The sequence below is a fragment of the Micromonospora sp. NBC_00389 genome (assembly GCF_036059255.1).
Taxonomy (GTDB): Bacteria; Actinomycetota; Actinomycetes; order Mycobacteriales; family Micromonosporaceae; genus Micromonospora.
Map to the genome: position 1 here is coordinate 6,950,470 of NZ_CP107947.1, position 461,373 is coordinate 7,411,842.

General features: G+C 72.0%; 397 protein-coding genes, 2 tRNA genes, 12 pseudogenes and 1 riboswitch (1 of these 412 only partly in view). Of the genes and pseudogenes, 152 read left to right on the forward strand and 259 right to left on the reverse strand.

Going from position 1 to position 461,373, the window contains the following annotated elements:
* The 3 genes in view from OG470_RS32910 to OG470_RS32920 are tightly spaced (at most 40 nt apart) and all read right to left on the reverse strand, a layout consistent with a single transcriptional unit that may run on beyond the window.
* Window positions 1-898, reverse strand: partial view of a heavy metal translocating P-type ATPase gene (locus OG470_RS32910; protein WP_328418558.1) — the beginning only. 1,355 nt of this gene lie to the left of the window's left edge; only the first 898 of its 2,253 coding nucleotides appear in the window; it begins with the start codon at window positions 896-898; the stop codon falls past the left edge of the window.
* A 13-nt stretch (window positions 899-911) separates the two neighbouring features.
* Window positions 912-1,883 (reverse strand): hypothetical protein, encoded by a 972-nt coding sequence (locus OG470_RS32915; RefSeq protein ID WP_328418559.1) that lies wholly within the window; start codon window positions 1,881-1,883, stop codon window positions 912-914.
* 40 nt (window positions 1,884-1,923) lie between these two features.
* Window positions 1,924-2,133, reverse strand: a complete 210-nt coding sequence (locus tag OG470_RS32920; RefSeq protein ID WP_328418560.1) for a heavy-metal-associated domain-containing protein — start codon at window positions 2,131-2,133, stop codon at window positions 1,924-1,926.
* Between the two features lie 151 nt (window positions 2,134-2,284).
* Here OG470_RS32920 and OG470_RS32925 point away from each other — a divergent pair, with 151 nt between their 5' ends.
* The gene (locus OG470_RS32925) at window positions 2,285-2,587 is read left to right on the forward strand and encodes a metal-sensitive transcriptional regulator (protein ID WP_269683478.1); all 303 of its coding nucleotides are present in this window, start codon (window positions 2,285-2,287) and stop codon (window positions 2,585-2,587) included.
* Window positions 2,588-3,184: 597 nt separating this feature from the next.
* Here the strand turns inward: OG470_RS32925 and OG470_RS32930 are convergent.
* The 8 genes from OG470_RS32930 to OG470_RS32965 form a co-directional block, all read right to left on the reverse strand.
* Window positions 3,185-4,612: an MFS transporter gene (locus OG470_RS32930; protein WP_328418561.1), complete on the reverse strand. Its 1,428-nt coding sequence runs from the start codon at window positions 4,610-4,612 to the stop codon at window positions 3,185-3,187.
* A 584-nt stretch (window positions 4,613-5,196) separates the two neighbouring features.
* Window positions 5,197-6,705, reverse strand: a complete 1,509-nt coding sequence (locus OG470_RS32935; RefSeq protein ID WP_328418562.1) for a C40 family peptidase — start codon at window positions 6,703-6,705, stop codon at window positions 5,197-5,199.
* A gap of 561 nt (window positions 6,706-7,266) precedes the next feature.
* Complete coding sequence (locus tag OG470_RS32940; protein WP_328418563.1) at window positions 7,267-8,187, reverse strand: M56 family metallopeptidase; 921 nt, start codon at window positions 8,185-8,187, stop codon at window positions 7,267-7,269.
* Window positions 8,184-8,549, reverse strand: a complete 366-nt coding sequence (locus OG470_RS32945; RefSeq protein WP_328418564.1) for a BlaI/MecI/CopY family transcriptional regulator — start codon at window positions 8,547-8,549, stop codon at window positions 8,184-8,186. Before OG470_RS32945 ends, OG470_RS32940 begins: the two co-directional genes overlap by 4 nt.
* A gap of 141 nt (window positions 8,550-8,690) precedes the next feature.
* Complete coding sequence (locus tag OG470_RS32950) at window positions 8,691-9,368, reverse strand: C39 family peptidase (protein ID WP_328418565.1); 678 nt, start codon at window positions 9,366-9,368, stop codon at window positions 8,691-8,693.
* Window positions 9,369-9,681: 313 nt separating this feature from the next.
* On the reverse strand, window positions 9,682-10,329 hold the full coding sequence (locus tag OG470_RS32955) for a DUF305 domain-containing protein (protein WP_328418566.1): 648 nt from the start codon (window positions 10,327-10,329) through the stop codon (window positions 9,682-9,684).
* A 75-nt stretch (window positions 10,330-10,404) separates the two neighbouring features.
* Window positions 10,405-10,803, reverse strand: coding sequence for a hypothetical protein (locus OG470_RS32960; protein ID WP_328418567.1), 399 nt, complete (start codon window positions 10,801-10,803; stop codon window positions 10,405-10,407).
* 145 nt (window positions 10,804-10,948) lie between these two features.
* Window positions 10,949-11,344, reverse strand: a complete 396-nt coding sequence (locus OG470_RS32965; RefSeq protein WP_328418568.1) for a DUF2752 domain-containing protein — start codon at window positions 11,342-11,344, stop codon at window positions 10,949-10,951.
* A gap of 263 nt (window positions 11,345-11,607) precedes the next feature.
* Between OG470_RS32965 and OG470_RS32970 the strand changes: the two genes are divergently transcribed.
* A complete protein-coding gene (locus OG470_RS32970; RefSeq protein ID WP_328418569.1) occupies window positions 11,608-12,456 on the forward strand; it encodes a F510_1955 family glycosylhydrolase in 849 nt (282 codons plus the stop codon).
* 82 nt (window positions 12,457-12,538) lie between these two features.
* On the opposite strand, the gene OG470_RS32975 is transcribed toward OG470_RS32970, so the two are convergent.
* On the reverse strand, window positions 12,539-14,743 hold the full coding sequence (locus tag OG470_RS32975) for a heavy metal translocating P-type ATPase (RefSeq protein ID WP_442931010.1): 2,205 nt from the start codon (window positions 14,741-14,743) through the stop codon (window positions 12,539-12,541).
* Between the two features lie 466 nt (window positions 14,744-15,209).
* Here OG470_RS32975 and OG470_RS32980 point away from each other — a divergent pair, with 466 nt between their 5' ends.
* Complete coding sequence (locus OG470_RS32980) at window positions 15,210-16,784, forward strand: multicopper oxidase family protein (RefSeq protein ID WP_328418571.1); 1,575 nt, start codon at window positions 15,210-15,212, stop codon at window positions 16,782-16,784.
* A 160-nt stretch (window positions 16,785-16,944) separates the two neighbouring features.
* Here OG470_RS32980 and OG470_RS32985 read toward each other — a convergent pair whose 3' ends face one another.
* Genes OG470_RS32985 through OG470_RS33020 form a run of 8 tightly spaced genes read right to left on the reverse strand, consistent with a single transcriptional unit; the run spans window position 16,945 to window position 25,216 of the window.
* Complete coding sequence (locus OG470_RS32985; protein WP_328418572.1) at window positions 16,945-18,363, reverse strand: NADH-quinone oxidoreductase subunit N; 1,419 nt, start codon at window positions 18,361-18,363, stop codon at window positions 16,945-16,947.
* A 3-nt stretch (window positions 18,364-18,366) separates the two neighbouring features.
* Window positions 18,367-19,857: a complex I subunit 4 family protein gene (locus tag OG470_RS32990; RefSeq protein ID WP_328418573.1), complete on the reverse strand. Its 1,491-nt coding sequence runs from the start codon at window positions 19,855-19,857 to the stop codon at window positions 18,367-18,369.
* A gap of 3 nt (window positions 19,858-19,860) precedes the next feature.
* On the reverse strand, window positions 19,861-21,804 hold the full coding sequence (locus tag OG470_RS32995) for a proton-conducting transporter transmembrane domain-containing protein (protein ID WP_328418574.1): 1,944 nt from the start codon (window positions 21,802-21,804) through the stop codon (window positions 19,861-19,863).
* Window positions 21,801-22,103: an NADH-quinone oxidoreductase subunit NuoK gene (locus OG470_RS33000; RefSeq protein WP_328418575.1), complete on the reverse strand. Its 303-nt coding sequence runs from the start codon at window positions 22,101-22,103 to the stop codon at window positions 21,801-21,803. Before OG470_RS33000 ends, OG470_RS32995 begins: the two co-directional genes overlap by 4 nt.
* Complete coding sequence (locus OG470_RS33005) at window positions 22,100-22,663, reverse strand: NADH-quinone oxidoreductase subunit J (protein ID WP_328418576.1); 564 nt, start codon at window positions 22,661-22,663, stop codon at window positions 22,100-22,102. The genes OG470_RS33000 and OG470_RS33005 overlap by 4 nt, the downstream gene beginning before the upstream one ends.
* Window positions 22,664-22,666: 3 nt before the next feature.
* Window positions 22,667-23,605 (reverse strand): NADH-quinone oxidoreductase subunit H, encoded by a 939-nt coding sequence (locus tag OG470_RS33010; protein ID WP_328418577.1) that lies wholly within the window; start codon window positions 23,603-23,605, stop codon window positions 22,667-22,669.
* Complete coding sequence (locus OG470_RS33015; protein WP_328418578.1) at window positions 23,598-24,902, reverse strand: hypothetical protein; 1,305 nt, start codon at window positions 24,900-24,902, stop codon at window positions 23,598-23,600. Before OG470_RS33015 ends, OG470_RS33010 begins: the two co-directional genes overlap by 8 nt.
* Complete coding sequence (locus tag OG470_RS33020) at window positions 24,893-25,216, reverse strand: NADH-quinone oxidoreductase subunit A (protein ID WP_328426721.1); 324 nt, start codon at window positions 25,214-25,216, stop codon at window positions 24,893-24,895. The genes OG470_RS33015 and OG470_RS33020 overlap by 10 nt, the downstream gene beginning before the upstream one ends.
* 555 nt (window positions 25,217-25,771) lie before the next feature.
* Between OG470_RS33020 and OG470_RS33025 the strand changes: the two genes are divergently transcribed.
* Both OG470_RS33025 and OG470_RS33030 read left to right on the forward strand, forming a co-directional pair.
* A complete protein-coding gene (locus tag OG470_RS33025; RefSeq protein ID WP_328418579.1) occupies window positions 25,772-27,154 on the forward strand; it encodes a YibE/F family protein in 1,383 nt (460 codons plus the stop codon).
* Between the two features lie 61 nt (window positions 27,155-27,215).
* Complete coding sequence (locus tag OG470_RS33030; protein WP_328418580.1) at window positions 27,216-28,235, forward strand: coiled-coil domain-containing protein; 1,020 nt, start codon at window positions 27,216-27,218, stop codon at window positions 28,233-28,235.
* Window positions 28,236-28,774: 539 nt separating this feature from the next.
* On the opposite strand, the gene OG470_RS33035 is transcribed toward OG470_RS33030, so the two are convergent.
* From OG470_RS33035 to OG470_RS33050, 4 genes are all read right to left on the reverse strand, one after another.
* On the reverse strand, window positions 28,775-29,221 hold the full coding sequence (locus OG470_RS33035) for a hypothetical protein (protein ID WP_328418581.1): 447 nt from the start codon (window positions 29,219-29,221) through the stop codon (window positions 28,775-28,777).
* 650 nt (window positions 29,222-29,871) lie between these two features.
* Window positions 29,872-31,140 (reverse strand): L,D-transpeptidase, encoded by a 1,269-nt coding sequence (locus OG470_RS33040; RefSeq protein ID WP_328418582.1) that lies wholly within the window; start codon window positions 31,138-31,140, stop codon window positions 29,872-29,874.
* 141 nt (window positions 31,141-31,281) lie between these two features.
* Entirely contained in the window at window positions 31,282-32,061 is a 780-nt protein-coding gene (locus OG470_RS33045; protein WP_328415194.1) for a transposase family protein, read from the reverse strand.
* Between the two features lie 251 nt (window positions 32,062-32,312).
* Window positions 32,313-33,086 carry a transposase family protein gene (locus OG470_RS33050; RefSeq protein ID WP_328418583.1) on the reverse strand — a complete coding sequence of 258 codons (774 nt, stop codon included), beginning with the start codon at window positions 33,084-33,086 and terminating at the stop codon, window positions 32,313-32,315.
* A 99-nt stretch (window positions 33,087-33,185) separates the two neighbouring features.
* Here OG470_RS33050 and OG470_RS33055 point away from each other — a divergent pair, with 99 nt between their 5' ends.
* Window positions 33,186-33,458, forward strand: coding sequence for a DUF302 domain-containing protein (locus OG470_RS33055; protein ID WP_328426723.1), 273 nt, complete (start codon window positions 33,186-33,188; stop codon window positions 33,456-33,458).
* 295 nt (window positions 33,459-33,753) lie between these two features.
* Here OG470_RS33055 and OG470_RS33060 read toward each other — a convergent pair whose 3' ends face one another.
* Window positions 33,754-34,587: a C39 family peptidase gene (locus OG470_RS33060; RefSeq protein WP_328418584.1), complete on the reverse strand. Its 834-nt coding sequence runs from the start codon at window positions 34,585-34,587 to the stop codon at window positions 33,754-33,756.
* Window positions 34,588-34,812: 225 nt separating this feature from the next.
* A riboswitch (cyclic di-AMP (ydaO/yuaA leader) is annotated at window positions 34,813-34,954 on the reverse strand.
* Window positions 34,955-35,926: 972 nt separating this feature from the next.
* Here OG470_RS33060 and OG470_RS33065 point away from each other — a divergent pair.
* The 7 genes from OG470_RS33065 (at window position 35,927) to OG470_RS33090 (ending at window position 41,368) form a co-directional block, all read left to right on the forward strand.
* Window positions 35,927-36,238 (forward strand): transposase, encoded by a 312-nt coding sequence (locus tag OG470_RS33065; RefSeq protein WP_328414877.1) that lies wholly within the window; start codon window positions 35,927-35,929, stop codon window positions 36,236-36,238.
* Complete coding sequence (locus OG470_RS33070) at window positions 36,235-37,161, forward strand: IS3 family transposase (protein WP_328414876.1); 927 nt, start codon at window positions 36,235-36,237, stop codon at window positions 37,159-37,161. The genes OG470_RS33065 and OG470_RS33070 overlap by 4 nt, the downstream gene beginning before the upstream one ends.
* A gap of 230 nt (window positions 37,162-37,391) precedes the next feature.
* Window positions 37,392-38,024 (forward strand): hypothetical protein, encoded by a 633-nt coding sequence (locus OG470_RS33075; RefSeq protein WP_328418585.1) that lies wholly within the window; start codon window positions 37,392-37,394, stop codon window positions 38,022-38,024.
* A 1,571-nt stretch (window positions 38,025-39,595) separates the two neighbouring features.
* Window positions 39,596-40,570, forward strand: a complete 975-nt coding sequence (locus tag OG470_RS33080; RefSeq protein WP_328418586.1) for a serine hydrolase — start codon at window positions 39,596-39,598, stop codon at window positions 40,568-40,570.
* A gap of 129 nt (window positions 40,571-40,699) precedes the next feature.
* Window positions 40,700-40,837 (forward strand): hypothetical protein, encoded by a 138-nt coding sequence (locus OG470_RS33085; RefSeq protein WP_442931227.1) that lies wholly within the window; start codon window positions 40,700-40,702, stop codon window positions 40,835-40,837.
* On the forward strand, window positions 40,774-40,938 hold the full coding sequence (locus tag OG470_RS37435) for a hypothetical protein (protein WP_442931239.1): 165 nt from the start codon (window positions 40,774-40,776) through the stop codon (window positions 40,936-40,938). Before OG470_RS33085 ends, OG470_RS37435 begins: the two co-directional genes overlap by 64 nt.
* Window positions 40,939-41,209: 271 nt before the next feature.
* Window positions 41,210-41,368, forward strand: coding sequence for a hypothetical protein (locus tag OG470_RS33090; RefSeq protein WP_328418587.1), 159 nt, complete (start codon window positions 41,210-41,212; stop codon window positions 41,366-41,368).
* A 9-nt stretch (window positions 41,369-41,377) separates the two neighbouring features.
* Here OG470_RS33090 and OG470_RS33095 read toward each other — a convergent pair whose 3' ends face one another.
* Window positions 41,378-41,737: an ArsR/SmtB family transcription factor gene (locus OG470_RS33095; RefSeq protein WP_328418588.1), complete on the reverse strand. Its 360-nt coding sequence runs from the start codon at window positions 41,735-41,737 to the stop codon at window positions 41,378-41,380.
* Between the two features lie 63 nt (window positions 41,738-41,800).
* Here OG470_RS33095 and OG470_RS33100 point away from each other — a divergent pair, with 63 nt between their 5' ends.
* Window positions 41,801-42,859, forward strand: coding sequence for a cation diffusion facilitator family transporter (locus OG470_RS33100; protein ID WP_328418589.1), 1,059 nt, complete (start codon window positions 41,801-41,803; stop codon window positions 42,857-42,859).
* Window positions 42,860-42,970: 111 nt separating this feature from the next.
* Here OG470_RS33100 and OG470_RS33105 read toward each other — a convergent pair whose 3' ends face one another.
* Window positions 42,971-43,186 (reverse strand): hypothetical protein, encoded by a 216-nt coding sequence (locus OG470_RS33105; RefSeq protein WP_328418590.1) that lies wholly within the window; start codon window positions 43,184-43,186, stop codon window positions 42,971-42,973.
* Between OG470_RS33105 and OG470_RS33110 the strand changes: the two genes are divergently transcribed.
* Window positions 43,185-43,526 (forward strand): ArsR/SmtB family transcription factor, encoded by a 342-nt coding sequence (locus OG470_RS33110; protein ID WP_328418591.1) that lies wholly within the window; start codon window positions 43,185-43,187, stop codon window positions 43,524-43,526. The two genes, OG470_RS33105 and OG470_RS33110, sit on opposite strands and share 2 nt — an antisense overlap.
* A 198-nt stretch (window positions 43,527-43,724) precedes the next feature.
* Here the strand turns inward: OG470_RS33110 and OG470_RS33115 are convergent, their stop codons facing one another.
* Complete coding sequence (locus tag OG470_RS33115; protein ID WP_328418592.1) at window positions 43,725-44,987, reverse strand: LVIVD repeat-containing protein; 1,263 nt, start codon at window positions 44,985-44,987, stop codon at window positions 43,725-43,727.
* 336 nt (window positions 44,988-45,323) lie between these two features.
* Between OG470_RS33115 and OG470_RS33120 the strand changes: the two genes are divergently transcribed.
* The 4 genes and pseudogenes from OG470_RS33120 (at window position 45,324) to OG470_RS33135 (ending at window position 49,409) form a co-directional block, all read left to right on the forward strand.
* Window positions 45,324-45,776, forward strand: coding sequence for a hypothetical protein (locus OG470_RS33120; protein WP_328418593.1), 453 nt, complete (start codon window positions 45,324-45,326; stop codon window positions 45,774-45,776).
* Window positions 45,777-46,585: 809 nt separating this feature from the next.
* Window positions 46,586-46,842 (forward strand): annotated as a pseudogene (locus tag OG470_RS33125) (hypothetical protein); the annotation flags it as partial.
* A 236-nt stretch (window positions 46,843-47,078) separates the two neighbouring features.
* Window positions 47,079-47,768 (forward strand): annotated as a pseudogene (locus tag OG470_RS33130) (IS6 family transposase).
* Between the two features lie 207 nt (window positions 47,769-47,975).
* On the forward strand, window positions 47,976-49,409 hold the full coding sequence (locus tag OG470_RS33135) for a stress response protein (RefSeq protein WP_328418594.1): 1,434 nt from the start codon (window positions 47,976-47,978) through the stop codon (window positions 49,407-49,409).
* A gap of 27 nt (window positions 49,410-49,436) precedes the next feature.
* Here OG470_RS33135 and OG470_RS33140 read toward each other — a convergent pair whose 3' ends face one another.
* The 6 genes from OG470_RS33140 to OG470_RS33165 all read right to left on the reverse strand — a co-directional run bounded on the left by OG470_RS33140 (window position 49,437) and on the right by OG470_RS33165 (window position 55,868).
* Window positions 49,437-50,216, reverse strand: a complete 780-nt coding sequence (locus OG470_RS33140) for a transposase family protein (protein ID WP_328415194.1) — start codon at window positions 50,214-50,216, stop codon at window positions 49,437-49,439.
* Between the two features lie 147 nt (window positions 50,217-50,363).
* Window positions 50,364-52,295: an AAA family ATPase gene (locus tag OG470_RS33145; protein WP_328418595.1), complete on the reverse strand. Its 1,932-nt coding sequence runs from the start codon at window positions 52,293-52,295 to the stop codon at window positions 50,364-50,366.
* 497 nt (window positions 52,296-52,792) lie between these two features.
* Window positions 52,793-53,416: a tyrosine-type recombinase/integrase gene (locus OG470_RS33150; protein WP_328418596.1), complete on the reverse strand. Its 624-nt coding sequence runs from the start codon at window positions 53,414-53,416 to the stop codon at window positions 52,793-52,795.
* A 758-nt stretch (window positions 53,417-54,174) separates the two neighbouring features.
* Window positions 54,175-55,206 carry a tyrosine-type recombinase/integrase gene (locus OG470_RS33155; protein WP_328418597.1) on the reverse strand — a complete coding sequence of 344 codons (1,032 nt, stop codon included), beginning with the start codon at window positions 55,204-55,206 and terminating at the stop codon, window positions 54,175-54,177.
* Complete coding sequence (locus OG470_RS33160; protein WP_328418598.1) at window positions 55,203-55,550, reverse strand: AbrB/MazE/SpoVT family DNA-binding domain-containing protein; 348 nt, start codon at window positions 55,548-55,550, stop codon at window positions 55,203-55,205. The genes OG470_RS33155 and OG470_RS33160 overlap by 4 nt, the downstream gene beginning before the upstream one ends.
* Window positions 55,551-55,784: 234 nt before the next feature.
* Window positions 55,785-55,868, reverse strand: a tRNA-Leu gene (locus OG470_RS33165).
* Between the two features lie 234 nt (window positions 55,869-56,102).
* On the opposite strand from OG470_RS33165, the gene OG470_RS33170 reads away from it, so the two are divergent.
* From OG470_RS33170 to OG470_RS33190, 5 genes are all read left to right on the forward strand, one after another.
* Entirely contained in the window at window positions 56,103-58,856 is a 2,754-nt protein-coding gene (locus tag OG470_RS33170; protein WP_328418599.1) for a tetratricopeptide repeat protein, read from the forward strand.
* A 180-nt stretch (window positions 58,857-59,036) separates the two neighbouring features.
* Window positions 59,037-61,661 (forward strand): fibronectin type III domain-containing protein, encoded by a 2,625-nt coding sequence (locus OG470_RS33175; RefSeq protein ID WP_328418600.1) that lies wholly within the window; start codon window positions 59,037-59,039, stop codon window positions 61,659-61,661.
* A gap of 28 nt (window positions 61,662-61,689) precedes the next feature.
* A complete protein-coding gene (locus OG470_RS33180; RefSeq protein ID WP_328418601.1) occupies window positions 61,690-62,685 on the forward strand; it encodes an AAA family ATPase in 996 nt (331 codons plus the stop codon).
* Between the two features lie 14 nt (window positions 62,686-62,699).
* A complete protein-coding gene (locus tag OG470_RS33185; RefSeq protein WP_328418602.1) occupies window positions 62,700-63,908 on the forward strand; it encodes a DUF58 domain-containing protein in 1,209 nt (402 codons plus the stop codon).
* Window positions 63,902-66,409, forward strand: a complete 2,508-nt coding sequence (locus OG470_RS33190) for a transglutaminaseTgpA domain-containing protein (protein WP_442931011.1) — start codon at window positions 63,902-63,904, stop codon at window positions 66,407-66,409. The genes OG470_RS33185 and OG470_RS33190 overlap by 7 nt, the downstream gene beginning before the upstream one ends.
* An 85-nt stretch (window positions 66,410-66,494) precedes the next feature.
* On the opposite strand, the gene OG470_RS33195 is transcribed toward OG470_RS33190, so the two are convergent.
* Both OG470_RS33195 and OG470_RS33200 read right to left on the reverse strand, forming a co-directional pair.
* Complete coding sequence (locus tag OG470_RS33195) at window positions 66,495-67,286, reverse strand: SDR family oxidoreductase (RefSeq protein ID WP_328418603.1); 792 nt, start codon at window positions 67,284-67,286, stop codon at window positions 66,495-66,497.
* The gene (locus OG470_RS33200; protein ID WP_328426727.1) at window positions 67,283-68,266 is read right to left on the reverse strand and encodes an LLM class F420-dependent oxidoreductase; all 984 of its coding nucleotides are present in this window, start codon (window positions 68,264-68,266) and stop codon (window positions 67,283-67,285) included. The genes OG470_RS33195 and OG470_RS33200 overlap by 4 nt, the downstream gene beginning before the upstream one ends.
* A 170-nt stretch (window positions 68,267-68,436) precedes the next feature.
* On the opposite strand from OG470_RS33200, the gene OG470_RS33205 reads away from it, so the two are divergent.
* Both OG470_RS33205 and OG470_RS33210 read left to right on the forward strand, forming a co-directional pair.
* Window positions 68,437-69,642 carry a low temperature requirement protein A gene (locus tag OG470_RS33205; RefSeq protein WP_328418604.1) on the forward strand — a complete coding sequence of 402 codons (1,206 nt, stop codon included), beginning with the start codon at window positions 68,437-68,439 and terminating at the stop codon, window positions 69,640-69,642.
* A 51-nt stretch (window positions 69,643-69,693) separates the two neighbouring features.
* The gene (locus tag OG470_RS33210; RefSeq protein ID WP_328418605.1) at window positions 69,694-70,557 is read left to right on the forward strand and encodes a DUF1028 domain-containing protein; all 864 of its coding nucleotides are present in this window, start codon (window positions 69,694-69,696) and stop codon (window positions 70,555-70,557) included.
* A 6-nt stretch (window positions 70,558-70,563) separates the two neighbouring features.
* Here the strand turns inward: OG470_RS33210 and OG470_RS33215 are convergent, their stop codons facing one another.
* Together OG470_RS33215 and OG470_RS33220 are read right to left on the reverse strand one after the other, a co-directional pair.
* Window positions 70,564-71,232: a maleylpyruvate isomerase N-terminal domain-containing protein gene (locus tag OG470_RS33215; protein WP_442931012.1), complete on the reverse strand. Its 669-nt coding sequence runs from the start codon at window positions 71,230-71,232 to the stop codon at window positions 70,564-70,566.
* Window positions 71,233-71,240: 8 nt separating this feature from the next.
* The gene (locus tag OG470_RS33220; protein WP_328418606.1) at window positions 71,241-72,128 is read right to left on the reverse strand and encodes a phosphatase PAP2 family protein; all 888 of its coding nucleotides are present in this window, start codon (window positions 72,126-72,128) and stop codon (window positions 71,241-71,243) included.
* Window positions 72,129-72,322: 194 nt separating this feature from the next.
* Between OG470_RS33220 and OG470_RS33225 the strand changes: the two genes are divergently transcribed.
* Entirely contained in the window at window positions 72,323-72,946 is a 624-nt protein-coding gene (locus OG470_RS33225) for a DUF3159 domain-containing protein (protein WP_442931228.1), read from the forward strand.
* Between the two features lie 454 nt (window positions 72,947-73,400).
* Here the strand turns inward: OG470_RS33225 and OG470_RS33230 are convergent, their stop codons facing one another.
* The gene (locus tag OG470_RS33230; RefSeq protein ID WP_328418607.1) at window positions 73,401-74,549 is read right to left on the reverse strand and encodes an RNA-guided endonuclease InsQ/TnpB family protein; all 1,149 of its coding nucleotides are present in this window, start codon (window positions 74,547-74,549) and stop codon (window positions 73,401-73,403) included.
* Entirely contained in the window at window positions 74,549-74,956 is a 408-nt protein-coding gene (locus OG470_RS33235) for a hypothetical protein (RefSeq protein ID WP_328418608.1), read from the reverse strand. The genes OG470_RS33230 and OG470_RS33235 overlap by 1 nt, the downstream gene beginning before the upstream one ends.
* 23 nt (window positions 74,957-74,979) lie before the next feature.
* Between OG470_RS33235 and tnpA (OG470_RS33240) the strand changes: the two genes are divergently transcribed.
* Entirely contained in the window at window positions 74,980-75,411 is a 432-nt protein-coding gene (gene tnpA, locus OG470_RS33240) for an IS200/IS605 family transposase (RefSeq protein ID WP_328418609.1), read from the forward strand.
* 46 nt (window positions 75,412-75,457) lie between these two features.
* Here tnpA (OG470_RS33240) and OG470_RS33245 read toward each other — a convergent pair.
* A pseudogene (locus tag OG470_RS33245) lies at window positions 75,458-75,650 on the reverse strand (cellulose binding domain-containing protein); the annotation flags it as partial.
* Between the two features lie 633 nt (window positions 75,651-76,283).
* Here OG470_RS33245 and OG470_RS33250 point away from each other — a divergent pair.
* Window positions 76,284-77,627, forward strand: a complete 1,344-nt coding sequence (locus tag OG470_RS33250) for a GH1 family beta-glucosidase (protein ID WP_328418610.1) — start codon at window positions 76,284-76,286, stop codon at window positions 77,625-77,627.
* Between the two features lie 76 nt (window positions 77,628-77,703).
* Here OG470_RS33250 and OG470_RS33255 read toward each other — a convergent pair whose 3' ends face one another.
* The 3 genes from OG470_RS33255 to OG470_RS33265 form a co-directional block, all read right to left on the reverse strand.
* Window positions 77,704-78,126: a roadblock/LC7 domain-containing protein gene (locus OG470_RS33255; protein WP_442931013.1), complete on the reverse strand. Its 423-nt coding sequence runs from the start codon at window positions 78,124-78,126 to the stop codon at window positions 77,704-77,706.
* Window positions 78,123-80,654 (reverse strand): nitrate- and nitrite sensing domain-containing protein, encoded by a 2,532-nt coding sequence (locus OG470_RS33260; RefSeq protein ID WP_328418612.1) that lies wholly within the window; start codon window positions 80,652-80,654, stop codon window positions 78,123-78,125. The genes OG470_RS33255 and OG470_RS33260 overlap by 4 nt, the downstream gene beginning before the upstream one ends.
* A gap of 99 nt (window positions 80,655-80,753) precedes the next feature.
* The gene (locus tag OG470_RS33265) at window positions 80,754-82,166 is read right to left on the reverse strand and encodes an FGGY family carbohydrate kinase (RefSeq protein ID WP_328418613.1); all 1,413 of its coding nucleotides are present in this window, start codon (window positions 82,164-82,166) and stop codon (window positions 80,754-80,756) included.
* A gap of 272 nt (window positions 82,167-82,438) precedes the next feature.
* Here OG470_RS33265 and OG470_RS33270 point away from each other — a divergent pair, with 272 nt between their 5' ends.
* Window positions 82,439-84,361 carry an anthranilate synthase family protein gene (locus OG470_RS33270; RefSeq protein WP_328426733.1) on the forward strand — a complete coding sequence of 641 codons (1,923 nt, stop codon included), beginning with the start codon at window positions 82,439-82,441 and terminating at the stop codon, window positions 84,359-84,361.
* An 85-nt stretch (window positions 84,362-84,446) separates the two neighbouring features.
* Here OG470_RS33270 and wrbA read toward each other — a convergent pair whose 3' ends face one another.
* The 4 genes from wrbA to OG470_RS33290 all read right to left on the reverse strand — a co-directional run bounded on the left by wrbA (window position 84,447) and on the right by OG470_RS33290 (window position 86,980).
* Window positions 84,447-85,064: an NAD(P)H:quinone oxidoreductase gene (wrbA, locus tag OG470_RS33275; protein WP_328418614.1), complete on the reverse strand. Its 618-nt coding sequence runs from the start codon at window positions 85,062-85,064 to the stop codon at window positions 84,447-84,449.
* A 292-nt stretch (window positions 85,065-85,356) separates the two neighbouring features.
* The gene (locus tag OG470_RS33280; RefSeq protein ID WP_328418615.1) at window positions 85,357-85,725 is read right to left on the reverse strand and encodes a DUF3037 domain-containing protein; all 369 of its coding nucleotides are present in this window, start codon (window positions 85,723-85,725) and stop codon (window positions 85,357-85,359) included.
* The gene (locus OG470_RS33285) at window positions 85,722-86,480 is read right to left on the reverse strand and encodes a HipA family kinase (RefSeq protein ID WP_328418616.1); all 759 of its coding nucleotides are present in this window, start codon (window positions 86,478-86,480) and stop codon (window positions 85,722-85,724) included. Before OG470_RS33285 ends, OG470_RS33280 begins: the two co-directional genes overlap by 4 nt.
* Window positions 86,481-86,587: 107 nt before the next feature.
* Window positions 86,588-86,980, reverse strand: a complete 393-nt coding sequence (locus OG470_RS33290; protein WP_328418617.1) for a DUF4190 domain-containing protein — start codon at window positions 86,978-86,980, stop codon at window positions 86,588-86,590.
* Between the two features lie 202 nt (window positions 86,981-87,182).
* On the opposite strand from OG470_RS33290, the gene OG470_RS33295 reads away from it, so the two are divergent.
* Entirely contained in the window at window positions 87,183-88,292 is a 1,110-nt protein-coding gene (locus OG470_RS33295; protein WP_328418618.1) for a winged helix DNA-binding domain-containing protein, read from the forward strand.
* A gap of 18 nt (window positions 88,293-88,310) precedes the next feature.
* Here OG470_RS33295 and malQ read toward each other — a convergent pair whose 3' ends face one another.
* The 5 genes from malQ to OG470_RS33320 all read right to left on the reverse strand — a co-directional run bounded on the left by malQ (window position 88,311) and on the right by OG470_RS33320 (window position 94,728).
* Complete coding sequence (gene malQ, locus OG470_RS33300; protein WP_328418619.1) at window positions 88,311-90,275, reverse strand: 4-alpha-glucanotransferase; 1,965 nt, start codon at window positions 90,273-90,275, stop codon at window positions 88,311-88,313.
* Window positions 90,276-90,387: 112 nt separating this feature from the next.
* Window positions 90,388-91,596 carry an ABC transporter ATP-binding protein gene (locus OG470_RS33305; RefSeq protein ID WP_328418620.1) on the reverse strand — a complete coding sequence of 403 codons (1,209 nt, stop codon included), beginning with the start codon at window positions 91,594-91,596 and terminating at the stop codon, window positions 90,388-90,390.
* A gap of 9 nt (window positions 91,597-91,605) precedes the next feature.
* Window positions 91,606-92,448 (reverse strand): carbohydrate ABC transporter permease, encoded by an 843-nt coding sequence (locus OG470_RS33310; protein WP_328418621.1) that lies wholly within the window; start codon window positions 92,446-92,448, stop codon window positions 91,606-91,608.
* Window position 92,449: 1 nt separating this feature from the next.
* On the reverse strand, window positions 92,450-93,445 hold the full coding sequence (locus OG470_RS33315; protein WP_328418622.1) for a carbohydrate ABC transporter permease: 996 nt from the start codon (window positions 93,443-93,445) through the stop codon (window positions 92,450-92,452).
* Window positions 93,442-94,728 carry an ABC transporter substrate-binding protein gene (locus tag OG470_RS33320; protein WP_328418623.1) on the reverse strand — a complete coding sequence of 429 codons (1,287 nt, stop codon included), beginning with the start codon at window positions 94,726-94,728 and terminating at the stop codon, window positions 93,442-93,444. Before OG470_RS33320 ends, OG470_RS33315 begins: the two co-directional genes overlap by 4 nt.
* A gap of 261 nt (window positions 94,729-94,989) precedes the next feature.
* Here OG470_RS33320 and OG470_RS33325 point away from each other — a divergent pair, with 261 nt between their 5' ends.
* The 3 genes from OG470_RS33325 to OG470_RS33335 all read left to right on the forward strand — a co-directional run bounded on the left by OG470_RS33325 (window position 94,990) and on the right by OG470_RS33335 (window position 96,637).
* On the forward strand, window positions 94,990-95,694 hold the full coding sequence (locus tag OG470_RS33325) for a VOC family protein (RefSeq protein WP_328418624.1): 705 nt from the start codon (window positions 94,990-94,992) through the stop codon (window positions 95,692-95,694).
* Between the two features lie 185 nt (window positions 95,695-95,879).
* The gene (locus OG470_RS33330; protein ID WP_328418625.1) at window positions 95,880-96,311 is read left to right on the forward strand and encodes a hypothetical protein; all 432 of its coding nucleotides are present in this window, start codon (window positions 95,880-95,882) and stop codon (window positions 96,309-96,311) included.
* Window positions 96,312-96,358: 47 nt separating this feature from the next.
* A complete protein-coding gene (locus OG470_RS33335) occupies window positions 96,359-96,637 on the forward strand; it encodes a hypothetical protein (RefSeq protein WP_328418626.1) in 279 nt (92 codons plus the stop codon).
* Window positions 96,638-96,665: 28 nt separating this feature from the next.
* Here OG470_RS33335 and OG470_RS33340 read toward each other — a convergent pair whose 3' ends face one another.
* From OG470_RS33340 to OG470_RS33360, 5 genes are all read right to left on the reverse strand, one after another.
* Window positions 96,666-97,454 (reverse strand): L,D-transpeptidase family protein, encoded by a 789-nt coding sequence (locus OG470_RS33340; protein ID WP_328418627.1) that lies wholly within the window; start codon window positions 97,452-97,454, stop codon window positions 96,666-96,668.
* Window positions 97,455-97,866: 412 nt separating this feature from the next.
* A complete protein-coding gene (locus OG470_RS33345; protein WP_328418628.1) occupies window positions 97,867-98,577 on the reverse strand; it encodes an HAD family hydrolase in 711 nt (236 codons plus the stop codon).
* An 89-nt stretch (window positions 98,578-98,666) separates the two neighbouring features.
* The gene (locus OG470_RS33350) at window positions 98,667-99,266 is read right to left on the reverse strand and encodes a TetR/AcrR family transcriptional regulator (protein WP_328418629.1); all 600 of its coding nucleotides are present in this window, start codon (window positions 99,264-99,266) and stop codon (window positions 98,667-98,669) included.
* Window positions 99,267-99,463: 197 nt separating this feature from the next.
* Window positions 99,464-100,891: a rifampin monooxygenase gene (rox, locus tag OG470_RS33355; protein ID WP_328418630.1), complete on the reverse strand. Its 1,428-nt coding sequence runs from the start codon at window positions 100,889-100,891 to the stop codon at window positions 99,464-99,466.
* A gap of 247 nt (window positions 100,892-101,138) precedes the next feature.
* On the reverse strand, window positions 101,139-101,999 hold the full coding sequence (locus tag OG470_RS33360) for an SDR family oxidoreductase (RefSeq protein ID WP_328418631.1): 861 nt from the start codon (window positions 101,997-101,999) through the stop codon (window positions 101,139-101,141).
* Window positions 102,000-102,119: 120 nt separating this feature from the next.
* Here OG470_RS33360 and OG470_RS33365 point away from each other — a divergent pair, with 120 nt between their 5' ends.
* On the forward strand, window positions 102,120-102,737 hold the full coding sequence (locus tag OG470_RS33365; protein WP_328418632.1) for a TetR/AcrR family transcriptional regulator: 618 nt from the start codon (window positions 102,120-102,122) through the stop codon (window positions 102,735-102,737).
* A 73-nt stretch (window positions 102,738-102,810) separates the two neighbouring features.
* On the opposite strand, the gene OG470_RS33370 is transcribed toward OG470_RS33365, so the two are convergent.
* From OG470_RS33370 to OG470_RS33385, 4 genes are all read right to left on the reverse strand, one after another.
* A complete protein-coding gene (locus OG470_RS33370; protein WP_328418633.1) occupies window positions 102,811-103,110 on the reverse strand; it encodes a ribosomal protein L7/L12 in 300 nt (99 codons plus the stop codon).
* A 69-nt stretch (window positions 103,111-103,179) separates the two neighbouring features.
* A complete protein-coding gene (locus OG470_RS33375; RefSeq protein WP_328418634.1) occupies window positions 103,180-103,956 on the reverse strand; it encodes a nucleotidyltransferase domain-containing protein in 777 nt (258 codons plus the stop codon).
* Window positions 103,956-104,627 carry a nucleotidyltransferase domain-containing protein gene (locus OG470_RS33380; RefSeq protein WP_328418635.1) on the reverse strand — a complete coding sequence of 224 codons (672 nt, stop codon included), beginning with the start codon at window positions 104,625-104,627 and terminating at the stop codon, window positions 103,956-103,958. The genes OG470_RS33375 and OG470_RS33380 overlap by 1 nt, the downstream gene beginning before the upstream one ends.
* A gap of 270 nt (window positions 104,628-104,897) precedes the next feature.
* Entirely contained in the window at window positions 104,898-105,779 is an 882-nt protein-coding gene (locus tag OG470_RS33385) for an RNA polymerase sigma-70 factor (protein ID WP_328418636.1), read from the reverse strand.
* A gap of 233 nt (window positions 105,780-106,012) precedes the next feature.
* Here OG470_RS33385 and OG470_RS33390 point away from each other — a divergent pair, with 233 nt between their 5' ends.
* On the forward strand, window positions 106,013-106,396 hold the full coding sequence (locus OG470_RS33390) for a DoxX family protein (protein WP_328418637.1): 384 nt from the start codon (window positions 106,013-106,015) through the stop codon (window positions 106,394-106,396).
* Between the two features lie 146 nt (window positions 106,397-106,542).
* Here OG470_RS33390 and OG470_RS33395 read toward each other — a convergent pair whose 3' ends face one another.
* Complete coding sequence (locus tag OG470_RS33395) at window positions 106,543-109,251, reverse strand: MGH1-like glycoside hydrolase domain-containing protein (RefSeq protein ID WP_328418638.1); 2,709 nt, start codon at window positions 109,249-109,251, stop codon at window positions 106,543-106,545.
* A gap of 42 nt (window positions 109,252-109,293) precedes the next feature.
* Between OG470_RS33395 and OG470_RS33400 the strand changes: the two genes are divergently transcribed.
* From OG470_RS33400 to OG470_RS33460, 13 genes are all read left to right on the forward strand, one after another.
* The gene (locus OG470_RS33400) at window positions 109,294-111,240 is read left to right on the forward strand and encodes an amylo-alpha-1,6-glucosidase (protein ID WP_328418639.1); all 1,947 of its coding nucleotides are present in this window, start codon (window positions 109,294-109,296) and stop codon (window positions 111,238-111,240) included.
* Window positions 111,241-111,380: 140 nt separating this feature from the next.
* Window positions 111,381-112,715, forward strand: coding sequence for a glycosyltransferase family 4 protein (locus OG470_RS33405; RefSeq protein WP_328418640.1), 1,335 nt, complete (start codon window positions 111,381-111,383; stop codon window positions 112,713-112,715).
* 194 nt (window positions 112,716-112,909) lie between these two features.
* Window positions 112,910-114,316, forward strand: a complete 1,407-nt coding sequence (locus tag OG470_RS33410) for a transposase (protein WP_328418641.1) — start codon at window positions 112,910-112,912, stop codon at window positions 114,314-114,316.
* Window positions 114,313-116,097 (forward strand): serine/threonine-protein kinase, encoded by a 1,785-nt coding sequence (locus tag OG470_RS33415; protein ID WP_328418642.1) that lies wholly within the window; start codon window positions 114,313-114,315, stop codon window positions 116,095-116,097. Before OG470_RS33410 ends, OG470_RS33415 begins: the two co-directional genes overlap by 4 nt.
* Before the next feature lie 119 nt (window positions 116,098-116,216).
* On the forward strand, window positions 116,217-117,851 hold the full coding sequence (locus tag OG470_RS33420; RefSeq protein ID WP_328418643.1) for a serine/threonine-protein kinase: 1,635 nt from the start codon (window positions 116,217-116,219) through the stop codon (window positions 117,849-117,851).
* Window positions 117,852-117,953: 102 nt separating this feature from the next.
* Entirely contained in the window at window positions 117,954-118,763 is an 810-nt protein-coding gene (locus tag OG470_RS33425) for a metal-dependent hydrolase (protein WP_328418644.1), read from the forward strand.
* Window positions 118,760-119,671, forward strand: a complete 912-nt coding sequence (locus tag OG470_RS33430) for an amidohydrolase family protein (RefSeq protein ID WP_328418645.1) — start codon at window positions 118,760-118,762, stop codon at window positions 119,669-119,671. The genes OG470_RS33425 and OG470_RS33430 overlap by 4 nt, the downstream gene beginning before the upstream one ends.
* A gap of 360 nt (window positions 119,672-120,031) precedes the next feature.
* Window positions 120,032-121,090 carry a LacI family DNA-binding transcriptional regulator gene (locus OG470_RS33435; protein ID WP_328418646.1) on the forward strand — a complete coding sequence of 353 codons (1,059 nt, stop codon included), beginning with the start codon at window positions 120,032-120,034 and terminating at the stop codon, window positions 121,088-121,090.
* Window positions 121,091-121,175: 85 nt separating this feature from the next.
* The gene (locus tag OG470_RS33440; protein ID WP_328418647.1) at window positions 121,176-122,480 is read left to right on the forward strand and encodes an ABC transporter substrate-binding protein; all 1,305 of its coding nucleotides are present in this window, start codon (window positions 121,176-121,178) and stop codon (window positions 122,478-122,480) included.
* Between the two features lie 67 nt (window positions 122,481-122,547).
* Window positions 122,548-123,516, forward strand: coding sequence for a carbohydrate ABC transporter permease (locus OG470_RS33445; protein WP_328418648.1), 969 nt, complete (start codon window positions 122,548-122,550; stop codon window positions 123,514-123,516).
* A gap of 1 nt (window position 123,517) precedes the next feature.
* On the forward strand, window positions 123,518-124,411 hold the full coding sequence (locus OG470_RS33450) for a carbohydrate ABC transporter permease (protein ID WP_328418649.1): 894 nt from the start codon (window positions 123,518-123,520) through the stop codon (window positions 124,409-124,411).
* On the forward strand, window positions 124,408-126,648 hold the full coding sequence (yicI, locus tag OG470_RS33455; protein ID WP_328418650.1) for an alpha-xylosidase: 2,241 nt from the start codon (window positions 124,408-124,410) through the stop codon (window positions 126,646-126,648). Before OG470_RS33450 ends, yicI begins: the two co-directional genes overlap by 4 nt.
* The gene (locus OG470_RS33460; protein ID WP_328418651.1) at window positions 126,645-128,054 is read left to right on the forward strand and encodes a GH1 family beta-glucosidase; all 1,410 of its coding nucleotides are present in this window, start codon (window positions 126,645-126,647) and stop codon (window positions 128,052-128,054) included. The genes yicI and OG470_RS33460 overlap by 4 nt, the downstream gene beginning before the upstream one ends.
* A gap of 104 nt (window positions 128,055-128,158) precedes the next feature.
* Here OG470_RS33460 and OG470_RS33465 read toward each other — a convergent pair whose 3' ends face one another.
* Window positions 128,159-128,752, reverse strand: coding sequence for a nucleotidyltransferase family protein (locus OG470_RS33465; RefSeq protein ID WP_328426735.1), 594 nt, complete (start codon window positions 128,750-128,752; stop codon window positions 128,159-128,161).
* A 141-nt stretch (window positions 128,753-128,893) separates the two neighbouring features.
* Complete coding sequence (locus OG470_RS33470) at window positions 128,894-130,603, reverse strand: bifunctional 3'-5' exonuclease/DNA polymerase (protein WP_328418652.1); 1,710 nt, start codon at window positions 130,601-130,603, stop codon at window positions 128,894-128,896.
* A 149-nt stretch (window positions 130,604-130,752) separates the two neighbouring features.
* Between OG470_RS33470 and OG470_RS33475 the strand changes: the two genes are divergently transcribed.
* Window positions 130,753-132,543 (forward strand): ABC transporter ATP-binding protein, encoded by a 1,791-nt coding sequence (locus tag OG470_RS33475; protein WP_442931229.1) that lies wholly within the window; start codon window positions 130,753-130,755, stop codon window positions 132,541-132,543.
* Entirely contained in the window at window positions 132,540-134,306 is a 1,767-nt protein-coding gene (locus OG470_RS33480) for an ABC transporter ATP-binding protein (protein ID WP_328418653.1), read from the forward strand. The genes OG470_RS33475 and OG470_RS33480 overlap by 4 nt, the downstream gene beginning before the upstream one ends.
* A gap of 36 nt (window positions 134,307-134,342) precedes the next feature.
* Here the strand turns inward: OG470_RS33480 and OG470_RS33485 are convergent, their stop codons facing one another.
* Genes OG470_RS33485 through OG470_RS33505 form a run of 5 tightly spaced genes read right to left on the reverse strand, consistent with a single transcriptional unit; the run spans window position 134,343 to window position 139,372 of the window.
* Entirely contained in the window at window positions 134,343-135,272 is a 930-nt protein-coding gene (locus OG470_RS33485) for a carbohydrate ABC transporter permease (RefSeq protein ID WP_328418654.1), read from the reverse strand.
* Window positions 135,272-136,180, reverse strand: a complete 909-nt coding sequence (locus tag OG470_RS33490; protein WP_328418655.1) for a carbohydrate ABC transporter permease — start codon at window positions 136,178-136,180, stop codon at window positions 135,272-135,274. Before OG470_RS33490 ends, OG470_RS33485 begins: the two co-directional genes overlap by 1 nt.
* 20 nt (window positions 136,181-136,200) lie before the next feature.
* Window positions 136,201-137,637, reverse strand: coding sequence for an N-acetylglucosamine/diacetylchitobiose ABC transporter substrate-binding protein (ngcE, locus tag OG470_RS33495; protein WP_328418656.1), 1,437 nt, complete (start codon window positions 137,635-137,637; stop codon window positions 136,201-136,203).
* Between the two features lie 26 nt (window positions 137,638-137,663).
* Window positions 137,664-138,413: an SIS domain-containing protein gene (locus OG470_RS33500; protein WP_328418657.1), complete on the reverse strand. Its 750-nt coding sequence runs from the start codon at window positions 138,411-138,413 to the stop codon at window positions 137,664-137,666.
* Window positions 138,410-139,372 carry a MurR/RpiR family transcriptional regulator gene (locus OG470_RS33505; RefSeq protein ID WP_328418658.1) on the reverse strand — a complete coding sequence of 321 codons (963 nt, stop codon included), beginning with the start codon at window positions 139,370-139,372 and terminating at the stop codon, window positions 138,410-138,412. The genes OG470_RS33500 and OG470_RS33505 overlap by 4 nt, the downstream gene beginning before the upstream one ends.
* Window positions 139,373-139,576: 204 nt before the next feature.
* On the opposite strand from OG470_RS33505, the gene OG470_RS33510 reads away from it, so the two are divergent.
* Entirely contained in the window at window positions 139,577-140,566 is a 990-nt protein-coding gene (locus tag OG470_RS33510) for an N-acetylglucosamine kinase (protein WP_328426739.1), read from the forward strand.
* A 205-nt stretch (window positions 140,567-140,771) separates the two neighbouring features.
* On the opposite strand, the gene OG470_RS33515 is transcribed toward OG470_RS33510, so the two are convergent.
* The 3 genes from OG470_RS33515 to ngcE (OG470_RS33525) all read right to left on the reverse strand — a co-directional run bounded on the left by OG470_RS33515 (window position 140,772) and on the right by ngcE (OG470_RS33525) (window position 144,057).
* Window positions 140,772-141,677, reverse strand: a complete 906-nt coding sequence (locus OG470_RS33515) for a carbohydrate ABC transporter permease (RefSeq protein WP_328418659.1) — start codon at window positions 141,675-141,677, stop codon at window positions 140,772-140,774.
* Window positions 141,674-142,582 carry a carbohydrate ABC transporter permease gene (locus OG470_RS33520; protein WP_328418660.1) on the reverse strand — a complete coding sequence of 303 codons (909 nt, stop codon included), beginning with the start codon at window positions 142,580-142,582 and terminating at the stop codon, window positions 141,674-141,676. The genes OG470_RS33515 and OG470_RS33520 overlap by 4 nt, the downstream gene beginning before the upstream one ends.
* 62 nt (window positions 142,583-142,644) lie before the next feature.
* Window positions 142,645-144,057, reverse strand: coding sequence for an N-acetylglucosamine/diacetylchitobiose ABC transporter substrate-binding protein (ngcE, locus tag OG470_RS33525; protein ID WP_328418661.1), 1,413 nt, complete (start codon window positions 144,055-144,057; stop codon window positions 142,645-142,647).
* Window positions 144,058-144,248: 191 nt separating this feature from the next.
* Between ngcE (OG470_RS33525) and OG470_RS33530 the strand changes: the two genes are divergently transcribed.
* Complete coding sequence (locus tag OG470_RS33530) at window positions 144,249-145,673, forward strand: acyltransferase family protein (protein WP_328418662.1); 1,425 nt, start codon at window positions 144,249-144,251, stop codon at window positions 145,671-145,673.
* Here the strand turns inward: OG470_RS33530 and OG470_RS33535 are convergent.
* The 4 genes from OG470_RS33535 to OG470_RS33550 all read right to left on the reverse strand — a co-directional run bounded on the left by OG470_RS33535 (window position 145,645) and on the right by OG470_RS33550 (window position 150,251).
* Window positions 145,645-147,132, reverse strand: coding sequence for a CoA-acylating methylmalonate-semialdehyde dehydrogenase (locus OG470_RS33535; RefSeq protein ID WP_328418663.1), 1,488 nt, complete (start codon window positions 147,130-147,132; stop codon window positions 145,645-145,647). The two genes, OG470_RS33530 and OG470_RS33535, sit on opposite strands and share 29 nt — an antisense overlap.
* On the reverse strand, window positions 147,129-148,427 hold the full coding sequence (locus tag OG470_RS33540) for an aspartate aminotransferase family protein (RefSeq protein ID WP_328418664.1): 1,299 nt from the start codon (window positions 148,425-148,427) through the stop codon (window positions 147,129-147,131). The genes OG470_RS33535 and OG470_RS33540 overlap by 4 nt, the downstream gene beginning before the upstream one ends.
* Window positions 148,428-148,555: 128 nt before the next feature.
* Entirely contained in the window at window positions 148,556-149,356 is an 801-nt protein-coding gene (locus tag OG470_RS33545) for a hypothetical protein (RefSeq protein WP_328418665.1), read from the reverse strand.
* Between the two features lie 25 nt (window positions 149,357-149,381).
* Window positions 149,382-150,251, reverse strand: a complete 870-nt coding sequence (locus OG470_RS33550) for a hypothetical protein (protein WP_328418666.1) — start codon at window positions 150,249-150,251, stop codon at window positions 149,382-149,384.
* Window positions 150,252-150,418: 167 nt separating this feature from the next.
* Here OG470_RS33550 and OG470_RS33555 point away from each other — a divergent pair, with 167 nt between their 5' ends.
* Window positions 150,419-151,414, forward strand: a complete 996-nt coding sequence (locus OG470_RS33555; RefSeq protein WP_328418667.1) for a hypothetical protein — start codon at window positions 150,419-150,421, stop codon at window positions 151,412-151,414.
* A 60-nt stretch (window positions 151,415-151,474) separates the two neighbouring features.
* Here OG470_RS33555 and OG470_RS33560 read toward each other — a convergent pair whose 3' ends face one another.
* A complete protein-coding gene (locus OG470_RS33560) occupies window positions 151,475-152,158 on the reverse strand; it encodes a Tat pathway signal sequence domain protein (RefSeq protein WP_328418668.1) in 684 nt (227 codons plus the stop codon).
* A 398-nt stretch (window positions 152,159-152,556) separates the two neighbouring features.
* On the opposite strand from OG470_RS33560, the gene OG470_RS33565 reads away from it, so the two are divergent.
* From OG470_RS33565 to OG470_RS33575, 3 genes are all read left to right on the forward strand, one after another.
* Window positions 152,557-153,327, forward strand: coding sequence for a TetR/AcrR family transcriptional regulator (locus tag OG470_RS33565; protein ID WP_328418669.1), 771 nt, complete (start codon window positions 152,557-152,559; stop codon window positions 153,325-153,327).
* Between the two features lie 190 nt (window positions 153,328-153,517).
* On the forward strand, window positions 153,518-154,147 hold the full coding sequence (locus OG470_RS33570; protein ID WP_328418670.1) for a DUF6230 family protein: 630 nt from the start codon (window positions 153,518-153,520) through the stop codon (window positions 154,145-154,147).
* Between the two features lies 1 nt (window position 154,148).
* Window positions 154,149-154,658, forward strand: a complete 510-nt coding sequence (locus OG470_RS33575; RefSeq protein ID WP_328418671.1) for a DUF6114 domain-containing protein — start codon at window positions 154,149-154,151, stop codon at window positions 154,656-154,658.
* A 1-nt stretch (window position 154,659) separates the two neighbouring features.
* On the opposite strand, the gene murD is transcribed toward OG470_RS33575, so the two are convergent.
* Entirely contained in the window at window positions 154,660-156,006 is a 1,347-nt protein-coding gene (gene murD, locus OG470_RS33580) for a UDP-N-acetylmuramoyl-L-alanine--D-glutamate ligase (protein WP_328418672.1), read from the reverse strand.
* Between the two features lie 91 nt (window positions 156,007-156,097).
* On the opposite strand from murD, the gene OG470_RS33585 reads away from it, so the two are divergent.
* The gene (locus tag OG470_RS33585; protein WP_328418673.1) at window positions 156,098-157,447 is read left to right on the forward strand and encodes a hypothetical protein; all 1,350 of its coding nucleotides are present in this window, start codon (window positions 156,098-156,100) and stop codon (window positions 157,445-157,447) included.
* Between the two features lie 25 nt (window positions 157,448-157,472).
* On the opposite strand, the gene OG470_RS33590 is transcribed toward OG470_RS33585, so the two are convergent.
* Window positions 157,473-159,248 (reverse strand): PucR family transcriptional regulator, encoded by a 1,776-nt coding sequence (locus OG470_RS33590; RefSeq protein WP_442931014.1) that lies wholly within the window; start codon window positions 159,246-159,248, stop codon window positions 157,473-157,475.
* A gap of 113 nt (window positions 159,249-159,361) precedes the next feature.
* Here OG470_RS33590 and OG470_RS33595 point away from each other — a divergent pair, with 113 nt between their 5' ends.
* On the forward strand, window positions 159,362-160,645 hold the full coding sequence (locus OG470_RS33595) for a serine hydrolase domain-containing protein (RefSeq protein WP_328418674.1): 1,284 nt from the start codon (window positions 159,362-159,364) through the stop codon (window positions 160,643-160,645).
* A 67-nt stretch (window positions 160,646-160,712) separates the two neighbouring features.
* On the opposite strand, the gene OG470_RS33600 is transcribed toward OG470_RS33595, so the two are convergent.
* Together OG470_RS33600 and OG470_RS33605 are read right to left on the reverse strand one after the other, a co-directional pair.
* Window positions 160,713-161,891 (reverse strand): epoxide hydrolase family protein, encoded by a 1,179-nt coding sequence (locus OG470_RS33600; RefSeq protein ID WP_328426743.1) that lies wholly within the window; start codon window positions 161,889-161,891, stop codon window positions 160,713-160,715.
* Between the two features lie 63 nt (window positions 161,892-161,954).
* On the reverse strand, window positions 161,955-162,854 hold the full coding sequence (locus tag OG470_RS33605; protein WP_442931230.1) for a TrmH family RNA methyltransferase: 900 nt from the start codon (window positions 162,852-162,854) through the stop codon (window positions 161,955-161,957).
* Window positions 162,855-162,894: 40 nt separating this feature from the next.
* On the opposite strand from OG470_RS33605, the gene OG470_RS33610 reads away from it, so the two are divergent.
* Window positions 162,895-164,742 (forward strand): thiamine pyrophosphate-requiring protein, encoded by a 1,848-nt coding sequence (locus OG470_RS33610; protein ID WP_328418676.1) that lies wholly within the window; start codon window positions 162,895-162,897, stop codon window positions 164,740-164,742.
* Window positions 164,743-164,789: 47 nt separating this feature from the next.
* Here OG470_RS33610 and OG470_RS33615 read toward each other — a convergent pair whose 3' ends face one another.
* The 4 genes from OG470_RS33615 to OG470_RS33630 all read right to left on the reverse strand — a co-directional run bounded on the left by OG470_RS33615 (window position 164,790) and on the right by OG470_RS33630 (window position 169,716).
* The gene (locus OG470_RS33615) at window positions 164,790-166,988 is read right to left on the reverse strand and encodes a transglycosylase domain-containing protein (RefSeq protein ID WP_328418677.1); all 2,199 of its coding nucleotides are present in this window, start codon (window positions 166,986-166,988) and stop codon (window positions 164,790-164,792) included.
* Window positions 166,989-167,211: 223 nt separating this feature from the next.
* Window positions 167,212-167,979 (reverse strand): hypothetical protein, encoded by a 768-nt coding sequence (locus tag OG470_RS33620; protein WP_328418678.1) that lies wholly within the window; start codon window positions 167,977-167,979, stop codon window positions 167,212-167,214.
* Window positions 167,980-168,130: 151 nt separating this feature from the next.
* Window positions 168,131-169,237, reverse strand: coding sequence for an SPFH domain-containing protein (locus OG470_RS33625; protein WP_328418679.1), 1,107 nt, complete (start codon window positions 169,235-169,237; stop codon window positions 168,131-168,133).
* 5 nt (window positions 169,238-169,242) lie between these two features.
* On the reverse strand, window positions 169,243-169,716 hold the full coding sequence (locus OG470_RS33630; protein WP_328418680.1) for an NfeD family protein: 474 nt from the start codon (window positions 169,714-169,716) through the stop codon (window positions 169,243-169,245).
* Between the two features lie 131 nt (window positions 169,717-169,847).
* Between OG470_RS33630 and OG470_RS33635 the strand changes: the two genes are divergently transcribed.
* The gene (locus OG470_RS33635; protein ID WP_328418681.1) at window positions 169,848-171,161 is read left to right on the forward strand and encodes a serine hydrolase domain-containing protein; all 1,314 of its coding nucleotides are present in this window, start codon (window positions 169,848-169,850) and stop codon (window positions 171,159-171,161) included.
* A gap of 139 nt (window positions 171,162-171,300) precedes the next feature.
* Here the strand turns inward: OG470_RS33635 and OG470_RS33640 are convergent, their stop codons facing one another.
* A complete protein-coding gene (locus OG470_RS33640; RefSeq protein WP_328418682.1) occupies window positions 171,301-172,113 on the reverse strand; it encodes a DUF3097 domain-containing protein in 813 nt (270 codons plus the stop codon).
* Between the two features lie 240 nt (window positions 172,114-172,353).
* Here OG470_RS33640 and OG470_RS33645 point away from each other — a divergent pair, with 240 nt between their 5' ends.
* Window positions 172,354-173,148: a hypothetical protein gene (locus OG470_RS33645; protein WP_328418683.1), complete on the forward strand. Its 795-nt coding sequence runs from the start codon at window positions 172,354-172,356 to the stop codon at window positions 173,146-173,148.
* A gap of 34 nt (window positions 173,149-173,182) precedes the next feature.
* On the opposite strand, the gene OG470_RS33650 is transcribed toward OG470_RS33645, so the two are convergent.
* The 4 genes from OG470_RS33650 to fabG all read right to left on the reverse strand — a co-directional run bounded on the left by OG470_RS33650 (window position 173,183) and on the right by fabG (window position 176,636).
* A complete protein-coding gene (locus tag OG470_RS33650) occupies window positions 173,183-174,046 on the reverse strand; it encodes an HAD-IIA family hydrolase (RefSeq protein WP_328426745.1) in 864 nt (287 codons plus the stop codon).
* Window positions 173,998-175,026, reverse strand: coding sequence for a ferrochelatase (locus OG470_RS33655; RefSeq protein WP_328418684.1), 1,029 nt, complete (start codon window positions 175,024-175,026; stop codon window positions 173,998-174,000). The genes OG470_RS33650 and OG470_RS33655 overlap by 49 nt, the downstream gene beginning before the upstream one ends.
* Before the next feature lie 101 nt (window positions 175,027-175,127).
* Window positions 175,128-175,895 (reverse strand): enoyl-ACP reductase FabI, encoded by a 768-nt coding sequence (gene fabI, locus OG470_RS33660; protein ID WP_328418685.1) that lies wholly within the window; start codon window positions 175,893-175,895, stop codon window positions 175,128-175,130.
* 36 nt (window positions 175,896-175,931) lie between these two features.
* Window positions 175,932-176,636, reverse strand: a complete 705-nt coding sequence (gene fabG / locus OG470_RS33665; RefSeq protein WP_328418686.1) for a 3-oxoacyl-ACP reductase FabG — start codon at window positions 176,634-176,636, stop codon at window positions 175,932-175,934.
* Between the two features lie 154 nt (window positions 176,637-176,790).
* Between fabG and OG470_RS33670 the strand changes: the two genes are divergently transcribed.
* From OG470_RS33670 to OG470_RS33690, 5 genes are all read left to right on the forward strand, one after another.
* Window positions 176,791-178,029, forward strand: a complete 1,239-nt coding sequence (locus OG470_RS33670) for a sensor histidine kinase (RefSeq protein ID WP_328418687.1) — start codon at window positions 176,791-176,793, stop codon at window positions 178,027-178,029.
* A complete protein-coding gene (locus tag OG470_RS33675) occupies window positions 178,026-178,688 on the forward strand; it encodes a response regulator transcription factor (protein WP_328418688.1) in 663 nt (220 codons plus the stop codon). Before OG470_RS33670 ends, OG470_RS33675 begins: the two co-directional genes overlap by 4 nt.
* A 99-nt stretch (window positions 178,689-178,787) precedes the next feature.
* Window positions 178,788-179,693: an alpha/beta hydrolase gene (locus tag OG470_RS33680; RefSeq protein ID WP_328418689.1), complete on the forward strand. Its 906-nt coding sequence runs from the start codon at window positions 178,788-178,790 to the stop codon at window positions 179,691-179,693.
* Window positions 179,690-180,865 carry an acyltransferase family protein gene (locus OG470_RS33685; RefSeq protein ID WP_328418690.1) on the forward strand — a complete coding sequence of 392 codons (1,176 nt, stop codon included), beginning with the start codon at window positions 179,690-179,692 and terminating at the stop codon, window positions 180,863-180,865. The genes OG470_RS33680 and OG470_RS33685 overlap by 4 nt, the downstream gene beginning before the upstream one ends.
* Before the next feature lie 126 nt (window positions 180,866-180,991).
* Window positions 180,992-181,201 carry a hypothetical protein gene (locus OG470_RS33690; RefSeq protein WP_328418691.1) on the forward strand — a complete coding sequence of 70 codons (210 nt, stop codon included), beginning with the start codon at window positions 180,992-180,994 and terminating at the stop codon, window positions 181,199-181,201.
* A gap of 75 nt (window positions 181,202-181,276) precedes the next feature.
* Here OG470_RS33690 and OG470_RS33695 read toward each other — a convergent pair whose 3' ends face one another.
* The 3 genes from OG470_RS33695 to OG470_RS33705 are packed head-to-tail and all read right to left on the reverse strand — an operon-like array spanning window position 181,277 to window position 184,310.
* On the reverse strand, window positions 181,277-182,227 hold the full coding sequence (locus OG470_RS33695) for a VWA domain-containing protein (protein ID WP_328418692.1): 951 nt from the start codon (window positions 182,225-182,227) through the stop codon (window positions 181,277-181,279).
* Complete coding sequence (locus OG470_RS33700; protein WP_328426747.1) at window positions 182,224-183,225, reverse strand: DUF58 domain-containing protein; 1,002 nt, start codon at window positions 183,223-183,225, stop codon at window positions 182,224-182,226. The genes OG470_RS33695 and OG470_RS33700 overlap by 4 nt, the downstream gene beginning before the upstream one ends.
* Entirely contained in the window at window positions 183,204-184,310 is a 1,107-nt protein-coding gene (locus tag OG470_RS33705) for an AAA family ATPase (RefSeq protein ID WP_328418693.1), read from the reverse strand. Before OG470_RS33705 ends, OG470_RS33700 begins: the two co-directional genes overlap by 22 nt.
* A 241-nt stretch (window positions 184,311-184,551) precedes the next feature.
* On the opposite strand from OG470_RS33705, the gene OG470_RS33710 reads away from it, so the two are divergent.
* The 3 genes from OG470_RS33710 (at window position 184,552) to OG470_RS33720 (ending at window position 187,261) form a co-directional block, all read left to right on the forward strand.
* Window positions 184,552-184,782: a hypothetical protein gene (locus tag OG470_RS33710; protein WP_328418694.1), complete on the forward strand. Its 231-nt coding sequence runs from the start codon at window positions 184,552-184,554 to the stop codon at window positions 184,780-184,782.
* 204 nt (window positions 184,783-184,986) lie between these two features.
* The gene (locus OG470_RS33715; RefSeq protein WP_328426749.1) at window positions 184,987-185,583 is read left to right on the forward strand and encodes a PH domain-containing protein; all 597 of its coding nucleotides are present in this window, start codon (window positions 184,987-184,989) and stop codon (window positions 185,581-185,583) included.
* Between the two features lie 340 nt (window positions 185,584-185,923).
* Window positions 185,924-187,261, forward strand: a complete 1,338-nt coding sequence (locus tag OG470_RS33720) for a PH domain-containing protein (protein WP_328426751.1) — start codon at window positions 185,924-185,926, stop codon at window positions 187,259-187,261.
* A 68-nt stretch (window positions 187,262-187,329) separates the two neighbouring features.
* Here OG470_RS33720 and OG470_RS33725 read toward each other — a convergent pair whose 3' ends face one another.
* A complete protein-coding gene (locus tag OG470_RS33725) occupies window positions 187,330-188,427 on the reverse strand; it encodes a phosphatase PAP2 family protein (RefSeq protein WP_328418695.1) in 1,098 nt (365 codons plus the stop codon).
* Window positions 188,428-188,577: 150 nt separating this feature from the next.
* On the opposite strand from OG470_RS33725, the gene OG470_RS33730 reads away from it, so the two are divergent.
* Both OG470_RS33730 and OG470_RS33735 read left to right on the forward strand, forming a co-directional pair.
* Complete coding sequence (locus OG470_RS33730; protein WP_328418696.1) at window positions 188,578-188,982, forward strand: thioesterase family protein; 405 nt, start codon at window positions 188,578-188,580, stop codon at window positions 188,980-188,982.
* Window positions 188,979-189,809: an MBL fold metallo-hydrolase gene (locus OG470_RS33735; RefSeq protein WP_328418697.1), complete on the forward strand. Its 831-nt coding sequence runs from the start codon at window positions 188,979-188,981 to the stop codon at window positions 189,807-189,809. Before OG470_RS33730 ends, OG470_RS33735 begins: the two co-directional genes overlap by 4 nt.
* Here the strand turns inward: OG470_RS33735 and OG470_RS33740 are convergent.
* Both OG470_RS33740 and OG470_RS33745 read right to left on the reverse strand, forming a co-directional pair.
* On the reverse strand, window positions 189,806-190,741 hold the full coding sequence (locus OG470_RS33740) for a PfkB family carbohydrate kinase (RefSeq protein WP_328418698.1): 936 nt from the start codon (window positions 190,739-190,741) through the stop codon (window positions 189,806-189,808). The two genes, OG470_RS33735 and OG470_RS33740, sit on opposite strands and share 4 nt — an antisense overlap.
* Before the next feature lie 160 nt (window positions 190,742-190,901).
* Window positions 190,902-192,074: an XdhC family protein gene (locus tag OG470_RS33745; RefSeq protein ID WP_328418699.1), complete on the reverse strand. Its 1,173-nt coding sequence runs from the start codon at window positions 192,072-192,074 to the stop codon at window positions 190,902-190,904.
* Window positions 192,075-192,284: 210 nt separating this feature from the next.
* On the opposite strand from OG470_RS33745, the gene OG470_RS33750 reads away from it, so the two are divergent.
* The 4 genes from OG470_RS33750 to OG470_RS33765 all read left to right on the forward strand — a co-directional run bounded on the left by OG470_RS33750 (window position 192,285) and on the right by OG470_RS33765 (window position 197,383).
* Entirely contained in the window at window positions 192,285-192,761 is a 477-nt protein-coding gene (locus OG470_RS33750; RefSeq protein WP_328426753.1) for a (2Fe-2S)-binding protein, read from the forward strand.
* On the forward strand, window positions 192,748-193,743 hold the full coding sequence (locus tag OG470_RS33755) for an FAD binding domain-containing protein (RefSeq protein ID WP_328418700.1): 996 nt from the start codon (window positions 192,748-192,750) through the stop codon (window positions 193,741-193,743). The genes OG470_RS33750 and OG470_RS33755 overlap by 14 nt, the downstream gene beginning before the upstream one ends.
* A complete protein-coding gene (locus OG470_RS33760) occupies window positions 193,740-195,971 on the forward strand; it encodes a xanthine dehydrogenase family protein molybdopterin-binding subunit (protein ID WP_328418701.1) in 2,232 nt (743 codons plus the stop codon). Before OG470_RS33755 ends, OG470_RS33760 begins: the two co-directional genes overlap by 4 nt.
* A gap of 305 nt (window positions 195,972-196,276) precedes the next feature.
* The gene (locus tag OG470_RS33765; protein WP_328418702.1) at window positions 196,277-197,383 is read left to right on the forward strand and encodes a lytic polysaccharide monooxygenase; all 1,107 of its coding nucleotides are present in this window, start codon (window positions 196,277-196,279) and stop codon (window positions 197,381-197,383) included.
* Window positions 197,384-197,498: 115 nt separating this feature from the next.
* Here the strand turns inward: OG470_RS33765 and asnB are convergent, their stop codons facing one another.
* Window positions 197,499-199,460, reverse strand: coding sequence for an asparagine synthase (glutamine-hydrolyzing) (asnB, locus tag OG470_RS33770; RefSeq protein ID WP_328418703.1), 1,962 nt, complete (start codon window positions 199,458-199,460; stop codon window positions 197,499-197,501).
* Window positions 199,461-199,593: 133 nt separating this feature from the next.
* Between asnB and OG470_RS33775 the strand changes: the two genes are divergently transcribed.
* Window positions 199,594-201,075 (forward strand): aminopeptidase P family protein, encoded by a 1,482-nt coding sequence (locus tag OG470_RS33775; protein WP_328418704.1) that lies wholly within the window; start codon window positions 199,594-199,596, stop codon window positions 201,073-201,075.
* 441 nt (window positions 201,076-201,516) lie between these two features.
* Window positions 201,517-203,736: a hypothetical protein gene (locus OG470_RS33780; RefSeq protein ID WP_328418705.1), complete on the forward strand. Its 2,220-nt coding sequence runs from the start codon at window positions 201,517-201,519 to the stop codon at window positions 203,734-203,736.
* Window positions 203,737-203,814: 78 nt separating this feature from the next.
* On the opposite strand, the gene pulA is transcribed toward OG470_RS33780, so the two are convergent.
* The 5 genes from pulA to OG470_RS33805 all read right to left on the reverse strand — a co-directional run bounded on the left by pulA (window position 203,815) and on the right by OG470_RS33805 (window position 212,150).
* On the reverse strand, window positions 203,815-209,316 hold the full coding sequence (gene pulA, locus OG470_RS33785) for a pullulanase-type alpha-1,6-glucosidase (RefSeq protein WP_328418706.1): 5,502 nt from the start codon (window positions 209,314-209,316) through the stop codon (window positions 203,815-203,817).
* Window positions 209,317-209,446: 130 nt separating this feature from the next.
* Window positions 209,447-210,121 (reverse strand): cellulose binding domain-containing protein, encoded by a 675-nt coding sequence (locus OG470_RS33790; RefSeq protein ID WP_328418707.1) that lies wholly within the window; start codon window positions 210,119-210,121, stop codon window positions 209,447-209,449.
* A gap of 99 nt (window positions 210,122-210,220) precedes the next feature.
* On the reverse strand, window positions 210,221-210,898 hold the full coding sequence (locus OG470_RS33795) for a cellulose binding domain-containing protein (RefSeq protein WP_328418708.1): 678 nt from the start codon (window positions 210,896-210,898) through the stop codon (window positions 210,221-210,223).
* A 141-nt stretch (window positions 210,899-211,039) separates the two neighbouring features.
* On the reverse strand, window positions 211,040-211,429 hold the full coding sequence (locus OG470_RS33800) for a hypothetical protein (RefSeq protein ID WP_328418709.1): 390 nt from the start codon (window positions 211,427-211,429) through the stop codon (window positions 211,040-211,042).
* Between the two features lie 37 nt (window positions 211,430-211,466).
* The gene (locus tag OG470_RS33805; RefSeq protein ID WP_328418710.1) at window positions 211,467-212,150 is read right to left on the reverse strand and encodes a hypothetical protein; all 684 of its coding nucleotides are present in this window, start codon (window positions 212,148-212,150) and stop codon (window positions 211,467-211,469) included.
* Between the two features lie 19 nt (window positions 212,151-212,169).
* Here OG470_RS33805 and OG470_RS33810 point away from each other — a divergent pair, with 19 nt between their 5' ends.
* The 4 genes from OG470_RS33810 to OG470_RS33825 all read left to right on the forward strand — a co-directional run bounded on the left by OG470_RS33810 (window position 212,170) and on the right by OG470_RS33825 (window position 218,090).
* Window positions 212,170-212,358, forward strand: coding sequence for a hypothetical protein (locus OG470_RS33810; RefSeq protein WP_328426863.1), 189 nt, complete (start codon window positions 212,170-212,172; stop codon window positions 212,356-212,358).
* Between the two features lie 75 nt (window positions 212,359-212,433).
* A complete protein-coding gene (locus OG470_RS33815) occupies window positions 212,434-213,156 on the forward strand; it encodes a dienelactone hydrolase family protein (RefSeq protein WP_328418711.1) in 723 nt (240 codons plus the stop codon).
* A 972-nt stretch (window positions 213,157-214,128) separates the two neighbouring features.
* A complete protein-coding gene (locus OG470_RS33820) occupies window positions 214,129-214,788 on the forward strand; it encodes a C39 family peptidase (RefSeq protein ID WP_328418712.1) in 660 nt (219 codons plus the stop codon).
* Window positions 214,789-215,237: 449 nt separating this feature from the next.
* Entirely contained in the window at window positions 215,238-218,090 is a 2,853-nt protein-coding gene (locus tag OG470_RS33825) for an aconitate hydratase (RefSeq protein ID WP_328418713.1), read from the forward strand.
* An 81-nt stretch (window positions 218,091-218,171) separates the two neighbouring features.
* On the opposite strand, the gene OG470_RS33830 is transcribed toward OG470_RS33825, so the two are convergent.
* The 9 genes from OG470_RS33830 to OG470_RS33870 form a co-directional block, all read right to left on the reverse strand.
* Window positions 218,172-219,386: an RNA polymerase sigma factor gene (locus OG470_RS33830; protein WP_328426755.1), complete on the reverse strand. Its 1,215-nt coding sequence runs from the start codon at window positions 219,384-219,386 to the stop codon at window positions 218,172-218,174.
* Between the two features lie 95 nt (window positions 219,387-219,481).
* The gene (locus tag OG470_RS33835) at window positions 219,482-219,817 is read right to left on the reverse strand and encodes a YciI family protein (protein WP_328418714.1); all 336 of its coding nucleotides are present in this window, start codon (window positions 219,815-219,817) and stop codon (window positions 219,482-219,484) included.
* Between the two features lie 96 nt (window positions 219,818-219,913).
* Complete coding sequence (locus tag OG470_RS33840; RefSeq protein ID WP_328418715.1) at window positions 219,914-220,525, reverse strand: GTP-binding protein; 612 nt, start codon at window positions 220,523-220,525, stop codon at window positions 219,914-219,916.
* Window positions 220,506-220,892 carry a DUF742 domain-containing protein gene (locus tag OG470_RS33845; RefSeq protein ID WP_328418716.1) on the reverse strand — a complete coding sequence of 129 codons (387 nt, stop codon included), beginning with the start codon at window positions 220,890-220,892 and terminating at the stop codon, window positions 220,506-220,508. Before OG470_RS33845 ends, OG470_RS33840 begins: the two co-directional genes overlap by 20 nt.
* A gap of 5 nt (window positions 220,893-220,897) precedes the next feature.
* Window positions 220,898-221,317, reverse strand: a complete 420-nt coding sequence (locus tag OG470_RS33850; RefSeq protein WP_328418717.1) for a roadblock/LC7 domain-containing protein — start codon at window positions 221,315-221,317, stop codon at window positions 220,898-220,900.
* Between the two features lie 89 nt (window positions 221,318-221,406).
* Entirely contained in the window at window positions 221,407-223,965 is a 2,559-nt protein-coding gene (locus tag OG470_RS33855) for a sensor histidine kinase (protein ID WP_328418718.1), read from the reverse strand.
* Between the two features lie 124 nt (window positions 223,966-224,089).
* Window positions 224,090-225,718, reverse strand: a complete 1,629-nt coding sequence (locus OG470_RS33860) for a prenyltransferase/squalene oxidase repeat-containing protein (protein WP_328418719.1) — start codon at window positions 225,716-225,718, stop codon at window positions 224,090-224,092.
* Window positions 225,711-226,628, reverse strand: coding sequence for a terpene synthase family protein (locus OG470_RS33865; RefSeq protein ID WP_328418720.1), 918 nt, complete (start codon window positions 226,626-226,628; stop codon window positions 225,711-225,713). The genes OG470_RS33860 and OG470_RS33865 overlap by 8 nt, the downstream gene beginning before the upstream one ends.
* The gene (locus tag OG470_RS33870; protein ID WP_328426757.1) at window positions 226,625-227,962 is read right to left on the reverse strand and encodes a cytochrome P450; all 1,338 of its coding nucleotides are present in this window, start codon (window positions 227,960-227,962) and stop codon (window positions 226,625-226,627) included. The genes OG470_RS33865 and OG470_RS33870 overlap by 4 nt, the downstream gene beginning before the upstream one ends.
* Window positions 227,963-228,417: 455 nt before the next feature.
* On the opposite strand from OG470_RS33870, the gene OG470_RS33875 reads away from it, so the two are divergent.
* Window positions 228,418-228,666, forward strand: a complete 249-nt coding sequence (locus OG470_RS33875; protein WP_328418721.1) for a DUF2630 family protein — start codon at window positions 228,418-228,420, stop codon at window positions 228,664-228,666.
* Between the two features lie 49 nt (window positions 228,667-228,715).
* Here the strand turns inward: OG470_RS33875 and OG470_RS33880 are convergent, their stop codons facing one another.
* The 3 genes from OG470_RS33880 to OG470_RS33890 form a co-directional block, all read right to left on the reverse strand.
* A complete protein-coding gene (locus OG470_RS33880; protein ID WP_328418722.1) occupies window positions 228,716-229,648 on the reverse strand; it encodes a serine protein kinase RIO in 933 nt (310 codons plus the stop codon).
* Between the two features lie 222 nt (window positions 229,649-229,870).
* Complete coding sequence (locus OG470_RS33885; RefSeq protein ID WP_328418723.1) at window positions 229,871-230,515, reverse strand: HAD family hydrolase; 645 nt, start codon at window positions 230,513-230,515, stop codon at window positions 229,871-229,873.
* Window positions 230,516-230,580: 65 nt separating this feature from the next.
* A complete protein-coding gene (locus tag OG470_RS33890) occupies window positions 230,581-231,441 on the reverse strand; it encodes a carbon-nitrogen hydrolase family protein (RefSeq protein WP_328418724.1) in 861 nt (286 codons plus the stop codon).
* 90 nt (window positions 231,442-231,531) lie between these two features.
* Between OG470_RS33890 and OG470_RS33895 the strand changes: the two genes are divergently transcribed.
* From OG470_RS33895 to OG470_RS33905, 3 genes are all read left to right on the forward strand, one after another.
* Window positions 231,532-232,104 (forward strand): TetR/AcrR family transcriptional regulator, encoded by a 573-nt coding sequence (locus OG470_RS33895; RefSeq protein WP_328418725.1) that lies wholly within the window; start codon window positions 231,532-231,534, stop codon window positions 232,102-232,104.
* A gap of 87 nt (window positions 232,105-232,191) precedes the next feature.
* Window positions 232,192-233,124, forward strand: coding sequence for a TIGR04222 domain-containing membrane protein (locus OG470_RS33900; protein ID WP_328418726.1), 933 nt, complete (start codon window positions 232,192-232,194; stop codon window positions 233,122-233,124).
* Window positions 233,121-233,939, forward strand: a complete 819-nt coding sequence (locus OG470_RS33905) for a DUF692 domain-containing protein (protein ID WP_328418727.1) — start codon at window positions 233,121-233,123, stop codon at window positions 233,937-233,939. The genes OG470_RS33900 and OG470_RS33905 overlap by 4 nt, the downstream gene beginning before the upstream one ends.
* 201 nt (window positions 233,940-234,140) lie before the next feature.
* Here OG470_RS33905 and OG470_RS37440 read toward each other — a convergent pair.
* A pseudogene (locus tag OG470_RS37440) lies at window positions 234,141-235,160 on the reverse strand (RNA-guided endonuclease InsQ/TnpB family protein); the annotation flags it as partial.
* Window positions 235,161-235,189: 29 nt separating this feature from the next.
* On the opposite strand from OG470_RS37440, the pseudogene tnpA (OG470_RS33915) reads away from it, so the two are divergent.
* The 4 genes and pseudogenes from tnpA (OG470_RS33915) (at window position 235,190) to mug (ending at window position 237,603) form a co-directional block, all read left to right on the forward strand.
* Window positions 235,190-235,584, forward strand: a pseudogene (gene tnpA / locus OG470_RS33915) (IS200/IS605 family transposase).
* 51 nt (window positions 235,585-235,635) lie between these two features.
* Window positions 235,636-236,199, forward strand: a complete 564-nt coding sequence (locus OG470_RS33920) for a hypothetical protein (protein ID WP_328418729.1) — start codon at window positions 235,636-235,638, stop codon at window positions 236,197-236,199.
* Window positions 236,184-236,945 (forward strand): SDR family oxidoreductase, encoded by a 762-nt coding sequence (locus tag OG470_RS33925; RefSeq protein WP_328418730.1) that lies wholly within the window; start codon window positions 236,184-236,186, stop codon window positions 236,943-236,945. Before OG470_RS33920 ends, OG470_RS33925 begins: the two co-directional genes overlap by 16 nt.
* Before the next feature lie 52 nt (window positions 236,946-236,997).
* Window positions 236,998-237,603: a G/U mismatch-specific DNA glycosylase gene (gene mug / locus OG470_RS33930; RefSeq protein ID WP_328418731.1), complete on the forward strand. Its 606-nt coding sequence runs from the start codon at window positions 236,998-237,000 to the stop codon at window positions 237,601-237,603.
* A gap of 23 nt (window positions 237,604-237,626) precedes the next feature.
* Here mug and OG470_RS33935 read toward each other — a convergent pair whose 3' ends face one another.
* From OG470_RS33935 to OG470_RS33945, 3 genes are all read right to left on the reverse strand, one after another.
* Window positions 237,627-239,603, reverse strand: coding sequence for an ABC transporter ATP-binding protein (locus OG470_RS33935; RefSeq protein ID WP_328426759.1), 1,977 nt, complete (start codon window positions 239,601-239,603; stop codon window positions 237,627-237,629).
* Window positions 239,604-239,716: 113 nt separating this feature from the next.
* The gene (locus OG470_RS33940) at window positions 239,717-240,484 is read right to left on the reverse strand and encodes an enoyl-CoA hydratase/isomerase family protein (protein ID WP_328426761.1); all 768 of its coding nucleotides are present in this window, start codon (window positions 240,482-240,484) and stop codon (window positions 239,717-239,719) included.
* A 46-nt stretch (window positions 240,485-240,530) separates the two neighbouring features.
* Window positions 240,531-240,758 carry a helix-turn-helix domain-containing protein gene (locus OG470_RS33945; RefSeq protein WP_007462679.1) on the reverse strand — a complete coding sequence of 76 codons (228 nt, stop codon included), beginning with the start codon at window positions 240,756-240,758 and terminating at the stop codon, window positions 240,531-240,533.
* A gap of 219 nt (window positions 240,759-240,977) precedes the next feature.
* Here OG470_RS33945 and OG470_RS33950 point away from each other — a divergent pair, with 219 nt between their 5' ends.
* Window positions 240,978-241,577: a cadmium resistance transporter gene (locus OG470_RS33950; RefSeq protein WP_328418732.1), complete on the forward strand. Its 600-nt coding sequence runs from the start codon at window positions 240,978-240,980 to the stop codon at window positions 241,575-241,577.
* A gap of 45 nt (window positions 241,578-241,622) precedes the next feature.
* Here the strand turns inward: OG470_RS33950 and OG470_RS33955 are convergent, their stop codons facing one another.
* Entirely contained in the window at window positions 241,623-243,227 is a 1,605-nt protein-coding gene (locus tag OG470_RS33955) for an ABC-F family ATP-binding cassette domain-containing protein (protein ID WP_328418733.1), read from the reverse strand.
* Window positions 243,228-243,490: 263 nt separating this feature from the next.
* Between OG470_RS33955 and ypfJ the strand changes: the two genes are divergently transcribed.
* A complete protein-coding gene (gene ypfJ / locus OG470_RS33960) occupies window positions 243,491-244,411 on the forward strand; it encodes a KPN_02809 family neutral zinc metallopeptidase (protein WP_328418734.1) in 921 nt (306 codons plus the stop codon).
* A 115-nt stretch (window positions 244,412-244,526) separates the two neighbouring features.
* Here the strand turns inward: ypfJ and OG470_RS33965 are convergent, their stop codons facing one another.
* From OG470_RS33965 to OG470_RS34015, 11 genes are all read right to left on the reverse strand, one after another.
* The gene (locus tag OG470_RS33965) at window positions 244,527-245,180 is read right to left on the reverse strand and encodes an acVLRF1 family peptidyl-tRNA hydrolase (protein ID WP_328418735.1); all 654 of its coding nucleotides are present in this window, start codon (window positions 245,178-245,180) and stop codon (window positions 244,527-244,529) included.
* Between the two features lie 52 nt (window positions 245,181-245,232).
* The gene (locus tag OG470_RS33970) at window positions 245,233-245,865 is read right to left on the reverse strand and encodes a LysE family transporter (protein ID WP_328418736.1); all 633 of its coding nucleotides are present in this window, start codon (window positions 245,863-245,865) and stop codon (window positions 245,233-245,235) included.
* Window positions 245,866-246,220: 355 nt separating this feature from the next.
* Complete coding sequence (locus OG470_RS33975) at window positions 246,221-246,820, reverse strand: TIGR03086 family metal-binding protein (protein WP_328418737.1); 600 nt, start codon at window positions 246,818-246,820, stop codon at window positions 246,221-246,223.
* Between the two features lie 206 nt (window positions 246,821-247,026).
* Complete coding sequence (locus OG470_RS33980) at window positions 247,027-247,506, reverse strand: metal-sulfur cluster assembly factor (protein ID WP_328418738.1); 480 nt, start codon at window positions 247,504-247,506, stop codon at window positions 247,027-247,029.
* Window positions 247,503-247,976 (reverse strand): Fe-S cluster assembly sulfur transfer protein SufU, encoded by a 474-nt coding sequence (gene sufU, locus OG470_RS33985; RefSeq protein WP_328418739.1) that lies wholly within the window; start codon window positions 247,974-247,976, stop codon window positions 247,503-247,505. The genes OG470_RS33980 and sufU overlap by 4 nt, the downstream gene beginning before the upstream one ends.
* Window positions 247,976-249,280 carry a cysteine desulfurase gene (locus OG470_RS33990; RefSeq protein ID WP_328418740.1) on the reverse strand — a complete coding sequence of 435 codons (1,305 nt, stop codon included), beginning with the start codon at window positions 249,278-249,280 and terminating at the stop codon, window positions 247,976-247,978. Before OG470_RS33990 ends, sufU begins: the two co-directional genes overlap by 1 nt.
* Before the next feature lie 20 nt (window positions 249,281-249,300).
* Window positions 249,301-250,074, reverse strand: coding sequence for a Fe-S cluster assembly ATPase SufC (gene sufC / locus OG470_RS33995; RefSeq protein WP_328418741.1), 774 nt, complete (start codon window positions 250,072-250,074; stop codon window positions 249,301-249,303).
* Window positions 250,074-250,400, reverse strand: coding sequence for a non-heme iron oxygenase ferredoxin subunit (locus tag OG470_RS34000; RefSeq protein ID WP_328418742.1), 327 nt, complete (start codon window positions 250,398-250,400; stop codon window positions 250,074-250,076). Before OG470_RS34000 ends, sufC begins: the two co-directional genes overlap by 1 nt.
* Window positions 250,400-251,542 carry a Fe-S cluster assembly protein SufD gene (sufD, locus tag OG470_RS34005; RefSeq protein WP_328418743.1) on the reverse strand — a complete coding sequence of 381 codons (1,143 nt, stop codon included), beginning with the start codon at window positions 251,540-251,542 and terminating at the stop codon, window positions 250,400-250,402. The genes OG470_RS34000 and sufD overlap by 1 nt, the downstream gene beginning before the upstream one ends.
* Window positions 251,543-251,637: 95 nt before the next feature.
* Window positions 251,638-253,068: a Fe-S cluster assembly protein SufB gene (gene sufB / locus OG470_RS34010; RefSeq protein ID WP_007462707.1), complete on the reverse strand. Its 1,431-nt coding sequence runs from the start codon at window positions 253,066-253,068 to the stop codon at window positions 251,638-251,640.
* The gene (locus OG470_RS34015) at window positions 253,065-253,865 is read right to left on the reverse strand and encodes a helix-turn-helix transcriptional regulator (RefSeq protein WP_442931015.1); all 801 of its coding nucleotides are present in this window, start codon (window positions 253,863-253,865) and stop codon (window positions 253,065-253,067) included. The genes sufB and OG470_RS34015 overlap by 4 nt, the downstream gene beginning before the upstream one ends.
* A 98-nt stretch (window positions 253,866-253,963) precedes the next feature.
* Between OG470_RS34015 and OG470_RS34020 the strand changes: the two genes are divergently transcribed.
* A complete protein-coding gene (locus OG470_RS34020; RefSeq protein WP_328418744.1) occupies window positions 253,964-254,929 on the forward strand; it encodes a COX15/CtaA family protein in 966 nt (321 codons plus the stop codon).
* Window positions 254,930-255,609: 680 nt separating this feature from the next.
* Here the strand turns inward: OG470_RS34020 and OG470_RS34025 are convergent.
* The 3 genes from OG470_RS34025 to OG470_RS34035 form a co-directional block, all read right to left on the reverse strand.
* The gene (locus OG470_RS34025) at window positions 255,610-256,530 is read right to left on the reverse strand and encodes an ATP-grasp domain-containing protein (protein ID WP_328418745.1); all 921 of its coding nucleotides are present in this window, start codon (window positions 256,528-256,530) and stop codon (window positions 255,610-255,612) included.
* 14 nt (window positions 256,531-256,544) lie between these two features.
* Complete coding sequence (locus OG470_RS34030) at window positions 256,545-256,880, reverse strand: hypothetical protein (protein WP_328418746.1); 336 nt, start codon at window positions 256,878-256,880, stop codon at window positions 256,545-256,547.
* 311 nt (window positions 256,881-257,191) lie between these two features.
* On the reverse strand, window positions 257,192-258,145 hold the full coding sequence (locus OG470_RS34035; RefSeq protein ID WP_328418747.1) for a heme o synthase: 954 nt from the start codon (window positions 258,143-258,145) through the stop codon (window positions 257,192-257,194).
* A gap of 266 nt (window positions 258,146-258,411) precedes the next feature.
* Here OG470_RS34035 and tkt point away from each other — a divergent pair, with 266 nt between their 5' ends.
* The 6 genes from tkt to pgl all read left to right on the forward strand — a co-directional run bounded on the left by tkt (window position 258,412) and on the right by pgl (window position 266,922).
* Window positions 258,412-260,550: a transketolase gene (gene tkt / locus OG470_RS34040; protein ID WP_328418748.1), complete on the forward strand. Its 2,139-nt coding sequence runs from the start codon at window positions 258,412-258,414 to the stop codon at window positions 260,548-260,550.
* 15 nt (window positions 260,551-260,565) lie between these two features.
* Window positions 260,566-261,744: a transaldolase gene (gene tal / locus OG470_RS34045; RefSeq protein WP_328418749.1), complete on the forward strand. Its 1,179-nt coding sequence runs from the start codon at window positions 260,566-260,568 to the stop codon at window positions 261,742-261,744.
* On the forward strand, window positions 261,741-263,390 hold the full coding sequence (locus OG470_RS34050) for a glucose-6-phosphate isomerase (RefSeq protein ID WP_328418750.1): 1,650 nt from the start codon (window positions 261,741-261,743) through the stop codon (window positions 263,388-263,390). Before tal ends, OG470_RS34050 begins: the two co-directional genes overlap by 4 nt.
* 2 nt (window positions 263,391-263,392) lie before the next feature.
* Window positions 263,393-264,943, forward strand: a complete 1,551-nt coding sequence (gene zwf / locus OG470_RS34055; RefSeq protein ID WP_328426765.1) for a glucose-6-phosphate dehydrogenase — start codon at window positions 263,393-263,395, stop codon at window positions 264,941-264,943.
* 31 nt (window positions 264,944-264,974) lie between these two features.
* Entirely contained in the window at window positions 264,975-265,991 is a 1,017-nt protein-coding gene (locus tag OG470_RS34060) for a glucose-6-phosphate dehydrogenase assembly protein OpcA (RefSeq protein WP_328418751.1), read from the forward strand.
* Window positions 265,992-266,151: 160 nt separating this feature from the next.
* Window positions 266,152-266,922 carry a 6-phosphogluconolactonase gene (gene pgl / locus OG470_RS34065; RefSeq protein ID WP_328418752.1) on the forward strand — a complete coding sequence of 257 codons (771 nt, stop codon included), beginning with the start codon at window positions 266,152-266,154 and terminating at the stop codon, window positions 266,920-266,922.
* A gap of 48 nt (window positions 266,923-266,970) precedes the next feature.
* Here the strand turns inward: pgl and OG470_RS34070 are convergent, their stop codons facing one another.
* From OG470_RS34070 to rapZ, 8 genes are all read right to left on the reverse strand, one after another.
* Window positions 266,971-267,312 carry an RNA polymerase-binding protein RbpA gene (locus OG470_RS34070; RefSeq protein WP_328418753.1) on the reverse strand — a complete coding sequence of 114 codons (342 nt, stop codon included), beginning with the start codon at window positions 267,310-267,312 and terminating at the stop codon, window positions 266,971-266,973.
* Between the two features lie 137 nt (window positions 267,313-267,449).
* Window positions 267,450-267,710 (reverse strand): preprotein translocase subunit SecG, encoded by a 261-nt coding sequence (secG, locus tag OG470_RS34075; protein WP_252420214.1) that lies wholly within the window; start codon window positions 267,708-267,710, stop codon window positions 267,450-267,452.
* A 95-nt stretch (window positions 267,711-267,805) separates the two neighbouring features.
* Window positions 267,806-268,597, reverse strand: coding sequence for a triose-phosphate isomerase (gene tpiA, locus OG470_RS34080; RefSeq protein WP_328418754.1), 792 nt, complete (start codon window positions 268,595-268,597; stop codon window positions 267,806-267,808).
* Window positions 268,598-269,797: a phosphoglycerate kinase gene (locus tag OG470_RS34085; RefSeq protein ID WP_328418755.1), complete on the reverse strand. Its 1,200-nt coding sequence runs from the start codon at window positions 269,795-269,797 to the stop codon at window positions 268,598-268,600.
* Window positions 269,794-270,798 (reverse strand): type I glyceraldehyde-3-phosphate dehydrogenase, encoded by a 1,005-nt coding sequence (gene gap, locus OG470_RS34090; protein ID WP_328418756.1) that lies wholly within the window; start codon window positions 270,796-270,798, stop codon window positions 269,794-269,796. Before gap ends, OG470_RS34085 begins: the two co-directional genes overlap by 4 nt.
* Before the next feature lie 262 nt (window positions 270,799-271,060).
* On the reverse strand, window positions 271,061-272,041 hold the full coding sequence (gene whiA / locus OG470_RS34095; protein ID WP_074312802.1) for a DNA-binding protein WhiA: 981 nt from the start codon (window positions 272,039-272,041) through the stop codon (window positions 271,061-271,063).
* Window positions 272,042-272,095: 54 nt separating this feature from the next.
* Window positions 272,096-273,196, reverse strand: a complete 1,101-nt coding sequence (locus OG470_RS34100; RefSeq protein ID WP_328418757.1) for a gluconeogenesis factor YvcK family protein — start codon at window positions 273,194-273,196, stop codon at window positions 272,096-272,098.
* The gene (gene rapZ / locus OG470_RS34105; RefSeq protein ID WP_442931016.1) at window positions 273,193-274,125 is read right to left on the reverse strand and encodes an RNase adapter RapZ; all 933 of its coding nucleotides are present in this window, start codon (window positions 274,123-274,125) and stop codon (window positions 273,193-273,195) included. Before rapZ ends, OG470_RS34100 begins: the two co-directional genes overlap by 4 nt.
* 223 nt (window positions 274,126-274,348) lie before the next feature.
* Here rapZ and OG470_RS34110 point away from each other — a divergent pair, with 223 nt between their 5' ends.
* Together OG470_RS34110 and recQ are read left to right on the forward strand one after the other, a co-directional pair.
* Complete coding sequence (locus OG470_RS34110; protein WP_328418758.1) at window positions 274,349-274,693, forward strand: hypothetical protein; 345 nt, start codon at window positions 274,349-274,351, stop codon at window positions 274,691-274,693.
* A 77-nt stretch (window positions 274,694-274,770) separates the two neighbouring features.
* Complete coding sequence (gene recQ / locus OG470_RS34115; RefSeq protein WP_328418759.1) at window positions 274,771-276,621, forward strand: DNA helicase RecQ; 1,851 nt, start codon at window positions 274,771-274,773, stop codon at window positions 276,619-276,621.
* A gap of 77 nt (window positions 276,622-276,698) precedes the next feature.
* Here the strand turns inward: recQ and OG470_RS34120 are convergent, their stop codons facing one another.
* The 5 genes from OG470_RS34120 to rsgA all read right to left on the reverse strand — a co-directional run bounded on the left by OG470_RS34120 (window position 276,699) and on the right by rsgA (window position 285,659).
* On the reverse strand, window positions 276,699-277,358 hold the full coding sequence (locus OG470_RS34120; protein ID WP_328418760.1) for a C39 family peptidase: 660 nt from the start codon (window positions 277,356-277,358) through the stop codon (window positions 276,699-276,701).
* A gap of 1,296 nt (window positions 277,359-278,654) precedes the next feature.
* On the reverse strand, window positions 278,655-280,643 hold the full coding sequence (uvrC, locus tag OG470_RS34125; RefSeq protein ID WP_328418761.1) for an excinuclease ABC subunit UvrC: 1,989 nt from the start codon (window positions 280,641-280,643) through the stop codon (window positions 278,655-278,657).
* A gap of 188 nt (window positions 280,644-280,831) precedes the next feature.
* Window positions 280,832-281,317 (reverse strand): Rieske (2Fe-2S) protein, encoded by a 486-nt coding sequence (locus OG470_RS34130; RefSeq protein WP_328418762.1) that lies wholly within the window; start codon window positions 281,315-281,317, stop codon window positions 280,832-280,834.
* A gap of 157 nt (window positions 281,318-281,474) precedes the next feature.
* A complete protein-coding gene (gene uvrA / locus OG470_RS34135; protein ID WP_328418763.1) occupies window positions 281,475-284,420 on the reverse strand; it encodes an excinuclease ABC subunit UvrA in 2,946 nt (981 codons plus the stop codon).
* A gap of 168 nt (window positions 284,421-284,588) precedes the next feature.
* Window positions 284,589-285,659, reverse strand: a complete 1,071-nt coding sequence (gene rsgA / locus OG470_RS34140) for a ribosome small subunit-dependent GTPase A (RefSeq protein WP_328418764.1) — start codon at window positions 285,657-285,659, stop codon at window positions 284,589-284,591.
* 178 nt (window positions 285,660-285,837) lie between these two features.
* Here rsgA and OG470_RS34145 point away from each other — a divergent pair, with 178 nt between their 5' ends.
* Window positions 285,838-286,554 (forward strand): maleylpyruvate isomerase family mycothiol-dependent enzyme, encoded by a 717-nt coding sequence (locus OG470_RS34145; RefSeq protein ID WP_328418765.1) that lies wholly within the window; start codon window positions 285,838-285,840, stop codon window positions 286,552-286,554.
* 7 nt (window positions 286,555-286,561) lie between these two features.
* Window positions 286,562-287,215 (forward strand): MBL fold metallo-hydrolase, encoded by a 654-nt coding sequence (locus OG470_RS34150; protein WP_328418766.1) that lies wholly within the window; start codon window positions 286,562-286,564, stop codon window positions 287,213-287,215.
* Window positions 287,216-287,302: 87 nt separating this feature from the next.
* Here OG470_RS34150 and OG470_RS34155 read toward each other — a convergent pair whose 3' ends face one another.
* Both OG470_RS34155 and OG470_RS34160 read right to left on the reverse strand, forming a co-directional pair.
* A complete protein-coding gene (locus OG470_RS34155; RefSeq protein ID WP_328418767.1) occupies window positions 287,303-287,923 on the reverse strand; it encodes a DedA family protein in 621 nt (206 codons plus the stop codon).
* A gap of 103 nt (window positions 287,924-288,026) precedes the next feature.
* Complete coding sequence (locus tag OG470_RS34160; protein WP_328426769.1) at window positions 288,027-288,728, reverse strand: class I SAM-dependent methyltransferase; 702 nt, start codon at window positions 288,726-288,728, stop codon at window positions 288,027-288,029.
* A 182-nt stretch (window positions 288,729-288,910) separates the two neighbouring features.
* On the opposite strand from OG470_RS34160, the gene OG470_RS34165 reads away from it, so the two are divergent.
* Window positions 288,911-289,114, forward strand: coding sequence for a cold-shock protein (locus OG470_RS34165; RefSeq protein ID WP_007462771.1), 204 nt, complete (start codon window positions 288,911-288,913; stop codon window positions 289,112-289,114).
* A gap of 48 nt (window positions 289,115-289,162) precedes the next feature.
* Here the strand turns inward: OG470_RS34165 and OG470_RS34170 are convergent, their stop codons facing one another.
* From OG470_RS34170 to OG470_RS34190, 5 genes are all read right to left on the reverse strand, one after another.
* Window positions 289,163-290,443, reverse strand: a complete 1,281-nt coding sequence (locus OG470_RS34170; RefSeq protein WP_328418768.1) for an MFS transporter — start codon at window positions 290,441-290,443, stop codon at window positions 289,163-289,165.
* The gene (locus OG470_RS34175) at window positions 290,440-291,015 is read right to left on the reverse strand and encodes an ArsR/SmtB family transcription factor (protein ID WP_328418769.1); all 576 of its coding nucleotides are present in this window, start codon (window positions 291,013-291,015) and stop codon (window positions 290,440-290,442) included. The genes OG470_RS34170 and OG470_RS34175 overlap by 4 nt, the downstream gene beginning before the upstream one ends.
* A 102-nt stretch (window positions 291,016-291,117) precedes the next feature.
* Window positions 291,118-291,840 carry a hypothetical protein gene (locus tag OG470_RS34180; RefSeq protein ID WP_328418770.1) on the reverse strand — a complete coding sequence of 241 codons (723 nt, stop codon included), beginning with the start codon at window positions 291,838-291,840 and terminating at the stop codon, window positions 291,118-291,120.
* Window positions 291,841-292,151: 311 nt separating this feature from the next.
* Complete coding sequence (locus OG470_RS34185; protein ID WP_442931017.1) at window positions 292,152-293,843, reverse strand: CocE/NonD family hydrolase; 1,692 nt, start codon at window positions 293,841-293,843, stop codon at window positions 292,152-292,154.
* Window positions 293,844-293,846: 3 nt separating this feature from the next.
* Window positions 293,847-294,362: a MarR family winged helix-turn-helix transcriptional regulator gene (locus OG470_RS34190; RefSeq protein WP_328418771.1), complete on the reverse strand. Its 516-nt coding sequence runs from the start codon at window positions 294,360-294,362 to the stop codon at window positions 293,847-293,849.
* A gap of 124 nt (window positions 294,363-294,486) precedes the next feature.
* Here OG470_RS34190 and OG470_RS34195 point away from each other — a divergent pair, with 124 nt between their 5' ends.
* The gene (locus OG470_RS34195; RefSeq protein ID WP_328418772.1) at window positions 294,487-296,616 is read left to right on the forward strand and encodes an MMPL family transporter; all 2,130 of its coding nucleotides are present in this window, start codon (window positions 294,487-294,489) and stop codon (window positions 296,614-296,616) included.
* A 67-nt stretch (window positions 296,617-296,683) separates the two neighbouring features.
* On the opposite strand, the gene OG470_RS34200 is transcribed toward OG470_RS34195, so the two are convergent.
* Window positions 296,684-297,574: a lytic transglycosylase domain-containing protein gene (locus tag OG470_RS34200; protein WP_328418773.1), complete on the reverse strand. Its 891-nt coding sequence runs from the start codon at window positions 297,572-297,574 to the stop codon at window positions 296,684-296,686.
* Window positions 297,575-297,607: 33 nt separating this feature from the next.
* Entirely contained in the window at window positions 297,608-299,026 is a 1,419-nt protein-coding gene (locus tag OG470_RS34205) for a DedA family protein (protein WP_328418774.1), read from the reverse strand.
* Between the two features lie 133 nt (window positions 299,027-299,159).
* Here OG470_RS34205 and typA point away from each other — a divergent pair, with 133 nt between their 5' ends.
* The 3 genes from typA (at window position 299,160) to OG470_RS34220 (ending at window position 302,766) form a co-directional block, all read left to right on the forward strand.
* The gene (gene typA, locus OG470_RS34210; protein ID WP_328418775.1) at window positions 299,160-301,028 is read left to right on the forward strand and encodes a translational GTPase TypA; all 1,869 of its coding nucleotides are present in this window, start codon (window positions 299,160-299,162) and stop codon (window positions 301,026-301,028) included.
* A gap of 121 nt (window positions 301,029-301,149) precedes the next feature.
* Entirely contained in the window at window positions 301,150-302,010 is an 861-nt protein-coding gene (locus OG470_RS34215; protein WP_328418776.1) for a serine hydrolase, read from the forward strand.
* A 54-nt stretch (window positions 302,011-302,064) separates the two neighbouring features.
* Window positions 302,065-302,766, forward strand: a complete 702-nt coding sequence (locus OG470_RS34220) for a lysoplasmalogenase (RefSeq protein ID WP_328418777.1) — start codon at window positions 302,065-302,067, stop codon at window positions 302,764-302,766.
* On the opposite strand, the gene OG470_RS34225 is transcribed toward OG470_RS34220, so the two are convergent.
* Window positions 302,735-303,532 carry a tyrosine-protein phosphatase gene (locus OG470_RS34225; RefSeq protein WP_328418778.1) on the reverse strand — a complete coding sequence of 266 codons (798 nt, stop codon included), beginning with the start codon at window positions 303,530-303,532 and terminating at the stop codon, window positions 302,735-302,737. The two genes, OG470_RS34220 and OG470_RS34225, sit on opposite strands and share 32 nt — an antisense overlap.
* A 44-nt stretch (window positions 303,533-303,576) precedes the next feature.
* On the opposite strand from OG470_RS34225, the gene OG470_RS34230 reads away from it, so the two are divergent.
* A complete protein-coding gene (locus tag OG470_RS34230) occupies window positions 303,577-304,674 on the forward strand; it encodes a mandelate racemase/muconate lactonizing enzyme family protein (protein WP_328418779.1) in 1,098 nt (365 codons plus the stop codon).
* Window positions 304,675-304,734: 60 nt separating this feature from the next.
* On the forward strand, window positions 304,735-305,652 hold the full coding sequence (locus OG470_RS34235) for a C40 family peptidase (RefSeq protein WP_328418780.1): 918 nt from the start codon (window positions 304,735-304,737) through the stop codon (window positions 305,650-305,652).
* A 36-nt stretch (window positions 305,653-305,688) separates the two neighbouring features.
* Here OG470_RS34235 and OG470_RS34240 read toward each other — a convergent pair whose 3' ends face one another.
* The 3 genes from OG470_RS34240 to pnuC form a co-directional block, all read right to left on the reverse strand.
* Complete coding sequence (locus tag OG470_RS34240; RefSeq protein ID WP_328418781.1) at window positions 305,689-306,687, reverse strand: TerC family protein; 999 nt, start codon at window positions 306,685-306,687, stop codon at window positions 305,689-305,691.
* A gap of 323 nt (window positions 306,688-307,010) precedes the next feature.
* Window positions 307,011-308,150, reverse strand: coding sequence for an AAA family ATPase (locus OG470_RS34245; RefSeq protein ID WP_328418782.1), 1,140 nt, complete (start codon window positions 308,148-308,150; stop codon window positions 307,011-307,013).
* Window positions 308,147-308,800, reverse strand: coding sequence for a nicotinamide riboside transporter PnuC (gene pnuC, locus OG470_RS34250; RefSeq protein WP_328426773.1), 654 nt, complete (start codon window positions 308,798-308,800; stop codon window positions 308,147-308,149). Before pnuC ends, OG470_RS34245 begins: the two co-directional genes overlap by 4 nt.
* 97 nt (window positions 308,801-308,897) lie before the next feature.
* Between pnuC and OG470_RS34255 the strand changes: the two genes are divergently transcribed.
* Window positions 308,898-309,191: an antibiotic biosynthesis monooxygenase family protein gene (locus OG470_RS34255; RefSeq protein ID WP_328418783.1), complete on the forward strand. Its 294-nt coding sequence runs from the start codon at window positions 308,898-308,900 to the stop codon at window positions 309,189-309,191.
* 106 nt (window positions 309,192-309,297) lie between these two features.
* Here OG470_RS34255 and OG470_RS34260 read toward each other — a convergent pair.
* Both OG470_RS34260 and uvrB read right to left on the reverse strand, forming a co-directional pair.
* A pseudogene (locus OG470_RS34260) lies at window positions 309,298-310,160 on the reverse strand (helix-turn-helix domain-containing protein).
* Between the two features lie 149 nt (window positions 310,161-310,309).
* The gene (gene uvrB, locus OG470_RS34265; protein ID WP_328418784.1) at window positions 310,310-312,418 is read right to left on the reverse strand and encodes an excinuclease ABC subunit UvrB; all 2,109 of its coding nucleotides are present in this window, start codon (window positions 312,416-312,418) and stop codon (window positions 310,310-310,312) included.
* Window positions 312,419-312,717: 299 nt separating this feature from the next.
* Between uvrB and OG470_RS34270 the strand changes: the two genes are divergently transcribed.
* The gene (locus OG470_RS34270) at window positions 312,718-314,247 is read left to right on the forward strand and encodes a hypothetical protein (RefSeq protein WP_328418785.1); all 1,530 of its coding nucleotides are present in this window, start codon (window positions 312,718-312,720) and stop codon (window positions 314,245-314,247) included.
* 58 nt (window positions 314,248-314,305) lie between these two features.
* Here the strand turns inward: OG470_RS34270 and coaE are convergent, their stop codons facing one another.
* Window positions 314,306-315,487, reverse strand: coding sequence for a dephospho-CoA kinase (gene coaE, locus OG470_RS34275; protein WP_328418786.1), 1,182 nt, complete (start codon window positions 315,485-315,487; stop codon window positions 314,306-314,308).
* A 174-nt stretch (window positions 315,488-315,661) separates the two neighbouring features.
* Here coaE and OG470_RS34280 point away from each other — a divergent pair, with 174 nt between their 5' ends.
* Window positions 315,662-316,195, forward strand: coding sequence for a PadR family transcriptional regulator (locus tag OG470_RS34280; RefSeq protein ID WP_328418787.1), 534 nt, complete (start codon window positions 315,662-315,664; stop codon window positions 316,193-316,195).
* A complete protein-coding gene (locus tag OG470_RS34285) occupies window positions 316,179-316,814 on the forward strand; it encodes a GyrI-like domain-containing protein (protein WP_328418788.1) in 636 nt (211 codons plus the stop codon). Before OG470_RS34280 ends, OG470_RS34285 begins: the two co-directional genes overlap by 17 nt.
* Before the next feature lie 90 nt (window positions 316,815-316,904).
* Here OG470_RS34285 and rpsA read toward each other — a convergent pair whose 3' ends face one another.
* The gene (gene rpsA, locus OG470_RS34290) at window positions 316,905-318,404 is read right to left on the reverse strand and encodes a 30S ribosomal protein S1 (RefSeq protein ID WP_328418789.1); all 1,500 of its coding nucleotides are present in this window, start codon (window positions 318,402-318,404) and stop codon (window positions 316,905-316,907) included.
* A gap of 400 nt (window positions 318,405-318,804) precedes the next feature.
* On the opposite strand from rpsA, the gene OG470_RS34295 reads away from it, so the two are divergent.
* The 4 genes and pseudogenes from OG470_RS34295 to OG470_RS34310 form a co-directional block, all read left to right on the forward strand.
* Window positions 318,805-319,611 (forward strand): class I SAM-dependent methyltransferase, encoded by an 807-nt coding sequence (locus OG470_RS34295; RefSeq protein ID WP_328418790.1) that lies wholly within the window; start codon window positions 318,805-318,807, stop codon window positions 319,609-319,611.
* Between the two features lie 111 nt (window positions 319,612-319,722).
* A complete protein-coding gene (locus OG470_RS34300; RefSeq protein WP_328418791.1) occupies window positions 319,723-319,866 on the forward strand; it encodes a hypothetical protein in 144 nt (47 codons plus the stop codon).
* A 53-nt stretch (window positions 319,867-319,919) separates the two neighbouring features.
* The gene (locus tag OG470_RS34305; RefSeq protein ID WP_328418792.1) at window positions 319,920-320,141 is read left to right on the forward strand and encodes a DUF2945 domain-containing protein; all 222 of its coding nucleotides are present in this window, start codon (window positions 319,920-319,922) and stop codon (window positions 320,139-320,141) included.
* A pseudogene (locus OG470_RS34310) lies at window positions 320,128-320,472 on the forward strand (DUF3140 domain-containing protein); the annotation flags it as partial. The gene OG470_RS34305 and the pseudogene OG470_RS34310, both read left to right, overlap by 14 nt.
* 169 nt (window positions 320,473-320,641) lie before the next feature.
* On the opposite strand, the gene polA reads toward OG470_RS34310, so the two are convergent.
* The 8 genes from polA to OG470_RS34350 all read right to left on the reverse strand — a co-directional run bounded on the left by polA (window position 320,642) and on the right by OG470_RS34350 (window position 330,751).
* Complete coding sequence (polA, locus tag OG470_RS34315) at window positions 320,642-323,341, reverse strand: DNA polymerase I (RefSeq protein WP_328418793.1); 2,700 nt, start codon at window positions 323,339-323,341, stop codon at window positions 320,642-320,644.
* Between the two features lie 137 nt (window positions 323,342-323,478).
* On the reverse strand, window positions 323,479-324,192 hold the full coding sequence (locus tag OG470_RS34320) for an ABC transporter ATP-binding protein (RefSeq protein WP_328418794.1): 714 nt from the start codon (window positions 324,190-324,192) through the stop codon (window positions 323,479-323,481).
* Window positions 324,179-325,120, reverse strand: a complete 942-nt coding sequence (locus OG470_RS34325) for an ABC transporter ATP-binding protein (protein ID WP_328418795.1) — start codon at window positions 325,118-325,120, stop codon at window positions 324,179-324,181. The genes OG470_RS34320 and OG470_RS34325 overlap by 14 nt, the downstream gene beginning before the upstream one ends.
* Window positions 325,113-326,270, reverse strand: coding sequence for a branched-chain amino acid ABC transporter permease (locus OG470_RS34330; RefSeq protein WP_328418796.1), 1,158 nt, complete (start codon window positions 326,268-326,270; stop codon window positions 325,113-325,115). The genes OG470_RS34325 and OG470_RS34330 overlap by 8 nt, the downstream gene beginning before the upstream one ends.
* On the reverse strand, window positions 326,267-327,250 hold the full coding sequence (locus OG470_RS34335) for a branched-chain amino acid ABC transporter permease (protein ID WP_328418797.1): 984 nt from the start codon (window positions 327,248-327,250) through the stop codon (window positions 326,267-326,269). The genes OG470_RS34330 and OG470_RS34335 overlap by 4 nt, the downstream gene beginning before the upstream one ends.
* A gap of 66 nt (window positions 327,251-327,316) precedes the next feature.
* Window positions 327,317-328,468, reverse strand: coding sequence for a branched-chain amino acid ABC transporter substrate-binding protein (locus OG470_RS34340; protein ID WP_328418798.1), 1,152 nt, complete (start codon window positions 328,466-328,468; stop codon window positions 327,317-327,319).
* Between the two features lie 366 nt (window positions 328,469-328,834).
* On the reverse strand, window positions 328,835-330,034 hold the full coding sequence (locus OG470_RS34345) for a hypothetical protein (RefSeq protein WP_328418799.1): 1,200 nt from the start codon (window positions 330,032-330,034) through the stop codon (window positions 328,835-328,837).
* Window positions 330,035-330,130: 96 nt separating this feature from the next.
* Window positions 330,131-330,751, reverse strand: coding sequence for an ANTAR domain-containing response regulator (locus OG470_RS34350; protein WP_089019813.1), 621 nt, complete (start codon window positions 330,749-330,751; stop codon window positions 330,131-330,133).
* Between the two features lie 82 nt (window positions 330,752-330,833).
* On the opposite strand from OG470_RS34350, the gene OG470_RS34355 reads away from it, so the two are divergent.
* Both OG470_RS34355 and OG470_RS34360 read left to right on the forward strand, forming a co-directional pair.
* Window positions 330,834-330,916, forward strand: a tRNA-Leu gene (locus OG470_RS34355).
* Between the two features lie 190 nt (window positions 330,917-331,106).
* Window positions 331,107-331,757, forward strand: a complete 651-nt coding sequence (locus OG470_RS34360; protein ID WP_328418800.1) for an NAD-dependent epimerase/dehydratase family protein — start codon at window positions 331,107-331,109, stop codon at window positions 331,755-331,757.
* Window positions 331,758-331,775: 18 nt separating this feature from the next.
* Here the strand turns inward: OG470_RS34360 and OG470_RS34365 are convergent, their stop codons facing one another.
* Entirely contained in the window at window positions 331,776-332,954 is a 1,179-nt protein-coding gene (locus OG470_RS34365; RefSeq protein ID WP_328418801.1) for a trans-sulfuration enzyme family protein, read from the reverse strand.
* Between the two features lie 83 nt (window positions 332,955-333,037).
* Here OG470_RS34365 and OG470_RS34370 point away from each other — a divergent pair, with 83 nt between their 5' ends.
* Together OG470_RS34370 and OG470_RS34375 are read left to right on the forward strand one after the other, a co-directional pair.
* Complete coding sequence (locus OG470_RS34370; RefSeq protein WP_328418802.1) at window positions 333,038-333,517, forward strand: Lrp/AsnC family transcriptional regulator; 480 nt, start codon at window positions 333,038-333,040, stop codon at window positions 333,515-333,517.
* Window positions 333,518-333,597: 80 nt separating this feature from the next.
* Complete coding sequence (locus OG470_RS34375) at window positions 333,598-334,608, forward strand: LLM class flavin-dependent oxidoreductase (RefSeq protein WP_328418803.1); 1,011 nt, start codon at window positions 333,598-333,600, stop codon at window positions 334,606-334,608.
* Between the two features lie 199 nt (window positions 334,609-334,807).
* On the opposite strand, the pseudogene OG470_RS34380 reads toward OG470_RS34375, so the two are convergent.
* Window positions 334,808-337,025, reverse strand: a pseudogene (locus OG470_RS34380) (rhamnogalacturonan lyase family protein).
* A gap of 255 nt (window positions 337,026-337,280) precedes the next feature.
* Between OG470_RS34380 and OG470_RS34385 the strand changes: the two are divergent.
* Window positions 337,281-338,717, forward strand: a complete 1,437-nt coding sequence (locus tag OG470_RS34385) for a pyridoxal-dependent decarboxylase (protein ID WP_328418804.1) — start codon at window positions 337,281-337,283, stop codon at window positions 338,715-338,717.
* A gap of 160 nt (window positions 338,718-338,877) precedes the next feature.
* Here the strand turns inward: OG470_RS34385 and OG470_RS34390 are convergent, their stop codons facing one another.
* On the reverse strand, window positions 338,878-339,837 hold the full coding sequence (locus tag OG470_RS34390) for a sulfite exporter TauE/SafE family protein (RefSeq protein ID WP_328418805.1): 960 nt from the start codon (window positions 339,835-339,837) through the stop codon (window positions 338,878-338,880).
* Window positions 339,838-340,013: 176 nt separating this feature from the next.
* On the reverse strand, window positions 340,014-340,478 hold the full coding sequence (locus OG470_RS34395; RefSeq protein ID WP_328418806.1) for an RrF2 family transcriptional regulator: 465 nt from the start codon (window positions 340,476-340,478) through the stop codon (window positions 340,014-340,016).
* A gap of 271 nt (window positions 340,479-340,749) precedes the next feature.
* On the opposite strand from OG470_RS34395, the gene OG470_RS34400 reads away from it, so the two are divergent.
* Complete coding sequence (locus OG470_RS34400) at window positions 340,750-341,418, forward strand: YceI family protein (RefSeq protein ID WP_328418807.1); 669 nt, start codon at window positions 340,750-340,752, stop codon at window positions 341,416-341,418.
* 76 nt (window positions 341,419-341,494) lie between these two features.
* Here OG470_RS34400 and OG470_RS34405 read toward each other — a convergent pair whose 3' ends face one another.
* The 4 genes from OG470_RS34405 to OG470_RS34420 form a co-directional block, all read right to left on the reverse strand.
* Window positions 341,495-342,379, reverse strand: a complete 885-nt coding sequence (locus OG470_RS34405; protein WP_328418808.1) for an acyl-CoA thioesterase — start codon at window positions 342,377-342,379, stop codon at window positions 341,495-341,497.
* The gene (pyk, locus tag OG470_RS34410) at window positions 342,376-343,824 is read right to left on the reverse strand and encodes a pyruvate kinase (protein ID WP_328418809.1); all 1,449 of its coding nucleotides are present in this window, start codon (window positions 343,822-343,824) and stop codon (window positions 342,376-342,378) included. The genes OG470_RS34405 and pyk overlap by 4 nt, the downstream gene beginning before the upstream one ends.
* 199 nt (window positions 343,825-344,023) lie before the next feature.
* Entirely contained in the window at window positions 344,024-345,406 is a 1,383-nt protein-coding gene (locus tag OG470_RS34415) for an FAD-binding oxidoreductase (protein ID WP_328418810.1), read from the reverse strand.
* Window positions 345,407-345,538: 132 nt separating this feature from the next.
* Window positions 345,539-345,904 carry a YciI family protein gene (locus OG470_RS34420; RefSeq protein WP_328418811.1) on the reverse strand — a complete coding sequence of 122 codons (366 nt, stop codon included), beginning with the start codon at window positions 345,902-345,904 and terminating at the stop codon, window positions 345,539-345,541.
* Between the two features lie 268 nt (window positions 345,905-346,172).
* Between OG470_RS34420 and OG470_RS34425 the strand changes: the two genes are divergently transcribed.
* Together OG470_RS34425 and OG470_RS34430 are read left to right on the forward strand one after the other, a co-directional pair.
* Entirely contained in the window at window positions 346,173-346,493 is a 321-nt protein-coding gene (locus OG470_RS34425; RefSeq protein ID WP_328418812.1) for a hypothetical protein, read from the forward strand.
* Window positions 346,490-346,984 carry a hypothetical protein gene (locus OG470_RS34430; protein WP_328418813.1) on the forward strand — a complete coding sequence of 165 codons (495 nt, stop codon included), beginning with the start codon at window positions 346,490-346,492 and terminating at the stop codon, window positions 346,982-346,984. Before OG470_RS34425 ends, OG470_RS34430 begins: the two co-directional genes overlap by 4 nt.
* 40 nt (window positions 346,985-347,024) lie before the next feature.
* Here the strand turns inward: OG470_RS34430 and OG470_RS34435 are convergent, their stop codons facing one another.
* Window positions 347,025-351,257: a CHAT domain-containing protein gene (locus OG470_RS34435; protein WP_328418814.1), complete on the reverse strand. Its 4,233-nt coding sequence runs from the start codon at window positions 351,255-351,257 to the stop codon at window positions 347,025-347,027.
* Between the two features lie 210 nt (window positions 351,258-351,467).
* Between OG470_RS34435 and OG470_RS34440 the strand changes: the two genes are divergently transcribed.
* Window positions 351,468-352,340 carry an aldo/keto reductase gene (locus OG470_RS34440; RefSeq protein ID WP_328418815.1) on the forward strand — a complete coding sequence of 291 codons (873 nt, stop codon included), beginning with the start codon at window positions 351,468-351,470 and terminating at the stop codon, window positions 352,338-352,340.
* 69 nt (window positions 352,341-352,409) lie between these two features.
* On the opposite strand, the gene OG470_RS34445 is transcribed toward OG470_RS34440, so the two are convergent.
* Complete coding sequence (locus OG470_RS34445; protein WP_328418816.1) at window positions 352,410-353,207, reverse strand: esterase/lipase family protein; 798 nt, start codon at window positions 353,205-353,207, stop codon at window positions 352,410-352,412.
* A 231-nt stretch (window positions 353,208-353,438) separates the two neighbouring features.
* Between OG470_RS34445 and OG470_RS34450 the strand changes: the two genes are divergently transcribed.
* Window positions 353,439-354,794, forward strand: a complete 1,356-nt coding sequence (locus tag OG470_RS34450) for a pentapeptide repeat-containing protein (RefSeq protein WP_328418817.1) — start codon at window positions 353,439-353,441, stop codon at window positions 354,792-354,794.
* Window positions 354,795-354,871: 77 nt separating this feature from the next.
* Here the strand turns inward: OG470_RS34450 and OG470_RS34455 are convergent, their stop codons facing one another.
* Window positions 354,872-355,453 (reverse strand): TetR/AcrR family transcriptional regulator, encoded by a 582-nt coding sequence (locus tag OG470_RS34455; RefSeq protein ID WP_328418818.1) that lies wholly within the window; start codon window positions 355,451-355,453, stop codon window positions 354,872-354,874.
* 216 nt (window positions 355,454-355,669) lie between these two features.
* Between OG470_RS34455 and OG470_RS34460 the strand changes: the two genes are divergently transcribed.
* From OG470_RS34460 to OG470_RS34475, 4 genes are all read left to right on the forward strand, one after another.
* Window positions 355,670-357,136 carry an MFS transporter gene (locus tag OG470_RS34460; RefSeq protein ID WP_328418819.1) on the forward strand — a complete coding sequence of 489 codons (1,467 nt, stop codon included), beginning with the start codon at window positions 355,670-355,672 and terminating at the stop codon, window positions 357,134-357,136.
* A gap of 236 nt (window positions 357,137-357,372) precedes the next feature.
* Window positions 357,373-357,816, forward strand: a complete 444-nt coding sequence (locus OG470_RS34465) for a nitroreductase family deazaflavin-dependent oxidoreductase (protein ID WP_328418820.1) — start codon at window positions 357,373-357,375, stop codon at window positions 357,814-357,816.
* Window positions 357,817-357,953: 137 nt separating this feature from the next.
* On the forward strand, window positions 357,954-358,361 hold the full coding sequence (locus tag OG470_RS34470) for a hypothetical protein (RefSeq protein ID WP_328418821.1): 408 nt from the start codon (window positions 357,954-357,956) through the stop codon (window positions 358,359-358,361).
* Between the two features lie 59 nt (window positions 358,362-358,420).
* Window positions 358,421-358,849 carry an ASCH domain-containing protein gene (locus OG470_RS34475; RefSeq protein ID WP_328418822.1) on the forward strand — a complete coding sequence of 143 codons (429 nt, stop codon included), beginning with the start codon at window positions 358,421-358,423 and terminating at the stop codon, window positions 358,847-358,849.
* 34 nt (window positions 358,850-358,883) lie between these two features.
* On the opposite strand, the gene OG470_RS34480 is transcribed toward OG470_RS34475, so the two are convergent.
* From OG470_RS34480 to OG470_RS34505, 6 genes and pseudogenes are all read right to left on the reverse strand, one after another.
* A complete protein-coding gene (locus tag OG470_RS34480) occupies window positions 358,884-359,213 on the reverse strand; it encodes a hypothetical protein (RefSeq protein ID WP_328426778.1) in 330 nt (109 codons plus the stop codon).
* A gap of 71 nt (window positions 359,214-359,284) precedes the next feature.
* Window positions 359,285-359,596 (reverse strand): hypothetical protein, encoded by a 312-nt coding sequence (locus tag OG470_RS34485; protein WP_328418823.1) that lies wholly within the window; start codon window positions 359,594-359,596, stop codon window positions 359,285-359,287.
* 72 nt (window positions 359,597-359,668) lie between these two features.
* Window positions 359,669-360,115 carry a hypothetical protein gene (locus OG470_RS34490; protein ID WP_328418824.1) on the reverse strand — a complete coding sequence of 149 codons (447 nt, stop codon included), beginning with the start codon at window positions 360,113-360,115 and terminating at the stop codon, window positions 359,669-359,671.
* Window positions 360,105-360,284 (reverse strand): hypothetical protein, encoded by a 180-nt coding sequence (locus tag OG470_RS34495; RefSeq protein ID WP_328418825.1) that lies wholly within the window; start codon window positions 360,282-360,284, stop codon window positions 360,105-360,107. Before OG470_RS34495 ends, OG470_RS34490 begins: the two co-directional genes overlap by 11 nt.
* A 149-nt stretch (window positions 360,285-360,433) precedes the next feature.
* Window positions 360,434-360,697 (reverse strand): DUF6244 family protein, encoded by a 264-nt coding sequence (locus OG470_RS34500; RefSeq protein WP_121657199.1) that lies wholly within the window; start codon window positions 360,695-360,697, stop codon window positions 360,434-360,436.
* Window positions 360,698-360,890: 193 nt separating this feature from the next.
* Window positions 360,891-361,037: pseudogene (locus OG470_RS34505) on the reverse strand (GntR family transcriptional regulator); the annotation flags it as partial.
* A gap of 32 nt (window positions 361,038-361,069) precedes the next feature.
* Between OG470_RS34505 and OG470_RS34510 the strand changes: the two are divergent.
* On the forward strand, window positions 361,070-362,455 hold the full coding sequence (locus OG470_RS34510; RefSeq protein WP_328426780.1) for a M1 family metallopeptidase: 1,386 nt from the start codon (window positions 361,070-361,072) through the stop codon (window positions 362,453-362,455).
* Between the two features lie 722 nt (window positions 362,456-363,177).
* On the opposite strand, the gene OG470_RS34515 is transcribed toward OG470_RS34510, so the two are convergent.
* The 4 genes from OG470_RS34515 to gltB all read right to left on the reverse strand — a co-directional run bounded on the left by OG470_RS34515 (window position 363,178) and on the right by gltB (window position 371,756).
* Entirely contained in the window at window positions 363,178-363,720 is a 543-nt protein-coding gene (locus tag OG470_RS34515) for a hypothetical protein (RefSeq protein WP_328418826.1), read from the reverse strand.
* A 101-nt stretch (window positions 363,721-363,821) separates the two neighbouring features.
* A complete protein-coding gene (locus OG470_RS34520; RefSeq protein ID WP_328418827.1) occupies window positions 363,822-365,312 on the reverse strand; it encodes an MFS transporter in 1,491 nt (496 codons plus the stop codon).
* Between the two features lie 230 nt (window positions 365,313-365,542).
* Window positions 365,543-367,078: a glutamate synthase subunit beta gene (locus OG470_RS34525; RefSeq protein ID WP_328418828.1), complete on the reverse strand. Its 1,536-nt coding sequence runs from the start codon at window positions 367,076-367,078 to the stop codon at window positions 365,543-365,545.
* Entirely contained in the window at window positions 367,071-371,756 is a 4,686-nt protein-coding gene (gene gltB / locus OG470_RS34530; RefSeq protein ID WP_328418829.1) for a glutamate synthase large subunit, read from the reverse strand. The genes OG470_RS34525 and gltB overlap by 8 nt, the downstream gene beginning before the upstream one ends.
* A 153-nt stretch (window positions 371,757-371,909) precedes the next feature.
* On the opposite strand from gltB, the gene OG470_RS34535 reads away from it, so the two are divergent.
* Entirely contained in the window at window positions 371,910-372,746 is an 837-nt protein-coding gene (locus tag OG470_RS34535) for a GNAT family N-acetyltransferase (protein WP_328426782.1), read from the forward strand.
* 45 nt (window positions 372,747-372,791) lie between these two features.
* On the opposite strand, the gene OG470_RS34540 is transcribed toward OG470_RS34535, so the two are convergent.
* Window positions 372,792-373,979 (reverse strand): FAD-dependent oxidoreductase, encoded by a 1,188-nt coding sequence (locus tag OG470_RS34540; protein ID WP_328418830.1) that lies wholly within the window; start codon window positions 373,977-373,979, stop codon window positions 372,792-372,794.
* A 15-nt stretch (window positions 373,980-373,994) separates the two neighbouring features.
* Complete coding sequence (gene lgt, locus OG470_RS34545) at window positions 373,995-375,215, reverse strand: prolipoprotein diacylglyceryl transferase (protein ID WP_442931231.1); 1,221 nt, start codon at window positions 375,213-375,215, stop codon at window positions 373,995-373,997.
* Between the two features lie 62 nt (window positions 375,216-375,277).
* Between lgt and OG470_RS34550 the strand changes: the two genes are divergently transcribed.
* Window positions 375,278-375,868 (forward strand): NUDIX hydrolase, encoded by a 591-nt coding sequence (locus OG470_RS34550; RefSeq protein WP_328418832.1) that lies wholly within the window; start codon window positions 375,278-375,280, stop codon window positions 375,866-375,868.
* 238 nt (window positions 375,869-376,106) lie between these two features.
* On the opposite strand, the gene trpA is transcribed toward OG470_RS34550, so the two are convergent.
* The 3 genes from trpA to trpC are packed head-to-tail and all read right to left on the reverse strand — an operon-like array spanning window position 376,107 to window position 378,990.
* Window positions 376,107-376,910, reverse strand: a complete 804-nt coding sequence (trpA, locus tag OG470_RS34555) for a tryptophan synthase subunit alpha (protein WP_328418833.1) — start codon at window positions 376,908-376,910, stop codon at window positions 376,107-376,109.
* A gap of 1 nt (window position 376,911) precedes the next feature.
* Window positions 376,912-378,150: a tryptophan synthase subunit beta gene (gene trpB, locus OG470_RS34560; protein WP_328418834.1), complete on the reverse strand. Its 1,239-nt coding sequence runs from the start codon at window positions 378,148-378,150 to the stop codon at window positions 376,912-376,914.
* Between the two features lie 36 nt (window positions 378,151-378,186).
* Entirely contained in the window at window positions 378,187-378,990 is an 804-nt protein-coding gene (trpC, locus tag OG470_RS34565) for an indole-3-glycerol phosphate synthase TrpC (RefSeq protein ID WP_252418487.1), read from the reverse strand.
* A gap of 485 nt (window positions 378,991-379,475) precedes the next feature.
* On the opposite strand from trpC, the gene OG470_RS34570 reads away from it, so the two are divergent.
* Window positions 379,476-379,745 carry a hypothetical protein gene (locus OG470_RS34570; protein WP_328418835.1) on the forward strand — a complete coding sequence of 90 codons (270 nt, stop codon included), beginning with the start codon at window positions 379,476-379,478 and terminating at the stop codon, window positions 379,743-379,745.
* 79 nt (window positions 379,746-379,824) lie between these two features.
* Here OG470_RS34570 and OG470_RS34575 read toward each other — a convergent pair whose 3' ends face one another.
* The 5 genes and pseudogenes from OG470_RS34575 to OG470_RS34595 form a co-directional block, all read right to left on the reverse strand.
* Entirely contained in the window at window positions 379,825-380,445 is a 621-nt protein-coding gene (locus OG470_RS34575) for a Trp biosynthesis-associated membrane protein (RefSeq protein WP_328418836.1), read from the reverse strand.
* Window positions 380,442-381,995, reverse strand: coding sequence for an anthranilate synthase component I (locus OG470_RS34580; RefSeq protein WP_328418837.1), 1,554 nt, complete (start codon window positions 381,993-381,995; stop codon window positions 380,442-380,444). Before OG470_RS34580 ends, OG470_RS34575 begins: the two co-directional genes overlap by 4 nt.
* Entirely contained in the window at window positions 381,992-382,426 is a 435-nt protein-coding gene (hisI, locus tag OG470_RS34585; protein ID WP_328426788.1) for a phosphoribosyl-AMP cyclohydrolase, read from the reverse strand. The genes OG470_RS34580 and hisI overlap by 4 nt, the downstream gene beginning before the upstream one ends.
* 180 nt (window positions 382,427-382,606) lie before the next feature.
* Window positions 382,607-383,293 (reverse strand): annotated as a pseudogene (locus tag OG470_RS34590) (phosphoribosyl-AMP cyclohydrolase); the annotation flags it as partial.
* Window positions 383,294-383,362: 69 nt separating this feature from the next.
* On the reverse strand, window positions 383,363-383,755 hold the full coding sequence (locus OG470_RS34595) for a MerR family transcriptional regulator (protein ID WP_328418838.1): 393 nt from the start codon (window positions 383,753-383,755) through the stop codon (window positions 383,363-383,365).
* A gap of 109 nt (window positions 383,756-383,864) precedes the next feature.
* Between OG470_RS34595 and OG470_RS34600 the strand changes: the two genes are divergently transcribed.
* From OG470_RS34600 to OG470_RS34615, 4 genes are all read left to right on the forward strand, one after another.
* Window positions 383,865-384,611, forward strand: coding sequence for an ABC transporter ATP-binding protein (locus OG470_RS34600; RefSeq protein WP_328418839.1), 747 nt, complete (start codon window positions 383,865-383,867; stop codon window positions 384,609-384,611).
* Complete coding sequence (locus OG470_RS34605; protein ID WP_328418840.1) at window positions 384,608-385,363, forward strand: ABC transporter permease; 756 nt, start codon at window positions 384,608-384,610, stop codon at window positions 385,361-385,363. Before OG470_RS34600 ends, OG470_RS34605 begins: the two co-directional genes overlap by 4 nt.
* A 70-nt stretch (window positions 385,364-385,433) precedes the next feature.
* A complete protein-coding gene (locus OG470_RS34610) occupies window positions 385,434-386,030 on the forward strand; it encodes a TetR/AcrR family transcriptional regulator (RefSeq protein ID WP_328418841.1) in 597 nt (198 codons plus the stop codon).
* A gap of 110 nt (window positions 386,031-386,140) precedes the next feature.
* On the forward strand, window positions 386,141-387,133 hold the full coding sequence (locus OG470_RS34615) for an IS481 family transposase (RefSeq protein WP_328418842.1): 993 nt from the start codon (window positions 386,141-386,143) through the stop codon (window positions 387,131-387,133).
* Here the strand turns inward: OG470_RS34615 and OG470_RS34620 are convergent.
* The 6 genes from OG470_RS34620 to OG470_RS34645 form a co-directional block, all read right to left on the reverse strand.
* A complete protein-coding gene (locus tag OG470_RS34620; protein ID WP_328418843.1) occupies window positions 387,130-388,326 on the reverse strand; it encodes an NAD(P)/FAD-dependent oxidoreductase in 1,197 nt (398 codons plus the stop codon). The two genes, OG470_RS34615 and OG470_RS34620, sit on opposite strands and share 4 nt — an antisense overlap.
* 96 nt (window positions 388,327-388,422) lie before the next feature.
* Entirely contained in the window at window positions 388,423-389,367 is a 945-nt protein-coding gene (locus OG470_RS34625) for an RNA polymerase sigma-70 factor (protein ID WP_328418844.1), read from the reverse strand.
* A gap of 33 nt (window positions 389,368-389,400) precedes the next feature.
* On the reverse strand, window positions 389,401-390,063 hold the full coding sequence (locus OG470_RS34630) for a GNAT family N-acetyltransferase (RefSeq protein WP_328418845.1): 663 nt from the start codon (window positions 390,061-390,063) through the stop codon (window positions 389,401-389,403).
* A gap of 226 nt (window positions 390,064-390,289) precedes the next feature.
* Entirely contained in the window at window positions 390,290-391,039 is a 750-nt protein-coding gene (locus tag OG470_RS34635) for a DUF2470 domain-containing protein (RefSeq protein WP_328418846.1), read from the reverse strand.
* Window positions 391,040-391,136: 97 nt separating this feature from the next.
* On the reverse strand, window positions 391,137-392,918 hold the full coding sequence (locus OG470_RS34640) for an ABC transporter ATP-binding protein (RefSeq protein ID WP_328418847.1): 1,782 nt from the start codon (window positions 392,916-392,918) through the stop codon (window positions 391,137-391,139).
* 115 nt (window positions 392,919-393,033) lie between these two features.
* Complete coding sequence (locus tag OG470_RS34645) at window positions 393,034-394,920, reverse strand: ABC transporter ATP-binding protein (RefSeq protein ID WP_328418848.1); 1,887 nt, start codon at window positions 394,918-394,920, stop codon at window positions 393,034-393,036.
* 174 nt (window positions 394,921-395,094) lie between these two features.
* On the opposite strand from OG470_RS34645, the gene OG470_RS34650 reads away from it, so the two are divergent.
* The 3 genes from OG470_RS34650 to OG470_RS34660 all read left to right on the forward strand — a co-directional run bounded on the left by OG470_RS34650 (window position 395,095) and on the right by OG470_RS34660 (window position 398,750).
* A complete protein-coding gene (locus OG470_RS34650) occupies window positions 395,095-395,724 on the forward strand; it encodes a TIGR03085 family metal-binding protein (RefSeq protein ID WP_328418849.1) in 630 nt (209 codons plus the stop codon).
* Between the two features lie 113 nt (window positions 395,725-395,837).
* Window positions 395,838-396,785 (forward strand): terpene synthase family protein, encoded by a 948-nt coding sequence (locus OG470_RS34655; RefSeq protein WP_328418850.1) that lies wholly within the window; start codon window positions 395,838-395,840, stop codon window positions 396,783-396,785.
* A 138-nt stretch (window positions 396,786-396,923) separates the two neighbouring features.
* The gene (locus tag OG470_RS34660) at window positions 396,924-398,750 is read left to right on the forward strand and encodes an AMP-dependent synthetase/ligase (protein WP_328418851.1); all 1,827 of its coding nucleotides are present in this window, start codon (window positions 396,924-396,926) and stop codon (window positions 398,748-398,750) included.
* A gap of 63 nt (window positions 398,751-398,813) precedes the next feature.
* Here OG470_RS34660 and OG470_RS34665 read toward each other — a convergent pair.
* Window positions 398,814-400,115: pseudogene (locus OG470_RS34665) on the reverse strand (low temperature requirement protein A); the annotation flags it as partial.
* 126 nt (window positions 400,116-400,241) lie between these two features.
* Window positions 400,242-401,699 carry a MocR-like transcription factor YczR gene (gene yczR / locus OG470_RS34670; protein WP_328418852.1) on the reverse strand — a complete coding sequence of 486 codons (1,458 nt, stop codon included), beginning with the start codon at window positions 401,697-401,699 and terminating at the stop codon, window positions 400,242-400,244.
* A 59-nt stretch (window positions 401,700-401,758) separates the two neighbouring features.
* Here yczR and yczE point away from each other — a divergent pair, with 59 nt between their 5' ends.
* Window positions 401,759-402,412, forward strand: a complete 654-nt coding sequence (yczE, locus tag OG470_RS34675; RefSeq protein WP_328418853.1) for a membrane protein YczE — start codon at window positions 401,759-401,761, stop codon at window positions 402,410-402,412.
* Window positions 402,413-402,513: 101 nt separating this feature from the next.
* The gene (locus OG470_RS34680; protein ID WP_328418854.1) at window positions 402,514-402,975 is read left to right on the forward strand and encodes a hypothetical protein; all 462 of its coding nucleotides are present in this window, start codon (window positions 402,514-402,516) and stop codon (window positions 402,973-402,975) included.
* A gap of 6 nt (window positions 402,976-402,981) precedes the next feature.
* Here OG470_RS34680 and hisF read toward each other — a convergent pair whose 3' ends face one another.
* From hisF to hisD, 12 genes are all read right to left on the reverse strand, one after another.
* Window positions 402,982-403,749: an imidazole glycerol phosphate synthase subunit HisF gene (gene hisF / locus OG470_RS34685; RefSeq protein WP_328418855.1), complete on the reverse strand. Its 768-nt coding sequence runs from the start codon at window positions 403,747-403,749 to the stop codon at window positions 402,982-402,984.
* A 74-nt stretch (window positions 403,750-403,823) separates the two neighbouring features.
* Window positions 403,824-404,822 carry an NADP-dependent oxidoreductase gene (locus tag OG470_RS34690; RefSeq protein ID WP_328418856.1) on the reverse strand — a complete coding sequence of 333 codons (999 nt, stop codon included), beginning with the start codon at window positions 404,820-404,822 and terminating at the stop codon, window positions 403,824-403,826.
* A 47-nt stretch (window positions 404,823-404,869) separates the two neighbouring features.
* Window positions 404,870-405,301: an organic hydroperoxide resistance protein gene (locus OG470_RS34695; RefSeq protein WP_328426790.1), complete on the reverse strand. Its 432-nt coding sequence runs from the start codon at window positions 405,299-405,301 to the stop codon at window positions 404,870-404,872.
* A 5-nt stretch (window positions 405,302-405,306) separates the two neighbouring features.
* On the reverse strand, window positions 405,307-405,753 hold the full coding sequence (locus OG470_RS34700; RefSeq protein ID WP_328418857.1) for a MarR family winged helix-turn-helix transcriptional regulator: 447 nt from the start codon (window positions 405,751-405,753) through the stop codon (window positions 405,307-405,309).
* 92 nt (window positions 405,754-405,845) lie between these two features.
* Entirely contained in the window at window positions 405,846-406,235 is a 390-nt protein-coding gene (locus OG470_RS34705; RefSeq protein ID WP_328418858.1) for a RidA family protein, read from the reverse strand.
* A complete protein-coding gene (gene priA, locus OG470_RS34710; protein ID WP_328418859.1) occupies window positions 406,232-406,957 on the reverse strand; it encodes a bifunctional 1-(5-phosphoribosyl)-5-((5-phosphoribosylamino)methylideneamino)imidazole-4-carboxamide isomerase/phosphoribosylanthranilate isomerase PriA in 726 nt (241 codons plus the stop codon). The genes OG470_RS34705 and priA overlap by 4 nt, the downstream gene beginning before the upstream one ends.
* Before the next feature lie 14 nt (window positions 406,958-406,971).
* Complete coding sequence (locus OG470_RS34715) at window positions 406,972-407,295, reverse strand: hypothetical protein (protein ID WP_328418860.1); 324 nt, start codon at window positions 407,293-407,295, stop codon at window positions 406,972-406,974.
* Between the two features lie 36 nt (window positions 407,296-407,331).
* On the reverse strand, window positions 407,332-407,964 hold the full coding sequence (gene hisH, locus OG470_RS34720; protein WP_328418861.1) for an imidazole glycerol phosphate synthase subunit HisH: 633 nt from the start codon (window positions 407,962-407,964) through the stop codon (window positions 407,332-407,334).
* A gap of 79 nt (window positions 407,965-408,043) precedes the next feature.
* Entirely contained in the window at window positions 408,044-408,202 is a 159-nt protein-coding gene (locus OG470_RS34725; protein ID WP_328426865.1) for a hypothetical protein, read from the reverse strand.
* An 11-nt stretch (window positions 408,203-408,213) separates the two neighbouring features.
* Complete coding sequence (hisB, locus tag OG470_RS34730; protein ID WP_328418862.1) at window positions 408,214-408,825, reverse strand: imidazoleglycerol-phosphate dehydratase HisB; 612 nt, start codon at window positions 408,823-408,825, stop codon at window positions 408,214-408,216.
* 37 nt (window positions 408,826-408,862) lie between these two features.
* Window positions 408,863-409,951, reverse strand: coding sequence for a histidinol-phosphate transaminase (locus OG470_RS34735; protein ID WP_328418863.1), 1,089 nt, complete (start codon window positions 409,949-409,951; stop codon window positions 408,863-408,865).
* The gene (gene hisD / locus OG470_RS34740) at window positions 409,948-411,270 is read right to left on the reverse strand and encodes a histidinol dehydrogenase (RefSeq protein WP_328418864.1); all 1,323 of its coding nucleotides are present in this window, start codon (window positions 411,268-411,270) and stop codon (window positions 409,948-409,950) included. Before hisD ends, OG470_RS34735 begins: the two co-directional genes overlap by 4 nt.
* Window positions 411,271-411,375: 105 nt before the next feature.
* Between hisD and OG470_RS34745 the strand changes: the two genes are divergently transcribed.
* Entirely contained in the window at window positions 411,376-412,080 is a 705-nt protein-coding gene (locus OG470_RS34745) for an LON peptidase substrate-binding domain-containing protein (RefSeq protein ID WP_328418865.1), read from the forward strand.
* On the opposite strand, the gene OG470_RS34750 is transcribed toward OG470_RS34745, so the two are convergent.
* The 26 genes and pseudogenes from OG470_RS34750 to mraZ form a co-directional block, all read right to left on the reverse strand.
* Window positions 411,995-412,852, reverse strand: a complete 858-nt coding sequence (locus OG470_RS34750; protein ID WP_328418866.1) for a DUF2567 domain-containing protein — start codon at window positions 412,850-412,852, stop codon at window positions 411,995-411,997. The genes OG470_RS34745 and OG470_RS34750 overlap by 86 nt on opposite strands.
* A gap of 56 nt (window positions 412,853-412,908) precedes the next feature.
* Entirely contained in the window at window positions 412,909-414,489 is a 1,581-nt protein-coding gene (locus tag OG470_RS34755; RefSeq protein ID WP_328418867.1) for a MinD/ParA family ATP-binding protein, read from the reverse strand.
* A gap of 74 nt (window positions 414,490-414,563) precedes the next feature.
* On the reverse strand, window positions 414,564-415,583 hold the full coding sequence (locus OG470_RS34760; protein WP_328418868.1) for a hypothetical protein: 1,020 nt from the start codon (window positions 415,581-415,583) through the stop codon (window positions 414,564-414,566).
* A 42-nt stretch (window positions 415,584-415,625) separates the two neighbouring features.
* On the reverse strand, window positions 415,626-416,570 hold the full coding sequence (locus OG470_RS34765) for an RluA family pseudouridine synthase (protein WP_328418869.1): 945 nt from the start codon (window positions 416,568-416,570) through the stop codon (window positions 415,626-415,628).
* Entirely contained in the window at window positions 416,567-417,184 is a 618-nt protein-coding gene (gene lspA, locus OG470_RS34770) for a signal peptidase II (RefSeq protein WP_328418870.1), read from the reverse strand. Before lspA ends, OG470_RS34765 begins: the two co-directional genes overlap by 4 nt.
* A 64-nt stretch (window positions 417,185-417,248) precedes the next feature.
* Window positions 417,249-417,668, reverse strand: a complete 420-nt coding sequence (locus OG470_RS34775) for a TraR/DksA family transcriptional regulator (protein WP_328418871.1) — start codon at window positions 417,666-417,668, stop codon at window positions 417,249-417,251.
* A 226-nt stretch (window positions 417,669-417,894) separates the two neighbouring features.
* On the reverse strand, window positions 417,895-419,394 hold the full coding sequence (locus tag OG470_RS34780) for a potassium/proton antiporter (protein WP_328418872.1): 1,500 nt from the start codon (window positions 419,392-419,394) through the stop codon (window positions 417,895-417,897).
* Window positions 419,395-419,416: 22 nt separating this feature from the next.
* The gene (locus OG470_RS34785; protein WP_328418873.1) at window positions 419,417-419,722 is read right to left on the reverse strand and encodes a DUF167 domain-containing protein; all 306 of its coding nucleotides are present in this window, start codon (window positions 419,720-419,722) and stop codon (window positions 419,417-419,419) included.
* 11 nt (window positions 419,723-419,733) lie between these two features.
* Complete coding sequence (locus OG470_RS34790; RefSeq protein ID WP_328418874.1) at window positions 419,734-420,465, reverse strand: hypothetical protein; 732 nt, start codon at window positions 420,463-420,465, stop codon at window positions 419,734-419,736.
* Between the two features lie 79 nt (window positions 420,466-420,544).
* Entirely contained in the window at window positions 420,545-421,351 is an 807-nt protein-coding gene (locus OG470_RS34795; protein WP_328426792.1) for a DivIVA domain-containing protein, read from the reverse strand.
* Window positions 421,352-421,395: 44 nt separating this feature from the next.
* On the reverse strand, window positions 421,396-421,701 hold the full coding sequence (locus OG470_RS34800) for a YggT family protein (RefSeq protein WP_030334503.1): 306 nt from the start codon (window positions 421,699-421,701) through the stop codon (window positions 421,396-421,398).
* 30 nt (window positions 421,702-421,731) lie between these two features.
* Entirely contained in the window at window positions 421,732-422,424 is a 693-nt protein-coding gene (locus tag OG470_RS34805) for a cell division protein SepF (RefSeq protein ID WP_328418875.1), read from the reverse strand.
* Window positions 422,425-422,614: 190 nt separating this feature from the next.
* Complete coding sequence (locus OG470_RS34810; RefSeq protein WP_328418876.1) at window positions 422,615-423,358, reverse strand: YggS family pyridoxal phosphate-dependent enzyme; 744 nt, start codon at window positions 423,356-423,358, stop codon at window positions 422,615-422,617.
* Between the two features lie 9 nt (window positions 423,359-423,367).
* A complete protein-coding gene (gene ftsZ / locus OG470_RS34815; RefSeq protein ID WP_328418877.1) occupies window positions 423,368-424,483 on the reverse strand; it encodes a cell division protein FtsZ in 1,116 nt (371 codons plus the stop codon).
* Window positions 424,484-424,739: 256 nt separating this feature from the next.
* Complete coding sequence (locus OG470_RS34820) at window positions 424,740-425,558, reverse strand: cell division protein FtsQ/DivIB (protein WP_328418878.1); 819 nt, start codon at window positions 425,556-425,558, stop codon at window positions 424,740-424,742.
* Window positions 425,555-427,120, reverse strand: coding sequence for a UDP-N-acetylmuramate--L-alanine ligase (gene murC, locus OG470_RS34825; protein WP_328418879.1), 1,566 nt, complete (start codon window positions 427,118-427,120; stop codon window positions 425,555-425,557). Before murC ends, OG470_RS34820 begins: the two co-directional genes overlap by 4 nt.
* Window positions 427,117-428,223 carry an undecaprenyldiphospho-muramoylpentapeptide beta-N-acetylglucosaminyltransferase gene (murG, locus tag OG470_RS34830; RefSeq protein WP_328418880.1) on the reverse strand — a complete coding sequence of 369 codons (1,107 nt, stop codon included), beginning with the start codon at window positions 428,221-428,223 and terminating at the stop codon, window positions 427,117-427,119. The genes murC and murG overlap by 4 nt, the downstream gene beginning before the upstream one ends.
* Window positions 428,223-429,671 (reverse strand): FtsW/RodA/SpoVE family cell cycle protein, encoded by a 1,449-nt coding sequence (locus OG470_RS34835; protein WP_328426794.1) that lies wholly within the window; start codon window positions 429,669-429,671, stop codon window positions 428,223-428,225. Before OG470_RS34835 ends, murG begins: the two co-directional genes overlap by 1 nt.
* A gap of 372 nt (window positions 429,672-430,043) precedes the next feature.
* On the reverse strand, window positions 430,044-431,168 hold the full coding sequence (mraY, locus tag OG470_RS34840; protein WP_328418881.1) for a phospho-N-acetylmuramoyl-pentapeptide-transferase: 1,125 nt from the start codon (window positions 431,166-431,168) through the stop codon (window positions 430,044-430,046).
* The gene (locus tag OG470_RS34845; RefSeq protein WP_328418882.1) at window positions 431,165-432,568 is read right to left on the reverse strand and encodes a UDP-N-acetylmuramoyl-tripeptide--D-alanyl-D-alanine ligase; all 1,404 of its coding nucleotides are present in this window, start codon (window positions 432,566-432,568) and stop codon (window positions 431,165-431,167) included. Before OG470_RS34845 ends, mraY begins: the two co-directional genes overlap by 4 nt.
* Window positions 432,565-434,127, reverse strand: coding sequence for a UDP-N-acetylmuramoyl-L-alanyl-D-glutamate--2,6-diaminopimelate ligase (locus OG470_RS34850; protein WP_328418883.1), 1,563 nt, complete (start codon window positions 434,125-434,127; stop codon window positions 432,565-432,567). The genes OG470_RS34845 and OG470_RS34850 overlap by 4 nt, the downstream gene beginning before the upstream one ends.
* Before the next feature lie 219 nt (window positions 434,128-434,346).
* On the reverse strand, window positions 434,347-434,574 hold the full coding sequence (locus OG470_RS37445; RefSeq protein WP_442931232.1) for a peptidoglycan-binding domain-containing protein: 228 nt from the start codon (window positions 434,572-434,574) through the stop codon (window positions 434,347-434,349).
* Complete coding sequence (locus OG470_RS34855) at window positions 434,481-436,685, reverse strand: penicillin-binding transpeptidase domain-containing protein (RefSeq protein WP_328418884.1); 2,205 nt, start codon at window positions 436,683-436,685, stop codon at window positions 434,481-434,483. Before OG470_RS34855 ends, OG470_RS37445 begins: the two co-directional genes overlap by 94 nt.
* 3 nt (window positions 436,686-436,688) lie before the next feature.
* Window positions 436,689-437,297: a hypothetical protein gene (locus tag OG470_RS34860; RefSeq protein ID WP_328418885.1), complete on the reverse strand. Its 609-nt coding sequence runs from the start codon at window positions 437,295-437,297 to the stop codon at window positions 436,689-436,691.
* 62 nt (window positions 437,298-437,359) lie between these two features.
* Window positions 437,360-438,397, reverse strand: a pseudogene (rsmH, locus tag OG470_RS34865) (16S rRNA (cytosine(1402)-N(4))-methyltransferase RsmH); the annotation flags it as partial.
* 204 nt (window positions 438,398-438,601) lie between these two features.
* Entirely contained in the window at window positions 438,602-439,033 is a 432-nt protein-coding gene (mraZ, locus tag OG470_RS34870) for a division/cell wall cluster transcriptional repressor MraZ (protein WP_328418886.1), read from the reverse strand.
* A 355-nt stretch (window positions 439,034-439,388) separates the two neighbouring features.
* Here mraZ and OG470_RS34875 point away from each other — a divergent pair, with 355 nt between their 5' ends.
* The 3 genes from OG470_RS34875 to OG470_RS34885 are packed head-to-tail and all read left to right on the forward strand — an operon-like array spanning window position 439,389 to window position 442,025.
* On the forward strand, window positions 439,389-440,636 hold the full coding sequence (locus OG470_RS34875) for a MurT ligase domain-containing protein (RefSeq protein ID WP_328426798.1): 1,248 nt from the start codon (window positions 439,389-439,391) through the stop codon (window positions 440,634-440,636).
* On the forward strand, window positions 440,626-441,345 hold the full coding sequence (locus OG470_RS34880) for a type 1 glutamine amidotransferase (RefSeq protein ID WP_328418887.1): 720 nt from the start codon (window positions 440,626-440,628) through the stop codon (window positions 441,343-441,345). Before OG470_RS34875 ends, OG470_RS34880 begins: the two co-directional genes overlap by 11 nt.
* A complete protein-coding gene (locus tag OG470_RS34885; protein WP_328418888.1) occupies window positions 441,342-442,025 on the forward strand; it encodes a TVP38/TMEM64 family protein in 684 nt (227 codons plus the stop codon). Before OG470_RS34880 ends, OG470_RS34885 begins: the two co-directional genes overlap by 4 nt.
* A 262-nt stretch (window positions 442,026-442,287) precedes the next feature.
* Here OG470_RS34885 and leuS read toward each other — a convergent pair whose 3' ends face one another.
* Complete coding sequence (gene leuS / locus OG470_RS34890; RefSeq protein ID WP_328418889.1) at window positions 442,288-445,128, reverse strand: leucine--tRNA ligase; 2,841 nt, start codon at window positions 445,126-445,128, stop codon at window positions 442,288-442,290.
* A 391-nt stretch (window positions 445,129-445,519) separates the two neighbouring features.
* On the opposite strand from leuS, the gene OG470_RS34895 reads away from it, so the two are divergent.
* Genes OG470_RS34895 through OG470_RS34905 form a run of 3 tightly spaced genes read left to right on the forward strand, consistent with a single transcriptional unit; the run spans window position 445,520 to window position 450,363 of the window.
* A complete protein-coding gene (locus OG470_RS34895; RefSeq protein ID WP_328418890.1) occupies window positions 445,520-446,572 on the forward strand; it encodes an AAA family ATPase in 1,053 nt (350 codons plus the stop codon).
* A 1-nt stretch (window position 446,573) separates the two neighbouring features.
* Window positions 446,574-447,872 (forward strand): DUF58 domain-containing protein, encoded by a 1,299-nt coding sequence (locus tag OG470_RS34900; protein WP_328418891.1) that lies wholly within the window; start codon window positions 446,574-446,576, stop codon window positions 447,870-447,872.
* Between the two features lie 16 nt (window positions 447,873-447,888).
* A complete protein-coding gene (locus tag OG470_RS34905) occupies window positions 447,889-450,363 on the forward strand; it encodes a transglutaminase family protein (RefSeq protein WP_328418892.1) in 2,475 nt (824 codons plus the stop codon).
* 334 nt (window positions 450,364-450,697) lie between these two features.
* Here the strand turns inward: OG470_RS34905 and OG470_RS34910 are convergent, their stop codons facing one another.
* From OG470_RS34910 to OG470_RS34950, 9 genes are all read right to left on the reverse strand, one after another.
* Window positions 450,698-451,099, reverse strand: a complete 402-nt coding sequence (locus OG470_RS34910; RefSeq protein WP_124817678.1) for a DUF3040 domain-containing protein — start codon at window positions 451,097-451,099, stop codon at window positions 450,698-450,700.
* Between the two features lie 116 nt (window positions 451,100-451,215).
* Window positions 451,216-452,475, reverse strand: a complete 1,260-nt coding sequence (locus OG470_RS34915) for a DNA polymerase IV (RefSeq protein ID WP_328418893.1) — start codon at window positions 452,473-452,475, stop codon at window positions 451,216-451,218.
* 58 nt (window positions 452,476-452,533) lie between these two features.
* Window positions 452,534-453,718: an alkaline phosphatase family protein gene (locus OG470_RS34920; RefSeq protein WP_328418894.1), complete on the reverse strand. Its 1,185-nt coding sequence runs from the start codon at window positions 453,716-453,718 to the stop codon at window positions 452,534-452,536.
* Window positions 453,715-454,491 carry a methyltransferase domain-containing protein gene (locus OG470_RS34925; protein WP_328418895.1) on the reverse strand — a complete coding sequence of 259 codons (777 nt, stop codon included), beginning with the start codon at window positions 454,489-454,491 and terminating at the stop codon, window positions 453,715-453,717. Before OG470_RS34925 ends, OG470_RS34920 begins: the two co-directional genes overlap by 4 nt.
* 63 nt (window positions 454,492-454,554) lie before the next feature.
* A complete protein-coding gene (locus OG470_RS34930) occupies window positions 454,555-454,728 on the reverse strand; it encodes a hypothetical protein (RefSeq protein ID WP_328426867.1) in 174 nt (57 codons plus the stop codon).
* 96 nt (window positions 454,729-454,824) lie between these two features.
* A complete protein-coding gene (locus OG470_RS34935; RefSeq protein ID WP_328418896.1) occupies window positions 454,825-458,193 on the reverse strand; it encodes an error-prone DNA polymerase in 3,369 nt (1,122 codons plus the stop codon).
* Window positions 458,194-458,205: 12 nt separating this feature from the next.
* Window positions 458,206-459,903, reverse strand: coding sequence for a DNA polymerase Y family protein (locus tag OG470_RS34940; protein WP_328418897.1), 1,698 nt, complete (start codon window positions 459,901-459,903; stop codon window positions 458,206-458,208).
* Between the two features lie 55 nt (window positions 459,904-459,958).
* Window positions 459,959-460,756, reverse strand: a complete 798-nt coding sequence (locus OG470_RS34945) for a hypothetical protein (protein ID WP_328418898.1) — start codon at window positions 460,754-460,756, stop codon at window positions 459,959-459,961.
* Window positions 460,757-460,857: 101 nt separating this feature from the next.
* Window positions 460,858-461,307: an SAV_6107 family HEPN domain-containing protein gene (locus OG470_RS34950; protein WP_328418899.1), complete on the reverse strand. Its 450-nt coding sequence runs from the start codon at window positions 461,305-461,307 to the stop codon at window positions 460,858-460,860.
* Between the last annotated feature and the right edge of the window lie 66 nt (window positions 461,308-461,373).

Sequence of the window (461,373 nt, forward strand, 5' to 3'; positions counted from 1 at the left end):
ACTCGCCGGTGAGCATGCTGGCGTCGACGGCCGAGGTGCCCTCGTCGACCACCCCGTCGGTGGCGATCTTTTCGCCGGGGCGGACCACGAACCGATCGCCGACGGCGAGCTGCTCCACCGGGATCCGGGTCTCCACCCCGTCGCGCAGCACCGCCACCTCCTTGGCGCCGAGTTCGAGCAGGGCGCGCAGGGCGGCGCCGGCGGTCCGCTTGGACCTGGCCTCGAAGTAGCGGCCGGCCAGGATGAACACCGTCACCCCGGCGGCCGCCTCCAGGTAGATGTTGCCGGCGCCGTCGGTGCGGGTGATGTCGAAGCGGAACGGGTGCGTCATCCCGGGCATCCCGGCGTCGCCGAGGAAGAGCGCCCAGAGCGACCAACCGAACGCGGCGAGGGTGCCGAGCGAGACCAGGGTGTCCATGGTCGCCGCGCCGTGCCGCAGGTTGGTCCAGGCGGCCCGGTGGAAGGGCAGCCCACCCCAGACCACCACCGGGGCGGCCAGGGTCAGCGACAGCCACTGCCAGTAGTCGAACTGCCAGGCCGGGACCATGGCCAGCAGGACCACCGGCACGCTGAGCGCCACCGAAATCCACAGCCGGGTCCGTAGGCCTTGCAGCTCGTCCACGGGCTCGGCGGCCTCGGACGACTTGGCTGAGGGCGGTTGGGGTAGGACCGCGGTGTAGCCGGTCTTTTCGACCGTCGCGATCAGGTCCTGCGGTGTGAGGGTGTCGTCGTAGCGGACGGTGGCCTTCTCCGTGGCGTAGTTGACGGTGGCGCTCACGCCCTCCAGGCGGTTGAGTTTTTTCTCGATGCGGGCGGCGCAGGAGGCGCAGGTCATCCCGCCGATAGCCAGTTCGATCTGGTTCGGCGCAACGCTCAGCGGCTTGGCGGGTGAGGTCATGACAAGCTCCGCTTCAGTTGTGGCCATGGCCGGGTTCGCCGTGCCCGGCGCTCTCTGACGGGGTTGGCGTGGCGGGCGCCGGCGGTGCGGCGGGTCCGGCCGCACCGGCGGCGTCGCCAGCGGTGAGGGTGAACGCCGCGGTACGGACGGTGCCCTGGTGCTGGAAGTCGAGGAACAGCCGGTACGTGCCGGCGGACGGGACCTCGGCGAAGAAGGTGACCTGCGGGCCCGGGGTGGTCCGCCCGTCGCCGGGCTCGCCGTCCGGGTGTACGTGCAGGTACGCCAGGTCGCCTTGACGCAGCGCGACGAGGTGCCCGTATGCCCCTAGGTAGGGCTGAAGGTCGGTCACGGCAGCGCCGTCGCGGTTGATGGTCAGGGTCAGTTTGGCGGTGCGGCCGGGCTGGAGGGCGCCGTCGATGGTGACGGTGTAGCCGTCAACGGTGCTGCTGGTCGCGGGGGCGGGCAGCGGGCGTGGGGTGAACGGGCCGGGGACGGGAACGTCCACGCCGAGGGTCAACGGCTGGGCACCGGTGGGCGTGAAGTCGGCGAAGGCGCGCCACGTGCCCGGCTCTCCGAGCGGCGAGGCGACCCGCCACGTGCCGTCCGGGGCCATCTCGGGGTGTACGTGCCGGAAGCCGGAGAGGTCACGCCGGGTGACGATCAGGTGCATTCGCTTGTCGTGCGCCTCGTCGAAGGCAGTGACGGCCCGCCCATCGGGGCCGGTGATCCGGAAGGCGAACTCGTTCGCTGGGGCGGTGACGGGGGTCAGGGTGTAGCCGCGGTCGGAGACCAGCAGCCCGCCGGGGATCTGCCCGGCGGCCTCGGACCCGGTGTCGTCGTGGCTGGCGTCGTCGTGCCCGGCGGTGTCGTGGCGGCTCTCGGCAGCCGGCGCGACGGGGTCGACTACCTGGCCGACCCCGTACGCCGCGCCGAACACCACCGCGAGGCCGAGGGCGAAACCACTCAACTTTGTCGCCGTGTTCATGTGACTGGCACCTCGGTTCTGCGGGGGTGGGTGGGAATTGTCAGGCGTTGACGAGGTCGTAGCCGGCCTCGTCGACAGCGGCTCGTACGGACGCCGGGTCCAGGGGCGCCTCGCTGGTCACGGTGACCTGCCCACTGGCGAGGTCGACCGTGACGTCGCTGACGCCGGAGATGGCGCCGATCTCCGTGCTGACCGAGTTGACGCAGTGCCCGCAGGTCATCCCCTGCACCTGGTACGTCGTGGTGATCATGCAGTTCTCCTCTCACACACGCTCACAATATACCCCCCGGGGGTAACCGCCTGACGGACGCGCCCCCACCCTTTACGTTCTGCATACGGGGAGGGGGTATCCGTCCCGACGACCGTAGCATACCCCCAAGGGGTACGCTATCCTTGGCTGCATGACCACACCCACGCCGACCCCGACTCGGGGATACACCGCCAGCAAGGACCAGTTGCTCGCGCGGCTGCGCCGCGTCGAGGGCCAGGTCCGGGGCATTGAAAAAATGGTCGATGACGACCGCTACTGCATCGACGTGCTCACCCAGATCTCCGCGATCCAGGCCGCACTGGACAAGGTGGCGCTGGGGCTGCTCGACGGGCACGCCCGGCACTGCATGCACGAGGGGGCGGCTGAGGGCCGCGCCGACGAGATGGCCAGTGAGATGATGGCCGCGGTCGGCCGGCTGATGAAGCGCGGCTGATCGAGCCCGACCTTCGACCCTACCTGCTGTGAGCACTGACCGACCGCCGCGGCGCCGACCGGGCGGCCTTGTGCAGGGAGGCGGACCAGCGGACAGATGCAGCAACAGGCATCTGTCGCCGCTGCTCTTTTTGTGGGTCTTCACTGGGCCGACTGGGACCGGGCATGCAATCGGGCCCACGACCCGGGGCATCTCCTGGCGCATACCGAGACACTGCGTCGATCACCGGGTCAGTTGAGGCAGTGCGGGTACGTCTCGAGCAATCCCACCTCAACGCCCTGCCGAGAAGACGTCGGATGCCTGCGGCAGGGCGGACGCCAACTTCGAGTAAAGCCAGCTTGCCGGGGCGTCCAACGGGAGCTGCGACTTCGGTGCGCACACTGGGGCGCCGGCCGTAACGGCCGGCGCCCCAGAACGGTGATCAGGCGGCGGGGCGAGGACGGCGCCGCCCTCCGGTCTCGTCACTCACGGCGGCGGCGCCGTTGACGGTTCCGGCGTTCGTCGCGGGGTCGTAGGCGATCAGAATCGGGCCGAAGGTTGCACATGCGGTCTCCTTTTTCAGGCTAGGTCGACGCGATGGGTGCCACAGCCGAGCCGTCAGTGGACGCGGGCGGCTTCGGCGTCGGCGGTGTTCTGCGGACGGGGCGCGGCGGTGCGTAGGGTGATCGCGGCGATGCCAGCTCCGGCAGCGGCGATGACGCCGGCGCCGATGAAGGCGGCGGAGTAGCCGTCGGTCAAGGCCGTCAGATCGTCGAGCCGGTCGGCCCCGTACGAGGCGGCGACCGCGGTCATGGCGGCCAAACCGAGGGCGGAGCCGACCTGGTAGCTGGTGTTGACGATGCCGGAGGCCAGTCCGCCTTCCTCTGGGCGAGCGCTGGAAATCGCCGTGCCGAGGGATGGAATGAAGGCGAGCGACATGCCCAGTGCCGCGACAAGTGACGCGGGCAGGACGTCGGCGAGGAACGTGCCGTCGGGACGGATCAGGGCGAGCCATCCGAGGCCGGCGGCGAGGACCGCGAGGCCGGTCACCACCAGGGGCTTGGGGCCGAACCGGTTGATGGCGCGCGGAGCCAGGCCGATCATTCCGACCATGATGAGGATGGTCATCGGCAGCAGCGCGGCGCCGCTGGGGAAGGCGCTGTAGCCGAGGACCTGCTGCAGGTACAGGTTGAGGTAGAACCACATCGGAATCCACGCCGCGCCGAGCAGCAGTTGGGCGACATTGGCGGCGGCGAGGTTCGGGGCGCGGAAGATGGATAGCCGCATCAGCGGCTCACGACGGGCCGCCTGGATGGCGAGGAACGCCGCCAGCGCGACGACGGCGCCGGCGAGGACCATCCACGTCTGGGCAGAGGTCCAGCCGACCTCGGGAGCGCGAACGATGGCGTAGACGGCGGCGCCGAGACCGGCGGTGACGGTGAGCGCCCCGGCGACGTCGAGGGAGCCGCGGCGGGCGCCGCCGGCCGGCATCAGCGCCGGGGTGGCGAGGACGGCGAGCAGGGCGATCGGGATGTTGATGTAGAACACCCAGGGCCAGTTGACGTACTCGGTGATGACGCCGCCGAGGAAGACGCCGGCAGTGCCACCGGCGGGTGCGGCGGCCCCGTAGAGGGCCAGGGCTCTGGTGAGTTCTCGCGGCTCGGCGCCGAAGAGCATCATCAGCAGGGTCAGCGCTGAGGGTGCGATGAGGGCGGCGCCGGCGCCCTGGGTGGCGCGGGCGGCCAGCTCCACAGCGACGCTGTCGGCCAGGCCTGCCGCGGCCGAGCCGACCAGGAGGATCACCCAGCCGGCGGTGAACACGCGTCGGGCGCCGAACAGGTCGGACAGCCGGCCACCGAGCAGCAGAAGGCCGCCGAAGGCGACGACGTAGGCGTTGAATACCCAGGACAGGTTCTCCGGCGAGAAGCCGAGATCGGCCTGCATCCGAGGTAGTGCGACGCCGATGATCGAGGTGTCCATGATGACCATGAACTGGGCGAGCGCGATGAGGCCGAGGGCCCACCACCGCTTGGATCCGTGTGACATCACAACCACTCCTTAATGCCCCTAGGGGGTATGGGTAAGTGGTAGATGTGTACCCCCCCGGGGTATGTGATGTCAAGTGATCGATGTCTACGGCGCCCGAACAGGCGCCTCCTCGCGGTGCACACGCCCCGGGGTGTGGCACTCGTCCAGTGAGGAAGGCGGCTTATGACAGCGGACCGGCACTGGGCGGATCGGGCGGGACAGCACGGCAGGTTCGGCGGATCGAGGGACAGGTTCGCGGGTGGTTGAGCGCTCGTCCGGCGTCTGCGCCACGGCCGAGCCACCTCACCCGGCGAGGCGCAGCTTCGCTTAGCGACCGGCGTACATCGGCTGGCAGGAACGCCTACAGCGGCGCAAGTCGACGTCGGCTTCACGTCGTGGCCGGGCCGGCCCCGTTTCGCGGAGTCTGGATCGCGGTGCGGCTTCCTTCACGCCAATGGCTCGATTCGGCCCGCAGTTGCAGACGTGGCCAACCCAGACCCGGGATGAGCAGGACGCCGGGTGCATGCACCCGGCAGGCATGGGCCGTCAGAGCCCTTTAGTCACTGCTCCCGATGCTGTCGCAAGCTATGCCGAGGGGGCAGTCAGTGGCGAGGACGCGCTGCAGGCCGGCCGAATTTTCGGAGAGCGTGGATCACGGTGGGGGACGGAGTCGCCGTGATTGAACCGCTGGTCTGCGTGGGGCTCGGTGTGCTGGTGGTGGTCGCACTGGGGGTGGTCGTGGGGCTGGGCGTCGCCGTTGGACCGGGCTTGGTGTTCGTGGGAGTGGGGGTGGGCTTCGGCGTCGTGCTCGAGGTCGGGCGTGGGGTGGGGGTGGGGGTGGGCCGTGGGGTTGGTGGCTTGGATTCCGTGGGCTTGGGAGTGGGCTTGACGGGGGGTGTGTTGGGGGCCGGCACCTCCTGGATGACCCTGGTGGCGGCGAAGAACCGTGACCACCAAACGGTAGAGACCTTGACGACGTCACCGGTGGTCGGCGCCTGAACCATCTTGCCGTTGCCGATGTACATGCCCATGTGGTGAATACTGCTCCAACTGGTACCGGAGGCGAAGAAGACCAGGTCACCGGGGAGCAGGGAGTTGCGGTCGACGGTGCGGCTGCGAGTGGCGTTGTACTGGTCGCGTGACACCCGGGGCAGCTGGTCGTAGTCGGCGCCCTTCGAGCGGTAGGCGGCCCAGATCAGTCCGGAGCAGTCGTAACGATCCGGACCTTCGGCGGCCCACTCGTAGGGCTTGCCAAGCTGGGCGAGGGCGAACCGCACGGCGGCCAGGGCCCGCGGGTGCGCCGCCTTGCCCGCGATGCTGCCACTTACGGTGACATCAGCGCCGAGGCGCTGCTCGGCGGCTTCGCGTTGCCGCTCGATCGCGGCCAGCTGATCAGCGTTGCGTCGTTTCAGCGCGAGCAACGCCGCTTCACGTTGCTTGTAGGTCGTCTCTAAGGAGGCGTATCGGCCGCGGGCCGCCTCTTCAGCCGCGACTGCCGCACCGTGACGGGTTGAGGCCACCTGTTCTACGGCCTGCGCTTGGCGTAGCTCGCGGGCGGCGTCTTCGATATCGCCGTCGTCCTGCTGTCCGCGGTAGGCGCGGGCCAGCTCGCCCAGCTCATGCAGGTCGGCGCCGACCGTGCCGGGTGGCACCGCGGCTGCTCGCTTGAGGGCGTCGGCGGCAGCAGGCACGACGGTCTGCTGTGCCTGCTGGAGACCGTCGCGCGCCTCGCGTAGCTGCCGTTCGGAATCCTGCAGGGAAAGGCTCGCACGTGTCTGGTCCTGCCGCAGCAGAAGCAGTTGCTCGCCGAGGGTCGCTACCTCGGTTTCCAGGGCGAGGATCTGCCCTGCGAGAGGATTCGCCGGCGGCGAGGTGATCGGACCGCCGGGGGCCGGCGCTGTCGGCGCTTGGCCGCCGGGCAGTTGTAACGACCCAGCGGGTGATGGTCGCGTCCCTGTGTCGGGGACGACATTGGGCAGTGGCGGATCGGCGTGCACCGGGTTGGCGAACGCCACCGTCACTGCGGCGGCCAGTAGAGCGGACCATGCGACCGGACGTAGGACTGCCAAGCTCTCCTCGTACCGCCTGGAGCGCTTAGACCCGTTACTCATCGATCTCGCTCCCCGCCCGGAGTACCCGCCGCATCAACTACCGCGGGCGACATGTGTCCGGGGCCTGTCGTCAAGCAGTAACGGAACGACAATAGCGGGTATCTACGATGCGGCGATAGTAGAAGACGTCGGGCTGGGAGCTTGTGGGCGCCGATCAGTGGGAGCATGTGTCCGCATCGGGTCGATGAGCGCTTGACCGGTCAGCAGGGCGCGGCGGGGATGAACGTTGCCGCACCGCTGGCCCATACGGTGACAGCCGCCGCCGGGTGGCGACCGTCACCGGCTACGGATTCGTGGGAGATGGCCAGCAGGTGCCGCAGGTGAAGGGTCGTCCCGGTCGTCGCGATGGCCAACGCGGGCGGTGGGGCCACCTCTCTAGGTCGGTCATCAGCGCCCGGCGCCCGGGACACACTTGTGGACAGCACGTTTGGGCGATCGGTGGCTCTGGGGCCCACCTGTCGCTCTGCCGTTTGAGGGACCGATCGCGTGGCGCCAGGGACGGCATCGGCGATGGACACCTGCTCCTCTTTGACCGCCGGCGCGCTGGCCGCCTCGCCGGAGTCAGGCGCAGAAGACGACAGCGGTGACGGCGCCGATCATTGCCGGCGCGATTGCCGCGACCAGCGGAAGTACGACACGGGCCGCGATCCGCTGGTGCGGTGTGGCTGTCTGCAGGCGGTGCAGCCGCGTTGGCACGTCGGCTCCGGCCATGGGCAGGGCGTGCGCGGGGTGAGCGGCACCGCTGAGGGCGATCAGCGCTCCGCGGACCGCAGGCACGCCGCAAGTGCGGACGGCAGCCGCGTCGGCGCACAGCTCGACTAGGAGCCGCATGGCGCGCGGCGCGCGGCGGGTCAGTGGTACCCACGGTGCGGCCGCGGCGAGGACCTCCGCGATGGCGACGATCAGATGGTGCCGGCCGCGTAGGTGCGCCCGCTCGTGACACAGCACGGCTGCGCGTTGCGCCGGCGGTAGTCGCAGGACGCCCGCACTGACGACGACCATTCCTCGGCGGCCGCCGACGCTGTAGGCCAGCGGTGCGGGATGCGGAACCCGCAGCACCGGTTCCTGTTCTGGTGTAACGGTTTCGCCGAGCAGCGTCACCAGGTCATGGTGTGCTTGGCGAGACTCGCGCTGGGCACGCCACTGCCGAACCGCCACGACCACTGATCGTGTGGCCAGCGCGCATACCGCCACCGCGCCGGCCACGCCGAGGACTTCATCCTGGGCGGGCAGCTGGCCATGCCGGACCGCGAACCAACAGTGGTGCGCCACATGCTCCGCCCAGTCCCCCAGACGGTCGACCGGTGCGAGCAGCAAGGTGACGCCGGCGGCGAAGGTCAGCAGCACGGCGGCCAGGGTGCCCCACCAGGCGAGCAGCACCGCGATCGGATCACGGACCGGGCCGACGGCCCGTTCCAGCAGCGCTGGTGCGAGCCAGGCCACGGCGAGCGCCCCGACGATGAGGGCGAGGGCGGGGCTCACCGGGAGTCGGTCCGTTCGTCAAGTACCTGCCGCAGCACCGCCAGTTCCCGATCGGAGGCCGAGCGGGCGAAGTGCAGCAGCACGACATCCGGTTGGAGGCTGGTCTCCAGCATGCGCCGCAGGGTCCGGGCGACGAGTTCCTCCCGGCTGCCGGCGGGCCGGTAGTGATAGGCCTTGCCGTTCTTGTCGCGCAGCACCCACTGTTTGCGGTGCAGGTTGTCCAGCACGGTCATGACGGTCGTGTAGGCCAGGGTGCGTCCGGTCAGTCGATCCAGCACCTCACGTACGCGCAGGGGCTCGTCCGCCTGCCACAGCACATCCATGACGGCGGCCTCCAGCTCACCCAGACCGTTCACCGACACAGCGCCTCCCACATTTCCGCCAGCCTACGCTGGGCCCGCGTCGCCGTGACGCAGTCTGCGGGTAGCGCGGCGTCAGGACGAACGCGGCGGTCCCTGGATCTTGTGCTCCGGGGACCGCCGCGTGTTGCTCAATTGCCGATGTCAGGCGGAGTAGCCGCGGGAAGCAGCCCACTCGGCCAGCTCGCCGACGGACATCCAGTAGGTGCCGTCGCCCACCGGCTGCCACGGGTCTGCGATCTTCACCTGGTCGCCGTCGTAGGCCACGACGGTCACGTAGTGCCCGACCGGGAAGTCGCGCGACAGCCCGTCGACGTCGGTGCCGGATCCGATGACGTTGACCACGGCAACGCGGTCGTTGTCGATCGCGGTGCTCAGGTCAGCCTTGAGGCGCTGCACCTCGTCGGTGGTGGCTGTGTCGTTGGGGATCTCGCCGGTCTTGTAGACGTCCTTGCCGAGTTCCTGGTTGAGGACCCGGGTGATGTCGAACGCCGAGGCCGTCCCGGCGACGGTGGTGCCTAGCTTGGCCGCCAGTTCGTCCTGACTTTGGATCTTGCCTTGGGCGCTGAGCGCGATGCGGGTCGACGCCGGGCCGCAGAAGTAGATGTTCGGCTGCTCCTGGAAGCGGTAGTCGACGCGCTTGTCCGACTGCTTTCCTGCCATCTGCACCGCGGCGACCGAAGGTACCTGCGTCGGCGCGGCGAGCGCACTAGTCGCCGGTGCGGCGAGGCCGGCGGCGACGAGGGCCACTCCGGCCACTGCTCGCGCGCTCCTGCGCGCGACTGCGGTGCGAGCCGCGGTCCATTGCGTGAGCGTGTTCATCGTTGTCACCTTTCCTCGGGGTGACCAGACCGATGTCGGGCTGGCATCACGGGGATGCGCCATCTGGCCTCCAAGGGCCGGATATGGCGAACGCCGGGGCGTGCTGCTCCGGCGTACACCGGCGCAACCGGCGACGGCCCGCCCGCATTCCGCGTTGATGGCGGGGGACGGCTGCGGCGACGTCCAGGGGCCGTACGGGATTGGGCAGTCGTCGCAGGCTGGCCAATACGGCGGGTCGTTCCCGGCACCAGGTGTCGTGGCCCACACGGCGGCGGCCGGACCCTATGTGGGTCCGGCCGCCGTCCTTTCGTGGTTACAGGCGGTCGAGGATCTTCTGCAGGGTCTGCACCTCTGCGGCCTGGTCCGCTTCGATCTGCGTGGCGAGGGCCTTGGCCTCCGGATTGCTGCCGTTGGCCTGCTCGGTCTTGGCCATCTCGATGGCGCCGTTGTGGTGGGCGATCATCATCTGGGCGAACATCTTGTCGAACTCGCTGCCCTTGGCGGCCTTGAGCTCGTTCATCTGCCCGTCGTTGGCCATGCCCGCCATCGCGGACGTGCCGGGCGAGCTCGTGCCGTGCATGTTGTGCCCCTCGGGCGCGGCGGTGGGCTTGCCCCACGCGGTCAGCCAGCCCGTCATCGTCACGATTTCCGGGTCCTGCGCGGCCTTGATTTTCGCCGCGAGGTCCTTCAGCTCAGGATCGTTGGCGCGGGTCGGCGCCAGATCGGCCATTTCGACGGCTTGGCGGTGGTGCGGGATCATCATCTGGGCGAACATGACGTCGGCGTCGTTGGCGGTAGCGCTGGCCTGCGCCGACGACGAGGCCGACGCGGTGCCCGTTGGGCTGGTGCCGCTGCCGTGGTCCATGCCGCTCATATCGTCGCCACATGCCGCGGTGGTGGCGAGGAGAGCGGACAGGGTGACGCCGGTCAGCAGGGCGCGACGCATCACGATGGTGCGCATCATGGTGAAGGAATGCCTTTCAGGTTGTTGGTGTGCGAATAAGGGATCGACGGTCGGTTTGACCGGCGGCGTTTCCTATATCCGCAGCACCGACGCTGCGGCGACGCGCAGGCCGAGCAACAGTGCGGGCGGGCTGCGCCCGCCGCCGTGAACTGCGAGATGCGTCCGCGCATCACAGCGTTCACGGTGGGATCGCACCCGCAGTAGTGCCAGTCCGACGGCCAGTCCGAACGCGCAGAGCACAGCCAGGCAGACCGAGAAGAGGCCCAGATCGCGGCTGCCGCTAGGGCGCGGCTCGCGGATCTGGGCCATCAGACCCCGGTGGCCGGAGTCGTCCTGATCAGGACCGGTGAGCGTGTCGTGCGGCATGACCGCCGCTGTGGCGTCGTGGCCGCTCGTGGTGTGCCCGCCGTTGCCGTGGCCGAAGGTGTGCATTCCGGCGACACCGAGGGCCAGGAGGACGAGCAGCAGCACCCGCGGCAGGCTGACGATCCTGCCGGGGCGCTGGCGTGCGGTCCTGTTCATACGAATCCAGGATAGTAGGTGGCATAAGGGGCGACCGGTCGTGCTGGAGGAAAGCGGGTGCGTGACGGCGACTTGTTGGTTCCGAGGGCGGGTCTTACGGCGTGAGGTTGGGGATGTTGAACCAGGAGAACGGTGCCCACGGCAGGTTGCGCAGCACGGTGGTGTAGAGCAGGAATCCGGCGATGTAGGCCCCGTAGGCCCAGGTGGGCAGGCGTAGCGCGGGCAGTTCACGTCCAAGCCAGGCCGAGGCGACGAAGCGGACGCCGAGGTAGGCCACGAATGGCACCGCTACCAGCGCGGCCAGGTGGTGGCGCGCGGCCTGAGTGAGATCGCCGTGCAAGAGGTAATAGACCATGCGGGTGCCGCCGCAGCCGGGGCCGTTGATGCCGGTCAGGGAGTGCCACAGGCACGGACCGGTCGGGTCGGCGAGCCGGTCGGTGGGATCGAAGCGCAGCACGAACCCCGCCGCCGCGGCCAGTACCGCAGCCACCGCCACTGAGGCTGCGCGCCGCATCGTCCGGTCAGGTGCTGCCGTGACCTGACGCACCGGTAGCCTCCTCGCCGCGCCATCCGGAAGGCGCCCACCCGAGCGTCGCTGCCACGTCTGCACCGTGACGCTCCCGACGCTACTACTATCGGGCAATAGTAGATGGCTTACGATCGGGGCGCAGCTGCGGGATCGGCATGCGTTGCCGCCGCGGATCATCGGATCGAGGCAAGGGAGCGGGTGTGGCCCTCAAGGGGCAGAATCGGATGGCGTGGATTGGCGTCGCGGTCGGCGTCCTCCTGCTCGTCACGGCCGCGGCCACTGCGGTCGGTTGGCGTGACGACGCCGCCCCGTCGACCGCCTCGACGGCGTCGGACGACGGCCGGCTCAGCCATGTGCACGGACTTGGCGTGAACCCCGCCGATGGGCAGCTGTATGTGGCCACCCACCACGGAGTATTCCGGCTCTCCGGCATGGCGGCGGACCGGGTCGGGGACGGCCGACAGGACACCATGGGCTTCACGGTGACCGGCCCTAACGAGTTCCTCGCCTCCGGTCACCCAGCCCCAGCCGAGGACGGGCCGGCGCACCTGGGGCTGATCCACAGCAACGACGCCGGCCGCTCCTGGCAAGGTCTGTCCCTGGCCGGGCAGGCCGACTTTCACCTGCTGCGCTTCTCCGGCGGCGTGGTGTACGGCCTCGATTCGAGCAGCGGCGCCCTGATGGCCAGCAGTGACCGGATGACCTGGGAGACCCGCTCCACGCTCGAGGCCTACGACCTGGCCGTCGACCCCCACCGCCCGGGAACCCTGCTGGCCAGCACCGACCAGGGCCTGCGCCGCTCGACCGACGGCGGCCGCACCTGGACGCCGGCCGGCGGCCCGCCTGCGGTGTTGCTGCACTGGTCCCCGCGGGAGCTGGTGGCGATCACGGCGGACGGCACGCTGGTGCGCTCCGTCGACGCAGCGGCGACCTGGTCGTCCACCCCCGGCCGGGCACCAGGCGCCCCAGCTGCTCTGACCGTGCACGAGAACGTGATCTACCTGGCCACCCAGGACGGCCGGGTGCTGCGCAGCCCCGACGCGGGCGTGACGTGGCAGTCGATGCTGCCCTAAGCCGGGCCCAGATGGCTTGCACCCGCCGTTGTGCCGGCGGCCCGGTCGGATAACTCCGATCGGGCCGCCGTTTCTGCCCTGGTCAGTGCTGCCCGGGACTGAGCTTGACCCGGCGCAGCAGCTGCGCGTTCACCGCCACCACGATGGTGGAGACGGACATCAGCACCGCTCCCACCGCCGGGCTGAGTGTGACCCCGGCCCAGGCCAGCGCGCCAGCCGCGAGGGGAATGGCCACCACGTTGTACCCGGCGGCCCACGCCAGATTCTGGGTCATCTTGCGGTACGACGCCCGGGACAGCCGGATCACGCCGGTGACACCCCGCGGGTCCGAGGATGCCAGGATCACCCCGGCGGACTCGATCGCGACGTCCGTGCCCGCCCCGATGGCCAGGCCCACGTCGGCGCGGGCCAGGGCGGGAGCGTCGTTGACGCCGTCGCCGACCATCGCCACGGTCAGACCTCGGGCCTGCAGGTCGGCGACCGCCTGGTCCTTGTCGGCGGGCAGCACCTCGGCGAACACCTCGTCCACCCCGGGCCGGAAGCCCAGGTCGGCGGCGACCGCCTCGGCGACCGAGCGAGCATCTCCGGTGATCATGACGATCTTCTTGACGCCCTGTTCGCGTAGCTCGGCGATGGCCTCGCGAGCCTCGGGACGGACCTCGTCCTCGAGGGCGAACGCGCCGACCGCAGTCGCCTGACCGGCCTGCGGCAGGCGGACCAGGTGCAGCACCGCCGCGCCGCGCGCCGACCAACCTTGCGCTGCGCTGGCAAGCTCGTCAGGAACCGCGGCGCCAAGCTCCCGCAGTAGAGCGGGGCCGCCCACCGCCCAGGTGGCGTCGTCAACGACAGCTTGAACTCCTCTACCAGTCAGGGATCGGAAGTCGCGAGCGCTCGCCCGCAGCCCGCGGTCCTGCGCGACCTTGACCAGAGCCTTGGCGAGGGGGTGTTCGCTGTCTGCCTCGACCGCGCCGGCGATGCGCAACACCTCGTTCTCGCTGACGCCGCTGGCCGCGGCGGTCGCGGTGACGGTGTGCGCACCCTTTGTCAGGGTGCCGGTCTTGTCGAACAGCACCGCATCGACGGTGCGCATCCGCTCCAAGGCGAGGCGGTCCTTGACCAGGATGCCGGCCTTCGCCGACACCGCGGTGGACAGCGCGATCACCAGCGGGATGGCCAGCCCGAGGGCGTGGGGGCAGGCGATGACCAGGACCGTCACCGTCCGCACCACGGACTGGTCGAGATCACCCAGCGCCCACCACGAAGCGAAGGTGACCAGCGCGGCGGCGGTGGCGACGTAGAAGAGCATCGCGGCGAACCGGTCAGCCAGCACCTGCGCCCGGCCGCTGGAGGCCTGCGCCTGCGCCACGAGCCGACCGATGCCGGCCAGAGCGGTGTCGTCCCCTACCGCGTCGACCCGGACCCGTAGCGCGGAGTCGGTCGCCACCGTGCCGGCCACGACCCGGTCCCCGACGCCCCGCGGCACCGGCCGGGACTCCCCCGTGATCATCGACTCGTCCAATTCCGCGGCCCCGTCGACGATCCGGCCGTCGGCCGGCACCCGGGCACCAGAGCGAACCAGTACCACGTCGGCGACCCTCAGCTCGGACACCGGTACCCGATGCACGGCGCCGTCGTCATCGATGCGTTCGGCGTCGTCGGGCAGCAGCGCTGCCAGCGCGGCGAGGGCGCCCTGTGCCTGGCCGATCGCCTTCATCTCCTGCCAGTGGCCCAGCAGCATGATGGTGACCAGCGCGGCCAGCTCCCACCAGAAGTCCAAATCGAACGCGCCGAGGCTGGTGGCCAGCGACGCGACGTAGGCCACCGTGATCGCCATCGAGATCAGCAGCATCATTCCGGGAGCCCGGTCACGGATCTCGCGGACGCCGCCGACCAGGAAGGGCCAGCCTCCGTAGAAGAAGACGAGCGACCCCAGAACCGGGCCAACCCAGCTCATCCCGGGGAAGTCGAGCGTGTAGCCGAACCAGTCCATCACCATGTGGCTGGTGGCCACGATCGGAACCGTCAGCGCGAGGCTCAGCCAGAACTTGCGCCGAAACTGCTCCGGGTCGTGCCCCGCGTGCTTGTCATGACCCCCGTGCCCCCCAGATCCGTGCCCCGCGTGGTCGTGGTGCCCGCCCTTGTGCCTGTCCGTGGGTCTGGCACTGCTGGCATGCCCGCCGTGCGATCCACCCGTGGGTTGCTCGCCCACATGCACCTGATGTCCGTCGTGTCGCGCCTCGGCGGGGATGACCGTCGGTTCGGCGTGGGTCGTGTGTTCCTGTCTCATGCCGTCCACCTCCAACCGGTACCATATACCCCCTAGGGGTATCCTGCAACCAGCCGTGTGGCGAGGGGCCACTACCTGCGGCGACACAACTCCGGGCAGAGGGGTGGGATGCGGACAGGTACCCCTACCCAGGACCCGTATAGAGGCTGCGGCCCCGTCCGGCAGGCTCCTCGAGTGTTGACGAATCCACGATGCAGCGAAGGAAGTGCTCGGCCGAGCGGGCACGGCAGCAACAGGCCCACGCCTGCATCTCTGCCATTTCGCCGGCCGCCGTAGCCGATCAAGGCATTAGGGCAGCGGGCCCCCTTCAGACGGCAACGTCGGACACCGAGATGCCAAAGGGCACCCAAAAGGGCACACATCGCGAAATTCCCCCATGTCTCGCGCCGCCACGGCGAGACTCGCACATGACACCACCGCCCAGGCCGACGATCGCTCGGCCGCCGTTCCGAGCCGAGGAGCTGTCATGACACCCGCGATCAGCCGCCGCCGGTTACTCATCGGATTGGCGGGCGCGGTGGGGGTGGCTGCAAGCACCGACACCGCCGCCTGGGCCGACGGCGCTGTCGGCCCTCCGCTCGTGACCGCGCACGATGACCTGGTGCCTCGTGTCGAGGTGGGCCGTCGCCGGCCGGGCGCGGGCACGGTGACCGCAACGCTGCTTCCACGGCCGGTCACTGTCGACCTGGGCGGACCGCGGGTGCGGACCTGGGGCTACGCGGAAGACCTGCCTGGCCCTCTGATCAGGGCTCGCGCCGGTGACCTTATCCGGGTCGATGTGCTCAACGGACTGCCCGCCGACACCAGTGTTCACTGGCACGGCATCGCGCTGCGCAACGACATGGATGGCGTCCCCGGTCTCACCCAGGCGCCGATCCCCCGCGGGGGTCAGCACCGCTACGAGTTCATCGCCCCCGACCCGGGCACGTACTTCTACCACCCGCACTCCGGGCTGCAGCTCGACCGGGCGCTGTACGGGGTTCTCGTCGTTGACGACCCGCACGACGCCGGCGGCTATGACCACGAGTGGATCGTGGTGCTCGACGACTGGGTCGACGGCACCGGCCGCACCCCGGAGGAGGTGCTTGCCGCGCTAACCGCGATGTCCGGCCACGGCGACATGCCGGAGATGGATCATGGCGGCGGGGGCGACATGCCCGGCGTGGGCGACGGCGCCATGGGCGGCATGGGCCCCGGAGACATGAGCGGGCACGGGGACATGGCTGGGATGGAGACGATGACCTCGCCGCTGCTGGGCGGCGCCGGGGACGTCGCATACCCCCACTACCTGATCAACGGCCGTGTCCCCGCCGCACCGGTCACCTTCCGCGCCAGGCCGGGGCAGCGGGTGCGGATCCGGGTGGTCAACGCCGGCTCCGACACGGCGTTCCGGGTGGCGCTGGGTGGGCATCGGATGACCGTGACGCACACTGACGGTTTCCCGGTCGTCCCGACGACGACCGACGCGCTCGTGCTCGGGATGGGCGAGCGGGTCGATGTCACAGTGGAACTCGCTGACGGGGTGTTCCCGCTGGTCGCCGCTGCGGAGGGGAAGCATGGGCGAGGGCTTGCCCTGGTGCGCACCTGCGCGGGGGACCCGCCCTCGGCTATGGACCGGCCGGTTGAACTGGACCGGCGTGTGCTCCTCACTCACACGCTGCGCGCCGCGGACAGCGTGGCGCTGACTCGGCAGCGACCGGACCGTGTGCACCGGCTGGTGCTGGGTGGGTCGATGATGCCCTACCGGTGGACGATCAACGGCGTGACCTTTGAGCACGCTGACCCGCTCCTGGTCGAGCGAGGCGAGCGGGTGCGGCTCGAATTCGTCAACCGCACCACGATGTTCCACCCCATGCACCTGCACGGGCACACCTTCGCCGTAACCGGCGCTGGCGCCCGTAAGGACACTGTCATCGTCACCCCGCACCGGACGGTCGCTGTGGACTTCGACGCCACGAACCCCGGTCAGTGGATGACCCACTGCCACAACGTGTACCACGGGCAGGCGGGCATGATGGCGAATCTGGCGTACCGGCGGTGACAGCCCGTCCTGCCCACGATTGACGCCGAGCGCAGCCTTGTGCCCGTGGCGGGGCCAATGAGAAACCGCCCGATTGCGATCTTTCCGCCCGGCGCCAACCCGTGGCCGCGGTCGTGGCGATTCTCGTCCGGGGCGCGGGTGGCTCCCCGCCGGCATGCCCCTATGGGCCGCTGACCACGGTCCAGACCACTCCCCCGGCCAGACCGGCGGCAAGGCTGAGGGCGGCGGCCGTGACCGCGGTAAGCGAGGACCACTGCCGTCGAGGGCGGGTGTCTGCTCGCGCGGGCGCGTCTCGTTGCGGCTGACGGTAGGTGGGGACAATCCAGCGCAGGTAGTAGAACAGGCTGAGCAGGGTGTTGATGAAGACGACGACGGCGAGCCAGCCGTGGCCGCCGTCCCAGGCGGCGGTGGCGGTGGTGAGCTTGCCGACGAACACCCCGGTGGGTGGGGTGCCGACCAGTCCGAGGAGCGCCACGACCAGGGCGGCGGCGAGCCATGGGCGCTGGGTCGCCAGGCCTTGGTAGTCGCCGAGGTCCCGGCGGTCGGGCAGGGCGGCGGTGACGGCGAAGGCGGCGATGTTCGTCGCCGTATAAGCGGTGAGGTAGACCAGCAGCGATGGCAGCGCCAGGTCGCTGGTGCCAGCCACCACCACGGGCACGAGCACGAACCCGACCTGACTGACCGTCGACCAGCCGAGTAGCCGCCGCGGGTCGGATTGCCAGTACGCCGCCAGGTTGCCCAGGGTCATGCTCGCCACCGCGACGGTCGCGATCAACGCCGGCCAGGGCACCGCGTCGGGCAGGATGCCGACCAGGCGGTACACCGCGACCATCGCCCCGATCTTGGGCACCGTGGTCAGGAACGTCGCCGCCGTGGCATTGCCACCCTGCGCCGCGTCGGGCACCCAAAAGTGGCCGGGAACCCCGCCAGCTTTGAACATCAGCCCGGCCACGAGCGCGACGGCCGCCCCGGTCACCGCCGCCGGTGGCACGTCAGCCAGAGCGTTGGTGAGTTCGGCGTAGCCGGTGCTACCGGTGAGTCCGGACAGGATTGTCACGCCGAGTAGGAGCAGGATGCCGAACAGTGCCCCCATGAGATACGTCTTCATCGCTGCCTCGGCGCCCCGGGCGGTGAACACGAGACCGATGAGCCCGTAGAGCGGGATGGTGGCGAGGAGGAAACCAGCTGCGAGGACGAGCAGATCGTGGGCGCCGGCGAGCAGCACGGTTCCTGCGGCGCCGAAGAGCAGCAGCGCGCAGGTCTCGCTCTCCCGTGCCGTTCCGGCGATCTCGTCGGCGGCCAGCATGAGCACCAGCAGCGTCGCGGCTGAGGCGAGGATCCGGGCCACACCGGTGGCGGTGTCGACGGTGTAACTGTCGTCGAAGGCGGTTCGCGTGGGCCCGGCCATCCCTATCGCGGCGGTGACGATGACCGCGAGGAGGACGCCGGCGGTGAGGACCCGAATCATCCACTGCTGGTGGCGGGGGACGAACGAGCCGCCGAGCAGGGCGGTGAGCGCTCCGACGACGAGCAGCATCTCGGGCAGCAGCAACAGCGGCCGCATCATCTCCGTCTGCACCGGCTACCTCCCGACGAGGTCGACGGCGCTGGCGGCGGCGGGTTCGATGACGTCGAGCAGCGAACGCGGCAGAACGCCGAAGAGCAGGGAGAGCAGCAGTAGCGGGCCGACCGACCACACTTCGGCGGGGTGCAGGTCGGTGAAGCCGACCGAATGGCCCCGGGTGTCGCCGGTGAAGACGCGTTGTAGCGCGCGCAGGAACAGCGCGGCGGTGATCAGGATGCCGAGGATCGCCACGGCGGTGGCTGGGGCGGCGGCGACGCTGCCGGTGAAGATCTGGAACTCGGCGATGAAGCCGGTGAACGCCGGCAGGCCCAGGGAGGCGAACGCGCCGACGGCGAACAGCGCCGCGAAGCTCGGTGCTGTGGCGGCGAGTCCGCCGTACTCCCGCATGTCGTAGCTGGCGGCGCGGTCTCGTAGGACGCCGGTGAGCAGGAACAGTGCGGCGGTGATCAGGCCGTGGCTGACCATCTGGGTGACCGCGCCGGTCACCGCGATCGTCCGGGCCTGCGCGGTGTCGGTGGCCACCAGGCCCGCGACGCCGACGGCGAGGACGATGTAGCCCATGTGGTTGACCGACGTGTAGGCGATCATGCGTTTGAGGTTGGTCTGGGCCAGGGCGACGAGCGCCCCGTAGAGCACCGACACCACGCCCACGACGATGATCACCCAGGCCCAGGCGCGCCACGACTGGGGCAGCATCGGCATGGCGATGCGCACGAAGCCGTAGGTGCCCATCTTCAGCAGCACCCCGGCCAGCACCGCCGAGCCGACGGCGGGGGCGTCGGTGTGTGCCGGCGGTAACCAGGTGTGGAAGGGAACGGTGGGGGTCTTCACCGCCAGGCCGATCAGGATCGCGGCGAGCACCAGCCCGCCGGCGAGGGGCCGCCCGGCCAGCGGTGTGGCCGCGGCCAGCGCCGGCATGTCGAAGGTGTGCGGATCGGCGGCGACGGACAGGCCGATGAACCCGACGAGCAGCGCCAGCGAGCCGAGGAAGGTGTAGAGGAAGAATTTCATCGCCGAGCGCCCCGGGTCGCCGTGGCCCCATGCGGCGATCACGAAGTACATGCCGACGATGGACAGGTCGAAGAAGACGAAGAAGAGGATCAGGTCGGCGGCGATGAACAGACCGAGGCTGACGCTCTGCAGGAACAGGAACAGGGCGGCTTGCCCGCGCGGGCGGTGACGGTTGCGCAGCGCGTACACCGCGCAGGCCAGAAAGATCACCGCGGTCATCGCGACCAGCGGTAGGGACAGACCGTCGACGCCCAGGTGGTAGCTGCTGTTCACGCCGGGGATCCATGCCGCCTGCTCCTCGAACGCCAGGCCGCCGGGTGCCGGGGTGTCGTAGCGCAGCCAGAGCCCGACGATCAGCGCGAGGTCGACGGCGGTGACCGCCACCCACGCCCAGCGGGCGATCCGGTCGCTCAGCCGCGGGAGGACGGCCAGGATCAGACTGGCGACGAGGGGCAGGAAGATGATCACGCTGAGCAAGGCTCACCCCAACGTCACGAGGAGGACGACGCCGACGAGGAGGACCACGACGGCTTGCAGGTAGTACTGGTGCAGTTGGCCGGTCTGCGGCCGGCGGGCCAGCCGGCCCAGCCGACGCACCCTGGCGGCCAGGTGTTCCACCGCCTCGTCGAGCCACCGGTCATCGGCCCGGGCCGCGCGCGCCGCGACCCGCATCGACAGTTCGGAGGTTGATGTCACGGCATGGTCGACAACCCGGTCGTCGAAGCGGGCGGCGCGGCGACTCAGGGACACCGCGGCCCGAGCGGCGCCGGTGATTGCACGGTCCAGGACCCGGTCGTCGAATCGGGCCAGGGCGTTGGCGCAGCACAGCGTGGGGCGCGTCACGAGCGCTGACGCGGCCGTCTGCAGCCCCATCCAGCGCAGCGCCCAGCGTGGCTCCGGCAACCGTCGGCGGGCGAGGACCACCAGCAGGACCCCGAGGGTGACAGCCGTTGACACGACCAACTCCCGGGCGGAGGCGTGAGAGCCGCCGGCCTGGCCGACGGCTCGGGCGACGGTGCTGGCGAGCGGCGGGAGCGCCAGCAGACCGGCGTACGCGGCGCCCACCGCCAGCAGCACCAGAGGTACTCGCTGCAGCAGCGTCACGCGCCGGTTGCCCCGCTCCTCCTCGTCGAAGTGGGCTTCCACCTCGGCCCGGCGGTCGGCGGGTATCCGCGGCCAGATGACGACGAGGATCTTCGCGGCGTAGGCGGCGGACAGCGCCGACGCGGCGAGGCCAATGGCGTACAGCCAGGGCGATTGCTCGCCGACGGCGGTGAGGACGGCGTCCTTGGTCGCCCACAGCGACAGCGGTGCGATCCCCGCGAGAGCGAGCGCACCGACCGTGGCCGACCAGCCGACCAGCCGCCACCGCCCGACGACCCCGCGCAGGCCGGCGAGCCGCTTGGTGCCCAGCGCGGTCAGCCACACCCCGGCGGCCAGGAACAGCAGCGCCTTGGTCGCGGCGTGCGCGACGAGGTGCGCGGCGCCACCGGCTACCGTTCCGGCGCCAGCGGCCATCACCACGAAGCCGAGTTGGGCGGCGGTGGAGGCGGCCAGAAGCTGCTTGAGGTCGCGCTGCGCCACCGCCACCGCTGCGAGCAGCAGCGCGGTCGCGGCACCGAACCCGGTGGTCACCGGGCCCGCCCACCCGGTGGCGGCGAGCAGTGGCTGGACCCGCAGCAAGAGGTAGCCTCCCATCGCCACCATGGCCGCCGAGTGCAGCAGGGCGCTCACCGCGCTCGGGCCGGCCATCGCCCGGGACAGCCAGAACGAGAACGGCAGCTGCGCGGCCTTGCCTAACGCGGCGACCAGGATGCCGGCGGCGATCACGTGCCGCCATCCCGGACTGCTCTGCGAAAGGTCCGCCAGGGCCAGGCCCGCGCCGCCGGCGAGCGCCGCCCCGGCGGCGGCGTAGAGGCCCAGGTCGGCGGCGCGGGTGGTGAGGAATGCGGTGAGGCCGGCCGACATTCGATCCTCGTCGCGCCACCGGAAACCGATCAACGCGTACGACGCGGCACCCATGATCTCCCACGCCAACAGCAGCGCCGGCAGTGTCGCCGCCGCCGCGGTGAACGCGACCGCGCCGGCGAAGATCAGCATCAGCCCGTGGAACCGGGCGGTCGACGCGTGGATCTCCCCGGTCGAGGCGAGCAGCACCAGCAGGGTCACCACGGTGAGCGTGGGCAGGATCAGGGCGGCGAGCCCGTCGACGGCAAGCGCGAGGTCGGTGCCGGCCAGGAAGGGCACCGACACCGCCGGGCGGGCGGCTGCCACCACCGCCGACAGGCCCACCATCGCGGTGGCGGTCGCCAAGGAGATGGGGACGGCGACTCGGTTCGCCCGCCGGGCGGCGGCGAGCAGAGCACCGACGCCTGCCGGCAGGACCACCAGCAGCCACAGGCACACCTGCGCGAAATCCCTCATCCGGAAAGGTCCGCAGCCATGTCGGTCATGTCGACCCGGCGTAACCGGTGCAACAGGGTGGCCACCGCGAAGCCCATCGCCATCTCCACGGTCATCGCCGCGATGATCACCAACAGCAGCACCTGACCGGATGGATCCGGGGCGAGAAACCACCAGAAACCGGCGGCGGCCAGGATGAGACCGTTGAGCATCAACTCGAGGCCCATCATCACCATCACCACGACCTGCTGGGACAGCGCGCCGTACAGGCCCACGCTGAACAGGGCCGCCGCCACCAGCAGCACGGTCTGCAGGGTCATCGGCCGACCCCACCCGGTTGCGGGTCGTGTGCGGGACGGCGGCGCAGGTCCTCACCGAAGCGGTCGTAGCGGGTGCGGTGCGCTGCCAGCACCACGCCAGCCACGATGGTGACCGCCATGACCATGCCGACGGTGATCATCGCCAGCATCTTCGGGCCCATCAGCTCCTCACCGAGCGCGGCCGTCACGTCCTCGGCAGGGGCGCCGCGGCGAGCCGGCCACGGAACGAGCAGCACCCCGGCAGTCAGGGCGACAAACACACCGACGGCGACCGCCAGGGCGTGTCGCTTGTCGTGGACCATGCTCATCGGCATCAGCGCCGGGTTCATGCCCATGAACATCACCATGTAGACGGCCATCACGGCCATCTCCATCACCATCATCAGGATCGTCACCACACCGATGTAGTTCTGCTGAAGCAGCAGCACCTGCACCCCGACCGCGATGAACGACAGCGCGAGCGAGTAGCTGGCCCGGGCCATCGAGTTGACCCAGAAAACGGCGGCCCCGCTGAGCACGGCGACGACGGCGAGCACCCAGAACGAGATGGCGGTGATCATCGTTCAGGTTCTCCACACTGCGACGACGGCGACGAGTAGATCCTGAACAAGCACGGCGGGTAGAAGCACCACCCACCCGACCTCCATGAACAGGTCCGGCCGGAGAGCGGGCAGCCGGCGGCGCAGCCGCACAAAGACAGCGAGCAGGGCGCCCGTCTTAACCAGCACCCAGGCCCAGCCGGGCAGCAGCGGACCGTTGCCACCTCCCAGGAACATCGGCACGGCGAAGGCGGCTCCCGCGGCCAGTAAGGCATAGCGTCCGCCCTGGAACACCAGCCGGTCGACGCCGGACAACTCCGTGGTGACGCCGCCGGCGATGTCGGAGCCCAGCGCTGGCGTGAACGGTCCCCAGACCGCGATCGCGACGACCCCGGTGCAGTAGACCAGGAACGCGGCGGGCATCCATACCACGAACCACAGGTCCGCCTGCGCTGCCGCAACCGCCCCGACGTTGAGGCTCGATGCGGCGACCGCCGGCGCCACGAGCGCGAACATCAGCGGAAGTTCATAGGCCAGTCCGTGAGCCAGGAAGCGGTAGCCCCCGATCAGCGAGTGCGTGGAGTTGGCGCCCCACCCGGTCAGCCACACGAACGCCCACGCCAGGACGTCCATCGCGTTGAACCACACCACCCCCACGTCGAGGTCAAACAGCGTCCACTGCCCCAGTGGCACGACCGTCACGATCATCAACGCCATGAACAGCAGACCGGAACTGCCGATCCGCCACAGCAAGGTGTCGGCCGCGACAGTCGTTCTGCGCCGCTGCCGAACGAGCCGGGCCGTCTCCCCCAGCGGTCGGGTCATCCCCGACGGCCCGGCGCCCGCTGTCCGCGCCGAGAAAAGCCCGTCAAGGACCGCGGCGAAGGCCACGAGAAGACCCAAGATCGCTGCCGCGGCGAATGCCCACCCGGCGGGGACCGTCGTCACGGTCGAGTCAGGCATGCGCCACCGCGCTCGCCGCCGACAGCGGGTCGAGGTCAAGGCTGGCGACGACCAACCGCGCAGTGGCGATGTCCAGCCCCTGCACCACGTCACCGATCTTGACGATCGGCACGTGTTCGCTGGCGTCGCTGCTCCCGCCGGCGGAGCCGGCGATGTCACCGGCCGCTCGCTGGATCATGGAAAGCAGGCGGTCGTGGGTGTCTCCGCGCAGATGGCCGGGAAGATCCAGACGCGCGAGGTCAGCCGCAGAAAGGTACCCGACTCCTCGCAGCGACCACCGCAGCAGCCACGAACGCTTGACGCGGCGATGCAGCCGGTCGAGGTCCCGGGCCGCCGTCCGCCGGTCCCCGTCGCTCAACAGCCGGTCACGCAGACGCCGGGCACGGCCGGCCGCGTCCTCCCAACCCGTGAGGGCGAGCAGGCCTGCGGCGTTGTCGCAGCGACGCGCCGCACGATGGTGAGCGCCTTTCACGCCACCGTCGTGGCGCGCGTCGTGGGCATCGACCAGGGTGACCTCTGCGTGGACGATGAGGTCGCCCTGCAACGAGCAGCGTAGGACGAGGCCCGTCGGCCAGTACGGCAGCACCGGACCCAGACGAAGGTGCAGGACGTCCAGCTCCAGGCCGTCGCGGTCCTCGCCTCCGCGAGCCATCGGGATCCCGGCCGGCGCCATGTCCATGCCGCCGTGACCCATGCCGGCGTGGCCCATGCCGGCGTGGCCCATGCCGGCGTCGCCCATGCCGGCGTGGCCCATGTCCATGCCGTGGCCCGTGCCACCGTGATCGCCACTTCCGCCATGACCGCCGGGCTCCCCATGGTCCATTGCGCTGTGTTCAGCGTGACCGCCGTCGTCCATCTCGCCCTTGCCGACATGAGTGCCATGGCCACCGTGGTCGTGGCCGCCGTCGCGCCCCTCCGGTTCGTTGTCACGGGGCTGCTCGCCATCAGGCGTGGCCGATCGACCCTGGCTGTCGTCGCGCTGCAGGGTCAGATCGAGGAGCTTGGCGGCGGCGCTCTCAAACGCCGCCGCCGCGAGGTGCGGTGCATCGATCTGGACCCGGGCGCGTGGCCCGGGCAACTGCTCCCACAGCCTTGCGGCAATCGCTGCCATCTCTGGGCCCGGGGTGCCGCAGAGTGCCAGCACGTCCGCGTCCGCGGGCGACGAGGCGAACAGCCAGCCCCGGGCACGGAGGTGCTGCTCGGCCGCGGCGCGCGTCAGCCAGTGTCCCGGCACCTCCACGAGGAGGACGTGGGCGTGGTTAACCGCGTACCTGGCCAGGGCGTTGCTCAAACCCACCGCAGAGCCCCCTCCCTCCAGGCCCACACCACCGCGACGAAGACCGCACCGAGGAAGAGGAACATCTCGACGATCGCCGTGGCGCCCATCTCGGCAACGACGACCGCCCAGGGGTACATGAAGAGCATTTCCACGTCGAATGCGAGAAACAGCAGGGTCGAGAGGTACCACCGGACGTGGTACCGGGACAGCGCGTGTTCCTCGGGCCGCCACCCGGACTGGAACGGCAGCACCGCGAGTGGGTCGGGCGCGAGGGCGAGCAGGCGATGCAGGCCGTACAACCCGGCGACGAAGACAACCGCCACCAGTGCCATCGCGGCGGCTCCTGCATACATGTCGCCTCCTCCTGATCATTACGAGCATGCCCGTCCCGGAGGGTCAATGGGCGCATATCCGCCCGAAGGTGAGGTGCGCCAGAGACATCAGCCGGCCACCGAGCTGCCACAAGCAGGCGTAGCGCAAGGACAGCCGGAAGCACGGTTAGAAACAGCGGACGGCGCTCGCCCGGTGACCCCATCTCTGTCGGCAACGATGAGGTGCCACCCCCGCCGCGGATCGACCCTCCTGCCGCCTACTATCTACTGATAGTAGGCGGTGCGGTAGACGGGGGTTGCAGTGCATCCGAGGACGACGTGTCCCAGCGGGTTGGTGCCACGTGGCCACCGTCGGCGAGCGGCCTACATCAACACACCTTGGGGCTCTTGCTTGACGGCGCAGAAGTAGCCCGTTCTCCGTCGCGGTGTGTGATGGCGCCGCCTGCAGTGCCGCTACAGGTGATGCCCAGCGAGCGCGCGCGTCGAGGTGGGCACTCCAACCAGGAATCAGGCCAGTCGCCGACACCGCCCGCCTCGATCGTTGGGAGACTCACAGTGGGTGCTGACCACAGCCGTCCCGCCCCGTCCACCCCGCGGGTGCGACGGATCCTCATCGCGACGGTGGTCCCCCTCTTCGTCATCACCGTGATCGCCACCCTGGTGCTCTGGCCGCGCGACACCCCCGACGGGGAGCAGAGCGAGCCCGTTCCCCGTTACCACGGCACGGTCACGAAGGTGGTGACGGAACCCTGCCCGCCAGCGTCAGAGGTACCGGAGGGCAGCCCGGCCGCGCAGGACGGGCCGTGCGGAACGGTCACCGTCCAGGTCGAGCAGGGCCCGGACAACGGAACGCAGGTGGAGATGCCCGTGCCGTCTGGCCCGGGCGCTCCCGAAGTCACGGTCGGGGATGAGGTCGTCCTTGTTCAGCTGATGGACCCGGCCGACCCGACGGTGAGCACCTACAACATCGCCGAGCACCAGCGCGGCAAGCCGCTGATCTGGCTGGTGGCGCTCTTTGCGGCCGCGATCGTGGCGTTCGGACGGCTGCGGGGGCTAGCGGCGCTAGCCGGGCTGGGGGCGACCTTCGCGATCCTGCTCGCCTTCGTCGTGCCCGGCATCTCCGCTGGCGGCTCGCCGTTGCTAATCGCAGTCACCGGCTCGGCCCTGATCATGTTCGTGGTGCTGTACCTGACTCACGGCGTCACCGCACAGACGTCGGTGGCGGTGCTCGGCACGCTCGGCAGCCTGGTGCTGACCGGCCTGCTTGGCACCCTGGCCACCGCCGCCGCCCACCTGACCGGGTATGGCAGTGAGGAGGCCACCACGCTGTCGATGTTCCAGGCCGACGTCGACCTGCACGGCCTGCTACTGGCCGGGATCATCATCGGCTCCCTCGGGGTCCTCGACGACGTCACGGTCACCCAGGCGGCCACGGTCACCGAGCTCGCGCACGCCAACCCGGCACTGTCCCGGCTCCAGCTCTATCGCGCGGCGACCCGGGTCGGCCGGGCTCACATCGCCTCCACCGTCAACACCATCGTGCTGGCGTACGCGGGTGCCTCGCTGCCGCTGCTGCTCCTGCTCACCGCCGACTCCCGGTCGGTGAGCCAGATCCTCACCAGCGAGTTCCTGGCCCAGGAGATCGTCCGCAGCGCGGTCGCCACACTCGGACTGATCGCCGCCGTACCGCTGACTACCGGACTGGCGGCGCTGGTCACCACGGCTGGGCGCGACCCCGCAGTCGACGCCGCCGATGGTGGAAACATTCCACAATCTCGTATTCCAAAGGAGCGGCCTGGAAACCAGTGGCCGTCGAGGCGGAACGTCGCGCTCGAGGCCCTGAGCGGGGGTGATCCCACCGATGGGCGAGCCGGTCTAGGCAGCGACACAACGCCGAGTGGCCTCGACCCTCAGGGACGCCGGAATACTGAATGGTGATACCCGCCATCATCCGTGACGCACCTGATCATGAGAACGCTGACCAGTCGGAAGGAAACCTGTGACGGCACGCCTGCGCCGCTGGATGACACCGGTGGTGGCCACGCTGACCGTTCTCGCCATCGTCATCGGCCCCGTCCCGGCGACGGCTGCGCCTTCGACGCCGACGCCATCGGGTCACGAGGATGACGGCGAGCCGCGGCTGCTCAACGACGTCATCGAGGGGGCGAACCGCGCCTACACCCGGGCCAAGGCGAAGCTGGAGAAGTCCAGGAAGCGCCAGCTTGAGCTCGCGCTGCAGGTCGACCGCGCCCAGGCTGAGCTGGACGCCTTGAGGCCGCAGGTGAGTCATATCGCCATGCAGTCCTACCGAACCGGTCGGCTCGGTGCGGCCGCCATACTGCTGGACAGCAACGCCCCAGATTCGTTCGTCCAGCGCGCTGTCGCGCTGGACGAGCTGAACATGGTCAATGCCAAGAAGCTCGCCGAGGTCAACGTTGTCAAGACCCGCGCCGAGAAGGCGAAGCTGGCGCTCGACGCCGAGGTGCGTGAGCAGCAGAAGCTCACCAACGACATGGCCCGGGACAAGCGCGAGGCGGAGAAGGCGCTCGCGCTCGTGGGCGGGCAGGGCTTCACCGGCGGCCTGGTGTCGGCCACCTCGCCGGTTGCCCGAATCGCCCCTGGCCGCACCTCCGACGGCGACTGGAAGTCCGAGGGGTGCAGCGAAAAGGACCCCACCACCGCCGGCTGCGTCACACCCCGCACGCTGCACATGTACAAGGAGGTTAAGCGGGCCGGCTTCAACCGGTTCGTCGGCTGCTACCGGCCGGGCGGTCCGTGGGAGCACCCCAAGGGCCTCGCCTGCGACTGGTCGCTGCAGAACAGCGGCTTCAGCCCTTGGCGCAGTAAGGACACCCGGATGTACGGGAACAACCTCGCCGCGTTCCTGATCCGCAACGCCGACCGGCTCGGCGTGTACTACGTGATCTGGAACCGGCAAATTTGGTTCCCGGCAACCGGCTGGAAGTCCTACAGCGGACCGTCGAACCACACCGACCACGTCCATGTGTCACTGCTCTAGCCACAACCGCGGCGAGCACGGCACTGGTCCGCCGGTTGGTGGATCCTCGTCGCATACGGCGCCAGTCAGCCGTCGGTGATCGACGGGACGGGCGCTGGCGATTTGCCGGCCACGGCACCCAGATGCGGCACCTGTGCCGGGGCCGGCTGGAGCCCGGCAGGTACACGGCATGGCCGTGAACCCAGCGGCCCTAGCTCACTGTCGTGACCCTCGCCCATCCGCTGACCATCGACACGCAAGCTGGCCCAAGCCGCCGCCACGTCTTAGATCAAGCCGCTGGCGACACCTACTACGAGGTTGAGCGCGGCAGCGGTCACCGCCGGCGTCCCAGTCCGGCGCGGTTCCCCAGCTCCCCCAGATTGCTCCGGTGGGCACTGCCGGTGACTCCAACCCGAACGACGCTCCGACTCGTGTCGGACGCACTGACGGCGATCCGGTGCTGGTGTGCGTAGGCGACGGCGCGGTGCCCGGCAGCGTCGCCGACCTGGCATCGACGGCTGTCCGCCAAGACCGGTCGGCCGCCGACATCGCGGCCGGGGTCAGTGGCCGTCGAAGCCGGGATAGTCCGACAGGCGCCGGCGCGAGTCGCCGTTGAGCCACCGCAGTCTGTGCATGTACGCGGCGACGTCCCGGTCGTCGTCCTCGTCCTGCTGCGCGACCTCGGCGGTCGGCACTAGCCGCGCCACCGGGCCCGCGTCTGTTTCCCCGCGATGAAACGACCAGGAAGGCCCGACGGTCACTGTGACCTGCGAGGATTCCGCCGTAGGCGGGCGGGCAGCGCGGTTCACGCGCTCTCGCACCACGCGGGTCCAGAAGAACACCCCGAAGGCAGCGAACAGCGGCCACTGCGCCGCGTACCCGTAACTGGCGCCGTTGCCCAGGTGCGCGTGCTGCCACTGCCACCAGCCCAGTCGCAGGCACGCCACAGCGACCACAGCGACGACTATGTGGCCGAGCAGCCACTGCGGTCTGAGCCAAGCCGGCATATCGCCACAATAGCGCCGCAACCGGCCGATCGTCGGCAGACGATGACATACCGTAGCGGGGTGAAGGTGTTCCCCGTGGCCGTGGACTCGGGCCAGACCGCCAGCCTGCGCCTGGCCGACAGGACAGTCGTTATCACCTTGGCCGCGTCGCGGTGGCGACGTCTGCTGCGCTGGTCCGCCGGGTCGGTGTTGGTCGGGATGGGCCTTGCGACGGTCGCCAACGGCGTTACGCGGGCCGTCGATGTACGGGTTGGCCTGTGGCTGATTGGCGCCACCGTGACTGTCGTCGTTGCCGGCGCTGTTGGCACCGCGGTAGCAGGAGCTCTCATCTGGCGCGCCGAGCGTCGATCGGCGGAGAGCCTGAGTGCCGCTCAGGTCACGTTCGCCCGCAGTGACGCCATCGACGGTCGAGTCACCGTGACCGTCGAATGCACTGACGGCACCACCCGCCAGTTCAGCGCGAGCGGCATGGCCGGCCCCCGTACGGCCCAATTGTTCGCACGGATGCTCGCTGCGTCGGCCTCGACCGACAAGACCCCCACCCCGATCCCCGAGAGCCGCCCTACATGGAGTGGGCGTCCTCGCATGACGAGAGGCAAGGGGGCCGGCTCGCCGCCGACAATCCGGCCCCCGTGTAGGACAGGACCGAATCAGTTGCCGGTGACGGACGGGGCCGGGGCCGGCGATCCACCAGCCACGGCGCCCGGGTGCGGCACCTGCGCCGGGGCCGGCTGGAGCCCGGCGGGTACGGGCAGAGCGCTGCCCTTGACGAACTCGTCCCAGCTGACGTTCCAGGCCGTCCAGCCGTTGCCCGGCTGCAACTGCACCTCGGTGCCCTTAAAGGTGACCAGGTCCCCGACCTGAGTGACGCCCATCAGCCAGTCGGCCGCGGCGGCGGAGACGTTGGTGCAGCCATGCGAGACGTTGGTTTTCCCCTGGTCCCCCTCGGACCACGGCGCCCCGTGGATGAACTCCCCGCCATTGGTCAGCCGCTGGGCGTCCTCAACGTCGACCACGTAGCCCCCGTTCGGCTCACCCCGAGTGTCAAACGTCGCGTACTGGTGCTTCTCCATGATCACCATCTTGCCGCTGGACGTCGGCGTGCTCGCCTTGCCGAGGCTGACGGGGATCTTGCGAATCAGCTTGCCGTCCCGCATGACCGACATCTGCTTGGTGGCGTTGTCGACTTCCAGGGACACCTGCCGGCCGATCTTGGAGGTGGCGCTTCGGTCCGCGTCACCGACCCGGTCTTTACCGATCGGCAAGCCCTCCAGGCCGGTCCGGACGCTGATCGTGGTGCCCGGTCGCCAGAAATCGGGGGCCCGGTAATAGACCTGGCTACCATCGTCCACCCAGGACCAGGTCCCCGACTGAGGGGGATTCGTCTTCACGAACAGGCGGCGCTGCACATCCGCTCTGGCCTCTTTCGCGATGGGCGGGTCGAACGCGACGGTTACCGGCATCGCCGTGCCGTAGGTCCGATTGCCAGCGAAATAGAGCGTGCTGGTGATCACCGGCTTGGTGGACTTCGGCATCGTCGTGAAGGTCGTCTTCCGGGTGGTGATCTCCCCGGAGTCGCCGGTCGCGGTGACCTCGGCGGTGTAGGTACGCCGGGGCTGCAACGGCCTGCTCGGAACCCAGGCCGATCCGTCCTGCCGAGGCTCCGCCTTGACCTGCGTCCCCTTATCGTCGCTGATCCGTACAGCGCTGATCCGCCCACCCTTCACGGCCATTCCCACCTCGGCGCTGATGGGCACTTCCTGCGTGCCGTCGGACGGTGTGACGGTCAACTCCGGCGGCGCTGCCCGCCCCTGGGCCGACCCGGCAGCCGACTTACGGTCGGTGGTGCACCCGCCGAGGACCAACGGTGTGGCTGCGATGGTTACCGCAAACAGCGTCAGTCGCTGCCTTAACTCCATGATGCGTCCCCCCAGTTATGTCTTCCCTTCGCCACATTCTCTCTACGAACCGGCGATAGTAGGCCAATTTTCGAAAGATTCAGGGTGCCTAAGGGACGTCTCGTAACTGGGTGAAGGTGTTGCCCGGCGCCAGACCGGCGATTAGCCGGCGAGGATGATGTTGTGGAGGTTGGCGATGCCGGAAGCGGCGTCGGCCAATGTGTGAGCGGCGCGGCGGTAGTCACGCAGGATCTTGAAGCACTTCATCCTGGCCAGGGCGTGTTCGACCCCTGCACGGACCCTCCGGTGTTCGACGTTGAGGGCTTCTTTCCAGGCCGGCAGGTCACCGCCGTCGGCGGGCTTGCGGTACGGGATGATCACCTCGGGGTTGCCGCGGTAGCCGCCGTCGGCCATCACCGGCCGCCCGGCGAGTTTCTCCTCGATGCCGCTGGTGCGGTAGACGATCGTGTCGTTGCGGTTGCCCGGCTGTGGGTCGCCGACGGCGATGACCAGGCGGGTGCTGGCGTCGATGGCGACCTGCAGGTTCGTCGAGTACCGGTAGTTCTTGCTGCGGGCGGCCAGTCGGTGATCGCGGGTGGGAATCAGGGTGCCGTCGACGATGGCGATCTGCTCGACCGGCCGCCGCAGCACCGGCGCGAGGGCCAGCAACGGGCCGAGAGTGTCGATGACCCGGTGCGCGGCCGAGTGCGACACCCCGAACAGCGGCCCGATCTGGCGCATCGTCAGGTTCGTGCGCCAGTAGGTGGCCACCAGCAACACCCGATCGGGAAGGTCCAAGGCCCACTGCCGGCCCGGCCGGCCATCGGCGATGCCGTCACCGCCACGCTCGGCGACCACGCGGACCAGCTTGCGGAACTGGGCGGGCTGCAGCCCCGTGAACGGAAAGATCCACTCCGGGCGGGCCGCGGTGATCACCTGCACCCAGGCATCCTGACCGACCGTCCTCAGCGGACAGACACCGGGGTTACGAGACGTCCCTTAGCAATGGCTGAGTTTCCCCGATTTCGCCTCGTGGGTGGAAATAAGCCGGCTGTCTCCTCTGTGCCTGCCTTGGTCTTGTAGGGCAACGATGGCGGCGTTTTTCGCCTGGGCCGGCCGCCCACCCCTTCACGCTCGAGCCCCAGGCCGGTTCGTAACTGGGTGAAGGTGGTGCCCGGTGCCGGACCGGGGGGTCAGCCAGCGAGGATGATGTTGTGGAGGTTGGCGATGCCGGAAGCGGTATCGGCCAATGTCCGGGCGGCGCGTCGATAGTCGCGCAGAATATTGAAGCACTTCATCCTGGTTAGGGCGTGTTCGACCCCTGCCCGAACCCTGCGGTTTTCGACGTTGAGGGCTTGCTTCCAGTCCGGCAGGTCGCTGCCGTCGGAGGGCTTGCGGTACGGCATGATCACCTCGCGGTTGCCCCGGTAGCCGCCGTCGGCCATCACCGGCCGCCCGTCCAGCTGCTCCTCGATGCCGCTCGTGCGGTAGACGATCGTGTCGTTGCGGTTGCCCGGCTGCGGGTCGCCGACGGCGATGACCAGGCGGGTACTGGCATCGATGGCGACCTGCAGATTCGTCGAATAGCGGTAGTTCTTGCTCCGGGCGGCCAGGCGGTGATCGCGGGTCGGGATCAGGGTGCCGTCGACGATGGCGATCTGGTCGACCGGCCGCCGACGCACCGGCGCCAGGGCAAGCAGCGGGACGAGGGTGTCGATCACCCGGTGCGCGGCGGAGTGCGACACCCCGAACAGCGGGCCGATCTGGCGCATGGTCAGGTTGGTGCGCCAGTACGCCGCGTCCAGGAGCACCCGGTCGGGCAGGTCCAGGGCCCACTGCCGGCCCGGCCGGCCGTCAGTGATCGCGTCACCACCACGCTCGGCGACTAAGCGGACCAGCTTGCGGAACTGGTCGGGCTGCAACCCGGTGAACGGGAAGATCCATGCCGGACGGGCTGCGGTGATCACCTGTACCCAGGCATATTGACCGACCGTCCTTTACAGACAGACGCCGGGGTTACGAGACGTCCCTTAGGCGAGCTATAAAAACGAACCTCCAGCAACGCACTGCACGACAAGCTCGGCATCAACCTGGAGGACTACGTCATCCTCGGCGCCTGCAACCCGCCTCTGGCACACCAGGCGCTCGAAGCGGAACGGGAGATCGGGCTGCTGCTGCCGTGCAACGTCGTGGTCCGCGCCGACGGCCCCGACGCCACCCTGGTGCAGGCCCTCGACCCCCAGGTGATGGTGCAGCTGACCGGGAGAGACGAGCTGCGACCGGTGGCTGACGAGGCGACCCGGCGGCTCCGCGCCGCCCTGGACAGCCTGACCGCCTGACCCCCCGGGCGGGCGGCCGCCGCTAACGGGTGGGCTGCTGGTCCTGCTCGCCGCGACCGTCCTGGCCGTCTACAAGCCGCGCGGCACAACCCCCGCTACGGCGCACACCGCCGGCCTCAGCTCGCGAAACGTGCGCCGTAGCGGGCCCTCGACCTGCGCGTGCCGGACAGCCTGGCCTTCACCGAAGTGAACAGCTGGGTGGGGAGTGCCACCGCTCGCGAGAGCGCGGACCGGGCGAAATGCGTCGGGCACCGGCTCCTCGTAGAGAGCCGGTGCCCGAGGGTCGGACGCGGGATTAGGCAGAGTAGCCGCGGGTGGCCATCCAGTTCGCCAGTTCGATGGTGGTCATCCAGTAGGAGGCGGTCGCCGGGTTCGCGGAGTCGGCGATCCGCACGGTCCGCCCGTCGTTCTTGTAGCCGACCACGGCGATGTAGTGGCCGCCGGGGAAGGAGTGCCAGCCCCCGTCGGTGTCCGTGGCGTCGCCGACGGTGTTTGCGACGATGGCCCGTCCGTCGGTGATGGCCTTGACCACGTCGGCCTGGAGCTGGTCCATCTGCACCGGGGAGGCCGTGCCGGGGATCGTCCGGGTCCGGTACGGGTTGCCCTTGACCATCTGGTTGAGCCCGCGGGTGGTGTCCTCGGCGGAGTTGGTGCCGTTCTCGGTGGCGCCGAGCGGGGCGACCATCGCGTCCTGGGTGGTCTCGACGCCGCTCGCGCTGAGCGCGTTGCGCACTGCGGCCGGGCCGCAGTTCCAGTAGGCGGTCTGCGCCTCGTAGGTGTAGTCGAGGACCTTCGTCGAGGGCGGCTTCGGGGCGGCCTTGCGGGTCAGGTCCGGGTTCTGCTTGGTCGACGTGGCGCTGGCCGACGGCGAGGCGCTGGCCGAGGTCGACGGGGATGTCGCGATGCGGGCCTGGTTGCCGGTGGCGACGTCGCCCAGCTGCGGGGCCAGCTCGGCCACGGCGGTCGTGGCCTCCTGGCGCACGGGCGCGTCATTGGCGTTGACGAGCAGGGTACCGGTCGTGGCCGCCAGCACGAGCGCTGCGGCGGAGCCGGCGGCGACCTGGTACGGGCGTTCGGTGGCGAGGCGTCGCAGCTGCCGCTTGAGGTGGTGCTTCACGTGTTCCTCCACGGTACGGGGGGCGGAGAGCGGCGGACCCTGGTCAGCGCGGGACGGCGCGCCGGGGCGCGCGAGGTCCGCGGACGGTGCTAAGCCGCTCGGAAGGGGATCGCCCGGTCAGTCGGGCGTGTCGGATGCCGGGATCAGCTCGTCGGCCCGGAGGGGACGAGCGACCGCATCGCGGCACCGTGAAGTCGGGGGATCGACCGAGGGGTGGGATCGTGCTGCACGAGATGGAACTCCTTCCGACACCGCCTACCGGGTTAGCTGACGGATTCGGGCGGGAAGATCGCCCTACCGCGGGCCGTGGCTCGCGGATTCACCCCGGACGTGCAATGGGTCCCCGGTTCGTGAAATCACGATTGAGCGGGTCGGCGCGGCGTCGCCTCTTGCGACGGAAACCGCACCGGACGCGCCGACACTACTGAACCATTCGCACCCTGCCAACCCACTCACACCTGCGTAAACATGATCGGCGCAATTAATTTCCGCGCAGTTTGGCGCTGACTTCACTCAATGGGACGAGCGGTTACGACGGCGTTGTCGGTCGACAACCGGACGGACGGTCGCGATCGGTGCCTCATCGGCGGTATCGGTGGCCCGGAATGAGTTTCGCTGACCGTGTCCGGGCCGATGTGACTGGGGTCACCAGATCGGACGGTGCCTCATGCCACCCCGCCGGTCGCCAGCAGGCCGTCGGGGCGGCTGGGTGCGCCACCGGCGCCACCCGGGGTGCGGGCACAGCGCCCCCAACTGCGCCAGCCGAGCCGGCACACACCATATGCAGCCAGGTCCACTTATCGTCGGGTGAGATACAGCGTCAGCCGCGTTCCTGCTCGCAGGATCCTGGCAAGATCTTCTCGGAAGCAAGGACTTGACACGTCGACCTCGACCTCGACCTCGACCCGTCCTGCTGGCCACCTTCGAGGCGTCCCTGGATGGACGGCCACCGCGACTGGGTTGCGGATCTCCCCCACCGCGACTAGGACCCGATCGTCACCGCTACCGCCCTGCACGGCTCGACCCCAGCACCTCTCGCCCTGTACGCAGAGATCCACGGACTCCTGCGACCCGGCGCCCTGTTCGTTAACGCCGACCACATGCCCGACGCGGCGCTGCTTGTGGTCGGAATGACAGTGCCGTCACATCATCCGCGAGCTGATTGGGGCAAGATCAGAAGCGGCCCGGTGCCGTTAAGTTGCACTCCCCCGCTTCTACTCCCCCGCGGTAAGCCAGGCTTCAGCGTTGCCTGGCGCAAGGTCGCGAGCGGCCGTCCCGCCAGTTCCTGAGCCACCCCCGCTTTCATGGAGCTTCTTGATCATGGTCTGATGGCCGTGGGGAGGAAGTTTCTGTGGCAGCACCGAAGAAGTACCCCGACGAGCTGCGTCAGCGTGCTGTGCGTTTGTATCGCGAGTCGGACCCGAAGCCCGTGATCCGGCGTCTCGCCGAGCAGCTCGGCGTGCATCACGAGGCTTTGCGGAACTGGATCCGGCAGGCCGAGGCCGACGCTGACGAGCGTCACGACCGGCCCACCAGCGAGATGGCCGAGGAGAACCGCCGGCTGCGCAAGGAAGTCGCCGAGCTGCGACGGGCGAACGAGATCCTGAAAGCGGCGAGCGCGTATTTCGCGGCGGAGCTCGACCCGACCCGGCGACGGTCATGACGTTCATTTATGAACACCGTGACCAGTTCGCGGTCGCGCTCCTGTTACGGGTTCTCAACGTCGGCGCCTCCACCTACTACGCGTGGGTCAAGCAGGCCGAACAACCCTGCGACCGCGACATGGTCGACCTGGGCCTGATCTCCAACATCCACGAGATCTGGAGCGCGTCCGGGCACACCTACGGCGCGGACCGAGTGCACCGGCAGCTCCGCCGTGACGGCATCCGGGTGGGCCGCAAGCGGGTCGAGCGGCTGATGGCCGACCAGGGCTGGCAGGGCGCGTTCCTGCGTCGCGGCTGGCGCGGCGGCTCTACCCGGCAGGACCCTCGGGCGACGCCGGCGCCAGATCTGGTCAACCGGCAGTTCACCGCCGCCGGGCCGAACCGGCTGTGGGTCGCCGACGCCACCCGCATCCCGTGCGGTGAGGGCGTGTTCTGGCTGGCGGCGGTCCGCGATGTCTTCTCCCGCCGGATCGTCGGCTGGAAGACCTCCGACCGCTGCGACACCGACCTGATCCTCGCCGCCCTCGAATACGGGATCTGGTCACGCGATGTCCGAGACGGCCAGTTGATCCATCACAGCGACAGGGGATCGAACTATACGTCTTTCCGGTTCACGCAACGGCTGCAGGACAACGGAATCCTGCCGTCCATGGGCTCCGTCGGTGACTCGTACGACAACGCCCTGATGGAGAACTTCTGGTCCACGCTGAAGATCGAACTCGTCTACCGCACGAGCTGGCGAACCCGCGACGAGGCCGAGAACGCGATCTTCGCGTACATCGACGGCTGGTACAACACCCACCGCATCCAGAAAGAACTCGGCTACCTCAGCCCCGACGAATACGAGACCGCCTGGCACACCAGCCAGCACGACCAGGCCGAGCCACCTATCGCCACCCCTGCACCAGCCGGCAGCAGGTAACCACCGCTCCAGCAAAGCGGGGGGAACTCATCCCGACAGCAGGCCGCAAGAGGGGCGGCGTACGGGTTGCCGGGCACACCGACGGGGTCAACAGCATCGAGCGTGGCCAGGATCGCGGCATGCCTGACCCCTGCCGCGCCCCCACCGTGACCGAAAAACGACGGTCGGTGCCGGGGGTTTTCATCGTTGTGTTCCACCGGTACGGTGCCCGGATGCGACATATCGGAACCATGATCGCCGCGATCGTTATCGGTCCGTTGGCCTGGATCCTTCTCGCCATCGGACAGGGCCGCTCGGTCCAGGCCTTCACCGCGGCGCAAAGCAGCGGCGCCTTGAACACAGGCGACTTCATGCGGAACGCGCTGCTACTGGCAGCGGCTGGAATCCTGCTCGGGCTCATCGCCACACTGCGATTCTCCCCGCTCGGCGCCGTGCTGACCGGCGTCGTGTACGCGGGCACTTATCTCGCCATGATGATGCGCCCGACATGGCTGCTGCGCCTCCTCGGCCACAAGGTGACCGTGGCCGGCCAGCACGCCGACCTGGCCACCCCGGTACGGACCGGCACGACGCTGCTGATCGGTGCCGCGATGCTGGTCGCCGTGCTCAGCGTTCAGCGCTGGCGGCGCTGGCCACGACCAGCCGCCGAGGCACCCGAAATGGAAGCTCCGGAGAGCTTTTCTTCGCCGGCCGCTTTGGCCCAGGACCGCCCGCTCGGCGCCGAAGGGCTCGGCCTGACGACGGCAGGCCCGACCCCGCATCCCGACGCGACCACCGAGAACAACATCGGGCCGCAGCCGGCCGGGGTCGGTGCTACACACTGGGCGAACGCGCTGCGAAGCAACTCTGAGGCTCGGCGATAATCGGGCAGCCACACTGGCTGCCCGCGTGAACACGCTCGCCGCGGTTCTCATCGCCACTGCGGGTGGCGCGCCCACCCGCGGTGGCGATCCTCGGTTCGTCGGGGCGAAGGCCATACCCGACCCCGTCCGCAACGGCCACGCTCACCGACGCACGACCATCATGTACACCACAGGACGTGCGGTTGGCACTGCGGCCAGGGGTGTCATCCGGTCGACCGGGTCGACGCTGACGCGCCGCAATGGTCGCACCGCCTCCGGCGGCACGACATGGGATGGTGTCTGAGCGTCCGGTTGCCCAGTGACACCCTCACCACCTCGGACGTCGGACCGTCACACCGTGCGGAGGGGGCCTCCTCAGGGACGTCTCGCAACTCGGGCTACCGTCCATGGTGGACAATGGCCAGGCCCAGGTGGTCTCGCCGTCCGCCCCGAGTGGGTCTTCCCCGTTCACTGGCCTGCAGCCAGCCTGGTTCCGCCGGCTGGTCCGCTTGGTCGCGCACTGCGGGGTGGTCGTCGCCATCGTCGTCTTCCGTCAGGTGGTGCCCACAGGGAATCCGCTTCGCCGCCGTTTCATGTCCATGCCGCTGGCAGTCGGTCGTTTTGTTGGCGCTGCCGCCAGGTTCGGGCCCATCGCGGGAGAAGGGGCGGTGTCCCGGATGTGCCGTCGAATGGGCGGCGGTTGGCGGTTCGGTCGTGCCCCTGGGTTCGGCTGGTCTGTCGTGGCCAGCCGAACCCAGGGGCACACCGGGCGGGCTGCGTTGGGCAGCGGCCTCGGTGCGTCGCGGCGTCAGCGGACTGAGGCGGGCTCGGTGTCGGTGGTGTTCTGCCGAGTTGGCGCGGCGAGCTGACGTATTCGGTGATGACGCCGCCGGGCCGGCCGGGTCAGGAACCGCGTGCGAAGGACTGCCGCGCGCGACGCGGTGGCCTGAACGTGTGCGGGTCCAGGCAGGTCGGTGGATCGGTGACGCCCGGGCCGCCGGACAGCACCCACCCCCACCACGCCGCCCGTCGCCTCGTCGTCGTTCATCCCTCCCAGCCACACCGCGTCGGCGCCGGCGTCGCGCCCCCGGGCGCTGGCAGTAACCACGATGACGTTGGAGTGGGCGCACACGTCAAGGCAGCTGCTGGCCCGCACGACGGCGATGCTGGCGAGTTCCCCCCGCACCCTGTTCAGCTGCGCGACATGATTGATGACCAGGTGCTTGATCCGGCTACCGCAGTCGCCGCCGCGGCACACCGTGTGGCGCTCGAATATTCAGCCATGGGCCCTGACCTGCAGGTCTTCATAGGCCCAAGATCTTCGAGCCGCGCTGCTTGAGCGACCGCTCAAGAGACTTTGAGCCCTCGCTCAAGCAGCGCGGCTCGAAGGTAGTTCGTCCGCAAAGAACTGCAGGAGGGCCTGCAACCGAGTATTCGAGCCCCATAGCCTCGACGATCGGTGCGGCGGGCGGGTGTGGCGGCAGCGTCACCGGCGGCAGCGCACCCAACTCATAGAGTGTGCGGTGGCACACACACGGTGATCACAGCTGGCGTCAAGGCTGCTACAAGCTTGACCCTGGACATTTGTCCGCATGGACGACGCCGCGCCGCGTGGCCGGAGACGCGCCCGCTATCTCACGATGGCGCTGGCCGTCGCCCTCTGCTGCGCCCTCTCCGTGTTCCTGGCTGTCCGCGCCGGCCACACCACAGCCGCCTCGTGGAGCGAGCCGTCGCTGACGAACTCGCCGTCGGACCAGCCGTCGGACCAGCCGTCGGACCCGGCGCCGGCAGATCCGATGCTGCCGGCCGGCCCGCAGCCCACGGAGGTCGCCGCCCCGGGTGACGCAAGCGCTGCGGTCGCCGCCTCGGTCCAGACCTACCTCAAGAGTCAGGGCGACCAGAGCGCGGTAGCCGTCCTGGACACGACGACCGGAGCGCAAGTAACGGTGAATGCGGACACCGGATTCAACACGGCCAGCATCGTCAAGGTGGACATCCTCGCCACCCTGCTGCTCGAACGCCAAGCGGCGCAGGGTCTCACCTTGAACGAACAAGGCCTGGCGTACGACATGATCACCAAGAGCGACAACAACGCTGCGACAAGCCTCTGGAACGAAATGGGCGGCGCCTCCGGGCTGGCCGCCGCCAACCGCACGCTCGGCCTGACCGAGACCACCCCCGGCATCGGCAACTCCTGGGGTCACACGACCACCACAGCGAACGACCAGCTTCGCCTCCTGCAGGATCTGACCAGCGCCAGCAGCCCCCTCAACGCGACCAGCCGCGGCTATGCGCTGAACCTGATGAGCCAGGTCGAGAACGATCAGGACTGGGGCGTGCCGGCCGCGGCGTCGGCGCAGGCCACCGACGTGTACGTGAAGAACGGCTGGCTGGACGACGCCACCGACAACGGGCTGTGGATCAACAACAGCGTCGGCCGGATCGTGGAGCCCGGCCACGACTGGCTGGTCGTGGTGCTCACGAACGGGAACACGAGCGAGAGCAGCGGCATCAACGTCGTCGAGCACGCCGCGACCCTCGCCGTGAGCGGCCTGCGGGCGTCGTAGCCGACGCCCACCCGTACCCGGCGCCCACCCGTACGCGACGCACCCTGGCACGGCCAGGCTGATCCGCCGGCGGAAACAGGCACGCGTGACGCACAGTCCGGCTGACAGGATGCCGCGGTGCTGCTCACTGTGACCACCAAGCATCGCCCGGCCACCGATCTCGGCTACCTGCTCGTCAAGCACCCCGACAAAGGTGCACGGTGGTGCCCACCGGCACGGCGTACCTGTGCTGCCCCGAGGCGGCCGAGCACCGCACCGCCGCGCTGATCCTGGACGTCGACCCGACGACGTTGAACGCGGCCCGGCCGGGCGCGGCGGCGTCGTGGCCAACGCCGAGGCCGCCGGCGCGATCGGCGCGATCGTCATGAACCACGCGATCGCCTCGGCGGCATCCTCCACGAGTACCGACATGGCGCCTGACCTGCGCGGACGCGTTTTTTGGCAAAGGCAGCGTTGCAGGAGTGCGCCGTCGCGCAGAGGCCTGATTCGGAAGCCGCTCGAAGCCGTAAGCGCGCCCGTACGCGGAGGCGGACACCACGTCGGCCACCAGGGCAATGCGGGCCGGTACCCGCAGTCCTCGGGCCGTCCACGCGCCGGCACGTAGGAGCGCTTGGTCTTCGGGGCGGCCCGCTCGCCCAGGTGCGGGCGGTCGTCGGCGGCCCTGCACGTGGCCAGGCAGAGGCCGTCAAGGCGGTGCACGCCTCCCGCACGGTCGCCTGCCAGGCCGTCAACGCTGACGCGCTGCGCCAGTTCGCCCGCGAGTGGTTCGCCGACCCTCGCTCCAAGCCCGTCGACTAGCCTCCCGGCTCAGTCGTGCTCCGGGATGCCCCGCACCCGGTGCGACGCGGCCTGCATCACCTCCGTCACGAGCCGGCGCACGTGCCCCCCACGGGCGGTGTAGAGAGCCCGCCGGCCCTCTCGCCGCACGGTCACCAGTCCGGCCAACCGTAGTTTCCCGAGGTGCTGTGACACCGCCGGTCGCGCCACGTCCAGCGCCGCCACCAGCGCGGTCACGTCGTGCTCGCCGTCGACGAGCAGCCACATCAACCGCAGCCGGGTGCCGTCGGCCAGCATCCGCAACATGTCCGTAGCTGCCTCGACGTGGCTGTCGGCAGGCAGGCGTTGTTGCAGGTCTCCGGCATTTGCAACGTTGTCGCGTGCGTACACGAGCACATATTATCGCCGCCGTTAGGGGTACCGACCCGTCATGCCAGCACGACTGGAGCAGCGGTGAACCAGCAGGAGCACATCCACGACCACCCGCACGACCACGGTCACCACGAGGGCGGCCGGCTCGCTGGCTGGTGGCATCGGCTGAGTCACGCGGTCGTCCCGCACTCGCACGACTCTCGGGCGAAGGTCGACCCCGCGTTGGAGTCCTCCCGCGATGGACTGCGCGCCCTGTGGATCTCCCTGGTCGGTCTCGGCGTCACGGCTGTCGCGCAGGCGGTCATCGTCGTGCTGTCCGGCTCGGTGGCTCTGCTCGGGGACACCCTGCACAACGTCGCCGACGCCCTGACCGCCATCCCGCTCGGCATCGCCTTTCTGCTCGGCCGGCGTGCCGCCACCCGCTCCTACACCTACGGCTACGGCCGGGCCGAGGACCTGGCCGGCATCGTCATCGTCGCCGTCATCGCCGCCTCCGCCGTCGCCGCCGCGTGGACGGCCGTGACCCGGCTGCTACACCCGGCCGAGGTGACCCACCTGCCCTGGGTGGCCGCCGCCGGCCTCGTCGGCTTCCTCGGCAACGAGCTGGTCGCCCGCTACCGCATCCGGGTCGGCCGGCATATCGGCTCCGCCGCCCTGGTCGCCGACGGCCTACACGCCCGTACCGACGGCTACACCTCCCTCGCCGTCCTCGCCGCCGCCGGCGGCGCCGCACTCGGCTGGCGCTGGGCCGACCCGATCGTCGGCCTGGCCATCGCCGTCGCCATCATCTTCGTCCTCAAGGACGCCGCCCGCGAGGTCTACCGCCGGCTCATGGACGCCGTCGACCCCGCCATTGTCGACCAGGCCGAAACCACTCTCCGCGCGATCGCCGGCGTCCGCGACGTCGCCGCGGTTCGACTCCGCTGGATCGGCCACCGGCTGCATGCCGAAGCCGAGCTGGTCGTCGACACCCACCTCACCCTCGTGGCCGCCCACGAGATCGCCGCCGACGCCGAACACCAACTCACCCACGCCGTACCCCGACTGACCAGCGCCACCGTCCACACCGATCCCGGCTGCCATCCCGGCGCGCATCACCACCCAGACCTGTCCCACCAGCGCCGCCAGCCTTCAAACTGATCCTCGCCCACGGGGACAACGGACAAGGCGACGGCTTCCCCCATCACGCGTAGCGGCGTTCGAGCTCGTAAGCGGCCAGGTGCGGCGGACGTCGAGGGCGCTGTTGCTAGCTCAACGGCCCGACGGCGGTGCATCGGACAGGTTGCGGTCGATGTGGTCTGCGTGGAACAGGGCCTGCCGAAGCAGTCGTCGGACATGCTCGCCGGCGGCCGAGTAGTACACGAAGGTGCCCTGGCGGTCGCCATCGGCGTACTGGTCCCGGTTCCACCGGACTACCAATGGTGTTGGTGTAACGATGGAGGGCGTGGTACCTGCGAAAACTGCCATGCCTGTCATCTCGCCGCTTGCTGGCGAGCCGATCAAGCGTGCCGATGCCGAGCGGCTCGCGGGAGTGCTGAAGGCATTCGCCGACCCCGCCCGGCTGCGACTGCTCAGTCTGATCCAGTCCGCTCCGGAGGGCGAGGCGTCCGTCAGTGACCTCACCGAGCGGTTCGATCTCTCCCAGCCGACCGTGAGTCACCATTTGCGGATCCTCACCGAGGCCGGGCTACTCGAGCGCGAGAAGCGTGGCGTCTGGGCGTACTACCGCCTGGTGCCGTCCGCGATCGCGGCGATAGCCGACCTGTTGACGCCGCCCCGCAAGCGGGCGACGAAGCGGACCCGCTGACCGGCATCATTGAAGACCCCGCCAGCGTAGAGGGCAGACAGGACGATCCGGTGCGTCGGCGACCGTAGGCGGTCGGGCGCCCGCCATCGCGGCAACACCGATCCCTGTTCGAGGACGACCGCGACGGCCGGAGTTACGCATCATCACGGTGCGAAGGCGGGCGGGTAGGGTGCTGCCCGCCCGCCTTCTACGGGTGCCTTAGCGCAGCAGGAAGGTCTGTGTCTGCGGGTTGAGCATCGGCAGGCGGCGGGCGCCGGCCGTCTCCCGGCTGCTGAACCGGAGGACGTCTAGGCCGCGGGAGATGTCGTTGGCGATGATCAGGCCGTTGTACCAGTAGGTTGACCACTGGTTGGAGCGCATGTCGTAGTAGCCGATCTCCTTCGGGTTGTTGGGGTCGGTCAGGTCGACCACGGATGTCCCCGACCCGTATGCGGAGGAGACGAGGATGTTGCGGCCAGCCACGGGTACGTAGTTGAAGTTGTGGTAGGTGCTTGGCTCGTCGCGCGGGATGCGCAGGTGACTCAGTGGCGTGGTGGGGTTGTCCACCGCGTACGTCCAGATCGCGCCGAACGGCTCCTGCGCCGGTCCGAAGTACTCGTCGCCGAATGTCACGTACCGGCCGTCGTGAGTGAATGCTGCGCTGTGCCAGATGTCGACGTCCGAGGTGTCAATGTCAGCGGTGATCCGGGGTGCGAGCGGGTTGCTGATGTCCCAGAGCTGCCCCTGCGACAGGCAGGCGGCCGCGGCGAGCTTGCGCGGGGTCAGCACCTGGATGTCGTGGCAGGCGAAGAAGTCCCCGGATGCGCCGGCGAAGAGGTCGGTCCCCTTGACGGTGGGCTCCGCGACGACCTTCGCCGCGAGGCCGGCCGCTGCGTCGTCGCCTGGTACGTCGATCACTGAGATCCGCTCGAACGGCGCGGTGCAGTTCGGGCCGATGTTGCTGGCGCTCAGCGGATACGACGCGACGTAGATGTAGGTGCCGCCATCCTCTCGGGGGACGAGGGTGTTGGTGTGGGAGCCGCAGTCGGTCCTGATTGCCTGGAGGAACTTCGGCGCGCTCGGGTCGCTGACGTCGAATACGCGGACTCCTTCCCAGGCGCCAGGGGTGGAGGCGGTGACATTGGTGGAACCCTCGCAGCCCGGTGTGCTCTGCGGGGTGTCCACCGACAGGAACAGCAGGTCACCCCAGATGGAGACGTCGCCCTGAGGTCCGTTGCAGTGCACGTCGGCCAGCTCCTCCGGCGCGCCCGGCTCTGAAATGTCGATGATGCGGAAGCCGCCGTAGTGGCCGGCGAAGACGAGGTTGCCGGAGAACGCAAGGTCTGAGTTGGTGCCGCCGGTGTGCTCGTCTGTGGAGAGCAGGTGCATGTTCTGGGTGTAGCCGTCGGCTGGGCTGCTCGGCGGTGGCGGCGGGATGGATCCGTCGTCCCATGGCTCGTGTGCGTAAGCCGGGGATGACATCACAGCGAGCGTCACCGCGCCTGCAATGGCGAGTGTTCGGATTCGGGAAGGTCTACGCACGGAGCCCCCTGACGTCGGGTGTATCGCGCCGGAGGGCGCGATCACGCTAGTGGATGTCACCTTGGCAAATCTCCTCAGCTACCGCTAGCCCCTGCAGCGGATATGAGAAGCGTCAGATTCTCTGGGCGGGGCGGAGCGACTGCAGGCGTTTCGGGCCGGAGGTGGCTCAATCAAGTGCTGGCGTCCCCCAGGGCGGGCCGCACGCGTGCGCATCTATCCGGTCGCGCGACGGTCTGTAACGCGGCGGTGCGGCGATCGATGCGTTGGGTGCCCTCGGTGGCCACACTGCGCCGCTACTCACGGAGCGCCGAAGCAACACCCAAGCGACTCGACGTTCGCCCATATTTACACGCCCTTCTGCCATTGAGTCTCGCGTCCCTGCTGACCGGTCTGATCCAGTCGCTGGGTACACGGTGGGGGTTGTTCCGGCATTACTGGCTGATCGCGAAGCTAGCGATGAACCTCATTGCTGTGGGTGTGCTGCTGCTCTACATGCAAACCCTGGCCTACCTGGCAAGTGCTGCCCGTGGCGCCACTTCCGCCGATGACCTGCATCGCTTGCGCGGGCTGTCTCCGGTCGTGCACGGCGGGGCCGCCGTAGTGCTTCTGCTCACGGCTTTGGTCTTGTCCGTGGTCAAGCCGCGAGGGCTCACAGGCTACGGGCAAGGCAAGATTGCAGCGGTGAGCGGTGGTGGCGTGGGCGGCGAACGGTACAGCGTTCTCCGGTGAGAGAGCTGTGTTGGGTTGCCGCTAGAGCTCATCGGCCAGTCGCTGGGCTGCCGGGGCTGGGTCGGCAGCTGTAACTGTGTCGCCTCGCGTGGCGGCGACAGGCGACGCCCTTTCGGCTCTGCTCATTCGGGATGTGGCTGCCGGTAGCGACCGGGCGGGGTTCGACGACGCCAGTGGATGCTGCGGGCCGACCACAGCCAATGTGCAAGTGCGGGCAGGGACTGGTAGCCGTTCGCGAAGCCCACTGGATCAGCTGCCGCCCCTGCTGGGCAGCGGCGTGGTACGCGGAGGTCTTCGAGGTTGGCGCTAGCCCATTGCGGACAGAAGGTCCTGGCATGCCTGGGCGCGTCGCCGGCAGATCTCGGCGCATACCCGGCGCTGCTCGTGCATCTGTGCGTGACGGGCGCACTCATCGGCGCAGGTCTGGCAGGCAGTCAGGCTTGCAGGACCGCGCGGGTGACGTTGGCGTCGTAGCCGGTGCGACGGGGACAGTAGCCGTCCGGTCGTCTCGCAGATGTCGGCGCAGTCGAGGTTGGTGCAGACCCACTTGACCAGTCGCGCGACGGATTCCTCGCTGAGGCAGGCGTCAGCGTATGCCGTGCAGGCCTGGGCGCACTCGATGCACGCACCTCACCATGGCGGCGAGGTCGAGCTGGCCGAGATCGGCGGGGTAGGTGTTCAGCATGTCCGCAACGATGCCCACGAAGTCCTCGCTCTCGTCTCGCTGAGCACTGCTGGTCTCGAGCGGATACCCACCTTCCCCGCCTACTAACGTCCGATAGTAGGGCGGGTCGGAGCTTCTGTGTAACGTAACCACGGATTCGACGCTGCTGGGCATCCAAGCGGGCGTGGCGATGGCCGACCCGATCGGGATCAGCAGCCCGACCCTCGAGCTACTGAAGGCGGCCGGCGCCGACATGCACGTCGCCGAGCAGCATGCTGCCGAGGTGCGGGCCCGATTGGAATCTCAGGGCACACGGTACGACCTCGACAACCCGAGGGAGTAGGTCGGCAGCCCAACGGTCCTTGCGGTGCCGTTGCGTTGTGGGATCGACGGACGCGTTGAACCCGTGTCGGTCCGAGGTCAGATTGCCAGAGCGAGGGCGGCGAACGCCGCAGGCACCCGTGTTGCCGGCGGGGCGTCAACGGCGAGTTCGTAGTGTCCGGCGCAGGTTCTGCATGAACGCGTGGCCGGCGATGATCACCTGTGCTGTCTTGTCTGTTCGGGCTCTGTTGCATTGAGCGTTGGCAAGGCCAAGGCAAGCTTGACTGGTGAAGCTGTCGACCCGTCCGCGACCGTGGCTGCCACCGACGTCGGCGTTCGCCGGTTTCCGTTTCCCGTCCGAGGTGATCGTCGTCGCCGTCCGCTAGTATCTACGGTTCAACCTCTCCTACCGCGATGTTGAAGAGTTGCTGGTTGAACGCGGAGTCGAGGTCGACCACGTCACGGTCTACCGGTGGGTGCAGCGGTTCACTCCACTGCTGGCCGACGCCGCCCGCTTCTGCCGGCACTCCCCAGGTGACCGGTGGTTCGTCGACGAAACCTACGTCAAGATCAACGGTGTGTGGCGTTACTTGTACCGAGCGGTCGACCAGCACGGGCAGGTCATCGACGCGCTCATCTCGGCCCGCCGCGACGCCGACGCGGCACGCCGGTTCTTCCGCCGGGCGCTGTCGACATTGAAGGTGACACCGAGCGAGGTCGTCACCGACGCCGCGCCCGTCTACCCCACAGTGCTCGACGAGCTCATCCCGCAGGCGTGGCACCACGTTGAGCAGTACGCGAACAATCCGATCGAGGCCGACCACAGCCAGCTCAAACACCGGTTGAGACCGATGCGCGGACTACGAACCGACACGACAACGCAGGTGATCATCGCTGGACACGCCTTCATGGAGAACCTACGACGTGGCCACTACGAACTCGCCGTCGATGCCCCGCCGGCAACGCGAGTGTCGACGGCGTTTGCTGAGCTCGCCCAGGCGATCTGACCTCGGCCCCCACCCGGGGTACAACGCGTTCATCGATCCGGCAACGCAACAGGAGCCCGGCGGGTACCAGTAGCAATCGCCCCCACCGACCGCCCCTCATACGTCCGAATCGGTCGGGTTTCCTGTGCGCTCGTTCCATCAGTCGGTCCGTTTTCTCCATCACCCCAGGTGTAGTTTGCGTGAAACAACCGTTACGAGGAGTGATTCATGCCGGAGGATACCTGGCTTACCGCCCGTCTCATTCCCACGTCTGGAATCAACGGCGCTGAAGAGCAAGAGCGGCGCGCGACGTCGGCACTGCTCGCGGTAATGACCGCCGTGCGAGAGTTCGGTCGAGCCCTCACCCAACCGCTGGGCGCGCCAGCCGGACCTGTGCAGACGTTCATCGAGGTTCCCTTCAAGCACGGCGACAAGCAGTGCTTCCCCGACGGCCTCATCCGGGTCACCCGCGGCCAGCGCCAGTGGACCGCGCTCGTAGAGGTCAAGACAGGCAGCAATCAGCTGCAGTCAGAGCAGCTCGAGCGCTACCTGGATGTGGCTAGAGACGAGGGCTTCGACGCGTTGATCACGGTGTCCAACGAGATACCTCCCATCGCGGGCCAGCATCCGACGTCGGTCGACAGACGCAAGCTCAAGAAGGTGACACTTCACCACCTACCGTGGAGCGAGATCCTCACGGCAGCCGTCATGCAGAAGGAATATCGCGGTGTCGCGGACCCTGACCAAGCGTGGGTTCTTGGCGAGTTGATCCGGTACCTGGAACATCCTCGGTCCGGGGCTATGGAGTTCAACGACATGGGCCCGGCGTGGGTGCCGGTGCGGGAAGCGGTCGGCGCGGGCACCCTGCGTCCCACCGACTCCGTTGTCACCGAGATCGCCGGGCGGTTCGACGCCCTGGTGCGCTATGCCGGCCTCAAGTTGGGGCGGCGACTGGGCACGGAGGTCACGCCTGCCCTTACCCGCCGAGAACTGGCCGATCCCGCCAGCCGAACCCAGATGCTGGTCACGCAGTTGGCGTCCACCGGCCTCATGACCGCAGGGCTGAAGATTCCGGGCGCCATCGGCTCGCTCTACATCACGGCCGATCTGCGGGCCGCCAAGATCTTCTGTCACGTTGATGTGGATGCGCCGCGCGCGGGCAGACCCGCAACCCGGGTCAATTGGCTGATACGCCAGCTTAAGGATGCCCCGGACAACGTGCGGGTCGAGGCGTTCACGATGCATGGCCGGGGGCCAGGAAGCGTTGAACTTCTCCGAGTGGTCCGGAGTGACCCGACGACCTTGATCAGCGACCCCACGAAGGAACTGCGGTCGTTCCGCATCGCGCAGGTGTCTGCGGCGGGCTCGAAGCGCGGTACCGGCCGAGGGGCATTCATCGACTCGCTCCTCACAGCCGTTGACGACTTCTACGAGCAGGTCATTCAGAACCTCAAACCCTGGATGCCGGCACCCCCGCGGCTCAGGTCCTCCGACGAGCCCCAGCCCGTCGAACCCGTAGCCCCGAGCCTCGTGTCCACGGCGATCTCCTCCCAAGATGGCCCACAGCCGGATCTAACCTCGCCGAAGGCATCCGACGATGCACAACAGCAAGCGACAACCACCGAGAAACCCCTCCCTAAGGGACGTCTCGTAACTGGGTGAAGGTGTTGCCCGGCGCCAGACCGGCGATCAGCCGGCGAGGATGATGTTGTGGAGGTTGGCGATGCCGGAAGCGGCGTCGGCCAATGTGTGAGCGGCGCGGCGGTAGTCACGCAGGATCTTGAAGCACTTCATCCTGGCCAGGGCGTGTTCGACCCCTGCACGGACCCTCCGGTGTTCGACGTTGAGGGCTTCTTTCCAGGCCGGCAGGTCACCGCCGTCGGCGGGCTTGCGGTACGGGATGATCACCTCGGGGTTGCCGCGGTAGCCGCCGTCGGCCATCACCGGCCGCCCGGCGAGTTTCTCCTCGATGCCGCTGGTGCGGTAGACGATCGTGTCGTTGCGGTTGCCCGGCTGTGGGTCGCCGACGGCGATGACCAGGCGGGTGCTGGCGTCGATGGCGACCTGCAGGTTCGTCGAGTACCGGTAGTTCTTGCTGCGGGCGGCCAGCCGGTGATCGCGGGTGGGAATCAGGGTGCCGTCGACGATGGCGATCTGCTCGACCGGCCGCCGCAGCACCGGCGCGAGGGCCAGCAACGGGCCGAGAGTGTCGATGACCCGGTGCGCGGCCGAGTGCGACACCCCGAACAGCGGCCCGATCTGGCGCATCGTCAGGTTCGTGCGCCAGTAGGTGGCCACCAGCAACACCCGATCGGGAAGGTCCAAGGCCCACTGCCGGCCCGGCCGGCCATCGGCGATGCCGTCACCGCCACGCTCGGCGACCACGCGGACCAGCTTGCGGAACTGGGCGGGCTGCAGCCCCGTGAACGGAAAGATCCACTCCGGGCGGGCCGCGGTGATCACCTGCACCCAGGCATCCTGACCGACCGTCCTCAACGGACAGACACCGGGGTTACGAGACGTCCCTTAGGGCCTGTCACTATCCGCCGCAGTCGCCTGACCCAAGGCGGCTCGGCGCCGGTTCTCGGTCTGGTGCCGGCGCCGAGCCTGGAGGTGCTATCGCCTCTTGTTCTTGCGGATCAGGCTGTTCAGCCGTTGGAAGAGCTTCTCGATCCGGTCGAGAATGGTGGCGTCGAGATCCGGGAGCGACGCCTGCTCGCGTAGGTAGGTGCGGGCCGGCTTGTAGTGGTTGAACTTGCCCCCGGCGATCTTGTGCTTGCGGAAGTAGGCCTCGATCTGCCGGACGACCCTTGGGTCCTTCGCGTTTAGGTCCGCGACGGTGATGGGCGCCGTCAGGTCGTCGGCGTAGGCGCGGTTGACGAGCTCAAGGTAGAAGTCGCGCTCAAAGAGATCTTCGATGTCGGCGTCTGCCGCGCCGGTGAACTCCTTGATTTCAATCAGGCCGTTGCGGGCGAGCTGATCGTTGGCGCGGAGCTGCTGGACTGCCTGGACATCCTTGGTGCTGGAGTCGACCAGAACCGCAACGTTGATCTTGTTAGCGCCGAGAAGCGTGGCGAACGTGGACAGCTTGCCAGCCCCGCCGATAGGTGTGACGACCCATCGCTGGTCCAGGCCGGTGCGGCCGGCGGCTTCAGCGGCGTCGGTGAACATGTCCAGGTAGATCATGTCACTGGGGCCTTCGACGAGCAGGGTGTCGTCAGCGACGAACAGCGTCTGAGTCATCTCGATGCCCATCGCGGCCAGTAGCGGGAAGGCCGTGTCGGTGTCGGCCTTGAAGATCTCCTCTGAGACTTTCGTGCCGCCCTCGGTGTGGTCGATGACGGTGCGGACCCGCTCGAAGTGCTTGGAGGAGACCATGAACGGCGAGTGGGTCGTGTAGATGACCTGGTGCTTCGTCGCGAGACGCTCGTCGATGAGCTTGAGCAGGTCTTCCTGGGCGCGGCCGTGCAGGGACAGGCCGGGCTCGTCGAGCAGCAGGATGAGGTCACCCCTGGTGTTCTCCTCGACCTTGTTGAAGTAGGCGAGGAAGCTGAAGAACCAGACGAAGCCGCGGGAGCGGTCGTCAAACGGGACCGTCACGCCGTGCCGGCGGTTGCGGACACGGACCTGCAGGATCGGGCCAACGTGCAGCGGGGCGGGGGCACCCACCTCGGGCGGCAAGACCTTGAGGTCGACTTCCAGGTCAGTGTTCTGCGACCAGTACTCGAAAACCTCCTCGGTGATCGCGTTACTGGTGTTCTCCAACTCCCGGATGAGCCGCTCGTGGTTGTCCGCGACGCTGAACTCGTCCAAGCTGACGCCGGCCATGTCGAGCAGGCTGATCAGCGCCTTCTCACCGCGCTTGAGGGTGTCGTTCTTCTCGCGCCCGATGAGGTCGGGAATCGACACCTTGCCGGGCATGATGTCGTAGTCGCCGAAGTAGACGAAGTGCGGCATGAGCGTGGATGCGTACTCGTCGATCAGGTGGAGAGTGACGCTCCGATCACGCCATCCACGGATTCGCTCCGCAGCGGCCCGGGCACCCGAGGTCGGCTCCTCGAGCTCGTCAACCGCGGTGAGCAGTTGCGCGATCGTCCTTGCCTTCGCGACGCCGCCGAGGACAGAGACCGGAAGGTCGAACCCGGACCGCAGGTGGTTGACAATCGCCAGCTCGTTGACCTTGTGGCTGTATTGACGGATTCCGACATAGGGGATGGTGAGGACGAATTCGTGGCTTGCGAGGGCTCCGCGGCCGAGATCCTCCTCGATCATCTTGATCTCGTGGTCCTCGTAGCGGAAAGTCGCCTCCACCACCGGGATCCGCGAGTCGCCCAGCTCCCGGCGCTTTCGGCCCATGTTCGCCGGGAAGTCGACGATCTTGTCGAACGTCTTCTGCTCGATCGGCTTGAGCCGGAACAGCGCCTGCAGCATGTTGGTCTTGCCGGACTCGTTCTTGCCGACCAGGCAGGTGACGTCGTCCTCGACCCGGAACTCCTCGGAATCCCCGATCGAGCGGTAGTAGGTAACCTTCGCCTTGATGAGCTTCAATTTCCCTCCATCATCGAGGAGGGACCCACGGGGGCCGAGAGCTGGGCAGGCGAAGATCACACCTTGGCGAAGTGCCTGCCGCTAAGGAGTGATGCGGGTATCGTCCTGGACACCACATCAAGGAGTTGGCCCCGGTCGTCGTCGCCCGTGCACGAGGTGCCCGGGGTCCTTCTGTTTGGACAGCGAACATCGTAACTCACCGTGCTGTCGTCGCGCGTCGCTGTATTCGTCGGTTCGCACAGGTGTTCCGACATCACAGCTCAACAGCCCCGCTCCATCTAGGAGCAAGGTGTGATCGATAGTGACGTCAGGTCACTATCGGTCACAAGCGGAGAGTGGCTGGCGCGACAGGCGCGGGCCTGCGGACTCGGCCTCCGATCATGGGTTCGGAGGCTCGGGCGCGGTCCGGGACTTGGGGATGCCGAGGACGGTCTGGGTGGGCGATCTCGTTCGCTGTCGATCGAGGGAGGCGACATTCGCTTCGGCCGCAGCGAGGCTCACCTGAAGGCCTTCGACTTCCCCGAGCCAGCCGTTGGCGCGTGCCTCGTCGATGCGCTGGCGCAGGTGCGGGCGATCTCGACGAGGCGGTGAGCTTGGGTGGGATCGACCTGAAGCATCGGGCACCGGATGCAGGAATGCTCGTGTTTGCAGGGTGTGCCGTAGGGGCGGCTGCAGGTGCCGAGTTCGAGCTTGCGTAGCTGAAAGTGCTGGTTGAACTCGCGCCACTCGTCCTTGGTGGGTTCGCGGTGTTCGGTCTCGGGGCGGACGGCGCGGCGTCGGTCGAGGAACCCGCGGTAGGTGCGGATCAGGTCATCTTGGAAGGCGGCGAGGTATGCCTGCGTGGCGGATAGGTGGCGGTAGCCGAGGATCTTGGCAGCAATGTGGACGGGCGGGCCGCCGGTGACGGCCTCGGTGACCAACATGCGGCGGAAATCATGCAGGGTGCAGTGCAGCGGCTGGCCGGCCGCGTCGCTGAGGCCGGCGCGGGTCAGGGTCGCGGTGAGCAGCTTCTGGATGGTGCGCTGGCTCATGACCCCGGAGCGCGGGCCGATCGGCCGCTGGAACAGGTGAGGCAGTTGCGGGCCGGTGATCTGCTCGTAAGGGTCGTAGCGGGCCGTCATCGGATCGGCGCCACCCGCCGACGGTGCGCAGCCGCGTGACGATCGTCGCCAGGACGCTGACGAGTTCGGGTCCGACCAGTTGCAGCCGTTCCTGGTTGCTCTTCGAAGGAACGATCTGCAGCAGGGGGACAACTTCACCGGTGTCCGGCAGCCGGTAGGAGACCAGCGCTAGGTGGGTCAGTTCGAGAAGCTCTTCTATGCGGACGCCGGTGTGCCGCAGGGTTTCGATACGGCCCAAGCCCAGAAGGCGTCCGATTCGGCTGAGGTGACATCGATGCGCTCGCCCGTATCGACGACGTCGACCAGGATGCGCGGGCGGGGAGTCTCACCCGTTGCCCTGGACGCCGGCGCGCGGCCCGCACGACGCGTCGGTAGCGAATCCCGGCATGCCGAAATGCGTCGTCCGCGTCGGCGGCGATGGCGGCTTCCAGCAGGGCGGCTTGGTCCTGGCTGCGGCGTTGAGCGGTGTCGGCGAGAATGGGCAGGTGGGGCAGGCGTTCCCGAACACGCTGGCGCATCTGCGCGGTGACGGCTTTCTTGTGCTTGATCATGCCGTCGGTCTCACCATGGCGGACCGGGCTGGGGACAGCCCACGGCGCGACTACCGGCTACCCGGGCGCACCTGCCTTCACGACACGCGTTGTGCCTCAGCTAGTCCGGTCAACACGGCTCCGAAAGTGCGGCTAGACGGTTCGCTTCAAGGAGACGTTGGCCTCCCTCGTCCTAGCGGGGGAGGCCAACAGCTAGATGATTCCCGTCTACGCTTCCTCGGCGAGCGGATGTTCCTCGCCGGTTAGGCCGGCCAGAGCCACCGCGACCTCGTGCAGACTTGCCCGCACGTAGGTGGCCGTCGAGCCGCTCGCGCTGCCGCCGTCGGTGTGGCCGGCGTAGGCACGGGCGACGGCATGACCGTAGGTGCGTTCCACCCACGTCAGGGTGGTGTGTCGCAGCCAATGGGTGCTGATCTGCTGGGTGTGGACCCACCGCAGGTGCTGTCCGACACGCGTCCATAGATGGTCGTAGCGCCGGGAGGTCAGCGGTCGACCATCGCGGTAGCGCAGCAGGCTGCCGTTGCTGTCGTGGTCACCCCGCTCGGCGTGATGCGCGAGTAGATGGCGAATCAGCGTCGGTGAGACCGGCTGCCACCGGGAGGTGCCTCCCTTCTCCCGGAGGAAGATCAGACATTGGTCGGTGTCCAGATCTCGTGGGCGCAGGGCCAGTGCCCCGGCGCGACGGCAGGCCGTCTCGGTGTGCAACCTGATCAGTAACGTGTCCAGGCCTGGGTCGTCGCCCGTGCTGGCCGCGACCTGGTTGATCTCCGCTAGGCGCGCGTCGCCGATCGCCCTGCGGGTACTGGGCAGCCGGCGGGGCTTGTCCACCTTCAACGCCGGATTGTCGGCTGCATCCAGGTACCCGTCCGCGACCGCCCGCCGATACAGGCAGCGCAATGCCGCCACCACATGCTCGGCAGCGGATCGGCCACCCCGGGCGTTGCGTCGCGCCACCACGTTGACCTGCACCTGGGCACGTAACTGCTCGATCTCCGAGGGGCGGGGTTCGTCGATACGCCGATCGCCCCACACCTGCACCACCCGGTTCCAGTACGAGCCGTACGCTCGCCGAGTCCCCGGCGACACCGCGGCAGCGACGACAGGCACGTACTCGGCGAACGTCGGGGCCAGCGGACGCGCCGGCCGGACATCCAGCAGATCGGCCGGGGAGATGCCCATCCGCTCCAGCAACAGCCGGGCTGCCTCCAACTCCGGCCGACCAGCGGCGTTCTGACTCACGGTGCCTCACCGCCCGCCATCGCAACCTGGACACCAGCGAGCAGTCGGTCGAGCACTGCAAGGGGATACGCCATCAGGACGCCACTGCCACGATCGGCGGCGAGTAAGACGCGGTCCCCGGCCGCCAGGCGGCACCACCGACGCACCGCCAACGGCAGATGCAGATAACCAGGTTCGCCGACGCAGTGGACGCCATGGGTCGTCGCGCTGGCGACGATGATTCCGGTGTGCTCGCGGATGTGCAGCCGTGTGTCCGGGACCCAGCCCAGCGCCCGGAGGATGCTGCGGTCGGCAACCCGGCCACTCTTGTCCACCGCGCTCAACGCGTAGACGGTGTCCGTCACACGGGAAGATCCGGCATCCAATGCCGGTACGGGAAGCGGCCGCCGGCCCCGACCTACCGGGCCGGGACTGGTGCCGCCAGGTGTCACCTTAGGGATCACCGGCGGTACGAAGGAGGCGGTCACGAGGACCACCCCCGCCCGCCGTTCACCTGCGGTGACGGTAGAGGGTGGATGAGGTGTTCAAGGATGCTTGAACACGAACACGTGAAACAGCGCACCAATGCGGAAAATCTGTGTCCGAGGGGGGACTTGAACCCCCACGCCCTATACGGGCACTAGCACCTCAAGCTAGCGCGTCTGCCATTCCGCCACCCGGACCTGCACGTTCAGCCTACCTCGCCGACCTGGATGATCTTGACACCCGAGGGTCGGCCCAGCGGACCGCACGGGGAGTTACTGTACACGGCACTGGTGGATCATGCACATCGCCTTCCGACCCCTCCTTGAAGGCGCTCCCACCGCTGCTCAGACCGCCTCACCAGCCGTCACCGAAGGGCCCTCGAAGGCGTGTCCGGGTAGCGTGCGGCGGCCCTCTGGCGGCAGCATTGCCACGTGCCCCAACCCTCTCCCCTGGCAGCCGCCCAGCACCGGGCCCTCGCCCTGCGTACCGCTGGCGACCTCAGCTCCGCCCGGCAACTGCTCGCGGAGGCCGTCGGTTCCGCCCGCCCGCCGTACGGCCAGGACCACCCCGAGGTGCTGCACACCGCGCACCTGCTGGCCCGCCTGCACCGGGAGGCGGAGGACCCGCTCGCCGCCCGTCGGGTGCTGGAGGAGGCGTTCGCGGCGGGCGAGCGGCGCTGGGAACACTCCGACCCGGTGATGCTCCCGCTCGCCTTCGAGCTCGCCGAGGTCGCCGAGGAGCTGGGCAATCGGCACGAGGCCCGCCGCAACTACACCCGCGTCGCCACCGCGGGGCCCGCCGCACTCGGGGAGCACCACCCGGCGGTACGTGCCGCCCGCCACTACCTCGGTGAGGCTGCACCAGGGCCGGCCGAGCGGCACGGCTCGCCGCCGACACCCCACCCGGTCCAGGCCACCGCAGCGACTGATTCCGGCACCCGGTCGGCACTGTCCGGCCCGACCCTGTCTCTGGCGACCCTGGCCGCGATGCGGCCGGGAGCGGGCGGCCCGGCCGCCGCGTCACCGTGGGCTCCGCCGCAACAGCCGCCCACGCCCCGGTCAACCCCACCGGTGGTACGCGCGCCCGCCGCGTCCACCGGCGCCGGCGCACCACCGGCAGCGGCTCCCGCCCCCCGGGTTGCGCCGGCCCAGCCGCCGGTGCGGTCGGTGTCGACCTCCGTCGCGCCACCGCAGCCCGGCCCGCCACCCACGCCGCCCGCACCTCCCGTGCCGCCGCGCCAGCGCGCCGCGGAGCAGCAGCCCCGACCGGCGGTAGATCCAGCACCCCGGCCACCGGCGGAGGGCCAGCCGACGAAGCCGGCGTACCAGGTCGGACAACAGCCGCCACCTCGGCAGCCGTCCGGCTCGGCGATACCGCCGCGTCAACGGACAGGCGACCAACCGACCCACTCAACGGTCGACGCGCCGTCCACACCGCCGACTTCCTCCGCCCAGGCGTCAGCCGCCGCACCGCCCGCACCGGCGGCCCCGCCGGGTCCGGCGCCCCGCTGGGACAACCCGACGATCCGGGTCCGGCAGATCGAACCGCTGCTGGCCGAGGAGGCCGCTCGTATCGCGGCCACCCGCGTCGGCGCGGGCGGGTCGGGCAGCGCAAGCAGCGCCGGGGCGGCGCCGCCCCAGCAAATCCAGCCCGTCTCCGCACCGCCCGGGCACCCCTACCCGGTATCCGGACCGCCGGCCCACCTCTACCCGGTATCGGGGCCACCTGGCTACGCCCAACCCGTCTCCGCGCCACCCGGCCAGCCGTACCCGGTCTCCGGCCCGCCGGCCCAGCCCTACCCGGTGTCGGCAGCACCAGCTCAGCCCTATCCGGTGTCGGGGCCTCCCGGCTACGCCCAACCCGTCTCCGCACCGCCCGGGTACCCGTACCCGGTGTCCGCGCCGCCCGGCTACGGCCAGCCAGTCTCTGGAGCAGGCCACCCCTATCCCGTGTCCGAACCGCCGGGCCAGTCCTACCCTGTGTCGGGGCCGCCCGGTTACGGTCACCCGGTCTCCGCGCCCCCGGTGAGCGCGCCGCCCGTACCGCCCTGGGGGTTGACCGCGCCGCCGTGGAGCCGCACCGCGCCGTCGCAACCACTGCCCACAGCGGACGGCGAACCGGCAGCCCAGACCCCCATGGACACGGACGGGACCGACGGTGAGGTCGAGCCCGGCACGGTAGCTCCGGCGAGCGCGCCGCCGCACCAGGCGGGCGTCGACCCTGCCCAGAGCGAGGTGTTCCCGCCCGTCCGGTCGTTCAGCAGCGACCCGGCCAGACCCGACGTAGGCCCGAGCCAGCCGACCGCCGCCCCGTCGAACCAGGCCGCCCGGCAGCCCGGCCCCGTCGCTGCTCCTGCCGAGTCGGCACCGTCATCCTGGCCACCGGGCGCCGACCCGGCCCCGATGACGCCGACCGCACCAGGCCCCGGGGGGTACGCCGAGCCGGTGTCGACTCCACCGGCGGCCACGGGGCCTCCCCCGGGTCCGTTCACGTCACCTGCCGACGCAGCCTCGCCCTACCCTCTGCCGCCGACCGCCCCGGCGTCCCGACCGACCCCAGAGCCCTATCCACCTCAGGAGCAGTACCCGGCCCAGGAGCCATACCCAGGCCAGCTGTACCACCCCGGCCAGGAGGCGTATCCGGCCCAGCAGTACCAGCCGGGTCAGCAGTACCAGCCAGGCCAGCAGTACCAGCCGGGTCAGGACGGGTACCGGTCGGCGGCGTACAGCGATGAGGGCGGGTCGACGGGCCGCAGCCGAGCGACGCTGATCGCCGCGGTGGTGGCGGCCGGTGTGGCCGTGGTGGGCGTGGCCGGCCTGGGCGCGCTGGTTCTGACCCGCGACGACTCGCCACCCTCGACCGGGACCGCGCCGGCGGCCACAGCTCCGGCGCCGGCCGGGCCTCCGCCGGGCGACCTGAAGCTGCGGGACGACTCCGTCACGATCACGCTGAGCTGGACGGACCCGTCCGGCGGCTCGGTGCCGTTCATGGTCGCCGGTGGTCGGGCGGGGCAGGCGCTGGGAGTGATGGCCACCGTGGACCCGGGCCGGCTCAGCTACACGGTCAACGGGCTGAACTCCCGGGTGGACTACTGCTTCACCGTGCTGGCGGTCTACTCCACCGACAACTTCGCCACCTCGGGACAGGTCTGCACCCAGCGGGAGCGCGCCACCCCAACGAGCTGACCCAGCCAGACCGGCCGTCACCGAGCTGAGCTGGGAGTCCACAACGCACACGCTCGGTATCCACAGGGGTGACCGTGCGGGTTCCCCCGTCACCGGCAGAGCCATATGATGGCACCCGGCTCAGGGGAGGGGTCGCCGCGAGGCGCGCCACCTGCCACGACTCAGGGGAGGCAGCCGGCTGTGGCCAGCATCGACGATGCCGTGGAGACCGACACCCCCCGTTCGCGGTCCAGGCTGCGCGGCGGGCTGGTGACAGTTGGCACGGTGACCGCGCTGCTGGCCGCCATGGGGCTGACCGTCCTCGGGCTGGGCGCGGCCGACAACGCGGTCGCCAACTACGACGCGAGTTCCTGGCTGTGGAGCGCGGCGCGCAGCGAGCTGGCCCGGGTCAACGGGGTCACCGCCCGGGTCGACACCCGCACCGAGGTCGCCGGTGCCCGTCGGCACCCGATGCAGGTCACCCAGACCGACCGGCTGCTGATCCTGCGTGACCTGCAGACCGGGCAGGTCAGCTCACTGGACCTGGCCACCCTGCAGCTCACCGCGACCACCCGGACCACTCCCGGCCTTGGCGTGAGTGTCGCGCTGCACGAGGACGCGGCGTTCGTCGTCGACGCCGTGCAGGGCATCGTGCGGCAGCTCGATCCGCGTTCGCTGACGCCGGTCGGCGAGCCGGTGCGCTATCCCCCGGGCATCACCGGCGGCACCTTCGACGGGGAGGGCCGGCTCTGGATCGCGGTGCCCAGCGAGGGCACCGTGTCTGCGGTCACCGCCGCGAAGCTGCCGTCCGCGCCGGCCTCGGCCGCGCCCGCCGGCGGCGGGCTCAGCCCGGAGCGGGTCGAGACGTACGAGGTCGCGGAGGCCAGCCACGATCTGGTGGTCTCCACGCTGGACGATGGGGTGGCGGTGCTCGATCGCACCGCCGGGAAGCTGGTGCGGGTGCAGCGCGGCGAGGTGCGCCCGACGCCGCTGACGTTGACCGGGCCGGCGGCTCTGCCGGCCCGCACCAGCGGGCCCCGCATCCCGGTCACCGTGCCGGCCGAGCGGCGGGTGCTGGTGGTGGGCGATGCCGGCGAGGAGCGGGCGTTCACCGTGCCGGGCACCGGCGAGCGGCTCAGCCCGGCGGTGGCCTGGGCGGACCGCTTCTACTGCGCCGACGAGGCCACCGGCACCATCTACTCCTTCGACGCGGCCGGCCAACTGGTCGACACCGTCCGCGGTCGGGCGAACGGGCCGCTGGAGCTGGAGGTACGGGAGAACCACCTGTTCATCAACTCCCCCGACTCAGCGACGGCGCGCGTGGTGGACGACAAGCACCAGGTGCGCGAGGTCAACAAGTACGCCAACGACGTGCTCGGCGGTGACCCGCCGCCGACTCCCCCACCGCCGCCTCCGCCGAAGAAGCCCCGGGTGGGCAAGCCGAGCGCGCCGCGCAGCGTCACCGCCGCCGCCGGCAACGCCCAGGCCCGGGTGAGCTGGCGGCCGGCCGCCGCGAACGGCGCCGAGATCATCAAGTACGTGGTGCAGGGTGCCGGCCAACGCCTGGAGGTGGGCGCCAACCAGCGTGCGGTGGAGGTCAAGGGTCTGACCAACGGCGAGACGTATCGGTTCGCGGTGCACGCCGTCAACGCCAAGGGCGACGGCCCGTCGCGCAGCAGCAACCCGGTGACGCCGACGGCGGCGGTGCCCGACCCGCCGGCCAGCGTCACCGCCCAGGAGCGGCCGGACGGCACGGTGCTGGTGAAGTGGCCGGCCGCGAACGGGCAGGGCAACAAGATCGCGAAGTACGCGGTGACGGCCAGCTCGGCGGGGACGAACGCGCCGGCCGGTGAGTCGACGAAGACGGAGCTGGTGGTGCCCGGCGGGGAGCTGGAGTTCGGCACCCAGTACGCGTTCACCGTGGTGGCGGTCAACGACAAGGGCGCCGGCTCGGCGGCCTCGCCGGTCAGCAACACGGTGGTGCCGTTCGCGGCACCCGGACGGCCGGTCGACCTGCAGGCCGGCACGGTCGCCAATCAGCCGGGCGCGGTCACGGTGCAGTGGGCGCCGGCCGAGGCGAACGGCCGACCGGTGACCAAGTACCTGGTGGACGTCGGTGGGCGCAGCAGCGAGGTGACCGACACCAGCACCACCGTCACCGGGCTGGGCAACGGCCAGAACGTCACGGTGAAGGTGAAGGCGGTCAACGAGGCGGGGCCCGGCCCGGAGGCGACCGCCACGGCCCGCACGGTCGCCGAACCACGGGTCACGGTGACCGGCTCGTCGGCGACCGCCACCTCGGCGACGGTCACGTTCACCGTGGACGCTGGCGGCGGTCAGGCCACCTGTTCGGTGAGCACGCCGGGCGAGCCGGCGAAGGCCGGGGCATGTTCCAGCATCACGGTGCCGGGCCTGACGCCGGGCACGGCGTACACGTTCACGGTGACCGCGAGCAACGCCGCCGGCAAGGGCACCGCGACCAGGGCGCAGGGCACCGACGCGCTGTACGGGATCGCGACCTGCAACAACGGGCCGAGCGGCGACCAGCGGACCTACTGCGACAGGGAGGTCGACGGCCGCAACGGCAACGAGATCTTCAGGGTCACCCGGCAGGACAACGACCAGCAGGAGGGTTGGGCGAAGCCTGGCACCCGGCTGAGGGCGTACTGCAAGAAGTCCGGTGAGAACGTCGACTCCTGGATCTACAACAACCAGAAGCAGAGCACCTGGTGGGTGCAGGTCGAGTACAGCGGAAAGAACTACATCCCCTGGGCCTGGCTCAACCTGGAGGGCGGCGACAACATCAACGTCCTGCCCACCTGCTGAACCAGCCAGGCAAGGAGCACCACCAACCGTGAACACCCACGAGCCGCTCACCCAGCCGGAGGTGCAGGGCTTCGCCGCCCTGGCCGCCCGGCTGGCCGAGAACATCAACGCGGTGGTGCTCGGCAAGCCGCAGGTGGTCCGGCTGGCGCTGACCGCGCTCTTCGCTCAGGGTCACGTGCTCCTGGAGGACGTGCCCGGCGTCGGCAAGACGACCCTGGCGCGGGCCATCGCCGCCACCGTGAAGGGTCAGTGGCGCCGGATCCAGTTCACCCCCGACCTGCTCCCCTCGGACGTGTCCGGGGTGACCATCTTCAACCAGGCGACCCGTGACTTCGAGTTCCACCCGGGGCCGGTCTTCGCCAACATCGTCATCGCCGACGAGATCAACCGGGCGTCGCCGAAGACCCAGTCGGCGCTGCTGGAGGTGATGGAGGAGCGCACGGTCACCGTGGACGGGGTCCGGCACCCGGTGCCGGAGCCATTCCTGGTGGTGGCCACCCAGAACCCGGTGGAGATGGACGGCACCTACCGGCTGCCCGAGGCGCAGTTGGACCGCTTCCTGGTCAAGCTCTCCATCGGCTACCCGGACGAGGCGGTCGAGGTGGAGGTGCTGCGCGGCGCGACCGTCCGCTCCCCCGAGGCGCTGACCCCGGTCACCGACACCGCGACCGTCGGGGAGATGGTGCGGATGGCCCGCCGGGTGCACATCGCCGAGCCGCTCTACGCGTACGCGGTCCGGTTGGCCGCCGCCACCCGCACCCACCAGCACGTGCGGGTCGGGGTGAGTCCCCGGGGCGTGATCGCGCTGACCCGCGCGGCGTGCGCGTACGCGCTGATCGACGGACGGGGTTGGATCATGCCCGAGGATCTGAAGGCGCTCGCCGAATCGGTGTTCGCGCACCGGCTGCTGCTCACCCCGGACGCCCAGGTGCGCGGGTTGACCGCCGTGGAGGTGCTGCGCCAGGCCATCGCCTCGGTGCCGGTGCCGCTGCCGTCGGGGCAGCCGGCGCCGGTGCAGGGCTGACCGGCAGCAGCGCCATGGGGATCACCGCCCGCGGAGTCGGGCTGCTCGCCTCCGCCGTCGTGCTGCTGGGCGTGGGTTTCCGGTTCGCGTACCCCGAGTTGACGCTGCTCGGTGCGGCGGCCGGCGCGGCCGTCGGCTACGCCGCGCTGACGGCGGCCTGGCGGCCCCGGCTGACGGTGACCCGTCGGGCCGACCCGGACCGGGTGGCCCGTGGCGAGGCGGCGAGCATGACGCTGACCGTCCGCAACACCGGCCGGCTGCGCTCGGCAGACCTGCTGGCCGAAGACCGGTGCGGGGCCCGCACGGTGCCGGTGCCGCTGCTGCGCCTGCGACCCGGCCGGGACACGGAGGTCCGCTACGAGGTGCCGACACATCGCCGTGGGGTCGTGCCGGTCGGGCCGCTGCGGGTGACCCGGCGCGACCCGCTGGGCCTGGTGGCGCTGGCCCGCCCGTACGGTGCGACGGCACCGGTCTGGGTGCACCCCCGGATCCACCCGCTGACGGCGGTACCGACCGGCGCGGGGCGCAGCCTCGACGGCCGGGTGGACGGGGTGCCGCACGGGTCGATCACGTTCGACTCGCTGCGGGAGTACGTGGTGGGCGACGACCTACGCCGGATTCACTGGCGGACCAGCGCCCGGGTCGGCGAGCTGATGGTGCGGGAGAACGTGGACACCAGCCTGCCCCGCCTGGTTGTGCTGCTGGACAATCGCGCCGCCGCACACCAGCGGCGGGTGGATGGGGTGGCGGAGTCGTTCGAGTCGGCCTGCGAGGCGGCAGCCTCGATCGTCACCGCCACGCACCGCGCGGACCTGCCGGTGCTGTTGCTGCTGGTCGCCCCGGAACCGGCCACCCCGGCCGAGCGGAGGCGCGGCGACCGGACCGGCGATGAGACGGGCGAGGACCCGGGCGGCGGGCACCCGCTCGGGCCGCTGGACCGGCTCGCCGCCGCCGAGCTCTCCGGCGACGACGACGCGCTGCGCGCGGCCACCACCCGGCTGCGGCAGGACCGGCTCGGCGACACGTTGATCTTCCTGACCGGGCCGGGTGGTCGGGGCGAGTTGGGCCACGTCGGCGCGCTGCGCGGCGCGTACCCCTCGGTGGTGGTCGGGGTGTTCGGCGCGACGGAGCCGACGCCGGCCGGCGCGACCGGCCTGGTGGTGGTCGACGCGGCCGACGGGGCGCAGTTCGCCGCCGAGTGGGACGGGGTGCGCCGGTGGTGACGGACGTCGGCCAGCAGCGGCACGGTGGTGCGAGCACCGTCGGCCCGGCGGGCCCTGCCACGAGCCCGGAACCGGGCGCACCGCAGCGGAACGCCGGGCCGGTGCTGCGGGTGCTGCGGGCGTCCGTCGTCCCGCTGGCGTTGATCGGCCTGACCGCGCTGGCCGGGGTGGTGCTCGGCCGGGTGTACGCCGGCGACCTGCTGACCCGGCTGGTGATCGGTGCCGCGGCCGGGTCGGTGCTGGTCAGCGTTGCCGCCCGGCGGCTGCCGTCCTGGCTGGTGGCGCCACTGTCGGTGGCCGCGATGGCCGGCTGGACGCTGTGGTCGCTGCGGCTGGCCGCCGCTCGGGCGGATCTGCCTGGCGGCCTGCTGGAGGTGACCGCGGACGCCGCGCGCAACGGCATCCCCCGGCTGCTCACCGCGATGATCCCGGTGGAGCCCACGCCGGACACGGTGCTGGTGCCGGTGGTCGCCGCCTGGCTGGCCGGGCTGGCCGGCGCGGAGGTGGCGCTGCGCACCGGCCGGGTGCTGCTGGGCTACCTGCCGGCAGCGGGGCTCTACGCCGCCGCCCTCTACGTGGTCGGCCCGAACGCCGAACCGGCGATCGGGGTGACGCTGGCGTTCGTCGCGGTCGCGGCGGTCGGCCTGGCGACGCCCACCGGTGTACCGGCGGCCGGGGGTGATCCGAGCGCTGACCTCGCCCCCCGGGTACGCGCGGCGGTGCGGGTCCGGCTCGCCATCACCGCGACGCTCGGGGTGGCGCTGGTGGTCGGGCTGGTCGCGCTGCTCGGCCCGGTGCTAGCCGGTCAGGTCGACGGCCGACCGGTGGACCCCCGCCGGTACGTGGAGCCGCCGCAGGTGCAGACGCTGGACGAGAACCCGCTGATCCGGATCTCCGGTTGGGCGCTGCACCCGGAACAGAAACTGCTCGACGTGAGCACGGTTCGTTCCGGCGCCCCGAGGCCGCCGGCCGGTGGCGTCGCGCCGAGCGCCGACAGCACCGGGCCGGACGGCGGCACCGAGGACGGGCCGGAGGCTGCGGACGGCGCCGGGGGCAGCGTGCGGATCCGGCTGGCGGTGCTCAGCGACTACGACGGGGTGACCTGGCGGGTCGGCGCGACGTACCGCAACGCCGGTCGGATCCTGCCAGCCTCGACGCCGGCCCGGGACAGCGTGGTGGAGACCGTCCGGCAGCAGATCACCGTGGCTGATCTGAGCGGCCAGTTGCTGCCCGCCGTGGCCACGCCCCGTGAGGTCAGCGGCGCCCGGGTGGCGTACGACCCGGCGACCGGGACGCTGATCCGGCCGGAGGGGCTGACGCCGGGGCTGCGGTACACGGTGACCTCGGCCCGGGAGCGCCCGGACGCCAACCTGCTGGCGACCGCGAACGTGCCGGCCGGCGCGGAGGTGGCCCGGGTGCTGCGGGTCGCCGACGGGGTGCCCGACCCGCTGCGACGGCTGGCCGCACAGCTCGCCGAGGAGAACGGCGCCCCGTACGCGCGGGCCACGGCGATCGAACAGTTCCTGGCCGAGCACTACCGGGTGGCGGCGGACGCGCCGAGCGGGCACGCGTACCCGAACCTGGGCTTCTTCCTCTTCGGACCACGCAACGGCGGCGGGCAGGAGGGCACCTCGGAGCAGTTCGCCGCGGCGTTCGCGGTGCTCGGGCGGCTGTCCGGGCTGCCCACCCGGGTGGTGGTGGGCTTCGAGTCCAGCGGGCAGGGGCCGGTACGGGCCGGCGACGCGTACGCCTGGCCGGAGGTGCTCTTCGACGGCCTGGGCTGGGTGGCGTTCGACCCAATGCCCCGCCCGGACAACGAGCCGAGGCCGGTGGAGGAGGACTTCCGCCCGACGCCTGAGGATCCGCCGCCGTCGGAGGCCCCGGCACCCACCGTGGAGCCGACGGCGTCGCCGGAGCCGGCCGCCGCCCCCGGCGGGTCGAGCGACCAGGGCGGTGTGTCCACCCCGGTGCTGGTGGCCGGCGGCAGCGGTGGCCTGCTGCTGCTGGTGGGGGCGCTGCTGCTCACCCTGTTGGCGATGCGCCGTGCGCTCACCCGCGCCCGGCTCGGCCGGGGTGACCCTGGCCAGCGCATCGCCGGCGCCTGGCGGGAGGTAACCGACGCGTTGCGGCTGGCTGGTCGGCCGGTCGGCGACGACCTGGCTGCCACCGAGGTGGCCGGGCAGGCCCGGCAGGCCCTCGCCGACGCCCGCACCGAAAGGGCCGGCGGCGGACGGACGGGCGACGGGCCGCCCACTCCGGACGACACCGCGACCCGCACCGGCGCCACCGAAAGCGGCGGCGTCGACGAGTTGGCCGACCTGCTCAACCGGGTGGCCTTCGCTCCCGGCGCGGCGACTCCGGACCAGGCGGCCCGGGCCGCCGAGGTGTCCATCGCCTACGTGTCGAGCCTGCGCTCCGCCCGCCCCTGGTGGCGCCGCGTCATCTGGTCGACCCATCCCGCACCCCTGCGCCGCCGCACGGCGACCGACCCACCCCGGTGATCAAGAGGTTCGCGTCACCTCGGGTCCGTTTCCTGACGCAAACCTCTTGATCACCGGCGGATAGGTCGGGGTGGAAGGGGGCGGGTCAGGCCGTTAGGCGGCGGACGAGCTTGCGGAGGCCGGCCTGCCAACCGTCCGGGTCCTCGGCGCGGCGGCGCGCGTAGTCGGCGACCTCCGGGTGCGGCAGGATCAGGAAGCGCTCCTCGGCCAACCCGGCGATGGCCGCGTCGGCGACCTGGTCAGGGGTGAGCACCGCGCCGGAGGCGGCGATCACCCGGGCGCCCAGGTGACCCTCGACGATCCCGCCGGCGAGCATCGGGGTGTCCACTCCCTGCGGGCAGAGGGCGCTGACCCGGATGCCCCGGTCCCGGTAGGTGATGGCCAGCCATTCGGCGAACCCCACCGAGGCGTGCTTCGTCGCGGTGTACGCGGCGTCGCCCACCGCGGTCAGTACGCCCGCCGCCGAGCAGGTGTGCAGCAGGTGGCCGCCGCCGCGGGCGAGCATCCCGGGCAGCACCGCGCGGGCCGAGTAGACGTGGGCGAGCACGTTGACCCGCCACGCCCGGTCCCAGCCGGCGTCGTCGACCTCCACTCCCCCGCCGGTGGTCACTCCCGCGTTGGCGCAGAACAGGTCGATCCGGCCGTACCGTCGCTCGGTGTCGTCGACCAGCGCGCGGACCTGATCCTCGTCGGTGACGTCGAGTGTGGTGGCGTGCGCGACCGGGCCGATGCCCTCGGCGACCGCGCGGGCCGCGTCGCCGTCCAGGTCGGCGATCACCACGGCGGCGGCGCCTTCGGCGGCGAACCGGCGGGACAGTGCCGCACCGATGCCGCCAGCGCCGCCGGTGACCACCACGATCCGGTCGGTGAGGTTCACGCGGACGCTCCTACGGGGTCGGTGCCCAACTGGGCGATGAGGGTGGTCAGTGCGGCCGCCCCGCCGGCGGTCACCTCGGGGGTGGGCAGCAGCGCGAACACCGGCACCTCCACGCCGGCGTCGGCGTAGCGGCGCACCTGGGCGCGGCACTGCTCCGGTGAGCCGTGCAGCACCAGCGCGTCGACCACCTCGTCCGGCACCGCCGCGCTGGCGCCACGCCGGTCACCGGCGGCCCAGGCCTCCCACATGGGCGCCAGCACCTCGTCGCGGCCGAGCCAGCGGTGGAACTCGGCGTACGCCGGGACGGTGAGGTAGCTGGTGATCAGCCGGCGGCCGAGCGTCCGGGCGTACCCGGCGTCCTCGGTGGGGCAGACGAAGATCCGGGCGGCCACCTCGAAGCCGGCGCGGCGCTCGCCCAGCTCGGCCAGGGCGCGGGGCACGTCGTCGGCGCTGAGCCAGTTGAGGATGACCCCGTCGGCCTCGGCGCCGGCCAGCCGGAGCATCCCCGGGCGCAGCGCGGCGAGCAGGATCGGCGGCGGCACCGCGAGCGGCCTTTCCAGGGTGAACCGGCGCACGGTGAAGGTGTCGTAGACCTCGTCCACGGTCTCGCCACGCAGCGCGGCGCGCAGGAAACGCAGAACGTCCCGGGTCCGCCGGAACGGCTCGTCGAACCGCACCGCGTTCCAGTCCCGCACCAGCACCGGCGACGACGCGCCGATGCCGAGCGAGAACCGGCCCGGCGCGGCCTCGGCCAGCGCCGCCGCGCTCATCGCCAGCAGCCCGGGCCCCCGGGTGAAGACCGGGGTGATGGCGGTGCCCAACCGCAGCCGGGGCTGCCAGGCCGCGGCGAGCGCCAGCGGGGTGAACGCGTCGGTCCCCGCGACCTCGGACGACCACACGTCGGTGAACCCGGCACGGTCGAGCGTCGCGTAGACCGCGGCATGGTCGGCCAGCGGGATGCCGCTCAACGGCACCGTCATGCCCCATCGATTCGTCACCGATCGATCGTGCCCGTTGACGGGGCCTGCGAGCAAGATCCCCGAACCGGGCGGATTTGCCGGTATCGGGCCGCCGGGGCTGTCGCACGGTGCTACGACTGCCAGGTGGACCGGACCGACGGCACAGGCCGCTGACCGTGGATTCCAGGGGAGTGGGACGCCTGGAGCCGTTACCCGCGGCGGCCGCCCCCAACCGGGCGACCTTCCTGGAGCTCTTCTTCGACTTGGTCTACGTCTTCGCGCTCACCCGGATCTCCACGCGCGCGTTCGAGGATCTGAGCCACGATCTGGATCGGGTGCACGGCTGGGGGGCGGTCACCGGGGGCGGCAAGACACTGCTGTTGCTGCTCGCCCTCTATGCGGTCTGGCAGGGCACCGCGTGGACGACCAGCCGCTACGACCCGTACCGGGTGCCTCTGCAGACCGTGGTGATGATCGCGCTGGTGTGCAGCCTGGTGATGGGGGTGGCGATCCCCCGGGCGTTCAGTCAGACCGGGATGATGTTCGCGGTGGCGTACGTGGTCGCGCAGGTCTCCCGGCCGCTGATCCTGGTGATCGCGCTGGGACCGAATCCGCACCGCCGGCTGAAGGTGCGGATGGTGGTGGTGTTCGCGGTCAGCGGAGTGTTCTGGATCGGTGGGGCGATGCTGCCCACCAACGGGAAGGTGATGCTCTGGACGGTGGCGCTGCTCATCGAGTACCTGGCCGCCCGGGTTGGCTGGCCGGTGCCCGGGCTGGGCCGGTCGACGGTCTCGAAGTGGGACATCGCCGGGGAACACCTGGCCGAGCGCTATCAGCAGTTCTTCCTGGTCGCGCTGGGCGAGACGATCCTGGTGGCCGGCTTCGCGTACAGCAAGGGGCCGTACCAGGCTTCGCACGCGTGGGCGTTCGCGCTGGCGCTGGCCACGTCGATCCTGCTGTGGCGGATCTACATCCAGCGCGCCGGGCAGATCCTGGGCGAGGCCGTCGCGCAGGCCCGGCACCCGGCCAGCATCGGCCGGTCCGCGGCGGACACCCACCTGCTGATGGTGATCGGCCTGGCCGCCACCGCGGTCGGCTACGAGCTGATCATCGAGCATCCGCTGGACCGGATCCCCGGGTCATGGCTGACCATGGTGATCGGTGGGCCGGCGCTGTTCCTGGCCGGCCGGGCCCGCTTCGAGTACGAGGTGTTCGGGCGCGTCTCCCCGTCCCGGTGGATCGCCATCCTGGTGCTGGCGGCAGGGGCGGTGCCGCTGCTGTTCCTGCCCGGTCTGGTCGCCACCGCCGGCGGAGCGCTGGTGCTGGCCGCCGTCGCGGTCACCGACGCCCGCCGGGCGCACGGCGCCCCACCGGAGGCCGCCGCGACGCCGTTCTGAGCCATCGGCGGAGGGCAATGTGATGCCGGCGCGGCAGGTTAGTCTCGGCGGGTGACCTTCTCCCTCGTCGCACGCTCCGCCGACGACCGCCTGCACGGCGTCGTCGTGGCCAGCAAGTTCCTCGCCGCCGGGGCGCTGGTGCCGGCCGCGGCGGCCGAGGTCGGCGCGCTGGCCACCCAGGCGCACGTCAACCTCGCCTACGGTCCGCAGGGGCTGACTCTGCTGCGCACCGGCGTGGCCGCCGCCGACGTGGTGGCCGGCCTGATCGCCGCCGACCCCGAGCGGGAGCACCGCCAGCTCGGCGTGGTGGGCACCAGCGGTCCGGGCGCCAACTGGACCGGGCCGGCCTGCCACCCGTGGGCCGGCGGGCGGACCGGCGACGGCTGGGCCGCGCAGGGCAACGTGCTCACCGGCCCGGAGGTCGTCGACGCGCTGGGCGACGCGTGGCTGGCCGGGTCCGCGCTGCCATTCGCCGAGCGGCTGGTCGCCGCGCTGCGCGCCGGTGACGAGGCCGGTGGCGACCGGCGGGGCCGGCAGAGCGCCGGCCTGCTGGTGGTCGAGCGAGGCGGCGGGTACGGCGGCCGCAGCGACGTGCTGGTCGACCTGCGGGTCGACGACCACCCCGACCCGGTCGCCGAGCTGGGCCGGCTGCTCGCCGTGCACGCCCTGCTGTTCAGCCGGCCCGACCCGGCCACCCTGCTCGACCTCAGCGGCGCCGTCGCCGACGAGGTGGCGGCGCTGCTCAGCGCGCTGGGCCACCCGGTGACCGACGACGGGCCGGAGGCGGCACTGATCTCCTGGGCCGGTTTGGAGAACCTGGAGGAGCGGCTGGTGCCGGGGCGGATCGACCCGGTGGTGCTGACGCACCTGCGCGGCGTCGCCCCGCACGTGCCCGCGCCCCGTTCGGCCAGCTGACCGGGGTCAGCGGCCGAAGGCGAGCCAGCGGAAGCTGGCGGCGTCGATCGCGGCCCGTTCCGGGCCGGTCAACGACGCCCGCCCGGTGGTCTTGCGGATCAGGGTCAGTCGATCCCAGCGCAACTCGGCCGGCACCGGTCGCCCGCCGGTGAGCAGGTCGGCGATGACCGTCGCCGCCTGCGGGGTGAGCCACGGTGGCCGGTCCAGCGCGGCGGCCAGGTCCAGGCCGTGCACGCCCACCTCGAGCACCCTGGTCCGCAGAAACTCGGTGACGCGCATCGCGTCGCCGTGCCGGGTCCGGACCACCCGCCCGGACGGGGCCGCGGCGACCGCCGCGTCGGCGGCCCGCCAGGCCCGGTCGAACTCGGTCGACAGCGCCGCCCGGTCCACCTGCCGCGCGTCCCGCCGGCCGCCGGAGATCCGACCGGCGTCCACCTCGGGGGTGAACTTCGCCGCGCCGAAGTAGCCGGCGGCGTCCACCTCGGCGCGCGGCGGGGCCGGCGCGGCGAGCATGTCGGTCAGCCGGCCGGCGCCGGTACGCACGTGCGCGATCAACTCTCGAACCGTCCACGGCGGGCAGTCGGTCACCCGGTCGAGGTCGGCGTCATCCAGCTCGCCCAGGATTTCGGTGAGCCGTGCGCACTCGGCGCGGAACGCCGCTCGGACCGGATCCACTCGTCCGCTCAGCCCTTGACCCGGGGCACCAGCCGGTGCACGACGGTGAGCACCAACGCCATCACCACGGCCATCGTGCCGGCGATGCCGGCGGCGCTGCCGGCGTACCCGGCGAAGAGCGGCCGGCGGGCCAGCTCGTCCGGGCCGGTGCCGCGCAGGTCGACGAGCCAGGACAGGGCCAGCCCGCAGGCGATCAGGGCGATCGCGCCGGCCGCCCCGAGCAGCAGCGCGGCGAGTCGGTGCGCGTCGCCGGGGGCGACCTCGGCCTGCTCCCGCTGGGTGATCAGCAGGAGCAGCCCGGCCAGCGCCGCCCAGACGCCCACCACCAGGTAGGCGGCGACCGCGTCGCTGGGTCGGTGCCAGCCAGCGGAGAGGGTAGCCACCCCGGCGACGGCGGCGTAGCCGGCAGCGAGGAACGCACCGACGGCCCGCACCTTGGGCGGCAGCACGAGCACCAGCGCGACCGCCACCGACGCGGCCACCGTGGTGTGGCCACTGGGCAGACTGTTTCCCACCGCCGCACGTTCCGGATCGAGGCCGTAGTCCGGCCGGCTCAGCCCGTACTTGAGCAGCTGGGTGGAGACGTTCGCCCCGGCGATCAGCAGGGTGGCGGCGATGGCCAGGGCGATCCGCCCCCGGATGAGGGCGATGAACCCGATCATCGCGGTGGCGGCCAGCAGGGAGACCACCGACATCGCGTTGAGGAGCTTGTCCACCGGGCCATCGATGCGATCCTGGCCGATCCGGTTACCGGTCAGCGCGACGGTGTCGATCCACTGGCCGATCTCGGTGTGCACGGCCACCCGCCAGACGACAACGAAGACGACCGTCTGGACAAGGGCCAGCGCGACCAACCAGACCGCCGTCCAACCCCTTGCCGTCGCCCGCATCCGCACACCGTAGCGGCCGGTGTCGGCCGACCGGCCGGTGGCCCACCGACGGCTGGCGGCTAGGTTGGGACGGACGCGAGGAGGTGGCGGTGGGCGGCACACCGGAACGGGACGCCGGCCAGGCCGCGCCCGACGCGGACAAGCGGACCGGGGTCGACCCGAGCCCTGACGGGCCGGCTCGGGCCGAGTCGTTGGCGGACCTGCTGGGCGGCCGGCGCGGCGCCATCGATGCCACCCTGCCGCCGCTGGCGTTCGCCGCGGGCTGGCTGCTCGGCGGCGAGTCGCTGGGGGCCGGGGTCGGCGCGGCGGTGGCCGTCGGCGCCGTGGTGGCCGGCGTACGGCTGCGTCGGGGTGACCGGCCGCGCTCGGTGCTGATCGGGTTGCTCGCCGTCTGCGTCGCGGCGTTGATCGCGGTGCGTACCGGCCGGGCTGAGAACTTCTTTCTGATCCAGGTGCTCTCCAACGCCGCCAGCGCGCTGGCCTGGACGGTCAGCATCGTGGTGCGGTGGCCGCTGCTCGGGGTGCTGGTCGGTGCCGTGTTGGGCCAGCGGGCGCGGTGGCGGCGCGACCCAGCGCTGCTGCGCGGGTACGGCCGGGCCAGCTGGGTGTGGACGGCGACCTACCTGCTGCGGTTGGCGGTGTTCGTGCCGCTGTTCCTGAGTGGACAGGTGCTCGCGCTGGTGGTGGCCCGGGTCGCGCTGACCTGGCCGCTGGTCGCTTCGGCGCTGGCGCTGAGCTGGGTGGTGCTGCGCCGGTCCCTGCCGGCCGGGCACCCGGGGTTGCGTCACCCGGTCACCGCGGAGTCTGCCGCGCCGCCCGCCTGAACCGGACCCGGCAGGGGCGCTGGTGGGCATAAAAAGAGGAGAGGCCGCCACGGGGGGAGCGGCCTCTCCGGTGACGTACGTTACTCCGTCACCGTCTTCGGCGTGATCCCGTGACCGCCCGAATTTCTGGGCTTTTTCGCGACAGCCTCCAGTCCGGGCGGTGGGGTGGGCCGGCCGATCCGCTGCGTTGGCCGGATGGCCGGCCCACCCCGGCCTGACCGTGGGTGTCAGGCCGTCCGCCGGCCGGGTCCCGTCGTTCCCCCGGACCCGGCCGGAACCCGGGGTGGGCGGGGCACGCTGCCCACACCAGGGGTGCTGTCAGCCGTTCGGGAACGGGTTGCCGTAGTCGGCGTACGCCATGGCGACGTCGCTGCGCACAGAACCGGTGGTAGGTCAGCTTCTGGGCCCTAGAGGACCGAGCTTGCGGATCGTGAGGCCGTGCTGGGTGCACGGGTCACGCCGCGTTCGGCAGGCTGGCTGCTGCCCAGCCTGTAACACCGCGTGCGGCGATGTTGCGGGCTGCGTTTCGGTCGGCGTGCTCAGCGAAGCCGCACGACCGGCAGTGGAAGGTGGATTGGTTGGGCCGGTTGGCCTTGGCGACGTGTCCGCAGGCGGAGCATCCCTGCGAGGTGTACGCCGGGTCGACGTGCACGACCGCCACTGCGGACCGCTTCGCCTTGTAGGCGATGTACTGGCCGAGTTGGTGGAACGCCCACGAGTGCAGCGTGACCCGCTGGGGCCGTCGGAGCCGTACCCGGTCGCGGATGCCGCCCAGGTCTTCCAGGGCGATTCCGCGGCCGGTGCGTTCGGCCTCGGTCACGATGCTCTTGGCGATGCGGTGGTTGGTGTCGGCGGCGAACCGGGATTCCTTGCGGCGGCGTTTCTTCAGCAGCCGTTTGGCGGATGTGGTGCCGATGGTCTGGAGTTTGGCGCGCAGGCGCTGGTTGCGGTGCCGGACCCGGTTTGTGGCTTTGCCGCTGTGGTGGCGGCCGTCGGAGTCGGTGGCGAGGTTGGCGATGCCGAGGTCGACGCCGAGGAACCCGTCCGGCTCCTTAGTGGGTGCGTCGGGGATGTCGCAGGTGGTGTACAGGTACCACTTGCCGTCGCGGCAGATCAGGTCCGAGTCGCCGTGGCGGTGCGTGACCAGGAGGGCGTGCTGCTGGTCGGAGCAGCCGAACAGGATCGGCCCGGCCCGTCCGGTGACGGTCCAGATCGACACGGTCCGGTCGGTCAGTCGCCAGGAAAGGCAGCGGTCGTCGTACGGCTGGGCCGCGTCCCGGCGGAACTGGATCGGCTTGCCCTCTGCTGCCTGCCGGCGTTTCGAGCCGGCCGGGCCGAGGGTCCCCGCCCGGATGTTGGCCTTCAGGGTGGCGTACGCCCCGGCGACCTTACGGGCGACGTGGATCGCGGGCTGGGCCGACAGGCCCATGTCCTTCAGTTGGCCGTAGGTGAGCCGCTGCAGCGACCGCTTGGCGAACACCCGCCGCTGATACGCCTGGGTGGAGGCGACGTTTGCGGCCTCGTTGCACAGGTCCAGGGTTGCCCGCAGCGCCGCATGCTGGGCGGCGTCCGGAAACAACCGGACCTGCACGACGATCTTCACTAGGCGCCCTGGTCGGCGTAGTCCACTTCGGCGGCCATCGACTTCGGCCACCGCCGCCAGGCAGCCCGGTCCGCTTCGTCTTCGGAGCAGCGAGTCACGGTCGTCAGGTGGGTCACGGCGCCGTCGATGTAGAGCGCAGCCTGATCAACCGTGCCGAGGTCCGGGGCGCCGTAGCCGAGCCGCGCCAGTTCCGCGACCAGCTCTGCGGCCCGAGCCTCGCTCGCCTGCTGCACGCGGGTCGCGTGCCGGCGGCGCGCCTCGGTCAGCCAGCCGGGCCTGCTGTCACGCAGCGACCGGACGTCCCTCTTCGTCCAGGGATGGTCGAGTTTCGGCAGGTCCGAGTAGTCGATGCCGAGGGCCTTGGCGGCCAAACCCGGCTTCACGGGCTTGTCCAGTTTGGCGAGCATGACCACACCGTAGCATCTTGTCCATGTCACCACGATGGACGCCAGATCCGGATGTTCGCCGAGGTAGAAGCGTTGTCTACAACCTGCAGGTTCATCTTGTCTTTGTCACCAAGTATCGGCGTGGCGTCCTCAACGACGCGATGCTCACCCACTGCGAACAGGTCATGCGGAACGTGTGCGCCGACCTGGGCGCGGCGCTGCGCGAGTTCAACGGCGAGGATGACCACGTGCACCTGCTCGTGCACTACCCGCCGAAGCTGTCGATCTCCACGCTGGTCAACCGGCTCAAGGGCGTCTCAGCGCACTACCTACGCGAGGAGTTCACCGGCCGGATCAACCGGCACATCATGCACGGCCACCTGTGGTCGCCGTCGTACTTCGCCGCGTCCTGCGGCGGCGCCCCACTAGAAGTGGTCAAGGAATACATCAAAGAACAGAAACATCCCGGTCCGTGACGCGACTCCTCCCGGCCCTCGAGGACCGGGATTCTCGCTACATCCGGTTGAAGCCGATGTTGGCGGTGGCGCCGGCATCGAGGTTGCCGTTCCACGACTCGTTGGTGGCGGTGACCTGGTTGCCGGTCTGGCTCCACCGTGCCGACCAGCCCTGGGTGACCCGCTGGTTTCCGGGGAAGCGCCCAGCCGGTGAGCGGGTCGCCAAGGCTCTTGATCGTCATGTTGGCGCTGAGGCCGGTGCTCGGACCCGCGTCCACGCGATCTGGCTCCTGTCGCGTTGAATCGACAGTGTGCTATGGAAGCGCTCCCACAGCAAGCGTGCGGCAGGCCGAATCAGAGCCTTGTTTCGATCTCGTTTTGGGTCTTTCACAAAGGCGTGACGGGCGTTACAGTCGCAGCATCGTCGATGGGAGCGCTTCCATCGACAAGGTTCCAACTAGAAGATCACCGGGACCGTCTCTGACGGGCCCGGTGAACCAGCCCGAGGGCCGACGACGGGCCAGCCCGGACGCCGTCGTCAGCCATCGTCCCGCCACACGGAGGGAGGTGGAACCAGAGCCACTCGCGTGGCCCGGCTCCCGCGCGACACGCACGGCAGGACCCAAATTCCGCCCGTGTGTGTGCAGTTACGGTGGGGACGGGGGTTGCCCTCCCCCGTCCCCACACTAAACCCCCGTACACGATGGGAAAAGAGGCTGACGGGACAGGCGCGCCGCGCCGCCCGGTCGGCCTCGTTCGCTGTCCGGGGCCCGCACCCCTCAACCCGCCACTCCCGGCCGACACGACGGCCGGCTGACCGGGCTCGCCGCCCCTGACCTATCATGGGAGCGCTCCCGAATCTCGGCGGTGGCCCCGTATCCACGAGGAGAATCATGTCGATACCTACCGGGCCCGCCGGCCCGCTGCGCTTTCCCCGCGACTTCGGCTGGGGCGCGGCCACCTCCGCGTACCAGATCGAGGGCGCCGCAAAGGAGGACGGCCGCGGCGAGTCGATCTGGGACACCTTCAGCCGCACCCCCGGGCGCACCCGCAACGGCGACACCGGCGACGTCGCCGCCGACCACTATCACCGGTACGCCGAGGACCTCGACCTGATGCGCGACCTCGGGCTACGCAGCTACCGCTTCTCCATCTCCTGGCCACGGATCCAGCCCGACGGCACCGGCGCGCCCAACCAGCGCGGGCTCGACTTCTACCGCCGCCTCCTCGACGGCCTGCACGAGCGCGACATCGCGCCGATGGCCACCCTGTTCCACTGGGACCTACCCCAGGCCCTGCAGGACGCCGGCGGCTGGGAATCGCGGGACACCGCCCACCGCTTCGCCGACTACGCCGACGCGGTGTTCCGCGCCCTCGGCGACCGGGTGCCGGCCTGGCTCACCATCAACGAGCCCAAGACCGTGGTGCAGAACGGCTACCTCAGCGGCCACCACGCCCCCGGCCGGCAGGACCCGGACGCCGCCTACCTGGTCGCCCACCACCTGCAGCTCGCCCACGGACTCGCGGTCCGCGCGCTGCGCGCCGCCGGCGGCACCGGCCGGATCGGCCCGGCACTCAACCTGCACCCCTGCTACCCCGCCGACGACTCGCCGGACGCGGCCACGGCCACCCGCCTCTACGACGGCTACGAGAACCGCCTCTACCTCGACTCCCTGCTCAAGGGCAGCTACCCGGAGGACGTGCTGGCCGACCTCGGCCCACAGAGCCGGATGGTCCGCGGCATCCGCGACGGCGACCTGGCGGTCATCTCCTCGCCGGTCGACCTGCTGGCGGTGCAGTACTACACGCCGATCTACGTCACCGCCGACGGCCGCACCGAGCAGCGCTGGCCGACCTCCGAGGCCGAGTGGCAGCAGATCTACCCCGACGGGATGTACGACATCCTGACCCGGGTCACCCGCGACTACGGCCCGATCCCGCTCACCGTCACCGAGAACGGGCTGCCCACCCCGGACGCCCTGGCCGCGGACGGCACCATCGACGACCCCGGCCGGATCAGCTTCCTGCGCGACCACCTGGCCGCCGCCCACCGGGCCATCGCCGACGGTGTGCCGCTGGAGAGCTTCCACGTCTGGTCGCTGCTGGACAACTTCGAATGGGCCGAGGGGTACGACCAGCGGTGGGGACTGGTCTACGTGGACTACCCGACCCAGCGGCGAGTGCTCAAGCGCAGCGCCCACTGGTACCGGTCGGTCATCGCCGACGGCGGCCTCTGAGCGGGCCGCCCGGACGGCCGGGCCCGGACGGCTCGGCTCCGTTGAGCCGGTGACCGTCCGGGACACGGCCGGACCATCAGCGGGGCAGCGCCTGCTGCAACTCCGCCCGCAGCGCCGGGGTGAGCATCTCCCCCGCCTGCTTGGCCAGCCGGGCCATCTCGTAGCCCACCACGCCGATGTCCGCGTCCCCGGCGGCCAGCGTGGCCAGAATCGACCCGTCCCGCACCTGCATCACCAGAAAGTAGCCTCGACCCATCTCGACCACCGTCTGCTTGACGACGTCATTGTCGAACATCTGGGCCGCGCCCGCGGTGATGCTCATCAGGCCGGAGGTCACCGCGGCGAGCTTGTCCGCATGGTCGCGGGGCAGGTTGTCGGAGAGCGCCACCAGCAGCCCGTCGGAGGAGACCACCACGGCGTGCGCCACACCCGGCACCCGCTCCGCGAACGCGCTCACCAGCCAGCTCAGGTCCCGTGCCTCCTGGCTCAACGTCGTCACTGTCGTCGTCCCCCTTCGTCGTGCCCCCCGAAGGGTGGCACGGGTATCTCGGTGGTGTCCTCGGCCTCAGCACGCCGTACCCCGCTGTAGAGCCGGGAAAGCATGCCACCGACCGCCTCCGGGTCCAGATCGTCGCGCGCCGGCGCCGATTCCGGCCGGGCCGGGCGGGTGACCGCGGAGAGCTGTGCCATCGGTACCCGCATCGGCAGGCCCCGCTCGTTCGTACCGGCGGTCACCGGGATGGCCGGCGGCACGACCGGCCCCGCCCCCGCCGGCCCGACCGGACCCTCCGGGGACCACCAGCCGCCGCCGTTACCCGACCGCGCCGGGGCGAGCACGTCCCCCGCCCGGACCGACCCCTGGCGGGGCACGGCGATCCCCGGCGGGCGGCCCGCCACGGGCAGGTCCAGTGGCGCCACGGCCGGCCCGGGCACGCCCGCCGCCCGGGTGGCCCCAGGCACCCGCCGGGCTCCCACGCCCCGAGCCGCGCTCGTGGCCAACATCCGGGCTGGCGCCGGCGGATCCAACTCCACCGCCCCCGCCGGGGCCAGCAACGCTGCGGGCAGCACGAGCCGGGCGACGAGACCATCCTCGCCGCCGTCCAGCCGCACCCGCACGCCGAGCCGGGCGGCCAGGTGGCTGACCACGAACAGACCCATCCGCTCGACCGCCGCGACGTCCGCGGCCGGCGGGCTGGCCAGCACCACGTTCGCCTCAGCCAGCGCGGAAGGGCTCATGCCCAGGCCACGATCGGCGATCTCGATCAGCGCGGACACGGCCTCGACCCGGGCGGTCACCACCACGACGGTGTCCGGTCGGGAGAAGGCGGTGGCGTTCTCCAGCAGCTCGGCCAGCATGTGCACCAGCTCACCGACGGCGTGCCCGACCAGGTGCACGTTGCCCACCGACTCGAGGCGGACACGCTGGTACTGCTCGATCTCGGCGGCGGCGGCCAGCAGCACCGCGCCGAGGCCCACCGGCCGGTTCCACCGGCGGGTGGACTCCGTGCCGGCCAGCACCAGCAGGCTCTCGTCGTTGCGGCGCATCCGGGCGGCCAGGTGGTCGAGCTTGAACAGGTTCTCCAGCTGGTCCGGGTCGCTCTCCTCGCGCTCCAGATCGTCCAGCAGCTCCAGCTGGCGCTCCACCAGCACCTGACTGCGCCGGGCCAGGTTGACGAACATCGCGTTGACGTTGCGGCGCATCAGCGCCTGCTCGACGGCGACGGTGACCGCGCTGCGGTGCACCGCGACGAACGCCTCGGCCAGCTCGCCGATCTCATCGAGCGAGCGGACCACCGCCGGCGGGACCTCAATGCCGGGCACCCCGCCGGTGACCGTCCGCAGCCGGTCCAGCGCGTCCGGCAGCTCGATCTGCGCGATCCGCAGCGCCTGGCTGCGCAACAGCCGCATCGACCGGGCGACCGACCGGCCGACGAGCAGCGAGATCAGCAGGGCGACCAGCAGCACCGCGACGATCCCGCCGACCACCAGCAGGGTGGTGCGCAGCTGGCCGGTGCTGGCGTCGTCGGCCTGTCGCACGGCGTCGTCCAGCACCCCCGCCTCGACCTGCCGCAGCAGCTCCTGGCGTTGCTGGCTGGCCGCCCACCACTGCTCCGAGGGCAGCACCTCGGGCGGTGCGTCACCGGCCGGCAGGCTGCGCTCCTCCAACCGGGTGGCGACCAGGAACAGCGGATCCACCGAGCTCTCGTCGTACCGGCGGATCTGGTCGCTGGTGGCGGCCACCCGGAACGCGCCGAGCGCGGTCAGTTGCTGGGCACGCAGGTCGGTGAGCAGCACCCGGTCCTCGGTGCCGTACCGGCCGGCGCGCGCGGCGGCGTAGAGCTGGGCCCGAACCCGCGAGGAGAGCTCCTTGACCCGGGCCAGCTGGACGTAGCGCAGCACCGCGTCGCTCAACGCCGGCCGCTCCTGACCCGGCGTCGGCTCCGCGAGCAGGTCGAGCAGCACGTCGACAGCCCGGTGGTAGTTGCTCAGGATGGTGTCGTTGCTGAGCACCGCCGGCGGGATCGCCGGCCGGATGTCCACCACCTGGTCGTACGCCTCCAGCACCTCGGAGAAGGCGACCCGCCAGGAGGCGTCGGCGTCGGCCAGCGGCTCGGCCGCCCGCCGCAGGTCCACAATGGCCCGGTCGGTGGCCGACTGCAGAGGCTTCAGGGCCGCGGCCGAGGTCTCCCGGTCGCCACCGCGGCGCAGCTCCCCCAGCTCCCCCGCGGAGCGGTCCCGCTCCTGCTGGAGCTGGTGCACCACCGCAGTGATCTGCCGGCCGATGCCCACCTGACGGGCGAAGTCGTTCAACGCCGTGGTCCGCCCCACCAGCGCGCTGGTCTGCACGCCGGCGAGCACCAGGAACGCCACCGACGGCACCACCAGAACGGTGGCCAGCTTGGTGCTCATCCGCCAGTCGCGCAGCCGGAACGGCGAGCGGCGCCGGTGGGGAACAACCCGGACATCGAAGCGACGCCGGCGATGGTTCGACACCGCGCCGTTCACCGGGTCGGGACCGACCGCCACCCTGCCTCCTCCGTCCTGCCGCGTCCACCGCGGTCCGGGGAGCGCAGTCCATCCAACCAGGCTCGGGAGCGCTGTCAACGGTCCGAACGTGGCGGCGGTTCAGAGAGGATACTGCGGGTGCGAAGGTGGTGTCGTGGTCGGTAAGACCAGCTCGTCCGTCCGGCCGATGTCGGCGAGCTCCACCGCGTCACCGTAACGGCCCAGCGCCACCAACGCGGCGCCGGTGGCACCGATCTCCGGATTGCGTTGGTGCGACACCGGTCGCGGCGCGAGCGCCGTCGCGAACGACTGCCGCCACCACACCGACGCGGCCACCGCGCCACCGCCCAGCACCACCTCGACCGGTCGGTCGATCGTGGACTCCAGCTCCGCGAGGTCGTGGGCGACCAGCTCGCACAGGCCCTGCATCAGCCCGGCCAGGATGTCCACCGCCGTGGTGCCGAAGCTGAGCCCACGCAGCTCGCCCGTGCCCGCCGGGGCCAGCCCGGGCGCCCGGTCGCCGCCGAAGCGGGGGTCGGCCGGCCGGCCACCGCCCGCCGGCACCAGCGCCAGCGCCGCGTCCAGTTCAGCGCCCTGGGGTAGCCGCAACTCCCGGTCGGCCCAGGCGAACAGGTTGCCACCACTGGAGTACGCCGCGCCGGTCACCACGTGGTCGTGGTCGACCCGGTAGCGCCAGAGCCGTTCGGGCAGCCGGGGCAACGGCTCGCCGGCCGGGATCCGCTGCATCAGCCGTACGGCCGCGGAGGTGCCGACGGTCACCGCGGCCCGGCTCGGGTCCACGCAGCCCGAGCCGACGTTCGAGGCCCCGCCGTCGCCCACCGGCGGCGACCACCGGGCCTCGGCCAGCTGCGGCCAGCGGCGGGCGCGGTCGGCCCGTAGCCGGCCATGCCATTCCAGCTCGCCCAGGGGCGGCAGCTCCTGCGGTCGCGCCTCGGCCAGCGTCAGCGCCTCGTCGTCCCAGCGCAGGCTGCCCAGGTCCAGCAGGCCGGTCCCGGAGGCCTGGGACACCGACATGGGTGCCCCCACGAGCAGCTCTCCCAGCACGTACTCGGGCAGGCCGACGAACCGGGCGATCGGGCTGCCGGACTGCTCGCGCAGCCAGGGCAGCCGCACCGTCCAGTAGTTGCGGTGCCACCAGCAGCCGGTGCGCTGGTGGAAGTCGTCCGGGTCGGCTGGGCCGGGCGCACCGTCGCGCGGCGTCGGCCGGGTGTCCAGCCAGGTGAGCACCGGACCCAGTGGGGTGCCGTCGCGGTCCAGCGGGAGCACCGAGTGCCACTGCGCCGAGACCGCGACCAGATCGACGTCGTGCAGGTGCCCCGCGGCGGCCAGCTCGTCGAGGCACTCGATCAGGGAGGCGAGATAGTCGGGACCGGAGAGCGTGCCGGTGCCGTTGTCGCCGATGGCGAGGTTGACCTTCCGCCGGGCCAGGGCGCCGGGCATCGGTTGGGTGTCCCCGTCCAGCACCAGCCCGCGTACCGAGGAGGTGCCCAGATCGAGCGCGAGAATGTTCATCGCCGGTCAAGTTACCCGCTGCCGACCGTGCCGGAACGTCGGTCGGGCCGGGCGCCACCGGGACGCGCCATCGGGTTCCGGGCCCGGCTGCGGGCGCGTAGGGTGGATCGCATGCTCGCGCATCTGACCTGCTGGTGGCCCGCCGACCCGGCGGCCACCCCCCGCGCGTAGCTCCATCCACGCGGCCGCCATCGAGGCGGCCGCCGGATCTCCCGGCCCGGATGGCCGCCCCACTGGCGGCGCCCGGCCCCACGGAGAACCCGATGACCCGCCTGACCCACCTGACCGACCTGCTCGCCGCCGTTGCGCGCGGCGTCGACCCAGGCCCCTTCGCGCTGCTGCGCCGCGAGGGCGCCGACGAGCTGGAGCTGTTCACCGGCCCGGTCGACACCGTCGACCGGCTGGCGGACATCCCGCTGCAGCCGGGCGCGCCCGGGGCGCGGACGCTGGCCCTGGTGCCGTACCGGCAGATCACCGAGCGCGGTTTCGCCTGCCGCGACGACGGATACCCGCTGGAGTGCCTCCAGGTCCGCGAGCACCGACGGATCGCCCTGGCCGGCGCGCTGGCCGCGCTGCCCGACGAACCGGTGCGCGCCGTCGACGCCGCGTTCGACGTCACCGACGAGGAGTACGCGCAGACCGTGCAGCGGGTGCTGTCCGAGGAGATCGGCCGCGGCGAGGGTGCCAACTTCGTCATCCACCGCACCCTGCACGCCACCGTGCAGGGCCCGCCGCTGGTGGCCGCGCTGGCCGCGCTGCGCCGGCTGCTGGTCGCCGAACGCGGCGCGTACTGGACGTTCGTGGTGCACACCGGCACTCGGACGCTGGTCGGCGCCAGCCCGGAGCGGCACGTCAGCGTCGACGACGGGCTGGTGATGATGAACCCGATCAGCGGCACCTTCCGGCCCGTCGGCGGCACGCCGGACCGGGCGGCGCTGCTGCGCTTCCTCGCCGACCCCAAGGAGGTCGAGGAGCTGTACATGGTGCTCGACGAGGAGCTGAAGATGATGGCCACCGTCGCGGAGCACGGCGGTCAGGTGATCGGCCCGTACCTCAAGGAGATGTCGCACCTGGCACACACCGAGTACCTGCTCGCCGGTCGGGGCACCCGCGACGTGCGGGAGGTGCTGCGGGAGACGATGTTCGCCCCCACCGTGACCGGCAGCCCGATGGAGAACGCATGCCGGGTGATCGCCCGGCACGAGCGCGTCGGCCGGGGCTACTACGCGGGCGTGCTGGCCCTGCTCGGTCACGACGAGGCGGGCCGGCAGACGCTGGACGCGCCGATCCTGATCCGTACCGCCGAGATCTCCCCCAGCGGCCGGCTGCGGGTGCCGGTGGGCGCCACCCTGGTCCGGCACTCGACGGCGGCCGGCGAGGTGGCCGAGACGCACGCCAAGGCGGCCGGGGTGCTGGCCGCGCTCGGCCTCGGCCCGGCGGCGCCCGCCGGCGACGGCGGGCCGGTCGCGCGGCTGGCCGACGACCCGGCGGTACGCGAGGCGCTGGCCGGGCGCAACGCGCCGCTGGCGCGGTTCTGGCTGGACCAGCGGGCGCCGGACGCGCCAGGGCTGCCCGGGTTGATCGGCCGCCGGGCGCTGATCGTGGACGCCGAGGACACCTTCACCGGCATGCTGGCTCACCAGCTGGGCGCGTTGGGTCTCGCGGTCACGCTGCGGCCGTGGCACGCCAGCGGCCCGGTCGACGCCTATGACCTGGTGGTGGCCGGGCCCGGACCGGGCGACCCGGGCAGCGAGGACGAGCCGAAGATGGTGGCGCTGCGCGGGCTGCTGACCGGGCTGCTGGCGAGCGGTCGCCCGACTCTCGCGGTCTGTCTCGGCCATCAGGTGCTGGCCGGGCTGCTGGGGCTGCCCCTGCACCGGCGCGAGGCCCCCTACCAGGGGTTGCAACGGGAGGTGCCGCTGTTCGGCCACCCCCGTCGGGTGGGCTTCTACTCCACGTTCACCGCCCGCGCCGAGGTGGACCGGCTGGACACCGCGTACGGGCCGGTGGAGCTGGCCCGGGACGTGCGCGACGGCGCCGTGCACGCGCTGCGCGGGCGCGCCTTCGCCGGGGTGCAGTTCCACCCCGAGTCGGTGCTCAGCCCGGACGGGCTCGCCGTGCTGACCGACCTGCTGGGCGACCTGCTGCCGGCCCCGCGCCCGGATGAGCTGTCGGCGGCAGGCGGACGGGCATAGTCACCACGCCTGAGGGGTACGGCTGGATCGACCGGTGGTCGGACGGGATCGAGAGCCCCTGCCCGGCCACCGGTCACCGGTCGGCTCAGCCGGCCAGGCCCTTCTTCAGCGCGGTGCCGATCTGTACCGCCCGTCGGGCGGTGAGCGCGGCGGCGCCCAGCGCCACGGCGTCCGGGGGGATCTCCCCGTTGTTGCTGGTGTGCGAGGCGCCGTACGGGTTGCCGGCGATGAACTGGCTGGTGTCGGTGTAGGCGGGGGTCACCACGACTCCACCCCAGTGGTAGAAGACCGTGAAGAGCGAGGTCAGGGTGGTCTCCTGCCCGCCGTGCGCGGTCGACGTCGAGGTGAACGCGGAGTAGACCTTGTTGACCAGCGCGCCCTGGGCCCACAGCGGGCCGGTCGTGTCGATGAACTGCTTCAACTGGGCGGCGATCATGCCGTACCGGGTCGGCGCGCCGAAGATCACCACGTCGGCCCAGGACAGGTCGTCGACCATCGCCTCGGGCACATCCTGGGTCTCCAGGCGGTGTGCCTGCCACCCGGAGTTGGAGCGGATCGCCTCGTCCGGCGCCAGCTCGCGCACCTTGCGCAGGCGCACCTCGGCGCCGGCATCCCCGGCAGCCTCGCACACGGCCTGCGCCATCTGGTACGTGATGCCGGTGGCGCTGTAGTAGATCACCGCTACCTTGGTCTGGGCAGCCATCAGATGTTCCCCTTCTCGTCAGAGTCAGCTCCGGCGACTACCCGTTGCCTGCACCGTCAAACGGCAGCCGGCGCGCGCTGCCCCGCCGATCGGCGGCCGCATCCTCAAGTTTTCCGCAAGTTCCGGGGCGTTCCGACCCTCGGGTGCTCACGGAGAGCGATCCTGATGTCACCGGTGCCGACGGGAGTACTCCGCCGCCCCGCGCCGGGCACCTGAACGGGGGATCGCGCTCCGCCGGCAACGGGGCGGGCGTAGCGCGATCAGGGGCCCGTCCGCCGGTCACCGCCTCCAGTCAGCGGACCAGCGCCGCCATCAGCCGTTCCAGCTCCGCCGCCGGGTCGGCGGTGAGCCCGGTGTGCACCGGCCCGGTCTGGATCATCGTGCTGCGTGGCGCGGCCAGCCAGTGGAACCGCTCGCCGAGCCGCATCCGGGTCGCCGGTCCGTCACCGGCGCAGGTCCGGTCCCAGGAGTCGAGCACCGCGGCCACCGCCGGCAGGTCCACGTCGGGCGCCAGCGCGCGGACCCGATCGGCGTCCAGGTGCGTGCGCGCGGCAAGGAAGTCGCGCTGCTGGCAGTAGAGCAGCACGCCGACGTTGATCTGCTCGCCGCGCTCGATGCGGGGCACCAGCCGGATGACGGCGTACTCGAAGGGTTGCCTCATGCCGCGCTCCCCTGCGGCAGCCAGTCGGCGGTGCGCGCGACCCGGGCGGACAGGTGCGCCAGGTACGCCTCCCGCGCCGCATCGGCCGAGTCGAAGTCGGCGGCGGTCAGCCACTCCTCCGGCACCAGCGCCAGCACCTCGCGGAGCAGCTCCGGGGTGACCCGGGGGGCCAGTTCGGCGTCGGCCTCGGCGAGCCGGTCGGCGTACGGCGCGAGCACGTGGTCCTCGGCGCGGTACGCCCGGTGCACGGCGGCGCCGGCGCGCGGCCAGTTGTGGTGGAAGTACAGGCAGGCGCCGTGGTCGATGAGCCACAGCTCCCGGTGCCAGACCAGCAGGTTCGGGTTGCGCCAGCTCCGGTCGACGTTCTCCACGTACGCGTCGAACCAGAGCACCCGCGAGGCCAGCCTCGGGTCGACAGGATGCGCGACCGGGTCGAAGCCCAGCGCCCCGGGCAGGAAGTCCATCCCCAGGTTGGCGCCGCCGCTGTTGCGCAGCAGCTCCTGCACCTCCTGGTCGGGCTCGGCCCGACCGATCACCGGGTCGATGTCGAGCACCACCAGCGGTGGTACCCGCAGCTCCAGGCGGCGGGCCAGCTCACCGCAGATCACCTCGGCGATCAGCGCCTTGGGCCCCTGCCCGGCGCCGCGGAACTTCGCCACGTACGTGCCGAGGTCGTCGGCCTCCACCACGCCCGGCAGCGAGCCACCCTCGCGTAGCGGGGTGACGTAGCGGATCGCGGTGACCTGGCGGAGCACGTCGCCCACCCTACTGTGATCTCCGGCCGCGCCCGCCGGAGCCGTCGCGCGACGCGGCCGGCGAGCGCGCCCCGGCCCGGCGCGTCGATCGTGCGCGTCGGTGAGCGTCAGTCGAGCTTGTCGCGGAGGTCGTCGACCTGCTGTTGGAGGCGGTCCACCGCACCCTCGTTGTTGATGAAGGTGGAGATGCCCGCGGCGAGGCCCAGTCCGATGAGCACCGCCAGGATGCTCAGCACCAGGCCACCGATCGCCACGCCCCGCCCGGTCACGCCTGGGCGGCGGGACATCTTCAGCCCGACGATGCCGAGGATGACCCCGATGATGCCGAGCACCAACCCGATCCAGGCGAGGATGGCGGTCAGCACGCTGATCAGGCCGGCCACGCCGAAGACCAGGGCGAAGGTGGCGGCCGCGCTGGTCTTCGCGCGGGCGTCCGCCCGATGGGTCCGGGACCCGGCCGGCGCGCCCGTACCCCGGGCCGGCTCGTTTGCGGCAGTCATCAGACTCCCTTCCGCACGCGCGGCGCGCGTACTTCCGACGCGCCGCTTTCCCGCTGCGCCGGCCGTTACGCCCCCTGGGCGCGAACCGGCGAGCGACAGGCCACGGGCGCGGGGGCGGCGGATGCGCGGGACGCCGCGTCAGGCGGAGTCGTCGGTGGGTGGCCCTAGGCTGGCAGCCCGGCAACCGGAAGGGGCACGACCCATGCCTGTCGACCTCAGCGCAGCCGACGCGCTGGCGCTGCGGATGAGCAGCCTGCTGCTGCGGCCGCACCCGGGCGTCCGACCCGGCAGCGTCGCCGAGGTGGTCGAGTGGTTCGGCGCGATGCAGGCACAGGACCTGGCTAGTGGGCTGTGGTCGCTGGGCGCGCGGCTGCCCGGGCAGACCGTGACCGACGTGCAGGCGGCGTTGGAGAAGCGGGAGGCGCTGCGCACCTGGCCGATGCGGGGCACCGTGCACCTCGTCCCGCCCGCCGACGCGCGCTGGATGCTGGAGCTGACCGGCGTCCGGTCGCTGGCCGGCGCGTCGACCCGGCGGGCGCAGCTCGGGCTCACCGACGCCGACGCCGACCGGGCGGTGGATGTGCTCGGCGCCGCGCTGGCCGGCGGCGGCCGACTCACCCGGGCGCAGTGCCTGGCCACCCTCCGCGCGGCCGGCCTGGCCACCGACAGCCAGCGCGGCTACCACCTGCTCTGGTACGCCAGCGTGCGCGGAGTGACCTGCCTTGCGCCGAACGTCGGCACCGAACAGACCTTCGCGCTGCTCGACGAGTGGGCGCCCGGGCCACGGCAGTTGGACCGGGACGAGGCGCTGGCCGTGCTCGCCCACCGCTACGTGCGCGGGCACGGTCCGGTCACCGCCCGCGAGTTCGCCGGCTGGACCGGCCTCACCCTGACCGACGCGCGGCGTGGGCTGGCCGCCGCCGGCGACGTGCTGACCGTGGTGCGGGTCGACGGTGTGGAGATGCACGTCGACGCGGCGCTGGCCGACGCACCGCGCCCCCCGGTCGACGACGTGCTGGTGCTGCCCGGCTTCGACGAGTACCTGCTCGGCTTCCGGGACCGCGCGTTGATGCTCGACCCCGCGCACCAGGCCGCCGTCGTGCCGGGCAACAACGGCATCTTCCAGTCCACCGTGGTCCGCGCCGGCCGGGTGGTGGGCCTGTGGAAACGTCGCGTCGCCCGGGCCGCGGTCACCGTGACGATCCAGCCGCTGACGCCACTGGACACCGCCGGACGTGCCCGGGTCGAGCAGGCCCTGGGCCGGTACGCCGACTTCCTCGGGCTGCCGCCCCGGTTCGACTGGCCGGCCTGACCAGCGCGGCGTCGGGCGTCAGTCCTCGTCCGGGCTGGCAGGTCGCGGGCGGGCCGCGGTCAGCACGTCGACGACCCGGGCCACCCGGGGGTCCGCACAGATCTCCGCCACGGTCGCCGGCAACGGCAGCCGCCAGTTCGGATACTCGTCCACCGTCCCCGGCATGTTCGGCTGACGCACCTCGCCCAGCACGTCGTAGAGGGAGACGCCGAGCAGTCGGGTCGGGCTGGCCGCGAGCGCGGCGTGCATCGCCACCACCACCTCGCCGTCATCCGGCGCGGCCGTGTCGGGCAGCAGCGCCTCGGCACGCAGCATCGTCAGCAGCCGCTCCCGGTCCGCGTCGGCCCGGGCCCGCTCCACCGCCACGTCGGCGCCGAGCAGCTTCAACTCGTCGCGTACCCGGACGTGCTCGCCGGTCAGGAAGCCGGGAGCGGTCGGCAGGTCGTGGGTGGAGATCGTGGCCAGCGCGTTGCGCGGCCAGCGGGTCGGCGGAACGAAGTCGCCGTCGTCGTCCCTGGCGAACCACAGCACGGTCGAGCCGAGCATGTTCCGCCCGCGCAGCCCCCGGGTCACCGCCGGCTGGACGGTGCCAAGGTCTTCGCCGACCACCACCGCCCCGGCCCGGTGGGCCTCCAGCGCGAGGATGCCGAGCATCGCCTCGGCGTCGTAGCGGACGTAGGTGCCCTCGGCGGCCCCGGCACCCGGCGGCACCCACCACAGCCGCCACAGCCCGGCGACATGATCGACCCGCAGGCCACCGGCGTGCCGCAGGGTCCGCCGCAGCATGTCCCGGTAGGCCGCGTAACCGGTGGCGGCGAGCCGGTCCGGGCGCCACGCGGCAAGCCCCCAGTCCTGGCCGAGCTGGTTGAAGTCGTCCGGCGGGGCGCCGACCCGCACGCCTTGGGCCAGCACGTCGGCGAGCTGCCAGCCGTCCGCGCCACCCGGGTCGATGCCGACGGCCAGGTCGTGCACCACGCCGACCAGCATCCCGGCCGCCCGGGCCGCCGCCGTGACGGCGTCGAGCTGCTCGTCGCACAGGTGTTGCAGCCAGGCGTGGAAGGCCACCCGGTCGGCGAGCTGGCGGCGCTGCTCAGCGACCGCCGGGGCGTCCGGGTGGTGCAGCTCCGCCGGCCAGGCCCGCCAGTCGTTCCCGTGCCGCTCGGCCAACGCGCACCAGGTGGCGAACGTCGTCAGCGCCGGGTCCGCGCCCAGGTCCACCGGCTGGGCGTACGGATGCAGCAGCTCCAGGGCGTGCCGCTTGGCGGTCCACACCTCGTCGTAGTCGATCAGGTCGCCCCGGTCGGGGCGCAGCGCGTCAACCACCGCCCGGGTCGCCGGGTCGGCTGCCCGGTACGCGGCGGTCTCGCTGACCCGCAGGTAGAGCGGGTTGACGAAGCGCCGACTGGCCGGCGAATACGGTGAAGCGGCGACCGGATGCGCCGGCCCGACCGCGTGCAGTGGGTTGAGCAACACCAGCCCCGCGCCGGTGGCACCGGCCCAACCGGTGAACTCGGCCAGGTCACCGAGGTCGCCCATGCCCCAGGAGCGTTCCGAGGTGAGCGCGTAGAGCTGAAGCATCCAGCCCCAGGTGCGCGGCGGCACGGGCAGCCGGCGGGGCACCACCACCAGCGTCGCCTCCCGGCCGGCGCAGGCCAGCCGGTGCCAGCCCAGCGGCAGGTCCGCCGGCAGCTCGCCGTCGACCGCGCGGTGGCCACCGTCCTCCAGGGTCACCACGCCCGGGCCGGGAAGCACCCGAGTGGCGCCGTGGGTGAGCACCACCGTCTCCGGCAGGGCGGCCCGGTCGACCGCGCGGGCGGCGGTGAGCGCGTCGGCGATGGCCGCCGGGTTGGTGGCATCCACGCCGAGGAGGCCGAGCACGCCGACGACGGTCTCCGGCGCGACCTCGACGCGCCGGTGCCGCCAGTCCTCGTACCAGGTGGACACGCCGTGCGCGTTGGCCAGCGCGACCAGTCGTCGGTTCATCCGTCCCCCGCTTCACGACGCGACCTGCGACCACCTTGTCACGGCCGGGCGTGCGGCGCAGGACCCGACGGGGCCGGCGGGCGGACCGCCGGCCCCACCACGGTGGACGTTGTCAGTCGGCGAGCGCGCCGGCCGCCCGGCCCTCGTGCAGGGTGAGGTTGCGCCCGTTGGCCGGGTCGAACAGGTGGATCTTCTCCAGGTTGAACCAGACCCGGCGCGACTGCCCCTCGGCCACCGGGGACTCGGCCGACAGCCGGGTGACCAGGTTGCTGCCGGCGCCGCTGAAGTCGGCTGAGCCCGCGTCGGCGGCCAACTCCTCCAGCTCGGCGGCGCTGGCCTTCTCTCCCTCCACGGTGAAGTAGACGTACTTGTCCGAGCCCATCGACTCGACGATCTCCACCGGAGCCTCGAACTCCAGGCCCCGGCGGCGGGTGTCCTCGTCGACCAACTCGGCGTCCTCGAAGTGCTCGGGGCGGACACCGAGGATCAGCTCACGCGGCGCGTCGGCCGCCTCCAGTTCCCGGCGGACCCGATCGCCGAGCGGCACGTCGCCCAACGCGGTACGCAACCCGCCGTCCTGCACGACGGCGTGCAGGAAGTTCATCGACGGCGAGCCGATGAAGCCGGCCACGAAGAGGTTGCGCGGGTGGTCGTAGAGCTCCTGCGGCGGGCCGACCTGCTGCACCGCACCGCCGCGCATGATCACAACCCGGTCACCGAGGGTCATCGCCTCGGTCTGGTCGTGCGTGACGTAGACGGTGGTGGTGCCGAGCTGCTTCTGCAACCGGGACACCACCGTGCGCATCTGCACCCGCAGCTTGGCGTCCAGGTTGGACAGCGGCTCGTCCATCAGGAACGCCTTCGGCTGCCGGACGATCGCCCGACCCATCGCCACCCGCTGGCGCTGCCCACCGGAGAGGTTGGCCGGCCTGCGGTCCAGCAGCGGGGTCAGCTCCAACACCTTGGCCGCCTCGTCGACCTTCTGGTTGATGGCCTCCTTGTCCAGCTTCGCCAGCCGCAGCGGGAAGGCCATGTTCTCCCGCACGGTCATGTTCGGGTACAGCGCGTACGACTGGAACACCATGGCGATGTCCCGGTCCCGGGGGGCCTTGTCGTTGACCCGTTGACCGCCGATGCGCAGCTCGCCGGAGCTGATGTCCTCCAGCCCGGCGATCATGTTGAGGGTGGTGGACTTGCCGCAGCCCGAGGGGCCGACCAGGATGACGAACTCGCCGTCGGCGATCTCCAGGTCGACGTCCTGCACGGCGACGGTCCCGTCCGGGAACTTCTTGCTCACCTTGTCGAGCACGATGTCAGCCACGACTACCACCTATCCCTTGACTGCGCCGGAGGTCAGGCCGGACACGATGCGGCGCTGGAAGAAGAGGACGAACAGAATGATCGGAATGGTGATCACCACGGCGGCGGCGCAGATCGCCCCGGTCGGGTCCTCGAACTGCGACTCGCCGGTGAAGAACGACAGCGCGACCGGCACCGTACGAGCCCGCTCGGTGGAGGTCAGCGTGATGGCGAACAGGAAGTCGTTCCAGCAGAAGATGAAGACCAGGATCGCCGTGGTGAACAGCCCGGGGGCGGCCAGCGGGGCGATGACCCGCCGGAACGCCTGACCCTGGGTGGCGCCGTCCATCTTCGCCGCCTTCTCCAGGTCCCACGGGATCTGCTTGAAGAACGCCGACAGCGTGTAGATCGCCAGCGGCAGCGCGAAGGTGATGTACGGCAGGATCAGCCCGGGCCAGGTGTCGAAGAGGCCGAGCTGCCGCTCGATCTCGAACAGCGGCGACACCAGCGACACCTGCGGGAACATCGCGATCAACAGGGAGACGCCGACCAGCACCCGCTTGCCGGGGAAGTCCAGTCGGCTGATCGCGTACGCCGCCATCGCGCCGAGCACTACCGCGATCAGCGTGGCGATCAGCGCGATGCCGATCGAGTTGACCAGCGCGCGGACGAACTGGTCGGTGTCGAAGATCGTCCCATAGTTGTCCAGCGTCCACTCCCGGGGGATGAAGTTCCCGTCGGTGAGGGTGGCCGGCGTCTTGAACGACAGCGACGCGATCCACAGCACCGGGACCAGCGCGAAGACGACCACGAGGACGTCCAACAGGCCCCAGCGCAGCCGGGCGCGGGTGGTGGTTTCGGTACCGGTGGCCATGTCAGCGCCTCTCCCCGTCGTCGCTGCCCGGGGCAGCGGTGCCGAACAGCTTCACGAAGACGAAGGCGATGATCGCCACGGTGATGAAGATCAGCACCGACATCGTCGAGCCGATGCCGAGGTTCAGGCCCCGGATCAGGTTGTTGTAGGCGAGCATCGACACCGACGAGGTCTCGTTGCCGCCGGCGGTCAGCACGAAGATGTTGTCGAAGACCCGGAACGCGTCCAGGGTGCGGAACAGCAGCGCGACCAGGATCGCGGGCTTCATCACCGGCAGCATCACCTTGGTGAACCGCTGCCAGGCGGTCGCGCCGTCGGTGGACGCGGCCTTGAGCAGGTCCTCCGGGACCAGCGCCAGCCCGGCCATCAGCAGCAGCGCCATGAACGGGGTGGTCTTCCAGATCTCCGCGAGCATGATGATCGCCAGCGAGCTGGCCCGCTCGGTGAGCGGCGCGCCGTCGCTGAACAGGTCGGCCAGGTAGCCGGTGCCCGGCGTCCAGGCGTACCGCCAGGAGAACGCGGCGACCACGGTGACGATCCCGTACGGGATCAGCGCCGCGGTCCGCACGATGCCCCGCCCGACCAGCGTGCGGTGCATGATCAGCGCCAGTCCCATGCCGAGCACCAGCTCGACGGCCACGGTGACCACCGTGATCAGCATGGTCACCCCGAACGCGGTCCACCAGAACTCGTTGGTGAGCACCGTGACGTAGTTCTCCAGCCCGATGAACTCGCGCTGGTCGGGAAAGCGCAGGTCGAAGCGCTGGAGCGACAGCCAGACCGAATAGATGATCGGGTACGCGGTCACCGCGACCATGACCAGCGCGGCGGGCGCGCAGAGCAGCCAGCCGAGCTTGCGTTCGGCCTTCTTGTTCTCGCTCAGCGGCGCCTTGCGACGGCCGGTGCGCTGGGTGGGGACGGTGGCGTGGCGGTCGGTGGCGCGGGTGGTCTCCTCGGCGGTCACGTCCGCCCCGGTCGGCGTGGCGGGCAGGCTCACGGGAGGACCCCCTTGGACTGGAGAGCGTCGGCGATGGCGCCGCGCAGCTCGTCCGCGGTCTTCTGCGGACGGATCGCCGACGGCGGCGACAGGATCGCCGACATCACGGTGGAGATGCTCTGGTAAGCCGGGGTCAGCGGGCGGGTCGCCGGCTCCTTCAGCTCCTCCAGGATGGTGTCCTTCATCGGGTACGCCTCGACCATCTCCGGCTCGTCGTAGACCGCCTCGATCGTGGGCGGCACGCCGTCGTTGATCGCGGAGAACTTCTGGTGCTCGGCGTTGCGGATGCAGCGGGCCGCCTCGAAGGACAGCTCCGGGTGCTTGGAGTAGGAGCTGACCGCCATGTTCACCCCTCCGATGGTGACCTTGCTCGGGGTGTTCTCGTCGATGCCCGGCATCCGAGCCCAGCCGACCTGCTTGGCCAGCTCCGGGTTCGCCTCCTGCAGTGCCGGGTAGACGAACGGCCAGTTCACCTGGAACGCGCCCGCGCCGGACTCGAACTCCAGCCGGACCGGGTCCTCGGTGGCGTTGCTGAACGACGGCGAGGTCACGCCCGACGTGGCGAAGCGCTGCAACTGCTCCAGCGCCCGGACCGTGCCGGCGTCCATCACGGCCTGCGTACCGTCGTCGTTGAGGATGTTTCCACCGGCGCTCTCGGCCAGGGTGTTGTAGAGGACGACCAGGCCCTCGTACTGGGCGCCCATGGTGAGCACCTGGTAGGGCTTGTCCTGGTCCTTGAGCTGCTGCGCGGCCGTGATCATCTGGTCCCAGGTGGTCGGCGGCTGCGGCACCAGGTCCTTGCGGTACCAGAGCAGCTGGACGTTGGTGTTCTTCGGCGCGGCGTACAGCTTGTCCTCGTAGCGGGCGGTGTCCAGCGGCCCGGCGAGGGTGCCCTGCTCGACCTCGGCCTTGTCCTGGCCGGTCCACTCGCGGATCCAGTCGGCGCTGGCGAACTCCTGGGTCCAGGTGACATCCAGACCGAGCAGGTCCATGCCGGTGTCCTCGGCGGCCAGCCGACGCACCATCTGCACGCGTTGCTCGTCGGCCTGTCGGGGCAGCACCCGGTAGGCGATCTTGTACCGCCCCTGGGCCTGCGCGTTGCAGTCGTCGACGACCTTCTGCAGGTTCTGTTCCGGCGGGTAGTACAGGTTGAGCGTCGGTGGGCCACCAGCGTCACCGGAACCACAGGCGGCCAAGGGCGCCACCAGCGTCAACGCGGCGGCAGCCGCCACCACGCGGACCCGTGGTCGCCGTCGACGTCGGGCCTCGTCAGGGTCGTTCATCACCCCTCCCCTCTTGTCGGCCAGCAGCCGGGAGAAGGCACCGTGCCCCGGCGCACGGCGAGACGGTCGGGGCGCTGGGCCAGCGGCGCGGCAACCCCGGACGTTTCGTGGCCTTCACACTGCCCGAGCTGGGAAGTCACGAAACCTGCGCGAAACCCGACGCCGCTGGACCGGGGGTGGCGAGGCGCGGTGTGCGGGAGATCACCACAGCGCCGGCCCGGCGGCGAGCAGGCTCGCCGCCGGGCCGGGCATCCTGGGACGGTGCTAGCCCGTTTCAAGGATCTCTGTCTGGACGCCGCCGACCCGCACACCCTGGGTGCCTTCTGGGGTCGGATGCTCGACGCCGAGGTCGTGGACCTCGGCGACGGCGACACTCGCCTGGACCCGCGCTCCGCGCGCTCGAACGCCGAGTCGATCTGGGTGAACCGCGTGCCGGAGCCGCGTACCGGCAAAACCCGCGTACACCTGGATCTGCTGTTGGCCGGCGCGGAGCCGGCGGCGCTGCTCGCGGCCGGCGCCCGGCTGCTTCGCGAACCGGACGGGGAGGTCGGCTGGTGGGTGCTGGCCGACCCGGAGGGCAACCCGTTCTGCGCCTTCCCGGCCCGGGAAGGCGCCCGACCGGGCCTCTTCGAGCTGGTCGTGGACGCGGCCGACCCGGCCGCCCAGGCTGCCTGGTGGAGCGGCGTGGTCGGCGGCACGGTCGAGTACGGGTCGGGTAACGCGTCGGTGGTCGGCGCGGCCGGGTTCCCCTGGGACCACTGGGTGTTCAACGGGGTGCCCGAGCCCAAAACCGTCAAGAACCGGCTGCACTGGGACGTCGACCTGGTCGACCCGGAACCCATGGCGCTGATCGAGGCGGGCGCGACGCTGCTGCGGGAGCCAATTGACGAGGCCCACTGGTGGTGGGTGCTGGCCGACCCGGAGGGCAACGAGTTCTGCGCCTTCGCACCGCGTCCCATCGGGTGAGCGAACGACTACCCAGCGCGCGCACCGTCGACTAGCGTCTTCCTAGCGCCGCAGCCAACGCGTTCGCCGCCGACGTCGACACGCCTCTGGCCGACCCCAGCCTGCCCGATCGGTTGGTAATCGCGGGAACGTCCCACCGCCGCTCCCGCGGTTCGGCAGGATCGTCCCAACGAGGAGGTGCCGTCGTGCAGGACACCCGCGCTCTCGCCCTGACATTCGAGGTGAGCGGCCTGCCACCGGTCAAGACCGAAGCGTTGTCCATCTTCGCCGCCGGGCACCGGCAGGCGACGAGGGTCCGCACCCTGCTCCAGGCCGCCCTGGCAGCGGCCCAGCGCACCGGCTGGACGCCGTTGCCCGGGCCGGTCGAGGTCGACCTGGTCCTACGCTGCCCGCCCGGGCACCGCACGGCCGACGCCAGCACCCTGCTGGGCGGCGTCTGCGCGGTGCTGCAGGACAAGAAGCGGGTGTCCAGCATCGGCCTGGCCCACCTCGGCGTCCTGGTGGACGTCGCCCTCTACGACGACGACCGGCAGATCCGCCGGTTGTCGTACCAGGAGGAGCCGGCGGAGGACTTCTCGTATCAGGTGCGGGTCGCCGCCGTACCGACCGGGGTTTGACCGACGGCTGCGGTGGGGTACCGCGGACGCCGACGAAGGGAGCACCGATGTCGGAGCCACATGTCACGCTCGACCCGCGCGGGCTCGACCCCGTGCAGCAGAAGCTGCGCGGCCCGCTGGAGGACCAGCTGACCTCGGCGCTCCAGGCAGCGATCGAACGGGTCCGCGGCGGCTACGCCGGCGAGCCGGTCGAGCAGGTCTGCCAGCGACTGTTGGACGAGACGCGGTCCGGGCTGCATCCCGACATCGCGGCCGGCTTCAACCCGGACATGGACGAGTTCTGCCGGGTGGCGGTGGCCATCGTCCGCGGCGGCAAGGTCTCCTGAACCGGACACCCCGCCTCTGCGGCGCAGGTCAGTATCGGCCGAGCTGGGCGTACGGGCTGAGCACGATGCGCGGCGAGGCCGTCGGGTCCAGCCAGTTCAGCACGTCGACCAGGTTGTCGTGGGAGAGGGACACGCAACCGGCGGTGGCGTTGCCGGCGCTGGTGCTGAACTGGTGCAGGAAGATGCCGCTGCCCGCGTTCGGGATCGGCGTCGGCACGTTCGGCGCCATGTTGTAGGTGATGACCGCGAAGTGCGTGTACGCGGGCACCTCCGTCCACAGCGCCTCGCTGGCCCCGCCCGGGTGGGTCGAGCTGTGCTGGAAGGTGTTGTACCGCGACGACGACGGGTTCTCGTTCCACCAGTCGCCGCTGACCAGCCGGTGGTACGGGTACCGCATGCCCGGGTTCGCCGCGATGCCGTACATGGTCGGGCCGATCGAATAGACACCGGTGGGCGTGGTCGGCACACCCTCCACGTGGTTGTCGCTGAAGCCCTGTGAGCCGATCCGTGCGGGCAACGACGCCGAGGCGGGCTGCCAGCGACCCCTGATCTTCACGTACGCCTCAAGGGTGGCGTAGTTGGTGGTGTAGCTGGCGGAGCTGACGATGAGCACCTGCTTCGTCTGCGGCGGCAGGGTGGTCAGCCGGGCGGCCAGGTTGCGGCGCGGCAGCGTCGGCCGGGTGGATCGGGGAACCGGCGCCGTGCCCCAGGCCGGCGCCGGCGGCCGGCTCGCGCCGAGCGCGGGCGCCGCAGGGGCGATCACGGCCGGCACCGCGAGGCCTGCGGCGGCACCGAGCAGGAGGGATCTGCGCTTCATTCCGTCATCCTGACAGTCGGCCCGGCTCGCGTCTGTCCCGCTCGCCGGGGGTGGTCGTTTGGGGGCGTGGTCAGGGCCGGGTCCGCAACTACCCGGCCCTGACCTCCGGCGGACCGGCAGGGAAGCGGACAGCTCCGGCACCCCGTCGCACGCGCGTGCGTGGCACGACGCCTCGCGGCTCGACGGAGCGAGCCGGCCGCTCCGCACTCAGCTCCACGGTGCCCACCCGCCGGACGCCGGTGCGCCCCCGGCACACCCCGAGAGGCCGTGAGCGCCGACCCAGGTTAGGCGCGCCACGACGGGCCGGACAAGGCGCGGCGAACCGCCAGCGGCGTGACTGATCTCAAGGTGGAAAAGCGGCATGTCGGCGTAACGCGACCATGATCGCTGGCGCTGTTCGGCTTCTGGACGGTCAGAAGTGCCGCAGCAGATCGCGGAACTCGGCCAGCCGCAGAACGCCCGCGTCGGTCGGGTCCAGTTCGTCGTCCTCCAGCACCCAGGTGTTCTCGTTCGGAATGAACACCGCGTTCAGTCCGGCCGCTCGGGCCGGCAGGATGTCCGACTTCGGGGAATTGCCGATCATCCACGCGCCGGCCGGGTCGAAGCCGTGCTCCCGGATCAGCCACCGATACGTGTCGACCTTCTTCTCGGCGACGATGTGCGCGGCCCGGAAGTGGTGCAGCAGCCCGCAGGCGTCCAGCTTGCGCTGCTGTTCCACCTGGTCGCCCTTGGTCAGCAGCAACAGCTCGTGCCGACCGGCCAGCTCGTCGAGCGCGTCGGCCACCCCGGGCATCAACTCGACCCGGTGCTCGACCAGGGCCACCGCCAGCCGGTCGATCTCCTGACGCTCGGCGTCGGTGGCCGGCCGCTCGCGCAGCCGCTCCAGGCACTCCGCGAGGCTGCGCAGGAAGACCTTGCTGCCGTAGCCGTGCGCCACCGCGTTGGCCCGCTCGATGTCGTCGAGGATCGCCCGGGTCTCGGCCCGGTCCAGAGTGGGATGGTCGAGCCAGGCCAGGAAATCGTCGATCACCCGCTCGAAGACGACGTTGTTCTCCCAGAGGGTGTCGTCCGCGTCGAAGACCAACACCTGCGCCTGCCGCCGGGCCATCGCGTCCACCGTCATGCCGCCACCTCCTTGTGATCAGCTCCTCCGCCGATCCGGGACTCTAGGACGTATCGCGCGGCGAACCCAGCGACTTTCCGGCCCGCCGGTCAGGGCCACCGCAGCAACCGGTCCGCGATCATCGCCTCCCGTTCGTCCTGCGCCTCGGGGCGCAGCCGGCCGCCTCTGGTGAGCATCACCACGCCGTGCAGCAGACTCCAGCCCACCTCGGCCAGGGTGTCCGGGTCACGCCCCTCGGCCAGTGGGGCCAGGGCCGCCCGCAGCTCCGCGAAGACGGCCCGGGGCGCGGCCGGCACGCCATCCACGCCGAGGGCAAGGTCGGGGGTCAGCGCGAGCATCGCGTCGTAGACCTCCGGATTCGCGTACGCGAAGTCGAGGTATGCGCTCACCACCGCCGGCCAGGCCCGTTCCGTACCTTCGGTGGCCTCGGCGTGACCTTCGGTGGCCTCCGCGTGAGCCTCGGCCAGGTCGGCGGCCAGGTCGGCGAAGGCGCACACCGCGACAGCGGCGAGCAACGCCTCCTGATCGGCGAAGTGCCGGTAGAGATCGCCGACGTCGACCTCGGCCCGCTCGGCCAGCCGCCGGGTACTCACCCCCGTCCAGCCTTCGGCCTCGGCCAACTCCCGAGCGACCGTGACGATGAAGTCACGTCGGTCCTCTTCGGTGGCGCCTTCGGTGGGTGCGGACACGCCCACGAGCGTAAGTCGAGGACACCGGACGTAGCGGCGCGGTGACGGATTGGTGACTGTGCGGTGCCCGTTCAACGCGCAGGTCAGGGCGCCTGACCCGATGATCGTGCTCGATCCTGGATCCAGTGGCCTCGCAACGCCGGGGATGCCACTACATCGTGGATCGAGCACGATCATGGACGGTCACACCTGCGCGCTCAGCTGGCGGCGGCGCCGAACCACCTGGGTAGGTGGCTGAGCAGGTCCTGCTGATCGTCACCGACCCACGCCACGTGGCCGTCCGGCCGCAGCAGCACGGCGGGCAGGTCCAGTTCCTCGCTGACGTCGACGACGTGGTCGACCCGGTCGGCCCAGCCCGTCACCGAGAGCCGGCCGGTCTGGTCGAGCAGCAGTCCGCGGCCGTCGTGCATCAGCTCGTAGAGGCGCCCCCGCTTCAGCCCGATGTCGCGCATCCGCCGGCCGAGCAGTTCATGTCCCTCGCCGAAGTCGTAGCGGACTGCGATGGCGGTGATTTTCTCGGTGAGGTACCGGTTCACGTCCTCGAAGTTCATCAGTTCCGACACCAGCCGACGGACCGCCTGGGGGCCCGGCTCGGTGGATATCAGCTCGCTCTGTGCGCGGGTGTTGTCCAGTACGTCGGCGGCCACCGGGTGCCGTTCGGTGTGGTAGCTGTCCAGCAGCCCCTCCGGTGCCCAGCCGTTGATCTCGGCGGCCAGTTTCCAGCCGAGGTTGAACGCGTCCTGGACGCCGAGGTTGAGACCCTGCCCGCCCATCGGTGGGTGGATGTGCGCCGCGTCGCCGGCCAGCAGCACCCGGCCGACCCGGTAGCGCTCGGCCAACCGGGTGGCGTCACCGAAGCGGGACAGCCAGCGCGGTGAGTGCACGCCGAAGTCGGTGCCCGCGTACACCCGCAGTTGTCGCCTGAACTCCTCGATGGTCGGCGGGACCGCGCGGTCCTCGGCCACCCCCTCTGCGGGCACGACGACGCGGTACGCCCCGTCCCCCACGGGCCCGACACCGAACCGGAGTTGGGTCTTGCGAACCTCGGCGACCACGGTGGCCACCGTCTCCGCCGGCGCGGCCACCTCCATCTCGCCCAGCAGCGTCTCGACCCGGCTGGGCTCGCCGGGGAAGCCGACGCCGAGCAGCTTGCGCACCGTGCTGCGGCCGCCGTCGCAGCCGACGAGGTAACGCGAGTGCAGCCGCGTGCCGTCGGCCAACTCGGCGGTCACCGCGTGGTCGTCCTGGCTCAGCCCGACCAGTTCGCAGCCGCGGCGGAACTCGACGCCGACCTTGACGGCGTGCTCGGCCAGCAGACGGTCGGTGCTGGTCTGCGGGATCCCGAGGACGTACGGATGTGCGGTGTCCAGCCGGGCCGGCGACGGCTTGGGGATGCCGGCGAAGAAGCCACCGACCGGGTACTGCTGGCCGAGCGCGAGGAACCGCTCCAGCAGACCGCGCTGGTCCATCACCTCGACACTGCGCGCGTGCAGACCGAGCGCCCGAACGTACCTGGCCGGCTCCGTCTCCCGCTCCAGCACGAGCGCGTGCACGCCGTGCAGCCGCAACTCGCTGGCCAACATCATGCCGGTCGGCCCACCACCGACGACGATCACGTCAAACATGGAATCCCCCTCTGCCCCGCGAGTCCCACCGGCGGCCCGGCGTACGCGAGAGCCACGTTGACAAAGCGCACGTAGTTCGCGAATCGCTGATTTCCACAGGTTTTGGGTTCGGATGGAGATTCTGCGGCAGGACCCGGGTCTTGCCGCAAGGCCCCCGGTGCGCTATATGTTGAGGTAGGCAAGGAGCTGGACTCCTTGCCTTTCTTGTTGTCCACTGCGGACGGTGGGGCCTCCGGCCGTCGGCTAGTCAGTGTGTGTCACCGGGAGCCGGGACGGCGTGCTCGGCGGTTCGGCTGACCTTCTCCCAGCTCGCCCAGGTGTCCATTCGTCGGCGTGAGATGTCGAACGCCAGGTCGTACACCATGCTGCCGAGCAGGAGCCGCAGCGGCGGGTCGTCGCTGTCGACCAGTTTCAGCAGCGCGTCGGCGGCCAGTCGGGGTTCACTGTCGATCGAGCCCTCGGCCCACTGCCGCTCCAGTTCGGCGCGCAGTGGACCATAGGCCTCCATCGGGGTGGTCGAGGTCATGCTGGTGTACAGGTCGGTCCAGTAGCCCCCGGGCTGCACGATGCTGACCTTGATGCCGAAGGCCGCCGCCTCCATCGCCAGCGCCTCACTCATACCTTCCAGCGCGAACTTGCTCGCGCTGTACATCCCGGTGCTCGGGAAGCCGCCGAGCGCGGCGATGCTGGAGATCTGCACGATGTGCCCGGCACGTCGGGCGCGCAGGTGCGGCAGAACGGCCTGGCTGACCCAGAGCGTGCCGAACACGTTCACCTCGAACTGGGCCCGCGCCTCCGCCTCAGTGAACTCTTCGACCATGCCCATGGACATGGTGCCGGCGTTGTTGACGACGATGTCGAGCCGCCCGAAGTGCTCGACCGCGGTGGCCACGGCGGCGAAGACCCCCGCCCGGTCGGTCACGTCGAGCCTCAGGACGAGCAGCCTGTCACCGTGGCGCTCGTCGAAGTCGTCGCGGGCGATGGTCCGGGCGGCGGCGACCACTCGATCACCGCGTTCGAGCGCCGCGACGGTGAACGCGCGGCCCAGGCCGCGGCTGGCGCCGGTGATGAACCAGGTACGCGGTGCAGTGCCGGATGAGGTGCGCACAGTCGATCTCCATCCCTTGAGACGAGACGGTCCGTCTCGCTTCTGCGATGACGGTAGGCCGTGCCGCTTCGCCAGTCAAGACGAGACGGTCCGTCTCGTGTTTCTGGTAACCTTCGGCGCATGACCACGCAGCACCGAGCCACGCCGAACGCGGCCCGCCGGAAAGAGGCCTCGCGGCAGGCCATCCTGACGGCGGCGTTCGACCTGCTCCGGGAGGTCGGATACGCCAAACTCAGCATCGAGGGCATCGCCGCGCGCGCCGGCGTCGGCAAGCAGACCATCTACCGCTGGTGGCCATCCAAGGGCACGGTCATCTTCGATGCCTTCCTTCTCCTCAGCGCCAGCGAGGGCGAGCCTCCGGTACTGCCCGACACCGGCGACCTGGAAGCCGACCTGACAGCGGTGCTACGCGCCACGGTCACGGAGTTGAACGATCCGCAGTACGACCAGCCGATGCGCGCGTTGGCCACCGAGATCGCGCACGACCCCGAGCTGGCCGCCGTCTACGTCGAACGCCTGGATGGGCCGTTGAAGGAAGCCAAGCGACAACGGCTACGCAGTGCTCAGCTGGCCGGGCAACTCGCCGAGGACCTCGACCTCGACGTGGCCGTGGAGATGATCTGGGGCCCCCTGCTCAACCGTTGGCTGCAACGCAGTGGGCCGCTCACCGCCGAGTACGCCGACCGCGTCGTCACCACAGCACTCAACGGCTTGCGCCCACGCCAGTCCGACGATTGAGCCGACGTGGCGGGGTCTCGCGGAAGGCACTCGACCTCGCGGGCAGGCCACGGTCCGAGGCGCCCGACGTACGTCATCCCAGGCCGCGCTGCCGGGCGAGCAGTTCGACGGCGTCCTTTGCCTCCCGCAGACCGACACCGGTCGCCTCGCGGTAGATCTTGATGGCCTGGATCTTGCGGCCGGCGAGCAACTCCTGCAGGACCGCGCCAGGGGCCTCGGGCTCAGGCTCGCGGATGCCGAGGTGGGCCATGATCAGATCCAACTTGCGCTCGACCACGGCCAGCCTGCGAGCCTGCTGATCCACGTTGGAACGGCGGCCACTCGCGGCGAGCAGAGGCACGAGCACGAGCACCAACACGACGGCGAATGGCACGATCCACTCCATACCCGCCATTGAACACTGGCGAGAACCCCGATACCACGGCCCGGCACTGGTCGCGGTTCAGCTCTGCGGAACGACGCCGTCGGCCATCACGCCCAGGCGGGTCCGCACCACCAGGTCGTGCAGGGCGTTCACGGCTTCCGGGTCCGCTCGGTCGGGCAACGCCGACGCGTCCCGGGCCGCCTCCAGCTCGGCGCGCAGCCGCGGCACGTCGGTGGCGAGCCGCTGCGCGGCGCCGGTGGGGAGCGGTCCGTGTTCGGCCTCCCGCTTGGCGGCGATGAGGTCCGGCACGTACGCCAACCTCGTCGCGAGCACACCGAGGTCCGTCTCCAGGCGGCCGGTCCGCATCAGGTGGATCCCGGTGAGCAGGACCCGCAGCGTGTACAGCGCGGGCTTGAGCTGCCCGGTCTTCGCGTACAACTTCTCCTGGCCGGCCGCGAACCCGAGATAGTGGTGCGCGTGGTGACGGGTGATCAGCCCCGGGGCCAGAGACATGAGCTCGGCGTGCACCGCGGTGGTCACGACCACCAGCGGTGACAGCAACTGCTCCAGCACGTACCCGTTGCGGCTGTTCAACAGCTTGGCGAACTTCAGCAGATCGTGACTGACCACGTCCAACTCGACACCGTCGCGCACGCCGGTGTGCTGCAACGTCTGCGGGCCGGTGCGCAACCCGACCACCTCACCCGGCGACAGCAGGTGCGCGGCCCGCAGATCCAGGTCGGAGTCGACAGACGCGAACCCGTACAGGTGGGCACCGCTGACGGTGGCGAACAACAGCGGGCGGGGCAGAGCGCGAGCGGCCTCGCCGGCCCACGACGGCACCTCGGTGGTCACTACAGGTTCCTTTCCCGTACGGCGGTGAGCAGCCGGTCCACGGCTTCCCGGTCGGGCTGTACCGGCAGCGCGGTGTTGGCGTCGGCGTCGGTGAGGTCGGCGAGTAGGTCCGCCGCCCAGGCGCCGACCACGTCCCACGGCAGCTCACCGCGCCGCACGGCGAGCAGCCGGTCGCGCAGGTGCCGCACGTCGACCAGAACCTCCCCGGTACGCAGGACATGCGCTCCGGCGACCAGCAGCCGGATCATGTGCATCGCCTGCTTGTGATTCGTCTCCCCGGTGCGCTCCCGGCGGGCCGCCACCCGTTTCAGCTGATCCCGGGCGTAACTGCCGTACGTCTCGGCCACCCGCCTCGACAGGAACGCCCGCCGCGCCGCCAGCAACCGCTCCCCGTCCTCGGTGATCGTCTCGACCAGCGGGGACCAGAGCACCTCCAGAACCGTCGGGTTGCCCTGCAGGGCAAGCACGCAGAAGCGTTCGAACTCCCAGGAGAACTGCTCCGCTGCCGGCCCGTCCACGTGGGTGGGCGGCTTGTCCAGATGCCAGAACGCGCGGGTCGGTGCCGCATACACACCACGCCGGTCGTAGTCGGAGCCCGGGCCGTGCAGCCCGTACGCCCGCGACCCGACCACCACGGCGAGGACGGTATGCCGCTCGACAAGCTCGATCACGCTCGGCAACGCTACCCAAGCCCCGCCCGGCACGCGTGATCTTTTCCGGCAGGCCTCGGCATGGCATCCAGCGACGTCAACCAGGTGGCGTCAAGCTGGATAATGGTGGTGGCCGGCGGTGTGATGGCTCCGGGAGGCACTGGGAGGTTCGTAGCGTCCCAGGACCGTCCGCACCAGGCGACGGGCACACCCGCCCCGCATGGTGGCGCCGTCTGCTCGGGTCGGCCCGCTGACGACCCGGTGGCACCACCAGTCATGCGGGCCACGGATTCAGCGGTGCAGGGCGGTCTCCCGCTGCATATGCGACAGCTTCTCGGGATTGCGCACAGCGTAGAGCCCCGTGATGAGGCCGTCGTCGATGCGTAGCGCCACGACCGTGTCGATCTCGCCGTCGAGCCGGAGGACCAGCGCCGGGTAGCCGTTGACCTCGGCCGGCTGTATCGACATGGCCGCGATCCTGACCTTTCTGGTGACCAGCAGCCGGGCGACCTTGCCGGCCCCCGTGACGGGCCGCAGCAGCGCTTGTTTGACTCCGCCACCGTCACCCATGAGCACGACATCCGGCGCGAGGATGTCGAGCAGGCTCTGCATGTCGCCGGTCTCGACCGCCCGCTGGAACGCCTCAAGCGCACCCCGGGCCTCGGCCGGCGAAACAACCCCGCGCGGCCGGCGCGCGGCGACATGTACTCGTGCCCGGTGGGCGATCTGGCGGACCGCCGCCGGGCTCTTGTCGACGGCTTCGGCGATCTCGTCGTAAGCCAGATCGAACACCTCGCGCAGTACGAACACCGCCCGCTCGGTCGGGGCGAGCGTCTCCAGCACCAGCAGCATCGCCATCGAGACGTTCTCGGCCAACTCGACGTCGTCGGCGACGTCGGGCGTGGTCAGCAGCGGCTCGGGCAGCCAGGAGCCGACGTAGGACTCCTTGCGGCGGCCGAGCGTACGCAGCCGGTTGAGCGACTGGCGGGTGGCGATCCGGACCAGGTATGCGCGCTGATCCCGCACCGTCTCAAGATCGACGTCCGCCCACCGCAGCCAGGTCTCCTGGAGGACGTCCTCAGCGTCGGCGGCCGAGCCGAGCATCTCGTAGGCGACGGTGAAGAGCAGGTTGCGGTGGGCGACGAATGCTTCGGTAGCCGGGTCCGCACTCATGACTGCGCTCCCGGGTTCCGGAATGTGCTGGCCACCGGCGGCTCCTGTCCTCGATCTCGGCTGCGTCGCTCACAAGACACCGCTCCGCCGGTTTCGGTGACAACAGGCGCTTGTGACCGGCGTCACCTGGCCGAGCTGTCACAGGAATCGAGCCGGCGGCATCTCCTGCCCGAGCCGATGGCGACGCTGACTTCGAGACCAGAGTCGCCAACAACCCTGCGAGGAGAAACCTCATGAACGTCACTCTGTGGGTCGCTGCCGGACTGCTGGCCATAGTCGCCCTGGTTGGCGGCATCAGCAAGACTTTCGTGCCCAAGGAGAAACTGGCCGAGGCCCCCGGCGGAGGGTGGACCGAGCACGCCAGCGTCGGCTTCGTGAAGACCCTCGGGGTCCTCGAACTCCTGGCTGCGGTCGGTCTGATCCTGCCGGCCGTGCTCGACATCGCACCGGTCCTGGTGCCGGTGACCGCCGTCTGCTGGATCCTGCTGATGGTCGGCGCGGTGATCACCCATCTCCGGCAAGGCGACGGCACGTTCATTGCGCTGAACCTGGCCTATCTCGCCCTGGCCGCCTACGTGGCCTGGGGACGATTCGGCCCCGAATCCTTCAACGGCTGACGAGCAAGGTCGCACAAGGCTGAGCGACCCGCAAGATCGTGCTCGATCCAGGATCCAGTGGCCTCGGGGCGTCGGGATGCCACTACATCATGGATCGAGCACGATCATGCCGCCGACGTACGCCGGGCCGCCCGGCGGCGGTGGGGTCAGCGGCGCAGCGTGAGGATCAGGTCGGCGACCAGGGCCGTCCAGCCGGTCTGGTGCCAGGCGCCCAACCCGGCCCCGTTGTCGCCGTGGAAGTACTCCGGGAAGGCGATCAGGTCCCGCCAGTCGGGATGGGTCTGGAAGATCCGGCACGCACCGTAGATCGGCCGTCGACCCCAGTCGTCCTGCGTGAACAGCGAGATCAGCCGGGCCGAGAGGTCGTCGGCGACCTCGTCCAGCGTCCGCTTCACCCCGGAGCGGGTCGGATACTCCACCTGAAGGTCGTCGCCGAAGAACGCCGCGTAGTCGCGCAGCGCGCTGATCAGCAGGAAGTTCGTCGGCATCCAGATCGGACCGCGCCAGTTCGAGTTGCCGCCGAACAGCCCACTGGTCGACTCGGCCGGCTCGTAGCCGACGCAGAACTCCTGCCCGCCGAGGGTGACCGAGAACGGCTTGTCCAGGTGTGCGCGGGACAGTGTGCGCAGGCCGAAGTCGGACAGGAACTCGTCGGGGTCGAGCATCCGGGCCAGCAGCCGGACGACCTGCTCCGGACCGACCATGGACAGCAGCCGCTGCTGGCGGCCGTCCGGGCCCAGCCGGCGGGTGCCGATCACCTCGGCGTACTCCGGGCGGTTGGTAAGGAACCAGCGCAGCCGCGCCCCCAGCTCCGGCAGCCGGTGCAGGGTCCGGGCGGTGAGCCGGGTGGTGGCGGCCAACGGCAGCAACCCGACCACCGAGCGGACCTTCAACGGCACCTTCGTGCCGTCAGCGAGCCGCAGCACGTCGTAGAAGAAGGCGTCCTCGTCGTCCCACAACCCCTGCTCGTACGCGGCGGCGGCGATGTACGCGAAGTGCTCGAAGAACTTGGTGGCGGTGTCCACCCAGGTCCGGTCGTGCTCGGCCAGCACGATCGCCATGTCCAGCAGGTTCAGCGCGTACATGGCCATCCAGCCGGTGCCGTCGGACTGCTCCAGCACACCGGCCACCGGCAGCGCCGCCGACCGGTCGAACGGCCCGACGTTGTCCAGCCCGAGGAAGCCGCCCTCGAAGACGTTGTTGCCGCCGGTGTCCTTACGGTTGACCCACCAGGTGAAGTTGAGCAGCAGCTTGTGCATCACCCGGGCCAGGAACTCGTAGTCCCGGCCGCCGTCGATCTCGAACACCTTGAGCGCCGCCCAGGCGTGCACCGGCGGGTTCACGTCACCGAACGCCCACTCGTACGCCGGGATCTGCCCGTTGGGGTGCAGGTACCACTCGCGCAGCAGGAGCAGCAGTTGCTCCTTGGCGAAGCCCGGGTCGACCCGGGCGATGCTCACGCAGTGGAAGGCCAGGTCCCAGGCCGCGTACCAGGGATATTCCCACGGGTCGGGCATGGAGATGACGTCGAAGCTGGTCATGTGCCACCAGGCGCTGTTGCGCCCGTGCCGGCGTCCGGCCGGCGGCGGCGTCGAGCCCGGATCGCCGTCCAGCCAGCGCTTGACGTCGAAATGGTAGAACTGCTTGCCCCACATCAGCCCGGCGATGGCCTGCCGCGCCACCAGCGCCTCGTCGGGAGTGGCGGCCTCCGGGATCACGCTGGCGAAGAAACGGTTCGCCTCGGCCCGCCGCGCCCACACCACCGCCTCGAAGCCGTCGCCAAGATCCGCGCGGGGCGGCGGCGCGGCGGCCGGCGGCGACGCGGTGCGGGTCAGGCGCAGCCGGATCTGGCGCTGACCGCCGGCCGGCACATCGAGTACGTAGTGCAGCGCCCCCTTGGTGCCCTCCCCCGCCGGGTTGACCGTCGCCGCGCCGTTGACCACGTGGTCGTTGATGCCGTCCTTCGGATAGCGGGACCGGCCGGGCAGGCCCCAGAGCCGTTCGGCGTTGGTGTCGTTGTCGCAGAGCAGCGGCACAGGGTCGCCGTCGCCCTCCAGCAGCAGTTGGCCGAACACCCGATGCTCGCCGACCAGCCTCGCGCCCTCACCGGTCAGCCGGGGAATCCGGTCACCGCCGGGCAGCCCCCAGGCCCAGGTGTTGCGGAACCACAGGCTGGGCAGCACGTGCAGGGTGGCCGCCCGGTCGCCCCGGTTGGCCACGGTCACCACCATGCACAGGTCGGTCGGGGACGACTTGGCGTAGTCGACGGTCACCGCCCAGTACCGGTCGTCGTCGAAGATCCCGGTGTCCACCAGCTCGTACTCGGTGTCGTCCCGGCCGCGCAGCGCGTTCACCGCGACCAGTTCGTCGTACGGGAAGGCGGCCTGCGGGTAGTGGTAGCGCCACCGCATCCAGGAGTGGGTGGGCGTGGAGTCCTCGTACCACCAGTACTCCTTGACATCCTCACCGTGGTTACCGCCGTCACCGCCGAGGCCGAACATCCGCTCCTTGAGGATCGGATCCGTGCCGTTCCACAGCGCGAGGGCGAAGGCGAAGGTCTGCCGGTCGTCGCAGACGCCAGCCATCCCGTCTTCATTCCACCGGTAGGCTCTGGACCGCGCGTGGTCATGCGGGAAGTAGTCCCAGGCCGTACCGTGCTCGCTGTAATCCTCCCGCACCGTCCCCCACGCCCGTTCGGACAGATAGGGCCCCCATGCGCGCCAGTCCTGCTCCCCCGAGTTGGCCTGAGCGAGCCGGAGCCGCTCAGCGTCGGGTGGCGAGGCGTCGGAGGACGATCGGTCAGTGATCACGTGCACATCTTTGACGTCGCCGCGGTACTTGACCACAGCGGCCATTCTCGTCGTGGCGTGTTACACCCCGCCGCCGGTGGAGGAAAGTTGATCGACATTCGCTTCGGCCCGCAGGTCTGCGGCGACCTGACCAGCGCCGCCAGCCGGGAGTGGCTGGTGCCCGACGGCATCGGCGGTTACGCCATGGGCACCGTCGGTGGGCTGCGGACCCGCCGCTACCACGGCCTGCTGGTGGTGCCCGGCGAGACCCCGGCGTCCCGTCGGGTGGGACTGGTCAGCCTGGACCCGGCGGTCACCCTGCCGTCCGGCGCGCGGGTCCGGCTCGGCGCGCACGAGTGGTCCTCCGGCGACGTCGACCCGCGCGGCTTCGAGCTGCTGGAGCGCTTCGACCTGGTCGACGGGCTGCCCCGGTGGCGGTGGCGGATCGGCGCGGTGGTGATCGAGCGCGAGCTGGCCATGCTGCCCGGCCGCTCCTGCGTGGCGGTGGTGCACCGGCTGGTCGCCGGCGGGCCGGTCCGGCTGGAACTCTCCGCCGCCTGCACCTGGCGCGACGCGCACGGCGAACGGCGCGCCGACGGCCCGACGCCGCAGGTCGAGCCGGTGGCCGGCGGCGCGGTCGTCGAGGGGGCGTACCGGCTCGCCGGCCCGGGCTGGGCGCCGGAGGGGCAGTGGTGGCTGGGCGTGCACCACCGCGAGGAGGCCACCCGGGGCCTGCACGCCGACGAGGATCTCTGGTACGCGGGACGCTTCGCCGGCAAGTTGGAGCGCCCCGGCGACACGGTGTCGGTGCGGGCCTGGGCCGGCCGGCTGGATGAGGAGCCGCCACCGGCCGAGGAGATCGTGACGACGGCACGGCGGCGTAACCGGCAGGTGGTGGCCGCGGCGAAGCCGGCCGACCCGGTGCAGGCGACGCTCGCGCTGGCCGCGGACGCGTTCGTGGTGCGTCCCGGCGGCGGCACGGCGATCGACGTGGTGGCCGGGTACCCGTGGTTCGGCGCCTGGTCGCGGGACACGATGATCTCGTACGAGGGGCTGTTCCTCTGCACCGGCCGCGCCGAGGAGGGTCGGGAGCTGCTGCGGGCGTACGCGGCGACGCTGTCCGAGGGGATGCTCGCCAACACGGCCGACACCGGGCGGGTGGAGTACAACACCGTCGATGGCACGCTGTGGTTCCTGCACGCGGTGAGCCGGCACGTCACGATCACCGGCGACACCGACCTCGGCGACGAGCTGCTGCCGGCCCTGCGCACGGTCATCGACGCGCACCTGGCCGGCACCCGCTACGGCATCGGCGTCGACCCGGCCGACGGGCTGCTCGCCCAGGGCGCCCCGGGCACCGCGCTGACCTGGATGGACGCCCGGGTGTACGGCGTGCCGGTCACGCCGCGTACCGGCAAGCCGGTCGAGGTCAACGCGCTGTGGATCAACGGGCTGGCCGGGCTCGCCGAGCTGACCGAGCTGGCCGGGCAGGACGCGGACGAGCTGCGGCGACGGCACGGGCAGGCCACCGCCTCGTTCCGGGACCGCTACCCGACCCCGACGGGCTGGCTGCACGACGTGCTGGACGCGCCCGCGCCGGCGTACCCGCTGGGCGGGGCGGCCCTGCACGACGACGACGCGCTGCGCCCCAACCAGTTGCTGGCCTGGTCGCTGCCGTTCGCCCCGTTGGAGCCGGACGAGCCGACGCTGCGCCGGGTCGCGGCCGGGCTGCTGACCCCGCTCGGGCCGCGCAGCCTCGCCCCGGATTCGGCGGAGTTCGTGGGCCGGCACCGGGGTGGCCCGGCCGAGCGGGACGGCGGCTACCACCAGGGCACGGTCTGGCCGTGGCTGCTCGGCCCGTACGTGGACGCGTGCCGTCGGGGCAAGATGTCGGTCGATGACGTCTTCATCGGTATTGAGGCGCATCTGACCGAGTTTGGGCTAGGCTCGGTGAGCGAAACGGCCGATGGCCTCGCGCCGCATGCCGCCACCGGCTGCCCGTTCCAGGCGTGGTCGGTCGCCGAGCTGCTGCGGGTGCGCCGAAAGGGCCAGTAGCGCTTTACACGACCGCAACGGCGGTGTCTCCGCTGGTTATCTCGACCCCGGCAGGATGGGTCGGAGATCCAGACGCGACGGTAGGCCCCGGCTCCGGTGCCGGTCGGCGCGCGCCCGGGGACAACTCAAAGGGGGCCGCAATGTCACCCGACGCCCACGTGATCGACATCCACCCCGCCCGGCAGCTGCGGGTGCTGATGCTCTCCTGGGAGTACCCGCCGGTGCTCGTCGGCGGCCTCGGCCGACACGTCCACGCCCTCTCCGTCGCCCTCGCCGCCGCAGGCCACGACGTCACCGTCGTCACCCGGCACGCCGACGGCGCACCCCTGGAGGAGTACGCCGACGGCGTCCGCATCCTGCGCGCCCCCGAAGACCCCGTCACCTTCCCCCTGGCCACCAGCTCCCTCCTGGCCTGGACCATGGCCTTCAACCACACCCTCACCCGCACCGCGCTGCGCGCCACCGAAGCCGGCACCTACGACGTCATCCACGCCCACGACTGGCTCGTCGCCCACACCGCCATCACCCTCGCCGAACACCTCGACCTGCCCCTGGTCACCACCATGCACGCCACCGAGGCGGGCCGGCACCAGGGCTGGCTGCCGGAGGAGATGAACCGCACCATCCACGGCGTCGAGCACTGGCTCAGCGGCTCCTCCACCCGGGTGATCACCTGTTCGGGGTACATGCGCGAGCAGGTGACCGCCCTGTTCGACCTGCCGGCCGCGCAGGTCGACGTGGTGCCCAACGGGGTCGACAACCGGGCCTGGCGCGCCCGACCGCGTGCGGTCGCCTCGGCCCGGGCACGCTTCGCCGGAAAGGGCCCGCTGATCGGGTACGCCGGTCGGCTCGTCTACGAGAAAGGCGTACAACACCTGGTGCACGCGGTGCCCCGGCTGCGCGAGCGGCACCCCGGGCTGCGCGTGGTGATCGCCGGCGACGGCCCGTACCGCCCCGAACTGGAGGAGGAGGCCCGGCGGCTCGCGCTCTGCTCGACCGTCCGCTTCACCGGCTTCCTCGACGCCACCCAACTGCCGGCGGTGCTCGGCGCCACCGACGCGACCGTGGTGCCCAGCCTCTATGAACCCTTCGGCATGGTGGCCCTGGAGGCGGCGGCCGCCGGGGCGCCACTCGCGGTGGCCCGCACCGGCGGGCTCGCCGAGATCGTCGAGTCCGGCGTGACCGGCGTGACGTTCCCGCACAGCGACCCGGACGCGCTCGCCGGGGCGGTCGGCCAACTGCTCGGCGACGAGGTCTTCGCCCGGCGGATGGCCCGACGCGCCCGCACAATGGTCGGCGAGCGGTACGGCTGGGCCACCATCGCGGCCCGCACCGCCGCCAGCTACACCACCGCCCGTCGCGAGCACGGTCCGCTACAGGCCCGACGGGCCGCCGCCCGACTGGCGGGCGGACGTACCCGGATCGCCATCCCGGAGGGCAATCTGCTCGCCGCGGCCGACCACGCCGCCTGCTGAAGCTAAGCGGATGACCTATAGGCGGCCCCCGATCCGCTGGTTAGGGTGTACCCGGGACAGCGGCTGAAGAGAATGAACTCTAGGCGGGTGTTATTGCTCAAGCTCTTTCAAGAGTTGGTCATCATGAGGAGCATCTACCGGATAGGCGACTTTGCTAAGAAGCTCAAGGCGGCGGACGTGACCGGGGGGTCGTCGTGAAGGTGACCCGGATCGCCTATTCGCACCGCCTCAACGCGGGGAAATATCAGGCGCTGGCTGAGCAGGCGCGGCGGTTGGGTGCAGTCCGCAGCGAGGTGTGGCAGCGGTACGGGTCGACCGCAGGGGCCGGGCTGAAGGACCGGCAGGTTCGCGACCGGTGGCTTGCTGAGGGCGTCCACCACCAGTTCGGGGTGCTGGCCAACGCGTGGAAGGAAACCGTCCGCGACGCCATGGCCGATATCGCCGCGGCCCGGGAAGCGGCGAAAGCGCGGGGGCGTCAGGCCGTTCGACGGCACGCCGGCGACCAGACGCAACGCAAGAGGCTGTTTGGACTACTGAAGGCCGACCGATGGGCCGATGACCCGTACCTGTCGCGGCAGATGCGCTCACACTGGCGGCGCGGGCACAACCGCACCCATAACCAGATCGTGGTGCGCTCCGATCAGCACCATACCCGGGCTGACGACGCCGGGCGGTTGTGGCTGGCCGTACCCGGCCTGGTGCGGCGCCAGATGATCCGCATCCCGTTGAACACCACCGTCGCCCCGACGGGCACGCTGCGGCTGATCCTGCGCGACGGCCGGGTGGAGATCCACTACCAGATCGACGCCGCCGGCATGAAGACCTCACAGCGTCCGTGTGGCACGGCGACGCTGGGGGTGGACAAGGGTTACACCGAGGCGCTGACCGACTCCGACGGCAACCACCACGGCGATCGCCTCGGCGACCTGTTGACCGCCGAGTCCGACCGGATCAAGGAACGAAACCGCCGCCGGGCGAAACTGCGCTCGATCGCCAACACCGCCGCCCGGCGCGGCGACCGGGCGAAGGCCGACCGGATCGCCACGAACAACCTCGGCACGATCAAGCGCGACCGGCAGGCCGGCCGTCACCAGGCGCGGGTGCGCACGGAGATCTTCACCGCCGTGCACCAAGTGGTGGACAAGGCCACCGTCGTGGTGGCCGAAGACCTGACCAAGACGTTCACCGGGCGCAAGCAGCTCGGCAAGAACACCAACCGGCGTCTCGCCGCGTGGACCAAGGGAGTCACCGCGGAGGCGCTGAAGAATGTGTCGGAGCGCAGAGGTTCTGCGCTCGTGCACGTCAACGCCGCCTACACCTCACAAGTCTGTCACCGCTGCGGCGCTCTCGGGCACCGCAGCGGGGACCGACTTCACTGCACCTCGTGCGGGGTGGTGTGGCAGGCCGACGTGAACGCCGCGATCAACGTCCTGCGACGACATGGTGACCCCGACATCAACCTGCACACCCCGCATCGCGCGGTGAGGCAGATCGTCCAGGCACGGGCCGATCGCCACCGGAGCAGACTGCCGCTCCCGGACTCCAGCCCGGTACACCGAGCGGAGAGCGAAACATCCGCATTGCCCATCAGAAGGCAATGACAAGGAAGCAGTGTGCACAGGTGCTGATCGCCGGTCGGTACCGGCTCCTCGACCTGGTGGGCCGCGGGGGCATGGGCCGGGTGTGGCGGGCCCGCGACGAGATGTTGCACCGCGAGGTCGCGGTCAAGGAGGTCATGCCGCCGAGCTGGCTGGCCGACCACGAGCGGGCCGAGCTGCGCTCGCGCACCCTGCGGGAGGCACGCGCCGCGGCCCGGCTCAACCATCCCGCCGTGGTCCGGCTCTACGACGTCGTCCCGGTCGAGGGCAGCCCGTGGATCGTGATGGAGTACGTCCCGTCGCGCACCCTGCAGGACGTGCTGGACGACGAGGGGCCACTGGAGCCGGCCTGGACGGCCCGGATCGGCCTGGCCCTGCTCGGCGCGCTGCACGCCGCGCACGCGGCCGGGGTGCTGCACCGCGACGTCAAGCCGCAGAACGTGCTCATGGCACACGACGGGCGGGTGATGCTCACCGACTTCGGGCTGGCCACCTTCGACGGCGGCGACGGCGCGATGACCCGCCCCGGCATGGTGCTCGGCTCCCCGCAGTACGTCGCCCCGGAGCGAGCCGCCGAGGGGGTGTCCACCGTGGCCGCCGACCTGTGGTCGCTCGGGGCCACCCTGTACGCCGCCGTGGAGGGCCGCTCCCCGTACGCCCGCAGCACGGCGATGGCCACGCTGAGCGCGCTGGCGGCCGGGCCACCGGCCCCGGCCTCGCGCGCCGGACCGCTCGCGCCCGTGCTCGCCGGGCTGCTGTGCCGCGACCCGCGCCACCGCGTCGACCATGACGAGGCCCACCGGTTGCTCACGGCCGCCGCGACCGGCGTCACCGGCCCGCCCCCGGTGCCCGACCCGGCAGACCGGCCCGACGTGTCCACCGACCTGTCCGATCAGGACCCCACCAGCCGGCTGTCCGAGCCCGACCAACAACCCACCGCCACCGGGGCCGACGCCCCGGGCGAGCCGGATGTCACCGCCGACGCACCGGCTCGGACGTTCGGCCGACCGGCCAGGCGGCGTGCGGCGCGCCGGGCGGGCCTGGTCGTCGCGGCGTTGCTGGTGGCGGCCGCCGCCGGCGTCGGCACCGCGCTGGCCGTCACCGGCGACGAGCCGAGGGGGACCGCCAGCCGGCCGACCCCCACGCCGTCACCGGACCGTTTGCCCGGCGGTGGCGGCCCCGACCGTGCGCCCGGTGGTGGTGGCCCGGCCGGTCCGTTCGGTGATGGCGGCAACCGGCCTCCACCGTTGGGCGGGCGGGACCTGCCCCCGCCCCCGTTTCCGTGCGTCCGCCCGGACATCGTCGGCGCGCCGGTGCCGGCCAGGTCGCCGGCTCCCGGCGAGAAGTTTCACCCGCCGGACGGCTGGGTCTGGCACGCCGACACCAACGGCTTCCGGGTCTCCGTGCCGGCGAGCTGGCACTACTACCGGGACCGAGCGGTGGTCTGCTTCCAGGACCCGGCGACCGGCCGGGTGTTCAGCGTCGCCGAGGGTGGCGCGGCGGATCCGCTCGCGCGGCTGCGGACGCTCCGCGACGCGGCGGCCGGTGACGGGGCGCTGCCGGGCTACAACGAGATCCGGCTCGCCGCCAGCGGCGGTGGGGCGGAGTGGGAGTGCCGGTGGGACGCGCCGTACGGCGCCCGGCTGCACGCCCGACAGCAGGTCGTCGATCCACCCGCCGGGGGCGGTCGCTGGATGCTGGGCTGGACCACCGACGACCGGGACTGGACCGCCGCCGGCGCGGACTGGACAGTGTTGCGAAACAGCTTCCGATCACCCCGCTGACCTGCACCGTACGGTCGTGCTCCCGACCGCCGTCCGGCGTGGATCGAGGCCGCTCAGCGGATGGGAAAACCCGCGTCGGTGGCTATCGTGTAACCCGGGGTGACCGAGGGGGAGCGTCCGTGCAGCAGTTGCTGATCGCGGGTCGGTACCGGCTGCTCGACCTGGTCGGCACCGGCGGGATGGGCCGGGTGTGGCTGGCCCGCGACGAGATGCTGCACCGCGACGTCGCGGTGAAGGAGGTCGTGCCGCCGTCCTGGCTGGCCGAGACCGAGCGCGCGGAGTTGCGGCTGCGGACGCTGCGCGAGGCGCGCACCGCCGCTCGGCTCAACCACCATAACGTGGTCCGCATCTACGACGTCGTGCACGATCGGGAGAGCCCCTGGATCGTGATGGAGTACGTGCCGTCCCGCTCGGTGCAGCAGATCATCGGCGACGAGGGGCCGCTGAGCCCGCAGCGCACCGCCCGGATCGGGTTGGCCGTGCTCGCCGCGTTGCGGGCCGCGCATAGCGCCGGGGTGCTGCACCGCGACGTGAAGCCGCACAACGTGCTGGTCGCCGACGACGGTCGGGTGGTGCTCACCGACTTCGGGCTGGCCACCTTCGACGGCGGCGACGGGGCGATGACCGGGCCGGGCATGGTGCTCGGTTCGCCGCAGTTCGTCGCACCGGAGCGGGCCCGCGACGGGGTGTCGAACCCGCGTACCGACCTGTGGTCGCTGGGCGCGACGCTCTATGCCACGGTCGAGGGGCATTCGCCGTACGCCCGGTCGAGTGCGATGGCCACGCTCAGCGCGCTGGCCACCGAACCGCCCGACCCGATGCGCCGTGCCGGGCCGTTGCGTCCCGCGCTCACCGGGCTGTTGCAGCGTGACCCCTGGCGGCGGTTGACCGCCGCCGAGGTGGAGCCGCTGCTGCGGAGCGCGGCGACGGACGACGACGAGCCCGCCGAGCCGGCCCGTTCCGCGGCGGTGGCGGCGGTGCGCAAAGCAGGCCGCGCCGCCGTGCCCGCTCTGATCGACCAGTCGGCCCAGCCCGCCGACCGGGCGAGCCGGCGACGCCGGCCGGCGCCCCTTCCCGGCCGCCGACGTCGGCGGCTGCTCGCCCTGGGCGGTGCGGCCACCGTCACCACGCTGCTTGCCGCGGTGGGCGTCACGCTTGCACTGATGAACCGCGGGGACGGACGAACGCCGCCGTCCGGCTCCGGGGGCGGCGTCACCACCTCCCGGCCGGCCGCGTTCGCCTGCGCGACGCCCCCGCCGCCGGCTGCCGTCCCGGTGCCGTCGGTGCCGCCGCCGGCTGGCGCACGGTACCGGCTGGTGGAGGGCTGGACCTGGCACGACGACCCGGCCGGCTTCCGGATCGCCGCGCCGGTGACCTGGCTGCGCTGGACCGAGGAGGCGGTGACCTGCTTCCGGGAGCCCGACGGCCCTCGGGTGCTCAGCGTCGAGGCTGGGCCGGCCCGACCCGATCCGGTGGCGTACTGGCGGGCCGAGGAGGCCCGGCTCACCGGCGGCGAGGCGCTACCGGGCTATCGCAAGGTGGACATCTCCGCGCTGGACATCTTCGAGGGCGGCGCGATCTGGGAGTGCGCCTGGGAGAACGCGGCCGGCGACCGGGTGCACAGTTTCCGGTTGCTGGCTAACACCTCGGCTGGGCGCGCCTACACCGTCTCGTGGTTGACAAAAGAGTTCGACTGGCAGGTCAACGCGACATACTTGCCGATGATCCGGCAGAGCTTCACCCCCGCACTCTGAGACTGTCCGTTGTGGACCGTCCGGGTGATGCCCCTGCGGCGCCGACGCTGACTACAGTGGCGTAGTTTTGGCGCTCAAGATCCCTGGGGAGGGTGAGCCGACATGATGGGACCGTCGCACGCGCTGTCTGGCGCGGCGGTATGGCTGGCCGGGTCCTGGGCACTGGACCAGTTCGCTGACTACCAGCAGTCGCCGCTCGCGTTGGCGGTGGGCACCGCCGTGTGCGCCGGCGGCGCGCTCTTTCCCGACCTCGACCTGTCGGGCAAGGTGACCCGTAACCAGGGCGGCGCCACCGTGGCCCGCACCTTCGGGGTCTTCTCGCTCTTCGTCGCCGAGGTGATGGAGAAGATCTCGCTCGGGGTCTACTATGCGACGAAGCTCAGCAAGGATCCCCGGCGCAACAACGGGCACCGGACGCTGACGCACACCATCCCGTTCACCCTGCTGGTCGGCTGGGGCACCACCGCGCTCTGCACCGCGTACGGCAAGTGGGCGGTGATCACCATCCTGTTCTTCATGTTCGGCCTGGCTCTGCGTGGGCTGTTCGACGGTTGGGCTGAGCGGGCCGGCTGGGTGATCGTGACCCTCGCCTCGGCCGGGGCGGCCTGGTTCACCTTCGTCAACCTCCCGGGCGGGCGCGGCTATCCGCTGATCGGCGTGGCCGTGGGGGTGGGCTGCTTCGTGCACATCCTCGGCGACATGATCACCCGGGCTGGGGTGCCGATCCTCTGGCCGATCCCGATCAGACGGCGGATGTGGACGATGATCGGCCTGCCGAACAGCATCGCGCTGCGTACCGGCAGCAAGACCGAGGTGGTCGTGCTGCGCGCCGTCCTGACCGTGGTCGCGTTGCTCTCCACCGCGGGTCTGATCGCTCCTTCGGTGCTGCAACGGTTCAACATCGAGATATGACCGACCCGGTGCCGCAGCAGTCACCGCCAGCGGCGGATGAGCAGGTGCCGGAGTTCTGGCGCGCGCTCGGGCTGCCCGGGCTGGCCGACGTGCACGTGCACTTCCTGCCACCGCGGCTGCTGCGCCGGGTGTGGGAGTACTTCGACGCGGCGGGGCCGCTGGTCGGCACCGAGTGGCCCATCCGCTACCGGTGGAGCGACGCCGACCGGGTGGCGCACCTGCGCCGGCTCGGGGTACGGGCGTTCGGCGCGCTGGCGTACCCGCACCGGCCGGGCATGGCGGCGGAGCTGAACCGCTGGACGCTGGAGTTCGCCCGGACCACACCGGGATGCCTGCCCTCGGCCACGTTCTTTCCGGAGCCGGAGGCTCCCGGTTATGTCGAGGCCGCGCTGATCGGCGGGGCCCGGCTGTTCAAGGTGCACGTGCAGGTCGGCGGTTTCTCGCCGACCGACCCGGACCTGGACCGGGTGTGGGGGATGCTCGCCGACGCGGGTGTGCCCGTGGTGGTGCACGCCGGGCACGCCCCGGTGGGGACCACGCACACCGGACCCGAGCCGTTTGCCGCCCTGCTGGCCCGCCACCCCCGGCTGACCGCCGTGGTGGCGCACCTCGGCGCCCCCGACTACCGGGCGTTCCTGGACCTCGCCGAGGCGTACGAGCGGGTTCGGCTGGACACCACGATGGCGTTCACCCCGTTCTTCGACCGGTTCGTACCCTTCCCGGCCGACGAGCTGCCCCGGCTGCGCGAGCTGGGGTTGGCGGGCAAGGTACTGCTGGGCAGCGACTTCCCGAACATCCCCTACCCGTACGCCGATCAGTTGACCGGGCTGGCCCGGCTGGACCTGGGCGACGACTGGCTGCGCGCGGTCTGCTGGGACAGCGCCGCCGCCCTGTTCGACCTCTCCTGACCCCGCGGCCGCCGCCGCCCGGGTGGGCAGGGCGCCGCCGTCGGGTGCGCGGCCCGTCGGGTGCCGTCGCATCCAAGATCGTGCCCGATCCTGGATGTAGTGGCCTCCGGTGCGGTACGAGGCGACTACATCCAGGATCGAGCGTGACCATGGCGTTCGGCGCGCCACCAGGGGCGGGCGGGGGACGCGGCGCGGCCAGTACGGGCAGCACCGAGGGGCCTCAGGGCGGCCCGACTTTCTTTTCGACATCGGCTATTGACGTCGTCGTAACGGGTGGCCTAGCGTCTGTCGAAACGCTTCGTCGAAACGCTTCGACGATTATTCGGGAGCGATCCCACGCCCGGCCGGAGGAGGTGCGCGATGGCCACCATGCACGACGTAGCCCGCCTCGCCCAGGTCTCGGTCAGCACCGTGTCGTACGTGCTCACCGGCACCCGGCCGATCTCCCAGGCCACTCGGGACAAGGTGCTCGCCGCGATGGCCGAGCTGGACTACCAGCCCAACGCGATGGCCCGCGGCCTGGCCAGCCGGCGCAGCCGGATCCTGGGCCTGCTGATGCCGATGGACGAGCGCGGCCTCGGTGCGACCGAGACCGCCTTCGTCACCGGCGCCGCAGCCGCAGCCAGCGCCGCCGGCTACCACCTGGTGCTCTCGCCGGTCGGCGGCGGCGACCTCGACGACCTGCGGCGGCTGGCCAGCCAGCGGATGCTCGATGGGGTCGTGCTGATGGAGGTGCAGCTCGCCGACGAGCGGGTCACCGTGCTCCAGGAGGCCGGCGTTCCGCTGGTCCTGATCGGCCGCACCGGCGACACCACCGCGCTCTCCTACGTCGATATCGACTTCGAGCAGACCGTGCGGGAGGCCGTCGCCCACCTGGTCGGGCTGGGTCACCGGAGCATCGTCTACGTCAACCACTCGGCCGCCACCCTGGCCAGCGGCTACGGTCCCGCGCTGCGTACCCGGGACGCCTTTGTGTCGGCGATGGCCGGGCACGGCCTGGAGCCGGTGATGATCCCGGCCGAGGACAGCGCCGCGGGCGGGCGGGCGGCCCTGGCCGCCGCGTTCGCGCAGGCACCGGAGTTGACCGCCGTGCTGGCCATGAACGAGACCGCGATCTTCGGCATCCTCGGCGAGCTGACCGGCCGAGGGCTCTCGGTGCCGGAGGACGTCTCGGTCGTCTCGATGGTCACCTCACGGCAGGTCGCCGAGCTGGCCACCCCGGCGTTGACCGCGATGACGTCTCCCGGTTCGGCCATGGGTCGGATCGCCATCGAGGCGCTGCTGCGCCACCTGGACGGGTCCGGCGACGAGCGCCACCAGCAACTGCTGCCGTGCGCGCTGGAAGTCCGGGGATCGACCGCCGTGCCACGACAGCCAGCACCGGACGCACCCGGGCGGTCACCGACCGACGGGGGTTGACCAGCTAAAACGGCCCGCCGCCGCGCTGCAACGCGACGACGGGCCCAGTGAAGTACCGGCTAGATACTCAATGAGGAGGATAGCAATGCAGCGATTCCGCCGAATCGTCGCCGCGCTCGCCCTGGCAGCGACCGCGACGACCACCATGGCCGCGTGCGGCGGTGGGGACAGCGGGGACGACAGCGGGGCCAAGACCCTCAAACTGTGGCACTACGAGAGCGCCAACAGTGCCATGGGGGTCGCCTGGGACCGGTCGATCGAGATCTTCAAGGCCGAGCACCCGGGCGTCGAGGTGCGCTTCGAGCGCAAGGCGTTCGAGCAGATCCAGCAGAACGCTGGCATGATCATCAACTCGTCCGAGGGTCCGGACGTGATGGAGTACAACAAGGGCAACGCGACCGCCGGCCTGCTCTCCTCCCAGAGCCTGCTCACCGACCTGAGCGCCGAGGCCGACAAGCGCGGCTGGGCCGGCAAGCTCAGCCCCAGCCTGCAGACCACCGCCCGCTACAGCGACAAGGGCGTGATGGGCTCGGGCAACTGGTTCGGCGTGCCGAACTACGGCGAGTACGTGACGGTCTACTACAACAAGGACCTCTTCCAGCAGCACGGCATCAAGGTCCCGACCACCATGGCCGAGATGACCTCCGCGATGGACACCTTCGTCGGCAAGGGCGTCACCCCGCTGGGCATGGCGGGCGCCGAGTACCCGGCCGGTCAGCTCTTCTACCAGTTGGCGCTGGCCAAGGCGGACCGGCAGTTCGTCGACAACTACCAGCTCTACAAGAATCCGGTCGACTTCAAGGCCGACCCGCTGAAGTCCGGCGCGGAGACCTTCGCCGACTGGGTGAAGAAGGGCTACGTCGCCAAGGACTCGGCGAGCCTGAAGGCCGAGGACATGGGCACCGCGTTCATCGGCGGCAAGACCCCGATGATCGTCTCCGGTAGCTGGTGGTACGGCCGGTTCAAGGCCGAGATGAAGGCCAACTGGGACACGTTCCTCTTCCCCGGCAACACCCTGCAGGCCGGCTCGTCCGGCAACCTCTGGGTGGTCCCGGCGACCAGCAAGGCCAAGGGCCTGGCGTACGACTTCATCGACATCACCCTGCGTCCGGAGATCCAGGACCTGATCGGCAACAACGGTGGCGTGCCGGTCGCCGCTGACCCGGCGAAGATCAGCGACCCCAAGGACCGCAAGCTGATCGAGGACTTCAACACGGTCAGCAAGCAGGACGGCCTCGCCTTCTACCCGGACTGGCCGGTTCCCGGCTACTACGACGTGCTGGTATCCGGCTTCCAGGGCCTGATCAACGGCTCCAAGTCGCCCGACCAGGTCCTCGACTCGATCGCCAAGCCGTACGCCGACGGCGTCAAGGAGATCACCGGCAAGTGACACGGCGAGCGGCGGGCGTGACCGGCACGACCGGCGCGCCCGCCCGCCCCGCCGGGAAGGATCTTCCATGGCAGTCTCCGAGACCGTCGCCGCCGCACACCCGGCGACGACCCCGACTCAGCCCGCGCCAGGCCGGAAACGTCGCGGCCGCAACGCCTCGTACTGGCTCTACCTGCTCCCCGGAGCGGTGCTCTTCATCCTGGTCATCGGCGCACCGCTGGTCGGCACCGGCTACCTGTCGCTGACCAAGTGGTCCGGGGTCGGCGACCCCACCTGGGTCGGCCTGGACAACTACCAGCAGTTGCTGCACGACGAGGTGTTCTGGGCGTCGTTCCGGAACACCGTCGCGATGCTCATCGCGATGGTGGTGGTGCCCACCCTGCTCGGGCTGGTGCTCGCCTCGGTGCTCTTCGACATCATCGGCCGCCGGTTCCGGCCGCGTACCGCCGCCGCGCTGCGGGCCGCGTTCTACCTCCCGCAGGTGCTGCCCGTCGTGGTGGCCGGCATCGTCTGGGGCTGGATCCTGCGCCCCGATGGCGCGTTCAACAGTCTGCTCGACGCGGTTGGTCTCGGCGCGCTACGCCATGACTGGCTCGGCGACCCGGACACCGCGCTGCCCGCCGTGATGGCGGTGATGATCTGGGTGCAGATCGGCTACCCGGTGGTCGTCTTCATGGCGGCGCTGCAGCGGGTCGACCCCGAGCTGTACGAGGCGGCCGAGGTCGACGGCGCGAACTGGGTCCACCGGTTCCGGGCGATCACCCTTCCGCAGATCCGGCCGGAGACCTTCGTGGTGGCCCTGACCTGCACGATCGCCGCGTTGAAGGTGTTCGGGCCGATCTTCGCCCTGACCCGGGGCGGCCCGGAGAACGCCACCAACGTGCCCTCGTACTTCGCGTACTACACGTTCTTCAAGAAGCTCCAGGTCGGCTACGGCTCCGCGATCTCCACAGTGCTCACCCTGATCATCGTGGTGGTGGCCGTGCTGTTCATCTGGATGCAGTACCGCAGCGAGCGCCGGGACCGGGGGATCTGACATGGCCGTCACGCTCACTCCGGCGGACCGCGCGCCCGCCCCGCCCCGGACCCGTCCGGTCCGCGACCGGCACCACCGCGGCGTCAGCCGCTGGGTGGTGCTCGCCCTGGTCACGCTGGGCGCGCTGGTGATGCTGGTGCCGTTCGCGTTCATGCTGCTCAACGCGTTCAAATCGCCCAGCGACTACTCCAACGGCGGCCCGCTGAGCTGGCCGACGGAGTTCTACACCACGGGTCTGCGGACGTACTGGACCACAGTGAACTTCCCGCTGAAGCTCTGGAACTCCACGCTCATCGCCGGCTCCGTGGCGGTGCTCGGCGTGGCAGTCTCACTGCTCAACGCGTACGCCCTGGGCATCGGCCGGGTCCGCGGACGCCTCTGGATCGTCGGGCTCTTCCTGCTGGCCAACATGCTGCCGCAGGAAGCGTTGATCTACCCGCTCTACTACGTCGCGAAGCAGGTCGGCCTCTACAACACGCAACTCTCGGTGATCATCATCTTCACCGTCATCCAGAGCGCGTTCGGCACCTACCTGCTCGCCTCGGTGATGAGCACGTTCCCGCGCTCACTGCTGGAGGCCGCCTCGTTGGACGGCGCCGGCAAGTGGACGATCCTGTGGCGGGTGGTCTTCCCCAACCTGCGGCCCACCCTCGCGGTGCTGCTCATCTTCTTCTTCATCTGGACCTGGAACGAGTTCCTGATCCCGCTGGTCATGCTGATCGACAACCAGACGCAGACCATCCCGGTCGCGCTCGCGTCGTTGCAGGGCGACCGCCTGATGGACGCCCCGACCACCAACGCCGGCGCGCTGATCAGCCTGGTGCCGGCCATCATCTTCTTCCTCATCTTCCAGCGCACTCTGGCGCGCGGCATCACGGCAGGAGCCGAGAAGTGAAGTTCACCGACGGGTACTGGCAACTGCGCCCGGGGGTCAGCGTGCTGCGCCCCGGCACAGTGGAATCGGTCGAGCCGGACGAGCGCGGCTTCACCGTCTTCGCGCCGGCCGGTCAGATCACCGGACGCGGCGACACCCTCAACCGGCCGGTGGTCACCGTCCGGTTCTTCTCCCCCGCCCCCGGCGTCGTCGGCGTGACCATCGGCCACCACAGCGGCGGGCTGCCCCAGGAGCCGCACTTCGGGCTGGCCACCGACGACGAGCACCCGATCCACGTCGACGTCACCGGGATCAGCGCGTCGCTGACCACCGGCGAGTTGACCGCCCGGGTCGCGCTCATCGACGGGTGGCGGGTCGACTTCCTGCACGGCGACCGGCTGGTCACCGCGTCCACCGGGCGCAGCGTCGGCATCGTCACCGACGGCGAGGGCCGCCGGCACGTACACGAGCGGCTCGCCCTCGGCGTCGGCGAGACGGTGTACGGGCTGGGCGAGCGGTTCGGCCCGTTCGTGAAGAACGGCCAGACCGTCGACATCTGGAACGCCGACGGCGGCACCGCCAGCGAGCAGGCGTACAAGAACGTGCCGTTCTACCTGAGCAGTGCCGGCTACGGGGTGTTCGTGGACCACCCGGAGCACGTCTCCTTCGAGGTGGGCTCGGAGGTCGTCACGCAGACCCAGTTCAGCGTCGAGGGCCAGTCGCTCACCTACTACGTCATCGACGGGCCCACCCCGAAGGACGTGCTGCGCCGCTACACCGCGCTGACCGGCCGACCCGCCCGGGTTCCCGCCTGGTCGTACGGGCTGTGGCTGTCCACGTCGTTCACCACCTCGTACGACGAGAAGACGGTGACCGAGTTCGTCGACGGAATGGCCGAGCGCAACCTGCCGCTGTCGGTGTTCCACTTCGACTGCTTCTGGATGCGCCAGTTCCACTGGGTCGACTTCGTCTGGGACCCGGCGACCTTCCCCGACCCGGAGGGGATGCTGCGCCGGCTGCACGAGCGCGACCTGAAGGTGTGCGTCTGGATCAACCCGTACATCGCGCAGCGCTCGTACCTGTTCGAGGAGGGCCGCGAGGCCGGCTACCTGGTCCGCAACGCCGACGGGTCGGTCTGGCAGTGGGACAAGTGGCAGGCCGGCATGGCGTTGGTCGACTTCACCAACCCGGACGCGGTCCGCTGGTTCACCGGCAAGCTCAAGGCGCTGCTGGACATGGGCGTCGACTGCTTCAAGACCGACTTCGGTGAGCGCATTCCGACCGACGTGGTGTGGCACGACGGTTCGGATCCGCAGCGGATGCACAACTACTACTCCTACCTCTACAACAAGGCGGTCTTCGAGCTGCTGGAGGCCGAGCGCGGAAAGGGCGAGGCGGTGCTGTTCGCCCGCTCGGCCACCACCGGAGGCCAGCAGTTCCCGGTGCACTGGGGTGGCGACTGCGAGTCGACGTTCGTGGCGATGGCCGAGTCGCTGCGCGGCGGGCTGTCCCTGGCCGCGTCCGGCTTCGGCTACTGGAGCCACGACATCGGCGGCTTCGAGGGCACCCCCGACCCGACGGTGTTCAAGCGGTGGATCGCCTTCGGGCTGCTCTCCTCGCACTCCCGCCTGCACGGCTCCGGCTCGTACCGGGTCCCGTGGGCGTACGACGAGGAGGCGGTTGACGTGCTGCGGCACTTCACCCGGCTCAAGCTCAGCCTGATGCCGTACCTCGCGGGCGCGGCGCAGGAGGCGCAACGCGACGGGGTGCCGATGATGCGGCCGATGATCCTGGAGTTCCCGGACGACCCGGCCGCGGCGCACCTGGACCGGCAGTACATGCTCGGCTCCGACGTGCTGGTCGCGCCGGTGCTCAGCGCCGACGGGGAGGTCACCTTCTACGTGCCCGCCGGCACCTGGACCCACCTGGTCACCGGCGCGCAGCTCACCGGCCCGGCCTGGGTCACCGAGAAGCACGAGTTCGACAGCGTCCCGGTGCTCGCCCGGCCGGGCGCGATCATCCCGTTCGGGGCGCGCTCCGACCGGCCGGACTACGAATGGGCGGACGGCGTGCAACTGCGGCTCTACACACCGGCGGAGGGGCAACGCCAACGGGTACGGATCCCGTCGCCCGGGGACGGGCCCGGAACGGAGTTCGAGGTGAGCTTCCGCGACGGCGTCGCCACCGCCGAACTGGTGGCGGGCGCCTCGTCGGCGTACCACTGCGTGGTGGCCGGGACCGAGGTGGCGGCGCGATGACGTCCCGTACCTTCCCGGAGAGCTTCGTCTGGGGCTCGGCCACGGCGGCGTACCAGATCGAGGGCGCGGCCACCGAGGACGGCCGCGGGCCGTCCATCTGGGACACCTACAGCCACACCCCCGGTCGGACGCACAACGGCGACACCGGTGACGTGGCCGCCGACCACTACCACCGCTGGCCGCAGGACCTGGACCACACCGCCGGGCTGGGCCTGGGCGCGTACCGGTTCTCCATCTCCTGGCCGCGGGTGCAGCCGGGTGGCGCCGGCCGGTTCAACCAGGCCGGCCTGGACTTCTACTCGCGGCTCGTGGACGGCCTGCTGGAGCGCGGGGTCCACCCGGTGGCCACCATGTACCACTGGGACCTGCCGCAGGAGCTGGAGGACGCCGGCGGGTGGCCGGCGCGGGAGACCGCGCTGCGCTTCGAGGAGTACGCGGCCGGGATCGTCGCCGCGCTCGGCGACCGGGTGCACACCTGGACAACGCTGAACGAGCCGTGGTGCTCGGCGTACCTGGGCTACGCCTCCGGCGTGCACGCCCCGGGGCGCACCGAACCGGCCGCCGCGCTGGCGGCGGTGCACCACCTCAACCTGGCGCACGGCCTGGCCGGGCGGGTGGTGCGGGAGTTGGCGCCGACGGCCGAACTCTCGGTGACGCTGAACCTGCACGTGATCCGTCCGGAGTCGGACTCGGCAGCGGACGCCGACGCGGTGCGGCGCATCGACGCGCTGGCCAACCGGTCGTTCCTAGGGCCGATGCTCGGCGGGGCGTACCCGGCCGACCTGCTGGCCGACACGGCGAGCGTCACCGACTGGTCGTTCGTCCGCGACGGCGACGAGAAGGTGGCCGCCGTGCCGCTGGACGTGCTCGGCGTCAACTACTACTCCAGCACCCTGGTCCGCGCCTGGGACGGGCACTCGGCCCGGTCGGACGCCGACGGTCACGGCGCCTCGGCGCACTCACCGTGGGTGGGCGCCGACGACGTCGACTTCCTGCCCCAGCCCGGCCCCCACACGGCGATGGGCTGGAACATCGACCCGGCCGCGCTGACCGGCCTGCTGCTGCGGCTACGCCAGGAGTACCCGGGCCAGCCCCTGATGATCACCGAAAACGGCGCGGCGTTCGACGACGTCGTGTCGGCCGACGGCACGGTGCACGACGAGCGGCGTGTCGACTACCTGCGCCGGCACATCGCCGCCATCGCGGACGCCCGCGAACAGGGCGCGGACGTCCGGGGCTACTTCGTCTGGTCGCTGCTGGACAACTTCGAGTGGGGCTACGGCTACGACCGGCGGTTCGGGATCATCCGGGTCGACTACGACACCCAGGAGCGCACCTGGAAGGACAGTGCGCACTGGTACCGGCGCCTGGTCGAGACCGGGACGCCGGACCAGCCGACGGACTGACGGCAGCCGCCGGGTCATCCCCGCGCCGGCCGACCCGACGGGCAACTGCCCGCCCGGCCGGCCGGCCGGGTCACGGCGCGGCCACGGACCGGTTCGACCGGCGCTCAGACGCCGACGCGCTGCGGCGGAACGGTGAGCCCGTAGAGCGCCATCAACTCCGGGGTGTCGACCCGGCTGCCGTCGGCCACCGAGTCGCACGCGATGTCGACGATCTGGTCCTTGTGCGCCAACAGGTAGGGCCGGGCGCCCACGTCGGCGCTGGCCAGGGTGGCGATGCCGGACCAGTGCCGACGGCCGAAGAGCATCGGGTAGCCGCGCAGCCCGTCGTAGGTGGCGCAGACCAGCACATCCGGGTACGGCAGCGCGGCCACCCGCCGGACCGCGACCGCGGTCAGGCCCGGCATGTCGACCGGGACCACCACCACCGCCTCGATCCCCTCGTCATCCATGGCGGCCAGGCCGGCCCGGATCGACGAGCCGACCCCGGTGCCCCACGCTTTGTTGATCACTACCGTTGCCTTGCCCAGGTCGGCGGTCTCCCGGACCTGTTCGGCGGCGGCACCCAGCACGACCACGATCTGCTCGCAGCCCGCCTCGGTCATCGTGTCGATCATCTGGTTGACCAGGGGTTTCTCCCCCTGGTGCAGCAGCGCCTCGGGACCACCGATGCGGCGCCCCCCGCCCGCGGCGATGATCATTCCTGCGATCCGGTTCAGCTGCGCCCCCTCCACCGTGGAACGGACCGGGCACGGCGGTACCCGGTCCATCCCGTCCTACGGACACCGGATGCAACGAGTGCGGCCAGCCCCGGGTAGCGGGGCAAATAGGAAAATTGTGCGCTATGCCGCGTCGGCGTAGCAGTCGACGATGGACAGATCCAGCGGAAACCGCACCGGGGTGTCGCCGAACAGCAGCCCCGCAGCCCGCTCACCGCTACGGCCCACCGCCGCCGCCACCGCCTCGGCCTGCGCCGCCGGACAGTGCACGATCACCTCGTCGTGCTGAAAGAAGACCAGCTCGGCGTCGGTGCCGGCCAACTCGGTGCGCAGCGTCGCCAGCAGCGTGGAGGCCCACTCCGCAGCCGTGGCCTGGATGACGAAGTTACGGGTGAAACGCCCCCGCGACCGCGCGGCGCGAGCCCGAGGACTCTGCCGGTCGGCTGCGCCATCCGGGTCGGTCGGCACGTCATCGGGGTCGCCGAACCCCGCTGAGCCGGGCGGGCAGGTGCGCCCAAGCCAGGAGCGCACCAACCCGCCCGCCTCACCGGTGCGCGCCGCCGCCTCGACGTAACCGAACGCCGTCGGGTAGCTGCGCTTCAACACCGCCAGCGCGGGCACCGCGGCCCCGCCGGTCTGCCCGTACATCGCCCCGAGCAGGGCAACCTTGGCCTTGGCACGGTCACCGGCGAAGGCGTCCCGGGCCAGTGCGGCGTACAGGTCGCCGGCCCCGCCCGCCGCCGCCAGCCGGGCGTCGCCCGAGACCGCGGCCAGCACCCGGGGCTCCAACTGACCGGCGTCGGCGACCACCAGCCGCCAGCCCGGGTCGGCCACCACCGCGCGGCGGATCACCTTGGGGATCTGCAAAGCGCCACCGCCCCGGGTGGCCCAGCGGCCGGAGACCACCCCGCCCGGGACGTACTCCGACTGGAACCGCCCGTCACGGACCCACTGCTCGCGCCACGACCAGCCGTGCGCCGTCCAGATCCGGTAGAGCTCCTTGTACTCCAGAACCAGCGGCACCGCCGGATGGTCCACCCCACGCAGCACCCAGGCCCGCGTGTTGGGCAGCTCCACCCCGACCCGGGCGAACGCCTTCAGCAGCTCCGCCGGGGAGTCGGCGTGCAGCCGACGGACGCCGAACGCGTCGGCGATCCGGGCGGCCAGCTCGGCCAGCCGGCGCGGCGGGCCGCCGACCGGAGACGGCTCACCCAGCAGCTCGCCGAGGATGGCGTCGTGCACCTCGGCCCGCCAGGGCAGCCCGGCGATGCCCATCTCCACCGCGATGAGCGCGCCGGCCGACTCGGCAGCCACCAGCAACCGGAACCGGCCCGGGTGCTCGGTGTCGGCGATCCGGGCGAGCTGGTCGGCGTACACCTGAATCAGGGCGTCGATGCCCGGGCCGGCCGGGCCGGGCAGCGCGTCGAAGAGCGCGCCCTGACCGTGCCCGGGCGGAGCGGCCGGGCGCGGCGGCGGATCGGGCGGCACCGGCGCGCCGCTGAGCCGGGCCCAGGCGGCGGCGAACGATCGTGGCTCGCCCCAGCGGCCGGCGTGGCCGAGCAGCAGCGCCTCGGTCAGCTCCACATCGTGGCAGCGCTCGACGCGCACCCCGGCCCGCAGCAGCGCCGGGTAGACCGCACCGGCGGTCGGCCACACCCAGCGCGGATGCCCGGCGGCCTCCCACCTGGCCACCGCGGCGGTCAGGTCGGTGACGATCTCGGTCGGGCCGGCGGGCCGGCCGGCGGCATCCAGCGGGCGCAACTCTCCCCCGCCCCGCTCGTCGGACACCATCGCCACCAGCACGGATGCGATTCTGCCTCGCCCCTGTGACATCGGCCGAGCCCATCCATCGAAACCGGGCCGGCGCGCGCGGTCGGGCGCGCGAAAACCGGACAGTGGATCGTGGGAAGGCTCGGTAGCGTGGCCGGGTGCCCCCGCAGATCCCGCATTCCGACCCTGGCATTCCGGACACCGGGGGGCCAATGCGCTATCTCTGGTGGCTGGTCCGCCGCCAGCCCTGGCGGGTGCTGCGCGGCAGCCTGCTCGGAACGGCCTGGATGGTCGGCTTGTCCCTCCGGCCCTACCTGATCGCCCGCGCCGTCGACGACGGGCTGCGCGCACACGACAGCCGTGCCCTGGCACTCTGGGTCGCGGCGATCGTCGTGGCGGGCGTCGGGCTGTCGTACCTGGGCATCATGCGACACCGCACGATGACCTTCATCCGGGAGGACGCCAAGGCCCGCTCGGCGGCCGTCGTGCTGCGCCAGGTGTCCCGCATCGGCGCGGTACTGCCGCGCCGGGCCGCCGCAGGCGAGGTGGCCACCATCGGCGGCTCCGACATCGACTGGTCGGCGCAGGTGCTGACGCTGACCGGGCCGGGGGTCGGCGCGGTCGTCGCGTACGCGGTCATCGCCGTGCTGCTCTGGTCGATCTCCCCGGTCCTCGCGCTCTGCGTGCTGCTGGGAGTGCCGGCGGTCGCGCTGGTCGTCGGGCCGCTGCTACGCCGCCTCGAACGGGCGGAATCGGTCTACCGGACGCAACAGGGCGCGCTCACCGCCCGATCCGGCGACATCGTGGCCGGGCTGCGAGTGCTCGCCGGGGTGGGCGGCCGGGACCTGTTCGCTCGCCGGTACGCGGCCAGATCCCGGGACCTGCTCGCCGAGGGTTACCGCGTCGGCGCGGTCAACAGCTGGATCGACGCGGCGACGGTGGCCATCCCCGGGCTGTTCCTGGCGGCGGTGGTGTGGCTCACTGCTCGGATGGCGGTGACCGGTGACGTCACGGTCGGCGAGTTGGTCGCCGTCTACGGTTACGTGGCGACCCTGATCGTGCCGGTCTGGTTCCTGCTGGAGGGCAGCCACCAGCTGATTCGCGGCCGGGTCGCCGCCCGGCGGATCGTGGCCCTGCTCAAGCTCACCCCGGACGACGTCGGCGGCCCGGGTCGGCGGGGCCGGGGCACCGTGCCCGACCCACGAAGGCCGGATGTCAGGGCCGCGCCCGACCGCCCCGCCGACCTGCACGACCCGGTGACCGGGCTGACCGTCCGTACCGGCCGGCTGACCGGCGTGGCCGCCGACGATCCGGCGGCGGCGCTGGCACTGGCCGATCGACTTGGCCGGTACGTGGCCAGCGAGTCCACCTGGGGCGGTGTGCCGCTGACCGGGATCGCCCTGGACGAGGTCCGGGCCCGGATCCTGGTCGCCGACCACGACTCGTACCTCTTCGCCGGGACGCTGCGCGACATCCTGCTGTCCCCGCCGGACGGCCGCCACGACGATGCCCGGTCGGGAGCCGACCACGATGCCCGGCCGGAGGCCGACGACGACCGGATCCGCGCGGCTCTGCGGGCCGCGTCGGCCGAGGACGTCGTCGATGCCCTGCCGGCCGGCCTGGACACGGTGATCGACGCCCGAGGCCGCACCCTCTCCGGCGGTCAGCGCCAGCGGGTACGCCTGGCCCGGGCGCTGTTGGCCGAGCCGGAGGTGCTGATCCTCGTCGACCCGACATCGGCGGTGGACGCGCACACCGAGGCGCGGATCGCCGACCGGCTGCGTAGCGCGCGGGCCGGGCGGACCACCATCGTGCTCGCTACGTCGCCGCTGCTGCTGAGCCGGGCCGACCTGGTCGCCCACCTGCGGGCGGGCCGGATCGTCGCCACCGGCACCCACACCGACCTGCTCGACCAGGACCCCGGGTACCGGTACCTGGTGGCCCGGGGCAGCGCCGATCCCGACATCGACCGGTCCGCCGACGCTGCGGGGGTCCATCCGTGAGCCGGCTGCCGGTGGCCGAGCGCGGCACCGTCCGCCGGGCGCTGCGTGACCTGATCGGCCGGCACCGGCGCGCGGTCGGCGTCGTGCTGGCGCTGCACAGCGCCGCGGCGGTAGCCGGGCTCGCCCCGCCCTGGCTGCTGGGCACCATCGTCGATCGGGTCACCGCGGGCGCGGGTGTGGCCACGGTGGACCGACTGGCGCTGGCGATCGGTGGTTGTGTCCTGGTGAGCGCGTTGCTTTCCCGGTACGCCCAGTACGCCGGCCACCGGTTCGGGGAGCGGGCCGTCGCCGAACTGCGCGAGGAGTTCGTCGACCGGACACTCGGGCTGCCCGTCTCGGTCGTCGAGCGGGCCGGCTCCGGAGACCTGGCCACCCGCAGTTCGGTCGACGTGTCGACGGTCGGCACCACCGTCCGGGACGTGGTGCCCACCATGGTCATCGCGTCGGTGCAGCTGTCGTTGCTGTTCGGGGCGGTCTTCCTGCTCCACCCGCTGCTCGGGCTGGCGGCGCTGGCCGGGCTGCCGTCGATCTGGGCGGTGACCCGCTGGTACCTGCGGCGGGCCACCTCCGCGTACCTCGCCGAGGGGGCGGCGGCCGCCGAACTGACCGAGACGCTGACCACCACCGCAGAGGGTGCCCGGACCGTGGAGGCGCTGCGGCTGGCCGACGACCGGATCGGGCACGGCACCACTCGCATCACGCGGGTGTGGTGGGCCCGGCGGGCGACTCTCGCGCTGCGCACCGTGTTCTTCTCGGTGGTGGAGGCCAGCTATCCGCTGCCGATCGCCATGGTCCTGCTCGTCGGTGGGTACCTGCTCTCCCGGGAGATGGTCTCGCTCGGCGCGGTGATCGCCGCCGCGCTCTACCTGCAGCAGGCGATCGATCCGCTGGACCGGCTGCTGCAGTGGACGGAGCAGGCGCAGCGCGGCTTCGCGTCGTTCGCCCGGGTGCTCGGCGTGGGCCTGGTCCCGCCGGAGCCGCCCGGCACGACGGCCACGTCGCGGGGTGAGCGGCTCGTCGTGCGCCAGGTGCGGTTCGCCTACGCCGGCGGGCACGACGTGCTGCACGGCATCGATCTGGAGGTACGGCCCGGCGAGCGGTTGGCCGTCGTCGGACCGTCCGGGGCGGGCAAGTCCACCCTGGCCCGGCTGCTGGCGGGGATCGACGCGCCGCGCCGCGGCGTCGTCAGCATCGGTGGGTGCCCGGTGACCGACCTCGACCCCGCCGAGCGTCGTCGCCGGATCGCCCTGGTCACCCAGGAGCACCACGTCTTCATCGGCTCGGTACGCGACAACCTCGCCTTCGCCGCGCCGGACGCCTCCGACGAGCAGATGCGCGCCGCGCTGGCCACCGTGGGCGCCGACTGGTACACCGAGCTGCCCGACGGCCTGGACACCCCGCTCGGCGACGGTGCCCGGCAACTGGGCGCGGCCGAGGCCCAGCAACTGGCACTGGCCCGGCTGGTGCTCGCCGACCCGCACACGCTGATCCTGGACGAGGCGACCGCCGCGCTCGATCCGACCACCGCCCGGCGTACCGAGCGGGCGTTGGCCGCCGTGCTCGTCGGGCGGACCGTCATCGCGATCGCGCACCGGCTCAACACCGCGCACGACGCTGATCGGGTCGCCGTCCTGGTGGACGGCCGGATCACCGAGATCGGCAGCCACGACGATCTCGTCGCGGCCGGCGGGGCGTACGCCGCCCTCTGGCACTCGTGGCACGCCGACGAGCGTCCGCAGTCCCGGAAGGAGTGGCCATCCTGACCACTCCTTCCGGAACCCACGCCTACTGAGCGGCGGCTACTTCACCGCGCCGGAGGTGAGGCCGGCCTGGATCTGACGCTGGAAGACCGCGTACACGATGATCATCGGCAGGATGGCGATGGTCAGCGCGGCGAACAACCCGGACCAGTCCGCCTCGTAACCGGCGTTGACCGAGATGTCCGCGATGCCCTGGGTGAGCACCCACTTGTCCTTCGAATTGGAGAGCAGCACCAGCGGAAGTTGGTACTGCGCCCACTGACCGATGATGTTGAAGATCGCCACGCTGATCAGGCCCGGCTTCGCCATCGGCATCATGACCTGGAAGAACAGCCGGGTGTGCCCGCAGCCGTCGATCAACCCCGCCTCGGCCACCGAGGACGGCAGCGTCTTGAAGAACGCGGCCAGGAAGAAGATCGTGAACGGCAGCGAGTACGCGATGTAGACCAGCACCACCCCGGTGTGGGTGTCCAGCAGGCCCAGGTTCTTCACCACGAAGAAGAGCGGCACCAGGGCCAGGAAGACCGGGAAGGCCAACCCCGAGACGAAGAGGTAGTAGATCGCCCGGTTGCCCCAGAACTTGTACCGGGCCAGCACGTACGCCGCCATCGAGCCGAGCAGCATCGTGCCGAAGGTGCTGCACGTGACCACGATGACGCTGTTGAGGAAGTACCGACCGACGTTCGCCTTGGTCCAGGCCCGGCCGAAGTTCTCCCACCGCAACTCCGCCGGGAGTGTCCACGGGCTGCTGAAGATCTCGCTGGTGTTCTTGAACGCGGCGAGGAAGGTCCAGAGGATCGGCACGATCACGATCACCGCCCACACGGCGAGCGCGATGTGCCCCAGGCCAGCGAAGAACCGTACCTCCGAGCGGGGGCCCTTCCGCCCTCGCCCACCGGAGGCACCCGGGTCGCCGGTCTTCGGCGGTTTCGCCGCCGGCGTCGGCGGCAGCGTCGACTGCGGGTTCATCAGTACTCCACGCTTTCCCGCTTGCTGAGCCGCAGCGTCAGCGCCGCGAACGTGAGGGTCAGGAAGAACAGGGCCACGCCCATGGCCGAGGCGTAGCCGTATTTCGAGTAGACGAACGCGTTGCGGTAGATCTCCATGGCCAGCACCGTGGTGGCGCCGTCGGGGCCGCCGCCGTCCACCGAGAGCACCGCGACGATGGCGAACGCGTCGAACGCCGCGATGCCCAGGTAGACCCAGGCCACCTGGAGGGTGTCCCAGAGCAGCGGCAGCGTGACCCGGAAGAACAGGGTCACCTTGGTCGCCCCGTCCATCTCGGCGGCCTCGTAGATCTCACCCGGGATGGAGGCCATCCCGGCCGAGAAGAGCACCACGTAGAAGCCGACGGCCTGCCAGACCAGCACCGCGATGATCGACCAGAGGGCCAGGTTCGGCCGGACCAGGAAGAGCACCGGGTCGAAGCCGAGCTTCATCAACACGCCGTTGATCAGGCCGGACTCGTTCGGCCGGTACACCATCTGGAACAGCACCGCGATGATGGCCACCGCCAGGACCTGGGGGAAGAAGAACACCACCCGGTAGAACTTCGCCCCCCAGACCCCCTGGCGTTGCCCCCCGCTGCTCTTGCCACCCACGTTGAGCAGGAAGGCGAAGAACAACGCGATGGCGATGGTGATCAGCGGCAGGGCAAGCAGCAGTACGCCGTGGTGCTGGACCGCCTTCCAGAAGGCGCCGTCGTCGAGAAGCCTCCGGTAGTTGTCGAAGCCCACCCACTGTGGGGCCGACAGCCCCCGCCAGTTGGTCATCGAGATCTGGAACGCCTGCGCGTACGGCGCGATGACGAAGACCACGTACAGCGTGACCGGGGCAAACAGGAACCCGATCACGAATGGATACTTGCCGTGCCGCATGACCCCTACGCTCCGATCGATCAGCGCTTGAACTTGGCGACCGAGCTGTCCTTCTTGATCGCGTCGGCGCGCTTCTGGATCCGCTCCAGGTACGCGTCCGCGTTGATCCGGCCGAACATCAGCTCGTTGGTGGCGGTGCGCGCCTCCGTGTCGAGCTCCTTGTACCAGCCGTCGAAGTACAGGTTGAACACGTCCTGGCCGGCCGCCTTGAGCGCGGCCTGCGAGCTGGCCACACCGGGCGGGAAGGCGAAGCCCTCCGAGCCGGCGGTGACCACGGTCGGGGCCTTGACCACCTCGGTGAAGCCCTTCGCGCCCGCCTTGGAGAGCATCTGGCGCATGTACTCCAGGCCGCCCTTGGGGTTCGCGCTCTTCGCCGAGACGAAGTAGCCCTCGCCCGCGGTGGCCCGCAGCGCGGTGGCCGGCAGCTTGTCCGAGGCGGTCAGGCTCGGCACCGGCATGAGCTGGTACTCGAAGCCGGACGGCGTGTCCTTCTTCTGCTCGCCCTCCAGCCAGTCACCGCTGGGGTACAGGCCCACCTTGTACTGGTTCTGCCGCAGCTGCACGTCGGTGTGCTTGAGCCCCTCGAAGCTCTTGTCGATGAACTTCGAGCCGACCTCGGCCCACGCCGTGGCCGCCTGCTTGACCGCGTCCTGCTTCCAGGCGCCGTCCTCCAGGTTGTCGATGTTCTTCAGCACCTCGACGCCGCCGATCTTCGCGGCCTGCGTGAGGATCACGTTCCACTGGTAGTAGGCCGCGTTCGCCCCGGCGTAGCCGTACGGGGTGATGCCCTTGGCCTTGATGGCGGTGAGCAGGGTGATGAACTCGTCCCAGGTCTTCGCCGGCGCCCAGCCGTTGTCCTTGAACAGCTTGCCGGAGTACCAGATACCGAAGACGGTGGAGACGTAGTACAGCACGTACGGCTTGCCGTTGAACGAGCCCGCCTCGATGGTGCCGGGCACCACGGTGTCGCGGACCTTCTTGGCCGGGTCGTCGACCGACGGGGCGTCCCACAGCTCGGTGAGGTCCTGCAGCTGACCGTCGGCGACCAGCGCGCCGAAGTCCATCAGCTTCTCGCCCGAGTTGTTCACGAACTCCGGCGGCTTTCCGGAGGCGAAGCGCGGCTGGAGGATGGTGGAGATCGCCTGGGTGGACTGGTGCTTGATCTCCGCCTTGGGGAACGCCTTCTTGTACAGCGGCTCGTGCACGTCGGTGGCGTACTTCTCGCCGTAGCCGCCGTTGAAGATGACCACCTCGATCGGTGCGTCGTCCTTGACGCCGAGCGGGTTGGTGGCGCTCTTGGTGCCGCCGGCGACCTGCTCGTTCTCCTCGTCGCCGCCGCTGGTGGCGCAGGCGCTGAGCAGGCCGATGGCCGGAGTGGCAAGCATGCCCACGGCGGCGGCGCGACGCAGCACCGTGCGACGGTCGAGTGCGGCCGGGTGCTCGGGGGTAATCGACATCGTCGTCTCTCCTTGTGGAATTCGGGTCAGGCGGTACGCCGGAGACGTCCGGCGTACCGCGACTCGAGGGCGATGTTGTGCTCGTCCCCGCCGGGGACGTTGGCGGAGAGGTAGATAGGGGGCACCTCTCCGGCCTGGTGGAACCGTCGTACGACCTCCGCGGTCAGCAACTGCGCCAGCAGCGCCGTGGTGACCGAGGAGACCGCACAGACCGCGCCGCCGCCCTCGAGCGGCAGCAGTGCATCGCCGTACGGCGCGCCGTTGTCCAGCACGACGTCGGCGAGGTCGGCGAGCCGTTGACCGGACGGGTGCCGCGGGGCGACCCGTGCGGTGTGCTCGACGGAGGTGACCGCGATCAACGGGTGACCGCGCTCGGTGACCAGCGCCGCCAGCTCGACCACCGAGCCGTTGATGCCGGATTGGGACGCCACCACGAACACGTCGTGCGGCTGCGGCGCCGCGAGCGCGTAGATCTGGTGGGCGATGGAGGGGTCGCGTTCCAGCTTGGGGTCGGCGAGGACGTCCCGCGGGGCGTCTCCGTGCACCACCAGGTCACGTACCGAGAGTCGGTTGGTGGGGACCAGCCCGCCGGCCCGGGCGACCAGTTCGGCGGCGAACGCCTCGGAGTGCCCGGCGCCGAACGCCTGGAGCACCCCGCCGGCGCGCAGGCTCTCGGCGATCAGGTCGGCGGCCCGGGTGATGCCGTCGGCCTCGGAGTCGAGCAGCCGGTCGAGCACCGGGCGGACCGCGTCCGCGTACCCCTGGGCGCTGATCATGAAACGGCTCCCTTCGCGGCCTTGTGCCCGTCGACGGCCTGCGCGGTGCGCCGGAAGGCCGCGTGCGCGCGGTCGTGGGTGCGCTGGGCGACGGCGATGTAGAGCAGGTCGAGCACGACCAGCTGGGGGTGGCGGGCGGAGAGCGCGTCCGGCCGGAAGGTGGTCGCCTGGCTGGCGGTGAGCAGCACGATGTCGGCCAGCTCGGCCAACGGCGAACGGGGGAAGCCGGTCAGCGCGATGGTCGTGGCGCCCCGGCTGCCCGCCTCGGCGAGCATCTCGATGGTTTCCCGGGTCTGCCCGGTGTGCGAGATGCCCAGCGCCACGTCACCGGCGCGCAGCAGCGCGGCGCTGGCAAGCCCTTCGTGCACGTCGTTCCAGGCCCACGCGGCCACACCGATGCGGTGCAGGCTGAACTGCATCTCCTCGCCGACCAGCGCGCTGCCGCTGGCACCGAAGATGTTCACCCGGCTGGCGCCGGCGATCGCCACCGCGGCCCGCTCCACCTCGGCGAGGTCGAGCAGCGTGGCGGTGTCGTGCATGGCTCGGGTGTCGGCGGCCATGATCTGGTCGAGCACCCGGGCCAGCGGGTCGCTCGGTTGGATCTCGCGTCCGATGTCGATGGTCCACCCGGCCGAGCGCGCCCGCCCGGTCTCGGAGGCGATGCCCAGCCGCAGGTCGGCGTAGCCCTCGAAGCCCATCGCCCGGCAGAAGCGGGTGATGGTCGCCGGGGAGGTGCCGCTGCGCTCGGCCAGCTCCACGATCGTGGATCGGGCGGCGGCCTCCGGATCGCTCAGCACGTGCTCGGCGACCCGACGCAGCGCGCCGGTCAGCTCACCGAGACCGTTGCGGACCCGGGCCAGCACCCCGTCGGAGGCCGACCCGAGCGCGCCCCGCCGGTCGAACGCGTCGGCGTCGACCACCGCGGTCCCCGCGGCGGTGTCCACCTCGTGATCAACCATGGGACGCCTCACCTTTCCGAAAAGACTGTTAACTGTTAGTGGTAAAATTTCTTACTGAACGACCGTCTATGTCAAGACCGTGGGCGAAGTTTTCAAACTGTTACCTGGCGCACACCCTGCCGGGCCCGCCGGATCTTGCCCTCTGGGACGACGCCGACCAGCATGAACAGGCCGATCGCCGCCCAGCGCAAGGAGGCCGTGCCGATGTCCGACACCGTCGTGGTCGGCCTGGACGTCGGCGGTACGTCCACCCGGGCGACCGCCCTGACCCTGACCGGCGAACGCCTCGGCACCGGCCGCGCCGGCGGCGGCAACCCCACCAGTCACGGCGCCGACCAGGCCGCCGCCGAGTTGTTGACCGCGCTCCGCGGCGCGCTCGCCGACGTCGACCCGACCCGGGTGGCGGCCGGCACCATCGGGCTGGCCGGGGCAGCCCGGCTGCTCGCCGATCCGGCCGGACGAGCCGCCTTCGACCGGGCCTGGCACGACGCCGGCCTGCGCTGCCCGTACGCCGTGTACGGCGACGCCCTGGTCGCCTACGCCTCCGGCACCGCCGCCCCGGACGGCACGGTGCTCATCGCCGGCACCGGGGCGATCACCGCGCAGGTCCGCGACCTGCGACTGGACCGGGTCGCCGACGGCCACGGCTGGCTGCTCGGCGATGCCGGGTCCGGCTTCTGGCTCGGCCGTGAGTCGGTCCGCCGGCTGCTCGCCGACCTGGACGCCGGCCGCACCCCCGGCGCGCTGACCACGGCGGTCCTCACCGAACTGATGGGCAGCGCCGAAATCGCCCCCCGCCCCCGGGACACCGTGGACGCCACGATCCAGGCGGTGACCCGCCGGCCACCGGTCGAGCTGGCCCGCCTGGCGCCGCTGGTCGTCACCGCCGCCGCCGACGGCGAACCCGTCGCCACCGCGCTGGTCACCGAGGCCGCCGCGCACCTCGCCGAGAGCGTAAACCGGATCCGCCCAGCCGGTGCGGTGACGCCGGTCGTGCTCGGCGGCGGGCTGCTCACCGGGGACACCCCGCTGGCGGCCGCCGTCCGAGCCGAGGTCGGCCGGCGCTGGCCGCAGGCCCCGCTGCGCACCGCCGGCGACGGGGCCGCCGCCGCAGCCTGGCTCGCCGCCCGCGAGCTACCCGAGCTCACCGACCCGGCCACCCTGCACGCCCGACTCTTCCCCGCCACCCCCTGACCATCCACGGGCGGCCCGCCGCCGCACGGCGCGCGGCCGCCGCACGATGATCGCGCTCGATCCAGGATGTAGTCCCCTCCCGCCACGAGGTGGGGACTCTTTCCAGGATCGAGCGCGATCAAGGGCGCGAGGCGCGATGAGATCAGGATCGGTCAAGCGCTTGCCAGGGCCGGAGGGTGAGACTCCGGGGTCGGCACCGGCCGTGTTACTTGAGCTGGCCTGCGGTCAGCCCGGCCTGCACCTGCCGCTGGAAGCCCACATACACGGCGAGCACCGGCAGCACCGCGATGCTCAACCCGGCGAAGAGCCGGGCGTAGTCGCCGGCGTAGCCCTGGCTCACCGACAGGGCGAACAGCCCCTGGGCGAGCACCCACTTGGACTCGTCGCCCTGCATCAACACCTGCGGCAACAGGAACTGGTTCCAGTGGCTGAGGAAGTTGAAGATCGCCACGCTGATCAGTCCCGGACGCGCCATCGGCAGCATCACCCGGAAGAAGAGCCGGAAGTGACCGCACCCGTCGACCATCGCGGCCTCCGCCACCGAGGTCGGCAGGGTCCGGAAGAACGCGGTCAGGAAGAAGACCGTGAACGGCAGCGAGTAGGCCGCGTACACCAGGATCAGCCCGGTCCAGGTGCCGAAGAGACCGGCGTTGCGGACCACGAAGAAGAGCGGCACCAGGGCGAGGAACACCGGAAACATCAGGCCGCCGACGAACAGGTAGTAGACGAACTGCCGGCCGCGGAACTCGTACCGGGCGAAGACGTACGCGGCGGTGGCACCCATCAGCATGGTGAGGCTGACCGAGCCGGCCACCACCACCAGGCTGTTGAGGAAATACCGGCCGATGTGCGCGCCGGTCCAGGCTCGCACCCAGTTGTCCCAGTGCAGCGTCTCGGGCAGCCCCCACGGGTCGGCCAGGATCTCCCCGTTGGTCTTGAACGAGCTGATGAACATCCACAGCAGCGGCAGTACGGTGAGCAGGCCCCAGAGCAGCAGGAAGCCGTGCGAGAAGGCGTTGGCCACGCCGAACTCCCGGCGGACCGGGCGGTCCCGGCCAGCGCCTGGTGTCGGTGCGGTGGCGGCGGGGGCGGGCTTGTCCAGTGTGGTCACGAGTACTCGATCCGATCGCGCCGGCCGGCCCGCAGCGACAGCGCCGCCACCGAGAGGGTCAGGAAGAACATCACCACGCCGATCGCCGAGGCGTAGCCGAACTTGGTCTCGCTGCCGAAGGCGGTGTCGTACATCCGGACGCCGATCACGTCGGTGGAGAAGTTCGGCCCACCGTTGGTCATCAACTGCACGAGGATGAACCCGTCCAGGGCGAAGATGGCCAGGTACACCCAGGCGACCTGGACGGTGTCCCAGAGCAGCGGCAGGGTGACCCGGCGCAGCGTGGTGAAGCGGGACGCACCGTCGAGCAGCACCGCCTCGTAGATCTCCTTCGGCACGGCCGACATCGCGGCGCCGAACAGCACCACGTAGAAGCCGACGTTGCTCCACACCATCACCGCGAGCACGCACCAGAAGGCGGTCGCCGGATCGCCGAGCCAGGTCGGCGCGGACAGGCCGATCCCGTGCAGAGCGGCGGTGAGCAGCCCTTTGTTGGGGTGGTAGACCTCCTTCCAGAGCAGCGCGATGATCACCACGGAGAGCACCTGCGGGAAGAAGTAGACCGTGCGGTAGAGCGCGCCGCCGCGTACCCCGGTCACACCGGCGCGGCCCTTGCGTCCGCCCATGGCGAGCATGGTGGCGAAGAAGAGCCCGAGCACGATGGTCAGCACCGGCACCAGGGCCAGCAGGATCGCGTTGTTCTTCAGCGCGTTCCAGACGTAGTCGTCGTGCCACAGGGTCTTGAAGTTCGCCAGGCCGACGGAGTTGGCGTCGGGCGAGTAGCCGAGCCAGTCGGTGGTCGAGATCTGGAACGCCTGCAGGTACGGCGAGACCACGAAGACGACGTAGAGCAGGACCGGCGGCACCAGGAAGGTGACGATCAGCGGCCACTTGCCATGTCTCACAGTGAGGACCTTTCCCCGGAATACGGCCGGCGGGGGTGGGTCCACCCCCGCCGGCCGGGCTGTCAGGCCGCTCGCTTGTACTTCTTGATCGAGCTGTCCTGGGCGATCGAGTCGGCGCCCTTCTGGCACTGCTCGAGGAACTCCGCCGGGCCGATCCGGCCGCTGAAGAACTCGCCGCACGCGGCGTCGACGAGGTTGCGCTCCAGCTTGCGGTAGTAGTTGTTGTAGACCCAGTTGAAGCCGTTGGCGCCGGACGCGTCGAGCGCCTTGACCACGCTGGTCAGTCCGTACGGCAGCTCGACGCCCTCGGTGGCGCCGGCGACCACGGTGAGGCTGGCGACCTTCCGGGTGAAGTCCTGGGCGCCCTTCTTGGAGAGCATGGTCCGGAAGTACTCCAGGCCACCGGCGACGTTGCGGGCCTTGGCCGGCACCATGAACGGCTCACCGGCCGTACCCCGGATCGCCTCGAACGGCAGCTTGTCGCCGCTGCCCAGGCTCGGCGTCGGCGCGATGGTCATGTTGAACCCGGCCGGGGTGACGTCCTTCTGCTCGCTCTCCAGCCAGGAGCCACAGGAGATGAAGGCGGCCTTGCCCTGGCACCAGGCGGTCTGCGACTGCTTGTGGTCCAGGCCGGGCGAGCCCTCCAGGATGAACTTGTCCTTGACGATCTGGTGCCACGCGTCGGCGGCGGTCTTCATCGAGTCGGACTTCCAGGCGTTCGGCTCCAGGTTGTCGATCGCCGTGGCCACCGAGGGGCCGCCGAGCTTGATCGCGGTGGCGATCACCGGCCAGCTCATGTAGCGGGGGTGCAGGCCGGCGTACGTCCAGGGGGCGATACCGGCGGCCTTGATCTGCTTGCAGAGCGCGATGTGCTCGTCCCAGGTCTTGGCGTACTCCCACTTACGCTCGGTGAGCAGCTTGTTGGAGTACCAGATGCCGTAGGCGGTGTAGGTGTAGTTCAACACCAGGAACTTGCCGTCGTACGAGCCGACCTCGACCGCGCCGGGCAGCAGGGTGTCCTTGACCGTCTTGCCGGGGACGTCGAGGCTCGGGGCGGCGAGCAACTCGCCGAGGTCGGCGATGGCGTTCTGGCTGACCAGGCCGTTGAAGTCGATCTGACCGGCGCCGGAGTTGTTGACCACGTCCGGCGGGGTGCCGTCGACGAAGCGCGGCTGGAGGGTCTTGCTGATCTCCTGGGTGGCGGAGTGCTTGACCTTCGCCTTCGGGTACTTCTCGGTGTACATGGCCTCGTGGGCCTTGGCGTACTCCTCGCCGAAACCACCGCCGAAGATCACCACCTCGAGCGGTGCGTCCTCCTTGACGCCGAGCGGGTTCTGCTCGCTCTTGGTGCCCTTGTAGGCAGCGTTGTCGTCCTTGTCACCGCCGCCGCTGGCGCAGCCGGCCAGCAGGGCGGCGGCGGGGGTGGCCAGCAGGCCGGCAGCGGCGCTGCGCTGCAGGATGTCACGCCTGTTCATGGGTTCTCCTCGGGTCGGGTCGGGCGGTCGCCGGGTGAGTGGGGGAAGGCGTCCGTCTCGCGAGGCACGTTGATTCTCTTCAGTTCACACGATGTTACTGAAGAATTTCTACGACAGCCGGGGCCCGACTTCAAGTCCTGACAGCGAACCGTTACACCACCGGCCGGTGCCGGGGCGCATAGCCTGAGGCGATGGGCCGCCTGCGCCAGCTCGCCGAGCGCACCCCGGCCGACCGGGAGCGGTACATCGATCTGCTTCGCGCGCTCGCCATCACCATGGTCGTTGTCGGACACTGGGGCGTCACGGTGATCGAGCGGGACGACGCCGGCCTGCCCACCGGGCACTCCGCGCTCGGCGACCTGCGGTGGGCGTACCCGCTGACCTGGATAGCCCAGGTGATGCCGGTCTTCTTCCTGGTCGGCGGCTACGCCAACGCGGCCTCGCTGACCCGGCTGCGCGCCCGGGGCGGCGACGCCGCCGGCTGGCTGCTCGACCGCAGCGCCCGACTGGTCCGCCCCACCAGCGTGCTGGTGCTGGTGCTCACCGCCGCGGCTGCGCTGGCCCGGCTGCTCGGCAGCGACCCGACCCAGATCCGCGAGGTGGTCTGGTTCGCCACCATCCCGCTCTGGTTCCTGGTCGCCTACCTGGCGGTGGTCGCGCTCACCCCACCGATGTACGCGCTGCACCGCCGCTTCGGTCTCGCCGTCCCCCTGCTGCTGGTCGCCCTGGTCGGTCTCGGCGACCTGGGACGGCTGACCGGGCCGGTGGAGCTGAGCTACGGCAGCTACCTGTTCGGCTGGCTGGCCGTACACCAGCTCGGCTTCGCCTGGCACGACACCCGCGCCGCCACGGCTGCCGTCGGTGAAACCACCCCGCCACGTGCGGTGGCCGACGCCGCCGGGCCGTCGGCTACCGAGCATCCACAGGTACGCCGGCGTCGGCTGCCCACCTCCCGACGGGCCGGCCTGGCGTTCCTGGCCAGCGGGCTGGCCGCGCTGCTGCTGCTCACCGTGCCCGGCCCCTGGCCGGTGGCCATGCTGAACGTGCCCGGCGAGCGGCTGCACAACGCCGGGCCGCCCAGCCTCGCGCTGCTGGCCGTCGCCGCCGCCCAGCTCGGCCTGATCCTGCTGCTGCGCGGCCCGGCGGAGCGCCTGCTGCGCCGCCGGCGCCCGTGGCAGCTGGTGATCGGGGTCAACCTGGTGGTGCTGACCGTCTTCCTCTGGCACCTGACCGCCGCGATCCTGCTGATCGGGCTGCTCGACGCGACCGGGACACTGCCCACCCCGGCGGTCGGCTCGACCGCCTGGTGGGCGTGGCGGGTGCCCTGGCTGCTGCTGCTCACGGCCGTCCTGGCGGTCCTGGTCGCGATCTTCGGGCCGGTGGAGGCCCGTAGCGGTCGGCACCGCACCGGGCGCCGGGCCGGCCGGGGCACCACGACCCGCACGGTGCTGACCGTGGCCGGCTACACCGCCGTGGTGGCCGCGCTGCTGATCAACAGCGTGACCCCGAAAGGCGCCCCGGAGCCGCTCGGCATGCCCGCCCCGGCGCTGCTGGCGTACCTGGCCGGGGCGGGCGTGCTGCGGCTGCTCAGGTCTGGGTGGGGAACCCGAGGTTGACCCCGCCGTGGCGCGGGTCCAGCCACCGGCTGGTGACCACCTTGCCGCGGGTGAAGAACCGCACCCCGTCCTCGCCGTGCGCGTGCAGGTCACCAAAGAGCGAGGACTTCCAGCCGCCGAACGAGTGGTATGCCATCGGCACCGGGATCGGCACGTTGATCCCGACCATGCCAACCTCCACCTCGTGCTGGTAGCGCCGGGCCGCACCGCCGTCGTTGGTGAAGATCGCCGTACCGTTGCCGTACGGGCTGGCGTTGACCAGCTCCACCGCCTCGTCGTACGAGCCGACCCGGACCACGCCGAGCACCGGCCCGAAGATCTCTTCGGTGTAGATCGACATCTGCGGGGTCACCCGGTCGAACAGCGTCGGGCCCAGCCAGAAGCCATCCGGGTCGCCGTCCGGCGTCACGTCCCGGCCATCGACCACCGGCACCGCTCCGGCGGCCACCCCGGCGTCGACGTAGGACCGCACCTTCGCCGCGTGGGCGGCGGTGACCAACGGACCCATGTCGCAGCCCCGCCGGCCGTCACCGGTGCGCAGACCGGCCATCCGCGCGGCGATCCGCCCGACCAGCGCGTCCGCGACCGGCTCCACCGCCACCAGCACCGAGATGGCCATGCACCGCTCCCCCGCCGAACCGAACCCGGCGTTGACCGCCGCGTCGGCCGCCAGGTCCAGGTCGGCGTCGGGGAGCACCACCATGTGGTTCTTCGCCCCACCGAGCGCCTGCACCCGCTTGCCGGCGGCGGTGCCGCGCTGGTAGACGTACCGGGCGATCGGGGTGGAGCCGACGAACGACACGGCCCGCACCTCCGGGTGGTCCAGCAGCGCGTCCACCGCCTCCTTGTCCCCGTTGACGACGTTGAGCACCCCGTCAGGCAGGCCCGCCTCGGCGAACCACTCGGCCAACAGCAGCGCCGCGCTCGGGTCCTTCTCGCTCGGCTTGAGCACCACCGCGTTTCCGCAGGCCACCGCGACCGGCACGAACCACAGCGGCACCATCACCGGGAAGTTGAACGGGGAGATCACCGCGACCACCCCGACCGGCTGCCGGATGGTGTACGAGTCGACTTCGGTGGAGACGTTCTCGCTGAACGCCCCCCGCAGCGCCGAGGGCAGGCCGCAGGCGTACTCGATCACCTCCAGGCCGCGCTGCACCTCGCCGGCGGCGTCGGCCAGCACCTTGCCGTGCTCGGCGGTGATCACCTCGGCGAGCCGGTCCCGGCGGGCGTGCACCAACTCCCGGAAGGCGAACAACACCGCCGACCGCTTCGCCAACGACGCGTCCCGCCACGCCCGGGCGGCGCGGGCAGCGGCCTGCACCGCGACGTCGACGTCCGCGGTCGAGGCCAGCTCCACCTCGGCGGTACGCCGACCCGTCGCCGGATCGAACACGTCGCCGCGCCGCTCGGAGGTGCCGCCGACCCGCTTACCGTCGATGAAGTGTCCGATACTCATGCCGCCACCCCCGCCGAGGAGCGGATCGCGTCGACGAGGATCGCCAGGCCCTCGCGGGCCTCCTCCTCGGTCAGCGTCAACGGTGGACCCATCCGCAGCACGTTGCCGTACAGGCCGCCCTTGCCGGCGAGCAGGCCGCCGGCCCGGCACGCCTCGAACACCCGGTTGGTCAGCGCCGGGTCGGGCTCGCTGGAGCCCGGCCGGACGAACTCGACGCCGAGCATCAGCCCCTTGCCGCGTACCTCCGCGACGCAGTCGAGGCCGCCCACCTCGGCGCGCAGGCCGTCGGCGAGGATCGCGCCGACGCGGGCCGCGTTCGCCTGGAGATCGTGCTCAAGCAGGTAGTCGAGCACGGCGTTGCCGGCCGCCGTGGAGATCGGGTTGCCACCGAAGGTGGAGAAGCTGATCGCCGGCACCGACTCCAGCACCTCGGCCCGACCGACCACCCCGGCCAGCGCGAACCCGTTGCCGATGCCCTTGGCGAAGGTGAGCAGGTCGGGGGTGACCCCGTGTGCCTGGTAGCCCCAGAAGTGCTCCCCGGTACGCCCCCAACCGGTCTGCACCTCGTCGGCGATGAACAGGATGCCGTGCTCGTCGAGGACCTTCTTCCAGCCCGCGAAGAGGCCGTCCGGCGGGTGCACGAAACCACCGACCCCCTGGATCGGCTCGGCGATCAGCGCGGCCACGTCGCCGGCGGTCTGCGTCGCCAGCACCTCACGCAGGTCCTCCACCGCCGCGTCGACCTGCTCCTCGGCGCTCAGCCGGGCCAGCAGACCGCGTACCCGGTCGCCGGAGTGCAGCCAGGCCACCTGGAGCGGGTTGAGCCCGCTGGCCGACCAGTTGCGGTTGCCGGTGACGCCCATCGCCGCGTAGGACCGGCCGTGGTAGCTGTTGCGCACGGCCAGGATCTGGTGCGAGCGGCGGTGGTTGGTGGCGACCAGCAGCGCCGCCTCGTTCGCCTCGGTGCCCGAGTTGGTGAAGAACACCCGTGCGTCCGGGATGCCGGAGCGCTGCGCGATCTTCTCGGCCAGCTCCACCTGCTGTCGGATCAGGTAGAGCGTCGAGCTGTGCACGATGCCGGTGGCGAGCTGACGCTCGACCGCCTCGCGGATCTCCGGAATGTCGTAGCCGATCATGTTGGTCAGCACGCCGCCGAAGAAGTCCAGGTAGCTGCGGCCCTGGGCGTCGGTGACCCGGCGACCCGAGCCGGCGACCAACTCGATCGGCTCGGCGTAGTACAACGGCATCCAGGACGGGAGCACGGCCCGGTGCCGGGCCAGCAGGTCGTCGGTCATCGTGGCAACCCTTCAGCGGCATTCGTGGATACCGCACGCTCCCACCGGCGGCCGGTGTGGACAACTGCCACTGTGTAGCGCAGGGCGCGTTCGCTCCTGACAGTGCGTCAGCCGGGCGACGGCAGTGGTCAGCCGGCGGTGGGCAGCGCCGAGCGGCGCCGGGCCACACCGCCGGGAGCCGCCGCGTGCAGCGCCACGGCCACCAGCGCGAAGGCCACCCAGCCGGCCGCCAGCGCGGCGACCGGCGAATCGTCCTGCCACCGGTGGTACGCCGTCAGGAAACCGACCAGCGCCAGGCTGTTGCGGGCGAAGTGCCCGGTGAACGCCACCAGGTCGCGGCGACTCTCGATCGCCACCAGCACCCCGGAGTAGGGGAAGGTCACCACCATCGCGCGCAGCAGTTCGCCCAGCAGCCCGGTGAGCGTCGCGCCGAGCAGGATCACCAGCAGCTTGGCCGGCGCCGGCAGCCGAGTCCGCTGCCCCGCCTCCGCGGGCGGCTCGGCCTCCGGTGGCGGCTCGGCCTCCGGTGGCGGCTCGACCTTCGGTGACGGCGTCGGGGCGGAGTGCTGCCGGCGCAGCAGCAACATCGTCAGCAACCAGAGCGCCACGGTGCCGGCCAGCGCTGGTCCGAACGGCACCGGCACGGCCAGCAGGCCGGCGCTGAACGCCACGTACCCGGCGATCCCGGCGGCGTCGGCGAGCAGGATCGGCCAGCGCAGCCGGTGGTGGGTGACCGCCACGACGACGAAGAACAGGTTGAGGCCGAGCACCCCGAGCAGCTGTGCGCCCTCCACCCGGTGCCCGGTGCTCACCAGGGCCAGCGACATCGGCAGCGGGAGGCTGTAGACGAACGCCCGCAGGCGTACCGACCGGATCAGGCTGACCGCCCAGACCACCGCCGTCACCAGCAGCACGGCGCTCACGGTCATCGGCGGTCCGCCCCTCTGGTCGCGGTCAGTCGAGGAAGGTCGCGGCCTCGACGCAGACCTCGAAGACGTCGGTCAGCCGGGCCAGGTCGGCGGCGTTGACCGAGAACTGGTTCTCGGTGATCTCGCCGTGCGCGCTCATCACACCCTCCCAGCACGCCACGCCGTCCCACAGGGTCAGGTTGACGTGCCGTGCGGCCTCCACGACCCCCCACGGCAGCAGCCCCACCCGCACCCCGGCCTGGCGCTGCGCCCGGACCAGCTCGGTCAGCTCGTCGGTCATCCCGGCGTGCAGGAAGACCCGGGTGATCCGTACGCCCCGGGCCAGCGCCTCGACGTTGGCCGCCCAGTATTGCCGGCCGATGTCGCCGCGCCACCAGCTCAGCTCGCCGCTGGCCCGCGGCATCACGTTGGTCACCGCGTCCAGCCGCCGGACGCAGTCCCGGGTGGCGCCGAGCAGGTCCTGGCAGTCGTGGCCCGGCCGGATGATCCGCCCGGCGCGCAGCTGTTCGGTCTCCGCCCGGAACCGCTCGAAGCGGCGCCGGGCCTCCTCGGCGACCCGCGTACCCGGATGCCGCTCGACCGCCTCCCGGGTGCCCGTGACCACCTCGGGCACCGCGTGCACCAGCCAGGACGGCCCCTCCAGCAGCGTCCGCAGGTGGAAGCGGCGCTCGGCGCGGGCCAGCGAGTCGACCAGCAGCGAGATGGTGGTGCCCATCAGGCCGGCGAGCAGCGACTCCACCCCGGTCGCCGCGTTGGTCAGATCCAACGTGACGGAGAGCGAGATCGACAGCAGGATGCCGACCAGCGCGACCGGGTCGGTGTGCGCCAGCAGCCGGACGAACCCTCCCGCCGGACCGACCCGGTCGGCGCGGGGTCGGCGAAGCAGATCGGCCATCGACGTACCTCCCGGGCGCTGGCTGCCGCCAGGGTAAGCCGCCCCGCCAACCGGACCGGGCCACGCCGGCCCGCGCCGGGACCACCGCTCGGTACGATTCGGCGGTGCCCGAGATCCCTGCTCCGCCACCGGTACGGACGGCGGATGGACCGATCGGAATTACGCCGATGACCTCCGGATCGGTACTCGTCGGGCCGGACGTGGCGCTGCCCGCCGGGACCGTGGGCGCACCGACCACGGCGATGATCGCGGGGATCGACGGGTGGATCGGCGCCGACCCGCTGCGCCGGCTTGTCGCCCGCTTCGGTGGCACCTGGCCGGCTGGCGACCTCGCCGACACCCTCGGGTTCCTCGACGAGTTCTCCGCCCGGCACTGGGACTTTCGGGGCGGCCGGGAGCGGCCCGACGCCCGGGAGCCGGACCTCGACGCCGGCACCGTCGAGCTGGTACGCGCCGCCGCCGCCGCGCTCGGGCTCGTCCGGCCCGTGGCACCGGTCAGGTCGGCGTACGCCCACCTGGTCGTGCTGGGCGGTCTGGCGCACGCCTGCCTGCGTCGCGTCGCGTACGCCGCGCACCTGCTGCGACGTGGGCTGCGGGTGACCGGCGAGGTGGCGGTGCTGGGCAGCTTCCGGCCGCTCTCCGACCTGGAGCACCGGACGTTGGCCGCGGCGGGCGTGCCCGGCTGCGAGACCGAGGTGGACGCCCTGGACGCGGCGGTCCGGCTGGCGTTCGGGGTGACCGCCCCGGCGCAGGAGGACGGCGTCGACGCGGGCCACGTGCACCACTCGTGGTCGTCGCGCACGTACCTGCCAGCCGCTCTGCCGCCGGTGCGGGTGCTGGCCGCGCCGTCAAGCGAGCCGCAGCGTCGGCGCGCGCACACCGCGGACACCCAGCGGTTCTGGGCCGGACACGTCCGGCTGGCCCCCGGCGACGCGGTGCTGCTGGTGACCGCGCCGATCTACGTGCCGTTCCAGCACTGCGACGCGCTGCGCACCCTGGCTGTGCCGTATGGCTGCGGGATCGACACCGTCGGGGTCGACCCCACTCTGGCGGACCTTGCCCGGCTGCCGGAGCCGACCCTCAGCCCGGGCCGCTACCTGCAGGAGATCCGCTCGGCGATCCGGTCGATGCGCGCCCTGCACACGGTGCTGACCGCCGGCTGACCGGCGCGCGTCGAGGGCCGGAGCACGGCGGATCGCCGCGCACCGGCCCGTGGGCCGTGGTCAGTTCACGTAGACGGGGCTGTTCCCCTTGGTGGTGTCCCGCACCGGCGAGTACGTCGCGGAGAAGTACGCGGTGCCGAAGCAGAGGGACGGGCCGGAGAACTTGTTCAGCGGCTGGTTGGTGAAGGTGATCGAGTTGGTGGCGTTGGACGCCGCGCCGGTGAGGCTGTTGGTGCTGGTCCGGTAGACGCAGGTGATCTGGCCGAGCAGCGTGTTCAGCACGACGGTGCTCTGGATGGGCGCCGCCGCCGTACCGGAGATCGTGACCACGCCGGCGCTGGTGACCGAGGTGGTGTACGGCAGGTTGTTGACGGTCACGCTGCTCACCCCGGTGGTGCCGAACACGTTGGTGGTGCAGCTGGTGAAGGTCTGGGCGGTGAGGCTCTCGGTGGCGGTGCCCGGGGCGATCGGGTTGGTCAGCACCTTGGCGCTGAAGCTGGACACGGCGCACTTCAGGCCGGTGGTGCCGCTGGCGGAGTTGTAGAAGGTGGCGTTGGTGCCGGTCTTGAGGCTGGCCTGGATGACGTCGTTGACGGCGACGGCGGTGCCGCCGGGCGTGGGGTAGGTCAGCACGTTCCCGGCGAGCGAGGACGACGGGTCGGCGAAGGCCGGCGCGGCGGCTACGACACCGGCCAGCAGTGCGAGGGCAGCGAGGCCCCCGCCGATTCTTCCGTACCTGGGCATGGTTCTTCCTTCCGGTGGTGGGACGGGATTGAGCGGACCGCACAGGCGGTCACCGCCGGGCGGGGAGACCCGGGCGGCGATTGTGGCCATCCGCAGTGGACGGCGGTGGTGGAGGGCGTGCCGGGCGGCCGTCGGGGCCGGCTGGCGGTGATGGAGGTGCCGCTGCGTCAGCGGGCGGGCCGGTGTGGCGCACTGCGGCTGAGCCGCGTCACCTGCGCCTCTCCGACCTTGGGAGAGCGCTCGTGGTCGGCGATAATGGCAACCATCGAGCCCTCCTTCGACGAGCCAGGGTGACCATCCGGGGAGATCACCAACGGTGACTGCATGCCAACTGAGCGTGCAGAAAGTTATAAACCCCGGAGGGTCGCAAAGTCAACGCATCAACGGAGGTCGATAAGTTGACCACGCAGAGCCTCCCGCAGCCGGCGCCCCTGCCGGGCGCACGTCCCGGCCGTGACCCGGACCGCGCGATCAAGCGCGGCCCGCGCCGCGTCTCCGCCGAGGTGGTGGCCGCGACCCAGCGTGACCGCCTCTTCGACGGGCTCGTGCACGAGGTGGCGACGAAGGGCTACGACAACGCCCGGGTCAGCGACATCTGCCACTCCGCCGGCGTGACCCGGCCGGCCTTCTACGCCCTCTTCACCGGCAAGGAGGACGCCTTCCTCGCCGCGTACCGGCACGGCATCGCCGTGGTGTCACAGCTGATGGAGGGCGCCTACCGCGAGGCCGGCCCGGCCTGGCCGGACGCCGCCCGCGCCGCGCTGCGCACCCTGCTGGAGGTGTTGGCGAGCGTGCCCGCGTTCGCCCGGATGGCGCTCGTCGAGGTGGACGCGGCCGGCCCGGACGCCCGCCGGGAGCGGGACGCCCTGCTCAGCAGTTTCCGCCGGTTCTTCGCCGACGCGGGCCCGGGGCCGACGGTCGCCGGCGTGGACCGGGACGCGCTGGTGTCCACGGTGGTCGGCGGGATCTACGCCACCATCCGTGGCCGGGTGGCGCAGGGTCGTGCGGCGGAGTTGCCACAACTGCTGCCGGTGCTCACCTACGCGGCCACCGCGCCGTTCCTTGGCACCGACGACGCGGCCCGGGCGACGCGGCCGATACGCCCGGACGACGGCCCGAGCACGACCGCGCCGTGCGTGTCGCCCAGCGAGGCGACCGTCCACTCCTGATCATTCGGGGTCGGAAACCGCAGCGGTTTTTCACTTTGGCCGCATTTGACAAATGCCGCCCAACTGTCTGCCACACGCTGTTGACCCGCCCTTTCCTCGGCGGTAACTTCGGCTCTGCGCCTCGATGCGCTTTCATTCCGGGTCGCAATTCCCATTGTCGCCAGTGAATTGATCTCAAAGGGGAGCCGCCATGTCGGAGCAGACCGCACCGATCGAGCCCGGTCCACCACGGAGCGGTGTGCGCTGGCGCCGGTTCGCCGTCACGTTCGGCACCGTCGTGGCGGGTGCGGCCGGCATGGTCGTGCTCACCGCCCAGGGCGTACTGGGCGCGCAGTTCGCCATCTCGGGCATGCCGTTCACCGTCACCGCCGACAAGCTCACCGGCACCGGGTTCGAGCAGTTCGCCACCCTCGACCAGATGATCCCGGACAGCCCCAACCAGGGCGACACCGGCGGGCAGGTCCTGGTGATCGTCTCGGCGATCGACCGGGCCGAGCTGACCAACCTCTGCCAGAGCATCAACCTGGGCGGCGTCTACCTGAAGATCACCGCCGGCGGCGCCGGCACGCCCGTCACCGCCCGAACCCTGGTCGTCGACGGCGACGAGATCGCCGGCAACGCCTCGTTCCGGAACATCGACGTCGGGCAGGACGCCAGCACCCTGGACAAGGTGCCCGGCGTGAAAGGTAACCCCGGTGTCTTCTCCCAGCAGGCGGACACGGTGACCATCGACAACCTGCGGCAGAACAACTACGCCACCACGGCCGCCGTCTTCAACCTGCCCAACCTGCGCATGGCGTTCACCTCCGACGGGTGCTGACGTGACCGCCGGACGACACCAAACGGCGCCGGCCGCCCACCGGACCGGCGGGCGCTGGCGCCGCTGGCGGCGGGGCCGCCCGCTCACCGCCGGAGTGCTGATCGCCCTCGGGGGCGCGGAGATGCTGGTGACCCTGCGGGCGCCGCTCGGGGTGCTGCTGCACATCGGGCCGCAGGGGCTCGCCGCGTACCTGGTGCCGACCGTCCTGGTGATCTGCGGGGTGCTGCTGATCACCGCCCCCCAGCAGCGGGTCTTCTACGCTCTGGTCTCGCTGGTGCTCGGGCTGGTCTCCTGGTTGACCTCGAACCTGGGCGGCTTCCTGATCGGAATGCTGCTGGCCCTGGTCGGCGGGGCACTCGCATTCGCCTGGACCCCGGACAAGCAACGCCGGTCGGCCGGTGCCCCGGCGGAGCCCGTGGCACCCGCACCGCGAGAGCCCGCGGACGACGACGACACGGCAGTGCTGCCCCTGACCGAGACGGCGGACCCGACCCCGGCGGACCGGAGCTGAGTCAGCGGGCGGTGTCCGCGACCGCCTGCGCGAACACCTCCGAGCGGTGCTCGAAGTTGCGGAACCGCCCATAGCTCGGGGCGGCCGGCGAGAGCAGCACCACCCCGCCCGCGGGGGTGAGCTTGCGGGCCAGCCCCACCGCGGCGACCAGGTCCTCGGCGAGCTCGGTGCGTACCGCCGGCAGCCCGGCGAGCGCCTCGACGATCCGGGGGCCGCTGTCCGGGATGCCGATGACGGTGATCTCACGCTCGGCCAGGTGCTCCCGGAGCGGCGTGTAGTCGAGCCCTCGGTCGCTGCCCCCGACGATCACGGTCAACGGCCGCCCGTCGTACGCGTCGATCGCGTGCATGGCCGCGTACGGGCTGGTGGCCAGGGTGTCGTCGACGAAGGTCAGCCCGGACGGGTCGGTGATCTCGGTGAGCCGGTGGGCCAGCCCCTGGAACTCGGCGACCGCGACGGCGAGGCTGTTCCGGTCGGCCACCACGTCCACGCCGAGCGCGTCCAGCACGGCGAGCGCGACGCAGAGGTTGCCCTCGTTGTGCCGGCCCACCAGGGGCAGCACGGCGCGCGGGAAGAGCGGCTGGTCACCGAGGTGGAACCAGGGCGTGCCGTCCGCGCCGGTGGCGACGTGGGTGGTGTCGGTGCGACCGGCGCGGACGGCCGGCCGGTCACCGAGCTCAGCGGCGAGCCGGGGGTCCGCGCCGTTCACCACGATCGTCTCCGGGCCGTGGGCGAGCAGGTTGAGCTTGTCCCGGTAGTACTCCCGCTCCCCGCCGTGCGCGTCCAGGTGCTCGGGGAAGAGCGCGGTGACCACGGCCACCCGGGGCGAGTCGGTGAGGTCGCTGCACTGGTAGCTGGACAGCTCCAGCACGTACAGCTCCGCCTCGGGCAGGTCCAGGGTGGGCACGCCGATGTTGCCGCCGAAGACGTTCGGCCGGCCCATCGCGGTGAGCAGGTGGCTGATCAGGCTGGAGGTGGTGCTCTTGCCCTTGCTGCCGGTGACCCCGACGGTGCGCGCGGCGTGGTCGGCCATCCACAGCGCGGTGCCCTGGGTGACGGTGACGCCGCGCCCGCGCAGCTCGACCAGCCACGGGTGGGTCTGCGGCACGCCCGGCGAGCGGACCACCACGTCGGCGGCGGCCAGCCGCTCGAAGCCCGCCTCGCCGGTGACCAGTGGGGCTGCCTCGGCCAGCGGGCCGTCCCAGGGCAGCGAGAGGAAGTTGGCGCTGTCGTCGACGGCGACCAGCTCGGCCGGGCCGTGCGCGGCGATCGCGGTCACCGCGGCCCGGCCCTCCCGGCCGGTCCCCCAGACGGCGACGGTACGTCCGCGCAGGTCAGACAGGCGCACGGGGCTCTCCTCAAGGGTCGCGGCGGCGGTGGGGCGGGCGCGGTCCGGCGCAGCCGGACACGGCCGGACGAACCAGGGCCTAGTATGGCGTGTGCCCAACGAGCAGCTCCGGCGGATGGACGCCTTCACCTTCCCGTCCTACTCGATCGACTTCGCCACCGGCGAGGTGTTGTTCGACTACGCCTTGACCGGCCCAGCCGGCGAGCAGCGGTTCACCGAGGTCATCACCCTTCCGCTGCCTGCCGAGCCGCCCTCGGACGAGACGGTGGCCACCCTCGGCCGGGTGCTGGAGGTGCTGCACCTGGTCGCCGGGGTCAGCTACTACAAGGCCGCCGCGCCGCCCCGGCTGGTGCTGCCGGCGCCGCTGGGCGCGGCCGCCGTCGACTACGTCACCGCCATCTACACCCAGGGCCTGGCGGAGTACGCGTACCGCAACCAACTGCCGCACGTGCTGGAGCTGCGCCCGGAGGTGCCGGCCGGTGAGGTGCCACCGGCCCGAGTGTACGACGACTCCGACCGTCGCCCGCTCTCCGCGGTCGGTGGCGGCAAGGACTCCATCGTCAGCCTGGAGGCACTGCGCCGGGCCGAGCTGGACCCGGTGCCGTTCTCGGTCAACCCGAACCACGTGATCGTCTCGGTCAACGAGGCGTCCGGGCTGACCCCGCTGGCCGCCCGGCGCCGGATCGACCCGGTGCTGTTCGACCTGAACGCGGCCGGCGCGCTGAACGGGCACATTCCGGTCACCGCGATCAACTCGCTGATCGCGGTGGCAACCGCCGTGCTGCACGGGCTCGGCCCGGTGGTGATGTCCAACGAGCGCTCGGCGTCCGACCCGAACCTGGTCTGGAACGGCCACGAGATCAACCACCAGTGGTCCAAGGGTGTCGAGGCGGAAGGGCTGCTGCGGGCGGCGCTGGCCGAGCACGCCGGCCTGACCGAGCCGTACTTCTCGCTGCTGCGCTCGCTGTCCGAGCTGCACATCGCCCGGCTCTTCGCCGAGTTCACCCGGTACGACGACGTGGTGACCAGCTGCAACTCCGCCTTCAAGCTGCACAACGCGAGCGAACGCTGGTGCCGCGACTGCCCGAAGTGCCGGTTCGTCTTCCTGGCCATGGCGCCGTTCATGCCGCGCGAGCGGGTGGTGGGCATCTTCGGCGGCGACCTGCTGGCCGACGAGTCACAGATCCCCGGTTACCGGGAGCTGCTGGGCGTGGACGGGCACAAGCCGTTCGAGTGCGTGGGCGAGGTCGAGGAGTCGGTGGTGGCTTTGGGCCTGCTCGCCGAGCAGGACCAGTGGCGCGACGCCCCGGTGATCCGCGCCCTGGTCGACGCCGTCCCGGCCACCGCCTGGTCCGCCGTGGCCAACTCCGACGTCTTCACCCCCGGCGGCCCCAACCACATCCCCCCGACCTACGCCAAAGCCCTGACCACCCTCACCTGACCCACCCGCCTCGGGTGGGGGTGGGTCAGGGGGTGCGGACGGCGTCCAGGGCCAGTAGGGCCACGTGCAGCGAGAGGCAGGCTTCGACCGAGTCGAGGTCGACGTCGAGGATGCGGGCGATACGGGCCAGGCGCTCGTAGAAGGCCGGCCGGGACAGGTGGGCGGCGGCGGCGCCGGCGGACTTGTTGCGCCCCTGCTCCAGGTACGCGCGCAGAGTGTCGAGCAGCCGCTCCCGGGGGTGCCGGGCGTCGTACTCCAGCAGCGCCCCGAGTTCGCGCTCCACGAAGGTCTGCAACCGAGGCTCGTCGCGCAGCAGGTGCAACAGGCCGGCCAGACCCACGTGCGGTAGCCGGAAGATCGGCAGGTCACGCCGGTCGCGGCGGGCCGCCTCAGCGATCTGCCGCGCCTCGATCAGCGATCGTCGGGCCTCCCGCAGGCTGCCCACCCCGGACCCCGCGGCCACGATCACCCCGCCCACCGACCGACCTACTCCGTCGGCCACCACCCGGGACGCGTCGGCACCGGACGCCACCGGGGACGCGTTGGCGCCGGACGCCACCCGGGACGCGCCTGCGTCGAGGCGTACCCGGCGCAGCGCGGCGGCGAACGCGGACAGCGCGCGGTCCTCGGCGGCCGGGTCCGGCAGGGCCAGCAGCGCGCCGACCGAGTGGTCGTCGACCGCGCTGGTCAGTGCGGTCAGCTTCGCCTCCCGCAGCGCCTGGCCGACCGCCTCGGACAGGTCCCGCAGCCGGGCCGGGCCGGCCTCGGGACCGCCCTCGCCGGCCGGGTCGTCGGCCCGGTGCCGGACCATCACGCCGACCAGATGCCGGCGGTCGAGCACCACGCCGAGCGCCTTCGCCCGCAGCGCCACCTCGTCCACCGATCGGGAGTGGTCCAGCAGTGCGGTGAGCAGGGTGCGGTGGATCTGCCGTTCCAGCCCTTCGGCGTCGCGGCGGATCAGCCGGCCCAGCGCGAGGGTGGACGCGGCCCGCTCGATCAGGATGGTGAGCCGGGTCGGCGGCCCGGGGCTCGGGTCGGGCCGCGCCGGGTCGGTGCCCCGGCGGGTGGGCAACTCCCCGCCGCCGGGCCAGCGCAGCAGCAGCCGCCCCCAGTCCTGCCCCCGGGCTCCGACGACCGTCACCAGCCAGCCGCTGTCCGGGTCGTACGCGGTCCGCCCGGCCGGCCGGATCCGCCGGGAGTGCTGCTCCCAGCCGTCCAGGAGCAGTTCGGCGCTCTCCCCCGCCGGGTCGTACCCCAGCACCTGCCGGGACAGGTTCTCCAGCACCACCGGGCAACCGGACAGTTCGGCGGCCTGCCGGATCACCTCGGTCGCGTCGGCGCCCTCGACCGAGAGGTCGGTGAACCGCTGGTGGATCTCCTCGGTGGCGCGCAGCTCGGTGAGCTGCGCGTCGACGATCAACGCGTGCACCGCCTCGGTGATCCGCACGAACGGGGTGGCCCGGCGCAGCTCCACCAGGGGCAGGCCGCGCCGCTCGGCGGCGGCGGCCATCACCCGGGGCACCCCGCTGACGTACCGGCGGCCCAGCTCGACGACGAGCCCGGAGACACCGACGTCGGCCAGGTCCCCGATGAACGCGCGCAGCCCCGCGTCGTCGCCGGGCAGCCCGATGCCGGTGGTGAGCACCAGCTCGCCACCGCCGAGCAGGGTGGCGATGTCGGGCACCTCGGCGACGTGCACCCAGCGGACCGGCCGGTCCAGCCCGGCGTCCCCGGCGACCACGCGCGGCGCGCCGTGGCGGACCGGGTCCAGGGCGAGGACCTCACGGACGGTAGGGAACACGGCCGCCACGCTACCGTCCGTGACGCCGGAACTCGACATCCCGCTGCGGGGGCATCGTTCGAAGATCACATCGAGTAGCGTGCCGCTGATTGTGATCTTTGGGAGGGGGAGGCATGAACAGGACAACGATCAGCAGGCGCGCCTTCGGCAAGCTGGTGGGCGCGGCGGGCGCGGGGACCCTCGCCGCCGGGGCGTTGGGCGGGTCGCCCGGCCAGGCGGCACCGCAGGCCACCTGGGTGGCCAGCGGTACGGCGGTGGCCGCGCTGTCGGCCTTCGACAGCGCCATGCAGACCTTCATGCAGGCCCGGCACGTCTCCGCTGGGCAGCTCGCCGTGACCTACAAGGGCCGGCTGGTGCTGGCCCGCGGCTACGGCAACGACTCCCCGCAAGTGATCCAGCCGACCTCGCTGTTCCGGGTGGCCAGCCTGTCGAAGTCACTGACCGCGGCGGCCCTGCTCCGGCTCGCCCAGGACGGCAGGCTCAGCCTCGGCGACCCGGTCGGCAGGTACGTCGACCTGACCCCGCCCGCCGGCCAGGCGGTGGACCCGCGGCTGGCCAACGTCAGCCTGTGGCGGATCCTCCAGCACACCGGCGGCTGGGACCGGAACCTGACCAACTTCGACCCCCTGTTCAAGGACCTGGTCATCGCCCGGTCGCTCGGCGCGCCGCTGGAGCTGACCCACGCCGACGTGGTCCGGTTCATGTCCGGCCAGCCACTCAGCCACGACCCCGGCTCGTACGTGTCGTACAGCAACTACGGCTACCTGCTGGCCGGCCGGGTGGTCGAGGCGGTGACCGGCCAGCCCTACGAGACGTACGTCCGGCAGGAACTGCTCGCGCCACTGGGCATCACCCGGATGGCGAACGGCTGGTCGGTCGCCCGGCACAGCGGTGAGGTCGGGTACGAGTCGCAGTACACCGGCACCACCGTGCTGGACAACTCGGGCACCATCGTGGACTCCCCGTACGGCACGTTCAGCATGCGAATGCACGACGCCAACGGCGGGTGGATCGCCTCCGCCGTGGACCTGGTGCGCTGGGCGTCGGCCTTCGACACCGGCAGCCCGATCCTGAACAGCACCTCGCTGGGCCGGGCGTGGGCGGTGCCGAACCCGACCGGGGTGAACGCCAACGGTTGGTACTACGGCCTCGGTTGGCAGGTGCGTCCGGTGACGACCGGCGGCACCGGGCGTAACACCTGGCACACCGGTAGCCTGCCGGGCACGTACAGCATCGTGGTACGCACCTACCACGGGCTGAGCTGGGCGGCGGTGTTCAACCGGCGCGACGACGAGTCCGGGCTGACCTACGGCGACATCGACCCCGCGCTCTGGGCCGCCTCCCGCGCGGTGACCAGTTGGCCGACCCACAACTTCTGGTCGAAGTACTTCGCGTGACGCCGGTGAGGGCGGGCGCGCCCGCCCTCACCACTGCCCCGGCAGCGGGGTTGCTGACCCGGCCGGATCAGTCAGACGTCTCCGCGCGGAGCTGTCGGAAGAACGTTCGGATGTCAGCGACCAGCAGATCGGGTGTCTCCATCGCAGCGAAATGCCCGCCTCGGTCGAACTCCGTCCATCGCACGATGTTGTTCGTTCGATCGGCGATGTGCCGCAACGGAATGAAGTTGTCCCGCGGGAAGGCGGCCAGGGCTGTCGGTGCGGTGGACGGCTCCGGCGGCGACCCCCAGTAGTCCGCATGTGCCCGCTCGTAGTAGATGCGGGCGGACGAGCCGGCCGTTCCGGTGAGCCAATAGAGCATGACGTTGGTGAGCAGGTGATCGCGGTCGACGGCGTCCTCCGGGCGGGCCGACGAGTCCGTCCACTCCTTGAACTTCTCCGCGATCCAGGCCAACTGGCCGACCGGAGAGTCGGTCAGGCCGTAGGCAAGCGTCTGCGGTCGCGTGGACTGGATAACCGCATAGCCGGCGCTGTCGCGGTCCCACTGTTGGGTGCGCCGCCACGAGGCCAGCGTTCGCTCCCGTTCCGCCGGGCTCAACGTGGCGAGCAGGTCGGCGTCCGGTTCCTCCGTCACGGACGAGTTCGGCAGCAGGTTCAGGTGTACGCCGATGACGTGGCCGGTCTGGGTACGACCGAGTTCGCGGGAGATGACCGACCCCCAGTCACCGCCCTGCACGCCGTACCGCTGATAGCCGAGACGCCGCATCATCTCGGCGAATGCGGCGGCCACCCGCCGGAACTCCCATCCGGTCTCCCGCGTCGGCCCGGAGAACCCGAACCCCGGGATGCTCGGCATGACCAGGTGGAAGGCGTCGGACGGGTCGCCGCCGTGGGCCCGCGGATCGGTCAGCGGCCCGGCGACCTCGGTGAACTCCACGATTGAGCCCGGCCAGCCGTGCGTGATGAGCAGCGGAGTCGCGCCCGGCTCCGGGGACCGGATGTGCGCGAAGTGAATGTCCGCCCCATCGATCGTGGTAGTGAACTGCGGCCACTCGTTGAGCCTGGCCTCCGCGGCACGCCAGTCGTATTCGTGCCGCCAGTACCGCACCAGGTCCATCAGGTAGTCCCGCGGGACGCCGTACTCCCAGCCCACCCCGGGCAACTGGTCGGGCCACCTGGTGCGATCGAGCCGCTCGTACAGGTCGTCGAGATCGCGTTGCGAAATGTCGACCCGGAAAGGATGGATGCTCGAATCGGGCGAAGTTGTCACGACTGCGGATACTATGTTCTGTCCCGTCGAGCGCCCACCTCACAGGGGATCGTCGCGACCCAACTCCCAGAAGGCGACCGCGGCTGCGGCGGCAACGTTCAACGAGTCCACTCCGCGCCGCATCGGGATTACCACCCGTACGTCGCTGGCTGACTGGGCCGCCGCGGTGAGGCCAGGGCCTTCGGCGCCGAGGAGCAGCGCCGCCCGCGCACGCTGCGCCGGAGTGAGCCGCTGGATCGGTACGGCGTCCGGAGCCGGCGTCATGGCGAGCACGGTGAAGCCCGCTTCCCGCACCTGGTCCAGGGCCACCGGCCAGCGCTCGAGCTTGGCGTACGGCACCGCGAAGACCTCGCCCATGCTGACCCGTACGCTGCGTCGGTAGAGCGGGTCGGCGCAGGTGGGCGAGAGCAGCACCGCGTCGATGCCGAGCGCGGCGGCGCCCCTGAAAACCGCGCCGAGGTTGGTGTGGTTGTTGACGTCCTCCAGGATCACCACCCGGCGCGCGGTGGCGAGCACCTCGGCCGCCGTCGGCAGCGGACGGCGGTGGAACGACGCCAGCACCCCCCGGTGTACGTGGAATCCGGTGGCCCGTTGCAGCACGTCCTGCGTCGCCGCGTAGACCGGCGCGTCGCCGGTGTCCAGGTCGGCGAGCTGGTCGGCCCGCTTGGCGTCGACCAGGTACGACCGGGCCGGGTAGCCGGCGCGCAGCGCGCGGCGCAGCACCAGCTCCCCCTCGGCGATGAACAGGCCGTGCGGCGGCTCCCAGCGGGTGCGCAGCTCGACGTCGGTGAGCGCGCGGTAGTCGGCGATCCGGTCGTCGTCGGGATCGGTGATCTGGTGGACGGGCACCCGACGATTCTGCCGGACGGCCCGCCCGGCACTCCGGGGCCGGTCGAGCCCACCCCACCCGGGGCGTTTTGTCCGGAAAGGAAGGGGAATGGCGGGCGGAGTAAAGGACTCAACCGGAAGGACCAGCCAGGTGAGCCCAGACCACGCCGCGCCGGGCGAAGCGGGTGCCCTGCCCAAGCACGCCACCGTCGCGGACCACATCGTCGCCCGCCTGTTCAGCTGGGGCGTGCACCGGTACTTCGGCTACCCGGGCGACGGCATCAACGGCCTCACCTCCGCTCTGCAACGCACCAACGAGCGGGCCCAGTTCATCCAGGTGCGACACGAGGAGACCGCCGGCTTCGCCGCCTCGGCGCACGTCAAGTACGGCGGTGGGCCGCTGGGCTGCGCGCTGGTGACCAGCGGGCCGGGCGCCATCCATCTGCTCAACGGCCTGTACGACGCCAAGCTCGACCACCAGCCGGTTGTCGCTCTGGTCGGGCACACCGCGGTCACCGCCGAGGGGGGCGGCTACTACCAGGAGGTCGACCTGCTGGCCCTCTACAAGGACGTGGCCGCGGCGTTCCTGGCCCAGCTCGACCACCCGGCGCAGGTCCGCCATCTGGTCGACCGGGCGTGCCGCACGGCGCTGGCCCGGCGTACCGTCACCGCCCTGGTGCTCCCCTCGGACCTGCAGGACGAGCCGGCCATCCCGGACCCGCCGTACGCGCACGGCTACTACCACACCAGCAACGTGCCGAGCAGCCCGCCGACCGTGCCGCCGGAGGCGGACCTGCGCCGGGCAGCCGAGGTGCTGCGCAGCGGGCAGCGGGTGGCGATGCTGGTGGGGCAGGGCGCGCTCGGGGCACCGGACGAGGTCCGCGAGATCGCCCAGCGGCTCGGCGCGGGGGTGGCCACCGCGCTGCTCGGCTTCACCGCCGTCGACCACCGGGAGCCGTGGGTCACCGGCTCGATCGGGCTGCTCGGCACCCGGCCGAGCTGGCAGCTGATGACCGGCTGCGACCGGCTGCTGATCGTCGGCAGCAACATGCCGTACTCGGAGTTCTACCCGCCGCAGGGGCAGGCCCGCGCGGTGCAGATCGACGTGGACGGCACCCAACTCGGGCTGCGATACCCGACCGAGGTGAACCTGACCGGCGACGCCGGCCCCACGCTGCGGGCGTTGCTGCACGAGCTGGGCACCGGCCCCGGGCCGACCGCCTGGCGGGCGGAGATCGCTGAGGCCACCTCGTCGTGGCGCCGGGTGCAGCGCGAGCTGGCCGAGCAGACCGCCGACCCGGTCAACCCGCAGCTGCTGTTCAGCACCCTCAGCGAGCGGCTGCCCGACGACGCGATGATCGCCGTGGACTGCGGCACCACGACCGCCTGGTACGCCCGGCACGTGCAGGTCCGGCCCGGGATGCTTGCCAGCCTCTCCGGGACCCTGCTGTCCATGGGCGGCGCCATGCCGTACGCGCTGAGCGCCAAGTTCGCCCACCCGGACCGCCCGCTGGTGGCGCTGATCGGCGACGGTGCGATGCAGATGAACGGCGTCAACGAGCTGATCACCGTGGCCAAGTACTGGCGCAGCTGGGCGGACCCACGGTTCGTGGTGCTGGTGCTCAACAACCGGGATCTGGCATTCGTCAGCTGGGAGCAACGTTCCAGCGAGGGGACGCCGATGTTCCCGGACAGCCAGCAGCTGCCGGACATCGGCTACCACCAGTGGGCGCAGGTGCTCGGGCTGCACGGCGAGCTGGTCGACTCCCCGGAGCAGGTGCCGGCGATCTGGGACCGGGCGCTCACCGCCGACCGGCCGGTGGTGATCAACGCGCTGGTCGACCCGGCGGAGCTGATGCTGCCACCACACTTCACCGCCGAGCAGGCGCGCAAGACCGCGGCGGCAGTGCTGCGCGGCGACACCGATTGGGCCGGAATCATCCGCCGCGGCCTACCCGCCACCCTGGCCAGCTACCGCCCCCGTCGCCGGCAGGGCTGACGGTCCCCCCGCCCCGCAGGAGCCGGGGCGGGGGCCAGGCAGGGCGGTCAGCCGCGGCGGTCCAGCCAGCGTTGCAGGAGTGAGCGAGGGTCGTCCTCCCGGGTTGGTCGACGGTCCGGAACGGGGGCGCGCTCGACCGGGCGGCGGGGTTCGCCGGCCAACTCGCGGCTGGGCGCGACGAACGCCTTCTCCGGCTGGCCCTTCACGGCGGTGGCGATGACCCGGGCGACCGCGTCGATCACCTTGGCCTGCACCGCGGAGCCCACCGAGTCGGTCGGGTCGTCCGGGTTGGCGGCGATACCGGCGACCGCGACCTGCGGGGTGAAGCCGACGAACGTCTCGGTCGAGTTCTGCTCCGAGCTGCCGGTCTTGCCGGCCACCGGGCGGCCGTCGAGGATGTCGTTCACGCCGGTGGCGGTGCCACCGTTGCACTGCCCGTACGGCGACTGCTGGCCGACCGGGCAGCGGGCGGCGTCGGTCGCGGCGCGGGCCACGTCGGCGTCGAGCACCCGCTTGCAGGCCGGCTGCCCGACCGGCACCTTGTCACCGTTCGCTGCGGTCACCGAGACCACCGGCACGGGCGTGCAGTAGGTGCCCTCGGCGGCCACCGTGGCGTACGCGTTGGCCAGGTCCAGCGGGGTGGTGGCGGCCACGCCCAGGGTGAACGAACCCCAGTTGGCGGCGTCGTCCTTGGCGAAGGCGGCGTCCGCGTCGGCGCGGAAGGTGATGCCGAGCCGCTGCGCCATCTCCACCACCTTGTCCTGGCCGACCTGCTCGGCCAGCCAGACGAAGTAGGTGTTCACCGAACGGCCGAAGCCGTCCCACATCATCCGGTACCCGTCCATCCAGTCCGGGTTGGCGTTGGCCGGGCACCAGGTGCCGTCACAGCTGCCCGGGCCCTCGGCGGCGTACCGGGTGGGCAACTTGGCGGGTGCGTCGAAGCCGGTGGAGAGGGTACGGCCGGACTCCAGCGCGGCGAGCATGGTGAACAGCTTGAACGTCGAGCCGGCCTGGTACCCGTCGACGCTGGCCCCGCCGGAGATCAGCGGGTTGACGGTGTTCGGGTAGTTGGCCTGCCCGCCCGGGTTGTCGGCCAGGCTGTAGTGCCGGTTGACCGCCATCGCCAGCACCTGCCCGGTGCCCGGCTGCACGGCCGCGATCGGCAGGGCGCGCTTGTTGTCGTACCCGTAGACCTTGGTGGCCTGCTGCTGCGCGGTGGCCTGGATCTGCGGGTCCAGCGAGGTGACCACGGTGTAGCCGCCCGACCGCAGGGCCTGCTCGCGCTCCGGCACGGTGGCCCCGAACGCCGGCTGGGCGACCCACCATCGGCGCAGGTAGTCGCAGAAGTAGCCCCAGTCGTCGTGGCCCTGGGCCACGGCGGTGCAGCCGTTGGGCTGCGCGGTGGGGTGCAGGGTCAGCGGCTCCGCCTTGGCCTGCGCGGCCTGCCCGGCGGTGATGGCGCCGGTCTCGGCCATCGAGTCCAGGACGTACGACCGGCGGGCCAGCGCGTCGTCCTTGTTCCCGTCGATGGGGCTGTACGCGTCCGGGGACTGCACCAGGCCAGCGAGCAGGGCCGACTCGGCGAGGGTCAGCTGCGCCGGAGGCTTGCCGAAGTAGCGCTGGCTGGCCGCCGCGATCCCGTACGCATTGGAGCCGAAGTAGGCGATGTTCAGGTACCGGTTGAGGATCTCGTCCTTGCCGAGGCTCTGTTCCAACGCGCCCGCGTACCGGATCTCCTGGATCTTGCGCGGAATCGTGGGGTCGGTGGCGGCGGCGCGTTCCTCGGCGGTGCGGGTGGGGTCGGTCTTGAGCACGTTACGGACGTACTGCATGGTCAGCGTCGAGCCGCCCTGCTCGGTGCCGCCGCCCTTGACGTTGGACACCAGCGCGCGGGCCAGCCCGCGCAGGTCCGCGCCGCCGTGCGAGTAGAACCGCCGGTCCTCGGCCGCCACAATCGCCTGCCGCATCACCGGGGCGATGTCCGCCAGCGGTACGTCGGTGCGGTTCACGTCGTAGAACGTCGTGATCAGCGTCTTGCCGTCGTTGGCGTAGAGGTAGGAGCGCTGCGGGGTGGCCGGGGTGCGCAGCGCGTCAGGCAACGCGGCGTACGTCCCGATCGCGGAGCGGGCGGCGAACCCGAGCAGCAGGTTGCCCGGCAGCGCGGCGACTGCCAGGGCGAGCCCGGCCAGCAAGCCGGCGAGCAGCACGGTGAACAGCCGCGACAGCGGCGAGCGGGAGGCGGCCATGCTCCCCAGGATTGCCACGAATGCCGCCAACCGACCACCCTCGCAGCCCGATTGTCAGCAACTTCACCGCCCCCCACCAGCCAACTCCCACCCAAACCCGCCCGCACACCCCCACCCACCCCCGACCCACCCCCGCCCACCCCTGGTGATCATGAGGTTGACGGGGAGTTCGATCAAGGAAACCCTCGTCAACCTCATGATCACCGAAGCGGGGTGGGGTGGGTTAGGGGGTTGGGGTGGAGAGGCTGGCGCTGGCGGCGTCGCGGGCGATGTCGCGGGGCACCAGGCGCCCGGAGCGGTAGCCGATGCCGATGCCGGCGATCAGCACGAAGATCGCGCCGAACGTCTGCAGCGACCCGATCAGGGCGCCGCCCAGGCCGAGCAGCGGCGCGGCGATGATCAGCATGACCCCGTCGCCGAGGCTGAACGTGCCCGACCGGGCGACCGCCCATCCGGTGAGGAACCAGCCCACGCTGTAGAAGGTGGCACCGACCAGGACCAGCGAACGCGCCGTGGTGCCGAAGACCGGTGTCTGCTCGGCGAGCCCGGCGAAGGGCAGCATCAGCACGGTGCCGGCGATGCTGACCAGCAGACCGGCGGCGGCGACTCGACGACTGCGGGTCGCGGCGAGCAGCCCGGTGAGGGCCAGCAGCGCGAGCAGGCCAAGCCAGACCGCGGCCACCCAACCGATCAGGTAGGCCGCCCGACCGTCGGCCGGATACGGGTCGTTGCCCACCCCGCCGTCGCTGGCCATCGCCACCACGCCATAGAGGATGGCGTACGCGGGCAGCAGCCACACCGCCGCCCGCGCGAACCGGCGTATCGACCAGGCCCAACTGGCGTTCGTTGCCGGTCCGGCCGGGGTCGGCTCGCCCACGAACGGCAGTACGCCGAATCCTCCGCCGCTGCTCCGGGAACCCAGTGGGCCGGCCGGGTCGTGCGCGCCGGGCACCGGGGCGGAGGACCACATCCGATTCGCCGGATCCTTCATGCGTCACCTCGCTCGTCCGCGAGCGGTGCGGGACGCGCCGGGGCGCCCCGATTGCCTGGTCACCACCCGTCCTAGGACCGATCGTGGCAGGCGTCGGAGCGCCCCATGAGTCTTTCTCGCATTTACCCGGCCGGGCGGCCGCTCTACTGGATCAGCCGCGCTCGCGCTGATCGGTCGGGTCGTTGACCAGGCTGGTCGGGGAGACCGGCTCCGGCGCGGGCAGCCCTTGCGGCCCCTTGGTGCCGGTGGCCTGCGCCTCGGCGACGCGTACCTCGTCGTGGATCTGCTGGGCGGCGGCCGCTGCGGCCTGCGCCGCCTCCGCGGCCTCGCGCTCGACCTGGCTCGCGTGGTCGGCTGCCTCCGGTGCGGGAAGGTCCCCCACCATCTGGCTCAAACCACCCAGCGCGCCACCCATCCCCTCAAGTGCCTTGGTCAGCTCGGCCGGGATGATCCAGACCTTGTTGGCGCTGCCCTGGGCGATCTGCGGCAGGGCCTGCAGGTACTGGTAGGCGAGCACCTTCTGGCTCGGATTCGCCTGGTGGATCGCGTCGAATACCGTCCGGATCGCCTTCGCCTGGCCCTCGGCCTGCAGGATCCGAGCCTGCCGATCACCGTCGGCGCGCAGCACCGCGGACTGCTTCTCGCCCTCGGCGGTGAGGATCTGCGACTGCTTGTGTCCTTCGGCGGTCAGGATCGCCGCGCGGCGGTCCCGCTCGGCGCGCATCTGCTTCTCCATCGAGTCGCGGATGCTGGCTGGCGGCTCGATCGCCTTGATCTCCACCCGGGTCACCTTGATGCCCCAGCGGCCGGTGGTCTCGTCCAGCACGCCGGAGAGGTGCCGGTTGATCTCGTCCCGGCTGGTCAGCGCCCGCTCCAGGTCCAGCGAGCCGATCACGTTTCGCAGCGTGGTGACGGTGAGCTGCTCGATGGCCTGGAGGAAGCTGGAGATCTCGTAGGTCGCCCGGACCGAGTCGACCACCTTGAAGTAGAGGACCGTGTCGATCGAGACCACCAGGTTGTCCGAGGTGATCACCGGCTGCGGCGGGAAGCTGACCACCTGCTCCCGCATGTCTACCTTGGTACGGACCGCGTCGATGAACGGCACCAGCAGGTTGAGGCCGGGGCTGAGGGTGCGCTTGTACTTGCCGAGCCGTTCCACCACGTCCTGGCGTTGCTGCGGCACGATCCGCACCGCCTTGGCCAGCGTCACCACGGCGATCAGCGCCACCGCGATCACCAGCACCCCTATGACCGTCATCCCGTTCACCCTCTCGATTCCGGCAGCTCGCCGGCGGAAGAAACATCGTCCTGCCAGACCAGGGCGGTCGCGCCCCGGACCTTTATCACCCGAACCCGTTGACCGACGTCGTAGACCTGCGTCGTGTCGTACGACCGGGCGCTCCACAGCTCTCCGTCAATCTTGACGAGGCCGTGCTCGGCGTCCACCCGTTCCAGCACCAACGCCGTGGAGCCTTCGATCGCCTCCAGGCCGAACGGCTGCTCGCCGCTGTCCAGCGCGGTCCTCTGATGCCGCCGGATGACCGGTCGGACCACCACCAGGCTCAACGCCGACACCACCGCGAACACCAGCGCCTGTATCGCCACCGGCGCGCCCAGGGCGGCCGCACCTGCGGCGGCGAACGCGCCAGCCCCGAACATGATCAGAAACAGCGTCGTCGTGAAGATCTCGGCGACCACCAGCAACACACCCAACACGATCCACACCACGGCGTCCACCCCCTGATCGTGACACGCAATTGCACGCGCGGACGACCCGTGATGATCAGTAAGCTCGGCGAAACCCACCTGGCCGGCCGAAACGCCCCGTCTCGATAAGCCGGCCCGAGCCGACGAGCGAGGAGATCCCGTTGACCCTGCTGCCCGAGACCGCCCGACAGGTCGACGCCATGGTCGCCCAGGCACAGGTCGACGGGCGCGCCCCGTCGCTGGTGCTGGGCGTGGTCCGCGACGGCGCGCTGGTGCATCTGGCCGCCGCCGGAGAGCATCCCCGCCCGGACATCGACCTGCAGTACCGGCTGGGCTCGATCAGCAAGACGATGACCGCCACGCTGATCATGCAGGTGCGCGACGCCGGCCGGCTGGCCGTGGACGACCCGTTGGAACGGCACCTGCCGGGCACCGGCGTTGGCACGCTCACCCTGCGCCAGCTACTCGGGCACGCCAGCGGCATCCAGCGCGAACCCGAGGGTGAGTGGTGGGAGCGGACCGAGGGCGCCGACCTGCGCACCCTGCTGGCCGGGCTGACCTTGGACAAGATCGCGTACCCGCCGCACGCCACCTACCACTACTCCAACCTCGCGTACGGGCTGCTCGGCGGCGTCCTCGAACGGCTCACCGGGACGCCCTGGGCCGACCTGCTCGGCGAGCGGATCCTCACCCCGCTGGGGATGGGCCGCACCACGTACGCGGCCACCGAGCCGTTCGCCCGCGGCTACGTCGTCCACCCGTGGCACGACACGCTGCGCGAGGAGCCCCGCACCGACACCGGGGCGATGGCCCCGGCCGGGCAACTCTGGTCGACGATCGAGGACCTGGGTCGCTGGGCAGCGTTCCTGGCCGACCCCGACCCCTCGGTGCTCGCCGCCGAGACGCTGACCGAGATGTGCTCCCCCGTGGTGATCAGCGACCTGGAGTCCTGGAACCACGGGCACGGTCTCGGGCTGGAGCTCTTCCGGGAAGGCGACCGGGTGTACGTCGGGCACGGCGGCTCGATGCCCGGCTACATCGCCTCGCTGGCCGTGCACCGGCCCACCCGCACCGCCGTGGTCGGCTTCGCCAACTCGTACGGCCTGCGTACCGGGCACCTCGGCGCGCTCGGCCGGCGGCTGCTCACGCTGGTGCTGGACGCCGAGCCCGCGCCAATCACCCCCTGGCTGCCGGCCGCTGCCGCGCCGCCCGCCGAGCTGAGCGAGCTGACCGGCCGCTGGTGGTGGATGGGCAGCGAGATCGAGGTGTTCGCGGACGCCACCGGCGACCTGCACGCCGGCCCGGTCGGCGTACCGGATCTGCGCTTCGTCGCCGAGGGACCGGACCGGTGGCGGGGCCGCGCCGGTGGACAGGACGGCGAGATCCTCACCGTGCGCCGCGACGAGCAGGGCCGTGCGGTCGCCCTGGACATCGCCACCTTCGTCCACACCCGCCACCCCGACCAGGAACCCTGACCGCTCGCTGACCTCCTGGGCAAGATCCGCACAGAATCATGGATGTAGTGGCCTCCGAGGGTCGAAGAGGCCACTACATCCTGGAAGTTGTGCGGATCTTGCGCGGCGCGGACAGCACGGCGCGGACGGCCGTTGCGGGTCAGGCCGGTTCGGTGACGAAGTCGATGAGGCGTTCCATGGCGTTGATCAGGGGGGTCTCCACGTCGGCGAAGCTGTTCACCCGGGACAGGATGTGCCGCCACATGTCGGCCGGCTCGGCCACGCCGAGGGCCGCGCAGACCCCCTCCTTCCACGGCCGCCCCGGCGGTACCACCGGCCACGCCGCGATGCCCAGCGCCGCCGGCTTGACCGCCTGCCAGACGTCCACGTACGGATGCCCGGTCACCAGCACGTAGGGCGAGTTCACCCGGGCCACGATCCGGCTCTCCTTGCTGCCGGGCACCAGGTGGTCGACGAGTACGCCGAGCCGCCGGGTCGGGCCGGGGGCGAAGTCGCGTACCTCGGCGTCGAGGGCGTCGATGCCGTCCAGCGGCTCCACGACCACGCCCTCGATCCGCAGGTCGTCGCCCCAGATCCGCTCGACCAGCGCGGCGTCGTGGATGCCCTCGACCCAGATCCGGCTGGCCTTGGCCACCTGCGCGCGGACGTTGTCCACCGCCACCGAACCGGACGCGGTGCGCCGGCGGGCCGCCGGCACCGACGCGCGGGTCGGGCGGCGCAGCGTCACCGGGCGACCGTCGAGCAGGAACGCCGCCGGCAGCAGGGGAAAGTTGCGCCGCTTGCCGTGCCGGTCCTCCAGGACCACCGCGCCGGACTCGAAGCCCACCACCGCGCCGCAGAACCCGGATTCGGCGTCCTCCACCACGAGATCCGGTTCGGCGTCCACCTCGGGGGTGACCTTCCGCCGCCGCCAGTCCCCCGCCAACACGTCCTCGCCGTATCGCCCCGCCATGTCGATCACGCTAACCCCGTCGCACCCACACATCACCCCGACACACCGCCGCCTGCCGGGCACCATGCCCCACCGCCTCGGTCACAGCGGCGGCGAAACGCCGCGAACCACCAGCGAACCCCCGCCACCACTGCGTTGTCGGCACGGGCAGAGGCGGGGCGAAGGGGGCAGTTCGGGGCACGCAGGGCGGCCGGAGCGGCAGTCGAGACAGGGCCGCCGGTCACCACGTACCCTTTCGGCATGTCCACCCCCGCAACGGGCGCGGCCACACTCGCGCCGCGCCGGTCGAGCCGGTTTGTTGCCTGGGTGCGCGCGTGGCGCGCCGGGTTGGTGCCGTACGACGAGGTCGCCGACGCCATCGCGGGCGACGAGGAACACCTCGTGGCGGACGCTCCCGGCACCTGGACCGACGTCCCACTCAGCGCCGCGCTGCCCACCCTGGCCAAGCTCTCCCCGGACGAGATCCGCCTGGTGCTGCCCGCGCCGGGTGACCCCCGAGGGCTGCCCGGCCCCGGCGACTTCGCCGGCGCGGCACTGGTCACGGGCGAGGCGGTGGTGGCTGGCATGCTCGGGTTGATCCCGCAGGTCCGGCTGCACACCTCCGGCTCCGGGGACTGCTTCGAGACGGTGCTCTGGCGGGTGTACCCGCTGCCGGCCAACGCGCCCGCCGCGTCGCTCGTGTTGCCCGGTGCCGCCGAGGCGGAGGCCGAACTGGCCGCCGCGCTGGCCGAGACCACCGCCGCGCTGACCCGCCTGGACGTCGCCCAGTGGCGACCCGAGCTGGCCGGCGCGCTGGCCGCGCTGCGCCGCCCGGACGGCGCCACCGACCTGCCGCCCGGCTTCGACCCCCGCGCCCGCCGGCTCTTCGCCCGGGCCGCGGTGCTCGACCGGGTGCTGGCGCTGGCCGGGCACGCCGCCCCCGGTGGCGCGATCAACAACTACGAGGCCCAGCAGCGCGACGCCGCGCTCCGCCCGCTCACCGCGGCCTGCCGGCAGGCACTGGTGGCCGCCTGCAACGCCCCGCTGCGCCCCTGACGGGAGGCGGCGGCACCGGCACGAGGCCAGCCGGTCAGACCTCGTCGAGCAGGTCGGCGACCGAGTTGACGATCCGGGACGGGCGGTACGGGTAGCGCTCCGCCTCGGTGCGGCTGCTGATTCCGGTGAGCACCAGGATGGTCTCCAGCCCGGCCTCCAGGCCGCACAGGATGTCGGTGTCCATCCGGTCGCCGATCATCGCGGTGCTCTCCGAGTGCGCGTTGATGGTGTTCAGCGCGGAGCGCATCATCATCGGGTTCGGCTTGCCGACGAAGTACGGCTCCACCCCGGTCGCCTTGGAGATCATGGCGGCGACCGAGCCGGCGGCGGGCAGCGCGCCCTCCACGGAAGGGCCGGTCACGTCGGGGTTGGTGCAGATGAACCGGGCCCCGTCGTTGATCAGCCGGACCGCCTTGGTGATCGCCTCGAAGCTGTAGGTGCGGGTCTCCCCGAGCACCACGTAGTCCGGCGCGAAGTCGGTGAGCACGTAGCCCACGGCATGCAGCGCCGTGGTCAGCCCGGCCTCCCCGATCACGTACGCGGTGCCGCCCGGCCGCTGGTCGGCGAGGAACTGGCCGGTGGCCAGTGCTGAGGACCAGATCGACTCCTCCGGCACGTCCAGCCCCATCCGGCTCAGCCGAGCCGTCAGGTCGCGCGGGGTGTAGATCGAGTTGTTGGTCAGCACCAGGAACGGCTTGCCGGAGGCGCGCATCCGTTTGATGAACTCCGGCGCGCCGGGCACCGGCTGGCCCTCGTGCACCAGCACGCCGTCCATGTCGGTCAGCCAGCTCTGCACGGGCTTTCGGTCCTGCATCGATGATCCCAGGGTGTCGGTGGGCGGGTGGACGGTCAGGGGCGACGGGTCGGCACGCAGCAGACGGTGGGGCAGGTGTCCCAGATCGGCAGCTCGCCCAGGCGGCGGCGCAGCTGTGCGCCGTCCGGGTCGGTCCGCTCGGTGACCAGCTCGCGGACCATGGTCACGAAGCGCGGGTCGGTGCCCGGGGTGCCGGCCCGGGCGAATTCCAGGCCGAGCTGCTTGGCCGTCTCCAGCGCCTCGGTGTCCAGGTCCCACACCACCTCGAGGTGGTCGGAGATGAACCCGATCGGGCTGACCACCACGCTGGTGGTGTCGCCCTGGGCGAGGGTGGCCAGGTGGTCGTTGATGTCCGGCTCCAGCCACGGCACCTGCGGCGGACCCGAGCGGCTCTGCCACACCAGGTCGTACGGCAGGTCCGGGGCTGCGGCCGCGGCCACCAGCCGGGCGGCCTCGTGCAGCTGCGCCTCGTACCGGCCGCCGTGTGGGCCGGCGTTGGCCGCCATCGAGGTGGGGACGGAGTGGGCGGTGAAGACCAGTCGGGTGGTGCCCCGCTTGGCCGGGTCGAGCTGGCCCAACGCGGCCCGGACGGCGTCCGTGTGCGGCTCGATGAACCCGGGATGGTCCCAGAACTGGCGCAGCTTCTCGATCACCGGGGCGTCCGGGCCGACCGCGGCCCGGGCGGCGGCGATGTCCTCCTGGTACTGCCGGCACGACGAGTAGCCGCCGTACGCGCTGGTGACGAAGGCCAGCGCCCGGGTGACACCGTCGTCGCGCATCTGGGTCACGGTGTCGGCGAGCAGCGGGTCCCAGTTGCGGTTGCCCCAGTAGACGGGCAGGTCGAGGCCGTTGGCGGCGAAGTCGGCGCGGACGGCGGCCAGCAGGTCACGGCACTGCTGGTTGATCGGGGACACCCCGCCGAAGTGCAGGTAGTGCTCGACGACCTCGGCCAGCCTCTCGGGCGGCACGCCGCGACCCCGGGTCACGTTCTGCAGGAACGGCATCACGTCCTCGGGCCGCTCCGGCCCACCGAAGGACACCAGCACCACCGCGTCGTACGCCATGGGCCCATTCTTGCCGGTCGGGCGGAACGACCCGGCGACGCCCCCTGCTCCGGCCCACGTGGATCACACGGGACGGCGGTCAGGGGGCGTCGCCGGGGACGTCAGGCGCCGATGGCGTGGTAGCCGCCGTCGACGTGCACGATCTCGCCGGTGGTGGCCGGGAACCAGTCGGACAGCAGCGCCAGGCAGGCCCGGGCGGCCGGCTCCTGGTCGGTGAGGCTCCAGCCCAGCGGGGCCCGCTCGGTCCAGGCGTCCTCGAACTGGTCGAAGCCGGGAATCGACTTGGCGGCGATGGTGCGCAGCGGCCCGGCGGCGACCAGGTTGCTGCGGATGCCCTGCTTGCCCAGGTGCAGCGCCAGGTAACGGGAGGCGGATTCCAGGCCGGCCTTGGCCACGCCCATCCAGTCGTAGACCGGCCACGCCTTGGTCGCGTCGAAGGTCAGGCCGACCACCGCGCCGCCGGGGGACATCAGCGGCAGCGCCGCCATGGCCAGCGACTTGTACGAGAAGGTGGAGACGTGCAGCGCGGTCGCCACGTCCTCCCAGGGAGCGTCGAGGAAGCCGCCGCCGAGGCAGCTCTGCGGCGCGAAGCCGATCGAGTGGACAACGCCGTCGAGCCCGTCGACGTGCTCGCGGACCCGGTCGGCGAGGCTGGTCAGGTGCTCCGTGTTGGTCACGTCCACCTCGATAACCGGCGCCGGCTCGGGCAGTCGCTTGGCGATCCGCTCGACCAGGGAGAGCCGTCCGAAGCCGGTCAGCACGACCTGCGCGCCGTTCTCCTGGGCGATCTTCGCCACCGAGAAGGCGATCGAGGCGTCGGTGATGACGCCGGTGACCAGCAGCCGCTTACCGGCGAGCAGTCCGGACATGCAGGGGTTCCTCCGTACGTAGTCAGAAAGCGCTGGTCAGTGGCCCATGCCGAGGCCACCGTCGACCGGGATCACGGCGCCGGAGACGTACCCGGCGGTGTCCCCGGCGAGCCAGGTGACCACGGCGGCGACCTCGTCCGGGTGGGCCATCCGGCCGGCCGGGATCGACTTGCGGATCTCCGCCTTGCGGTCGTCGGACAGGCCGGCGGTCATGTCCGTGTCGATGAAGCCGGGCGCCACCACGTTCGCGGTGATGTTGCGGCTGCCCAGTTCCCGGGTGATCGAGCGGGCCACGCCGACCAGGCCGGCCTTGCTGGCGGCGTAGTTGACCTGACCAGCACCTCCGGAGAGGCCCACCACCGAGGAGATGAAGATCATGCGGCCCCACTTGGCCCGGAGCATCTTTCCGGAGGCTCGCTTGGCGACCCGGAACGCCCCGCTGAGGTTGGTGTCCAGCACGCCGGTGAACTGCTCCTCGGACATCCGCAGCAGCAGCGTGTCGTCGGTGATGCCGGCGTTGGCGACCAGCACCTCGACCGGCCCGAGCTCCGCCTCGATGGCGGTGAACGCCGCGTCGATCGAGGCCGCGTCGGTGACGTCGGCCCGCACCCCGAACAACCCCTCGGGGGCGTCGCCGCTGCGGTGGGTCACCGCCACCCGGTCGCCCTGCTTGGCGAAGGCCTGCGCGATGGCCAGGCCGATTCCCCGGTTGCCCCCGGTCACCAGCACGGTACGGGCCACGGTTCCCCCTTGCGAATGGTCAGCACGGACGCGTCGGAGCCTAGGCGTTACCGGCAGGTAAGCGCTAACGGGAACGCGTCACACCGGGGTACGACACCGGGATCAACCCCTGGTGGCACGACCTGCGGGGGTGTTGGCCCGTAGCCTCCCGGTGGTGAACCGGCAACTGATCGCCGCGGCCCTGCGCGCTTTGCGGCAGACCCTGCTGGGCCCGGACGCCCCGGCCGTCCGTCCGTTGCTGGCCCGCTGGCCCAGGCTGGCCCGTTACTCCGCCCCGGTCGGGCTGCTCGCCGCGCTCGGCCTGTTCTGGATCACGTTTGCCGTGGAGAGCGACTGGGGCCTGCCGGCGCCGATCGGGGTGTTGTTCGCGGCGTTGACCGTGGCACCGCTGCTGGCGCTGCCCCGGCATCCGCTGCTGGCCTGGCGGCTGATGGTGCTGGCCCTGCTGGTGTGCACGTTCAACGCGCCGGCTGACGAGCCCTGGCCGTGGACCCCGCCGCTGGCGCTCGGGTCGATCGCGGTGGTCGCGGGGGTCGTCGCGCGGGTCGACCGGCCGGTGCTGGTCTGGCTGGTGACGATCACCACGGTGCCGGTGCTCACCCTGGTTCACCCCGAGAACCGGGCCGCCGTCCTGGCGCTACTCGGCGCGCTGGCGATCGTCGGCGACCTGGTCCGGCGCAACCGGTTGTCCCGCCGGGCACTGGCCGCGCAGACCGAGCTGAGCGAGCGGGAGCAGGAGCGCCGCGCGGTGTTGGAGGAACGCACCCGAATCGCCCGCGAAATGCACGACGTGGTGGCCCACCACATGTCGCTGATCGCGGTGCAGGCGGAGACCGCGCCGTACCGGCTGACCGACGTGCCGGCGCCGGCCGCGGCGGAGTTCGCGGCCATCGCCGGCTCGGCCCGCGCCGCGCTGACCGACATGCGGCGGCTGCTGGGCGTGCTGCGCAGCGAGTCGAACGGCCCGCAGACCGCGCCGCAGCCCGACCTGGCCGACCTGGGCTCGATGGTGGACGCGGCCCACCGGGCCGGGCTGCCGGTGACTCTGGACGCCGAGCCGGTGGACGACGGGCTGGTGCCCGCGCCGGTCGGGCTGGCCGCGTACCGGATCGTGCAGGAAGGGCTGGCCAACGCGGCCCGCCACGCGGGCGGTGCCGCGGTGCGGGTCACCGTCCGCGCCGGCCGGTCCACCCTGGCGGTACGCGTGCAGAACGCGCCGCCCGACGACCTGGACGTCCGGCCGGCCGCCGAGGCCGGCGCCGGGCACGGGCTGACCGGCATGCGGGAGCGGGCCACCTCACTGGGCGGTACGTTCACCGCCGGGCCGCTGCCCGGCGGAGGCTACGAGGTGGCGGTCGAGCTGCCGTACGACGTTGAGGGCGGGGACCGATGATCAAGGTGCTGATCGCCGACGACCAGGCGATGGTCCGGCAGGGCTTCGGAGCGTTGCTCGCCGCCCAACCCGACCTGCTGGTGGTGGGTGACGCCGCCGACGGCGCACAGGCCGTCGCCGCCGCCCGCCGGCTCGACCCGGACGTGGTGCTGATGGACGTGCGGATGCCGGTGCTGGATGGGCTTGCCGCCACCCGCAAGCTGCTCGGCGACCGGTCGACGCAGCGCCCCCGGGTGCTCATCCTCACCACCTTCGACCTGGACGACTACGTGTACGAGGCGCTGCGCGCCGGGGCCAGCGGCTTCCTGCTCAAGGACGCCCCGGCGGCCGACCTGGTGCAGGCGGTGCGGGTGGTGGCGGCCGGCGACGCCCTGCTCGCCCCGGCGGTCACCCGTCGGCTGATCGCCGAGTTCGCGGCCCGCCCGGACCGCCGCCGGCCCCGCCCCACCGACCTGGCCGGGCTCACCCCGCGGGAGACCGAGGTGCTGCGGTTGATCGCCCGAGGCCGCAACAACGCGGAGATCGCCGCCGACCTGGTGGTGGCCGAGCAGACCGTGAAGACGCACATCGGGCGGATCCTGGCCAAGCTGGGGCTGCGAGACCGGGCCCAGGCCGTCGTGTTGGCGTACGAGACGGGTCTGGTCGCCGCCGGCGAGTAGCTCCGCGGAGCCAGCCCGGGAACGGCTCTCCGGGACGACGACCGGGCGCCACCCACCAACGCACCCTGCCTCTGGACGACATTCCGGAGGGAGAACGTGATGCGACGACGAGGTGCCAGCCGGCTGGCGTTGGCCGCGCTGCTCGGCGTGAACCTGGTTCTACCCACCCGAGCCGAGCCGGTCGCGGCGGCCGGTTTCGTCGAGGCGTACCCGGTCACGGCGGCGGCGATGCGCGCGGCCGGCCCGCCGTACGCGGACTGGGTTGCCGGCGGACGCCGGTTCCTCACGTTCGACCCACGCGGCGACGGCCGTGCGGTCGAGGTGCTCGGCGACCTGGCCGACGCCGATCGGATTGCGGTGCTGGTGCCCGGTGTGGGCAGCACCCTGGCCGACTTCGACCGAGGGCTGGGCGGGGTCGCCCACCGGGCGCCAGCGGTACAGGCCGGGCAGTTGTACCGGGCACTGCGGGCGGCCGACCCGGCGGCGCGGGTCGCGGTGCTGGCCTGGCTCGGCTACGACCCGCCCGACGGGGTGCTGACCGCCGTCGGCGGCGCCAGCGCCCGGCGCGGCGCGGTCGGCCTGGCCGCGCTGTTGCGGGAGCTGGCCGGCCGCCGCCCGGCCGCGACGATCACCCTGGTCGGGCACAGCTACGGGGCGCTGGTGGTGTCGCTGGCCGCGGCGGCCGCCCCACCGCAGGTCAGCGACGTGGTCAGCATCGGCGGGATCGGCGCCGGGGTGCAGCACGCCGATGAGCTGCGCGGCGGTCGGCGGTTCTGGGCGGCCGAGGCACCCACCGACTGGATCCGCCGGGTGCCATCCGTGCGGTTGGCAGGCCTCGGGTACGGCCGTCGCCCCGGCGACCCGGCGTTCGGCGCCCGGCCGTTGCCGGTGGCCGGGGTCGCGGGGCACGACGGCTACCTGGTGCCGGGCAGCGCCACGCTGGTCGCGGTGGCGGCGGTCGTGCGGGACGGAGCCGCCGCCGAGCGGGCGGGGAGCGCCCGGTGAGCCGCGACCGGGCGGTCGACGCGCTGCGGGCGTACGCCATCGGCGGGGTGGTGCTGGGGCACTGGCTCGTCACCGGCCTGGTGCTGGGTGACGACGGTGGGCTGCACCAGGCCAGCCCGCTGACCGCGCTGCCCGCGCTGGCCCCGGCGACCTGGGTGTTGCAGACGCTCGGGTTGTTCTTCTTCGCCGCCGGGTTCGGTTCGGCCCGGTCGCTGGCCCGCTACCCGGGCGGGCCGGGCGGTTGGCTGGCCGGCCGGCTGCGCCGGCTCCTGCTGCCCACGGTGGCACTGCTGGGCGTGGGTGCCGCCGTGTTGCTCGCCGCCACCGTGGCCGGCACCCCGGACGACACGCTCGTGGTCGCGCTGCGGCTCGCGGTGAGTCCGCTGTGGTTCCTGCTGCCGCTGTTGCTGCTGGTCGCGTTGACCGGCCCGCTGGTCGCCGCCGTCCGCCGGTGGGAGGTGGCGCTCTGTGTCGCGCCGGCGGTGGTCGTGGTGGCGGCGGCCGACCTGGCGATGCGCCTGCTGCCGGCCGGCGCGGGACTGCCGCCGGTGAGTGTGGTGACGGCCTGGGCGGTGCCGTTCCTGCTGGGCGTGGCGCACGCCGACGGGCGGCTGGTCGGCCGGCGGGTGGCGGGCGCGCTGGCCGGTGGTGGCGCCGCGGCGCTGGCCGCGCTGCTGGCGCTGGGCTATCCGGTCAGCGCGGTCGGGGTGCCCGGGGCGGGGGTGTCCAACCTGAACCCGCCGTCGCTGCTGGCGGTGGCGTTGGCGGTCACCCAGGTCGGGCTGGGGCTGCTCGCCCGGCCGATGCTGGAACGGCTGCTGGCCCGGCCACTGCCGGGCCGGGCGGTGACCGAGGTGAACCGGAACGCGGTGCGGATCTACCTGTGGCACCAGCCGGTCCTGGTGGCGGTGACCGCGCTCGTCGCCCGGGGCGGGCTGGCCCTGCCGGGGCTGCACACCGCGCCGGACGACCCGGGCTGGGTGCTGGCCCGGTGCTGCTGGCTGCCGCTTTTCGCCGTGGTGCTGGTCACCCTGGTGCGGGCGGGCCGGCCGGCGCAGCGGCTGGGCCAGCCGGGCGGTGGAGGGAGCGCCGGCCGGTCGGCCGAGTGCGTCCCGGCGGCACCGCGGGTGTACGATCATCGACGTTCCGGCCCGGCCGACTTCAGGAGGTGATCGCTGTGCGAGATAGCGATCCTCCCAGTCGTGGCCGGGCCGATGGTCAGCCCCGCTGAGCCACGACTCAGTCTGGTGAGCTGACCCCGCTCCGCTCCCCGCCACCCGGCTCACGCCGAGGTGCGCGTGCCGCGCCGTCCGATTCCGGACGGTCGCCGGGAGCCGCCCGGTCACGACTTCGTGTGCGCGTCCCCACCCCTGCGGTCCGCCCCCGCACGCGGACCGTCCAGCCGCCACCCGGAGCCGTCCATGAGCCGCTACGTCGCCCCGCTGGGCTTCACCCTCGCCGCCGTCTGGGTGGCCGTCGTCTTCGTACTGGCCGGCGGCGGTCACTGACCATCGTTCTCCCGCCCGCTCTCGTCACGCTGGCCGGACGAGCGGTGCCCGGGACCAGCCCGGGCACCGCCGACGTCAGAGCATTCGCGACGACCAGAGCAGGCTGAGCGCGCCGGCGCAGAGCGCCAACAGCAGTGCCAGACCGGCATACCACTGGGTCACCTCGCGGGGCTCGGTGCGGAACCCGATCGAGCTGCCCATGTCCTGGTAGACCTGCTTCAACTCGCTCACCGAGGCCGCCTCGTAGAAGTAGCCCTCGGTGGTCTCGGCCAGCTCGGCCAGGGCCAGCCGGTCCACCGGCACCCGCTGGAGCTGGCCGCCGATGTCCACCTGGCCGGTGTCGGTGCCGAAGGCGATGGTGGAGACCGGCACGTTGGCCGCCTGCGCGGCCGCCGCCGCCTCCTCCACCGATCGGCCGGAGGTGCGGAACCCGTCGGAGAGCAGCACGATCCGGGCCGGCGGGATGCCCGCCGCGCCGTCGGCCGGCACCGACCGGATCGCCTCCAGACAGGTGAACACCGCCTCGCCTGTCGCGGTCGCCTCGGCCAGCACCAGCCCGTCGATCGCACTGGTCACCGCCGCCCGGTCCTTGCCGGGCGGGACCAGCACGTTGGCCGCCTTGGCGAACGAGACGAGACCCAGGTTGTAGCTCTCCGGCAGCTCGCCGACGAACTGCTTGGCCGCCTCCTGGGCCGCCTCCAGCCGGTTCGGCGCCACGTCGTCGGCCTGCATGGACAGCGACACGTCGATGGCGAGCATCACGGTGGCCCGCTCCAGCGGCTCCTTGGTGTCCACCGCGGGCCGGGCCAGCGCGGTGGCCAGCACCAGCAGGCAGAGCAGGAACGCCGTCGCCGGAACGTGTCGTCGCCAGCCCAGCCCCTTCGGCGCCACGGTGCGCAGCAGATCCACGTTGGTGAACCGCATCGCGTACGTCCGGCGGTGCAGCTGCCGCCAGAGGTAGAACGCGGCGAGGGCGAGCACCGGCAGCACGGCCAGCAGCCACCACGGTTGCATGAAACGGATCATCGTGTCGTCCCCCGGGTACGCGCGTGCCGCTGCGCGGCCACGAAACGCACCATGTCCAGCAGCCAGTCTCGGTCGGTACGCAGACGCAGGTGGGCCGCGCCGGCACCGCGCAGCGCGGCGGCGATCGTGGCCCGCTGGGCGGTGGCGGCCTCGGCGTAGCGCTGCCGCAACCGCGGGTCGGCGGTCTGCACCTCGTGCAGCTCGCCGCTCTCCGGGTCGACCACCGGCAGCACGCCCACGTCGGGCAACTCCAGCTCGCGCGGGTCGACCACCTCGATCGCCAGCACGTCGTGCCGGACCCGCAGCTTGCGCATCGGCCGGGCCCACTGCTCGGCCGGCGCGAGGAAGTCCGAGACCACCACGGCCACCCCGCGCCGTCGGGGCGGGCGGTTGAGCATCTCGATCAGTGCGCCCAGGTCACCCCGGCCGGGCTGGATCGCGGTGTTGGCGACGGCACGCAGCAGACCCTGCGCCTCCTTGCGACCGGAGCGGGCCGGCAGCCGGGTGAGCACCCCGGGCCCGGCCTGCGGTGGCCCAGCCCGCCATCGCCGGGTCGGCGCGGGAGCGCCGCCGCCGGTGCCGATCACCGCACCGATCCGGTTGCCGCCGCGCACGGTCAGGTGGGTGATGGCGGCAGCGGCGGCGACCACCACCTCCCGCTTGAGCCACTGCCCGGTGCCGAAGTCCAGGCTGGCCGAGAGGTCCAGCGCCAGCCAGGTCTCCAACTCCCGGTCGGCGACCGTACGCCGCACGTGCGGCGTCGTGGTCCGCGCGGTGACCGGCCAGTCCATCCGGCGGACGTCGTCGCCGGGGCGGTACTCCCGCGACTCACCCGCCTCGCTGCCCGGCCCGGGCAGCAGCCCGGCGTAGTCGCCCTGGAGCATGCCGTCGAGCTTGCGGGTGACCAGCAACTGAAGCCGGGACAGCACGGCCTCGCTGCGATCGGCGAGGGGGGCGGGTCGAGGGGTGGGTGAGGTCACGGGCGCTGCCCGGGCCAGCCTGCGCCCGGCGGCGGGGCGGTCGGTGACGGGGATGCCTGCTGCCGGGGGGCGACCGCCGGGAGCGGGATGGTGGACATCACCCGGTGCACGATGTGGTCGGCCGGCACGTCATCGGCGAGCGCGTCGTAGCTGAGCACCAGCCGGTGCCGCAGGATGTCCGGGGCGATGTCCTGCACGTCCTGCGGCAGCGCGTAGTCCCGCCCGCGCAGCAGCGCCAGCGCGCGGGTGGCCCGGACCAGGCCGAGCGAGGCGCGCGGGCTGGCCCCGTACTGGATCAGCTGGGCGACGTCCGGCATGCCGTGCTCGGCCGGGGCCCGGGTGGCCAGCACCAGCCGGACCGCGTAGTCCACCAACGCGTTGTGCACGAAGACCTGGTCCGCCTTGCGTTGCAGGGCGATCAGGTCGGGGGTGTCGAACACGGCCGTCGGCTCCGGAGCGGCGACACCCATCCGGTAGACGATCTCCCGCTCCTCGGCGTCGGTCGGGTAGCCCACCACGATCTTCATGAGGAAGCGGTCCCGCTGCGCCTCCGGCAGCGGGTAGACGCCCTCCTGCTCGATCGGGTTCTGGGTGGCCATCACCAGGAACGGGTCGGGCACCCGGTGGCTCTCCCCGCCGATGGACACCTGCCGCTCGCTCATCACCTCGAGCAGCGCCGACTGCACCTTGGCCGGTGCCCGGTTGATCTCGTCGGCGAGCAGGAAGTTGACGAACACGGGGCCAAGCTCGACGTCGAACTTCTCGCTGGACTGCCGGTAGATGCGGGTGCCCATGATGTCGGCCGGCACCAGGTCCGGGGTGAACTGCACCCGGGCGAAGGACCCGCCGACGACCTTCGCGAGGGTCTCCACCGCCAGGGTCTTGGCCACCCCGGGCACGCCTTCCAGCAGGCAGTGGCCGCGGGCGAGCAGCGCCACGAACATCCGCTCCACCATCCGGTCCTGCCCGACGATGACCCGTTTGATCTCGAACAGCGCCCGCTCCAGCAGGGTGGCGTCCTGCGCGGGTGTGGTCACCGGCTCGGGTCTCTCCGGGGCCACCCCGTTCGGCGTCGGGGCGTCGGGCATGGTCGGCTGGGCCACCGGTCCTCCACAGCGTTTGTCGGTCGTCGCGGCTGGTGCGGTATCAAGACTCGCACGCCTTCCTGAGTGGCGAGGGGGGGAGAAGCCGATTTTCGCCGCGCCGTCCCGAGCGGCCGAATCGCCCGCCACGGGTGGACACGGACCGGCCAGCCGCGTGTACGATTCACCCCGTCGCCGGGCGGCTCCCCCCGTGGCCGCCCGGCGCTCAAACCTTCCGTCCCGCCGTCCTAGACTGGCAGGGATGAGCACCCCCTCCCCCGCCGAAGAGGCCCTGATCTGCTCGGCCCGGGGCTGCCGCGCCCCCGCCGTCTGGGCGCTGGAGTGGAACAATCCCCGCCTGCACGACGCCGAACGGCGCAAGACCTGGCTGGCCTGCGGCGAGCATCGGGGCAGCCTCGGCGACTTCCTGGACGCTCGCGGCTTCCTGCGTGCCGTCACACCGGTGCCCGGATCGCCTACCCTCGACATGTGAGCGAGCGCAGCGGGCGAACCATGAGGCACAGCAGCGTGGCGTCTCGCGCCGCTGCCGAGCGGAGCGAGGTGGCGGCGTGAGCGAGCAGAACGGATCCCATCGGTGAGCGCGGAGGACCGCGTCGACCCACCGGCTCCCCCCGGACCCACCTCCCCGTCCTGGCCGCCCACCCCGGCCACGTCACCTCCCCCACCGGCCGGCGTCATGCCAGCGCCCGGCGCCGTGCCGACGTCCGGCCCGCTGCCCGCCGCCGGTGGCCCCGGCCCGGCCAGCGCGGCACCCGGTCCCCTGCTGACGGGCGGGCCGGTCGGTCGCGGCCCCCTGGAGCCGTGGCCGGACACGGTCCGCTGGCAGCCGATCTCCTCCGACCTGATCTGGGTCGAGCTGATCCGGTTAGCGATCGTGGTCGCCATCGGGCTGGCGGTGACGGCGATCGGGTGGGCGCTGAGCGGTCACTGGTTGTTCGGGCTCGCCCTCGCCGTCGTGCTGGTGCTCGGCGGGTGGCGCGCCGTGGCCATCGTCCGCGCGGTCCGGGCCTGGGGGTACGCCGAGCGGGAGGACGACCTGCTCGTCCGGCACGGGCTGCTGGTCCGGCGGCTCTCCATCGTCCCGTACTCCCGCATGCAGTTCGTCGATGTCAGCGCGGGGCCGCTGGAGCGCCTCTTCGACCTGGCCACCGTGCAGTTGCACACAGCGGCGGCGGCGAGCGACGCCCGGGTGCCGGGGCTGCGGCCGGCGGAGGCGTCCCGGCTGCGCGATCGGCTCACCGCGCTCGGCGAGGACCGGGCGGAGGGGCTGTGAGCACTCGACCGGTCGACCACCGGCTGCGCCGGGGACCGGCCCGATGAACGACGGTCCCGCCGAGCCGGACACCCGGCCGCCCCCGCCACCCGGCGGCGCGCCCCCCACCGGCCCGCCACCCGCCGACGCCGTGCCGTACGGCGCCGTACCGCCCGGTAGCGCTGTGCCCTACGGGGCTGGACCGCCCGGCGGCACGCCGCCCTACGGCGCCTTGCCACCGGGCGGCACGCCGCCCTACGGCGCCTTGCCACCGGGCGGTTCGCCGCCCTACGGTGCCGTGGCACCGGGCGGTGCGCCGCCCTACGGAGCTGTACCGCCCGGGGTGCCGTATCCCTGGCCGATGCCGCCGACCGATGGCGACGGCGAACCACGACAGCGGCTGCATCCGCTCAGCCCGCTGCTGCACGGGGCCAAGTCGCTGGTCGTGGTGATCGCCGGGCTGTCCTGGTCGACGCTGTCCCGGGTCGGGTTCGGCTGGTTCGCCGCCATGGTGGTGGTGCTGGCGCTCGGCGCGACCGTGCTGTCGGTGGTCAGCTGGTACAACACCGGCTATCACGTGGTGGGCCGCGAGCTGCGGGTGTACGAGGGGCTGCTCTGGCGGCGTACCCGGGCCATCCCGCTGGAGCGTTTGCAGGCCGTGGAGGTGGTCCGACCGCTGCTCGCCCAGCTCACCGGCCTGGCCGAGCTGCGGCTGGAGGTGGTCGGCGGGGGCAAGACCGAGGCGCCGCTGGCGTACCTCGGAGTGGCCGACGCGGCCCGGCTGCGCGAACGGCTGCTGGCCCTGGCCGGACGGGCGTCGCAGCCGCCCGCGCCGGGCCTCGCGGTGCCCGGGGCGGCCCCGGGAACCGTGCCGCCGGCGGCCGCGCCGGGCCGGCCGCTGCACGCGGTACGCAACCAGAGCCTGCTGGTCAGCCAACTGCTCACCCCGCAGGCGTTCCTGCTCCCGTTCGGTCTGGCCTTCGTCGTGGTGCAGTTCGTCACCGCTGGGTCGTGGTCGTTCGTGGCGGTGGCGAGCACGCTGACCGCGATGGCCGGTGTGCTGCTGCAACCGATCCGCCGGGTCCTCGACGACTGGAACTTCCGGCTGGCCCGCGACGGCGGCACGCTGCGGGTGCACAACGGCCTGCTGGAGACCCGGGCGCAGACCGTGCCGCTGGACCGGGTGCAGACCGTACGGGCCACCTGGCCGCTGCTCTGGCGGGTGAACGGCTGGCTGCGGTTGCGGCTGGAGGTGGCCGGATACTCCGTCGCGGAGGCCGATGATCGCAACCGGCCGGACCGGCTGCTGCCGGTGGGTGACCTGCCGACCGCCACGATGATCGTCGCCGAGGTGCTGCCGGGGGTACGCCTCGACGCGCTGGCGTTGCAGCCACCGCCGCCCCGGACCCGCTGGCTGCACCCGCTCGGCCGTGGCGCGCTCGGCGCCGGCCTGTTCGAGCGGGTCTTCGCCACCCGGTCCGGGCTGCTCACCCGGCAGTTGGCGATCGTCCCGTACGCCCGGATCCAGAGCGTGCGGGTGGTGCAGGGGCCGGTACAGCGCCTGCTGGGGCTGGCCACCGTGCACGCGGACACCGCGGGCGGGTCGGGTGCGGCCGCCCAGGACCGGGACCTGGCGGAGGCGTGGGCACTGGCGGCCGAGCTGACCGCCCGCTCGCACGCCACCCGGCTGCCCGGCTGACCGCTCGCTCGCAAGCCACCCAGCTGCCCGGCTGACCCGTTCCGCCGGCCGCCGGCCAACCCTCGGCGTCAGCGGTCGACGGGTACCGGGGGCTGGTCGGTGGTGCTCGGCCCGACCGGTGCCGACTTCTCGCTGTCCGACCGGTCCGGCTCCGGCAGTCCGGCGGCGCCGTCGGGGCCGGCGATCTCCGGCGGCGGTCCCCCGGACCCCGCGCGACGGGCCCGCACCGCCGCCCACCCGCGCTCGGCCAGGCCGACCACCAGGAACGTCAGCCCGACGTACGCCCAGCCGACCAGCACGTCGATCACGTAGTGCTCACCCGAGTAGACCAGGGTGAAGGTCATGGCCAGCGGGTACGCGAACAGCAGCGGCCACCAGTGGCGGCGGGTGGTGCGCAGGAAGAACAGCACCACGAACAATGCCCAGGCGGTGTGCAGCGACGGCATCGCGGCGACCGGGTTCGAGGCGATCTGGCCGGCGTTGAGCACGTTGCCGGCGCCGTGCATGCCGAATTCCCTCCAGCCCCGGGTGGAGATCCGGGCCACCTCGGTGAGCAGCCCGTTCTGCGCGGCCCACCAGGGCGGGGCGGCCGGGTAGAGGAAGTAGGTGGCCAGGCCTGCGGCGCAGAGGAAACCCCACCGCCGCATGTACGCCGCCCAGCGGTGCCGGTCACGCAGCCACAGCACCGCGGCGGCGGCAAACGCCACCACGAAGTGCGAGAAGTACACCCAGCTTGCCGCGACGTCGTACCACTGCACCTGCGGGTGGTAGAGGTGCTCCTGCAACCAGATGGTGGGCACCTCACCGCCGGTGGCCCAGCCGAACATGAACCGGTCGGCGACGATCAGCTCCATCGCGTGCGGGGTGGCCCCGTTGTCGGCGAACCCCCGGGAGAGGTTGTACGCGGCAAGCAGCAGCACCACCGGCACCCAGTCCCGGGCGAAGCGCAGGTGACTGCGCCACGGCCGGTCACTGTTCCAGGCGATGGTCCCCAACCAGATCCACACGAAGGCGTACGCGGGGTCGGTGGGTAGACCGATGCCCAGCCAGGCGGCCACGAAGGCGACCGCCCAGATCGACATGGCGACCACGCGCCGACGGCCCCCGTCGGGGGACGCGGGTGGGTCGGTCCGGGCGGGGGGCTGGGGGTCAGTCACGACGGCCATCGCGGTCAAGGGTAACGACGGGGGCGGCATCGACCGGCGGCGACCACCCGGAGGACCCGTCCGCAGGTGGTCGGCGGCCGGCTCCGGCGGGTGCGGCGGGATCGGCGGGCGCGTGGTCGCCGGGCTCGGCGAGCACCTAGGCTGACGACCATGCAGGAGCAGCCCGAGCCGGCCTTCGCGCCGGGTCTGACCGCCCGGGTCGAGTTGACCGTCACGGACGCGGACACCGCCTGGGCGGTCGGTTCCGGGGACGTACCGGTCCTGGGCACTCCCCGGGTGGTCGCGCTGGCCGAGGCGGCGACCGTCGCGGCGACGGCGCCCGCGATGCCGCCCGGTTCGACCACCGTGGGAACGCGGGTCGAGCTGGAGCACCTGGCGCCGACCGTGGTCGGCCGGACCGTCCAGGCACAGGCACTGCTGGCCGCGGTGGACGGCCGCCGGCTGTCGTTCGAGATCACCGTCAGCGACGGTGACGAGACGGTGGCCCGAGGCCGGGTGGACCGGATCCTGGTGAACCGGCAGCGCTTCGTCGACCGTGCCGGGCGGGCATCGTGACCATCGATGTCGTCGAGGTCGCCGACCGGGTGCACGTGCTGCGCGAGCCGTTGCTGCGGGTCAACGTCACTCTCGTCGTCGGCGACGACGAGGCGCTGCTGGTCGACACCCTCTCCTCGGCCGGCCAGGCCACCACGCTGGCCGCCGCCGTCCGGGCGATCACCGACCGTCCGCTGACCCTGGTCAACACCCACCACCACTACGACCACTGCTTCGGCAACGCCGTTCTGGCCGGCGACCCACCCCGCCCGGTGTACGCGCACGAGCTGGCCGCCGCTGCCCTGCGCGAGCAGCCGGAGCGGCTGCGCCGGGAGGCGTACGAGGAGTTGCGTGAGGAGCACCCCGCGCTCGCCGCCGAGCTGGCCGACACCCCACTGCTCGCCCCGACGCACACCGTGCACACCGAGACGGCGCTGGAGGTGGGCGGCCGGCGAGTGCTGCTGCGTCACCCGGGGCGGGGCCACACCGACGCCGACCTGGTGGTGCACGTACCCGACGCGGACGTGCTGGTCGCCGGGGACCTGGTGGAGCAGAGCGGCCCGCCCGCCTTCGAGGACTCGTACCCGCTGCAGTGGCCGGACGCGGTCGCGGACCTGCTCCGGCTGACCACCGCAGGCACAGTGGTGGTGCCGGGCCACGGCGACCCGGTGGACGTCGAGTTCGTCCGCGCCCAGCACGCCGAGCTGGCGAAGCTGGCCTGGCTGATCCGGGCCGCGCACACCGGCGGCGCACCACCGGAACGAGTCGCCGCCGAGGCACCCTTCGGCGCCCGCGCCGCCCTGACTGCCGCCCGCCGCGGCTACACCGAACTCAACGGCACCGCCTAACCCCCGAAGCGGCGCTGGACGTCGGCGCGGGTGGGCATGGCGGTGGCCCCGCCCGGGGACTCGCAGACCAGGCCGGCCACCCGTAACGCGAACGCCACCCGCTCGACCCAGCCCGCCGGGTCGGTCGGTTCGCCGTCGAGGAGCAGGTCGGCGATCAACGCGGCCATCACCGAGTCGCCGGCGCCGGTGGCGTCGATGGCGTCCACCTTCGGCGCTGGCACGCGTACCGGATCCGCCTCGGCGGCGGCGAGCACCGCGCCGGCCGCGCCGAGCGTCACCACCACCGTGGCGGCGCCGAGCTCCCGCAGGTACGCGGCCACCCCCTCGGCCGGCTCGCCCGGGTAGAGCAGCTCGGCGTCGGCGGTGCTCAGCTTGACCAGGTGCGCGCCGGCGGCGAACTCGGCCACCACCTCGCGCAGCCCGGCCAACGCGGCCGGCCCGTCCAGCAGTCGGGGGCGCACGTTCGGGTCGAAGACCCGCAGCCCGGGGGCGAGCGACCAGGCACGCCGGGCGGCGGCCAGCGTGGCGGGCTGGAGCAGCACGACCGACCCGCAGTAGAGCACGTCGGCGCCCTCCACCAGCGCCACGTCCAGATCGTCCGGGCCGAGCAGGCTGTAGGAGGGCGGGTCGCCGTAGAAGCGGAAGTCGGGCTCCGGGCCGGCGAAGGTGACCACCGCGAGCGTGGTCGGCGCCGGCACCGTGACCACGCCGGCCAGCCCGACGTCGAGCGCGGTCAGGAAGGCGCGGATCCGGCCGGCCAGCACGTCGTCGCCGAGCGACCCGACGAACTGTGCCGCGCTACCGAGCCGGCTCACCCCGACGGCGACGTTGAGCGGTCCGCCGCCGATCGCCTGCCGGTAGACCCGCTCACCGTCGCGCTCGGTGTCGAGCAGGTCGACCAGCGCCTCGCCGAGCACCACCGCGTATCCCATGCCGGTCCTTTCGTCGTCGTCAGCCCCGCCACCGCCCGCCGCACGCTGAGGCGACCGGCGTGGCACCAGGCTGGCACAGCGCACGGCCCGGCGGGCGCCGAAGGCACGGTCCGGCCCTACCGGGACACGGGCGAGGCGGCCAAGCCGGCCGACCCGGCGGCTATACCGGGTGGTGGATCGGCCCGGCGAGTGCTGTCAGCGGGTGGCCGGTCCCGCCCCAGCGGCCCGCCACGATCTGGGCGGCCACGCTCACCGCGGTCTCCTCCGGGGTACGCCCGCCGAGGTCCAGCCCGATCGGCGAGGCGAGCCGGGCGAGCTGCGCCGCATCGAGACCCGCCTCGCGCAGTCGCTTGTGCCGCTCGTCGTGGGTGCGTCGTGACCCCATCGCGCCGACGTACGCCAGCCGGTGGCGCAGCGCCAGCGCCAGCAGCGGCACGTCGAACTTCGGGTCGTGGGTCAGCACGCAGACGACGGTCCGTCCGTCGACCCGGCCGGCGTCCAGCTCCGCCCCCAGGTAGCGGTGCGGCCACTGCACCACCACCTCGTCCGCCTCCGGAAACCGTCGAGCGGTGGCGAAGACCGGCCGGGCGTCGCAGACGGTCACCCGGTAGCCGAGGAACGCGCCGATCCGGGCCACCGCGGCGGCGAAGTCGATCGCACCGAAAACGATCATCCGGGGCGGGGTGGCGTGGACGGCCACGAACAGGCTGAGGCCGGTGCCCCGGCGCTGCCCGTGATACCCGTACCGGAGCATTCCGCTGTGCCCGGTGGCGAGCAGCCCGAGGGCGTCGGCGGTGGCGGCGGCGTCCAGCCGCTCGGCGCCGAGCGAGCCGGTCACCTGGTCCCCGGTCAGCACGAGCCGCCGGCCCAGCCGCCCCGCCGGGTCGCCCGGCACCGCGCCCGGCAGGTCGCCGCCGTCGCCCGGCACCTCGCCGTCGTCGGCCGCCACGCAGGTGACCACCGCCGCCGGTTGGCCGGCCCGGCGCGCGACGGCGACTGCGTCCAACTCCGCGAGGGCGTCGGGTTCGATCCGCTCCACGAACACGTCGAGCACCCCGCCGCAGGTCAGGCCCACGGCGTACGCGTCGTCGTCGCTGACGCCGTAGCGGATCAGCTCGGGTACGCCGGTGTCGAGCACGCGGTGGGCCCGTTCGTAGAGGTCAGCCTCCACGCAGCCGCCGGAGACGCTGCCGGTGACCGTGCCGTCGGTCGCCACCAGCATGGTGGCGCCGGGCGGCTGTGGCGCGGACCGCCAGGTGGCAACGACGGTGGCCAGGGCGACCGCCTCGCCGGCCCGGCATCGGCGGTGCACCTCGTCGAACACCTCCGGCACACTTCCCCAATCTCCGTCCCGGCGCTGATTCAGCCGAGCCAACCCCGGGCCGAACCGCAGGCCGGAGTCCTTGGTCGCAAAAGCCGTAAGACGGCATTAAGCGAAGGATATGGTCGGTTTCACCAGAGGGGGTGTGAGTTGGTGAAGTCGTACGAGGCGCTGCGTACCGCGCCGAATCCGGACCACGCGGTGGTCAGAGGTCCCGGCGAGGTGGAGGTCCACCTGCACATCAACGGGGAGAGTCGGACGACGACCGTGGAGCCACGGGTCAGCCTGCTCGACGCCCTCCGCGACCGGCTCGAACTGACCGGCACCAAGAAGGGCTGCAACCAGGGCGCCTGCGGCGCGTGCACGGTGTGGGTCGACGGTCGCCGGGTGCTGGCCTGCCTGACCCTGGCGATCACCTGCGAGAGCCGCGAGGTGACCACCATCGAAGGGCTGGCCGACGGAGACACCCTGCACCCGATGCAGCGGGCCTTCCTGGACTGCGACGCGTTCCAGTGTGGGTACTGCACCCCCGGGCAGATCATGTCCGCGGTGGCGCTGCTGGCCGAGGGGCATGCCAGCGACGACACGGAGATCCGGGAGTGGATGAGCGGCAACATCTGCCGCTGCGCCGCGTACCCGCACATCCGCACGGCGATCCGCCGGATCCGCGACGGAGGCGGCGCCGATGCGGCCCGTTAGCTATTCCCGGGTCTTCGACGTCGGCACCGCCATCGGCGCGGTGAGCTCCGACCCGGAGAGCGCCTTCCTGGCCGGCGGCACCACCCAGGTCGACCTGCTGCGCATCTACGTCGAGCAGCCGCGCCGCCTCGTCGACATCAACGACCTGCCGCTGAACCGGGTCGAGGAGTTGCCCGACGGCGGGCTGCGGCTCGGCGGGCTGGCTCGGATGAGCGACGTGGCTCAGGAGCCGGAGCTGGTCCGGCGCTACCCGATGGTCGCCGAGTCGCTGCTGCTCGGCGCCTCCCCGCAACTGCGCAACATGGCCACCATGGGCGGCAACCTGCTGCAACGGGTGCGGTGCGGCTACTTCCGCGACACCGAGGCGGCCTGCAACAAGCGCCTGCCCGGTAGCGGGTGCAGCGCGTTGGAGGGCATCAACCGGGGGCATGCGGTCCTCGGCACCAGCGACCACTGCATCGCCACCCATCCGTCCGACCTGGCCGTGGCGCTGGTCGCGCTGGACGCCGTGGTGCGGACCGAGGGGCCGGGCGGTGCGCGGAGCATCCCCATCGACGACTTCTTCCTGCTGCCCGGTCAGACCCCGGAGCGGGAACACCCGTTGACCCACGGCGAGTTGGTGACCGGCATCGACCTGCCACCGGCACCGGTGGCGGCCACCTCCCGCTACATCAAGATCCGCGACCGTGAGTCGTACGAGTTCGCGCTCGCCTCGGTCGCGGTGGCCATCGCGGTCGACGGCGGCCGGATCACCGAGGTCCGGCTGGCCCTGGGCGGGGTGGCCACCAAACCGTGGCGGGCACGGGCGGCCGAGCGGGAGCTCGATGGCGCTCCGGCGACCACCGAGTCGTTCACCCGGGCCGCGGCGGCCGAGCTGGCACCGGCGGTGTCGCACGGCATGAACGCCTTCAAGATCGAGCTGGCTCGGCGGACCATGGTCCGGGCTCTGGAGCAAATGACCCAGCGGGAGGGACCGGCATGAGCCCGGCGATCGGCGGCACGCTCAATCGGGTGGACGGCCGTGCCAAGGTGCGCGGGGACGCCCGCTACTCCGCCGAGGTCGCGGTGACCGGCCTGGTCCACGCCGTGCTGGTGAACGCGACGGTGGCCAGCGGCCGGATCACCGCGATCGACACCGCCGAGGCCGAGCGGGCCGACGGGGTGCTGGCCGTGCTCACCCACCGCAACCTGAGCCGGGTCGCCAGCGTGCCGAAGCTGCTCCCGTCGCTGGCCGGGCTGGCCGCGCCGGGGCAGACCTTCTTTCCGATGCAGGACGAGGCCATCCACTACTCCGGCCAGCCGATCGCCATCGTGGTCGCCGACACCGTCGAACGCGCCGACCACGCCGGCACCCTGATCCGCGTCGAGTACGCCACCACGCCCTCCACCACCCTGCTCGACCAGGCTCGGGACCAGGCGTACGTGCCCGAACGGATCTTCGGCGGGCTGCTGCCGGGGCAGGCGTCCCGTGGTGACGTGGCGAAGGCGCTGGCTGAGGCGCAGGTGTGCGTGGACGCGACGTACCGCTTCGCGCCCAACCACCACAACCCGATCGAGCCGTCGGCCAGCACCGCGGTCTGGGAGGACGTCGACCGGCTGACCATCTACGACTCGACGCAGGGGCCGAACGCCACCCAGTTCACCGTCGCGGCGCTGCTCGGCCTGCCACCCATCTCGATCCGGGTGGTGAGCCACGCTGTCGGCGGCAGCTTCGGCTCGAAGGCGATGATCTGGCATCACCCGGCGCTGGCCGCGCTCGCCGCCCGGCAGGTCGGCCGGCCGGTACGGCTGGCGCTGACCCGGGAGCAGATGTTCACCTCCTGCGGGCACCGCGAGGAGCAGGAGCAGCGGATCACCATCGGCGCGGGTGCGGACGGCCGCATCACCGCGCTGCGCCACCACAAGCTGTCGCTCACCTCGCGCTTCGACGACTGGGCGGAGCCGTCGTTGCAGAGCCCGGCGGTGGCGTACACCAGCCCCCACTACGAGGGGATCTACCACCTGGTCCGGGGCAACACGATCACCCCGACCTTCATGCGCGCCCCGGGTGAGGCGACCGGCATGTTCGCCCTCGAGTGCGCGATGGACGAGCTGGCCGAGCGGATCGGGATCGACCCGCTGGAGCTGCGGCTGCGCAACTACTCGGAGACCGACCCGGAGAGCGGGCACCCGTGGTCCAGCAGCGGGTTGAAGGAGTGCTACCAGCGGGCGTCCGAGCTGTTCGGCTGGCGCGACCGCGACTCCCGGCCCCGGCGCGAGGGCCAGTGGCTGATCGGCAGCGGCATGGCCAGCGCGCTCTACCCGGTGACCCAGCCGGTGAACCCGCAGCGCGCCCGGGCCCGGCTCTACAACGACGGTACGGCGGTCGTCGAGGCGGGCGTGTCGGAGTTCGGCACCGGGGTCTTCACCGCGATGACCCAGGTCGCCGCGGACGCGCTCGGCCTCCCGGTGGAGCGGGTACGGTTCGTCGGCGGCAGCAGTGACCTGCCGAACGTCACCGCCGCCGTGGGTTCCGCGGGTACCAGCGCCGTCGGCTCCGCCGTACACCTCGCGGCGACGCAGCTGCGCGATGAGCTGATCCGGCGCGCGGTCGCCGACGCCCACTCGCCGTTGCACGGCGCCGATCCCGGCACGGTGGTGGTCCGGGACGGGCGGATGGTGCTGCGCGACCGGCCCGACGTCGGCGAGGCGTACGCCGACATGATGGCCCGCACCCTGACCCCGGACGCGGAGGTGCTCGGCACCTGGACGCCGCCACCGCAGGACGCCGGGTACGGGGTGCACACCTTCGGCGCGCAGATGGCCGAGGTGGCGGTCGACGCCGATCTCGGCGTCGTACGGGTGCGCCGGATGGTCGGGGTGTTCGCGCCCGGCCGGGTGCTCAACCGCAAGACGGCGCACAGCCAGTTGATGGGCGGCATGCTCTGGGGGCTCGGCCAGGCGCTGCTGGAGGCCACCCGGATGGATCCCCGGTCGGGTCGCTGGGCCAACGCCAGCCTCGGCGACTACCTGGTCGCGGTCAACGCGGACGCGCCGGACGTCGTGGTGGACACCATCGAGGTGCACGACGAGGTGGTGAACCCGCTCGGGATGAAGGGGGTCGGGGAGATCGGCGTGGTGGGTGCGGCCGCCGCGATCGCCAACGCCGTGCACCACGCCACCGGACGCCGGCAGTACGAGCTGCCGATCACGCTGGAGAAGCTGCTCTGAGGGTCGCCCGGCACCCGGTCTGACGCATCGAGGATCGGCTATTGCGCTGCGGCCGGGCGGCGTGGTGGGATGACGCATACCGGGCGGTGCGAGGGCTGCCGCGCCGCCGGTTGCCGGGTTCGTTTGACGCGAGGGCGCCGGTCCACGACAGGGACCGTTGACGGCACGTGTCCACCGGCCATTTTCCTGCCGAGGCACATCGCCGTGACCGTCGCACCCGCTCACCGCAGCGGGGCGACCAGGCCACACCCACCCGATTGCGGCGGGGCGGCTCGGGCGGCGCGCCTCGCGAGTCAGGAGAACCCGTGAAACGATCCCGTACGGCCGCGTTGCTCATCGCGGCCGTGACCCTCGCCCTGGGCGCCGTCGCCCTGACCTCCAGCCCGGAGCCCGCCGCCGCGCACGGTGCGGCGATGACCCCCGGCAGCCGTACCTTCCTGTGTTGGCAGGACGGCCTGAGCCAGACCGGTGAGATCAGGCCGAACAACCCCGCGTGCTCCGCCGCCGTGGCGCAGAGCGGGGCGAACTCGCTCTACAACTGGTTCAGCGTGCTGCGCTCCGACGCCGGCGGCCGGACCGTCGGCTTCATCCCGGACGGGCAGCTGTGCAGCGGCGGAAACTCCGGCTACAGCGGCTACGACCTGGCCCGTACCGACTGGCCGTTGACCCACCTGACCTCGGGGGCGCGGCTGGACTTCCGGTACAGCAACTGGGCGCACCACCCGGGCACCTTCTACTTCTACGTGACCAAGGACAGTTGGAGCCCGAACCGGCCGCTGGCGTGGGGCGACCTGGAGGAGCCGTTCCTGACGGTGACCAACCCGCCGCAGCGCGGCGGGGTCGGCACCAACGAGGGGCACTACTACTTCAGCGGAAACCTGCCGTCGGGCAAGAGCGGCCGGCACATCATCTACTCCCGTTGGGTGCGCTCGGACTCGCAGGAGAACTTCTTCGGCTGCTCCGACGTGACCTTCGACGGCGGCAACGGCCAGGTGACCGGCGTGGGTCCGGGCGGCACTCCCCCGCCGACCCCCACCCCGACCACCCCACCGCCGAACCCGACGACTCCCCCGCCAACCCCCACCCCGACCACCCCACCGCCGCACGGCGGTGACTGCATGGCGGTCTACAAGGTCGTCAGCGCCTGGCAGGGCGGCTTCCAGGGCGAAGTCATGATCATGAACCACGGCAGTACGCCGTTCGCCGGCTGGACCGCGAGCTGGACGTGGCCCAGCGGGCAGTCGATCAGTCAGATCTGGAACGCCACCCAGAGTTCGTCCGGTTCGTCGGTGACGGCGAGCAACGTCTCGTACAACGGCACGGTCGCGCCGGAGGGCACCACCAGCTTCGGCTTCCTGGCCAGCACCACCGGCACCAACACCCTGCCAACAGTCACCTGCGCCCGCCGCTAAACCCAACCCCGCCCCCGTCCAACCCCACCCCGAAATGATCAAGAGGTTTGCGTCATCCGGAGGCGTTCCGGTGACGCAAACCTCTTGATCAACAGGGTCGGGGCGGGCAGCGGGGTCAGCGGACCATGGAGCCGACCACCGGTTTGGTCAGCAGGGCGGACTGGTTGCGCTGGATGCCGGGGTCGAGGGTCTTGGCCACGAAGATGGCGTGCCAGATGCAGAAGATCAGCACGGTCCACACCTTGCGGGAGTGGTCGGCCTCCTCCCGCTTGTGCTCGTCCAGCAGCCGCAGCGCGTACGACAGGTCGAGCAGGTCGCCGGCGCCCGAGGTGCTCAGCACATGCCGGGCCCACTCGTACATCTCGCCGCGCAGCCAGACCCGGGTGGGGGTCGGGAAGCCCAGCTTCTTGCGGTTGACGATGGCCGGCGGGACGACGCCCTGCAACGCCTGGCGCATCGCGTACTTGGTGGCGTCCGAGCGCGGCGGCAGCTTGAGGTCCACCGGGATCTTCGCCGCCACGTCGAACACCTCGCGGTCGAGGAACGGCACCCGTACCTCCAGCGAGTGGGACATCGAGATCCGGTCGGCCTTGACCAGGATGTCCCCGCGCAGCCAGGTGTAGAGGTCGACGTACTGCATCTTGGTGACGTCGTCCAGCTCGGTGCACTCGGCGTAGATCGGCGCCGTCACGTCGGTGTAGCGCACCGAGGGGTCGTAGCGGCGCATCAGGTGCTGCTTCTCCTCCTCGGTGAACATCCGGGCGTTGCCGTAGTAGCGCTCCTCGATCGGGGTTGTGCCGCGCTCCAGGAAGCTCTTGCCCTTGACCCCCTGCGGGATCGCCTTGGAGACCGCGCGGAGCCCCTTCTGCACCCCACCGGGCAGGCCGTTGACGGTGCCGAGCGACAGTGGCTCGCGGTAGATCGTGTAACCGCCGAAGAACTCGTCGGCGCCCTCACCGGAGAGCACCACGGTGACGTGCTCGGCGGCCTTCTTGGCCACGAAGTACAGCGGCACCAGCGCCGGGTCGGCCACCGGGTCGTCCAGGTGCCAGACGATCTTCGGCAGCGCGTCGATCATGTCCTGCGGACCGATCTTGGTGGGGATGGTGGTGACGTCCAGGTGCCGGGCCGACTCCTGCGCGACGTCGATCTCCGAATACCCCGGTACGTCGTACCCGACGGTGAAGGTCAGGATGTTCGGGTTGAACTCCCGGGCCAGCGCGACCACCGCGGTGGAGTCGATGCCGCTGGACAGGAACGAACCGACCGGCACGTCGGAGCGCATGTGCATGCGCACGCTCTCCCGCAGCGTCTCCCGGATCTCGTGGTAGAGCTTCTGCTCGTCGTCGACCGGCGCCGGCCGGAACACTGGCCGGTACCAGCGGCGTACGTCGATCCGCCCGCCCGGGGTCCAGGTCAGGTACTCCCCGGAGCCGATCCGGTTGACGCCCTTGTGCAGCGTGCCGGGCTCGGGGACGTACTGCAGGGTCAGGTAGTGGCTGAGGTTGGCCGCGTCGACGCCCGCGTCGCCCTGGTAGTTGCTGTGCGCGAACGGCAGCAGCGCCTTCTTCTCCGAGGCCAGGTACAGCCCGTCGGCTGTCTCCAGGTAGTGCATCGGCTTGATGCCGAAGTAGTCGCGGGCGCCGAACGCGCGCCGTTCCTGCCGGTCCCAGATGACGAAGGCGAACATGCCGCGCAGCCGGGTGAGCACCTGCTCGCCCCAGAAGTGGTAGCCGGCGACGATCACCTCGCCGTCACCGGCGGTGGCGAACTGGGCGCCGAAGTTCCGGACCAGTTCGTCGCGCAGCTCGATGTAGTTGTAGATCTCACCGTTGAAGGTGAGCAGGTAACGGCCGTTCGCGTAGGGCAGCGGCTCGTGACTCGACGCGACGTCGATGATGGCGAGCCGCTTGTGGGCGAACACTCCGTCCGCGTATCGGCCGGAGGCGTCGCCGACCACCTCGACCCCTGTCTCGTCGGGGCCGCGGTGGTGCAGGCATTCCAACGCTCCGGCGATGTGGTCGCGGTGCGCGGCGGCGTTACCGTTCGCGCTGAAGAAGGCCAGGAGTCCGCACATGGTGGACATCTTTCCACGCGCGCCATCGGCCCGTCGCAGCCGTCCGTTGATCCAGAGCCCCCCTGGCCGGCACCATCGGGAACCGGGCGCGCGATACGGTCTGGACCAGCAACGAAGCGGAGGGAGCGGCGCAATGACCGAGGGACGCACCGACGGAACGCCGACGAACGGTACGGAATCGCATGATCCGGACTTCCCGGAGGCGTTCCTGTCCTTCATGCGGCAGGGCTGGCGGGACACCGCGCTCCCGGTCGCGCCCCGGCAGGAGGCCCCCAACTACGCCAAGCGGCGGGCCGCGCTGTCGGCGGCCTTCCCCGGCGAGACGCTGGTGATCCCGACCGGCCCCGAGAAGGTCCGGGCCAACGACACCGGGTATCCGTTCCGGCCGGGCAGTGACTTCGTCTACCTGACCGGCGACCACGACCCGGACAGCGTGCTGGTGCTGCGCCCGAACGGCTCGGGGCACGACGCCACCCTGTACATGCGGCCCCGCTCGTCCCGGGAGACCGACGAGTTCTTCCGCAGCCGGCACGGCGAGCTGTGGGTGGGCCGGCGGCACACGCTCAGCGAGAAGTCCACCGAGCTGGGCCTGCCCACCGCCGACCTGACCGGCCTGGAGGCGACGCTGGCCGACCTGGCGCCGGGGCGGACCCGGGTGCTGCGCGGCTTCGACACGCAGGTGGACGCAGCGGTACGCCCGTACGACGGCGTCCGCGCCGAAGGGCAGCCGCCGCGCGACCGGGAGCTGGCGATCGCCATCTCGGAGCAGAAGCTGGTCAAGGACGAGTGGGAGATCGGCCAACTCCAGGACGCGATTGACGCCACGGTGCGTGGCTTCGAGGACGTGGCCCGGATCCTGCCGGCCGACCGGGCGGTCTCGGAGCGGCTGCTGGAGGGGATCTTCGCGCTGCGGGCCCGGCACGACGGCAACGACGTCGGGTACGGCTCGATCGTCGGCGCTGGCGAGCACGCCACGATCCTGCACTGGGTGCACAACCACGGCGCCACTCGACCGGGTGACCTGCTGCTGATGGACATGGGTGTCGAGGGGCGCAACCTCTACACCGCCGACGTGACCCGGGTGCTGCCGGTGAGCGGTCGGTTCACCGCCCTGCAACGCCAGGTCTACGACATCGTGTACGCCTCGCAGCAGGCCGGGATCGAGGCCATCCGGCCCGGGGTGAAGTTCAAGGACGTCCACCTGACCTGCATGCGGGTGCTCGCCGAGGGCCTGGCCGAGCTGGGCCTGCTGCCGGTGAGCGTGGACGAGGCGATGGACGAGAAGTCCTCGGTCTACCGGCGGTGGACGCTGCACGGCTTCGGCCACATGCTCGGCATCGACGTGCACGACTGCTCGAACGCCCGCAAGGAGAACTACCGCGACGGCACGCTGGGCGAGGGCTACGTGCTCACCGTCGAGCCGGGGCTGTACTTCCAGCCGGAGGACGAGCTGGTCCCCGCCGAGCTGCGCGGCATCGGCGTGCGCATCGAGGACGACGTGCTGGTCACCGCGACCGGCGCGGTGAACCTGTCGGCCGGCCTGCCGCGCACCGCGGACGAGGTGGAGACCTGGCTGGCCGAGCAGCGCGAGGCGGGCCCGCGCCTGCCGGTCTGACCTCGCACGTACAACAACGGCGGGCCCCGCCGCCGGCGTCTGCGACGTATTCGTCGTGAGACTCCGGCGGCGGGGCCCGCCGGCGTCTTGGGCTGATCTTGCCGCTACCGCGCCGTACGGGATGAGTGTGTCCGACCATCACCGTTGATCCTCCGCGGCGTCCCCGCGAGCTTTCCGCCACCAGCCACGGCCTGGCGGCATCCGTGAGCTTTCCGCCACCGGTCGCGTTCTCAGCACCGGTCATGCCCAGGGGCCCTGGGCGTCCCCACTCCTGCCGTCCGCGCCGGGCATGCCCAATGTGGGGTTTCTTCGGATTCGCCCGCATAGTGAAGAACTCTCCCATACGGTGTTGTTCAGCAGCTACAACCGATTTGTAGCGAAGGCCGCCTCGCCACGGCGAAGCGACCTTGTCTGGGTACAAGGAGAGGGCAGAGAGCTCCGATGTCCAAATACCTTCGCAATAGCGATGACGCGACAGGCGAGAAGAACTCGCCGTTCCGCCGCCGCCGGCTCTGGCTTGTCACCGGCGTTGCGGGCCTCACGGGAGCGGTCAGCCTCGCGGGCGTCGCCTACGCCACAACCGGGGTAACCGGCGGACACCGACTGAATGACGTCAAGTGGTCGACCTCCCAGCTGGTCAGCGACGACGGCAAGGACGCGGCCAAGGACGACAAGGGCAAGGACGACAAGGGCAAGGACCACGAGGGCAAGGACGACAAGGACAAGGACGACAAGGACAAGGACGACCGCGATCGCGTCCGGGAGGTGGAGTGCGACGACGATGCCCTCGTCGAGGCCCTCGACCTGGCCAACCGCGACGACGGCGGCACCCTGAAGCTGGCCAAGGACTGCACCTACGAGCTCGACCAGCACGACAAGAAGTCCGAGGCGGGCCTGCCGACGATCAAGCAGGAAATCACCATCGAGGGCAACGGCGCGACGATCAAGCGGGAAGCCGAGGAGGGCTTCCGGATCTTCCGCGTAGCCAACGGCGGTGACCTGACCCTGAAGGACGTCACGATCCGCAACGGCGCCGCCGGCGAAGACCGCAAGTACGAGAAGGACGGCAAGGAAGACAAGCACGACAAGCCCAAGCCGCCGCCGAAGAAGGCGGTCCCCAGCAACCAGAACGGGACCGGGGGCGGGGCTCCGGTCGCGGAGCCGCTCGCCGATCCCGCTGCGGCTCCGGCCGCCGCCCCGGCAGCGGCTCCCGCCAAGGCTCCGGCTGCGGCTCCGGCTGCGGCTCCCGGTGGTGCCCCCGGTGGTGCTCCCGCTGTGGCTCCGGCTGCGGTCCCCGGTGGGGCTCCCGCTGCGGCTCCCGGTGGGGCTCCCGGTGCGGCTCGCGCTGCGGCTCCGGCTGCGGCTCCGGCCGCCGCTCCCGCAGCGGCTCCCGCTGCGAAGCCCACCGCCACGTCCACCAAGCCGGCCGAGGACAAGCGTGAGTGGGACGGCAAGGACAAGTCCGAGTGGGACGGCAAGGACAAGTCCGACTGGGAGGGCAAGGACAAGTCCGACTGGGACGGCAAGGACGACAAGGAGCACGAGGGCGACGGCGGTGGCATCCTGGTCGAACGCGGCGGCGAGGCCCACCTGGTGAACGCCAAGTTCGTCCTCAACAGCGCCGAGAACAACGGCGGCGCCATCGCCAACTTCGGCCGGGTCGAGGCCGAGGGCAGCACCTTCGACAACAACCACGCCGGAAAGGACGGCGGCGCCATCTTCAACGCCGGCGTCCTCGACGTCACGGGCTCCCACGACGGCAAGGGCCCCGAGTCCCGCATCACCAACAACACCGCGGGCAAGAACGGCGGCGGCGTCGCCAACGGCCACGGCGACGAGGACAAGGACAAGGAGAAGGACAAGGAGAAGAAGTACGAGTCGGGCGCCAACGGCTACGGCAAGGACGGCAAGGACAAGGACGGCAAGGCCGGCACCGTCACGATCGAGAAGACCCTGATCGAGGGCAACACCGCCAAGAAGAACGGCGGCGGCCTGTTCAGCAACGACGGCTTCGTCGAGGTCAGCTGGACCTTCATCAAGAACAACACCGCCGGCGAGAACGGCGGCGGCATCGCCGCTGTCGACACCGTCCTGACGGTCAAGAAGAGCACCATCGAGAAGAACAAGGCCCACAAGGACGGCGGCGGCGTCTACAACGTCAGCAGCGACGAGAAGAACCACGGCAAGTCCAAGGGCAAGGACGAGGAGAAGCGTGGCACGGCCACCGTCACCGACAGCGAGATCTTCGAGAACAGCGCGAACCGCTTCGGTGGAGGCTTCTTCAACGGCGAGCCCTTCGAGGACAAGCACAACGGCGGCGGCATGACCGGCCCGGCCGCCTGGCAGGGCTCCTGGTCCAACAAGGACCACGAGGACGACTCGGCCACCCTGGTCCTGCGTGACGACAAGATCAAGGAGAACTTCGCCGGCAAGAACGGCGGCGGCATCTACAACAACGAAGGCAAGGTGACCCTGACCAACACCAAGGTCACCAAGAACAAGGCCGACAACGGCAACGAGAAGGACAAGGGCAAGGACCACAAGGGGATCGCCGGCGGCATCTTCAACAACGATGGCAAGGTCAAGCTCGACGACGACTCCACCGTCACCGACAACGACCCCACCAACTGCGCCAACACCGTCGAGGACTGCTTCAACTGAGCAACGCGACAGCGGAACAGCGACGGAAAAAGGTCGACCCCCTGCCACCGGAGGTGGCAGGGGGTCGACCCGTGCGAACTAGGGCTGTACGAACACCGCGACGCTCCGCGCCGGCACGGTGAACGTGCCGGTCGTCGCGTCGAACGAGGCGGTCCGCAGCACCGGGTCGGCCGAGGTACGCAGCACCGGGTGCAGCGTCACGTCCGCCCCGCGCAACCCGGACAGCCGCTGCGTAGCAGCCTCCGGAGTGCCGTTGAAGACCACCGTGACGGAGGCCCACCGCGTATCCAGGCCACGGCCGTCCAACGTCATGGTGAGCACGCCGGGCGTCTCTGCGGTGCCGGACAGCGGGAACGCCAGCCGCCGTTGCACCTCGTCGGCGCTGCCCAGCCCGAAGACCGGCGAGGACTCGCGGATCTTCAGCAGCTCGGCGTACCGGGCGTCGGTCGTGTCGATCGCCGCGCAGCCTGGCACCAGCGCCGCATCGGCGAGCAGCGGCCGCGCGTACGACCACTTGTCCTGGTTGTCAGGCGCCGGCGGCAGGCCGGCGCCGAACCCGTTGCCCCGCGTGCAGTCCCAGCGGATCTGGTTGAACCAGTCACCGGAGTTGTACGAGTTGCGGTCCAGCGACTTCGACCGCAGCCGCCCGGTGCCGGCGGTGACGAAGCCGGTGCCCTGCCCCAGCACCACCGTGCCCAGCGCCAGCACCTGCATCCGGGAGCGGTCCACCGCTGCGGTGGCCTGCGGCAGCTTGTACGCCAACGCGTCGTACAGGATCTCGTTGTCGTGCGCGTCGACGTAGGTGACCGCCTCCCCCGGCGCGGCGGTGTAGCCGGCCGGTGAGCCGTTGTAGTCCACCTGCGCGCCGGTGACCTGCCGTCCGGCGGAATCCGTGAACCGGTACCCGCGCAGGTTGCCGGTGAGCCCCACCTTGATCAGATCGTGGGCGTGCAGCAGCCGGGCCTTCTGCTCGGCCGGTGACCCGTTGACCGCATCGCCGTTCGGGTCGGTGTAGAGCCCGGAGGCGAAGCCCTGCGCCCGCGGGTTGGCGTCGAACGGCCCGCCGCCGCGCACCGCGTCACGCAGCCGGTCGTTGAAGGTGCCGATACCGGTGCCGGCCATGTTGGCCTGGGTGGCCTGCACGAACCGGGCGTCGTTGGCGACCTCGCCGAAGTTCCAGCCCTCGCCGTAGAGCAGGATCGACCTGCCGTCCACCCCGTCGCGGGCGACGGTCAGTCGGTCCAGTGCCTTACGCACGGCCAGGATGTTCGCCTTCGGGTGGTGACCCATCAGGTCGAACCGGAAGCCGTCCACCTTGTACTGCCGGGCCCAGGTGACCAGCGAGTCGACGACCAGCTTGCCCATCATGGCGTGCTCCGGCGCGGTGTTGGCGCAGCAGGTGGAGTTGGCCACCGTGCCGTCCTCCAGCAGCCGGTGGTAGTAGCCGGGCACCACCTGGTCGAGCACCGACTTCGCGTCGGTGCCGGCCGCCGACGTGTGGTTGTAGACCACGTCCATGACCACCCGCAGGCCGGCGTCGTTCACCCCGGCGACCATCCGCCGAAACTCGGTGGTCCGCGCCGCGCCGGCCGGGTCGACCGCGTAGCCGCCCTCCGGCACGGTGTAGTGCAGCGGGTCGTAGCCCCAGTTGTAGCCGTCGGACTCGGCGACCGCCGCCACGCACTTCTGCTGCTCCTCGGAGTCGGGCGGCAGCGCCGGCAGGTCACAGGCCGGCTGGCGCTGGTCGCCCCGCTTCTCGGGGATGGTGGCGAAGTCGAACGCCGGCAGCAGGTGCAGGTGGGTGACGCCGGCGTCGCCGAGCGCCTTCAGATGGGTCATGCCGGCGGTCTTCGGGTCGGTGAAGGCAAGGAAGGTGCCCCGCCGCTCGGCCGGCACGGTGTCATCGGCGATCGAGAAGTCCCGCACCGACAGCTCGGAGACCTGCGCCTTCGCCGCCGGCACCGGGGCCGGCTTGCGCAGCGTCCGCCAGCCCGCCGGTGCCAGCGACGGGTCGTTCAGGTCGACCAACTGGCTGTGCGTGGAGTCCGCCGCCAGAGCCACCGAGTACGGGTCGGTCACCGACGCGGTGACCACCTGCTGCGCCGCCGGCTGCCACGCCTGCACCTGGTACCGGTAGTACTTCCCGATCCAGGCATGGCTGCCCCGCGCCGACCAGACCCCGGTGCGGTCGTCGCGGCGCATCGGCACCGTCTTCGGCTGCGCGGTGGGCGAGTCGAACAGTTGCAGCGCCACCGTCCGGGCGGTCGGCGCCCACAGCGCCACGCTCGGCGTACGACCGGCGAAGGTCGGCCCGAGGGTGGCGTCGGCGGCCCCGGCGTACACGTCGTCGAGCACACCGGGGATCTGCACGCCGGTCGCGGCAAGCAGGGCGCCCTCGGCGTCGCGCTCGGTGACCAGCAACTGCCCGCGCAGCGCCGCCGGCACCTTGGCCAGGTCCCCCCGGTCCAGGTTGAAGCCGCGGTACGACCACAGATGCGGGAACGCGGTGCGCTGGGCCTCGGTGAGCCCGTTGCGCTGCGCCCGCAGCGGCAGCGTGGTGTACGTCCCGGTCAGCTCCCCGTCGACCACACTCACCCCGCCGGTCGGCGCGGCGACCAGCGCGTACGTCCTGCCGTCAGTCGGCCCGGTCTGCCAGGCCACGGTGGACCGGTCGATCCAGTGCGCCTTCTGCTGGCTGATGTCGGTGTCCCCGCTGGCGCTGGTCGCGGTCGACGGCAGCAGCCGGCCCGGGGTGGCGGCGAGCAGCCACACCTCCCGGCCCGCGCTGGCGAAGTCGAGCCGCTGGTCGCCCGGCAGGTCCTTGGTGTCGCCCTGGTGGATGATGTAACTCAGCCCGGTGGCCCCGGCCGCCAGCGGCACCCGGAACACCGCGCCGAACGCGTCGGTGGAGGTCGGCGGGACCGGCGTCGACCACTCGGTCGGGTTGGCCGCTCCGTCCCACAGGTGCAGGCCCCAGCCGTCGTAGTTGCCGTCGGCCCGCCGGTAGTGGATCACCGCGGTGCCCTCCTCGACCGGCGGCGCCGGTTCACCGGTGGCCGCCTGCCGGGCTGGGTAGATCGCCGGGTCGCCCTGCTTGAGCCAGACCTCACCGGTCTGCGTGACGTCGATGCTGCGGTCCGCGCCGACGTCCTTGGTGCCGTTCCTGTCGACCACCACGAAACCCACGGACTTCGCACCCGGCTTGAGCTTCACCCAGGCGAACCGGCCGTAGGAGTCCTCCCCGGCGAACGGCTGCCCCTTCGGCCACTCGGTGACGTACGCCGGGTCGATGTCGCCCCAGGCGTACAGGCCCCAGTCGTCGTACCCGCCGGCGGGGCGCTGGTAGTGCACCACCGCCCACTCCCGGGACCCGCCCTGCTCGGGCGTGCCGACGATGGCGGTGGACCGGGCGGTCGCGGTGCGGCCCCGCCCGTCGCGGACCACCGCCTTGTACTCCACCGACGTTCCGCCGGCCAGCCCGGTCAGGTCGTGCTGCACGGTGTACGGCGCGTGGTCGGCGCTGCCCAGCAGCGTCCACCGGCCACCGGCGACGCGGGCCGCGACGGTGACGGTGGCCAGCGGGTCACCGGTCACCTTGGCGGTGACCGCGGCCCGGGTGGCCACCAGCGCGTCCGGGGCGGGGGTGGTGATGGTGACGGTCGGTTTGCCGGCCGGCTGCGCGATGGCCGTACCGGACCGGTGCACCACCGCCGACAGCGGCGGCACGGTCACGGTCAGCTTGCCGTCGGCACCCGCCGTGGCGGCACCGGACGAACCGTAGATGCCGGTGAACGTGGCGCCGGCCGACCAGGTGTCCACGGTGACAGTCTGCGCGGAGTCGGCGTTGTTCACCGCCACCACGTACTCGATGCGGTCGGCGGGGGCGACCCGGGAGGCGGCGAAGACGCCCGGCCCGTCGGCGGCGTACCTGGTGACCTGCACGCCGTCGCGCAGCGCCGGGTGCGCCTGACGCAGCCGGCCCAGCTCGGCGATGGTCCGGTACAGCGGGTGGGTGGGGTCGAACTGGTCACTGGCGTGGGTGCGGTCGGTGCCGAGCAGGTCGTCGTCGAGGTAGTCGGTGACCTTCGAGGCGAACATGTCCTGCCGGGCGTCCTTGTCCCCGCCGGGGCCGGTGAAGCCCTGCTCGTCGCCGGAGTAGATCACCGGCTGACCGCGGGTGAGGAACATCAGCTGGTGGGCCAACTGGTCGCGGCGAAGGTGGCTCGCCGGGGCGGTGCCGCCGCCAGCGATGAACGAGCCGATCCGGCCCATGTCGTGGTTGCCGAGGAAGGTGGTCAGCCGTCCGGCGTCGGTGTCCCGGGCGGCGTAGAGGTCGTCGCGGGCGTACACGTCGGCCAGTGCCTTCGCCGAGCCGGCGCCGGCGGTGTAGCCACGCGCGGCCTCCTGGAAGGCGAAGTCGATGGTGGCCGGCAGGCCACCCTGCCGGACGTAGCTGGAGCTGATCTCCGGGTCGGCGCTGTACACCTCGCCGAACATGAAGAAGTCCTTCTTGCCGGCCTTCTCGGCGGCCCGCTCGATGCCCTTGCTGAACTGCGGCCAGAAGTCCATGTTGACGTGCTTGACGGTGTCCAGCCGGAACCCGTCGACGCCGGTCGCGCCGATCCAGTCCCCGTACGCCTTGGTCAGACCCTGGACCACCTCGGGTCGCTCGGTCCACAGGTCGTCGAGGCCGGAGAAGTCGCCGTACTCGCTGTTCTCGCCGGCGAAGGTGGAGTCGCCCCGGTTGTGGTACATCGTCGCGTCGTTCAGCCAGGCCGGCACCTTGACGGTGGCGTCACCCGGGTCGGGAAAGACCGGTGTGTACGGCGCCGACGCCTGGTTCACCGGCGGGAAGGCGCGGCTGCCGTCGGCGTAGTTGCGGTCCTCGAACGCCCGCCCCTGCGCGTCGGTGTACGGCGAGGTGGCCTTGTCCACGTAGGCGTACCTGTCCTCGGCGTACTTGATCACGTCGGCCGTGTGGTTGACGATCACATCGAGGTAGATCTTGATACCGCGCTGGTGGGCGAGCTTGACCAGCCGCTTCATCTCCTCATTCGTACCGAAGTGCGGGTCCACCTGGGTGAAGTCCGTGATCCAGTAGCCGTGGTAGCCGGCCGAGATGTCGTCGCCCTTGCTCTGCACCGGCCGGTTCTTGAAGATCGGGGCGAGCCAGATGGCCGTGGTGCCCATCCCCTGGATGTAGTCCAGCTTGTCGATGACGCCCCTGAGGTCGCCGCCGTGGTAGAAGCCCTTGTCGGTCGGGTCGAGGCCGGTCCGCAGCCGGTCACCGGCGAGGCCGCCCCGGTCGTTGCGCGGATCGCCGTTGGCGAACCGGTCCGGCAGGACGAAGTAGAACTGCTCGGCGCGGGCGGTGTCGCTGCCCGCGTCGAGCAGCACCTCGGCGGTGGGCTCGTCGCGCCACTGGACCGCGCCGGCGGCGGCCAGCGGGTCGGTGCCGGACGGCCGGGGGTCCGCCTCGCCGCCGAGCTGGTGCACGGCGTCCGGGGTGCCGACGAGGGTGAGGGTGAGCAGGGAGACGAGGGCCAGCAGGGCGGTGCGCGGTATCGGCGGGGGTTTCATCGACGCCTTCCTCTGGTCGCTGATTGGCCGCACGCTAACCCTCGCCGAAACATTCTGCAATACCTTGCAAACACAGTCGCAACAAAGCAGCATCCTTGCGAAAGCAGGCGCCAGCCGGCGACCGTCCAGATCAGAACCCCGTGCAGCGCACCCCGTCGACCGTGCACCCCTGCGGACGGGTGGACGCCCGTTCCAGGTGGAACCGCAACGCCACCGAAGCGCCAGCCGGCACGTCCACCCCACTGACGTACGTGAAGTCGGCGCCGTCGGTCTGCCGCACCGTCCCCTGTGGCACGCCCTCCACCCAGGTGGTCACCAGTCGCCCACCCGAGAAATCCAGCCGCACCGTCCACCCCCGGTCCTCGCCGGTCGCGTTGGCGATCAGCACCTCGCCGATGAAACCGCCGTCGAAGCTCTGCACCACCCGGTACCGGCCACTCACCGCCGGCGGCCGATCCGGTGCCCGCGTCGTCGACCTCGGCCCGGCCGACGGGCTGACCGTCGGCGCTCGTGACCCGGCCGCGAGGCTCGGCGGCAGCCCGGTCGCGCGCGGCGACAGCCCGGGCAGCAACGGCCGCGCCGACGACGTCGGAGCCGGGCCGGTGGGCGGGACCGGCGTCTGCGGCAATGGCAGCGTCGGCGCCGACACGTCGTCCGGCGCCGGACTACGCCCCCGGTACGCGCCCAGGACCACGAAGAGCAGCACCACCATCACGACGACGCCGACGCACACCACTATCCAGGGCGACGACGTGATGGCGACCGGACCGTGGGACGGTCGCGGGGCGCGACGCATGCCGGACATGTACCTCCCTCAGCGGGCCGTCCGGGCAGCGTAGCGATCGGCGGCCAGGCCTGGAAACGCCGACAACACCCGCCCTGCCCCACCGAACCGGGCACCAGGTCAGCCGAGCTGGCAGTCGGCCCCGTTGACCGTGCACCGGACCGGCCGCTCCGCCGAGTCGTCCCAGCCGACCCGCAACCGCAGCGTCCGAGTGTCGCCCGGGTCCAGTGAACGGGTCCCCCGCAACACGAACTCGCCGTCCCCGCGCGCCGACACCGAGATCCCCGAGTCGTCGCTGACCCGCAGGACCCGCATGTCGTCGTCGAACGCCAACTCCACCCGCCAGTCCACCGACCGACTCGACCCGTTGGTGATCGACAGCACCGCCGCGGTCCCGTCCCAGCCATCCGTACCGACCTGGTACCGGGCAGTGACCGTGTCACCCGCCGGACCCAGCGGCACCGCCGGGGCGCTCGTCCGGCCGGGAGCAGGCGAGCTGGTGGTGACCCGCGGCGACGGCGTCCTGGTGCTGCGCGACGGCCGCGGCGACGCCGAGCGCCGCTCCGCACCAGGCGTCGGCCCCCCGCCGGACGACGCAGCGGCCGGCACCGTCGGCAGGAACACCGGCGGCGCCGCCACGGGCGCGCCCTCCCGCTCCCGGGTACGGAACGACAGCAGCGCGACCACCAGCAGCACCACCAGCACGCAGACGCCGAGCAGCACCACGATCCACGGCACCGAAGCCAGCACCCGGGTCGCAGTCCGCGCATCTCCCGCACTGTCCGGCCGCACCGCCACCAGGTCTCCCCTCGTCCCCCGCCGAGGCGCCAGCGTAGCCAGCACCGGCCAGACCGGAAATCGGGCGAGTAAGGATCGAACCGACCGGCCGGCCCGGACCGGAAAACGGCCGGCCCGCGCGGACGGTCCCGGTCGTCTCGGTCAGGCCGTCCGGATGACCGTGCAGATGGCCGGCCCCTCACCCGTGGTGCGCAGCAGGTATCGGTACCGCTCCCCCGGCACCGCGAGCCCCTGGCTGTCCAGGAACTCCCACTCCACCGCCACCATCGTCAGCAGCGCGGACACCGGCTGTACATCCCCGATCCGGGCATGCGCCGCAACCAACTCCCGGTCCTGGTAGTCGGGTGCCGCGCCCACGAAGGACAGCGCCACCCTCGCCGGTGAGGTGAACGAGAAGCTGTAGGTGTCGGCCACCACCAACCCGGGCAGGGCGTAACACCTGACGATGGCCGGCACGTCGCCGCAGGTCAACGCCACGCCGTACCGGTCGAAGAAGTCGGCCAGCGTGTCGAGGTCGGTGGAGGCGCTCACGGCGACACCAATTGCCGGTCACCGGGCTGGCCAAACCTCAACGCGGCGGAACCAGGACCTCGATCTCCGCACCCAGCCCGGCGCCGCCGGCCAGACCCAGGTCGTCCCCGCTCCAGAACCGCCCCGGGTCGTACCAGTTCGGACGCCGGCCGCCGGGCAGCAGCCCCATCGCCTCGTAGGTCACCGCCACCACCTCGGCGCAGTACGCCGTCTCCAGCGCCCGGTCCCGCGCCCCCGCCGACCCACCCGACGGCGTGACCGGCGCCGGCGGCGGTGCGAGCCGGCCGGGACGCGGCAGCGCCGGCACCCGACCCCGCACCCACCGCCAGGCCAGCTGGGCGGTGGACGGGAACGGCGTGCCGTCCAGCCGCGCGATCGTCCGCAGCACCGCCCGCTCCATCTCCCCGTCCGCCGGCGGGTCGAGCTGCCGCAGCCAGGCCCGCTGGCCGTACCGGTTGGCCCAGACACAGACCGCGTCCCGCAGGTCGTGCAGCTGCACTCCGCGCTGGTGGGTGCCCGACCACAGATCCGGCAACGATCTGCCCAGCTCCGCGTGCCACATCAGCGGCGGCATGTCGTCCAGCACCACCGCCATCCCGACGTGGTTGACCGGGCTGTTGGTGGTGAACTGGATCGCCCGGTCCGGCACGCTGCGGCCCCGGAACACCCACACGTCGCCGGTGCGGGTCAACTCGACCGCCTCATCCAGGCTGATGCTCATGAGGGTCTACCCTAGGCCGATGCGGCAACGGATGCGGTGGTGGAAGGTCCTCGGGCTGGCCGGCCTCGCCGGGGTCGCGGCCTCCGGCGTGGTCATCGCGCGGGCCGAACGGCGCCGGCGCGCGTACACCCCCGAGGAGATCCGGCAGCGACTGCTGGAGCGGCACGCCCAGGCCGGCGACGCCGCGAAGCCCGCCGACCCCGCCTGACCCTCCGCCCCCGACGCTCCCCCGTGGACGGTCGACGGGGCAGTTGGGTAGGCCCATGATCGCTACCATCGGGGCATGACGACGCCCGTCGCGCAGCGACCCTTCGTCCTGTCCACGCCCGCCGCGCCCGTCGAACGGCACGGCAACGTCGATCTGCACCTGCCCGCCGGTGCCGGTCCCGCGCCCGCCGTCGTCCTGGTGCACGGCGCCCCGCTGCCCCCGGGCGTGCCCGATCCCCGCGACTGGATGCTCTACCGCGGCTACGGCGCGCTGCTCGCCGAGCGCGGCCTGGTCGCCGCGCTGGTCAGCTACCAGGTGGCCGACCTGTCGGCGCTGCCCGCCACGGCGGACGACATCGCCGGGATGATCGAGCAGGTTCGCGCCGACCCCCGGGTCGACCCCGACCGGGTGGTGCTCTGGTTCTTCTCCGGCGGGGGCCTCTTCTCCGCCGACTGGCTGCGCATCGCGCCGCCGTGGCTGCGCGGGATCGCGCTGACCTACCCGCTGCTCATCCCGCTGCCCGGCTGGGAGATCGACGCGAGGTTCCTGCCCGTCGAGGCGCTCGGCTCCGGCGCGGGTGTCCCGCTGGTGCTGACCCGGGCGGGGCGGGACATACCTCCGGTCCTGGCGGGTATCGAGGCGTTCCTCGCGGCGGCAACCACACACGGCCGGCCGGTCCGGGTGATCGAGGTTCCCGACGGGCAGCACAGCTTCGACATCCTCGACCACACCCCGCAGTCCGAGGCGGCCGTCCTGGCCGCCCGCGACGCCGTCCTGGACCTGCTCGACGTGGGCTGACCCGCGCATTTAAGCGCGTCACGCGCGCTGAGCTGCCGGACCGCGCCGCGTGCACGGGTCCCGTTTTCGTCCAGCGCCCCACCCCACGTCATATGGCGCCCCGTTCACGCGGCGTCACACGCGCAGGCCACCGTCATACGCGCGCGGCACGCCGAGGCCACACCTTCCCGGAAAGTGCGCAGACCTAGGAGGCCGCCGCTCGGCGGGCGGGTGCGTGCTTTTGAGCGTGATGACTGTGAGGTATCAATATGACTCTCAGGTATCACGCTCAAACGTGCGGGTGTCCCCCGCCGTCGACCCGCCCGACTGCCGGTCTCCCAGCCGGGCTCACCGCCCGCGAGGGCCGGGGTGATGGGTGAGGTGAGGCCGCGGGCGTGACGCAGGCCGCGGGCCGCAGGCGTGACGGGTGACGGGTGCCAAGGGCGTGACGCGGGGCGCGGCACGCGGGCGTGACGTGGGAGGCAGCGTTTTCCCGGAGAGTGCCTGGCTCGACGCCCGGTTGACATGGGCGGCCACGTGGGTGTGGTGTCCGGTTCGGGATGCGAGCCCGATCGGGTGTGACGCGCTCGGGGTAGACCGCCGGTGGGTCCCGGTTGTGTGGCGGACAGGCCGGAATGGGTTGTCGGCCCGTGGCGGGCTGGGGTGTCGTCCCGTTTGGGGTGGGCCGTCCCGTGGTCGGGGCCACCCTCAGCGTGGAATCGGGGGCCGGCCCGGGTCGTTATACCTGGCATGCGACCATGGCCCCCTGGCCCGGTGCGCGGCAGCCGCCGGGAACACCCGACCGGCCGCCCCGGTTACATCCCCCTGTAGCCAGCCGCCAGCCGCCGGGAACACCCGACCGGCCGGCACGGTTACATCCCCGGAACCCCGAGCAGGTCCCCCCGGATCGCCGGACCGTTCCCCCCTTCTTGAACTTCCTTGACGCGGCACCCCCCTGCCGCGTGCACCCCCGATGCAGAGGAGCACGCCATCATGCGTACCGATCTGATTCGTAAGACCGCTCTGACCGCTGCTGGACTCGCCTTCACCGGCGGCGCGATCGCCGGCCCCGTCACCGCCGCCTACGCCGCATCCGATGCCAAGCCCGCCAGCCAGACCCAGTCCGATCGGAAGTCGTCGGGTGAGCGTCAGTTGGGTGTGCGCTACGAGGCGCAGCCGAACTTCTACTACTGCGGCCCCGCCGCCGCCCGCAACGCCCTGTCCGTGCAGGGTAAGGACATCAGCGTTGACGCCATGGCCAAGGAAATGGGCACCACCGAGGCCGGCACCAACTCCATCAACGACATCACCCCGGTGCTGAACAAGGAAACCGGTAAGAACGACGCCTACCGCAGCGTCGAGATCAGCACCCCCGCCGCTGACGGCAAGCAGACCGACAAGCTGCGCGCCGACGTCGTGAAGACCGTCGATGACGGTCGGGCTGTGGTGGCGAACATCGCCGGCACCAGCGTCGACGTCGACGGCACCAGCCACTCCTTCGAGGGTGGGCACTACATCAGCGTCGTCGGCTACCGCGACAACGGCAACATCGTCAAGATCGCCGACTCCGCCGACCCGAACCAGGCCTCCTACGAGGTCACCGTCGAGCACCTCGCCGACTGGATCGCCACCCGCGGCTACGCCACCAGCTGACACCCAGCAACCAACAACGAAGGGCCGGACCCCTACCGGGGTCCGGCCCTTCGTCGTCGTTCGGGTCAGGGTCTTCTGCCGGCGCGGACCGGGTCGGCGTCCGGCATCGGCTCGGCCGCCGCGAACCGACGGGCCCGTCGGCGGAGCCACCAGCTACTGGCGAAACGGCGAGCACCCCAAGAACCAGCCCAGCCCAGCCGCCGGCCGCGTGGCCAGCAGGAACCGGCCCAGCGGTGCGGATCCAGCTCGCGTGGCCTGAGGCACGCTCGGCAGGGCGTCCTAGGAGGCTAGGGGTAAGGCCAGTGCCGAAGGGGTCGGCGCTGGGTTGCATATCTAGCAAGACGGACGTACGGTTTTGTTGAGAGCGGAATCGGCGGTAAGTGTCACCTAACCTCGGCGGCACCCCGGCCGGTGCGACACACTGCTCAGGACTACTCACGGTCGCTGGTGTGAAGGAGTACGACGTGGCGAGCCTCGACACCTTCGGTGCGAAGACCCAGCTACGCGTCGGAGACGCGAGCTACGAGATTTTCCGGATTGACAAGGTGGACGGCCACGACCGGCTGCCGTACAGCCTGAAGATCCTGCTGGAAAACCTGCTGCGGACCGAGGACGGCGCGAACATCACCGCCGACCACATCCGCCAGCTCGGCGGGTGGGATTCCACCGCGGCCCCGAGCGTGGAGATCCAGTTCACCCCCGCGCGGGTGCTGATGCAGGACTTCACCGGCGTGCCCTGCGTGGTCGACCTGGCCACCATGCGCGAGGCGGTGCGCGACCTGGGCGGTGACGCCACCAAGGTCAACCCCCTCGCCCCGGCCGAGCTGGTCATCGACCACTCGGTGATCGCCGACCTGTTCGGCCGCGCGGACGCCTTCGAGCGCAACGTCGAGCTGGAGTACGAGCGCAACAAGGAGCGCTACCAGTTCCTGCGCTGGGGCCAGACCGCGTTCAACGAGTTCAAGGTCGTCCCGCCGGGCACCGGCATCGTGCACCAGGTCAACATCGAGTACCTGGCCCGCACGATCATGGAGCGCAACGGCCAGGCGTACCCGGACACCGTGGTCGGCACCGACTCGCACACCACGATGGTCAACGGCCTGGGCGTGCTGGGCTGGGGCGTCGGCGGCATTGAGGCCGAGGCCGCCATGCTCGGGCAGCCGGTCAGCATGCTGATCCCCCGCGTGGTGGGCTTCAAGCTGCACGGCGAGATGCCGGCCGGCACCACTGCCACCGACCTGGTGCTCACCATCACCGAGATGCTGCGCAAGCACGGCGTGGTCGGCAAGTTCGTCGAGTTCTACGGCCCCGGTGTGAGCGCCGTGCCGCTGGCCAACCGCGCCACCATCGGCAACATGTCCCCCGAGTACGGCTCCACCGTGGCGATCTTCCCGATCGACGCCGAGACGGTCCGCTACCTGGAGCTGACCGGCCGGGACGCCGCGCAGGTCGCGCTCGTCGAGGCGTACGCCAAGGAGCAGGGCCTCTGGCACGACCCGGAGGCCGAGCCGGAGTACTCCGAGCGCCTGGAGCTCGACCTGAGCACCATCGAGCCGTCCCTGGCCGGCCCGAAGCGCCCGCAGGACCGGGTGCCGCTGGGCTCCGCCAAGACGCTGTTCCGCTCGGCGCTGACCGACTACGTCGCCGACGACTCCGCCGGCGAGCGCGACCTCAAGCCGGGCGTGGCCCGCGAGCAGCTGCCGATCGGCGCCAACGGTCCCGCCGACGAGGCCAGCGCCGAGTCCTTCCCGGCCAGCGACCCGCCGGCCAACGAGTTCAGCGACCCGGCCGACGAGCCGCGCGACCTGGAGACGGCGGCGGTCGGCTCCGGCGGGCGGGCCACCGACCCGGTCCGGGTCACCGGCGCCGACGGCGTCGAGTACGAGCTGGACCACGGTGCCGTGGTGATCGCCGCGATCACCTCCTGCACCAACACCTCCAACCCGCAGGTGATGATCGGCGCCGCGCTGCTGGCTCGCAACGCGGTGGAGAAGGGCCTGACCCGCAAGCCGTGGGTCAAGACCACGCTGGCGCCCGGCTCCAAGGTCGTCATGGACTACTACGAGCGGGCCGGTCTCACCCCGTACCTGGACAAGCTCGGCTTCAACCTGGTCGGCTACGGCTGCACCACCTGCATCGGCAACTCCGGCCCGCTGCCGGAGGAGGTGTCCGCCGCGGTCAACGAGAAGGACCTCGCCGTCGTCTCGGTGCTGTCCGGCAACCGGAACTTCGAGGGCCGGATCAACCCGGACGTCAAGATGAACTACCTGGCGTCCCCGCCGCTGGTGGTCGCGTACGCGCTCGCCGGCACGATGGACATCGACCTCGCCAACGAGCCGATCGGCGAGGACACCGAGGGCAACCCGGTCTTCCTGCGCGAGATCTGGCCGAACAGCGCCGAGATCCAGGACGTCATCGCCCAGGCGATCGGCGCCACCGGGTTCAGCGCCGCGTACGCCGACGTCTTCGCCGGCGACGAGCGGTGGCAGTCGCTGCCCACCCCGACCGGCGACACCTTCGCCTGGGAGAACGACTCCACCTACGTGCGTAAGCCCCCGTACTTCGAGGGCATGCAGCGCGAGCCGCAGCAGGTCGTCGACATCTCCGGCGCGCGGGTGCTGGCCAAGCTGGGTGACTCGGTGACCACCGACCACATCTCGCCGGCCGGCTCGATCAAGGCCGACTCCCCGGCCGGGCAGTACCTCGCCGAGCACGGCGTGCCGCGCCACGAGTTCAACTCGTACGGCTCCCGCCGGGGCAACCACGAGGTGATGATCCGGGGCACCTTCGCCAACATCCGGCTGCGCAACCAGTTGGTGCCCGGGGTGGAGGGCGGCTTCACCGTCAACCACCTCACCAGCGAGCAGACCTCGATCTACGACGCCTCGGTGGCCTACCAGGAGGCCGGCATCCCGCTGGTCGTGCTGGCCGGCAAGGAGTACGGCTCGGGTTCGTCGCGGGACTGGGCGGCCAAGGGCACCATGCTGCTGGGCGTCCGGGCGGTCATCGCCGAGTCCTACGAGCGGATCCACCGCTCCAACCTGATCGGCATGGGCGTGCTGCCGCTGCAGTTCCCGCTGGACACCACCGCCGAGTCGCTCGGCCTCACCGGCACCGAGACGTTCACCATCACCGGGGTGACCGCGCTCAACGACGGCGAGGTCCCGCGCACGGTGACGGTGACCACGGACACCGGCGTCGAGTTCGACGCGGTGGTCCGGATCGACACCCCGGGCGAGGCGGACTACTACCGGCACGGCGGCATCCTGCAGTACGTGCTGCGCCGCATGATCGCCAACTGACGTACCGACGTCACCAGGGCCCCTGACCGCCGCGAGCGGGCAGGGGCCCTGCCGCGTTCCGAGCCCGCGCGGCGCGGCGGGCTATGGTGCGATCTCGACGGCCCGGCTCAGCAGGGCTCGGCGCTCGGCGGCGGAGCCCACCGCCGCCGCGGCCCGCCGGAACAGGGTGGCGGCGTGCAGCCGGTCGCCCTGCCGAGCCACCAGGTCGGCCTCCACGGCGACGGCCAGCGGGTGGTCGTCCAGGCCACCCCCGGCACGGGCCGCGTCGAGCACCGTCAACCCGACAGCCGGGCCGTACGCGTAGCCGTGCGCCACCGCGCGGTTCAGCGCGACCACCGGCGAGGGCCGGATCCCGGCTAGCGCGTCGTAGGCCCGCGCGATCGCCGGCCAGTCGGTGGCCTCGGCGGAACCGGCGGTGGCGTGGCAGGCGGCGATCCGCGCCTGCCACGCGTACGGCCCGTCGTGGCGTACCCGGGCCAGCGCGCCGAGCCCTTCGGCGATCGCGGTGTGGTCCCACCGGCGGCGGTCCTGCCGATCGAGGGTGAGCAGGTTGCCGGCGGCGTCGCGGCGGGCGTCCCGGCGGGAGTGCTGGAGCAGGAACAGCGCCAGCAGCGCGGCCACCTCGGACTGCTCCGGCATCAGCCGGTCGAGCAGCCGGGCCAGCCGGATCGCCTCGTCGGCGAAGGCCGGCTCGCCGTCGGCTTCGTAACCCCGGGTGAAGAGCAGGTACAGCACGGCGAGCACGCCGGGCAGCCGCTCGGCCAGCGCCGGCCCGTCCGGCACCCGGTACGGGATGCCGGCCTGCGCGATGCGGGTCCGGGCCCGGGTCAGCCGTCGGGTCATCGTCGACTCGCTGACCAGGAGGAGTCGGGCGATGGCGGCGGTCGGCACGCCGCAGACCGTGCGCAGCGTCAACGCCACTCGGGCCTCGATCGCGAGCGCCGGATGGCAGCAGGTGAAGATCAGTTTCAGCCGGTCGTCCACCACGTCCCCGCCCACGCTCGGCTCGGGCTGCCCATCGGCCGGCGTGAGCACCGCCAGGTCGTGCAGCTTGCGGCGCTCGACGGCGGCCCGACGCAGCACGTCGACCGCCCGGTTGCGGGCCACCGTCATCAGCCAGCCGCCCGGGTTGGCCGGCACGCCGTCGCCGGGCCAGCGCTCCAGGGCGACGGTCAGCGCCTCCTGGGCGCAGTCCTCGGCCAGCGCCCAGTCCCCGGTCACCCGGATCAGAGTCGCGACGATCCGGGGGTACGCCTCGGCGCTGGCGGCCGCGACGGCGTCCGCCGCCGCGACCACCCCCGTGCCGGTCGCCCGGCCGGCGCTCACGTGCCGCTCACCGGTCGGCGCTTCCGATCCGGTCACCGGCCGTCGCTTCCGATCCCTTCACCTGGCTAGGCGGAGAGGTCGATGAGCGGGCGCAGTTCCAGCCGGCCGTGGCGGGCCATCGGGTGGGTGCGCGCCACCTCGATCGCCTCGTCCAGGTCGGCACAGTCGAGCAGGTCGAAGCCCACGATCACCTCCGTGGTCTCGGCGAACGGTCCCTCGGAGACGAGCAGTTCACCGCCGCGCACCCGGACCGTGGTGGCCGCGGTGGTCGGCGCCAGTTCGTTGCCTTGGAGGCGGCGACCACGGGCATCGTTCTCGGCTACCCACGCGTGGATGTCCGGTACGTCGGTCGGGTCGGTGTCCGGCTCGGTGTCGGTGCAGACGAACATCATGTACTTCATCTGGGCGCTCCCTGGGTGTGTCCGGGTATCGCCAGCATGACGAACGGCCGCGGCCGTTCCGGACACCGGGTGCCGGGAAATCTCGCCGGCCGTCGGTCAGTTCGCGCCGGCGGCGCGGCGGCGGGCCTCCCGGGTCTTCATGGCGTGCTCCATGAGCGTCACGAGCACCTCCTTGCTGGACTCGCGCTGGCGGGCGTCGCAGAGCAGCACCGGCACCCCCGGGTCCAGGTTCAGCGCGGCCTGGACCTCGTCGAGCCGGTACTGCCGGGCCCCCGCGAAGCAGTTCACCGCGACCACGAACGGGGTGCCCCGGCCCTCGAAGTAGTCGATCGACGGGAAGCAGTCGGCCAGCCGACGGGTGTCGGCCAGCACCACGGCGCCGATGGCACCCAGCGCCAGCTCGTCCCAGACGAACCAGAACCGGTCCTGCCCGGGCGTGCCGAACAGGTAGAGCACCAGATCGTCACTGATGGTGATCCGGCCGAAGTCCATCGCCACGGTGGTGGTGGTCTTGCCCTCCACCCCGGACAGGTCGTCGATGCCGACCCCGGACTCGGTCAGCACCTCCTCGGTGCGCAACGGTCGGGTCTCGCTCACCGCGCCGACCATGGTCGTCTTGCCCACACCGAAGCCACCGGCGACCAAGATCTTGATCGCTGTGGGCAGTGGGGGCGCTCCCGCCGGCCGGTCAGAGTGCCCGTAGTCCATTGATTACCGCCTCGAAGATGCTGTTGTCGGGAAGACCGGCCGTGGTCTGCGGCTCGCGGACCTGCACCAGGCTGCGAGCCGCCAGGTCACCGAGGAGCACCCGGATGGTGCCCACCGGCAGGTCGAGATGGGCGGCGATCTCGGCGACGGACTGAATGCGCTGACACAGTCCGACGATCGCCAGGTGCTCCGGACCGAGACCGACCTCCGGTGTGACGTCGGCTCGGGTCGCGGTGACCAGGGAGATGAGGTCGAACGTGCCGGTGATCGGGCGCGCCCGTCCACGCGTCACCGCGTACGGGCGCACCACCGGGCCCGCATGGTCATCCACCCACTGATGGTCCGCGGATTCTCCCTGCACCGTCATGGCCGCTACTTCTCGCCGGCCGGCTGATCGACGCGGGATGGTGAGGCCACGTACTTGCCGACCCGGGTGACCAGCATCGCCATCTCGTAGGCGATCAGGCCGACGTCGGCGTCCTCACCGGCCAGGACCGCCAGGCAGGCGTTGCGGCCGGCCGCGGTGACGAACAGGAAGGACGACTGCATCTCGATGATGGTCTGCTGCACCTGCCCGCCGCCGAAGCGCTTGCCGGCACCCCGGGCGAGGCTCTGGATGCCGGCCGCCATCGCCGCGAGGTGCTCGCCGTCGTCCCGGCTCAGCCCCTGCGAGGAGGCCATCAACAACCCGTCGGTCGAGAGTGCGACCGCATGCTCGGCCTGCTTCACCCGGCCCACCAGATCATCCAGCAACCACGTCAGGTCGGCACTCGAAGCCGTCTTCTGGCCCACTCGTCGTCCTCTTCTCCCCCGGCTGTTGTCGCCGTGCTCGTCTGGGGCTGACCGTCACACCGCGCGGAAACCCGCATCATCGGCGCCGGTCAGGTAGCTTGCGGTTCCTCGTCGGTCGGCTCGGGCGTCGCCGCTGGCGGCGCGCCGGCCGTGCCGCCGAGCAGTCGCGCCGCGTCGGTCCGACCGCGCTGGGTGCCGCTCTGGTAGGAGCTCATCATCCGGCGCACCTGCTCGGGCGGACGCGCCACTTCCTCGTCGTCGGCGGTCTCCGTCGCCGCCGGGTCGTCGCGCAACTCGGGCACGATGTTCGCCTGCCGGATCCGGACCGGCAGGCCCGAGTCGGTCCGGTCCGTCTCGGCCCGGACCGGTGCCGGTCCCCCGTCGCCGTCCGCGTCCACCGGCCCCGCACGGTCGAGCGCGGGCAGGCCGGTGGGCATCGTCGGGCCCTCCAGGGCGGGCTGGCCCAGGTCGCGGCGTGCCCGGCTGGGCAGCTCCGGCGTTGCGGTCGCGGGCGTCGTCCGCTGTCGGGTGGGCAGGGAGGCCACCTCGGTACCGTCGGCCTGCACCGTTGGGGTGCTGGTGTCGGCCGCCCCCGGGGCGGCCGGGGTCACCGGCTCCGGTACGTCCGGCGTCGCTGGCGCGGCGGCCAACGCGATGGGCGCGACGAGGGCCGGGCGGCCGGTACCCGCGGGGCCGGCGGTCGGGGCGGAGGGCAGCGGGATGGCCGGCGACCCGGTCTGGAACGAGCCGGAGTCCTCCGGGCTCACGCCGTTCTCGGTGACCAGGTCCACCGGGATCAGCACGACCGCGGTGGTGCCGCCGTACGCCGACTCCTTGAGCCGTACCCGCACGCCGTGTCGCTCGGTCAGCCGGCTCACCACGTAGAGCCCGAGGCGGGCGGCGTTGGCGAGGTTCAGCTCGGACTGGTCGACGATCCGGTGGTTCGCCGCGGCCAGGTCCTCCTCGCTCATGCCGAGACCCCGGTCCTCGATCTCGATGGCGAACCCGTTGGCCACCAGCTGGCCGCGAACCTCCACTGTGGTGTGCGGTGGGGAGAACGACAGGCCGTTCTCGATCAGCTCGGCGAGCAGGTGGATGATGTCGCCGACCGCGCGGCCGGCGAGCGAGACCGGCCCGAGCGGCAGCACGTTGACCCGGGTGTAGTCCTCCACCTCGGCCACCGCGCCGCGCACCACGTCGACCATCGGCACGTTGCGCCGCCAGGCCCGGCCCGGGGTGGAGCCGGAGAGCACGATCAGGTTCTCCGCGTTGCGCCGCATCCGGGTGGCCAGGTGGTCGACCCGGAACAGGTCCTCCAGCTCCTCGGCGTCGTGTTCGCGCCGCTCCATCGCGTCCAGCAGGGTGAGCTGGCGGTGCACCAGCGCCTGGGTGCGTCGGGCCAGGCTGAGGAAGACCTCGCGGACGTTGCGACGCAGGTCGGCCTGCTCGACGGCGGTACGCAGAGCGGTCTCCTGGACCGCGTTGAACGCCTTGCCGACCTGGCCGATCTCGTCGGTGCCGAACTCCAGCGGAGGCGCCTCGGTGGCCACGTCGACCTCCTCGCCACGGCCGATTCGCTCCACCACCCGGGGCAGCCGCTCGTCGGCGAGCTGCCAGGCGGCCTGGCGCAGCCGGTCCAGCTGGCGCAGCAGGGTCCGGGCCGTGGTGATCGAGACGACGACGGAGGCGATGACGGCGAGCAGGCCCAGGCCGGTGGCGAGCACCAGCCGGACGACGACCATCACGGCGACGCCGGTTGCCCGGCCCACGATGCCCTCACCGCCGGCGACCACCGCTTCGTTCACCTCGGCCAGCGCCGGCTCGACGGTGCCGCGCCACTGCTCGGCGCTGATCGGCAACTGGGTCGCGGGGCGTCCCTCGCGGATGATGCTGTCCTGCACCGCGCGCAGCCGGGTGAACGCCTCCCCGTCGACGAGCTGCTGGTAGCGGCGCTGGTCGGCGTCGCCGAGCCGGGCTCGGGTCTCCTCGCCGAGGAAGCGCTCGGCGCCGACCAGGGCGACATACCGGGCGTACTCCGGCCCGCTCATCCGGCCGTTACCGAACAGGCCGCTGAGCAGAGCGTCCTCCTGGGAGATCAGCTCCTTCGTCCGGTTGAGCTGGATCAGGGCGGCGGCTTCGCCAGCGATCGTCTTGTCGTCCAGGCTGCCGGTCACGTCGTAGATCTTGAAGATCGACTCGATCGCGTCGGTGTAGGCGGCGGCGGCGGCGATCCGGTCGATCTTGCGGCCCAGCACCTCGGCGCGGGTCTGCTCAAGCGCGTCGATCCGGGCGATCGACGTGGCGAGCTGGGCGTCGAGCGCCGAGCTGCCGGCCACGTCGACCTGCCAGTTGCGGGCCGAGGCGGCGAAGTCTCCCGCCAGCTGCGCGGTCTTGCGCTGCTCGGCCTCCAGCGCCGCCCGCTGTTCGGCGTCGGGGTTGCTCAGGTACGCCTGGGTCAGCCGCCGCTCCAACTGGAGCTCCTGGAGCAGCGGTTCACTCGGCGCATAGACCTTGCTGTTGAGCAACTGGACACCGAGCAGGTTGAAGCCGTCACGCAGGGTCACCCACGCCGCGAACATCCAGAGCGCGACAAGGGAGAGGAGCAGGGCGACGACCTTGGTGCGGATACTCGTACCGCGAGAACGCATTGAACCGTCCCAGGCAGGGCGTTGACTCAGCTCATCAACGGGTGATCATGGAGGGCGATGTCCCACCGCAGCGGGGCATACGGGGCTGAGGCTCTGCGTACGCTAGCAGTGTCCACACAACCCCTCAAGTTGTTGTTTTTGTTGCCCGGTAACCACAATCCACCACCGAATGACCGAGACCCGTGGCGCGGATGGCGGCCAGCCGGCAGGCGGCCAACACCGCCGAGCGGACGATGGCGGTAGGACAGTAGAGCTCCTTGCCGTACCACAGTGGAGGATGCTCCCGGGTGGCCGGTTCGTGCAGGTAGGAGTGCCCACGGGCCAGCGCGTCGTCGACCCGCGGCACCGCCGTCGGTGCCGCCAGCAGGACCTGCAGGGCGTACGCCGTCTCCTCGGCGGTGCCGACCCACCGCCCCCACGAGCCGTCGGCGCGCTGGGTGTCCAGCACCCAGCGGGCCGCTCGGTCCACCGCCTCGGCCGCCGCCGCGCCCCGGCCGAACTCCACCAGCGCCTGCACGCAGCAGGCGGTGGCGTAGTACGGCGAGGCGTGCCATCGGTCCTGCCAGCCGCCATCGGCGCGCTGGTGCCCGGGCAGCACGACACTGAGCCGGTCGACCGCTCTCCGGTACCGCGCGTCGGCGTCCGGGTGCCCGGCCAGGTGCTGGCCGAAGGCGTCCAGCACGTGCGCGTTGGTGGTGACCGAGAAGCCGTCCTCACCCGGCCAGGTGCAGAAGCCGTCCGCCGTCTCGTACGCCCACAGGCTGGCCGGATCGGCCGGGCGGCCGAGCCGGGCCAGCGCGTCCAGCGCCACCGAGGTGGTGTCGGCGTCGGTCGGCAGGCCGTCGCCGGTGGCGATGCCCTCGGCGCCGGCGGCCCCGGTCAGGCTCTCCAGCACGGCGGCCGGCGGGTTGACCGCGACACCGGCGCGACACAGTCCACTGAGCACCCAGGCCCGCTCGAACACGGTGATCGGGGCCGGGCAGGGCACCGGGCCGCCACCGTCGCGGATCAGCTCCCGCAGGAAGGCGTGCGCGGCGGGGCCGGCGTCCGGGCCGGCCGTGGTCAGCCAGGCCGCGGTCGCGGCGGGTGACGCGCCCACGGCGGTGAGGCTGGGCCCGGCGTCGGTCGGCGTCGCGTCCAGCACCTCGTAGAAGTGGGCCAGTTTCGGCGGCAGCGGCGCACCGGCGGCCACCGCCGTCCGCACCGCGAGCAGTCGGTCCGGGCCCAGCCCGGCGGGCAGCCCCAGCGGTGGGCGGGGCAGCCGATCCGCGGTCGCCCGGTCCAGCCCGGCCAGCCGCTCGTTGATCGAGTCGACCAGCGCCGGGACGATGAGGTCCAGCGCCGGGGTGTCCGGCAGGACCCGGGCGTCGCTAGCGAGCAGGGTGCGGGTGAGCGCGCCCAGCCCACGCGCGACCGGGGCGAGCAGGTCCGTTCCGGCCCGGCCGTCGGCCAGCGCGGCGAGCAGCGCGTCGGTGGCGCTCAGGGTGGGCACCAGGGCGTACCCCTCGGGTGGGCCCCACGCGCCGTCCGGGCGCTGGCCGCGCAGCAGGAACCCGATCCGCTGGTGGTGCCCCGCCAGCCAGGGGGCGTCGGCGACCAGCCGACCGGTCTCGTACACCGAGGAGGCGACCTGCCCCCAGGGCCGCAGCGCCAGGCCGGCGATCAGCTCGCGGGCGGCGTCCGTGGCCGGGTCTGCCGCCGGATCGCCGCCGGTGGCCCGGTCGTCCAGCACGCGGTACGCGCCGTCACTCATCGCGCACCCCCCAGAAGTCCGACACCTGGTAGAAGCCGCCGGTGAAGGAGATCTGCCGGTGCAGGTAGTCCGCCTGGCGCGGGCAACGCTCGCCGAGGGTGGCCAGTTCCGCCCGGGACCGGGCGGTCAGCTCGGCCAGCCGCGTGTGCACCTGCGCCGGGTCGGCGACCAGCAGCAGCGCGTTCAGGTCACCCCACTCGGCGTCCCGGCCGTGCGTGGCCAGGTCGTTGACCAGCCGCAGCACCTGCTGCACGCCGCGCCCGACGGCCAGCAGGTCGGTCAGCTGGGCGAGGGTCTCGTCGTCGCCGGTGGCGATCCAGTGGGTGACGTTGACGAAGGAGCAGGCGAGGTTGTCGGCATTGTCCAGGTAACCGTCCAGGTCCGGCAGGCGCTGCCCGGTGGCCGGGTCGGTCGGCAGCTTCTTCCAGTCCCACTCGCGGGCCACGGCGGCGAGCATCCGGGCCAGTTCGTCGCGCCAGACCGGGCGCAGCCGGGCGAAGGCCGGCACGGCGGCAAGCTCGTCGCGCAGGTCGGCCAGCAGCCGCGCCAGGTGCCGCCCCGGTGGTGGCGTGCCGCCGTCGGCCACCGCCAGGCAGTCGGTCACCACCGCCCGGACGTCGTCCGCGGACTTGGCGAGGTAGTCGACCTGCCAGTCGGCGGCGAAGACCCAGAGCAGGGTACGGGTGGTGATCCGCAGCTCGGCGGCGGTGTGCCAGGGCGCGGTGAAGGCGATCGCGGTGGCCACCGAGCTGAGCAGCGCCGGGTCGAACGGCCCGGCCTCGAACAGCTCGGGGTGGGCGGCGGTGACGTCCTGCAGGTCGCGTACGCCCCGCACGGCGAGGGCGCTCACCCTGCCCTGCTCGGCGACGGCGTCCAGGTCGGCCCGCACCGGCCGCGGCGCCCCCGTCACGATACGACCGGGCGCTCGACCGGGGTCAGGATCAGCTCGGCTCGCTGCTTGGGTTGCAGGGAGGCGCCCATCCGGGGCGTCAGGTCGACCGGGTGGCGCAGCCGGAAGCGGTAGCGGCTCAGCACGGTGCTGACGATGAGCTGCGCCTCCAGCAGGAACAGGTACTGCCCGAGGCACTGGTGCGGGCCGCCGCCGAACGGGAAGTAGGAGTAGCGGTAGGGCCGCCGGGGCCGCTCCGGGTCGAACCGCTCCGGGTCGAAGAGCTCCGGGTCGTCCCAGAACGTCGACATCCGCTGGGTGACGTACGGGCTGACCAGCACGGTCCCACCGGCCTTGATCCGCACCCCGCCCAGCACGTCGTCGCCGACCGCGGTCCGCGGGATCATCCAACCGGCCGGGTAGAGCCGCAACATCTCGTCGAGCACCATCCGGCCGTAGCGCAGCTCGGGCAGGTGCTCGCGGCGGACCTGGTCGCCGCCGACCACCCGCTCGATCTCGTCGGTCATCAGTTCGGCCACGTCGGGCCGGGACGACAGCACCGGCCAGAGCCAGGAGAGCAGGGCGATGGTGGTCTCGGTGGCGGTGGAGAACATCGCCACCACGTCGCCGCGGATCGCGTACTCGTCGGGGACCCGACCATCCGCCCGGGGCCTGCAGAGGGTCGAGATGATGTCGTCGCCGTCGGTGGGCCGGGCCCGGGCTTCCCGGATGATCGGCAGCACCACCTCGTCAATGGTCCGCACCGCCTCGCGGAACGGCCGGTCGCCGGGCATCGGCACCGCGTACGGCACGAAGGGCACCAGCAGGCGCGGGAGCATCGCGGTGGTGACGGTGTCCAGTGCGGCGCTGATGCGCAGCGCGTCCGGCACCGAGATCCGGTCGGCGAAGAGCACCCGCATGGTGGTGCGCAGCACGATCCGGGTCAGCTCGGCGCCGCCGTCGATCGGGCGCCCGTCCCGGGCCGGCTCCAGCCACTCGTCGACCGCCTCGTTGATCGCCTCGGCCATCTTGTCGACGAGCGTCTCGGCGCGCTTGGCGGTGAACAGCGGTTGCAGCGCGCCCCGGCTGGACTCCCAGACCTCGCCCTCGGCGACCAGGATGGCGTCGCCGACGATCCGGCGGACCGGCCGCCAGAGCAGGCCGTCCCCGTCGCGGGTGTAGTTGGCAACGTTGTCCCGCAGCACCCTCTGCAGGTGCTCCGGGTGACTGACCAGGTAGGGGCGAAACGAGCCGAGGTTCAGTCGGACGACTTCGCCGCCAGCGGCGTCCGCGAAGCCGACCAGCGCGCCGAGCGGGTCGCGGACCATCGCGGGCAGGACGCGGCGGAGCGGGATCGTCCGGGGTTCGGTGCTGACGGGGGCGGGGCCGGCATCGGACACCTGGGACATCGAAACCACGTCTCCTCGTCGTACCGCCGGCCGCAGCGGTCCACTTCGGCCGGTCGGGACTGTGGAACTTTCACCTTCTGGGCGACGGAAGCATCTCACCAAAAGCGGGGCACCTCCAGACCTGCGGCCAGTGAGATTCCACCGCCACGCCAGACCTCCGTCGATGGCACAGCCCTCTGTTAGTCCTGAGTGGATAGTCAGGACAGGCTCCGGCGCAGGTCGGGACGTGACCCACCCTGGCGGCCTGGTCGCGCCGGTCCGGTCGCCCCGCACCGCCGGGCGACCAGGACACCGGGACGGCCGCACGACGTCGCACCGGCCGTGTCCGCGCCGGTGAGCGGGGACGCACCGGTACCCCCGAATCCGGGCGATGCCGGGCACCCTGTGCCAGGCTCTGTGGCATGGACGACAAGACCATCCTGAACCGGATCTCCGAGCTGGTCGACGAGGAACACAAGCTGCGCGCGGCGGCCCAGGCCCACGAGTCGGGCACCGAGGGCGAGGCCAGCGAGCGGCTGCGCAACCTGGAAGAGTCCCTCGACCAGTGCTGGGACCTGCTGCGCCGCCGCCGGGCCGCCCGGCAGACCCACGGCGACCCGGATTCCCAGGGAGAACGCCCCAAGCCCGAGGTGGAGCGCTACCTGCAGTGACCCGCGCGGGCGGGTCGGACGGCCGACCCGGCCGTCCGACCCATCCCGGTCAGCGGACGCCCGCCTCGCGCAGCAGCTCCCCGGTCAGCACGCCGGGATCGGCCTGCTCAGCGGGCAGCCCACGGGCCACGAACCAGGCGCCCACCACCCGCACGTCGCGGGCCAGGAACTCGGGCCCCTGCGGGTTCGCCACCACGTCGACCACCTGCGGCAGGTCGATCACGACCAGCCGGCCCCGGTGCACGAGCAGGTTGTACGGCGACAGGTCGCCGTGCGCGTAGCCGGCCCGGGCCAGCACCCGCAGCGCCTCCACCAGTTGGGCCCAGAGGTCGCGCAGCTCGGCCGGGCCGGGTCGCAGCTGAGCCAGCCGGGGCGCGGCCTGCCCCGACTCGGCGTCGCCGACGAACTCCAGCATCAGCTCGGTGCCGCGTAGCTGCACCGGGTACGGCACGGCGATCCGGTCGTGCCCGGCGCCGATCTCCCAGAGCCGGGCCAGCGCGGCGAACTCGGCCGCCGCCCACTGCCCGGCGATCATCTGTCGGCCGAACGCCGTCCGGCCGGCCATCGCCCGGTTCTCCCGGGAACGGCGCACCCGGCGGCCCTCCAGGTAGCCGGCATCCCGGTGGAACAGCCGGTGCTCGGCGTCCCGGTACCGCTTGACCGCCAGCAGGCAGGAACGGTCGGTATCGGGCACCGCCCGGCGGACCAGGTGTACGTCCGCTTCCTTGCCGGTCTTCAGCACACCCAACTCGGTGTCCTTGGCGGCCAACTCGGTGATCAGCCAGTCCGGGTACGGCTGCGGACCGTGCACGGCGTCGTCCCAGGACGACCAGCGCTCGCCGGTGTCCGGGTCAGGTTCGCCGTCCGGGTCGGCGGGCGGCTCGGCTGGCCGCCCGCGCTTCAGAAACTGCGGTTCGTCGTCGTCAAAGCGGCTCTTGCCGCGGCTCCGGCGCTCCAGCGCCGGAAGGTCATGATCGCGCACTGTGGTGAGGTTCCCTTGGTCGAGGCTGATGAAGGCAGCTGGAAGCGACCTGCGAAGACGGCCATGACCGACCCCCTCTCCTCGACCGGGCGCACGCCCGGGTGCACGATGCGCCGACAATGCTCGCTGCCGCCCCGGCAGGCGGTCAACCGAATTATTCGAGCGCCGCCCTGCCGGCCGGCGCGGTCCCGAGCGGCGGCAGAACGCGCGGCCGGCGACCCGTCAGCCGGCGAGCACGGTGGCCACCGCGGCGATCAGCCCGTCCACGGTGCGGCTCGGCGCGAACCTGACGTCCGTCCAGGTACGCCCCCGGTGCAGCCAGACGCTGGGCAGCCCGACCGCGGCGGCACCGCCGATGTCCGCCTCCGGACTGTCACCGACCACCCAGGCGCCGCGAAGCGGCATCCGGACCCGCTGCGCGGCGAGCGCGAAGATCCGCGGGTTGGGCTTGCTGACCCCGGCCTCCTCGGAGATCACCCAGTCGGCGACGTAGCGGTCCAGGCCGGTCTGGCGGATCTTGGCGTCCTCCACCCGTACCGTGCCGTTGCAGACCACCACCGGCACCCAGCCGGCGTCGTCGGCGATCCGCAGCGCGCAGGCGGTCAGCGGATCGAGCCGGGTCTGCGCCACCACCCCGTCGTGCAGCTCCTCCACCAGGTCGATCGAGGGGATGCGCAGCTCGTAGCGGTCCCGGATGGCGTCGGCCAGATCCCAGCGATCGGTCAGCCCGTCGGCGTCGATCGAGATCAGCCAGTCGATGTCGGTGGAGGGCGCGCCGACGCCGTCCAGGAAGCGCTGACCCCAGCGGCGGAACGGCCCGGCCCGATCCAGCAGGGTGTTGTCCAGATCCAGCAGGAGCAGTGGCACTCGGGCACCCTACGGGACCCACGTGTCCGCCAACAGATCCGGCCGGTATCGACCTGACGACGGGCTCAACCGGGCAGCGACACCCGCGGGCCGCCCTGGTGCGGCAGCCGATCGGCGAGCATCGAATGAGCCGCCCGGGTGGCCGCGAGCTCGGCCGGGTCCAGGGTCGCCACCAGTACCGAGGTGCCCTCGTCGGCACCCCGGGCCAGCACCCGTCCCTGCGGGTCGTAGATCGCCGCGCCGCCGTTGAACCGCCACGGGTCGGCGCCCCCGACCGCGTTGGCGAAGACCACGAACATGGTGTTGTCCAGGGCACGAGCGGCGTAGTACAGGTCCCGGCGGTGCGCGGAGCCGGCCAGGTAGCCGCTGGGGCACAGGTAACCGTGTGCGCCATCGAGGGCGGCGGCGCGGGCGTGCTCGGGGAAGCAGCCGTCGTAGCAGATGCCCAGGCCGAGCCGCCAGTCGTCGACGAGCAGCGTGGCACCCCGCCCGCCGGGGCTGAACAGCTCGCGCTCGTCGCCCCACAGCTGCTGCTTGTCGTACCCGACGCGGACCGCGCCGGCACGGTCGACCACCAGCGCGGCGATGGTCCGCCGGCCGTCCGGGTGCCGGGCCGCGGCGCCGACCAGCACGGTGACGCCGGCCTCGCGCGCCGCGGCGCGCAGCGGGTCGAGCCGGGGGTCGGCGACCATTCCGGCCGGGTCGACCGCGACGTCGGTGCCGGCCGGGTCGGCGGCGAGGGCCGGCGGGTGGTACGCGCAGAGGTACAGCTCGGGCAGGACGGCCACCCGGGCGCCCTGCCCACCGGCCCGGCGGACCAGGTCGGCGGCGGCGATCGCGTTGCCGGCGACGTCTCCGGGCGTCGGCGTTGCCTGGACGGTGGCCACGGTCAGCGGGGCGGCGGGCACGGTGCGGGGCGGGGTCACCGGGCGATGGTAGCGGTGACCCGCACCGGCCGGCATACCAAGCCGTACGTACGGTTTGCATCACCGGGGGTGACCTGCAACGATCGACGCGTGCCCAGAGTAAGCCAGGATCAGCTCGACGCGCGCCGGCAGGAGATCCTCGCCGCCGCGCGCGCGTGTTTCGCCCGGCACGGTTACGAGGGGGCAACCGTACGCCGCCTCGAGGAGGCCACCGGGCTCTCCCGGGGCGCCATCTTCCACCACTTCCGGGACAAGGACTCGCTCTTCCTCGCCGTCGCCGAGGACGACGCGGCGGCCATGGTGGAGACGGTGGCCCGCAACGGTCTGGTGCAGGTGATGCGCGACCTGCTGGCCGGCGCGGTCTCCCCGGACACCACCGGCTGGCTCGGCAGCCAGTTGGAGGTCTCCCGCCGGCTGCGCACCGACCCGGCGTTCGCCAAGCGTTGGGCGGAGCGGTCCGCCGCGATCGCCGAGGCAACCCGGGACCGGCTGGCCCGCCAGCGCGACGCCGGGGTGCTGCGCGAGGACGTACCGATCGACGTGCTGGCCCAGTTCCTGGAGCTGGCCTACGACGGCCTGGTGCTGCACCTGGCGATGGGCCGGCCGGCCGGCGACCTGGGGCCCGTGCTTGACCTGGTCGAGGAGGCGGTCCGCCGCCGCTGAGCGGTCCCGCCGCAACACCGGGGCGCCGACCGTGGCGGCGCTGCTCCACAATGGGGCCGCCGATCCCTCCGGCGACAGGAGCAGCCGATGACCAACCTCGCCGCGTCGGGCGACACCTGGGGCATCCCCGGCCCGACCTTCCTCCGGCTCTACCTCGTAGCGACCGCCGTCATGATCGCGCTCGCGGTGTGGCACCGGGTCCGCCGGCCAGCCAACGCCCCGGACACGGTGTCGGGGCCGCTCAGTCCCCAGGAGGCCGCATACCTCAACGGTGGTCCCCGCCTCGCGGTGCACGCCGCGGTCGGTGGCCTGCGCGGTGCTGGGGCGATCGGTGTCGGCCCGGACCGCCGGCTGCTCGCCACCGGCTCGGCGCCGACCGGCCTCACCCCGCTGGACCAGGCGGTGTACTGGGCCGTCCATCAGCGCGCCCGAGCCGGTGAGCTGCCCCAGGACCAACGGGTCCGTACCGCGCTCAACCAGCTCCGCACCGGTCTCGAACAGCGTGGACTGCTGCTCAGCGACGAGCGGCGGGCCGCCTCCCGGCACTGGACCCTGGGCCTCGTCGGCCTGCTGGCGATCGGCGGGTACCGGCTCTTCGCCGGGCTGTCCAACGGGCGCTCGGTGGGCTACCTGGTGCTCACCATGGCCGCGATGCTGCCGGTGCTGCTGGTGCTGTGGCGGGCGCCGGTACGTACCCGGGCTGGTCGCGCCGCGCTGCGCGACCTGCGCCGCCAACACACCCACCTGGCCCCCGCCTCGTCCCCCGCGTACGCCACCTATGGCGCGGCCGGCGCCGCGATGGGCGTGGCACTGTTCGGCACCGCCTCGCTCTGGGCACTCGACCCGGGCTTCGCCGAGCAGGCCGAGATCCAGCGCCAGGCGGCGTCCGGCAGTGGCTGGTCGTCCGGCTCCAGCGGCGGGGATGGCGGTGGGGACAGCTCCGGCGGCGGCAGCTCCTGCGGCGGTGGCGGGTGCGGCGGTGGCGGCGGGTGCGGTGGTGGCGGCGGGTGCGGCGGATGACCGGCCCGTCCGGCGTCGGCATCGGCTGGCGTCCGGAGATCGCAGGCTTCGTGGCCGAGCTGCCCGGGCTGCGCTTCGTCGAGGTGGTGGCCGAGTCGGTTTCCGCGACCGGGCCCCTCCCGCCGGGCCTGGCGCAGCTGCGCGAGCGCGCGGTGACGGTCGTACCCCACGGGGTGCGGCTCTCCCTCGGCGGCACCGAGCCGGTCGACCCCGCCCGGGTCGCCCACCTGGCCGCGGTGGCGCAGCGGGTCGACGCCCCGCTGGTCAGCGAGCACATCGCCTTCGTCCGGGCCGGCGGCCTGGAGGCCGGGCACCTGCTTCCGCTGCCGCGCAGCCGGGAGGCGGTCGACGTGGTCTGTGCCAACGTGGCCCGAGCGCAGGCAGAGCTGCCGGTGCCGATCGCCCTGGAACCGATCGCCGCGCTGGTCGACTGGCCCGACGACGAGCTGGACGAGGGGGACTTCCTCACCGAGATCCTGGACCGGACCGGGGCGCTGCTGCTGCTGGACGTCGCCAACGTGTACGCCAACGCCCGCAACCGGGGCACCGACCCGCTCGCGCTGCTGGACCGGCTGCCACTGGACCGGGTCGGATACGCGCACGTGGCCGGCGGCGCCGAACACGGCGGCTTCTACCACGACACGCACACCGATGCGGTGCCCCCGGCGGTGCTGGAGCTGGTCGGCGCGCTCTGTGCCCGGCGACGACCGCCGGCGCTGCTGCTGGAGCGCGACGGCGGGTACCCACCGGCAGCCGAGCTCCGCGCCGAGTTGGACGCCCTGGCCACCGCCGCGGGCTTCCCAGCCGTGACTTAACGCTTCCCCACGGATGAAACCGGGGGATTTCCGGCTCGGACCGCATCCGACCCCCCCCCCCCCCCCCCCCCCCCCCCCATCCCGTAGGGAGGTGATCGCATGTCTCACGTCGTCAGCACCGGCACGGTCGCGCTCTACCGTGGCGAGGATCGTCCTCGCGGCGTTCGCGTCACGGCAGGCGGTGAAACCGCAGGCCGCGCACTCGAAGACTCTGACAGCCAACCCGATGCGCTGCTTGGCTCTCGCCGCGCACGAGGAACACGTCATGGTCGTGTACGCGGGCGGAACCAGCACCACCTTCCGGCCCGCCCGCATGCCCTGCTGGATCAGTTCCCGCTTGGCCGCGCCGATCGCGGCGTCAGCGGCCTTACGTGCCATCGTGGACCTGGCCAGGAACGTCGGTTTGAAATCCTCCACGGCGATCACCTGATGGTGGTCGACGACCCGTTTCGCCCACTGCCGGGAGTCGTGGCTGTTCTGCCGGGCGGATTTCTTGTGCAGCTTCGCCGCCGCGCGCTTGGCCCTGCGGTAGCCGTTCGACTGCGCATGGCCCGTCGAGCGGCGTCGGCGAGCCATCTTCCGCTGCGCCCTGGCCAACTCGGCGGCGCACCGCTTGCGATGCCCGAGGTGCGGCAGGTCGAATCGGGCGTCGGTGGTTGTGGCGGTGACCTTCACGCCCCAGTCAATGCCGATTGCCCCGGACGCCTCGGGTGCGGCGGCTGCCTCGCGGCGGACGACGAACGACGCGTACCAGTGCCCGAGGCTGTCTTGGTAGACGCGCACGCTGGTCGGCGGGAACGGCAGATCCCGGGACCACACGACGGGCACGGTGATCCCACCGGCAAGGCGCAGCCGCCCGTCGGCGATGGTGAAGCCGCGCATGGTGTATTCCATGCTGGGCAGCGACCTTTTACGGGTTTTCACCGTCGGCCGTCCACGGCCTTTTACGGTGAACGAGTGGCGCAGCGATGCCGCGTAGGTGCGCAGGGTTTGTTGCTGGGCGACTTGCGAGCCTTCACGCAGCCACACGTTTCGGGCACGGGCTTCGGTGAGCATCTTGGACAGGGCGCCGAAGGTGGGCTTCGCACCGATCTTCTGCTGGTGCACGGCCTCGTTCCACAGGAATCGGCAGCGGCCCCACTCGGCGAGCAGTGCGGCCGTCGCGGTCGCACCGGGGCGCAGCCGGTAGGTGTAACGGACTACCTGCAGCACGGCATTCACTCTAGAACACGGCGTCGCCTAGTGCCGGTGTGGATGAGGTCAGATCCAACAACAACGTCGTCTACCGCTGCAAACACCACGTCGTGTGGTGCCCGAAGTACCGCCGCCCCTCCTCACCGGGGCAGTGGACGACCGGCTCAAACAGATCATTCGCGAGGTGTGCGCCGAACGAGACGCTCCCATCGAGGCAATCGAGACCATGCCCGATCAGGTCAACCTGCTGGTCGTCTGCGACCCGCAGTACGGCATCCACCGACTCGTCAAGCAGATCAAGGCCAGGTCGTCGCGACTTCTGCGGCAAGAATTTCCGCACCTCAAATCCGGGCTTCCAACCTTGTGGACCAACAGCTACTTCGTCGCCACGACCGGCGGCGCGACCTCAGAGGTGGTCAAACGCTATGTCGAAAACCAGCGCGACGTCTGAAACGGTCCCTTACCTCCCCACGGCAAAAGCCGGGTTTCTCGGGACCGACCGATGACCGACGCACGCGACGGCACCGGCGCGCGGCCACCCGTCGATCTCACAAGGCTCGCCGACCGGCAGGCGGAGCTGGTGGCGACGCTGGTCGCCGGAGGGCCGCCACCGGCGGGGTTCGCACCGGCCCAGCTCGCCGCCACGCGGGCGGCGCTGCTGCGCAAGCGGGCTGGCGAGGTGGCCCGGCACTGGCCGCTGCTCGCCGCCGGCCTCGGCGCCGGCTGGTCGTCGACCTTTGCCGGCTGGGCCGCCGGCCGTCCCACCGCTGGCTCACTGCGGGACGGCTGGGACCTGGCCCGGGCGCTGCGCGAGCGCGGCGCGCTGCCCCCGGCGGGCGCCGAGGAACTGGCCGCCCGGGAGGCCCGTCTGCGCTATGACGGGCGCCGGGCGCCGAGTCCGCGCCGGCTGCCGGCGATGGCCCGCGCCGGCGGCGCCGTGGCGGTGCAGATCGCCGGCCGGGTACGCCTGCTGCGCCCCGCCCCGCGTCCACCGGCGGCACGGCCCGCCGCCGATGGCGACGGCGCACCGGATGCGGCAGGATCGGCGGTATGGATCTCGGACTGACCGACCGGGTGTACGTGCTCACCGGCGCCTCCCGCGGCCTGGGCTACGCGACGGCGCAGTGCCTGGTCGCCGACGGGGCCCGGGTGGTGCTCTCGGCCCGGGACGCCGACGGGGTGGCCGCCGCCGCACAGCGGCTGGGTGGACCGGAGCGGGCGGTCGGGCTGACCGCCGACCTGGCCGACCCGGAAACCCCTGATCAGCTCGTCGCGGCGGCCCGGGAGCACTTCGGTCGGCTCGACGGCGCACTCATCTCGGTCGGCGGCCCGCCGCCCGGCAACGCCGCATCGGTCACCGACGAGCAGTGGCGGCACTCGTTCGAGACCGTCTTCCTGGGCACCGTCCGCGCGGTACGCACGGTCGCCGGCGCGCTGCCCGAGGGCGGCGCGATCGGGCTGGTGCTCTCCACCTCGGCCCGCGGGCCGGTGCCCGGCCTCGGCATCTCCAACGGCCTTCGGCCGGGTCTGGTCGGGGTCGCCAAGGACATCGCGGACGACTACGGCCCGCGCGGCGTACGGGTGGTCGGCCTGCTGCCCGGCCGGATCCTGACCGACCGCAACCGCGAACTCTTCGCCGCCACCGGCGACCCGGAACGGGCCCGCGCCGAGGCGGAGGCCAGCATCCCGTTGCGGCGCATCGGCGACCCGGCCGAGTTCGGCCGGGTGGCCGCGTTCGTGCTCTCCCCCGCCGCGAGCTACCTGACCGGCCTCACCGTACCGGTCGACGGTGGCGCGCTGCGCGGGCTGTGACGCCCGGCGCGGGCCGCCGAGCCCTGGCCGTGCCGCCCGAGAAGCCCGTGCGGTGACGCCCGGCCCGGACCGGCGAGCCAGCGACGTTGCCGGACATCCCCGGCCGACGCGGGCGGAGCTGGCCACCGCTGCGGACCGGACCATCCCCGATGTGCTCGCGCCGGGCCTGGCGGTGCTCTTCGTCGGCATCAACCCGGGCCTCTGGTCGGCCGCCACGGGTTGGCATTTCGCCCGGCCCGGCAACCGGTTCTGGCCGGCGCTGCACCGAGGCGGGTTCACCCCCCGGCTGCTGCACCCGAGCGAGCAGGACGAGCTACCCGCCCTCGGCCTCGGCATCACCAACATGGCCGCCCGGGCCAGCGCCCGTGCCGACGAACTGACCACTGAGGAGTTGCTCGACGGGGCTCGGCTGCTGGCCGCCGCCGTGGCCCGGTACCGGCCGCGCTGGGTGGCGGTGGTGGGGGTGACCGCGTACCGGATCGGTTTCGGTCGGCCGAAGGCCACCTTCGGGCCGCTGCCGGAGCAGCTGGCCGGGGCGCGGCTGTGGGTGTTGCCCAACCCGAGCGGCCTGAACGCGCACTTCACGCCGGTCACCCTGGGCGCCGCGTTCGCCGAGCTGCGCGTCGCGACCGGTCTGCCGGACCGCCGCCCGGCCTGAGTCGGTGTGCCGCGGCGGGTAGGTCAGTTGGCGGCGGCCGGTGGCAGCGCCTCGTCGGCGATGTAGGTGCCCAGCGGCATGACCACCGGCTCGGGGCCGGTCGCGTCCACGTACGGGGTGGGCGAGTCGGCGACCGCGAACTGGGTCCGGTACAGCTCAGCGTAGAGCCCGCCGACCGCCACCAACTCGTCGTGCCGCCCCCGCTCGACGATCCGCCCGCCGTCCAGGACCAGGATCTGGTCGGCGTCGCGGACCGTGGAGAGCCGATGCGCGATCACCAGCGCCGTCCGCCCGGCCAGCGCCACCGACAGCGCTCGCTGCACCGCCGCCTCACTCTCCGAGTCGAGGTGCGCGGTCGCCTCGTCGAGGATCACGATCGACGGGGCCTTGAGCAGCAGCCGGGCGATGGCGATGCGCTGCTTCTCGCCGCCGGAGAACCGGTAGCCGCGCTCCCCCACCGTGGTGTCCAAGCCGTCGGGCAGCGACCGGACCAGGTCGGCGACCTGAGCGCCGGCCAGCGCGGCCCAGATCTCGTCGTCGGTGGCGTCCGGCTTGGCGTAGCGCAGGTTCTCGGCGATCGTCTCGTGGAACAGGTGCGAATCCTGGGTGACCACGCCGATCTCGTCGCGCAGGGAGGCGAGCGTCGCGTCGCGCACGTCCACCCCGCCGACCAGCACCTGCCCGTCGGTGACGTCGTAGATCCGGGAGATCAGCATGGACAGCGTCGACTTGCCGGCGCCGGACGGGCCGACCAGGGCGACCATCTGGCCCGGCTCGACGCTGAACGAGACACCCTTGAGCACCGGCTCGTTGACGGTCCGATCGAGCGTGGCGACCTCTTCCAGCGAGGCGAGGGAGATCTCGGCGGCGCTCGGGTAGCGGAACCGCACGTCCCGGAAGTCGACCCGGCCGGTGCCCCGGGGCACCGGCACCGCGTCGGGCTTCTCCACGATGCCCGGCTTGAGGTCGAGCACCTCGAAGACCCGGTCGAAGGAGACCAGCGCGCTCATCACGTCCACCCGGACGTTGGAGAGCGCGGTGAGCGGGCCGTACAGGCGGGTGAGCAGCAGCGCGAGGGTCACCACCGTGCCCGCCGTCACGCCGCCGGTCACCGCGAGCCAGCCGCCGAGACCGTAGGTGAGGGCCTGGGCCAGCGAGGCGACCAGCAGCATCGCCACGAAGAAGGTGCGCGAGTACATGGCGGACTGGATGCCGATGTCCCGTACCCGCTCGGCCCGACCGGCGAACCGGCTGGCCTCGATCTCGGGCTGGCCGAAGAGCTTCACCAGCAACGCGCCGGCCACCCCGAACCGCTCGGTCATGGTCGCGTTCATCTTGGCGTCGAGGTTGTACGACTCGCGGGTGATGTCGGCCAGCCGGCGGCCGACGCGGCGGGCCGGGATGATGAAGATCGGCAGCAGCACCAGCGAGAGCGCGGTGATCTGCCAGGAGAGGGTGAACATCACCGCGGCGGTGAGCACCAGTTGGATGACGTTGCTGACCACGCCGGACAGGGTGGAGGTGAACGCCCGCTGGGCGCCGAGCACGTCGTTGTTGAGCCGGCTGACCAGCGCGCCGGTCTGGGTGCGGGTGAAGAACTGCAACGGCATCCGCTGCACGTGGTCGTAGACCCGGGTGCGCAGGTTGAGGATGATGCCCTCGCCGATGCGGGCCGAATACCACCGCTGGGCCAGTGAGAGCAGCGCGTCGGCGACCGCCAGGCCGGCGATGAACAGGGCCAGCCGGATCACCAGCCGGCCAGCCTCGGTGCCGCCCCGGTTGATCGCGTTGATCACGTCACCGGCGAGCACCGGGGTGGCCACGCCGATGATGGCGGCCAGCACCACGGTGGCCAGGAAGACGCCGATGTCGCGCCGGTAGGGGTGGGCGAAGGCCACGATCCGCCGGGCCACCCCGTGCTTCAGCCGGTGGGTGGAGACCTCGTCGCGGTTGCGCATCGACCGGAGCATGCTCCACCCCGCCATGCCACCGCCGGACATCGGGTTGGACACCGCGCACCTCCGGGTTGTCGGGCAGACCGCTCCGTCAGGTCAATTCTCCCGACGACTCTGACAACCTCGGTCGTAACCCGGATCTTCCCGAATGGTCCTTACTATTCTCCCCGGCCGGCGAGGTCACGCAGCCGGCGGGTCTGCGCCTCCCGCTCGGCGCGCTGCTGGTCGGCATGCGACCGCCCGGACGCGCCGGCGATCAACGCCTTGATCTCCACCACCGCGTCGCGGGCACCGGCGAGCAGGCCGGCGGTCAGGTCACGGACCGCACCGTCCAACTCGGCGGGTGGTACGACCAGGTTGGCCAGCCCGATCCGGTCCGCCTCGGCGGCGTCCAGCCGACGGCCGGTCGCGCAGATCTCCAGCGCCCGGGCATAGCCCACAAGCTCGACGAGGCGCTTGGTGCCGGCCAGGTCGGGCACCAGGCCAAGGGTCACCTCGGCCATTGACAGCTTCGCGTCGGCGGCCAGGACCCGCAGATCACAGGCGAGCGCGAGCTGGAAACCAGCGCCGATCGCGTGGCCGTGCACGGCCGCCACGGAGATGACGTCCGGCCGGTGCAGCCAGGTGAAGGCGGCCTGGAACTCGGCGATGTGGTCCGCGCAGGCCTGCTCGGGCAGAGTGGCCAGCTCGGCGAAGGACCCCGGGCCGGAAGCGCCGGCCACCGCGAGGTCGAGGCCGGCGGAGAACGCGCGCCCCTCGCCCCGGACCACCACCACCCGAACGTCGCCGGGCAGGTCGCGGGAGAAGTCGCTCAACGCGCGCCACATGGCGGGCGTCTGGGCATTGAGCACGTCGGGCCGGCACAACGTCACCGTGGCAACCGGCCCGTCGCAGCTCAGCCGGACCCCGGTCGCCTCGGCGGTCACCGGGCGGCCCGGGGTGCGGCGCTGGTCGACGACGCTGGGGGGCAGGTCACGCCTTCTTGCGGCGCCGGGCGCCGCCACGCTGACGCAGTTGCACCCCGGACTCGGTGAGCACTCGGTGGATGAACCCGTAGGAACGGCCCGTCGAGGCCGCCAGGGCGCGGATGCTCTCCCCCGAGGTGTACCGCTTTACCAGGTCCTTGGCGAGCGTCTGACGCTCGGCTCCGACGATCCGGCGACCCTTCTCAGTGCTGGTGGCTGTGCCAGTGGCTGCCATGCTGTGTCCTCACGTCCCAGACTGTGCGGTTCGGATACGGTCCCACCTATTAGACCGCCTCGGACGATCATGCGCCAGATATCAACTCTTCGCCAACCGACACGCTATGCAATGTCAGCTTCCCGATAGCGTGATGCTGGCAACCGGCCCCGTCACACCGGCCGGGCGTACCACCGCCGCCGCTCGGCAGCGCCCGTCGACGACCCGTACCCTGCGGTCGTGATCGACCTGTTGGGCACGGCGGCCGGGGCGGCCGTGGTCTTCGCCGCCACCGACATCGACGACATCGTCATCCTGACCCTGTTCTTCGTCACCGCCCGCCGCACCGGCCGACCGCGGCCATGGCAGATCGTCGCCGGGCAGTACCTCGGCATCGGGACGCTGGCGGTGGCCAGCGCGGTGGTCGCCGCCGGCCTGCTGGTGGTGCCCGACCCGTGGACCGGGCTGCTCGGGCTGCTGCCGATCGCGCTCGGGGTCCGCGCCCTCGTGCGGCGCGACGACGACGAGGCACCCGCCGTGGTGGCCTCCACGCTCGGGGTGGCCGGGGTGACGATCGCGAACGGCGCCGACAACGTGGCCGTCTACGTACCCGTGTTCCGGGCCTTCGGCCCCGCCGACAGCGCGGTCTTCCTGCTGGTCTTCGTGCTGCTCATCGCGGTGTGGTGCGCCGCCGGAGCCTGGCTGGGCGGGCACCGGAGGGTGGTCCGGCTGGTCGAGCGCGCGGGCCACTGGCTGGTGCCGGCGCTCTTCGTCGGCATCGGCTTGGTGATCCTGGTCAGCTCCGGCGTACTCGGCCGGCTGGTCAACCAGCTCGGCTGAGAACGGCCCGGTCGGACCGCCCGCAGGGCACGTCGACCGGGGCGGTCAGGCCAGCTCGACCAGCTCGAGCAGGTCGTCGCTCCAGGCGTCCTCGTCGCCGTCGGGCAGCAGGATGGCGCGGTCCGGCTTGAGCGCCAGCACCGCCCCCGGGTCGTGGGTGACCAGCACGATCGCGCCCGGGTAGTTGGCGATCGCGTCGAGCACCTGCTCCCGGCTGACCGGGTCGAGGTTGTTCGTCGGCTCGTCGAGCAGCAGCACGTTGGCACCGGAACAGACCAGGGTCGACAGGGCCAGCCGGGTCTTCTCGCCGCCGGAGAGCACCCCCGCCGGCTTGTTCACGTCGTCGCCGGAGAAGAGGAACGCGCCGAGAATCTTGCGCAGGTCGGTGTCGGACTGCTCAACGGCGGCGGCGCGCATGTTCTCCAGCACCGTCCGCTGCACGTCCAGCGTCTCGTGCTCCTGGGCGTAGTAGCCCAGCCGCAGCCCGTGCCCGGCGTGCACCTCGCCGGTGTCCGGCGTGAGCAGCCCACCGAGCATCCGCAGCAGCGTCGTCTTGCCGGCGCCGTTGAGCCCGAGGATGGCCACGCGGGAGCCGCGGTCCACCGCCACGTTGACGTCGGTGAAGATCTCCAGCGAGCCGTACGACTTGGACAGGCCGGTCGCGGTCAGCGGGGTCTTGCCGCACGGCGCGGGGTTGGGGAAGCGCACCTTGGCCACCCGGTCGGAGACCCGCACCTCCTCCAGGCCGGAGATCAGCTTCTCGGCCCGGCGGGCCATGTTCTGCGCGGCGACGGTCTTGGTGGCCTTGGCCCGCATCTTGTCGGCCTGCGCCATCAACGCGCCGGCCTTCTTCTCCGCGTTGGCCCGCTCCCGGCGGCGGCGCCGCTCGTCGGTCTCGCGCGCCTCCAGGTACGCCTTCCAGCCCAGGTTGTACACGTCGACCACGGACCGGGTGGCGTCCAGGAACCAGACCTTGTTGACCACCGACTCCAGCAGTGCGCCGTCGTGGGAGATCACGATCAGACCGCCCTTGTGGTTGGCGAGGAAGCCGCGCAGCCAGGTGATCGAGTCGGCGTCGAGGTGGTTGGTCGGCTCGTCGAGCAGCAGGATGCCGCCGCCGTTCTCGCCGGCGTCGCGGAACAGGATCCGGGCCAGCTCGATGCGCCGGCGCTGACCGCCGGAGAGGGTGCCGATGGTCTGTGCGAGCGCGCGGTCCGGTAGGCCGAGGTTGGCGCAGATCCGGGCGGCCTCGGCCTCGGCGGCGTACCCACCCAGGGCGGCGAACTGGTCCTCCAACGCACCGTAGCGACGGACCAGTTTCTCGTCGGTGTCCTCGGCGAGCTGGGCCTCGAGCTGCTGCATCTGGGCCATCAGCACGTCCAGGCCGCGGGCGGAGAGCACCCGGTCGCGGCCGGTCGCCTGCAGGTCGCCGGTACGCGGGTCCTGCGGCAGGTAGCCGATGGCGCTGCGCTGGTCGATCTGCCCGGCGTACGGCTGCCCCTCACCGGCGAGCACCTTCAGCGTGGTGGTCTTGCCGGCACCGTTGCGGCCGACGAGGCCGATCCGGTCACCGGGCTGCACCCGCAGGGTGGTGTCGGACAGCAGGATCCGTGAGCCGGCACGGAGTTCCAGGCCGGTGGCAGTGATCATTTCTTCGGGCTCGCTCTCGGGGAGTGGAAGGCTGACTCGGGGCACGCGAAACGGCCGGCGGGCCCAGTGGCCCGGCGGCGCGGGGCGGTTCAGCCTTCGCAGCGCAGCACCTGACAAGTGTACCGGGCGCTCCCGGGCGGCCCCGCCGCGATTACCACTCAAGATCATCGGGTACCGGAACGGTTGTCCGGACCCGGTCCGGCATTGAGGCGACACGGCGACATCGAAACGACAGTGACGGACATACGGCGATCGGGGTCAGCATGGAACTCAACGAGCGGGCCGAACTCGACACCTCCCAGGTCAACGACCGGGGCCGAGGCGGCGGGGCAGGCGGTGGACTCGGCATTCCGCTGCCCGGCGGCGGTGGTCGCGGCGGGCTGGTCGGCATCGTGGTGGCCGTGCTGGTCGCCCTGCTGGGCGGCGGGTTCGGCCTGAACGCGATGACCAACGGCGACGAGGGCGGGCAGGCCGGCGGCACTGACCTGGAGCAGCTGTGCTCGCGCGACAACCCCCAGCGCTTCGACGACGCCCGCTGCCGCAACCTGCTCTTCGTCAACAGCATCCAGGCCTACTGGCAGCAGGCGTACCCGGAGCTGGGCAACGGGAAGTACGAGCCGACCGACACCAACTTCTTCCAGGCCGCCGTGAACACCGGCTGCGGGCAGGCCGACTCGGGTGTCGGCCCGTTCTACTGCCCGGCCGACCGGCAGGTGTACATCGACCTGAGCTTCTACGACGAGCTGGCGTCCCGGTTCGGCGCCAAGGGCGAGTTCGCCCAGCCCTACGTGCTCGCCCACGAGTACGGACACCACATCCAGAACCTGCTCGGCACCAACGAGCGGGCCGGCCAGGGCGACCAGAGCGGCCCCCGCTCCGCCTCCGTACGGCTGGAGTTGCAGGCCGACTGCTACGCCGGCGCCTGGGCCAAGCACGCCACCGAGAGCAAGGACAAGACCGGCCAGGAACCGCTGTTCAAGTCGATCACCCCGACCGACATCAGCGAGGCTGTGCAGGCCGCCGAGGCGATTGGCGACGACAGCATCCAGGAACGCTCCGGTGGGCAGGTCAACCCGGACCAGTTCACCCACGGCACCTCCGCGCAGCGGCAGCGCTGGTTCCAGCAGGGCTTCGACCGTGGCGACCCGAAGACCTGCGACACCTTCGGCACCGACCAGCTCTGACCTCCCCTCCCCTCCCCCGACGAGGTCTCCGCCCGGCGGGGGGTGGGGCGGGGGGGCCGGGGCTCGCCAGGAACCCCGGCCTTTCCTCTCTCAGCACCACCGTCAACCGCTGAGGTCAGTCGGGTGCCGGGTCGCGCAGCCGGATCCGCACCGCACGGGCCGCAGCCACCGCAGCGACGAGCACCGCGTGTCGAGGCTCCGGAACGTCGAGCAACCGCTCGGCCCGCAGCGGCACGAGCGGGGCCAACCGCCGATCGGCCAGCACCGAGTCCACCGCCCGCCGGTCACCGCCGCAGACCACCGCGGTCAGCGCCGCCGCCTCCGGCAACAGCAGCCGTACGGCCAGCTCCGCCGCATCACCCAGCGCCGCCTTGGCCTGGTTGTCGCGCCGCCGGGCGAACCGCTGCTGTGACCATCCCCCCGCGGCGGTGCGCCCCTGCACGTACCGGGTGTCCACCTTGGAGACGACGAGGTCGGCGCCCTCGGCCACACCGACGGCCACCGCGCCCTTGCGGGCCAGGAGCAGGCCGATCCGGCGGGGCGCGACGGCGGCGGCAACGAACCCGGCGACGTCGCCGCTGGCCGGCGACCCGGGCGGGGCGTACAGCTCGGCGGTGGTCCCGTCGGGGGCGGTGAGCAGCAGACCGTACTCCCGCGCGGTGATGGTGTGCGGGCCGTGCCGGTCGGCGAAGCCCTCCACCCAGCGGCCGACGCGGGCCGGGTCGACCTCCACCCACCGGCCTCCCCCGGCTGCGGGTCGACTGGTCACCGCCCGACGGTACGGCACGACGAGGCAGATCGGGCGGTCAGGCGGGGACCGCTCAGCCCGGCAGCAGCGCGACCACCGCCAGCGCGGCGATCAGCGCGCTGGAGACCAGGCCGGTGACCAGCCGCCCGGGCGGGCTGCTCAGTGCCCGGCCGACCACGGTGCCACCGCCGGCGATGAGCATCTGCCAACTCGCCGACGCCAGGAACACGCCCGCCACGAAGAGCGCCGCGTCGCCCGTCTCCGCGTCGGCGGTCTCCCGACGACCGAGCACCAGCGCGGTGAAGTACAGCACCGTCGCCGGGTTCAGCAGGGTCAGCCCGAGCAACGCCGCGTAGGCCCGTCCGGGAGTGCTCAAACCCCGACCGACGGGTGCCGCCGGGGTCTGCCGCGAGCGATGGGCGGACCAGGTCCGCCACAGGCCATGCGCGGCGAGACCCAGCAGGACGACGGCCGCGACCACCCGCAGCGGCCCGGCGACCGGCGCGATGACCCCGGCCAGGCCGGCGCCACCGAGCGCCGCGACCGCCGCATAGAGCCCGTCGGCCGTCGCCACCGCGAGCGCCGCGGCCGCGCCGACCCGAAACGAGGTACGAGCACTCAGGCCCAGGATGAGGATCGCGATCGCTCCGACGGGAATGGCGACGCCGTAACCGGCCACCAGACCGGCCAGGAACGCCCCGCTCACGGACGTCGGTGTCGGGCCGAGGCTCGTCGCCGGACCGGCCGCTGTCGACGCACGGCAGTCGCCGCACGAACAAGGACCTGCATCGGGTACGCCTCAGTCACACGCGCATCCTGCGCGCCGAAGCCACACCCCCGCCACCGGATTTCCGCGCCCCGCGCCCGAGGCCCGAGGCCCGAGGCCCGAGGCCCGAGGCCCGAGGCCCGAGGCCCGAGGCCCGAGGCCCGAGGCCCGAGGCCCGAGGCCCGAGGCCCGAGGCCCGAGGCCCGATCCATGAAGTAGTGGGCTCACCAACTGGCGGCAGGCACTCCTTCCGGGATCGAGCACGATCATGGGGCTGACAAGGCCGCCAGGCCGATCAGGGCTTTCGGGCGGGCCAGTGGGGGTGGCGACCGAGGTAGGAGAGCAGGACGCTGACCTCGTCGGCCTCCGGACCGGGGTCGATCGCCGGGTCGTACACGCCATAGGCCCGCAGCGGCTCGACGATCTGCCGAGCGACCACCAGCAGGGGACGGGCCAGTTCGTCGCCGAGCGGGGACGGCTGGCCGGTGGCCGTCGCGATGTCCCAGGCGTGCACTGCCGCGTCGAGGGCGCACGCGACGGCGCCAACCTGGGCCGGCAGCTTGCCCTGGGGCAGCGGCGTGGGCACCTGCGGGTCGTCGTCGGCGACACCCGCCCAGGCTCGGGCGGACGCGTCGAGGGCGGCGCGTAGGCCGACCAGCTTGTCCCCGTCGATCCGACCGGAGGGTGCGAACGGGTCCTCTGCCGGCCCCGGCCCGCCGACGATCGCCGCCACGTAGGCGATCTGGTCGTCGGTCGCGTGCTGAAGCACCTGGGTGACCGTCCACCGCTTGCACGGGGTGGGCCGATCCCAGGCGTCGGCCGGGACCCCCTCGGCGGCCGTCCGGAGTGCCTTGTGCGCCTCGTCGAGCACGGTCCGCCACTGTCCAGCTGCCATCTCGCTCATCGTCCTGACCTCTCCGCCGACCCCGTCAAACGAGCGACTCCGCGCGCTTTCGGAGCGGAATGTTCCGCTCCGTTGCGTTGGGATCAGCCTAGCAGACCGGAACGATCCGTTCCACTTTTGGCTCGCGCTGCTCCACAACGCATCGAGCGCGGCACCCAAACGGGCGCCGCGCTCGACGAAGGTGGAACGGAGTCGGGTCAGACGTTGAAACCGAGGGAACGGAGCTGGTCCCGACCCTCGTCGGTGATCTTGTCCGGGCCCCACGGCGGGAGCCAGACCCAGTTGATCCGGATGTCGTTGACCAGACCGCCGCCGGGGCCGGTGGTCAGCGCCTGCCGGGCCTGGTCCTCGATCACGTCGGTCAACGGGCAGGCCGCCGAGGTGAGCGTCATGTCCAGGGTCGCGACGTTCTCGTCGTCGACGTGCACCCCGTACACCAGGCCCAGGTCGACCACGTTGATGCCGAGCTCCGGGTCGACGACGTCCTTCATCGCCTCCTCGATATCGGCGATCATGGCCTTGCTGACGCCGGTCGCCGGGGTGGCGGCGTCGCCGGCACCCTGCGTCGCGGCGGCGTCGGTCGTCGCGGCGGCGTCGGTCGTCACGGCGTCGGTCTGCGGCGTCGCGGTGGCGTCACCGGCCTCCGGCGTCGCTGCGGTAGCGGTGTTCTCGCTCATGCCTTCACCTCCGGGCTCGCGCCCACCCCGGCGCGTGCCGCAGCGTCCTTGAACGCCATCCACGGCAGCAGCGCACACTTGACCCGAGCGGGGTAGCGGGCAACGCCCGCGAAAGCCACCCCGTCACCGAGCACGTCCTCATCCGGCGTGACCTGGCCACGGCCGGACATCAACTCGACGAACGCCTGGTGTACCGCGAACGCCTCCCCCGCACCCCGACCGCGCAGCAACTCGTGCAGCACGCTCGCCGAGGCCTGGCTGATCGAGCAGCCCATCCCGTCGTACGAGATGTCGTGCAGCACGGCGCCGTCGGTGGCCACCCGGACGGTGACCTCGTCGCCGCAGGTCGGGTTGACGTGGTGCGCCTCCGCGACCTGGTCGCCCGAGTCTTCGGCAGCGCGCAGGCCACGCCCGTGCGGGTGCTTGTAGTGGTCCAGGATGATCTCCTGGTAGAGCTGGTCGAGCTGCATCAGTCGAACACCTTCCGCACCTGCTCCAGACCGGCCACCAGAGCGTCGATCTCCTCCGTGGTGGTGTAGAGGTAGAACGAGGCCCGGGTCGTGGCCGGGACGCCGAACCGGTTGCACACCGGCTTGGCACAGTGGTGGCCCACCCGGACCTGCACGCCGAGCGAGTCGAGCACCTGACCCACGTCGTGCGGGTGCACGTCACCCAGCGCGAACGAGATGGTGCCGCCCCGGCCCACCGGCACGGTCGGGCCGAAGATCCGCAGGTCACGCACCGAGTCGAGGGCCTCCAGCGCGTACGCCGTCAGCTCCTTCTCGTGCCACTGGATGGCCTGCATCCCGATCCCGGTGAGGTAGTCCACCGCCGCGCCGAGCGCGACCGCCTCGGCGATCGGCGGGGTGCCCGCCTCGAACCGGGCCGGCGGCGCGGCGAACGTCGACCGGGCCATGGTGACCGTCTCGATCATCGAGCCGCCGCCGAACACCGGCGGCATCGCCGCCAGCAGTTCGCCCCGGCCCCAGAGCACACCGATACCGGTCGGGCCGCACATCTTGTGCCCGGTGAAGACGATGTAGTCGGCATCGAGGTCGACCACGTCGATGGGCAGGTGCGGCACCGACTGCGAGCAGTCCAGCAGCAGCAGCGCGCCCACCTCACGGACCCGCGCGGTGATCCGGGAGGTGGCGTTGATCGTGCCGAGGATGTTCGACATGTGCACCAGCGAGACGATCTTCGTCCGCTCGTTGACCAGGTCGTTCAGGCCGGACTCGTCGAGCCGGCCGCCGTCGGTGACCGGGAACCAGCGCAGGGTCGCGCCGGTCCGCTCGCAGAGCAACTGCCACGGGACGATGTTCGAGTGGTGCTCCATCTCGGAGATCACCACCTCGTCGCCCGGGCCCAGCCGGAACCGAGGGTCGGCGTCCGCACGCAGCGAGGCGTTGGAGAACGCGTACGCCACGATGTTGATCGCCTCGGTGGAGTTCTTGGTGAACACCACCTCGTCGGGGCTCGGCGCGTTGATGAACGCGGCGATCTTCGCCCGCGCCCCCTCGTACGCCTCGGTGGCCTCGGTGCCCAGGGTGTGCACCGAGCGCGACACGTTGGCGTTGTGCAGGGCGTAGTGCTCCCCGAGCACGTCGAGCACCTGCCGGGGTTTGTGCGAGGTGTTGGCGCTGTCGAGGTAGACCAGCGGGTGCCCGTTGATCTCCCGGTCCAGGATCGGGAAGTCGGCGCGCACCCGGGCCACGTCGAAACGCGGCACGTCGTCGTACTGCGGCATCCCGGACGGGATCGCGATGCTGGTCATCTCGGCAGCGCCTCTCTCGCTCAGGCCCGGGCCGTGCCGGCCCCGGCGGCGTACCGCTCGTAGCCCTCGGCCTCAAGCTTGTCGGCCAGCTCCGGGCCGCCCTGCTCGACGATCCGGCCGGCCACGAAGACGTGCACGAAGTCCGGCTTGATGTAGCGCAGGATCCGCGTGTAGTGGGTGATCAGCAGCATGCCGGTGTCGCCGTTGTCGCGGACCCGGTTGACGCCCTCGCTGACCACGCGCAGCGCGTCCACGTCGAGGCCGGAGTCGGTCTCGTCGAGGATGGCGATCTTCGGCTTGAGCAGCTCCAGCTGGACGATCTCGTGGCGCTTCTTCTCACCGCCGGAGAAGCCCTCGTTGACGTTGCGCTGGGCGAACGCCGGGTCCATCTGGAGGCGCTCCATGGCGCCGCGCAGCTCGCCGCCCCAGGTGCGCAGCTTCGGCGCCTCACCGTCGATGGCGGTCTTCGCGGTACGCAGGAAGTTCGCCACCGAGACGCCGGGCACCTCGACCGGGTACTGCATGGCCAGGAAGAGGCCGGCGCGGGCCCGCTCGTCGACGGACATGGCCAGCACGTCCTCGCCATCGAGGGTCACCGAACCGCCGGTGATCTCGTACTTGGGGTGACCGGCGATCGAGTACGCCAGGGTCGACTTGCCGGAGCCGTTCGGGCCCATGATCGCGTGGGTCTCACCGGAGCGGACGGTCAGGTCGACACCGGCCAGGATCGGCTTGAGCTCACCCTCGGGCAGCTTGACCGACACCTTCAGGTCGCGGATCTCCAGGGTGCTCATTATCGGGTCACTCCATTACTCGGCGTCAGGCTGAGGTAGATGTCGCCGTCGCGGACGTCGACGGGGTAGACGGGTACGGGTTCGGTGGCCGGCAGCCCGGTGGGCTGCCCGGTGCGCAGGTCGAAGCGCGAGCCGTGCAGCCAGCACTCGAGCGTGCAGCCGTCGACCTCACCCTCGGAGAGGGCGACCGAGGCGTGCGAGCACTCGTCGTAGGCGGCGTAGAACTCGCCATCCTCGCCGTGCACCAGCGCGATCGGGGTGCCGTCGACGTCCGCGCTGATCGCGGTCCCCTTCGGCACGTCCTCGGTGGAACAGATCCGGATCATCAGGCGCCGGCCTTGGTCAGCCGGGCCTCGATCGCGTCGCCGAGGCGCTCGCGCAGCGGCTCCACCGGGATCTTGTTGATCAGCTCGGCGAAGAAGCCGCGGACCACCAGGCGGCGGGCCTCGCCCTCCGGAATGCCCCGGGCCATCAGGTAGAACAACTGCTCGTCGTCGAAGCGGCCGGTCGCACTGGCGTGGCCGGCGCCGGCGATCTCGCCGGTCTCGATCTCCAGATTGGGTACGGAGTCCGCCCGCGCGCCGTCGGTGAGCAGCAGGTTCCGGTTGATCTCGTACGTGTCGGTGCCGGTCGCCTCGGCCCGGATCAGCACGTCGCCCACCCAGACGGTGTGCGCGTCCTCGCCCTGCAACGCGCCCCGGTAGCCGACGTAGCTGCGGCAGTCCGGCACGCTGTGGTCGATCAACTGCCGGTGCTCCAGGTGCTGGCCGGAGTCGGCGAAGTAGACGCCGTACAGCTCGGCCTCGCCGCCGCGGCCGGTGTACTCCACCGAGGTGAACTGCCGGACCAGGTCACCACCGAGGCTGACCTGGACGTGCGTCACCCGGGCGTCCCGACCCAGCTTGATCTTGAGGTGCTGCGCCTGCACCGCGTCGGCCGCCCAGTCGGCCACGGTGACCAGGGTCAGCTTCGCCCCGTCGGCCACGGAGACCTCGACGTTGTCGGCCAGGGTCGCCGAGCCGACGTGCTCCAGCACCAGGGTCATCTCGGCGAACCGGCCCACCTCGACGAAGGTGTGCCCGAAGGCCAGACCCTCGGCACCGTCGCCGACCACCCGCACGCTCACCGGCGAACCCACCACGACGTCGCTGGCCACCGTGAGCAGCAGCGCCTGGCCGGCACCGCCGTACGCGAGCGCGCTGATCCGGTCGACCGGGGTGAGCACGCTGCCCACCCGCGGATCGTCCATGCCGATCCGCTCGACGGCCACGCCCTCGGGCAGGTCGCCGTACTCGTGCCGGACCGTGCCGGTGGCGGCTTGCGGCTCACCGGCGAGGCCGCGCAGCCGCTTGAGCGGGGTGAAACGCCACTCCTCCTCCAGGCCGGTGAGGGCCGGGAAGTCGGCGACGTCGTACGAGCGCAGCGCCTGCGACTTGGTGCTGGGCGGCGCGGAAGCCTGGGTAGTCATTTCTTCCTTGGTCTGTTCTGCGGTTAATCGGAGGGTCGGTCGGGCTGGTCGAGGCGCGGCGGGTTGAGGCCGACGCGAGAGTCAGCCGGCCGGCGTCAGCCGACCGCGCCCTCCATCTGGAGTTCGATCAGCCGGTTGAGCTCCAGGGCGTACTCCATCGGGAGCTCCTTGGCGATCGGCTCGATGAAGCCGCGCACGATCATGGCCATCGCCTCGTCCTCGCTCAGGCCCCGGCTCATCAGGTAGAAGAGCTGGTCGTCACTGATCTTGGAGACGGTCGCCTCGTGACCCATCGACACGTCGTCCTCACGGATGTCGACGTACGGGTAGGTGTCCGAGCGGGAGATGGTGTCGACCAACAGCGCGTCGCACTTGACCGTGCTCCGGCTGTGGTGCGAACCCTCCAGCACCTGCACCAGACCACGGTACGAGGTACGGCCGCCGCCCCGGGCGATCGACTTGGAGATGATGGTGGAGGAGGTGTGCGGCGCGGCGTGCACCATCTTGGCGCCGGCGTCCTGGTGCTGGCCCTCGCCGGCCATCGCCACCGAGAGCACCTCGCCCTTGGCGTGCTCGCCGGTCATGTAGACCGCCGGGTACTTCATGGTGACCTTGGAGCCGATGTTGCCGTCGACCCACTCCATGGTCGCGCCCTCGTGGCAGACGGCGCGCTTGGTGACCAGGTTGTAGACGTTGTTCGACCAGTTCTGGATGGTCGTGTAGCGGCAGCGCGCGTTCTTCTTGACGATGATCTCCACGACCGCGCTGTGCAGCGAGTCGGAGGAGTAGAGCGGCGCGGTGCAGCCCTCGACGTAGTGCACGTACGCACCCTCGTCGACGATGATCAGCGTCCGCTCGAACTGGCCCATGTTCTCCGTGTTGATCCGGAAGTAGGCCTGCAGCGGGATCTCCACGTGCACACCCTTCGGCACGTAGATGAACGAGCCACCGGACCACACGGAGGTGTTCAGAGCGGCGAACTTGTTGTCGCCGACCGGGATCACCGTGCCGAAGTACTCCTTGAAGACGTCCTCGTGCTCGCGCAGCGCGGTGTCGGTGTCCAGGAAGAGGACGCCCTGCTCCTCAAGGTCCTCACGGATCTTGTGGTAGACGACCTCGGACTCGTACTGCGCCGCGACGCCGGCGACCAGCCGCTGCTTCTCCGCCTCCGGGATGCCCAGCCGGTCGTAGGTGTTCTTGATGTCCTCGGGCAGGTCCTCCCAGCTGGTGGCCTGCTTCTCGGTGGACCGCACGAAGTACTTGATGTTGTCGAAGTCGATCCCGGTGAGGTCCGCGCCCCAGGCCGGCATCGGCTTGCGGCCGAACAGCCGGAGACCCTTCAGACGCAGGTCGAGCATCCACGCCGGCTCGTTCTTCTTGGCCGAGATGTCCCGCACCACCGCCTCGTTGATGCCGCGCTGGGCAACCGCCCCGGCGGCGTCCGGGTCGGACCAGCCGTACTCGTAGCGACCCAGGGCGGCAAGCTGCTCTTCCTGGGTCAGGGGCTGGACGATCTGCTCGGTCATCTATCTGTCCTCACAGTGGTGACGGGATTACTGGATTGGGCGCGTACCTGCTGGGCTGGAATGTGCGTGGTGCACACCCCGTCGCCGTGCGCGATGGTGGCCAAGCGCTGCACGTGGGTGCCGACCAGACGGGAGATCACTGCGGTCTCGGCCTCGCACAGCTGGGGAAACTCGCCGGCCACGTGCGCCACCGGGCAGTGGTGCTGGCAGAGCTGGCCGCCGGAGGCGATCGTGGTGGCGTTGGCAGCGTAACCCTCGGCGGTGAGCGCGTCGGCGAGTGCCTCCGCCCGCGCGAGGGGGTCGTCGCCAGCGTCCTCCATGGCGGCCTGACAGCGGGACTCCAGGGCGGCCACCTGCTCGGTGGCGAACGCCTCGACCGCCTCGGAGCCGCCGCTGCGGGCGATCCAGCGCAGCGCGGCGGTGGCCATGTTGTCGTAGTGATGGGTGCCACACCGGACCCGGGCCGCCTCGGTCAGCAGGAACACCTTGGCCGGACGCCCCCGCCCGCGGCTGCCCTGCACGGTCTGCTCGCGGGCGAACACGTCACCCTCGGCGAGCATCGCGTCGAGGTGCCGGCGGATCGCCGCCGGGCTGAGCCCGAGCGCCGAACCGAGCTGCGCGGCGGTGGTGGCCCCCCGCTCCAGCAGCAGCTGGGTGACCCGGTCCCGGGTGGAGACCTCGGTCGCCGCAGCGCCGCCGAGCGCGGCCGACGTGGTCACGACAAGCGCGGACGCGGACGCACCGACGGCCGGAGAGGCCGTCGGCTGCTGCCCGGAGAGCGCCGCCGTGTTTTTCACAACGCCAACGTTACGTAATTACTCGGAGGGTCGCAAACCCGGGCCCCGGTGATCCGAACCACCGAGCCGACGGAGTCGGACAAACCTCGATCACTACGGTGCGTAGGATTTGCGCCGTGAACCGATTCGCCCGTCCGGTCTCCGGCACCCTGCTGCGTAGCCTCGCGCTCACCTCGATCATCGCGAACGTGGGCATCGTCGTCACCGGCGGGGCCGTCCGGTTGACCGCCTCGGGCCTCGGCTGTCCCACCTGGCCCCGGTGCACCGACGCGTCGTACGTCGCCACGTCCGAGATGGGCCTGCACGGGGTGATCGAGTTCGGCAACCGGATGCTGACCTTCGCGGTGGGCCTGATCGCGCTGGCCACCCTGCTGGCCGTGCTGGCGCACCGGCCGCGCCGGCCCGGGCTGCTGCCGCTGGCCGTCGCGGTCTTCCTGGGCATTCCCGCCCAGGCGGTGGTCGGTGGCATCACCGTGCTCACCAATCTGAACCCGTGGGTGGTCGGGCTGCACTTCCTGGCCTCGATGGCGGTGATCGCCGCCGCGTACGCCCTCTGGCGGCAGGTGGCCGAGCCCGACGGCCCGAAGGTGGCCGTGGTGCCGGCGCCGCTGCGCGCGCTGGCCCGGGTCACCACCGGCGTGAGCGTCGCGGTGCTGGTCATCGGCACCTGGGTCACCGGCAGCGGCCCGCACGCCGGCGACCAGGGCGCAGCCCGCAATGGGCTGGACCCGGAGTCGATCTCCCAGGTGCACGCCGACAGCGTCTTCCTGCTGCTCGGCCTCTCGGTAGCGCTGATCTTCGCGTTCCGCGCGGTCGGCGCACGGCGGGCCACCCGGGCCGCGGTCGTCCTGCTCGCGGTGGAGCTGGGCCAGGGCCTGATCGGCTTCGTGCAGTACTTCACCCACGTGCCGGCTGTGCTGGTCGGCGCGCACATGCTCGGCTCCTGCCTGGTGCTGCTCGCCACCCTCTCGGTGCAGTGGTCCACCCGCGAACGCCGCCCGGTCGCCCCCGCGCCCCCGGCAACCACCCCCGCCGAAGCCGAAGCCGTCCCGGTCACCGCCTGACCTCACGCGGGGCCGCGCCCCGCGCCCCGCGCCCCGCGCCCCGCGCCCCGCGCCCCGCGCCCCGCGCCCCGCGCCCCGCGCCCCGCGCCCCGCGCCCCGCGCCCCGCGCCCCGCGCCCCGCGCCCCGCGCCCCGCGCCCCGCGCCCCGCGCCCCGCGCCCCGCGCCCCGCGCCCCGCGCCCCGCGCCCCGCGCCCCGCGCCCCGCGCCAAGATCGTGCTCGATCCTGGATGTAGGGGCGTCGGACACGCGCGATGCCACTAAATCCAGGATGTTGCGCGACCTGGACGGCCGAGGTCCCCTCCGCGACCCGTGCCGACTCAAGATCCGCGCAACTTCAGGGAAAGTGTGGGGTCGCGATGCGCTGAGGCCACAACTTCACTGAACTTGCGCGGATCTTGGAAGCGGCGGACACCACCGGACGGGCCCGGAGAGCAGCGAACGCCCCCGGGCGGGCCTTGAGAACGGCAGGCGCCCCGCCCGGGCCCGGAGAACGGCGGACGCTCCCAGGCGGGCCTTGGGAGCCGCAGACGCCCCCGTGCCGGGCCCGGAGAGCAGCAGACGCCCCCAGGCGGGCCTTGAGAACGGCAGACACCCCCAGACGGGCCCGGAGAGCGGCAGACGCCCCCAGGGCCCGGAGAGCAGCGAACGCCCCCGAGCGGGCCCGGGAACGGTTGGGGGGTCAGCCGCGGCGGGCCAGGTGGGTGGTGATGGCCTCGGCTAGGCGGTCGGGGGCACCCTCGGCGTGGCCGATGAACAGCGACGGCTCGGTCAGCTCCAGCTCGACCAGCACCGGGGCGCCGTCCGGGCCGGGGATCAGGTCGACCCGGGCGTAGAGCAGCTGCTCCGTCCCGCCCGGCACCGTGCCGAGCGTCCGCTCGGCCACCGCCAGCTGTTCTGGTTGCGCCGTGCGGGCGGTGATCTCCTCGGCCTTGTAGAGCCCGTCCGGGCCGAGGTCCGGGCCGGTCAGCATCGGGCCCTTGCGGATCGCGTGGCTGAACGTGAGCCCGTCCGGGCCGGCCAGGAAGAGCAGTGCCGTCTCGCCCTCGGTGTCGACGGCGGTCAGGTACGGCTGGATCATGGTCAGCCGGCCGGCGCTGGACAGCCGGCGCACGTGCGCTCCGGCCAGCTCCCGGTGCTCCGGGTCGGCCAGGTCGTACCGGCCGGTGTCCTGGCTGCCCGCGCTGACCGCCGGCTTGATCACGTACTCGCCGGTGTCGGCCGGTGGACGCCAGCTCTCCCCCGGCTCGATCCAGGACGTCGGCACGGTGGGCACGCCGGCCGCGCTCAGCTCGGCGAGGTAGCGCTTGTCGGTGTTCCAGCGCACCACGGCGGCCGGGTTGACCAGCGCCGGGACGGTGGCGGCCCAGGCGACGAACTCGTCGCGGCGCAGCGCGTAGTCCCACGGTGAGCGGAGCACGACCAGGTCGTAGGAGGACCAGTCGACGCCGGGGTCGTCCCAGACGACCGCCTCGGCGGCGACCCCCCGGGTAGCGAGCGGGGCGAGGACCAGCCGGTCGTCCGGGTCGAGGTCCACGAGTTCGGCACAGGTGATGAGAGCGACCCGGGGTTTCCCCCGGGTCGACTTGTGGTGGTCGGTCAATTCAGGTGTCTATCTCAGCGGGCCATCGTGCGCCGGGCCATCGACCGCCAGAGGTCGTTGCTCGGACGCATCTGGTCCATCAGTTCACGCTCCCAGGCGTTCTCGACGGTGACTCCCGCCTTGGCGCACGCCTCCCGCGCGGTGACGGTGTCGTCGGCGAACTGGTCGCCCCACTCACCGTCGGAACCCACGAGGACGATTCGCGCGCCACGCTTGCCGACGTACTCGATGACCGCCTTCGCCCCGCCGTGTCCGGCGGCGAACGACTTGAGGCCCGCGACCAGACCGTGAGGCGTCTGCTCGCCGGCGGTCTGCTCGGCCGTCAGCGTCGTATCGGAACCATCTGCCATGACGCGAAGCCTAAGCAGAAGTCCACTCAGACGGGCGAGAACCATGAAGCTTTTGTGATGCCAATTACCTATAGGTTTAAGGAAGACCACAGGTTGCTTGCCCGGATTTATCCGTACTTTTACCTTCAAAGCACGTGGGCAAACCAGGGCTCAAACGTCGCAGGTTGAGCCGATCCGACTCAGGCCGAAAGTTACTCTGATGTGATCTGAAAGCCGGACAACTCATCCATGATGGTGATTAGTCGAGAGAGATCGCCAGTGGCGGGACGGCCATGCGGGCGAGACTGGCAAGACTCTGCGGCGCGCACGGGTCAGATCAGCGCGTCGAGCGCGACGGCCAGGAAGACGATGGTCAGGTACGTCGTCGACCAGTGGAACAGCCGCATCGGCTTGACCGCCTCGCCACGCGCCGCCCGACGGCAGAGCCGGTGCGCCTCGACCAGGAAGATGGCGCCCACGACCAGCGTCGGTACGCCGTAGATCGCGCTGAGCCCCAACGGCCAGACAGCCAGGGACGTGAGCACGGTGAGCCAAGCGAAGATCAGGATCTCGGCGTTCACCCGGCGGGTGGAGGCCACCACCGGCAGCATCGGGATGCCGGCCCGGGCGTAGTCGTCCTTGTACTTCATGGCCAGGGGGTAGAAGTGCGGCATCTGCCAGAAGAAGACCACCGCGAACAGCCCCCAGGCGGCCGGCGCCAACGAGCCGGTCACCGCCGCCCACCCGATCAGCACCGGAGCCGCCCCGCAGGCCCCGCCCCAGAACGTGTTCGCCGGGGTGGAGCGCTTGAGCCACAGGGTGTAGACGAGGTCGTAGTAGGCGATCGCGGCGAGCGTCAGCCCGGCAGCCAGCAGGTTGGTGAACGCCGCCATCAGGGCGACCGAGACCGCCGCGAGCACCAGACCGAAGACCAGCGCGTTGCGCGGCGTCACGGTGTGCGTCGGCAGCGGGCGACGCTTGGTACGCCGCATCAACTGGTCGATGTCCCGGTCGATGTAGCAGTTCAGCACGCTGGCCGCGCCGGCGGCGAGCGAGCCGCCGATCAGCACCACGGCCATCAGCCACAGCGACGGCAGGCCGCCGTCGGCGAGCATCATCGCCGGGATGGTGGTGACCAGTAGCAGCTCCACGATCCGCGGCTTGGTGAGCGACACGTACGCCGAGAGGATCGCGCGTACGTCCCGCCGGGCCACCGGGCCCTCGGCCGCCCGCGCCGGGGGCGGCCCGGCAGGGTTGCTCGCGGGGCGCTCGGTGATCATGCTCACGGATTGCCACCTTCCGGCGTCGGGCACGGGGAGATCGGTTCGGCCGCGCCCGGTCGGGGGCAGCACACCGACCCACACACTACGCGTTGTCGTTTTGGCTGCCCGGCCGACCCGACAACGGTGCGGGCCGTCACACCACCGGGTTGAACGACGCAGCCCGTCGCCACGTACCGCACACCATGCACAGATCCCTGGGCGGACGTTTAGGCACGCTCGATAGGGTCACCAGTGAGGGTTCCGCCCATCTGCCGAGGAGCACAACCATCGTGGCTGCCAACCGACCCGAGCACTCCGCACTCAACTGGTCCGACCTCGACCGCCGGGCCGTCGATACCGTCCGCGTGCTGGCCATGGATGCCGTGGAGAAATCCGGCAACGGCCACCCGGGCACCGCGATGAGCCTGGCGCCCGCGGCCTACCTCCTCTTCAACCGGGTCATGCGGCACAACCCCGCCGACCCGAACTGGCCCGGCCGGGACCGGTTCGTGCTCTCCGCCGGGCACTCCAGCCTGACCCTCTACATCCAGCTGTTCCTGTCCGGCTACCCGATGAGCCTGTCCGACCTGCAGTCGCTGCGGCAGTGGGCCTCGCTCACCCCGGGTCACCCCGAGCACGGGCACACCCCGGGCGTGGAGACCACCACCGGCCCGCTCGGTCAGGGCCTGGGCAACGCGGTCGGCATGGCCATGGCGGCCCGCCGCGAGCGCGGCCTGTTCGACCCGGAGGCCGAGCCCGGCGCCTCGGTCTTCGACCACGACATCTGGTGCATCGTCTCCGACGGTGACATCGAGGAGGGCATCAGCCACGAGGCCAGTGCCCTCGCCGGGCACCAGCAGCTGGGCAACCTCACGGTGATCTACGACGACAACGAGATCTCCATCGAGGACGACACCCGGATCGCCAAGAGCGAGGACGTGGCGGCGCGCTACGAGGCGTACGGCTGGCACGTCCAGACCGTCGACTGGCGCACCGGCGACGCCGACCAGGGCGACTACCACGAGGACGCCGAGGCGCTCCACCAGGCGCTGCTGGCCGCCAAGGCGGAGACCGGAGGTCCCTCCTTCATCGCGCTGCGCACCATCATCGGCTGGCCCGCGCCCAACAAGAAGAACACCGGCAAGATCCACGGTTCGGCGCTCGGCGCCGACGAGGTAAAGGCCACCAAGCGGATCCTCGGCTTCGACCCGGAGCAGACCTTCGAGGTCGACGAGGAGGTGCTCAGCCACGCCCGGAAGGTGATGGGTCGCGGCTCCGCCGCCGAGGAGGAGTGGACGACCGCGTTCGACGCCTGGAAGAAGGCCAACCCGGAGCGCGCCGCGCTCTACGAGCGGATGGCCGGTCGGGTGCTGCCGGAGCGCTGGGCCGACGCGCTGCCCACCTTCCCCGCCGACGCCAAGGGTGTGGCCACCCGGGCCGCCTCCGGCAAGGTGCTGGAGGCGCTCGCGCCGGTGCTGCCGGAGCTGTGGGGCGGCTCGGCCGACCTCGCCGAGAGCAACAACACCACCATGAAGGGCGAGCCGTCCTTCATCCCGGCCGCGCACGCCACCAAGGACTTCCCCGGCCACGAGTACGGCCGCACGCTGCACTTCGGCATCCGCGAGCACGCCATGGGCGCGATCCTCAACGGCATCGCCCTGCACGGCGGCACCCGCCCGTACGGCGGCACGTTCCTGGTGTTCAGCGACTACATGCGCCCCTCGGTGCGGCTGGCCGCGCTGATGAAGCTGCCGGTGACCTACGTCTGGACGCACGACTCGATCGGCCTCGGCGAGGACGGCCCGACCCACCAGCCGGTGGAGCACCTGACCGCGCTGCGTGCCATCCCGGGCCTGGACGTGGTCCGCCCGGCGGACGCCAACGAGACCGCCTGGGCCTGGCGGCTGGCGCTGGAGCACACCGACCGCCCGACCGCGATGGCGCTGAGCCGCCAGACGCTGCCGACCCTGGACCGCGACGTCCTGGGCGGCGCCGACGGGGTGGCCAAGGGCGGCTACGTGCTGGCCGAGGCGTCCAGCGGCAAGCCGCAGGTGATCATCGTCGGTACCGGCTCCGAGGTGCAGCTCTGCCTGACCGCCCGGGAGAGGCTGGAGGCCGACGGCACCCCGACCCGAGTGGTCTCGATGCCCTGCCAGGAGTGGTTCTACGAGCAGGACGAGGCGTACCGGGAGTCGGTGCTCCCTCGCGGGGTAAAGGCACGGGTGAGCGTGGAGGCGGGCATCGCGATGTCCTGGCGCGGCGTCGTCGGCGACCTCGGCGAGAGCGTCAGCCTGGAGCACTACGGCGCGAGTGCCCCGCACACCGTGCTCTTCGAGCAGTTCGGGTTCACCCCCGACCGGATCGTGGCGGCGGCACACGCCTCGCTGGCCCGGGTGGGCGACATCACCGGTTTCACGACCGGCAACTGAGGGAGCGTGGACGGCATGACGGACAGGCTGAGTGAGCTCACCGCCGCAGGCGTGGCGATCTGGCTCGACGATCTTTCCCGGGTACGACTGAGCTCCGGTGGGCTGGACCAGCTCCGCCGGGAGAAGCACGTGGCCGGGGTGACCACCAACCCGACGATCTTCGCGAAGGCGCTGAGCGACGCCGACGAGTACAACTGGCAGTTGCAGGATCTCGCCATGCGTGGGGTGGACGTCGAAGAGGCGGTACGCATGCTCACCACGTACGACGTGCGGTGGGCCTGCGACGTGATGCACCCGTCGTACGACAAGAGCGCCGGCGTGGACGGGCGCGTCTCCATCGAGGTGGACCCGCGGCTGGCGCACGAGAGCGACCGGACGGTCGCCGAGGCCAAGGCGCTGTGGTGGCTGGTTGACCGGCCCAACCTCTTCATCAAGATCCCGGCCACCGAGGCGGGCCTACCGGCGATCACCGCCACCCTGGCCGAGGGGATCAGCGTCAACGTGACGCTGATCTTCGGACTGGACCGCTACTCGGCGGTGATGGAGGCGTTCCTGGCCGGTCTGGAGCAGGCCAAGGCGAACGGGCACGACCTGTCCACCATCGGCTCGGTGGCGTCGTTCTTCGTCTCCCGGGTCGACTCCGAGGTCGACAAGCGGCTCGAGAAGGTCGGCTCCGACCAGGCGAAGGCGCTGAAGGGCAAGGCCGCCATCGCCAACGCCCAGCTGGCGTACGAGCGGTACGGCGAGGTGTTCTCCTCCGACCGCTGGCAGGCGCTCGCCGACGCCGGCGCGCACCCGCAGCGGCCGCTGTGGGCCTCCACCTCGACGAAGAACCCGGACTACCGGGACGTCATCTACGTCGAGGAGCTGATCGCCCCCGGCACGGTCAACACCATGCCGGAGTCGGTCATCCACGCGTACGCCGACCACGGCGAGACCCGCAGCGACACCATCACCGGCTCCTACGACGCGGCCCGCAAGGTCTTCGCCGACCTGGAGTCGGCCGGGGTGGACATGGCCGACGTGATCGCCACCCTGGAGCGCGAGGGCGTGGAGAAGTTCGAGGCCAGCTGGCAGGAGCTGATCGACGGCGTCCGCAAGTCGCTGGAGGCGGCGGCCACTGGCAAGGGTGCGCCGAACAAGGCCGCCAAGGGCAACGCCAAGGCCGCCGCGAAGGCGGGTGGTAACGCATGAGCGACCTTCTCGCCGGGCCGGTGGAGGCCGCCGCCGGGCTCGCGGTGTACGGCGCGGACGCGGTCGACAAGTCCGCTCCCGCCTCGACCCGGGACGCGCTGGTCCGGGCCGAGGTCCCCGGCCGGCTGGCGGCCAGGGACGCGAGCCTGTGGGGCCCCGACGCCGAGGCCGAGGCCAAGATCCGGCTCGGCTGGGTGGACACCCACCAGCGCAGCCGGGAGCTGCTGGTGCAGCTGGCCGAACTGACCGCTGAGCTGGCCGACCTGGACCACGTGGTGCTCGCCGGCATGGGCGGCTCGTCGCTGGCCCCCGAGGTGATCGCCCAGACCCTGGGCCGGCCGCTGACCGTGCTGGACACCACCGACCCGGGCCAGGTCCGGGCGGCGCTGCGTGACCGGCTGGAGCGCACCGTGGTGGTGGTGGCCAGCAAGTCCGGCTCGACGGTGGAGACCGACAGCCACCGGCGCGCGTACTGGCAGGCGTTCCTGGACGCCGGGATGACCGAGGCGGAGGCCGGCCGGCACTTCGTCATCGTCACCGACCCGGGCTCGCCGCTGGAGACCACCGCGACCGAGATGGGCGCGTTCACCGTGCTGGCCGACCCGAACGTGGGCGGCCGGTACTCGGCGCTGACCGCGTTCGGGCTGGTGCCCTCGGCGCTGGCCGGGGTGCAGGTGGCGGAGCTGATCGACCAGGCCGACGCGCTGGCCTCGTCGCTCGGCAGCGACCGGGACAATCCGGCGCTGGCGCTGGGCGCCGCGCTCGGCGCGGCCGCCACGTTGGCCCGGGACAAGGTCGCGCTCGTCTCCGACGGCACCGGCATCGACGGGCTCGGCGACTGGGCCGAGCAGCTGATCGCCGAGTCGACCGGCAAGGCCGGGGTGGGCATCCTGCCCGTCGTGGTGGAGTCCCCGCAGAGCCCCGGCGCCACCGGCCCGGACGTGCTGACCATCAGCTACGGCGGCGCGCTGGCCCCCGGCGACGTGCCGGGCGGCGGCGCCGACCCGGACGTGGCGGTCAACGGCCCGCTCGGCGCGCAGTTCCTGGCCTGGGAGTACGCCACCGCGGTGGCCGGCGTGGTGCTCGGCATCGACCCGTTCAACCAGCCGAACGTCACCGAGTCGAAGGAGAACACCAACAAGATCCTGGCCTCGGGCCTGCCGGCGGAGACGCCGTCGTTCACCGAGGGCGCGATCGAGGTGTACGCGCCGCAGGGCGCCCCCGGTGACCTGACCGGCGTGCTGCGCTGGCTGCTCGACGGGCTGGGCGACGACGGCTACCTCGCCGTGATGGCGTACCTGGACCGGTTCGCCGACGCCGACACGGCCCGCCTGCGGTCGCTGCTGGCCGAAGCGTCCGGCCGCCCGGTCACCTTCGGCTGGGGGCCGCGGTTCCTGCACTCCACCGGCCAGTACCACAAGGGCGGCCCGCAGGTCGGCAGCTTCCTCCAGGTGACCGGCGCGGTCGCCGAGGACCTGGAGGTGCCGGGCAAGCCGTACACCTTCGGTGAGTTGCAGGCGGCGCAGGCCGCCGGCGACCGGCAGGCGCTGGCCGGCCGGGAGCGGCCGCTGCTGCGGTTGCACCTGACCGACCGGGCCGCCGGTGTCGCCCAACTGCTCGACGCGGTCGGTGAGCTCCGGGCGTGAGGATGGACGACGTGACGCAAGCGGAGCGAGGAGGCGGCGTGAACCCGCTGCGCGACCCCCAGGACCGCCGGTTGCCACGGATCCCCGAGCCGTGCGCTCTGGTGATCTTCGGGGTGACCGGCGACCTGGCCCGCAAGAAGCTGCTCCCCGCGGTCTACGACCTGGCCAACCGAGGGCTGCTGCCGCCCGGTTTCGTGGTCCTGGGCTTCGCCCGCCGCGACTGGGGTGACGGCGACTTCGAGACGCTGGCCTGCGAGGCGGCCCGCAAACACGCCCGTACCCCCTGGCGGGACGAGGTCTGGGCGCGGCTGGCCGGCAACATCAAGTTCGTCGGCGGGTCGTTCGACGACGACGCCGCCTTCGACCAGCTCGCCACGACGCTCGATGAGCTGCGGCAGACCCACGGCATCGCCGGCAACGCGGCGTTCTACTTCTCCATCCCCCCGGCCGCGTTCCCCGTCGTGCTCAAGCAGCTGGCCCGCACCGGGATGGCCGACAACGAGAAGTCCGGCGGCTGGCGCCGGGTGGTGGTGGAGAAGCCGTTCGGTAACGACCTGCCCTCGGCGAAGGCGCTCAACGACCTCGTCGACGACGTCTTCACCCGCCAGGACGTCTTCCGGATCGACCACTACCTGGGCAAGGAGACGGTCCAGAACATCCTTGCCCTGCGGTTCGCCAACAACCTGTTCGAGCCGCTGTGGAACTCCAAGTACGTCGACTCGGTGCAGATCACCATGGCCGAGGACGTCGGCATCGGCAGCCGAGCCGGCTTCTACGACACCGTCGGCACGGCCCGGGACGTACTCCAGAACCACCTGCTCCAGCTCCTCGCCCTGGTGGCGATGGAGGAGCCGACCAGCTTCGACGCCGACGAGATCCGGACCGAGAAGCTGAAGGTACTCAAGGCGATCACCCTGCCCAGGGACGTGGCCCGGGACACCGTACGCGGCCAGTACCTGCCCGGCTGGGTCGGCGGCGAGCGTGCGGTCGGCTACCTGGAGGAGCAGGGCGTCCCGCCCGACTCCACCACCGAGACGTACGTGGCGGTGCGGCTCGGCATCCAGAACCGCCGCTGGGCCGGCGTGCCGTTCTACATCCGGGCCGGCAAGCGCCTCCCCCGGCGGGTCACCGAGGTGGCCATCATGTTCAAGAAGGCGCCGCACCTGCCGTTCAACGACGCCGACATGGAGTCACTGGGCAACAACCAGTTGGTCATCCGGGTGCAGCCGGACGAGGGCGTGGTGCTCAAGTTCGGCTCGAAGGTGCCGGGCACCACGATGGAGGTCCGCGACATCGCGATGGACTTCCAGTACGGCGAAGCGTTCACCGAGTCCAGCCCGGAGGCGTACGAGCGGCTGGTGCTGGACGTGCTGATCGGCGACCGCACCCTGTTCCCGGACGCGGCGGAGGTCGAGCAGAGCTGGCAGGTCATCGACCCGCTGGAGCATGCCTGGGTGGGCACCAAGCCGGAGCCGTACCGCGCCGGCGAGTGGGGGCCGCGGGCGTCCGACGAGATGCTGGGCCGCGAGGGCCGCGCGTGGCGACGCGCGTGACCGAGCGCAACGAGCGAACCAGGAGGCTCCAGTGATCGGGCTGTGGGACACCACCGGCAGTGAGGTGGTCAAGGCGCTCGCCGCCGAGCGGCGAAGCGCCGGCGGGGTGGCCAGCGGCATGGCGCTCACCCTCATCGTCGTGGTGGACGAGAAGCGGGTCCGCGAGGCGGAGGCGGCGGCGACCATCGCCGCCGCCGCCCACCCGTGCCGGCTGGTGGTGGTGGTCCGCTCCGAGATCGAGCGGGACCGCAACCGGCTGGACGCGGAGATCGTGGTCGGTGGCCGGCTCGGCCCGTGCGAGGCGGTGGTCACCCGGATGTACGGGCGGCTGGCCCTGCACGCCGAGTCGGTGGTGATGCCGCTGCTGGTCCCGGACGTACCGGTGGTCACCTGGTGGCACGGCGAGCCGCCGGCCGAGATCGCCACCGACTTCCTCGGCGTGGTCGCCGATCGGCGGATCACCGACACGGCGCAGGCCACGGACCCGGTGGAGGCGCTGCGGCAGCGTGCCCGGGACTACGCCCCGGGAGACACCGACCTGGCGTGGACCCGGATCACCCCGTGGCGGACCCTGGTCGCAGGGGCGTTCGACACCACCGAGGAGCGGGTCACCGAGGCGACCGTGGTCGCGCCGCCCAGCGACCCGACGGCGGCGCTGATGGTCGGTTGGCTGGCCAGCCGGCTCGGCATCACCCCCCGTCGGGTGGACAGCACGGAGTTCCCGCGGATGCGTGAGGTGCAGCTGAGCTGCGCCAACGGCGACCAGTTGACGCTGACCCGCGAGGACAGCATGGCGGTGTTCCGGCGGACCGGCCAGGACGACCGCGCCCTGCCGCTGGTCCGTCGGCCGCTCGGTGACGAACTGGCCGAGGAGCTGCGCCGGCTGGACGCCGACCAGGTGTACGCGGAGGCGTTGGGCGCCACCGCCGGGCTGCGCGGGCTGGAGCAGCGGTCCCCGCAACGGGTGCACGTCTGGAAGGATCCGGCCACCGCTCAGCGCGCCGAGGCCGGTGTCGCCGCGCACTCCGGCACCAGCGGCGAGCTCTGAGCCCGGCGCCGTCCGGTGTACGTCATCGGGGCAGGGCCCGGCCAACCCCGGCCCCTGCCCCGGCACCTCCGGGGCATCCCGCCCCGCCACCTCCGGGCGTACCGGCCCGGGCACGACGCGACAGCGACCGCTCCGCGGTCGGGAAACGAAGGCACAACCGATGAGTGAGGCGAGTGTCGCCGTACACGCCGACGCCGACCTGCTGGCGCAGGCCGTGGCGGCCCGGCTGCTGGTGAAGCTGCTCGACGCACAGGCCGACCGCGGCGAGGCCTCGGTGGTGCTCACCGGTGGGCGGGTCGCCGCCGCCGTGTACCGCGCGGTGGCACAGCTACCGGCCCGCGACGCGGTGGACTGGTCCCGGGTCGACGTGTGGTGGGGCGACGAGCGGTTCCTGCCCGCCGGCGATCCGGAGCGCAACGAGACCCAGGCGCGGGCCGCCCTGCTGGACGTGGTGCCGCTGGACCCGGCCCGGGTGCACCCGATGCCGGCCTCCGATGGCCCGGCCGGCAACGACCCGGAGAGGGCCGCCGCCGGGTACGCCGAGGAGTTGGCGCGCGCCGCCCGCCCCGGGCATGCCGCGCTGCCGCACTTCGACGTGCTGATGCTGGGCGTCGGGGAGGACGGGCACGTCGCCTCGGTCTTCCCGGAGCACCCGGTGCACTACGAGAGCCGGACGGTCAGCGCGGTGCGGGGCAGCCCCAAGCCGCCGCCGGTGCGGACCACGCTCACCCTGCCGGCGATCAACACGGCGGAGGAGGTCTGGCTGGTGGCCGGTGGCGGGGACAAGGCTCGGGCGGTGGGCATGGCGCTGGCCGGCGCCGGGCCGGTGCAGTTGCCGGCCGCCGGGGTGCACGGCGTGGACCGTACCCGCTGGCTGTTGGACCGGGCTGCGGCGGCCGACGTGCCCGCCCGCCTGCGCAGCCTGCGCTGAGAGGAAGGGCCCGTCGTCAACGCCTGGCGTTGCTGACGGGCCCTTCCTTCACTCGCCTCGGCGGCGGCGCAGCGCGGCCAGTGCCTCGGCCAGCAGCGCCTCGCCCTCCTCGGCGGTGCGCCGCTCCTTCACGTACGCCAGGTGGCTCTTGTAGGGCTCGGCGCGGGTCCGGCCCGGCGGGTTCTGCGCGTCCTGGCCCGCGGGCAGGCCGCAGCGGGGGCAGTCCCACAGCGGCGGCGCGGCGGCGTCCGCAGCGATCCGGATGTTGATCCGGTGGTCGTTGCGGCACCAGTAGGTGACGTCCTGTCGGGGGGCGGGATGGTGCCGCTCGTCCGGGCGGACGGGCCCGGACCCGACCCGGGCGCCGCGGATGACGTTGCCACTCGGCACGGCTGCTCGCTCCTGTCGTCGGAGGGACCCGCCGCCGGAGGGGGTAGGGCGGCGGGCGACGCGGTGCAGCGGAGAAAAGCCTGCGCGCGGCCCGTCGTAACGGACCGCGCGCAGATTGTACGACTTGACGGGCCTGCTCAGGCGCCGCTGTTCATCTGGAGGCGGAGCCAGAGCCCCAGCCCGACGATGGCAGCGAACCAGACAATACTCACCAGAACGGTGTAGCGGTCCAGGTTCTTCTCCGCCACGGACGAGCCGGCGAGGCTGGAGCTGACGCCACCGCCGAACATGCTCGACAGACCGCCGCCCTTGCCGCGGTGCAGCAGGATGAGCAAGGTGAGCAGAACGCTCGTGATGATCAGCAACACGATCAACGTGTATGCGAACCAGATCGGCATGGCTGGGGTCAGTCCTCTCGTAGCGATCCTCGCCCGGTCTGATCGGGCACGGCGGCACCGACCGGCGGACGGGCGGGGTCAAGGATACCGAGCGGTCAGCGGGTGATGTGCTCCGGGAACCGGCAGATCTGCGCGAATTCCTCCGCGTCCAGGCTGGCGCCCCCCACCAGGCCGCCGTCCACGTCCGGCTGGGCCATGATCGAGGCAATGTTGGACGCCTTGACCGAGCCGCCGTAGAGGACCCGGACCTGGTCGGCGGTGTCCTGGTCGAAGCGCTCCGCCAGCCGCTGGCGAACCGCCCCGCAGACCTCCTGGGCGTCCTCCGGCGTCGCGGTCTTGCCGGTACCGATCGCCCACACCGGCTCGTACGCGATCACCACCTGGCGGACCTGCTCGGCGGTGAGCCCGGCGAGGCCCCCGGCGAGCTGCTCCGAGCAGTGCGCCACGTGGGTGCCCTGCTCGCGCACGTCCAGCCCCTCCCCCACACAGAGGATCGGGGTCAGGCCGTGCGTCAGCGCCGCCTTCACCTTGGCGTTGACCAGCGCGTCGTCCTCGTGGTGGTAGGCCCGCCGCTCGGAGTGCCCGACCACCACGTACGTGCAGCCGAGCTTGGCCAGCATCTGGCCGGAGATCTCCCCGGTGTACGCGCCCGCGGCGTGCGGGGAGAGGTCCTGCCCGCCGTAGCCGATCAGCAGCTTGTCCCCGTCCACGGCGGTCTGCACCGTGCGCAGGTCGGTGAAGGGCGGCAACACGACCGTCTCCACCGCGGTGAGCTGCTTCTCGGTGAGGCTCGCGGCCAGCTTCTGCATGAGCAGGTTGGCCTCGAGGTGGTTGAGGTTCATCTTCCAGTTGCCGGCCATCAGGGGCCGACGGGTGGTGCTCGCCATTCAGTTCTCCAGGGCCGCGATGCCGGGGAGGGTCTTGCCCTCGAGGTATTCCAGGGAGGCGCCACCGCCGGTGGAGATGTGCCCGAAGGACGACTCGTCCAGCCCCAACGCGCGCACTGCCGCCGCCGAGTCGCCGCCACCGACGACGGTGAACGCGTCGGTCTTGGTGATCGCCTCGGCGACGCCGCGGGTGCCGTTGGCGAACGCCGCCATCTCGAACACGCCCATCGGGCCGTTCCAGAAGATCGTCTTCGCCTGGGACAGCGCGGCGGCGAAACCGGCCACCGTCTCCGGGCCGATGTCCAACCCGAGCCGGTGGCTCGGGATGCCGTCGACGCGGACCGTGTCGTGCGCGGCGTCCGGGGCGAACGCGTCCGCGACCACCACGTCGACCGGGAGCAGAATCTTGCCCGCGGCCCGCTCCAGCAGGTTGCCGCAGGTCTCGACCATGTCCTTCTCCAGCAGCGAGGTGCCCACCTCCAGGCCCTGGGCCTTGAGGAAGGTGAAGCACATCCCGCCACCGATGAGCAGTCGGTCGACCGTGGGCAGCAGGGCCTCGATCACCGCCAGCTTGTCGGAGACCTTGGACCCGCCGAGCACCACCACGTACGGCCGCTCGGGGTCGCTGGTGAGCCTGGAGAGGACCTCGACCTCGCGCAGCACCAGCCGGCCGGCCACGTGCGGCAGCCGGGCTGGCACGTCGTAGACGCTGGCGTGCTTGCGGTGCACGGCACCGAACGCGTCGTCCACGTATGCGTCGCCGAACGCGACGAGCTGGTCGGCGAAGGCACCCCGCTCGGCGTTGTCCTTGCTGGTCTCGCCGGCGTTGAAGCGCAGGTTCTCCAGCAGGGCGACCTGACCGTCGGCCAGGCCCGCGACGGTGGACCGGGCGGAGTCACCGACGGTGTCGGTGGCGAAGTGCACCGGCGCGCCGAGCAGCTCACCGAGCCGCCCGGCTACCGGGCGGAGGCTGAACTGCGGGTCCGGCTTGCCCTTCGGGCGGCCCAGGTGCGAGCAGACGACCACCTTGGCGCCGGCCTCGACCAGCGCACCGAGCGTCGGCAGCACCGCGCGGATCCGGCCGTCATCCGTGATGTCGCCGGTCTGCTTGTCGAGCGGGACGTTCAGGTCGGCGCGCACCAGCACGCGCCGACCCGACACCCCCTCGGCGAGCAGGTCGTCGAGGGTCCGGATGCTCACAGCGACGAACCGACCAGCTTGACCAGGTCGACCAGGCGGTTGGAGTAGCCCCACTCGTTGTCGTACCAGCCGACGACCTTGACCTGGTTGCCGACCACCTTGGTCAGCGGCGCGTCGAAGATGCACGACGCCGGGTCGGTGACGATGTCGGTGGAGACGATCGGGTCCTCGTTGTAGACGAGGATGCCCTTGAGCGGGCCGTCCGCGGCGGCCTTCAGCGCGGCGTTGACCTCGTCCACGGTGGTCTCGCGACCCACGTTGACGGTGAGGTCGGTGACCGAGCCGGTCGGGATCGGCACCCGCAGGGCGTACCCGTCGAGCTTGCCCTTGAGCTCCGGCAGCACCAGACCGATGGCCTTGGCCGCACCGGTCGAGGTCGGCACGATGTTCAGCGCGGCGGCCCGGGCCCGGCGGAGGTCCTTGTGCGGGGCGTCCTGGAGGTTCTGGTCCTGGGTGTACGCGTGGATCGTCGTCATCAGACCGTGCTGGATGCCGAACGTGTCGTGCAGGACCTTCGCCATCGGGGCGAGGCAGTTGGTGGTGCACGAAGCGTTGGAGATGATGGTGTGCTTCGCCGGGTCGTACTGGTCGTGGTTGACGCCCATGACGACCGTGACGTCCTCGTTCTTCGCCGGGGCGGAGATGATGACCTTCTTGGCCCCGCCGGCGACGTGCGCCTTGGCCTTGGTGGCGTCGGTGAAGAAGCCGGTCGACTCGATGACGACGTCGGCGCCGACCTCGCCCCACGGCAGCGACGCCGGGTCCTTCTCCGCGTACGCCTTGATGGTCTTGCCACCGACGGTGATCTCGTCGGCGGTGGCCTTGACCTCGTAGGGCAGGCGACCCAGGATGCTGTCGTACTTGAGCAGGTGGGCAAGCGTGGCGTTGTCGGTCAGGTCGTTCACCGCCACGACCTCGATGTCGGCGTCGGACGCCAGCACTGCCCGGAAGAAGTTACGGCCGATCCGGCCGAAGCCGTTGATGCCAACCCGGATGGTCACAGGTCCCATCTCCTCGCGTTCTGGTCCGCCGGCTTCAGACAACGGGCCGGCGGAGTGGTGTGCGCCGACCGTTGGAGCCGGCCGTTGACGGTTCATCTCGGCCACCCCGCCGCGGTCTGAGGACCTGACCGCCCGAGGCGGTGGCACGACGAGGTGTGCCTGTGTCGGCCCCCTTGCCGTACGCAGCGACCATATCCGAGCGTGCGAGGCCACGCTGCGCCGGGTCGTGCTCCCGGGCGCACCGTGCGGCCTTACCGTCCTATCAGACCACGAGCATGTCGGGCGTGACGGCTGCTTCGGTATCCGGGATGCCGAGGTCCCGGGCACGCTTGTCGGCCAGTGCCAGCAGGCGGCGGATCCGCCCGGCGATGGCGTCCTTGGTCAGCGGCGGCTCGGCCAGGGCGCCCAGCTCCTCCAGCGACGCCTGCCGGTGCTCCAGGCGCAGCCGACCGGCGTCGGTCAGGTGGTTGGGCGCCTCGTCGGCGAGGATCTCCAGCGCCCGGGTCACCCGGGCCGCGGCGGCCACGGCCGCGCGTGCCGAGCGGCGCAGGTTGGCGTCGTCGAAGTTGGCCAGCCGGTTGGCGGTGGCTCGCACCTCGCGGCGGACCCGGCGCTCCTCCCAGGCCAGCACGCTGGAGTGCGCGCCGATCCGGGTGAGCAGCGCGGCGATCGCGTCGCCGTCCTTGACCACCACCCGGTCCACCCCGCGCACCTCGCGGTTCTTGGCGGTGATGCCGATCCGGCGGGCCGCGCCGACCAGCGCCAGCGCCGACTCCGGCCCCGGACAGGTGATCTCCAGGGCGCTGGACCGGCCCGGCTCGGTGAGCGAGCCGTGCGCCATGAACGCGCCCCGCCAGGCCGAGACCGCGCAGCAGACGTTCGCCGCCACCACGTGCGGGGGCAGCCCGCGCACCGGGCGACCGCGCACGTCCAGCAGGCCGGTCTGCCGGGCCAGTGCCTCGCCGTCCTTCACCACCCGGACGATGAAGTGGCTGCCCTTGCGCAGGCCGCCGGAGGCCAGCACGTGGATCTCACTGGGGTACCCGTAGACCTCTGCGATCTCCCGGCGCAGCCGGCGGGCCACCGCCCCGGTGTCCAACTCCGCCTCCACCACCACGCGGCCGGAGACGATGTGCAGGCCGCCGGCGAAGCGCAGCAGCGCGGCCATCTCCGCCCGCCGACAGCAGGGCTTGGGCACGTCGACCCGACTCAGCTCGTCCTTGACCGCAGCCGTCATCGCCATTGTGCGTCCCCTCACGGACCGGTTCCGGCGTGTCGCCGGAGATTACGTACGTGTCTAACGATCGGCACCCAGTACAGGCACCAGCGCGGCGCCCAGGGCAGCCGGATCATGGCGGGGAGTCCCGTCAGTGATGGCGACGGGGGCGAGGACCAGGCGGGCACCCAGCGATTCTGCCGCACGTTCGACCGGTTCGGGGTCACCCACCGCCTTGGCGTCAGCCAGCACAAGATCCACCTTGAGCTCGGGAAGGTACCAGTGCAGCGCCGCGAGGTGATCGGCGACGGAGAGCTGGAGGGTCTCCTTCTCCGCGGCGAGGTTCAGGGTGACCAGTCGCCGGGCCGGGCTGGACACGATCGCGTCGGCCAACTGCGGCACCAGCAGGTGCGGCAGCACGCTGGTGTACCAGCTGCCCGGCCCGAAGATCAACCAGTCCGCCGCGCCGATCGCCGCGAGGGCCTCGGCGCAGGCCGCCGGGGCGGCCGGGGTGAGCCGCAGCGACTCGACCCGCCCGGTGGTGACCGCCACCTGGTGCTGGCCGCGCACCGTGCGCACCTCGTCCGGAGCGGCCGGATCGACGCCACGCACCTGCGCCTCGATGCCCACCGGCTGGCGAGACATGGGCAGCACCCGACCGACCGCGCCGAGCATCGCCCCGGCGTGCTCCAGCGCGGCCACCGGGTCGCCGAGCAGCTCCATCAGCCCGCAGAGCACCAGGTTGCCCACCGCGTGCCCGGCCAGCCCGTCGGGGCGGGCCGCCGCCGGGCCAGCACCACCGGTCGGGCTGCCGGTCGCCAGGCCGGCACCACCGTCCGGGCCGGCCGACGCCGGGCCAGCGCCACCGTCCGGGCCGCCCGACGCCGGCTCCGTGTACTGCGCCGCGTCCGCGGGCGGCGTGGCGAAGCGGTGCTGGAACAGCCCGGCGCTGCGGCGCGTGGCCGGGTGGTCCCCGGCCAGCGCGACCAGGGCCTGCCGCAGATCGCCGGGGGGCAGGCCGCCCCGCTCGGCGCGCAGCCGGCCGCTGGAGCCGCCGTCGTCGCCGACCGTGACCACGGCGGTGATGTCCAGGTCGAGTTCGGGAGCGCAGTGGCGCAGCGCACGCAGCGAGGCGGACAGGCCGTGCCCACCGCCGAACGCCACCACCCGGCGGGGCGTCATTCGCGCCCCAGGTCGCGGTGCTGGGCGTTGGCCGCCAGCCCGGACTGGCGCAGTCGGCCGGCCAGCTCCTCGGCGATGGCCACGCTGCGGTGCTTGCCGCCGGTGCAGCCCACGGCGACCGTCAGGTACCGCTTGCCCTCCCGCTCGAAGCCGGCGGTGGTGGCGTTGACCAGGTCGGCGTACGAGGCGACGAAGGCATCCGCGCCCTCCTGGCCCAGCACGTACGCGCTGACCGCCTCCTCCCGTCCGGTGTGCTCGCGCAGCTCCGGCACCCAGTACGGATTGGGCAGGAAGCGGGCGTCCAGCACGAAGTCGGCGTCCGGCGGCAGGCCGTACTTGAAGCCGAACGACAGCACGGTGACACGCAGCCGGCGGGCGTCCTCCCCGCCGAACAGCTCCTCGATGCGCCGGCGGAGCTGGTTGACGTTCAGGTGGCTGGTGTCGATGATCACGTCGGCCTGGTCGCGGGCCTCCTCGAGCAGCCCGCGCTCCACGGCGATGCCGTCGGCCAGCCGCCCGTCACCCTGCAACGGGTGCGAGCGCCGGACGCTCTCGAACCGCCGGATCAGCACCTCGTCGTCGGCATCGACGAAGATCACCCGGGGCGAGAAACCGCGCTCCTTGAGCTCCCGGATCGCCCCGACGAGGTCGGTGGAGAAGGCACGCGAGCGCACGTCCAGCACCATCGCGGTACGCCGGGCCGCGCCGCCGGCCTTGAACGCCAGCTCGGCCATGTCGAGCATCAGCGCCTGCGGCAGGTTGTCCACCACGTAGTAGCCGACGTTCTCCAGCGCCCGGGCGACCGTGCTGCGGCCGCCACCGGAGAGCCCGGTGACCACCACGAGCGTGGTCTCCGACTCCGCCGCCGGTGGCCCGTCGGTGGCCGCCGGGACGTCGATCCCGTCGCCGGCTGTGCGCGCCTCGCTCACCCGTACCCCCAAGCCGTGGCGCCGCGGCCGCCCTCGGCCGCGATTGGTCAATCAGCGACTCTATCCCGCCGCCCGGCCAAGGTCCGGGACCCGTCGCGCCTCGGCGGGCGATCCACGGTCTCGGGTCGCCCTCCCGACAGTCGCCACCCTTGATGACGATCTGTAGTTGTAAATACGCTCATCGTGATCGTCGCAGGTCAAGGCCGACATCTGGGAGGGTGCGATGCACGATCTGGCGGACAAGAACAAGTACATCGGCTTCCTGTTCATGCGGATCAGCCCGGAGTACTTCGCCCTCGGCCGGGAGGGCATCCACGAGGTCTCCGCCGAGCATGCTCGGGACCTGGGCCGCCTCGCCAAACAGCTCACCCACGTCGTCTGCACCGGGGTGAACGGCAAGTACGACCAGGTCACCATGGTCGAGGGCGACACCCTGGAGGAGATCAACGCGGCCGCAACCGCGTTCCGGATGGGCAACAAGGCCCGCTACATCGAGATCGTCGACATCGTGGTGGGGATGAAGGCACCGCCCCGCGGGCTGGCCAACCGGTCCAGCCAGCCCGGCTGACCGCGCCGCCCGTCCGGCACACCCGCCCGTGGGTGCGCCGGGCGGGCGCTGTCGGGGTTGGCTCGTAGACTCCGCGGATGGCTTCCCCCACCGACCTGCGTACCGAGGACGCGCTGCCGGTGCTGCGCCGGGTGTTCGGCTACGACGCCTTCCGCGGCTTCCAGCAGGAGGTGATCGACCACGTGGTCGCCGGCGGTGACGCGCTGGTGCTGATGCCCACCGGTGGTGGCAAGTCGCTGTGCTATCAGATCCCGGCCCTGGTCCGGGACGGCGTCGCGGTCGTCGTGTCCCCGCTGATCGCGCTCATGCAGGACCAGGTGGACGCGCTCACCGCGGTCGGCGTACGGGCCGGCTTCCTCAACTCGACCCAGACGCTCGACGCTCGACGCCGGGTCGAGGCAGCCTTCCTGGCCGGCGAGCTGGATCTGCTCTACCTGGCCCCGGAGGCGCTCGGCGTCCGGTCCACCCTCGCCCTGCTGGACCGTGGCCGGATCGGCCTGTTCGCGATCGACGAGGCGCACTGCGTGTCCCAGTGGGGGCACGACTTCCGCCCCGACTACCTGGCGCTGTCGATGCTGCACGAGAGGTGGCCGCAGGTCCCGCGGATCGCGCTGACCGCCACCGCGACCAGCGCCACCCGCACCGAGATCGCCACCCGGCTCAAGCTCGACGACGCCCGGCACTTCGTGGCCAGCTTCGACCGGCCCAACATCCAGTACCGGATCGTGCCCAAGCACGAGCCGCGCAAGCAACTGCTGGCCCTCCTGCGCGACGAGCACCCCGGCGACGCCGGGATCGTCTACTGCCTGTCCCGGGCCTCGGTGGACAAGACGGCCGAGTTCCTCACCGCCAACGGGGTCGCCGCGCTGCCCTACCACGCAGGGCTGGACGCGAGGACCCGCGCCGCCAACCAGCAGCGCTTCCTGCGCGAGGACGGCCTGGTGATGGTGGCCACCATCGCCTTCGGGATGGGCATCGACAAGCCCGACGTCCGCTTCGTCGCCCACCTCGACCTACCCAAGTCCGTCGAGGGCTACTACCAGGAGACCGGCCGCGCCGGCCGGGACGGCCTGCCGTCCACCGCCTGGCTGGCGTACGGGCTCCAGGACGTGGTCCAGCAGCGCAAGATGATCGAGACGTCCGACGGCGACCTCGCGCACCGCCGCAACCTCGCCGCGCACCTGGACGCGATGCTCGCACTCTGCGAGACGGTGCGCTGCCGGCGGGTCCAGCTGCTCGAATACTTCGGCGAGACGACGGCGACGGCGTGCGGCAACTGCGACACCTGCCTCACCCCGCCGGAGTCCTGGGACGGCACGGTGGCCGCGCAGAAGCTACTCTCCGCCATCTTCCGCCTCGACCGCGAACGCAACCAGCGGTTCGGCGCCGGGCACTGCATCGACATCCTGCTCGGCAAGCAGACCGACAAGATCAGCCAGTACGGCCACGACTCGCTGACGGTCTTCGGCATCGGCACCGAACTGCGTGAGGCCGAGTGGCGGGGCGTGGTCCGGCAACTGCTCGCCGAAGGACTGCTCGCCGTGGAGGGCGACTACGGCACGCTGGCACTGACCGAGGCGAGCGCCGACGTGCTGGGCCGCCGGCGCACCGTCACGATGCGCCGCGAGCCGGAGAGGCCGGCGTCGAGCCGGTCGGCAAAGCCACGCGGCTCGGCCACCGTGGTCGCCGAGCTGGCCCCGGCCGCCGCGTCGGTCTTCGAGCGGCTGCGCGGCTGGCGGGCGGCCACCGCCAAGGAACAGGGCGTTCCGGCGTACGTCATCTTCCACGACGCGACGCTGCGGCAGATCGCCAGCGACGCGCCCGGCTCGCTGGCCGAGCTGTCGCGGGTCAGCGGGGTCGGCGAGAACAAGCTCGCCAAGTACGGCGAGCAGATCCTGGCCGTCCTCGGCGACACCACCCCGGCCTGACCGCGTCCCTGACTTAGGCGTGACGAAGGGCCGGGCCCCTTGTGGGGGTCCGGCCCTTCGTTGTTGGTTGCTGGGTGTCAGCTGGTGGCGTAGCCGCGGGTGGCGATCCAGTCGGCGAGGTGCTCGACGGTGACCTCGTAGGAGGCCTGGTTCGGATCGGCCGAGTCGGCGATCTTCACCACGTTGCCGTTGTCGCGGTAGCCGACGACGCTGATGTAGTGCCCACCCTCGAAGGAGTGGCTGGTGCCGTCGACGTCGACGCTGGTGCCGGCGATGTTCGCCACCACAGCCCGACCGTCATCCACGGTCTTCACCACGTCGGCGCGCAGCTTGTCGGTCTGCTTGCCGTCAGCGGCGGGGGTGCTGATCTCGACGCTGCGGTAGGCGTCGTTCTTACCGGTTTCCTTGTTCAGCACCGGGGTGATGTCGTTGATGGAGTTGGTGCCGGCCTCGGTGGTGCCCATTTCCTTGGCCATGGCGTCAACGCTGATGTCCTTGCCCTGCACGGACAGGGCGTTGCGGGCGGCGGCGGGGCCGCAGTAGTAGAAGTTCGGCTGCGCTTCGTAGCGCACACCCAGCTGGCGCTCACCCGAGGGCTTGCGGTCGGACTGGGTCTGGCTGGTGGGCTTGGCATCGGATGCGGCGTAGGCGGCGGTGACGGGGCCGGCGATGGCGCCGCCGGTGAAGGCGAGTCCAGCAGCGGTCAGAGCGGTCTTACGAATCAGATCGGTACGCATGATGGCGTGCTCCTCTGCATCGGGGGTGCACGCGGCAGGGGGGTGCCGCGTCAAGGAAGTTCAAGAAGGGGGGAACGGTCCGGCGATCCGGGGGGACCTGCTCGGGGTTCCGGGGGTGTAACCGTGGCGGCCGGTCGGGTGTTCCCGGCGGCTGGCGGCTGGCTACAGGGGGATGTAACCGTGCCGGCCGGTCGGGTGTTCCCGGCGGCTGCCGCGCACCGGGCCAGGGGGCCACGGTCGCATGCCAGGTATAACGACCCGGGCCGGCCCCCGATTCCACGCTGAGGGTGGCCCCGACCACGGGACGGCCCACCCCAAACGGGACGACACCCCAGCCCGCCACGGGCCGACAACCCCAACCCGCCCCTCCGGCCCACAACCGGGACCCACCGGCGATCTACCCCGAGCGCGTCACACCCGGGCTCGCATCCCGAACCGGACACCACGCCCACCCGCCCGCCCACGTCGACCGGCGTCGAGCCACACACTTCCGGGAAAGCGCTGCCTCCCGACACGCCGACGCCCACACCTTCCCGGAGGTGCGCAGACCTAAGAGGCCGCCGCTCGGCGGGCGGGCGCGTGCTATTGAGCGTGATGACTCTGAGGTATCAATATGACTCTCAGGTATCACGCTCAAACGTGCGGGTGTCCCCCGTTGTCGACCCGCCCGACCGTCGGTCTCCCAGCAGGGCTCACCGCCCGCGAGGGCCTGGGTGACGGGTGAGGTGAGGCCGCGGGCGCGACGCGGACCGCAGTGCGGGGTTCGCAGACGACGCAGATGCGCCGACGGCGCGGGCCATGGACGCGGGACCACAGACGGCACGGAGTGCGCAGATCTTGGCCGCCGCTCGCGCCGTGCCGGGTGAAACCGCGCGTTCGCAGACGACGCGGTTGCGCCGACGGCGCGCGGTCCCAGATAACACGGGGGCACACGGCACGGGGTGCGCAGACCGCGCCGGGTCCACAGATCGTGTGGGTGCGCGGACGGCACGCGGCACGCGGACAGCGCCGCGTCTACAGACCGCGCGGCGGCGCGGACGGCACGCGGCACGCGGACAGCGCGGGTGCGCAGGGCACCCGGACAGCGCAGGGCACGCGGACAGCGCGCGGACAGGCGGGCTGCCCGGGCGAGATCGTGCTCGATCCAGGAAACAGTCCCCACGCGGCGCGAACGAGGCCACTACATCCAGGATCCAGCACGATCATGAGGCAAACGCGCACCGTTCGGCGGCTGGCGGTGGGTTCGCCCGCGCCGGGTGGGTCAGAGTGTGGTGGTAATGCCGAATGGCGGCGGGTTCACGAACTCGGCGTCGCCTCGACGCCCTCGACGACCCCCGTGCCCTTGTCGAGCGCGGCAAGGATCGCTTCGGCCGTGCGACGGCCCACCCCGGGCACCTCGGTGATCTCCTCGACCGTGGCGGCGGAGAGCCGCTTGAGTGAGCCGAAGTGCCGCAGCAGCGCCTTGCGCCGCACCTCCCCCAGGCCGGGCACGTGGTCCAGCGCGGACTCGGTCATCCGCTTGGAGCGGCGCTGCCGGTGGAAGGTGATGGCGAACCGGTGCGCCTCGTCGCGGATCCGTTGCAGCAGGTAGAGCCCCTCCGACGTACGCGGCAGGATGACCGGGAACTCGTCGTCGGGGAGCCAGACCTCCTCCAGCCGCTTGGCCAGCCCGCACAGCGCCACGTCCTCGATGCCCAGCCCCGCGAGGGCCTGGGCGGCCGCCGCGACCTGCGGCGCGCCGCCGTCCACGACCACCAACTGCGGCGGGTACGCGAACTTGCGTGGCCGGCCAGTGGTGGGGTCGACGAGGGTGCCGATCCGTGGCTCCTCAGCGCCGGACGGGGCCTCCAGCTCGTCGGCCGACTCCACCCCCACCTCGCCGGTCTCCGAACGCGCGTCCAGATAGCGGGCGAAGCGACGGCGCAGCACCTCGGACATCGCGGAGAGGTCGTCGGTGGCGCCCCGGACGATGAACCGCCGATACTCGCTCTTGCGGGGCAGCCCGTCCTCGAAGACGACCATGCTGGCCACCACGTCGGTGCCCTGGATCTGGGAGATGTCGAAGCACTCGATGCGCAGCGGCGAGGTGCGCATGCCCAGCGCCTCGCTGATCTCGTCCAGCGCCTTTCCCCGGGTGGTCAGATCACCGGACCGCTTGAGCTTGTGCCGGGCCAGCGCGTCCTTGGCGTTGCGCTCCACGGTCTCCATCAGCGAGCGCTTGTCGCCACGCTGGGGCACCCGCAGCGACACCCGGCTGCCCCGGTGGGTGGAGAGCCAGTCGGCCAGTGCGTCGGCGTCCGCGGGCAGCTCGGGAACCAGCAGCTCTCGGGGCACGTCCGCCTCGCCGTGCTCGCCGCCGTACACCTGGGTGCAGAAGTGGTGCACCAGGTCGCCGGTGCTCAACTCCTCGGTCTTCTCCACCACCCAGCCGCGCTGGCCGCGGACCCGGCCGTCGCGGACGTGGAAGACCTGCACGGCCGCCTCGAGCGGGTCGTCGGCGAACGCGACCACGTCGGCGTCGGTGCCGTCGCCCAGCACCACGGTCTGCTTCTCCATCGCCCGGCGCAACGCCGCCACGTCGTCCCGCAGCCGGGCGGCCCGCTCGAACTCCAGCTGCTCGCTCGCCTCGGTCATCTCACGTTCGATCTTGCGGACCATGGTGTCGGTGCGACCGGCCATGAAGTCGCAGAAGTCGTCGACGATGTCTCGGTGCTCGTCGGCGGAGACGGTGCCGACGCAGGGCGCCGAGCATTTGCCGATGTAGCCGAGCAGGCAGGGGCGACCGACCTGGCCAGCCCGCTTGAACACCCCGGCGGAGCACGTCCGGGCCGGGAACACCCGGAGCAGCAGGTCGAGGGTCTCCCGGATCGCCCAGGCATGCGAGTACGGCCCGAAGTAGCGCACCCCCTTGCGCTTGGCGCCGCGCATCACCTGCAGCCGCGGGTACTCCTCGTCGAGGGTGACGGCCAGGTAGGGGTAGGACTTGTCGTCGCGGTAGCGGACGTTGAACCGCGGGTCGTACTGCTTGATCCAGGTGAACTCCTGCTGGAGCGCCTCGACCTCGGTGCCGACGGTGATCCAGTCAACCGACTCGGCGGTGGTGACCATCTGCCGGGTGCGCTCGTGCAGATTCCAGACGTCGCCGAAGTAGGAGTTGAGCCGGCTGCGCAGGTTCTTCGCCTTGCCGACGTAGATCACCCGACCGGTGCCGTCCCGGAAGCGGTAGACCCCCGGCGACTCCGGAATGGTGCCGGGTGCGGGACGGTAGGTCGAGGGGTCAGCCACGCCAGCAAGCCTAGTCCGGCCCCCCGACACCGACCCCGTCCGGCACCATCACGCAAGATCCACTCGGTCTCCGGGAAGTCGGCGTGCCGACGGGCGCCGCACACCCCGACTTCCCGGAACGCGAGTCGATCAAGCGGCTGAGCCGCGCCGGCCCGAACCGACGGGGCCGGGCTGGACGCGCCGGCCGGTCAGGCCAGCGAGATCTGGTCGCCGGTGACCTTGATGTTCTTGGGCGGCAGCGGCTTGGTGGCCGGACCGGCCTTCACCGAACCGTCCTCGATCGAGAACTTGCTGCCGTGGCAGGTGCAGTTGATGGTGCCGCCGTCGACGTTCGTCACCGGGCAGTTCTGGTGGGTGCAGATGGCGCTGAAGCCCTTGAACTGGCCGGCAGTCGGCTGGGTGATGACCACGCCCGCGGGGAGGATCTTGCCGCCGCCGACCGGGATGTCGGTGGTGGTGGCCACCGACTGCGCGTCCTGCCGGTCACCGCCGCCAGCGTCGCCGGTGCTGGGCACCGCCGGGCCGCCGCTGGTGGGAGCGCCACTGCCGGCGTCGTTGTCGTCGTCGCTGCCGCAGGCAGCCAGTACGACGGCTGCGCCGATCGCCCCGACACCGGTGAGCAGGGTCCGACGGGTCTGCGTACCCGGACCGGTCAGCGCCTGATCGTCACTCATGCCTCGCCTCTCTCTGGGCTGCTGCGCCGGTCCCGATCAGCCGGCCACATTGGTCAACACGGGCAACTGTGCCGGATGGTTCACGGCGGCGTGGCCTCGACCCGGAAATGGGAAACGCCGGCGATGCCCGATGGGGCACCGCCGGCGTCTGGTCCGCTCAGCGCGCGGTGGCCGCGACCTTGCGCGGCGCCCGAGTCTTGGTGACGCCGTTGGCCTGGGCGGCCCGCTTGGTGGCCGCCGCCGCGCCCTTGGCCTCGCCGTCGAGCTTGAGCACCTGGCGCAGGAACTCGCCGGTGTGACTCTCAGGCACCTCGGCGACCTCCTCGGGGGTGCCGGTGGCGAGCACGGTGCCGCCCCGGTGGCCCCCCTCCGGGCCCATGTCGATCAGCCAGTCGGCCGTCTTGATCACGTCGAGGTTGTGCTCGATGGTGATCACCGTGTTGCCCTTGTCGACCAGCCCTTCCAGCACCATCAGCAGCTTGCGGATGTCCTCGAAGTGCAGGCCGGTGGTCGGCTCGTCGAGCACGTAGACCGTCCGCCCGGTGGAGCGCTTCTGCAGCTCGGAGGCGAGCTTGACGCGCTGCGCCTCACCGCCGGAGAGAGTCGGGGCGGGTTGGCCGAGGCGGACGTAGCCGAGGCCGACGTCGACCAGCGTCTTGAGGTGCCGGTGGATGGCCGGGATGGCGGAGAAGAACTCGGCCGCCTCCTCGATCGGCATCTCCAACACGTCCGAGACGGTCTTGCCCTTGTAGTGCACCTCCAGGGTCTCCCGGTTGTACCGGGCGCCCTTGCAGACCTCACACGGGACGTACACGTCGGGCAGGAAGTTCATCTCGATCTTGATGGTGCCGTCGCCGGAGCACGCCTCGCAGCGCCCGCCCTTGACGTTGAACGAGAACCGGCCCGGGCCGTACCCGCGCACCTTGGCCTCGGTGGTCTCGGCGAAGAGCTTGCGGACGTGGTCCCAGACCCCGGTGTAGGTGGCCGGGTTGGAGCGCGGAGTCCGGCCGATCGGCGACTGGTCCACGCCGACGACCTTGTCCACGTGGTCGAGACCGGCGACCCGGGTGTGCCGGCCGGGCACCAGCCGCGCGCCGTTGATCTGGTTGGCCAGCACCGCGTACAGGATGTCGTTGACCAGCGTCGACTTGCCCGAGCCGCTGACCCCGGTGACCGCGATGAGCTGGCCCAGCGGGAAGGAGACGGTCAGGTTGCGCAGGTTGTGCTCGCGTGCGCCGTGCACCACCAGCTCCCGGTCCGGGGTCTGCGGACGACGCTTCTTCGGCGTCGGGATCGACCGGCGCCCGGACAGGTACGCCCCGGTGATCGACTCTGGGTTTTCCAGGAGCGCCGGCACCGAGCCGCTGTGCACGATCTCGCCGCCGTGCTCGCCGGCGCCGGGCCCGATGTCGACGATCCAGTCGGCGGTACGGATGGTGTCCTCGTCGTGCTCCACCACGATCAGCGTGTTGCCCAGCCCGCGCAGCCGGATCAGAGTCTCGATCAGCCGGTGGTTGTCGCGCTGGTGCAGCCCGATCGACGGCTCGTCCAGCACGTAGAGCACACCCACCAGCCCGGAGCCGATCTGGGTGGCCAGCCGGATGCGCTGCGCCTCGCCACCGGAAAGGGTGCCGGCCGGCCGGTCCAGGGAGAGGTAGTCCAGGCCGACGTCGAGCAGGAACCGCAGCCGGGCGTTGATCTCCTTGAGCACCCGCTCGGCGATCATCTTCTGCCGGTCGGTCAGCTCGATGCCGGCGAGCAGGTCGGCGCACTCCCCCACGGACAGGTTGCAGACCTCGGCGATGCTCTTGCCGGCCAGGGTCACCGCGAGCACCTCGGGCTTGAGCCGGGCGCCGCCGCACGCCGCACACGGCACGTCGCGCATGTAGCCCTCGTACTTGTCGCGGGACCACTCGGACTCGGTGTCGGAGTGCCGACGCTCGATCCACTGCACCACGCCCTCGAAGCCGGTGTAGTAGGAGCGCTCGCGGCCGTACTTGTTGCGGTAGCGCACGTGCACCTGGTCGTCGGAGCCGTGCAGGATCGTCTTCTGCGCCCGCGCCGGCAACGCCCGCCACGGGGTGTCGACGTCGAAGTGCTGGGCCTCGCCGAGTGCCTCCAGCAGGCGCAGGAAGTATTCGAGGTTGTGCCCGGTGGACCAGGGCTGGATGGCGCCCTCACGCAGGCTGCGCTCCGGGTCGGGCACCAGCAGCTCCGGGTCGACCTCCTTCTTGGTGCCCAGGCCGGTGCACTCCGGGCAGGCGCCGTACGGCGCGTTGAAGGAGAAGACCCGGGGCTCCAGGTCCTCGATGGCGAGCGGGTGGTCGTTGGGACAGGCCAGGTGCTCGGAGTAGCGGCGCTCCCGGTCCGGGTCGTCCTCGGGGAGGTCGACAAAGTCGAGCAGCACCAGGCCGCTGGACAGGCCCAGGGCGGCCTCGACCGAGTCGGTCAGCCGCTGCTTGGCGCTCGGCTTGACGGTGAGCCGGTCGATCACCACCTCGATGGTGTGCTTCTCCTGCTTCTTGAGCTTCGGCGGCTCGGTCAGTGGGTGCACCACGCCGTCGACCCGGGCCCGGGCGTAACCCTTGGCCTGCAGCTCGGAGAAGAGGTCGACGTACTCGCCCTTGCGGCCGCGGATGACCGGGGCGAGCACCATGAACTTGGTGCCCTCGGCCATCGACAGCACCCGGTCGACGATCTGCTGCGGGCTCTGCCGGGAGATCCGCTCGCCACAGACCGGGCAGTGCGGCTCGCCAATGCGGGCGTAGAGCAGCCGCAGGTAGTCGTAGACCTCGGTGATGGTGCCGACGGTCGAACGCGGGTTGCGCGAGGTCGACTTCTGGTCGATCGAGACGGCCGGACTCAGCCCCTCGATGAAGTCGACGTCGGGCTTGTCCATCTGGCCGAGGAACTGCCGGGCGTACGACGAGAGCGACTCCACGTACCGCCGCTGCCCCTCGGCGAAGATCGTGTCGAAGGCCAGGCTCGACTTGCCCGACCCGGACAGCCCGGTGAACACGATGAGTGCGTCCCGGGGCAGGTCGAGACTGACGTCACGCAGATTGTGCTCGCGCGCGCCACGGATGATCAGTCGGTCGGCCACGGTTCGTGTACTCCCGGGAGAAGATGAAGCGGAGAATCTGTCCCGCTCTGGGGTGGTTCTGAGCGGTGGTGCGGGCGCGGAAAACACGCCTCGGCAACTCTAGCCCCGAGGTATGACAGTTTTCCCCGCCCGCACATTCCCCCAGCTCAGCCCGGTCGGCCGGGCCGGTCAGTAGCCCCCGGGCGTCGGCGGTCGGGCCGCCCGACGCCGGGCCGAGCGCCACCCACCGCGCCGCTCCGCGGCCAGCCGCGCCTCCCGCCGCCGGCTCTCCTGAGCCACCTCCCGCTGCAGCCGCCGCCAGCTCTCCCACCGGCGGGTGGAGAGCTCGCCGGTGCGCAGCGCCTCGCCGACCGCGCAGGCGGGCTCGCCGTCGTGCCCGCAGTCGGCGTACCGGCAGCCCTCGGCAAGCCCGGCGATGTCGGCGAACGCCCGGTCGAGCCCGGCCACGCCGTCCAGCAGGCCGACCGCCCGCACGCCGGGCGTGTCGATCACCGCGCCGCCACCGGGGATCGGCACCAGGGCCCGCCAGGTGGTGGTGTGCCGACCCTTGCCGTCGACCCGGCGGATCGCCTGGGTCGGCATCATCACCGCGCCGGCCAGCGCGTTGACCAGGCTCGATTTGCCCGCCCCGGACGGCCCGAGCAGGCCGAGCGTGCGGCCCGGCGCCACCTCCGCGCGCAGCGGCTCCAGCCCGACGCCGTGCTCGGCGCTGACCGGCAGCACCGGCACCCCGGGGGCGACCGCGGCGAGCTGACGGGCCAGCGCGGCCGGATCGGCCGCGAGGTCGGCCTTGGTCAGCACGACCAGCGGCCGGGCCCCGGACTCGTGGGCCAGGGACAGCAGCCGCTCGATCCGGCCGACGTCCGGCTCCGGGTGCACCGGCTCCACCACGGCGGCGGCGTCGAGGTTGGCGGCCAGCACCTGGCCGCTGGCGTCCTTGCCGGCGGTACGGCGGATCAACGCGGCCCGCCGGGGCAGCACCGCCTCCACGGTGGTGCGGCGGTCCGGCCAGTGGGTGAGCAGCACCCAGTCCCCCGCGCAGGGCAGCGCGGAGGGGTCCCGGACGGCGACGGCCAGCACCGCCCCGCCCAGGCTGGCCCGGACCGGGCCGGCCGCGGTGAGCACCGTGCAGACCCCCCGGTCCACCCGGGCCACCCGGCCCGGGTGGTGCTCACCGCGCCGCGCGGCGTACGCCGCCCGTTCGGCGTCCCAGCCGAGGGCGGTCAGATCGATCGTCATGGCATCCTCATCGGTGTCGAAGCTGGTGATGGCGGAACACGCGTGTCACGGCCGGCATGATCACCACCTCCGTCCGACGTCCCGGTGCCGCGTATGTCGCCGACGGTAGGACGCGCGCCGACGCGCCGAAAGCGATTTCCCCGGCGACGGCGCGACGGCGGACCGCTAGGGTCGACGCGTGACCACCGATCCGCTCCTGCTCACGGGCGAGGTGGACGACGCGACCAGCCGGCTGCTGCGTACCGCGGCCTCCTTCGACGCCGCGGACCTGGCGGCCGCGTCGCTGCTGCCCGACTGGACACGCGGCCACGTGCTGGCCCACCTGGCGCGCAACGCCGACGGCTTCGTCAACCTGCTCACCGCGGCCCGCACCGGCGAGCCGGTGCCGATGTACGCGTCGCCGGAGGCCCGGGCGGCGGACATCGAGGCCGGCGCGGGCCGGCCGCCAGCCGAGCACCTGGACGACCTGCGACGCAGCGCGGACCGGTTCACCGAGGCCGTCGCGGCCATGCCGGTCGAGGCGTGGGCGGCGACGGTGCAGACCCGCCGGGGCCCGTGGCCCGCCGCCCTGCTCGTCTGGGGCCGGCTGCGCGAGATCGAGGTGCACCACCTCGACCTGGCCGCCGACTACCGGCCCGCCGACTGGTCGGAGGCGTTCGCCCACCGGCTGCTGCACGAGGTGGCCGCACATCACGCCGGCCAGCCAGCACCGCCGTCGATGGTGCTGCGCTTCGACGGCGCCGGGCACGAGTTGGTGATCGGGGAGCGGGCCGACGCCCCGATCATCGCCGGTCCCGCCCCCGACCTCGCCGCCTGGCTGATCGGCCGCGACGGCGGCGACGCGCTCGCCGTCACTCCCGACGGTCCCCTGCCTACTCCACCGGAATGGATATAGACACCTGATGACATACAGCGGAGACGTCACCAACGGCGGTGCGCCGGCGGTGCGGGAGCTGGACGGGCTCACCATCAGCAAGCTGTCGGTGGGCCCGATGGACAACAACGCCTACCTGCTGCGCTGCACGGCCACCGGCGAGCAGGTGCTGATCGACGCCGCCAACGAGGCGCCCCGGCTGCTGGACCTGATCGGCGACCGAGGGCTCACCGCCGTGGTGACCACCCACCAGCACATGGATCACTGGGTGGCGCTGGAGGAGGTGGTGGCCAAGACCGGCGCCCGGGCGCTGGTGCACGCCGACGACGCGGCCGGGCTGCCGATCGAGGCGGAGCGGCTCGCCGACGGTGACAGCGTGCCGGTCGGCGACTGCGCGTTGGAGGTCGTCCACATCAAGGGGCACACACCGGGCTCGATCGCGCTGCTCTACCGCGACCCGACCGGCACCCCGCACCTGTTCACGGGCGACAGTCTCTTCCCCGGCGGCGTGGGCAACACCGACAAGGACCCGGTGCGCTTCGCCGCGCTGATCGACGACGTCGAGGGGAAGCTGTTCGACCGGCTGCCGGACGAGACCTGGTTCTATCCGGGTCACGGCAAGGACAGCACGCTCGGCGCGGAACGCCCGGCCCTGCCCCAGTGGCGCGCCCGCGGCTGGTAACCCTGTGCGGGGCCGGCCCCCCGGCCGGCCCCGCTCCCCCCACCCGACGCGCGGACGCACCCCGCACCCGCCGTCGGGCCGAACCGGTCAGGGCGTCGGCGCCGCGGTGACGGCCCGCAGCCGGCGTCGGGTGCCCAGCAGCACCACAGTCGCGAGCACCAGCCCCACGCCCATGGTGACCAGCAGCGGGCTCGACTCCCCCGGCAGCAGCCCGGCCAGCGAGCGGGACGCGGTGCCCAGCGCGAGGTAGAGACCCGCCCAGGCCGCCGCGCCGAGCGCCGCGCAGCCCAGGAACCGCCGGTACGACATGCGCAGCCCGCCCGCGGCCAGCGGCAGCAGCGCGTTGAACACCGGCAGGAACGGCGCCACCACCATCATCCGGCCACCACCACCCCGCAGGATCCCCTCCGCCGCCGTCCAGCGCGCCTCGCCGATCCAGCCGCCGACCCGACTGCGTCGCAGCCGCTCGGAGTACCGGCGACCGACCAGGAAGCTCAGCGACCACCCGGCCAGGCAGCCGACCAGCACCGCGGTGAAGGTGGCCAGCCCGGTGGCCGGGCGGCCCACCCCGACCGCGGCCAGGATCGCCACGTCACCGGGGACCAGGACGCCGAGCAGTGGGATGGCGTCGAAGAGCATGACCAACCCGAGCGCGCCCATCAGCAGCAGGATGGGCAGTTCTCCGACCTCGGCCAGCCATTGCGTCATACCCCGTACGCTATGACCGCCGCACCACCCCCGACATCAGGTCGCACCCCCCAGCGACCCCTGGTGTCCGCCTCAGGGTCGCCCCTGAGATCGGGATCCCGCCTCAGTCGGGTCGCAGCACCTGCACCCGGCGCAGCGACGAGTCGACCGACGGTTCCGTGGTGGGCACCGGATAGTCGGCCAGCACCGTCAACCGGTCCGCCGGCAGGTGCCCCCGGTCGGGGTCGCCGACCAGCACCTCGGCACCGCGGGCGGCGGCCCGTTGCAGGAACGGCAGCATCCGGTCGGCCAGTGCGCGGCTGTAGAAGGCGTCACCGGCGAGGACCACGTCCACGTCCGCCTCCGCGTCGCCGCTGTCCAGCAGGTCACTCCCGCTGGCGTCGACGGCGACCCGGTTGGCCCGCGCGTTGACCGTGACCGCCGCGACGGCGTACGGGTCGATGTCGTTGGCGACCACTTTGGCCGCGCCGGCCAGCGCGGCGGCGATGGCCACCAGCCCGGACCCGGCGGCGAGGTCGAGTACCCGCCGGCCGGCGACCAGTTCCGGATGGTCCAGCAGGTGGCGGGCCAGGGCCTGACCCCCGGCCCAGGCGGAGGCCCAGTACGGCGGCGGCAGGGCGTGCCCGGCGGCGGCCTCCATCCGGGCCCACCAGACGATCGCGTCCTCGGCCAGGTGCAGCCGCACCTCGGGGACGAACGGAGTTGGTACCAGTCGGAGCCGGTCCAGGCCGTCGCCGGGCGCGTCGATCTCGCGCTCCAGCTCGGACAGCGCGGTGGCTGCGGCACCCCTCATCGGCGCAAGCATGCCCCAGTGCCGGGTGGCGGGGGCGGGGTTTCGCATGGCGGCACGTAGAGTTCACCCGACTTCACCCGAGTGCCTACGGCACTTCGGCCGGCGGATCCGGGTTTTGCCCGTTACTGTCGGACTGGTACGGGCGATCATCGGCCACAGGCCGAGGGTCAGCCGCTTTGAACAGGGAGAGATGCATGGCAACCGGCACGGTTAAGTGGTTCAACTCGGAAAAGGGCTTTGGCTTCATCGAGCAGGACGGTGGAGGGCCGGACGTGTTCGTCCACTACTCCGCCATTGCCTCGAGCGGCTACCGGGAGCTCAACGAGGGCCAGAAGGTCGAGTTCGAGGTGACCCAGGGGCAGAAGGGTCCGCAGGCGGACAACGTCCGCCCGATGTAGCTCCGTGCCGGTGGCGGCGGCCGGTCGACGGCCGCCGCCGCAGCGCACTCAATACGCCGCCGGGGCGGCGGGCAGGTCCCGCCGCCGCCGGAGCGGCCCCATCAGCAGGATCAACGGGGTGAGCGCCAACCAGGTGGTCATCACCCCGATCGCCGTCTCGACGCCGTACCGCGCGCCGAGGGCGCCAGCCAGCACGGCCGCCAGCGGGATGGTGCCGTAGTTGAGCAGGTGCATGCTCACCGTCACCCGGCCGAGCAGGTGATGCGGGGTGTACATCTGTCGGAAGCTGCCCTTGACCACGTTGCCGACGGCCACTCCGAGGCCGATCAGCACCCCGCCGAGGGCCGGCCAGACCAGCCCGACACCGGGCGCGGCCAGCGGAATGAGCAGCGCGGGCGGGCCGGTGAGGGCCGCACCGAGCAGCAGGGCCCGCGCGGTGCCGCAACGCCGGGCGAGCGTGGTGGCCAGCAACGCACCGACGATCCCGCCGGCGCTCATCACCGCGATCAGGACGCCCACCAGGCCCGGTTCGAGCCGCAGCTCCCGGACCAGGAAGACCACCAGGACGGCCTGGTAGCCGATCAGCCCGATGTTGCTGGCCGCACCGAAGACCGCCAGCACCCGCAGGTACGGGTCGCGGACGACAAAGCGCAGCCCCTCGGCGATGTCCCGGCGCAGCGACCGGGATGGGTCCGCCCGCCGGGCGCGCGGCTCGACGGTGCGGATCCGCAGCAGAAAGGCCGCGGAGAGCAGGAAGGTGAGCGCGTCCAGCAGCAGCGCGGCGACCGCCCCGGTGAGCTGGGCGATCAGGCCCGCGACTCCGGGTCCGACGACGTAGCTCACGGTCTGGGTGGCGTGCAGCTTCGCGTTGCCCTCCGGTAGCTGCTCGGGTCGCAGCACGACCGGCAGGTACACCTGGTCGGCGGTCTCGAAGAAGACCCGCGCGGTGCCGGCGCCGAGCGCGACCAGCAGCAGGTGCCAGACGGTGAGCCGATCCAGCGCGGCGGCCAGCGGCACACTGAGGAAGGCCAGGGCGCAGAACACGTCGCAGGCCACCATCACCGGACGGCGCGGCAGGCGGTCCACCCACGCGCCGGCCGGCAGGCCGATCAGCAACCAGGGCAGCCAGGCCGCGGCGGTGAGCACCGCCACCTGGAAGGTGCCGGCGTCGAGCACGGCCACCGCGACCAGCGGCAGCGCGACCGTGGTGACGTTGCTGCCGATGCTGCTGACCGCCTGACCGGCCCAGAGCAACCGGAAGTCCCGGTGCCGCAACAGGCCACCGGCCGGCCGGACCGGACCCGGATCGGTGCGGGTAGCCGCGGTCACGGCCGGGCCGGAACGCCGTGGACGAACACGAACACGGGCTGCCGTTCGCGGCCGTCGTCGGGCAGCGGCCGGTCGGCCCAGCGGGCCAGCAGGTCGATCATTTCGCGGCTCAGCTCGGCCAGTTCGTCGGGGGTGAGGTGCAGCCACTTGTCGGTGGAGAACGGGCCGTCCTGCCAGGCGGCCTGCGCCGACTCGTCGGCGGCGTGCCAGGCTCGGGCCAGGGCGACGTGCCGGTCCAGGTTGAGCGACGTGGCGGCGTCGGCGACCGCCCGGGCGGCCGGGTCGGCGTCGAAGTCGCTGTTGGACCAGCGCACCCCTCGGGTGACCAGGCGCCACCACCGCTCGCGCCGGTCCCGGACCAGGTCGGGGGCCTCGGTGACCAGCCCGGCGGCGGCGAGCACCTTGAGGTGGTGACTGACGTTCGCGGGCGCCTGGTCGGTGCGCTCGGCGAGCAGGCCGACGGTCGAGGGCCCGTGCACCTTGAACACGTCCATGAGCCGGCGGCGCAGCGGGTGGGCCATGGCGGCCAGCACCCGCGAGTCGGTGACCTGTCGTACGTCGGGACTCTCCATGCCACCGACCCTGCCATCCGCAACACCTGTTGCGCAACAGATATTGCTAAATAGTCGTTGCGGATCGGCAGGTTCGGGCCAACCGACGCGGCCGGGGGCGGCTCAGGCGACCAGCCGGCGGGCCAATTCGTCGGCGACCTGCTTGGCCATCGTCGGCGGGATCGCCGCGGCGATCTTCTCCGGGGTCAACCCGGCCAGCACGCCCTGGATGATCGCCGGCTCGTCGGTGAAGTCGCGACCGGCCAGCGCGTTCAGCGCGGTCTGCAGGGCGGTCACCTGCGCGGCGAGCGACTTCAGCGTCGGGTGCGCCGGCACGTAGTTCTGGACGGTGGCATCTTCACCCATCGCCATCCGGGTGTAGATCTGCCCGACCGGGTTGCGGCCGTCCAGCACAGTCAGGTTCCGGTGGACGGTGGCCAGCCAGGCGTGTTCTTCGGGAGTCATGTCGTTCTCCTCCAGGAGTCCGATGGAGCTGAGGTAGCGGCGGAACAACGGCCGCTGGTCGCGGCCCGCCTTGATGGCGTCACGGAAGAAGCTGATGTGGGTGTGCCAGCGGTGCGAACTGTCGCCGGTGCTCCGCTTGCCGAGCCGGTCCCACCGCTTCACGGTCGTACCGTCAGGGCTGTAGATGATCTCGCGGATGTCCCGGGTGTCGGCCGCATTCGCGACGCACTGCCCCACGCACCAGAGCGAGAAGCTGCGCAGGGTGTGCGTCCGGCCAGCGGAGCGGACGTCGAAGCCGCCGACGTCCAGTGCCGCCGCGTCGAGGGTCAGGCCGGCCCGGTCCCGGGGTGACTCCACCACCGAGTAGTCGTTGGTGACCACCCGGTCCGATCCACAGTGGTAGCCGCCCCGGTGCGCTGGATCGCCGACGATGCCGACTTCCGCCGGCTCCAGGTCGTCGGGCCCGGGGCGTTGTCGAGGTGGGTCAGGAGCAGGGTGCGGACGGCCAACAGATTCGCCGGGGCCCGGGTCATGGGGTCCCCCTCTCCAACGGGCGGGGACCGGGCACGACGTCACACCGCGTACGCGGTGCAGGGCTGCGAACGCGCCCGGTCTTACTGGTGCACGGCGCCGGGCGTTGACTCAACGATAGCCCGCGTTTTCGATGAATGCCCAGCTCAGAGGGGGTCAGTTCAGATTGGAGGTTGCGCAGAGCCAGAGTGGACGATCGGCAGGAACAACGCCGAGGGGTACGCCGGGTCGTGCAGAACCTGTCGCCAACCGGCACGCAGCGTCACGGCCGCACCGAGGGGTTCCCCGCTACCCGGGTTGCGCGCCCAGCGCGGATGGGCACCACCGGTCACCTGCACCCGCAGGCGGTGCCCGGCGCCGAACCGGTACGCGGTCGGCCACAGCGGCACCGGGACCCGGCACACCCCGGACGGGTCGGCCGCGAACCGATCGGGCGTGACCCGGACCAGACCGTCGCACACGTTCCACGAGCGACCGCCGCGGTCCACGTCGCACAGCCGGACGAAGACATCCAGGTACAGCAGCTCACTGCGGACGTGGATCTCGGCGCGTACCGGGCCGATCACCTCGACCGGCCGGGTCAGCGGGGTGCTGGTGTACGTCAGCACGTCGGGGCGGGCCTCGACGCGCCGGTTGTCGACCGGGCCGGCCCGCTGCGCGACGAGCAGCGGCCCACCCAGCGACGGGGTGGGGTCGCTCGGGTCGTACCGGAACTCGTCCGGCGCCGATGCAACCGGCGGGCGCGCGGCCAGCACACCGCCGGGATGCAGGTGCCAGGCGGTGTCGACCGCCGGCGGTGGCCAGTCCGGCAGGTCCCGCCAGCCACCGCCGGCGCCGCTCACGTAGAGCCGGACCGGGGCCGACGCGGACCGGTCGACGCGGACCGCCGGCCCGCTCGCTGTGGCCGGGCCGGTCAGGTGCTCGTCGAGCCAGGCCAGGCCCTCCCGCAGGGCGGCCACGAACAGGCCGGGACTGCCGTGCGTCCACGGGCCGATCACCAGGCGCGGCCGGGCGCCGGCGGCGCGCAGGGTGGCGTGGTCGTCGAGCTGGGCGGGCAGGAAGATGTCGTGCCAGCCGGTGACCATGACCACCGGTGCCCGCACCCGGGCCACCCGGTCGTCGAAGACCCGGGTCCGCCAGTACACGGCGTCCGGCGTGTGGTGACGCAGCCACTCCTGGAAGAACGGGATGGTCACCCCGGTGGCCACCCGGTCCGCCCCGGCCAGCGGCAGGTGCTCCAGAGCGGCGACCAGCCGGGGCTGCCCACGCTTGAGTTCCCACTGCCGGGCCAGCCACGGCACGGTCTGCGCGTGCAGCAGCTCCGCCCAGGTCAGCACCGTGTCCAGGGCGAAGGACTCCCCCGCGTACGTCGAATCCCGGGTCGCCGAGGCGGTCACCACCGCGACCATCGCGTGCAGTTCCTCGCCGGCGTCGGCGGCCAGCGCCCACTGCGCGAAGCCCTGGTAGCTGACCCCGAACATGCCGAGCGCACCGGACCACCAGGGCTGGCGACGCAGCCAGTCCAGGGTGTCCAGCCCGTCGTCGCGCTCGTGCACCAGCGGGGCGAACGTCCCACCGGAGCCCCCGGTGCCCCGACAGGACTGGATCACCGCGTGCCAGCCTCGCGCGGCGAGCAGCCGGCCGAGCAGCCGCAGCGGGCCACCCCGCCCGTACGGGGTGCGGATCAGCACGGTCGGTGCGTCCCGGCCGGCCGGGGCGTAGTGGTCGGTGCGCAGCACCACGCCGTCGCGGACCCGGACCGGGATGTCACGGGTGACCCGCACCGGGCCGGGGCTGGTCGCGGGCAGCCGCAGCGCGGCGCCGGCAAGGTGGGCGACGAGCCGGTGCGGCACCGGTCAGTCCGTCGGCCGTCGGGGCGACTGGGGCCGGGCGGCGCGGACCGCGTCGCGGTGCGCGCGCAACGACTGGCTCATCTCCCCCATGAACCGGTGCAGCACCTCCAGCTCGTCGTCGCTGAAGTGGGCCATCACCGAGTCGGTACGGGCGCCCAGCGGCTGGAAGAACTGCATGGCCAGCGCGGCCCCCTGGTCGGCGTAGTGCAGGAACACCTTGCGTCGGTCGACGGTGTCCCGGTCCCGGCGGATGTGGCCGGCACGCTCCAGCCGGTCGATCAGGGCGGTGACCGAACCGGAGGAGAGGTTGAGCTGCTCACCGAGGCGGCCGGGGGTGATCGGGTCACCGAACAGCTCGGCGTCCATCACCGCGATCAGCGCCTGCAGGTCGGTCGGGTTGAGCCCGTGCAGGTTGGCGAAGGCGTGCCCGACCTGCTGGGCGTCCGCCGCGTACCGCCGCAGGTTGTTGGTGATCTCCGCGACCAGCTGCTCGCGGCGCGTGTCGCGCCGTCGGTACATGCCGTGAGTCGCCACCTCGCGCCGCTTCTTCCCGTCGTCGGTCCCCAGGTTGCAGCATAGAGCAACCGTCGATAATCTCGATAGTCGAGATACTTGACCACCTGAAGGACCCTGAGGTCACCTGATGTCTGTCTTCACCAGAGTCGCCCGCGGCCGGTTGGCCGCCTGGTTCACCGTGGCCGCCGCGATCGTCGTCGGCGCGGCGGTCTTCGGGCTACCCCAACCGACCAACCCGGCGCCGGTCTCCGCCAGCGGCCTGTCCGTGCAGTGGCAGTCGACCCAGGTGGAACGGTTGCAGGACCAGCTCCCGTCCAGCGAGGTCCAGCCGGCCATCGTGGTGGTCAGCCGCGGCGACGGCGGCGCGCTGAGCGAGGCCGATCGGGGCGTGGTGGCCGCCCGCTCCGGCGATCTGGGTCGCTTCGCGGTGAGCGGGCAGGTCAGCCCCCCGCAGCTCTCCCCGGACGGGACCGTGGCGCTGGTCGCCGTGCCGCTCAGCACCGCCGGTGGCCAGGACGAGGTCACCGGGACGGTCAGCCAGGTACGCGCAGCGCTGGCGGACCTGCCCGACGGCCTCACCGTCGAGGTGACCGGCGCTCCCGCCTTCACCGCCGACCTCGCCTCGGTCTTCGAAGGCGCCGACATCACCCTGCTCGCGGTGACCGCCGCCGTGGTCGCGCTGCTGTTGCTGATCACCTACCGCAGCCCGTTCCTGTGGATCGTGCCGCTGGTCGTGGTCGCGGCGACCGAGCAGCTCACCCTGCGCGCGGTGGACACGATCGTGCCGGCCTTCGGCATCACCCTCCAGCAGGGCCAGGTCACCGGCATCGCCAGCGTGCTGGTCTTCGGCGCCGCCACCGACTACGCCCTGCTGCTCATCGCCCGCTACCGGGAGGAGCTACGCCGCGAGGAGGACCGGTTCGCGGCGATGCGCGCCGCGCTGCGCCGGACGGCCGAGCCCATCCTGGCCAGCGGCGGCACCGTGGTGCTCGGCGTGCTCACCCTGCTGCTCAGTGAGCAGGAGACGAACCGCGCACTGGCCGTGGCCTGCGCCACCGGTGTGGTCTTCGCCATGCTCTCGGCGCTGTTCGTGCTTCCCGCCCTGTTGCTGCTCTTCGGCCGCGGCCTGTTCTGGCCGTTCGTACCCAAGGTCGGTGGCGCGGTCCGCGAGGGCCGGCTCTGGGGCCGGCTCGGCACCGCCGTGCAACGCCGTCCGGCGCCGGTCGCGGTGCTGGCCACGCTGCTGCTCGCCGGCCTGGCGCTGGGTGGGCTCGGCATCCGCACCGGGCTGTCCGAGACCGAGCAGTTCCGGGCCCAGCCCGAGGCGGTGACCGGCGCGCAGACCCTGGCCCGGGCGTTCCCCGCCGGCACCACCCAGCCGGTGGCCGTGCTCACCACCCCGACGGCCGAGCGGGCGGTCACCGACGCGGCCTCCACCGTGCCGGGGGTCGCCTCGGCCCGCCCCGGCGACGCCGGCCAGGCCGTCGCCCAGGTCGACGTGGTGCTGGCCTCCGAACCCGGGACCACCGCCTCCAACCGGACGATCGAGGCGCTGCGCGACGCGGTCGCCGCGGTCCCCAACTCCGCGCCACCTGCGGCGGAGGGCGCCGACGCCCCGTCCGGGGCGATCGTCGGCGGCAGCGTGGCCGCCACCTACGACTCCGAGGAGGCCAACGACCGGGACCTGCGGCTGATCCTGCCGATCATCCTGCTGCTGGTCGGCGCGGTGCTCGTACTCCTGCTGCGGGGCCTGCTCGCGCCGATGCTGCTGGTGCTCACCGTGATCGCGTCGTTCTTCGCCAGCCTCGGTGCGGCGTGGCTGCTCTTCGACCACGTGCTGGGCTTCCCGGCGCTGGACAGCGGCGTGCTGCTGCTCGCCTTCGTGTTCCTGGTGGCACTCGGCGTGGACTACAACATCTTCCTGGTCACCAGGGCCCGGGAGGACGCCCGTAAGGCGGGCACCCGGGACGGGATGCTCTCCGCGCTGCGGGTCACCGGCGGGGTGATCACGAGTGCGGGTGTCCTGCTCGCCGCGGTCTTCGCGGTGCTCGGGGTGCTGCCCCTGATCACGCTGACCCAGATCGGCATCATCGTGTGCATCGGCGTCCTGCTGGACACCCTGCTGGTCCGCACGGTCCTGGTCCCGGCGCTGGCGTTCATGCTCGGCGACCGCTTCTGGTGGCCCGGCCGGATCGCCCGCGAGCGCGTGGCGGAGGCCCCGGCGCCACCCGAGCTGGTCGCCGCCGCCCGGGACTGACCAGGCACCACGACGGAGGCGGGGCCGGGTCTCCCCGGCCCCGCCCCCGTCGCGTCGGTCAGCGTGCTCAGTACGCCAGGCAGACGCACTCGGTCATCAGCGCCCGCACGTTGCGCACGTACGACGGGTTGGGGATGGCCAGCGGCTGTCCCTCCTGCGCCACCGCACCGTGCCCGAAGTTGTACGCGGCGATGACCGCGTTGAGCAGGCAGGAATTCAGCTCGGTGCTGCACAGGGCGGCGTCGAGCCGGTAGTCGGACTCGAAGTACATGTCGCCGATGTACTTGGTCAGCCAGGCCAGGTAGGTGCCGCCGAGGTACGCGTTGTCCCGGTAGTTGTCGATGTCGTAGCTCTGCTCGAACCGCTGGTTCATCCAGGTCGCGGTGTCCGGCATCACCTGCATCAGCCCGACACCGCCGTCGCAGGCGTAGATGTTGGACTGCCAGCCGCTCTCCTGCCAGGCGGTGGCCTTGACCAGGTTCAGCGGAATCTTCAGGGCCGGGGCGGACACCGGCCAGTAGGTGCGCGCCGCCGCGTCGGTCAGCGCCGCCTTCGCCTCGGCCCTGGTCGCCTGGGTGCCCCGGTAGCTGGGCGTGCAGGGGCTCGCTCGCGGACGTGGCGGCGGCGGCGGAGCCCAGGTCTCGGTGGGCCGTCTGGGCACCAGGCGCGGCCTCGGCGCCGCGGTGGCCGTGCGAGTCGCCGCCTTCGGCGCTGCCGGGCTCGGGGACGCGAGGCGTTGCGGGGCGGCACCCGCCGCCCCGGTCGCCGACGGGCTCGGCTCCCCAGCGGCGTCATCGAGCGGGACCTCCGCCGGCGCCTCCACCGGTACCTCGGTCACCGCGACTGGCGCGGTCTGGTCCTGCGGGCGTTCCTTCGCAGGGCCGCAGCCGACCAGCGTGCCCGCCAGCAGCAGCCCGGCGAGCAAACCGGCGCCCACCCGACCATTCCGTCGATGCATGCCGTTCCTCCCCCATTTGATCGTCGCCGCACCCTAGCAAGGTTCGACCGGGCGGCGAGGCCCCTGCGACGGTGGCCGGACCCCGTCCGCCGGCTGCTCCCGATCCCCCATCGCCCGGTCCCGGGTGGCCCAGGCGACCATGAACACCACCGTCCAGAGCACCCCGAGCAGCACCGCTGCCGCAGTCCCGCTCGTCGTGTCCAGCCCGAGGTAGAGCCGCGCGCCGCCGACACCGACCACGCCTGCGGCGGCGGCTGTCCAGGTTGCCACCGCCACCGGCCACCGGGCGCCCCGGGACACGAGCCAGGCCAGGGTGCAGAAGCTCGCCGCGACCACCGCGTTCTGGGTCGGGAACGGGACCGACTCGCCGCCGTCCGGGCCGGCCCCCGGCGAACCGGTCAGCTCCGCCACCACGGCCAGTACCAGCAGCGGCACGAACGCGCCCACCGTGCCGACCACGCTGAGCAGGTCCGCCCGCCACGGCCGGTTCCGCCACGCCAACACCGCGGCCACCATGGCTACCAGCACGATCAACACCCACCCGCGCACCAACGACACCACCACCCTGGTGGCGTCGGCGGCGCCCGGGGTCCGGCGGGCGGCGAACCAGGCCTCGATCGCCCCGTCCAGCGTGGCCAGCCCGCTGCTGCGCACCCCGACAGCGAGCAGGCCGGCGATGGCGAGCCCGGCGGCGAAGAGCAGCAGCAGCCCGGCGGCGAGGTTGAGCAGCAGCGTCCAAGCCGGTCCGATCCGCATAGCCACCAGGAAGAACAGCACCCCGTAGCGGGCGCTGAGCCAGCGCACCGGGGGCAACGCGCCGGCCCGGGAGAGCAACGCCCGTACCGGGTCGGGGTTGCGGCCCAGCCACCGGCCGGCGAGCACCACCCCCAACAGCCCGGCCAGCAACACCAGTGCCGCGCCGGTGGCCCGGCCGAGCAACTGGGAGACCGTGTCGTACGACTCACCGGCGAGGTGACCGAGCAGCACCGACCCGCCCACCCAGGTCACCACGCCGGCCAGGTTCCACGGCGCGAACCGTCGGTACGGCATGTCGGACGCCCCGGCCAACCGGGGCACCAGAGTGCGGGCGAAGGCCACCCAGCGCGCGGCGAACACGCCCCGCCCCCCGAGCCGCGCGAGCATGGCGTCCGCCCGGCTCCACCGCGCGGGCCCGACCCGGTGGCCCAGCCGGGCACGCAGCCGCGGGCCGTACCGCCGTCCGGCGCGGAACGCCAGCCCATCACCCAGGACCGCCGCGACGATCATCGCGAGCAACGCCGGGCCCAGCCGCAAGGTACCGTTGTAGGTGAGGAAGCCGACGAGCAGCAGGGTAGCCTCACCCGGCACCAGCAGGCCGAAGATCACCGCGGTCTCGCCCATCACGATCAACGCGGCGACCAGGTAGATCCACAGGGTGGGCAGACCCTGCACCAAGGTCAGCAGATCGTGCACTCAGGCCCCCGGGACACGGGAGTCAGCATGCCAGCCGGGGGAACGACCCGGACAGCAGTTTCACCAGAGATCAGGGGCACCTGGGGGTGACCCCGACGCAGCCTGCGCGAGCGCAGGCGGAAGGATAGAGGGTATGCAGCTTCGCACCGACCTCCGCAACGTCGCCATCATCGCTCACGTCGACCACGGCAAGACCACCCTGGTCGACGCCATGTTGCGGCAGGCTGGCGCGTACGGCGCCCGGGGTGAGACGACCGAGCGGGTGATGGACTCCGGTGACCTGGAACGGGAGAAGGGCATCACCATCCTGGCCAAGAACACCGGCGTGCACTACCTGCCGGCGGACGGCTCCGACCCGGTCACCATCAACATCATCGACACCCCCGGCCACGCCGACTTCGGTGGCGAGGTGGAGCGCGGCCTGACCATGGTCGACGGTGTGGTGCTCCTGGTCGACGCGAGCGAGGGCCCGCTGCCGCAGACCCGCTTCGTGCTGCGTAAGGCGCTGCGGGCGCGACTCCCGATCATCCTCGTGATCAACAAGGTGGACCGGCCGGACGCCCGGATCAAGGAGGTCGTGGACGACACCTACGAGCTCTTCCTCGACCTGGACGCCGACGAGGAGCAGATCGACTTCCCGATCGTCTACGCCTGCGCCCGCGACGGCATCGCCTCGCTGACCCAGCCCGCCGACGGCTCGGTGCCGGACGACAGCACCTCGCTGGAGCCGCTGTTCCGCACCCTGCTGGACACCATCCCGCCGCCCGCGTACGAGGACGGCGCGCCGCTGCAGGCACACGTCACCAACCTCGACGCCTCGCCGTTCCTCGGCCGGCTGGCGCTGTGCCGGGTCCGCCAGGGCACGATCAACAAGGGTCAGACGGTGGCCTGGTGCCGCACCGACGGCAGCACCCAGCGGGTCCGCATCTCCGAGATGCTGATGACCGAGGGCCTGGAGCGCAAGCCGGCCGACTCGGCCGGCCCTGGCGACATCATCGCCGTCGCCGGCATCCCCGAGATCATGATCGGTGAGACGCTGGCCGACGCGGAGCACCCGGTGGCGCTGCCGCTGATCACCGTCGACGAGCCGGCCATCTCGATGACCATCGGCACCAACACCTCGCCGCTGGTCGGCCGGGTCAAGGGCTCCAAGGTCACCGCGCGGATGGTGAAGGACCGGCTGGACAAGGAACTGATCGGCAACGTCTCGCTGCGGGTGCTGCCCACCGAGCGGCCGGACGCCTGGGAGGTGCAGGGCCGCGGTGAGCTGGCGCTGGCCATCCTGGTCGAGCAGATGCGCCGGGAGAGCTACGAGCTGACCGTCGGCAAGCCTCAGGTGGTCACCCGGGAGATCGACGGCAAGACCTGCGAGCCGGTCGAGCGGCTGACCATCGACGCGCCGGAGGAGTACCTGGGTGCGATCACCCAGCTGCTGGCCACCCGCAAGGGCCGGATGGAGCAGCTGGTCAACCACGGCACCGGCTGGATCCGGATGGAGTGGCTGGTCCCGGCGCGCGGCCTGATCGGCTTCCGCACCGAGTTCCTCACCGACACCCGGGGCACCGGCATCCTGCACCACGTCTTCGAGTCCTACGAGCCGTGGTTCGGTGAGCTGCGTACCCGCAACAACGGTTCGCTGGTCGCCGACCGCTCCGGCGCGGTCACCGCCTTCGCGATGATCAACCTGCAGGAGCGCGGGCAGCTCTTCGTCGACCCGACCACCGAGGTGTACGAGGGCATGATCGTCGGGGAGAACTCCCGCTCCGACGACATGGACGTCAACATCACCAAGGAGAAGAAGCTCACCAACATGCGGGCGTCGACCTCGGACGAGACCGAGAAGCTGATCCCGCCGCGCAAGCTGTCGCTGGAGCAGGCGCTCGAGTTCTGCCGCGAGGACGAGTGCGTCGAGGTCACCCCGACCGCCGTCCGGATCCGCAAGGTGATGCTCGACCAGCAGTTGCGTGGTCGGGCGGCGGCCCGCCGTAAGCACGCCGGCTGACCCACCAGCACCCGGCACCGGGCGCGTCGGCCGCTTGCGGCCGGCGCGCCCGGCCGCTTTTCAGCGGGGGTACGCCGGCCCCACTCGGTCGGCCCGCCCGTGATCGGCTACGGTCACCGGCATGACCTGGGATGATCTCGACGCCCACCTGGACAAGGTGCCCGGCACCGTCTCGGCGTACGTGGGCCGGCTCGACGCGCCCCCGACCTGGACCCGCCACGCCGACGCCGCCCACTACGCCGCCAGCACCATGAAGGCGGGGGTGCTCGCCGCGCTGCACCGCGCCGCCGAAGCCGGCACGCTGGAGCTGGACGCCCCGGTCCCGGTGGTCAACGAGTTCGACTCGGCCCAGCCCGGCACGCCCCGATTCTCCTGCGCGCAGCACTACGACAACGACGACGCGGTCTGGGACCGGGTGGGTGGCACCGCGCCGCTGCGCTGGCTGGCCGACCGGATGATCGTGCGGTCCAGCAACCTGGCCACGAACCTGGTCATCGGGCAGGTCGGGCTGCCGGCGGTGGCCGAGGTGTGGGCGCTGGCCGGTGCCCGGCACAGCGTCACCGGCCGGGGCATCGAGGACTTCGCCGCCCGCGAGGCCGGCATCACCAACCTGGTCACCGCCGCCGACCTGGCCGCCCTGCTCGGCGCACTGGCCACCGGGGCCACCACCCCCGGCCGGCTCGCGTCGCCGGCCGGCTGCACGGCCATGCTGGACGTCCTGCTCGCCCAGGAGCACCGCGAGGACCTGGCCGCCGGCCTGCCCGAGGGCACCCGGATCGCGCACAAGGGCGGTTGGGTGCGCGGCGTCCGGCACGGCGCCGGGGTAGTGCTGCCCGACGACGCCCCGCCGTACCTGATCGTCGTCTGCACCACCACCGACCTGGCCGACGGCGGCCCGAGCGGAGACGAGGTCGAGGACGACGCCTGCCGGCTGATCGCCAACGTCTCGGCGCAGGTCTGGGCGGCCCGCCACCAGCTCTGACCCGCACCCGCCGATCCCGGCTAGGCTGCTCGCACCCCCACCCCGGAGCCGCTGATGCCCCGCAGTCGTACTCTCCTGGCCGCATTCCTCGCCGTGACGGTGGCGAACCTGCTGGCCAACGCCACCGGTGGCGGGGTGGCCGAGCTGCTCACCAAGCCGCTGCTGATGCCGCTGCTGGCCGCGTACCTCTGGCGGGCCACCGCCGAGCGCGGTGCCCGTCCGGACCGGTTGGTGCTCGCCGCGCTCGCCTTCTCCACCGGCGGCGACGTGGCGCTGCTGGGCGACGGCACCGGCTGGTTCACGGCCGGCATGGCCTGCTTCCTCGCCGCCCACCTCTGCTACCTCGCGGCGTTCACCCGGCACGGCGCCGCGCCCGCGCTGCGCCGTGCGCCGCTGGTCGCGGTCCCGCTGGTGTACGCGGTGCTGACCGTCGTCGCGCTGACCTGGATGTGGGCGGGACTGACGGACGCCGGGCTGGCCGTTCCGGTGGCCGGGTACGCGCTCGCGCTGGCCGCGATGGCCAGCACCGCCGTCACCCAGGGCTGGCGGGTCGGTCTCGGCGCCGCGCTGTTCCTCGGGTCCGACCTGTTGATCGCCACCGGGGTGGCTGGAGTGGCACAGCCACCCGGCGCGCCAGTGCTGGTCATGGCGAGTTACGCGGCCGGCCAGGCGCTGATCGTCATCGGCCGGGCCGGCCACGCCGGAACGCCGGCCGACGCACCGGTCACTCCAACAACTGCGCCCGTAGCCCGGTGAGAACCTCGTCGGTCAGCCCGAGCCCGTCGCGCAGGTAGCCGTCGAACGAGCCGTGCACCCGGCGGACCTCCTGGTAGCCGGCGTCGAGGTACTCCGGGCGGACCTCCAGCACCGGCAGCACCGCGTCGACGTCCAGCTCGGGCTGCCGCCGCCGCATCGCCTCGATGATCACCGCGCGGAGGCTGTCGGTCAGCTGGTTGTTGCGCAGGTACTCGGCGCGGATCGTGGCCTCGTCCACTCCGAGCGCGGTCAGCAGGATGACGGTGAGCCAACCGGTGCGGTCCTTGCCGGCGGAGCAGTGGTAGACCAGCGGCAGGTTCTCCGGCCGGGTCGCCAGCCGTACCGCCTCGGCGAAGCCGACCCGCGCCGACGCTCCGGTGACGAACCACCGGTAGATCTCCGCCATCGCCCCCGCCGTGCCCTGCCGGGCCAACTCCGCGTACGAGTTCAGGTCGTGGCCGAGCAGCACCGCCGAGACGTACGTGAAGACCGGGTGCTCCGGGTCGTGCACCGGCAGATGCACCATCCGGGGCTCCCCGACGAGCCGGTCCGCCGGAGCCACCGCGATCTCCGAGCCGTCACGCAGGTCGAGCACGCAGGCCGGCCCGAGCTTCGCGAGCACCGGCAGGTCCTCGTCGGTGAGCCGGCCCAACGCCGGGGTACGGATCAGCCGTCCGGCGCGCACTCGTCGGCCGTCGGCACCGACCAGGCCGCCCAGGTCACGCGCGTTCGGCGCACCCACCATCTCCCAGTCCCGCCCGGTCATCCGGTCTCCCCTCCCGCCGCGTGCCTGCGTATAGGGTGCCCCACATGACGATCTCGGCGGTACGCACCCACCGGGTTTCCGCACCCCTCCACACCCCCTTCGTCACCGCGCTACGCCGTACCACCACAGTGGACACACTGGTCGTCGAGCTGGTCGACGCCGACGGCCGGTCCGGCTTCGGCGAGGCGCCGCAGGTCTGGCAGGTCACCGGCGCGTCGGTCGCCGGAGCTGAGGCGTGCGTGCGGGAGCTGCTCGGGCCGCTGCTCACCGGACGCGACCCGGACGACCTGGTGACCCGCTGCGCCGAGGTACAGCGCGCGGTGGTCGGCAACGAGGCGGCGAAGGCCGCGGTGGACGTGGCCCTGCACGACCTGGCCGCCCGGCGGCTGGGCGTACCCCTGGTGCGGCTGCTCGGCGGCACCAAGCTGCGGGTGCCCACGGACGTCACGCTGGCCGCGGGCGACGCGGTGGACCTGGCAGCGGCCGCACGGCAGCGACAGGCCGACGGCTTCGGCGTGCTCAAGCTGAAGGTCGGCACCGACGCGGCCGGCGACCTGGACCGGGTGCGGGCGGTCCGCTCGGCGGTCGGCGCCGGGGTCCAGATCCGCCTCGACGCCAACCAGGGCTGGACGCCCCGCGAGGCGGTCCGGGTGATCCGCGGCATCGAGGACGCGGGGCTCGATGTGGAGCTGGTCGAGCAGCCGGTGGCCCGCTGGGACCTGGACGGGATGGCCTGGGTCAGCGACCGGGTGTCCGTGCCGATCCTGGCCGACGAGGCGGTCTTCGGGGTTCGTGACCTGGTGGAGGTGATCCGCCGCCGGGCCGCCGACCTGGTCAACGTCAAGCTGGCCAAGTGCGGCGGGCTGCACCCGGCGCGCACCCTGCTGGATCTGGCCTCCGCGCACGGGCTCGGCACGGTGGTGGGGTCGATGATGGAGACCCAGATCGGCATCGGCGCGGCCGCGAGCCTGGTCGCCGCGTACGGCACCACCGCAGTCTCCGACCTGGACGCCGCCTGGTGGCTGGCCTGGTCGCCGGTGCACGGCGGGCTGCACTACGAGGCAGCCACCGTGGTGCTTCCGGACGCCCCCGGCCTGGGCATTTCCGGCTTGGCTGAAGCAAAGATACAGACCCGCAGTTGATGATCGTTAGTTTCTTTCATATGGTTTCCGGAGGACGGCCGACACGAGCTGGGGGTTGACGTGGAGCTGCAACCGGGCCGCGAGGCCGTCGTCCGGGTCGCGGTGGCGACGCTCTGGACCCGCCCCGAGGCGGTCCGCGCCGTCGACGGGCCGGCGCTCACCGCGCGCGCCGACATCCCGGCCTGGGTCTCCGGCCTGGACACCGACCAGCAGGTCGGCGACTGCGTGCTGAGCCAACTGCTGCTGGGTGAGCGGGTGCTCATCAGCGAGCTGCGCCCGGACGGTTGGGCGCGGGTGGTGGCCGTCGAGCAGCCCGCCGCCACGCTGGATCCGCGCGGCTACCCGGGCTGGCTACCGGCCGACCAACTGGCCCCCGTCGACCCGGCCGTCACCGGCCGCCCGCTGGTGGTGGACGCCACGGTCATCGGGCTGCGCGCCGCGCCGGACGGGCCGGTCGTGCTGCCCGGCGTGGTCGTCGGCACCCGTCTCGTCCCGGCCGGTCCGGCGCTCAACGGTTGGCAGCCGGTGCACGTCCCCGGTCAGGCCGCGCCGCTCTGGCTGCCCGACGGCCAGTTGGTCCCGGCACCGGCCGAGCCGCCCAGCGCCGCCGATGCGCTCGCGGTGGCGCAGCGGCTGCTGCACGTGGCCTACGTCTGGGGCGGGCTCTCCTCGTACGGCATCGACTGCTCCGGGCTGGTGCACCTGGCCTGGCGCCGGTTCGGGGTGCTGCTGCCCCGCGACGCGGCCGACCAGGCGGCGGCGACCACCCCCCTGCCGCTGGGCGCGGAACGCCCCGGAGACCTCTACTTCTTCGCCCGCCCCGGCCGGAAGATCCACCACATCGGAATCGTCACGGCCGTCCCCGGCGACCACGAGAACCGGCGGATGCTGCACGCCTGCTACCGGCGGCGGCGGGTCGTGGAGGAGCCAATGCCGGCCGATCGGACCGCGACCCTGGTCGGCGTGCACCGGGTCTGACCAGCCGGGCGCGTCCCCACGCCCGGCCGGCGGTGGTCAGCGCCGGGCCTCGGCCAGCTCGCGCCGCCGGTCCCGGGAGGACTTCACCAGACTGGCGATCGTGGCGACGCCGAGCGTGCCGAGGATGATCAGCAGGGACAGCCAGATCGGGATGTGCGGCGCCCAGCCCACGTGCTCCCCGCCGTTGATGAACGGCAGGTTGTTGTCGGCCAGCGCCTCCAGCACCAGCTTGACCCCGATGAAGCCGAGCACCACGGCCAGCCCGTAGCTCAGGTAGATCAGCCGGTCGAGCAGGCCACCGAGCAGGAAGTAGAGCTGGCGCAGGCCCATCAGCGCGAAGACGTTCGCGGTGAAGACCAGGTACGGCTCCTGGGTGATGCCGAAGATCGCCGGGATCGAGTCCAACGCGAAGATCAGGTCGGTGGTGCCGATCGCGATCATCACGATCAGCATCGGGGTGAACAGCCGCCGGCCGTTGAAGTGCGTGGTCAGCTTCGCGCCGTCGTAGTCCTTGGAGATCGGCAGTGCCTTGCGGCTCCACCGGATCAACAGGTTTTCGGAGAACTCGTCCTCGTCCGGCTCACCCTGCCGGGCCAGGTTGACCGCGGTGTAGATCAGGAAGGCGCCGAAGATGTAGAAGACCCAGGAGAACTGCGAGATCAAGGCGGCGCCGGCGGCGATGAATCCGCCGCGCATCACCAACGCCAGCACGATGCCGACCAGCAACACCTTCTGCTGGTACTGCCGGGGCACACCGAAGCGGGCCATGATGATCACGAAGACGAAGAGGTTGTCCACCGAGAGGCTGTACTCGGTGAGCCAGCCGGTGTAGAACTGCCCGGCCGCGCTGGCCCCGGAGGTCAACCAGACACCGGCGCCGAAGAGCAGGGCCAGGCCGACGTAGAAGCTGACCCAGAGACTCGACTCACGCACGCTCGGCTCGTGCGGGCGTCGACCGATGATCAACAGGTCGACGAGCAGGACCGCAGTCAGTGCGACGAGGGTCCCCGCCCACACCAATCCGGACACGTCCAACGTTCATTCCTCCGGCAGACACGCGGCGTCGGGCACACCGTACGCCCCTGCGGGTCCCGGCGTGCCGCTCACGCTCACTCTGGTGACTGTCGGAGGTCTCTTCCGCCACCGCCCGCGAGCGGGACGGCGACCGACGGCGCCGGGTCGTACGCCGAAAACCGGCGGTCGACCGTGCTGACGACTCCGTCGCGAGGGAATACTCCCCTCCTCGATGACCATTCTTGCCCACCACGCCGTGTGATCGCACCCCGGGTAGCCGGTGTTACCGGCCACCCGCCGGCCGGGAATACCCCGCGACACACGGTCTAACGCGTCCTAGGAGGCTAGTGCGTGTCGGGTGCGGCGAGCGGGTCGGCGAGCGACCAGCCGGCGGCGAGCAACGCGTCGCAGGCAGCCACCGCCCGGGGCAGCCGCTCGGCGTGCGGTCCCACCAGCTCCACCACCGGCACGCCGCACCCGGCCAGCTCGGTGCGGAACCGCTCGGTCATCCAGCCCCGCAGGTGCTCCCCGTCACGCAGCCCGTCGTCGGCGAAGGGCACGCCCCGGTGGTCGGTCAGCAGGTACAGCGCAGGTCGACGGGCCGCCGCCCGGACCGCCGGAGACGTACTACCGAGGTAGCGCTCCTCCCAGACAGCGGTGGCCCGCGCGTCGGTGTCGCAGAAGAGCAGCGGCCCGGACGAGCGGGCCGCCGCGTCCTCGGCCGCCTGCTGCTCGCGGACCACCGTGCGGAAGTCATCCCGATCCCAGCTCACGTCGAAGACGCTCGCCCCGGGCGAGTCTTCCCGCAGCCGGGCCAGCTTGCGGGCGGTCAGCTCCCGGCCGTACTCCGGCACCCAGCCGGTGCGGTAGTGCGCGGCGAGCGCCATCGCCATCGTGGTGGTGCCGGTCGACTCGGCACCGACCACCACCACCCGCCGGACGAACCAGGCGCGCACCGGCGGGCTCAGCCACCGCCAGTGACCCACCGGGTCCGCCCGCACGGCGGTCCCGGAGACCGGCACGGTCCGCCGGTCCGGATCCACCGACACGGGTACGGCGTCGAAGCGGCGGGCCAACTCGGCGCCGTACGCCTCAGAGGAGAAGACGGCGTCCACCGCCCCCGGTCCGACCGCCTCGCGGAACACCGCGCAGTGCGCGTCCCAGACCACCGGGTCGGCGTAGTCCACCGGGTGGTCGTCGTACCGGCCGACGAACCGGACCCACGGGGTGTCCGCGTGCACCTCCCGCAGCCAGTCCAGCCGCACCTCGAGCGGGATGGACTCGCGGCGCGAGGGCGCCACCACCACGGTGACCGTGGCGCACCGGGCAGCCGCGGCCGCGATCAGCGCGTGGTGCCCGGCGTGCGGCGGATAGAACTTCCCCACCACCATCCCGTGCCGGAATTCCGCAGCGTCCGCCTGCTCCGGCGAGCGGGGTGTCGGCGGGCGGGGTGTCGGCCGGCGGTCTGGTGCCCGCTCGGTCACGCGGTGACCCGGGCCGGGCCGGGCGGGACGTGGGTCGGCCGGTCGGCCCGGCGCAGGTCCGCACGCCAGGCCCGCAGCCCGAGCACGCAGAGGGCGAGGAACACCAGGTACAGGACGGCGGTCAGGTGCAGCCCCTTGTACGCGTAGAGCGGGATGTAGATCAGGTCGGCGGCGATCCAGAGCCACCAGCTCTCCACCCGCTTGCGGGTCTGCCCGTATGTGGCCAGCAGGGACAGCGTGGTGGTCAGCGCGTCCGGCAGCGGCACCGTCGAGTCGGTGGCCCGGTCCAGCAGGACCCAGAGCGCGCCGGTGAGCAGCACCCCTGCGACGGCCAGCGCCAGCCACTCCCGCCGCCCGGTCCGGCTCACCGTGAGCCGGGTCCGCCGCTCGCCACCGAACAGCCAGTGCCACCAGCCGTAGCAGCCGAGCGCGACGTAGACGACCTGGAGCCCGGCGTCGGCGTACAGGCCGGCGGTCCAGAACAGCAGCATGAGCAGCAGCACGTTGGCGATGCCGACCGGCCAGTTCGCGATCCGCTGCCGGGCCACCAGCCAGACGTTGAGCACGCCGGTGGCGAACCCGAGCAGTTCCGCCCACGTGGTCCCGGTGCCGGCCACCCGGAACGCGGTGCCGGTGAGCCAGTCGATCATCACAGCGCCCTCCCGGGCACCCACCCTAGGGCCACTGTCGACACCGGAACAGACCCCACCACGCCGTCGGGCCGGCCCGCCGTGGGAGGCTTCCGACATGGTGCTTGAGGTCGCGTTGATCGACGTACTGCCCGGACACGAGGATGAGTTCGCCGCCGCGTACGCCCAGGGTCACCCGGTGCTCGCCGGCGCACCCGGCTGCCGGTCGGTGCGGATGACCCGGGGGATCGAGTCCCCGACCCGGTTCGTGCTGCTGGTCGAGTGGGACTCGGTCGAGGCGCACAACGACAACTTCCGGGCCACCGAGCGGTTCACCCGGTGGCGCGAGCTGATCGGGCCGCACTTCGCCGGGCCTCCCCTCGTCGAGCACTTCATCGACGTACCGGCCTGAGCGGAGCTGTCGTACCCCGCGGTTATCGTGCCCACCGCACGCGCCGGCCGCCGGTCCCGACGGGCTCGGGGGCGCCGGGCCCGGTGGCCGCGCGGCGCCGCTGCCCTCATTCCCCGACGCGTCGGGCCAGCGCGGTGACCGTCTCCGCCGGTGACAACGCGGCGGCCAGCAGCGCCTCGGTCATCCGCTCGTACCGGTCGACGTCCAGCACGGTGGCCAGCCGGACGTCGGTGGTCAACGCCTCCAGCATCACCGTCCGCGGGTCCGCCGGGTCGGGGAAGGCATACCAGGAGTACGGGGTGAGCGGGTGCAGCCCGCCGTCGGCCGCCGCGCCACGGGGCAACAGCCGGATCGTCACGTGGGCCAGCCCGGTCACGGCGACCAGGTGCCGCAGTTGCTCACGCCAGACCGGGACCGGCAAATCGCCCGGGTCGCAGGCCGCCTCGGCGAGCACCACCGTGTAGCGCGCTGGGTCGGCGCGACGCAGCACCCTCCTGCCGCAGACCCCGGGCACGCACCTCGGCGTCCACGTCGATCTCCGGCGTGAACAGGGCGCCGGGCGGAGACCCGGAACCGGGCGTACTCCGGCGTCTGGAGCAGCCCCGGCACGACCGCCGGCTGGTACTCGACGATGTGGGCAGCGCCCGCCTCCAGCTCGGCGTACGTACGCTGCCGCTCGCTCATCTCGCCCAGCGTCTTCCACCAGCCGCGACTGGTGGCCGCGTCCCGGGCGATCACGATCAGCGCGTCCCGAGCCGGCGCCGGCACCTGGTAGATGTCCAGCAGATCCAGCACGTCGGCGAGGTCCGGTCGGCTCTGGCCCAGCTCGATGCGGGACAGTTTCGACGTCGAGGCCCAGCCCAGCCGGTCACAGACCTGCTCCAGGGTCAACGCCTCGCGCCGGCGTAGCTGGCGCAGCTCGGCACCGAGCCGCACACGTCGAATGACAGGACTCGTTGGCAACGGCATCCCCGCCTCCCCACCGAGGGAGAGTACGCAGGACGGTCACCCAGTGCAATACCGTGCTCGCACACCGCTACCGACTGACCTCTCCCGACGACCGATCGGACCGGCCCGTACCTGCCGTTCCGCACCCGCTGTGGCCGCCGGGGCGGCCGTCACTTCACGCCGGTCGCGTCCATTCCGCGCAGCTCCTTCTTCAGGTCGGAGACCTCGTCGCGGATCCGGGCCGCCAGCTCGAACTGCAGCTCGCGGGCGGCGGCCAGCATCTGGTCGTTCAGCTCCTGGATGAGCTGGGCCAGGTCGGCGCGGGCCATCCCCTCCCGCGAGGTGGTGGTGGCGGCCGCCCGACTCCGGCTGCGGGTCTCCTTGACCGGCGCCTTGCCCCGGGAGAGCTGGCGCACCGCACCGCCGACCCGGGAGTTTTCGGTGTCCTCCGCCTCGCGGTAGATGTCGTCCAGGATGTCGTGGATCTTCTTGCGCAGCGGCTCCGGGCTGACCCCGTGCGCCTCGTTGTGCGCGATCTGCTTCGCCCGCCGCCGATCGGTCTCGTCGATCGCGTTCGCCATCGACGGAGTGATCTTGTCGGCGTACATGTGCACCTGACCGGAGACGTTACGGGCGGCCCGCCCGATGGTCTGGATCAGCGACCGGCCGCTGCGCAGGAAGCCCTCCTTGTCAGCGTCGAGGATCGCCACCAACGACACCTCGGGCAGGTCCAGACCTTCGCGGAGCAGGTTGATGCCGACCAGCACGTCGTAGTCGCCCTTGCGCAGCTCGCGCAGCAGCTCCACCCGGCGCAGCGTGTCGACCTCCGAGTGCAGGTAACGCACCCGGATGCCGTTCTCCAGCAGGTAGTCCGACAGGTCCTCGGCCATCTTCTTGGTCAGCGTGGTGACCAGCACCCGTTCGTCCCGATCGGTACGCAGCTTGATCTCGTGCATCAGGTCGTCGATCTGGCCCTTGGTCGGCTTGATCACGACCTCCGGGTCGACCAGCCCGGTGGGCCGGATGACCTGCTCGACGAACTCACCCTGAGCCTGCTCCAGCTCCCACGGGCCGGGGGTCGCGGAGAGGTAGACCATCTGGCCGACCCGCTCCAGGAACTCGTCGAAGCGCAGCGGCCGGTTGTCGGCCGCGCTGGGCAGCCGGAAGCCGTGGTCGATGAGCATCCGCTTGCGGGACGCGTCGCCCTCGTACATGCCGCCGATCTGCGGGATCGTCACGTGCGACTCGTCGACGACGGTGAGGAAGTCGTCCGGGAAGTAGTCGAGCAGGCAGTGCGGCGGGCTGCCGGGCAGCCGCCCATCCATGTGCATCGAGTAGTTCTCGATGCCCGAGCAGAAGCCCACCTGCCGCATCATCTCGATGTCGTAGGTGGTGCGCATCCGCAGCCGCTGCGCCTCCAGCAGCTTGCCCTGCCGCTCCAGCTCGGCGAGCCGTTCGGCCAGCTCCGCCTCGATGTCGCGGATCGCCCGCTCCATCCGCTCCGGGCCGGCCGCGTAGTGCGTGGCCGGGAAGATGACCAGCTGGTCGACCTCGCGGACCACGTCACCGGTCAGTGGATTGAGGTAGTAGAGCTTCTCCACCTCGTCGCCGAACAGCTCGATGCGGACCGCCAACTCCTCGTACGCCGGGATGATCTCCAGCGTGTCGCCGCGGACCCGGAACGTGCCCCGCTGGAAGGCCATGTCGTTGCGGGTGTAGCGGATGTCGACCAGCCGCCGCAGCAACTGGTCGCGGTCGACCTCCTGGCCGACGCCGACCCGGATCGCCCGGTCCAGGTACTCCTCCGGGGTGCCCAGGCCGTAGATCGCCGACACGGTGGCCACCACGACCACATCACGGCGGGTGAGCAGCGACATCGTCGCCGAGTGCCGCAGCCGCTCGACCTCCTCGTTGATCGAGGAGTCCTTCTCGATGTAGGTGTCGGTCTGCGGGATGTACGCCTCGGGCTGGTAGTAGTCGTAGTACGAGACGAAGTATTCGACGGCGTTGTCCGGCAGCAGCTCGCTGAACTCCTTGGCCAGCTGCGCGCAGAGCGTCTTGTTCGGGGCGAGCACCAGGGTCGGGCGCTGCAGCCGCTCGATCAGCCACGCGGTGGTGGCGCTCTTGCCGGTGCCGGTCGCGCCGAGCAGCACCGTGTTGCGGTCGCCGCGCCGAACCCGACGCTCCAGATCGTCGATGGCGGCCGGCTGGTCGCCGGCCGGCTGAAACTCACTGACGACCTGGAAGCGGCCGTCCAGCCGAGGAATGTCGAGCGCCATGACCTCAACGGTACGCCGGAGGTCCGACAGGAACGGCCGTCACGCCGGGTACGTGATCAGCTTCAATATTCCCATTGTGTGGCGCATGTCACCGGCACTAGGCTCTCGCTGTAGGCCGCTCGCGGCGGCCGACCGGGCCGGTGGCCAGGCCGTCATCTCGGCCGGCCGCCCCCGGCACAGCGGGTCGCAGCACCCGGCGCGTCCGGCGTGCGCACCCGTGTGGTCGCGCTCGAGGCGCAGACCGGCCGCCGCGAGCGCCCTGCTCGTCACCCCGGCGCCGCCCCGCCCGTTTCACATCCGTGGACACCTCTCCGAAGCCGGCACGCGACATCGATCCCGGGGACACGTCCCGGCCCACCGACACCGCCGGTCCGTCCCCGGCCAGCCGCCGCCGACGGACAATCCTGCTGATGCTCGGCCTGACCGCGGTGACGTCCGCGACGGCGCTGGTGATCGGGCTGTTGAGCTGGGCTCCCGACCCGCCCGAGCCGGCCCGGCCGCTGACCGTCGCCGAGGGCGAGCGGTTGGCCGCGATGCGGGTCACCAACCTGCGGGACCTGCGCGCCGGGGTCCATGTCACGATCGGCACCGATGCCGCCCGTACCGAACTGGTCGGCTGGGTGGACTGGTCGCGGACGCTGCTCTACCTCGACGTGGGTGGTCCGGGCGCGGGCGCCGAGCGGGGCCTGTTGCAGAGAGCCGGCCCGTTGCTGGTGATCCGACCGGACCCGGCCGCGGTGCCCACCCCCGCCGCGCCACCACTGGTGCCCCCGGCGGACCGCTGGCGGCTGCACCACCTGGCACCCGGCGCGGGCCTGGCACCCGTGCTCGACCTGCTTCTCGGCCTCGCCGCCGACCGCCCGGACCCCGCCCAGGCGCTACGGGACAGCGGTGCCCGCTGGGTGGCCCGGGACACCGTCGCAGCCGGGCCGGTGGACGTCCTTGAGGCGCCGCTACCCGGCGAGACCTCACCCCCCGCCAGCGGCACAGCGCCGGGAAGTACAGCACCGACGACCAGGGCAGGCGGCGACGTCGACGGGCAGCCCCGCTACTGGCTCGACCAGGACGCCCGGCTGCACAAGCTGGTCCTCCGGCTGCGCGACGTCGGCTCGATCACGGTGACCCTCAACCGGGCGGACCGGCCGACGCTGCGCCCGGTGGACGCACTCGGTGGCCGGCCCGGGCAACCCCGCGCGCTCACCGGCGCCGAACAGGACCGACTGGACCGGATGCCGACCCGGCTGCGCGCCCAGGGCGGCGCCGCGCTGACCTTGACGGCGCCGACGGGCACGGACACCAACCTGCGAGGCGCCGGCTGGTTGAACTGGACCGCCCGCACCGCCTACCTGGCCACCGCCGACCTGGGCGTACCGGATCGCCGGACCCTGCTGCGGCGGGACACCGCCGGCCTGGCCCGGGTGGACGTGCCGGCCGCGGCCGGTGGCGGCGGCACCGCGGAAACGCCCGGTCGGCCGCCGCTGCCGCCCCCCGCCGGGGCGTGGCGGTTCACCCGGTCCGGCACGGACGACCTGAGCCTGCTGGTCGGGGCCGCGGTGGCCGCCGCCGGGCCATCCGGGCAGCGTGGTGCGGCCGTGCGGGTACGCGAGGACGTCGCCGGCGGGCGGACCGTGGACGTCGTCGAGCTGCGCACGGCCGACGCGCGGCTGCGCTACTGGATCGACCGGGTCGGGTCGCTGCGCCGGCTGGAGCTGCACACCGCCCCCGGCGCGTGGGCGCAGCTGGACCTCAACCCCGCCTCGGTACCCCGACTGACCCCGGTGCCCCGCCCGGCAGCCCCCGGCGGCACCCGGCGTCCCGGCGCACCCTGATCCCCCGCGACGCGGGCGGCACGCGCCCGGTAAAACGCCCCGGTGTCAGCCGTGCCGCTCAGGGCCGCCAGCCGGTCTGCGCGGCCCACTGCTCGGCCCGCAGGTACTCCTCGTCGAACCACGGGTCGCGGGCCGTACCGGATCCGGTGCCGTCCGGCGCCGCGTCGACCAACTCGCGCTTGAGCAGCAGGTAAGCCGCCCGCTGGTCCGGGTCGGCGCGCAGGTGGTCGCGCATCAGCAGCGCGTACCGCCAGCCCGGCGAGCCGGCGGCCCGCACGTGCACGCGCACCGGGCGGGCAGGGTCGGCGCTGCCGTGCAACCGCTTCTCCCACCGACCGCTGCCGGCCGGACGGGGATCGTCCCACCACTGCCCCGGCACCGGCGGGAACCCGGCGTTCGCCAGCCGGTCGGCCAGCACCCCGTCGGCGTCGGCGAGGCTGGGCACGGCCACCTGCACGTCGATGACGTCCTCGGCGGCGAGGCCGGGCACCGCGGTCGAGCCGATGTGGTCGATCCGCAGGTCGGCCGGGGCGAGCGCGTGTCGGATCCGGGCGGCCAGCCGGGCGTACTGCTCGGGCCAGTTCGGGTCGGTCCCGGTCGGGTCGACCCGGCCCGGCGGAACCACCCGCCGCTCCCGCAGGTTGTGCTCGTAGGGCAGCAGCCGCTGGTGCCAGAGTGCGTCGACGGCGGCGTGCAGCTCCGCCAGGCTTCCGTCGTTGGTCAGCACCACGTCCGCCACGGCGCGGCGACGGGCGTCGTCGGCCTGCGCGGCGATCCGCCGCTCGGCCTCCGCACGGTCCATCCCACGATCGCGCGCCAGGCGTTCTAGTCGGGCCGCCACGTCCGTCTGCACCACGACCACCAGGTGGTACGTGGGCGCGAGACCCACCTCGACCAGCAGCGGTACGTCGTTCACGACGATCGCGTCGGGCGCCGCCGCGGCGGCCAGCTCGGCGGTGCGGGCACGGACCCGGGGATGGGTGATCGCCTCCAACCGCCGGCGGGCGGTCTCGTCGGCGAACACCACCGCACCCAGTGCGGCGCGGTCCAGTGCGCCGTCGGCGTCCAGCACCTCGGTGGAGAACGTGGCGACGATCTCGGCCAGGCCCTCGGTGCCCGGTGCGACGACCTCCCGGGCCACCCGGTCGGAGTCGATGAGCACCGCACCCCGCTCGACCAGCCGCGCGGCCACCGCGCTCTTGCCCGACCCGATACCGCCGGTCAATCCCACCCTCAGCACCGGACCAGTCAACCGGATCACGAGCCCCGTCGCCAAACTCGCCCGCGGCCCGGCGAGATCGTGCTCGTTGGCGCCGGCAGCGCGGCGACCGGCTCCTCGGCCTGCCGGCTCGGGGCCGGGCAACCTCCTGAAGGGACATCCCTAGTGTCTCTATTCCAGTAATAGAATACTGCCATGGAGCTGACTCCAGCCGAGCTGACCGTGCTGGGCTTGATCATCGAACGCGCCCGGCACGGCTACGACCTGGAGCAGGTGATCGAGCAACGCGGCATCCGGCAGTGGTCCGACGTCGGGTTCTCCTCGATCTACTACCTGCTCGCCAAGCTGGAGAAGCGCGGCCTGGTCCACGTTCCCGAGGCTCCCGCCGCCCCAAAGTCCCGCCGCGTGTACCACGCCACCGCCCAGGGCCGAGAGGCTGCGGCGCGCACCGCGCTGGCTCTCATCGAGGAACCACGGCCGGTCCCGCACCCGTTTCTCGTCGGTATCGCCAACCTGCCCCTGCTCTCCGATCAGGAGTACGCACAGGCGCTACGCACCCGGTTGGCGCGGATCGAAGCCCGCATCGAGGCGGTCCAGGTGGCGCAGCAGGCGCAAGCCCCCCTCCCGCGACCGGCGCGTGAAGTGTTCTCGTACTCGCTGAGCCTCCTCGAGGCAGAAAGGCAGTGGCTCGCCGCCCGAGCCCAGGTGCCTGATGACGGACAAGACTGACTTCAAGAAGACCACCGACGCCTATCAGGCCAGACGAGGCCAGTTCCGGATCGTGGACGTGCCCGACATGCAGTACCTCATGATCGACGGCCACGGCGACCCGAACACCTCACCGGCATTCACCGACGCCGTCGAAGCCCTCTACCCGGTGGCCTACAAGCTGAAGTTCGCCAGCAAACGAAACCTCGGGCGCGACTACGTCGTCCCGCCCCTGGAGGGCCTGTGGTGGGCCGATGACATGGACTCCTTCACCGCGGGGCGCGACAAGTCACGGTGGGACTGGACGCTGATGATCATGGCCCCGGACTGGATCAACCAGGACATGGTCACCGCCGCCATGGAGCAGGCCGGAGCCAGGAATCGCCCGGCGCGTCTCGACGACACCCGGCTGGAGACGCTCTCCGAGGGGCGGTGCGTACAGACGCTGCACATCGGGTCCTTCGACGAGGAAGCCGAGGTGCTGGCGCACCTGCACCACAAGTTCGTGCCGGGCAACGGGTTACGGATGGTCGGGAGGCACCACGAGATCTACCTCAGCGACTTCCGCAAGGTCGCACCCGACAAGCAACGCACCATCCTGAGGCAACCGGTCACCGTCGCTGCCGCAGCGAATGCGTAGCTGACCCGGCGGCCGGCCCGGGGTACGGCGAGGGCCCCGCCCCCGGCGATCCGAAGATCGCGGGGACGGGGCCCTTCGTCGTTCAGCGGGTCACTTACCGCCGGCGAGCTTCTCCCGCAGAGCGGCGAGCGCCTCGTCGGTGGCCAGGGTGCCGGCCGGCTCCTCGGCCTGCCGGCTCGGGGCCGGGCTGGTCGAGGAGGTGGTGCCCCCAGCGGCGGCCGGAACGACCGGAGTCGGGTTGGCAGCGGCCTCGGCGTCGGCGGCCCGAGAGGTCTGCACCTGCTTGGTGTGGGCCTCCCAGCGCACACGAGCCTCGGCGTACTGGTTCTCCCAGGTCTCGCGCTGCTTGTCGTACCCCTCGAGCCACTCGCCCGTCTCCGGGTCGAAGCCCTCCGGGTAGATGTAGTTGCCCTCGGTGTCGTACGTCGCGGCCATGCCGTAGAGGGTCGGGTCGAAGTGCTCCTCGCCCTCGACGAAGCCCTCGTTGGCCTGCTTGAGCGACAGCGAGATCCGGCGACGCTCCAGGTCGATGTCGATGACCTTGACCATGACCTCGGAGCCAACCTGGACGACCTGCTCCGGGATCTCCACGTGACGCTCGGCCAGCTCGGAGATGTGGACCAGGCCCTCGATGCCGTCGTCCACCCGGACGAACGCACCGAACGGCACCAGCTTGGTGACCTTACCCGGCACGATCTGCTGGATCGCGTGGGTGCGGGCGAACTGCCGCCACGGGTCCTCCTGGGTCGCCTTCAGCGACAGCGAAACCCGCTCGCGGTCCAGGTCGACGTCCAGGACCTCGACCTCGACCTCCTGGCCCACCTCGACGACCTCGGACGGGTGGTCGATGTGCTTCCAGGACAGCTCGGAGACGTGCACCAGACCGTCGACGCCGCCGAGGTCCACGAATGCGCCGAAGTTGACGATCGAGGACACGACGCCCTTGCGGACCTGGCCCTTCTGCAGCTTGTTGAGGAACTCGGTACGCACCTCGGACTGCGTCTGCTCCAGCCAGGCCCGGCGGGACAGGACCACGTTGTTGCGGTTCTTGTCCAGCTCGATGATCTTGGCCTCGAGCTCCCGCCCGACGTACGGCTGCAGGTCGCGCACGCGCCGCATCTCGACCAGGGACGCGGGCAGGAAGCCGCGAAGCCCGATGTCGAGGATGAGGCCACCCTTGACCACCTCGATGACCGAGCCGCGGACGACACCGTCCTCGTCCTTGATCTTCTCGATCGTGCCCCAGGCCCGCTCGTACTGCGCCCGCTTCTTGGAGAGGATCAGACGACCCTCCTTGTCCTCCTTCTGGAGAACCAGGGCCTCGATGTGGTCACCAACCGTCACAACCTCGGCGGGGTCCACGTCGTGCTTGATCGACAACTCCCGAGAGGGGATGACACCCTCGGTCTTGTAGCCGATGTCGAGCAGGACCTCGTCCCGATCGACCTTGACGACGGTGCCTTCGACAATGTCGCCGTCGTTGAAGTACTTGATGGTCTCGTCGATCGCGGCGAGGAATGCCTCCTCGGAACCGAGATCGTCGTGGGTGACCCGGGTGGCGCTCGAGGGGGCCTCGATGCTGCTCGTCATGTGGGCGGTTGCTCCGGTCGGATGGGTTGTCACAGCAGGCTGGTGTCGCAGTGACCTGTTCGCGCCAGCGGATCCGTCGCCGGGCACACCGAACGATCACAGTGAGATCATGATGTGGCTCCGTCGACCGCGCACCTGCTCCCTGCCGAGACACACGATCCGCGAGCGCATCGTCTAGCCTACCGTGCGCATTACCACAGCGTGCAAGCCCTCCCAGCTTCTCGCCGTTCGATGACCTGCGAAAGCCGAACAATCGCCCGGAAAACACCCCTGCTGTCTCCTGGGTCACACCGGCCCCACCGGCCCCACCCAACCGGTGGCCCGGCGGCGGCGCGACCGTGCCGGCGGGTCGGCCCTGCCCACCGCCCGCAGGAGCCGCCCCGGGGCCTAGCGTGAGCGGGTGGATGACGACAGCCGGGTTACCCGGCGCCGGGTGGGTGACGCCGAGGCCCGGCGGGCAAACCGCGGCTGGTGGGACACCGACGCCGACGACTACCAAGCCGAGCACGGCGCGTTCCTCGGTGACGTCGACTTCGTCTGGTGCCCCGAAGGGCTGCGCGAGGCCGACGCCCGGCTGCTCGGTGACCTGCCCGGGCGGCGGGTGCTGGAGGTCGGCTGCGGCGCCGCGGCCGCTGCCCGCTGGCTGGCCACCCAGGGCGCCCGGCCGGTCGCCTTCGACCTGTCCGCCGGCATGTTGCGGCACGCCGCCGAAGCCGCCGACCGCACCGGGGTACGCGTACCGCTGGTGCAGGCCGACGCGCTCGCCCTGCCGTTCGCCGACCAGTCGTTCGACCTCGCCTGCACCGCGTTCGGCGCGATCCCGTTCGTGGACGACTCGGCGACCCTGCTGGCCGAGGTGCACCGGGTGCTGCGCCCCGGCGGCCGGTGGGTGTTCTCGGTGACCCATCCGATGCGCTGGATCTTCCTCGACGATCCGGGCGAGGGTGGGCTGACCGCCGTGCACTCGTACTTCGACCGCTCCCCCTACGTGGAGCAGGACGAGTCCGGCGTGGCCACCTACGTCGAGCAGCACCGGACCCTTGGCGACCGGATCCGCGAACTGGTCGGCGCCGGGTTCCGGCTGCTGGACCTGGTGGAGCCGGAGTGGCCGGCGGGGCACGAGGGGATCTGGGGGCAGTGGAGCCCGCTGCGCGGACGGCTCTTCCCCGGCACCGCCATCTTCGTCACCGAGAAGCCCGCCGGATGACCGCGTCGCACGCGCGGTGCGACCCCACCCCATCGGATCGACCGCTTCGCCAAGCCCGGCGAGTACGCCGCCGCCGGCATTCCCTTCTACTGGCGGATCGAGCAGGACCCGGTGCACGTCTACGCGTACCGGATCGGCGACCGGGTGGGGCCCGGCGGTGAGCGGCAGTACGAGCTGGTCGCCGACGGCGCTGACGTGATCGAGTTGACCGAGCCGTTCGAGATCAAACTACCGATCGCCGAGATCACGCCGTAGTCGACCGGTTCGGCTGGCCGTTTCGCCCCGGCGGTGCCGGGTAGCCGAGGAGCATGGCCGAGCAGAGGGAATTCCGCGAGGGCGACCACGTCTCCTGGGCCAGTCACAGCGGCCGGGCGCACGGCGTGGTCAAGGAGAAGCTGACCGACCGGACGCACGTACGCGGACACGCCGTGAACGCGACGGAGGACGAACCGCAGTACCGGATCCGCAACGACGACTCGGGCCGCGACGTGGCCCACCGGCCCGAGGTGCTGCGTCATGAGGGGTCGTGACGATGGGCGGGACACCCATCGGGAGTTCACCGAGGCGGTGAACATGAAGCCCGGCGAGCTGTCCACCTGGCTGGAGACCGACGAGTCGAAGCAGGTCGGCTGGCACAAGGGCGGTCGCTCCGGCGGCGGCGAGTCAGTCGGCCACGAATCCGGGCGCAAGATCATCAACCTGTTGCGCCGCAAGCGCGGCGACCTGTCCGAGGGCGACTACAAGCACATGCGCAAGGTGGTCGGCTACGTACGCCGACACATGGCCCAGCGCCCCTCCGGCAACGTCCGCGACACCAAATGGCGCTGGTCCCTCATGAACTGGGGCCACGACCCCCTCAAGTAACCCACCGGGCCGGGCCCAGCCCAACCACTCTGATTCACAACGCCGAACAGCACCGACCACAGAGACCCAGTCGGGGGTTCCGGGGCAGCCCGACCCGCTCCGGGCGGTCAGGCTTGATCCCTGCGCGGGTCGGGCTGCCCCGGAACCCCACCACCGCAAGACAGGATCAGTGGTCGGCGCTGTTCCAGTCCCGGCCGTTGCCGACCGACACCTCCAGCGGCACCGACAACGGGTACGCCCCGCCCATCTCCCGCCGGACCAGCGCCTCCAGCGCGTCCCGCTCACCCGGAGCGACCTCGAAGACCAGCTCGTCGTGCACCTGCAACAGCATCCGGGAGCGCAGCCCGGCCTCGCCCAGCGCGGTGTCGACGTGCAGCATCGCCACCTTGATGATGTCGGCCGCCGAGCCCTGGATCGGGGCGTTGAGCGCCATCCGCTCGGCGATGTCCCGGCGCTGCCGGTTGTCACTGACCAGGTCCGGAAGGTAGCGGCGGCGACCCAGGATGGTCGAGGTGTAGCCGTCCTGGCGGGCTCGGGCGACCACCTGCTGCAGGTAGTCGCGCACCCCGCCAAAGCCGGCGAAGTAGTTTTCCATCAGCCCGCGCGCCTCTTCGGTGCCGATGCCGAGCTGCTGGGACAGGCCGAACGCGCTCAGCCCGTACGCCAGGCCGTAGTTCATCGCCTTGATCTTGCGGCGCTGGTCCGGGGTGACCTCGTCGAGCGGCACCCCGAAGACCGACGATGCGGTGGCGGCGTGGAAGTCGGCGCCGGAGTTGAAGGCTTCGATGAGCGCGTCGTCCGAGGAGAGGTGCGCCATGATGCGCATCTCGATCTGGCTGTAGTCGGCGGTGAGCAGGCACTCGTAGCCCTCACCCACCACGAAGGCCCTGCGGATGCGCCGGCCCTCCTCGGTGCGGATCGGGATGTTCTGCAGGTTGGGCTCGGTGGAGGAGAGCCGCCCGGTGGCCGCGACCGTCTGGTTGAAGGTGGTGTGGATCCGGCCGTCGTCGGAGACCGACTTGAGCAGCCCGTCGACGGTCGACTTGAGCTTGGCCACGTCCCGGTGGCGCAGCAGGTGAGCCAGCACCGGGTGCGGGGTCTGCGCGTAGAGCCACTGCAGGGCGTCGGCGTCGGTGGTGTAGCCCGTCTTGATCTTCTTGGTCTTCGGCAGGCCCAGCTCGGTGAAGAGGATCTCCTGCAGCTGCTTGGGCGAGCCCAGGTTGAACTCCCGGCCCACCGCCTCGTACGCACCCTGCGCGGCGGCCTTCACCTCGGCGGCGAAGTGCGCCTCCAACTCGGACAGATAATGCGTGTCGGCGGCGATGCCGGTGCGCTCCATGCCGGCCAGGACCCGCATCAGCGGCAGCTCCACGCCGGCCATCAGCCGGGCCGACTGCTCGCCGTCGCGGGACAGCTCGGCGTCGATGGCGTCGGCCAGGTCGAGGGTGGCCCGGGCCTGGAGCATCAGATTTTGCTCGGCCACGCTCTCGTCACCCAGCCCGTCGAGGGTGAGCTGGCCGTTCTCCGGCGCGTCGACCCGCAGCTCCCGGTGCAGGTAGCGCAGCGCCAGGTCGGTCAGGTCGTAGGAGCGCTGGTCGGGGCGGGCCAGGTACGCGGCGATCTGGGTGTCGCGGACGATGCCGGACAGCTCCCAGCCGTGCGCGGAACAGGCCAGCACGGCCGGCTTGCTGTCGTGCAGCACCTTGGGCCGCTGCGCGTCGGTCAACCAGCCGGCCAGCGCGCCCTCGTCGGCCGCGTCGAGTCGCGCCGGGTCCACCCAGGCCGCCGCTCCGCCGGCGGTGGCCAGCGCCAGGCCGGTGATCGAGGCGGTGTGCCGGCGGTTGGGGCCGGTGTCGAGCTTGATCGCCAACCCGACCGGGGTGCCGGTCGGGGCGTGCGCGGAAAGCCACGCGGTCAGCGCGCCCGGCTCGGTGAGCACCTCGCCGGTGAGGTCGAAGCCGGACTCGGCCTCCGGCTCGACCGCCTCCAGGTACTGGTAGAGCCGGTCGCGCAGGATGCGGAACTCCAGGGTGTCGAAGACCTGGTGCACCGCCTCCCGGTCCCAGCCGGCCCACCTGGCGTCCTCCGGGCGCAGCGGCAGCTCAAGGTCGGAGACCAGGCAGTTGATCTCGTAGTTACGGATCACGTCGGCGAGCCGCTCGCGCAGGCTGTCGCCGGCCTTGCCCTTGATCTCGTCGGCGCGGGCGATCACGCCCTCCACCCCGCCGTACGTGGCGATCCACTTTGCCGCGGTCTTCGGGCCGACGCCCGGGACGCCGGGCAGGTTGTCGCTGGTCTCGCCGACCAGCGCGGCCAGGTCCCGGTAACGCTCCGGACCGACGCCGTACTTCGCCTCGATCGCCGCCGGGTCCATCCGGGCCAGGTCGGAGACACCCTTGCGCGGGTACAACACGGTGACCTGGTCGCCGACCAACTGGAAGGCATCCCGGTCACCGCTGCTGATCAGCACCGTCATGCCCTGGTCGCGGGCCTGGCAGGCGAGCGTGGCGATGACGTCGTCGGCCTCGTAGCCCTCCATCTCCACCACCGGGATCTGCAGCGCGGCCAGGACCTCCTTGACCAGGCTGACCTGGCCCTTGAAGTCGGTCGGGGTCTCGCTGCGGCCGGCCTTGTACTCCGCGTACCGGTCGGTGCGGAAGGAGCGGCGGGAGACGTCGAACGCGACGACGATGTGGGTGGGCTGCTCGTCGCGCAGCACGTTGATCAGCATCGAGGTGAAGCCGTAGACCGCGTTGGTGGGCTGGCCCGTCGTGGTGGAGAAGTTTTCCACCGGCAGGGCGAAGAACGCCCGGTATGCCAGGGAGTGTCCGTCGACGAGAAGTAGGCGCGGCGTCGTAGCTGTCACGGCAGCGACTCTAGTCCGTCGCACCGACATCCCCGGGTGGCGGCACCGCGCGTCCGACGGCGGAACAGACGGCCGGCCGGAACGCCGGCGGCCGGCCACCCCGTGAGGGATGGCCGGCCGCTGGTTGGTCGGATGGCTCAGGCCACGCCGAGGTACGCCTCCTTGACCGACGGGTCGTGCAGCAACTCCTGACCGGTCCCTTCCTTCACGATCTGACCGGTCTCCAGCACGTAGCCGCGGTGCGCCCGGGAGAGCGCCTGCTGGGCGTTCTGCTCCACCAGCAGGATCGTGGTGCCCTGCTGGTTGATCTCCGTGATGATGTCGAAGATCTGCCGGATCACCAACGGGGCCAGACCCATCGACGGCTCGTCGAGCAGCAGTAGCTTCGGCCGGCTCATCAGCGCCCGGCCGACCGCGAGCATCTGCTGCTCGCCGCCGGAGAGTGTGCCGCCGGCCTGCTTGCGCCGCTCGGCCAGCCGCGGAAACAGGGTCAGCACCCGGTCCAGGTCGGCGGCGATGCCGGCGGAGTCCCGCCGGGTGTACGCCCCCATGTCCAGGTTCTCCATCACCGTCATACCCGGGAAGATCTGCCGCCCCTCCGGCGACTGACACAGCCCCCGGACCACCCGCAGGTCGGCCCGGAGCTTGCTGATGTCCTCACCGTTGAACGTGATCTTCCCGCTGGCGAGCGCCCGGGTCCCGGAGATGGCCCGCATGGTGGTGGTCTTACCGGCGCCGTTCGCGCCGATCAGGGCCACCACCTCACCCTCGTTGACGCTCAGGCTGATGCCGTGCAGCGCCTCGATCCGGCCGTAGGCAACGGCGACGTTCTCGAGCTCAAGCAGCGTCATCGGCGGGCTCCCCCAGGTATGCGGCGATCACCTTCGGATCGCGGCTGACCTCCGCGGGCGCACCCTCGGCGATCTTGCGGCCGAACTCCAGCACCACGATCCGGTCGGTGACCCCCATGACCAGCCGCATGTCGTGCTCGATGAGCAGGACGGTCAGGCCCTTGTCACGGATCCTGCGAATCAGGGTGAGGAGCTCCTCCTTCTCCGCCGGGTTGAAGCCGGCGGCCGGCTCGTCCAGGCAGATCAGCTTCGGCTCGGTGGCCAGCGCCCGGGCGATCTCCAATCGGCGCTGGTAGCCGTACGGCAGGTTGCGCGCCTCGTCGTTGGCCCGGTCGGCGATCCCGACGAAGCGCAGCAGCTCGAGCGCCTTGGACTCGGCCGCCCGCTCCTCGAGGATGTGCCGGGACAGGCCGAAGATCTTCGCGGCCGACAGGCGCACCTGCTGCCAGGTCCGGACGATCCCGGACGCGGCGGTGACCTGCGGCAGCTCCTCCGGCTTCGGGCGAACCCGGTAGAGCCGGAACAGCGCCCCGGGCACGCTCGTCTTGTGCCGCGAGTCCGTGCCGACCATGACGTTCTCCAGCGCCGTCATCTCCGGGAAGAGACGGATGTTCTGGAACGTCCGGGAGATGCCGAGCTGGCTGATCTGGTGCGGCTTGCGACCGGTCACCTTCTGGCCCCGGAACCGGACGGCCCCGGACGTCGGCTTGTACACCCCGGTCATCACGTTGAAGCTGGTGGTCTTGCCGGCGCCGTTCGGCCCGATGAGGCCGAGGATCTCGCCCTCGTAGATCTGAAAATTGATCTTGTCGAGGGCGACCACACCGCCGAAGCGGAGCGTGACGTCGTCGACCTCGAGCAGTATCGGCCGCGGTCCCGCCTGAGTCGGGATCTTCGGCGCTGCGGTGCTGGTGGTCTGGTCAGACATGAGCTGGTGCCTCCTCTGCCTCCGCCGCGCGGTCCTTCAACTCGCGGGCACGCCGCCGGCTCGGGACAAGGCCCTGCGGACGCAGGATCATCACCAGCACCATGGCCAGACCGAAGACCAACCACCGGTAGTCGGCGAAGTCGCGGAACCGTTCCGGCAGGTACGCCAGCAGCACCGCGCCGAGCGAGACGCCGATCATGTTGCCGGAGCCACCGACGACCACCATGGCGACGAAGAGGATGGACAGGTTCGCGTTGAACTGGGTCGGGTCGATGAACGCGTTCCGGCTGCCGAACAGGAAGCCCGACAGGCCGCCGAGGGCCGCACCGATGGCGAACGCCCAGAGCTTGAACTTGAACGGGTACACACCCATCACCGCGGCGGCGTCCTCGTCCTCCCGCACGGCCAGCCATGCCCGGCCGACCCGGCTGTGCTCCAGCCGGCGGACCAGGAAAACCATGATCAGCACGAAGGTGATCGCCAGCCAGTACCAGGGCTTCGCGTCGATCAGACCGAAGACCTTGTTGTCCGCTGACGGCGCACCCTCCGGGCCGGGGATGGCCGAGATGCCCACCGGGCCGTTGGTCAGCCCGGTGGCGTTGCGGGCAACGATCCGGATGATCTCGCCGAAGCCCAGGGTCACGATGGCCAGGTAGTCACCGCGCAGCCGCAGCGTCGGCCAGCCCAGCAGCACCCCGGAGATCATCGTCAGCACGATCGCGATGAACAGGCAGATCGCCCAGGTCACCGCCCAGGTCGCCGGCAGGTCGAACTCCTGCTGGATCCACTTCACCACCGGCGAGTTCACCGAACCGAACAGCGCCACGCTGTACGCCCCGATGGCGAAGAAGCCGATGTAGCCCAGGTCGAGCAGGCCGGCGAGGCCGACCACCACGTTCAGGCCGATCGCGACCAGCACGTAGATGGCGCAGACAAAGAGCACACCCGCCCAGTTGTTACCGCCCTCGATCGAGTCGGTACGCAACCAGGTCAGGCCCGGAACGCCGAGCAGCGGCAGGTAGTAGAGGAACGCCACGAAGGCGGCCAGCCCGAGGGCCTGCTGCCACTTCGTCAGCGCCCGCCAGCGGTCGCCGACCGTGGTCAGCAGGCTCACCCGACGGCGATCAGCGGAGCGAATCTTGTCGATCATGCGCGGGCCCTCCCGAGCGACTCGCCCAACAGACCGGTCGGCCGGAACATCAGCACCACGATCAGCACCACGAAGGCGATGACGTCCTCCCAGTTGGACGCGAAGAGCGTGGCGCCGTAGACCTCGACGATGCCGAGGAAGAGGCCACCCAGCAGCGCGCCGCGCAGGTTACCGATGCCGCCCAGGACCGCGGCGGTGAACGCCTTGAGGCCGAGCACGAAGCCGATGCTGTTCTGGGTGAAGCCGAACCGCATGCTCCACAACAGGGCGGCGGCGCCGGCCATGATCCCACCGAGCACGAAGATCAGCATGATCACGCGCTCCTGGTTGACGCCCATCAGCGCGGCGGTCTCCGGGTTCTGGGCCACCGCCCGCACACCCCGGCCATACCGGGTCCGGTTGATGAACCAGTCCAGCAGCGCCATCATCGCCACGGCCGCGACGAAGACGATCAACTGGATGTTCGTGATCGCCGTGTTGCCGATGGTGAACAGGGTCTCCTGCTGGATGATCGTCGGCATACCGACGATCTGCCGGGGCCGGCCGAACGCCTCCGGCAGCACGCTACCGAGCAGCTTGGGCAGCACCTGACCGAAAAGCTCGACGAAGACCAGCGACAGACCGATCGCGGTGATCAGGAAGATCAGCGGCGGCGCGTTCTTGCGCCGCAACGGCCGGTACGCGATCCGCTCAAGCGCCAGAGCCGTACCGCCCGAGGCGACCGCCGCGACGATCAGACCGAGCACCAGGAACAGGATCGCCTGGCCGACAGGAGGGTTATTTTGCACCCCGAGCTGGGTCCAGAGGATCAGCACCGCGAAGGTACCGACCATGAACACCTCGGAGTGCGCAAAGTTGATCAGACGAAGGACGCCATAGACGAGGGTGTAACCAAGGGCGATCAGGGCGTAGATAGCGCCCTTGGACAGGCCATCGACCGTGTGCTGGCCGAGATGGCCGATCAGTTCATCGAAATGCACCGGGGGTCTCCTTGAATCGAGCGCGGCCGGGGTGAGACACCCCGGCCGCACTCCATTGCCTGGGCGTCAGCTGAGCTTGAGCTCCTGCAGCGGCTCGATAGCCGTGCCCTTGATCTGGTAGGCCCAGATGACGACCTTCGACGGGTCGACGTCACCCTTGGCATCGAACTTGATGTACTTCGACACGCCCTGCTTGTCGTACGCCTTCACGTACGCCAGGATGTCGGCCCGGCTCTTCTTGCCGTCCTTGAAGGCGTCCAGGTAGACCTTGGCGCCGTCGAAGCCCTCCGCACCGTAGGAGCCCGGCGCGATGCCGTACTCCTTCTGGTAGTCGGCGGAGAAGGTGCCGCCGGCCTTGTCAGCCGGGAGGCACGGGCAGGTGATGATCGCGCCCTCGGCACCGCCGGAGGCACCCGCCGGGAACGCCGGGTCGTAGAGACCGTCCGGGCCGACGAACTTGGCCTGGACACCGGCGGCACGCATCTGCTTCACCAGCGGAGCGGCCTCACGGGTGTAACCGCCGTAGAAGACGAAGTCCGCCTGCGCAGACTTGATCTTGGAGATGGTGGCGTCGAACTGCGCCTGCCGCTCCTGGATCTTGTCCTTGTTCACCACCAGCGGGCCGAGCTGCTTGCCCAGCTCCTCGGTGATGCCCGCGCCGTACGCGCTGGCGTCATCGACGAGGAAGACCTTCTGCGCGCTCTGCGTCTTCAGGTAGCTCGCCACCGCACCGGCCTGCGTGCCGTCGTTGCCGACGACGCGGTAGAAGGACGTGTTGCCCTTCTGGGTCAGGTCCGTCCGGGTCGCCGACGGGCTGATCATCGCCAGGCCCGCGGCCTGGTAGATCGGCATCGTGGCGTCCGACTCACCGGAGAAGTGACCACCGATGACACCGAGGAACGAGTTGTCCCCAGCGATCTGGTTCGCGAACGGGGTCGCCACCGCGGGGTCACCCTGGGTGTCGAACTCCTGCATGGTGACCTTGCAGTTCGGGTTCGCCTCGTTGAACTGCTTCACGGCGAGCTTCGCGCCGTTCAGCGACGGGATCACCAGACCCGCGTTGTCACCCGTGAACGCGCCGAAGATCGCGATCTTGCCACCGCAGTCACCGGACGCGGTCCCATCATCGCCTCCACCGGAATCCTGGCAACCAGCCGCGACCACTAGGGTCGCGGCGAGCGCAACGGTACCCAGCGCCCGTACATAGCTTCGCCTCACGGCTTCCTGACCTCCTCCAGATGCGGACGCGGCTGACCCGAAACGACGGCGACAGCAGCAGGCCCGCAATTCCACCCACCCCGCAGGGACTTCCCCTGCGTTACGGCTCGTGATGGCGGAGCGTACCGACACGGCACACCGTCCCGGAAGGCCTGAACGGGGGGTCTGCGAAACCGTTACGAAGACGAGCGCAATCTTGTCGATGTCCGTAACAGGTGAATCCGCCGGTCGGTCCTTAAGCCGGCGTCCGGTCGGAGCTCACCCGCACCCGCCCGGACCGGGATCCCCCTGGCGAAAAGCCCCCTGACCTGCGGAAACGGCTCGGCACATCCCACCCGGGGCAGAGCGCCGCGCGACCACCGGTGCTCAGGCGCCCACGCCGGCCGCCGACCACAACCCCGCCCGCGTGCCGTCGTCCGCCGCCAACCACCACCGGTCGCCCACCGCCACCAGCGCCACGTCCCGATCGACCCCCGCCGACACATCAAGCGGCATCGCGGCCTCCCGCCACGACCCGCCGCGATCGGCCGAGACCCACACCGAGTGCCGGGCACCGTCGGTCACGGCGGCGACCAGCCGATCCCCGGCGGCGACCAGCGAGGCCACCCCGGGCACCCCGGCCCCGGCCCGCCGGCCGAACGTCCCGGCGGCCACCCAGCCCGACGCCTCCTGCCGCCACGCGCCGAACGTCGCCCCGCGCAGCCCGACCGCCACCGGCACCCCGCCGACGAGCGTCACCCGCTGCATCTCCTCGTACTCCGGGCCGCCCGGCAGCACCGTGCGCCGCCACGACCGCCCGTCCGGCGACGACCAGACCGCCGGATCCCGGTCGATCCGGCCGGCCGGCAGCAGGCCACCCACCGCCAGCCAGCCCGGCGGCGCCGCCACGGCGTCGAACGCCCAGGTCACCCCGACCGGGTCGCTGGCCAGCTCCGGTGCGCCCTCCACCAGTGCGAACTCCGCCGCTTCCGGCGAGGACACCCAGGAGGCCGCGCCCGCCGAGCGATTGCCGACGATCAGCCAGCCCGGGGCGCCAGCCGCCAACCGGGACACGTTGACCGCCGTCGGCCCGCCGAACGTCTCGAACGACGCCTGCACCTCGACCAGCGTGCCGTCGGGCAACTGCCGCCAGGTGCTGATCCGCGGATAGCCGTGCGCCCCACCGGTCTTGGCGCCGATCACCGCCGCCCGCCCGTCGCGGCAGGCCACCGACGAGAGCACGTTCTGGCGGCCGTAGAAGGAATCAGCGCGCACCGCCACGACCGTCCAGGTCGTACCGTCCACGCTGGTCCAGGCCGCCGGGCGGGTGCCGCCAGCGGCGTCGACGACACCACCGACCAGGAACCAACGGCCCGCGCAGGCCGCCGCGTCGCGGAGCAGCAGACGGCCTTCGCCACCCGGCGGCGCCGGCACCGTCAGAGGCTGCCACCCCGGCCGGAGCACCGGCGCGGCGGCGGTCGGCCCCACGCTGGTCGACGTCTCGGCGGCCGGATCGGCGGGCCCGTCGCAGCCGGAGAGCAGCAGCACGAAGAGACCGAACACCGCGATGACCCGTCGGACGGACACGCCTCGATGTTATGCCCCGCAGCCGCCGCGCGGTGGCCCCCGATGTGCCGCACGACCGGAACCGATCCGACGGGACAGTCGGGAAGCGGACGCCGATCAGACGGTCGGCTGCGCCACCTCGCCGCCAGCGGTCTCGGCGAGGATCCGCTCGGCGACCTCCTTCATGGTCATCCGGTGGTCCATCGCCGTGCGCTGGATCCACTTGAACGCCTGCGGTTCGGTCATCCCGTACGTGGTCATCAGCGCACCCTTGGCGCGCTCCACCGTCTTGCGGATCTCCAGGCGGTCGGTCAGGCCGGCGACCTCCGCCTCCAGCGCGGCGACCTCCGAGTAGCGCGACAGCGCGATCTCCACCGCCGGGACCAGGTCGCTCTTCTGGAAGGGCTTCACCAGGTACGCCATCGCGCCCGCCGCCCGCGCGCGCTCGACCAGGTCACGCTGGCTGAACGCGGTCAGGATGATCACCGGGGCGATCCGGGCGCCGGCGATCCGCTCGGCGGCGGCCAGCCCGTCCATGATCGGCATCTTGATGTCGAGGATGACCAGGTCGGGCTTCAACTCCTCGGCGAGGCGGACGGCGGTCTCGCCGTCGCCGGCCTCGCCCACCACCTCGTAGCCCTCCTCGACCAGCATCTCGGCGAGGTCCAGCCGGATCAGCGCCTCGTCCTCGGCGATCAGCACCCGCCTGCGCTCGGCATCCGTCGGCGTCTCGGCCACCAGCCCTACCCCCACCATCGTTCCTGCACGGCTACCACCCATGCTCCCGCAGAAGCGTAGTCGGGTACAGTAAGCGGCACTCGCCGGGATGGTGGAACGGCATACACGGAAGTCTCAAACACTTCTGCCCGAAAGGGCTTGCGGGTTCGAATCCCGCTCCCGGCACCCACCTCAGACGCGGGCTCGAGCCCGCGTCCACCGCGCTCGCCGCCACCACATCCGGTCGGCAGCACGCGTACTCTCATCCGTTGCTTCCGCCGATCGCACGGTGTCGACAATCCGACGGACCCCGCCGCCTACGGCTGGCCCGACCGGACCGGCCGGGCGACGAGATCGACGACAGGGGTGCGAACTGATGCGGGTGGTCATCTTCGGCGCGACCGGCATGGTCGGTCAGGGCGTGCTGCGCGAGTGCCTGCTCGCCGAGGACGTGCGGGAGGTGCTGACCGTCGGCCGGAAGCCGACCGGGCAGCGGCATCCGAAGCTGCGCGAGCTCGTCGTCGCCGACGTCGGCGAGCTGGACGCGGTGCGCGCCGAACTGACCGGCGTCGACGCCTGCTTCTACTGCCTCGGCGTCTCCTCGTTGGGCCTCGACGAGGCCGCGTACACCAAGATCAGCTATGACTATCCGCTCGCGGCGGCGCGGCTGCTGGCGGAGGTGAGCCCGAGCGTCACCTTCGTCTACGTCTCCGGCGTCGGCACCGACTCCACCGGGCGGGGCCGGGTGATGTGGGCGCGGGTCAAGGGCCGCACCGAAAACGCGGTCCGCGATCTCCTGCCCAACGGCTACGCGGCCCGGCCGGGCTTCATCCAGCCGACGCACGGCGCCGTGTCACGGACGCGCTGGTACCGGGTGCTCTACGCGGTGACCAGCCCGCTGTTCCCGGTGGTGAGCCGGCTCTTCCCGAACCAGGTGACCAGCACCGACCGACTCGGCCAGGCAATGCTGCGGGTGGCCCGGGAGGGCTCGCCCCGGCGGGTGCTGGCCGGCAAGGACCTGGCCTGAGCCGACCGGCCCGGCCGGTCAGCCGAGGATGTCGAGCGCCTGGGCGAGGTCAGCGCGCAGGTCCTCGGTGTCCTCCAGCCCGACCGAGAGGCGCAGCAGACCGCCGACGGGCTTCGCGTCGCCCTCGACCGGCCGGTGGGTGAGCGAGGCGGGGTGCTGGATCAGGGTGTCCACGCCGCCGAGGGACACCGCGTGGGTGATCAGCCGGCAGGCGCCGGCGACGGCGGCCGCGGCGGGTGCGCCGCCGCGTACCTCGAAGGCGAGCAGGCTGCCGGGGCCGGCCATCTGCCGGCCGACCAACGCCGCCGGGTCGTGCACCGACGGGTGGTACACGCGATGTACGGCCGGGTGGTCGGTGAGCCAGCCGGCGAGCTTCTCGGCGTTGGCCTGCTGGGCGCGGACGCGCAGCGGCAGGGTCTGCAGCCCGCGGTGCAACAGGTAGCCGCCGAGCGGGTGCAGGATCGCGCCGGTGACCGCGCGGACCTGGCGCAGCCGGGCGCCCCACTCCGCGTCGCAGGCGACGACGCCGGCGAGCACGTCGCCGTGCCCGCCGATGCTCTTGGTGGCGCTGTGCAGCACGAGGGCGGCACCGTGCCGGGCCGGCTGTTGCAGCACGGGGGTGGCGACCGTGTTGTCGACCAGCAGCGGGACGTCCCCGGCGGCGGTGGCGACGGCGGCGATGTCCACCAGGTCGAGGGTGGGGTTGGCGGGCGTCTCGACGATGACCAGCGCCGTGTCCGGACGGACGGCGGCGGCGACCTCTTCGGGGCGGGCCCAACTGACGGTGGTGCCGAGCAGCCCGGTGGCCAGCACGTGGTCGGTGCCGCCGTACAGCGGTCGGACGGCGACGACGTGCCGACGGCCGTCCCGGCCGGCGGCGAGCAGGGCGGCGGTGAGGGCGGCCATGCCGCTGGCGAAGGCGACGGCCTGCGCGGTGCCCTCCAGCTCGGCGAGGGCGGTCTCGAAGCGGGCCACGGTGGGGTTCCACAGCCGCTGGTAGACGGAGCCGCCCTCGGCTGGGCGAAGGCCGCCGGTGGCGAGCTGCTCGTAGGCGTTCCCGCCGTCCTCGACCGAGGGCAGCGGGTTGGTGGTGGACAGGTCGATCGGCGGTACGTGCACGCCGAGCGTCCGTAGGTCGTCGCGGCCGGCGTGCACGGCCCGGGTGTCCACCGTCGTCATGGCGGTAGCGTCGAACATCCACCAACTAATGGGCAATAGCCTGGAACATAATTCTGTCCGGTGGGCTGGTTTAGCTGACGGATTCGGGCGAGGATGGCGGGATGCCCCCTGAGCCGAACGATGTGCGGTCCCACCCAACCCTGGACGAGGTGGACCGCGCGATCCTCACCGAGTTGGCCGCGGATGGCCGGCTACCGAACAACGCCCTCGCCGAGCGGGTGGGGGTGGCGCCGTCGACCTGTCTGACCCGCACCCGGGCGCTGCGCGACCGCGGCGCGATCCGCGGCTTCCACGCCGAGGTGGATCCGGCCGCGCTCGGTCTGCCGTTGCAAGCGCTGGTGTCGGTACGGCTGACCGCGCACGAGCGGGCGGCGGTCGACGCGTTCCGGGCCCGGTCGGTGCGGCTGCCCGGGGTGGTGTCGGTGTTCCACGTCGCCGGCGCGGAGGACTACGTGCTGCATGTGCGGGCCGCGTCCGGGGACGCGCTGCGCGACTTCGTGCTGGACCACCTCGCCGTCGATCCGGTGGTGCAGCACACCCAGACCAGCCTGATCTTCGAGCAGGCCCGCGGGATGGGCTGAGCAGCGGCAGGGGCGGTGAATAACCCGACGGATGCCGGCCAAGCGGAACAAAATCGGTCGCCGACGGGTTGGTTGACCCTGTGATCACCGTTCCGTTGTCTGTTCTTGATCTTGCCCCGGTCGCCAAGGGCACCACCGCTGGCGCGGCGCTGCGGGCCACCACCGAGCTGGCCCGCCGCACCGAGGAGCTGGGCTACCACCGGTTCTGGGTGGCCGAGCACCACAACATGCCGGCGATCGCCAGCTCCGCCCCCGCGGTGCTGCTCGCCCACCTGGCCGCGAACACCTCCACGATCCGGCTCGGGTCGGGCGGGGTGATGCTGCCCAACCACGCGCCGCTGGTGGTGGCCGAGCAGTTCGGCACCCTGGAGGCGCTGCACCCTGGCCGGATCGACCTCGGGATCGGCCGGGCGCCGGGCACCGACCAGGTGACCGCGCTGGCCCTGCGCCGCACCATGGAGGGGCTCTCGGCCGAGGGCTTCCCGCGCGAGCTGAACGACCTGATGAACTACTTCAGCGGAGAGCGGCCCGGGCAGATCATCGCCACCCCCGGGCACGGTGAGCAACCGGCGGTCTGGCTGCTCGGCTCCAGCGGCTTCAGCGCCCAACTGGCCGGCCTGCTCGGCCTGCCGTTCTCCTTCGCACACCACTTCAGCTCGGCGAACACGCTGCCGGCGCTCGCGCTCTATCGGCAGAACTTCCGGCCCTCCCAGTGGCTGGACAAGCCGTACGCGATGGTGGCGGTCAACGCCGTCTGCGCGGAGACCGACGAGCGGGCCGAGTGGCTGGCCGGGCCGAGCGCCCTGTCTTTCCTGAAGCTGCGCTCCGGCCGGCCGGAACCTCTCTCCACGCCCGAGGAGGCGGCGGCCTACCCGTACACCGAGATCGAGCGGGAGTTCGTGCTGCAGCGCCGCGATGGTCAGGCGATGGGCTCGCCGGAGACCGTCCGGCGACAGCTGACCGAGTTGCAGGAACGCACCGGTGCGGACGAGCTGATGCTGACCACGCTCGTCTACGACGTGCAGGACCGGGTGCGCTCGTACGAGCTGATCGCCGAGCAGGTGGCGGGCGGTCTACGCCGGGAGGCGTGAAACACGATCTTCATGTCAGCGTCACCGCCCCGACCCGGACGGTGCCTAACGTTGGTGCCGGTGGTGGTACGGCATTTCCGGTCGGGACGGGTCGGGAATGCCGCGGTGTGGCGCACCGGGCCGGAGCTGAGCGGATTCCGCGGCTGCGGCCCGGTGCCTGCCACCCTGGGCGACCCCGCTCGGGGCCGCCAGGATCAGATCAGCGTAGGTAGATGTTCGGGGTGGGCGGGTTGGCCATTCCGTCGCCGATGAAGAACCCCGGGTGCGGCGGCTGGTTGTAGGCGGTGTTCTGCCAGGCGATCGCCACCCGATACTGCGGGTCGTGCATCAGGGTGTGGATCCGGGTGCTGGTCGGGGTGGGCGTGCTGTAGATGCGCAACGCCCGGCTGTCGGTGGTCCGCCAGATCACCTCCTCGCGCCAGTCGCCCAGGATGTCTCCGGAGAGCGCCGGCGTGGACTTGGTGCCGTTGTTGGACGCCACGTCGCTGCCGGTGAGCAGCCGGGTCTCACCGCCGGTGCCGTACTTGTCGATCTTCGTGCCGTCGAGCAGCTCACGCACCGGGTCACCATCCCACCAGGCGAGGAAGTTGGCCGACGACGGCTTACGGCCGACGTTCTGCCCCCTGGTGTTGGCCAGCCCGGTGACCGCGGACGACCACGACTCCGCGCCGGGGCTGCCCGCCCAGATGTCCGCCGAGACTCCCCGACCGTTGTCGCCCGAGGCCGGCGTGGACCAGAGGATCTGACCGGTACGCGCGTCGGCGAACCAGGAACTGGGCTTGCTGGCATCCTCGTCGACCTTGAACACCTCCAGGCCGGAGCGGCTCGGGTCGAGGTCGCCGACGTGCAGCGCGTCGCCGTGCCCGTTGCCCGTCGAGTAGAGCAGCCGACCGTTGTCGTCGATGGTGGCGGCGCCGTAGACGATCTCCTGGCGGCCGTCGACGTCGACGTCGGCGACGGAGAGTTGATGGTTGCCCTGACCGGCCGCGGCGCCGTTGCCGGAGGCGTTCGAGTCGAACGTCCAGCGCTTGCGCAGCGTGCCGTCACGGAAATCCCAGGCCGCGACCACCGCCCGGGTGTAGTAGCCCCGGGCCATGATCAGGGAGGGGCGCTGCCCGTCCAGGTACGCGGTGCCGGCCAGGAACCGGTCCACCCGGTTGCCGTACGAGTCACCCCAGGACGACACGGTGCCGCGCGGCGGGTCGTAGGTGACGGTGGACAGCACGGTGCCGGTCTGCCCGTCGAACATGGTCAGGTACTCCGGGCCGGCCAGCACGTAGCCGCTGGAGTTGCGGTGGTCCGCCGAGGCGGACCCGATCACCTGGCCGGTGCCGGAGCGGGTGCCGTCGGCGGTCTTCATGGCCACCTCGGCGCGCCCGTCGCCGTCGTAGTCGTACACCTGGAACTGGGTGTAGTGGGCGCCGGCGCGGATGTTGCGGCCCAGGTCGACGCGCCACAACCGAGCCCCGGCAAGGGTGTACGCGTCCACGTAGACGACGCCCGTGTAGCCGGACTGGGAGTTGTCCTTGGCGTTCGACGGCTCCCACTTGAGCACGATCTCGTAGCTGCCGTCGCCGTCGAGGTCGCCCAACGGAGGCGTCGCTGGCGCTGTAGGTGTAGCTCTCCCCGCTGGGGGTGCTGCCGCCCGGCGGAACCTGCAACGGCACGTCCAGGTAGCCGGCGCCGAACTGGAGCGCGGGCGCCGACGCGGCCTGCTCGGCGCCGCCCACCACGGCGCGGACGGTGTACGCCGAGCCGACCGCCGCACCGCTGTCGAGGTACGTGGTGGCGCCGGTGATCGGGCTGGCGTTGACCCTGGTGGAGCCCCGGTAGAGGTTGAACGCGACGCCGGAGGTCTCGGTGCCGAGCAGTCGCCAGGAGACCAGGTTGCCACTGCCGGAGCCGACGCTGATCAACCCCCGGTCCAGGTCCTCCATCTGCAGCCCGCCCCCGGCGGGCGGCGGAGTGGTCGGCGGCGGGGTGGTCGGACCGTCGGTGGGCGGCGCGCCGGTGCAGGTGGCGCCGTTGAGCGCGAAGCTGGCCGGGCCGGGGTTGCTGCTGGTCCACGAGCCGTTGAAGCCGAACGCGGCGGTGCCGTTGGTGCCGATGGTGGCGTTGTAGCCGACGTTGTGCGCGGTGACCTGGGCGCCGGACTGGGTGACGGCGGCGTTCCACGCCTGGGTGACCTGCTGGCCGGCGGTGTACGACCAGGTGAGGGCCCAGCCGGTGACCGGGTCGCCGAGGTTGGTGACGGTGACGTTGGCGCCGAAGCCGCCCTGCCACTGGTTGGTGACCTGGTAGTCGACCCGGCAGCTGACGGCGGCGGCCGAGGCGACGACCGTACCGAGGGTGGCGGCCACGACGACTGTCACCGTCGTGCCGGCGAGCAGGATCAGACGATGTCTGGACGGGTGCATGAACTGCCTCCGGGGATCCGGTGGGGTGACCGCTGTGGGTCCACCTGCCCTGCCCGGGAAAGCGCGGTGAACTGGTCCGCCGCGGCGGCGGCGGGCGGCGACCTGATCGGGGATGAACGCCCTGGAACTCACGGATCCGACTCACCGCGCATCGTAAGGCAAGCGCTTTCCACGGCGCAATATCGATGCCCGTTGCTGTATTGATGGCCCGGTGACGTCTTGCCCCGGCGGACGATGCCTGATCAACTCGTCCGGGTGAGCGCCCCACACATGGATCCTGACGAGTTCCGCCGGGCCGGCCACGCCGTGGTCGACTGGATCGCCGACTACTGGGCCACGCTGGAGCAGCGCCCGGTCACCCCGGCCGACCCGCCGGGCACCGTGGCGGCGGCCCTGCCGGTCGCGCCGCCCACCGCCGGCGAGCCGGTCGAGGCGGTCCTCGCCGACCTGGACGCGATCGTCGTACCGGGGCTGACCCACTGGCAGCACCCGGGCTTCTTCGGCTACTTCCCGGCCAACACCTCCGGCCCGAGCGTGCTCGGCGACCTGGTCAGCTCCGGGCTCGGTGTGCAGGGCATGCTCTGGGCCGCCAGCCCGGCCTGCACCGAGCTGGAGACCGTGATGATGGACTGGCTGGCCCAGCTGCTGGACCTGCCGCCACGGTTCCGCTCGACCGGTACCGGTGGCGGGGTGATCCAGGACTCGGCCTCCTCGGCGACCCTGGTGGCCACGCTGGCCGCACTGCACCGGGCCAGCGGGGGCCGCTGGCGCGACACCGGCATCGACCGGCGCTACCGCGCGTACACCTCCACCCACGGGCACTCCTCCATCGAGAAGGCCGTACGGATCGCCGGGCTGGGCGCCGACGGGGTCCGCACGATCGAGGTGGACCCGGACACCCAGGCGCTCCGGCCGGCCGCACTGCGCGCCGCGATCGAGGCCGACCTGGCCACCGGGGACGTGCCCGCCATCGTGGTGGCCACCATCGGCACCACCTCCACCACCGCCGTTGACCCGCTGCCCGAGATCGGCGCGATCTGCGCCGAGTACGGGATCTGGCTGCACGTGGATGCCGCGTACGCGGGCGCCGCCGCCGTCTGCCCCGAGCTGCGCTGGTCGCACGTCGGTCTGGAGTACGCCGACTCGTACTGCTTCGACCCGCACAAGTGGCTGCTCACCGGCTTCGACTGCGACGCGTTCTGGGTGGCCGACCGCGCTGAGCTGGTCGAGGCGCTGACCGTGCTGCCGGAGTTCCTGCGCAACGCGGCCAGCGAGTCCGGCGCGGTGATCGACTACCGGGACTGGCAGGTCCCGCTGGGCCGCCGGTTCCGATCCCTGAAGCTGTGGTTCGTGCTGCGCTGGTACGGCGCCGAGGGGCTGCGGGCACACGTCCGCTCCGGAGTGGCGCTGGCCGCCCGGTTCGCCGACCGGCTCCGGGCCGACGACCGGTTCGAGCTGGCGGCGGCGCACCCGTTCTCGCTGGTCTGCTTCCGGTTACGCGCCGACGACGACGTCAACGCCGAGCTGCTGGCCCGGATGAACCGCACCGGGCGGGTGCACCTGACGCACACCCGGGTGGCCGGCCGGTACACGCTGCGGCTGGCGGTCGGCTCGCCACAGACCACCGAGCGGCACATCGACGAGGCCTGGACGCTGCTGACCTCCACCACCAACGACCTACTCCCCCACTGACCACCCTCCCGCCCCGCCTCCCACCTCCCGCGCGTCGATCATGGAGTTGTGGTGCCTCGCAAAGCGGGCAAGTGATGACATTCTGCCCACCACGACTCCATGATCGACGCGGCCATACCCGCCCTCGCCGTGGAGCGCCTGGGCGATGTTGTCGCGAGGTTCAGCGCGTGGTGGGCGTACCCGTTGTGGCCAGGTCAGCCGGGACTGCGCTGGCGGGTGCTGGGGTGGGAGCGACGTCGGTGGCGGTGACGCGGGCGCGGGCGCGGCGGGTGCGGCGCAGGGCGCGCACGGCGAACACCAGCGCGGCCAGCCAAGCGGCGGTGAGCAGGGCGTAGACCAGGGGCGGCACGGCGCCGCCCAGGTCGCCCGCGCGGATCAGGGTACGGGCGTTGGTCAGCACGATCACGCCACCGACCGCCGCGCCGAGCAGTTGGGCCGGCACGATGCGCACCAGCCAGGCGGCCAGCGGGGCGGCGATGAGCCCGCCGATGAGCAGCGCGGCCACGGTGGGCAGCAGGAATCCCTCGGTGCCCAGCCCGATCAGGAAGCCGATGCTGGCCGCGCCGGCCACCACGAACTCGGCGGTGTCCACCGAGCCGATCACCTTGCGCGGCTCCAGGCGGCCGGAGACCAGCAGCGCCGGGGTGGCCACCGGGCCCCAGCCCCCACCGCCGGTGGCGTCGACGAACCCGGCGACCAGGCCGAGGGGGCCGAGGAAGCGCCCGCGCAGCCGCCCGCCGACCCGGTCGGTACGCAGCGGTCGGGCGAAGCGGACCAGCAGGTACGCGCCGAGCGTGAAGAGGATGCCGGCCATCCACGGCGCGGCCGATTCGGTGGAGATCGAGCTGAGCAGGGTGGCGCCGGCGAACGCGCCGATCGCGCCGGGCAGCGCGATGCGGGTCACCACCCGCCAGTCGACGTTGCCGAACCGCCAGTGCGCCACTCCGGCGGCGAGCGTGGTGCCGATTTCGGCCAGGTGCACCGACGCGGAGGCGGCGGCCGGGGCGACCCCGACGACCAGCAGCAGGGTGGACGACGTCAGCCCGTACGCCATGCCGAGCGAGCCGTCGACCAGCTGCGCGGCAAGCCCGACCAGAGCGAGGACCAGCAGCTTACGCACGAGCGCCCCCTGTCTTTTCGGCATCTCCTATCGACTTGGTCGACAATGCGGCACGGGGTGGCCGGGGTCAAGACCCTGATCGGTGGATGGGATGCCGGCGGTCAGCGTCGGAGCACTGCGGACCGGCCAGGACGGATGGGGTGGGCGGGTGACGTGGCCGGACGGCGGGCCGGCGGTCAGATCCAGGCGCGCGGGTCGGCGACCAGCTCGGTGACCCGTTCGGGCAGCGTGCCCGCGGCCACGTCGGCGACGCTGACCAACTCCAGGATCTCCCGCTCGCTGGCCCGCAACGCGATCCAGACCTCCTGAAGCGCGCGGGCCGGGCCGTGGTAGCCGAGCTGCTCCGGGCGCTGCCCGCGGACGTGCGCGAGCGGCCCGTCGATCACCCGGATCACGTCGGCCAGCGAGATCTCCTCAGCCGGGCGGGCCAGCCAGTAGCCGCCCTCCGGGCCGCGCTGGGCGTGCACGATGCCGCCCCGGCGAAGCTGGAGCAGGATGCTCTCCAGGAACTTCGGCGGGATCTCCTGGGCCCGGGCGATCTGGTCAGCCGTGACCGGCCGGCCCCGCCTGGGGCCACTGGCCGTCGCGGCGAGCTCGGCGGCCGCGCGGAGGGCGTAGTCAACCCGGGCGGAGAGGCGCATGCCGGCAAGGTTAGCCCGCTGCTCCGCCAACCGGGTGGGCGACCCTGGGCCGATCGGCCACGCATCGACGAAAACCCGGTCTGCTCATACCCGTCGCCGGAGGGCTTCGGGAAATGGTGAAGTGCGTCATGAACCACCGTTAGGTGGGGCCCCGACAGCTGCTCCAGAGCGTCCTTATGCTGGGCGTGAAGTACGACTGTCTGACCGTTTGCGCGGGCCCCGGCAGCATATTGATAAACACCCGGGTACAGCTCGGGGGGAAGGCAACACGATGACCGATATCGCGACACGCACCTGGGACGGCATGACCATCCCGGTGGCCGGCACCTATCAGCTCGATCAGGCGCACAAGCGGATCGGTTTCCTGTCCCGGCACATGATGGTGAGCCCGGTGCGCGGCGAGTTCGCCAAGGCGACGGCGCAGCTCTACGTGGCGGAGGATCCCCTGCTCTCCTCGGTGACCGCGACCATCGAGACGGCGAGCATCACCACCGGGAGCACTGACCGGGACACGCACCTGATGAGTGCCGATTTCCTTGACGTGGAACGCTTTCCCACCCTCGAATATCGAAGCACGGGCATCAACTGGAAGGGCAACGAAGACCCGATCTTCCAGTGGGCCCGGCTACGAAACCACCGACTCGGCGGAAGAGGCAGAAGTCACAATGTCCCGCCACAGTCCGAACCCGCTCCGGACCGATTCGTCCTCACCGGCGAGTTGACGGTGAAGGGGATCACCCGCGCGGTCGACCTTCAGGTGAATTTCGGTGGCGCCCGTCGCGATCCGTACGGACAGAACATTTTCGGATTCAGCGCGACAGCGGAAATCAACCGCGAGGACTACGGTCTGCTCTGGAACGTCCTGCTCGAAAGTGGCGGAGTTCTGGTGGGGAAGACCGTGCAGATCGAGATCGCCGGCGAGGCCATCCATCAGCCGTGATGGCTCGCCCAGACAGTCGTCCCCGCCAAGACGCACCCAGGTGCAGGTGCATGCCTGGCGGGGATGACCGACAGCCTCACGCGCCGACGCGGCGCAGCAGACCCTCCTGGACGGCGCTGGCGATCTGCGCGCCGTCGGTGGTGAACATCCGGCCGGTGGCCAGCCCGCGCGCTCCGGACGCCGACGGGCTCCAGCAGTCGTAGAGGAACCACTCGTCGGCGCGGAACGGCCGGTGGAACCAGAGCGCGTGGTCGAGGCTCGCGCCGACGACACCGCCCGGCCCCCACACCTCGCCGTGCATGGAGAGCACCGAGTCCAGCAGGGTGAGGTCGGAGGCGTAGGTGAGCGCGCAGGCGTGCAGCAGCGGGTCGTCCGGCAGCTTGCCGTCGATGCGCATCCACACCCTCTGGTGCGGGTCGGCGGGCCGGTCGCCCGGGCGGACCCAGCCGGGCTCACCGACGTAGCGCACGTCGATCGGACGCGGGATCTGACCCCAGATGCCCAGCCGCTCCGGGTAGCGGGCGAGGCGGTCGGACATCGTCGGCACGTCCTGCGGCGCGGGCACGTCCAGCGGAGACGTGGCCTGGTGGTCCAGACCCTCCTCGGCCCGCTGGAAGGACGCCGACATGAAGAAGATCGGCTTGTCGTGCTGGAGCGCGACCGCGCGGCGGACCGAGAACGACCGACCGTCGCGGATGTTCTCCACCTGGTACTCGATCGGCTCGACCGGGTCGCCGGGGCGGACGAAGTAGCCGTGCAACGAGTGCACGAACCGCTCCGGGTCGACCGTACGGCCGGCGGCGACCAGGGCCTGGCCCGCGACCTGGCCGCCGTACACCCGCTGCGGGCCGACCGGGGGGCTCATCCCCCGGAAGGTCATCTCCCCGATCGGGTCGAGGTCCAGCACTTCCAGCAGCTGGTCCACCGCCGCCTGGCCGACCGCGACCGGGTTGTCGCTCACTGCAGCGCCCGCGCCGACGCCGCGTCGACCAGTGAGCCGAGCTGGTGTACGCGCAGCGTGTTGGTCGAGCCGGGAGTGCCGGGCGGGCTGCCCGCCACGATCACCACGTAGTCACCCGGGTTGGCCCGGTTGAGACCGAGCAGCGCCTGGTCGACCTGACGGAACATGTCATCAGTGTGCTGCACGAACGGCATCAGGAAGGTCTCCACGCCCCAGGTCAGGGCGAGCTGGTCGCGCACCTCGGGGACCGGGGTGAAGGCCAGCAGCGGCAGGTCGCAGTGCAGCCGGGACAACCGCCGGACGGTGTCACCGGTCTGCGAGAAGGCGACCAGTGCCTTGGCGTTGATGGCCCGGGCGATCGACGAGGCGGCCACGGTGAGCGCGCCACCGTGGGTACGCGGGTCGTGCTGCAACCGGGGCACCCCGATCGAGCCGGACTCGGTGGTCATCACGATCTTGGCCATGGTGCTGACGGTCAGCACGGGGTACTTGCCCACGCTGGTCTCGCCGGAGAGCATCACCGCGTCCGCGCCGTCGAGCACCGCGTTGGCCACGTCGGAGGCCTCTGCCCGGGTGGGGCGGGAATTCTCGATCATGGAGTCGAGCATCTGGGTGGCCACGATGACCGGCTTGGCGTTCTCCCGGCAGAGCTGCACGGCCCGCTTCTGCACCAGCGGAACCTCGTCCAGCGGCATCTCGACACCGAGGTCACCGCGGGCGACCATGACGCCGTCGAAGGCGAGCACGATGGCCTCGAGGTGCTCCACCGCCTCCGGCTTCTCGACCTTGGCCAGCACCGGCCGGAACACGCCCTCCTCGGCCATGATGCCGTGCACGAGCTTGATGTCCTCGGCCGAGCGGACGAAGGAGAGGGCGACCAGGTCGACGCCGAGCCCCAGGGCGAAGCGCAGGTCCTCGGCGTCCTTCTCCGACATGGCGGGCACGCTGACCGCCACGTTGGGCAGCGAGACGCCCTTGTTGTTGGAGACCGGGCCACCCTCGGTGACCAGGCAGCGGATGTCGTTGCCGGTGACGTCGGTGACCTCGACGGCGACCCGGCCGTCGTCGATCAGCAGCCGGTCACCGGGCTTCACCTCCTGCGGCAGCTTGCTGTACGTGCAGGAGACCCGATCCTTGGTGCCGATGATCTCGTCGCCGGTGATCACGACCGAGTCGCCGGTGCGCCACTCGTGCGGGCCGTCGGCGAACCGGCCGAGCCGGATCTTGGGACCCTGAAGATCGGCGAGGACGGCCACCGGCTTACCGGCCGCCTCGGACGCCTCCCGGACCAGTCGGTAGACCGCCTCGTGGTCAGCGTGGCTGCCGTGGCTGAAGTTGAGCCTCGCCACGTTCATGCCGGCCTCGACGAGGCCCCGGATGCGCTCCGGGGACGAGGTGGCGGGACCAAGAGTGCAGACGATCTTCGCGCGGCGTGTCACGCCCATCAGGTTAGTCTCTCCTTCAGGTCGGACCCGGGGCCGACCCCTTGCAGGCAGCGGAACGTGTGTCCAACAACGCGCGGTGCGCGTCGGGCCGGCGGGCAGAACCGCACCGGGAACGTTGTGGCGACGGGCATCGGCGACCGCGCGCCGGGAATCGTACGCCTCCGCTGGCACACACCCTCGGGGTGCTCCCGCCGGCGGCTCACCCGGAGTGCACCGTGGGCGGCAGGGTGGGCACCGCGGTGAGCAGGTCACGCGGGTCGTAGCGCCGCTTGGCCCGGCGCAGTCGCGTCCAGTTCGCGCCGTAGGCCAGCCGGACCCGGTCGGTCTCCTCCGGGGCGAGCAGGTTCGGGTAGCCCCCGGGCAGGGCGTGCGGGGCGAGGGCCGCCGAGGTGCGCTCGGCCCAGTCCCGGTGCGGCCCGGCCGCCCCGCCCGGCGGCCACACCGCGATGATCTCGGTCAGCAGGTGATCGGCGCGCAGGCCGAACGCCGTGTCGGCGAGCCGGACCCTGCTGGCCGCGCCGTGGAAGTGGTGCAGGGCCACCGCGGAGAAGGGCGAGCTGACCTTCCGGGCGGCGTCGACCAGCGCGTCCACGGCACCGTCGGCGAGCGTGGGCAGCCAGCGGGTCCGCAGCAGGTAGCGGTTGCCGTCGACCATCCCGCCGTCGAACATCCGCAGCGCGTCCGCGTACGGCAGTGGGCCGACCTGGTCGAGCAGTGGGACGCCCAGCGCCCGCAACCGGTCCACCCAGGGCCGCCCGAGGTCCAGGTCCGGACCGCTGTAGAACGGGCAGACGAAGATCACCGGCTCGCCGGCCGGGCCGGGCAGGAAGCCCGCCATCACGGTGAGCTCGTCCGGGGCCTCGGCGAGCAGCGCGGAGTACCCGCGCAGCACGGCCGGCGCCTCGGCCAGCGCGAACATGATCATGCCGGCGAGGATGGCGGGCAGCCGATGTGCCTGGTAGCGCAGCGCGGTGACCACGCCGAAGTTGCCGCCGCCGCCACGCAGCGCCCAGAACAGCTCGGCGTCGTGCCGGGGGTCGGCGGCGACCCGACGGCCGTCGGCGAGAACCACCTCCGCGCCGATCAGGTTGTCCAGGGCCAGGCCGAACCGGCCGCAGAGCGGGCCGTACCCGCCGGCCAGGGTGAGCCCGGCCATGCCCACGTCGCGAACCACCCCGGTGGGCACCACCAGGTCGTACGGGCGGGTGGCGGTCAGCAGGTCGGCGGCGGTGGCGCCGCCGGCCACGGTCACCGTGGCCGCGTCCGGGTCGACCTGGACCGCGCGCAAACCGGTCAGGTCGAGCACCAGCCCGCCGTCACGCAGCGCCCGACCGGCCCAGTCGTGCCCGCCGGAGCGGACCGACACCGGCAGGTGGCACCGGGCGGCGATGCCGACCGCACCGGCCACCTCCTCGGCGTCCAGGCACCGGGCGACCAGCGCGGGCGCGCGGTCCACGGCGGCGTTCCAGAGGCGGGTGGCGGCGGCGAAACCGGGATCTCCCGGCTCGTGGAGCCGGTCACCGAGCAGGGCGCGCAGCCGGGCGGTGGCCGAGGCGACATCGGGGTTGGCGACGGAGCTCATGGCGACTCCTCGACCGGGGCCGGCCGGTGGTGCCGGGTGCACCCCGACGGCGGTCCTCGGTGGGCGCGACCGTAGCACCGGCGGGCGGCCGACCACCGTCACCATCACGACAGCCGCCGATGGATCGACCGGTCAGCTCTGGGTCTTGACCAGCGGGAACTCCAACGAGCCGGCCGGGCAGAGAAAGGTCAGCACGTCGATGCGGTAGAGCCCGGCCTGCACCGCCGGGTCGGCCTCCAGCACGCTGCGGACGTCGTCGACACTGCCGGTGCGGGCCAGCCCGAAGCCGATCGGCGGCTCCGGGTTGCTGGTGGTCCCGTCGATCGAGCCGGCGACCAGGATGATCCCGCGTCGCTGCAACGCCTGCATGTGCTCGGCGTGCTCGGCCTGCAACCGCTGCACGGTCTCGGAGGGCAGGGCCCGTCCGGCCGCGCCGGGATAGAGCACGATGCACTCGTACGTGTCGAGCGCGAAGTCGACCTGCGGCACTCCCGCCATGGGTGCTCCCTCCGCCGTCGGGCCGGGAACGCGCCGGCCCGGGCCGGCGTCGCCGGCACGCGCCCAGCGTCGCACGCCGGTGGCGGTCGCACCGGTCGCTCCGCTCAACTGGCCCCGGTTGGACCTCCCGCTGACCGCCGACACGGGTGCTCGGGCTCGCCGCACGCCCCGAACGACCAGTCGCTGGCGGCACTCCGACACGTCGGCCGACCCGGCTGCCGGTACCGGCTACGGTGGACGGTCCGGGCGCGGGCAGGGGGAGGTCGGGATGCGCGACGACGAACCGGCGGCGGGCGTGCTGCCGTACGCCGAGGTCACCGACGAGGCGTACGCGGCGCAGACCGCGGCGAGTTTCACGGTGCGGGAGTTCGAGTTCGCCGTGCTGCTCAGCGGGCGGTGCCCGCGGTGCGACCACACGACCACCAGCACGGTGGTCGACGAGCTGTACCGGCGGGACACGCCGGCAGCGGCACAGGACCCCGGCTACCGGACGGTGCTCTGCGAGTGCGAGACCGACCACCCCGCGCGCCCCACCGGGCTGCGCGGCTGCGGCGCGTACTGGACGTTACGGCTGGAGGTCGAGGCGTGATCCGGCTCCACCCGGGGCCGCCCGCGACCGTCGCCGACCTGCACCGGGCGCAGCAGTTGGCCGGGCTGCTGCGCGGCGAGCTGGAGCGGGTCCGCGCCGCGGCGGTGGCCTGGCGCAACGGGCTCGGCGGGCTGCTGGTGGCACTGTTCGGGTTCAGTTTGATCCGGGGCCGCACCGACGTCACCACGCTCGCGTCGGGGTGGGGCGCGCTGGTGGGCATCCTGCTGCTCGCCGCGCTGGTGGCGGGCGTGGGCGGGGCGCTGGCGCTGCTGCGCGCGGCGCACGGACGGCTGGCGGTGACCCCGGTGGCGACGCTCCCACCGGCCCCGCTCGGCGACCATCTGGAGGCGATGGCGGCGGTCCGGTCGCTGCGGACCGGGGTGCGGCTGGTGCTGCTCTGCACCGCTCTGCTGGTCGCCGCGGTGGGGGTGACCTGGTACGCGCCCGCCAGCCAGGCACCGCCCGCCGCCGTCTCTGCGGGCCAGAGGTAAGGACGGCTCCGGGAGGGGCTCTTCCTGACGTCTGAGCTGGTCAGGGGCCCAGGTGGGCGTAGCTCGCCCAGGTGTCGGGCCGGTCGGGCAGGGCGGCGCGGAGCCGGCGGACGGCCTCGTGCAGAGCCACCGCCGCCCGGTCCGGGGCGATCCCGCCGGGCACCGCCAGGCCGGCGTACAGGTCGGCGCAGAGTCGCACGGTCAGCGCGTCCGAGATGGACCAGAGCGCGCCGATGACGTGCCGGAACCCGGCGAGCTGGAACGCGGTGCCGAGGGTGAGCGCCTCGTCGGGCAGGGCCGCTCCGCCGCGCACCGTCTCGCACGCGGACAGGACGGCCAGCGCGGCCGGGCTGCCCGCGGGCCGCCACAGGTCCCGCACGTGCAGCCGGCCGCCGGCCAGCGCGAGGCGACCCCAGGCCGGGGCGCCCAGATCCTGGGTGCCGTGACAGGACAGGTGGGCGATCGGCTGGCCGGGCAGCGCGGCGAGCACCGCCGCCGGGGTGGCCGCCGGGCCGAGCAGTGAGCGGACCCGCGGCAGGTGCCGGCGGACGATCTCCACCTCCTGATCGACGCCGGGCAGGTCGGACAGGCCGGGGGTCTGCGGCATGCCGACGACCAGCGCCGAGTCGACCGGCTCGGGCCGGGCCGGGACGCCGCGCCGGGCGTGCGCCAGCGCCCGCAGCGACGCGGTGTACGACGAGACCACCCGGTCCAGCACCCCGTCACCACCGTCGAGGGGGCCGGCCGCGTGCAACGGCAGCAGGGTGAGCAGCCCGGTCGGGCACCACCACAGTCGTGGCCAGTCCGCCCCGGCCTCCGGTACGGGTCCGTCCGGGTCGGCGGCCGCCGAGTCGGACTGTGCCGGGACGGGGGTGGCCGCGTCGAGCACCGGTGCGGCGACGACCCCCCACAGCCAGTCCAGCGTCTGGCCGACCTCGGTCCGTGCCGCCGCCCGGCGGCGCTGCACCGCCGGCTCCGGGCCGTCCGGCGTCGCCGCCCCGGTGAGCACCGCGATCGCGGTCAGGAAACCGGCCGTCCGGGCGAGCAGGTCGGCCAGGGTCAGCCCGGGCAGCGGCACCACGGTGACCTGACCGTCGGCGACCACCAGTGCGTCGCAGCGCCGGCTGGCGACGTTGACCAGCACCACCGGGCCACCGACAGCGGCCCGGGCCAGGGCGGCGAACGGCGGCGGGCGGAGGAAGTCGGCGAAGGCGGGTTGGTCGCGGATCACGGCGAGCAGGTCGCGGCGGCGCATGGCGAGGTCGTACCGCTGCTCCGGGGTCGGCCCAGCCCCGACCGTCGACGCCGAACCCTCGGCGGACGCCACGCCACTCCCCCACCCGGCCGGCGACAGCACCCCACCCGGGGGCACCGCGTCGACCGACGACACCGGGCCGGCCGACACACGGCTGCTCGGACCGTCGATGCCGGCGGGCGGCAGCGCGGTGAAGCCGTCGAGGGCGGCCTGAAGGTCAACGAGGCGGGCCGCCAGCCGTGGGGCCCGCGTGCGCAGCGCGGCCAGGTCGGCGCTCGCGTCGTGTGCCCGGGTCAGCAGGACGCCGCGGCCGTACTCCAGCAGCTCGACGGCGCGTTCCGGGCGGTCGAGGTCGATGGCGACCGCCGCCGCGTCGCTGGCCAGCCCGGGGAACAGCCCGAGCAGGCGGGTTTGGTCGTCGGAGTCCATGCCGTGCCAGGCCACCAGGTCGATCAGCTCGATCGCGGTGGCGTACCCGTCGAGCGCGGCCGGCAGGTCGCCGGCCGCCGCGGCGTGTTCCGCGTACCGGCTGGCGGCACTCGCCCGGAGCAGCGACGGCGCGGACTCCACCGCTGCGGCGGCGTGGAGCGCGGCGGTCGCCTCGGCCAGTACGGCCGAATCATCGGCGGCAGCAGGGACGGCGACAGCAGAGTCGGCCACGGCGGCGGCGCCGGGGCCGGTCACCGGGTCGTCGGCGGAGGACGCGACCGCCTCCAGGGCGGTGGCCAGGTTGCTCAGGCACATGGTGCGGGCGGGATGCTCGGCCGGCAACTCCTCGACCGCTCCCCGGTAGGCCGCGAGCATGGCGGTGGCGTCCGCGTCGTCCCGGCCGGCCTGGTAGCGCAGCACCAGCGCGTTACCGAGGTTGGTGAGGACCCGGTACCGCTCCCCGTCGACCGATGGCGGGCGCTCGCTCAGCTGCTGCAGCAGCCGGATCGCCTCGTCCAGGGCGGTCGGGTTGTCGTGCAGACGGTGTCGCAGCAGGTGGGCCAGGGCGAGGGTGGCGAGCGCCTGGACGTACTCGGCCGGCTCGGCCTCCCGCTCGGCCAGCTCCGCCGCCTCGCGGAGCGCGGTCACCGCGGCCTCGGAGTCTCGGGCGACGCCGGCCGCGACCTGGTCGGCGGGCTCGCCACCGGCGGGCAGCGCGCCGTCCAGGGCGAGCTCCACCCGGCGGTTCAACGCGGAGCCGTAGTTGGTCAACGCCGGCAGCCGGTCGGGGTGCCCGGGCGGCGCGATCTCGGTCACCTGCGCCAGCACCTGGATCGCCTCGGTCAGGGTGGCCAGGTCCTGGGTGGAGGCGAACATGGCCTGCAACACCAGGCCCAGGTTCGAGCGGTACCGGGGCAGCAGGACGGCGTCCGGCGCGACGGCGGCGACCGCGGCCCGCAGCGCCACGGCGGCCGGCTCCAGCAGCGCCGGTTCCCCCGCCAGGTCGGACAGCTCGCGCAGGGTGTTGCCCAGGTTGTTGAGCACCTGATGGTGCAGCGGGTCGGTACGGGGAACCAGCGACTCCGCCTCGGTGAGCGCCTCCCGGGCGGCCCGCAGCGCGGTCACCCCGCCCAGGTCGGCGTACCCCCGGCCCAGCGCGTAGCCGAGATCGGCGAGGCGGCGGGCCCGCTGACCCGGTTCCCTGGCGACGGTGACCGCGTCGCGCAGCAGCCGCACCGCCTCGGTGATGTCCTCGGTCCGCCGCCGCTGCTCGTACCGGCTCACCAGCAGGCCGCCCACCGCACGCCGGATCTCGGCCGGATCCAAGCCGCCGTGTGGCGAGCCGGAACCGGCGGCCGCCCGGTACGCCTCGATCGCCGCGTCGAGGTCGTCCGGGGCGGCGTCGGCCTGGTGCCGCTCGGCGAGCAGGGTGGCCAGGCCGGCCTGTGCGGTGCCGGCCAGGTCCGGTTCGAGCCCGCCGAACCCGGTCAGCGCCACCCGGTACGCCTCGATCCCGGCATCCCGGTCGGCCGGAGCCTGGTCACGCAGGAACCGTTCGGCGAGCGCGGTGCCGTGCAGCGCGGCGACCCGGGGATCGCCGCCGGCTCGGGCCGCGGCGAACGCGTCGACCGCCTCGTCGAGGTCGGCCGGTCGGCTCCGCAGCCGCCACCGGTCCCGCAGCCGCTGCCCGAGGTTGGCCCGCGCCATGGCACGCACCGACGGGCTGACGCCGGCGGCCCGGGCGGCGTCGCGCAGCAGCGTGATCGACTCGTCCAGGTCCGCCGGCGCGCCGTCGACCTCGTACCGGTCGCCGAGCACGTTGCCGAGGTTGAACAGCCGGGTCGGACGTTCCGGGTCACCGGCCGGGGTGGACTCCAGGCTCTCCCGGTGCGCCTCGATGGCGGGCGGCAGGGCACTCCGCCGGCCGAGGTGCCGGAACTGGTCGCGGTGCACCTTGCCGAGGGCGGACAGGTAGTGCAGCCGCTCCGGCTCGCCCGCTGGCGTGCCGTCCACCGCTCGTTGCAGCAGCGCCGCCGCCCGGTCGGCGACCCGGTAGTCGCGGTTGGTCTCCGCGCCGCCCATCAGCATGACGGCTTCGAGGAACAGCGCGCCGGCCTCGCCGGAGGCCGACCCGGCCGTACGCCCGCTGCGACCGGGACCGGCGCCCCGGTCGGAACGGGTCGGCGCGGACGTCGGCCCGCCGGGGCCGCGCTGGTCGGGGACCCGGCCGGTGTCCGACGGCGGTCGGTGCGCATGCAGCAGCGCCAGCAGCGACGGCGGTACCAGCTGCGGGGCGATGCGCAGCAGGATCTCGGTGAGCGTGACCGCCCGGCCGAGATCGTCGGCGTCCTCACCGGGCGGCAGCAGTTGGTAGCGGTACCAGTGCAGACAGGCGAGCAGGAAGAGGCCATCGACGACCGACTCCGACAGCGACCCGTCGGGGGGCGTGGAGGTCACCAGCTCCTTGACCGCCTCGGCGTCGCGCATCGCCCCGGAGTCGAGCACCGCGCGAGCGTCCCTGGTCGTGCCGAAGCGGTCCAGCCGCGCCCGCAGCCGATCCACCGGGTCCGACCTGAACCGTCGCCACATCGTGCCTCCCCCGACCGGCCACACCGATTGGGATCAGGCGTAGCAGACCGGACACGGTGGGCGCTAGCGGTAAGGCGACGCGGATCCGGTCGTGCCGTGTCGCCGCACACAGTCGGCCGACACCCGGTATGACGGTCGGATTCCGGGGGATGATCACCTGGTGGTGGAGGTTTCCATCCCGCCGCGACGACAACGATTGGGGATCCGCGTATGGCGACCGACATCAGCAAGCAGCCCGCGAAGGCTTCCGGCACGTACCGGATCGGGGGCGACGTCACCGTGAACCGGCTCGGCTACGGGGCCATGCAGATCACCGGGCCGGGCGTCTGGGGAGACCCGAAGGACCCGGCCGAGGCGCTCCGGGTGCTGCGCCGGGCGGTGGAGCTGGGCGTGACCTTCATCGACACCGCCGACTCGTACGGCCCGTTCGTCTCCGAGCTGCTGATCCGCGAGGCCCTGCACCCGTACGCCGATGATCTGGTCATCGCGACCAAGGGTGGGTTCACCCGGGCCGGGCCGGGCGACTGGCGCGTGGTGGGCCGCCCGGAGTACCTGCGCCAGCAGTGCGAGCTGAGCCTGCGTCACCTCGGCCTGGACACCATCCCGCTCTACCAGCTGCACCGGATCGACCCGCAGGTGCCACTCGCCGACCAGCTGGGCGAGCTGGCGCTGTTGCAGCAGGAGGGCAAGATCCAGCACATCGGACTGTCCGAGGTGAGCGTCGCGCAGATCGAGGAGTCCCGCGCGATCACCACGATCGCGTCGGTGCAGAACCTGTACAACCTCGCGAACCGCAGCGCCGAGGACGTGCTGGAGTACTGCGAGCGCAACGACATCGCGTTCATCCCGTGGTTCCCGATCGCCACCGGTGAGCTGGCCCGCCCGGGCGGCCCGCTGGACGCTATCTCCTCCGCGCACGGCGCGACGCCCGCGCAGCTCGCGCTGGCCTGGCTGCTGCGCCGGTCGCCGGTGATGCTGCCGATCCCCGGTACGTCCTCGGTGGCGCACCTGGAGGAGAACGTGGCCGCGGGCGACGTGCGGCTCACCGATGACGAGTTCGAGGCGCTGGCCAAGGCGAGCTGAAAACCCGACCGACGCCGGTGGCGTGCGGCGCGCGGGTGGTCCCGGCCGGGGCCACCCGCGCGGACCGGGTCAGAGCGCGAGGCAGTTGGGTCGCACCGGGCCGTCGGCCAGGGCGCCGCGCACGATGGTGTACGAGGTGCCGTCGAGCACCAACCCGAGGTGCCCGACCACCCGCACCGGGCAGTACGCCTGGATCAGCACGTTGGTCGCGCCGTCGTTAACGGCGGCGTTCCCGGTCGGCCGGACCAGCTCGTCCTGCAGCGTGCGAATGGTGGTGTAGCGCACCGCGCCCGGGGTGTCGTCGCCGGCGTTGAGGTCGGCGAGGAAGGCCGAGCCGATGGTCATCTGCTGGCAGGCCACGACGCCGGCGCAGCTGCCGAGGCCCAAGAACGCCAGGATGTTCGCCACGTAGGTGCCGTACTGCGGCGAGCCGAGGCTGACGTACCGGCCGACGTTGGCGGTGCCGCCGAGCCGCTTGAGGTAGTAGCGGGCGACCAAGCCACCCTCGGAGTGACCCACGACGTCCACGGTGGCCGCGCCGGTGCTGGCGCGCACCTGGCCGACGTAGGTGGCGAACGCCCGGGCGGAGGTGGGGATGTCGCCGAAGCCCAGCCCGGGGAGTTGGTAGATGAAGGTCCGGTAGCCGTCGGCGCGCAGTCGGGCGGCGATCGGCTCGTACGCGACGGCGACGCCGGTGAGCCCGCCGACCACGATGACGGGGTTGGCCGCCGCGGCGGCGGCAACCGGGGCGGCCGCGGGTGCGGCGGGTGCGGCGGGTTCAGCGGGGGCGGCGGTGGCCGTGGCGGTGGTGGCAAGCAGGGCGGCGGTGGCGAGGGCCAGGACGAGGGCGGTCTTTCGGAGCAGCATGGCTGCACCTCCGGGGGGAGGCACCCGGCGAGCCGGGCAGGTGGGTGGGGGTGTCCGATCGACCGTGCGACGATGATGCGCGCAACAATTTGGAAACGTCAATGACTTGTTACGCGCCGGTAACCCGTTGTTCCGGCGAGGGCGCAAACCGGCAAATCGGCGAACTCCACATCGGACGCCCGGCCGGCCGCGCGTACCCCGGCTCGGAACGGCGGATGGCATGCTGTGGCCGTGGCCGCCGACGAACCCACCGAGCGCCAGTTGCGGGTGATGCCGTGGTGGCTGGTCCTGGTCGGCCTGCTCCTCGCTGCCGCCCTGGGCTGGCTGGTGCTGGACCTGCTGCTCACCGAGGCTGACCGGGCCACCCAGCCGGACACCCGCGCCACGCTGCGCATCGACGCGATCCGCACCGGCCTGACCGTGGTCGCCGGCACCGGTGGCGGGCTGGCGCTCCTGCTGGCCGCCCGCCGGCAGTGGATCACCGAACGCGCCCAGCGGCACCAGGAGAGCGTCGCCGCCCGGGACCAGGCCCACCGGGACCGGGTGCAGGCGCACGCCGAGTCGGCGGCCGAGGTCGCGCAGCGGCACCAGGACCGGCAGTCCGGAGCGGCCGAGCACGACGCCGCCGAGCGCCGGCTGACCGAGCTCTACACCCGCGCTGTCGAGCTGCTCGGCAACGACAGCGCCGCGGTACGCCTCGGCGGGCTGCACGCGCTGGAACGCCTCGGCCAGGACAATCCGGCGCAGCGGCCGACGATCGCGGCGGTGCTCTGCGCGTACCTGCGCATGCCGGCGCCGGACGACGAGCCGCGCGAGACGGAGGTCCGACGCACCGCGCAGCGGGTGCTCACCCGGCACCTGCGCGCGGACGGCCCGGCCCACTGGCCGGAGATCACGCTTGATCTGACCGGGGCCCGACTGGTCGATTTCGACGCCGCCGGCTGCACGCTGGTCGACGCGGACTTCACCGGGGCGGTGTTCACCGGTGTCACCAGCTTCGCCGGCGCGACCGCCCGGGGGCGGCTCCGCCTCGGGGCGACCTTCGGCGACGTCACCTTCGACGACCTCACCGCCGAGGCGGAGGTGGTCCTGGACGACGCCCGCTTCGACGGTCAAGCCAGCTTCGACCGGGCCGTTTTCACCGCCGGCCTGTCCTGTCGGCGGTGCCGCTTCGCCGGCCCGACGTCATTTCACCGGGCGACCTTCCACCAGCCGACCAGCTTCGACGCGACCCGCTTCGGCGACGGGAGCAGGTTCCGGCAGGCCACGTTCCTCGGCGGCCTGTCCATGGAGCACACCGAGTTCGCCGGGTACGCGGGGTTCCGCTCGGTCCGTTTCGCGGACATGGCCCTCTTCCGGTGGACCGTGTTCGCGGCCGACGCGTGCTTCGAGCAGGCGCGTTTCGAGGGGGCGGCGAACTTCGGCCGGGCCCGGTTCCACGGCGCGGGCAGGTTCGACGGCGCCCAGTTCGGCCAGCCGCCGCAGGTCGACCAGGCGCGGGCGGCGGCCGGCGGCGGACACGCCTGGCCCGCCGGGACGACGGTCGAACGGCTCGACGACGAGTGGCTACTGCTCGTCGACCACTGACGCCGGCACGATGGCGCACCGAGCGTCGCCGATCAGCTCGACACGTCGCCGGTCAGCCCGCCAGCGCGGCGGATGAGTCAGTGGGCGGCGGGCGCGGGCCGCAGGCCGTCGAGGGCCACGCCAAGCACCCGGTCGCGCTGCTCGGTCGACGGGAACTGGGCCATGGTGAGGCCGCTGATCAGCCGCACCACGTCGTCGAAGCCGACGTCCTCGCGGACCGTCCCGGCCGCCTGGGCACGGTGCATCATCGGCTCGCCGGCGGCGTAGATCTCTGTCCGACAGCTCCGGAAGACCTCGGAGTCGCGCAGCAGTTCCTCGGCGAGCGCCCGCTTGGTGGCCACGTACGCGACGAACCGGTGCAGCCAGGCCACGAGGGCGTCCCACGGGGGCAGTTCGGCCAGGTCCTCGGCGGACCGGCAGAGTGTCCGGACCTCCTCGACGTAGACGGCCTCGAACAGCTCCTGGCGGTTGGCGAAGTTCCGGTAGAGGGTGCCGATGCCGACGCCGGCTCGGCGGGCCACGTCCTCCAGCGATGCGGACGCGCCGTTTTCGGCGAACGCCTCGCGGGCAGCGGCCACCAGCGCGTCGTAGTTGCGCCGCGCGTCAGCCCGCTTGGGCCGCCGGGCGAAGACCTCGGGCACCTGCCCCGCGCTGGTCATGACGTGCGTCACCTCACCTTGGTTGCATCCGGAGGGAACCCTCCGCTAGCTTAGTGGAGGCACCCCTCCGGAATCCCGGAGGCATACCTCCGGTTAGCTTACCTCGGGACCGCCCGATCCGCCTGGCCACCCGATCGCCCGGACCCGACAGCCTGCCCGCCGCGCACGACGGGCGTCAAAACCTCCTTCCGTACGCCAATCAGGGAGTTTCCTTTCGTGGCAGTGACCTCCCGACGCGGCTCGCGTCGGCTCACCTTCTCCGTGCTGGCCGCCGGCGCCGGGTTCTTCGCGATGCTCCAGTCGCTGATCACCCCGGTGCTGCCGACCATCCAGCACGATCTGCACACCTCCCAGAACACCGTGACCTGGGTACTGACCGCCTACCTGCTGTCGGCGTCGATCTTCACGCCGATCCTCGGCCGGGTCGGCGACATGGTCGGCAAGGAGCGGATGCTGGTCGTCTCGCTCGCCGCGCTCGCCATCGGCTGTCTGCTGGCCGCCATCGCGCCGAACATCAGCGTGCTCATCATCGCCCGGGTCGTGCAGGGTGTCGGCGGGGCGGTATTCCCGCTGTCGTTCGGCATCATCCGTGACGAGTTCCCCGCCGCGCGGGTCTCCTCCGCCGTCGCCGCCATCTCGGCGATCGTCGCCGCCGGCGGTGGCCTGGGCGTCGTCCTCGCGGGCCCGATCGTGGCCGCACTGGACTACCGGTGGCTGTTCTGGATCCCGATGGTCGTGGTGGGGCTGACCGCCGTCGCCGCCCACCTGTTCGTGCCCGAGTCGCCGGTGCGTACCCCCGGGCGGATCGACTGGCGGGCCACCCTGCTGCTCTCCGGCTGGCTGGTCGCACTGCTGCTGCCGATCAGCCAGGGCGCTGCCTGGGGCTGGACCTCCGGCCGGGTGCTCGGCCTGCTGGCGCTCGCCGTGGTGCTGCTGGTCGGCTGGCTGGTCGCCGAGGTTCGGTCGACCAACCCGTTGATCGACATGCGGATGATGCGGCTGCCCGGCGTCTGGACCACCAACCTGGTCGCCCTGCTCTACGGCGCGTCGATGTTCTCCGTGTACGCGTTCCTCCCGCAGTTCGTGCAGACCCCGACGGCCGCGGGCTACGGCTTCGGCGCCACCATCAGCCAGGCCGGCCTGCTCATGCTGCCGATGCTGGTCGCGATGTTCATCGCCGGCCTGGTCGCCGGCCGGCTCCAGGCGGTCTTCAGCGCGAAGGCGCAGCTCGCCACCGGTGCCGCGTTCAACGTGGCCGCCTCGGCGATGCTGGCCCTCGCGCACGACACCCGCTGGGAGGTCGCCATCGCCGGTGGCCTGGTCGGCCTCGGCATCGGCCTGGCCTTCGCCTCGATGGCCAACCTGATCGTGGGCAGCGTGCCCGCCAGCCAGACCGGCGTGGCGACCGGCATGAACGCCAACATCCGCACCATCGGCGGCGCGATCGGCGCCGCCGTGGTCAGCGGCGTGATCACCGCCCACCCGCAGGCCAACGGCCTGCCCCGGGAGGCCGGCTTCACGATGGGCTTTCTGGTCCTCACCGCGATCGCCCTGGCCGCCGCGCTCGCGGCCCTGGCCGTCCCGTCCGCCCGGCGGGCGACGTCCGGTCGCCGGCCGTCCACCGCGACGATCGTCGAGTCGGAGCTAGCCGGCGAGTTCGCCACCATGCCGTCGACCCGCTGAACCGCACCGGCCCCCGGGTCGGAACGGGGCAGGCAGCTCATGCTGCCTGCCCCGTTTCCGACCGCGACGACCTGCACGCGCAACACTGTCGATATTCACGGATGTGAGCCGTGACGCCTACGACGCGGTCTGAGGTCAGAGGGCTGCTGTCACTGCCCCGCCCCGCGCTCAGCCGCCCTTCGCGGGGCCACCCCGACACTCCCTGGACGGCTACGCTCCGCCGAGGAGGTGGTCCCGTGACCGCGGCTGAGCAGGACGAGACGATCGAGGACAGCCCTGTCGGCTGGGTCGCCAGCCACATCCGGCGCTACGTGGAGACCGACGGCGCCGACGGCGGTAAATACCACGGGTACCCGGCACTGCTGCTCACCACGCGGGGCCGCCGGTCCGGGAGGCTGCACCGGACCGCGCTGATCTACGGCCGTGACGGCGACAGCTATCTGCTGGCGGCGTCGGCCGGCGGCGCGGCGAAGCACCCCGCCTGGTACCTGAATCTGAACGCCGACCCCGCGGTGGAGATCCAGGTCGACGCCGAGCGGTTCACCGGACGCGCCCGCACCGCGACAGCCGAGGAACGCGCCCGGCTGTGGCCCGTGATGACGGCGGTCTTCCCGACGTACGCCCGCTATCAAAAGGACACCGACCGCGAGATCCCCGTGGTCATCGTCGAACGCGTCTGACGCCGGTCATCCGCACGGCCTCCTGAGGCCGATCTGGACGGTGATGACGACGCCCTCGCGACAGGGGTCGATACAAGAGCGTCGATGAGCGCTATGGTGACCGCAGGTAAGCACCCACTCCGACAAGGAGAACGACTGTGCGCCGCATCGCAACCACCATCGCACTGCTCGGGCTGTCGCTGTTCGTGTTGCTTGCGCCGACGCCGGCGAGCGCGGCGAGCACCGTCGATGTCACGTCGGCGACTCTGGTCGCGCGAGGCGTCGCCGTGGACCTCACCCTTACCGTGACATGCCAAAACGGCATGTCCGGCGGCTCGGAGCTGATCCTCAGGCAGCGGTCGGGCGACCGGGTGGCGTATGGGTCGGGCTGGGCGCCTGTCTCCTGCACGGGCGAGCCTCAGGCTGTGACGGGACGGGTGTTTGCGGAGGCGGGCGGCTTCGCCTTCAACAAGGGCGTGGCGCTGGCCACCGGATCCTTCGAACTGTGTGCCCAGGAAAACTGTGAGTTCCTGCAGTTCGACGAAACGATCCGCGTGACTCGCTGAGCTTGTCGGCAGGTGACCCGGGGCCACCTCTGCGGACCGGCCGGGGAAGCATGTACGGCATGAAACTCGATGATCTGCCATTGGTGGAGTTCGCGTTCCCCGGGCCGCTACGGGATCAACTGGTGGCCGCGATCCTGTCCGGCGCGAAGACCACGACCTCTGGCCTGCTGCTCGGATACGAGCGCGAGAACGAGCCGTTGCCCCGGGTCGGCCAGCGAATGGCGGTGGTGGACTCGCAGGAACGGCGGGTCGCGGCGATCGAGGTGACCGAGGTGCGGGTGGTCCGGCTCGCGGACGTGGACCTTCAGCACGCCCTCGACGAGGGTGAGGGTGATGAGTCAGTGGCGCAGTGGCGGGCCGGTCACGAGAGGTTCTGGCACAGTGCGGAGGTTCGGGCGGAGCTGGGCGACCCTGGTTTCACCGTGAACGACGACACGTTGGTGCTGACCAAGCGCTTCCGGCTGGTGCACCCCGCCGGAGACGAGTGATTCCTCTCGACGGCTCGCGCCGAGAGTCAGTCACCTAGGCGGGGAAGCGGATGACCGGCAGGTCACCGCCATCGCCGTACGCTTTTCCCTCGCCGGTCAGCACGCACGCGTCGTGCTCCAGCACCGCCATCACGGCGGCAGCGAGATCGACCCGGCCGGTGACGGTCCGCCAGTAGGCCAACTCCTGCCAGTCCTCGCCCCACGTCGGCAGCACTGCGCACGCGGGACGTTCCAGCAGCCGGTGGAGTACCGCCCTGTCACCCGGATCGTCCACCACCGCCAGGACCTCGGCGGCGACCACGGCCGGCACACCGAACCGCACGCCGTCCTGGGCGATCTCGTGAATGGGTTCGGCAACGTCCATCGAGCCGGCGAGGTAGGCCAGTAGCGCGGACCGATCCAGCACCAGCCTGACCGGAGGCGTCTCCGGGCCGATCACGCCGCCGGCGCCTGGCTGTCGGAACCGTCGAACAACTCCCCTGCCGCACGGCGAGACCGGTCGCGCAGCGCGGCGCGACGGCCAGGCGACCACTCCTGCTCGACCTGGGCGCGTTGAGCCCTGGCCCGAGCTCGTCCTTCCGCAGTGACGGTCATGCCACGTCGGGCCAACTCGGCGTCCAGATCCTCGGCACGCATTCGGGCACGAATCGCGTCGACGACGTAAGCGCTGGCGTTGGGCTCACGCTCCAAGCGCTCCGCGACGTCCTGCGGAAGCGAGAAGGATTTCTTGCTGACGGACCCGGTCATACTGAGGATGGTATCGAATCGCACCACCGATCGACAGTGACACGCTCAGCCTTAGGCCGTCTGGTTCAGACGTCACTCCGCCGCCTCCATCGCGGCCCAGATCTCGTCGAGGTAGTCCCACCAACGCTGGTCATCGAGCCGGAAGCTGGTGAGCAGGAATCCACCGACCACGAAGGTGTTACCCACGACATCAGCGCGCGCGGTCGAAGTGGCAGTGACATCACCGCCGGCCGCTGCCGACAAGAGGCTGGCCAGGTCTTCACGAGGACCGAGTTCAACCCAAGAAGACTCGCTCGCAATGATCTTGTCGGCCAGTCCCGACAGTTCGGCCTCGGTCGCGCCATTGCGGAACACGTCGTTGACGATGAAGCCGACGACGAAGACGGCATAGCGCACGGCCCTCTGCGCCTCGTCCTCATTCAGGCCGGCAAGCGCCGATGCGAGACGGTCGCCATCCTTCGCAATCACGGCACGGTACGCCTCCCGAACCGCCTCCTCCACACGCTCATCAACCCGCATCGCCGTTCCTCCGCTTCTGGCGCCTGTCCCACCATGTCGTAACCGTGTCGACAGTGGATCCTGCGATCACGAGTGCAACACCCACGATTTTGTTCGGTGCCACCAACACACCAAGCATGCCGCTGGTCAGCCCAACCCCTTGCGGTGAGTAGGCGACGATCGTGTCCACTCGACGCTCCCATCGAGGCGCTTCAGACTCCCGCTCACGCGGTTGCAGGGCGTCCGGAGAAGGACGAGCAGGCCGGCCCGCCGCCGGCTCCGGCCGCGGAATCGCAGGCCGCACGGGTGGATGGCGGGTTGTGCTACCACCACCCGTGGTCAGTTTCCCAGCGCGCGGACCTTCGCGATCGTCTCCTGGACGTGCTGTTTGGCCGGGTCGCCGCCCTGGGACGCCTGCGCGAGAGCCTGACGGTACGCGTCGATCATGCCGATCAGCGGGCCGGCGGCCACACCCTCCAGCGCGCCGGCGACCAGCGCCCGCGCTTCGGCGGCGTCCTGCGCTGCCGCTGCGGTCTTGGCCTTCGCCTCGTCCAGCTTCTGCGAGGCCGCCGCCAACCTCGCGATGATCTGTGCTGCGCTCACGCGCATCCTCCCCGTGGTCGACCATCGCCTCCACCACCGCACCGGCGGAGACCACAAGGGAGCGTACGAGATCCGCGCACCCTCCGCGACCGCCCGCTCGCTCACTCGTGAGCCCGAGAGCAGTGAATCTTGGAAGGTTTCGGCCCCTCAGAGGGGCAGTTTCCTTCCGAGATTCAAACGGAGTCGAGTGCGATCAGCGCTCGGCGACGTATACGCCGACGCCAGGCACGCCGACAACGAGCCCCTCAGCCTTCAGGGTGAGCATCGCGTTGCGCACGACGATCGCGGAGACGCCGTGAATCTGGCAGAGCTGGGTCGTCGACGGCAGCTTGTCGCCGGGTCACGGTCGCGCCGCAACCCGGCGCGCCCGGCCTGGGCGACAGCTACTTCCCCGACTACGGCAACGGCGGCTACGACGTCTCGCACTACGACGTCCGGCTGCGCTACGACCCGGCCACCGACCGGCTCACCGGCACCACCACCATCCTCGCCACCGCCACCCAGGACCTCTCCCGGTTCAACCTGGACTTCCTGCTCGGCGTCGAGTCGGTGCGGGTCAACGGCTGGGCAGCGAGCACCAGCACCGCGGGCGCGCACGAGCTGGTGGTCACCCCGGCTCGCACGGTGACCCGGGGCCAGCAGCTCACCATCGTGGTGCGCTACGACGGCATCCCGTCGGAGACCCTGGTCAACGGCTACACCGGCTGGACGCGTACCGACGACGGGGCGCTGGCGGTCAACGAGCCGGAGTCGGCGTGGTGGTGGTTCCCGAGCAACGACCACCCGTTGGACAAGGCCACCTTCGACATCTCCGTGTCGGTGCCCACCGGCGTCGAGGTGATCAGCAACGGCGTGCAGCCACGGCCGCCGCTGGCCGAGGCCGGCAACCGCACCCGGTGGATCTGGCGGACCACCTCCCCCACCGCCACCTACCTGGCATTCATGGCCATCGGCCAGTACGACATCGTCACCGACACCACGCCGAGTGGCCAGCCGGTGATCAACGCGTACAGCACCTCGCTCGGCGAGCTCGGGCCGGCCGCGCGGGCCAGCATCGAGCGCACCGCCGAGATCGTCGACTGGGAGAGCAGGATCTTCGGCCCGTACCCGTTCGAGGCGCAGGGCGGCGTGGCCGGGCCGGTGGACGGCATCGGCTTCGCGCTGGAGACGCAGACCCGACCGGTGTACGGCCCGGGCTTCTGGCGGCGCGGCGCCAACACGTACGTGGTGGCGCACGAACTCGCGCACCAGTGGTTCGGCGACTCTGTCTCGGTGGCCGACTGGCGCAACATCTGGCTCAACGAGGGCTTCGCCTCGTATGCCGAATGGCTCTGGTCGGAGGAGCAGGGCGAGGGCACCGCCCAGGAGGTGTTCGACTTCACCTATGCCAGCTACCCGGCCGACTCCGAGTTCTGGCAGGTGCTGCCGGGTGACCCGGGCGCCGGTCGGGTCTTCGACAACGCCGTCTACGACCGGGGCGCCATGACGCTGCACCAGCTGCGGCTGGCGGTCGGCGACGACGCGTTCTTCGAGATCCTGCCTGCCTGGACCGCAGAGCACCGGTACGGCAACGGCACCATCGCGCAGTTCCAGGCCCTGGCCGAGCGGATCTCCGGGCTGGACCTGGACGATCTCTTCACCACCTGGCTGTTCACCGCCGGCCGGCCCGACGTGGCCTCGGCCGCGCGCAAGGCGGCCCCGCCGGCCGAACCGAAGTCCTGGGCCAAGATCCGTGAGGCCCACGAACTGATGCACTGAGTTCCGACATCGGCTGGGAGGCCCGCCGCCCACGCGCGGCGGGCCTCCCCGAACCGCACAGCGTGCCTGTCGAGCTGCCGCAATAACGGGGCACCCCCCGTCCGCCCGCGCGGCGTTCCTCCCGGCAGCCCCGGCCACCTCGCTGCGCTGGCACAGCGGGTCCAACCCACCCCCCTACACGCCTGTCGAGCTGCCCCAAAAATGGGGCACTCCCGCGCCTGCCGGCACCAGCACCGCACCGGCAACTGCACCGGTCTCTTGCGATGGCCCGGACCGGCGACGCGGACGCCGTCCCATCGCCTTTGATTGACACGGTGCGATCGCTGGCGGACTGGCGGCGGATGGTGCCGGTGGATGGCGGGCGGCGTCCCATCGCGTTCATGCGCGGCGATCGTCGGTCCAGATATGGGGCAGCTCGACAGGCACGACCCGAGCCGGGCCGGGCCGGGCCGACCCCAGCCAACCCCAGCCGACCGAGCCGGGCCGGGCCGAGCCGAGCCGAGCCGAGCCCAGCCGAGCCCACCGGGCCGGGCCGAGCCCAGCCGGGCCGAGCCGAGCCGAGCCGAGCCGAGCCCAGCCGAGCCGAGCCGAGCCCAGCCGTGCCGAGCCGAGCCCAGCCGTGCCGAGCCCGTGCCCGCTCCGGTGCAGCCGCCCTCAGGAATGTGACGACACGAGCGCAGACAGCGGCGGCGCAGGCTAAACAGGCCAGGCGCTCGCTGGATTCAGGACGCCTGCCCCGGTGAGGCGGGCAGCGGCACCGGGGCGGCACCGGCCGTCTCGGCCGTTCTCGCCTCGATGGCGCGGATGTGCCGGTAGGCGAACCAGAGCGGCGGGAACGCACCGACCGCGAAGGAAAGGTCGATCAGCGTCCAGAACCAGGGGATGTCTCGGATCGGGCCGCAGATCAGCGCCAGCGGGATGATCCCCGCGCAGGCGATCATGCCGACCTGCACCACCCAGACGTTGCGCACCGGGTCGCGCAGCGGCCCCCAGAACGCCACCGCCAGCACCAGGTGGGCGAAGGCCAGCCAGTCGGTGCCATAGAGCAGGAAGGGGTAGTCCTCGCCGGCCGTCACGAGCCCGGTGTGGACGCGCTCGATCCAGTCGACCAGCGCCGGCAGTTGGCCGGCGAGCGGGTCCAGCGCGCGCAGCAGCCAGCGCACCTCGATCTCCAGCGGGAACGCGGTCACACCGCTCAGGAAGAGCCCGATCAGCACGATCCACAGCCACCGGCGGGTCCGCCGCAGCCGCTCCTCGATGTCCATGATCGGAGCGTAACGATGATCTTCGTATCATTCGGTCCCGTCGGCCGCCCGCCGGGGGTGACCGCTGTCTCAGGGGCAGCGACGCCCGCGAGCCGGGCCGGTCAGCACAGGCTGGCGCACCCGGCGGCGTGCCGGACGTCCCGAGGCGGCTGCGCCGGTCGACTCGGAGCGGGCGACGATGCGCAGACGGGGCACTCCCAGGCGGCCAGCCGGATCGACCGACCCCGGCTCGCCGGCACCGGACGTGGCGTCGACCGGACGCCACCGAGCGCCCCGGCGGGCCGGACGATGCGGGCCGCCGTCCGCGCCACCTGCCGTACCGGACGCCGCAGCGGCGGCGCGACCAGCACCTGGGCGACCCGTCCGGGCAGTCGGCGACCGCGCTGCCGGTCCAGGGCCACCGCCGCCGCCGTCGTGGCGATCGCCGCGACGGATCCGGCCAGGACGAGTGTCTGCCGGGGTCCGGCGTGTTCGGCGAGCCAGCCGAGCAGCGGCGCGCCGACCGCGGCGGAGACCGAGCCGGTCACCGCCAACGCGGCGAGTACCCGGCCGCGCATCGCAGCGTCGGTGTCGAGTTGGGCGCGGGTGCCGACGGTGGTGTCGATGACCACGGCGGCGGCGGCGATCGGCAGGATCACGGCGGCGAAGCTCCAGGTTCCCGGAGCGAGGCCGGCGATGATCTGCAGCCCGCTGGCCAGCAGGCCCGCGGCGACCAGCGTCCGGTAGCCCAGGGTGCGCCTGCGGGCCGCGACGAGCGCGCCCACCACCGTCCCGACCGCGAAGACGGTCGACAGGAACCCGTAGCCGGACGCCCCGGCGGCGAGCGGCCCGTCGCTCATCGCGGCCATCGTCACCTGGTAGTTGCGGCCGAGGCTGCCGAGCACGAAAGAGAGGGCGAGCGCGAGGAGCAGCACCGGCTGCCGGCGCAGGTAGGCGAACCCGGCCCGTGCGCCGCCCCGGTGGCTCGAACCACCGTCCGGCACCGCCTCCGGCTGATCCTGCAGGCTCGCCGGGCGTACGGCGAACAGCGCCACCACCACGGCGGCGAAGCTCGCCGCGTTGATGCCAAAGAGCAGCGCGGGGCCGACGGCGGCCACCACGACGGCGCCGAGGCTCATGCCGAGGATGCGGCCGGCGGAGTTGGTGAGCGAGCCGAGCGCCAGCGCGTTGCCGAGCGTCTCCCGGTCCACCAGCGTGGATGCCCAGCGCCCCATCACCGGGCCCTCGATCGCCGAGACGGCGCCGGTGCACAGGGAGATTGCGAAGATCACCGGCAGGCCGCCGACGCCGGTCAGGGCGACCGCTGCCAACCCCGCGGCCAGTGCGGCGTGGGCCACCTGGGCGGTGATCAGCAGCGGACGGGCGGGGAGCCGGTCGGCCAGCACACCGCCCCAGACGCTGAGCAGCAGCGTGGGCGCCGCCTGGAGCAGCACGGCAAAGCCCATGGACGTCGCGGAGCCGGTCTCCTTCAGCACGTACCAGTTGACACCGAGTACCTGCATCCACGTCCCGATGACGGAGACGAAGCCGGCGAAGGCCCAGATCCGGTAGTTGCGGTGGCGCAGCGCGGCGAAGGTGGCACCCTTGGCCACGACGAATCTCCCGAACGATCGACGGCATGATCATCGCGCCCACTCAGGCGCGGTTCAGCAGCCGGCAAGTCTTGCCGACTTAAACCGATTTGACTACATCTGTGAGCGGTCTCACCGGCCCCACCACGCGTCGGACACCGAACTGGGACAGCCGGCCGGCGGGCAGCAAGCTGCCCTGCCGGCCGGACATCCCAGTCGGTTCAGTGGAGCCGCCGGCTAACGCCCCCGGATCAGCGCGCGGCGAGCGGCTGCGCGGCCGGTGCGACCGGGGCCGGCAGCGCCCCGGCACCGCCGAGGTAGCCGTGGATGGCGGCGGCCGCCGCACGCCCCTCGGCGATGGCCCAGACGATCAGGGAGGCGCCCCGGTGCATGTCACCGGCGACGAACACCCCGTCGGCGTCGGCCTGCCAGTCGTCCCGGGCGTCGATGGCGCCCCGATGGTTACGGGTCACCCCGAACTGGGCCAACAGCGGCTGCTCCTCGGTGCCCTCGAAGCCGATCGCCAGCAGCACCAGGTCCGCCGGTAGCTCCCGCTCGGAGCCCGGCACCGCGGTCACCACCCGTCGGCCGTCGCGCTTCTCCACGGTCACCTCGGCGATCCGCACCGCCCGCACCTGGCCGGTGCCGTCGTCCACGAACTCCTGCACCGCCACGGCGAAGACCCGCTCGCCGCCCTCCTCGTGCGCCGGGTAGCTGCGCAGAACCCACGGCCACGTCGGCCACGGGTCCCGCGCCTCGTCGCGCTCCTGCGGCGGCTGCGGGTACAGGTCGAGCTGGTACACGCCAGCGGCGCCCTGCCGGTGCGCGACGCCGAGGCAGTCGGCCGCGGTGTCACCACCGCCGATGATCACCACGTGCTTACCGGCCGCGTCGATCGGGGTGCTGTCGGGCAGCACCGCGACGGACGGCCGGCTCTCGCCGGTGGCGGCGACGTCGGGCTGGCCGGCGGCCGCGGCGGCGACCGCGCGGTTCGCGGCGACCAGGTGCGACATGGCCTGGTGTACGCCGCGCAGCGCCCGGCCCGGGGTCTCCGGGGTGTCCCGGCCCTGCAACGCGCCGCAGGCCAGCAGCACCGCGTCATGTTCTGCGCGCAACTGCTCGGCGGTGACGTCCACCCCGACGTTCACGCCGGTGCGGAAGCGCACCCCCTCGGCGGTCAGCTGGGCCAGCCGGGCGTCGATGTGCCGCTTCTCCAGCTTGAAGTCGGGGATGCCGTACCGGAGCAGACCACCGATCGCGTCGTCGCGCTCGTACACCGTCACCGCGTGACCGGCGCGGGCCAACTGCTGGGCGGCGGCCAGGCCGGCGGGCCCGGAACCGACCACGGCGACCGACCGTCCGGACGGCGCCGGCAACGGGCGGGGTGTGAACCCGCGCGCCGCCGCGGCGTCGGCGATCTCCACCTCGACCTGCTTGATGGTCACCGGCTGGCCGCCGGCGATGCCCAGCACGCAGGCCGCTTCGCAGGGCGCCGGGCAGAGCCGGCCGGTGAACTCCGGGAAGTTGTTGGTGGCGTGCAGCGACTCCACCGCGGCGTCCCAGTTGCCGGTACGGACCAGGTCGTTCCAGTCCGGGATCCGGTTGCCCAGTGGGCAGCCGTCGTGGCAGAACGGGATGCCGCAGTCCATGCACCGGGTGGCCTGCTCGCGGACCAGTTCCTCGCCGGCGGGCGGGTACACCTCACGCCAGTCGCTGATCCGCACCGGCACCGGGCGGCGGGCCGGCAGTCGCCGGTCGTAGCGCAGGAAACCGTTCGGGTCAGGCACGTGCCACCTCCTGGGCAGCCGCCCGCGGGGCGGACGGCACCGGCGCGGCCGAGGGCACACTCAGTGCACTCATCACCGCGTCGTCGACATCGCGGCCGGCGGCTTCGGCGGCCCGCATGATCTCCAGCACCCGGCGGTAGTCGCGGGGCACCACTGCGGTGAACTCGGCCACCGCCTCCGGCCAGCGCTTGAGCAACTCCTCGGCGACCGCCGACCCGGTCTCGGCCACGTGTCGCTGGACCAGCTCGTGCAGCAGCGTCTGCTCCTGCTCACCCAGCGGCGCCAGGTCGACCAGCTCCGCGTTGACCCGGGCCCGGTCCAGCTGGTGCACGAACGCCGTGCCACCGGACATCCCGGCGGCGAAGTTGCGGCCGGTCGCGCCGAGCACCACCACCGTTCCGCCGGTCATGTACTCGCATCCGTGGTCGCCGACACCCTCGACCACAGCGACCGCGCCCGAGTTGCGCACCGCGAACCGCTCCCCCACCCGGCCGCGCAGGAAGACCTCACCGCCGGTGGCGCCGTACAGGATGGTGTTGCCGGCGATGATCTGGTCCTCGGCCCGATGGCCCGGCTCGGCGTCGTTGTCGAGGAACGGGGCGGCCGCGTCCGGACGGACGATGATCCGCCCGCCGGAGAGGCCCTTGCCCACGTAGTCGTTGGCGTCGCCGTGCAGCCGCAGGGTCACCCCGCGCGGCAGGAACGCGCCGAACGACTGCCCGGCGGTGCCGTGCAGCACGAACTCGATGGTGTCGTCGGGCAGGCCGGCGCCGCCGTAGCGGCGGGTCACCTCGCCGCCGAGCATCGCGCCGACGCTGCGGTGCTCGTTGCGCACCGCCACCTCGACCCGCACCGGCGCGCCATCGGACAGCGCCGGACGGGCGAGCGCGATCAGCTCGTTGTCCAGGGCGTGCTCAAGGCCGTGGTCCTGAGCGCGCACGCCACGCCGGGCGGCGCCGGCGGGCAGCTCCGGCAGGTGCAGGACGGGCGCCAGGTCCAGCCCGTGCGCCTTCCAGTGCGTCACCGCCGAGGCCACGTCGAGCAGCTCTGTCTGCCCGATCGCCTCCTCGATCGACCGGAAGCCCAGCTCGGCCAGGTACCCGCGGACCTCCTCGGCGAGGAACAGGAAGAAGTTCTCCACGAACTCGGGAGTGCCGGTGAACCGCTCCCGCAGCGCCGGGTTCTGGGTGGCGATGCCGACCGGACAGGTGTCCAGGTGGCAGACCCGCATCATCACGCAGCCGGCGACGATCAGCGGCGCGGTGGCGAAGCCGAACTCCTCCGCGCCGAGCAGCGCCGCGATCAGCACGTCCCGGCCGGTCTTGAGCTGGCCGTCGACCTGCACGGTGACCCGGTCGCGCAACTTGTTGAGCAGCAGCGTCTGCTGCGCCTCGGCCAGGCCCAGCTCCCACGGGGTGCCGGCGTGCTTGAGCGAGTTCAGCGGTGACGCGCCCGTGCCGCCGTCGTGGCCGGAGATCAGGATGACGTCGGCCTTGAGCTTGGCGACACCGGCAGCGACGGTGCCCACGCCGACCTCGCTGACCAGCTTGACGTGCACCCGGGCGGCCGGGTTGACGCACTTCAGATCGTGCACCAGCTGGGCGAGGTCCTCGATGGAGTAGATGTCGTGGTGCGGCGGCGGGGAGATCAGGCCGACGCCCGGGGTGGCGTGCCGGGTCCGGGCGATCCACGGCCAGACCTTGTTGCCGGGGAGCTGACCGCCCTCACCCGGCTTGGCGCCCTGGGCCATCTTGATCTGGATGTCGTCGGCGTTGACCAGGTATTCGCTGGTGACGCCGAACCGGCCGCTGGCGATCTGCTTGACCGCGGAGCGGCGGGCCGGGTCGTGCAGCCGATCGACGTCCTCGCCGCCCTCACCGGTGTTGGACTTGCCGCCGAGCCGGTTCATGGCGATGGCGAGCGTCTCGTGCGCCTCGGCGGAGATCGACCCGTACGACATGGCGCCGGTGGCGAACCTCTTGACGATCTCGGTGGCCGGCTCGACCTCCTCGATCGGCACCGCCGGGCGGACCCCGGTACGCAGGGTGAACAGCCCGCGCAGCGAGCCGGCCTGCGCGGCGAGCGCGTCGACCTTCGCCGTGTACTGCCGGAAGACGTCGTACTGCCGGCTGCGGGTGGCGTGCTGGAGCAGGAAGACCGTCTCCGGGTTGAACAGGTGCAGCTCACCCTCGCGGCGCCACTGGTACTCGCCGCCGACCTCCAGCCGGTCGGAGGTCGGGGTGCCGGCCGGCGGCCAGGCCAGCGCGTGCCGGGCGGCCACCTCGGTGTGGACGCCGGCGAGCCCCACCCCGCCGATCCGGCTGGGGGTGCCTCGGAAGTAGCGCTCGACCAGCCGCTTGTCCAGCCCGACCGCCTCGAAGACCTGCGCACCGCAGTACGACGAGACCGTCGAGATGCCCATCTTCGACATGATCTTCAGGACGCCCTTGCCGAGCGCCTTGGCGAAGTTGCGCACCGCCGCGGCGGGCTCGACGCCGACCAGCGTGCCCGTGGAGATCATGTCCTCCACCGACTCGAAGGCCAGGTACGGGTTGACCGCCGCCGCGCCGTAGCCGATCAGCACCGCCGCGTGGTGCACCTCGCGGCAGTCGCCCGACTCCACGATCAGCGCCGCCTGCGTGCGGGTCTGCTCGCGGACCAGGTGCTGGTGCACGGCGGCGGTGAGCAGCAACGACGGGATCGGCGCCAGGTCGGCGTTGGAGTCCCGGTCGGAGAGCACCAGGATGCGGACGCCGTCCTCGATGGCCTCGGAGACGTGCCGGCAGATCTCGGTCAGCCGCGCCTTGATGCCGGCAGCGCCATCCCGGATGCGGTACAGCCCGGAGACCCGGACCGCCTTGAAGCCCGGCAGGTCGCCGTCCTCGTCGATGGAGAGGATCTTCGCCAGCTCGTCGTTGTCGATCACCGGGTGCGGCAGCACGATCTGCCGGCAGCTCGCCGCGCCCGGGTCGAGCAGGTTGCCCTCCGGCCCGATGGTCGACGCCAGGCTGGTGACCAGCTCCTCCCGGATGGCGTCCAGCGGTGGGTTGGTGACCTGGGCGAAGAGCTGGTGGAAGTAGTCGTAGAGCAGCCGTGGCCGGGTGGACAGCGGCGAGATCGGGGTGTCCGTGCCCATCGAGCCGAGCGGCTCGGCGCCGGTACGGGCCATCGGCGCGAGCAGGATCTTCAGCTCCTCCTCGCTGTAGCCGAAGGTCTGCTGGCGGCGGCGGACCGAGTCGTGCGTGTAGACGATGTGCTTGCGGGCAGGCAGGTCGTCCAGCTCGATCAGCCCGGCGTGCAGCCACTCGCCGTACGGCTGCGCGGCGGCCAACTCGGACTTGATCTCCTCGTCGTGCACGATCCGGCCGGCGACGGTGTCGACCAGGAACATCTTCCCCGGCTGGAGCCGCCCCTTGGCGACCACCCGGGCCGGGTCGAGGTCCAGCACGCCCGCCTCGGAGCCGAGCACCACAAGCCCGTCGTCGGTCTGCCACCAGCGCCCCGGGCGCAGCCCGTTACGGTCCAGCACCGCGCCGACGATCTCGCCGTCGGTGAAGGCCACCGACGCCGGCCCGTCCCAGGGCTCCATGAGGCTGGCGTGGAAGCGGTAGAAGGCCCGCTTGTCCGGCTGCATGCCGGGATCGTTCTCCCACGCCTCGGGGATCATCATGAGCACCGCGTGCGGCAGACTCCGCCCGGCCAGGTGCAGCAGCTCCAGGACCTCGTCGAAGTTCGCCGAGTCGGAGGCGCCGGGGGTGCAGACCGGGAAGACCCGCCGGAGGTTGCCCGGCACGTTCGGCGAGCGCAGCAGCGCTTCGCGGGCCTGCATCCAGTTGCGGTTGCCGCGGATCGTGTTGATCTCGCCGTTGTGGGCGATGAACCGGTACGGGTGCGCCAGCGGCCAGGAGGGGAACGTGTTGGTGGAGAACCGCGAGTGCACCAGCGCGATCGCGCTGTCCACCCGCTCGTCGCGCAGGTCCGGGTAGAACGCCGGCAGCTGGTCGGGGGTGAGCATGCCCTTGTAGACCATGGTCCGGCTGGACAGCGACGGGAAGTACGCCGGCACGCCCCGCTCGGCGGTCTCCCGCTCGGCCTGCTTGCGCAGGCAGAAGGCCACCCGGTCCAGCTCGACGCCGCGCAGCGCGGAACCGGCCGGCCCGGCAGGCGAGTCGGTGAGCCGGTGCGCGGCCAGGAAGATCTGCCGCACCCGGGGCATCGCCGCCAGGGCGGTCTCGCCGAGCCCGGTCGGATCGATCGGCACGTCCCGCCAGCCGAGCAGGTCGGCCCCTTCGACCAGCGCGTACTTCTCGACCACCCGACGGGCGCGGGCCTCGGCGCCGTCGTCGTCGGGCAGGAAGACCAGGCCGGTGGCGTACTCGCCGGCCGGGGGCAGCGCGACGCCGGCCACCGCACGCAGGAACGCGTCCGGGACCTGGATCATGATGCCCGCGCCGTCGCCGGTGTTGGGCTCCGCGCCACGAGCACCGCGATGGTCCAGCCGGCAGAGCGCGCCGAGCCCGTTGGCGACGACCGAGTGCGAACGCCGGCCGTACAGGTCCGCCACGAAGGCAACCCCGCAGGCGTCGTGCTCCTGCGCCGGGTCGTAGAGGCCCTGGGCGGGTGGCCGGGGGCCGGGCATCGGGGACGCCTGCGGGCTGTGCGGGTACGGAAAGGCCACCGGGCCTCCTGTCGTCACTCAGGTTGGATCATGGTGGGGACGACGTCGGCCCGTGGGTCTATTGAGTCTACGTTAGGGCGACGGGCGCAAGGCCACTCAAGATTGATCACACCGTCCAGAGTCTGGGACGTGTAGTCTCGCGCGGTGGATCCGCTGAACAAGGACATCTTCGACCGGTTGGAACGCTTCTACGACGCGGTGCCCCGCGACGTCGCCGGTGTCGAAGAGCATGGCGGTCTGGTGCTGTTCGTCCGCGATGGTGCCGGCTGGCCGTTCTACGCCCGGCCCCGGATCGACGCCACCGAGCCGCCGTCACTGGCCGACGTGACCTCGGTCCGCGAGCGGCAGCGGGAGCTGGGCCTGCCGGAGGCCTTCGAGTGGGTGCACGAGACCAACCCGGAGCTGCTGGCGGTGGCCCGCTCGGCGGGGCTGAACGTGCTGGAGGCGCCGCTGATGGTGCTCGACCCGGCCGCGCTGCCCGACCCGGCGACGCTGTCCGACGTACCGGTGCGGGTGCTGGCGGCGGACTCACCCGGCTTCGCCGCCGACGTGGCCGGTCGGCGGGCGGTGGCCGCCGTGTCGTTCGCCGCCGCCGGTACCGAACGTGGCGACGCCGGCCCGGCCGAGCGGGACGCCGCGGTCACCGAGCTGGAGCAGGCCGCGCTGGACGAGGAGCGAACCCGGATCGCCGACGGCCGGCGGATCTCCGTCCTGGCCGGCACGCCGACCGAGGGTGCGCTGGCCAGCGGCATGGCGATGCGGGTGGGCGACGTCGCCGAGATCGCCGGGGTGGCCACCCTGCCGGCCGCCCGGCGGCGCGGACTGGGCGCCGCGCTGACCGCCACCCTGGCCCGGGAGCTGCTCGCCGCCGGCACCGACCTGGTCTTCCTCTCCGCGGGCAGTACGGAGATCGCCCGGGTCTACCTGCGGGTCGGCTTCCGCCGCATCGGCACCGCCTGCATCGCCGAACCCGCCGCCCTCATCCCCTGACCCGTCCCCCGGTCACCCGCCGGATCGGCGCGCGCCCGTATCGGGTCAGGTTGGCGGGCGCCACTGGGCGGCCGACGCGGCGGCGCTGGACAGCAGCCGCGAGTTGATCGTGCCGAGTGCGGCGTCCCGGGCGCGCAACGCCAGCCGGCCCCGGGTCTGGAGCACCGCCGACATCCGCCGGGTCTGCCGGACCACGGTCGCCGCCCGGGGGCGGCGCACCCGGTCGTACGCCTGCACAGCGTCGGGCAACCGGGACTCGCGCAGCAGGGAGGCGAGCGTGGCGGCGTCCTCGAAGGCGAGGCAGGCACCCTGGCCGAGGTGCGGCGGCATGGCGTGCGCCGCGTCGCCGAGCAGCACCACCCCGCCCGGGCCGACCGGGAAGCCGTACGTGCGGGGCAGCGGGCGCAGTTCGCGGACCTCCTGCTGGACCAGGTCGGTCGGGTCGGTGGCGTCGAGGAGCGCACCGATCGGGTCCGGCCAGCCGGCGTACCAGCGGCGCAGCAGGGCGAGTTGGATCTCCGGCGGCTCCGGGCGAGGCGCGCCGGCGGCGGTGGCCACCCAGTAGATGCCGCCCCGGGTGGAGCCGCCCGAGGAGCCACGCTCGCCCAGCGACGCGGCCACGAACCGGTAGCCCGCGCCGAGGACCTCCCCGGCGACCGGCTGGTCGGCGGGCAGCCGGGGCGCCCGGTACCAGGGAATGACGGCCCGCCATGCGGCGCAGCCGGAGCTGACCACGCGGGATTCCGGGGCGAGCTGGCGGCGAATGCCGCTGTCCGTGCCGTCGGCGGCGACCACCAGGTCGGCCTCGATGGTGTGCCGTCCGTCGCCGACCGCCGGGCGCTGGCCCGGGTCAACCCGGACGTGGCGCACGGTCACCCCGGTCCGCAGATCGACCCGGTCGCCGAGCCCGGCGATCAGCGCGTCGTGCAGGTCCTCGCGGTGCACCACCACCGGCATCCGGTCGGCCGGGGTGGGTCGGGGCTGCACCAGCCAGTGCCCGTCCGGGCGGCGGACCCCGCCGTCGGGCAACGGGGTGGCGATCGCGGTCAGGCCATCGCCGAGGCCGAGGGCCTGCAACGCGCGGACACCGTTGGGCCAGAGCACCATGGCGGTCGGCTCAGGGCGGACCCGCTCGGCGCGTTCCAGCACGGTGACCTGCCAACCGGAGCGGGCCAGCGCGCCGGCCATCGCGAGGCCACCGACCCCGGCGCCGACCACCACCGCGCTTCGCATCGGTGCCGCCCCCGCTCAGCTGTCCCGGTCGGTGGGGCGGGCGCCTGCGGCGTCGGCCCGGTCCTCGCGGGGTTCCGGCGTACCGTCCGCGGCCGGGTCGTCGGTCGACGAGTCGTCGCCGGGTGCCCGCCCGTCGAGCGGCTCACCGTCATCCGGCCGGGCGTCGTCGGCCGGCTCGGGCGGCAGCACGCCACTGTCCCGCCAGGCCTGGTACTGCTCCTCGCTGACCACGCGGTAGCCCTCCGGCGCGGCGGCCTTCGCGCCCGCCTCCCGCTCGGAGAGGTCGACCTGGGACAGGTCGGACGTGGTGGGTGGGGTCGGCGTCGCCGCCGCGCCGAGCGGGATCAGGTAATCCCGGGGACCGCGGACCCGCACGAAGTAGATCAACGCGCCGAGGAAGACCAGGGCGGCGGTCCAGACGTTGAGCCGGACGCCGAGGATCTGGTTCGCCTCGTCGGTGCGCATCAGCTCGATCCAGAACCGGCCAGCGGTGTAGCCCATTACGTAGAGCGCGAACGCCCGGCCCCGGCCGAGCCGCAGCCGCCGGTCGAGGATGAGGACCAGCGCGACCACGCCGAGGTTCCACAGCGCCTCGTAGAGGAAGGTCGGCTGGTAGAGGCCCGGTTCGAGGATCGGTTGGCCGGCGTCGTCGCGCAGCGCGTGGCCCGGGTTGTCCGGATCCATCCGGTGGATCTCCAGACCCCACGGCAGGGTGGTCCGGCCGCCGAACAGCTCGTTGTTGAACCAGTTGCCGAACCGGCCGACCGCCTGGGCCAACGCCAACCCGGGGGCCACTGCGTCGGCCACCACGCCGAACGGGATGCCCAACTGCCGGGCCGCGATCCAGGCGCCGACCGCGCCACCCGCGACCGCACCCCAGATGCCGAGGCCGCCCTCCCAGATGGCGAACGCCTTCATCGGGTCACCGCCAGCGCCGAAGTACTTCTCGGGGGAGGTGATCACGTGGTAGATCCGGGCGCCGATGATGCCGGCGGGCACCGCCCAGACGGCGATGTCGAGCACCGCGCCGGGCGCGACGCCGCGCTGGCGCAGCCGGCGCTCGGTCACCCAGCAGGCGAGCACGATGCCGATGATGATGCACAGCGCGTACGCCCGGATCGGCACCGGCCCGAGCTGCCAGACTGCGGTGCTGGGACTGGGCAGGGCCGCCTGGGGGGACAGCGGGGCGAGGTTCACGGGTGCACACGCTACCGCTGTACACCCCCGAAGCGGCACCCCGGGCCGCTTCCCGCTCATGTCGGTGACTTCTGGTTTGCGCCGCCGTACGCTCTTTGTCCATGAGCGCGCTCATCGGGGCGGTCGCCGCGGTCGTCACCGACGACGCCGGCCGGGTGCTGCTCTGCCGGCAGGGCCGGGGCGAACGCCGGTACGCGTTACCCGGCGGGCGGCTGCGCCCGGCGGAGAGCCCCGTCCGGGCGGCGCTGCGGGACATCCGCGCCGAGACCGGCTGGGAGATCGAGCTGGTCGACCTGGTCGGCATCTACCACGTGGTGAGCCCTCCAGTGAGCACGGCGGCCGGGCGTGCCGGCCCGCTGCCGGACGTCCTGGTGCACGTGTTCCGGGCCCGCGCGGCCGAGGTCCGACCGACCGCCGACCCGCCGCCGGGTTGCCTGCTGTCCTGGCACCTTCCCGCCGCGCTGCCCGAGGCGGTCACCCCGCTCACCCGGGCCGCCGTCACCGACGCGCTGGCCGGCCGCTCCGGCGTGCTGCGTGACGCCCGGTGGGCGCCCAGCACCGTCGACCCCGCCGACGAGCCGGCGGACGGCCCCAGCGGCCAGGCGGCGGACGGCCACGATGGGCGGCCAGGGGCGGGGCAGCCACCGGAGCAGCGCGGCGAAGCGGCGTCGGACCCTTCGCTACGCCCCTGAGCACGGCGGAACCGTCCGACAGTCAGCTCTCCCGCAGCCGTTGCGGGGTCGTCGGGTCCAGTGGGTGCCTCGACCCGGTGGGCATCACCCTGTCGAGCCTGATACCTGTGAGTCATAATGACTCACAGGTATCAGCCTCAAAAGACAGATATGCCCGGTGCGCGCCACGCCGGACGGCTGATCCTGAGCCGCACGGACCACAGCGCGAAACAGCGGGTCAGGGTGCCGAGCGCCAGCCTCAGCGGGTGGGGGTTCGGACGCCCTCGGCGAGTTCGGCGCTGAGGGTGCGCAGGGCGGCCAGCCCTTCGGCCTCGGAGGGCGCATCGAGCATGCAGCGGACGAGCGCGCTGCCGACGATCACTCCGTCGGCGTACCCGGCGACGGTGCCGGCCTGCGCGCCGGTGCCCACGCCAAGACCGACGCCGACCGGCAGGTCGGTGACCGCGCGGACCCGGGAGACCAGCGTCGGCGCGGCGTCGGAGGTACGTGCTCGGGCCCCGGTCACCCCCATCACGGCGGTGGCGTAGACGAAGCCCCGGCAGTGCCCCACGGTCATCGCCAGCCGGGCGTCGGTGGACGACGGCGAGACCAGGAAGGTCCGGTCCAGCCCGTGCGCGTCCGAGGCGGCCAGCCACTCGTCCGCCTCGTCGGGGATGAGGTCCGGGGTGATCAGGCCGGTCCCGCCTGCGGCGGCGAGATCGCGAGCGAACACGTCCACGCCGTAACGCTCGATCGGGTTCCAGTAGGTCATGGTGACCACCGGCGCACCGGTGGCTGCGACCGCCTCGATGATGCGCAGCGTGTCCGCCGTGCGCACGCCGCCGGCCAGCGCGATGTCACTGGCCTTCTGAATGACCGGCCCGTCCATCACCGGGTCGGAGTACGGAATCTCCACCTCGATGACGTCGACCCCGGCATCGACCATGGCGGTCATCGCCGCGATGCTGCCATCGACGGTCGGAAACCCGGCCGGCATGCAGCCGACCAGCAGCGCCCGCCCGTCGGCCCGCGCCTTGTCGAAGGCCACCCCGATCCGGCTCATCTCACCGCTCCTTGTCGAGGATGCCGAAGTAGTCACCGGCGGTGTGCACGTCCTTGTCGCCCCGCCCGGAGAGGTTGACCACGATGGTGGGCTCCCGGCCCAGCTCGGCGGCGAGCTTCGGGGCCAGCGCGACGGTGCCGGCGAGCGCGTGCGCGCTCTCGATCGCCGGGATGATCCCCTCGGTGCGGCAGAGCAGCTCGAACGCGGCCATCGCCTCGTCGTCGGTGACCGGCAGGTAGTTGGCCCGGCCGGTGTCGTGCAGCCAGGCGTGCTCGGGCCCGACGCCGGGGTAGTCGAGGCCGGCGGAGATCGAGTGCGACTCCAGCGTCTGCCCGTCGGCGTCCTGCAGGACGTAGGTGCGGGCGCCGTGCAGCACCCCGGCCGACCCGCCGGTGATGCTGGCCGCGTGCCGGCTGGTGGTCACCCCGTCGCCGCCGGCCTCGAAGCCGTACAGCCGCACGTCCGGGTCGCCCACGAAGGCGTGGAAGATGCCCAGCGCGTTCGAGCCGCCGCCGACGCAGGCGGTGACCGCGTCCGGCAGCCCGCCGGTCAGGTCGAGGCACTGCTGGCGGGCCTCGTCACCGATGCCCCGGACGAAGTCACGGACCATCGCCGGGAACGGGTGCGGCCCGGCGGCGGTGCCGATCAGGTAGTGCGTCTCGTCGACGTTGGCCACCCAGTCGCGCATCGCCTCGTTCATCGCGTCCTTGAGGGTGCGCGAGCCGGTGGTGACCGGAACGACGGTGGCGCCGAGCATCCGCATCCGGGCCACGTTGAGCGCCTGCCGCTCGGTGTCGACCTGGCCCATGTAGACCACGCACTCCAGGTCGAACAGGGCGGCGGCGGTCGCGGTGGCCACGCCGTGCTGACCAGCCCCGGTCTCCGCGATCACCCGGGTCTTGCCCATCCGCTTGGTGAGCAGCGCCTGGCCGAGCACGTTGCGCACCTTGTGCGCACCGGTGTGGTTGAGGTCCTCGCGCTTGAGCAGCACCCGCGCGCCGACCTTCGCCGAGAACCGCCGGGCCTCGTAGAGCAGCGACGGCGTGCCGGCGTAGTCGCGCAGCAGCGCGCCGAACTCGGCCCGGAAGGACTCGTCCGTCATCGCCGTACGCCACGCCCCGTCGAGCTCGTCCAGCGCGGCCACCAGGGCCTCGGGCACGAACCGACCGCCGAAGCGGCCGAAGTGGCCGGCGGAGTCGGGCTGCGAGCCGGCCACCGGGGCCAGCGCGTCGGCGCTCATCGGAGATCCTCTCAGTGGGGCGTCACCGGCGCGGGGTCAGCGCACCGGCCGGGGCGTTGCAGGGTGGTTGCCGGCGTTGACCAACTCGGCGACCGCCTCGCGGGGGCTCTTCTGGGTGACCAGGCCCTCGCCGACGAGGACCGCGTCCGCGCCCGCGGAGGCGTACCGGATCAGGTCGTGCGGGCCACGCACGCCAGACTCGGCGATCTTGACGACGCTGCTGGGCAAGCCGGGCGCGATCCGCTCGAAAACCGACCGGTCGACCTCCAGGGTACGCAGGTCACGGGCGTTGACCCCGATCACCTGCGCGCCGGCCTCCAGGGCGCGGTCGGCCTCTTCCTCGTCGTGCACCTCGACCAGCGCGGTCATGCCCAGCGACTCGATCCGCTCCAGCAGGCCCGTCAGCACGTTCTGCTCGAGCGCGGCGACGATCAGCAGCACCAGGTCGGCGCCGTGCGCACGCGCCTCGTGCACCTGGTAGCTGGAGACCACGAAGTCCTTGCGCAGCACCGGCACGGTGACCGCGGCCCGGACGGCCGCCAGGTCGTCCAGCGAGCCGCCGAACCAGCGCCCCTCGGTGAGCACGCTGATCGCCCGCGCTCCGCCGGCCGCGTAGTCGACGGCGAGGTCGGCCGGATCGGCGATCTCGGCCAGCCGGCCCTTGGACGGCGAGGAGCGCTTCACCTCGGCGATCACGGCCACGCCGGGCTTTCGCAACGCCGCGTACGCGTCCAGCGGCGGCGGCGCCGCCGCTGCCAGTTCACGGATCCGCTCCAGCGGAACCTGTTCCTGGCGCCGGGCGACGTCCTCACGCACGCCGGCCAGGATCTCGTCGAGCACGCTTACGGACTCGGCCTGACCGGCCTCGTCCCCCTCCGCGTGCGCATGCTCAGCAGTCACCAGCGGACTCCCCTCTCCGGGTGTCATGGGCCGATGCTAGGGGCAGCCGGCCGACGCCGGGCGCCGGGGGTATGGCGCTGCTCACCAAAAGGGCTGCGGCATAATGGCCGACTTGCCGTGAACGGTATGTCACGCAGTGCCACCTCCGGTATCGACCGCCGTCGCGCGACGAGTGCCCGGCGACCCCGTCGAAGCGGGCCGATCCACCGATCATGCCATCGGCACGGGATCGACGCCGGATGACAGCGATGTCGGTCGATGCTGTGAGCAAGCTCAAGGCCGAACGGCCAGTGCCTGGTCGCAGCCGAGGCGGGACAGTTGACCGGGCGGTCACCCCGGCGAAACGTCGGCGGTTCAGCATCGTCCTCGGGCAGACTCGATGGCGCGCCTGCCCGACCGTCGCCAATTCCTTATGCGGGGTGACCATGAGTATCACCGAGCCGAGCCCGAGCATCGGGCTGACCACCATCTCGCGGACCGTCGCGTCGCTCGCCGTCGGGGTGGTGCACACGCTGGAGCGGGCCGTGGTCGGCGAGGGACGGATGCGGACCGCGCGCGGCAACGCCTGGGAGGCGGTCTGCGCCGACCGGGCCCGCGCGGACCAGCGCGCCGAACTGAACCGCCTGGTGGTCGAGCTGACCGCCGCCCGCGCCGCCGCCCGCCGCCCGCAGCGAGAGCGTCAACCGGTCGGCTGACAGCCGCCAGCCGCACCGGCGGTCGGGTCCACCAGCAGCCCAGTCCGCCGCCCGTCGCGCCAGCCGGCGTTCGGGCGGATCAGCCGGCAGTCGGGTCCTCGCCCCGGTCCAGCGCGTCCCACGCCTCCGTGGTCCGCCGCCCGGCCATCGGGCCGGCCGGGCCGGCCGGACCGTCTGCGGGCTGCGCACTCTCCGTGATGGTCCGTGTCGGCCGCTCGTACCGGGCGCCCATCGCCGGCCAGCCACCACCGCGCAGCGCCGTCCACCCGCCGCCCGCCGCGGCCAGCAGGCCGCCGACCAGGCAGAGCGCCGGCCACTGCCGGCTCACCACGCCGTCGAGGTCAGCGACCAGCCCGTACCCGCCGCCGGTTGCCACGGCCAGGCCGAGCACCCCGAGCAGCACGCCGAGCAGTCGTCGCAGTCGGCCCCGGGTGGCCAGCACCGCGCCGCCGCCGGCCAGCGTGACCAGGGCCAGCGCCGGCAGCCAGGGCAGCAGGGCGGCTCCGCTGCGAGCGTCGCGCACCGGCGGCAGCGGCGCCGGCCGCACCGTCAACTCGATCGACCAGCTCCGGGTCGCTGCCCAGAGCGCCAGGCCCGCGCCGGCCAGGCAGAGCAGCACGGCGTACGTCAACTGACGCCGTCCCGCCGCGGCCCGGGCACCCGATTCCGGCCGGTCCTGTGGTTGCGCTGTCGTGCTCACCGGGCCGGCCGCAGCGTCTCGGCGGCAGCGATGGCGGCCAGCACGGCGGCGGCCTTGTTGCGGGTCTCCTGATCCTCGGCAGCCGGGTCCGAGTCCGCGACCACCCCCGCGCCGGCCTGCACGTAGGCGCGGCCGTCGCGGATGAGCGCGGTCCGGATGGCGATCGCCATGTCCAGGTCGCCGCCGAAGCCGAAGTAGCCGACCGTGCCGCCGTAGACGCCACGGCGAACCGGCTCCAGCTCCTCGATGATCTCCATGGCCCGCACCTTGGGCGCGCCGGAGAGCGTGCCGGCCGGGAAGGTCGCGGCGAGCGCGTCGAACGCGCTGCGGTCGTCACGCAGCGTGCCGGTCACGGTGGAGACGATGTGCATCACGTGGCTGTACCGCTCGATGGTGGCGAACTCGGGAACCTCCACGCTGCCCGGCCGGCAGACCCGGCCCAGGTCGTTGCGGCCCAGGTCGACCAGCATCACGTGCTCGGCCCGTTCCTTCGGGTCGGCGAGCAGCTCGGCGGCGAGCCCGGCGTCGGCGGCCGCGGTCTCGCCGCGCGGCCGGGTGCCCGCGATCGGGTGCAGCAACGCCCGCCGCTCTCCGTCCGCACCGGCGGTGACCTTGAGATGCGCCTCGGGGGACGAGCCGACGATGTCGAACCCGTCGAAGCGCAGCAGGTACATGTACGGGCTGGGGTTGCTGGTGCGCAGCACCCGGTAGACGTCCAGCGGGTCGGCGTGGGTGGGCCGTTCGAAGCGCTGGGAGAGCACGATCTGGAAGCACTCGCCGGCTCGGATCGCCTCCTTGGCCGCCTCCACCGCCTTCGGGTAGCCGCCGTCGGGGGTACGACAGAGCACCTCACCGGCCGGCGGCCGTTCGACCGTGGAGATCATTGGCGGGATGGGCCGGGACAGCGCGGTGGTCATCGCGTCCAGTCGGCCCACGGCATGGTGGTACGCGGCGACGACCTGCGCGGCGCGGTCCGGGGCGTCCAGCGGCGGCAGCACCGCGTTGGCGACCAGGATCGCCGAGCCGTCGTAGTGGTCGAGCACCACCAGGTCGGTGGCGAGCATCATGCCCAGCTCCGGCACGCCCAGGTCGTCCTCGGTCAGGTCGGGCAGCCGCTCGAAGCGACGGACCAGGTCGTAGCCGAGGTAGCCGACCATGCCCCCGGTCAGCGGTGGCAGCCCGCTGGAAGGGTCCCCGACCGGGCCGGCCAACGCCTCGACGGTCTCCCGCAGCACCCGCACCGGGTCACCCTCAGTGGGCAACCCGGCCGGCGGCTGGCCGAGCCAGGTCGCCACGCCGTCCCGCTCGACGAGGGTGGCGCTGCTGCGTACCCCGATGAACGAGTACCGCGACCAGGCCATGCCGGCCGAGCCGACACCCTGTTCGGCCGACTCCAGCAGGAACGTGCCGGGCCCGCCGGCCAGCTTGCGGTAGACCCCGACCGGGGTCTCGGCGTCGGCCAGCAGCCGACGGGTGACCGGCACCACCCGCCAGTGCGCGGCCAGCTCGGTGAAGGTGGCCAGGTCCGGGCTCACCGCGCCGTCGGTCATGGTCGGGCCTCCGGGCTGGTGACCGGCAGCTCGGTGAAGAAGCACGTCGGGTGGCCGGTGTGGCAGGCGGCACCGACCTGGTCGACGCTCACCAGCAGCGCGTCCCCATCACAGTCGAGCGCGACCGAGCGGACGTACTGGTGGTGCCCGGAGGTGGCGCCCTTGACCCAGTACTCGCCCCGGCTGCGCGACCAGTAGGTGGCCCGGCCGGTGGTGAGGGTGCGGTGCAGCGCCTCGTCGTCCATCCAGGCGACCATCAGCACCTCGCCGGAGTCGTGCGCGCGGACCACGGCGGCGACCAGACCGTCGGCGGTGCGGCGCAACTGGGCCGCGATGGCCGGGTCGAGCCGGGACGGACGGGCCGGCACGGGCGCGGCCGGGTCGGTCGGATCGCTGGGGACGCCGGTCACCGGCGCGTCAGGTACGGGCACAGTGACCCATTGTCCCGCACGCGGCGCGGGCACCGGCGACGGCTCCCGGTGGGGCCGCGGTGGATCGCCGGCGGGTCGGGCCAGTTGGGCCACGTAACGGTCCAGCCGGCCGTCGACCAGGGCGTCGGCCAGGTCCGTGCCGGCCACCTCAGCGATCTCCTCGGCGTGCGGGCGGATCAACGGCAGCGTGCCGGTGACCAGCCGGACGGCGGCGGCCCAGAGCTGCCCGGTGGCGCCCGGACGCAGCCCAAGGCAGAGCAGCATGTCCTCCCGGTAGCCGGGCGGGGCGACCGGCAGCTCCAGGGCCGCCGCGAAGGCAGCCCGGCGGGAGAACACCCGTACCGACGGGTTGGCCGGGCGCAGCACCGAGGGGCAGAGCCGGGCCAGGTCGGCCACGGCGAGCCGTACCCCGAGGCGGTCGCTGGCGGCCCAGGCGGCGGCGGCCTTACCCAGCGTGGCGATCAGCTCCTCCAGCCGGGGCGGTTCGGCGGGCTGGCAGAGCGCCGGCAGATCGATGCGGGGCCGCCAGTGCGGGTCGGCCCAGAGCAGTCGCGCCGGCGCGGTGACTGGCAGCCCGAACGCCCAGTCGGCCGGCTCGCCGAGCCGGTGCACCCAGGAGCGGACGTCCAGGGCGGCCACCGACACGTGGGTGAGCCGGCCGGCGGACTCGGCCAGGTACGCCCGTCGGGCCGCGTACGGGGAGCCGCCGACCAGGACGTCGAGGTCGACGTCGCTGTGCGCGGTGGCGGCGCGCCGGGCGTGACTGCCGCGCAGCAGGATGCCGACGACCGGCCGCTCGGCGGCCTGCCGCAACCGCGCGGCCCAGTCCTCGAGAAACCCGCTGTCCGGTAACGGAGGGTGACCCACCGCGCCATCGTGCCGTACGCCCGATCGGCGCGCAATGCCCGTTGCCGGACCTGGTGTCCGGTCCGAAGGCTACTGCCCGTTCTCCAGCTCGGCGCGGCGGTAGGTGTCGATCTTGTGGTTGAGCACGGTGAGGTCCTCCTCCAGCTCGGCCATCCGGCTCAGCACCCGGGCCCGGTGCGCCTCGAACAGCGCACGCCGGGCACCGAGGGTGCGGTCGCCCTGTCGGGCCAGCTCGGCGTAGCGACGCATGTCGCGCACCGGCATCCCGGTGCGGCGCAGCCGGGTGAGCAGGAACAACCAGCTGACATCGCCGGCGGTGTATCGGCGACGCCCGGCGGCGTCCCGGCCGACCGGCGCGACCAGCCCCTCCTGCTCGTACCAGCGCAGCGTGTAGGTGGTGAGGCCGACCCGTTCGGCGGCCTCACCGACGGTCAGGGTCATTTCTCTGGTGCTGACGTCCACGCCACCCAGGCTTCCAGCTCGAGTGCACTCGAAGTCAACCGTTGCGTGAACGCGGGTATCTCATCTAGCGTTGAGTTCAACAGTTGATGAGTTCCGCGGGAGGTGCGCGATGGACGACGCGATAGCGGTCCGCGACCTGGTTGTCGACCGGGGCGGGCGACGGGTGCTGGACGGCATCAGCTGCGCCGTCGCGCGCGGCGCCGTCACCGGGCTGCTGGGCCCCAGCGGCAGCGGCAAGACGACGTTCATGCGCGCGGTGGTCGGGGTGCAGGTGGTCACCAGCGGAACGGTCACCGTGCTGGGCCAACCGGCCGGCTCGCCCGCGCTGCGGCACCAGGTGGGCTACCTGACCCAGGCGCCGAGCGTCTACGCCGACCTGACCGTGCGGGAGAACGCCCGGTATTTCGCGGCCCTGCACCGGCGGGGGCGCGCCGAGGCCGACCGGGCGATCAGCGACGTCGGGCTGGCACAGGCGGCCAACCAACTGGTCGGCACCCTCTCCGGCGGCCAGCGCAGCCGGGCCTCCCTGGCCTGCGCCCTGGTCGGTGAGCCGGAGCTGGTCATCCTCGACGAGCCGACCGTCGGTCAGGACCCGGTGCTGCGGGCCGATCTGTGGGCCCGGTTCCACGCGATGGCCGCGGCCGGCACCACCCTGCTGGTGTCCAGCCACGTGATGGACGAGGCGGCCCGCTGCGACCGGCTGCTGCTGATCCGGGAGGGGCGGCTGATCGCCGACGACAGCCCCGCCGCGATTCGCGCCGCCGCCGGCGTGGACGACCTCGACGAGGCGTTCCTGCGGCTGATCCGGGCCGGGGCAACGAGCTCCACCGGCTCACGAACCGGAGGAGTGTCATGAACCCGCGGATCCTGGTGGCCACCACCGGCCGCATCCTGCGTCAGCTCCGGCACGACCGGCGCACCATCGCGCTGCTCGTGGTGGTGCCGTCCGTCCTGCTCACCCTGGTCTACTTCATGTACGCCGACCAGCCGAGCCCGCCCGGCCAACCGTCGGCGTTCGACCGGATCGCACTGGTGATGCTCGGCATCTTCCCCTTCGTGATCATGTTCCTGGTGACCAGCATCGCCATGCTCCGCGAGCGCACCTCGGGCACCCTGGAGCGGCTGCTCACCACCCCGCTGGGCAAGCTCGACCTGCTCTTCGGCTACGGCATCGCGTTCGGGCTGGCCGCCGCCGTGCAGGCCGCGGTCGCCGCCGGGGTGGCGTACTGGATCTTCGACCTGGACACCGCCGGCAGCAGTGGGCTGGTGATCGGGATCGCGGTGATCGACGCGGTGCTCGGTGTCGCCCTCGGGCTGTTCTGCAGTGCCTTCGCCCGCACCGAGTTCCAGGCCGTACAGTTCCTGCCGGTCGTGGTGGTCCCCCAACTGCTGCTCTGCGGGCTGTTCGTGGCCCGCGACCAGATGGCCGGCTGGCTCCAGGCGCTCAGCGACGCCTTCCCCCTCTCGTACGCCATCGAGGCGTTGCAGGAGGTCGGTGCCAACGCCGAGCCGACCGGCAGGATGTGGCGGGACGTGGCGGTGGTGCTCGGCGCGGTGGTGCTGGCGCTGGTGCTCGCGGCAGCCACCCTGCGCCGGCGCAGCGGCTGACCGATCGCGGCCGACGACCGCCGGGGCGAAGGGCCCCGGCGGCGCCAGGCGGACGAGACGAGGGGCGACGATGACGCGGCGGACCGGCCGACGACCCGGCAACCCGGACACCCGGGAGGCGATCCTCGACGCGGCGCGGACGGCGTTCTCCGAGCGCGGCTTCGACGCGGCCTCGATCCGCGCCATCGCCGGCACCGCCGGGGTGGATCCGGCGCTGGTGCACCACTACTTCGGCAGCAAGGACCAGCTCTTCCTCGCGGCGATGAACTTTCCGGTCGACCCGGGGGAGGTGGTGCCGAAGGTTCTCGCGGGCGGCCAGGACGGCATCGGCGAGCGGCTGGTCCGCACCTTCCTCGGCGTCTGGGACTCCCCGGCCGGCACCGCCGGGGTGGCGCTGCTGCGCTCGGCGGTGAGCAACGAGTGGACCGCGAAGCTGCTACGCGAGTTCATCACCACGCAGGTGCTGCGCCGGGTGCTCGACCAGCTCGACGTCGACCTGGTCGAGCTGCCGCTGCGCGGTTCGCTGGTCGCCACCCAGCTGATCGGGTTGGCCATGATGCGGCACGTGATCCGGTTGGAGCCGGTGGCGTCGGCCGACCCGGAGACGCTGGCCGTGGCCATCGGCCCAACCCTGCAGCGGTACCTGACCGGGCCGCTGCCGACCTAGCCTAGGTGTACTGACCACAGACGTTGGTGACGGGTAGATCTTGAAATAGGTGAGGGCCTTCGGGTTCGGTGTGGATTGCGACGTCCTACCCCGAACCTGCGGAGGCCCTCATGCCCCACCGTAATGCACCGTTGTCCGAGACTGGCAGGCTGCGCCTGGCCCGCTGCGTGGTCGAGGAACGGTGGCCACTACGCCGGGCCGCGGAACGTTTCCAGGTCTCACCCACCACCGCGAAACGCTGGGCCGATCGATATCGCACCGACGGGCCGGCGGGTATGACCGACCGTTCCTCACGCCCGCACCACAGCCCGGCCCGGACCTCGCAACGCACCGAACGGCGTGTGGTCAAGGTCCGGACCCTGCGCCGGTGGGGTCCGGCCCGCATCGCGTTCCTGCTCGGGCTGAACCCGGCCACCGTGCACCGGGTCCTGACCCGCTACCGCCTCGCCCGACTCACCCACCTCGACCGGGCCACCGGCCGGGTGATCCGCCGCTACGAACACGAACACCCCGGCGACCTGGTGCACGTCGACATCAAGAAACTGGGCAACATCCCTGACGGCGGCGGCCACCGCGTGCTCGGACGCCATGCCGGCACCCGCAACCGCTCGGCCATGCCCGGCGTCACCCGCGTGCGACGTGGCGAGCCCCGGCTCGGCTACCACTACCTGCACAACGCCGTGGACGACCACTCCCGCCTGGCCTATACCGAAATCCTGCCCGACGAGACCAAGGAAACCGCCACCGCCTTCTGGTCACGCGCCCACACCTGGTTCACCGCCCAGGGCATCACCGTCACACGAGTGCTGACCGACAACGGCTCCTGTTACCGATCCCAACTCTGGCGCGACACCCTCACCACAGCCGGGATCACCCACAAACGCACCCGGCCCTACCGGCCCCAGACCAACGGGAAAGTCGAACGCTACAACCGCACCATGCTCGATGAATGGGCCTACGCACGCCCCTACCGCACCGAAACCGAACGCCGTGAAGCCCTGCCCGCCTGGCTGCACACCTACAATCACCACCGCAGACACACCGCACTCGGCGGTCTACCACCCACCAGCCGCGTCCCCAACCTCTCGGGTCAGTACACCTAGGCCAGCTCCTTGACGGCCGGGCCCGCCGTGACTCGCTCCCGCGTGACCCGGCGCCGCCGGGTTGGCAGCCCGAGCGCCGGGTTGGCGACACCCCAGGCGGCGCCCTTGCAGATCAGCTCCTTGTAGACGGCGGCGAGCCGTCCGGTCAGGGCCGCCGACACGGCGCGGTCGTCGGCGGTGACGTACTGGATCACGCCCTCCTTGCGGCCGAGCGAGATGCACTGGTTGAGGTAGCGGAGCGGCGCGTTCGGGAGCTTCCCGCCGGTCAGCCGCGCCGCGATCGAGTCGGCAGCCTGCCACGCCATCGGCGTGCCCGAAGCGCACGACATCCGGAGCGGCTTGTTTCCTGCGCCGATCGCGAAGGCCGCGTCACCGATGGCGTAGACGTCCGGGTGCGAGACCGAGCGCATGGTCCCGTCGACCACGATCTGACCGGTGCTGGTGACCTCCAGGGAGGTCTCCTTCGCGATCGGGTGGACCGCGAAACCGGTGGTCCACACGGTGACCGAGGCCGGGATGGCCTTTCCGTCGGCGGTGGTGACGTGACCGGCTTCGACGCCGGTGACGGCGGCATGGTCGTGCACGGTGATCCCGAGTTTGCCGAAGACCTTCCGCAGGTGACCGCGGCCCTTGGTCGAAAGCCAGTCGCCGAGGCCTCCGCGGGCGGCGAGGGCGACGTCGAGGTCCGGGCGGGCCTCGGCGATCTCGGTCGCGGCCTCCAAGCCGGTGAGTCCGCCACCCACGACGACCACGGTCTGTCCGGCGTCGAGGCGGGCCAGGCGCTCGCGCAGCCGGAGCGCTCCGGGGCGGCTGGCGATCTCGTACGCGTGCTCGGCGGTCCCGGGGACGCCCTGAGCGTTCCAGCCGCTGCCGAGGGCGTAGACGAGCGTGTCGTAGGCGAGTTGCCCGGCGCCGTTCGCGTCGATGACGCCGACGGTCTTGCGATCGACGTCGACGCCGGTGACCCTCGCCACCCTGAATTCGACACCGGTGCCCGCGAACATCTCACCGAAGGGCCGGGGCTTGAGGGTCTGGCCGGTGGCGAGCTGGTGCAGGCGGACGCGCTCGACGAAGTCGGGCTCGGCGTTGACGAGGGTGATGGCGACCTCCTCGCGGTGGAGCCGCTTGGCGAGGCGCCCGGCGGCGATGGCTCCGGCGTATCCGGCGCCGATGACGACGATGCGGTGCTGCATGTCCGTGCTCCTGTCTGACGAGATTCGCCACTTGAACCGGGCGGTCCGCCGTTTGCTGACAGGCAGGAGCGTGATGTGAAGCACCTCACACGAGGGTCAGAACGCCTCGAACAGCGGTCGTCCGTGGTCAGAGGCCGCAAACCGCTCGGTCGCGCGCTCCAGCTTGTCGGGGTTGACCTGGCTACGGACGGCAGCGATGCCCTCGGCGGTGACCTGCAGGCACATGACGCCGACGACCCGGCCGTCCACGACGGCCACGGCGGCGGGATCACCGTTGGCGGTCCAGGCGTAGACACCGGGCGCGCCGCCGACCAAGGCCCGCTTGGCGGTGGCGGGTTTGAACAGTCCCCACAGGAACCTCGCGACCGCGTGGGCTCCCTCGAACGCCTTGGCGCGAGCCGGAACCTTCCCGCCGCCGTCGCCGATCGAGATCGCGTCCGCGGTCAGCAGCCGCACGAGCGGCCCGGTCTGCCCGCTGGTGGCGGCCGCCAGGAACTCCTCGACGATCCGCCGGGCGGCAACCCCGTCAATCTCGGTACGGGTCTTGCCGTCCGCGACGTGCTTCTTCGCGCGATGGAGGATCTGCTGGCAGGCGGTCTCGGTGATGTCGAGGATCTCGGCGATCTCCCGGTGCGGGTAGTCGAAGGCTTCCCGCAGCACGTACACGGCCCGCTCCCTGGGGGACAAGCGCTCCATGAGGGTGAGGACCGCGTACGAGACCGATTCGCGCTGCTCGGCGGTGTCGGCCGGGCCGAGCATCGGATCCCCGGCGAGCAACGGTTCGGGAAGCCACTGGCCCACATAGGTCTCGCGCCGCGCCCGCGCGGAGGTGAGCTGGTTGAGGCACAGGTTGGTGAGCACCTTGGTCAGCCAGGCTTCAGGCACCTCGATACGTGCGACATCGGCGGCCTGCCAGCGTAGGAACGTCTCCTGCACGGCGTCCTCGGCCTCCGTGGCGGAGCCGAGAAGCCGGTACGCGATGGCCTCCAGACGATGCCGGGAGCCCACGAACCGGTCGACGTCGTCCGAGGCCATGGGCATGGCTCCGATCCTAGGCGAGTCGGTGGCAGACGGTTACGCACGCCGCTTCCGCATGACGGTGGGTAGGAGCAGCGCCTCGGCGCCGACCGGTCGGAAGCCGGCAGCGTGGAACGCGCGGATGCTGCGCGCGTTGCCCGCGGCCTGCTGCGACCAGACCGGTTCTCCGGCCGGTACGAGGTGGCGGGCGGCAACGGCCAACGCGCGGCCCAGCCCTTGGTGGCGTGCCTGCTGGTCCACCTCGATCGCAGTCTCCCAGCGGCCCGCTACCCCTCGACCGAGGATGACGAGCCCGCCGTCGGCGGCCCAGACGCGCACGTCGTCCCGACGCAGACGTGCTCTAACCACCCGGGGGTGGTCCGGGTCGGCTATTTCGCGCAGCCGTACTGGTGGCTCTCCAGGCAGTGATGTCGCCACTGTCAGCAGGTCGATGGTGTCGGTGGATCGGCCGGTGCGATCGAGCAACGCGGTGAGGAAGCGTGGGTTCATCGTGGCTGCCAGCTCGTCACAGGCGAGGTCGGCCACGATGGTGTGCACCCAATGCGGATCTTCGTCGGTGAACACCACTGAGTGCGCGGTGAAAGCGATCACCCCGGCATCTCGTCGGTTGGGTTGCGGGATCACAGTCGTGCCACCGTCTGGCGGTGGGAACCGCCCGCCAGCCGCCGCGTCCAGAATCTCCGCCAGTGTCTGGCCCATGCCGTTGGCTCCTCCCGATGCTTCCCGAGCCGGTCGCTGATGGCCACGACGCGGTCATCGACCCGCACGTGTCATCGTCGCTGAGTACGCAACCGTGGCAGACGCCACCGTAGGCACGGTGGCCGTGCCGATTGCGGCAAGGGGCCGAGGCCGAGTGTGAACGCCGTGATGCTCAGATGGCCCGCGCCCGGGGCCGCTCTCCGGCCACTTCCAGTGCCTGCCGGGCTCAGTGCGGCGGGCGGGCCTCGGCCGGATGGCGCAGCGACGGCAGCAGTCCGGCCAGCTCGTCCGGGTCGGCCACCGGGCCCGGGAAGGCCAGCCGGACCCGCCGCCGGGCGCCGGGGCGGCCGAGGATGACCACCAGCCCGTAGCGGTCGATGCGCACCACCCGAGGCGGCCCGTCGGGCGTCTGCTCGGTCAGCCCGAGCTGCCGGCGCAGGTACTCGGTCACCTGCGAAGCGTCGTGCTCGGCGAGGTCGGCCAGCAGCCGCGCCTCGACCGGGTGCACCGGGTCCGGCTCGGCCTCGGCGTACTCCCCCGGGTCGATCCGCTGCACGACACCGGCACGCTCCCAGCGAACCTCGACCACCTCGAAGCGGAACAGCCGGAACCGGACGCCCAGGTCGAGCAGGTCGCCGGTCGGGTCCACCACGGCGAAGTCGACCGCCGCGCTGCAGGCCTCGGCGCCGTGCAGCTCGGCGGCCCAGCCCGAGACCCAGGCACGGCCCAGGCCCGGGGCGCCGGCCGCGGGCGGCAGGTCGAGCACGTCGAGGACCACCGCCACGTCGCCACCCCCGGCGACCGGTCGCAGCGCGGCGGCCAGGTGACTGGCCACCGGCACCAGGAGCAGCACCCGGCCGTCCGGATCGGTCACGTGCCGGGCGTGGTGCGGGCCCGGCCGATGGGCCAGATGGACGAGACCGGGCAGCCGGCCGGCGACGAGGGTACGAACGATCTCGGCGGGGCTGGGCCGCATGGGCGCGACCTCCTTCAGAGGTTAGGCTTACCTAACCGGAGCGTAGAGCACGCGGCCGACGGCGTCCACCGTCTCGGCGCAGGTGGACGCCGGTCCGTTACCGGGTCTGCTCCAGCCACGAGGCGTACAGCAGGCCGTAGATCGAATCGGGGTCGCGAACCAGTTCGTCGTGCGGGCCGCGCTGCACGATCCGCCCCCGGTCCACCACGATCACCTCGTCGGCGGCCTGCGCCGTAGAAAGCCGGTGTGCGATCGCCAGGGTGGTCCGGCCCCGGGTCACCGCGTCCAGGGTGCGTTGCAACCGCACCTCGGTCGCCGGGTCGACCGCGCTGGTCGCCTCGTCCAGCACCAGCAGGTCCGGATCGGCCACGTACGCCCGGGCCAGCGCGACCAACTGCCGCTCCCCCACGCTGAGTGCCTCCCCGCGCTCGCCGACCGGAGTGTTCAGGCCAGCCGAAAGGCCGTCCAACCAGTCCGCCAGGCCCAGCTCGGTGAAGGCGGCGCCGAGCTGCTCGTCGGTCAGCTCCGGCCGGGCGAACCGGACATTGTCCCCCACTGTCGCGTCGAACAGGAACCCGTCCTGCGGCACCATCACCACTCGCGAACGCAGCGAGTCGAACCGGACCTCCGCCAGCGGAACCCCGGACAGCAGCACCGCGCCCGCCGACGGATCCATCAGCCGGGTGAGCAGCTTGGCGAACGTGGTCTTGCCGCTGCCGGTCTCGCCGACCACCGCCACCCGACTCTTCGCCGGGATCTCCAGGTCGATGTCCTGCAACACCGGCGGGCCACCGGGATAGGCGAACCGCACCCCGGCGAACCGGATGTCCAGCGGCCCGCCCGGCAGGTCCCGCCCCTGCTCCCCCGGATCGGCTACGTCCGGTGCGACATCCAACACGTCCAGCACCCGACGCCAGCCCGCGATCGCGTTCTGCGCCTCGTTGAGCACCTCGGTGGCGATCTGCACCGGCTGGATGAAGAGCGTCACCAGGAAGAGGAACGCGGTCAGCTGGCCGATCGACAACGTGCCGTCCACCCCCAGCGTCACCCCGAGCACCACCACGCCGGCCAGCGCCACCCCAGCCGCCAGCTCACCGACCGAGCTGCCCACGATGCTGATCCGGATCGCCCGCTGCTGCGCCAGGCGCTGGCTGTCGATGGCGTCGTCCAGCCGCCGCGCGGTCCGGCCCGCGATGCCGTACGACCGGATCACCGGCGCGCCCACCACGCTCTCGCCGATCGCGCCGAGCAGCGTGCCGGTGCGCTGGCGCACCGTCGCGTACGCCGCGCCGAGGCGGCGCTGCAACTGCCGGATGATGAACACTGCCGGCAGGAACGCCACCAGCACCACCAGGGTCAACTGCCAGGAGTACGCGAGCATGACGATCGTGGTGACCACCAACTGGCCGAGGTTGACCAGCAGGATCACCCCACCCCACTGGAGGAACTGGGTGATCTGGTCGACGTCGCTGGTCACCCGGGAGACCAGCGAGCCGCGCCGCTCCGACTGCTGGTGCAGCATCGACAGGTCGTGCACGTGCCGGAACGCCCGGGTCCGCACGTTGGCCAGCGCCGTCTCACTGACGGTGAACAGCCGGCGCATCATCAGGTAGCCGCAGAGCGTGGTGACCGCGAGGATCGCCGCGGTGATCACCGCCACCGACCAGACCACGTCCAGGTTCAGGCCACCGACGATGCCGCGGTCGATGCCCTGCTGCACGGCGACCGGTACCGCCACCCGGCCGACCATGTAAACGAGCGCCAGTGCCAGCGTGCCGGCCAGCCCGGTCCGCAGCTCCGGCGAGAGCGCCAACCCCCGGCGCAGGGTCTGCCAGGTCGTCTCCACCCGCTCTGCCCGCTCATCAGTCTGCGCGCTCACCGGGCCAACCTTTCGTTCGCGACTGCGGGGCTCCGCTTCGCTGCACTCCTCGCGCTCACCGTGGCTGACCTTTCGTTCGCGACTGCGGGGCTCCGCTTCGCTGCACTCCTCGCGCTCACCGGTCCACCTCGATCTCCAGGCCCGACGGCAGCGGGGCGACCTCTTCGTCGTCGTACGAGCGCTCCTGCGCGCGCTCGACCTCCGCTTGCTCGTAGGCGGTGACCAGGTCGGCGTAGCCGGGCACGGTGGCCAGCAGCTCGGTGTGCGTACCCCGGGCCACCACCCGTCCCTGCTCCACGTAGATGACCTCGTCGGCCATCGCGATGGTGGCCCGGCGGTACGCCACCACCAGGATCGACGCGGCCGGCACTCCGGGCTGGGACGCCGACGAGCGCAGCCCGGCCAGGATGGCCGCCTCCACCCGGGGGTCAACGGCGCTGGTCGCGTCGTCGAGCACCAGCAGGCGCGGCCGGCCGGCCACCGCGCGGGCCAGGGTGAGCCGCTGCCGCTGGCCGCCGGAGAGCGAGGTGCCCCGCTCGCCGACCATGGTGTCCAGCCCGTCGGGCAGCGCCGCCACGAACCCGTCCGCCTCGGCGAGCCGCAGCGCCGCCCAGACGTCCTCGTCGTCGATGCCGGGCCGGTCGAGGGCGATGTTGGCCCGGACCGTGTCGTCGAAGACGAACGGCACCTGGGCGACCAGGGCTACCGTGCCGGCGAGCGACGCGGCGGTCAGCTCGCGCACGTCCACCCCGTCCAGCTCGACGGTGCCGGCGTCCGGGTCGACCAGTCGCACCGCCAGCGAGGCGATGGTGGACTTGCCGGCGCCGGTCGGGCCGACCAGAGCCACCGTCCGCCCGGCGGGCACCGTGAAGCCGACCTCTCCGAGCACCTGCGCACCGGGCTGGTGCGCCTCGGCGGGCGGGTAGGAGAAGTGCACGTCGGTGAAGGTGAGGGTGGCCGGGACCGGGGTGGCCGGGTCGAGGACCACCCGCCCGTACGGCATCTCGCCGGTGGCGTCGAGGACCCGGCGGACCCGGTCCCAGCCGGCGACGCTGCGCGGCAGCTCGGCCAGCACCCAGCCGATGGCCCGCACCGGGAAGGCCAGCACGGTGAAGAGGAAGGCCACGCTGACCAGCTCCGTGACGCTGATCGCGCCCTGCCGCAGCCGGAACGCCCCGACCACCAGCACGGCCAGGGTGCCGAGGCTGGGCAGCGTCTCCAGCAGCGGGTCGAACACGCCGCGCAGCCGGCCGACCGCGATCAACGCGTCGCGCAGCTCACCGGCCCGACCGGCGAACCGGGCGGTCTCCTGCGCCTCGCGGCCCATCGTCTTGACCACCAGGGCACCGTCGAAGCTCTCGTGGGCGATCCCGCTGACCTCGGCGCGCAGCCGCTGAGCCCGGGCCTGCCGGGGTGCCATCCGGCGGGAGTAGACCACGTTGAGCGCGAACAGCGCGGGGAAGACCGCGAGGCCGACCAGGGCCAGCGCCCAGTCGGTGGCGAACAGCGAGACGATCGCGCCGACCAGCATCACCAGCGTGCCGACCGCGAAGGGCAGCGGCGCGATCGGATACCAGGCAGCCTCCACGTCGGAGTTGGCGTTGGAGAGCAGGGTGCCGGTGGCGTTGCGGTGGTGCCAGGACAGCGGCAGGTCCAGGTAGCGACGGGTGACGCGGCGGCGGTAGGCCGCCTGGAGGCGGTACTGCATGTAGCCGGCGCCGAGTCGGCGGCCGAAGATCCCCACCACCCGCAGCACGCTGATCCCGAACAGCGCGACCGCGGCCAGCGCCAGGGTGCCGGTGGCCACCTCGCCGCGGGCGATGGCCGGTACCACCACGTCGCCGACGACCCCGCCGACCACGTACGCGCTGACGATGACCATCGCGCCGAACAGCACGCTGCCGACCACCGCCACCGTGAAGATCCGTGGCTGCTCCCGGATCGCCTGCCGGAGAACCCCCAGCCCTCGGCCGAGCACATCCCGACTTGTCTTGCTCGCCACGCTCTCCCCCGCCGTAAGCCGCAATTATCTCCCTCATCCTTACCGGTCCGGACCACCCCCGCCGACTCGGACCGGATATGTCGACCGTCACGTACCGGACGGCGGGACCGGCTCGACGTCGACCCGAGATCCGCCGGCGCGCGCTCGCGGGCCCCCGGGCCTACCATCGGGGCCATGCCGCGGTATGCCCGAGCCGAGCGCCAAGCGCTGGCCGACCTCATGCTGGCCCTCGGGCCGGACGCTCCGACGATCAACGAGGGCTGGGCCACCCGCGACCTCGCCGCGCACCTGGTGCTGCGGGATCGCCGCCCGGACGCGGCCAGCGGCCTCGTGCTGGCACCGCTGCGTGGGTACGCCGAACGGGTCCGTCTCCGGCTCGCCGCCCAGCCCTATCCCGAGCTGGTGGCGCAGGTGCGCCGGCCGCCGGTGTGGAGCCCGGTCAGCAACCCGGTGACCGACGAACTGGCCAACACGCTGGAGTTCTTCATCCACCACGAGGACGTGCGGCGGGCCGGCTCGGGATGGCTGCCGCGCGAGCTGTCGCCCGGCCTGCAGGCCGCGCTCTGGAAGCGGGCCGCCCCGATGGCCCGGCTGGCGCTGCGCCGCTTCCCTGCGGACCTGTACGTGCAGGCGCCCGGGTACGGCGAAATCTCGGTCGGCCGCGGCGGTGAGCCGCTGCGGGTGGTCGGCGCCCCGGCCGAGCTGACCCTGTTCCTCTCCGGCCGGCAACGGGTGGCCCGCGTCCAGTTGGACGGCCCGGCCTCCTCCGCGCAGCAGCTGCGTAACGCCAGCCTGGGCATGTAACTTTCTGTGCCTTATCGGTCACATTCCCGGCGCGGAACGATCCGGACCGATACCTACTCCCGTACGCTTCACCGCGCCGTTCCGCGCCGGGGCGGCACGAGTGGGGGCGGACCATGCGGAGTTTCGCGATCTCGGCGCTGGAGGAGCCCCCCTTCCCGGCGGGGCGCCATGAGGCCACGGATCGGGTGGCGAGCGAGAGCGTCGAGTGGGCGCGCGTGTTCAGGCTGGTCGATTCCGGACACCGAGTTCACCGGCTGCAACGGGCGGATGCCGCCGGCCTGGCCGGCCGGGCCTGCCCGGACGGGCCGGTGCACGGGTTACGGCTGCTCACCGACCTGATCTCCTGGCTCTTCGTGATGGACGACGCCTGCGACGAGGACGGCCTCGGCACCGACCCGAGCCGGCTGGCACCGGCGATCGGCACCCTGCTCGACGTGCTGGACCGGTGCGGTGACCCGGACATCGTGCCGCCCGCCGTTGGGCCGCTGGGTGACGCGCTGCACGACCTGTGCCGCCGCGCCCGGGCGCAGGGCCACCCGGCACTGCTGCTGCGGTTCGTCAGCCAGTTGCGGGAGTACCTGCTGGCGCTGCTCTGGGAGGCGGCCAACCGGGAGCGCCGGCGGGTGCCCGAGGTGGCGGAGTACGTCCAACTGCGCCGACACATCGGCGGCGTGCACCCCTGCCTCACCCTGACCGACCTCGCGTCGAAGGAGCCGCCCGGGTCGGCCCGACGCGCCGATCCGGCACTGCTCACCCTGGACCTGCTGGCGGTCGACCTGGTCTGCTGGTGCAACGACCTCTTCTCCTACGGCAAGGAGAGCCAGGTCCACCCGGACGCGCACAACCTGGTGACGGTGATCGCCCAGGAGAGCGGCTCGGACGAGGCGGACGCCCTGCGGGCGGCTGCGGACCGGTTCAACCGAGGGCTGGCGGCGTACCTGACCGTGGAGGAAGCGCTGCTGGCCTGCGGGGACGACGGGTTGCGCCCCGCGCTCGCCGCCCGGCGCAACTGGGTCCGGGCCACCTACGACTGGTCACTCGTGGCCGCCCGGTACGCCTGATCTGGCCGTACCGGTTGGTGGGATGGCACCGCCGGACGATCACCGGGGCTAGCCGATGTCCGGTGGCAGGCAATACCCTTCGGTAACCACTTTGACGTGACGACCGTCACGTCACCACCCCCGAAGGCGGCTACAGCGATGGCTCTCGATGTCCCGTACCGCTCCATCCCGGACATGTTCCTCAAGCGCGTGGCGGCCACCCCCGACCGGCACGCGTTCGCCTCCCCCAACCCCGACAATTCGGGTCCCGTCTGGCTGACCTGGGACCAGGTCGGCCAACGCGCCAAGGCGGTCGCCGCCGGCCTGCACGGCCTGGGCGTCGGCCAGGAGGATCCGGTCGCGATCCTCGCCAACACCCGGCTGGAGTGGGTGATCGCCGACCTCGGCATCATGTGCGCCGGCGGGGCGACCACCACCGTCTACCCGACCACCGAGCCGACGGACGCGACCTACATCATCGCCGACTCCGGTTCGAAGGTGCTGTTCGCGGAGAACCCGGCCCAGGCCGCCAAGATCGCCGGCGCCGACCTGCCCGCGCTGACCCACGTGGTGCTGCTCGACGGCGTCGCCGACGAGGCCGCCGCGATCCCCCAGCTCACGCTCGCCGACCTGGAGGAGCGGGGCACCCGTGCACTGGCCGCCGAGCCGGATCTGATCGACATGCTGGTGGCCGGCATCGGCCCGGAGCACCTGGCCACCCTGATCTACACCTCCGGCACCACCGGTCAACCCAAGGGCGTCGAGCTGCTGCACGGCGGCTGGTGCTGGGAGGCCGTGGCGCAGGCCGAGGTCGGGCTGCTGCGCGACGACGACCTGCAGTACCTGTGGCTGCCGCTGGCCCACTCGTTCGGCAAGACGCTGCTCTGCGGCGCCATCCACGTCGGCCTGCCCACCTACGTGGACGGACGGGTGGAGAAGCTGGTCGACCTGCTCTCGGTGATCCGGCCGACGCTGATGTGCGGCGCTCCCCGGGTGTTCGAGAAGGTCTACAACAAGGCGGTGACCACCGCGCAGGGCGGCGGCGGCGCGAAGGCGAAGATCTTCGCCTGGGGCGTCCGGGTCGGCAAGGCGAAGGTGGCCCTGGAGCAGGCCGGCAAGCCGGTGCCGGCCGGGCTGAAGCTGCGCTACGGGGTGGCCGAGAAGCTGGTGTTCAGCAAGCTCCAGGCCCGCCTGGGCGGTCGGATGCGCGTACTGGTCTCCGGTGCCGCTCCGCTCAGCCCGGAGATCGCCACCTTCTTCGCCGCCGCCAACCTGCCGATCTCCGAGGGCTACGGCCTGACCGAGACCAGCGCCGGCAACTTCGTCAACCCGCCTTCGGGGTTGCAGATCGGCACGGTGGGCCGGGCGATGGGCGACCTGGAGTGCCGGATCGACACCGACGGCGAGATCCTGGTCCGTGGCCGGCCGGTGATGCGCGGCTACCACAACCTGCCGGAGGAGACCGCCGCCGCCTTCACCGAGGACGGCTTCTTCCGCACCGGTGACATCGGCAGCCTCGACGAGCAGGGCTACCTGCGGATCACTGACCGGAAGAAGGACCTGGTCAAGACCTCGGGCGGCAAGTACATCGCGCCCTCGCACATCGAGGGGATGTTCAAGGCGATCTGCCCGTACACCTCGCAGGCGATCGTCGTCGGGCAGGCCCGCAACTTCTGCACGATGCTGGTCACCCTGGACCCGGATGCGATCCAGGGCTGGGTTGCTGGCGGCCCCCTGGAGGGCCGCGACTACTCCGCCATCGTCTCCTCGCCGGAGGCCCAGGCGATGGTCGAGGAGTACGTCGCCCAGCTCAATGCCAAGCTCAACCGCTGGGAGACGATCAAGAAGGTGGCGATCCTGCCGCGCGACCTGACCATCGAGCACGGCGAGATCACCCCGTCGTTGAAGATCAAGCGCCGCGGTGTGGAGAGCAACTTCGCCGCCGAGATCGACAAGATGTACGCCGGCACCCTCGCCGAGCTCTGAGCCGACCGTCGGTGGCCTCGCACACGCCCGGGTGCGGGGCCGCTGGCGTTCACAGGTGCCGCCCCCCCGCCAGTGCGTCTGGTCGGCCTCGGCGGCCAGTTGCTCGGTCAGCGCCACCTCGCGCACCTGCCGGCGCAGCGTCGCGTCCACCACCGTCTGCACCACGGTGGCCGCCAGGACGACCAGACCGAGCAGTCCCAGCGCGAGCAGCTCCGGCAGTCGGGCCGCGACCGGCAGCAGCACGACGATCAGCCCCACCGCCACGGCCGACGGCCAGCGCAGGGTGTCGAGCCCGCGCCACCCGAGGGCCATCAGCGCCAGCAGGTACAGGGCCACCCCGCCGTACAGGGTCAGCAGGTCGAAGCCGGGCAGCGGCACACCCCAGCTCGGCGTGGACGGGTCTGCCGCGTCGGCGAGCAGCCCCTTGAGGCCCAGCGCGAACAGAATCGTCGCGGCCACCATCGGCAGGTGCAGGTAGGTGTACGCGCTGCGGGCCAGCGCGCGGCGCTGGTCCTGATCACGGGTCCGGTGCAGTCGCTGCTCCAGCGCCAGGGCGAGGGTGTCGAAGTACGCCCACCAGAGCGCGGCGACCACGGCGATGCCCAGTACCGCCGCGATGATCACCGGCCAGGTCAGCGGTAGGCCGGTGATGAACCCGGGGCCGAGCCCGAGCGAGATGATCGACTCACCGAGTGCGACCAGAATGATCAGCGCGTGCCGCTCGGCCCAGTGTCCAGCCGAGACGAGCGTCCATCCGCTGCGGCGGAGCAGCAGGCCGAAGCCGTACTCGACGGCGATGGCGACCAGCCACAGCGTCAGCCGGATGCCGGTCCCGATCGGCACGTCGAACAGCCGCGGCGGCAGCAGCGGGGCGCTGACGATGAGCGCGGTGGAGATCAGCACCGGCACGGCGAGCAGCAACGAGCGGCGGCGCAGCTGCGGGTCGTACCGGACCACCCAGCCGAAGATCGCGACCTGGAACGCGCGGACCAGGAAGTAGCAGGTCACGAAGACCGGCGGGCCATACAGACCGCCGGGCGCGTCGCTGAACGCCTGCGGCATGCTCAGCGCGAAGACGAACGCCGCGGCCATGCTGGCGAAGCCGACCAACGGGACGATGCCCTGGTCGGTGCGCACCACGTTGCCGAAGGCGGCGAAGCTGGTCCAGCACCACCAGAGCAGGGCCAGCACCAGTAGGCAACGGATCAAGCCGGCCGCGTTCGGATTGTCGGCGGTCAGCGTGGTGACGTTGAGGAAGGCGAAAACGAAGACCAGGTCGTAGAAGAGTTCCAGTCGGTTCGTACGGGAACCGGGGGCGCCGGGCCGGATCCCGCGCGACCACCGGACCCCGCCTTCGCCGCCCATCCCGGCAGTCCGTCAGCACGGGGCGGACCGGCAGGCCCGATTGGATGACCTCGGCAGGCGGCCAGCGGCCCTGCGGGCGGGCCTGCCGATTGCTCGGCTCAGCGGGACGCGGGTGTGCGCCGGGACTCAGGCGATGACGGCTGGCTCCCGCCAGCGCTGCCGGCCGGTGCGGTCCAGGTCGTAGCGGACCGCGGCGATCCGCCCCACGGCCTCCACCAGGTCGGCGGCGGGCAGGGTGAACGGCAGCCGCAGGAACCGCTCCAGGGTGCCGTCGAGGCCGAACCGAGGACCGGGCGCCAGCCGGACGCCGACCTCCTCGGCGGCCCGGGCCAGCGCGCTGGAGACCGGGCCGTCCAGCTCGGCCCAGAGCGTCACACCGCCGCGCGGCACGGTGACCCGCCAGTCCGGCAGCCGGTGCGCCAGCGCGCCGAGCAGCGCGTCGCGCTGGGCGGCGAGCTGGACGCGGCGGCCCGCGACGATGGCCGCCGCGTCGGCGAGCAGGTGCACCGCGACCAGTTGGTCCAGCACGGGGCTGGCCATGTCCACACCGACCCGGACGGCGGCCAGCCGCTGCACCTGCGGCGCGGAGGCGCGTACCCAGCCGATCCGCAGGCCACCCCAGTACGGCTTGCTCATCCCGCCGATCGTGACCACCCGGGAGTGCCGGTCGAAGGTGGCCGTCGGCGGGGGTAGCTCGGTGCCGTCCAGCGGCAGGTCCACGAAGGACTCGTCGATGACCAGGTCGGTGCCGACGGCGTGGGCGGCGGCCACCACCCGCTCACGCAGCGACGCCGGCATCAGGTGCCCGGTCGGGTTCTGGAACTCCGGGATCAGGTAGGCCAGCTTGGGCCGGGTCTGCCGGAGGCTGCCCAGCAGCAGATCGGACTCCCAGCCGCCGGCGTCGGCGGCCAGGCCGTGAGTGGTGATCCGGGCGCGCCGACCGGCCAGCGCGGCGAGGGCGTTGGGGTAGGTCGGGGACTCGACCAGCACGCTGCCGCCGGGGGCCAGGGCGAGCCGCAACACCAGGTCCAGTGCGTGCTGGGTGCCATTGGTGACCATGATCTGGTCGGCCGAGGTGGGTAGGCCCCGGGCGGTGTACCCGTCGGCCACGGCCTCGCGCAGCTCGATGATGCCGGTCGGGTGGTAGCCGGCCCCGCCCAGGTAGCGGGGCAGGTCCTCGGCGGCGGCCCGGGCCGCCGCCAGCAGTTGCGGCGGGGCGGCCAGCGCCGCGACGCCGAGGTCGATCATCTCCCGGTCGTCCAGCGGGGTCCAGAGGCCGGTGCTGGCCACCCGGTGGTTGCCGGGCAGCATGGTCCAGCTCCCGGCGCCCCGACGGCTGGCCAGGTGCCCGGTCTCGCGCAGCTGCCGGTACGCGGCGGTGACCGTGGTGCGGCTGATCCGCAGCGCCTCGGCCAGCTCCCGTTCGGCCGGCAGGCGGACACCCAGCGGTAGCCGGCCGTCGGCGAGCAACCCGCGCACCGTGCTGGCCAGGGCGGCGTAGTCAGGGCTGCGCCGCCGACCCGGCAGGGCGTGCCACTGCCCGAGCAGGCGGGCCAATTGGACGCCCCTCAGCTCACCCGCCATGGCCACTCCTCCGATATTGGCTTCTCCCTCCGGGAGGATTGGCACCTAGGGTGGCATGCATGGCACTGATTGGCAATCTCCGGCACCGGCCGGCGCGACGGTTGGCCCAGCTCTACGTCGGGCTGGTCCTCTACGGGGTCAGCATGGCCCTGATGATCCGCTCCGGCCTGGGCCTGGACCCGTGGGACGTGTTCCACCAGGGGTTGTCCGAGCTGACCGGGCTCTCCTTCGGCACGGTCACCATCGCGGTCGGCGCGCTGGTGTTGCTGCTCTGGATCCCGCTACGGCAGCGGCCCGGTCTCGGCACGGTCAGCAACGTGGTGGTGATCGGCCTGGTGGTGGACTCCACACTGGCCCTGCTGCCGTCCGGCGGCCCGCTCGGCGTGCGGATCGCGCTGCTGGTTACCGGGATCGTCGCCAACGGGGCCGCCACCGGCATGTATCTCGGCGCCCGGTTGGGCCCGGGCCCGCGCGACGGGTTGATGACCGGCTTCGTGGCCCGCCGGCCCGGCTGGTCGATCCGGCTGGTGCGCACGGTCATCGAGGTCACCGTGCTGGCGCTGGGCTGGCTGCTGGGCGGCACGGTCGGCCTGGGGACCGTCGCGTACGCGCTGGCCATCGGTCCGCTGGCCCAACTCTTCATCCCGCTGTTCGCGGTGCCCGAACCGGACACCGCCGCACCCGCTCCAGCGACCGCCGCGCCGGCCGTCTGAGCCCTCACCGACCGTTCGCGGACCGGCACGCCACGGTGGTGCGGCGGGCCGGATGGTGGGTGGGTGTTCCCTTCCGCGACGCTCGCCGTCATCATCTCTGCATGGGGGAGAACGGTTGGCGCTGGACCGATGCCTGGATCTTCGTGTCGCTGGTCATCGCGAGCGGGGCGGGGCGGCACCGTCGGTCGGCCACCAGCCGCCGGCCGGAGGGCGTCCGCCTGACCGACGTGCTCTCCACCGCCGATCACCTCAATCACGCGATCCCGCAGCGCCACGAGGTGGAGGCCGCGGTCCAGCGGCTGGTCGGCGCCGGGCTGGTCAGCGTCACGGACGGCTGGTTCCGGATCACCGCCGACGGCGAGCAGCTCTGGCGCACCAGGCCGCGCGCCGGGGTGGCGACCATGGTGGACACCGTGCAGGGCGTGCTGAGCCGCCGGCACGCGCCGGCCAGCGCCGACTGGAGCCTGGACGAGGCCGACCACGCGGCGGCCGTCCAGGAGTACATGGTCCGCTCGATCCCCACCCCCCGGCGTTCGCCGGAGGGTCAGTCCGGCGGGTACTGACCGGGCTCAGCGCACCGGGTGGCCGCCGCGGCGCAGCACGTCCTTGACCTCGGCCACGGTCAGCTCGCGGAAGTGGAACACGCTGGCGGCGAGCACCGCGTCCGCGCCGGCGGCGATCGCCGGTGGGAAGTGCGCCACCTCGCCGGCGCCGCCGCTGGCGATCACGGGCACGTCCACCACCGCCCGTACCGCGGCGATCAGTTCCAGGTCGAAGCCCGCCTTGGTGCCGTCGGCGTCCATCGAGTTGAGCAGGATCTCCCCCGCGCCCAGCTCGGCCCCTCGCTGCGCCCAGTGCACCGCGTCGATCCCGGTGCCGCGCCGGCCGCCGTGCGTGGTGACCTCGAAGCCGCTGGGCGTGCTGCCGGCCGGAGCCCGGCGCACATCGAGGGAGAGCACCAGCACCTGCCGGCCGAACCGGTCGGCGATCTCGGCGATCAGCTCCGGCCGGGCGATGGCTGCGGTGTTCACGCCGACCTTGTCCGCGCCAGCGCGCAGCAGAGTGTCCACGTCAGCGACCTGCCGGATCCCGCCGCCGACGGTCAGCGGTATGAACACCGACTCGGCGGTGCGGCGCACCACGTCGAGCATGGTGCCCCGGTCGCTGGAGGACGCGGTGACGTCGAGGAAGGTCAGCTCGTCCGCGCCGGCCCGGTCGTAGGCGGCGGCCAGCTCCACCGGGTCGCCGGCGTCGCGTAGGTCGAGGAAGTTGACCCCCTTGACCACCCGCCCGGCGTCCACGTCCAGACAGGGGATCACACGCACCGCCACCGTCATGCCGCGAAGCCTATCCTCCGCGCACGGCACGGCGGCCGACCCGTTCGGGCCGACCGCCGTGAACGAGGTCTGGGTCACACCCGGACGAGCATCTTGCCCAGGTTCTCGCCGCGCAACAGGCCGAGGAACGCCGCCGGGGCGTTCTCGATGCCGTCCACGATCGTCTCGTCGTAGGAGAGCTGGCCCTCGCGCAGCCAGCCGGCGACGTCCCGGACGAACGCCTCCCGCACGTGGCCATGGTCGCGGACCAGGAAGCCGCGCAGGGTGAGCCGCTTGCCGATGACCAGCGCCAGGTTGCGCGGCGCGGCCGGCGGCTCGGTGTCGTTGTACTGCGCGATCATCCCGCAGATGGCCGCCCGGCCGTGCAGGTTCATCGCCGAGATCGCCGCCTCCAGGTGATCGCCGCCGACGTTGTCGAAGTAGACGTCGACGCCGTCCGGGGCGGCCGCCCGCAACGAGTCGCGGACCGGCCCGTCGTGGTAGTCGAAGGCGGCGTCGAAGCCCAGCGCCCGCAGCCGCTGCACCTTGGCTGGCGAGCCGGCGCTGCCGACGACCCGGCCGGCGCCCTTGAGCTTGGCGATCTGGCCGACCAGGCTGCCCACCGAGCCGGCCGCGGCGGAGACGAAGACCGTCTCGCCCGGCTTCATCGCGGCCACCTCGAGCAGCCCGGCGTACGCGGTCATCCCGGTCATGCCCAGCACGCTGAGGTACGCACTGACCGGGGCCAGGCTCGGGTCGACCTTGCGGGCGGCGCTGGCGTCGAGCAGCGCGTACTCCCGCCAGCCCAGCCCGTGCAGCACCGTGTCGCCGACCGCGACGTCGGCGGCCTCGCTGGCCACCACCTCGCCGATCGCCCCGCCGTCGAGTGGCGCGTCGAGCGCGTACGGCGGCACGTACGACTTGACGTCGTTCATCCGGCCGCGCATGTACGGGTCAACCGACATGTACTGGTTGCGGACCACGATCTGGCCCGGGCCGGGCGTCGGGACGTCGGTCTCGACGAGCCGGAAGGTCTCCTCGGTGGGCCAGCCCTGGGGGCGGCTGGCCAGGTGGATCTCACGGTTGCTGGTCACGGGGGTGGTCGTCCTCTCGTCCGCGGTCGGGGCCTGGGTCGGCGACGTCACGCCGCCAGGGTCTCGCGGACGGTCAGCGTGACGTCGACGTTGCCGCGGGTGGCGTTGGAGTACGGGCAGACCTGGTGGGCCTGCTCGACCACCTGCTCGGCGAGCTCCCGGGGAACGGCGGGCAGGTTGACGACGAGCTGCACGGTGAGCCCGAAGCCGCCGTTGCCGTTGGGGCCGATGCCGACCTCGGCGGCGACGACCGACCCGGTCACGTCGGCCTTGGCCCTGCGGCCCACCAGCCGCAGCGCGGAGTGGAAGCAGGCCGCGTAGCCGGCGGCGAAGAGCTGCTCGGGGTTCGCGGCACCACCGGCGCCACCCATCTCCTTCGGCACGGCAAGGTCGAGGGCGAACGTGCCGTCGGAGGTCTCGACGCGGCCGTCCCGGCCGTCGCCGCTGGCCGTGGCGGAAGCGGTGTAGAGCACCTGCATGATGGTCACTGCTCCTTCTGTCGATGGATGGTGTCGGTGACCCGGGTGAGGGTGTCACGCAACGCGACAAGCTCGTCGATGCCCAGCCCGGTGGCCTGGGCGATCCGCAGCGGGACGTCGCAGAGCTGCTGCCGCAGCGCGCGGCCCTGCTCGGTGAGGCCCACCTCGACCCGCCGCTCGTCGCGCGCCGACCGCCGCCGCACCACCAGGCCCGCCCCCTCCAGTCGCTTGAGCAGCGGGGAGAGCGTGCCGGAGTCCAGCTGCAACTCGGCACCGAGCTCGGAGACCGTGGGGGCGTCGTCGGGGCGCTCCCAGAGCACCAGCAGCACCAGGTACTGCGGGTAGGTCAGCCCGAAGCCGTCGAGGATCGGCCGGTAGACGTCGGTCAGGGCGCGCGACGCGGCGTAGAGCGCGAAGCACACCTGCCGGCGCAGCACCAGGTCATCGGTCACCGGCAAACCGTAGCCCACAATTAAGTTGTGCACAACCTATCGGGCCGAGGTTCGGCCAGGACGGCGATCACCGCGGGACCACCACCACCGCCTCAGCGGTCGGCGAGATACGCCTCCAGCTCCACCTCGACCAGGTGCTCCGGGTCCAGCAGGCCGGCCACCACCACCAGCGTCGCCGCCGGCTGGACCGCGCCGAAGACCGCGTTGTGCGCCCGACCAACCTCGTCGGCGTGCAGCCGATCGGTCACGTACATCCGGGTACGGACCACGTCGCCCGGCTCCGCGCCCACCTCGGCGAGCGCGGCCAGCCCGATCCGCAGCGCCTGTGCGGTCTGCGCGGCCGGGTCCCCGACGTGCACCACCCGGCCGTCCACCGTGGCGGTGCAGCCGGCCGTCCAGGCCAGATTGCCGGCCCGGACCACCCGGGAGTAGCCGTACCGCTGCTCCCACGGCCCGCCCGAGCCGAGACGGGTGACCGTCACGACTCGGCCAGCGTCCGCAGCGCCTCGGCCACCGTGAAGGCGCCCGCGTAGAGCGCCTTACCGGCGATCACGCCCTCCACCCCGAGCGGCTCCAGGGCGGACAGCGCCCGCAGGTCGTCCAGCGTGGACACACCACCGGAGGCGATCACCGGCCGGTCCGTACGACCGCACACCTCGCGCAGCAGGTCCAGGCTCGGCCCGCGCATGGTGCCGTCCTTGGTGATGTCGGTGACCACGTACCGGCAGGCGCCCGCCTTGTCCAGCCGCTCCAGCACCTCGTACAGGTCACCGCCGTCGCGGGTCCAGCCGCGTGCGGAGAGGGTACGGCCGCGCACGTCCAGCCCGATGGCGACCCGGTCGCCGTACTCCCCGACCACCCGGTCGCACCAGACCGGGTCCTCCAGGGCAGCGGTGCCGATGTTCACCCGGGCCGCCCCGGTGCCCAGCGCCGCGCGCAGCGACTCGTCGTCGCGGATGCCACCGGACAGCTCCACCTTCACGTCGAGCTGGCGCACCACCTCGGCGAGCAGGTGCGCGTTGGTCCCCCGCCCGAACGCCGCATCCAGGTCGACCAGGTGGATCCACTCGGCGCCGTCGCTCTGCCAGGCCAGCGCGGCGTCCAGCGGGTCACCGTAGATGCTCTCGCTTCCGACGGCGCCCTGCACGAGCCGGACGGCCCGGCCGTCGGCGACGTCCACGGCGGGTAACAGGGTGAGGCTCAACGTCTTCTCCTCGATCAGGTACGACGGTCCAGGGCGATCACGACGATCGCCGGCAGTACGAGCAGCAGCAGCGCGATCAGCGCGATACGCAACGCCAGATCGTCCACGAACGTCCAGAGCAGGATCACCGCCGCCGCGGTGAGCAGCACGATCGCGGCCCGCTCACCCCGGGTGTGCCGAGCCAGCCGACCGGATCGGCCCCGCCGCACCTGCGGCGTCAACCGGCGGACCAGCGCCCGGCGGCGCTGCCGGCGGGCCACCCGGCGCTGCCGGACCGCCCGCTCCCGGGCCTGCTCCGCCTCGCGCTCCGCCCGACGACGGGCCCGTTCCCGGCTCACCGCGATCCCCGTCGGGCGGGCGCCGGGCGTTTGCGCTCAGTCACCGCTGGGCAGCGTGGCGAGCCAGTTGCGCAGCAGCGCGGCACCGGTGTCGGCGGACTTCTCCGGATGGAACTGAGCCGCCGACAGCGAACCGAGCTCCACCCCGGCGACGAAGTCGGCCTCGTGGTGGGCCGTGGTCACCACGGCGCCAGCGGCGGCCAGCGCGGACGGGTCGCCCACCGCGTACGAGTGGACGAAGTAGAACCGGCTCTGCGCCGGCAGACCAGCGAAGAGCACCGACTCCCGCGGCGCCCGGACCGTGTTCCAGCCCATGTGCGGCAACCGGGTGGCGGCCAGCCGGGTAACCCCGCCGGGCAGCAGCCCAAGCCCCTTGGTGACCACACCGTGCTCGTCGCCGTGCTCGAAGAGCACCTGCATGCCCACGCAGATGCCGAGCACCGGCCGCCCGGCGGCCACCCGCTCAGCGATCACCGGACCGGCGCCGAGCGCCTCGATCCCGGCCATGCACGCGGCGAAGGCGCCCACCCCCGGCACCACCAGACCATCCGCGGCAGCCGCGGCCGCCAGGTCGTCGGTCACCCGCACGGCCGCGCCGGCGGCGGCCAACGCCCGCTCCGCCGAGCGCAGGTTGCCCGAGCCGTAGTCGAGCACCACCACATCGCTCATGTCGTCAACCGTCTCACGCTCACCCGGCGCCACCTCTCGTTCGCGACTGCGGGGCTCCGCTGCGCCGCACTCCTCGCGCTCACGCGTCCCCCGGGAGCAGCCAGAGCACGCCGCCGATCGTAGCGAGCACGGCGAGCAACGCGGTGATCACCACGGCAGCCTTCGACGCGCCCTGGCGGTACAGCGACCAGGCACCGCCCACCAGCACCCCGGCCAGGATCAGCAACAACGTCGGCAAAGCGCCACCCATTAGAGAGCCCCCTTCGTGCTCGGGATCGCGCCCGCCGCTCGCGGGTCGATCGCGGTGGCCTCGCGCAGCGCGCGGGAGACCGCCTTGAACTGCGCCTCCACCACGTGGTGCGCGTCCGGGTGACCGCCCGGCCGGGCCGCCCGCAGCACGTCGACGTGCAGGGTGATCCGGGCCGCCTGGCCGAAGGACTCCCAGATGTGCCGGGTCATGCTGGTCGGGTACACCGGGCCGATGTACGGCGCGAGCACCGGCTCGTCGTGCACCACGTACGGCCGGCCGGACAGGTCCACCGCGGCCCGGACCAGCACCTCGTCCATCGGGACGGTCGCCGAGCCGTACCGCCGGATGCCGGCCTTGTCGCCCAGCGCCTGGTCGAACGCGGCGCCCAGGGCGAGCGCCGTGTCCTCCATGGTGTGGTGCGCGTCGATCTCCAGGTCGCCCACGGTGCGCACGGTCAGGTCGTAGCCGCCGTGCCGGGCGATCTGGTGCAGCATGTGGTCGTAGAAACCCACGCCGGTGCTGATCTCGGCCGTTCCGGTGCCGTCGAGGTCGATCTCGACGAGCACCTTGGTCTCCTTGGTGATCCGCTCCACCCGGGCGGTCCGGCTCATTGCTCACCTCTCGGTCGCGACTGCGGGTCTCGCACGCTCACTCCCCGCGCTCCGATGGCAGTCTCTCCATCGCGGCAAGGAAGGCGTCAGTTTCGGCGGGGGTGCCGGCGGTGACCCGCAGCCAGCCGGGCAGGCCGACGTCGCGGACCAGCACACCCTGCTCCAGCAGAACGCGCCAGGCGGTGGCCTGGTCACCGCCCACCTCGAAGAGCACGAAGTTGGCGTCGCTGTCGGCCACCCGCAGGCCGCGCCCGCGCAGCGTCGCCACGATCCGGTCCCGCTGCACCATGATCGCGCTCACCGTACCGAGCAGAGCGTCGCGGTGGGCCAGCGCCGCGCGGGCGGCGGCCTGGGTCAGCGCGGAGAGGTGGTACGGCAGCCGGACCAGCTGCACGGCCTGCACCACCGCCGCATCGGCGGCCAGGTAGCCCAGCCGCCCGCCGGCGAAGCCGAACGCCTTGCTCATCGTCCGGGTGACCACCAGCCGCGGATGCCCGGGCAGCACGGCGAGGGCGCTGACCGTGCCGGGCCGAGCGAACTCGGCGTACGCCTCGTCGACCACCACCATGCCGGACGCGGCGTCGAGCACCGCGGCGACCACCGCCGGGTCCAGCGCGGTGCCGGTCGGGTTGTTCGGCGAGCAGAGGAAGACCACGTCGGGCCGGTGCTCGCGGACCTGGGCCACCGCCTCGTCGGCGGTCAGCCCGAAGTCGACGCCGCGCCGCACCGGCACCCACCGGGTGCCGGTGCCGAGCGCCAGCAGCGGGTGCATCGAGTACGCCGGGACGAAGCCGAGCGCACTGCGACCCGGACCACCGAACGCCTGGAGCAGCTGCTGCTGGATCTCGTTGGAGCCGTTGGCCGCCCACACCTGCTCGACGGTGAGCCCGTGCCCGAGGTAACCGGCCAGGTCGGCTCGGAGCGCCACGGCGTCCCGGTCCGGGTAGCGGTTCAGCTCGCGCAGCTCGGCCGTGAGTGCCTTGCCGATCGCCTCGACCACCGGCTCGGGCACCGGGTAGGAGTTCTCGTTGGTGTTCAGCCGCACCGGCACGTCCAGCTGCGGCGCTCCGTACGGCGACAGCCCGCGCAGGTCGTCGCGGATCGGCAGGTCGTCGAGCGAGCTCACGCCGACCCTCCCGGGAAGCGGGCCCGGACCGCCTGGCCGTGCGCGGGCAGGTCCTCCACAGTGGCCAGGGTGACCACGTGCGGGGCCACCTCGCGCAGCGCGTCCTCGGTGTATTCGATCAGGTGCACGCCGCGCAGGAACGACTGCACGGACAGCCCCGAGGAGTGCCGGGCGCAGCCACCGGTGGGCAGCACGTGGTTGGAGCCGGCGCAGTAGTCGCCGAGCGACACCGGCGACCAGGCGCCCACGAAGATCGCCCCCGCGTTGCGTACCCGCAGCGCCCACTCCCGGGCGTCGACCGTCTGGATCTCCAGGTGCTCGGCCGCGTACGCGTCGACCACCCGCAGCCCGGCCTCGAGGTCGTCGACCAGGACCACGCCGCTCTGCTCACCGGTCAGCGCGGCGGTCACCCGCTCGGTGTGCTTGGTCGCCGGCACCTGCCGGGCCAACTCCCGCTCGACCGCCTCGACCAGCGCCACCGACGGGGTGACCAGCACGCTCGCGGCGAGCGGGTCGTGCTCGGCCTGACTGATCAGGTCGGCGGCGACGTGGGCCGGATCGGCCGTGTCGTCGGCCAGGATGGCGATCTCGGTCGGCCCGGCCTCGGCGTCGATGCCGACCACACCACGCAGCAGCCGCTTGGCGGCGGTCACCCAGATGTTGCCCGGGCCGGTGACCAGGTCCACCGGCTCGCAGCGCGCCTCACCCGCCGGGTCGACCGCGGCGCCGTACGCCAGCATCGACACCGCCTGGGCACCGCCCACGGCGTAGACCTCGTCGACGCCGAGCAACGCGCACGCGGCGAGGACCCGGGGGTCGGGCAGGCCACCGTTGTCCTTCTGTGGTGGGCTGACCACCACCAGCGAGCGCACCCCGGCCGCCTGGGCCGGCACCACGTTCATCACGACAGTCGACGGGTACATGGCCAGCCCGCCGGGGACGTACAGGCCCACCCGGTCGACCGGCAGCCACCGCTCGGTGACCGTGCCGCCGGGCACCACCTGCGTGGTGTGCTCGGTGCGCCGCTGGTCGGCGTGCACCCGGCGGGTGCGGCTGATCGACTCCAGCAGCGCGGCGCGCACCTCCGGGTCGAGCACCCCCTCGGCCTCGGCGATCGCCTCGACCGGCACCCGCAGCACCTCGGGCGAGACGCCGTCGAACCGCTCACTGGCCTCCCGGATCGCCGGGTACCCATGCTCCCGGACCGCCTCCACCAGTGGCCGGATCCGCTCGACGGCCACCGACACGTCGAGCTGGGCACGGGGCAGCAGGCGGCGCGGGTCACCGAGACCATTGCGCAGGTCGATCCGATTCAGCACCCTTGCGAGTCTAGGCGGCCGGTCCGGAGCCCACCCGGGCCGCCCGCCAGCCGGGACGGTGAGCCGGGCCACGCCGACGCGGTCAGGATTGGCTAGGCTCGACCTGTGACCGCACGGCTGCCGGTGTTCCCGCTCGCAACGGTGCTCTTTCCCGGGTTGGTGCTACCGCTGCACATCTTCGAGGAGCGCTACCGGGCTCTGGTCCGACACCTGGTCGACCTGCCCGAGGGTGCCCCGCGCGAGTTCGGGGTGGTGGCCATCCAGGCTGGCTGGGAGGTCGCGCCGACCGGGCCAGGCACGCGGGCGACGCCCGTCAGCGGCGACGTCACCCTGCACGAGGTGGGCTGCACCGCCGAGCTGCGCCAGGTGACCAAGCTGCCCGACGGCGGCTTCGACATCGTCACGGTCGGCCGGCGCCGGTTCCGGGTCGCCGACGTCGACGACCGCTCCGCGCCCTACCTGACCGCCGAGGTCGAGTGGCTGCCCGAGCCGGCCGGCTCGGATGAGGTCGCCGACCTGCTCGCCGCCCGGGTGATCGCCGTGTTCCGGCAGTACCTGGGCCTGATCCGGTCCGACCCGGAGGAGATCTCCGAGCAGTTGCCGGAGGACCCGACCGTGCTCTCCCACCTGGTGGCGGCCACCGCGGCGCTGACCGTCGACGACCGGCAGCGGCTGCTGGCGATCGACGACACCGCCGCCCGGCTCCGTGCCGAGTTGCGGCTGCTCAACCGCGAGGCGGCTCTGCTGCGCCAGGTGCGGGCGGTTCCGGTGCCGCTGGCGGAGTTGGCGTCCCCGCCAACGCCCAACTGAACGCGGTCGGGTCGGGCTCCGGCTCCGGGCGCAGTGACGGCCAGCGCGACCAGCCGGCCAGCAGGGTGTACATGATCGCGGCGCCGAACGCCGGCAGCAGCAGGTTGCCGTGCGGCACCGGCAGCACGCCGAGCAGCCAGTCGACCCCGCCGGCCCGCAGGTCGGCGGGTTTGCTGAAGGCCTGGCCGGGCGGGGCGGTGTCCAGCAGCCGGTCGAAGGTGGCCCGGCCGACCCCCCGGCCCACCTGCCAGGCCACCGGCGCGGCAGCCAGTGCGCCCAGCACGGCGGCGAGCAGCCCGACCGGGCCACGCCACCTGCGCAGCACGAACCACAGGACGAGCGCCGCGAGCACCCCGAAGGCGAGCCCGAGCACGCTGAACCAGCCGTCGGCGGCGATCGGCTGCTCCGGCTGCGGCTCGGCGTAGATCGCCCCCTCGGCGGTCTTGAGCACCGGGGTGTCCGGCGCGAGGGCGGCCCAGAGCAGCCCGAGCGGTGCACCCAGCACGGCCAGCGCGAGCGCGGTCCCGAGCACCGTCGCCGCGACCCGCATCCGGCGAGGCGGCTGGTCGGCGCCCTGCTCCAGCGAGCTCTGGTACGCGGCCGAGGGCGGAGAATTGGCCGGATCGAACCCGGCTGGCGGCAACGGTCGGTCCGGCGGTGGCACGGCCGTCGGCTCGGCCGACGACGACGGTGTCGCACCTGACGCGCCGGGTGGCGCGGGCCGGTCGGTGTCGTCGACGGGCCGCTCAGGGTCGGGGGTGTCCGGGCTCACCCGATGATCCTCTCAGGCCCGGTGGGGGGCCGGGGCGCCGGTGGCGGCAGACCAGCTCACCGGGCGAACGGCTCCACCATCATCGCCGCCGCGTGCAGCCACGCCTGCCGGGTCTCCGGCTGTAGCTGGTGGTACTCGATCGAGGAGCCGGTCTCCAGTGCCGGGTCGTACGGCACCACGGCCACCCCGCGGGTCCGGGTGGCGAAGTGCCGCTCCAGGTCGTCCTGCAGCGGCAGGCGGCCCGGCGTCGGGCAGGAGATGAGGGTGATCGCGTTGTCGGCCAGCTCTCCCATGCCCTCCTCGTGCAGCAGATCGAGCATCCAGTCGGCGCTGAACGCGGCGTCCTCACGCGGCACGGTGGTCACCACCAGCTGGTCGGCGGCCTGCATCACGGTGCGCCAGTTGGCGCTCTCCACGTTGTTGCCGGTGTCCACGCAGACCACGTCGTGGGTACGCCGGAGCAGCTCCAGCACCCGCCGGACGGTGAACTGGTCCAGTCGCTGGGCGAAGCGTGGGCTCTCCTCTCCGGCCAGCACGTCGTACGAGCCGTCGGAGGCGTGCCGCAGGTAGTCGTCCAACCGCTCCAGCAGGGTCGAGCCCTCCAGGATCTCGATCTGGGCCAGGTCGGTGATCAGGTGGCGGATGGTCCGGGCGTGTCGGGCACTGCCGGCGCGCAGCCCGAGGGTGCCGCGCAGCTCGTTGTCGTCCCAGGCCAGCACGCCCTGCCCGCGGACGCTGCCGACCGTGGCAGCGGCGAGCACGGTCGCGGTGGTCTTGTGCACCCCGCCCTTGGGGTTGGCGAACGCGAACACCCGGGGGGTGCCCAGCTCCCGGCGGAGCACGCCGCTGGCCCGCTCCAGCTCCGGGTCGACACCCTGCGGGCGCCACTCGATCCGGGCCGGGTAGCCGCGCTCCGCGATCGCCGAGCCGACCGCCGGGGCGGCTGGCGGGATGACCGGCGGGGTCGGCGTGACCGGCGGGGCGGGCGGGGCCGGCGGGTAGCCGGTCTCCGGCTGGTAGCCCGTCTCCAGCAGCGCGTACCGGGACTCCACCGGCGGGCTGCCGTTGCGGTAGCCGTTGTCCAGCAGCGCGTAGCGCGACTGGACCGGCTCGGCCCGGCTCGGCGGCGGCTCGGGTTCGGGTTCGGGTTCGGGTTCGGCCCGGTACACCGGCTCCGCACGGTACGCCTGCTCGGCCCGATAGTCCGGCTCCGCCCGGTACACCGGCTCGGCGCGATAGTCCGGCTCCGCCCGGTACGCGGGCTCCGCCCGGTAGTCCGGCTCGGCCCGGTACGCGGACTCCGCCCGGTAGTCCGGCTCGGCCCGGTACGTCGGCTCGGCACGATAGGCGGGGTCGACCCGGTAGGTCGCCTCGGCCCGATAACCGGGCTCCGCGCCGTACGACAGCTCGGCCGGATGCCCGATGGCCGATGCCCGACCGGAGTAGCCGTTGGGGTTCGCGCGCCGCGGCAGGGGAGCCGGGGGCGGCTCCTCGGCCCGCCGCTCGGGCTCGGCCTGCTCAGCGGCGCGGCTGCCGTGCCGGGCGCGGTCCAGCAATGCCCGCCACCTCGGCGCTGGTTCGGCCGGCCGGCCCCAGCCGGTCTCACTGCCCTCCACGGCCCGCCCTCCCAGCGCCATCGATCTCCGTCTGACAGGCTACGAAGGAAACCCTATTCGGACCACACCACGGCGTGCACATCACCCGGCGCGGATCACGACGGGCTGGGTGCCAGCGGCGCGGAACCGGTGGCGTCCGGGGAGGTGGCGACGGTCGGCGGGGCAGGCTCGGTGGGCTCCACAGACGACGGCTCGGGTGACGGGATCGTCACGACCGGTGCGGGTTCCGACGATTCGCCCATCGGCGCCGGGGACACCGGCGCCGGCTCCCCGCGCCCGTCCGAGGTCGGGTCCGGAGTCGGCCCGCTGTCGGCGGGCGGACGGACCACGTCGTGCTGCTCGGGCAACGGCGGCGTGAAGACGGTGCGGTCCAGCCGGTACACCTCGGGGGCGGGGTCGACCGCCCGCACGTCCGGCCGGGCAGCCACCCCGCGCAGGACCCCCGGCGTCGCCCGCACCACCGCCGCGTAGACGCAGGCGCAGCCGGTGCGGTACGCCGCCGCCTCGGCCGCCGCCACGCCCGCGCCGCTGGCGTACCGCTCGCGCAACTCCCGCTCGGCGGCACCGTCGCCGCTCACCGCGGCGGCCCTGGCCCGGTAGTCGGCGGCCTCGGTGTCCTTACGGACGGCCACCTGCTCCATCCCGGCGACCACGTCGTCCGGCACCCGCAGCGCGGGAATCTTCACGATCTCGGTCTGCCGGCCAGGCAGCGGCACCCGCCCGAAGACCGTCGAGACCGGCACGTCGCCGAGCACCGCCGCCAGTCGCTGCGGCGGCAGGTACGCGCCAAGCGTGACCAGGGCGTAGGTCCCGTCCCCGGTGGCCGGGGCCGCCGTCGGCAGCGCGGCCAGGTCGGCGGCGGCGGACCGCAGGTAGCCGGGGACGGAGTCGCCGTCGACGACTCCGACCCGGGTCACCTCGCCCACCGTCCGGTCGCCGACCGGAGTGTCGTCGGCGGCCCAGACCGCGGTGCCCAGCACCGCCGCCGTGGAGAGCAGAGCGGCCCAGGTGAGCACCCCGAACCGCGCCGACCGGTCATTCAGCCGGCCCACGGCCCGGGTCAGCGGCGGCAGCAGCCGTTGGTCCAACTGCCGCAGCAGGTCGCCGGCGCGCACGGGCGGGATCCCCTCGTCGGATCGGTGTCGGGTGGCCGCCGCTCAGTCACGCAGGACCTGAAGCGCGCGTTCCAGGTCGTCAGGGTAGTCGCTGACGAACCGGACCTCGTCCCCCGTTCGGGGGTGCAGGAAGCTCAATTCGCGAGCGTGCAGCCACTGTCGGGCCAGCCCGAGCCGGGCCGAGAGGGTGGGATCGGCACCGTAGGTGAGGTCGCCCACACAGGGGTGCCGCAGAGTGGAGAAGTGCACCCGGATCTGGTGGGTCCGGCCGGTCTCCAGTCGGACGTCGACCAGGCTGGCCGCCGGGAACGCCTCCAGCGTGTCGTAGTGGGTGATGCTCGGCTTGCCGCCGGAGACCACGGCCCAACGGTAGTCGTGGGTGGGGTGCCGGTCGATCGGCGCGTCGACGGTGCCGCGCAGCGGGTCCAGGTGCCCCTGCACCACCGCGTGGTAGCCCTTGTCCACCTCGCGGTACTTGAAGGCCCGCTTCAACGCGGTGTACGCCTGCTCGCTCTTGGCCACCACCATGATCCCGGTGGTGCCCACGTCGAGCCGGTGCACCACACCCTGCCGCTCGGCCGCGCCGCTGGTGGAGATGCGGTGCCCGATCGCCGCCAGCGCGCCGATCACCGTCGGGCCGGTCCAGCCCGGGCTCGGGTGCGCGGCCACGCCCACCGGCTTGTCCACCACCACGATGTCGTCATCGGCGTACACCACCCGCAGGCCGGGCACCGCCTGCGGCACCATGGTCGGTGGTGCGACCGGCGCCGGCAGCGTGACATCCAGCCACGAGCCGGCCTTGACCTTGTGCGAGTTGGGCCGGGCCGTGCCGTCGACCAGCGCGTCCCCGGCATCGACCAGGGCCGCGGCGGCGGTGCGGGAGAGCCCGAACAGCCGGGACACCGCCTGGTCCAGTCGCATCCCCTCGAGGCCGTCGGGCACGGGCAGTGAACGGTGGTCGCCGCCAGCGGCGAACGCGGAGGTCACGCCCGCTCCCGCTGGTCGGCGCCGTGGGTGGCTTCGCTCGCGTCGGTCGGCTTGCCGTCGCGACCAACCCGCCGGCCGTCACGCTGACGGCCCGTCAGCTCCAGCAGCACGGCCAGCAGCACGCCGCACACCAGCGAACTGTCGGCCAGGTTGAACACCGGCCAGACCTGGCCGTACGGGTCGAAGAGGCTGATCATGTCGACCACGTGCCCGTGGAAGGGGGAGGGTGCCCGGAAGATCCGGTCGATGAGGTTGCCCAGCGCGCCGCCGAGCACCAGGCCGAGTGAGATCGCCCAGGGCAGCGAGCGCAGCCGCAGTGCCATCCAGACGATCCAGCCGACCACACCGATGGTGATCAGCGGGAAGACCCAGGTGTGGTCCGAGCCGATGCTCCACGCCGCACCGCTGTTGCGGGTCAGGCTCAGGTAGACCAGTCCGCCGAGCAACCGGACCGGCTCCCGGTCGGTCAGCGCGGCCAGCGCGAGGTGCTTGGTGACCAGGTCGGCCAGCAGGGCCACCAGGGCGACTCCGGCGAGGATCGCGATGGCCCGGGGCCGGCGTTTACCCCCGCCCGGGTCGGTGCGGCCGGGTTCGGCGGACGGTGCTGCGGTCATGCGCTCCCCATCGACAGTCTCGGCGGTGATCGCTCACCGTCTCATCGCCGCCGGGGAGCGGACCTCAGCGCCGCTCCTCCAGCTGCTTGCACGTCACGCACAGGGTGGCGGATGGGAAGGCGGCGAGGCGCTCGACCGGGATCGGGTTGCCGCACCGCTCGCACCAGCCGTATCCACCCTCGTCGAGGCGCTCCAGGGCGCGCTCGACCTGCGTGATCCGTTCCAGGATGCTGTTGGCGAGAGAGATCTCCTGCTCCCGCTCGAGCGTCTTGGTGCCCGTGTCGGCCTGGTCGTCCCCGGCCGAGTCGGTCAGCCGATCGCGCTGCAGCTCGGTGATCTCACTCAGCGTCTGATCGTACTCGGCGCGAAGCTCGTCCCGCCGCGCCGCCAGCGCCGCCCGGATCTTCTCGGTCTCCGCCGCGCTGCGGGTGGCCTTGGCCACCGGCTTTCGGCCGGCGGTCTTGGTGTCGGCTGGCTTCGCCATGGGTCGCTCCCTCGGCCGCGGCACCGGGGTGGCCCGCGATGCCTGGTCAGGGGGCGCCGACCAGGGCGTCCCCTATGTACGAAAAGGGGCGCACGGCAACGAAGGCCGCACACTCCGGAGGTTGGCAAGAATACGGAACGTACAGGCGTCCGACAACGTGCCGCACCGTCGCACCGCTCCACAGCCCCGAGCCTTGCCTAACTGGGGCAAAGGGAACGTTAGCAGATCAACCGGGCGCCTCATCCCCGTACTCACCAAACCACCGGGCCAGCCGACCCCGCCGGCTGACCGCCCGCAGCCGCCGCTCGGCGGCGTCACGCACCCCGGCGGTGGCCACGATCAACAAGCTGTCGCCGGTCTTCAGTCGAGTGTCCGGGCCGGGCACGAAGCCCACGCCGTCGCGCAGCACCAGGGTGACCGAGGCGCCCAGCGGCAGCCGCAGCTCGTCGACGTGTACGCCGGCCAGCCGCGACCCCGGTGGTACCTCCAGCTGGAGCAGGTCGGCCCGCATCCGCTCCAGCGGGGCGGTCTCCACGTGGATCTCGGTGGCCTCGGCCGGCGCGGTCACCCCCAGCCGGCGGGCGAACGGCCCGAGCGTCCCGGTCTGCACCAGCGTGAAGATCACCACCAGCACGAAGACGGCGTCGAAGAGCCGTTCCGCGCCGGGCACCCGTTCGGAGAGCGGAATGGTGGCCAGCACGATCGGCACCGCCCCCCGGAGCCCGGCCCAGGACAGGAACGCCTGCTCGCGCAGGCCGACCTGGAACGGCAGCGCCGACACGAACACCGACAGCGGCCGGGCCAGCAGCACCAGCGCCAGGCCGGCGACCACCGCCGGCAGCACCGCCGCGTCCAGCCGGACCGGCGAGACCAGCAGCCCGAGCAGCACGAACAGGCCGATCTGGGCGAGCCAGGCCAGCCCGTCGGCGAAGCCGAGAATCGCCTGCCGGTGCGGCAGCCGGGCATTGCCCAGCAGCACCCCGGCCACGTAGACGGCAAGGAACCCCGAGGCGTGCAGCACCGCCCCCGCGGCGTACGCCAGCACGGTGATCCCCACCGCGGCGATCGGGTACAGCCCTGAGGAGGGCAGTGCCGCCCGGCGCAGCGCCCAGGCGCCGCCCAGGCCGACGCCCACGCCCACCGCGGCGCCGACGCCCAACTCGTAGGCGACCAGGCCGGCCTCGTACCACCACGGGTGCGACCAGCCCTCGTGGGACAGGAGCACCACCAGCAGCACCACCGGGGCGTCGTTCATGCCCGACTCGGCCTCCAACGTGGCCACCGGCCGGGGTGGCAGGCGCAGCCGGCGCAGGGTGGCGAAGACAGCGGCCGCGTCGGTCGAGGAGAGCACCGCGCCGTAGAGCAGCGCCAGCCGCCAGTCCAGCCCGAGCAGCAGGTGCAGTACGACGCCGACCACCCCGATGCTGACCACCACGCCGACCGTGGAGAGCGCGGCGGCCAGCCCGAGCACCGGACGCAGGGTGCTCCACCGGGCGGTCAGGCCACCCTCCGCGATGATCACGATCAGGGCGCAGAAGCCGAGGGTCCGCGTCAGGTCGACGTCGTCGAAGCGGATGCCCAGCCCGGACTCGCCGATCGCCACGCCCAGCGCCAGGTAGACCAGGAGGCTGGGCACCCCGAGCCGGGTGGAGAGCCGGACCGCGCCGACCGCCACCAGCAGCACGGCCGCGCCGAGGAGCAGCGCGATATCCAGCCCGGGCGTCACGGTTGCCTGGCCCGGGCGTTCCTCACCCGGCGGATCCGTCGCGCAGGCGGCACAGCACCTCGGACAGCCCCGGGCCGGGACGGTCGACGAGGAAGAGCTTGTCCCGGCTGGCCGCGCCGGTACGCAGCGACACCGCCGCCGGCCGGACGCCCAATGCGCCGGCCAACGCCCGGCGGGCGGCCTCGGTGGCCCGACCGTCGACGGCGGGGGCGTGCACCGCGATCACCAGGGCGGGGCCGTGCGGGCCGTCGAACCGGCCGCCGACCCGGTCCCGGGATGCGTTGGGCTTCACCCGTACCGCCACGGTGAGCGTGTCCTGGGCGGTCACCGGACGCCGTTTCAGATCGGCCGGGCGTCGGCCAGCAGGGCGGTGGCCGGCGCGCAGTGCGCGCACGGGGTGAAGCCGAGCTCGACGGCCTCGGCGACCGGCAGCGTCTCGGGCACCCGGTCGGCCAGGTGCGAGCAGGTGGCGAGGTGGTACCGGGGCCGACCGTCCACCACCTCGACGGGGTCGGGCAACCGGGCGACCCGGGCCGCCTCGGCCGGGGTGATCGGTTGCTCGGTCGGCTCGTCGTCTGCGGCCTCGGCCGCCGGGGCATCGAGGCGTGCCGCCTCGTCGACCGGGGCCGCGAAGGGAGACACCTGGCCGCCGGAGGTGTTCGCCTGATCGGCCGGGGTCGCGAAGGGCGGCCCCTGCTCCACCGGCGCGTCGAAGGGCGACGCGTGGTCGGCCGGCGGCTCGGGTGGTTGCCGCCACCCGGTGCCGCCGGTACCGAACGTCGTGGGCACGTGCTGGACCGGGACTTCCGGCTCAACCAGCGGCGGCCCGTACGCGACACCCGGTCCGGCCTGGTTGGCCGTGCGGGGCGCTCCGGGGTGCCGCCAGCCGGGCCGGCCGGGCTCCGCCGTCGCGCGGTTGGCGGCTGCCTGGCGGGCGCCCACCACCAACGCCACGGCGGCCAGCAGACTGGCCGCGATGGAGATGATCAACATAAAGCTGGAGCCACCGGCCAGGCCGAGCACCAGCAGCACCACCGCGACGAGGATGAGCAGCAGACTTGCGACTATCACGGCTCACCCCCGCCGCGTCGTACCGTCCAGGCGGGGCCGGCGACCGTCACCATCGGCGGACGCGATCGCCGGCCGGTGCTCAGCGTCCGGCTTCGAGGGCGCCGGAGCGCCCGCCGCCGCCGTACGAACCGGCGAGGCCCGCCGCGGCCAGCCCGTTGCCACCACCGGCGACCCGGCCTGCCTCGGAGCGGGTCATCTCGGCCTCGAGGCCCTGGCCGCGACCGTCGAGGTCACGCAGCTGGCTCTCCAGGTAGGCCTTGAGGCGGGTGCGGTACTCGCGCTCGAACTGCTTGAGCTCTTCGATGTGCTTCTGCAGCGCCGTGCGCTTGGCGTCCAGGCCACCCATGGCCTCCTGGTGCCGCTGGCGGGCGTCCCGCTCGAGGGCGTCGGCCTTCGCGCGAGCCTCGCGGGTCACCTCCTCGGCCTTGCCGCGGGCCTCGGACAGCAGCTGGTCGGCCTCGCGGCGCGCGTCGGACACGTGGTCGTCGGCGGTGCGCTGGGCCATCATCAGCACGCGCAGGGCCTGCTGCTCACCGTCACCGGTGACCGCCGGGCCGCCGGTCGCGCGAACCTGCTCCAGCTCGGCCTGCATGGCGCGGGCGGCCTGCTCGGCGGACGCCTTGTCGCGCTGCACCCGGTCAAGCTGGGCCTTGACGTCGTTGAGCTCTGCCGCCAGTCGGGCGTCGCCGCCGGGGCCGGCGGGGGCACCGCCACGGCCGCCGCGCTCCACCTGGGCGCGCAGTTCGTTGTTCTCCTCGATGAGACGGGCGAGCTCGCGCTCGACCTCGTCCAGGAAGGCGTCGACCTCCTCCTCGTCATAGCCCCGCTTGCCGATCGGCGGCTTTTTGAAGGCGACGTTGTGGACGTCGGCCGGGGTCAGCGGCATCGAAACTCCTCGGGTCAGTTGCGGCCGCGAAAGCGCGTCGGTCATCAGGCAGATGCCCTGATCGACGGCCCTAACACGAACTCCATCAGCACGAACAGGATAACCAGGAGCACAAGGGAGGCCAGGTCGATGCTCACGGTACCAATTCGCAGCGGAGGGATCACACGCCTCAACGCGTTGAGAGGGGGATCAGTGACGCTCCACACGGATTCCAATCCTGCCGATGCTCCACGCCCCGGTTGCCACCGACGGCCGTACTGCAGGACGGCGCTCAGCACAAACCTGGACAGAAGAAGGAGCAGGAAGACATAAAGGATCAGGTACAACACTTGCAGCAAGATCGACAACACGGTCAGCGACGTCCCTCGGGTCGGGCGGGATCAACTCAGACTGAAAAAACCGCCCTCAGCGATCTTGGCCTTGTCCTCCGCGGTGACCTGGACATTGGCCGGTGAGAGCAGGAACACCCGATTGGTCACGCGCTCGATCGTACCGCGCAGCCCGAACGCCAGACCGGCGGCGAAGTCAACCAGACGGCGGGCATCGGCCTCATCCATCTCGGTGAGGTTGATGATCACCGGCACCCCGTCGCGGAAGTGCTCACCGATGGTGCGCGCCTCCCGGTAGGTGGTCGGGTGCAGCGTGGTGATTTGGTAGCGCTGCTCCTCCTCGGGCACCGCCCGCTCACGCAGGCTGGCCTGCGGCGCGAGGGCAAGGTTGTCCCGGGTGTGGTAGGTCAGCGCACCGGAGGTCTCGCCGGCAGACGACCGGGTGATCGACCGGACGCTGGACCGCTCGACCCGCTCCGGACGCTCGCCGTCGCCCCGGTCGGAGTCGCTGACGCGCCCGTTCGCCCGGTCGGAGAGCCGACCCCGCTCACTGGCCCGCGGCCGGGGAGCCGGCGGCTCCTCGGTGTCGTCGTCGTCCTCGTCAGCGAACTCCTCGGCGTACCGGCTCTGCCGGTACCGCGAGTCACGGTAGCCACCCTTGTCGTAGCCACCGTCATCGTAGGCCCGCTCGTCGTCCTCTTCGACCAGACCGAGCCAGACCCCCGCCTTGCGCAGTGCACCCATCCCGCGCCCTTCCGTCCGCCGTGCGGCACGCGCCCCCGTGCCATGTCGCTCGTCGCGATTGGACAACCATGCCCATCGGACCGGAACGGCAATCCCCTGGCGCGCGATTCGCGTCGCACGCCACGACCCCCGACAAGGAGACGCCGTCCCTGAAACAACACTGATGTAATTTGCTTCTTTCGCGGTCAGGCTACCGCAGCGTGGGGCGCATTCCGAGCAACGCGCTACCGACGCGGACATGTGTCGCGCCGTATCGGATCGCGATTTCCAGGTCGCCGCTCATTCCAGCGGACAACGCGCTCGCTCCCGGGTGGACCGCGCGAAACGCCTCGGCCACCTCGGCCAGCCGGGCGAAAGCCCGCTCCGGCGCCCAGCCCAGCGGCGCCACCGCCATCAGGCCGGCCAGCCGCAGGGCCGACGCACCGGCCAGCGCCTCGGCCACCGCCTCCAGCCCGACGCTCGGGTCGGCCGAATCGGGCAGCGCGCCACCCCGGGCCGGATCGCCGTCGATGCTCACCTGCACCAGGGCGGCCAACGGTCGCTCCCGGTCGGCCGCCGCGGTGGCCAGCGCCCGGGCCAGCCGGACACTGTCGACGGAGTGCACCACGTCGGCGTACCGGACCACCGAACGGGCCTTGTTGCGCTGTAGCTGGCCGATGAAGTGCCAGCGCGGGCTCACCCCGGCCGCGGCCACCTCGGCGGCCTTACCGGCCGCCTCCTGGTCGCGGTTCTCCCCCACGTCGGTCACCCCGAGCCCGGCCAGCGCCAGTACGTCGTCCGCCGGGTAGGTCTTGGTCACCGCGATCATCGTGACCTCGGAACGGTCCCGGCCGGCGTCCGCGCACGCGTCGGCGATCCGGGCCCGGACCTGGGCCAGGCCGGCCGCGAGTTCGGCACGCCGCTCCGGTCGTACCGTGGCTGGGCTGTCGGTCATCGGCGGTGCTCAGGACCCGTTCTTGAGGAAGTCGGGCACGTCCACGTCGTCGAAGAGCACCCGACGCGGCGACTGGGTCGGGGCCGGCATGGTGACCGGCGCCGGGACCGGAGCGCTCTGCGGCGCCGGCTGGTTGGTGTTGGTCTTGCGGGACGGCTCGGCCGCCTTGTACGCCGGCGTGCCGCCGTCGAAGCCCGCCGCGATGACCGTCACCCGCACCTCGTCGCCGAGCGCGTCGTCGATCACCGCGCCGAAGATGATGTTGGCGTCCGGGTGGGCCGCGTCGGTGACCAGCTGGGCCGCGTCGTTGATCTCGAACAGGCCCAGGTCGGAGCCGCCGGCGATGGAGAGCAGCACGCCGCGCGCGCCGTCCATGCTCTGCTCCAGCAGCGGGCTGGAGATGGCCGCCTCGGCCGCCTCGACCGCGCGGTTCTCGCCGCGGGCGCTGCCGATGCCCATCAGCGCACTGCCGGCACCGCTCATGACGCTCTTGACGTCGGCGAAGTCCAGGTTGATCAGACCCGGGGTGGTGATCAGGTCGGTGATGCCCTGCACACCGGAGAGCAGCACCTGGTCGGCGGTGCGGAACGCGTCCATCATGCTGATGCCGCGGTCGCCGAGTGCCAGCAGCCGGTCGTTCGGGATGACGATCAGGGTGTCGCACTGGTTGCGCAGTTCGTCTATTCCGGTCTCGGCCTGCACCTGGCGGCGCTTTCCCTCGAAGGAGAACGGCCGGGTCACCACGCCGATGGTCAGCGCGCCGAGCTTGCGGGCGATGTTCGCCACCACGGGCGCCCCGCCGGTGCCGGTGCCGCCGCCCTCGCCGCAGGTCACGAAGACCATGTCGGCGCCCTTGAGCACCTCCTCGATCTCGTCGCGGTGGTCCTCGGCGGCGTTCTTGCCGACATCCGGGTTGGCCCCGGCGCCCAAGCCGCGGGTCAGCTCCCGGCCGACGTCGAGCTTGACGTCGGCGTCACTCATCAGCAGCGCCTGGGCATCGGTGTTGATCGCGATGAACTCGACGCCCTTGAGCCCAACCTCGATCATCCGGTTGACGGCGTTGACGCCGCCGCCCCCGATGCCGACGACCTTGATGACCGCCAGGTAGTTGTGCGGAGGTGTCATCTCCGGTCCTTTCCCTTCGAGATTGGCTTCGGCCGACCGGGTACGGCGTGGCCTGCCCAGCGGCCGACGACAGCTGTAACCACCGAGGATCAGAGGTGAACCCTCACCCTCTACTAGAGGCTTACAGTTATGTCAACCACTGATCCTCTTCGGGGCAACGTAAGCGCCGCCGCGCGATCGGCCAAGGACCCGACCGGCGTGTCGCCGCCCAGAGCGCGATGAGTCACGTCCTCGCACCCCGCGGCACGCCCCCCGCTCAGCGGAAGGTCACCACGTCCGGCGCGCTCACGTCGATCCGGTCGGTGTCCTCGCCGAGCAGTGCGGTGGCCACCCGGGCCTTGTCCGTACCCCGCGTCGCGTCACCCCAGACCACCGTCCGGTCCCCGCGCAACCGCAGGCTGATCCGCGCCAGCCCCTCCACGCTCACGTCCACCAACTCGGCGCGCAGTTCCGGGGTCAACGCGACGAGCACCTCCAGCGCGGCCCGGGTACCCGGATCGTCGACGGCCGGCCGGGCCACCCGCACCAGCGGCAGCTCCGCGGGGCGCCGGGGCACCGTCCGGAACGCCACCCCGGTCCGGTCGACCAGGGCGAACGCCTCACCCTGCGGAACCACCGCCACCGGGGTCCGCTCGGTCACCCGGACCACCAGCGCGCCGGGCCAGTCCCGGGACACCGTGGCCCGCTCCACCGGCGCCAGCGTGCCGACCCGGCGGGCGGCGGCAGCCAGGTCCACCCGGGCCAGCGGCACCCCGTCGGCCACCCCGACCGCGTCACGCACCTGTACCGGGGTGACCAGGCTGGCACCCTCCACCTTCACCTCGCGGACCCCGAACAACCCGGTGCCGAGCACCGTCCAGGCGACCAGCCCGACCAGGGCGAGCACCCCGGCGGTCGCCGCCCACGGCAGCGCCGCGCGCATCCGGCGCTGCCGGGCGCGGGCCATGAACCGGCGGGTCGACGCCGGCACCGCGTCGCTGCCCGCCCGGACCAGCTGCCAGCGCCGGACCGGACCGCGTCGGGGAGCGCCGCCGTCGGCGCCGCTCGTCCGTCCTCGGGCCGGGCCGGGGCTCATCCGGCCGTGGGCGCCGCGCCGTCCGGTGCGGCGGTGCCACCGAGGGCCGCCCCGTCGCCGCCGGCGGTGGAGCCGCCGGCCACCGGATGACCGACCGCCGGAGCGGTGGCCACCGGGTCGACGGTCGCCGTCGGCGCGGAGCCCGCGGTACGCGCGAGAAGGCCGGCAAGCAACTCGTCGCCCATCAGCGAGATCGGCGGGGCGCCCATGGTCACCACCACGTCCCCCGGGCGGGCCCGGCGGACCACCTCGACCGGCGCCGCCTCCCAGGAGTCGACGAAGACCTTCCGTTCGGCGGGCAGCGCCACCGCCTCGATCAGCGCCGCCGAGCCCTCGCCGGGCTGACGCAGCTCACCCGGCCCGAAGACCTCCAGCAGCACCACCTCGTCGGCGATGGCCAGCGCCTCGGCGATCTCCGCCTGCGAATCGCGGGTGCGGTACAGCCGGTACGGCTGGAAGACGACGATCAGCCGCCCCTCCCCGGCCACCTCGCGCAGCGTCTGCAACGCCAGCGTCATCGAGGTCGGGTGGTAGGCGTACTCGTCGTAGACCAGCACGCCGTCCGCGACGCCCTTGCGCTCGAAGCGCCGCCGCACCCCCGGGAAGACCGCCAGCGCGGCCTCCGCCGCCGGCAGCGGCAGGTCCAGCAGGTACGCGGTCAGCACCGCGGAGGCGCTGTTCAGGCCCATGTGCCGCCCCGGCACCGGCAGCCGGAACTCGCCCAGCGACCGCCCGTCGATCGCGGCCAGGTACCGCACCCCGCGCGCGGACGAGACGATGTCGGTCAGTCGCAGGTCGGCGTCGGCCGCCTCGCCGTACGTGTACACCCGCCGCCCCTCGGCGCGCAGGCTCTCGGCCAGCCGCCGCCCGCCCGGGTCGTCGGCGCAGGTGATGATGAACCCGTCCGGGTCGGTGAGCTGGGCGAACTCGACGAACGCCGCCTCCAGCGTCGCGTAGTCGCCGTAGGTGTTGAGGTGGTCCGCCTCGACGTTGGTGATGATCGAGACGTACGGGCGGTAGATGAGGAACGACCGGTCGCTCTCGTCCGCCTCGACCACGAAGTACTCGCCGCTGCCGTGGTGGGCGCCCGAGCCGACCTCGGAGATCTCCCCGCCGATCACGAAGGACGGATCGACCCCGGCCTGCTGAAGCACCATGGTCACCATCGAGGTGGTGGTGGTCTTGCCGTGGGTGCCGGCCACCGCCACCGCGCGGCGGCCGGTCATCGCCGCGGCGAGCGCCTCGGAGCGGTGCAGCACCCGCAGGCCACGCCGGCGCGCCTCGACCATCTCCAGGTGGTCCTGCGGAATGGCCGAGGAGTAGACGACGGTGTCCACGCCGTCGAGGTTGGTCGCCTCGTGGCTCATGTGGATCGTCCCACCCAGCGCCCGCAGGCCGGCCAGCGACGGCCACTCGCGCAGCTCACTGCCGGAGACCGGGATGCCCCGGGTGAGGAAGAGCCGGGCGAGCCCGCTCATGCCGACCCCACCCACCCCGATCAGGTGGATGGTGCCCAGGTCCTCGGCCGTGAGCGTGCCGGCCGGGGTGAACTGCGCGGTCATCGGGCCACCGCCTCGATGACGTACGAGCGTAGCGCCTCGTCGCCGTCGCGGCGCCCGTACGCCGCTGCCGCCGCGCCCATGGTGTACAACCGCTGCGGGTCACGGATCAGCGGGATGATGGTGCGCTCCAGCCAGTCCGGGGTCAGCTCCGCGTCGTCGACCAGCATCCCGCCGCCGGCCTCCACCACGGGCAGCGCGTTGCGCCTCTGCTCCTGGTTGCTGTGCGGGTACGGCACGTAGATCGTGGGCAGCCCGATCGCGGCCACCTCGGCGACGGTCATCGCACCGCCCCGACCCAGCATCAGGTCGGCGGCGGCGTAACCCAGCTCCATCTCGGACAGGTAGGGCAGGGTCACGTACGGCACCGGCAGGTCGGTGGGGATCGGCACCGGCTCGTTGCGGGCGCCCATCACGTGCAGCACCTGCACGCCGTTGCGGGCCAGCTCCTTGGCCGCCCCGGAGACCGCCAGGTTGATCGAGCGGGCGCCCGAGGAGCCGCCGGCGACGAAGAGCACCGGCAGGTCCGGGCGGAGCCCGAAGTGGGCGCGGGCGGCGTTGCGCAGCGCGTACCGGTCCAGCGTGGCGATGCTGCGGCGCAGCGGCACCCCGACCACGCGGGCGTCGCGCAGCGACTCGGCCTGGCTCGGCTGGTGCGGGAAGCCGACCGCGATGTTCTTGGTGAACTTCATGCCCAGCCGGTTGGCCACCCCCGGCGGCACGTTCACCTCGTGGATCACCATGGGCAGCTCCCGGCGCCAGGCGGCGAGGTAGGCCGGCACCGAGACGTACCCACCGAAGCCGACCACCGCGTCGGCGCGCACCTCGTCGATGATCTTGCCCGCCGCGCGGGCCGCGGTCCACATCCGGCCCGGCGTGCGGACCAGGTTCATGTTCACCGACCGGGGCAGCTGGTACGCCGGGATCTGCCGCAGGTCGTAGCCCTGCGGCGGGATCAGCTCGTTCTCCATGCCCTTGGGTGTGCCGAGGCAGGTGATCCGGACGCCCGGGTCGTGTCGGCGCAGGCAGTCGGCGAAGGCGAGCAACGGGTAGATGTGCCCCCCGGTGCCACCTCCCGCGAGCACTACCGAACGCAGCGGACCCATCAGCGTCTCCTCTCGCTCGCCGAACTCGCGCGACTCCGGTCCTGCCGGACGCCGCGCGGTACGGCCTGGTCGTCCTGTCGCCGCGCGCGGGACCGGGGCACGGACCCTCGGCCAGCCGACGGCGTCGCCGGCCGGCGACGCCGGCCGGGAAGCGGCGGCAACGGGGCCCAGAGTAGTCGGACCCACCGGGCCGGCGGACGGGCATGCAGTGCTCTGGCCGCATCGGGTTCGGCGCGCGCGAAGGACGCCAGCATCCCGATCGCGGCCAGCGTCACGACCAGGGCACTTCCGCCGTCTGAGATGAACGGCAGGGGCAGGCCGGTGATCGGCAGCAGCCCGACCACCCCACCGATATTGATCACGGCCTGGCTGACCAGCCAGGTGGTCACCGCGGCGGCGGCGAGCCGGCGGAACGGGTCGTCGACCCGCCGGGCGATCCGCAGCCCGGTGTACGCGAGCACCGCGAAGAGGGCGAGCACCACCACGCAGCCGATCACGCCCAACTCCTCGGCGATGATCGCGAAGATGAAGTCGTTGTGCGCCGCGGGCAGCCAGTCCCACTTGAGGCTGCTCTTACCCAGCCCGACGCCGAACCAGCCGCCGTGCTCGATGGCCAGCCGGCCCTGGTAGATCTGGTAGCAGGGGTCGCCGCACTCCTGCGGCGGCGGCGGGTTGAGGAAGTAGGTGAGCCGGGCGAAGCGGTAGTTCTCCTTACCCTTTTCGCCGGAGCCGGCACCCAGCGAGGCCACCGCGATGAGCAGGCCGATCCCGGCCAGGCCGGCCACCGAGAGCGCGCCGAAGACCCGCATCCGCACCCCGGCCGCCCAGAGCAGGCCGACGACCAGGGCCAGCAGGCAGAGCATGGTGCCGACGTCGTTGTAGCCGACCAGGACGAAGAGCAGCCCGATCACCGGGAAGAGCGGGGTGGCCAGCTCCCGCCACCAGCCCAGCGCGGCACCCTTGCGGGCGATCACGTGTGCGCCCCACAGCACCAACGCGAACTTGGCCAGCTCGGAGGGCTGGAGCTGGATCCCGCCGACGAACAGCCAGAGCAGCTCGGCTTTCAACGGGCCGAGCTGGGCCGACTCCCTGCCGGCCAGCCGGGCGTAGGCGAGCAGCAGGTTGAGCACCAGCAGCAGCCCCACCGAGGTGATCAGCAGCGGTCGGCCCAGCGACCGGTAGGTGGTGGCGGGCAGCCGCTGGCAGACCCAGAACGCCCCGATGCCGATCACCGCGAAGATCGCCTGCTTGGTCACCGAGGCCGAGGCGTTGCCGTCCTCGGCGAAGTCCCGCACGCTGGTCGCCGAGAAGACCATGGTCAGCCCGATCAGCAGCAGCAGGCCGGCGCTGGACAGCAGCAGGTAGTAGGAGGCCAGCGGCCGGTCCAGCAGACCGCGCAGCGCCGCCAGCCCACCAGCGGCGTCCAGCCCACGCAGCGGCGCCGGCACGGCCGGCTCCGGCTCCCGCGCCGCGGCGCCCGCTGCCGGCCCACGCGAGCCGTCCGACCCGCGCTTGTCGTCCGACCCCCGCTTGTCGTCCGGTGCACGCTTGTCGTCCGGCCCACGCTTGTCGTCCGGGCCACGCTTGTCGTCCGGCCCGCGCGGCGACGCGGTACGCCCCGCGCCCGGTGACCGCCGCGACCGGCCGGCTGTCCTGTCCTCGGTGCCTGGTTCCTCCCCCACCCGGACATCATCACCGCTCCGCGCGCCGCGCACGCCCACAACGGCGCCCCCGGCGTGTCGGATGGACACGCCACGGCCCCCGGTGGTCCGCCGCGAGCGGAACCGGGGGCCGAGGTGTGCTGGCCTGTGTACGCCGGGTCAGGTCATGTTGGCCAGGAACTCGCTGTAGAACAGGCCCAGCGCGATGGCCACCCCGATGCCGGCGATGATCCAGAACCGGACCACGATGTTGACCTCGCTCCAGCCGGCCAACTCGAAGTGGTGCTGCAGCGGCGACATCCGGAACACACGTTTGCCGGTGGTCCGGAAGGAGATGATCTGGATCACCACGGACATCGTGATGATCACGAAGAGCCCGCCGATGATCGGCAGCAGCAGGATGGTCCGGGTGGACATCGCCATGCCGGCGATGAGGCCGCCCAGCCCCAGCGCACCGGTGTCACCCATGAAGATCCGTGCGGGGGACGTGTTCCACCACAGGAAGCCGACACAGGCCCCGGCCGCCGCCCCGGCTATCAGCGCGATCTCCAACGGGTCGCGGACGGCGTAGCAGTACGACTGGGTGTAGCTCGGGTCGGCGCACCAGTGCCGGTACTGCCAGAACGCGATCAACGCGTACGCGGCGAGCACCATCACCGAGGCGCCGGTGGCCAGACCGTCCAGGCCGTCGGTGAGGTTCACCCCGTTCGTGGCACCCATCACCACGAAGATGAAGATGATGATCGCGCCGATCTTGCTGACTTCCAGGGCGTCGATGTCCCGGATGAAGCTCAGCGTGGTGCTGCCCACCGTCTCGGTGTTGGTCACCGCGCCCGACGCGTCGGTCATCGTGCTCGGGAAGTACAGCGCGACCACACCGAAGACCGCGCCGACCAGGATCTGGCCGAGCAGCTTGCCGCGCTTGTTCAGCCCGGCGCTGTTGCGCTTGCGCACCTTGAGGAAGTCGTCGAGGAAGCCCACCGCACCGGAGAACACCATCAGCCCCAGCAGCACCAGGGCGGTGATGGTCGGCTCCACCTGGGCGATCTGCGCGTCCGGCAGGGTGGTCAGAGCCAGGTGCCCGGCCACGTACGCGATCACCGTGGCCAGGATGAAGACCACGCCGCCCATCGTGGGCGTGCCCTTCTTGGTCTGGTGCATGGCCGGGCCCTCGGCCCGGATCGGCTGGCCGGCCTTGAGCCGGGTGAACACCTTGATCGCGATCGGGGTGCAGAAGAGCGAGACGAGGAAGGCCACCCCGACGGCGACGATGACCGCCCTCACGCGGTAGCTCCAGTCTCAGAGGTGGCGTCGGCGCGCAGGGCGTCGGCCACCTCCCAGGTCCGGTACCGGGAGCCCTTGACCAGGACGACGTCGCCCGGCCGTAGCTCGCCCCGCAGCACCTCGACGGCCGCTGCCTGATCGGTGAGCAGCACCGACTCTCCTCCCCAGTTCGCTACCGCTGTCGCGCCTTCGTGGATCGGCGCAGCCGGCTCGCCCACCACGAGCAGCCGGTCGACACCCAGCTCGGCCGCGAGTTGGCCGACCTCAGCGTGGCCGTCCCGCTCGAACGGGCCGAGCTCGGCCATGTAGCCGAGCACCGCGACGGTACGCCGGCCCCGGCCGAGCGTGGCGAGCGCCTTCAGCGCGGCCGACATCGAGGCCGGGTTGGCGTTGTACGAGTCGTCGATGACGGTCACCCCGTCGGGGCGGTCGAAGACGTCCATCCGTCGGGTGGAGACCAGCCCCAGCTCGCCGAGCGCCGTGGCCAGCTCGGCCAGTGGCATGCCCAGCTCCCGGGCCACCGCCGCCGCGGCGAGGGTGTTGGAGACCTGGTGGCGGCCGGTCAGCCCGAGCCGTACCGGCGCGCTCCCCTCCGGGGTGACCAGGGTGTACGACGCGCGCCCCCGATCGTCCAGCGTGACGTCCTCGGCCCGCACGTCGGCGTCCGGGGCCTCGCCGTAGCGGACCACCCGGGCGCTGGTACGGCTCGCCATCGCGTCCACCCGTGGGTCGTCGGCGTTCAGGACGGCCAGGCCGTCGGACGGCAGCGCCTCGACCAGCTCGCCCTTGGCCAGGGCGATGGTCTCCTGCGAGCCGAACTCACCGATGTGTGAGGTCCCGACGTTGAGCACCACGGAGATCCTCGGCGGCACGATCTCGCACAGGTAGCGCACGTGCCCCACCCCGCGCGAGCCCTTCTCCAGCACGAGGTAGCGGGTGTCCGGCCCGGCCTGCAACGCCGTGTACGGGTGCCCCAGCTCGTTGTTGAACGACCCGGGCGGCGCCACCGTGGTGCCGAGCCGGACGGTGAGCTGGCCGATCAGGTCCTTGGTGGTGGTCTTGCCGGAGGAGCCGGTCAGCCCGACCACGGTCAGCCCGGGCAGCCGGTCCACCACCGCGCGGGCCAGCCGGCCCATGGCGGTCAGCGCGTCTTCGACCAGCACCATCGGCACTCCGGGCACCTCGCGGGTGCCGAGCACCGCCACCGCGCCGGACTCCATCGCGCCGGCCGCGTAGTCGTGCCCGTCGACCTTCTCCCCCGGGAAGGCCACGAAGAGCGCGCCGGGGGCCACCTTGCGCGAGTCGAACTCGACCGTGCCGGTCACGGTGACGGCCGGGTCGGCGGCGACCAGCCGCCCGTCGACCGCCGCGGCCACCTCGGCCAGGGTCAGCGCGATCACCGCTGACCCGCCAGGTCCCCAAAGCGGGCCCGCAGCGCGTCGGCCAGCTCGGTGCTGTCGTCGAACGGGAACACCTCGCCGCCCACCTCCTGGCCCCGCTCGTGGCCCTTGCCGAGCAGCGCGATCACGTCGCCCGGCTCGGCCAGCCGGACCGCCTCGTCGATGGCGGCCCGCCGGCCGTCCACCTCGATGATCCGTGCGGCCGTGCCGGCCCGGTACGCCCCGGCGAGGACCTCGGCGCGGATCTCCGCCGGATCCTCGGTGCGCGGGTTGTCGTCGGTCACCAGCACCACGTCGGCTCCCTCCGCCGCGGCGGCGCCCATCACCGGCCGCTTGCCCCGGTCCCGGTCCCCACCGGCACCGATCACGCAGATCAACCGGCCCGCGCTCAGCTCGCGCAGCGCGGCCAGCGCGGCCACGATCGCGTCCGACTTGTGCGCGTAGTCGACCACCCCGCGCACCGGCCCCGCGACGTCGACCAGCTCCAGCCGGCCCGGTACGCCGCCGCAGGCCGCCACGCCGGCCGCCGCGGTCGCCGGGTCCACCCCGGCACCCACCAGCGCTGCGATGGCCAGCAGCGCGTTGGCCACGTTGTGCCGGCCGGGCAGCGCCACCCCGGTGGGCAGGGCCAGCCCGTCCGGGCCGTGCGCGGTGAACCGCTGGGCGTACCCCTCACCACCGACGCCGTCGGCCCACCACGTCGCGTCCGGGTCGCCGGCCGCCGAGTAGCTGACCGTCGCCGGCTTGTACAGCGACTTGAGCGCCGGGTCGTCGTGATTGAGCACCTCGACGGCGCACCGGCCGTCGAAGAGCTGCGCCTTGGCGGCGAAGTAGTCGGCGCTGTCGGCGTGGAAGTCCAGGTGGTCGGAGCCGAAGTTGGTGTAGCCGCCGACGGCGAACCGGACGCCGCCCACCCGGCCCATGGCCAGCGCGTGGCTGGAGACCTCCATGACCACGGCGGTGACCCCGCGCTCGCGGGCGGTGGCCAGCATGGCGTGCAGATCGGTCGCCTCGGGGGTGGTGCGCACGCTGTCGATCACCAGGTCACCGAGCCGGGTCTCCACGGTGCCGATCAGCCCGGTGGTGTGCCCGGCGGCGCGCAGGCCCGACTCGATCAGGTAGGCGGTGGAGGTCTTGCCGGCGGTGCCGGTCACGCCGATCACGGTGAGCCCGGCGGTCGGGTCGCCGTAGACGGCCGAGGCCACCTCGCCGAGCACCGCACGGGGGTCGGACACCACCAGGGCGGGCAGGCCGGACCCCGCCGCCAGTTCGGCGCCGGCCGGGTCGGTCAGCAGCGCCACCGCGCCGGCCTCGGCAGCGCCGGCCGCGAACTCCGCGCCGTGCCGGCGGGCACCGGGCAGGGCCGCGTACAGGTCGCCGGGGCGGACCTCCTGGCTGGCGTGGGTGGCCCCGGTGACGACCACTCCAGCGGCGTCCGCCGGGAGGTCGACAGCGAGCCGGACGGCGAGATCGCCGAGCCGGACTCCGGTCACGGTACGTGGACGTGGATTGCCGGGCACGGCGTCAGACCCTACCCGGTCGTCCGGTTCCGGCCGCACACCGCGCCTGAATATCCGTCTCGGGAGTCGCCGAACGTCCGGCGTGGCGTCGGGCGGCCCGTGGAGCGGCTGTGGCGACGCTGGTGCAGGGGTCCGAGCCGGTTGCGAGAGCACCGCAGGGGAGCACAGTTCCCTGCCGGCTCAGCCGCCTTCACCAGAAACCAGAAAATGAGGCGCGGACACGGATTATTTCCAACCCGTATCCGCGCCCGACTGCAATTAAATCTCCGCGTGGATCCACTTCATGGCGTTCCGCGTGTTCGGGCCGTAGACACCGTCAGCGGTCACACCAACCGCAGCCTGCACCTGCTTCAACGCGGTCTGCGTGCCTCCGCCGAAGACGCCATCCGTTGCTAACCAGGGAAGACGACAAAACGTGGACTCGACGTTCCCGTCGGAGGGACTCGTGAATGACGCAGAGTGAAGCTCATCACTTCGCGGAAGGATTCTGTTGCCGCCTTGGCGCCACCGCCACCCGGGCTGTACACGAACACCGCGACGACGTAACGGGGCTTCTCCGCGGGGGCCATCCCGATGAAGGAGGACACCTCGCCGGGCTGCTTCTTGCCGTCCACCAGCCGCCAGCCGGTGCCGGTCTTGCCGGCGATCCGGTAGCCGGGGACCGCGGCGGCCTCGCCGGTGGCGCGATCGACCGTGGTGACCGCCTCCAGCATGGTGCGCAGCGCCGCCGCGTTCTGCGGGCTGAGCACCGAACGCGTCACCGGGGCCGGCGCGGCAGTGTGCTTACCGTCCGGGCCGATCGTCTCCTTGACCAGGTGTGGCTGCACGTAGGTGCCGTCGTTGGCGATGGTGGCGTACGCGGCGGCCATCTGCAGCGGCGTGGCGTCGACGCTGTGCCCGATCGGCACCGACCCGGCCGACGACTCGCTCCACTCGTCGGCCGGCAGCAGCCGTCCGCGGGCCTCGCCGGGCATCCCCTCGCCGGTGGGCTGGCCGAGCCCGAACCGCTTCTGGTAGTCGATCAACCGTTCCCGGCCGAGCCGGTCGGCGATGGTGATGGTGCCGACGTTCGACGAGTAGGCGAGCATCCCCGGCACGCTCATCCGCTTGCCGTTCGCCGGGTGGGTGTCGGCGAACCAGGTGTCGCCCTTCTTGATGCTGTTCGCGATGGGCAGCGTGGTGTCCGGGGTGATCACCCCCTCCTGCAGTGCCGCCCCGAAGGTGATCGCTTTGTGCACCGAACCGGGGTCGACCACGAAGCTGGTCGCCGCGTCCTCCCGGGCGACCGGGTCGCTGTCCACCGGCTTCGCCGCGTCGTAGGTGGGATTGCTGACCTGGGCCAGCACCTCACCAGAAGGAATGTCGATGATCACCGCTGCGGCGGTGCCGCCGCGGTGCTGCGCCATCGCCGCACTGAGGATCTGCTGGGCGCGGAACTGCAGGTCACGGTCGATGGTGAGGGTCATGGAGGTGCCCGGCTTGGCCGGGGTGGTCTTGCTGTAGCCGCCCGGGATCGGCGCGTCCAGGTTACCGAGGCCGGCCTCGTACACCCGCTTGCCGTCCTGCCCGGCGAGCAGGTCGTCGTAGCGGGCCTCCAGCCCCTCCAGCCCGACCATGTCCTGGCTGGTGAAGCCGATCAGGTTGGCCGCCAGGTCGCCGCCGGGCACCTCGCGGCGCTCGTCGCGGTGCACCCCGATGCCGGGCAGCTCCAGCGTCTGCACCCGCTTGGCGGTCGAGATCTCCACCCCCCGGGCCAGGTACACGAACTGGGACAGGATGCCGTTCTCCAGCTTGCGGGGCTTCATCAGCTCGGTGAGCTTCGACGCCGGGATGCCGAGCAGGGGGGAGAGCGCCTTCGCGGTGCCGGCCGGGTCCTCGATCTCGGTCGGGTCGGCGTACACGTACCGCGCCTCGACGCTGTGTGCCAGCGGGGCGCCGGTGCGGTCGTAGATCGCGCCGCGCGGGGCGGGCAGCTCGACCTTGCGGGTCCGGTCGGCGACGCCGCCGCCGGCGTACGCCGGGGTGTCCACCGCCTGGAGGAAGATCAGCCGGATCCCGATGACGGCGAACAGCGCCAGGGTGAGCGCGGTGCCCAGCCTCAGCCGCAGCCGTGAGTCGGCCAGCTTCGGCGGGCGCGGTGGCTTGCGGGACGGCCGGCGGGCCGCCGGGCGGTCGCCGCGGCGCGGCGCGCGCGGCGTGGTCCGGCGGCGCGGCGGCGGCTCGTCGCCGGCCGGGCCGCGCGGGGTGCGCGGCGCGACGGTGCGCACCACCCCGCCGCGTCCCGCCGCCGGCGCGTCCCGCCGGCCGGTCCGGGCAGCGGCCCGGCCGCCGTCGAGCACCTGCAACGCGGGCCGGAACGGGTCGCCGGACCGGGTGCTGCGCGGGGTACGCCGCTGCTCGGCGCCCCCGCTACGCGCCGGCGAGCCGCGCTCCTCCCGGATCGTCCGGCCCCGAGGGGTGTACGCCCGAGCGCCCGAGATGCCTCCCATGCCCGGCTCCCCGGCGCGCGGCTCCCCGTCCGTGGGGTTGGTGTCACGGGAAGAGCCGCGCCGGGACCCCTTGGGATCCCGGCGCGGCTCGTCCGACCTCGATGGCACCGGTCAGCCTCCCGCACCCTGCTGGCTGGTCACCGACGGCTCGCCGGTCGCCGGCTTCGGCACACCGATGGTCTTGCCGTCCGGCAGCCGGATGTACGCCGGCTCACCGGCGTCCACCAGGCCCAGCCGGCGCGCCTCGGCGGTCAGGTTGCCTGGCGCCTTGGCGTCGGCGATCTGCTTGTCCAGCTGCTGCTTCTCCAGGTCCAGCCGGCCCTGCTGCTGCTCCAGCTTCTCCAGCCGCAGGGCATTCTCATTGATCTTGGTGTTGACCGTCAGGATGCCCAGCACCCCACCGAGCACCAGCAGCACGATCAGCGCCGCGAACGGCGCGCGCGGCACCGACATCGGCGGCGGCGGCGCCACCCGCAACCGCGGCGGGCGAGCGCTGGCGGCGACGCCGGCCTTCTCGGCCGGCCGCAGCGCGGCACTGCCCTGGGTGGGGAACTCGCGCGCCCCCCGGGCACGAGCCTCCCCCTGCCGCTTCACTCGATCGATGCGTGGCGTACCGTTCCCCACGCGCGTCGCCCGCTCCGCCACGGTCCGGCCCCCCGACCGTGGTGTGCGCTGCCCGCCGCCGGTGATGTCCCGGCGGTCGCGCTTGTCAATGCTCATGTCCCCTCCCCCTCAACGTCCGTCCCTCTACCGGACCGGAGCCACGGATCCTCCACGGATCACGCAGTCCCCGTCCCCGGTTGGTGCATCCCCTTCACCCTTCGGCGGGACCGTTCGCGGTCGGTCCGCCCTTGCTGTGTCGCGTTCGGGTCGAGTCGCTCCGCCGCCCGCAGCCGCACCGAGGCGGCTCGCGGGTTAGCGGCGACCTCCGCTTCCCCGGCCAGTTCGGCACCCCGGCTGAGCAGCCGGAACGTCGGACCGGACCCGGGCAGTTCGACCGGGAGGTCGATCGGGCCCTTACTGCGGACCCGGTCCGCGAGCGCCACCTTGGTGAGCCGGTCCTCCAGCGAGTGGTAGGACAGGACCACCATGCGACCGCCCACGGTCAGTGCGTCGAGCGCGGACGGCAGCGCCGTCTCCAGCGCTGCCAGCTCTTTGTTTACCTCGATCCGTAAAGCCTGAAACGTTCTCTTTGCCGGGTGTCCGCCCGTTCGTCGAGCTGGCGCCGGAATGGAGTCCCGGACCAGCTCCGCCAGCCGCGCGGACGACGTGATCCGGACGCGTTCCCGCTCCCGGATGATCGCCGAGGCGATCCGGCCGGCGAACTTCTCCTCGCCGTAGACCCGAAGCACCCGGGCCAGGTCCGGGTGCGCGTAGGTGTTGACCACCTCCTCGGCGGTCACCCCCCGGGTCTGGTCCATCCGCATGTCCAGTGGCGCGTCCTGGGCGTACGCGAACCCGCGGTCGGGCGCGTCGAGTTGCAGCGACGAGACACCCAGGTCGAACAGGATGCCGTCGATGCCCGGATAGCCCAGCCGGTCGAGCACCTCGGGCAGCTCGTCGTAGACGGCGTGCTCCAGGTGCACCCGATCGGCGAACCGGGCCAGCCGAACCCGCGCGTGGGCGAGTGCCTCGGTGTCCCGGTCCAGCCCGATCAGGACCGTCTCCGGATGCGCCTCGAGCACCGCCTCCGCGTGCCCGCCCAGGCCGAGCGTCGCGTCGACGTGCACCGTCCGGCCGCTTCGACCCAGCGCGGGGGCCAGCAGCTCGAGACACCGCTCGAGCAGCACCGGCACGTGCGTGCCGCGCAACTCCCCCATGATGACCCCCACTGGTTGAAACGTCCGTTCTCCTCGTGCGCCCGTCGTCGGACGGCGCTGCCGTCGTACCGCCAGATCCCCATCCGCTCCCGCCGGGCACCGGGCTCCGCCCGATGACTGGATCGTGCGCCTGGCACCGGGGAAGGGGTGCCAGGAACTCGAAAGCGGCTGGAGATCTCGCAGTACGTCGGGCGCCGTTCCGCCCTACAGACCGCCGGGCAGCACCCCCTCCTCGATGTCGGCGAAGTCGTCTTCGCTCTCGGCGAGGTAGGTCTCCCAGGCGACCCGGTCCCAGATCTCCACCCGCGTGCTCGCGCCGATCACGACCAGGTCGCGATCCAGTGCGGCGTACGCCCGCAGGTGGGCCGGGATGGTCACCCGACCCTGCTTGTCCGGAACCTCGTCGTGCGCGCTGGCGAAGAAGACCCGGCTGTAGGCCCGGGCCGCCTTGTGCGTCATCGGTTGCGCGCGCAACTGCTCCGCGATCCGCTGGAACTCAGGTGTCGGAAAGACGTAGAGGCAGCGCTCCTGCCCTTTAGTGACCACGACACCCCCTGCCAGCTCGTCCCGGAACTTGGCCGGAAGGATCAACCGGCCTTTGTCGTCCAGGCGCGGAGTGTGGGTGCCGAGGAACATCGGCCCTACCCCCTCGCCCTTGAACGGCGTTCGCGGCGCCGCTGACCCCCCGGGCCGGTGAGCCCTCCCGGCCTCACCATTGGTCCCCACTCTACTCCACTTCCCTCCACCTGCAACCAGATTCGCCCGCGTGGCGCGCTCGATGCGCGGGCAAAACCGCACGTCACAAGGGGTGGAGCGGAGTGGAGGGCCACGGCGGCGGTCCGGCGTGGTCCGCTTTCCGACATAGATCGACTCCGTCCGGATGAAGCCGAACCAGCCGCCCGCGTGGGCACCACGGCCGAACGGTTCGCGGTCGGCGGCGATCTGGTGGGGCGGGCGGTCCGGTAACCTCGCTCGCGTGACGGACGCGAAAATGCCCCTACGGGCCAAGGTGGCCAGCTCCGTGTCACGGACCGCCGCCGCGCTCTCCCGGGCGGCCGGCCGTGGCGACGGTTCGGTGATCGGCGGGTGGATCGGCCTGAAGATCGACCCGGACCTGCTGGCCCACCTGTCGGCCGGGCGCGCCATCGCGCTCGTCTCCGGCACCAACGGCAAGACCACCACCACCCGGTTGACCGCCGCCGCGGTCGGCGTGCTCGGGCGGGTCGCCACCAACTCCTTCGGCGCCAACATGCCCAGCGGCCACACCTCGGCGCTGGCCAAGGCCGGCAGCACCCCGTACGCCGTGCTGGAGGTCGACGAGCACTACCTCGCCCAGGTGCTGGAGGCGACCGAGCCGCACGTGGTCGCCCTGCTGAACCTCTCCCGCGACCAGCTCGACCGGGCCAAGGAGGTCGCCATGATGGCGCAGCTCTGGCGCGCGGCGCTGGTCCGGCACACCGATGTGCGGGTGGTGGCCAACGCCGACGACCCGATGGTGGTCTGGGCCGCCACCCCGCCGGGCGACCCCGCCCGCGGCATCAACCCGCCGCACGTGACCTGGTTCAGCGCCGGCCAGCGCTGGCACGACGACTCCTGGGTCTGCCCGGAGTGCGGCTCCACCATTCAGCGCAACGGCGACCAGTGGTGGTGCACCGGCTGCCCGCTGCGCCGGCCGGAGCCGCAGTGGGTCGTCGAGGACGAGGGCGTGCTCGACCCCACCGGCGCCTGGCACAAGGTCTCCCTCCAGCTACCCGGCAAGGTCAACCTGGGCAACGCGGCGACGGCGCTGGCCGTGGCCGCCGAGTTCGGCGTCCGCCCGGTCGACGCGGTGTCCCGCCTCGGCATCGTCACCTCGGTGGCCGGCCGCTACGCGCAGGTGGACAAGGACGGGCGCAACATCCGGCTGCTGCTGGCCAAGAATCCGGCCAGCTGGCTGGAGGCCTTCGACATGGCCGACGAGGCGCCGACCCTGCTCTCCATCAACGCGCGCGACCCCGACGGGCTGGACACCTCCTGGCTCTTCGACGTCGACTTCGCGCCGCTGCGCGGCCGACAGGTGCTGATCACCGGCGACAGGGCGTACGACCTGGCGGTCCGCCTGGACGTCAACGACGTGTCGTTCCAGCACGTGCGCACGTTCGAGGACGCGATCCGGTCGGTCCCGCCGGGGCGGCTGGAGGTCATCGCGAACTACACCGCGTTCCAGGACATCCGAGCGGAGTTGGACCGTGTCAACTGAGAGCCTGCGCATCGTCTGGATCTACCCCGACCTCCTCTCCACCTACGGCGACCGGGGCAACGCGCTGATCCTCGCCCGGCGGGCCCGCCAGCGCGGTATGCCGGTCGAGGTCATGGAGGTCCGCTCCGACCAACGGCTGCCCGCGACCGCCGACATCTACCTGGTCGGCGGCGGTGAGGACGGTCCGCAGGCGCTGGGCGCCCAGCGGCTGATCGCCGACGGTGGCCTGCACCGGGCGGTCGCCCAGGGCTCGGTGGTGTTCGGCGTCTGCGCCGGCTACCAGCTGCTCGGCATGTCCTTCTTCGCCAAGGGTGTGCAGTGCCGCGGCCTGGAGCTGCTCGACCTGCAGTCCGACCGGGGCCCGAGCCGAGCCGTTGGCGAGCTGGCCGGCGAGATCGACCCCCGCCTGGGCCTGCCCGCGCTGACCGGCTTCGAGAACCACGGCGGCCGCACCCACCTCGGCCCGGAGGTCTCCCCGCTGGCACGGGTGAGCACCGGGGTGGGCAACGACGGCACCACCGAGGGTGCCTGGCGGGGCAAGCTGCTCGGCACCTATTCGCACGGCCCCGCGCTGGCCCGCAATCCGGCCCTGGCCGACCTTCTGCTGCGCTGGGCCACCGGGGCGCACCAGCTCCCGCCGCTGGACGACACCTGGTCGGACCGGCTTCGGAGCGAACGCCGCGCCGCGGTGGCCGCCGCCCGGGCATGATCCCCGCCGTCCGGCGGCTGCTCCGGCAGCCGTCGGCCGCCCGGTTCGCCCTGCTCGTGCTGCTGATCGGCGGCTGCGCGCTGCTGCTGCTCCTGGCGCCCCGACCGGACCCGGAGCAGTTACCCCGGCTGGCCAACCACCTCGGCCATCTCGCCCCGGTGGCGGCGGTCCTCGGCGGCGCGCTGCTGCTGGTCGCGTTGGTACCCCGGACCTTCATCACACTCGCCTCGGGCGCCATCTTCGGCCCGCTGGAGGGCGCCGCGTACGCCCTCGGCGCCGCGCTGCTGGCGGCGGCGATCGGGTTCACGGTCGGCCGGCTGCTCGGCCGGGAGTTCGTGGCCGAGCGGGTCCGTGGCCGGCTGGCCCGCCTCGACGGCTGGTTCACCCGGCAGAGCGTGCTCGGCGTGGTCACCGTCCGGCTGCTGCCGATCGCCGGCTTCGGGCTGGTCAGCTACGGCTACGGCACCACCGGCGCCCGGGTACTGCCGTTCCTGGCCGGCAGCGTGATCGCCTCCGCGCCGACCGCATTCGGCTACGCCGCGATCGGCGCGGCGGTCAGCTCACCCGGCCGCATCAACTGGTACGCCGCCGCCCCCGCCAGCCTCGGCCTGATCGCCAGCGTGGTGCTCATCCACCAGTGGTGGCGTGCCGAGCGGCGCCGCCGCTCCATGCCGGCCTGACCGCCCTTCCCGGGGCTGCGACCTGGCCCGCCCTCGGGCCGGCGTGTCGCGCCCAGGCGACGGATGCGCCAATGAGCGTGATGACTCAGGGGTATAAATATGCCTCTGAGTCATCACGCTCGTCACGGTGTCCGCCCCCACAGGCGTCACGCTCCGTGCCGGCAGAGCCGGGCGGCCAGACCGCGAAGCCCCGCCCGGGATGCCCGGATCGCGACGCCAGCCCCGCTAAACCAGCGGGACCCGGGCCGAGACCGGGGTCGGGTCAGGCGACGACGGAGACCATCCGGCCCGGCACCACGATGACCTTGCGGGGTTCCTTGCCGGCCAGGGTGGCGGCCACCGCGTCCAGTGCGGCGGCACGGACCGACTCCTCGGACGCGTCGGTGGGAACCTCGATGCGGCCACGGACCTTGCCGTTGACCTGCACCGGATAGGTCACCGTGTCCGCCACCAGCAGTGCCGGATCAGCCGTCGGGAAGTCCGCGTACGTCAGCGAGGTCTCGTGGCCCAGCCGGCGCCACAGTTCCTCGGCCACGTGCGGGGCGAACGGCGCCACCATGAGCACCAGCGGCTCGGCCACCTCGCGCGGCGTCGCCGACAGCTGGGTCAGCCCGTTGGTCAGCTCGATCAGCTTCGCGATCGCCGTGTTGAACCGGATGCCGTCCATGTCGCCACGGACCCCGTCGATCACCTTGTGCAGCAGCCGGCGGGTCGCCTCGTCGGCCGGGGCCTCACTGACCCGCAGCGCACCGGTCTCCTCGTCGACCACGGCCCGCCAGACCCGCTGCAGGAACCGGTACGACCCGACGACCGCCCGGGTCTCCCAGGGACGGGACACCTCCAGCGGGCCCATCGACATCTCGTACACCCGGAAGGTGTCCGCGCCGTACGCGGCGCACATGTCGTCGGGGGTCACCACGTTCTTCAGCGACTTGCCCATCTTGCCGTACTCGCGGCGCACCTCGTCGTCGCCCAGGTACCAGCCGCCTTCGCGCTCGATGACGTCCTCGGCCTGCACGTAACTGCCGCGCGAGTCGGTGTACGCGTACGCCTGGATCATGCCCTGGTTGAACAGCTTGCGGAATGGCTCGAACGACGACACGTGCCCCAGGTCGAACAGCACCTTGTGCCAGAACCGCGCGTACAGCAGGTGCAGCACGGCGTGCTCGGCGCCGCCGACGTACAGGTCGGTACCCCCGCAGTCGCCCTCGCCGCGCGGGCCCATCCAGTACCGCTCGTTCTCCGCGTCGACGAACCGCTCGCTGTTGGTCGGGTCCAGGTAACGCAGCTCGTACCAGCAGGAGCCGGCCCACTGCGGCATCACGTTGGTCTCCCGGGTGTACCGCTTCGGCCCGTCACCCAGGTCCAGCTCCACCTCGACCCAGTCGCGGCGACGCGACAGCGGGGTCTCCGGGTTCGAGTCGCCGTCGTTCGGGTCGAACGTCTTCGGCGAGAAGTCGTCCACCTCCGGCAGCTCGACCGGCAGCATCTCCTCGGGCAGGGCGATCGCCGCGCCGGTCTCGTCGTAGACGATCGGGAACGGCTCGCCCCAGTAGCGCTGCCGGGAGAACAGCCAGTCGCGCAGCCGGTAGGTCACCGCGCCGGCGCCGTACCCGTTCGCCTCCAGCCAGGCGATGATCGCCGCCTTGGCATCGGCGACCCCCAGGCCGTCCAGGTCCAGGCCGCGCTCGGGCGCGGCGCTGTTGATCGCCGGGCCGTCCCCGGTGTACGCCTTGCCGTCGAAGCCCTCCGCCGGCTGCACGGTGCGCACGATGGGCAGCTCGAAGACCTCGGCGAACGCCCAGTCCCGCTCGTCCTGTGCCGGCACCGCCATGATCGCGCCGGTGCCGTAGCCGGCCAGCACGTAGTCGGCGATGAAGATCGGGATCTGCCCGCCGGTGACCGGGTTGGTGGCGTACGCGCCGATGAAGACGCCGGTCTTCTCCTTGCTGTCGGCCTGCCGCTCGATGTCGGTCTTGGCCGCCGCCGCCTTGCGGTACGCCTCGACGGCCGCCCGGGGGCTGGCGTGCCCGCCGGTCCAGGCGTCCCTCGTCCCCTCCGGCCAGGCGGCCGGCACCAGCGTGTCGACCAGCTCGTGCTCGGGCGCCAGCACCATGTACGTGGCCCCGAAGATGGTGTCCGGCCGGGTCGTGAACACCCGGATCGGCTCCAGCTCGGTGGGGAAGTCGATGTGCGCACCGGTGGACCGGCCGATCCAGTTGCGCTGCATCATCTTGATCGGCTCGGGCCAGTCCAGGCTGTCCAGGTCCTCGATCAGCCGGTCACCGTACGCGGTGATCCGCATCATCCACTGCTTCAGGTTGCGCTTGAAGACCGGGAAGTTGCCCCGGTCGGAGCGGCCGTCGGCGGTGACCTCCTCGTTGGCCAGCACGGTGCCCAGCCCTGGGCACCAGTTCACCGGGGCCTGCGAGACGTACGCCAGGCGGTGGTCGTCGACGACCTGGCGGCGCTCGGCGACGCTCAGCTCGGCCCAGGCCCGACCGTCCGGGGTCGCCCGGTTGCCGCCCTCGAACTCGGCAATCAGCTCGGCGATCGGCCGGGCCCGCCCGGCGTCCCGGTCGTACCAGGAGTTGAAGATCTGCAGGAAGATCCATTGGGTCCAGCGGTAGAAGTCAGTGTCGATGGTCGCCACCGAGCGGCGCTCGTCGTGCGCCAGCCCCAGCCGGCGCAGCTGCGCCTTGTACCGCTCGATGTTCGCCACCGTGGTGGTCCGTGGGTGGGTGCCGGTCTGCACCGCGTACTGCTCGGCGGGCAGGCCGAACGCGTCGAAGCCCATGGCGTGCAGCACGTTGCGCCCCGCCATCCGCTGGTAGCGGGCGAAGCAGTCGGTGCCGATGTAGCCCAGGGGGTGGCCGACGTGCAGGCCGGCGCCGGACGGGTAGGGGAACATGTCCAGCACGTACAGCTTTTCCGCACCGGCCCGGGGGTGGTCCGGGTCGGCCAGCGGGCCGGTCGGGTTCGGGGCGTGGAAGGTGCCCTCGCGCGCCCAGATGTCCTGCCAACGATTTTCGATCTCGTCGGCCAGGGCCGCGGTGTACCGGAACGGGGGAATGTCGCCCGCCGGTGCGGCTGCCTCACTCATCGTCTCTCCTCGCTTCGCTTCGCTTCGTCTCGGCACCGCCGGGCCGGACCGGCGACGGGCACAAAAATGCCCCTCACGCAGGAGGGGCCGCCGTGCTGTCGCGCGTTCAGCGCATCAGCACGGCCCGATAAGAAGCAGGAAGACTCCGGCCATGTCCGGCAGTGTACCTCGCCGCCGGTTCGGGCCGGGGTCGGCGGGGCCAGTCCCCCAACCCGGCGAATATCGGTGCGTAACCGACGGACTGCCTGCGGGGGTCGGCGATAACGACAAACATGGTTAGCCTGAGAGGCCAGTGAGAATTCTGCGGCAAACGAGGCTCGACGTCGCGAACCCAACGGCGGGTCCAGGTGCTCTATACAGAGCTGCCGTGACGGCGACGAGGAGGAGGCCCGTGACACAACAGACCTGGGACGAGGTCGGCGGACTGTTGCCGCACGACGAGTTCCGCGCCGCCAGCGAGGCCATCGTGGCCAACATCGAGCAGGTCATCGAGGGTAAGACCGCCACCGTGCGGCTTGCCCTTGCCGTCCTGCTCGCCGAGGGTCACCTCCTCATCGAAGACGTCCCCGGCGTCGGCAAGACCAAGCTGGCCAAGGCCTTGGCGCGGTCCATCGACTGCACGGTGCGGCGGATCCAGTTCACCCCCGACCTGCTGCCCAGCGACGTCACCGGGGTCAGCGTCTACAACCAGGAGACGCACGACTTCGAGTTCCGTCCCGGCGCCGTCTTCGCCAACCTGGTCGTCGGCGACGAAATCAACCGCGCCTCGCCGAAGACCCAGTCGGCGCTGCTGGAGTGCATGGAGGAGCGGCAGGTCACCGTCGACGGCGTGACGTACCAGCTGCAGACTCCGTTCATGGTCATCGCCACCCAGAACCCGATCGAGATGGAGGGGACCTACCCGCTGCCCGAGGCGCAGCGCGACCGGTTCACCGCTCGGATCGCGATGGGCTACCCGGACGCTGGCGCCGAGCTGGCCATGCTGGACGGGCACGGCGGCACCGACCCGCTGAACGAGCTGCGCCCGGTCTCCGACGCGGACATCGTCCGGCAGCTCATCGCCACCGTCCGGCAGGTGCACGTCGCCGACGCGGTCAAGCAGTACGCCATCGACCTGGTCACCGCGACCCGCGAGGCCCCCGACCTGCGTCTGGGCGCCTCCCCCCGGGCAACCCTGCAGCTGCTGCGCACCGCCCGGGCGGTCGCCGCTTTGGAGGGGCGCGACTACGTCCTCCCCGACGACCTGCAGGCCCTCGCGGTGCCGGTAATGGCGCACCGGATCATCCCGACCGCCGACGCGCAGCTCGCCCGACGCACCACCGACGCGATCGTCTCCGAGCTGGTGCACCGACTGCCGTTGCCGCACGACCGGCAGCGCTCCCCGTACGACACCCGGCCCGCCACCGGCAACGGTCGCGCGCCCTACGAGCCGCGGAGGCCGTGACGTGCGTGCAGGGCTGCGCGGGCTGACCACCCGCGGGCGCTCGTTCCTCGCCGCCGCGGTCGCGGCGGCGATCTCGGCCGGCATCCTCGGCGAGAAGGACCTGCTCCGGGTCGCCGTGCTGCTGGCCGTCCTGCCGCTGCTGGCCGCCGCCTACGTCGGACGCAGCCGCTACAAGCTGGCCTGCAACCGTTCACTGGACCCGCACCGGGTCCCGGTCGGCGCCAACTCCCGGGTGGTGCTGCGGCTGCAGAACCTCTCCCGGCTGCCGACCGGCACCCTTCTACTGGAGGACCGGCTGCCCTACGCCCTGGGCAGCCGGCCCCGGGTGGTGCTGGAGCGGCTCGGCGCGCAGCAGGCCAGCTCTGTGGCGTACACCGTCCGGGCCGACGTGCGGGGCCGCTACGACGTGGGCCCGCTGGTGGTGCGGATGAGCGACCCGTTCGGGCTCTGCGAGCTCAGCCGGGCCTTCCCCAGCACCGACCACCTGACGGTCATCCCGCAGGTCACCCCACTGCCGTCGGTCCGGCTCCCCGGGGAGTACGCGGGCAGCGGCGACAGCCGGGCCCGGTCGGTGGCGGTGCACGGTGAGGACGACGCGGCGACCCGGGAGTACCGGCGCGGCGACGACCTGCGCCGGGTGCACTGGAAGTCCACGGCACGCACCGGCGAGCTGATGGTGCGCCGCGAGGAACAGCCGTGGGAGAGCCGGGCCACGGTCGTGCTGGACACCCGCGCGTACGGTCACCGCGGCGACGGGCCGACGGCGAGTTTCGAGTGGGCGGTCTCCGCCGCCGCGAGCATCGCCGTGCACCTGCGTCAGGCCGGCTACAAGCTGCGCCTGGTCACCGGTTCGGGGGCGGACGTGGACGCCTCGGAAGCCGGCGGCGACGGGACGCTGCTCGACCACCTCGCCGAGGTCCGGCTGGACCAGCGGGCCGAGGTGACCGGCCTGGTGCAGCGGGTCCGGCAACGCGCTGACGGCGGTCTGATCATCGGGTTGTTCGGCGCGGTGAGTGTGGCCGAGGCCGAGCTGCTGGCCGGGCTGCGGGGCAATGGCGCCACCTGCGTCGGCTTCCTGTTGGACAGCTCCACCTGGCTGAGCCTGCCGGAGAAGGCCCGGGCCGAGGCGGAGCACGCGCACGGCGCCGCCGCGCTCACGATGTTGCAGAGCGGTTGGCGGGTGGTCGGCGTCGACCACGGCAGCCGGCTGCCGGCACTCTGGCCGCAGGCGGGCCGGGGTTCCCAGGGCTTCGCCCTGCGCGCCGCGCTGGCCGAGACGGTGGCCGGCGGCGTGCGATGAACGGAAGGTTCCCCTCATGATCGCCAGTCGGAACATCGGTGCGGTGGCGGCTGCGGCCACGCTGCTCGCGGCCGCCCCGCTGTCGGCCATCTTCGAGACCTGGACGTGGCTGATCCAGTCCGCGATCGCGGTCGCCGTGGTGGCCGGGGTGGCCGCGCTGACCCGACTCGTCCGGGCACCCCTGTGGGGTCAGGTGCTCGGCATGCTGGCCGCCCTGGTGCTCGCCCTGACCTGGCTGTTCCCCAGCGGCGCGGAGTTTCTCACCTTCCTGCCCACGCCGACCACGTTCGGGCACTTCGCCGACCTGTTCACCGGCTCGATGCAGGACATGCGCTCGTACGGCATCGAGGTGCCGGACACTGACCCGCTGCTGTTCATCACCGTGCTCGGCGTCGGCGGGGTGGCCGTGCTGGTGGACGTGCTGGCGGTGGCGCTGCGCCGGCCCGCGCTGGCCGGGCTGCCGATGCTCGCCATCTACTCGGTGCCGGTCGCCGTCGACGTGGACAGCGTTCCCGCGGTGCCGTTCGTGGTGGGCGCCGCCGGGTACCTCTGGCTGCTGGTCACCGACAACGTCGACCGGGTACGCCGGTTCGGACGCCGGTTCACCGGCGACGGCCGCGACGTCGACGTGTGGGAGGCCTCGCCCCTGGCCGCCGCCGGCCGCCGGCTCGCGGTGGTCGGGGTTGCCCTGGCCGTGGTGCTGCCGCTGGCCGTGCCGGGCATGACCGGCGGGCTGCTCGACACGCTCGGCGGCGGGGCGGGCAACGGCACCGGCAACGGCCGGGCGGGGGCGGGCTCGTCCGGCCGCATCGACCTGTTCGCGTCGCTCGCCGGCCAGCTCAACCAGTCCGAGGTGAGCGACCTGGTCAAGGTGACCACGTCTGAGCCGACCCCGTTCTACCTCCGCTACGCGGTCGCCGACGAGCTGCGTCCGAGCGGCTTCCAGGCGCGCAGCCCGAGTGGTCGGCCGGCCAACCGGGATCTCCCGGATCCCGGCGAGCGGGCCGGCCGAGGGGTGCAGCAGACCCCGTACCGGGCCACCGTCGAGGTCACCAAGAGCCTGAGCATGTCCCTGCTGCCGGTGTACGCGGAGCCGGTGCGCACCGAGGACCTCAACGGCAACTGGCTCTATGACCCCAACCAGCAGGTCGTCTTCTCCAACCGGGAAAACTCCCGGAGCAAGAAGTACTCCTTCGACTACATCCGCTCGACGTACACCCCGGCGGCGCTGCGCGCCGCGCAGCCGCTGCCGACCGACCACCCGGTCCGCCGGCAGCTGACCGCCACCCCGGGGCCGGTGCCCGAGGTGGAGGAGCTGGTCAAGGGGCTGATCCAGGGGCAGCGCACCGATTACGATCGCGTGCTGTCCATCTACCAGCACTTCTCGGCGGACAACGGGTTCAGCTACCGGCTCAGCACCGAGAGCGGCAGCAGTGGCCAGGACATCGTCAACTTCCTGACCAACAAGGTCGGCTACTGCCAGCAGTACGCCGCAGCGATGGCCTGGCTGGTCCGCGCGGCCGGCATCCCGGCCCGGGTGGCGTTCGGGTTCACCAACGGCAGCAAGCGGGACGGCGACACCTACACGTTGACCAACCTCAACCTGCACGCCTGGACCGAGGTCTACTTCAACGGGGTCGGCTGGGTGCCGTTCGACGCCACCCCGACGTACGGGGTGCCGGGCTCCACCCGGTCGGCGTGGGCGCCGGACACTGACGCGCCGGAGCCGTCCAGCCCGGGCACCGGCACCACGGACACCCCGGTGGGCCCCGACGCGTCGGCCGGACCGGCCGGACCGGACAACGCCGACCGGGACACCGACAGCGGGCTCTCCCTCAGCGGTCAGACGCCGGCCGAGCAGGCACCGGTGTGGCCATGGTGGACGGCAGGTCTGCTGGCCCTGATGGCACTGCTGGCGGTGCCGGCGCTGCGTCGGCTGGCGCTGCGCCGACGGCGGGGTGGCCGGGCGGAGGGCGCCGCGGTGGCCGCCACCGCGGACGATGCCGCCCCGGGCGACGGGGCACCTGTGATGGTGGTCGGGGTGGACGCCAACGCGGCCCGCGCGGACGCGCATGCCGCCTGGGCGGAGTTGCTCGACACGCTGGTGGACTTCAAGGTCCGGGTCGACCGGACCGAGACGCCCCGGGCGACCGCGGACCGGCTGGTCCGGGACACCTTCACCGATGACACCGCGGCGGTCGGCGCGGCGCGGCTGCTCGGCCGGGCGGAGGAGCGGGCGCGTTACGCCCGGGACCCGCTGACCGGTGAGCGGCTGCTGCCGGCGCTGCGCGCGGTTCGGCGCGCGCTGGCCGCACAGGCGGACCGGCGGACCCGGCTGCTGGCCGCCGTGCTGCCGCCGTCGGTGCTGCTGCGCTGGCGGCTCGGCCTGGCGGACTCCTCCGGCCGGTTGGTGGCACTGACCGGGCGGGCCCGTTACCGGCTGCTGCGCTGGAATCCGCGTCGGCTGCTGGCCGACCGGGCGGCCCGCTGAGGGACGTCCCCGTCCGGCTCGGGGCGGCGGTCCATTGGCCGTCGCCCCGCCCGGCTGTGGCGCATCCCGTCGGCGCTCCCCTGCTCAACCACCTGCCGTCGCTGCGGTGCCCCGGGCCGCCGTTGATCCCTTGATGGTGAGCAGTCACGAGAAGCCGCGCGCCGCTGCCCAGCATCAAGTGATGCTGGGCAGCGGCGCGCGGCACGAGGGCGCGGGTACGAGGGCGCGGTGCAACGCGCGGGTACGAGGGCGCGCGGATACGACAGTGGTCGCCGGGCTGTTCCCGGCGACCCGCTCGTCGCGGTGTACGGCCCGCCTCAGCGGCGGGACGGGCTCAGCGGTGCCCCTCCGGGCGCTGCCGCCACCTGTCCTCCATGCGATCCAGGATCGACGACCGGCGACCGGATCGGCCACCGCCACGGGGACGACGACGACTGGTCGTGCCGCCCACCACGTGCAGGTCGGGTGACTGCGCACGCCGGTGCGACTGCACCGCGAACGCGGCCGAGGCCAGCATGACGACAAAGCCCGCCACCGCCAGCGGTGGAGTCTTGATCACCGCGCCATAGACCAGTAGAGCCAAGCCAGCGATGATCACGCCGGCAGCGACGAGCAGGCGACGCCGCGCGTGGAAGCGCGGATCGCTGGCGCGCACGGCCGAGGCGAATTTGGGGTCCTCGGCAAGCGACCGCTCGATCTGCTCGAACAGCCGCTGCTCGTGCTCCGAGAGCGGCACGGCACTCCTCCCCGGTCACGTTGGTCAGGCCCACTCGGGCCGACAGACCGTGGCAGCCAACCGGCTGCTTACCCGCAAGTCTACGAGGGGGGTCGCGCGTCGGAAAGCGGGACGACCTATGGGTGGGGTGGATTTTCGTTTCGGCGGGGATCACGGTCGCCTAACAGACTGGCTGGACCTATGACGGATCGCCCGAATCGGGCAGCGGCAGCGTCCGCGGCAGCTTCCGCCTCCCGCCAACCACGCTCGGGCGCGCCGAGGGTGAGTTGCCGGGGCGCACCCTCCGCCGGGGCGAGCCCCTCCACCCGGACACCGACGAGCCGGATCCGCTCGCCCGGGTCCAGGGCGGTGTAGAGCGCCCAGACCGTGTCGAACATCTCGCGTGCCGTGTCGGTGGGCACGCCGAGAGTGCGGGAGCGGTTGACGGTGCGGAAGTCGGCCAAGCGCACCTTGAGCGACACGGTGCGCCCCACCTGCCCGGAGCCGCGCAACCGGACGCCGACCTTCGCGCTGAGCGCGAGCAGGGCGCGGCGGATCTCCAGCGGGTCGGCCACGTCGACGTCGAAGGTCACCTCGGCGCCGATCGACTTGTCGACGTGCTCGGGGCTGACCCGGCGCGGGTCTCGCCCCCAGGCCAACTCGTGCAGGTGCGCCGCCGACGCGGCGCCGACCGCCCGGCGGAGCATGCCCAACGGGGCCTCGGCGAGGTCGCCGACGGTGGCCAGGCCGAGCCGACGCAGCGCCTCGGCGGCCCGCTCCCCCACCCCCCAGAGCGCGTCCACTGGCAGTGGGTGCAGGAAGTCGAGCACCTGCCCGGGGGGCACGACCAGCAGGCCGTCCGGCTTGGCCCGGGTGGAACCCAGCTTGGCCACGAACTTGCTCGGCGCCACCCCGACTGAGCAGGTCAGCGCCTGTTCCTCGACGACCCGGCGGCGGATCAGCCCGGCGATGGTGGCCGGGGCCCCGAACAGCCGGCGGGCGCCGGTCACGTCGAGGAACGCCTCGTCGAGGGAGAGCGGCTCGACCAGCGGGGTGACGTCCCGGAAGATCTGCATCACCGCGCGGGAGGCGGTGGTGTAGGCGGTGAAATCCGGTGGCAGGTAGACGGCGTGCGGGCAGCGGGCCCGGGCCTGGCTGGTCGGCATCGCGCTGCGTACGCCGTAGCGGCGGGCCTCATAACTGGCGGAACTCACCACACCGCGCGGCCCGACACCGCCGACGACCACCGGCCGGCCGCGCAGCTCGGGCCGACGACGCACCTCGACGGCGGCGAAGAAGGCGTCCATGTCGACGTGCAGGATCGGGCTGTCGGAGTCGTCGGCGTCCGGCCCGAAGCGCGGATCGACGCCCCGGGGCAACGACTGGCTGCGGCCCATCCCGGCAGGTTAACCCGGGGGTACGACACCACCAGCGACCGCCGGGCCGGACCGCCGTTCAGCCGCGGACGACCAGCAGCGGCACCGTCAGCTCGGCGGCCGTGTCCGACCCGTGGTACGCCACCAGCCGGGACGCCATCGGCCGCTCGGTGCGGGTGGCCAGCACCGCGTACGTGTCGTTGCAGGTCACCACCACGTCGCCGATGCGCCCCAGGTGCTCCTCGGGCACCGGCCCGAACCAGCCGGTCGCCACCACCTCGTCGCGGGTACGCACCCGCGCCGCGTCGCCGAGCACCGCCGACCAGGCGGCCACCACGTCGTCGGCCGCGCCCGGCGCGACGTGCAGGTAGCGCACCCGTGCCTCACCGGCCACCAGCCGCACACCGCCGCGCAGCCGCGGATCGGTGTCCAGGTCGAAACGGTGCGTGGCCGGCACGTTGAGCTGCCCGTGGTCGGCCGTCACCAGCAGCGCGGCGTCCGGCGGCAGCCCGTCGACCAGGCGGGCGAGCAGCGCGTCCACCTCGTTGGCGGCGATCCGCCAGGGTGCCGAGTCGACCCCGCTGAGGTGGCCGTGCCGGTCCAGGTCGGCGTGGTAGCCGGAGACCAGGGTGGGTCCGTGGCCGGCGGACAGCGCGGCCAGCATGGTGGCGGACACCGCGTCCGCGCCGATCGCGCCCCGGAAGTCGCCGCCCCGGTTGGCGGCCAGGGTCAACCCGCTGCCGCCGAACTCCGGCCGGCTCACCACGCTCACCGCCACCCCGGCGGCGCGGGCCCGCTCCAGCTGGGTGGGCACCGGCTGCCAGCGCAGCGGCGACGGGTCGGCGGCCCAGTCGGTGTGGGTGAGCACCCGGTCGGTGCCGGGCATCCGCACGGTGAAGCCGAGCACCCCGTGCGCGCCCGGCGCGACGCCGGTGCCCAGCGACACCAGGCTGGTCGGGGTGGTGGACGGGAAACCCGCGATGAGCGGCCGGGCCACCGTCGCGGCGAGCCCCGCGAGGGTCGGCGCGTACGGCGCGGCGGTCGGCAGCTGGTACCAGCCGAGGCCGTCGACCAGCAGCACGGCGATCCGGCGTACGCCGACCAGCGCGGGGACGAGCCCGAGCGGGTCGGCCGACCCGGGGACGCCCAGCACGGCGAGCGCGCTGGGCAGCACATCGGTGAGGCGGCCGCCGCCGTGTTCCGGCCCGAGGACCGTCAGCGGCGCCGGCGCCGGCGCCGGCGCACCGCCCGGCGGGGCGGTCATGCCGGCCGGCGGGCGAACAGGTGCAGCTGGGCGGCCAGATCCCGGTACGGGGGCTGGGCGGCCAGCGTCCGTTCCAGCTCGACCAGGGCGGCCGACTGCCCGTCGGCGACCGCGGCCGGCAGCAGGTCGGCCAGTACGCGTACCCCGTGGATCTCCTCGACCACCAGCCCGGCGGCGGTGAGCAGCGCGGCGGCGCCGGCGGCGTCGTAGCGGCGGCGCAGGGTGTCCCGCGGCCCGGCGGTGCCGGCCGGGTCGGCGGCCAGCGCGGCCGCGACCTCCAGGTGGCCGTTCATCGCCCGGCCCAGCACGGCGGCGGCCCGGCCGGCCACCAGCACGCTCGCCGCGCCGCCGGGGCGCAGTGCGGTGGCCAGCGCGGTCACCACCGGCGTCGGGTCGTCGACCACCTCCAGCACGGCGTGGCAGAGCACCAGGTCGACGCCGGCCGGCTCGACCAGCCCGGTCAGGGCGTCGCCGTCGCCCTGCACGGCGGCGATCCGGTCGGCCACCCCGGCCTCGGCGGCCCGGCGGGTGAGCGCGGCCAGCGCGTCGGGGCTGGCGTCGACCACGGTGACGCGGTGCCCGGCCCGGGCCAGCGGCACAGCGAAGCCGCCGGTGCCGCCGCCCACGTCCAGCACGGTGAGCTCGGTGTCGCCGCGCCGGTCCAGTTCGGCGCGGAGCACCGACCAGATCACGGCGGTACGGGGGGTCAGCGGCGGCCCGGCGAACCGGCCTCGGGTCTGCTCCACCCGGTCGAGCCTAGTCACCCGGTCCATCAGCAGGGCGATCGTGTGGCAGGCGCACCGACCCGCCGGGTCGGGACGCGGTGACGCGGCCGGTCAGGACTCGACGCCCTCGACCTCGTCCTCCGCGCGGGACCGCCGCTCGTTGGCGACCGGACCGTTGGTCACCTCGTACTCGCGAGGGTCGGCGAGGTGCGACGGCATCCAACCGGCGCCGAGCCGGGTCCGTCGGGAGTTGGCGATTCCGCCGGTGTACGTGTGATTCCCCATCACTGTTCTTTCCCCTCATGGATCACGGGCCGCTCTGCCCGCTCAGCACGAGTCTCCCGCTCGGCGGCACCGGAAACCGTAATGTGGATCACTCGATCAGCGGAAGTCACGGGACGCGGGACTGACCGGTGGCTCGATGGCGTCCAGCCGGTCGGCGACCAGGTTGGTCACCCCCTCATGCCGCTCCAGCCGCCCCCGGACCACCAGCGCGGCGCTGGTCCGGGCCACCCGCCGGTAGCGCTGCCACAGCCCCGGCGAGCAGGTGACATTGAGCATGCCGGTCTCGTCCTCCAGGTTGAGGAAGGTGACCCCGCCCGCGGTCGCCGGGCGCTGTCGGTGGGTGACGATGCCGCCGACCCGGATCCGCTGCCCGGGCTCCACCCGACCGAGCCGGGCGATCGGCACCGCGCCGAGCACGTCGAGCTGACCCCGGATGAACCGGGCCGGATGGCTCTCCGGTGACAGCCCGGTGGCCCACACGTCGGCGACCAGCCGGTCCACCGCCTCCATCCCGGGCAGCGTCGGCGCCGCCGCGCCGGTCACCGTGCCGGGCAGCCGGCCCGGCCGGTCCTGGGCCGCCGCGCCGGCGGCCCAGAGCGCCTGCCGTCGGGTCAGCCCGAAACAGGCGAAGGCGTCCGCGGTGGCCAGCGCCTCCAGTTGCGCGGCGGTGAGACCGACCCGCCGGGCCAGGTCCGACATGTCACGGTACGGCCCGTGCGCGCTCCGGTCGGCCTCGATCCGCTCGGCCACCTCGGCGCCGAGGGTACGCACGCTGGACAGCCCGAGCCGGACCGCCGGACCGTCCAGCCCCCAGGCGTGCGGCGGCTCCCCCGGCCCGCTGCCCCACCGGGTGTCGGGGGTGGACTCCAGCACCGCCTTGGCCCCGCTGGCGTTGATGTCCGGCCGGCGTACCTCCACCCCGTGCCGGCGGGCGTCGTCGACCAGGGTCTGCGGTGAGTAGAAGCCCATCGGCTGGGCGTTGAGCAGCGCGGCGAGGAACGGGGCCGGGTGGTAGCGCTTGAGCCAGGAGCTGGCGTAGACCAGGTAGGCGAAGCTCATCGCGTGGCTCTCCGGGAAGCCGTAGCTGGCGAACGCGGTGAGCTTGCGGTAGACGTCGTCGGCCAGCTCACCGGTGATGCCCCGCTCGGCCATCCCGGCGTAGAGCCGGTCGGCGATGCGGGTCATCCGCTCGACCGAGCGTTTGGCGCCCATGGCCCGGCGCAGTTGGTCGGCCTCGGCCGCGTCGAAGCCGGCCAGGTCGATGGCGAGCTGCATCAACTGCTCCTGGAACAGCGGCACGCCGAGGGTCTTCTCCAGCGCGTTGCGCATCAACGGGTGCGCGAACGTCACCGGCTCCAGGCCGTTCTTGCGCCGGATGAACGGGTGCACCGAGCCGCCCTGGATCGGGCCGGGCCGGATCAGCGCCACCTCGACCACCAGGTCGTAGAACTCGCGGGGCTTGAGCCGGGGCAGGGTGGCCATCTGGGCGCGACTCTCCACCTGGAACACCCCGACCGAGTCGGCCCGGCAGAGCATGTCGTAGACCTCCGGGTCGTCCAGCGTCATGTCGCCGAGGTCCAGTCGGGACCCGATCATGTCGTAGCCGTAGTGCAGCGCGGAGAGCATGCCGAGGCCGAGCAGGTCGAACTTGACCAGACCGACCGCGGCGCAGTCGTCCTTGTCCCACTGGAGCACGCTGCGCCCGGGCATCCGCCCCCACTCCACCGGGCAGACCTCGATCACCGGCCGGTCGCAGATCACCATGCCGCCGGAGTGGATGCCCAGGTGCCGGGGGAACGTCTGCAGCTCGTTGGCGTACTCCACGACCTGCTCCGGGATGTCCTCGACGTCGACCGTGGCGACCGAGCCCCACCGGTCGATCTGTTTGCTCCAGGCGTCCTGCTGGCCGGGTGAGAAGCCGAACGCCTTGGCCACGTCCCGCACCGCCGACCGGGGCCGGTAGGAGATGACGTTGGCGACCTGGGCGGCGTGCTCCCGGCCGTAGCGGGTGTAGACGTGCTGGATCACCTCCTCCCGGCGGTCGGATTCGATGTCCACGTCGATGTCCGGCGGGCCGTCCCGCTCCGGGGCGAGGAAACGCTCGAAGAGCAGCCGGTGCCGGACGGCGTCCACGTTGGTGATCCGCAGCGCGTAGCAGACCGCCGAGTTGGCCGCCGAGCCCCGGCCCTGGCAGTAGATGTCCTGCTCACGGCAGAACGTCACGATGTCGTAGACCACCAGGAAGTAGCCCGGGAAACCCAGCTCCTCGATCATGTTCAGCTCGTGGTCGAGCTGCGCGTACGCCGTCGGGTGCGCCTGCGGGGGGCCGTAGCGCTCCCGAGCCCCGTCGGCGGTCAGCTTCCGCAGCCAGCTCATCTCGGTGTGCCCTGGCGGCACCGGGTACGCCGGCAGCTGCGGTGCGACCAGTTGGAGGTCGAAGGCCAGCTCTGCGCCGAACTCGGCGGCCCGGGCCACCGCACCCGGGTACGCGGCGAACCGGGCCGCCATCTCCGCGCCGCTGCGCAGGTGGGCGGTGGCAGCCGCGGGCAGCCAGCCGTCGATCTCGTCCAGGCTGCGTCGGGCCCGGACGGCGGCGACGGTGGTGGCCAGCCGACGCCGGCCAGGGCTGGCGTAGTGCACGTTGTTGCTGGCCACCGTCGGCAGCCCGGCCGCGGCGGCCAACTCGGCGAGCGCATCGTTGCGGTCGGCGTCGACGGGGTGGCCGTGGTCGGTCAGCTCCACCGCCACCGTCTCCGCACCGAAGAGCGCGGTCAGCCGGTCCAGCTCGCGGGCCGCCGCGTCCACCCCCTCGGTGAGCAGCGCCGCCGGCACGTGCCCCTTGCGGCAGCCGGTCAGCACCAGCACGTGGTCGCGCAGCTCGGCGGCGACCTCTTCCAGCTCCCCGTAGACCGGGCGGCCCTTCTCCCCGCCGCGTAGCTGGGCGCGGGCGATGGTGGTGGCCAGCCGGGCGTACCCCTCGTGGCCGTGCGCGAGCACCAGCAGGTGCGCGCCGTGCGGGTCGGGCTCGCCGTTCTGCGGGCCGGGCAGCCCGAGGGACAGCTCCGCACCGAAGATGGTCGGCAGGTCCAGCGCGCGGGCCGCCTCGGCGAAGCGGACCACCCCGTAGAAGCCGTCGTGGTCGGTGACGGCGAGCGCGGTGAGCCCCAGCCGGGCCGCCTCCTCGGCCAACTCCTCGGGGTGGCTGGCGCCGTCGAGGAAGCTGAAGTTGGTGTGCGCGTGCAGCTCCGCGTAGGGCACGGCGTCGTCGGGGCGGGGCAGCTCGGGCGCCTCGTAGTGCTGGCGCTTGCGACTCCAGGCCGGGGAGTCACCACCGTCGGCGTCCACGGCGAGCGGGTCCACCACGTGCAGGTGCCGCTCGCCCCTGCTCCCCCGGTTGCCGTCGGGCCGCCCGGAGAGCACACCCTCCAGCTCCGACCAGGGCATCTTCGGGTTGTGGAAGCTCATCTGGCTGAACACTCAGTCATAGATCGCCTCCACCAGCCACTGCCCGGCCTCGACGGCGAGCAGCAGGGCGGTGCCGTCGGCGAGGCCGACCTGAAACCGGGCCCGACGGCGGGCTTCCGCCGGCGCCCACCAGCGCTCGTCCACCGGCCACGGCCCGGCCCAGCCGACGATCTCCGCCGGCTGGCCGGTACCAACCACCAGCAGGGCGGGCGGGGCGCTCACCGCCAACCGCGCGCTGATCACCACCGGCTCTCCGGCGGCGTCGTGCACGGTCGCCGCGAGCGGGCTCGGCAGCACCATCGCCGGTGCGGGCGGTGGGAGCTGGCCGGGCCAGGGCGGGGCACCCCCCGCCACCCGGGCCCCGGCCCGCGCCGCGCCACCGCCCGATCCGCCCAGGTCCGCCGACCGGCCCGAGACCGCCAGCCCACCGGGGGACGCCGACCCGCCCGGATACGCCGGGCTGCCCGGCGCCGGCGGGCCGGGACGGGTGGGGACGCGTTCGTCGCCCCAGGGCACCAGTCGCACCTGGTCGGCCGGGGAGCGCCCGCCGCCGAGCACCGCGGTGACCACCGCTTCCGGGCCGAGGATGCCCTGCACCCGACTCAACGCCCGGTGGGCCCGCTCCCGCTCCTCGCCGGTCTCCCCCCAGAGGCCGGACTGCAGGCCGGCCTGGGCGATCACCCCGTCCGGGATCAGCCGCAGCCGGATGATGCCGGCCGTCGGCCGGGCCGGTCGGGCACCGGCCCGGCCGTTGCTGCCGGAGAGCCACCCGTCGAGCTGCCAGCGCACCCGGTCGGCGATGGCCGCGGCGGTGAGCAGGCCGTCGTGCCGCCACACCCGGTGCAGCTCCTGCCCGTGCTCGGTGACCGCCTCGATGCCGAGCCGGGTGCAGGCCAGCCCGTGCCCGGCCAGCCGGTCGTGCAGTTGCTCGGCCAGCGCACGGGCGGCGAACGCCGCCGCATCGACCCGGTCGATCGGCTCGTCGTACTCGGCGGTCACCGTCAGGTCGGCCGGCGGCTGCCGGACGGCGAGCGGGCGGTGGTCCCGCCCGGCGGCCAGCCGGTGGGCCAGCGCGCCGTCGAACCCGAACCGGGCCAGCACGTCACCGGCCGGCAACGCGGCGAAGTCGCCGAGGGTCCGCACCCCCAGCCGGCGCAGCAGGTCGGCCAGCGCCGGCCGGGCGAGCGCCTCGACCGGCAACCCGGCCAGGAACTCCGGCGTCCCGCCCGGCGCCACCACCCGGCCGGCGCGGGCGGCCAGCCCCGCGGCGAAGACCCCGTCGGCGATGCCGATCTGGCTCTCCACCAGACACGACTGGGCGATGTGCTCGATGATCCGCTCGGCGGCCGCCTCCTCGCCGCCGAGGTAACGGCTCGGGCCCCGGGCGGCCACCGCGCAGGCGCCCGGGCGAACCACCTCGACGCCGGCGACCAGCTCCTCCACCGCGGCGACCACCGGCTCGAACGCCCGGGCGTCCCGGCTTGGGTCGTACTCCACGACGGTGAGCTGCGGGCAGCGGCCCTGCGCCTCCCGCTTGCGCAGCCCCCGGCGCACCCCCTCGGCGCGGGCCCGCTCGGAGCAGGCGACCACCCGGTTGGCGTGCAGCACGGCGACCGGGCCGGTGGCCGGCACCCCGTCGACGATCTCGGCGGCGAGCACCGGCCAATCTGGGCACCACAGCAGCAGGGTCCGTACCGGTGAGCCGGTCACCCCGGACCTCCCGGGCCAGGCTCGGCCGGAACGGCACCGCGCTCCGCGACCCCGGTCACGCCGGACTGACCAGGGTGAGGGCGCCCTGCCGGGCGGTGTCGGCGCGGACCCGGTCACCGGCCGGCGGCACCGGACGGGGCCGGCCGGCGAACGGCACGGCCGGTCGGCCCACGGGCGACAGCACCGTACGAGGGATCACCCGGGTGAGCTCGTCACCGGGGAGCCAGACCTTGATCTCCTTGGGTCGGGCGGCCGCCCCGCGCCCGCGCGCCGAGACGGTGACCTCCCGGCGGCGCAGCCGGCCCCGGCCCGCCCCGAGCCCTTCCCAGACCCCACGGACCACCTGCAACGTCACGTCCGCGCCGTCCCACCGGCCGTACGGGACGAGCACGCTGCCGCGCTGCCGGGCCCGGGCGGCCAGTCGGGTGGCGACCGAGGCGGAGACCGCAGCCGGCACGGCGGTGACCACGACATCCACCCCGTCGATCAGCGCGGCGACCACGGTGGCCCACTCGGGGCCGGGATTCGGCACCAGGGCCAGTCGGTCCAGGGCGATGCCCAGCTCGGCGGCCGCGCCCGCGCCGAACGTCGGCACCCCGACCACGGCGCACCACGAGCCGGCGCGGGACGCCTCGGCGAGCAGGGCCAGCACCAGCGAGGTGCCGCCACTGCGCCGAGGTTGACCGACGGCGACCGCGATGGTGCTGCCCCGACGCAGGCCCCGGTTGGGTAGCAGGCCGGTCAGCTCAGGCACCACCGGCAGCACCCGGTGGCCGCCCTCCGGATCGGGTGCGCTCGCCGGGCGTACCAGATCGGCCAGTGCGGCGGAACCGACCACCATGCGGCCCGCCATCGGACCAACCCCCCGTCGTTGCTGTGGATCAGATCAGGACCGGCACGCCGGGACGCCGGCCGCCCGGCTCCCCCCATCGGGCGGCCGGCGTCACGGCGGGGTCATGCGGCGAGGCCGTCCAGGGCCGGTTGGTGAGCCACACCGAGCGCGGTCTCCACCACCGTGACGAACTGTTCGGCCGCGCGGAGCAGGTCGTCTGCCTCCCGGGCGCTGACCACCCGGGGGATGCCGGCCTCGGCGGCGGCCCGCTTGCCGGCACCGGCGGCGAAGAACCGGGCCCACTCGTCGAGCTCGGGGGCGACGGCGCAGAGCAGGACCCAGACGCTGGTGATCCGGTTGCGGCGGCTCGGCGCGGGTCGGGCGCGGGCGGCGAGCAGGGCGGCCGCCGCGCGCAGCGCCGCCAGGTGGGCGGCCGCGTAGCGCAAACCGTCGGGTCGGGTCTGGCCGGCTTCGATCAGCCCGCGCCGGGCCAACGTGAGGAGTTGGGCGGGGGTGCGGTGCGGCAGCACGTGCGCCGGCACCGTCGGTGCCTGAGCCGGGTTGGTCGGCATGGACTGTCTCCTCCACGTGGCCGGGGCGTCGGCCGGCGCACTGATGCCGCCGATGAGACGCCGAGG

Coding starts and splice junctions, on each gene's coding strand:
- OG470_RS34650 (WP_328418849.1), top strand. CDS start 395,095: ATGCCGCGGTATGCCCGAGCCGAGCGCCAAGCGCTGGCCGACCTCATG.
- OG470_RS33675 (WP_328418688.1), top strand. CDS start 178,026: ATGATCAAGGTGCTGATCGCCGACGACCAGGCGATGGTCCGGCAGGGC.
- OG470_RS34660 (WP_328418851.1), top strand. CDS start 396,924: ATGGCTCTCGATGTCCCGTACCGCTCCATCCCGGACATGTTCCTCAAG.
- OG470_RS33435 (WP_328418646.1), top strand. CDS start 120,032: ATGGCCACCATGCACGACGTAGCCCGCCTCGCCCAGGTCTCGGTCAGC.
- OG470_RS32995 (WP_328418574.1), bottom strand. CDS start 21,804: ATGAGGGATTTCGCGCAGGTGTGCCTGTGGCTGCTGGTGGTCCTGCCG.
- OG470_RS33080 (WP_328418586.1), top strand. CDS start 39,596: ATGGACGACGCCGCGCCGCGTGGCCGGAGACGCGCCCGCTATCTCACG.
- OG470_RS33860 (WP_328418719.1), bottom strand. CDS start 225,718: ATGAGTGACGGCGCGTACCGCGTGCTGGACGACCGGGCCACCGGCGGC.
- OG470_RS33645 (WP_328418683.1), top strand. CDS start 172,354: ATGTCCACCCCCGCAACGGGCGCGGCCACACTCGCGCCGCGCCGGTCG.
- sufB (WP_007462707.1), bottom strand. CDS start 253,068: ATGACCGAGCAGATCGTCCAGCCCCTGACCCAGGAAGAGCAGCTTGCC.
- OG470_RS33150 (WP_328418596.1), bottom strand. CDS start 53,416: ATGACGGCCCGCTACGACCCTTACGAGCAGATCACCGGCCCGCAACTG.
- OG470_RS34615 (WP_328418842.1), top strand. CDS start 386,141: ATGCCCCACCGTAATGCACCGTTGTCCGAGACTGGCAGGCTGCGCCTG.
- OG470_RS34920 (WP_328418894.1), bottom strand. CDS start 453,718: ATGACCGCCCCGCCGGGCGGTGCGCCGGCGCCGGCGCCGGCGCCGCTG.
- OG470_RS33510 (WP_328426739.1), top strand. CDS start 139,577: ATGTCCGACACCGTCGTGGTCGGCCTGGACGTCGGCGGTACGTCCACC.
- OG470_RS34860 (WP_328418885.1), bottom strand. CDS start 437,297: ATGAGCATTGACAAGCGCGACCGCCGGGACATCACCGGCGGCGGGCAG.
- OG470_RS33720 (WP_328426751.1), top strand. CDS start 185,924: ATGCCGCCGACCGATGGCGACGGCGAACCACGACAGCGGCTGCATCCG.
- OG470_RS34480 (WP_328426778.1), bottom strand. CDS start 359,213: ATGGACGTTGCCGAACCCATTCACGAGATCGCCCAGGACGGCGTGCGG.
- OG470_RS33810 (WP_328426863.1), top strand. CDS start 212,170: ATGCGGCAACGGATGCGGTGGTGGAAGGTCCTCGGGCTGGCCGGCCTC.
- secG (WP_252420214.1), bottom strand. CDS start 267,710: ATGCCGATCTGGTTCGCATACACGTTGATCGTGTTGCTGATCATCACG.
- OG470_RS33905 (WP_328418727.1), top strand. CDS start 233,121: ATGACCGGCCCGTCCGGCGTCGGCATCGGCTGGCGTCCGGAGATCGCA.
- whiA (WP_074312802.1), bottom strand. CDS start 272,041: ATGGCGATGACGGCTGCGGTCAAGGACGAGCTGAGTCGGGTCGACGTG.
- pnuC (WP_328426773.1), bottom strand. CDS start 308,800: ATGATCGACTGGCTCACCGGCACCGCGTTCCGGGTGGCCGGCACCGGG.
- OG470_RS32955 (WP_328418566.1), bottom strand. CDS start 10,329: ATGCGCACCATCGTGATGCGTCGCGCCCTGCTGACCGGCGTCACCCTG.
- OG470_RS34000 (WP_328418742.1), bottom strand. CDS start 250,400: ATGATCCGGATCTGTTCCACCGAGGACGTGCCGAAGGGGACCGCGATC.
- OG470_RS34820 (WP_328418878.1), bottom strand. CDS start 425,558: ATGAGCCCCGGCCCGGCCCGAGGACGGACGAGCGGCGCCGACGGCGGC.
- OG470_RS34415 (WP_328418810.1), bottom strand. CDS start 345,406: ATGAGCTCCGTCGCCAACCCCGATGTCGCCTCGGCCACCGCCCGGCTG.
- OG470_RS34200 (WP_328418773.1), bottom strand. CDS start 297,574: ATGCATCGACGGAATGGTCGGGTGGGCGCCGGTTTGCTCGCCGGGCTG.
- zwf (WP_328426765.1), top strand. CDS start 263,393: ATGGACGACGTGACGCAAGCGGAGCGAGGAGGCGGCGTGAACCCGCTG.
- OG470_RS34930 (WP_328426867.1), bottom strand. CDS start 454,728: ATGGGGAATCACACGTACACCGGCGGAATCGCCAACTCCCGACGGACC.
- OG470_RS33595 (WP_328418674.1), top strand. CDS start 159,362: ATGAACAGGACAACGATCAGCAGGCGCGCCTTCGGCAAGCTGGTGGGC.
- OG470_RS33500 (WP_328418657.1), bottom strand. CDS start 138,413: ATGATCAGCGCCCAGGGGTACGCGGACGCGGTCCGCCCGGTGCTCGAC.
- OG470_RS33755 (WP_328418700.1), top strand. CDS start 192,748: ATGCGGCCCGTTAGCTATTCCCGGGTCTTCGACGTCGGCACCGCCATC.
- uvrB (WP_328418784.1), bottom strand. CDS start 312,418: ATGGCGCTCGACATTCCTCGGCTGGACGGCCGCTTCCAGGTCGTCAGT.
- OG470_RS33875 (WP_328418721.1), top strand. CDS start 228,418: ATGGACGACAAGACCATCCTGAACCGGATCTCCGAGCTGGTCGACGAG.
- OG470_RS34490 (WP_328418824.1), bottom strand. CDS start 360,115: ATGCGGGTTGATGAGCGTGTGGAGGAGGCGGTTCGGGAGGCGTACCGT.
- OG470_RS34875 (WP_328426798.1), top strand. CDS start 439,389: ATGCCCCTACGGGCCAAGGTGGCCAGCTCCGTGTCACGGACCGCCGCC.
- OG470_RS34550 (WP_328418832.1), top strand. CDS start 375,278: ATGAGCGCGCTCATCGGGGCGGTCGCCGCGGTCGTCACCGACGACGCC.
- OG470_RS34945 (WP_328418898.1), bottom strand. CDS start 460,756: ATGGCGGGCCGCATGGTGGTCGGTTCCGCCGCACTGGCCGATCTGGTA.
- OG470_RS32920 (WP_328418560.1), bottom strand. CDS start 2,133: ATGATCACCACGACGTACCAGGTGCAGGGGATGACCTGCGGGCACTGC.
- OG470_RS33485 (WP_328418654.1), bottom strand. CDS start 135,272: ATGAACCCGCAGTCGACGCTGCCGCCGACGCCGGCGGCGAAACCGCCG.
- OG470_RS34905 (WP_328418892.1), top strand. CDS start 447,889: ATGATCGCCAGTCGGAACATCGGTGCGGTGGCGGCTGCGGCCACGCTG.
- OG470_RS33840 (WP_328418715.1), bottom strand. CDS start 220,525: ATGGACTACGGGCACTCTGACCGGCCGGCGGGAGCGCCCCCACTGCCC.
- typA (WP_328418775.1), top strand. CDS start 299,160: ATGCAGCTTCGCACCGACCTCCGCAACGTCGCCATCATCGCTCACGTC.
- OG470_RS33550 (WP_328418666.1), bottom strand. CDS start 150,251: ATGGCCGATCTGCTTCGCCGACCCCGCGCCGACCGGGTCGGTCCGGCG.
- OG470_RS33530 (WP_328418662.1), top strand. CDS start 144,249: ATGGGCCGCCTGCGCCAGCTCGCCGAGCGCACCCCGGCCGACCGGGAG.
- OG470_RS34600 (WP_328418839.1), top strand. CDS start 383,865: ATGGACGACGCGATAGCGGTCCGCGACCTGGTTGTCGACCGGGGCGGG.
- OG470_RS34810 (WP_328418876.1), bottom strand. CDS start 423,358: ATGACCGACAGCCCAGCCACGGTACGACCGGAGCGGCGTGCCGAACTC.
- OG470_RS32935 (WP_328418562.1), bottom strand. CDS start 6,705: ATGAGTAACGGGTCTAAGCGCTCCAGGCGGTACGAGGAGAGCTTGGCA.
- OG470_RS33555 (WP_328418667.1), top strand. CDS start 150,419: ATGACCTCCGGATCGGTACTCGTCGGGCCGGACGTGGCGCTGCCCGCC.
- OG470_RS33425 (WP_328418644.1), top strand. CDS start 117,954: ATGATGGGACCGTCGCACGCGCTGTCTGGCGCGGCGGTATGGCTGGCC.
- OG470_RS33805 (WP_328418710.1), bottom strand. CDS start 212,150: ATGAGCATCAGCCTGGATGAGGCGGTCGAGTTGACCCGCACCGGCGAC.
- OG470_RS34365 (WP_328418801.1), bottom strand. CDS start 332,954: ATGTTCGACGCTACCGCCATGACGACGGTGGACACCCGGGCCGTGCAC.
- OG470_RS33620 (WP_328418678.1), bottom strand. CDS start 167,979: ATGAAGGATCCGGCGAATCGGATGTGGTCCTCCGCCCCGGTGCCCGGC.
- OG470_RS34455 (WP_328418818.1), bottom strand. CDS start 355,453: ATGACCAGCGCGGGGCAGGTGCCCGAGGTCTTCGCCCGGCGGCCCAAG.
- OG470_RS34620 (WP_328418843.1), bottom strand. CDS start 388,326: ATGCAGCACCGCATCGTCGTCATCGGCGCCGGATACGCCGGAGCCATC.
- fabI (WP_328418685.1), bottom strand. CDS start 175,895: ATGTCCGGACTGCTCGCCGGTAAGCGGCTGCTGGTCACCGGCGTCATC.
- OG470_RS33975 (WP_328418737.1), bottom strand. CDS start 246,820: ATGGCAGCTGGACAGTGGCGGACCGTGCTCGACGAGGCGCACAAGGCA.
- OG470_RS34935 (WP_328418896.1), bottom strand. CDS start 458,193: ATGAGCTTCCACAACCCGAAGATGCCCTGGTCGGAGCTGGAGGGTGTG.
- OG470_RS34325 (WP_328418795.1), bottom strand. CDS start 325,120: ATGTCTGACCAGACCACCAGCACCGCAGCGCCGAAGATCCCGACTCAG.
- OG470_RS34165 (WP_007462771.1), top strand. CDS start 288,911: ATGGCAACCGGCACGGTTAAGTGGTTCAACTCGGAAAAGGGCTTTGGC.
- OG470_RS33815 (WP_328418711.1), top strand. CDS start 212,434: ATGACGACGCCCGTCGCGCAGCGACCCTTCGTCCTGTCCACGCCCGCC.
- OG470_RS34190 (WP_328418771.1), bottom strand. CDS start 294,362: ATGTACCGACGGCGCGACACGCGCCGCGAGCAGCTGGTCGCGGAGATC.
- OG470_RS33540 (WP_328418664.1), bottom strand. CDS start 148,427: ATGACCGACGACCTGCTGGCCCGGCACCGGGCCGTGCTCCCGTCCTGG.
- OG470_RS34425 (WP_328418812.1), top strand. CDS start 346,173: ATGCGCGACGACGAACCGGCGGCGGGCGTGCTGCCGTACGCCGAGGTC.
- OG470_RS34885 (WP_328418888.1), top strand. CDS start 441,342: ATGATCCCCGCCGTCCGGCGGCTGCTCCGGCAGCCGTCGGCCGCCCGG.
- OG470_RS34320 (WP_328418794.1), bottom strand. CDS start 324,192: ATGACGCTGCTTGAGCTCGAGAACGTCGCCGTTGCCTACGGCCGGATC.
- OG470_RS34280 (WP_328418787.1), top strand. CDS start 315,662: ATGGAGCTGACTCCAGCCGAGCTGACCGTGCTGGGCTTGATCATCGAA.
- murG (WP_328418880.1), bottom strand. CDS start 428,223: ATGGGTCCGCTGCGTTCGGTAGTGCTCGCGGGAGGTGGCACCGGGGGG.
- OG470_RS33760 (WP_328418701.1), top strand. CDS start 193,740: ATGAGCCCGGCGATCGGCGGCACGCTCAATCGGGTGGACGGCCGTGCC.
- sufU (WP_328418739.1), bottom strand. CDS start 247,976: ATGCAGCTCGACCAGCTCTACCAGGAGATCATCCTGGACCACTACAAG.
- OG470_RS32980 (WP_328418571.1), top strand. CDS start 15,210: ATGACACCCGCGATCAGCCGCCGCCGGTTACTCATCGGATTGGCGGGC.
- OG470_RS32930 (WP_328418561.1), bottom strand. CDS start 4,612: ATGTCACACGGATCCAAGCGGTGGTGGGCCCTCGGCCTCATCGCGCTC.
- OG470_RS33445 (WP_328418648.1), top strand. CDS start 122,548: ATGGCAGTCTCCGAGACCGTCGCCGCCGCACACCCGGCGACGACCCCG.
- OG470_RS33790 (WP_328418707.1), bottom strand. CDS start 210,121: ATGTCCGGCATGCGTCGCGCCCCGCGACCGTCCCACGGTCCGGTCGCC.
- OG470_RS33415 (WP_328418642.1), top strand. CDS start 114,313: ATGACAAGGAAGCAGTGTGCACAGGTGCTGATCGCCGGTCGGTACCGG.
- lspA (WP_328418870.1), bottom strand. CDS start 417,184: ATGACCGCAGCACCGTCCGCCGAACCCGGCCGCACCGACCCGGGCGGG.
- OG470_RS34400 (WP_328418807.1), top strand. CDS start 340,750: ATGACCGATATCGCGACACGCACCTGGGACGGCATGACCATCCCGGTG.
- OG470_RS33040 (WP_328418582.1), bottom strand. CDS start 31,140: ATGGAGTTAAGGCAGCGACTGACGCTGTTTGCGGTAACCATCGCAGCC.
- OG470_RS33105 (WP_328418590.1), bottom strand. CDS start 43,186: ATGGCAGTTTTCGCAGGTACCACGCCCTCCATCGTTACACCAACACCA.
- OG470_RS33615 (WP_328418677.1), bottom strand. CDS start 166,988: ATGGCCGCCTCCCGCTCGCCGCTGTCGCGGCTGTTCACCGTGCTGCTC.
- OG470_RS33390 (WP_328418637.1), top strand. CDS start 106,013: ATGAACGTCACTCTGTGGGTCGCTGCCGGACTGCTGGCCATAGTCGCC.
- OG470_RS34175 (WP_328418769.1), bottom strand. CDS start 291,015: ATGGAGAGTCCCGACGTACGACAGGTCACCGACTCGCGGGTGCTGGCC.
- OG470_RS33070 (WP_328414876.1), top strand. CDS start 36,235: ATGACGTTCATTTATGAACACCGTGACCAGTTCGCGGTCGCGCTCCTG.
- OG470_RS34950 (WP_328418899.1), bottom strand. CDS start 461,307: ATGCCGACCAACCCGGCTCAGGCACCGACGGTGCCGGCGCACGTGCTG.
- OG470_RS33295 (WP_328418618.1), top strand. CDS start 87,183: ATGCCTGTCGACCTCAGCGCAGCCGACGCGCTGGCGCTGCGGATGAGC.
- OG470_RS34515 (WP_328418826.1), bottom strand. CDS start 363,720: ATGGACATCGAGGAGCGGCTGCGGCGGACCCGCCGGTGGCTGTGGATC.
- OG470_RS33775 (WP_328418704.1), top strand. CDS start 199,594: ATGACCGAGGGACGCACCGACGGAACGCCGACGAACGGTACGGAATCG.
- OG470_RS33200 (WP_328426727.1), bottom strand. CDS start 68,266: ATGACGGTGCCGTTGAGCGGCATCCCGCTGGCCGACCATGCCGCGGTC.
- OG470_RS34680 (WP_328418854.1), top strand. CDS start 402,514: ATGGGGGAGAACGGTTGGCGCTGGACCGATGCCTGGATCTTCGTGTCG.
- ftsZ (WP_328418877.1), bottom strand. CDS start 424,483: ATGACACCTCCGCACAACTACCTGGCGGTCATCAAGGTCGTCGGCATC.
- OG470_RS33035 (WP_328418581.1), bottom strand. CDS start 29,221: ATGCCGGCTTGGCTCAGACCGCAGTGGCTGCTCGGCCACATAGTCGTC.
- OG470_RS33020 (WP_328426721.1), bottom strand. CDS start 25,216: ATGGCACTGGTGGCGGTTGTCTTCGTCGCCGGGTTGTACGGCCTGCAT.
- ngcE (WP_328418661.1), bottom strand. CDS start 144,057: ATGAACAGGCGTGACATCCTGCAGCGCAGCGCCGCTGCCGGCCTGCTG.
- OG470_RS33010 (WP_328418577.1), bottom strand. CDS start 23,605: ATGCCTGACTCGACCGTGACGACGGTCCCCGCCGGGTGGGCATTCGCC.
- OG470_RS33835 (WP_328418714.1), bottom strand. CDS start 219,817: ATGAAGTACATGATGTTCGTCTGCACCGACACCGAGCCGGACACCGAC.
- OG470_RS34130 (WP_328418762.1), bottom strand. CDS start 281,317: ATGAGTGACGATCAGGCGCTGACCGGTCCGGGTACGCAGACCCGTCGG.
- OG470_RS33430 (WP_328418645.1), top strand. CDS start 118,760: ATGACCGACCCGGTGCCGCAGCAGTCACCGCCAGCGGCGGATGAGCAG.
- recQ (WP_328418759.1), top strand. CDS start 274,771: ATGGCTTCCCCCACCGACCTGCGTACCGAGGACGCGCTGCCGGTGCTG.
- OG470_RS32925 (WP_269683478.1), top strand. CDS start 2,285: ATGACCACACCCACGCCGACCCCGACTCGGGGATACACCGCCAGCAAG.
- OG470_RS33505 (WP_328418658.1), bottom strand. CDS start 139,372: ATGGTTGATCACGAGGTGGACACCGCCGCGGGGACCGCGGTGGTCGAC.
- OG470_RS32975 (WP_442931010.1), bottom strand. CDS start 14,743: ATGAGACAGGAACACACGACCCACGCCGAACCGACGGTCATCCCCGCC.
- OG470_RS34795 (WP_328426792.1), bottom strand. CDS start 421,351: ATGCCGCTGACCCCGGCCGACGTCCACAACGTCGCCTTCAAAAAGCCG.
- OG470_RS33185 (WP_328418602.1), top strand. CDS start 62,700: ATGGGGATCACCGCCCGCGGAGTCGGGCTGCTCGCCTCCGCCGTCGTG.
- OG470_RS34915 (WP_328418893.1), bottom strand. CDS start 452,475: ATGGGCCGCAGCCAGTCGTTGCCCCGGGGCGTCGATCCGCGCTTCGGG.
- OG470_RS33845 (WP_328418716.1), bottom strand. CDS start 220,892: ATGACGGTGCAGGGAGAATCCGCGGACCATCAGTGGGTGGATGACCAT.
- OG470_RS34370 (WP_328418802.1), top strand. CDS start 333,038: ATGCCCCCTGAGCCGAACGATGTGCGGTCCCACCCAACCCTGGACGAG.
- OG470_RS33715 (WP_328426749.1), top strand. CDS start 184,987: ATGCCAGCGCCCGGCGCCGTGCCGACGTCCGGCCCGCTGCCCGCCGCC.
- OG470_RS34635 (WP_328418846.1), bottom strand. CDS start 391,039: ATGCGGCCCAGCCCCGCCGAGATCGTTCGTACCCTCGTCGCCGGCCGG.
- rpsA (WP_328418789.1), bottom strand. CDS start 318,404: ATGACGAGCAGCATCGAGGCCCCCTCGAGCGCCACCCGGGTCACCCAC.
- murC (WP_328418879.1), bottom strand. CDS start 427,120: ATGACCGCGCAGTTCACCCCGGCCGGCACGCTCACGGCCGAGGACCTG.
- OG470_RS34755 (WP_328418867.1), bottom strand. CDS start 414,489: ATGGCGCTGGGAGGGCGGGCCGTGGAGGGCAGTGAGACCGGCTGGGGC.
- OG470_RS34120 (WP_328418760.1), bottom strand. CDS start 277,358: ATGCGTACCGATCTGATTCGTAAGACCGCTCTGACCGCTGCTGGACTC.
- OG470_RS33945 (WP_007462679.1), bottom strand. CDS start 240,758: ATGGCAGCCACTGGCACAGCCACCAGCACTGAGAAGGGTCGCCGGATC.
- OG470_RS34330 (WP_328418796.1), bottom strand. CDS start 326,270: ATGATCGACAAGATTCGCTCCGCTGATCGCCGTCGGGTGAGCCTGCTG.
- OG470_RS33475 (WP_442931229.1), top strand. CDS start 130,753: ATGCGCTATCTCTGGTGGCTGGTCCGCCGCCAGCCCTGGCGGGTGCTG.
- OG470_RS33335 (WP_328418626.1), top strand. CDS start 96,359: ATGTCGGAGCCACATGTCACGCTCGACCCGCGCGGGCTCGACCCCGTG.
- OG470_RS34630 (WP_328418845.1), bottom strand. CDS start 390,063: ATGGGCCAGACACTGGCGGAGATTCTGGACGCGGCGGCTGGCGGGCGG.
- OG470_RS34435 (WP_328418814.1), bottom strand. CDS start 351,257: ATGTGGCGACGGTTCAGGTCGGACCCGGTGGATCGGCTGCGGGCGCGG.
- OG470_RS33680 (WP_328418689.1), top strand. CDS start 178,788: ATGCGACGACGAGGTGCCAGCCGGCTGGCGTTGGCCGCGCTGCTCGGC.
- OG470_RS33570 (WP_328418670.1), top strand. CDS start 153,518: ATGTCGGAGCAGACCGCACCGATCGAGCCCGGTCCACCACGGAGCGGT.
- leuS (WP_328418889.1), bottom strand. CDS start 445,128: ATGAGTGAGGCAGCCGCACCGGCGGGCGACATTCCCCCGTTCCGGTAC.
- OG470_RS33710 (WP_328418694.1), top strand. CDS start 184,552: ATGAGCACCCCCTCCCCCGCCGAAGAGGCCCTGATCTGCTCGGCCCGG.
- OG470_RS33250 (WP_328418610.1), top strand. CDS start 76,284: ATGTCGATACCTACCGGGCCCGCCGGCCCGCTGCGCTTTCCCCGCGAC.
- pulA (WP_328418706.1), bottom strand. CDS start 209,316: ATGAAACCCCCGCCGATACCGCGCACCGCCCTGCTGGCCCTCGTCTCC.
- pyk (WP_328418809.1), bottom strand. CDS start 343,824: ATGGGCGTGACACGCCGCGCGAAGATCGTCTGCACTCTTGGTCCCGCC.
- OG470_RS33320 (WP_328418623.1), bottom strand. CDS start 94,728: ATGAACGACCCTGACGAGGCCCGACGTCGACGGCGACCACGGGTCCGC.
- malQ (WP_328418619.1), bottom strand. CDS start 90,275: ATGAACCGACGACTGGTCGCGCTGGCCAACGCGCACGGCGTGTCCACC.
- OG470_RS33465 (WP_328426735.1), bottom strand. CDS start 128,752: ATGATCATCGCCGCGGGCGGGGGGCGCCGCATCGGTGGTCCCGAGGCG.
- OG470_RS33545 (WP_328418665.1), bottom strand. CDS start 149,356: ATGACCGTGAGCGCCGTGCTGCTGGTGACGGCGGTGGTCTGGGCGGTC.
- OG470_RS33990 (WP_328418740.1), bottom strand. CDS start 249,280: ATGACCAGCATCGCGATCCCGTCCGGGATGCCGCAGTACGACGACGTG.
- wrbA (WP_328418614.1), bottom strand. CDS start 85,064: ATGGCTGCCCAGACCAAGGTAGCGGTGATCTACTACAGCGCCACCGGC.
- OG470_RS34655 (WP_328418850.1), top strand. CDS start 395,838: ATGCGGAGTTTCGCGATCTCGGCGCTGGAGGAGCCCCCCTTCCCGGCG.
- OG470_RS34775 (WP_328418871.1), bottom strand. CDS start 417,668: ATGGCGAAGCCAGCCGACACCAAGACCGCCGGCCGAAAGCCGGTGGCC.
- rox (WP_328418630.1), bottom strand. CDS start 100,891: ATGTTTGACGTGATCGTCGTCGGTGGTGGGCCGACCGGCATGATGTTG.
- OG470_RS34110 (WP_328418758.1), top strand. CDS start 274,349: ATGCACGATCTGGCGGACAAGAACAAGTACATCGGCTTCCTGTTCATG.
- OG470_RS32915 (WP_328418559.1), bottom strand. CDS start 1,883: ATGAACACGGCGACAAAGTTGAGTGGTTTCGCCCTCGGCCTCGCGGTG.
- OG470_RS34155 (WP_328418767.1), bottom strand. CDS start 287,923: ATGACGCAATGGCTGGCCGAGGTCGGAGAACTGCCCATCCTGCTGCTG.
- tpiA (WP_328418754.1), bottom strand. CDS start 268,597: ATGGCGAGCACCACCCGTCGGCCCCTGATGGCCGGCAACTGGAAGATG.
- OG470_RS33980 (WP_328418738.1), bottom strand. CDS start 247,506: ATGAGCGAGAACACCGCTACCGCAGCGACGCCGGAGGCCGGTGACGCC.
- OG470_RS34625 (WP_328418844.1), bottom strand. CDS start 389,367: ATGCCCATGGCCTCGGACGACGTCGACCGGTTCGTGGGCTCCCGGCAT.
- OG470_RS33440 (WP_328418647.1), top strand. CDS start 121,176: ATGCAGCGATTCCGCCGAATCGTCGCCGCGCTCGCCCTGGCAGCGACC.
- OG470_RS34580 (WP_328418837.1), bottom strand. CDS start 381,995: ATGACCGACGGCGCGGTGAGCCCGGACCTGGCCACCTTCACCGAGCTG.
- OG470_RS34440 (WP_328418815.1), top strand. CDS start 351,468: ATGGCGACCGACATCAGCAAGCAGCCCGCGAAGGCTTCCGGCACGTAC.
- OG470_RS33460 (WP_328418651.1), top strand. CDS start 126,645: ATGACGTCCCGTACCTTCCCGGAGAGCTTCGTCTGGGGCTCGGCCACG.
- OG470_RS34050 (WP_328418750.1), top strand. CDS start 261,741: ATGAGCGACCTTCTCGCCGGGCCGGTGGAGGCCGCCGCCGGGCTCGCG.
- OG470_RS34445 (WP_328418816.1), bottom strand. CDS start 353,207: ATGCTGCTCCGAAAGACCGCCCTCGTCCTGGCCCTCGCCACCGCCGCC.
- yczE (WP_328418853.1), top strand. CDS start 401,759: ATGGCACTGATTGGCAATCTCCGGCACCGGCCGGCGCGACGGTTGGCC.
- OG470_RS33135 (WP_328418594.1), top strand. CDS start 47,976: ATGCCGGAGGATACCTGGCTTACCGCCCGTCTCATTCCCACGTCTGGA.
- OG470_RS33625 (WP_328418679.1), bottom strand. CDS start 169,237: ATGACGGTCATAGGGGTGCTGGTGATCGCGGTGGCGCTGATCGCCGTG.
- ypfJ (WP_328418734.1), top strand. CDS start 243,491: ATGGAACTCAACGAGCGGGCCGAACTCGACACCTCCCAGGTCAACGAC.
- OG470_RS33900 (WP_328418726.1), top strand. CDS start 232,192: ATGACCAACCTCGCCGCGTCGGGCGACACCTGGGGCATCCCCGGCCCG.
- OG470_RS33740 (WP_328418698.1), bottom strand. CDS start 190,741: ATGGGATACGCGGTGGTGCTCGGCGAGGCGCTGGTCGACCTGCTCGAC.
- OG470_RS34285 (WP_328418788.1), top strand. CDS start 316,179: ATGACGGACAAGACTGACTTCAAGAAGACCACCGACGCCTATCAGGCC.
- OG470_RS33290 (WP_328418617.1), bottom strand. CDS start 86,980: ATGACTGCCGCAAACGAGCCGGCCCGGGGTACGGGCGCGCCGGCCGGG.
- OG470_RS34610 (WP_328418841.1), top strand. CDS start 385,434: ATGACGCGGCGGACCGGCCGACGACCCGGCAACCCGGACACCCGGGAG.
- OG470_RS33280 (WP_328418615.1), bottom strand. CDS start 85,725: ATGAGGCAACCCTTCGAGTACGCCGTCATCCGGCTGGTGCCCCGCATC.
- ngcE (WP_328418656.1), bottom strand. CDS start 137,637: ATGTCGATTACCCCCGAGCACCCGGCCGCACTCGACCGTCGCACGGTG.
- sufC (WP_328418741.1), bottom strand. CDS start 250,074: ATGAGCACCCTGGAGATCCGCGACCTGAAGGTGTCGGTCAAGCTGCCC.
- sufD (WP_328418743.1), bottom strand. CDS start 251,542: ATGACTACCCAGGCTTCCGCGCCGCCCAGCACCAAGTCGCAGGCGCTG.
- OG470_RS34160 (WP_328426769.1), bottom strand. CDS start 288,728: ATGCTTGCGCCGATGAGGGGTGCCGCAGCCACCGCGCTGTCCGAGCTG.
- OG470_RS34220 (WP_328418777.1), top strand. CDS start 302,065: ATGCCCCGCAGTCGTACTCTCCTGGCCGCATTCCTCGCCGTGACGGTG.
- OG470_RS33470 (WP_328418652.1), bottom strand. CDS start 130,603: ATGTCACAGGGGCGAGGCAGAATCGCATCCGTGCTGGTGGCGATGGTG.
- OG470_RS33920 (WP_328418729.1), top strand. CDS start 235,636: ATGACCGACGCACGCGACGGCACCGGCGCGCGGCCACCCGTCGATCTC.
- OG470_RS33560 (WP_328418668.1), bottom strand. CDS start 152,158: ATGCCCAGGTACGGAAGAATCGGCGGGGGCCTCGCTGCCCTCGCACTG.
- OG470_RS33110 (WP_328418591.1), top strand. CDS start 43,185: ATGCCTGTCATCTCGCCGCTTGCTGGCGAGCCGATCAAGCGTGCCGAT.
- OG470_RS34255 (WP_328418783.1), top strand. CDS start 308,898: ATGGTGCTTGAGGTCGCGTTGATCGACGTACTGCCCGGACACGAGGAT.
- OG470_RS34305 (WP_328418792.1), top strand. CDS start 319,920: ATGGCCGAGCAGAGGGAATTCCGCGAGGGCGACCACGTCTCCTGGGCC.
- hisF (WP_328418855.1), bottom strand. CDS start 403,749: ATGACGGTGGCGGTGCGTGTGATCCCCTGTCTGGACGTGGACGCCGGG.
- OG470_RS33730 (WP_328418696.1), top strand. CDS start 188,578: ATGCAGGAGCAGCCCGAGCCGGCCTTCGCGCCGGGTCTGACCGCCCGG.
- OG470_RS34605 (WP_328418840.1), top strand. CDS start 384,608: ATGAACCCGCGGATCCTGGTGGCCACCACCGGCCGCATCCTGCGTCAG.
- pgl (WP_328418752.1), top strand. CDS start 266,152: ATGAGTGAGGCGAGTGTCGCCGTACACGCCGACGCCGACCTGCTGGCG.
- OG470_RS34925 (WP_328418895.1), bottom strand. CDS start 454,491: ATGGACCGGGTGACTAGGCTCGACCGGGTGGAGCAGACCCGAGGCCGG.
- yczR (WP_328418852.1), bottom strand. CDS start 401,699: ATGGCGGGTGAGCTGAGGGGCGTCCAATTGGCCCGCCTGCTCGGGCAG.
- OG470_RS33235 (WP_328418608.1), bottom strand. CDS start 74,956: ATGCTCGCCAAACTGGACAAGCCCGTGAAGCCGGGTTTGGCCGCCAAG.
- OG470_RS33310 (WP_328418621.1), bottom strand. CDS start 92,448: ATGGCCACCGGTACCGAAACCACCACCCGCGCCCGGCTGCGCTGGGGC.
- OG470_RS33925 (WP_328418730.1), top strand. CDS start 236,184: ATGGATCTCGGACTGACCGACCGGGTGTACGTGCTCACCGGCGCCTCC.
- mraZ (WP_328418886.1), bottom strand. CDS start 439,033: ATGTTCCTCGGCACCCACACTCCGCGCCTGGACGACAAAGGCCGGTTG.
- OG470_RS33820 (WP_328418712.1), top strand. CDS start 214,129: ATGCGTACCGATCTGATTCGTAAGACCGCTCTGACCGCTGCTGGACTC.
- OG470_RS34195 (WP_328418772.1), top strand. CDS start 294,487: ATGTCTGTCTTCACCAGAGTCGCCCGCGGCCGGTTGGCCGCCTGGTTC.
- OG470_RS34485 (WP_328418823.1), bottom strand. CDS start 359,596: ATGACCGGGTCCGTCAGCAAGAAATCCTTCTCGCTTCCGCAGGACGTC.
- asnB (WP_328418703.1), bottom strand. CDS start 199,460: ATGTGCGGACTCCTGGCCTTCTTCAGCGCGAACGGTAACGCCGCCGCG.
- OG470_RS33075 (WP_328418585.1), top strand. CDS start 37,392: ATGATCGCCGCGATCGTTATCGGTCCGTTGGCCTGGATCCTTCTCGCC.
- OG470_RS33535 (WP_328418663.1), bottom strand. CDS start 147,132: ATGAGTATCGGACACTTCATCGACGGTAAGCGGGTCGGCGGCACCTCC.
- OG470_RS34230 (WP_328418779.1), top strand. CDS start 303,577: ATGACGATCTCGGCGGTACGCACCCACCGGGTTTCCGCACCCCTCCAC.
- OG470_RS33955 (WP_328418733.1), bottom strand. CDS start 243,227: ATGATCACTGCCACCGGCCTGGAACTCCGTGCCGGCTCACGGATCCTG.
- OG470_RS34805 (WP_328418875.1), bottom strand. CDS start 422,424: ATGGGTGCACTGCGCAAGGCGGGGGTCTGGCTCGGTCTGGTCGAAGAG.
- OG470_RS33385 (WP_328418636.1), bottom strand. CDS start 105,779: ATGAGTGCGGACCCGGCTACCGAAGCATTCGTCGCCCACCGCAACCTG.
- OG470_RS33405 (WP_328418640.1), top strand. CDS start 111,381: ATGTCACCCGACGCCCACGTGATCGACATCCACCCCGCCCGGCAGCTG.
- OG470_RS34570 (WP_328418835.1), top strand. CDS start 379,476: ATGAGTATCACCGAGCCGAGCCCGAGCATCGGGCTGACCACCATCTCG.
- OG470_RS33855 (WP_328418718.1), bottom strand. CDS start 223,965: ATGCGTTCTCGCGGTACGAGTATCCGCACCAAGGTCGTCGCCCTGCTC.
- OG470_RS33395 (WP_328418638.1), bottom strand. CDS start 109,251: ATGGCCGCTGTGGTCAAGTACCGCGGCGACGTCAAAGATGTGCACGTG.
- OG470_RS33115 (WP_328418592.1), bottom strand. CDS start 44,987: ATGTCATCCCCGGCTTACGCACACGAGCCATGGGACGACGGATCCATC.
- OG470_RS34695 (WP_328426790.1), bottom strand. CDS start 405,301: ATGCAGGTGCTCTACACCGCTTCCGCCACGGCCAGCGGCGACGGCCGG.
- OG470_RS33005 (WP_328418576.1), bottom strand. CDS start 22,663: ATGATCACCGCCATCTCGTTCTGGGTGCTCGCCGTCGTCGCCGTGCTC.
- OG470_RS34475 (WP_328418822.1), top strand. CDS start 358,421: ATGAAACTCGATGATCTGCCATTGGTGGAGTTCGCGTTCCCCGGGCCG.
- OG470_RS33365 (WP_328418632.1), top strand. CDS start 102,120: ATGACCACGCAGCACCGAGCCACGCCGAACGCGGCCCGCCGGAAAGAG.
- OG470_RS33695 (WP_328418692.1), bottom strand. CDS start 182,227: ATGATCCGTTTCATGCAACCGTGGTGGCTGCTGGCCGTGCTGCCGGTG.
- OG470_RS32950 (WP_328418565.1), bottom strand. CDS start 9,368: ATGAACACGCTCACGCAATGGACCGCGGCTCGCACCGCAGTCGCGCGC.
- tal (WP_328418749.1), top strand. CDS start 260,566: ATGACGGACAGGCTGAGTGAGCTCACCGCCGCAGGCGTGGCGATCTGG.
- trpB (WP_328418834.1), bottom strand. CDS start 378,150: ATGAGCGCCGACGCGCTGGCCCCGGTGGCCGGCTCGCAGCCCGACTCC.
- tnpA (WP_328418609.1), top strand. CDS start 74,980: ATGTCACCACGATGGACGCCAGATCCGGATGTTCGCCGAGGTAGAAGC.
- OG470_RS33780 (WP_328418705.1), top strand. CDS start 201,517: ATGTCCAAATACCTTCGCAATAGCGATGACGCGACAGGCGAGAAGAAC.
- OG470_RS33935 (WP_328426759.1), bottom strand. CDS start 239,603: ATGTCCGGCGGTGGCATGGCGGGGTGGAGCATGCTCCGGTCGATGCGC.
- trpA (WP_328418833.1), bottom strand. CDS start 376,910: ATGAGCCGGATCGGGGTGGCCTTCGACAAGGCGCGGGCCGACGGGCGG.
- OG470_RS32970 (WP_328418569.1), top strand. CDS start 11,608: ATGGCGTGGATTGGCGTCGCGGTCGGCGTCCTCCTGCTCGTCACGGCC.
- OG470_RS33450 (WP_328418649.1), top strand. CDS start 123,518: ATGGCCGTCACGCTCACTCCGGCGGACCGCGCGCCCGCCCCGCCCCGG.
- OG470_RS33725 (WP_328418695.1), bottom strand. CDS start 188,427: ATGGCCGTCGTGACTGACCCCCAGCCCCCCGCCCGGACCGACCCACCC.
- hisH (WP_328418861.1), bottom strand. CDS start 407,964: ATGAGCGATGTGGTGGTGCTCGACTACGGCTCGGGCAACCTGCGCTCG.
- OG470_RS34540 (WP_328418830.1), bottom strand. CDS start 373,979: ATGCGAAGCGCGGTGGTGGTCGGCGCCGGGGTCGGTGGCCTCGCGATG.
- rsgA (WP_328418764.1), bottom strand. CDS start 285,659: ATGACGATCGATCTGACCGCCCTCGGCTGGGACGCCGAACGGGCGGCG.
- OG470_RS33265 (WP_328418613.1), bottom strand. CDS start 82,166: ATGAACATTCTCGCGCTCGATCTGGGCACCTCCTCGGTACGCGGGCTG.
- OG470_RS34420 (WP_328418811.1), bottom strand. CDS start 345,904: ATGGCGGGAGTGCCGCAGGTCGACTTCGCGCTCGACACGTACGAGTGC.
- OG470_RS33490 (WP_328418655.1), bottom strand. CDS start 136,180: ATGCGGCACGGCAAGTATCCATTCGTGATCGGGTTCCTGTTTGCCCCG.
- OG470_RS34030 (WP_328418746.1), bottom strand. CDS start 256,880: ATGGCAGATGGTTCCGATACGACGCTGACGGCCGAGCAGACCGCCGGC.
- OG470_RS33340 (WP_328418627.1), bottom strand. CDS start 97,454: ATGAAGCGCAGATCCCTCCTGCTCGGTGCCGCCGCAGGCCTCGCGGTG.
- OG470_RS33000 (WP_328418575.1), bottom strand. CDS start 22,103: ATGACCCTGCAGACCGTGCTGCTGGTGGCGGCGGCCCTGTTCAGCGTG.
- OG470_RS34360 (WP_328418800.1), top strand. CDS start 331,107: ATGCGGGTGGTCATCTTCGGCGCGACCGGCATGGTCGGTCAGGGCGTG.
- OG470_RS33640 (WP_328418682.1), bottom strand. CDS start 172,113: ATGGCGGGGCGATACGGCGAGGACGTGTTGGCGGGGGACTGGCGGCGG.
- OG470_RS34395 (WP_328418806.1), bottom strand. CDS start 340,478: ATGCGCCTCTCCGCCCGGGTTGACTACGCCCTCCGCGCGGCCGCCGAG.
- OG470_RS33345 (WP_328418628.1), bottom strand. CDS start 98,577: ATGACGGTGGACGCGATGGCCCGGCGGCAGGCGCAGGTGTTGGTCTTC.
- OG470_RS34150 (WP_328418766.1), top strand. CDS start 286,562: ATGACATACAGCGGAGACGTCACCAACGGCGGTGCGCCGGCGGTGCGG.
- hisB (WP_328418862.1), bottom strand. CDS start 408,825: ATGAGCCGGACCGCCCGGGTGGAGCGGATCACCAAGGAGACCAAGGTG.
- OG470_RS34100 (WP_328418757.1), bottom strand. CDS start 273,196: ATGACGCCCCGCCGGGTGGTGGCGTTCGGCGGTGGGCACGGCCTGTCC.
- OG470_RS34215 (WP_328418776.1), top strand. CDS start 301,150: ATGACCTGGGATGATCTCGACGCCCACCTGGACAAGGTGCCCGGCACC.
- OG470_RS34225 (WP_328418778.1), bottom strand. CDS start 303,532: ATGACCGGGCGGGACTGGGAGATGGTGGGTGCGCCGAACGCGCGTGAC.
- OG470_RS33655 (WP_328418684.1), bottom strand. CDS start 175,026: ATGGCGTACGACGCGGTGGTGCTGGTGTCCTTCGGTGGGCCGGAGCGG.